Annotated in this window: 415 protein-coding genes, 3 tRNA genes, 3 rRNA genes, 5 pseudogenes, 1 riboswitch and 1 other annotated feature (2 of these 428 cut by a window edge); of the genes and pseudogenes, 152 read left to right on the top strand and 274 right to left on the bottom strand. The window is 48.5% G+C overall.

The annotated features are described in order from the left end of the window. From LACZS1_RS03800 to LACZS1_RS03765, 8 genes are all read right to left on the bottom strand, one after another. Positions 1-575, bottom strand: partial view of a TIGR01906 family membrane protein gene (locus tag LACZS1_RS03800; RefSeq protein WP_070650587.1) — the 5' portion only. 58 nt of this gene lie to the left of the window's left edge; 575 of the gene's 633 nt are visible here — the first part of the coding sequence; it begins with the start codon at positions 573-575; its stop codon lies off the left edge, out of view. After that, a complete protein-coding gene (locus tag LACZS1_RS03795) occupies positions 576-1352 on the bottom strand; it encodes a TIGR01457 family HAD-type hydrolase (protein ID WP_070650586.1) in 777 nt (258 codons plus the stop codon). An 8-nt stretch (positions 1353-1360) separates the two neighbouring features. Further along, positions 1361-1987, bottom strand: coding sequence for a YutD family protein (locus LACZS1_RS03790; RefSeq protein ID WP_070650585.1), 627 nt, complete (start codon positions 1985-1987; stop codon positions 1361-1363). A 66-nt stretch (positions 1988-2053) separates the two neighbouring features. Continuing rightward, positions 2054-3430 carry a bifunctional metallophosphatase/5'-nucleotidase gene (locus LACZS1_RS03785; RefSeq protein ID WP_274804301.1) on the bottom strand — a complete coding sequence of 459 codons (1377 nt, stop codon included), beginning with the start codon at positions 3428-3430 and terminating at the stop codon, positions 2054-2056. A 100-nt stretch (positions 3431-3530) separates the two neighbouring features. Next, positions 3531-4133 carry a metallophosphoesterase gene (locus LACZS1_RS03780; RefSeq protein WP_010493813.1) on the bottom strand — a complete coding sequence of 201 codons (603 nt, stop codon included), beginning with the start codon at positions 4131-4133 and terminating at the stop codon, positions 3531-3533. A gap of 1 nt (position 4134) precedes the next feature. Next, on the bottom strand, positions 4135-4872 hold the full coding sequence (locus LACZS1_RS03775) for a YibE/F family protein (protein ID WP_070650583.1): 738 nt from the start codon (positions 4870-4872) through the stop codon (positions 4135-4137). After that, positions 4869-5936, bottom strand: a complete 1068-nt coding sequence (locus tag LACZS1_RS03770) for a YibE/F family protein (protein WP_010493808.1) — start codon at positions 5934-5936, stop codon at positions 4869-4871. Before LACZS1_RS03770 ends, LACZS1_RS03775 begins: the two co-directional genes overlap by 4 nt. A gap of 201 nt (positions 5937-6137) precedes the next feature. After that, positions 6138-6452, bottom strand: a complete 315-nt coding sequence (locus LACZS1_RS03765) for a hypothetical protein (RefSeq protein WP_070650582.1) — start codon at positions 6450-6452, stop codon at positions 6138-6140. A gap of 128 nt (positions 6453-6580) precedes the next feature. On the opposite strand from LACZS1_RS03765, the gene LACZS1_RS03760 reads away from it, so the two are divergent. From LACZS1_RS03760 to LACZS1_RS03750, 3 genes are all read left to right on the top strand, one after another. Then, entirely contained in the window at positions 6581-7921 is a 1341-nt protein-coding gene (locus LACZS1_RS03760; protein ID WP_047107417.1) for a glycerophosphodiester phosphodiesterase, read from the top strand. Between the two features lie 155 nt (positions 7922-8076). Then, positions 8077-9480 (top strand): dipeptidase PepV, encoded by a 1404-nt coding sequence (gene pepV, locus LACZS1_RS03755; protein WP_093997928.1) that lies wholly within the window; start codon positions 8077-8079, stop codon positions 9478-9480. A gap of 151 nt (positions 9481-9631) precedes the next feature. Then, positions 9632-10378 (top strand): biotin--[acetyl-CoA-carboxylase] ligase, encoded by a 747-nt coding sequence (locus LACZS1_RS03750; protein ID WP_070650580.1) that lies wholly within the window; start codon positions 9632-9634, stop codon positions 10376-10378. A gap of 12 nt (positions 10379-10390) precedes the next feature. On the opposite strand, the gene LACZS1_RS03745 is transcribed toward LACZS1_RS03750, so the two are convergent. Continuing rightward, a complete protein-coding gene (locus LACZS1_RS03745) occupies positions 10391-11074 on the bottom strand; it encodes a YjjG family noncanonical pyrimidine nucleotidase (protein ID WP_010493799.1) in 684 nt (227 codons plus the stop codon). 482 nt (positions 11075-11556) lie between these two features. On the opposite strand from LACZS1_RS03745, the gene LACZS1_RS03740 reads away from it, so the two are divergent. Further along, entirely contained in the window at positions 11557-14307 is a 2751-nt protein-coding gene (locus LACZS1_RS03740; RefSeq protein ID WP_070650579.1) for a transglycosylase domain-containing protein, read from the top strand. 131 nt (positions 14308-14438) lie between these two features. Here the strand turns inward: LACZS1_RS03740 and ccpA are convergent, their stop codons facing one another. Then, the gene (gene ccpA / locus LACZS1_RS03735) at positions 14439-15440 is read right to left on the bottom strand and encodes a catabolite control protein A (protein ID WP_010493797.1); all 1002 of its coding nucleotides are present in this window, start codon (positions 15438-15440) and stop codon (positions 14439-14441) included. 323 nt (positions 15441-15763) lie between these two features. On the opposite strand from ccpA, the gene LACZS1_RS03730 reads away from it, so the two are divergent. Continuing rightward, positions 15764-16867, top strand: coding sequence for a M24 family metallopeptidase (locus LACZS1_RS03730; protein ID WP_070650578.1), 1104 nt, complete (start codon positions 15764-15766; stop codon positions 16865-16867). 138 nt (positions 16868-17005) lie between these two features. Here the strand turns inward: LACZS1_RS03730 and LACZS1_RS03725 are convergent, their stop codons facing one another. From LACZS1_RS03725 to LACZS1_RS03715, 3 genes are all read right to left on the bottom strand, one after another. Beyond that, positions 17006-17527, bottom strand: coding sequence for a transcription repressor NadR (locus tag LACZS1_RS03725; protein WP_010493793.1), 522 nt, complete (start codon positions 17525-17527; stop codon positions 17006-17008). Positions 17528-17671: 144 nt separating this feature from the next. Continuing rightward, on the bottom strand, positions 17672-18178 hold the full coding sequence (locus LACZS1_RS03720; RefSeq protein WP_010493791.1) for a YtxH domain-containing protein: 507 nt from the start codon (positions 18176-18178) through the stop codon (positions 17672-17674). A 14-nt stretch (positions 18179-18192) separates the two neighbouring features. Next, positions 18193-18621: a DUF948 domain-containing protein gene (locus LACZS1_RS03715; protein ID WP_070650577.1), complete on the bottom strand. Its 429-nt coding sequence runs from the start codon at positions 18619-18621 to the stop codon at positions 18193-18195. A 751-nt stretch (positions 18622-19372) separates the two neighbouring features. On the opposite strand from LACZS1_RS03715, the gene LACZS1_RS03710 reads away from it, so the two are divergent. Beyond that, a complete protein-coding gene (locus LACZS1_RS03710; protein ID WP_029345629.1) occupies positions 19373-20248 on the top strand; it encodes a mechanosensitive ion channel family protein in 876 nt (291 codons plus the stop codon). Between the two features lie 54 nt (positions 20249-20302). Continuing rightward, the gene (locus tag LACZS1_RS03705; protein ID WP_070650575.1) at positions 20303-21208 is read left to right on the top strand and encodes a DUF368 domain-containing protein; all 906 of its coding nucleotides are present in this window, start codon (positions 20303-20305) and stop codon (positions 21206-21208) included. A 57-nt stretch (positions 21209-21265) separates the two neighbouring features. On the opposite strand, the gene cbpB is transcribed toward LACZS1_RS03705, so the two are convergent. After that, positions 21266-21751: a cyclic-di-AMP-binding protein CbpB gene (cbpB, locus tag LACZS1_RS03700; RefSeq protein ID WP_010493780.1), complete on the bottom strand. Its 486-nt coding sequence runs from the start codon at positions 21749-21751 to the stop codon at positions 21266-21268. Positions 21752-22068: 317 nt separating this feature from the next. Between cbpB and LACZS1_RS03695 the strand changes: the two genes are divergently transcribed. Beyond that, positions 22069-22800 carry an MIP/aquaporin family protein gene (locus LACZS1_RS03695; protein ID WP_010493778.1) on the top strand — a complete coding sequence of 244 codons (732 nt, stop codon included), beginning with the start codon at positions 22069-22071 and terminating at the stop codon, positions 22798-22800. A gap of 79 nt (positions 22801-22879) precedes the next feature. On the opposite strand, the gene LACZS1_RS03690 is transcribed toward LACZS1_RS03695, so the two are convergent. The 3 genes from LACZS1_RS03690 to LACZS1_RS03680 form a co-directional block, all read right to left on the bottom strand. Next, positions 22880-23398, bottom strand: coding sequence for a metallophosphoesterase (locus LACZS1_RS03690; protein WP_070650574.1), 519 nt, complete (start codon positions 23396-23398; stop codon positions 22880-22882). Then, on the bottom strand, positions 23395-24849 hold the full coding sequence (gene racE, locus LACZS1_RS03685) for a glutamate racemase (RefSeq protein WP_093997933.1): 1455 nt from the start codon (positions 24847-24849) through the stop codon (positions 23395-23397). Before racE ends, LACZS1_RS03690 begins: the two co-directional genes overlap by 4 nt. A gap of 179 nt (positions 24850-25028) precedes the next feature. Continuing rightward, positions 25029-26210 (bottom strand): RNA-guided endonuclease InsQ/TnpB family protein, encoded by a 1182-nt coding sequence (locus tag LACZS1_RS03680; protein ID WP_093997929.1) that lies wholly within the window; start codon positions 26208-26210, stop codon positions 25029-25031. Between the two features lie 501 nt (positions 26211-26711). Here LACZS1_RS03680 and LACZS1_RS03675 point away from each other — a divergent pair. Beyond that, positions 26712-27194: a DUF2507 domain-containing protein gene (locus LACZS1_RS03675; RefSeq protein WP_010493769.1), complete on the top strand. Its 483-nt coding sequence runs from the start codon at positions 26712-26714 to the stop codon at positions 27192-27194. Between the two features lie 147 nt (positions 27195-27341). On the opposite strand, the gene dltD is transcribed toward LACZS1_RS03675, so the two are convergent. The 27 genes from dltD to ruvA all read right to left on the bottom strand — a co-directional run bounded on the left by dltD (position 27342) and on the right by ruvA (position 58671). After that, positions 27342-28613 carry a D-alanyl-lipoteichoic acid biosynthesis protein DltD gene (dltD, locus tag LACZS1_RS03670; protein ID WP_010493767.1) on the bottom strand — a complete coding sequence of 424 codons (1272 nt, stop codon included), beginning with the start codon at positions 28611-28613 and terminating at the stop codon, positions 27342-27344. Next, a complete protein-coding gene (dltC, locus tag LACZS1_RS03665; RefSeq protein ID WP_010493765.1) occupies positions 28610-28855 on the bottom strand; it encodes a D-alanine--poly(phosphoribitol) ligase subunit 2 in 246 nt (81 codons plus the stop codon). The genes dltD and dltC overlap by 4 nt, the downstream gene beginning before the upstream one ends. 67 nt (positions 28856-28922) lie before the next feature. After that, positions 28923-30140 carry a D-alanyl-lipoteichoic acid biosynthesis protein DltB gene (gene dltB, locus LACZS1_RS03660; protein WP_070650573.1) on the bottom strand — a complete coding sequence of 406 codons (1218 nt, stop codon included), beginning with the start codon at positions 30138-30140 and terminating at the stop codon, positions 28923-28925. Continuing rightward, entirely contained in the window at positions 30140-31660 is a 1521-nt protein-coding gene (gene dltA, locus LACZS1_RS03655; RefSeq protein ID WP_070650572.1) for a D-alanine--poly(phosphoribitol) ligase subunit DltA, read from the bottom strand. The genes dltB and dltA overlap by 1 nt, the downstream gene beginning before the upstream one ends. 17 nt (positions 31661-31677) lie before the next feature. Next, positions 31678-31827 (bottom strand): teichoic acid D-Ala incorporation-associated protein DltX, encoded by a 150-nt coding sequence (locus LACZS1_RS03650; RefSeq protein ID WP_005714493.1) that lies wholly within the window; start codon positions 31825-31827, stop codon positions 31678-31680. Positions 31828-32347: 520 nt separating this feature from the next. Then, entirely contained in the window at positions 32348-32659 is a 312-nt protein-coding gene (gene trxA, locus LACZS1_RS03645; RefSeq protein ID WP_010493758.1) for a thioredoxin, read from the bottom strand. Between the two features lie 66 nt (positions 32660-32725). Beyond that, positions 32726-35086 (bottom strand): endonuclease MutS2, encoded by a 2361-nt coding sequence (locus LACZS1_RS03640; protein WP_070650571.1) that lies wholly within the window; start codon positions 35084-35086, stop codon positions 32726-32728. A gap of 65 nt (positions 35087-35151) precedes the next feature. Beyond that, positions 35152-35685, bottom strand: coding sequence for a CvpA family protein (locus LACZS1_RS03635; RefSeq protein WP_010493754.1), 534 nt, complete (start codon positions 35683-35685; stop codon positions 35152-35154). Positions 35686-35697: 12 nt separating this feature from the next. Further along, positions 35698-35943: a cell division protein ZapA gene (locus tag LACZS1_RS03630; RefSeq protein ID WP_010493752.1), complete on the bottom strand. Its 246-nt coding sequence runs from the start codon at positions 35941-35943 to the stop codon at positions 35698-35700. A 372-nt stretch (positions 35944-36315) separates the two neighbouring features. Then, positions 36316-36636: a DUF1292 domain-containing protein gene (locus tag LACZS1_RS03625; RefSeq protein WP_010493750.1), complete on the bottom strand. Its 321-nt coding sequence runs from the start codon at positions 36634-36636 to the stop codon at positions 36316-36318. A gap of 494 nt (positions 36637-37130) precedes the next feature. Continuing rightward, on the bottom strand, positions 37131-37565 hold the full coding sequence (ruvX, locus tag LACZS1_RS03620) for a Holliday junction resolvase RuvX (RefSeq protein WP_025012321.1): 435 nt from the start codon (positions 37563-37565) through the stop codon (positions 37131-37133). After that, positions 37565-37825: an IreB family regulatory phosphoprotein gene (locus LACZS1_RS03615; RefSeq protein ID WP_070650569.1), complete on the bottom strand. Its 261-nt coding sequence runs from the start codon at positions 37823-37825 to the stop codon at positions 37565-37567. Before LACZS1_RS03615 ends, ruvX begins: the two co-directional genes overlap by 1 nt. Before the next feature lie 104 nt (positions 37826-37929). Continuing rightward, on the bottom strand, positions 37930-39021 hold the full coding sequence (locus tag LACZS1_RS03610) for a hypothetical protein (RefSeq protein ID WP_093997930.1): 1092 nt from the start codon (positions 39019-39021) through the stop codon (positions 37930-37932). Positions 39022-39226: 205 nt separating this feature from the next. Continuing rightward, positions 39227-41872 (bottom strand): alanine--tRNA ligase, encoded by a 2646-nt coding sequence (alaS, locus tag LACZS1_RS03605; protein WP_070650567.1) that lies wholly within the window; start codon positions 41870-41872, stop codon positions 39227-39229. 466 nt (positions 41873-42338) lie between these two features. After that, entirely contained in the window at positions 42339-43274 is a 936-nt protein-coding gene (locus tag LACZS1_RS03600) for a hypothetical protein (protein ID WP_070650566.1), read from the bottom strand. Between the two features lie 4 nt (positions 43275-43278). Then, positions 43279-44625: a DEAD/DEAH box helicase gene (locus LACZS1_RS03595; RefSeq protein ID WP_070650565.1), complete on the bottom strand. Its 1347-nt coding sequence runs from the start codon at positions 44623-44625 to the stop codon at positions 43279-43281. A gap of 5 nt (positions 44626-44630) precedes the next feature. Further along, on the bottom strand, positions 44631-45587 hold the full coding sequence (locus LACZS1_RS03590) for a DHH family phosphoesterase (RefSeq protein ID WP_070650564.1): 957 nt from the start codon (positions 45585-45587) through the stop codon (positions 44631-44633). A 6-nt stretch (positions 45588-45593) separates the two neighbouring features. Continuing rightward, positions 45594-46907, bottom strand: a complete 1314-nt coding sequence (locus tag LACZS1_RS03585; protein WP_010493713.1) for a DRTGG domain-containing protein — start codon at positions 46905-46907, stop codon at positions 45594-45596. Between the two features lie 116 nt (positions 46908-47023). Continuing rightward, on the bottom strand, positions 47024-48130 hold the full coding sequence (gene dinB / locus LACZS1_RS03580; RefSeq protein WP_070650563.1) for a DNA polymerase IV: 1107 nt from the start codon (positions 48128-48130) through the stop codon (positions 47024-47026). Between the two features lie 206 nt (positions 48131-48336). Beyond that, positions 48337-49824 (bottom strand): glucose-6-phosphate dehydrogenase, encoded by a 1488-nt coding sequence (zwf, locus tag LACZS1_RS03575; protein WP_070650289.1) that lies wholly within the window; start codon positions 49822-49824, stop codon positions 48337-48339. Between the two features lie 29 nt (positions 49825-49853). Then, complete coding sequence (locus tag LACZS1_RS03570; protein WP_010493697.1) at positions 49854-50498, bottom strand: metal-dependent transcriptional regulator; 645 nt, start codon at positions 50496-50498, stop codon at positions 49854-49856. 158 nt (positions 50499-50656) lie between these two features. Beyond that, on the bottom strand, positions 50657-53263 hold the full coding sequence (gene adhE, locus LACZS1_RS03565) for a bifunctional acetaldehyde-CoA/alcohol dehydrogenase (protein WP_070650396.1): 2607 nt from the start codon (positions 53261-53263) through the stop codon (positions 50657-50659). Between the two features lie 332 nt (positions 53264-53595). Beyond that, positions 53596-53997 carry a preprotein translocase subunit YajC gene (gene yajC, locus LACZS1_RS03560; protein ID WP_070650409.1) on the bottom strand — a complete coding sequence of 134 codons (402 nt, stop codon included), beginning with the start codon at positions 53995-53997 and terminating at the stop codon, positions 53596-53598. A 90-nt stretch (positions 53998-54087) separates the two neighbouring features. Then, the gene (tgt, locus tag LACZS1_RS03555; protein WP_049171575.1) at positions 54088-55230 is read right to left on the bottom strand and encodes a tRNA guanosine(34) transglycosylase Tgt; all 1143 of its coding nucleotides are present in this window, start codon (positions 55228-55230) and stop codon (positions 54088-54090) included. 628 nt (positions 55231-55858) lie between these two features. Next, complete coding sequence (gene queA / locus LACZS1_RS03550) at positions 55859-56944, bottom strand: tRNA preQ1(34) S-adenosylmethionine ribosyltransferase-isomerase QueA (protein ID WP_047107365.1); 1086 nt, start codon at positions 56942-56944, stop codon at positions 55859-55861. A gap of 19 nt (positions 56945-56963) precedes the next feature. Continuing rightward, positions 56964-57995, bottom strand: a complete 1032-nt coding sequence (gene ruvB, locus LACZS1_RS03545; protein ID WP_010493685.1) for a Holliday junction branch migration DNA helicase RuvB — start codon at positions 57993-57995, stop codon at positions 56964-56966. Between the two features lie 79 nt (positions 57996-58074). Further along, entirely contained in the window at positions 58075-58671 is a 597-nt protein-coding gene (ruvA, locus tag LACZS1_RS03540) for a Holliday junction branch migration protein RuvA (RefSeq protein ID WP_010493683.1), read from the bottom strand. Between the two features lie 89 nt (positions 58672-58760). Between ruvA and LACZS1_RS03535 the strand changes: the two genes are divergently transcribed. Next, a complete protein-coding gene (locus LACZS1_RS03535) occupies positions 58761-59357 on the top strand; it encodes a TVP38/TMEM64 family protein (protein WP_010493681.1) in 597 nt (198 codons plus the stop codon). A 105-nt stretch (positions 59358-59462) separates the two neighbouring features. Here the strand turns inward: LACZS1_RS03535 and LACZS1_RS03530 are convergent, their stop codons facing one another. Together LACZS1_RS03530 and LACZS1_RS03525 are read right to left on the bottom strand one after the other, a co-directional pair. Further along, the gene (locus LACZS1_RS03530) at positions 59463-59936 is read right to left on the bottom strand and encodes an S-ribosylhomocysteine lyase (RefSeq protein ID WP_010493679.1); all 474 of its coding nucleotides are present in this window, start codon (positions 59934-59936) and stop codon (positions 59463-59465) included. Positions 59937-60049: 113 nt separating this feature from the next. Further along, positions 60050-61183 carry a vitamin B12 independent methionine synthase gene (locus tag LACZS1_RS03525; protein ID WP_010493677.1) on the bottom strand — a complete coding sequence of 378 codons (1134 nt, stop codon included), beginning with the start codon at positions 61181-61183 and terminating at the stop codon, positions 60050-60052. A 615-nt stretch (positions 61184-61798) separates the two neighbouring features. On the opposite strand from LACZS1_RS03525, the gene LACZS1_RS03520 reads away from it, so the two are divergent. After that, the gene (locus LACZS1_RS03520) at positions 61799-62260 is read left to right on the top strand and encodes a DUF3290 family protein (RefSeq protein ID WP_025012307.1); all 462 of its coding nucleotides are present in this window, start codon (positions 61799-61801) and stop codon (positions 62258-62260) included. A 9-nt stretch (positions 62261-62269) separates the two neighbouring features. Then, positions 62270-62917 (top strand): DUF421 domain-containing protein, encoded by a 648-nt coding sequence (locus LACZS1_RS03515; RefSeq protein ID WP_010493673.1) that lies wholly within the window; start codon positions 62270-62272, stop codon positions 62915-62917. Between the two features lie 8 nt (positions 62918-62925). Here LACZS1_RS03515 and LACZS1_RS03510 read toward each other — a convergent pair whose 3' ends face one another. Together LACZS1_RS03510 and LACZS1_RS03505 are read right to left on the bottom strand one after the other, a co-directional pair. Continuing rightward, positions 62926-63771 carry an alpha/beta hydrolase gene (locus LACZS1_RS03510; protein WP_070650398.1) on the bottom strand — a complete coding sequence of 282 codons (846 nt, stop codon included), beginning with the start codon at positions 63769-63771 and terminating at the stop codon, positions 62926-62928. A 401-nt stretch (positions 63772-64172) separates the two neighbouring features. Further along, positions 64173-64970 (bottom strand): hypothetical protein, encoded by a 798-nt coding sequence (locus LACZS1_RS03505; protein WP_172493502.1) that lies wholly within the window; start codon positions 64968-64970, stop codon positions 64173-64175. Positions 64971-65188: 218 nt separating this feature from the next. Between LACZS1_RS03505 and LACZS1_RS03500 the strand changes: the two genes are divergently transcribed. Both LACZS1_RS03500 and nrdI read left to right on the top strand, forming a co-directional pair. Beyond that, a complete protein-coding gene (locus LACZS1_RS03500) occupies positions 65189-66013 on the top strand; it encodes an aldo/keto reductase (protein ID WP_047107357.1) in 825 nt (274 codons plus the stop codon). Between the two features lie 236 nt (positions 66014-66249). Next, entirely contained in the window at positions 66250-66723 is a 474-nt protein-coding gene (nrdI, locus tag LACZS1_RS03495) for a class Ib ribonucleoside-diphosphate reductase assembly flavoprotein NrdI (RefSeq protein ID WP_010493666.1), read from the top strand. Positions 66724-66730: 7 nt separating this feature from the next. Here the strand turns inward: nrdI and LACZS1_RS03490 are convergent, their stop codons facing one another. Then, positions 66731-67663 (bottom strand): alpha/beta hydrolase, encoded by a 933-nt coding sequence (locus LACZS1_RS03490; RefSeq protein ID WP_070650399.1) that lies wholly within the window; start codon positions 67661-67663, stop codon positions 66731-66733. A gap of 122 nt (positions 67664-67785) precedes the next feature. On the opposite strand from LACZS1_RS03490, the gene LACZS1_RS03485 reads away from it, so the two are divergent. Further along, positions 67786-68244, top strand: coding sequence for a MarR family winged helix-turn-helix transcriptional regulator (locus tag LACZS1_RS03485; RefSeq protein ID WP_010493661.1), 459 nt, complete (start codon positions 67786-67788; stop codon positions 68242-68244). Between the two features lie 90 nt (positions 68245-68334). Here LACZS1_RS03485 and LACZS1_RS03480 read toward each other — a convergent pair whose 3' ends face one another. The 5 genes from LACZS1_RS03480 to LACZS1_RS03460 form a co-directional block, all read right to left on the bottom strand. Continuing rightward, complete coding sequence (locus LACZS1_RS03480; RefSeq protein WP_070650400.1) at positions 68335-69006, bottom strand: HAD hydrolase-like protein; 672 nt, start codon at positions 69004-69006, stop codon at positions 68335-68337. A gap of 81 nt (positions 69007-69087) precedes the next feature. Continuing rightward, a complete protein-coding gene (locus LACZS1_RS03475) occupies positions 69088-70242 on the bottom strand; it encodes a cation:proton antiporter (protein ID WP_070650401.1) in 1155 nt (384 codons plus the stop codon). A 24-nt stretch (positions 70243-70266) separates the two neighbouring features. Continuing rightward, positions 70267-70791, bottom strand: a complete 525-nt coding sequence (locus LACZS1_RS03470; protein WP_070650402.1) for a GNAT family N-acetyltransferase — start codon at positions 70789-70791, stop codon at positions 70267-70269. Between the two features lie 156 nt (positions 70792-70947). Next, complete coding sequence (locus LACZS1_RS03465) at positions 70948-71295, bottom strand: hypothetical protein (RefSeq protein ID WP_010493652.1); 348 nt, start codon at positions 71293-71295, stop codon at positions 70948-70950. A gap of 52 nt (positions 71296-71347) precedes the next feature. Beyond that, positions 71348-72271, bottom strand: coding sequence for a proline iminopeptidase-family hydrolase (locus tag LACZS1_RS03460; protein ID WP_070650403.1), 924 nt, complete (start codon positions 72269-72271; stop codon positions 71348-71350). 166 nt (positions 72272-72437) lie between these two features. Between LACZS1_RS03460 and LACZS1_RS03455 the strand changes: the two genes are divergently transcribed. Then, a complete protein-coding gene (locus tag LACZS1_RS03455) occupies positions 72438-74786 on the top strand; it encodes a cation-translocating P-type ATPase (RefSeq protein WP_070650404.1) in 2349 nt (782 codons plus the stop codon). A gap of 88 nt (positions 74787-74874) precedes the next feature. Further along, complete coding sequence (ndk, locus tag LACZS1_RS03450; RefSeq protein WP_010493645.1) at positions 74875-75315, top strand: nucleoside-diphosphate kinase; 441 nt, start codon at positions 74875-74877, stop codon at positions 75313-75315. Positions 75316-75419: 104 nt separating this feature from the next. On the opposite strand, the gene LACZS1_RS03445 is transcribed toward ndk, so the two are convergent. Next, positions 75420-75770 (bottom strand): hypothetical protein, encoded by a 351-nt coding sequence (locus LACZS1_RS03445; protein ID WP_010493644.1) that lies wholly within the window; start codon positions 75768-75770, stop codon positions 75420-75422. Positions 75771-75905: 135 nt separating this feature from the next. On the opposite strand from LACZS1_RS03445, the gene pepF (LACZS1_RS03440) reads away from it, so the two are divergent. Further along, complete coding sequence (gene pepF / locus LACZS1_RS03440; protein WP_070650405.1) at positions 75906-77720, top strand: oligoendopeptidase F; 1815 nt, start codon at positions 75906-75908, stop codon at positions 77718-77720. 68 nt (positions 77721-77788) lie between these two features. Here pepF (LACZS1_RS03440) and LACZS1_RS03435 read toward each other — a convergent pair whose 3' ends face one another. Beyond that, entirely contained in the window at positions 77789-79372 is a 1584-nt protein-coding gene (locus tag LACZS1_RS03435; protein ID WP_070650406.1) for an ATP-binding cassette domain-containing protein, read from the bottom strand. 114 nt (positions 79373-79486) lie between these two features. Between LACZS1_RS03435 and LACZS1_RS03430 the strand changes: the two genes are divergently transcribed. Continuing rightward, the gene (locus LACZS1_RS03430) at positions 79487-80461 is read left to right on the top strand and encodes a helix-turn-helix domain-containing protein (RefSeq protein WP_070650407.1); all 975 of its coding nucleotides are present in this window, start codon (positions 79487-79489) and stop codon (positions 80459-80461) included. A 24-nt stretch (positions 80462-80485) separates the two neighbouring features. Here LACZS1_RS03430 and LACZS1_RS03425 read toward each other — a convergent pair whose 3' ends face one another. Further along, a complete protein-coding gene (locus LACZS1_RS03425) occupies positions 80486-80995 on the bottom strand; it encodes a flavodoxin domain-containing protein (RefSeq protein ID WP_070650408.1) in 510 nt (169 codons plus the stop codon). Positions 80996-81357: 362 nt separating this feature from the next. Between LACZS1_RS03425 and LACZS1_RS03420 the strand changes: the two genes are divergently transcribed. Both LACZS1_RS03420 and LACZS1_RS03415 read left to right on the top strand, forming a co-directional pair. Next, positions 81358-82590 (top strand): IS110 family RNA-guided transposase, encoded by a 1233-nt coding sequence (locus tag LACZS1_RS03420; RefSeq protein ID WP_070650064.1) that lies wholly within the window; start codon positions 81358-81360, stop codon positions 82588-82590. Between the two features lie 351 nt (positions 82591-82941). Further along, positions 82942-83439 (top strand): thiol peroxidase, encoded by a 498-nt coding sequence (locus tag LACZS1_RS03415; protein WP_070650288.1) that lies wholly within the window; start codon positions 82942-82944, stop codon positions 83437-83439. Positions 83440-83498: 59 nt separating this feature from the next. On the opposite strand, the gene LACZS1_RS03410 is transcribed toward LACZS1_RS03415, so the two are convergent. Continuing rightward, the gene (locus LACZS1_RS03410; protein ID WP_070650287.1) at positions 83499-84485 is read right to left on the bottom strand and encodes an AEC family transporter; all 987 of its coding nucleotides are present in this window, start codon (positions 84483-84485) and stop codon (positions 83499-83501) included. 4 nt (positions 84486-84489) lie between these two features. After that, positions 84490-86157: a malolactic enzyme gene (locus LACZS1_RS03405; protein WP_070650286.1), complete on the bottom strand. Its 1668-nt coding sequence runs from the start codon at positions 86155-86157 to the stop codon at positions 84490-84492. Positions 86158-86507: 350 nt separating this feature from the next. On the opposite strand from LACZS1_RS03405, the gene LACZS1_RS03400 reads away from it, so the two are divergent. After that, the gene (locus tag LACZS1_RS03400) at positions 86508-87392 is read left to right on the top strand and encodes a LysR family transcriptional regulator (RefSeq protein WP_010493636.1); all 885 of its coding nucleotides are present in this window, start codon (positions 86508-86510) and stop codon (positions 87390-87392) included. Between the two features lie 79 nt (positions 87393-87471). Here LACZS1_RS03400 and LACZS1_RS03395 read toward each other — a convergent pair whose 3' ends face one another. Next, complete coding sequence (locus LACZS1_RS03395) at positions 87472-88407, bottom strand: magnesium transporter CorA family protein (RefSeq protein WP_070650285.1); 936 nt, start codon at positions 88405-88407, stop codon at positions 87472-87474. Positions 88408-88490: 83 nt separating this feature from the next. On the opposite strand from LACZS1_RS03395, the gene LACZS1_RS03390 reads away from it, so the two are divergent. The 6 genes from LACZS1_RS03390 (at position 88491) to LACZS1_RS03365 (ending at position 92886) form a co-directional block, all read left to right on the top strand. Further along, the gene (locus LACZS1_RS03390) at positions 88491-88847 is read left to right on the top strand and encodes a DUF488 domain-containing protein (protein WP_010493632.1); all 357 of its coding nucleotides are present in this window, start codon (positions 88491-88493) and stop codon (positions 88845-88847) included. 7 nt (positions 88848-88854) lie between these two features. Next, positions 88855-89415 carry a 5-formyltetrahydrofolate cyclo-ligase gene (locus LACZS1_RS03385; RefSeq protein ID WP_070650284.1) on the top strand — a complete coding sequence of 187 codons (561 nt, stop codon included), beginning with the start codon at positions 88855-88857 and terminating at the stop codon, positions 89413-89415. A 190-nt stretch (positions 89416-89605) separates the two neighbouring features. Continuing rightward, the gene (locus LACZS1_RS03380) at positions 89606-90547 is read left to right on the top strand and encodes a hypothetical protein (protein WP_070650283.1); all 942 of its coding nucleotides are present in this window, start codon (positions 89606-89608) and stop codon (positions 90545-90547) included. Positions 90548-90803: 256 nt separating this feature from the next. Then, the gene (locus LACZS1_RS03375) at positions 90804-91421 is read left to right on the top strand and encodes a flavin reductase family protein (RefSeq protein WP_070650282.1); all 618 of its coding nucleotides are present in this window, start codon (positions 90804-90806) and stop codon (positions 91419-91421) included. 21 nt (positions 91422-91442) lie between these two features. Then, positions 91443-92390 carry an AEC family transporter gene (locus LACZS1_RS03370; protein WP_070650281.1) on the top strand — a complete coding sequence of 316 codons (948 nt, stop codon included), beginning with the start codon at positions 91443-91445 and terminating at the stop codon, positions 92388-92390. A 31-nt stretch (positions 92391-92421) separates the two neighbouring features. Beyond that, a complete protein-coding gene (locus LACZS1_RS03365) occupies positions 92422-92886 on the top strand; it encodes a hypothetical protein (protein ID WP_172493500.1) in 465 nt (154 codons plus the stop codon). Positions 92887-92986: 100 nt separating this feature from the next. Here LACZS1_RS03365 and lexA read toward each other — a convergent pair whose 3' ends face one another. Beyond that, on the bottom strand, positions 92987-93613 hold the full coding sequence (gene lexA, locus LACZS1_RS03360; RefSeq protein ID WP_010493617.1) for a transcriptional repressor LexA: 627 nt from the start codon (positions 93611-93613) through the stop codon (positions 92987-92989). Between the two features lie 126 nt (positions 93614-93739). After that, positions 93740-93934, bottom strand: coding sequence for a hypothetical protein (locus LACZS1_RS03355; protein ID WP_010493614.1), 195 nt, complete (start codon positions 93932-93934; stop codon positions 93740-93742). Between the two features lie 475 nt (positions 93935-94409). Between LACZS1_RS03355 and LACZS1_RS03350 the strand changes: the two genes are divergently transcribed. Beyond that, the gene (locus tag LACZS1_RS03350) at positions 94410-95576 is read left to right on the top strand and encodes an AI-2E family transporter (protein ID WP_070650279.1); all 1167 of its coding nucleotides are present in this window, start codon (positions 94410-94412) and stop codon (positions 95574-95576) included. After that, the gene (locus LACZS1_RS03345) at positions 95569-96048 is read left to right on the top strand and encodes a hypothetical protein (protein WP_010493607.1); all 480 of its coding nucleotides are present in this window, start codon (positions 95569-95571) and stop codon (positions 96046-96048) included. Before LACZS1_RS03350 ends, LACZS1_RS03345 begins: the two co-directional genes overlap by 8 nt. Before the next feature lie 90 nt (positions 96049-96138). Here LACZS1_RS03345 and LACZS1_RS03340 read toward each other — a convergent pair whose 3' ends face one another. Then, complete coding sequence (locus LACZS1_RS03340) at positions 96139-96501, bottom strand: hypothetical protein (protein ID WP_010493605.1); 363 nt, start codon at positions 96499-96501, stop codon at positions 96139-96141. Positions 96502-96764: 263 nt separating this feature from the next. On the opposite strand from LACZS1_RS03340, the gene LACZS1_RS03335 reads away from it, so the two are divergent. Further along, positions 96765-97790: a zinc-binding alcohol dehydrogenase family protein gene (locus LACZS1_RS03335; protein WP_070650278.1), complete on the top strand. Its 1026-nt coding sequence runs from the start codon at positions 96765-96767 to the stop codon at positions 97788-97790. 41 nt (positions 97791-97831) lie between these two features. Here the strand turns inward: LACZS1_RS03335 and LACZS1_RS03330 are convergent, their stop codons facing one another. Further along, on the bottom strand, positions 97832-98131 hold the full coding sequence (locus LACZS1_RS03330) for a hypothetical protein (protein WP_010493601.1): 300 nt from the start codon (positions 98129-98131) through the stop codon (positions 97832-97834). A gap of 153 nt (positions 98132-98284) precedes the next feature. On the opposite strand from LACZS1_RS03330, the gene LACZS1_RS03325 reads away from it, so the two are divergent. The 5 genes from LACZS1_RS03325 to LACZS1_RS03305 all read left to right on the top strand — a co-directional run bounded on the left by LACZS1_RS03325 (position 98285) and on the right by LACZS1_RS03305 (position 100399). Further along, a complete protein-coding gene (locus LACZS1_RS03325) occupies positions 98285-98590 on the top strand; it encodes a SemiSWEET family transporter (protein WP_010493599.1) in 306 nt (101 codons plus the stop codon). Positions 98591-98762: 172 nt separating this feature from the next. Beyond that, a complete protein-coding gene (locus tag LACZS1_RS03320; RefSeq protein ID WP_070650277.1) occupies positions 98763-99083 on the top strand; it encodes a PadR family transcriptional regulator in 321 nt (106 codons plus the stop codon). Positions 99084-99117: 34 nt separating this feature from the next. Then, entirely contained in the window at positions 99118-100128 is a 1011-nt protein-coding gene (locus LACZS1_RS03315; protein ID WP_070650276.1) for a permease prefix domain 1-containing protein, read from the top strand. Positions 100129-100228: 100 nt separating this feature from the next. Then, positions 100229-100301 (top strand) — tRNA-Ala (locus LACZS1_RS03310). Between the two features lie 25 nt (positions 100302-100326). Further along, positions 100327-100399: transfer RNA gene (locus LACZS1_RS03305), tRNA-Ala, on the top strand. A 152-nt stretch (positions 100400-100551) separates the two neighbouring features. On the opposite strand, the gene LACZS1_RS03300 is transcribed toward LACZS1_RS03305, so the two are convergent. Both LACZS1_RS03300 and LACZS1_RS03295 read right to left on the bottom strand, forming a co-directional pair. After that, positions 100552-101658, bottom strand: coding sequence for an alpha-hydroxy-acid oxidizing protein (locus LACZS1_RS03300; protein ID WP_070652138.1), 1107 nt, complete (start codon positions 101656-101658; stop codon positions 100552-100554). A 51-nt stretch (positions 101659-101709) separates the two neighbouring features. Next, entirely contained in the window at positions 101710-102369 is a 660-nt protein-coding gene (locus LACZS1_RS03295) for a nitroreductase family protein (protein WP_070652137.1), read from the bottom strand. A 230-nt stretch (positions 102370-102599) separates the two neighbouring features. Here LACZS1_RS03295 and LACZS1_RS03290 point away from each other — a divergent pair, with 230 nt between their 5' ends. Then, on the top strand, positions 102600-102980 hold the full coding sequence (locus LACZS1_RS03290; RefSeq protein WP_070652136.1) for an iron-sulfur cluster biosynthesis family protein: 381 nt from the start codon (positions 102600-102602) through the stop codon (positions 102978-102980). 122 nt (positions 102981-103102) lie between these two features. Here the strand turns inward: LACZS1_RS03290 and LACZS1_RS03285 are convergent, their stop codons facing one another. Next, entirely contained in the window at positions 103103-104395 is a 1293-nt protein-coding gene (locus tag LACZS1_RS03285) for a sensor histidine kinase (RefSeq protein ID WP_070652135.1), read from the bottom strand. Further along, positions 104392-105087 (bottom strand): response regulator transcription factor, encoded by a 696-nt coding sequence (locus LACZS1_RS03280; protein ID WP_070652134.1) that lies wholly within the window; start codon positions 105085-105087, stop codon positions 104392-104394. Before LACZS1_RS03280 ends, LACZS1_RS03285 begins: the two co-directional genes overlap by 4 nt. 207 nt (positions 105088-105294) lie before the next feature. Between LACZS1_RS03280 and LACZS1_RS03275 the strand changes: the two genes are divergently transcribed. The 5 genes from LACZS1_RS03275 (at position 105295) to LACZS1_RS03255 (ending at position 112883) form a co-directional block, all read left to right on the top strand. Continuing rightward, positions 105295-105702 (top strand): GtrA family protein, encoded by a 408-nt coding sequence (locus LACZS1_RS03275; RefSeq protein WP_070652133.1) that lies wholly within the window; start codon positions 105295-105297, stop codon positions 105700-105702. Beyond that, complete coding sequence (locus LACZS1_RS03270; RefSeq protein ID WP_070652132.1) at positions 105689-107968, top strand: glycosyltransferase family 39 protein; 2280 nt, start codon at positions 105689-105691, stop codon at positions 107966-107968. The genes LACZS1_RS03275 and LACZS1_RS03270 overlap by 14 nt, the downstream gene beginning before the upstream one ends. A gap of 32 nt (positions 107969-108000) precedes the next feature. Beyond that, positions 108001-108978, top strand: coding sequence for a glycosyltransferase family 2 protein (locus LACZS1_RS03265; protein WP_070652131.1), 978 nt, complete (start codon positions 108001-108003; stop codon positions 108976-108978). A gap of 192 nt (positions 108979-109170) precedes the next feature. Further along, on the top strand, positions 109171-111837 hold the full coding sequence (locus tag LACZS1_RS03260; protein ID WP_070652130.1) for a cation-translocating P-type ATPase: 2667 nt from the start codon (positions 109171-109173) through the stop codon (positions 111835-111837). 86 nt (positions 111838-111923) lie between these two features. After that, positions 111924-112883, top strand: coding sequence for an acrylyl-CoA reductase family protein (locus tag LACZS1_RS03255; protein ID WP_070652129.1), 960 nt, complete (start codon positions 111924-111926; stop codon positions 112881-112883). 148 nt (positions 112884-113031) lie between these two features. Here the strand turns inward: LACZS1_RS03255 and LACZS1_RS03250 are convergent, their stop codons facing one another. The 6 genes from LACZS1_RS03250 to LACZS1_RS03225 all read right to left on the bottom strand — a co-directional run bounded on the left by LACZS1_RS03250 (position 113032) and on the right by LACZS1_RS03225 (position 121735). Continuing rightward, a complete protein-coding gene (locus LACZS1_RS03250; RefSeq protein WP_070652128.1) occupies positions 113032-113835 on the bottom strand; it encodes an ABC transporter ATP-binding protein in 804 nt (267 codons plus the stop codon). A gap of 1 nt (position 113836) precedes the next feature. Next, the gene (locus LACZS1_RS03245; protein ID WP_093997873.1) at positions 113837-114808 is read right to left on the bottom strand and encodes an ABC transporter permease; all 972 of its coding nucleotides are present in this window, start codon (positions 114806-114808) and stop codon (positions 113837-113839) included. A gap of 36 nt (positions 114809-114844) precedes the next feature. Next, a complete protein-coding gene (locus LACZS1_RS03240) occupies positions 114845-115813 on the bottom strand; it encodes an ABC transporter substrate-binding protein (RefSeq protein ID WP_306402901.1) in 969 nt (322 codons plus the stop codon). A 661-nt stretch (positions 115814-116474) separates the two neighbouring features. Then, the gene (locus LACZS1_RS03235) at positions 116475-117431 is read right to left on the bottom strand and encodes an ABC transporter substrate-binding protein (RefSeq protein ID WP_070652125.1); all 957 of its coding nucleotides are present in this window, start codon (positions 117429-117431) and stop codon (positions 116475-116477) included. A 446-nt stretch (positions 117432-117877) separates the two neighbouring features. Continuing rightward, the gene (locus tag LACZS1_RS03230; protein WP_070652124.1) at positions 117878-120265 is read right to left on the bottom strand and encodes a beta-glucosidase family protein; all 2388 of its coding nucleotides are present in this window, start codon (positions 120263-120265) and stop codon (positions 117878-117880) included. 816 nt (positions 120266-121081) lie between these two features. Beyond that, positions 121082-121735, bottom strand: coding sequence for an NAD(P)H-binding protein (locus LACZS1_RS03225; protein ID WP_070652123.1), 654 nt, complete (start codon positions 121733-121735; stop codon positions 121082-121084). Between the two features lie 175 nt (positions 121736-121910). Here LACZS1_RS03225 and LACZS1_RS03220 point away from each other — a divergent pair, with 175 nt between their 5' ends. The 3 genes from LACZS1_RS03220 (at position 121911) to thiD (LACZS1_RS03210) (ending at position 124892) form a co-directional block, all read left to right on the top strand. Next, positions 121911-122747 carry a hypothetical protein gene (locus tag LACZS1_RS03220; RefSeq protein WP_010493547.1) on the top strand — a complete coding sequence of 279 codons (837 nt, stop codon included), beginning with the start codon at positions 121911-121913 and terminating at the stop codon, positions 122745-122747. Continuing rightward, positions 122740-123801 (top strand): hypothetical protein, encoded by a 1062-nt coding sequence (locus LACZS1_RS03215; protein WP_025013224.1) that lies wholly within the window; start codon positions 122740-122742, stop codon positions 123799-123801. Before LACZS1_RS03220 ends, LACZS1_RS03215 begins: the two co-directional genes overlap by 8 nt. A 269-nt stretch (positions 123802-124070) precedes the next feature. Beyond that, positions 124071-124892 (top strand): bifunctional hydroxymethylpyrimidine kinase/phosphomethylpyrimidine kinase, encoded by an 822-nt coding sequence (gene thiD, locus LACZS1_RS03210; protein WP_047107306.1) that lies wholly within the window; start codon positions 124071-124073, stop codon positions 124890-124892. A gap of 109 nt (positions 124893-125001) precedes the next feature. Here the strand turns inward: thiD (LACZS1_RS03210) and LACZS1_RS03205 are convergent, their stop codons facing one another. The 13 genes from LACZS1_RS03205 to LACZS1_RS03145 form a co-directional block, all read right to left on the bottom strand. Further along, positions 125002-125634: a hypothetical protein gene (locus tag LACZS1_RS03205; RefSeq protein ID WP_070652122.1), complete on the bottom strand. Its 633-nt coding sequence runs from the start codon at positions 125632-125634 to the stop codon at positions 125002-125004. Between the two features lie 172 nt (positions 125635-125806). Then, on the bottom strand, positions 125807-126091 hold the full coding sequence (locus LACZS1_RS03200) for a type II toxin-antitoxin system RelB/DinJ family antitoxin (protein ID WP_231956428.1): 285 nt from the start codon (positions 126089-126091) through the stop codon (positions 125807-125809). 217 nt (positions 126092-126308) lie between these two features. After that, complete coding sequence (locus LACZS1_RS03195) at positions 126309-126833, bottom strand: HdeD family acid-resistance protein (protein ID WP_070652120.1); 525 nt, start codon at positions 126831-126833, stop codon at positions 126309-126311. A 76-nt stretch (positions 126834-126909) separates the two neighbouring features. Continuing rightward, positions 126910-127089, bottom strand: a complete 180-nt coding sequence (locus tag LACZS1_RS03190) for a hypothetical protein (RefSeq protein WP_047107299.1) — start codon at positions 127087-127089, stop codon at positions 126910-126912. After that, positions 127086-127754, bottom strand: coding sequence for an NAD(P)H-dependent oxidoreductase (locus LACZS1_RS03185; RefSeq protein ID WP_070652119.1), 669 nt, complete (start codon positions 127752-127754; stop codon positions 127086-127088). The genes LACZS1_RS03190 and LACZS1_RS03185 overlap by 4 nt, the downstream gene beginning before the upstream one ends. After that, complete coding sequence (locus tag LACZS1_RS03180) at positions 127751-128542, bottom strand: alpha/beta hydrolase (protein ID WP_070652118.1); 792 nt, start codon at positions 128540-128542, stop codon at positions 127751-127753. Before LACZS1_RS03180 ends, LACZS1_RS03185 begins: the two co-directional genes overlap by 4 nt. A 114-nt stretch (positions 128543-128656) precedes the next feature. Next, the gene (gene mutY / locus LACZS1_RS03175) at positions 128657-129772 is read right to left on the bottom strand and encodes an A/G-specific adenine glycosylase (RefSeq protein ID WP_070652144.1); all 1116 of its coding nucleotides are present in this window, start codon (positions 129770-129772) and stop codon (positions 128657-128659) included. A gap of 432 nt (positions 129773-130204) precedes the next feature. Further along, the gene (locus tag LACZS1_RS03170) at positions 130205-130681 is read right to left on the bottom strand and encodes an Hsp20/alpha crystallin family protein (protein WP_010493513.1); all 477 of its coding nucleotides are present in this window, start codon (positions 130679-130681) and stop codon (positions 130205-130207) included. A gap of 390 nt (positions 130682-131071) precedes the next feature. Then, a complete protein-coding gene (locus tag LACZS1_RS03165) occupies positions 131072-131215 on the bottom strand; it encodes a hypothetical protein (protein ID WP_005684115.1) in 144 nt (47 codons plus the stop codon). A 158-nt stretch (positions 131216-131373) separates the two neighbouring features. Further along, positions 131374-131703: a helix-turn-helix transcriptional regulator gene (locus LACZS1_RS03160; RefSeq protein WP_083311639.1), complete on the bottom strand. Its 330-nt coding sequence runs from the start codon at positions 131701-131703 to the stop codon at positions 131374-131376. 19 nt (positions 131704-131722) lie between these two features. Next, positions 131723-132049, bottom strand: coding sequence for a type II toxin-antitoxin system RelE/ParE family toxin (locus LACZS1_RS03155; RefSeq protein ID WP_414973778.1), 327 nt, complete (start codon positions 132047-132049; stop codon positions 131723-131725). 88 nt (positions 132050-132137) lie between these two features. Then, positions 132138-135263: an AAA family ATPase gene (locus LACZS1_RS03150; RefSeq protein WP_070652116.1), complete on the bottom strand. Its 3126-nt coding sequence runs from the start codon at positions 135261-135263 to the stop codon at positions 132138-132140. Beyond that, positions 135260-136384, bottom strand: a complete 1125-nt coding sequence (locus LACZS1_RS03145; RefSeq protein WP_070652115.1) for an exonuclease SbcCD subunit D — start codon at positions 136382-136384, stop codon at positions 135260-135262. The genes LACZS1_RS03150 and LACZS1_RS03145 overlap by 4 nt, the downstream gene beginning before the upstream one ends. Before the next feature lie 65 nt (positions 136385-136449). Between LACZS1_RS03145 and LACZS1_RS03140 the strand changes: the two genes are divergently transcribed. The 9 genes from LACZS1_RS03140 (at position 136450) to LACZS1_RS03100 (ending at position 144216) form a co-directional block, all read left to right on the top strand. Then, positions 136450-137076, top strand: a complete 627-nt coding sequence (locus LACZS1_RS03140; protein ID WP_047107291.1) for an HAD family hydrolase — start codon at positions 136450-136452, stop codon at positions 137074-137076. 501 nt (positions 137077-137577) lie between these two features. Further along, a complete protein-coding gene (locus LACZS1_RS03135; protein WP_010493497.1) occupies positions 137578-138342 on the top strand; it encodes a DeoR/GlpR family DNA-binding transcription regulator in 765 nt (254 codons plus the stop codon). 57 nt (positions 138343-138399) lie between these two features. Next, on the top strand, positions 138400-138828 hold the full coding sequence (gene lacA, locus LACZS1_RS03130) for a galactose-6-phosphate isomerase subunit LacA (protein WP_010493495.1): 429 nt from the start codon (positions 138400-138402) through the stop codon (positions 138826-138828). A gap of 45 nt (positions 138829-138873) precedes the next feature. Next, positions 138874-139392: a galactose-6-phosphate isomerase subunit LacB gene (lacB, locus tag LACZS1_RS03125; protein ID WP_010493492.1), complete on the top strand. Its 519-nt coding sequence runs from the start codon at positions 138874-138876 to the stop codon at positions 139390-139392. 57 nt (positions 139393-139449) lie between these two features. Beyond that, positions 139450-140451 carry a tagatose-bisphosphate aldolase gene (locus LACZS1_RS03120; protein ID WP_093997872.1) on the top strand — a complete coding sequence of 334 codons (1002 nt, stop codon included), beginning with the start codon at positions 139450-139452 and terminating at the stop codon, positions 140449-140451. Between the two features lie 131 nt (positions 140452-140582). After that, a complete protein-coding gene (gene lacC, locus LACZS1_RS03115) occupies positions 140583-141521 on the top strand; it encodes a tagatose-6-phosphate kinase (RefSeq protein WP_070652114.1) in 939 nt (312 codons plus the stop codon). A gap of 20 nt (positions 141522-141541) precedes the next feature. Then, positions 141542-142222: a DUF4867 family protein gene (locus LACZS1_RS03110; RefSeq protein WP_070652113.1), complete on the top strand. Its 681-nt coding sequence runs from the start codon at positions 141542-141544 to the stop codon at positions 142220-142222. An 81-nt stretch (positions 142223-142303) separates the two neighbouring features. Further along, on the top strand, positions 142304-143329 hold the full coding sequence (locus tag LACZS1_RS03105; RefSeq protein WP_070652112.1) for a serine hydrolase domain-containing protein: 1026 nt from the start codon (positions 142304-142306) through the stop codon (positions 143327-143329). Between the two features lie 119 nt (positions 143330-143448). After that, positions 143449-144216, top strand: coding sequence for a sulfite exporter TauE/SafE family protein (locus LACZS1_RS03100; RefSeq protein WP_070652111.1), 768 nt, complete (start codon positions 143449-143451; stop codon positions 144214-144216). Between the two features lie 246 nt (positions 144217-144462). Here LACZS1_RS03100 and LACZS1_RS03095 read toward each other — a convergent pair whose 3' ends face one another. The 10 genes from LACZS1_RS03095 to LACZS1_RS03050 form a co-directional block, all read right to left on the bottom strand. Then, entirely contained in the window at positions 144463-144942 is a 480-nt protein-coding gene (locus LACZS1_RS03095; protein ID WP_070652110.1) for a hypothetical protein, read from the bottom strand. A 113-nt stretch (positions 144943-145055) separates the two neighbouring features. Beyond that, entirely contained in the window at positions 145056-145484 is a 429-nt protein-coding gene (locus LACZS1_RS03090; protein ID WP_025013202.1) for a PTS sugar transporter subunit IIA, read from the bottom strand. A gap of 33 nt (positions 145485-145517) precedes the next feature. Beyond that, entirely contained in the window at positions 145518-146339 is an 822-nt protein-coding gene (gene agaD / locus LACZS1_RS03085; protein ID WP_083311638.1) for a PTS galactosamine transporter subunit IID, read from the bottom strand. Beyond that, on the bottom strand, positions 146326-147132 hold the full coding sequence (gene agaC / locus LACZS1_RS03080; RefSeq protein ID WP_039639554.1) for a PTS galactosamine transporter subunit IIC: 807 nt from the start codon (positions 147130-147132) through the stop codon (positions 146326-146328). Before agaC ends, agaD begins: the two co-directional genes overlap by 14 nt. Before the next feature lie 30 nt (positions 147133-147162). Then, complete coding sequence (gene agaB, locus LACZS1_RS03075; RefSeq protein WP_025013201.1) at positions 147163-147657, bottom strand: PTS galactosamine transporter subunit IIB; 495 nt, start codon at positions 147655-147657, stop codon at positions 147163-147165. A 654-nt stretch (positions 147658-148311) separates the two neighbouring features. Beyond that, positions 148312-149322: an aldose epimerase family protein gene (locus tag LACZS1_RS03070; protein WP_070652108.1), complete on the bottom strand. Its 1011-nt coding sequence runs from the start codon at positions 149320-149322 to the stop codon at positions 148312-148314. Positions 149323-149799: 477 nt separating this feature from the next. Continuing rightward, positions 149800-150795 carry a LacI family DNA-binding transcriptional regulator gene (locus tag LACZS1_RS03065; protein ID WP_070652107.1) on the bottom strand — a complete coding sequence of 332 codons (996 nt, stop codon included), beginning with the start codon at positions 150793-150795 and terminating at the stop codon, positions 149800-149802. Between the two features lie 42 nt (positions 150796-150837). Beyond that, the gene (locus LACZS1_RS03060; protein WP_070652106.1) at positions 150838-152295 is read right to left on the bottom strand and encodes a UDP-glucose--hexose-1-phosphate uridylyltransferase; all 1458 of its coding nucleotides are present in this window, start codon (positions 152293-152295) and stop codon (positions 150838-150840) included. Further along, positions 152292-153287: a UDP-glucose 4-epimerase GalE gene (gene galE / locus LACZS1_RS03055; RefSeq protein ID WP_070652105.1), complete on the bottom strand. Its 996-nt coding sequence runs from the start codon at positions 153285-153287 to the stop codon at positions 152292-152294. The genes LACZS1_RS03060 and galE overlap by 4 nt, the downstream gene beginning before the upstream one ends. Before the next feature lie 67 nt (positions 153288-153354). Next, positions 153355-154521, bottom strand: a complete 1167-nt coding sequence (locus LACZS1_RS03050; RefSeq protein ID WP_070652104.1) for a galactokinase — start codon at positions 154519-154521, stop codon at positions 153355-153357. 353 nt (positions 154522-154874) lie between these two features. Between LACZS1_RS03050 and LACZS1_RS03045 the strand changes: the two genes are divergently transcribed. The 4 genes from LACZS1_RS03045 (at position 154875) to LACZS1_RS03030 (ending at position 159965) form a co-directional block, all read left to right on the top strand. Next, entirely contained in the window at positions 154875-155594 is a 720-nt protein-coding gene (locus tag LACZS1_RS03045) for a glycosyltransferase family 2 protein (RefSeq protein ID WP_070652103.1), read from the top strand. Positions 155595-155822: 228 nt separating this feature from the next. Next, positions 155823-157340, top strand: a complete 1518-nt coding sequence (gene glpK, locus LACZS1_RS03040; RefSeq protein ID WP_070652102.1) for a glycerol kinase GlpK — start codon at positions 155823-155825, stop codon at positions 157338-157340. 49 nt (positions 157341-157389) lie between these two features. Next, entirely contained in the window at positions 157390-159243 is a 1854-nt protein-coding gene (gene glpO / locus LACZS1_RS03035) for a type 1 glycerol-3-phosphate oxidase (RefSeq protein ID WP_070652101.1), read from the top strand. A gap of 14 nt (positions 159244-159257) precedes the next feature. Next, positions 159258-159965: an MIP/aquaporin family protein gene (locus LACZS1_RS03030; RefSeq protein ID WP_070652100.1), complete on the top strand. Its 708-nt coding sequence runs from the start codon at positions 159258-159260 to the stop codon at positions 159963-159965. Positions 159966-160131: 166 nt separating this feature from the next. Here the strand turns inward: LACZS1_RS03030 and celB are convergent, their stop codons facing one another. The 10 genes from celB to LACZS1_RS02980 all read right to left on the bottom strand — a co-directional run bounded on the left by celB (position 160132) and on the right by LACZS1_RS02980 (position 171758). Next, positions 160132-161493 (bottom strand): PTS cellobiose transporter subunit IIC, encoded by a 1362-nt coding sequence (gene celB, locus LACZS1_RS03025; RefSeq protein WP_093997871.1) that lies wholly within the window; start codon positions 161491-161493, stop codon positions 160132-160134. 139 nt (positions 161494-161632) lie between these two features. Beyond that, on the bottom strand, positions 161633-162160 hold the full coding sequence (locus LACZS1_RS03020; RefSeq protein WP_083311637.1) for a hypothetical protein: 528 nt from the start codon (positions 162158-162160) through the stop codon (positions 161633-161635). Further along, positions 162135-162494, bottom strand: a complete 360-nt coding sequence (locus LACZS1_RS03015; protein WP_047107274.1) for a PTS cellobiose transporter subunit IIA — start codon at positions 162492-162494, stop codon at positions 162135-162137. Before LACZS1_RS03015 ends, LACZS1_RS03020 begins: the two co-directional genes overlap by 26 nt. A 5-nt stretch (positions 162495-162499) precedes the next feature. Beyond that, positions 162500-164488, bottom strand: coding sequence for a BglG family transcription antiterminator (locus tag LACZS1_RS03010; protein WP_070652099.1), 1989 nt, complete (start codon positions 164486-164488; stop codon positions 162500-162502). 85 nt (positions 164489-164573) lie between these two features. Further along, positions 164574-164888, bottom strand: a complete 315-nt coding sequence (locus LACZS1_RS03005; protein WP_010493446.1) for a PTS cellobiose transporter subunit IIB — start codon at positions 164886-164888, stop codon at positions 164574-164576. Between the two features lie 58 nt (positions 164889-164946). Further along, positions 164947-166380 carry a 6-phospho-beta-glucosidase gene (locus LACZS1_RS03000; RefSeq protein ID WP_070652098.1) on the bottom strand — a complete coding sequence of 478 codons (1434 nt, stop codon included), beginning with the start codon at positions 166378-166380 and terminating at the stop codon, positions 164947-164949. Between the two features lie 310 nt (positions 166381-166690). After that, the gene (locus LACZS1_RS02995) at positions 166691-167305 is read right to left on the bottom strand and encodes a uracil-DNA glycosylase family protein (RefSeq protein ID WP_070652097.1); all 615 of its coding nucleotides are present in this window, start codon (positions 167303-167305) and stop codon (positions 166691-166693) included. Further along, a complete protein-coding gene (locus LACZS1_RS02990; protein ID WP_306402900.1) occupies positions 167269-168945 on the bottom strand; it encodes a MutS-related protein in 1677 nt (558 codons plus the stop codon). The genes LACZS1_RS02995 and LACZS1_RS02990 overlap by 37 nt, the downstream gene beginning before the upstream one ends. A 403-nt stretch (positions 168946-169348) precedes the next feature. Beyond that, a complete protein-coding gene (locus LACZS1_RS02985; protein ID WP_049171015.1) occupies positions 169349-170992 on the bottom strand; it encodes an ABC-F family ATP-binding cassette domain-containing protein in 1644 nt (547 codons plus the stop codon). Positions 170993-171092: 100 nt separating this feature from the next. Beyond that, positions 171093-171758 (bottom strand): MgtC/SapB family protein, encoded by a 666-nt coding sequence (locus LACZS1_RS02980; protein ID WP_070652095.1) that lies wholly within the window; start codon positions 171756-171758, stop codon positions 171093-171095. 251 nt (positions 171759-172009) lie between these two features. Here LACZS1_RS02980 and LACZS1_RS02975 point away from each other — a divergent pair, with 251 nt between their 5' ends. The 3 genes from LACZS1_RS02975 to LACZS1_RS02965 all read left to right on the top strand — a co-directional run bounded on the left by LACZS1_RS02975 (position 172010) and on the right by LACZS1_RS02965 (position 176054). Beyond that, positions 172010-172951 (top strand): Dyp-type peroxidase, encoded by a 942-nt coding sequence (locus LACZS1_RS02975; RefSeq protein ID WP_010493433.1) that lies wholly within the window; start codon positions 172010-172012, stop codon positions 172949-172951. A 673-nt stretch (positions 172952-173624) separates the two neighbouring features. Beyond that, positions 173625-174941 (top strand): ammonium transporter, encoded by a 1317-nt coding sequence (locus LACZS1_RS02970; protein ID WP_070652094.1) that lies wholly within the window; start codon positions 173625-173627, stop codon positions 174939-174941. Positions 174942-175142: 201 nt separating this feature from the next. Continuing rightward, the gene (locus tag LACZS1_RS02965) at positions 175143-176054 is read left to right on the top strand and encodes a quinone oxidoreductase family protein (protein WP_070652093.1); all 912 of its coding nucleotides are present in this window, start codon (positions 175143-175145) and stop codon (positions 176052-176054) included. Between the two features lie 137 nt (positions 176055-176191). Here the strand turns inward: LACZS1_RS02965 and LACZS1_RS02960 are convergent, their stop codons facing one another. Beyond that, on the bottom strand, positions 176192-176524 hold the full coding sequence (locus LACZS1_RS02960; RefSeq protein WP_010493422.1) for a hypothetical protein: 333 nt from the start codon (positions 176522-176524) through the stop codon (positions 176192-176194). Between the two features lie 451 nt (positions 176525-176975). Here LACZS1_RS02960 and LACZS1_RS02955 point away from each other — a divergent pair, with 451 nt between their 5' ends. The 4 genes from LACZS1_RS02955 to LACZS1_RS02940 all read left to right on the top strand — a co-directional run bounded on the left by LACZS1_RS02955 (position 176976) and on the right by LACZS1_RS02940 (position 181139). Next, positions 176976-177302 (top strand): heavy metal-binding domain-containing protein, encoded by a 327-nt coding sequence (locus LACZS1_RS02955; protein WP_047107266.1) that lies wholly within the window; start codon positions 176976-176978, stop codon positions 177300-177302. 120 nt (positions 177303-177422) lie between these two features. Then, the gene (locus LACZS1_RS02950; protein ID WP_070652092.1) at positions 177423-178064 is read left to right on the top strand and encodes a carbonic anhydrase family protein; all 642 of its coding nucleotides are present in this window, start codon (positions 177423-177425) and stop codon (positions 178062-178064) included. Between the two features lie 87 nt (positions 178065-178151). After that, entirely contained in the window at positions 178152-178934 is a 783-nt protein-coding gene (locus tag LACZS1_RS02945) for an alpha/beta fold hydrolase (RefSeq protein WP_070652091.1), read from the top strand. Between the two features lie 222 nt (positions 178935-179156). Beyond that, positions 179157-181139, top strand: coding sequence for a cation:proton antiporter (locus LACZS1_RS02940; protein ID WP_306402899.1), 1983 nt, complete (start codon positions 179157-179159; stop codon positions 181137-181139). A gap of 343 nt (positions 181140-181482) precedes the next feature. On the opposite strand, the gene LACZS1_RS02935 is transcribed toward LACZS1_RS02940, so the two are convergent. Beyond that, a complete protein-coding gene (locus LACZS1_RS02935; protein WP_070652089.1) occupies positions 181483-183678 on the bottom strand; it encodes a DUF3800 domain-containing protein in 2196 nt (731 codons plus the stop codon). Between the two features lie 222 nt (positions 183679-183900). Between LACZS1_RS02935 and LACZS1_RS02930 the strand changes: the two genes are divergently transcribed. The 6 genes from LACZS1_RS02930 (at position 183901) to LACZS1_RS02905 (ending at position 190035) form a co-directional block, all read left to right on the top strand. Further along, positions 183901-185292 (top strand): amino acid permease, encoded by a 1392-nt coding sequence (locus LACZS1_RS02930; RefSeq protein WP_070652088.1) that lies wholly within the window; start codon positions 183901-183903, stop codon positions 185290-185292. Positions 185293-185443: 151 nt separating this feature from the next. After that, on the top strand, positions 185444-186289 hold the full coding sequence (locus tag LACZS1_RS02925) for an aldo/keto reductase (protein ID WP_070652087.1): 846 nt from the start codon (positions 185444-185446) through the stop codon (positions 186287-186289). A 118-nt stretch (positions 186290-186407) separates the two neighbouring features. Then, positions 186408-187031, top strand: coding sequence for an SDR family oxidoreductase (locus tag LACZS1_RS02920; RefSeq protein WP_047107260.1), 624 nt, complete (start codon positions 186408-186410; stop codon positions 187029-187031). Between the two features lie 379 nt (positions 187032-187410). Further along, entirely contained in the window at positions 187411-188895 is a 1485-nt protein-coding gene (abc-f, locus tag LACZS1_RS02915) for a ribosomal protection-like ABC-F family protein (protein WP_070652086.1), read from the top strand. A gap of 108 nt (positions 188896-189003) precedes the next feature. Further along, positions 189004-189444 (top strand): OsmC family protein, encoded by a 441-nt coding sequence (locus tag LACZS1_RS02910; RefSeq protein WP_010493398.1) that lies wholly within the window; start codon positions 189004-189006, stop codon positions 189442-189444. Positions 189445-189603: 159 nt separating this feature from the next. Further along, a complete protein-coding gene (locus tag LACZS1_RS02905; protein WP_070652085.1) occupies positions 189604-190035 on the top strand; it encodes a hypothetical protein in 432 nt (143 codons plus the stop codon). A 378-nt stretch (positions 190036-190413) separates the two neighbouring features. Here LACZS1_RS02905 and LACZS1_RS02900 read toward each other — a convergent pair whose 3' ends face one another. After that, positions 190414-190614: a cold-shock protein gene (locus LACZS1_RS02900; protein ID WP_003563620.1), complete on the bottom strand. Its 201-nt coding sequence runs from the start codon at positions 190612-190614 to the stop codon at positions 190414-190416. Positions 190615-191226: 612 nt separating this feature from the next. On the opposite strand from LACZS1_RS02900, the gene lacA (LACZS1_RS02895) reads away from it, so the two are divergent. The 3 genes from lacA (LACZS1_RS02895) to LACZS1_RS02885 all read left to right on the top strand — a co-directional run bounded on the left by lacA (LACZS1_RS02895) (position 191227) and on the right by LACZS1_RS02885 (position 192829). Beyond that, the gene (gene lacA / locus LACZS1_RS02895) at positions 191227-191655 is read left to right on the top strand and encodes a galactose-6-phosphate isomerase subunit LacA (RefSeq protein WP_010493381.1); all 429 of its coding nucleotides are present in this window, start codon (positions 191227-191229) and stop codon (positions 191653-191655) included. A gap of 26 nt (positions 191656-191681) precedes the next feature. Beyond that, positions 191682-192200, top strand: coding sequence for a galactose-6-phosphate isomerase subunit LacB (gene lacB, locus LACZS1_RS02890; RefSeq protein WP_010493380.1), 519 nt, complete (start codon positions 191682-191684; stop codon positions 192198-192200). Positions 192201-192529: 329 nt separating this feature from the next. After that, positions 192530-192829, top strand: a complete 300-nt coding sequence (locus LACZS1_RS02885) for a helix-turn-helix domain-containing protein (RefSeq protein WP_070652084.1) — start codon at positions 192530-192532, stop codon at positions 192827-192829. A 261-nt stretch (positions 192830-193090) separates the two neighbouring features. On the opposite strand, the gene gdhA is transcribed toward LACZS1_RS02885, so the two are convergent. After that, a complete protein-coding gene (gene gdhA, locus LACZS1_RS02880) occupies positions 193091-194434 on the bottom strand; it encodes an NADP-specific glutamate dehydrogenase (RefSeq protein ID WP_070652083.1) in 1344 nt (447 codons plus the stop codon). 268 nt (positions 194435-194702) lie between these two features. Between gdhA and LACZS1_RS02875 the strand changes: the two genes are divergently transcribed. After that, positions 194703-195641 carry an L-lactate dehydrogenase gene (locus LACZS1_RS02875; RefSeq protein WP_274804290.1) on the top strand — a complete coding sequence of 313 codons (939 nt, stop codon included), beginning with the start codon at positions 194703-194705 and terminating at the stop codon, positions 195639-195641. Between the two features lie 91 nt (positions 195642-195732). On the opposite strand, the gene LACZS1_RS02870 is transcribed toward LACZS1_RS02875, so the two are convergent. The 8 genes from LACZS1_RS02870 to LACZS1_RS02835 form a co-directional block, all read right to left on the bottom strand. Then, on the bottom strand, positions 195733-197211 hold the full coding sequence (locus tag LACZS1_RS02870; RefSeq protein WP_010493375.1) for an APC family permease: 1479 nt from the start codon (positions 197209-197211) through the stop codon (positions 195733-195735). 323 nt (positions 197212-197534) lie between these two features. Beyond that, positions 197535-198827 carry a serine/threonine transporter SstT gene (sstT, locus tag LACZS1_RS02865; RefSeq protein WP_070652082.1) on the bottom strand — a complete coding sequence of 431 codons (1293 nt, stop codon included), beginning with the start codon at positions 198825-198827 and terminating at the stop codon, positions 197535-197537. Between the two features lie 268 nt (positions 198828-199095). Then, positions 199096-201108 (bottom strand): PTS sugar transporter subunit IIABC, encoded by a 2013-nt coding sequence (locus LACZS1_RS02860; RefSeq protein WP_070652081.1) that lies wholly within the window; start codon positions 201106-201108, stop codon positions 199096-199098. A gap of 13 nt (positions 201109-201121) precedes the next feature. After that, on the bottom strand, positions 201122-202774 hold the full coding sequence (gene treC, locus LACZS1_RS02855) for an alpha,alpha-phosphotrehalase (protein WP_070652080.1): 1653 nt from the start codon (positions 202772-202774) through the stop codon (positions 201122-201124). Between the two features lie 50 nt (positions 202775-202824). Continuing rightward, on the bottom strand, positions 202825-203541 hold the full coding sequence (gene treR / locus LACZS1_RS02850) for a trehalose operon repressor (protein WP_049170908.1): 717 nt from the start codon (positions 203539-203541) through the stop codon (positions 202825-202827). Positions 203542-203826: 285 nt separating this feature from the next. Then, positions 203827-205056: an L-lactate MFS transporter gene (locus LACZS1_RS02845; RefSeq protein ID WP_070652079.1), complete on the bottom strand. Its 1230-nt coding sequence runs from the start codon at positions 205054-205056 to the stop codon at positions 203827-203829. A 160-nt stretch (positions 205057-205216) separates the two neighbouring features. Next, a complete protein-coding gene (locus LACZS1_RS02840) occupies positions 205217-206998 on the bottom strand; it encodes an ABC transporter ATP-binding protein (RefSeq protein ID WP_070652078.1) in 1782 nt (593 codons plus the stop codon). Between the two features lie 3 nt (positions 206999-207001). Further along, positions 207002-208720 (bottom strand): ABC transporter ATP-binding protein, encoded by a 1719-nt coding sequence (locus tag LACZS1_RS02835; RefSeq protein WP_070652077.1) that lies wholly within the window; start codon positions 208718-208720, stop codon positions 207002-207004. Between the two features lie 925 nt (positions 208721-209645). On the opposite strand from LACZS1_RS02835, the gene metE reads away from it, so the two are divergent. The 7 genes from metE to LACZS1_RS02800 all read left to right on the top strand — a co-directional run bounded on the left by metE (position 209646) and on the right by LACZS1_RS02800 (position 218284). Further along, complete coding sequence (metE, locus tag LACZS1_RS02830; protein WP_070652076.1) at positions 209646-211931, top strand: 5-methyltetrahydropteroyltriglutamate--homocysteine S-methyltransferase; 2286 nt, start codon at positions 209646-209648, stop codon at positions 211929-211931. Then, positions 211909-212781 carry a methylenetetrahydrofolate reductase [NAD(P)H] gene (gene metF, locus LACZS1_RS02825; protein ID WP_010491119.1) on the top strand — a complete coding sequence of 291 codons (873 nt, stop codon included), beginning with the start codon at positions 211909-211911 and terminating at the stop codon, positions 212779-212781. The genes metE and metF overlap by 23 nt, the downstream gene beginning before the upstream one ends. A gap of 167 nt (positions 212782-212948) precedes the next feature. Continuing rightward, entirely contained in the window at positions 212949-213773 is an 825-nt protein-coding gene (locus LACZS1_RS02820; RefSeq protein ID WP_070652075.1) for a PfkB family carbohydrate kinase, read from the top strand. A gap of 71 nt (positions 213774-213844) precedes the next feature. Further along, positions 213845-214393, top strand: a complete 549-nt coding sequence (locus LACZS1_RS02815; protein WP_010491115.1) for an ECF transporter S component — start codon at positions 213845-213847, stop codon at positions 214391-214393. Positions 214394-214603: 210 nt separating this feature from the next. Then, the gene (locus LACZS1_RS02810; protein WP_070652074.1) at positions 214604-215398 is read left to right on the top strand and encodes an ABC transporter ATP-binding protein; all 795 of its coding nucleotides are present in this window, start codon (positions 214604-214606) and stop codon (positions 215396-215398) included. Beyond that, the gene (locus tag LACZS1_RS02805) at positions 215385-217103 is read left to right on the top strand and encodes an ABC transporter permease (RefSeq protein WP_070652073.1); all 1719 of its coding nucleotides are present in this window, start codon (positions 215385-215387) and stop codon (positions 217101-217103) included. The genes LACZS1_RS02810 and LACZS1_RS02805 overlap by 14 nt, the downstream gene beginning before the upstream one ends. A gap of 206 nt (positions 217104-217309) precedes the next feature. Next, positions 217310-218284 (top strand): EamA family transporter, encoded by a 975-nt coding sequence (locus LACZS1_RS02800; RefSeq protein ID WP_070652072.1) that lies wholly within the window; start codon positions 217310-217312, stop codon positions 218282-218284. 339 nt (positions 218285-218623) lie between these two features. Here the strand turns inward: LACZS1_RS02800 and LACZS1_RS02795 are convergent, their stop codons facing one another. Then, entirely contained in the window at positions 218624-220600 is a 1977-nt protein-coding gene (locus LACZS1_RS02795; RefSeq protein WP_070652071.1) for a WxL domain-containing protein, read from the bottom strand. Continuing rightward, the gene (locus LACZS1_RS02790; protein WP_070652070.1) at positions 220597-221073 is read right to left on the bottom strand and encodes an LPXTG cell wall anchor domain-containing protein; all 477 of its coding nucleotides are present in this window, start codon (positions 221071-221073) and stop codon (positions 220597-220599) included. Before LACZS1_RS02790 ends, LACZS1_RS02795 begins: the two co-directional genes overlap by 4 nt. A 362-nt stretch (positions 221074-221435) precedes the next feature. Between LACZS1_RS02790 and LACZS1_RS02785 the strand changes: the two genes are divergently transcribed. Beyond that, positions 221436-222668: an IS110 family RNA-guided transposase gene (locus LACZS1_RS02785; RefSeq protein WP_070650064.1), complete on the top strand. Its 1233-nt coding sequence runs from the start codon at positions 221436-221438 to the stop codon at positions 222666-222668. A 95-nt stretch (positions 222669-222763) separates the two neighbouring features. Here LACZS1_RS02785 and LACZS1_RS02780 read toward each other — a convergent pair whose 3' ends face one another. Both LACZS1_RS02780 and LACZS1_RS02775 read right to left on the bottom strand, forming a co-directional pair. Continuing rightward, a complete protein-coding gene (locus LACZS1_RS02780; protein WP_306402773.1) occupies positions 222764-223798 on the bottom strand; it encodes a WxLIP family cell surface protein in 1035 nt (344 codons plus the stop codon). Between the two features lie 478 nt (positions 223799-224276). Then, on the bottom strand, positions 224277-224945 hold the full coding sequence (locus tag LACZS1_RS02775; RefSeq protein WP_070652068.1) for a WxL domain-containing protein: 669 nt from the start codon (positions 224943-224945) through the stop codon (positions 224277-224279). 984 nt (positions 224946-225929) lie between these two features. Here LACZS1_RS02775 and brnQ (LACZS1_RS02770) point away from each other — a divergent pair. Next, positions 225930-227318, top strand: coding sequence for a branched-chain amino acid transport system II carrier protein (gene brnQ, locus LACZS1_RS02770; RefSeq protein WP_070652067.1), 1389 nt, complete (start codon positions 225930-225932; stop codon positions 227316-227318). A 152-nt stretch (positions 227319-227470) separates the two neighbouring features. On the opposite strand, the gene LACZS1_RS02765 is transcribed toward brnQ (LACZS1_RS02770), so the two are convergent. The 4 genes from LACZS1_RS02765 to LACZS1_RS02750 form a co-directional block, all read right to left on the bottom strand. Then, complete coding sequence (locus LACZS1_RS02765) at positions 227471-228385, bottom strand: hypothetical protein (RefSeq protein WP_070652066.1); 915 nt, start codon at positions 228383-228385, stop codon at positions 227471-227473. 588 nt (positions 228386-228973) lie between these two features. After that, positions 228974-230023: an ABC transporter substrate-binding protein gene (locus tag LACZS1_RS02760; protein WP_070652064.1), complete on the bottom strand. Its 1050-nt coding sequence runs from the start codon at positions 230021-230023 to the stop codon at positions 228974-228976. A 49-nt stretch (positions 230024-230072) separates the two neighbouring features. Continuing rightward, positions 230073-230840 (bottom strand): ABC transporter ATP-binding protein, encoded by a 768-nt coding sequence (locus LACZS1_RS02755; RefSeq protein WP_047107226.1) that lies wholly within the window; start codon positions 230838-230840, stop codon positions 230073-230075. Beyond that, positions 230834-231829, bottom strand: a complete 996-nt coding sequence (locus LACZS1_RS02750; protein ID WP_414973777.1) for an ABC transporter permease — start codon at positions 231827-231829, stop codon at positions 230834-230836. Before LACZS1_RS02750 ends, LACZS1_RS02755 begins: the two co-directional genes overlap by 7 nt. Positions 231830-232513: 684 nt before the next feature. Between LACZS1_RS02750 and LACZS1_RS02745 the strand changes: the two genes are divergently transcribed. Then, a complete protein-coding gene (locus LACZS1_RS02745; protein WP_070652063.1) occupies positions 232514-232714 on the top strand; it encodes a hypothetical protein in 201 nt (66 codons plus the stop codon). A 185-nt stretch (positions 232715-232899) separates the two neighbouring features. Continuing rightward, positions 232900-233150 (top strand) — a binding site (T-box leader). A 269-nt stretch (positions 233151-233419) separates the two neighbouring features. Here LACZS1_RS02745 and LACZS1_RS02740 read toward each other — a convergent pair. Further along, positions 233420-234652 carry an IS110 family RNA-guided transposase gene (locus tag LACZS1_RS02740; RefSeq protein ID WP_070650064.1) on the bottom strand — a complete coding sequence of 411 codons (1233 nt, stop codon included), beginning with the start codon at positions 234650-234652 and terminating at the stop codon, positions 233420-233422. A gap of 360 nt (positions 234653-235012) precedes the next feature. Here LACZS1_RS02740 and LACZS1_RS02735 point away from each other — a divergent pair, with 360 nt between their 5' ends. The 3 genes from LACZS1_RS02735 to LACZS1_RS02725 all read left to right on the top strand — a co-directional run bounded on the left by LACZS1_RS02735 (position 235013) and on the right by LACZS1_RS02725 (position 237850). Continuing rightward, positions 235013-235726 (top strand): amino acid ABC transporter permease, encoded by a 714-nt coding sequence (locus LACZS1_RS02735; RefSeq protein ID WP_049170852.1) that lies wholly within the window; start codon positions 235013-235015, stop codon positions 235724-235726. A 75-nt stretch (positions 235727-235801) separates the two neighbouring features. Continuing rightward, positions 235802-236614 (top strand): transporter substrate-binding domain-containing protein, encoded by an 813-nt coding sequence (locus LACZS1_RS02730; RefSeq protein ID WP_010491090.1) that lies wholly within the window; start codon positions 235802-235804, stop codon positions 236612-236614. Between the two features lie 96 nt (positions 236615-236710). Further along, complete coding sequence (locus LACZS1_RS02725; protein ID WP_070650202.1) at positions 236711-237850, top strand: trans-sulfuration enzyme family protein; 1140 nt, start codon at positions 236711-236713, stop codon at positions 237848-237850. An 88-nt stretch (positions 237851-237938) separates the two neighbouring features. On the opposite strand, the gene LACZS1_RS02720 is transcribed toward LACZS1_RS02725, so the two are convergent. The 4 genes from LACZS1_RS02720 to LACZS1_RS02705 all read right to left on the bottom strand — a co-directional run bounded on the left by LACZS1_RS02720 (position 237939) and on the right by LACZS1_RS02705 (position 241010). Continuing rightward, a complete protein-coding gene (locus tag LACZS1_RS02720) occupies positions 237939-238724 on the bottom strand; it encodes a hypothetical protein (RefSeq protein ID WP_070650203.1) in 786 nt (261 codons plus the stop codon). A 49-nt stretch (positions 238725-238773) separates the two neighbouring features. Then, a tRNA-Arg gene (locus tag LACZS1_RS02715) sits at positions 238774-238845 on the bottom strand. Between the two features lie 224 nt (positions 238846-239069). Beyond that, complete coding sequence (gene cysK / locus LACZS1_RS02710; RefSeq protein ID WP_070650204.1) at positions 239070-239999, bottom strand: cysteine synthase A; 930 nt, start codon at positions 239997-239999, stop codon at positions 239070-239072. 180 nt (positions 240000-240179) lie between these two features. Continuing rightward, positions 240180-241010 carry a homoserine O-succinyltransferase gene (locus LACZS1_RS02705; RefSeq protein ID WP_274804285.1) on the bottom strand — a complete coding sequence of 277 codons (831 nt, stop codon included), beginning with the start codon at positions 241008-241010 and terminating at the stop codon, positions 240180-240182. A 341-nt stretch (positions 241011-241351) separates the two neighbouring features. Between LACZS1_RS02705 and LACZS1_RS02700 the strand changes: the two are divergent. From LACZS1_RS02700 to LACZS1_RS02685, 3 genes and pseudogenes are all read left to right on the top strand, one after another. Next, positions 241352-242808 (top strand): annotated as a pseudogene (locus LACZS1_RS02700) (ISNCY family transposase). Between the two features lie 360 nt (positions 242809-243168). Next, complete coding sequence (locus LACZS1_RS02690; protein ID WP_039639621.1) at positions 243169-243669, top strand: DUF1440 domain-containing protein; 501 nt, start codon at positions 243169-243171, stop codon at positions 243667-243669. 73 nt (positions 243670-243742) lie between these two features. Further along, positions 243743-245077: an MFS transporter gene (locus LACZS1_RS02685; protein WP_306402896.1), complete on the top strand. Its 1335-nt coding sequence runs from the start codon at positions 243743-243745 to the stop codon at positions 245075-245077. A 55-nt stretch (positions 245078-245132) separates the two neighbouring features. On the opposite strand, the gene LACZS1_RS02680 is transcribed toward LACZS1_RS02685, so the two are convergent. Further along, positions 245133-246575, bottom strand: a complete 1443-nt coding sequence (locus LACZS1_RS02680) for an amino acid permease (protein WP_070650206.1) — start codon at positions 246573-246575, stop codon at positions 245133-245135. Between the two features lie 530 nt (positions 246576-247105). Beyond that, on the bottom strand, positions 247106-249640 hold the full coding sequence (locus LACZS1_RS02670; protein WP_306402895.1) for a M1 family metallopeptidase: 2535 nt from the start codon (positions 249638-249640) through the stop codon (positions 247106-247108). Positions 249641-250372: 732 nt separating this feature from the next. Here LACZS1_RS02670 and LACZS1_RS02665 point away from each other — a divergent pair. Beyond that, the gene (locus LACZS1_RS02665; protein ID WP_070650208.1) at positions 250373-250657 is read left to right on the top strand and encodes a hypothetical protein; all 285 of its coding nucleotides are present in this window, start codon (positions 250373-250375) and stop codon (positions 250655-250657) included. A gap of 176 nt (positions 250658-250833) precedes the next feature. Here LACZS1_RS02665 and LACZS1_RS02660 read toward each other — a convergent pair whose 3' ends face one another. After that, entirely contained in the window at positions 250834-252450 is a 1617-nt protein-coding gene (locus tag LACZS1_RS02660; protein WP_070650209.1) for an ABC transporter ATP-binding protein, read from the bottom strand. Next, complete coding sequence (locus LACZS1_RS02655; RefSeq protein ID WP_010493047.1) at positions 252443-253177, bottom strand: ABC transporter ATP-binding protein; 735 nt, start codon at positions 253175-253177, stop codon at positions 252443-252445. The genes LACZS1_RS02660 and LACZS1_RS02655 overlap by 8 nt, the downstream gene beginning before the upstream one ends. 258 nt (positions 253178-253435) lie before the next feature. On the opposite strand from LACZS1_RS02655, the gene LACZS1_RS02650 reads away from it, so the two are divergent. Next, positions 253436-254185: a sulfite exporter TauE/SafE family protein gene (locus LACZS1_RS02650; protein WP_025013062.1), complete on the top strand. Its 750-nt coding sequence runs from the start codon at positions 253436-253438 to the stop codon at positions 254183-254185. A 92-nt stretch (positions 254186-254277) separates the two neighbouring features. On the opposite strand, the gene LACZS1_RS02645 is transcribed toward LACZS1_RS02650, so the two are convergent. Beyond that, the gene (locus LACZS1_RS02645) at positions 254278-254622 is read right to left on the bottom strand and encodes a winged helix-turn-helix transcriptional regulator (protein ID WP_070650210.1); all 345 of its coding nucleotides are present in this window, start codon (positions 254620-254622) and stop codon (positions 254278-254280) included. Positions 254623-254744: 122 nt separating this feature from the next. On the opposite strand from LACZS1_RS02645, the gene LACZS1_RS02640 reads away from it, so the two are divergent. Beyond that, on the top strand, positions 254745-255767 hold the full coding sequence (locus tag LACZS1_RS02640; RefSeq protein ID WP_070650211.1) for a zinc-binding alcohol dehydrogenase family protein: 1023 nt from the start codon (positions 254745-254747) through the stop codon (positions 255765-255767). Here the strand turns inward: LACZS1_RS02640 and LACZS1_RS02635 are convergent. Beyond that, positions 255764-256630, bottom strand: coding sequence for an aldo/keto reductase (locus LACZS1_RS02635; RefSeq protein ID WP_070650212.1), 867 nt, complete (start codon positions 256628-256630; stop codon positions 255764-255766). The two genes, LACZS1_RS02640 and LACZS1_RS02635, sit on opposite strands and share 4 nt — an antisense overlap. Before the next feature lie 226 nt (positions 256631-256856). Between LACZS1_RS02635 and LACZS1_RS02630 the strand changes: the two genes are divergently transcribed. Beyond that, positions 256857-257291, top strand: a complete 435-nt coding sequence (locus LACZS1_RS02630; protein ID WP_070650213.1) for a MerR family transcriptional regulator — start codon at positions 256857-256859, stop codon at positions 257289-257291. A gap of 64 nt (positions 257292-257355) precedes the next feature. On the opposite strand, the gene LACZS1_RS02625 is transcribed toward LACZS1_RS02630, so the two are convergent. From LACZS1_RS02625 to LACZS1_RS02605, 5 genes are all read right to left on the bottom strand, one after another. Beyond that, complete coding sequence (locus tag LACZS1_RS02625) at positions 257356-258711, bottom strand: APC family permease (RefSeq protein WP_070650214.1); 1356 nt, start codon at positions 258709-258711, stop codon at positions 257356-257358. A gap of 2 nt (positions 258712-258713) precedes the next feature. Then, entirely contained in the window at positions 258714-259841 is a 1128-nt protein-coding gene (locus LACZS1_RS02620) for an amidohydrolase family protein (RefSeq protein ID WP_070650215.1), read from the bottom strand. A gap of 70 nt (positions 259842-259911) precedes the next feature. Continuing rightward, complete coding sequence (locus LACZS1_RS02615) at positions 259912-261255, bottom strand: glutamine synthetase family protein (RefSeq protein WP_070650216.1); 1344 nt, start codon at positions 261253-261255, stop codon at positions 259912-259914. Between the two features lie 382 nt (positions 261256-261637). Continuing rightward, entirely contained in the window at positions 261638-262390 is a 753-nt protein-coding gene (locus LACZS1_RS02610) for a gamma-glutamyl-gamma-aminobutyrate hydrolase family protein (RefSeq protein WP_070650217.1), read from the bottom strand. Positions 262391-262475: 85 nt separating this feature from the next. Continuing rightward, complete coding sequence (locus LACZS1_RS02605) at positions 262476-263210, bottom strand: class I SAM-dependent methyltransferase (protein ID WP_070650218.1); 735 nt, start codon at positions 263208-263210, stop codon at positions 262476-262478. A gap of 183 nt (positions 263211-263393) precedes the next feature. On the opposite strand from LACZS1_RS02605, the gene LACZS1_RS02600 reads away from it, so the two are divergent. Together LACZS1_RS02600 and LACZS1_RS02595 are read left to right on the top strand one after the other, a co-directional pair. Continuing rightward, complete coding sequence (locus LACZS1_RS02600; RefSeq protein WP_070650219.1) at positions 263394-264407, top strand: serine hydrolase domain-containing protein; 1014 nt, start codon at positions 263394-263396, stop codon at positions 264405-264407. Positions 264408-264492: 85 nt separating this feature from the next. Next, positions 264493-264756: an AbrB/MazE/SpoVT family DNA-binding domain-containing protein gene (locus LACZS1_RS02595; protein ID WP_070650220.1), complete on the top strand. Its 264-nt coding sequence runs from the start codon at positions 264493-264495 to the stop codon at positions 264754-264756. A 180-nt stretch (positions 264757-264936) separates the two neighbouring features. On the opposite strand, the gene LACZS1_RS02590 is transcribed toward LACZS1_RS02595, so the two are convergent. Next, on the bottom strand, positions 264937-266670 hold the full coding sequence (locus tag LACZS1_RS02590; RefSeq protein ID WP_010493010.1) for a pyruvate oxidase: 1734 nt from the start codon (positions 266668-266670) through the stop codon (positions 264937-264939). Positions 266671-267108: 438 nt separating this feature from the next. Between LACZS1_RS02590 and fba the strand changes: the two genes are divergently transcribed. The 3 genes from fba to LACZS1_RS02575 all read left to right on the top strand — a co-directional run bounded on the left by fba (position 267109) and on the right by LACZS1_RS02575 (position 268792). Beyond that, positions 267109-267990 (top strand): class II fructose-1,6-bisphosphate aldolase, encoded by an 882-nt coding sequence (gene fba / locus LACZS1_RS02585; protein ID WP_010493008.1) that lies wholly within the window; start codon positions 267109-267111, stop codon positions 267988-267990. Between the two features lie 172 nt (positions 267991-268162). After that, complete coding sequence (locus LACZS1_RS02580) at positions 268163-268528, top strand: type II toxin-antitoxin system RelE/ParE family toxin (RefSeq protein WP_010493007.1); 366 nt, start codon at positions 268163-268165, stop codon at positions 268526-268528. Between the two features lie 3 nt (positions 268529-268531). Then, positions 268532-268792 carry a helix-turn-helix domain-containing protein gene (locus LACZS1_RS02575; protein ID WP_010493005.1) on the top strand — a complete coding sequence of 87 codons (261 nt, stop codon included), beginning with the start codon at positions 268532-268534 and terminating at the stop codon, positions 268790-268792. Between the two features lie 94 nt (positions 268793-268886). On the opposite strand, the gene LACZS1_RS02570 is transcribed toward LACZS1_RS02575, so the two are convergent. The 4 genes from LACZS1_RS02570 to LACZS1_RS02555 form a co-directional block, all read right to left on the bottom strand. Beyond that, positions 268887-269462 carry a DNA-3-methyladenine glycosylase I gene (locus tag LACZS1_RS02570; protein WP_070650221.1) on the bottom strand — a complete coding sequence of 192 codons (576 nt, stop codon included), beginning with the start codon at positions 269460-269462 and terminating at the stop codon, positions 268887-268889. Beyond that, positions 269452-270063 (bottom strand): transcriptional regulator, encoded by a 612-nt coding sequence (locus LACZS1_RS02565; protein ID WP_070650226.1) that lies wholly within the window; start codon positions 270061-270063, stop codon positions 269452-269454. Before LACZS1_RS02565 ends, LACZS1_RS02570 begins: the two co-directional genes overlap by 11 nt. Positions 270064-270163: 100 nt before the next feature. Continuing rightward, positions 270164-271327: an MFS transporter gene (locus LACZS1_RS02560; RefSeq protein ID WP_070650222.1), complete on the bottom strand. Its 1164-nt coding sequence runs from the start codon at positions 271325-271327 to the stop codon at positions 270164-270166. Between the two features lie 79 nt (positions 271328-271406). Then, on the bottom strand, positions 271407-271700 hold the full coding sequence (locus LACZS1_RS02555) for an ArsR/SmtB family transcription factor (RefSeq protein WP_010492997.1): 294 nt from the start codon (positions 271698-271700) through the stop codon (positions 271407-271409). 322 nt (positions 271701-272022) lie between these two features. Between LACZS1_RS02555 and LACZS1_RS02550 the strand changes: the two genes are divergently transcribed. Next, positions 272023-273435, top strand: a complete 1413-nt coding sequence (locus LACZS1_RS02550; protein WP_070650223.1) for a 3'-5' exonuclease — start codon at positions 272023-272025, stop codon at positions 273433-273435. Positions 273436-273658: 223 nt separating this feature from the next. Next, positions 273659-273910 carry a hypothetical protein gene (locus tag LACZS1_RS02545; RefSeq protein ID WP_070650227.1) on the top strand — a complete coding sequence of 84 codons (252 nt, stop codon included), beginning with the start codon at positions 273659-273661 and terminating at the stop codon, positions 273908-273910. A gap of 84 nt (positions 273911-273994) precedes the next feature. Here LACZS1_RS02545 and LACZS1_RS02540 read toward each other — a convergent pair whose 3' ends face one another. After that, positions 273995-274882, bottom strand: a complete 888-nt coding sequence (locus LACZS1_RS02540) for an Rgg/GadR/MutR family transcriptional regulator (RefSeq protein ID WP_070650224.1) — start codon at positions 274880-274882, stop codon at positions 273995-273997. Positions 274883-275010: 128 nt separating this feature from the next. Between LACZS1_RS02540 and LACZS1_RS02535 the strand changes: the two genes are divergently transcribed. Then, the gene (locus LACZS1_RS02535; protein WP_010492988.1) at positions 275011-275190 is read left to right on the top strand and encodes a hypothetical protein; all 180 of its coding nucleotides are present in this window, start codon (positions 275011-275013) and stop codon (positions 275188-275190) included. Positions 275191-275491: 301 nt separating this feature from the next. Here the strand turns inward: LACZS1_RS02535 and LACZS1_RS02530 are convergent, their stop codons facing one another. Then, positions 275492-276724, bottom strand: coding sequence for an IS110 family RNA-guided transposase (locus LACZS1_RS02530; protein WP_070650064.1), 1233 nt, complete (start codon positions 276722-276724; stop codon positions 275492-275494). A 361-nt stretch (positions 276725-277085) separates the two neighbouring features. Between LACZS1_RS02530 and LACZS1_RS02525 the strand changes: the two genes are divergently transcribed. From LACZS1_RS02525 to LACZS1_RS02490, 8 genes are all read left to right on the top strand, one after another. Continuing rightward, positions 277086-277514 (top strand): OsmC family protein, encoded by a 429-nt coding sequence (locus tag LACZS1_RS02525; RefSeq protein ID WP_070650765.1) that lies wholly within the window; start codon positions 277086-277088, stop codon positions 277512-277514. A 194-nt stretch (positions 277515-277708) separates the two neighbouring features. Next, on the top strand, positions 277709-278728 hold the full coding sequence (gene dhaK, locus LACZS1_RS02520) for a dihydroxyacetone kinase subunit DhaK (protein WP_070650763.1): 1020 nt from the start codon (positions 277709-277711) through the stop codon (positions 278726-278728). Next, complete coding sequence (dhaL, locus tag LACZS1_RS02515) at positions 278715-279296, top strand: dihydroxyacetone kinase subunit DhaL (protein WP_070650761.1); 582 nt, start codon at positions 278715-278717, stop codon at positions 279294-279296. Before dhaK ends, dhaL begins: the two co-directional genes overlap by 14 nt. Positions 279297-279325: 29 nt before the next feature. Beyond that, entirely contained in the window at positions 279326-279694 is a 369-nt protein-coding gene (gene dhaM / locus LACZS1_RS02510; RefSeq protein WP_070650759.1) for a dihydroxyacetone kinase phosphoryl donor subunit DhaM, read from the top strand. A gap of 93 nt (positions 279695-279787) precedes the next feature. Beyond that, positions 279788-280354: a TetR/AcrR family transcriptional regulator C-terminal domain-containing protein gene (locus tag LACZS1_RS02505; protein WP_070650775.1), complete on the top strand. Its 567-nt coding sequence runs from the start codon at positions 279788-279790 to the stop codon at positions 280352-280354. Positions 280355-280442: 88 nt separating this feature from the next. Next, positions 280443-280571 (top strand): hypothetical protein, encoded by a 129-nt coding sequence (locus LACZS1_RS02500; protein WP_010492975.1) that lies wholly within the window; start codon positions 280443-280445, stop codon positions 280569-280571. Between the two features lie 13 nt (positions 280572-280584). Continuing rightward, entirely contained in the window at positions 280585-282279 is a 1695-nt protein-coding gene (locus LACZS1_RS02495) for an oleate hydratase (RefSeq protein ID WP_070650757.1), read from the top strand. 269 nt (positions 282280-282548) lie between these two features. Beyond that, positions 282549-283526 (top strand): hypothetical protein, encoded by a 978-nt coding sequence (locus tag LACZS1_RS02490; protein WP_010492971.1) that lies wholly within the window; start codon positions 282549-282551, stop codon positions 283524-283526. Between the two features lie 82 nt (positions 283527-283608). Here LACZS1_RS02490 and LACZS1_RS02485 read toward each other — a convergent pair whose 3' ends face one another. The 6 genes from LACZS1_RS02485 to LACZS1_RS02460 all read right to left on the bottom strand — a co-directional run bounded on the left by LACZS1_RS02485 (position 283609) and on the right by LACZS1_RS02460 (position 289967). Beyond that, positions 283609-284625 (bottom strand): linear amide C-N hydrolase, encoded by a 1017-nt coding sequence (locus tag LACZS1_RS02485; RefSeq protein ID WP_010492969.1) that lies wholly within the window; start codon positions 284623-284625, stop codon positions 283609-283611. Positions 284626-284814: 189 nt separating this feature from the next. Continuing rightward, positions 284815-284970: a hypothetical protein gene (locus LACZS1_RS02480; protein WP_157951517.1), complete on the bottom strand. Its 156-nt coding sequence runs from the start codon at positions 284968-284970 to the stop codon at positions 284815-284817. Positions 284971-285248: 278 nt separating this feature from the next. Continuing rightward, complete coding sequence (locus LACZS1_RS02475) at positions 285249-286115, bottom strand: MetQ/NlpA family ABC transporter substrate-binding protein (protein WP_070650755.1); 867 nt, start codon at positions 286113-286115, stop codon at positions 285249-285251. 150 nt (positions 286116-286265) lie between these two features. Further along, complete coding sequence (locus tag LACZS1_RS02470) at positions 286266-286445, bottom strand: hypothetical protein (RefSeq protein WP_070650773.1); 180 nt, start codon at positions 286443-286445, stop codon at positions 286266-286268. A 256-nt stretch (positions 286446-286701) separates the two neighbouring features. After that, complete coding sequence (locus LACZS1_RS02465; RefSeq protein WP_070650753.1) at positions 286702-288744, bottom strand: CocE/NonD family hydrolase; 2043 nt, start codon at positions 288742-288744, stop codon at positions 286702-286704. Positions 288745-288902: 158 nt separating this feature from the next. Continuing rightward, positions 288903-289967 carry a mandelate racemase/muconate lactonizing enzyme family protein gene (locus LACZS1_RS02460; RefSeq protein ID WP_070650751.1) on the bottom strand — a complete coding sequence of 355 codons (1065 nt, stop codon included), beginning with the start codon at positions 289965-289967 and terminating at the stop codon, positions 288903-288905. 188 nt (positions 289968-290155) lie between these two features. On the opposite strand from LACZS1_RS02460, the gene LACZS1_RS02455 reads away from it, so the two are divergent. The 3 genes from LACZS1_RS02455 (at position 290156) to LACZS1_RS02445 (ending at position 293599) form a co-directional block, all read left to right on the top strand. Continuing rightward, positions 290156-291796, top strand: coding sequence for a peptide ABC transporter substrate-binding protein (locus LACZS1_RS02455; protein ID WP_070650750.1), 1641 nt, complete (start codon positions 290156-290158; stop codon positions 291794-291796). 235 nt (positions 291797-292031) lie between these two features. After that, positions 292032-292994, top strand: coding sequence for a zinc-binding dehydrogenase (locus tag LACZS1_RS02450; RefSeq protein WP_070650748.1), 963 nt, complete (start codon positions 292032-292034; stop codon positions 292992-292994). Then, positions 292991-293599, top strand: coding sequence for a short chain dehydrogenase (locus tag LACZS1_RS02445; protein ID WP_070650746.1), 609 nt, complete (start codon positions 292991-292993; stop codon positions 293597-293599). The genes LACZS1_RS02450 and LACZS1_RS02445 overlap by 4 nt, the downstream gene beginning before the upstream one ends. Positions 293600-293680: 81 nt before the next feature. Here LACZS1_RS02445 and LACZS1_RS02440 read toward each other — a convergent pair whose 3' ends face one another. From LACZS1_RS02440 to LACZS1_RS02430, 3 genes are all read right to left on the bottom strand, one after another. Next, complete coding sequence (locus LACZS1_RS02440) at positions 293681-293965, bottom strand: hypothetical protein (RefSeq protein WP_070650744.1); 285 nt, start codon at positions 293963-293965, stop codon at positions 293681-293683. 207 nt (positions 293966-294172) lie between these two features. Then, positions 294173-294292, bottom strand: coding sequence for a putative holin-like toxin (locus tag LACZS1_RS02435; RefSeq protein WP_115656709.1), 120 nt, complete (start codon positions 294290-294292; stop codon positions 294173-294175). A 233-nt stretch (positions 294293-294525) separates the two neighbouring features. Further along, entirely contained in the window at positions 294526-295197 is a 672-nt protein-coding gene (locus tag LACZS1_RS02430) for a Fic family protein (protein WP_083311578.1), read from the bottom strand. A gap of 648 nt (positions 295198-295845) precedes the next feature. Between LACZS1_RS02430 and LACZS1_RS02425 the strand changes: the two genes are divergently transcribed. After that, positions 295846-297555, top strand: a complete 1710-nt coding sequence (locus LACZS1_RS02425; RefSeq protein WP_172493407.1) for an ABC transporter ATP-binding protein — start codon at positions 295846-295848, stop codon at positions 297553-297555. Next, on the top strand, positions 297548-299359 hold the full coding sequence (locus LACZS1_RS02420; RefSeq protein WP_070650732.1) for an ABC transporter ATP-binding protein: 1812 nt from the start codon (positions 297548-297550) through the stop codon (positions 299357-299359). The genes LACZS1_RS02425 and LACZS1_RS02420 overlap by 8 nt, the downstream gene beginning before the upstream one ends. A gap of 122 nt (positions 299360-299481) precedes the next feature. Here LACZS1_RS02420 and LACZS1_RS02415 read toward each other — a convergent pair whose 3' ends face one another. Beyond that, complete coding sequence (locus LACZS1_RS02415) at positions 299482-301074, bottom strand: ATP-binding cassette domain-containing protein (RefSeq protein ID WP_070650730.1); 1593 nt, start codon at positions 301072-301074, stop codon at positions 299482-299484. A gap of 128 nt (positions 301075-301202) precedes the next feature. Here LACZS1_RS02415 and LACZS1_RS02410 point away from each other — a divergent pair, with 128 nt between their 5' ends. Then, positions 301203-302069 (top strand): Rgg/GadR/MutR family transcriptional regulator, encoded by an 867-nt coding sequence (locus tag LACZS1_RS02410; RefSeq protein WP_070650728.1) that lies wholly within the window; start codon positions 301203-301205, stop codon positions 302067-302069. 137 nt (positions 302070-302206) lie between these two features. On the opposite strand, the gene LACZS1_RS02405 is transcribed toward LACZS1_RS02410, so the two are convergent. From LACZS1_RS02405 to LACZS1_RS02365, 9 genes are all read right to left on the bottom strand, one after another. After that, on the bottom strand, positions 302207-302530 hold the full coding sequence (locus LACZS1_RS02405) for a hypothetical protein (protein WP_070650726.1): 324 nt from the start codon (positions 302528-302530) through the stop codon (positions 302207-302209). A 240-nt stretch (positions 302531-302770) separates the two neighbouring features. Continuing rightward, positions 302771-303319 carry an SIS domain-containing protein gene (locus LACZS1_RS02400; RefSeq protein WP_010492934.1) on the bottom strand — a complete coding sequence of 183 codons (549 nt, stop codon included), beginning with the start codon at positions 303317-303319 and terminating at the stop codon, positions 302771-302773. Continuing rightward, positions 303306-303977 (bottom strand): ribulose-phosphate 3-epimerase, encoded by a 672-nt coding sequence (locus tag LACZS1_RS02395; protein WP_010492931.1) that lies wholly within the window; start codon positions 303975-303977, stop codon positions 303306-303308. Before LACZS1_RS02395 ends, LACZS1_RS02400 begins: the two co-directional genes overlap by 14 nt. Continuing rightward, positions 303970-304575, bottom strand: a complete 606-nt coding sequence (locus LACZS1_RS02390; RefSeq protein WP_010492930.1) for a KpsF/GutQ family sugar-phosphate isomerase — start codon at positions 304573-304575, stop codon at positions 303970-303972. Before LACZS1_RS02390 ends, LACZS1_RS02395 begins: the two co-directional genes overlap by 8 nt. After that, positions 304575-305096, bottom strand: a complete 522-nt coding sequence (locus LACZS1_RS02385) for a YjbQ family protein (protein WP_047107683.1) — start codon at positions 305094-305096, stop codon at positions 304575-304577. Before LACZS1_RS02385 ends, LACZS1_RS02390 begins: the two co-directional genes overlap by 1 nt. An 11-nt stretch (positions 305097-305107) precedes the next feature. After that, positions 305108-305398 carry a PTS sugar transporter subunit IIB gene (locus LACZS1_RS02380; protein ID WP_010492928.1) on the bottom strand — a complete coding sequence of 97 codons (291 nt, stop codon included), beginning with the start codon at positions 305396-305398 and terminating at the stop codon, positions 305108-305110. 2 nt (positions 305399-305400) lie between these two features. Beyond that, positions 305401-306747 (bottom strand): PTS galactitol transporter subunit IIC, encoded by a 1347-nt coding sequence (locus tag LACZS1_RS02375; protein WP_274804281.1) that lies wholly within the window; start codon positions 306745-306747, stop codon positions 305401-305403. 25 nt (positions 306748-306772) lie between these two features. Further along, the gene (locus LACZS1_RS02370) at positions 306773-307228 is read right to left on the bottom strand and encodes a PTS sugar transporter subunit IIA (RefSeq protein ID WP_070650722.1); all 456 of its coding nucleotides are present in this window, start codon (positions 307226-307228) and stop codon (positions 306773-306775) included. Between the two features lie 18 nt (positions 307229-307246). Beyond that, entirely contained in the window at positions 307247-309178 is a 1932-nt protein-coding gene (locus tag LACZS1_RS02365) for a BglG family transcription antiterminator (protein WP_070650720.1), read from the bottom strand. A 193-nt stretch (positions 309179-309371) separates the two neighbouring features. On the opposite strand from LACZS1_RS02365, the gene LACZS1_RS02360 reads away from it, so the two are divergent. Beyond that, positions 309372-309641 carry a type II toxin-antitoxin system RelE/ParE family toxin gene (locus tag LACZS1_RS02360; RefSeq protein ID WP_070650718.1) on the top strand — a complete coding sequence of 90 codons (270 nt, stop codon included), beginning with the start codon at positions 309372-309374 and terminating at the stop codon, positions 309639-309641. A 158-nt stretch (positions 309642-309799) separates the two neighbouring features. Here LACZS1_RS02360 and LACZS1_RS02355 read toward each other — a convergent pair whose 3' ends face one another. The 6 genes from LACZS1_RS02355 to LACZS1_RS02330 are packed head-to-tail and all read right to left on the bottom strand — an operon-like array spanning position 309800 to position 315039. Further along, on the bottom strand, positions 309800-310810 hold the full coding sequence (locus LACZS1_RS02355; RefSeq protein ID WP_070650716.1) for a LacI family DNA-binding transcriptional regulator: 1011 nt from the start codon (positions 310808-310810) through the stop codon (positions 309800-309802). Continuing rightward, on the bottom strand, positions 310803-312485 hold the full coding sequence (locus LACZS1_RS02350) for a glycoside hydrolase family 13 protein (RefSeq protein ID WP_083311577.1): 1683 nt from the start codon (positions 312483-312485) through the stop codon (positions 310803-310805). The genes LACZS1_RS02355 and LACZS1_RS02350 overlap by 8 nt, the downstream gene beginning before the upstream one ends. Next, the gene (locus LACZS1_RS02345) at positions 312478-312894 is read right to left on the bottom strand and encodes a PTS sugar transporter subunit IIA (protein ID WP_070650712.1); all 417 of its coding nucleotides are present in this window, start codon (positions 312892-312894) and stop codon (positions 312478-312480) included. Before LACZS1_RS02345 ends, LACZS1_RS02350 begins: the two co-directional genes overlap by 8 nt. A 19-nt stretch (positions 312895-312913) precedes the next feature. Continuing rightward, positions 312914-313744, bottom strand: coding sequence for a PTS system mannose/fructose/sorbose family transporter subunit IID (locus LACZS1_RS02340; protein WP_070650711.1), 831 nt, complete (start codon positions 313742-313744; stop codon positions 312914-312916). Next, positions 313737-314537 carry a PTS mannose/fructose/sorbose/N-acetylgalactosamine transporter subunit IIC gene (locus LACZS1_RS02335; RefSeq protein ID WP_070650709.1) on the bottom strand — a complete coding sequence of 267 codons (801 nt, stop codon included), beginning with the start codon at positions 314535-314537 and terminating at the stop codon, positions 313737-313739. Before LACZS1_RS02335 ends, LACZS1_RS02340 begins: the two co-directional genes overlap by 8 nt. A gap of 16 nt (positions 314538-314553) precedes the next feature. Beyond that, positions 314554-315039 carry a PTS sugar transporter subunit IIB gene (locus LACZS1_RS02330; RefSeq protein ID WP_070650707.1) on the bottom strand — a complete coding sequence of 162 codons (486 nt, stop codon included), beginning with the start codon at positions 315037-315039 and terminating at the stop codon, positions 314554-314556. Positions 315040-315321: 282 nt separating this feature from the next. Between LACZS1_RS02330 and LACZS1_RS02325 the strand changes: the two genes are divergently transcribed. After that, on the top strand, positions 315322-316140 hold the full coding sequence (locus LACZS1_RS02325; protein WP_070650705.1) for a Cof-type HAD-IIB family hydrolase: 819 nt from the start codon (positions 315322-315324) through the stop codon (positions 316138-316140). A gap of 467 nt (positions 316141-316607) precedes the next feature. After that, positions 316608-317978: an FAD-dependent oxidoreductase gene (locus tag LACZS1_RS02320; RefSeq protein WP_010492916.1), complete on the top strand. Its 1371-nt coding sequence runs from the start codon at positions 316608-316610 to the stop codon at positions 317976-317978. Between the two features lie 126 nt (positions 317979-318104). Here the strand turns inward: LACZS1_RS02320 and LACZS1_RS02315 are convergent, their stop codons facing one another. From LACZS1_RS02315 to LACZS1_RS02285, 7 genes and pseudogenes are all read right to left on the bottom strand, one after another. After that, positions 318105-318794 carry an ABC transporter ATP-binding protein gene (locus tag LACZS1_RS02315; RefSeq protein ID WP_010492914.1) on the bottom strand — a complete coding sequence of 230 codons (690 nt, stop codon included), beginning with the start codon at positions 318792-318794 and terminating at the stop codon, positions 318105-318107. 4 nt (positions 318795-318798) lie between these two features. Then, a complete protein-coding gene (locus LACZS1_RS02310) occupies positions 318799-319860 on the bottom strand; it encodes an ABC transporter permease (RefSeq protein WP_070650702.1) in 1062 nt (353 codons plus the stop codon). Positions 319861-319864: 4 nt separating this feature from the next. Next, a complete protein-coding gene (locus tag LACZS1_RS02305; protein ID WP_070650701.1) occupies positions 319865-320371 on the bottom strand; it encodes a TetR/AcrR family transcriptional regulator in 507 nt (168 codons plus the stop codon). A gap of 233 nt (positions 320372-320604) precedes the next feature. Continuing rightward, complete coding sequence (locus LACZS1_RS02300; RefSeq protein WP_070650700.1) at positions 320605-321369, bottom strand: GH25 family lysozyme; 765 nt, start codon at positions 321367-321369, stop codon at positions 320605-320607. A 10-nt stretch (positions 321370-321379) separates the two neighbouring features. Beyond that, the gene (locus LACZS1_RS02295; protein ID WP_070650698.1) at positions 321380-321532 is read right to left on the bottom strand and encodes a YvrJ family protein; all 153 of its coding nucleotides are present in this window, start codon (positions 321530-321532) and stop codon (positions 321380-321382) included. Beyond that, on the bottom strand, positions 321525-322073 hold the full coding sequence (locus tag LACZS1_RS02290) for an RNA polymerase subunit sigma-24 (RefSeq protein WP_070650696.1): 549 nt from the start codon (positions 322071-322073) through the stop codon (positions 321525-321527). The genes LACZS1_RS02295 and LACZS1_RS02290 overlap by 8 nt, the downstream gene beginning before the upstream one ends. 325 nt (positions 322074-322398) lie before the next feature. Continuing rightward, positions 322399-322548, bottom strand: a pseudogene (locus tag LACZS1_RS02285) (nitroreductase); the annotation flags it as partial. A gap of 569 nt (positions 322549-323117) precedes the next feature. On the opposite strand from LACZS1_RS02285, the gene LACZS1_RS02280 reads away from it, so the two are divergent. The 4 genes from LACZS1_RS02280 (at position 323118) to spxB (ending at position 328241) form a co-directional block, all read left to right on the top strand. After that, positions 323118-323570, top strand: a complete 453-nt coding sequence (locus LACZS1_RS02280; RefSeq protein ID WP_010492900.1) for a lactococcin 972 family bacteriocin — start codon at positions 323118-323120, stop codon at positions 323568-323570. Between the two features lie 269 nt (positions 323571-323839). Further along, a complete protein-coding gene (locus LACZS1_RS02275; protein ID WP_274804283.1) occupies positions 323840-325096 on the top strand; it encodes an MFS transporter in 1257 nt (418 codons plus the stop codon). Positions 325097-325118: 22 nt separating this feature from the next. Then, positions 325119-326078, top strand: coding sequence for a nucleoside hydrolase (locus LACZS1_RS02270; protein ID WP_269461172.1), 960 nt, complete (start codon positions 325119-325121; stop codon positions 326076-326078). Positions 326079-326438: 360 nt separating this feature from the next. After that, positions 326439-328241, top strand: a complete 1803-nt coding sequence (gene spxB / locus LACZS1_RS02265) for a pyruvate oxidase (RefSeq protein ID WP_070650694.1) — start codon at positions 326439-326441, stop codon at positions 328239-328241. 203 nt (positions 328242-328444) lie between these two features. On the opposite strand, the gene LACZS1_RS02260 is transcribed toward spxB, so the two are convergent. The 9 genes and pseudogenes from LACZS1_RS02260 to LACZS1_RS02220 form a co-directional block, all read right to left on the bottom strand. Next, a complete protein-coding gene (locus LACZS1_RS02260; RefSeq protein ID WP_070650693.1) occupies positions 328445-329440 on the bottom strand; it encodes an ornithine cyclodeaminase family protein in 996 nt (331 codons plus the stop codon). Positions 329441-329476: 36 nt separating this feature from the next. After that, positions 329477-330346: a sulfite exporter TauE/SafE family protein gene (locus LACZS1_RS02255; RefSeq protein ID WP_070650690.1), complete on the bottom strand. Its 870-nt coding sequence runs from the start codon at positions 330344-330346 to the stop codon at positions 329477-329479. Continuing rightward, a pseudogene (locus tag LACZS1_RS02250) lies at positions 330339-330527 on the bottom strand (TrmB family transcriptional regulator); the annotation flags it as partial. The gene LACZS1_RS02255 and the pseudogene LACZS1_RS02250, both read right to left, overlap by 8 nt. Positions 330528-331447: 920 nt before the next feature. Continuing rightward, complete coding sequence (locus tag LACZS1_RS02245) at positions 331448-332089, bottom strand: P-loop nucleotide/nucleoside kinase family protein (protein ID WP_070650688.1); 642 nt, start codon at positions 332087-332089, stop codon at positions 331448-331450. A gap of 22 nt (positions 332090-332111) precedes the next feature. Next, the gene (locus LACZS1_RS02240; RefSeq protein WP_070650686.1) at positions 332112-332972 is read right to left on the bottom strand and encodes a class II fructose-bisphosphate aldolase; all 861 of its coding nucleotides are present in this window, start codon (positions 332970-332972) and stop codon (positions 332112-332114) included. A gap of 16 nt (positions 332973-332988) precedes the next feature. Further along, the gene (locus LACZS1_RS02235; RefSeq protein WP_070650684.1) at positions 332989-333411 is read right to left on the bottom strand and encodes a hypothetical protein; all 423 of its coding nucleotides are present in this window, start codon (positions 333409-333411) and stop codon (positions 332989-332991) included. A gap of 16 nt (positions 333412-333427) precedes the next feature. Further along, the gene (locus LACZS1_RS02230; RefSeq protein ID WP_070650683.1) at positions 333428-334714 is read right to left on the bottom strand and encodes a PTS sugar transporter subunit IIC; all 1287 of its coding nucleotides are present in this window, start codon (positions 334712-334714) and stop codon (positions 333428-333430) included. Positions 334715-334745: 31 nt separating this feature from the next. Then, on the bottom strand, positions 334746-335057 hold the full coding sequence (locus LACZS1_RS02225; protein ID WP_070650682.1) for a PTS sugar transporter subunit IIB: 312 nt from the start codon (positions 335055-335057) through the stop codon (positions 334746-334748). Beyond that, positions 335058-337154, bottom strand: a complete 2097-nt coding sequence (locus tag LACZS1_RS02220; protein ID WP_070650681.1) for a BglG family transcription antiterminator — start codon at positions 337152-337154, stop codon at positions 335058-335060. 336 nt (positions 337155-337490) lie between these two features. On the opposite strand from LACZS1_RS02220, the gene LACZS1_RS02215 reads away from it, so the two are divergent. After that, entirely contained in the window at positions 337491-338405 is a 915-nt protein-coding gene (locus tag LACZS1_RS02215) for a DUF4767 domain-containing protein (protein WP_070650680.1), read from the top strand. Positions 338406-338807: 402 nt separating this feature from the next. Here LACZS1_RS02215 and LACZS1_RS02210 read toward each other — a convergent pair whose 3' ends face one another. From LACZS1_RS02210 to LACZS1_RS02145, 14 genes are all read right to left on the bottom strand, one after another. Further along, complete coding sequence (locus LACZS1_RS02210; RefSeq protein WP_070650679.1) at positions 338808-339194, bottom strand: PTS sugar transporter subunit IIA; 387 nt, start codon at positions 339192-339194, stop codon at positions 338808-338810. Positions 339195-339216: 22 nt separating this feature from the next. Then, positions 339217-340044 carry a PTS system mannose/fructose/sorbose family transporter subunit IID gene (locus LACZS1_RS02205; protein ID WP_070650678.1) on the bottom strand — a complete coding sequence of 276 codons (828 nt, stop codon included), beginning with the start codon at positions 340042-340044 and terminating at the stop codon, positions 339217-339219. Continuing rightward, a complete protein-coding gene (locus LACZS1_RS02200; protein WP_070650677.1) occupies positions 340022-340804 on the bottom strand; it encodes a PTS mannose/fructose/sorbose/N-acetylgalactosamine transporter subunit IIC in 783 nt (260 codons plus the stop codon). The genes LACZS1_RS02205 and LACZS1_RS02200 overlap by 23 nt, the downstream gene beginning before the upstream one ends. Before the next feature lie 12 nt (positions 340805-340816). Next, positions 340817-341284, bottom strand: a complete 468-nt coding sequence (locus LACZS1_RS02195; RefSeq protein WP_070650676.1) for a PTS sugar transporter subunit IIB — start codon at positions 341282-341284, stop codon at positions 340817-340819. Between the two features lie 12 nt (positions 341285-341296). Then, the gene (locus LACZS1_RS02190; RefSeq protein WP_070650675.1) at positions 341297-342007 is read right to left on the bottom strand and encodes a GntR family transcriptional regulator; all 711 of its coding nucleotides are present in this window, start codon (positions 342005-342007) and stop codon (positions 341297-341299) included. A 24-nt stretch (positions 342008-342031) separates the two neighbouring features. Then, positions 342032-343003, bottom strand: coding sequence for an SIS domain-containing protein (locus LACZS1_RS02185; RefSeq protein ID WP_070650674.1), 972 nt, complete (start codon positions 343001-343003; stop codon positions 342032-342034). A gap of 414 nt (positions 343004-343417) precedes the next feature. Further along, positions 343418-344944 carry a flavocytochrome c gene (locus LACZS1_RS02180; RefSeq protein ID WP_070650673.1) on the bottom strand — a complete coding sequence of 509 codons (1527 nt, stop codon included), beginning with the start codon at positions 344942-344944 and terminating at the stop codon, positions 343418-343420. A gap of 364 nt (positions 344945-345308) precedes the next feature. After that, the gene (locus LACZS1_RS02175) at positions 345309-345524 is read right to left on the bottom strand and encodes a hypothetical protein (RefSeq protein WP_010492819.1); all 216 of its coding nucleotides are present in this window, start codon (positions 345522-345524) and stop codon (positions 345309-345311) included. 14 nt (positions 345525-345538) lie between these two features. Beyond that, positions 345539-346102, bottom strand: a complete 564-nt coding sequence (locus tag LACZS1_RS02170; RefSeq protein WP_070650672.1) for a hypothetical protein — start codon at positions 346100-346102, stop codon at positions 345539-345541. Then, positions 346099-346533, bottom strand: coding sequence for a MarR family winged helix-turn-helix transcriptional regulator (locus LACZS1_RS02165; protein WP_070650671.1), 435 nt, complete (start codon positions 346531-346533; stop codon positions 346099-346101). Before LACZS1_RS02165 ends, LACZS1_RS02170 begins: the two co-directional genes overlap by 4 nt. Further along, a complete protein-coding gene (locus LACZS1_RS02160) occupies positions 346514-347896 on the bottom strand; it encodes an MFS transporter (protein ID WP_115656707.1) in 1383 nt (460 codons plus the stop codon). Before LACZS1_RS02160 ends, LACZS1_RS02165 begins: the two co-directional genes overlap by 20 nt. Positions 347897-348052: 156 nt before the next feature. Next, on the bottom strand, positions 348053-349012 hold the full coding sequence (locus tag LACZS1_RS02155) for a metal ABC transporter substrate-binding protein (RefSeq protein WP_047107696.1): 960 nt from the start codon (positions 349010-349012) through the stop codon (positions 348053-348055). Continuing rightward, the gene (locus LACZS1_RS02150; protein ID WP_047107697.1) at positions 349009-349854 is read right to left on the bottom strand and encodes a metal ABC transporter permease; all 846 of its coding nucleotides are present in this window, start codon (positions 349852-349854) and stop codon (positions 349009-349011) included. Before LACZS1_RS02150 ends, LACZS1_RS02155 begins: the two co-directional genes overlap by 4 nt. Then, the gene (locus LACZS1_RS02145) at positions 349851-350579 is read right to left on the bottom strand and encodes a metal ABC transporter ATP-binding protein (protein ID WP_070650669.1); all 729 of its coding nucleotides are present in this window, start codon (positions 350577-350579) and stop codon (positions 349851-349853) included. Before LACZS1_RS02145 ends, LACZS1_RS02150 begins: the two co-directional genes overlap by 4 nt. Before the next feature lie 483 nt (positions 350580-351062). Here LACZS1_RS02145 and pbp4 point away from each other — a divergent pair, with 483 nt between their 5' ends. Continuing rightward, positions 351063-353051, top strand: a complete 1989-nt coding sequence (gene pbp4 / locus LACZS1_RS02140) for a penicillin-binding protein PBP4(5) (RefSeq protein WP_070650668.1) — start codon at positions 351063-351065, stop codon at positions 353049-353051. A 100-nt stretch (positions 353052-353151) separates the two neighbouring features. Here pbp4 and rbsK read toward each other — a convergent pair whose 3' ends face one another. The 16 genes from rbsK to LACZS1_RS02060 all read right to left on the bottom strand — a co-directional run bounded on the left by rbsK (position 353152) and on the right by LACZS1_RS02060 (position 369524). Further along, positions 353152-354081 carry a ribokinase gene (rbsK, locus tag LACZS1_RS02135; RefSeq protein ID WP_070650667.1) on the bottom strand — a complete coding sequence of 310 codons (930 nt, stop codon included), beginning with the start codon at positions 354079-354081 and terminating at the stop codon, positions 353152-353154. A 99-nt stretch (positions 354082-354180) separates the two neighbouring features. Continuing rightward, positions 354181-355140 carry a D-ribose ABC transporter substrate-binding protein gene (locus tag LACZS1_RS02130; protein ID WP_010492802.1) on the bottom strand — a complete coding sequence of 320 codons (960 nt, stop codon included), beginning with the start codon at positions 355138-355140 and terminating at the stop codon, positions 354181-354183. A 55-nt stretch (positions 355141-355195) separates the two neighbouring features. Beyond that, the gene (locus LACZS1_RS02125) at positions 355196-356176 is read right to left on the bottom strand and encodes an ABC transporter permease subunit (RefSeq protein WP_010492800.1); all 981 of its coding nucleotides are present in this window, start codon (positions 356174-356176) and stop codon (positions 355196-355198) included. Further along, positions 356160-357662 (bottom strand): sugar ABC transporter ATP-binding protein, encoded by a 1503-nt coding sequence (locus LACZS1_RS02120; RefSeq protein ID WP_070650666.1) that lies wholly within the window; start codon positions 357660-357662, stop codon positions 356160-356162. The genes LACZS1_RS02125 and LACZS1_RS02120 overlap by 17 nt, the downstream gene beginning before the upstream one ends. A 166-nt stretch (positions 357663-357828) precedes the next feature. Then, positions 357829-358221 (bottom strand): D-ribose pyranase, encoded by a 393-nt coding sequence (rbsD, locus tag LACZS1_RS02115; protein WP_070650665.1) that lies wholly within the window; start codon positions 358219-358221, stop codon positions 357829-357831. Positions 358222-358263: 42 nt separating this feature from the next. Further along, positions 358264-359271: a ribose utilization transcriptional repressor RbsR gene (gene rbsR, locus LACZS1_RS02110; RefSeq protein WP_070650769.1), complete on the bottom strand. Its 1008-nt coding sequence runs from the start codon at positions 359269-359271 to the stop codon at positions 358264-358266. A 409-nt stretch (positions 359272-359680) separates the two neighbouring features. Beyond that, the gene (gene thiD, locus LACZS1_RS02105; protein ID WP_070650664.1) at positions 359681-360517 is read right to left on the bottom strand and encodes a bifunctional hydroxymethylpyrimidine kinase/phosphomethylpyrimidine kinase; all 837 of its coding nucleotides are present in this window, start codon (positions 360515-360517) and stop codon (positions 359681-359683) included. A 1-nt stretch (position 360518) separates the two neighbouring features. Continuing rightward, a complete protein-coding gene (thiE, locus tag LACZS1_RS02100; RefSeq protein WP_070650663.1) occupies positions 360519-361148 on the bottom strand; it encodes a thiamine phosphate synthase in 630 nt (209 codons plus the stop codon). Beyond that, entirely contained in the window at positions 361145-361987 is an 843-nt protein-coding gene (thiM, locus tag LACZS1_RS02095; RefSeq protein WP_070650662.1) for a hydroxyethylthiazole kinase, read from the bottom strand. The genes thiE and thiM overlap by 4 nt, the downstream gene beginning before the upstream one ends. A 271-nt stretch (positions 361988-362258) precedes the next feature. Beyond that, positions 362259-362759 carry an energy coupling factor transporter S component ThiW gene (thiW, locus tag LACZS1_RS02090; protein WP_070650661.1) on the bottom strand — a complete coding sequence of 167 codons (501 nt, stop codon included), beginning with the start codon at positions 362757-362759 and terminating at the stop codon, positions 362259-362261. Continuing rightward, entirely contained in the window at positions 362740-363432 is a 693-nt protein-coding gene (gene tenA, locus LACZS1_RS02085; protein ID WP_070650660.1) for a thiaminase II, read from the bottom strand. Before tenA ends, thiW begins: the two co-directional genes overlap by 20 nt. Before the next feature lie 68 nt (positions 363433-363500). Further along, positions 363501-364148, bottom strand: coding sequence for an energy-coupling factor transporter transmembrane component T (locus LACZS1_RS02080; protein ID WP_070650659.1), 648 nt, complete (start codon positions 364146-364148; stop codon positions 363501-363503). A 4-nt stretch (positions 364149-364152) separates the two neighbouring features. Then, positions 364153-365496 carry an ABC transporter ATP-binding protein gene (locus LACZS1_RS02075; protein ID WP_070650767.1) on the bottom strand — a complete coding sequence of 448 codons (1344 nt, stop codon included), beginning with the start codon at positions 365494-365496 and terminating at the stop codon, positions 364153-364155. A 3-nt stretch (positions 365497-365499) separates the two neighbouring features. Further along, complete coding sequence (locus LACZS1_RS02070; protein WP_070650658.1) at positions 365500-366069, bottom strand: ECF transporter S component; 570 nt, start codon at positions 366067-366069, stop codon at positions 365500-365502. A 529-nt stretch (positions 366070-366598) separates the two neighbouring features. Further along, positions 366599-366689, bottom strand: a riboswitch (TPP riboswitch). Positions 366690-366816: 127 nt separating this feature from the next. Continuing rightward, the gene (locus LACZS1_RS02065) at positions 366817-367797 is read right to left on the bottom strand and encodes a LacI family DNA-binding transcriptional regulator (RefSeq protein WP_070650657.1); all 981 of its coding nucleotides are present in this window, start codon (positions 367795-367797) and stop codon (positions 366817-366819) included. A 494-nt stretch (positions 367798-368291) separates the two neighbouring features. Continuing rightward, entirely contained in the window at positions 368292-369524 is a 1233-nt protein-coding gene (locus LACZS1_RS02060; protein WP_070650064.1) for an IS110 family RNA-guided transposase, read from the bottom strand. A 361-nt stretch (positions 369525-369885) separates the two neighbouring features. On the opposite strand from LACZS1_RS02060, the gene LACZS1_RS02055 reads away from it, so the two are divergent. Continuing rightward, the gene (locus LACZS1_RS02055; RefSeq protein WP_070650360.1) at positions 369886-371838 is read left to right on the top strand and encodes a sucrose-specific PTS transporter subunit IIBC; all 1953 of its coding nucleotides are present in this window, start codon (positions 369886-369888) and stop codon (positions 371836-371838) included. 129 nt (positions 371839-371967) lie between these two features. Then, complete coding sequence (locus tag LACZS1_RS02050) at positions 371968-372822, top strand: ROK family protein (RefSeq protein WP_070650361.1); 855 nt, start codon at positions 371968-371970, stop codon at positions 372820-372822. Between the two features lie 312 nt (positions 372823-373134). Here LACZS1_RS02050 and LACZS1_RS14175 read toward each other — a convergent pair. From LACZS1_RS14175 to LACZS1_RS02040, 4 genes and pseudogenes are all read right to left on the bottom strand, one after another. Continuing rightward, positions 373135-373197, bottom strand: a pseudogene (locus tag LACZS1_RS14175) (hypothetical protein); the annotation flags it as partial. Between the two features lie 206 nt (positions 373198-373403). Further along, positions 373404-373508: a putative holin-like toxin gene (locus tag LACZS1_RS02045; RefSeq protein ID WP_029345604.1), complete on the bottom strand. Its 105-nt coding sequence runs from the start codon at positions 373506-373508 to the stop codon at positions 373404-373406. Between the two features lie 343 nt (positions 373509-373851). After that, positions 373852-373929: a putative holin-like toxin gene (locus LACZS1_RS14150; protein WP_368670784.1), complete on the bottom strand. Its 78-nt coding sequence runs from the start codon at positions 373927-373929 to the stop codon at positions 373852-373854. Positions 373930-374121: 192 nt separating this feature from the next. Beyond that, positions 374122-375762 carry a peptide ABC transporter substrate-binding protein gene (locus tag LACZS1_RS02040; protein ID WP_070650362.1) on the bottom strand — a complete coding sequence of 547 codons (1641 nt, stop codon included), beginning with the start codon at positions 375760-375762 and terminating at the stop codon, positions 374122-374124. A gap of 113 nt (positions 375763-375875) precedes the next feature. On the opposite strand from LACZS1_RS02040, the gene pepT reads away from it, so the two are divergent. From pepT to LACZS1_RS02000, 8 genes are all read left to right on the top strand, one after another. After that, positions 375876-377123 (top strand): peptidase T, encoded by a 1248-nt coding sequence (gene pepT, locus LACZS1_RS02035; RefSeq protein WP_070650363.1) that lies wholly within the window; start codon positions 375876-375878, stop codon positions 377121-377123. A gap of 288 nt (positions 377124-377411) precedes the next feature. Next, positions 377412-379205, top strand: a complete 1794-nt coding sequence (locus tag LACZS1_RS02030) for a BglG family transcription antiterminator (RefSeq protein ID WP_070650364.1) — start codon at positions 377412-377414, stop codon at positions 379203-379205. Further along, the gene (locus LACZS1_RS02025) at positions 379190-380230 is read left to right on the top strand and encodes a M20/M25/M40 family metallo-hydrolase (RefSeq protein ID WP_070650365.1); all 1041 of its coding nucleotides are present in this window, start codon (positions 379190-379192) and stop codon (positions 380228-380230) included. Before LACZS1_RS02030 ends, LACZS1_RS02025 begins: the two co-directional genes overlap by 16 nt. A gap of 93 nt (positions 380231-380323) precedes the next feature. Beyond that, positions 380324-380641 carry a PTS lactose/cellobiose transporter subunit IIA gene (locus tag LACZS1_RS02020; protein WP_010492771.1) on the top strand — a complete coding sequence of 106 codons (318 nt, stop codon included), beginning with the start codon at positions 380324-380326 and terminating at the stop codon, positions 380639-380641. A gap of 78 nt (positions 380642-380719) precedes the next feature. Further along, entirely contained in the window at positions 380720-381058 is a 339-nt protein-coding gene (locus LACZS1_RS02015) for a PTS sugar transporter subunit IIB (RefSeq protein ID WP_010492769.1), read from the top strand. A gap of 198 nt (positions 381059-381256) precedes the next feature. Continuing rightward, positions 381257-382582, top strand: coding sequence for a PTS sugar transporter subunit IIC (locus LACZS1_RS02010; protein ID WP_070650366.1), 1326 nt, complete (start codon positions 381257-381259; stop codon positions 382580-382582). A gap of 94 nt (positions 382583-382676) precedes the next feature. Continuing rightward, the gene (locus tag LACZS1_RS02005) at positions 382677-383756 is read left to right on the top strand and encodes a M24 family metallopeptidase (RefSeq protein WP_070650367.1); all 1080 of its coding nucleotides are present in this window, start codon (positions 382677-382679) and stop codon (positions 383754-383756) included. Continuing rightward, entirely contained in the window at positions 383743-384963 is a 1221-nt protein-coding gene (locus LACZS1_RS02000; RefSeq protein WP_070650368.1) for a MalY/PatB family protein, read from the top strand. Before LACZS1_RS02005 ends, LACZS1_RS02000 begins: the two co-directional genes overlap by 14 nt. A 113-nt stretch (positions 384964-385076) precedes the next feature. On the opposite strand, the gene LACZS1_RS01995 is transcribed toward LACZS1_RS02000, so the two are convergent. From LACZS1_RS01995 to LACZS1_RS01920, 16 genes are all read right to left on the bottom strand, one after another. Further along, positions 385077-386309 (bottom strand): DUF2325 domain-containing protein, encoded by a 1233-nt coding sequence (locus LACZS1_RS01995; RefSeq protein ID WP_070650369.1) that lies wholly within the window; start codon positions 386307-386309, stop codon positions 385077-385079. A gap of 374 nt (positions 386310-386683) precedes the next feature. Next, positions 386684-387064 carry a PTS sugar transporter subunit IIA gene (locus LACZS1_RS01990; protein WP_010492747.1) on the bottom strand — a complete coding sequence of 127 codons (381 nt, stop codon included), beginning with the start codon at positions 387062-387064 and terminating at the stop codon, positions 386684-386686. A gap of 140 nt (positions 387065-387204) precedes the next feature. Next, positions 387205-388026: a PTS system mannose/fructose/sorbose family transporter subunit IID gene (locus tag LACZS1_RS01985; RefSeq protein ID WP_010492745.1), complete on the bottom strand. Its 822-nt coding sequence runs from the start codon at positions 388024-388026 to the stop codon at positions 387205-387207. Next, positions 388013-388924, bottom strand: coding sequence for a PTS mannose/fructose/sorbose/N-acetylgalactosamine transporter subunit IIC (locus LACZS1_RS01980; RefSeq protein ID WP_025013260.1), 912 nt, complete (start codon positions 388922-388924; stop codon positions 388013-388015). The genes LACZS1_RS01985 and LACZS1_RS01980 overlap by 14 nt, the downstream gene beginning before the upstream one ends. Before the next feature lie 12 nt (positions 388925-388936). Continuing rightward, positions 388937-389419 carry a PTS sugar transporter subunit IIB gene (locus tag LACZS1_RS01975; RefSeq protein ID WP_010492740.1) on the bottom strand — a complete coding sequence of 161 codons (483 nt, stop codon included), beginning with the start codon at positions 389417-389419 and terminating at the stop codon, positions 388937-388939. Positions 389420-389423: 4 nt separating this feature from the next. Continuing rightward, positions 389424-391220, bottom strand: coding sequence for a glycoside hydrolase family 35 protein (locus LACZS1_RS01970; protein WP_070650370.1), 1797 nt, complete (start codon positions 391218-391220; stop codon positions 389424-389426). A gap of 100 nt (positions 391221-391320) precedes the next feature. Beyond that, entirely contained in the window at positions 391321-392481 is a 1161-nt protein-coding gene (gene nagA, locus LACZS1_RS01965) for an N-acetylglucosamine-6-phosphate deacetylase (protein WP_070650371.1), read from the bottom strand. 76 nt (positions 392482-392557) lie between these two features. Next, positions 392558-393739, bottom strand: a complete 1182-nt coding sequence (locus LACZS1_RS01960) for an SIS domain-containing protein (protein ID WP_070650372.1) — start codon at positions 393737-393739, stop codon at positions 392558-392560. Between the two features lie 13 nt (positions 393740-393752). After that, entirely contained in the window at positions 393753-394469 is a 717-nt protein-coding gene (locus LACZS1_RS01955; protein ID WP_047107725.1) for a GntR family transcriptional regulator, read from the bottom strand. 616 nt (positions 394470-395085) lie between these two features. Continuing rightward, positions 395086-396057, bottom strand: coding sequence for a mannose-6-phosphate isomerase, class I (manA, locus tag LACZS1_RS01950; protein WP_070650373.1), 972 nt, complete (start codon positions 396055-396057; stop codon positions 395086-395088). A 273-nt stretch (positions 396058-396330) separates the two neighbouring features. Beyond that, positions 396331-397773, bottom strand: coding sequence for a PTS fructose transporter subunit IIC (locus LACZS1_RS01945; protein ID WP_047107727.1), 1443 nt, complete (start codon positions 397771-397773; stop codon positions 396331-396333). A gap of 18 nt (positions 397774-397791) precedes the next feature. Next, positions 397792-398247: a PTS sugar transporter subunit IIA gene (locus LACZS1_RS01940; RefSeq protein ID WP_070650374.1), complete on the bottom strand. Its 456-nt coding sequence runs from the start codon at positions 398245-398247 to the stop codon at positions 397792-397794. Then, on the bottom strand, positions 398240-400174 hold the full coding sequence (locus LACZS1_RS01935; RefSeq protein WP_070650375.1) for a BglG family transcription antiterminator: 1935 nt from the start codon (positions 400172-400174) through the stop codon (positions 398240-398242). The genes LACZS1_RS01940 and LACZS1_RS01935 overlap by 8 nt, the downstream gene beginning before the upstream one ends. A gap of 245 nt (positions 400175-400419) precedes the next feature. Further along, complete coding sequence (locus LACZS1_RS01930) at positions 400420-402147, bottom strand: family 20 glycosylhydrolase (RefSeq protein ID WP_274804275.1); 1728 nt, start codon at positions 402145-402147, stop codon at positions 400420-400422. A gap of 561 nt (positions 402148-402708) precedes the next feature. Next, positions 402709-403359, bottom strand: a complete 651-nt coding sequence (locus tag LACZS1_RS01925; protein ID WP_070650376.1) for a hypothetical protein — start codon at positions 403357-403359, stop codon at positions 402709-402711. 750 nt (positions 403360-404109) lie between these two features. Next, positions 404110-405402 (bottom strand): ABC transporter substrate-binding protein, encoded by a 1293-nt coding sequence (locus LACZS1_RS01920; RefSeq protein ID WP_070650377.1) that lies wholly within the window; start codon positions 405400-405402, stop codon positions 404110-404112. Between the two features lie 341 nt (positions 405403-405743). Here LACZS1_RS01920 and LACZS1_RS01915 point away from each other — a divergent pair, with 341 nt between their 5' ends. From LACZS1_RS01915 to LACZS1_RS01900, 4 genes are all read left to right on the top strand, one after another. Next, positions 405744-408131 (top strand): ATP-dependent DNA helicase, encoded by a 2388-nt coding sequence (locus tag LACZS1_RS01915; protein WP_093997925.1) that lies wholly within the window; start codon positions 405744-405746, stop codon positions 408129-408131. Next, positions 408109-408789, top strand: a complete 681-nt coding sequence (locus tag LACZS1_RS01910) for a hypothetical protein (RefSeq protein ID WP_093997926.1) — start codon at positions 408109-408111, stop codon at positions 408787-408789. The genes LACZS1_RS01915 and LACZS1_RS01910 overlap by 23 nt, the downstream gene beginning before the upstream one ends. Then, a complete protein-coding gene (locus LACZS1_RS01905; RefSeq protein ID WP_070650379.1) occupies positions 408786-409622 on the top strand; it encodes a sce7725 family protein in 837 nt (278 codons plus the stop codon). The genes LACZS1_RS01910 and LACZS1_RS01905 overlap by 4 nt, the downstream gene beginning before the upstream one ends. Before the next feature lie 132 nt (positions 409623-409754). Continuing rightward, on the top strand, positions 409755-411119 hold the full coding sequence (locus tag LACZS1_RS01900) for an FAD-dependent oxidoreductase (RefSeq protein ID WP_070650380.1): 1365 nt from the start codon (positions 409755-409757) through the stop codon (positions 411117-411119). A gap of 397 nt (positions 411120-411516) precedes the next feature. Here the strand turns inward: LACZS1_RS01900 and lacG are convergent, their stop codons facing one another. The 8 genes from lacG to deoC form a co-directional block, all read right to left on the bottom strand. After that, on the bottom strand, positions 411517-412941 hold the full coding sequence (gene lacG, locus LACZS1_RS01895) for a 6-phospho-beta-galactosidase (protein WP_070650381.1): 1425 nt from the start codon (positions 412939-412941) through the stop codon (positions 411517-411519). Between the two features lie 25 nt (positions 412942-412966). Further along, complete coding sequence (locus LACZS1_RS01890; RefSeq protein ID WP_025013247.1) at positions 412967-413332, bottom strand: PTS lactose/cellobiose transporter subunit IIA; 366 nt, start codon at positions 413330-413332, stop codon at positions 412967-412969. 17 nt (positions 413333-413349) lie between these two features. After that, positions 413350-414219 carry a PRD domain-containing protein gene (locus LACZS1_RS01885; protein WP_070650382.1) on the bottom strand — a complete coding sequence of 290 codons (870 nt, stop codon included), beginning with the start codon at positions 414217-414219 and terminating at the stop codon, positions 413350-413352. 55 nt (positions 414220-414274) lie between these two features. After that, complete coding sequence (locus tag LACZS1_RS01880) at positions 414275-416074, bottom strand: PTS lactose transporter subunit IIBC (protein ID WP_070650383.1); 1800 nt, start codon at positions 416072-416074, stop codon at positions 414275-414277. A gap of 451 nt (positions 416075-416525) precedes the next feature. Next, the gene (msp1, locus tag LACZS1_RS01875) at positions 416526-417941 is read right to left on the bottom strand and encodes a cell wall hydrolase P75 (protein ID WP_070650384.1); all 1416 of its coding nucleotides are present in this window, start codon (positions 417939-417941) and stop codon (positions 416526-416528) included. A gap of 191 nt (positions 417942-418132) precedes the next feature. After that, the gene (deoD, locus tag LACZS1_RS01870; protein ID WP_070650385.1) at positions 418133-418849 is read right to left on the bottom strand and encodes a purine-nucleoside phosphorylase; all 717 of its coding nucleotides are present in this window, start codon (positions 418847-418849) and stop codon (positions 418133-418135) included. 26 nt (positions 418850-418875) lie between these two features. Beyond that, positions 418876-420066, bottom strand: coding sequence for a phosphopentomutase (locus LACZS1_RS01865; RefSeq protein WP_070650386.1), 1191 nt, complete (start codon positions 420064-420066; stop codon positions 418876-418878). A gap of 1 nt (position 420067) precedes the next feature. Beyond that, positions 420068-420742: a deoxyribose-phosphate aldolase gene (deoC, locus tag LACZS1_RS01860; protein ID WP_070650387.1), complete on the bottom strand. Its 675-nt coding sequence runs from the start codon at positions 420740-420742 to the stop codon at positions 420068-420070. 334 nt (positions 420743-421076) lie between these two features. Here deoC and LACZS1_RS01855 point away from each other — a divergent pair, with 334 nt between their 5' ends. Further along, the gene (locus LACZS1_RS01855; protein WP_274804272.1) at positions 421077-422393 is read left to right on the top strand and encodes a PTS sugar transporter subunit IIC; all 1317 of its coding nucleotides are present in this window, start codon (positions 421077-421079) and stop codon (positions 422391-422393) included. Next, positions 422386-423288: an alpha/beta hydrolase gene (locus tag LACZS1_RS01850; RefSeq protein WP_010492703.1), complete on the top strand. Its 903-nt coding sequence runs from the start codon at positions 422386-422388 to the stop codon at positions 423286-423288. Before LACZS1_RS01855 ends, LACZS1_RS01850 begins: the two co-directional genes overlap by 8 nt. Before the next feature lie 122 nt (positions 423289-423410). Here the strand turns inward: LACZS1_RS01850 and LACZS1_RS01845 are convergent, their stop codons facing one another. The 12 genes from LACZS1_RS01845 to LACZS1_RS01790 all read right to left on the bottom strand — a co-directional run bounded on the left by LACZS1_RS01845 (position 423411) and on the right by LACZS1_RS01790 (position 436068). Further along, the gene (locus tag LACZS1_RS01845) at positions 423411-423734 is read right to left on the bottom strand and encodes a MazG nucleotide pyrophosphohydrolase domain-containing protein (protein WP_047107746.1); all 324 of its coding nucleotides are present in this window, start codon (positions 423732-423734) and stop codon (positions 423411-423413) included. A gap of 172 nt (positions 423735-423906) precedes the next feature. Next, on the bottom strand, positions 423907-424623 hold the full coding sequence (locus LACZS1_RS01840) for an ABC transporter ATP-binding protein (protein ID WP_070650389.1): 717 nt from the start codon (positions 424621-424623) through the stop codon (positions 423907-423909). Continuing rightward, entirely contained in the window at positions 424616-425401 is a 786-nt protein-coding gene (locus tag LACZS1_RS01835) for an ABC transporter ATP-binding protein (protein WP_070650390.1), read from the bottom strand. The genes LACZS1_RS01840 and LACZS1_RS01835 overlap by 8 nt, the downstream gene beginning before the upstream one ends. Next, complete coding sequence (locus tag LACZS1_RS01830) at positions 425398-426351, bottom strand: branched-chain amino acid ABC transporter permease (protein ID WP_070650391.1); 954 nt, start codon at positions 426349-426351, stop codon at positions 425398-425400. The genes LACZS1_RS01835 and LACZS1_RS01830 overlap by 4 nt, the downstream gene beginning before the upstream one ends. Before the next feature lie 4 nt (positions 426352-426355). Next, positions 426356-427234, bottom strand: coding sequence for a branched-chain amino acid ABC transporter permease (locus tag LACZS1_RS01825; RefSeq protein ID WP_029345603.1), 879 nt, complete (start codon positions 427232-427234; stop codon positions 426356-426358). 35 nt (positions 427235-427269) lie between these two features. Then, complete coding sequence (locus LACZS1_RS01820; protein WP_070650392.1) at positions 427270-428463, bottom strand: ABC transporter substrate-binding protein; 1194 nt, start codon at positions 428461-428463, stop codon at positions 427270-427272. Between the two features lie 688 nt (positions 428464-429151). Beyond that, positions 429152-429610 (bottom strand): threonine/serine exporter family protein, encoded by a 459-nt coding sequence (locus LACZS1_RS01815; RefSeq protein WP_010492690.1) that lies wholly within the window; start codon positions 429608-429610, stop codon positions 429152-429154. 17 nt (positions 429611-429627) lie between these two features. Continuing rightward, complete coding sequence (locus LACZS1_RS01810) at positions 429628-430404, bottom strand: threonine/serine exporter family protein (protein ID WP_010492688.1); 777 nt, start codon at positions 430402-430404, stop codon at positions 429628-429630. Further along, entirely contained in the window at positions 430401-430721 is a 321-nt protein-coding gene (locus LACZS1_RS01805; RefSeq protein ID WP_070650393.1) for a thioredoxin family protein, read from the bottom strand. Before LACZS1_RS01805 ends, LACZS1_RS01810 begins: the two co-directional genes overlap by 4 nt. Before the next feature lie 323 nt (positions 430722-431044). Beyond that, positions 431045-431161 (bottom strand): 5S ribosomal RNA (rrf, locus tag LACZS1_RS01800). A gap of 200 nt (positions 431162-431361) precedes the next feature. Beyond that, positions 431362-434279: ribosomal RNA gene (locus tag LACZS1_RS01795) — 23S ribosomal RNA — on the bottom strand. A gap of 219 nt (positions 434280-434498) precedes the next feature. After that, positions 434499-436068: ribosomal RNA gene (locus LACZS1_RS01790) — 16S ribosomal RNA — on the bottom strand. Together the 16S, 23S and 5S rRNA genes form the textbook arrangement of a ribosomal RNA operon. Positions 436069-436463: 395 nt before the next feature. Between LACZS1_RS01790 and LACZS1_RS01785 the strand changes: the two genes are divergently transcribed. Both LACZS1_RS01785 and LACZS1_RS01780 read left to right on the top strand, forming a co-directional pair. Then, on the top strand, positions 436464-437921 hold the full coding sequence (locus tag LACZS1_RS01785; RefSeq protein ID WP_070650230.1) for an ISNCY family transposase: 1458 nt from the start codon (positions 436464-436466) through the stop codon (positions 437919-437921). A 115-nt stretch (positions 437922-438036) separates the two neighbouring features. Then, positions 438037-438783, top strand: a complete 747-nt coding sequence (locus LACZS1_RS01780) for a class I SAM-dependent methyltransferase (protein ID WP_070650395.1) — start codon at positions 438037-438039, stop codon at positions 438781-438783. A gap of 137 nt (positions 438784-438920) precedes the next feature. Here LACZS1_RS01780 and LACZS1_RS01775 read toward each other — a convergent pair whose 3' ends face one another. Then, a complete protein-coding gene (locus LACZS1_RS01775) occupies positions 438921-440468 on the bottom strand; it encodes an ABC-F family ATP-binding cassette domain-containing protein (RefSeq protein WP_070650394.1) in 1548 nt (515 codons plus the stop codon). Between the two features lie 427 nt (positions 440469-440895). Between LACZS1_RS01775 and LACZS1_RS01770 the strand changes: the two are divergent. Beyond that, a pseudogene (locus tag LACZS1_RS01770) lies at positions 440896-441831 on the top strand (ADP-ribosylglycohydrolase family protein). A 72-nt stretch (positions 441832-441903) separates the two neighbouring features. Beyond that, entirely contained in the window at positions 441904-442503 is a 600-nt protein-coding gene (lepB, locus tag LACZS1_RS01765) for a signal peptidase I (protein ID WP_010489740.1), read from the top strand. A 139-nt stretch (positions 442504-442642) separates the two neighbouring features. Here the strand turns inward: lepB and zwf (LACZS1_RS01760) are convergent, their stop codons facing one another. Continuing rightward, a complete protein-coding gene (gene zwf / locus LACZS1_RS01760) occupies positions 442643-444130 on the bottom strand; it encodes a glucose-6-phosphate dehydrogenase (RefSeq protein WP_070650289.1) in 1488 nt (495 codons plus the stop codon). Positions 444131-444148: 18 nt separating this feature from the next. After that, entirely contained in the window at positions 444149-444766 is a 618-nt protein-coding gene (locus tag LACZS1_RS01755) for a nitroreductase family protein (RefSeq protein WP_010489746.1), read from the bottom strand. Positions 444767-444993: 227 nt separating this feature from the next. On the opposite strand from LACZS1_RS01755, the gene LACZS1_RS01750 reads away from it, so the two are divergent. Then, a complete protein-coding gene (locus LACZS1_RS01750; protein ID WP_070650065.1) occupies positions 444994-445350 on the top strand; it encodes a winged helix-turn-helix transcriptional regulator in 357 nt (118 codons plus the stop codon). 156 nt (positions 445351-445506) lie between these two features. Here LACZS1_RS01750 and LACZS1_RS01745 read toward each other — a convergent pair whose 3' ends face one another. From LACZS1_RS01745 to LACZS1_RS01730, 4 genes are all read right to left on the bottom strand, one after another. After that, the gene (locus LACZS1_RS01745) at positions 445507-445839 is read right to left on the bottom strand and encodes a hypothetical protein (RefSeq protein WP_047106498.1); all 333 of its coding nucleotides are present in this window, start codon (positions 445837-445839) and stop codon (positions 445507-445509) included. 82 nt (positions 445840-445921) lie between these two features. Next, a complete protein-coding gene (locus LACZS1_RS01740; protein ID WP_070650066.1) occupies positions 445922-446683 on the bottom strand; it encodes a DUF975 family protein in 762 nt (253 codons plus the stop codon). Positions 446684-446701: 18 nt separating this feature from the next. Then, a complete protein-coding gene (locus LACZS1_RS01735; RefSeq protein ID WP_070650067.1) occupies positions 446702-447484 on the bottom strand; it encodes a glycosyltransferase family 2 protein in 783 nt (260 codons plus the stop codon). Positions 447485-447567: 83 nt separating this feature from the next. Next, complete coding sequence (locus tag LACZS1_RS01730) at positions 447568-448326, bottom strand: DeoR/GlpR family DNA-binding transcription regulator (RefSeq protein ID WP_010489757.1); 759 nt, start codon at positions 448324-448326, stop codon at positions 447568-447570. A gap of 539 nt (positions 448327-448865) precedes the next feature. Between LACZS1_RS01730 and LACZS1_RS01725 the strand changes: the two genes are divergently transcribed. Next, positions 448866-449549, top strand: coding sequence for a hydrolase (locus LACZS1_RS01725; protein WP_070650068.1), 684 nt, complete (start codon positions 448866-448868; stop codon positions 449547-449549). A gap of 633 nt (positions 449550-450182) precedes the next feature. Further along, on the top strand, positions 450183-451562 hold the full coding sequence (gene brnQ / locus LACZS1_RS01720) for a branched-chain amino acid transport system II carrier protein (protein WP_010489762.1): 1380 nt from the start codon (positions 450183-450185) through the stop codon (positions 451560-451562). Positions 451563-451727: 165 nt separating this feature from the next. Here the strand turns inward: brnQ (LACZS1_RS01720) and LACZS1_RS01715 are convergent, their stop codons facing one another. Continuing rightward, positions 451728-452822: an LCP family glycopolymer transferase gene (locus LACZS1_RS01715; protein WP_306402894.1), complete on the bottom strand. Its 1095-nt coding sequence runs from the start codon at positions 452820-452822 to the stop codon at positions 451728-451730. 128 nt (positions 452823-452950) lie between these two features. Between LACZS1_RS01715 and pepF (LACZS1_RS01710) the strand changes: the two genes are divergently transcribed. The 3 genes from pepF (LACZS1_RS01710) to LACZS1_RS01700 are packed head-to-tail and all read left to right on the top strand — an operon-like array spanning position 452951 to position 456473. Continuing rightward, the gene (gene pepF / locus LACZS1_RS01710; RefSeq protein WP_070650070.1) at positions 452951-454750 is read left to right on the top strand and encodes an oligoendopeptidase F; all 1800 of its coding nucleotides are present in this window, start codon (positions 452951-452953) and stop codon (positions 454748-454750) included. Further along, positions 454747-455628: an NAD(P)-dependent oxidoreductase gene (locus LACZS1_RS01705; RefSeq protein ID WP_010489767.1), complete on the top strand. Its 882-nt coding sequence runs from the start codon at positions 454747-454749 to the stop codon at positions 455626-455628. Before pepF (LACZS1_RS01710) ends, LACZS1_RS01705 begins: the two co-directional genes overlap by 4 nt. Beyond that, complete coding sequence (locus LACZS1_RS01700) at positions 455625-456473, top strand: metallophosphoesterase family protein (RefSeq protein ID WP_093997946.1); 849 nt, start codon at positions 455625-455627, stop codon at positions 456471-456473. The genes LACZS1_RS01705 and LACZS1_RS01700 overlap by 4 nt, the downstream gene beginning before the upstream one ends. Positions 456474-456553: 80 nt before the next feature. Here LACZS1_RS01700 and LACZS1_RS01695 read toward each other — a convergent pair whose 3' ends face one another. The 5 genes from LACZS1_RS01695 to gntK all read right to left on the bottom strand — a co-directional run. Continuing rightward, positions 456554-457351 (bottom strand): metal ABC transporter permease, encoded by a 798-nt coding sequence (locus LACZS1_RS01695; RefSeq protein ID WP_010489770.1) that lies wholly within the window; start codon positions 457349-457351, stop codon positions 456554-456556. Beyond that, on the bottom strand, positions 457348-458067 hold the full coding sequence (locus tag LACZS1_RS01690; RefSeq protein ID WP_039639686.1) for a metal ABC transporter ATP-binding protein: 720 nt from the start codon (positions 458065-458067) through the stop codon (positions 457348-457350). Before LACZS1_RS01690 ends, LACZS1_RS01695 begins: the two co-directional genes overlap by 4 nt. 73 nt (positions 458068-458140) lie before the next feature. Next, positions 458141-458485 (bottom strand): hypothetical protein, encoded by a 345-nt coding sequence (locus LACZS1_RS01685; protein ID WP_010489774.1) that lies wholly within the window; start codon positions 458483-458485, stop codon positions 458141-458143. Positions 458486-458618: 133 nt separating this feature from the next. Further along, a complete protein-coding gene (locus LACZS1_RS01680; RefSeq protein WP_010489775.1) occupies positions 458619-459971 on the bottom strand; it encodes a gluconate:H+ symporter in 1353 nt (450 codons plus the stop codon). Positions 459972-460373: 402 nt separating this feature from the next. Continuing rightward, positions 460374-461373: the 3' portion of a gluconokinase gene (gntK, locus tag LACZS1_RS01675; RefSeq protein WP_070650074.1), read on the bottom strand. It continues 569 nt past the right edge of the window; the window shows 1000 of its 1569 coding nt (coding positions 570-1569); its start codon lies off the right edge, out of view; the stop codon is at positions 460374-460376.

Below are 461373 nucleotides of genomic sequence, written 5' to 3'. Positions count from 1 at the left end.
ATCGCCTCGAATAAGGCAAATGCCGTGAGAAAGCAAAGCATGAAGAAGCCTTCAGGTAAAACATTGATGATCGGATCTGTCCCCGGATCAAACAGCCAGTCACGATTGCGAAATAGCACCTCATGGAAAATGATGAAGAAACGATCAAAGTTAATGCTTAGCAATCCGGTTAAGATGATCGGCACCACCGCCCCGATCATAAACGGCCGGACCAGCAAATACCGCTTCTTGGCTGCTTTAAGCTGACGCACCCACCGAATGGCAAAAGGAATCGTCACAAGGACAATCACAAGATCCAAAATAAACAAATGGCGCACATCGGCAAAATGAAGCGCGCCATGCAGGCTTGTGGGGAAATCCTGCATATGCAGCGTACCAATCCACGGCAAGTCTAAGTATGCCATGAGTTGCAAATAATTATGGTACAACCGTCCCAGCGACATGGCAGCAATTTGCGGCAGATTATCCATATGGGCATAAATCGGGAACGTCAGCAGCGTGCTCAAAATCGTCACGAAAATGACCCCACTAACAATCGCTAGCCAAAGCGTCAGCCAATGAACGATGCGTTTCATTTAGACCTCCCAGTCCGTCAAGGCATCAATCTGATGCGTGGGTTGTTGGACCTGCTTGGAAACATAATCACGGGTAGAAACGCCGGTATAGACTAAAATCGTATCGATCCCGGCATTCAACCCTGCCTTAATGTCGGTGTTGTAATTATCACCAACCATGGCGACAGCGTCTTTTGGCAACCCCATCTTCTTCAGCGCTTTTTCCATAATCGTCGGTTCGGGTTTGCCAATATAAAACGCCCGTTGCTGCGTACTGCGTTCCACTAAAGCAATCAGTGACCCTGCTCCAGGCACCAAGCCACGTTCATTGGGCAGATTGGTATCCGCATTAGTCCCGATAAATTTAGCGCCGCGTTTGATTGCCAATGTGGCTAACTCAAATTTATGGTAAGTCACGTCATAATCCAGCCCGACTACCACATAATCCGGATCCACTTCATTCAACCGCAATCCCGTATCCAAAAGCGCCTGCTTCAGCCCCAGCTCACCGATGATATACACTGACTTTCCGGAAACATCGCCATGATTGAGATCAGTCAAATAAGCCGCGGTCGCAAGCGAAGGCGTGTAAATCTGCTCCGGTGCCACATGAATATCGTGATTCTGCGCCAGATTTTTGACCACATCTTCAGGACTTTTCGTCGTATTGTTCGTCAAAAATAAAAAAGGAAGCCGCGCCGCCTGTAGCCGTTCGACAAAGTCTTTAGCTGCCGGAATGCGTTCTTTGCCACGATAAATCGTCCCGTCAAGATCGATCATATAACCTCTATACTTCAAGTCTGTCCCTACTTCTTGTTAGTCTCACGTTGACGGATCGTAAAATGCCGCTTGCGTGGTTGTGTCTGATTGACTGTTTTGGCCTGTTCGCCACGAAAATGCGTCGAACGTGTCGTTTTTTCCGTGTATGGCTTGTTTGCCTTGGCATAAGGCTTACGTTTGCCATGATGTTGTCGCTGTGTCGGCTTTGATTGTTGCCGGTGCGCGGTTTTGCCTGTCGCCGATTTTCGCTCCCGATCGTGCCGCCGATCAGCTACCTTAGTTGCCGGTTTATCCAAACGGGCAAGCACAAAATAAGCACAGCCAAAATTGCAATATTCATAGAGATAATCTTCTAATGTGCTGATCTGCTGATCCTTGCTGGCACCGCGGCGATCGTCTTTGTAAAAACCGCGCAACCGTAACTGGTCGTAACCCCAGTCGCCAACAATATAATCGTACTTATCGAGAATATCGTTGTATCGCTCGTTCAACCGTTCAACGTCAAAAGCATCGCGGTGGTCTTTGACGATGCGATAACGGCGGCCATCAATCGTTACCAAGTCGTGGCCGACCTTAACGACGCGTAAATCTTTGGTTGTAGCCTGAGTCAAGGCAACATCAATTTGTTCAGACAATGCTTCGCGTTCAGCCAAGTCGCGTCCTCCTTTTTTCGTACTGGTAAACCAGATAATCCATAGTTCTAAAAGTATAGCATGAATTTATAAAGGAAAAACTTTTGCCATATAATCGCCAACAACCTGCCGTATCAGTTTTGGAAAAAGAAATTCATTGCTGCCCATAATTTCGATAGTTGGGAAGAACGGAATAAACAGAAAGTTATCGACGGTAGCGAAAGTATATTGCCGTTCCGGAACCAACGGCTCGCCATGCCACAAAACTGTCCGCTTTTCTCGATCAACCGAAATGCCACGATAACCGATGTCACCAAAAATTTTGCCGCGGAAGCTCATGCCGATCATGTGAAAGTGGCGGAGAAACATGCGGTTCTTTTCCATTTCCATGATCAGACGCCATAGCTCTTTGCCACTTAAAGTTACTTTTAGTAGGTGCATGGGGTGGGGCAAACATGTCAGGAGATCAGCCTGGGTGACAATCCCGGGGCCGAGTGGGATCAGAAAAAGGCCGGCATTCAGGATCGCTGCATCGGTTTTAGCAGCATCAGCGACTGCCGCCAAGCCAAAATCAAGTAACGGTGATGGCCGATCATACTGAATCGCCAGGTGTTTAGGCAAGCGAGCAACTTTTTGCTGTTTTAACAAGGCAATGCCTTTACTTTCATAACCTTGAATTTCCCGCGGATCTGCTGCGGCTGCTTGCAATAAAGCGGTTTGAAAGGTTTCGGCACGACGCGTCTGAATTTTGTGGTCATCATCCAGCGTTAACGTAATCTTGCCAACATAATGGCCATACTTTTCGGCGGCAGTTAACAACGTTGTCCCGTGTAATTCGCCTTCTGCAAGCAAGTGATGCGTATGCCCGCCAATCACAACATCAATCTGCGGATATTGCTGGGCTAAATGACGATCAGACTCAATGCCTAAATGTGATAGCACAATCAAAACATCATAGGTGCCCTCAAGCTGTTTAAGAATCGCCGGAAAAACGTCTGCCACTGTCTTAACCTGCCACCCATTTGGCTGATATGTCAGGAAAAATGGTGCCGTAAAGCCGACAATGGCAATTCGCGTCCCTGCCGGTGTCTGTTTCATGACAATGGGCTTGGCCCAATGCGGACGCGTACCATCCGGCTCAAACAAGTTGGCCAGTGCAACGGGAAAATTAGCGTGATCGTACAAATGCTCCAACACCTGATGCGGATTGCCGACCCCTTCATTGTTGCCAATGGTCACTGCGTCATACCCGATTTCATTCAACAATTGAATATTAATCTGCCCGTCCGTTGCTTCGGTTAGCGGTACCGAACGATCCATCGCATCGCCATCGTCAAAAGCTAAAACGCTCGCCCCTTCTGCCTGTTCTGCAGCGCGGGTTCCCAACATAAACCGGCGAATTTTCGGCCAGTTTTCAAAGTGGGAATGCAGATCATTCGTGTGCAGAATCACTAACTTTTCCACAAGGCACCTCCCTAATCGGTCTTTCAGGTGACATTTCTAAACTAATACCCTAGTTTTATCCTATGCCCTGCAAGACAACGGGTCAAACATCACATTGCGCTCAGCGTTCCTTAGCCAACACCGCAGCTTTAAGCCGATAAATCTTGTGTACTTCAGCCGCCGTCAGTGGGGTGCCAAAAGGCAAATGCGGCACTAACAAATCCCGTTCCGGAGCGTCCACGCCTACATTGATATTCTCCGCAATATTGACGCTATTGTGGTGAATGTGGCCGTGTAAATTCAGCGTCTGCTTCACAATACCCATCATCAACGGATAATGCGTCATGATAAACTGCGTATGGTCATCCTTGATAATCGTGCCAACTGAATGGAAGGTGAACTTAGGCAAGCCGTTCACGCCCGGATCATGGCGATGAAGAAATTTAAACAGTGATTCGTAGTCGTGATTTCCTTTTATAAAAACAATCCGGCCGTGCAGCTGCAATAGGATCGCCAACACTTCCGGTGGTTGGGGAAAATGCTCCGGATTCATGGCAATGTCACCTAAATGATAAACGATATCGCGATCATCAACGCGCGCATTCCATGCCTGAATCATCGCCGCGTCCATTGCCTCAACGGTTGGAAACAGGCGCGGAGCAAAATCGTTGTTTCCTAAAAGATCCGCATGAAAAAAGTGCGTGTCCGCAATAAAATATTGCATATTACTCCTTTCGGCGATGTGCATGTCTGGTCGTGACCACCCAAGTCGTCATCGGCACGGTCAAAATGACGGCAATAACCGAAATCAAGACCTGCAAGAGTTCGCCAACAAAAATCTTGTTATTAATCACTTGTGAAAATGGATAGCGCAGTGACGCAAACCAGATAAACAAAGAGGAAAAGCCGCCAAAGAAACCAAAGAACAGCGTATTTAAAGCAGTTCCGATAATCTCGTGCCCCATTTGTTTAATCCCGGTAGCGCTTGCCTGATCCTTAATCTCATCCATTCCGGCTGCAACGGCAATTGCTGCTTCGGCGATCGCTCCAAGCGTGCCTAGCAAGGTCGTTGCAATCAAAATGTGCGGGAAACTGACGCCGATATACACGGAAAAGCCTTCCAACGCCTCGGAATCTTCCGGTCCAAACCCGGCTGTCTGGCTTAACGTCATCGTCAAAAGAATCAGTCCGACTAACAATGTCATAATTAATAAAGACGAGACAAACGCCGGGCCGGCCACAGAAAGCTGACTGGTGCTTAAGAAAATGGTGCTGGCCAATATAATCAGCCCAAAAATAATGGCTACAATAATCGGATTAAACCCGCTGGCCATTAAAATGACGACCAGGATCATTAACAAGGCGTTGACGGCTAAAGCAAAGAAATTTGACAGGCCTTGCTTGCCGCCGACAATAAACATCATGACAAGCAGAACCAAGGCTAATGCAAGAATGACGTTCATGCTGTCACCTTCTTAATTTTAGCCATCATCGCCGCTATTCCGCTCGTCACCGGCACCGCCAGTACAATGCCAAACGCACTGATGAGGCTCTGGGCAAATCCCAGCCCCATCACCCAGATAACCGTTTGCGCAATCGAGTTATTATTGCGAATCCACAAAACCGATTCCATAAACGTATCGGCGATGAAAATCATAAACAGAACCGAAATCAGCGGTCCCATGACATTACGGCCAATAGCCATCCCTGCCCGAAACCGCTCCTTGGCCGTGTCGTGAAGCTGGAAAATCGCAACCGAAATGTCACTCGCCTCGTCTAGCACAGCGCCCAAAGAGCCGATCACAATTTGACCGAAAAATAAAAGCTGTGGCGTCTGGGTAGCGTATTTGACCTCTTCAAAGTGAATACCGTTGTAATTGGTCAGGGCCATTATGCCATAGCCAAGTGCCACTGCAGCCGCGGTGGCTAACAACGTCCCCAATGAAATAGTTGCCGCAATCGGCTTGAACCCGACAATGAACACTGCCGTCAAAACAGTGAAAATCACCGCCAAAATGACAAATAGCCACCATGCCTGCCACTGTTTACTGCCGATCTCCCATTCAACCGCGACAAAGAAGATTACCGTGTTAAGTAAAATGCTAATGCTCGTTAACCACGCTCGCCGGCCCATGACCAAAAAGATCAAACCAAAAGTCAAGACCAGCAGTGCCGCCAGAATCGCATCCCGCTTCACGTTGTTCAAGGTATAGGCGCCTTTATCAACATCCAGGAAAACCTGCTCGCCCACGCGAAGTTCATTATCCAGCGCACCGCTAAACGAGTATGTATTATGCATGGTGATGCGTTTGCCGCGTTTGGCGGTATTCAGGAGACGCACACGAACCTGCTGTTTGATCAGCCGGTCATGGTTTTGATCTTCGTCTTGGTGGTTGGTGGTTTTGACCACTTTAACTGCTTCAACCTGACCCACTGGCTTGGTATAAAAGCCGCTGTCAAATTGCATGCCAATAAAAACCGCGATCGCCGCGACGAACGGGATAAGCCATTTACCTAAATACTTCACGCGGATCCCTCGCTTTCATATGCCTTACATTATATAAGTAGCGTCAATGTGACGCAAAGCGCGTGTCCGACCTATCCGCGGAAATTGTCACGCTGACAAGCCCGGTTATGCGATAATCACGGAAATTATTCAAAAAATTGAGGTTTTTATTAAAATCTATCTCTTGAGTGCCGAGCCGGCAGAAACCCTCATCGTCATATTTTACCCGACATGATTTTGCCGGAGAATCTCATGATAAGCATCGCGAATGGGGCCTTCCGGTTTGTCCCATTCTTCCCAACTGGTTAAATCAGCCGGCGGAAATTCATAATGCTCGTTGATATACTTCTCATAAGTTGCCACAGCGGTTGAGTGGGCAATGTTCAGCTGAACAATCCGCACCCGCTTGATAAAGCCCTTCATAGCTGCTTTTTCCGCGCGGCCATTCAACATGACATTCCCCAGTTCAAAATAGCGGCTTCCGTCAAGTCGGGTAATTTCCTGAATCAAATCAAAAACCTGATATTTTTCTGCCAAGATTAACACTCCTTATTTGTCAACTTATGTTACGACACGTCTATCCTAACGCGTTTAAACGCGCCAGTTCGCGCTCACTATGCTATTGTTTATGGTATGATGTTTTTTTCTGGAAAGGAGCAGCCTGTATGGGCAAACGATTCACTGTGGCAGTTTTGCTGCTGCCATTATTTCTTCTGCTTTCAGGGTTTACGCTGGTTGGCCACCGTGGCGATCCGCTGAACTATCCGGAAGAAACTTTTCAAAGTTTCGATAGTGCTTTTAACAACGGCGCTGACTATGTTGAACTCGATGTACATGAAAGTGCTGATGGCGTGGTCGTGATTCAACATGATTCAACCATTCAGCGGATGACCGGCGCCAATCTGACCATTGCCAAGAGCACTTTTGCGCAACTTCAGCAATATCATACCAAAAATGGCGAACCGGTTCACAGCCTCGAGGAGCTTTTCGCCCACGAGCAACAGACAAACCATAAATTCTTGATTGAAACCAAAATCGTTAAAGGCGAACCGCATCCCCACCTTGAAGACAAAATTACAGCTTTGATTAAACAGTATCACATGGAAAACCGCGTCATGTTCCATTCATTTTCGGCTGCCAGTCTCAAGCGCTTGCAGGCGGATTTGCCTTCTGTGCCGCGGATTTTAATTGTTGGTTCGCTTAAACGGATCAATTTTGATGTGTTGACTTATGTAGACGGCATTAATTTAAGTTCGGATCTGGTGACGCCGCAGCTGGTCAATCAGCTGCATGACCTTGGCAAAAAAGTGTACGTCTGGGATGAGATGAACGAGGATCGTGATCGGTGGACTTGGCTGGTTAACCTCAACATTGATGGTGTCGTGACCAACTATACGAGTCTTGGACATGAATTTCAGGCGCTGAAAGCCGCTTCCGTTACCACCAGTATCAACGATCTTGGCGCTAACTCCAGTGTCTCGGCGCTTCCGGTTTACGAAAACCCTTATCAACCGCTGTTACGTCCTGAACAGTTAGCACCGCAAACCCCAATTGCGATTTCTGCAATGGTCACCATTGCCGGCAACACGTATTATCAAATCGGCGATAACGCGTTCGTGCCAGCTACAACGATCAACCTCGCACCCCAAGCTGGCTGGGCCAGCCTGTTTCTCCACCAAAAAATCGTCGTCACTAGTCGCGGCTTCCATGCCCCGATTTATGCCAACCCGCTGCATCAGCAAAATGTTACTGGGCATGTTGCTGACAACACGCGCGCCCGGGTTCTGGCCGCACGCTACGAAAATAGCCGGCTCTACTTAAAAACCAAAGCAGGCTGGTTAAAAGCCAAAGATGTGCAAGTGTTGCCATCTGCCGAAAACATGGCAACCTGGCTCATGCTCTATCGCAGCATTCCCTTAAAAGAAAAGCCGCTCATCCACTGGGCATTAGGCAATTCGGCATTTGACACCCCCTTGCTTAATGCTCGGGTCACTGAAATCGGTTGAGAAGGGTTACGACATGGGTGTGCTTACAATCGCGTCATGACAAGCTTTTCACCGGATCTTGACCACTTTTCCATTTTCTCCGAATGATTCAGTCGTTTCCGTGGAACAAACATGCTATTCTAAAGACAACGATAGAAAGAAAGTAGGTTAACCTCATGGCAATTAATTGGCAGCAGGAAGCAGAAAAATTAGAACCCCAGCTTCTTTCTGATCTCACGACACTGTTGAAGATCAACTCCGAGCGCGATACCGCGCACAAAACCGCAGAATATCCCCTTGGACCCGGTCCGGCAAAAGCGTTGGATGCCTTCTTGGCAATTGCCGAGCGGGATGGTTTTAAGACGCTCAATGTGGACCATGTTGCCGGTCGGATCGAGTTAGGCAGCGGTCCTGAAACTTTAGGACTATTTGGGCATGTCGATGTTGTTCCCGCCGGACCCGGTTGGCAAACCGATCCATTTGACCCGGTGATTCGCGATGGTAAGATTTACGGTCGTGGCACCAGCGATGACAAAGGACCGAGCATTGCTGCTTACTATGCATTGAAACTCGTCCGCGATCTGGGCCTGCCGATCAATAAAAAGATTCACTTTATCCTTGGAACCGATGAAGAATCCGATTGGGTTGGCATGCATCGGTATCTCGAAAGCGAACCGGCACCGGATTTTGGCTTTTCTCCTGATGCCGAATTTCCAATTATCAACGGTGAAAAAGGCATTGCCAGCTTCAAAATCGTGCAAAAACCGGTTGCTGCAGCAGAAGCCCAACTGACTTTGAATGAATTTTCGGCGGGTATTCGACCAAATATGGTTCCGCAAGAAGCAAAAGCAACCATTACCGGCGACTTGCCTGAAAGCTTTGCGACTCAAGTCAACGACTGGGCCGATCAGCAAGGTGTCAAACTCACCTTGACGTTGGGTAATCCTACAACGATTGAAATCGTAGGTAAAGGTGCACATGCCCAGGAACCAAAGGATGGCAAGAATGCCGCCACTTATCTGGCAAGCTTGCTAGCTGATTTGCCTTTTGATCCGGCAGGCAAAGCGTATCTGACCATGATCGCCAAATACCTGCATTTAGATTCACGCGGCCACCACTTAGGTATCAACTACACGGACAAACTAATGGGCGAGTTAACTGCTAGCCCGGATATCTTCACGTTTACCCAGGATGGCGAACAAAGTGTGTTGGTTAATGTCCGTTATCCGCAAGGCACCGATGCTGATAAAATCCGTGATCAAATTGAAAGCGCGGTCGGTGCCGACCAATTCGACGTATCCTTGAGTGGTCATGCCCAGGAACCGCATTACGTTCCTGGTGACGATCCGCTGGTTAAAACCCTATTGCAAACTTTCACTGACCACACTGGTATTGCCGGTCACGAACAAGTCATCGGTGGCGGTACCTATGGCCGAATCATCAAACGGGGTGTCGCTTTCGGAGCCCAGATGCCGGGACAGGAAAATGTCATGCATCAGGCTAATGAGTACATGCCAATTAAAGATATCATCACAGCGGTAGCCATTTACGCCGACGCAATCAGCCGCTTAGTCAAATAAGTCAAATGCCTGTCGGTTAAAAAGATCGCCGTTTTTCTGATTACCAGCCGATCTTGCCGCTTTTTTTAAATGAATGATGACACAAGTACGCCAGAAGTCTGTTCCCGGACTTCTGGCGTACTTGCGATTGATGCAGAAAGGAAGTTTTTTTATGTTGACGCCTAATAGCTTAAATCCATGGTTGGATGATCCGCACCTGCGCGCAGCAGTGGCCACGCAAGCAACGGTAACCTCGACCAATACGGTTTTAAAACAAACGGTTCAAAACGGAGCAACGTTGCCGCAAATTCTAATTGCCGGTGAACAAACTGCCGGTGTCGGACGCCATGGCAAACCCTTTGCCAGTCCGGCCGATGCCGGTCTCTATCTGAGTTACGCCTTCCACCCGCAAATCAGCCGTGCCTTAATCACGCCAGCTGCAGGTGTCGCTTTGCAGCAAGCCATTGAAACCCAATTTGGTATTGCCACCGCCATTAAATGGGTCAACGACTTGCAAAAAAACGGCCAAAAGGTTGCCGGTATTTTGGCAGAAGCATTGCTCGAACAAAATGCTGTGGTGCTTGGCGTCGGCGTTGACATCTTCCCAACCCCGACAGCGCCTTTACCAACCGATCAGCCGATTACCACCCTTCTTGATGAAAAGCCTAGCACCGATCCGCGTCCGGAGCTTGCCGGCCGTTTCTTGACGAATCTCATGCGGTTGTTTGCAAATCCTGACACCATTATGCCGATTTATCGCACGAAGGCTGCCTGGATCGGTCGGCAAATCACGGTTAGCAGCACACAAAACCCGCTGACCGGAATCATCAGCGGGTTCGATGACAATGGTGCCTTGCTGTTAAAAACGGCCCAAGGAACAATGGTCGTCACAACTGGCACCATTCGCTTAGTCGATTAAGCCACACATCGTCTAGTTTGCCAGCAGTAATTTCGTCAAATCACTGAATTCATTCAGCTGATAAGTCGGCGTTATCTGCTCGCGATTAGGTTGAAAATGCGGATTGAACCAGATTGAATCAATCTTGCCGTTGATGCCGCCTTGAATGTCCGACGTCAACGAATCACCCATAATCAATGTTTCGTGCCGATTGAACCGGGGAATTCGCTTGGCAACATAATCAAAAAACGCCACGGTCGGCTTCGGACTCCCGACACTATCGGAAACAAAGATGTCCTCAAAATAATCAATTAAACCACTGGTCGCCAGGCGCTCACGCTGGACCGGCTCAATGCCGTTACTGACGATAAACAATCGATAATCTTTTAAGGCATCCAGGGTTTCCGTCACGCGCGGCAGCAAAATCGCCTCCTGATCCAGAAAATGGTGATACGTCCGTTCAGCCAAATGCGGATCGGCGTTCAAATGGTGATGGCGAAATAGCTTGGCGAATCGCACGTCAAACAGTTCCGGTCGTGTGATGCGTCCCGCTTCATAATCACGCCACAGATCAGCATTGATTTTCAAATAACTTGCCTCAATCCGCGGCGTATATGGTAATTTAAGCCTGGCAAACATCTTAGCCAGGCTTTTTAGTTCCCCTGCTTTAAAATCCAACAAGGTATCGTCTACATCAAACAAAATAACTCGGTACATAACTGACTCCTGTTCTCGCTCGCTTATTTTATATAGTTATCAGTCTTGCACAACACAACGCGGGTCGCAAGTGAAGCCGCTTGAACTTATGAATGGTGAGGACAAACAGACAAGTTGGTTTTGAAGTGCGTTCTCGCAAACAGAAACTGGCGCTTTCCACAAACGCATTCTCTGGCGCAGAAGTCTGCGTATAAGGACCTTGGTCGCGATGGCCTAAGCCCGGGCCATCACGCCCAAGGCCACTTATACTCCGACTTCTAACCGCGCCGGCTCACGCTCTGCCTAAACGCGTTTGCGTGGCCAGAAACCTGCACATAAGGACCTTGGTCGCAATGGCCAAAGACCGGCCATCACGCCCAAGGCCACTTATGCTCCGGTTTCTAACCGGCCACGCTCACGCTCTTGCCAACAGTATTAGAATCCGCTTTATTTTTACGGTATACTAAGGAGTATTAGACCAAAATTTAAGGTGGGACAAGCACTTGAAAAAGTTCGTCGATCGGGTCAAGACGCTTGGGACTCGATTTCGCCGCTGGTTCACGGCATTCGTGACGCGGCGTCCTGATTCCAAAGCTGATTCCAAACATTTAACGGGTAAGACTGCCATTGTTTTTTACGGTAATGTCACGCTTCAAAGTATCAAAAGTATTGTCTATTACTTATTAGGCGTTTTAGGCATTGCGGCTGTTTTCGGGCTCGGCTTATTTGGCGGCTATTTTGTGTCGATTATCGATGCAACGCCGATTCCGACCGAAGCAGCGATGAAGGCAACGCTATCCAACACCAGCCGCACTTCCAGTATGTATTTTGCACATAACGTCAAGCTCAGTGACGTCAAAAGCGACTTGTATTCCACAAAAGTCAGCCTTAACGATATGTCGCCATGGCTGACCAAGGCGATCATTGCCACTGAAGACGAGGACTTTTACCGTCATGACGGGGTTGTGCCCAAGGCGGTGATTCGAGCTTTGTTTTCCGATTTAACCGGCATGGGTAACCAAACTGGCGGCTCGACTTTAACGCAGCAGGTTGTCAAAATGATGTTTTTGAACTCAGAGACAACCTTCAAACGTAAAGCCGCGGAGATCATGTTGGCGCGGCGCCTAAACAATCATTTCAGCAAGAACGAAATCCTGGAAACTTATCTGAATGTTGCCACGCTGGGTCGGAACAACAAGGGGCAAAACATTGCCGGCGTTGAAGCGGCTGCGCAAGGACTTTTTGGCGTCTCTGCAAGTCAGGTGAACCTGCCGGAAGCCGCCTTTATTGCTGGCTTGCCGCAGAGTCCGTTTGTTTACACACCGTATACTGCCAACGGTCAACTAAAAGCCAGCCTTAAATCTGGCATTAATCGGCAACAGACCGTGCTGTTTCGGATGTATCGAGCTGGCGTCATCAGTCACAAGCAGTATGTTGCAGCCAAGTCATTCGATCTAAAAGGCGCGTTCCTCAAGCCGGAAAATGCCGAACAGGATGACAATGAGTATGGGTATGTCTACAACATGGTGCTCAGTGAAGCTAAATCATTATTAGCTGAGAAATTAGCCCAAAATGATGGTCACTCTGCTGCCGACCTTGCCAAAGACAATGCCTTAAACAACGACTATTTGAGGCAAGCAGGCGATCTTTTCGCTTCCAAAAATTACCAAATCAAAAGTACCATCAACAAAGACGTGTACGATCGGATGCAATTTGTGATGCGCGCCACGCGAAATACATTCGGTCAAACCTACACCAGCACTCAGATCAATCCTAAAACCGGCGAAACCGAAACCGTTAAGCATCCGGTTCAAAACGGCTCTGTCGTGTTGGACAACCAAACCGGCGCTGTTCTCGGTTTCGTTGGCGGGGTCTCAGGTGAACTCAATCACATTTACACCTTACGTTCTCCCGGCTCCACGATTAAGCCGCTTTTGGTGTATGCACCAGCGATCGATCAAAAAGTCATCGGTTCGCAGACGGCTTTGGCTGACTTCAAAACCAACCTTGGCAACAATTACAGTGTGACCGATTACGGCGACCAGATTCAAAATCGGTTCATCCCTGCCACCGAAGCCCTTGCCCAGTCCTACAACATTCCGGCAGTTAATCTGTATAAACACATCAAGCCGAACGTCAATGTCAAAAGCTACATGGAAAAAATGGGCATCGATACCCTTACCGATAACGATTACAGCCAGCTAGGCCTTGCCTTAGGCGGTACCGACTATGGGGTCGACGTCAAGGAACAAGCCAGCGCTTTCTCCACTTTTGCTAATGAAGGCGAACACGTTCCGGCTTATGTCATTTCTGAAATCGTTGACCCTTCAGGACACGCGGTCTACCGGCATCAGGTTAAAAAGACCAAGGTTTTCTCCAAAGGTACGAACTACATCATGAATCAAATGTTGAAAAACGTGGTTGAATCAGGAACGGCCGAGAGCCTGAACTATCAGCTGCGCTTCAATACGGACAACCTGATCGGGAAAACCGGTACCAGCAACGATTTCCGCGATATTTGGTTTATCGGTTCAACGCCGGGTGTCACCATTGCCAGTTGGATGGGTTATGACAACAGCAACGGTACCAACTACACGCTTGATGAAAATAGCTCCATGACCAACGAAGCTTACTGGTCGAAATTAGCCAATGCGGTTTATCACACCATCCCTAAGCAATTTAAAGTTGACAAAAAGCTAGCCCGACCAAGTACCGTCAAGTCCGTCACTGTCGATAAACAAACCGGACAACCGGCTGGCACTTTAACTTTTAACGGGCGGACTTACCATACAGGCGGATCAACCGTTACCAGCCTCTACAATGATTGGGAGCCAACTGCGAAAGCCGAATTTGGCATCGGTGGCAGCAAAGACAATTATCAATTGTTCTATGACCATCTCAACGGTAAAAGTAATGGCTATGGCCAGGTTTCTGACGCTAATGGTCGCTCGACCGAAGCCAAAAAAGAGCATCAGGAAACACCGATCACGCCTGAAACCACGGCACCGGCCACAACTGAAAGCAGCCAAACGCCTAGCGTCACGGTGCCTTCCAGCCAGAAAAACCAGCAAGGAACCTCCGAAAACCAGCCAAGTGAACCGCAAACAACGGGAACTGGCGGGACAAACGGTGCAACTGGCACTGGCGGCGAAACAACCGGCACTGGCACGACAACAACTGGCGGTAACACAACTGGTGGCACAACGACCAATAATCAGCAAACCACACCTGCTACAACTGGCAGCGGTCAGTAAGTTCATACTTCATCTTGAAAGCCAAATCAATCCAGTAACGCAAAAATCGGTTCTAAAGACACACATCATCTGTCTTTAGAACCGATTTTTTATTGCTCATGAGGTGCCAAAGCTGATTTCGCTCAACACCTTTATTTGGTTGAGCCGCGTTTCAAAATATCGAAACCTAACATCACGGTTTTTTCTTCGATCTCTTCTTTGTTCATCATCTTTGTCAGCAACCGCATTGCCACCGCGCCAATGTCATAAAGCGGCTGATCAATTGATGTCAGTTGTGGCCGGGTCATTTCGGTTAACTTGGTGTTGTTGCTGGTAATGATTTCAAAATCATCCGGCACCTTCACGCCCTTGTCCAGTGCGCCATCCAAAATGCCGACTGCCAGTTCATCATCGCCGGCAATGACAGCCGTTGCGCCGACTTTCTGCAGCTTACCAAACAATGCCAACCCTGCCTGATAACTTGGCTCATTTTCAAAAATCAGGCTTTCGTCATAGGCAACACCGGCTTTCTCAAGTGCCTGTTTATAGCCCTTGAGGCGGAACTGGCCGTTAATCGGATGGGTGAGCGAGCCGGTCGCCAATGCCACCCGCTTATTACCGCTCTCCAGTAATTGGTGCGTCGCTTCTTCAACCGCGGCCACGTAGTCAATATTGACACTGCCAACCTGTTCATCTGGATCAATCGAACCAGCCAGTACAACCGGCGTTTTGCTCCGGGAAAATTCAGCGCGAATCGAATCGGTCAATTCATGACCCATGAAAATCAACCCGTCAACCTGCTTGGCTAACAAGGTGTTAAGTACGGAAACTTCCTTTTGGTTATTTTCATCCGAGTTCGCCAAAATAATGTTGTATTTGTACATGGTTGCAACATCATCAATCCCGCGGGCCAGGCTTGAGAAGAACATGTTCGTGACGTCGGGAATAATCACGCCGACAGTTGTCGTTTTCTTGCTGGCCAAGCCGCGCGCCACCGCATTCGGCCGGTAGTCGAGGCGTTCGATAACCTCTAGAACTTTCTTGCGGGTAGCCGGCTTCACATTCGGGTTACCATTAACCACTCGGGACACCGTCGCCATCGATACATTTGCCTCGCGGGCAACATCATAAATTGTTATTGTTTGTTTTTCCACTTTATTTTCTCCTTAGTCGTGAGTATGAAAATCACGAAACATCTATTTACATTCCAAAATAGCAGAATGAGAAAGGCAATGCAAGCGTTTTACTGAATTTTCCATGAAATTTTCACAAACGGGCTTTTCAGAAAGTGTCTCTCAAGGCTCGTGATATACTGGTAAGGAAAGTTGCATCAGGCATTGAGATTGGTCCCCTTATTGTGCGGGTCATTTTCAGTGCCTGAGCAATTGGCGCGTTAATATCACGGTGCATCACAAAATGCGGTAAAAGATTCGCTTTGCATGATATTTTGTGCTGTGCCCTTTTGAGGAGGACCACGATGAACGAGCATTTAGCAGCATTACAAACCTGGGTCGGCGAAGAAGGCCTTGACCTTGCCTATATCAGTGACCCAGTCAATATCAATTATTACACGGGCTTCTTCCAAGATCCCGAAGAACGGATCACCGCCTTAATCGTCACCCCGGACAAGGATCCTTTCCTGTTTACCCCGCAATTAACCATTGAGGAAGTTAAAAAAGCCGGCTGGCCTTATCAGGTGTTTGGCTATCTTGATCACGAGGATCCGTTTGCCGTTATGGCGACCCATATTAAGGCCGTGAACCCTAATCCAACCAAGTGGGCGATCGAAAAGGATAACCTCGCTGTCTTCAAATTTGAAGCCATCATGAAGCAGTTTCCTGATGCGACTTTTCCGATTGATGCTTCCCGTTTCATTGAAAAGCAACGGTTAATCAAAACACCAGCTGAAATTAAACAAATGGAAATCGCCGGTGCTCAAGCTGACCGCGCGTTCCAAGCCGGGTTCAAAGCGATTAAAGCCGGTGCCACCGAACAGGAAGTCGCTGCCGAGATTGACTATGCCATGATGAAGGAAGGCGTCATGCACATGAGTTTCGGCACCATCGTCCAAGCTGGCGTAGATGCGGCCAATCCGCATGGCGAACCGATGGGGACGAAACTCGCGCCAAACGAACTGGTTTTGTTTGATCTTGGTACTGACAACCATGGGTACATGTCCGACGCCACCCGTACCGTCGCTTTTGGCCAGGTTACCGGTAAGCCGCGTGAAATTTTTGATATTTGTTTAGAAGCGAACCTGACTGCCATGGATGCCGTTAAGCCGGGATTAAAAGCATCTGAACTCGACAAAATTGCCCGCGACATTATTACCAAAGCGGGTTACGGCGAGTACTTTAATCACCGTTTGGGTCATGGTATCGGCATGTCCACCCATGAGTTCCCATCCATCATGGAAGGCAACGATATGATTCTACAGCCAGGCATGTGCTTCTCGATTGAACCCGGTATTTACGTTCCTGGTGTCGCTGGTGTTCGGATCGAAGACTGTGTCCACGTCACGGAAACCGGCTGCGAACCTTTTACCCACACATCAAAGGAATTCACTGTCATTAATGGTTGATAACGCCGAGTTACTCGTCGGAAAAAGATGAACAGGGCGCTAATATCAAAAATGGTCCCAAAGAGGTAGACGCTGCCTTCTCGGGACCATTTTTATGTTGTTGACTGCTGCTGTTTTTGCCTCTACCACCGAAATTGTCTAGTCTGCTTCCGACTGTTCATATAAAATGCCGGCCTTGCGCAGTGCTTCTTTAATTTTGGCGATATTCCGTTCATTTTTAACGCTAATCGTGTGCAAATGAATGCCACCGGTTAACTCGGACAGCAAGCGGCCTTGATAACGCGCTAGGCGACTCAAAAACAGCTTCATATCGGCAACGGTGCGAATATTTAGCTGGCCGCGTAACTGACCATATAACGGATGCTCGACCAAAACATCTTCAATCCACCCGCCGTTGTCGAGGATCAGCTGCAGCTCCTGTTCCGTTTGCTCCGGCGTGTGTTTGCAAGGAATCAAAAATTCATGGGCAGCAGGGTGGGACAACGTATAACCACGCGGCGTCGCAATGATCGGCTCGCCTTGGGCCCGCAAAAGCGCAATATCGCCGACAATGGTCTGACGACTGACGGTAAACCGCCGTGCAAAACTCGACGCACTGAGTGGCTCAGCCGCAGTACTTAAAGTAGCTTTGATGTGTGCCTGACGTTCGCTATTTAGCATAGTATTCTCCCTCATTCATGATCAAAATGATTCAAACAAATTCAGCTACGATGCTAAAAGCGACAAACGAAAGGCGCTCACGTCGGGGTGTCTTTCGTTTGTCGCCATTTTTAATATTCAAAATCTTGTGGTTATTAGTGCTGATTAATCGGTGGCTTCAGATTCAGAACTTGCCGGTTTGGCCTCAGATGCGGCGGCCCCACTAACTGGCTTTGGTTCGGTCGGTTCCGGCACTTCATCGGTGCGGGTTTCACTGCCTTCATCGTCATCCTTGGCTTGGGCAAACGCACTCTTACCGTCCAGCACAATGTCATCAAAATCAGCTGAAGTATCCGTATCCGCTGCAGTATTCAATTGATCGCGCAATTGCTCGGTCGCAGCATCATAATTAGCCAACGCTTCTGACCCATCGGCATCATTCCCACGCGCCTTCAAGTCATCGACAAAATCCGTCGCGCTTTGCTTCCAATCCGCACTAGCCTCTTTGGCGTAATCATAGTAATCAACCGCACGATCGGCTAAATTCGCGGAAGCATGCTTAACCCGTCGCTTTAACTCGTCACTGGTTTGCGGAGTCAATAAATAAGTCGTTGCTAAGGCACTGGCAGCTCCGAATACAAATCCAAGCAAAAAATGTCCTTTTTTAGCCATGATGATTCCCCCTGCTATTCATTATGATGTTTCTTTTTGGTCAACATTGAAAATGCTTTGGCACCCATACGTGTCGCAACCGTCGCCTTGGCCCCGTTCTTGGCACCATGAGCAACGCGTTCGGTCAGATTACGCGTTGACTGGTTCAGATCGGAAACACTTTCACCAAGTTCGCCAATTGCAGTAAAGACCGGATCAACTGCCGCCACCTTGCCATTTACATCTTCAAGAAGGGTATTGCTCTTGGCAAGAAGGCCTTCGATTTCCTTCGTCAAAATGCCAAGCTCCCCGTTGACCGTGTTCAACGTCTTATTCGTCTCGGCAACCGTTTCCTTAACTTCCTTGGTCACACCCGAAACCCGAATCGCAATGACGGCAATCGCCAAAGCAATAATCAAAAAAGCAACCGCAGCAATGATCCAAGCAATCTCTCCACCTGACATGCAACACCCTCCATTTCAAACCAGTTGGTTACATCAATCATAACATCGAGGGGAGAGTGGTGCAAAAGATTTAAGAGCGCGAGCAGGCCCGGTTAGAAACCTACACATAAGTGGCCTCGAACCTAAATGGCTGGGTTTGGGCCATTTAGGTTCGAGGTCCTTATGTGTAGGTTTCTGGGCCTGCGAGCGCGTTTCGGAGCCGGATTGCCTTCCAATCCTTATCCCCGCAACACTTGGGTTTTGGCCATTTAGGCTTGAGGTCCTTACACGTAGATTTCTGCGACTGCAAACGCGTTTCGGAACCGAATTGCCTTCCAATTCTTATCCTCTTTGGCCATCACGCCCAAGGTACTTACACGCAGGCTTCTGCGCCGGGGATCGCGTTTCGGAACCGGATTGCCCTACAAAATTTATTCCCCCAATACCTAGGCTTTGGCCATTTAGGTTCGAGGTCCTTATGTGTAGATTTCTGGGCCTGCGAGCGCGTTTCGGGCCGGATTGCCCCGCAAAGCTTATTCCTCCAATGGCCCGGCTCTGCCCATTGCAACCAATGCCCTCACACGCCGCCCCCTGCGCTATCGAAAACATCCGAAACCGAATTACCTTACCACACTTACTCCCTACCACCCTCACCCACCCCTTCTCCCACCAAAAGTAAAAACTTATCCGCATCATGACAAATCTCCAGCAGATCCGCCCCGGTTCTGGTAAAATAAAGCCAACACCAAGAGGAGGTCGTCACGTGACAGGCATGATGTTCACGGCAACGACCGTAACTGAACAACCCAATGTGTGGTTACGGTATTTTAAAACCATCAACTGGGATAAAATTGCCGGAACCCTGATTGATAAGGTTCTGTCGTTGCTATTCTTTTCGATTTTATTTCTTGCACTTTATCGTTTAGGCCAGTTCGCCATCAATCGGGCTTTTAAAAGCTATCAACGGCGCGCCCATTTATCAGGTACCCGCGTCAAAACCATCCATACCCTTTCGCGCAATCTCTTTTTCTATTTTGTGCTCTTCTTCTATTTTTACGCGATCCTATCAACGCTGGGAGTTCCGGTGGGTACATTACTTGCCGGTGCGGGCGTGGCCGGCTTGGCAATCGGCTTTGGTGCCCAAGGTTTCGTCAATGACGTTGTGACTGGTTTCTTTATTCTATTGGAAGCGCAGTTTGACGTTGGCGATATCGTCAAATTAGGCAAAATTTCCGGAACGGTCACGAGCCTTGGCCTACGCACCACGGTGGTCAAGAGTTATGACGGTACGGTTAACTTCATCCCTAATCGCAACATTACAATCGTCAGCAACCTTTCCCGCAGTAACATGCAGGTACTCATCAAGTTACCGCTTGAACCGACTGTCGATCTTAATTTGGTCCGCAAAACCATTGAACAGGTCAATACCGACCTGGTTCCAAAATTCTCGACCATCACCGAAGGCCCGGATATTCTGGGTCTGACGGAGGACCAAAATGGCACGTTTACTTACCAAGTCCTCTTCTACGCGGAAAATGGTGAACAACTCAGCTTACAACGGACTTTTCTCGCTGCTTACATTGCGGCGCTAAACTCTGCGGGCATTCATGTGACCACGCCGCCGATAAATTTACAGGCTGGCTCATAAACAGTACGCCTTTTTAACCATACTCATGCCAAAATCCATTTATAAGGAGATGTTATGCTAAATTTCATCAAAGGTGCCATTATCGGCATTGCACTTGTCATTCCCGGTCTTTCCGGCAGTATTTTTGCCGTTGTTGTCGGGCTGTATGACCGCCTCTTACAAGCAGTGAATCACTTTCGCGCCAACCCCAAGAAAAATTTGCGTTTCTTGGCACCGATTGGCTTAGGAGCCGTCGTTGGCATCTTGGTTTCCACAAAGGCCGTCCTAGTCGTTACCACGCATTGGCCGCTGCCAAGTTATGGTTTCTTTATCGGGTTAGTGCTAGGCATCGGCCCGTTTATTTATCGCAAATTGGTGCTCAAGCCCTTCACTTGGTGGTACCTCTTACTGGTGGCTGGAGGATTTGCCGGTATTTATGGACTCGCCAAGCTTGGCGGGACCCAGCCGGAGAACCTCATTGCCATTCAGCGTCTGAGCAGTGTTAGCGATGCTGGTGTGATGGCCTTTGCTGGCATCTTCGCTGTATCGTTAATGGCCATCCCTGGTATTTCCGGCTCCGTCATGCTGATGGTTATTGATCAGTATGGAACCGTCTATAATGCTGTCAGCCAGCTAGGTGATGCGGCCCGAGCATTTGCTTCTGGTAACTGGGCGGCTTTTAATGCGGCTGTGGGCTCAGTGGCGCTGCTGCTGCCCTTCATGCTTGGCGCCATTGTCGGTCTGATTGCGGTTGCCAAATTGATGGCGTATTTGCTCGAACATTTCGAAACCCAGGTTTATTATGCTGTATGCGGTATTGTTGCCGCAGCAGTGGTCATTCTGATCGAAACTGGCATCGCACCTTATTGGCCGGCTACTGGTATGGTCGTACCCGTACTTTTTGTTGTTGTTAGCCTCATCATCGGCGTTTTAGCGACCATCTTCCTAGATAAACCGGAATCCAACGCAGACGCTGACTAGTGTCGACAACAAAAAAAACCAGCATACAGATTTGTCCGCATGCCGGTTTTTAAGGGACTAAGATTCTTTTTCAACGACTGACGCTAAAGGTTCCAGTTGGAAATGCTTGTCGATGTTGTGACCAATATTGTTGATGCCTTTCATCACCTCACGCCGGGTCACGATGCCGGTGAAGTACCCGTCCTGAACGACCGGAATGAACGGGTTGTCGACGAGCAAATGTAAAACGTTCTCCAAGTCATATGGGTCACTAATTGTCGCCACATCAGTCTCCATGACATCTTTGACGGTCATGGTATCTAGCGACTGAAAACTGATATGGTCCAGCCCCAACATCGTTTCGGTAATCATCGGCAGTGAAATGAGCCCTTTGAACTTCGAGTCGTGATCCAAAACCGGAATTTTCGCATAGCGCACCTTGGTAAGAACAAGAAACGCATGACTCAATGGGTTATCTTCGGAGACCGTTGCAACCATATCTGCAGAAATCATAAAGTGATGACGATTTTCAATCAGCATATTGGCAATGGCTTGATTTAACATGTGGGTAGCTCCTTTTTAACATTCTTGGTTTAAGTACGTTAGTCAAAAAGTTAGATTAGTTAACTTTATTGCTTCAGTTTACCGCTTATCCATGCCGGTGCCATCCGTCAAAAGGCGGAAACACCATATGGTTATTTTACCATGAATGACATCAAGGAATTTCGATCGTCGTTATTCATAAGAAATACGACAACTTTTTGGTGAGCGTGAGCCAGCCCGCTTAGAAGCCGGAAGAACACTTTATCCAAGCAACAAAGCAAATCAAAGTAAGCACCATGCACATGCTAGCAATGAATGAATCATTTGGAGGGGTAAAAATGACATATGATCTAGGCGTGCGTTTGGCCGCCGAATTTATTGGCACTGCCATTATGGTTTTGTTAGGAAATGGCTCCGTTGCCAACGTCGATTTGAAGGGTACCAAAGGAAATGGCTCGGACTGGCTGCTGATTGCGGTCGGCTACGGCGCCGGAGTCATGATTCCTGCCATGATGTTTGGCGCCATTTCCGGCAACCACATTAATCCTGCGTTTACGTTAGGTTTAGCTGCCTCTGGCATGTTCCCGTGGTCTGAAGTGTTGCCGTATATTGTGGTCCAGATGGCGGGGGCCATGGTTGGACAGTTGTTCGTCGTTGCGGCTTACAAACCGCATTACGATCTCACGACCAATACCCAACACATTCTTGGGACATTTAGTACGATCAGTGCGACGAAGAGCAAACTAAACGGTTTCGTCAACGAATTTATTGGTTCGTATATTCTTTTCATCGGCGCCCTTGGTATCACCAAAGCACCATTCTTCCAAGATAATCTTGGAACGGCACACATGGGCTTAGGTTTCCTTGTGGCGACATTAGTGGCATCACTGGGTGGCCCAACCGGACCGGCATTAAACCCGGCTCGTGATCTCGGCCCACGAATTCTGCACGCGCTTTTGCCATTAAAACACAAAGGCAGTTCCGACTGGGGATATGCCTGGGTGCCTGTAATTGCGCCAATCGTCGCGGCCATTCTCGCGGTTTTCACCTACAAACAACTCTTTATGTAACAACGATCTGATTCTTCAAAAAAAATCGGCTCTAGCAATTGCCGCTAGAACCGATTTTTAATTATCTCAAACATGCCGATCATGCCTGCAAAAAGTCGCGGCTTAATGGCGCAACGATGCTGCCGTCCCGCTTCAAAAAATCAACGTGCACTTTGTCCTCTGTCCAGGAAACTGTGGCGTAAGTACCGCCTAAATTGGCGAACTGACCGCGGGGCTGACTAATCGAGCCCGGATTCAAAATCACCATACCGGCGCGCTCTTCCACGCCAAGTTGATGGGTATGCCCGAAAATCACCAGCTGGGCGTGAGCCGCTTCGCCAGCAGCCATGAGCTTGTCCAGCCCAAAGTTCACCCCAAACCGATGGCCGTGCGTCATAAAAATCGTGATACCTTTAACCGTCGTTGTCACACTCATGGGAAAATTAGGATCAAAGTCCATGTTCCCCTCAACCGCATGATACGTTTGAAAAAGCGAATCATCTGCAGGTAACTCCGAATCGCCAGCATAGAAATAACCATCCAGATCCGGCTGCTGTTTCAAGATTGTCGCAAGAACTTCACGATCGCCGTGCGTGTCGCTTACTGCCAGAATTTTCATATCTCTTCCTCCAACCATGCCTGCCAAACCTTTTCCAGTGACCGCATGGCATTACCGCGATGACTAATCTGATTTTTTTCTTCGGCAGTCAGCTCTGCCAGTGTTTTACCTAGTGACGGCACCAAGAAAAATGGATCGTAGCCAAAGCCGTCAGTTCCGCGCGGGATGGCCGTGATTTGTCCAGAAAGATCACCATGAACCACCAGATCGGCTTCCGGATGATCCGGTTTTGCCAGCACCAAGGTTGTATGGAACGTGGCGGTTCGCGCATCGTCAGGAACATCGGCTAAATTGGCCAAAAGTTTGGCATTGTTCGCCGCATCGTTATGCCCATCGCCAGCATAACGGGCTGAACGAATGCCCGGTTGACCATCCAGCGCATCAACCATTAAACCCGAATCATCGGCAATCACCGGTAGCTGGAGATCTTTTGCGTACTGGTCGGCTTTTTGCCGCGCATTTTCTTCAAAAGTCGTGCCAGTCTCGTCGACAGTCGGGACGCTGGGAAAATCAGCCAGGCTTTTAACCGTGACGCCAGCAGGCTCAAACATCGCCTTAAATTCTTTTACTTTACCGGGATTTTTGCTGGCAACCACGATGGTTTTACCAGTTGGCATATCTGCCGCGTCAACAAAGTGGGTCGGCTCTGATTCAATATTAACATGCTGGGCGTGCATGGGAGCCTTCAATTCAAGCCATGCTTCACCTAACTGATCAAACATGGAAGGGGCGCCTGTCGTATAATAATCGTGCGTGGGCGTTTCATGGCTGTCATTGGCCAAATCAAAATAATCAAGCAGCATCGAAACATCATTAACGGTTTCTGCGCCTGAGTCAATTAAAGTGACGCCGCTGCCCATCACGTTTTGAATAATCGGCCGTAAAATCGGGTAATGGGTGCACCCTAACACCAGCGTATCAATGTCGGTGTGCAACAGCGGCTGCAAAGTATCCGCCACCACCCGCTTGGCGATTGGCGAATGCGCCTCGTTACTTTCTACCAGTGACACAAACTTGGGCGCGGCCAGACTGGTTAGCCGAATGTCCGGCGCTTTCGTCCGCAAAGCCTGGGTATAGGCACCACTTTTAACCGTTCCTTCTGTCGCGATAATGCCGATATGGCCGGTGCGCGTTGCTTTTAAGGCCGCACGACTGCCCGGCTTGATGACGCCGATCACCGGGATCGATAGCTTGGCTTTAATCAACGGTAAAGCCGCCGCTGTCGCCGTGTTGCACGCAATGACCAGCATTTTAATATGCTTGGTGAGTAGAAAATTAACCATCTGCCAAGTAAATGCCTGAACCTGTTCGGCGGGTCGCGGTCCATATGGCAGACGCGCTTGGTCACCTAAATAAACCGTATTTTCGGCCGGTAACTGATGCAAGGCTTCTTTCACAACGGTCAAGCCGCCGACACCTGAGTCAATAAATCCGATTGGTTGCTTGTTCATCATGATGAATCTGCTATATAAACTGTGGAAGGATGTCTCTTTGACACCAATAAAGGTTTTATATATTTCCTTTCTTGATTGACAATCCTACATTTCATTTAGTCCCGTCAACAACGGTATTCCCACTCTGAAATAATTCATCATGACAGTGACCGTCTCCTGAACTTTAAGGGTATAGCCTACCCCGTAACCTTTGATTTCGCATAAGCTATCAGATTCTCAACAGCATTTTCGTCGCGCCCCAACCTCACCCCACACTGGTAACAATGATAATCATCGTGACCCGTACGATGTTTCAAGTTGCCGCTTAGCGTGACCCGTTCATCAGCCGTTTTCACATAACCGCAGCGGGAACAGCGTTGAGTACTAGGGTAAAACCGATCCGCTAACACTAACGTATTCCCATACCAGTCGGCCTTGTATTGCATGATCATTTTAAACTTACCAAACAATGACCGATGCAGGTTCTTCGCGAGACGTTTATTCATGCGCATGTGTTGATTGTCTAAGTTCTCAATCCCAATTAAGTCATAATCAGTGACGAGCATAGTCGTAAACTTTTGCAGTAAATCCGTTTGAATCCGCTCAACTCGTTGGTATTGACGCTTCAACTTGGTTCTCGTTGTGCGATAAGCCTTGGAGTTAAAATGCTTGGGACTTACTTTCCGTTTGCGGGCTAATTGGCGCTGATAATGAGCAATACGAGTGTAAAGCACTGGCAGACGTTCAGGCAAGGTGGGTTGAGTGGCATAGCCAGTTGACGTTTGATAGTCAAACTTGCCGATGTTGGCATCAACCCCAGTGACCGTTAGAACCGGCCGCTTTTCAACAGAAGTTTGAACCTCAATTGAAAAGGAGGCATAGTAACCGTCAGCGTCTTGAACGACACAAACCTGTTTCAGTTCTCCTTGCCAACGCGGTTGCTCAGCTAGTTTGATGTCATACCAGGCACCAGCACCATGAGGTTTATCTAAACGTAACTTGCCTTTCACAAGTCGCGCGCGATCCGTTTTGAACGTTTTGCGGGATCGTTTCTTAGATTTCCAGTTGGGTTTATCGTGATCTGGCATCTTCGGATTGAAGTAGTTCTTCCAAGCCTTACTTAAATCGTTTACCGCGAGCTGCAAAACTCGGGCTGACTGTTCATACTGCCAATCGGCTTTGTTCCAAACCAGCTCATCGCGCACTTTGCGTTCATTAGGCCGCAACGTTTTATCCGCCATTACTAGGGATGCATCGTACATGCCATTCCAAGTTTCGAGGGCCTGATTCCAGCAAAACCGGCGATAGCTAAACAATCGCTCCAGTTCACGCCGCATGGTTGCATTGGGATAGAGCTTGATCTTATGCGTTTTAATCAAAAGTTGTCACCTCCTCTCAATTGGCTGGTTAAACGCTACTCGAGAGGAAGCTTAGAGTAGACGTTCAAACCAATGTTAGTTAGCGGAATTTTGGTAAGAACCATCATACAGTACCGATTCAGGCTATTGTCAATATATTTCGCAGATTAACTTGGTTTGAACACACGGACAGCTTCCACTTAATTATTCTATCCATGTTGTACCGCTTGATTCCATACTATTCGACATATTTGAGTGCTGTTAACATCCTCCTTTTGAAACTTCAATTTAAGGTATCGCCGTTGGTTAACATCGATTACCACGCTAGCCTGTTAATAAATCGCAAAAATCTAGCGTGACCCCCGACTGAAAACACGTGACGGCCCCTGATACTTATCTGTCGCGATAAAACTCTGAAACTTCATTGTGAGTTTAAATCTTAAAAAAAGCAAGCGTTCAGAAAAGCATGTTTTTAAACCCATTTTTCGGCTATACTAGACGAATAGAAACAGGAGGCACAACATGGCAAAATCTGATTATACCACCCTGCTGAACCTTCCCGGCTCGGTCTCATTCTTTGCGGTAACGGCAATGCGCGATCTAATGTTGCCGAATATGCTGGGTGAAGAACAGCACCATATTCTCTATTGGTCAGGGCGTGATTTGGCAACCAAATTACCAGTCGATGAAACCGCCTTACCGCAACTCTTTACCCAGGTTGGTTTCGGTACATTAACGCCGCTCAAACAAAAGCGCCAGGAGCGCCAATATTTGCTGGCTGGAGACGTCGTGGCAACCCGTATTCGTACATACGATGACCCAGACTTTCAACTTGAAGCCGGGTTTTTAGCCCAATCATTGCAACAGGTCTTGGGCTTTGCCGTTGAAGGCGGCAGTGCGATTCAACGGCGCGACCAAAACGTTGTCCTAACCGTTGTCATGGACAATCAAGACTCGCAACCTACTGCCGATCATCTCATTGATCTGGCGCCCGATGATCAGTAACTCCCCTTCAGGTCGACCATCAACTTAAGGGATGACCGAACAACTTGAATTAGACGCAATCATGCAAAAGCGACCCCGAAGACGCCATTCGTCTTCGGGGCCGCTTTTTGTCAGGCACGAATATTAACTATCGCTATTTTCAGAACCTCAGTCTAGGCCATTGGCTGACCGCTGTTGCCAACTCTTCGTGTAAAACTGGTCGTTAAGTTTGTAATGAACGCCAGTTGCCTTATTCGTTTTAAGGAACGGCCGAACTGTCTGATCCATTTTAAGCCAGCCGCGCCAGCCAATATGAATCGTATCTTCCATGAAGTACGGTTGCGCACCATCTTGGCTTAAGTCCAGGACATGATTAAAGCCTTGTGTTTTCAGCTGATAATTCAACTTCGTCACGGTGTCTTGGATCATGTTCATATCCAAGCCGGTATACGCTGCCCACTTGGCATTGATTGGCGGAATGACAAACAAAACTTCCATGTGCTTTTTCGCAAAGGTATTCAAAACCAGTTGCAGATCAGAATATTCCGGCGATTTCACATAACTCCAGTGCGCTTGTGACCCCTCCAGCTTAGGCAAATTCTTTTTAACTCTTTTCGAATAAAAGTCATTCTTGAGTCCAAAAGGATTGTTCGTCGTCTCCTTCATGCCTATCTGTGTCGCCACACCGTCTAAGTCGTCAACATCATACTTAGCCGGCAACTGTTTGGCCGCTTTATTCAACTTAGGCTGGTTATTATTTAAAAACAGCTGCGAGAACAAAGCATCCTGATGATCAGCCATCGGACTTTTAACTTGCTTCAAATACCAATACTGGGCATCCGACAGCTTCTGTCCGGCAGCGATGTTCTTCAACGCACCATTGGATATCCGATCCGAGTTAGTCGAAGGAAATTGTAATAGTCGGCGCGCTGCATAGCGATCCGCTTCTGAATTCGGATTCGCATGCAGCAGGAAAGTTGTCAGTTGCGCCGGTGAAAAGAAGAAGTCAAACTGCGCCTTCCGCACGCCGCCAGGAACAAACCATTGCGGCGACAGCACCATCACGGCCTTTTTTCCATTCACATGTGTCAAGGCATTGACCGATAAGAAATGCGTCAGCGATTGAGTTCCGGCCATTCCCATAAGAAACGGACGATAGCTGCGATGATACTTTTGCGCCAACACGGAAGGATGAAAAGCATCCATCCGCGACAATTCGGATGACCCAATGAACGGGACATAATTCTCGGCCATGGCTTCATTTTTAATATTTTCGCCTTTAAGCACGTTGGCCGACATTGAGCTGGCTGCCTGCCTGATCGTCGCTTGGCTGCTGCTGCCAAACTTAAATGGCACGAGCATCAAGGCGGCGACCAGGATCACAGCGATCAGCAGCGGGCCAAGTCCGCGCCAAAGGATCTTCCCGATCGGTTTTTTCATTGTGCTTGTTCGACCTTTGCAATGATTTTATTAGGGGTATCCCATTCCTTACGATCAAATTCCGAAACCGGTGCATTCACACCATATTGACTTTGCAGTTCCAACAGCAGCTGTACGGTCCCCATTGAATCCAACAGCCCGGTTTCAAACAAGTTCATATCCAAATCCTTTTTCACATCGTCAGAACCGGTTAAATCAGCCAAAATATCCAAAACACCATTTTTAATTGATTCGTCTGCCATTATCAACTACCTCTTTCTTTTCAACTCCAGTCGGTCATTGAGCGACCGGCCATTTACCACAACATTTTTAATGGAACCACAGTGTGTCCAAGAACCCGGAAAAAATCAAGAACGAAAGGCAGACTGCATTTGCTGTCATGAAAATAGCAAAGTAATGCGTCGCCTTATTGTGCGGGAAGAAGTCTTTGTGCTTCTTCTTAAAGCGCAGCCAGGCATCGGTCAAATTGATGAGCATGGCGTGGAACAACCCGTAAACGATGTAATACCAAGTTTCACCATGCCAGATACCCATAATCAGGAATAACACCAGATAACCGACAAATGCTGTCGAGACCCGTGATTTCAGCCACTTATGCTTCATCACGAAGAACACAAACCGCATGTAGATGTAGTCACGGAACCAGAAGCTCAGACTCATGTGCCAACGATTCCAGAAGTCCTTAATGTTATAAGACATCCATGGCTTGTTGAAGTTCATTGGCGTCTCGATGCCCATCAGATACGAAATGGCTACTGCGAACAAACTGTAACCGGCAAAGTCGAAGAACAAATACCCAGAATAAGCGTACATGACGCCGACAACTGGCCAACTGAGTCCCAAGAATGCCCCACCGCGGCTTGCCATCGCCATATGCTCGACGGAAGGCAGCCACAGCGTTCCAAAGATGTAACCCAAAATGAACTTGTAAAGGAACCCGAGCATCAGATAGTGCATCGCTTTTGTGACTAGCTGGGCATAATGTTCAGGATCAGGGACCCGATCATAATCTTTGACGAAGCGGCGATAACGGTCAATCGGGCCGCTTGAGATCGTTGGGAAGAACAATAGAAATTGGACAAACTTCCACATATTCAGGTCTTTGATCGAGCCATCCCGGATTTCCATGATCGTTCCGACGACACGGAAGGTCAGATAACTAATTCCCAGAAAACCCAGAATCGAGCCGTGATGTTGGAACAACGGGGTAAACTTGACAACCGCTAACTGGGCTATGCCTAGCGCAACGCTGAGATAGAACACCGCGGTCGAATTTTTCGACCCTTCTCGCGTGCGATACTTGAAGTAGGCATATACCAGCAACAGGTTGAAGACAACATAGCCCAACAGTGCCTTACCCTGTGGCCACTTGTCAGCGTCAAAAATCAGAACCAGGAACACCAGTGAAAAGATGCTTTCATACCAATGCATCCTGAAGCCTTTAAACATCCCGATGATGACCGGCAGCAAGGCGATGATCAAATAGAGAAAATACTGTGGATTCTCATATGGTTGTAAATTCAGCATTAGTGATTTACCTCTGCAATCAGTGCTTTGCGATCAACCTTACCGTTCGCTGTCAATGGTAATTGATCCCGATAGATAATGCGTTGCGGAATCATATATTCCATCACCATCTTGCTTAACTCGGCTTTAACAGCCTGGGTCAACTTCATATCACTATCGAAGTCGTTGGGTTTGGCAACCGCAAAAGCGATTAATTGTGCTACTTTATGATCCTTATCGTACCGCGGCACCGTTGACGCCTGCTTGATGTACGAAACCTGATTCAGGTTATGGTCAACATCTTCCAGCTCAATGCGGTAACCGTGCAATTTAACTTGAAAATCGGTACGACCACGATAAAAGATCATGCCATCTGCCGTCATCGTTGCTAAGTCACCGGAACGATACCCCCGCTTACTGCCAACTTTGAAGAAAGCTTTCGCGGTTTTATCCGGATTATTGAGATAACCCTTAGAAACACTTGGCCCGACAATCATTAACTCGCCTTCCGTATCAGGCGGCACTTGATTGCCTTGCTCATCAACAATGAAAATGTCGGTGTCAGGCTTGGCATACCCAATTGGCAACCGCGGATATTGATCGACAATTTCCTGCGTGATCGCCATACCGGTCACGGCAACCGTTGCTTCAGTCGGACCATAAGTGTTATAGACCGTTGCTTTCGGGAAGCGGGTAATCAGCTCCTGTGCGGTCTTATTGACAAGTTCCTCACCGCAGAATAGAAAATGCGTCAGATTCGGATAATTTTCCTGTTTAAAGTTCGGATCTAGTAAGGCAATTTCGACAAATGACGGGGTTGAAACCCATTCATTCAGACCGAGCTGTGGCAGCGTTGCAAATAAGTCTTTAAAATTGTCGGTAACTTCTTTTGGCAAAGCCTTTAACGTGCCGCCAAGTACCAATGTCGGATACAGATCCATGACACTCAAGTCAAACGAATACGGCGGTTGGGACATCGAAACGACGCCTTCCTGGAGGCCAAAATCGGAGATATTCCAATTAACATAGCTCAACAGATTCTCGTGGCTGATCTGAACGCCTTTTGGTTTGCCGGTTGTGCCGCTCGTGAAAATGATGTAGTAGTTATCGTCTCCGGTGACGGCATGTTGCAAGGAACGAATCGGTTCATGCGTCTTTTCAGCGTCATGGAGTTCCGGTGCCTTAATAATCTGGACGTCTGGAACCGTAATCGGCAGCGGTGCGACTTCAATGACGGCCGGTGCATGGGCAACATCCTGGACCTGCGTGATCCGTTCATTCGGACTGTGCGTATCGATCGGAATGTAGGCATGCCCTGATTTTGAAAGCCCAAGGAAAACCTCAACCATATCAAAGGTTTGTCCGCCATACACAATGATCGGCTGACCATCTGGCAAGGTTTCCGCAAAGAAACCGGCCAAGCGATCACTGCCGTCTTTTAACTGCGCGTAGGTGTACTGTTTACCTTCATAATCATAAGCCACGCGCGTTGGATGCTCTGCGGCGACCCGATCAATCGCTGTGATGACATTATCGATCATCTCGGTTTTCCCCCTTTTTAGAACTCGTTATAGATGAATTTACTGTTATTGATGCCACTGTATCCGTATAGATAAACCAGAACCAGCAGAATCACGAAATACGTGACGGTCCAAAAGATGAACCGAAATGTGGGATTTTCCCACACTGCTTTTAATTTTGCGAACATCTTGTCACCCCACGTTCTTAATTACACGTCTATTATAGTTTTACAGAAAACGCCTCGCCAACGAAAAGCGTAACAATCACCTAACAGTTTCGTAATGTGAACCAGACAACTAACTACCGGGCTTCAACCCAAACAATTGTTTAACATCTCAAAGTTCCTGTTATACCAACGTCGGACGCGTTTATGCGTGTTCAATACAGGTCGTTTCCCAGGCTAAACCACCACGATGAAATAACCCTAATATAGCGATTACATCTGAAAAATCCCACTGATTTTCCTCGATTTGGATTAAGATTCGTCTTTTTATCATGTTTTTTATATCCACAGTGAACGGTATTTGCTTTAATCCCAAATTTTTGAGTCTCACCAATCTGGTTATGAAAAAGAAAAGACGCGTAACTTTCGCACAAACCTGCTTGTGTGCTAAAAAGTTACGCGTCTTATTTGACACTTTTAAAAAAAGGCCACAGCCTTATTCAGACTGCTGCCTATGACCAGAATGTTGGTCCTTTTGCTTCAATTAAGCGGTGTACTTGTTCAGTGTTGCATCGAGCTGATCTTTGGTTTGATAGCCAACCAGCTTCTCGACAACCTTGCCATCCTTCTTGATAACAAGGGTCGGGATCGCCATAATGCCAAATGACTTTGGTGTCTCCGGGTTGGCGTCGACATCCATCTTGACGAACTTAACGTCATCGCGGCTTTCGGCTAACTTTTCGATCACTGGGCTCTGCATACGACAAGGGCCGCACCATGTCGCCCAAAAATCGGTTAGGGTGACGCCAGTGTCGGTCTCCGTCTTGTAGTTTGAATCTGTAACTGCTTGAACCATGAACGGATTCCTCCTCTTACTTTTTGTAACTAAATAATAGCACATTCACTGGTAAAATACTACCAGCTACTTGAAATTAACAATCGTTGCCCCAGATCCGCCAGCATTCTGCGGGGAAAATCCAAAGTTCTTCACTTGCCGGTTACGCTTCAGGTACTGGGTCACGCCATTGCGAATCGCGCCGGTGCCCAAACCATGAATGATCGTCACCGACGGATAGCCTGCCAACAATGCTGCATCAATATATTGATCCAAATCGGCCATCGCCTGCTCATAGCGTTCGCCGCGCAAATCCAGCGTGGTGGACGGGCCGCTCATGCCACCACCACTAACTTTAACCACTGGCCGTTGGGCGGAAGCCTGTTTGGTCGGTTTGACTTTTTCCAGTTCTGACGTTGGCACTTTCATTTTTAAAATACCCATCTGAACCTGCCAATGATCCTTGTCGAATTGTTCTAATAAAGTGCCGGTCTGGTCATAACTGGCAACCTTCACCTCATCGCCAACATGCAAGGCCTGTTTTTCCCGTTCACGCCGAAGCACCCGATTTTTTTGCAGTGGCTCGTCTTGGTGCAGACGCTTCAAGGCGGTTTTGGCCGCAATCAATTGATTTTCTTTGACGGATCCCGGATTGGTCAGCTGCATTTGCCGCAGCTGCTTAATAATTTTATCCGCTTTTACCTGCGCCTTGTCAACCATTGCATTAGCTTTTTCTTTTGCCTGTTGCAACTGAGCATCCCGTTCGGTGGTAAATGTCTTGTACGCGTCAGCCAATTCGTCGTGAAGCGCTTGGGCATCTGCCAGTTGCCGCTGCGCAGCTGCCCGGGCATTTTCTGCTGCCTTACGTTGCCTTTCTAAATCGCTGATCATATTGTTGAGTTCGTGACTGTCAGAGCTAATCATCGACTTAGCCCGATCGACAATCGGCTGCGGTAGGCCTAATCGCATCGAAATATCGAAGGCGTTTGATCGACCGGGAACGCCGACCAGCAAGCGGTACGTTGGCTGAAGCGTTTTGCTGTCAAACTCCATCGAGGCGTTGATAGTTTTGGGCGTGTTGTAGCCGTACAATTTCAGTTCCGGATAATGCGTCGTGGCCACCACGTACGTGCCAATTTCGCCGACCGCATCCAAAATCGCAATCGCCAGCGCCGCCCCTTCCTGCGGATCCGTGCCCGCTCCCAATTCATCAAACAGCACTAGACTGTTGCGGGAAAGCTGTTTAAGAATGTGCACGATATTATCCATATGGGCAGAAAAAGTAGACAGATTCTGTTCGATCGACTGCTCATCGCCAATGTCGGCAAAAACCTCATCAAAAATGCCGATGCGGCTTTCATCGTCAGCCGGAATAAACAAACCGGATTGCCCCATGAGCTGCAACAATCCTAACGTTTTTAAGGTGATCGTTTTTCCACCTGTGTTAGGGCCTGTGATCACCATTGCCTGATAATCTGCGCCCAGTGGGATATCATTACCGACAACCTGATGCGGGTCAATTAGCGGATGACGCGCCTGCCGCAACAGGACATCATTATCGGATGAAACAAGCGGTTCGGTTGCCTTTTGGCTCTTGGCCAACTTGGCTTTAGCGTTAATCAAATCAAAATGGCCCAAAACCGCTGCATTGGCCTTGATCTGCCCTGTATAGGGTGCCAACTCATTTGATAGCTCAGCCAACACCCGATTTACTTCAGCTGTTTCTGCCATCTGTGCCTCGCGGAGACGGTTATTCAACGCGACGATGGCCTGTGGTTCAACAAAAAGGGTTTGCCCCGTGGCACTTTGATCGTGCACAACGCCACCGAATTTACCACGATACGCTGCTTTCACCGGGATGACATAGCGATCGTCACGAATCGTTACAATTGGATCACTCAAATATTTCGACTGGGCGCCACGCGTATATTCAGACATTTTGTTACGAATATCGCTTTCAATGCGTTTAATCTGCTCACGAATCCCGTGCAGCTCGGGACTGGCTTCATCAGTTAAAGTGCCATCAGGATCAACGGCAGTCTTCAAACGCCGAGATAATTGCGGCAGTGCTGTCAGTTCCTCTTGCAACGTATATAACTGCCGAAAGTCAATTTGATCCTGTAAGTCGGTCAAAAATTTATCGATGGCACTCACTGTTTGCAGTACCCGACTGATGCTGGCCAACTCCTGGCCATTCAAAACGGCCCCGATATCGACGCGCTTTAATGCCGGATCAATATTTTCCAGCTGGGGTACCGGAATGCCGCCTTTGAGCCGCAATGCTGAGGCTCCATCAGCAGTTTCATCGAGCGCCCGTTGTACGGCCACCGGATCCGTTAACGGCACCATATCCTGAACCAGCTGTCGTCCTTTCGCCGTTACGACTTGACGCAACAGTGCTTGCTGAATCTTGTCGTATTCAAGTGTTTTTAAAATCTTTTTATTCATATTCTGCTCCTATAACCACGAAGCGCCCAAAGACATCGGTTCTCCGTCCTTGAGCGTCACTGTGTTCACAACCAAAGGGCATTCACAAATTGTGTTAACCCTGGTGAATATTTAATCATGACTTTGGCAACGATTGAATGGTCGAGTCCCTGTTGAATCCCGGCAATCGGAATCAACGCCAGCAACGCCAGAATGAGAAACAAAAAAATATACCCGATCACCAGATTGGCACAACCGCCAATCACCGCGCTGTGCCGATGCGCCATTGCCGCATAAGTCAAGTCATGGAACCACAAAGCCACAATCCGCGTGATGAGCCACCCGATTGTCAGCACCAATAGAAACGCAAATCCACGATAGAACGCTGTGTCTAACGTTAAGCCGATCTTATCGGAATAAAACGCAAATTGACCGGCATCGGTTGCCGATGGATAGGGAATTAACAAGGTAAAGTGTTCCCCGAGCGGTTGCGCCAATGCAGTGGCCGCCAAAAAACTCAGGGTATAACCGCCAACATGCAGCCATTGTAAAGCTGCTCCGCGGCGTGCTCCGCTATAATAAAAAAATACTAACGCTAAGATAATCGTAATCGAAATCAAGTTGTTCCCCCACTACGCTTTCTGATCTGAGTCATCCTGTTGAGCTGCTAACAGTTTAACCTGGTCAGAAACGGCATTGAAGGCAACTAAAATCGCCTGCTCTTCGGCGGTCAGATCCGGTGCGAGCGTTTTAACCTGATCCAGCCGTTCATTCAGCAGCTTCGTCACGGTCAAAAAGTGCTGCTCGGATCCGGGTCCGATAATCGTATACGCTTTACCGCCAATAACGGCTTTAAAGCGGCGCTTCTCCTCAGTCATGACGCGAATGCCTCCACTCTTTTAAGGTGTATTTTACCATAGTTAACCGGTCGCGAGCAGGTGCGGGTAAATGCGACTAAAATTGGGAGTTATCTGCTCGAAATGTGTTCGGTTGCTATAACGCGCTCCCTGGCGCAGGAGCCTGCATGTAAGGACCTTGGTCGCAATGGCAAAGACCACCTCGAAAACATACGTCCTCACTCCATAACGCGCTCCCCGGCGCAGGAGCCTGCGTGTAAGGGCCTCGGGCGCAATGGCAAAAACCGCCATCACGCCCAAGGCCACTTACACTCCGGCTCCTAACCGCGCCGGCTCGCGCTCACACAAAAAGCAGACCACCAATTCCGGTGGCCTGCTAGGGGGATGACTTGGTTAATCTTGTAGATTTGAATCGTCATCGGCCAAGAAGGTGTTTAGGACTTCTTCGACCATATCCCATTCCTCATCGTCTTCGATAGGAAAAAGATCTCCCGAGCTGGCATCCCCGTTTGCATCCGGCGTGAATGAGAAAGCCTGGATTTCAACTTCCTGATTATCGCTTTCGCTGGCAGGGTATAAAAGCACGTAGCTTTTGCCGTAATCTTCGGAATCAAACGTGAATAAAACCTGATAGAGCTCTTCATTGCCCTTTTCATCGATCAGCGTAATCTGCTGATTGTCATCGCCGGGCGTTACATGTTCGTTATTCGCCATCTTGCTTCTGCTATATAAAACGTGGAAGAATGTCTCTTCGACACCAATAAAGGTTTTATATATTTCCTTTCTTGATTGACATCCTACATTTCATTTAGTCCCGTCAACAACGGTATTCCCACTCTGAAATAATTCATCATGACAGTGACCGCCTCCTGAACTTTAAGGGTATAGCCTACCCCGTAATCTTTGATTTTGCATCAGCCATCAGATTCTCAACGGTACCTTCTCTCGATTAGCTGGTTAAAGGCTACTTGAGAGAAAGCTTGAGATAGACGTTCAAACCAATACTAGCGCTTGGTAAGAACCACAATACCGTAATACTTTGGCCCTTATCAAGACATTTCGCCAGTTAACTCAGTTTGAACACACGGACATCTTCCACTTAATTATTCTGTCCATGTTGTGCAACTTGATTCCATATGGTCCGACATGTTTGAGCGGTGTTAACATCCTCCTTAAACAGGCGGAACCTGTGTGGCCACCTGCCATGATTATTGCTTCGTCAAGGGACCTTTTGCATCCAGATAATTTTGCAGGATCATCTGGGCAGCCACTTTATCGATAACCTGCTTTTGCCGCTTACGGCTGGCGTCTGCTTCTTCAATCAGCATCCGCGAAGCCTCAACGGTTGTAAGCCGCTCATCAATAAAGTCAACTGGCAAACCAAACGTCTCTTTAAGTAAATCACCATAAGCCTGTGACTTTTCTGCGCGTGGTCCAATTGAATTGTTCATATTTTTGGGTAAACCCAAAACAAAGGCGGTCACCTCATATTGCTTGACCAACTCTTTGAGGCGTGTAATCCCAAACTGTTGTTTATCTTCATTGATCCGAATAATCTCCAGACCTTGTGCCGTCCAGCCTAAAGGATCACTGATCGCTACCCCGACAGTCCGAGAACCGACGTCCAACCCCATTAAGCGCATTAAACTTGCTCCTTGCCAAGATAGTTTCGAACAAGCTCTTCAATGATCTCGTCGCGCTCATGTTTCCGGATCAGGTTACGCGCATCATTGTACCGAGGAATATAGGCTGGATCCCCAGAAATCAGATACCCCACTATCTGGTTGATCGGGTTATAGCCTTTTTCCTCAAGCGCCTTATACACAGTTTCCAACGTTTCGTGAACATTTTTCGGATTGTTATCTCGAAAATCAAAGTGAACGGTTTGATCTAATGTGCTCATTCTTACACCTCTATTCTATCCGCTTCACAGACCATTTTACTTGAAAGCCAGGCAAATGTACAATTCCTGAGCAAAAGTAAGTAAAAAGTCAATGAAAGCGTCTGTTACACCCAATCATCATCCTCGTCATCCCAATCAGCCAAGCCGATCACCTGTTTAATCTTATCAGGATGCACTGGAAAATGAATCGGCGGCATAACCTGCGCATCGACAACCTCACCATGCAGCGTACGCCCTTCATTTCCCACCGGAACGATGACCACGTCGCCTTCCTGCAGTCCAGGCAAATCGGTTTTATACAAATAATCCTTGGACCCTTGCCGGAAGTTGACTTTAATGTAATGCATCAACTGTGGACCGAGTTGATAAGCTTCCTGCAGATCACGTCGTTCACCGATCCGCCGAAAATTCTGAATGGCCGCAGTGACTGTCTGCCATAACTTCTTCATCTTCAAGTCGGTTTCAGCATTCACTTGAAGTTGCGTTGGCTCGCCGTGCGGATACTTTACCGTCAATACCAGAATCGCTCGCGGCCGCTGAGCAGGATCGACAGTGATGGCGGTTAAATCGCCTAAACCAGCCACAGCATCGGTCACCTTTTTAGCTAAGGATGCTACCAGCTCAGGGTCATGATAGACAACATCATGATCGGAAAGCGGCTCGGCGTAGGCAGTTTTCAGAACCACTTGATTATTCAACGCATCAATCAGGTACGTTCGCCGATAACGTAATTGCCGATTTAAAAAGCGGCCCGGTCCATCGAACTTCGGCAACTGGATGGTGCCAAAGCGGACATAATCCAACTGCCATGCTGTGGCTGGCAAAAAATGACCGCCGGGAACGGTAACGGCATACTTCAATAAACTAAGCAAGGTTTCAAAATTTTCAGGAAGTGGCTGACCGCCTTCGTAGCGATCCTTCTGACCACCATCGTCAGTGATCGTCAATTCCCAGCGCGTGTCAGCCAGCATCGGTGACTTTTCAGCTGACGGTTTGCGCCAGGCATTGAAGTCGAGCGCGGATAGTTTGGCAATAAACGCCGCAGCATCCGCTCCTGTCAATTCATTCTCGGCCGCTCCTTCCAGCGTTGTCGGATCAACAATATAATCTATGTTAACCAGGTTATCGCGACAGACGACTTGATAAACCTCCCGCGTCCCCAAGAAATCGGTTAAGGCCAACCGCAACGCTCTCATGCTACTCACCCCCAATGGAATCGTTTTCTTCATTCTACCATGAATCATCGCGCTCATAACGCCAAAAATAAAATGCGTCAGGATTCGACTAACAAAATAACTGTTAGCGAATTCTGACGCACGGTACAACTATTTAAATGGCATTCAAGAGGATCAATTCAGCACTGAAGCTGACCATGATTACCAGTAAAACGGCTTCAGTTTACTAAGCTTGTTGGCCAATAACCTGCTTGGCTTCGTTTAAGGCTGCCCCGATGCCAGCCGGATTCTTGCCGCCTGCTTGAGCCATATCCGGACGGCCACCACCGCCACCACCAACTTTTGGCGCGATGGCTTTGATCAGGTCACCTGCTTTGATGCCGGCTTTATTCGCGGTTGCATTGGCAGCTACCAGCAAGTTTGCCTTGCCATTGGCTTCCGTTCCCAGCACGAGTACATCCGATGCGTTTTTGGTTTTCCATTCATCAGCCAATTGTCGCAGCTCGTTCATCCCGGCAACCTGAACCTGTTTGGCAATGATCTTGAAGTCGCCAACCGTTTCGGCATGATCAAAAATACCAGCCGCAGCTTGGGCAGCAAGTTTTGCCTGCAACCCATCCACTGTTTTCTGCTCGGTTTTAAGATCAGCCTGCAGTTGGGCAACCTTGCTTGGTACGTTCTTCACCTGATCAATTTTCAGATGATCTGCGGTTTCTCTTAGCCAATCCTGTTGTTGCGTCAGATATTCGTAAGCTTCTTTAGATGTCACAGCTTCAACCCGGCGAATACCGGCACCGATACCGGATTCACTGGTGATCTTGAATAATCCTAATGCATTGGTATTGGTTGGGTGCGTGCCACCGTCAAATTCCTTGTTATAATCGCCAATCGACACAATCCGCACGACATCGCCGTATTTATCCCCAAACATAGCAATCGCGCCAAGTTTCTTGGCCTCTTCAATCGGCATCTCTTTCCAGGTAATCGGCAAAGCATCCCAGATTTTCTGATTAACAATCGTTTCGACTTTGCGGAGTTGTTTCGGCGTTACCTGTCCAAAGTTCGTAAAATCAAATCGCAAGTAGTCCGGTTCGACTAATGAACCTGCTTGGTGAGTGTGCTCGCCCAAAACGTCGCGCAGTGCCTGATCAAGCAAATGAGTCGCCGTATGGTTAAGCGATACTTTCTTCCGCCGCAGCTGATCAACACTCAGCCAGTATGCTTGGCCTTTTTCCAACTTACCGTTAACCGTCACCGTATGCAGATTCTGGCCATTGGGGGCGTGTTGGACATCGGTCACTTCTGCCAATACCGTTCCGTCTTGCGCCTTAATTTGTCCGTGATCGGCTACCTGACCGCCCATTTCCGCATAAAACGGGGTTTCATCAAAAATTAATTGTGCCGTGCCTTCACTGACATCATCTTGCAGCTGATCGTCAACGATAATGTCCTGCAAGGTCGCATGCTTATGATCCAATTCGGTCCAGCCGGTAAATTTACTTGGGGTTGTAATGTTCATTAAGACAGTATCCTGACTGCCCATCGACTGGCGATCGCCGCGTGCTTTACGGGCCCGATCACGTTGCGCGGCCATGTTCTTTTTGAAGCCGGCCATATCGACTTGCAAGCCTTCATCCTGTGCATACTCGTTTGTCATTTCAACCGGGAAGCCATACGTGTCGAACAACTTAAAGGCATCAGCGCCGGAAATCTCTTTCTTGCCGGTTTTCTTTAATTCAGCAATGATCTGGTTCAACAGATTGACGCCAGCATCCAACGTCTGACGGAATCGCGTTTCCTCGGATTTGATCACCTTTTGGATAAATGGTTGGTTGGCCAGAATCTGTGGGTAATAGCTCTTCATGATTTCGCCAACAACCGGTACCAATTGATACAGGAAATCGTGATCGATGCCTAGCTTTTTACCATTCAGAACCGCCCGCCGGATCAGTCGCCGCAACACGTAACCGCGACCTTCGTTGCTTGGTAAGGCGCCATCGCCAATCGCAAATGTCACCGTCCGCGCGTGGTCCGCGATGATTTTGAATGAAACATCATCCTGCGCATTGGCACCGTACTTCTTACCGGCGCTCATCTTTTCGGTTGCCTTGATAATCGGCATAAACAGGTCGGTTTCAAAAATCGTTGGCGTTCCCTGAATCACGGCAACCAAACGTTCCAGCCCCATGCCGGTATCAATATTTTTATGTGGTTGCTCGACAAAGCGCCCGTCCGGTAAATGATTCAGTTCTGAAAAGACAATATTCCAGATTTCAACATATCGCGAATTTTCACCACCGGGATAGTTCTCCGGATCATCTTCAGCGACATTGTTGAATGATTGGCCGCGGTCGTAAAAAATTTCGGAATCGGGACCGGATGGGCCTTCACCAATGTCCCAGAAATTATCTTCCGCTTCAACGATGTGATCGTCAGGAACGCCGACCTTGCGCCATAATTCCTTGGTTACCTTATCTTTTGGATAAACCGTGACATACAGACGCTTAGGATCAAATCCAAACCATTTAGGACTCGTCAGTAATTCCCACGCCCACGGAATCACTTCTTTTTTGAAATAATCACCAACGGAAAAATTGCCTAGCATTTCAAAAAAGGTTAAATGCCGCGCGGTTTTCCCGACATTTTCAATATCGTTGGTCCGAATCGATTTTTGGGCATTGGTGATCCGTGGATTGTCCGGTACGACTGAGCCATCAAAATACTTCTTCAGCGTCGCAACACCGGAATTGATCCATAACAAAGTCGGATCGTCGACCGGGATCAACGAAGCACTCGGTTCAACGGCATGACCTTTACTCTTAAAAAAATCCAGAAACATTTGGCGAATCTCGCCACTTGACATCTTCTTCACGATAACTTTTCCTCCTCTGAGCGTGAACCAGCCCGTTTAGAAACCGGAGTGTAAGTGGCCGTGGCCTTGGGCGTGATGGCGGTCCTTGCCATTGCGACCGAGGTCCTTACACGCAGGTTTCTGGGCTGGTGAACGCGTTAATGTGACTGACTAGTAAACCCGTTAACACAAAAAGCACCATTGCTGCCAAGGGCGCTTACACGCGGTACCACCTTGGTTGCAATGATGCGACTCATTACCACTTCATTAATATTCGTTCAACTGATATCAGGGAGCACATCTTAGCCTGGCGCAACCGTTCTCAGCTAATACGGTTGTTTCTGTCTCACACAGGGGTCGACGCATGTCCTAACGGTTGTTCATTATAGCTTTCTTGAAAAATCGGGTCAACTCACTTCGGTAAGAACTTGAACTTGCTGCGTTTTCGGACCAGTAAAACCATCTGCACAGCATAATAGTTGGGCATCTAATTCACCGTAATCGTCGCAACCCGGCGATAAACGGCGGATGCCATATCGACCTCTCCTGGCATCTGATAAAACGGCGACAGTGCCAGCGCTTCTTTTGCTGTCGGCTGAGCCGTCAACGCCGTGCTTTTTTGCAAGTCTTCGACAATCAGCTCACTACCGGTTCGTTTAACCGGAATGGTCAGGCCAAAGCGGTTAGGCAAATACCGCGGCATTTCCAGCGGCAGCGTATTGCCGAATGGAAACAGGCTGGGATTACCGCCACTTTGCAGGTATTCATATTGATCCTGAGTCGGCAGACGGAAGCCAAAATAGCTTAGCGACTTGCTCAGATCAGCTTTACGCCACGATTTAATGATACTAACCTGATAATGATGCGCACTGGCCAATCGCAATTTGACGCTGCCGCTTGTCAGAGTAGCCGGCCAGCCGGTTTGCGAAAATGGATCAAGGCTGCCATGGCGATCCAGTAACGCCAGTACCTGCGCGCGAATTGCCGCATATGCCATATGGTTGCCCTTGAAAATTCGGGTGGTCAAACTAACCCGTCCCAAAATCTCCTCATTGGCTGGCGTTGCCCTTGTTGCGACCAACATAGGAGGCACATCGGTTTTTCTAACCGGCGAAAGCATCTGTTGAATGTCAGCCAGGGTCAAATCGCTTTGCGTCAGGTAAGGTGCCAACTCTTCTTGATGATTCGTGGTGAATCCCAGACTGACATTCGTCATCCCCGGAACCAACCGCACCCATTCGCCACCGATCATCGCTTCAAAAGTGTGAAGTGTCTGACCGTAAAACGTGGCGGTCACCGGACGAATTGCGTCAACTGTCAGCAATGGACTTAAGAAATAGCGAGTCAGCTGTTGAAAAATAAAGCGCTGCCGTTTTTCATTCAGGGTATTCCATGTCGGCAGCGTCAACTCGTTTACGGCCATATTTTTATCCTCGTTTGCGGTTTTTACGTTTTTCGGCTAATAAGGCTTGGCGACGGGCAACTTTGGCATTACGTTTGCGTTCCAATAAGGCAGCAGTGCGAATCTTCTTACGATAGTTTGGCATATGCTTTTGCTTGGCTTTTTTGACTAAGCCGCGCATCGCCAGACTCGTTTCTTCCTGCTTAGGCTTACGGTGAACGCGCCGATTTCGGTCATACGTGTCGACCAGTTCGCCCTTGTGCAGTGTCTTAGGCGCAAACTTGATGCCCATATGCTCTAACTCGGCAACCTGATCTTCTTGTCCCGGTTCATAAAGCGTGATCGCTGTCCCGGCCATGCCGTTTCGTCCAGTCCGCCCTACTCGATGAATAAAGAACTCCAGGTCTCGCGGAATCTCGGCGTTAATTACCATCGAAACCCCTTTGATATCAATGCCACGCGCGGCCAAATCAGTCGCAACCACGTACTGATATTTAAGATCGGCCACTTCTTTCATGATGCGCCGACGTTCACGCGGTTGGATGCCACCATGAATCTTGGCAACTTTCAACCCTTGATGTTTCAGGTAATCATGAATCGCATCCACACTGGTTTTGGTATTGGCGAAAATCAACACCAGAAACGGATGGCCCATCGTGACAAGCTGATAAATCAGTTCGTTTTTATCCTGTCCTTTAGCAGCAATCAGAATATTCTCAACGGTGTCGGCGATGACAGACTGCGGTTTGAGTTCAATCATCGTGGGATGATGCATGTATTTACGCAGGAATGGTTCGAGCTTTTGGGGAATGGTGGCGGAAAAAACGGCCATCTGCAATTTTTCCGGAAAGCTGGACGCAATCGCATCGACGGTCTCAAGAAAACCCATGTCCAACGTCATATCGGCTTCATCAACGACAAAATGCCGAACCGAAGCAGGGACTAAATCATAACGTTTTATCATGTCTAAGATCCGTCCCGGTGTGCCAATGGCAACATGTGGTTGATGATGCTGCAGTTTGTCAATCTGCTTTTGCTTGTCCATCCCGCCGACTAACCGACTGATTCGAATCGCCGGCTCCGTTTGGGTCAGTTGTTGGGCAACCGCATAAATCTGATTGGCCAGCTCGCGGGACGGTGCCGTGATGACCACCTGCGTTGCATCCTGTTCAGGATCGACCATGCTAAGCAACGGTACCAAAAAGGCGTGGGTTTTCCCGCTGCCTGTCTGACTCTGACCCACAAGATTCTCCCCGCGCAATAAGGCCGGAATCACCTTTTTTTGAATCGGCGTCGGTTGCGTGATCCCCATAGCATCAAGGCCGGCGATCACGAACGGCTTGATTTGGTATTGTTTAAATTGATTCTCCATAATGCCTACTTTCCTGAAGTTGAATAGTCTTTGACCAATTGATCAAGTTGCGTTTCGATTTGAATCACTTCGTCAAAATTAGCGGCTTTGGCACCGCTGGCCAAGGGATGCCCTCCGCCATTGTGCGCTTTTGCGAGTGTATTGATAATGGGCCCCTTAGAACGTAAATGAACCCGGTACCCGCCTTCTGCCTGTTCGATAAATTCGGCCCAGGCGACAACAATGTCAAGTCGGCCAGGTGTTCCGACCACGGCACTTACCTGATCGTCTGCTAATTTCAGATCCTCAATGGCAGTACGTGGCACAGTAACGCTCGCTGCCCCGGCAGGACTGATCTTCAAATGGTCAATCACATAACCTTGAAGTCGAGCTTGCGCCAACGTGACCGTGTTCATCTGATTGTTAATCGCAGTCGGGTCAAAATCTTTTTTAATAAGCTCGGCGGCTACCTGCAACGTATGCGGCGTCGTGTTGTTAAAAAGGAATCGGCCGGTATCACCGACAATGCCGGCATAAAGCATCCTTGCCGCTTGATCCGATAATTTTAACGTGCCATCACTGGCCGCAATAAGATCGTAAATCAGCTCGGATGCCGAACTAGCATCGTTATCGACCCAGGTAAGATCGCCGTATGCATCATCATTAGGGTGATGGTCGATTTTAATCAGCATTTTCCCTTGATTAAAGCGCGTATCCGAAATGCGCGGGGTGTCAGCTGTATCGGTCACAATCACCAGTGCGTCCTTATAAACATCATCGCTGATAGTTTGTTCCTGCGCCAACCAACTTAAGTTTCCGGTATCACTGCCGACTTGATAAACCTGTTTGTCCGGAAAACCCGCGCGAATGGCCTCTGCCAAGCCGACCTGCGATCCCAACGCATCCGGATCCGGATTAACGTGCCGGTGAATAATAATGGGATTATTGGCCTTAATGGCGTTGATAATATCGGTTTGAATCATGTTTGATCAATTCCTTTCTAGTAACTGACAGGTCACAACCGCCTTGGCCACCTGCACCCCATCGCTGAGGACGTCGACATCGACGGTGGCATCATGGCGCGTCAGTTCAAGTACCCGCAACAAAACGGTCACAATGCTTTCCAGTTGTACAGGGCGGAAAGTGGTCAGATTCACACCTTCAACCAACACATTTCGCCGCCCGCTAGCGTGGAGATACCTTGTGGTGCAGCTGTTGATGGCTTCAGCAAGGACCCCAAAACTCATCGTCCCCAACGCATTGGTCATCGCTGGCACCGTTTTGAGTTCAAACCCGCCACCGTACGGCTTTTGCGGTGTAATCGCCGTCAATTGGGCACTGACTTGATCCGCAATGGTATTGGACAATTCCCGACTATGCGCAATCCCGGTCAAACTGGAAAAGACGGCATTGCGCGTCACAATTCCGAGTAGATTCCAGCTGTCATCAACCACCGGCATCGCATTCATACCGTTATCCTGCATTGTGTGCCCGACGGTGGTGACACTCAGATATGGCTTCACGGTTTGCGGGTCTTTTTGCATTAACCGCTCGATCGGCACGGTTGGTTTTTTATCAGCTGCCAATGCCGGACGCATTAATCCAACTAGGCGACCGTTGCGGGTGATGACCGGTAACGGATAATGCGGATCCGTCATGGCCAAGTAATCGCCCACGGTTGCTTCGACGCCGATCGTTTCGATCTGAGAAAGTGGGGTATAAATCGCGGCAACCGTTAAAATATCTTGCTTAATCGCTTGATCGGACAAAGCCCGATTAATCATTGTCGCCACGGTAAACGTGTCATAAGCGGTCTGCAGCACTGGCAGCTGTTGATTATCCGCTAAAGCAATAATCGCCGGACTGGTTTCAAAACCACCGGTGATTAACACCGCAGCACCGTCTTCAAGTGCCAGGCGCTGAACGTCTTCACGATTCCCGACAATCAGCAATGAATTACGCGTAATATATGGCCGCATGGCAGCCGGCGTCATCGCGCCAATCACGAACTTATCGAGCTTCTTATCCATGCCGGCGTGTCCGCCTAAAACGTTAGCATCAATCAAATCAACTAACGTCTTAAACGTGACGGATTCAATTGGATTTAACGGCTTTTGTTCGATTCGGATCGTTCCGACTCGGGCAATTGTGGAAACGAAACCGGTATTCTCGGCTTCCTTAATCGCCCGATAGGCAGTACCTTCGCTTACCTTCAAATGTTTAGCAATTGATCGAACCGAGATTTTCTTGCCGACCGCTAAATTCGCAATATAATCCAGAATCTGCTCATGCTTTGTTGCCATACCATCACCTCATTGCAATCTATCGTTAGTATACCATAGCTTTGGCTGTACTATGACAGCATGGAAACAGTACCATTCGTCCGCCTGCAGCATGATCGTGAAAGCCATTCCATTCCTTATCCCAATGGCAAGTCAATATTTTCATACTGTTTAGGATCCAGGCCAGTCACAGTAATGCCCAGCAGGCGAATCGCTAACTTCGGTAACTTGACGCTTTGCCAAAGTTGCCATGCAGCCGCAAAAATATCCTGTTCTTTTTCAAAATAATGATCTTGAGTTAAGCGCTTAGTCTGGGTGATAAAATCGACATCCCGGACTTTAAGGACAACGGTCTTGCCATGCATGCCTTTTTGATTCAAGGACGTGACCACCATCGCTGCCAATTTACGCAGCTGGGTCTGGACACTCGTGCTGTCAGTCAGTGGTGTGCCATACGTTCGTTCCTTGCCAATTGACTTGGCCGTCCGCACAGCCACCGGGCGATTATCGACGCCACGGGCATGTTGGTACAGCACAAAACCCATTTTGCCAAACATTCCCAGTAGCTGATCCTGCGATAACGCACGCAACGTTTTGCCATCAGTCACGCCTAAATCCGTTAATTTCGGCAGCGTCTTTTTCCCGACGCCGCGAAACTGTTTAATCGGTAAGCGATCCAAAAACAGTAATGCCTGTTCCGGTAGCACCACGGTCCGACCGTTGGGTTTGTTATAGTCAGACGCCTGTTTGGCAATGAATTTGTTGTAAGAAATACCGATGGAGCTGGTCAGTTGCGTGGCCTGACTGATTTGATCCTGCAACCATAAGGCCAATGCAATGGTGCTGGGAAAAGCGTGATTAGCCGTCACATCCAGATATGCCTCGTCAAACGCAACTGGTTCTATCAAATCAGTGACTCGATGAAACAAGGCATGAATTTGGGCTGAGACAGCTTTATATTTAGGAAAGTCCGGTGTTTTAAACACCAGTTCCGATCGCGGCACCAGTTGCAAGGCTTCATTAGCAGGCATGGCCGAGTGTACGCCATAGCGCCGAGCCACATAATTAGCCGTCGTCACGACGCCTTTTCCGCCGGTCGTGCGCGGATCACGGGCAATCACCAAGGCCTTGCGTCGCAGTCGCGGGTCATCGCGCATTTCAATCGAGGCGTAAAAAGCATCCATATCGAGATGGATAATCTTTCGGGACGTATCATTTTGTAAAGGTAATTCGAAGAGTGCCATATGTCCCTCCTTACGGTGATTGAAAAGTGGTTGTGCTTACTTGGCCAAGATTGAAAAATCCAAAGCTTTCTATGTCGGGCAATAAGGCTGGCCGAATTTCGCTTTCGATAACGCGCTCGCCAGCCCAGAAACCGGGCTGGCGAGCGCTCACTCAAAAAGGAACCATAACCTTTCCGGCCACAGTCCCTTCTCACTGTATATTAGTCTTAATCAGCCATTTGAACCCGGTGCGGTTGCCAGAACCATTCGCGGCCGTCACGCGACAACAAATCAAACGCTGCCTGTGGTCCCATGGTTGCGGCCGGATACGTTGGCATGTTCGGCTCTTGCGACCAGGCAGCCTGGATGGCATCAATGAAGTGCCACGAAGCCGACAATTCGGACCAATGAGTAAAGTTGGTCTGATCGCCTTCCAACACGTTGTTGATCAACCGTTCATAAGCCTCTGGTGCTGCAGCCGCTGCCTTTGGATCATGGCGGTAACGCAATTCATCCGGTTCAATGGTGAGGCCAGTTCCCAACGCTTTGCCGTTTAGCTGTAGCGAATAGCCCTCACTTGGCTCGATATAGATCGTCAAAGTATCCGGTTTGCTGTCGGCGGATTGGCCGAACAACGGCGCAGCGACTGGCTTGAAGGTCAGTGTCAGCTGCGTCGATTTGCGCGTCAAACGCTTGCCGGTGCGAATATAAATCGGAACGCCTTGCCACTGCGGCATATCCAACATAATTTTTCCGGCCACAAATGTCGCGGTTTGGGAATCAGCCGCCACGCCTTCTTCCTCACGGTATCCGCGAACGGCTTTCCCATCGACTTCAGCGCCGACGTACTGGGCGCGGACAAAATTGGCTTTCGCTGTTGCCAGATCATAGGGCTTCAACGCCGCGAACACTTTATCCTTTTCCGCCAAAATATCATTGGTGGTAAAGGACTTCGGCTTGTCCATGGTGAGATAAGACAGCACCTGCATCACGTGGTTTTGCACCATGTCCCGCAGCGCACCAGCCTTTTCATAATAACCGGCCCGTTCCTCAACACCGACCGCTTCTGCCAACGTAATTTGAATGTTGTCGATATACTTCTTATTCCAGATGCCTTCAAAAATCGTATTGTCAAACCGAAACGCCAAAAGATTCTGAATCATCTCTTTGCCTAAGTAATGATCAATCCGGAAGATCTGATCATCGTCAAACGTTGCCGTTAACGAGTCATTCAGTTCTTTGGCGCTGGCGTAGTCATGGCCAAACGGTTTTTCGATAATGAGCCGATTAAACCCGACATCTGTCAACAAATGTTCGGACTTGAGATGGCTGGCAATGGTTTCAAAGAAGTCCGGTGCCATCGCCATGTAAAAGACCCGGTTGCCACCCGTCGCAAACTGATCATCCAACTTAGCCGCCAGATTTTTTAGCGTGATGTAATGATCCGCATCGGTGACATCATGGCTTTGATAAAAGAAATGTTGGGCAAACGCGTGTGCTTGCGCCGGCTCGGGATTAAGCCCGGCAATCGCGGTTTCAACCACCTCATGGTAATGTTCATCGCTCCATGGTCGTCGGGCAGTCCCGATCACGGCAAAATGTTCAGCCAACACGCCGCGGCGATAAAGATTAAACAATGCGGGATATAGCTTACGCGAAGCCAGATCCCCTGATCCTCCAAAAATAATGATCACAGCGCGTGATTCTTCTGGCATGTATACGACCCTGCTTTCTCAAAACCTGATTACAATTCAACAAATATATGAGCAGCGCGATCAGCATCGACCGCCAATTCTTTTCCAGTCCGATCCAATTTAATGACCACCGCATCCAGCGTTTTGGCAGTCACTGTAAAGGCATCATCAAGTCGCAAATCAATTTTGACGGTGTAATCAATTAACGAGACTTCATCGATTAGCCGTTCGATATGACCGCGTTGGCCAACTTCCATTGCACCCAAAGTGACCCGACTCTGCTGGATATAGTGGCCTTCAGCATCCGGAATGACGCCGCCATGTGGGCAGTATTCGGGATTCCCCAACATCGCGGACAACCGCTTGGCCATCTCCGGTGTCAGCGCATGCTCGAGTTTTTCCGCCTCCTGGTGAACAGCGTCCGGCGAATACTTCAGACACTTAACTAAAAACACTTCCCAAAGACGATGATTACGCACCAAAATAGCCGCTTTTTTTCGGCCTGCCGATGTCAACTGGATTCCCTGGTAAGGCGTGTGCGCGACCAGTTTTTCTTCACCCAGTTTATTGATCATCTCACTGACCGAGGCAGCAGAAACATGCATCCCCGCAACGATTTGCTTATTAGAGACCAATTCGGTGTCACCGCCGATCTCAAAAATCAACTTAAGATAATCTTCTTTATTCGGTGTCATTTTACGTCCTTACTTTTAATTTGCAGTCACTGTACTACATTATGCCATGACTTGCACAAAAAAACACGTCAATTTCATGACGTGTTTTGACAGATCGGGTAAAAGGTTAATCTGATGAACCTTTGCCGCTTATCGTGAAATGATTAGCATGTGCTCGCCTAGAAAGTCGATTCCGTGCCTTCGTATTCATCGAGAATGATGTGCTTCAAATCACTGATTAACGGTTCTTGCGGGTTGGTGACTGTGCAGTTGTCTTCGTAAGCAAGTTCGGCAAGTCGATCAACCTGCTTGTCCAGATCAGCTTTTTTAACTCCTTGATCCTTCAGACTCAACTTGATACCAACGCTGTGTGCCAGTTTGATGAATGCCTGAACGTAGCTTTCTACCAGTTCATCGGTGGTTTTCCCTGGCAGACCAAGATAGCGGGCAATTTCTGCATAATCTTCGTTAGCGCGGAAGTAACTGTACTTAGCCCAGATAGCGCGCTTCTTCGGCTGACTGGCATTGAAACGGATCACGTGGGGCATGGTGATCGCAATGCAACGGCCATGAGGGAGATGGAATGCCTGACCCAGTTTGTGGGCAATGCTGTGGTTAATCCCCAGCAGTGCGTTGGCAAAGGCCATCCCAGCAATGGTTGAGGCATCGTGCATCTTGGACTTTGCAGCGATGTCGCCGTGGTAACTCTTTTCAAGGTTTTCAAATACCAGCTTGATCGCTTCAAGGCTCAACCCCTTAGTGTAGTGGGTTGCCATGGTGGATACATAGCTTTCAGTTGCATGGCAGAGAACATCGAGACCGGAGTCGGCGACAACCACTGGCGGTACGGATTCGATGAATTGACTATCCACAATCGCGATATCCGGGGTCAGCGCATAATCGGCTAAGGGATACTTGATGCCGGCTTTCGAATCCGTGATAACCGCAAATGGGGTAACTTCAGAACCGGTACCGGAAGTCGTCGGGATGCAAACCAGTTTGGTCTTGTTCAGTTTCGGGAAGGTGTAAGTCCGCTTACGAATATCCAGAAACTTTTGCTTAGCCCCGAAGAAGTCGGCGTCTCCTGCATCGTTGAATAAGCACATACCCTTGGCAGCATCCATCACCGAGCCGCCGCCGATAGCAATCACGGTGTCCGGACCAAATGACCGCATGATATCGGTTCCTTTGAAGACAGTGTCGGTTGATGGATCAGGTTCAACATCAACGAAGGTCTGCACCTGAACCGGATTTTCCCGGCGTGCCAGTACATCTTCAATGATCTTTACGAAACCCAGCTTTTCCATGCTGCGGTCAGCAACGATGAACGCCCGCTTAATGCCTTCCATGTGTTCCAGATAGCGAACCGAGTTTTTTTCAAAATAAATCTTTGGCGGCAACTTCATCCATTGCATGTTGTTGCGCCGTTTCGCCATGGTCTTGATATTCAGCAAGTCAACTGTCCCCACATTGTGCGAAATCGAGTTGCCGCCGTAAGAGCCGCAGCCCAGCGTCAGACTAGGAATCATTTCGTTATAAAGGTCCCCGATCCCGCCGACAGAAGATGGCGTGTTGATCAAGATCCGGCAAGCCTGCATGGCATCGGCATACTTCAAAGCCAAATCCTCATCAGCCGTATGAATAACCGCCGTATGCCCTAACCCGCCGATGTCCAGCATAGTTTCGCATTTCTTGAAGGCATCTTCATGCCCGTCAGCTTTGACCATGGCCAAAACCGGACTCAGCTTTTCGCGGGAAAGTGGATACTTCGCGCCCACGCCTTTAAGTTCAGCGATCAGAATCGTGGTATCTTCCGGAATTTGAATACCGGCCCACTCGGCAATCTGCTTCGGACTTTGACCAACAATGCGCGGATTGACACTTTGCTTTTCAAGATTGATCACGGTGCTTTCAAACTTCTTCATATCTTTAGGTTGGACAAAATAAGCGCCTTGGGCTTCGAATTCTTTCTTCACGGCATCGTAAATACTGGAATCAACAATCGCCCCTTGTTCGGAAGCACAGATCATGCCATTGTCAAAACTCTTGGAAAGTACCAGGTCATTGACGGCCTGTTTGATGTTGGCACTGGCTTCGATGTATGCCGGGGCATTCCCTGCACCAACCCCTAAAGCAGGCTTACCAGAAGAATAGGCGGACTTAACCATGCCCGGGCCACCGGTTGCCAGGATCGTTGCGATACCCGGATGATCCATCAGGGCTTTGGTCGCTTCCATGCTTGGTACCGGAATATACTGTAAAGCGCCTTTTGGCAATCCGGCTTTTTCAGCTTCTTCACGGATGACTTCCAGCGCACGCGCTGAAGACTTTTGGGCACCTGGGTGGAAGGCGAAAATAATCGGATTACGGGTTTTGATTGAAATTTCGGATTTGAAGATCGTGGTGGAAGTCGGATTCGTCACCGGTGTTACTCCGGCAATAACCCCGATCGGTTCGGCAATTGACACCAAGCCGCGTTGCTTATCTTCATTGATCACGCCAACTGTCTTATTGTTCTTAATTGAATGCCAGATTTCTTCGGTGGCAAACATATTCTTGATGGCTTTATCTTCCCAAACCCCACGGCCGGTTTCATCAACGGCGAGTTTTGCCAATTCCATATGATGATCCAAGCCGGCAATCGCCATCCGATGAACGATGTGATCGATCTTTTCTTGATCAAAGGTTTTCATAATCTTCAAGGCTGAGTGCGCATTGGCAACCAGTTCGTCGATCATGTGCTTCACATCAACTTCAGTAGCAGTCTTCGCGGTATTCTTAAGCATGAGCTTACCTCCAAGCATTTCGCAGAATTTTTGTTAATCATTTCACAAGAAGATCATAACCGATTCATGTGAATTTGTAAACAACTTTGGTGAACTTTTTCACGAAAAAGTTGCTTGCTCACTGCTATTAGCGGAGTATCAAGGATTAAAAGCGCTTTTCACTTTGTATTTTTTCGAACTTGATCGTCGGAAATTACGAGCGATCGACAATTTGATCTGAAATTACGTGCTCACAGTCACAGAAAGCTTCACGTAAGCGTTTCCGCTCGTGCTCAATAAAAAAGAGAGCCGACAAATGCCCGCTCTCGTTTGATTCAGCAATGAATTGCCGATTAATTCTGTTTATTGTCTGCTTCCGAAGTCGTGTCGTCTGAGGCAACTGCTTGGCTATCAGCTTCCGATGCAGTGTCATCAGCTGCTTTGGCTGCGCGTTGTTCATCCGTATTGGCAGCTTCCTCTGACTTGGCTGCTGGCGCCGGTGTTGCAGGACGAGAAGCTACGCCGCGAACCGCGTTTAAGTTGAACGTCAGATAAATCCCATCAGAATCGATAACAACCGTTCCTGCTTGCTGGTCAATGGAGTCGATAACCCCGTGCAGGCCGCCAATTGTCACAATCGGATCGCCTTTTTTTAACCCATTCAGCATTTCCTGGCGCTTCTGCTGCTGCTTTTTTTGCGGACGAATCATGAAAAAGTACATGAAGGCCCCAAACAAAACCAACAGAACGATCATTGAAACATTACCATTTCCCAAATTAGGCACCTCTTATTTTTAGTTTGTCAATGCATAGTGTACCAGAATTTCGCGTTGTGCTCCAATAAACTAGAAATTCTTTGCCTTTTCCTTGTTGTACCCATAAGCTTCAAAAAAGTCTTCGCGGAAAGCCAAGAGGTCGTCATTCGCAATGGCTTCGCGAACCTGCTGCATCAGGTGTAACAGGAAATACAGGTTATGGTAGGTCGTCAACCGAATGCCGAACGCTTCGCCAACGTGAATCAGATGCCGAATATAGGCGCGGCTGTAATTGCGGCACGCGTAACAGTCACAATTAGGATCGAGCGGGCCAAAATCATGGGCATACTTCGCGTTTTTGATGACAAGGCGGCCACGACTGGTCATGCAGGTGCCGTTGCGGGCGATCCGCGTTGGCAAAACGCAGTCAAACATATCAATGCCGCGCAATGCCCCGTCAATGAGCGCATCCGCCGACCCCACACCCATCAGATAACGCGGTTTATTCTCCGGCAGCAGCGGCGTTGTGAAGTCCAAAACGTGATTCATTTCATCCTTGGATTCACCAACCGACAACCCGCCAATCGAATAGCCTGGAAAGTCCATGCTGACCAAGTCCTTGGCACTTTGCTCACGCAGATCTCTGAAGCCAGCTCCTTGGACAATGCCAAACAACGCCTGCCAATCCGGATTCTTATGGGCTTTTAACCCCCGCTCCGCCCAACGACTGGTTCGCGCCACACTCTTTTTGACGTAATCATAGCTTTCAAAAAATGGCGGACACTCATCCAGACTCATCATGATATCGGGGCCCAGTGCATTTTCGATGGCAATGGCTTTTTCCGGTGACAGAAACATTTTTGCCCCGTTAAGATGGTTCTTGAACGTAACGCCGTCTTCCGTGATGTGCCGAGTGTCGGCGAGTGAAAAGACCTGAAAACCGCCAGAATCAGTCAAAATACCTTTATGCCAATTCATAAATTTGTGCAACCCACCGGCTTCTTCAATGAGTTCCGGTCCCGGGCGCAACCACAGATGGTATGTGTTGGCTAGAATAACGGTGGCACCCATCGTATCTAGTTCCTCCGGCGCCATCGTTTTAACACTTGCCTGTGTCCCTACCGGCATAAACATAGGCGTCGGAAAAGTCCCGTGTGGCGTGATTAATTCACCTAAACGGGCACCACTATGCTTATCTTGATGGATGAGACGATATTTAACAGCTGGTTCCATGAACGACTCCTTATTCATCACAATGCCCTCGCAGCACTGCTGTTCCATTTTCTCGTTATGCCAGTTTAACAGAGTTACTTGTGATTTAAAAGTAAGGGATCTGTTTTAAATGACAAAACGAACGCCACTCAAAGTTTGACTGATTTAGGCCCGTTTGCTTTTTTCGGACCGCGATTCCTGTTAAAATAAACCTAAGGACGGGATCACCGTTACCGTAGTTTTCGCACTTCCCGGGTTTTGACCTGGCCATTGTGATCGTCTATGAATACGTTGTTCCACGCAGCGATGCGTTAAAAGAAAAATCGAGACATGTCTGTAGGTGTGTGTTGATGTGATCCCGTCCGTTATAAAGCCGGCTTGCGTTGGGCAAGCCGGCTTTTTGCGTGGTGTGGTGGTTGAAAAAATGTTCTCTGATGCTTTCCGTAACGCGCTCGCCGGCGCAGAAGCCTGCGCGTAAGGCCCTTGGTCGCAATGGCCAAAACCGGGCCGTTACCTTTTGCTTCGCCGTAACGCGTTCGCCAGCCCAGAAACCTGCGTGTAAGGACCTCAAGCCCAAATGGCCAAAGACCAGCCATTTGGGCTTGAGGCCACTTACACTCCGGTTTCTAACCGGGCTGGCTCACGCTCATCAATAAATAAACATCGCATCCCCAAAACTAAAGAACCGATATTTTTCTTCAATCGCATGCTTATAGGCATTCAAGATGGTGTCGCGGCCGGTGAAGGCGGCAACTAGCATGACGAGGGTTGATTTTGGTAGATGGAAGTTGGTGATGAAGGCGTCGACGACTTTCCACTGGTAGCCTGGCTTGATGAAGATGTCGGTCCAGCCAGAGTCCGGTTTGATTTCACCGTCGAACTTGGTGCCGATGGCTTCGAGTGTCCGAATCGAGGTTGTCCCGGTTGCGATGATGCGGCCGCCGTTGTCGCGGACCTCATTTAACGTTGCCGCGGCTTCTGGGGTTAAGCGGTAAAATTCGCTGTGCATTTTATGCGCTTCGATGTTTTCTTCAACTACTGGCCGGAACGTGCCGAGGCCGACATGCAGGGTCAGATAAACCAATTTGACGCCTTTATCCTGCACTTTTTTCAGCAATTCTTTGGTCCAGTGCAGCCCGGCTGTTGGGGCTGCTGCGGATCCTAGTTCCTTAGAATAAACTGTCTGGTACATCTCCGGATCGTCAAGTTTTTCCTTGATGTAAGGCGGGAGTGGCGTTTCGCCAAGCTTGTCCAGAATTTCCATGAAGATGCCATCGTAATCAAAATGAATCATGCGGCCGCCGTGATCCAATTCCTTGGTGACCGTTGCTTTTAACAACCCATCACCAAAGTCAATCACAGTGCCAACCGGTGCCTTACGCGCTGGCTTCATCAACGTTTCCCAGTCGTCGCCGGAAGTATTGTTAAGTAACAAGACCTCCATATGTGCGCCGGTTTCCGGTTTAACACCATAAAGCCGCGCCGGCATCACCCGAGTGTCATTCATGACCAGTGCGTCCCCTGGTTTGAAATAATCCAAAATATCATAAAAATGCCGATCCTGCATGGCACCGGTGTCAGCATTCAATACCAATAACCGACTGGCATCGCGTTCCTTCAGCGGGGTCTGCGCAATTAATTCATGTGGCAGATCATAATCGAAATCCGAAAGTTGATAATTTTTATTTTCTACTTGACGATAACGTTTTTTGTCTTGCACCTTGTTCGCTTCCATTCATTTTAATCGTTTTGACTTACTGCGCCCGGTTATCAGGTTCCGGCGCCGTCATCCCCATATGGGCAAATCCTGCCGGCGTGACCATGCGTCCGCGTGGTGTCCGTTTTAAATAGCCGATCTGTAGCAAATAGGGTTCGTACATTTCTTCAATGGTGGCCATTTCTTCGCCGATGTTCGCCGCGATCGTGGATAAGCCGACCGGACCGCCTTGATAGTCGCGAATCATGAACATCAACAGTTTCCGGTCAATTTGATCGAGTCCCTGCGCATCAACCTGTAATTGATCCAGCGCATGATCGACCATTTGCAAGTCAACCGGACTTTTACCGGCAACTTCCGCAAAATCGCGCACTCGCTTCAGCAGGCGATTGGCAACGCGCGGTGTACCGCGCGATCGCCGCGCAATTTCATGAGCGCCTTCAGCATCAATCGCCATGTCAAAAACCGTTGCCGACCGCTTAACAATTTCGCTTAAGTCGTCAGGCGAATAATACGCCATATGCTCGCTGATGCCAAATCGATCCCGTAATGGCGCCGACAGCATGCCCGCCCGCGTTGTGGCACCGATTAGTGTAAACGGCGGCAAGGGAAAATGAACCGGGTGCGCGGTCGGGCCCTGACCCACCACAATATCAATATAAAAATCTTCCATCGCCGAATAAAGCATTTCTTCAACGATTTTGGGTAAGCGGTGAATTTCATCGACAAACAACACGTCACCAGGGCGTAACTCATTCAACAGCGCCACCAAGTCGCCCGGCTTTTCAATGGCCGGTCCGGAAGTGGTCCGAATGTTGACCCCCAGCTCATTGGCAATAACTAACGCCAACGTGGTTTTCCCCAATCCCGGCGGTCCGTAAAGCAATACATGGTCCAAAGATTCTTCACGTTGTTTAGCCGCAGTGATATAGACCTGCAACTGGTGCTTAACCCGATCCTGGCCAATGTATTGCGCCAGCATCCGTGGACGTAAGCTCTTTTCAATTTGCGCTTCGTTCAGGTCGTCAATGTCGCCTGATACCAACCGATCCTTGTTTGCGTCTGCCAAAAAGGTTCACCCCCTATTCTTAAACCATTCATAAATGCCTTCATGTTGTCGACATTGAATGGCTCCAGTATAATCAATGCTACGCACGTCCGCTTAATAATCGCAAGCCTTCGCGCAAATAGGCATCAGTTGTTGTGGCATCAAATGCCTTCAAAGCATCTGTGATACCGTCGACTGACCGTTGGGTGTATCCTAAAGCGACTAAAGCCGCCAATGCATCGGCCAGCGCCGGTGCCACGTCACTAGCTGTCGGCGTGATGGCAGCGGGCGACGGCTGGGCATCCGCTGAAATTTTTCCTTTTAGATCGAGAATGATCTGGGCAGCGGTTTTCTTACCAATACCCGGAAACTTGGTCAGGAACTTAACGTCGTCCTGGGCGATGGCAGTTGCTAGGCCGCCACTGGAGACATTCGCCAAAATAGCCAGTGCCGATTTCGGGCCAATCCCGGTGACAGTCAGCAACTGGTTAAACGTGCGCTTATCAGCGGCAGATTCAAAACCATACAAGGCTTGATCATTGTCGCGGATAATCAGCTGAACGTAAATCCGCATCTGCTTGCCAGCTTCAAAATCATACGGGTTGGCAACCAGCAAGCGAAATCCGATACCGTTGACATCAATCACGATGTACGCAGGGGTAATGGCCTGAATCGTGCCTTCAAAGTATTCGTACATAAGCTCTCCATTCAGTACATATGTTTGGTACGCTTGATTCATTGTAGCATAGATGTTTTCTTGATGATAAATCGTTTTGAGGCTTAATGATGACTCCCAAAAATATCCGCCATTTGATTAACCTGGCAACCGTTGCTGTTGTCATCGCTTTAATTGCCGTGACTATCTACTGGTATGACCTCGGCATTCTCTCCGATGTCAAGGTCCTGCAAGCTTATATCGCTCAACTCGGCCTGACCGGTGTTCTGTTTTTTGTCATCATTCAGGTTATTCAGGTTGTCATTCCGATCATTCCCGGCGGCATTAGCACAGCAGCCGGGGTCATTCTTTTTGGGCCGTGGTTTGGTTTTCTCTACAACTATGTCGGCATTGCGATTGGCTCGTTCATCAACTTTTTCCTCGCGCGACGCTATGGTAAACCGCTGCTGACTTATTTGATATCGGAAAAAACTTACGATAAGTATATCGGTTATACGAAAAATCAAACCCGGTTCGACCGGTTATTTACGCTGGCAATTGTGTTACCGGTCGCACCTGATGATGTTTTGTGTCTGCTGGCTGGTTTAACCAAAATGACGTTCACAAAATTCTTCTGGATTATCATCCTTGGAAAGCCCATTACGATTTTCGCCTACAGTATGAGCCTTCTTTACGGTGGCCGCTGGTTGATCGATTTATTCAGTTAAACTAGTTGCCATAAAAAAGGCGCTGCCAAGTTCGTTTCACAAACTTGGACAGCGTCTTTTTTGCGCAAACGAACGCGCAATCATTCGTCGATCATTTTGACAAACTCAGACAACCTGACGCACATATGGGTCGTCGGAAATGCCGCGGCTCAGAATTAGCTTTGCCCATTCCTTTGCCGAAAACAGACTGTGATCTTTGTAATTGCCGCAACTCTTGATATCAACGCCCGGTACATCATCCCAGGTAATATCATTGGCAATTGCTTCCAGGCTGGACTTGAGAGCCTTGGCTACTTCAGTGGTGCTGTGCGTGCCCCAGGTAATCAGATGGAATCCGGTTCGGCAGCCAAATGGTGAACAATCGATGACGCCATCCATCCGATCGCGCAACAACGATGCTAACAAGTGCTCGATCGTGTGCAAACCAGCCGTATCGATGGCTGCGGTGTTAGGTTGAACCAGCCGCAGATCATAATTCGAAATTTCATCGCCTTTGGTACCTTTTTCAGTCGTAATCAAACGTACGTAAGGTGCCTTGACTGCCGTGTGATCCAATGTAAAGCTTTCGACTTTTGCCATAAATAAAAGATCTCCTTCTCAATCGTTTACGTATTCATCATATAACACAATCGCCGATGGTGCGTAAAAAAATCTGTCACGTTTCGGCTTGTGTCACCCTAAGGACTTGTCAGTCAGGCATCAGCCCAAACACGATGGGCAATGCGTTGAACCAACGCCAACTTGGCCCATTGATCGTCTTCTGTCAGCTTATTACCTTCTTCGGTCGACGCAAAGCCGCATTGAGTGGACAAAGCCAGATTGTCTAACGGCACGTAAGCAGTTGCGGCGTTGATGCGTTCGATCACCGCTTCTTCATCTTCTAATTCCGGAAACTTCGAGGTGATCAAACCTAATACAATTCGTTTGTTGGGATCCCCGTTCCAAAGTTGCGGCAACGGTTCAAACGACCCGGCCCGTTGACTGTCATATTCAAGAAACAGCCCGTCGTATGGCAAGTCCCCAATATCATCAGCAACATATTGATAGCCGCCGGAGAACAAAAACGTCGACTGGAAATTGCCGCGACAGATATGTGAGGTGACCGTCAAATCTTCCGGCAATTTCACCAAAACCGCTTTAATCACGCGGTGGGCCAGCTTAGCTAATGCCACAAAATGTTCATGTTTCTTCGGATCGTTTTCGGTGTCCTTCAAGTTCTGAATCAGATATGCCCAGTTCGTGTCATCGATTTGAAGATAACGATCGCCTAAATCATAAAAGTGCTGAATCGTATCGACATAAGCCTGGACAATATCGGCTAAATAGTCATCAAAGGTGTCATAATACTTCGGCCAGTTGTCACTACGATGATCCCGAAACAGCAAGGCTGGACTGGGAATCGTCTGTTTTGGCAGTACCCCTTCCGGCACGATACTTTTAAGATACTCAAATGCCGCAAAGAATGGATGCTGTGGGTTAAAGCTGACTTTTCCCGCCAAATGAACGTTCGCCGCCGCATTGATGCCGCCTTTAAAATCATGTTCATACTTCCAGGAATCATCTTTTTCATAGCCATTTAAGCCCCAGAAGAAATCCAGATGCCAGTACCGGCGGGAAAACTCCCCATCCGTGACCGCATTAAAACCTAATTCAACCTGCTTTTTGACAATGTGATCAATCGCTTCGTGCTGAATCGCCAGCTCTTGATCCTGCTGAATCTCGCCGATGTCCAGTTGCTGATGCGCCACTTTCAATCGTTCCGGACGCAACAAACTGCCAACTAAATCAGCGCGAAATGGTGCTTTGATTTTAACTTCTTCTGTCATGAGAATTCCTCCCGTTTTATGAAAATGACGATCCTCAAACAACATTGACCACATGGCAACGAAAGAGGCGGCAATCGCGATAACGCATTCTCTGGCGCGTCAGTTCACGCTCACCATAACGCGTTCTCTGGCGCAGAAGTCGGCGTGTAAGGGCCTCAGTCGCAGTGGCCTAAGCCCGGGCCATCACGCCTGAGGCCACTTACACGCCGACTTCTAGCCGCGTCAGTTCACGCTCAAAAAAAAAAGGCGCCCCTTGATCCGTTTAAAGATCAAGGGGCGCCTGACGCGCGTTACCACCCTTATTCGTGTCGGCATAGCGCCAACACCTCACCAGTACCAAATTCGATACCTGGCATGGTAACGGATGCACCCGTTTCAATGGCGTGAACCACTGAAAAGCTATTTGGAGCTCATCTTCTCCGATTAACCGATCGCCTGCTTCCACTGTCCAGGCTCGCTTGGGATCCGCGCTTCAGATACTCTTCTCCGCAAAGCAATGTTGTCTGTTTTGAGTTGCGATTATCATAACACCGTCATGTTTCGTGTCAAGAATAACTTCAAACAGGTTATCATTCTGTTATGATTTGACCAGACTATTATTTTTGGAGGCGTCTCATGGGAACAACTTTTTTTGCGTATTCAGTGCTGACTCATCAAGACAATTGGCAAAACACCTTGCGTTACGGCATCATCATCATCGGAGCTGTGGCGATCATTGCCTACCTGGTTTATTTTCTCCGTCACAAGCGCAGCAACAAATATCGTGACCTTTTAGTCCTGGTGGCTCTCATCGAGTTGTTGACCATCGGCATTCAGATTCGCGATCTTCAGGCAAGCCGCACTGCCACCGTTAATTCACAGGCAGTCGCTACTTTATTGCGCAGTGTCGCTACGCAGAAACAGGTGTCCGTTAATCAGCTGTATGCCAACAGTAGCACGGTTCACACGGGGATGCTGGTGACGATTGGGCGGTCCACGAAAAAAATGTACACCGTCACGATCAACGCCGATAACAATAGTTACCAGCTCACCAAGACAACTTTAATTGTCCCGCAAGTCCAATTCGTCACTAAGTAGGAGGCACCCATGGCACTTTTTCAGGATTTATATTTTGTGACCGCAATGAAACTGCTTTTAGGCTTTATCGTGTTTGTTGTCCAGATTAAGCTCACCGGTAAAGGCAATCTTGCCCCGGCCACGATTGTTGACCAGATGCAAAACTATGTCCTCGGCGGCATTATCGGGGGTGTCATTTATAATACCGACGTCAGCATTTTGCAATTTGTCAACGTCTTACTAATCTGGACACTCATCGTCTTCAGCTCGAAATACCTGACGAATCATAATCGCTGGCTCAAGCGGGCTATCGATGGCGAACCGCTATTAGTGGTCTCACATGGGAACATTCGCGTCGAAACCGCCACACAGGTTGGGTTGTCAGCCAACGACCTCGCCTATCGCTTACGTACCGCTGGTGTGAAAGATCTGCGCGACGTTCGCCAAGCCTATCTTGAACAGAACGGACAGTTGAATGTCATTTTCAAAGGCGATGAGACTATCAAGTATCCACTCATCTTAGACGGCCAGATTGACCCGGCAGCACTTGATGCGATTGATCGCGATGAAGACTGGCTCAAAGCCCGCCTTGCAGAACAAGGCTATAAACCAGAAGACGTGTATATGGCAAGTTTTCTGGGTGGCAAAGTCGTCATCGCGCCTTATGACCGTGACTAGTCGCGGGTTTACCAGATGAACGAATCGACGGCTTTGGCTACTTGTGGGTTCTCATGTAATGCACTGTGCTGGGCATCGCGGCCAAAGTATTCCCTTTCCTGATAAGTGGCTGCCCGCGAGCTGACAAGATAGCGCAAGGATCGCGAAGAATTGTTAGACACACGTCCATCTGAATCGCTGCCATTGTGGAGATCACCGTAAATATTCAACACTTTAACGCCTTTGGGAAAATGATCCCGTAGCCGAGCCAATTCGGCATAGTTTTCGTCCATGGGCGACGGGTATCCGTTGGCCGCCAGCTTAATCTGATGCGGTTGATCGCCCATGCCAATAATGCCGTCGAAATGCCCGGCAATGGCAACATAGTGCTTCATTTTCGGCAGTTTGCTTTGATCCTGATTGCGAACCGCATAAAACATCACCGCCATGTTGCCCATCGAATGTGCGACAAAGTTAACATTGCGCACACCATAGCGCTGGTAAAGCTGGCGATTAATCGTCGTCAACCAATCAGCCAGTTTCACAACGTCAGGATTCTTGTTATCTTGAAAGATCACCTGAACAATGGGCTTGCTAACACTATGGGGATCACCGGTCCAGTGAACTTTGCCGTTTTTAGCAACTGTTGCCGTCAGCACTTTGGTCGCACCAGTCCCCTCGGCCCGCCGAATCAGAGTATTCGTCGACCCCGCACCGCCAGAATAGCCATGCAAATAAAGTGTCGCGGTACGTCCGATGGTGGTTTCTTCTTTAGTTGGCGGCGTATCGGCCTGGTTGTTATACCAATACCACCCGGCACCGGCAACAAGAACGACAACCAATAATACCAACCAAAGCCACTTATCTCGTTTCATGAAACCTCCCTTTCTAGTGAGCGTGAGCCGGCGCGCTTAGGAGACGGAGTGTAAGCGGCCTTGGGCGTGATGGCCCGAACTTAGGCCATTGCGACCAAGGTCCTTACACGCAGACTCCTGCGCCGGGGAACGCGTTATGGTGAGCGTGAGCCAGCCCGGTTAGAAACCGGAGTGTAAGTGGCCTCAGGCGTGATGGCCCGACCTTGGCCATTGCGACTGAGGTCCTTACACGCAGGTTTCTGGGCTGGCGAACGCGTTATGGTGAGCGTGAGCCAGCGCGCTTAGAAGTCGAAGTGTAAGCGTCCTTGGGCGTGATGGCCCGGGCCTAGGCCATTTCGACCAAGGTCCTTACACGCAGACTTCTGCGCTGGCGAACGCGTTAATGCGATTCAATAAACCCGTCATGCCGCATTCACCGACTCACTTTCATCGGCGGCCGGCCGCGGCAAAAAATGACTCAGCGCCGCGATCACCAACCCTATCACAATGGTCCAACCGGCCACGCGCTGCCACAACGGTGAATACGCAAGAAGCAAATCACGCGCCAGTTCAGCATTAACCGGCATTCGTGAGCTGATGGCGCCTAAAAACGGACTTGCGGTTGTTAAAACTGCCATAAAGCCACCCATATAGCCCATGATATAAGTGGAGCGCCCCGTGACCGCCAAAAATCGGCGCCAAGAGTGGGCGGTTTTCAGCATAATCAATAAAACAATCACCATCAGGATCGCTGCCACAATGACCGCGGTTTGAGTCATGAGCACCAATAACGGATAGGCCCGTCCCCAGCCCTCAGACATCACGAACTGATTGATTTCGCGATCAAGGAAGGTTGTAAGGCTCGTCAGCACTTTCTTTTGATCAAAACTTTGTCCTTGATCGGCAGCGGCTTTCTGCAGGCGACTACCTATGCTTTCTTTAATCGTATCCAGTGACACACGCATTTGATTATCCGCACTGGCAGTCACCATTTTTGACGCTAACCGTTGCGTGTCATCGATGGTGACCAGCGTCGATTGCGGATTCAAAGTAGCGCCGTTCTTGTTCGCCGTATCGATTAATTCTTTATTTAGGGATTGGGTCATCTGCACCAACCCTTTACTTTTAACAATCACCTGTTCAGTGCGGGCTGGTGTCCCAACAGTCAGCATCATTCCCGTGCTGAAGGCTTCAACAAAAAGAAGCACCCAGAAAATCATGGTGAAAAATGCAAACCAACTTCGGGAAATGGCTCGCCATTGTTGTGTTCTCGTTTCGATCACCTGCTTCCTTATATGGCATTCATTATACACGATGCACCATCGTGACTTGTACGCATCCTGACATTTGGACTACACTAAATGAAGCGGCAACGACATCACCTGTTATTGCACGATAAACCACCAGCGATTTCGTATTTCACAAGGAGGTTGTTTGCATGCACTATACGTTAAACGACGGCAACGTCTTGCCGGCAGTCGGGTTCGGGACATATAAATTAAATGGCACGAACGGCGTCAGAGCTATGGTCGGTGCCCTTAACCTAGGGTATCGCCTGCTTGATGCAGCGTTTAATTATGAAAATGAAGGTGCTGTGGGCGAAGCGGTTCGCCAAAGCGGCATTCCCCGCAGCCAATTGATCGTTGCATCTAAGTTACCCGGCCGTCATCACCGTTATCAAGAAGCCATTGACACCATCGAAGAAAGTCTATACCGCGCTGGTCTGGATTATTACGACCTTTATTTGATCCATTGGCCTAATCCAAAAGAAGGACTTTACGTTGAAGCGTGGCAGGCGCTGATTCAAGCGCAACGGTTCGGCTTAATTCGCTCAATTGGTGTTTCCAACTTTTTGCCGGAGCACATTGATCGGCTGATTAAAGAAACCGGCGTCACGCCAGCGGTTAATCAAGTGGAGCTACATCCTTACTTTAACCAGCAAACCCAACGTGAGTATGATGACGCCCATAACATTCAAACAGTTGCCTGGAGTCCCTTAGGTCGCGGTGCCGTTTTAAAAGAACCTGTCATCAAGCAAATTGCTGCGGAACATGGTAAAAATGTCGGGCAGGTTATCCTGCGCTGGGATCTCCAACACCGTGTCTTGCCAATTCCAAAATCGGCTCATCTTTCCCGGCAGCGCACGAATCTTGATATTTTTGATTTTAGCCTGACAAAGGATGAAATGACAGCCATTGATCAGTTGAGCAAGCCTGATGGCCGCTTAAGGGATCAGGATCCGGCTGTTTATCAGGAGTTTTAATTTGTTTCCATAACGCGTTCGCCGGCGCAGAGGTCTGCGTGTAAGGACCTTGGTCGCAATGGCCAAAACCCGGCCATCACGTCCAAGGCCACTTACACTCCGGTTTCTGACCGCGCCGGCTTACGCTCAACCAAAAGGAGTCGCAGCGTTTCGCTAAAGACGACACCGCGACTCCTTTTTCTGGCATTATGGCTACTAACCAGCAATTTTACTTTTAAACGAAAGAGGCAATCATCATGACTGAACCTATTCGCGTTTTATTCATTTCAATCTCCGGCAACACGCGTGCTTTTGCTCATCGCTTAGCCGACTATGCCGAAGCCCAGCACCAGCAGAATCCGGATAATCCGCCGATTCAGCTGAAAGAAATTTCCGAGGCTACCCAGAGCGACGGGGAAACCAAGCCGTTTTTTGTGATGGTGCCCACGTATCTTGATGGCGGAAACGGCATCGACAATGGCGTCAAGGAGCTGATGACCAATGCGATGGGCGACTACCTTGCTGAAGGTGAAAATGCCGAATATTGCTTAGGCATCATCGGTTCGGGCAATCGTAATTTCAATGAACAGTACTGTCTCACTGCCAAACGTTACGCCAAAGAATTCGACGCCCCATTTTTAGCTGATTATGAGCTCCGTGGCACCCCCAGCGATGCCCAAAAGATTTACACGATCCTTACCCGTGTTGCCGCCAACGAAGCACAGCATTAGCAGTCAATCACCAATTGGCGTTGAACCAGCCGACCACGCGTTTAGCATAAGCCTCGGGATCATCCGGGAAACTGCGCGCATGAGCCGCGCCCTTAACCACCCAGAGCGCTTTTTTCGCCTTGGTGGCTGCGCGATAATTCTGGTAAACCATTTTAGTCGGAACAAATGTGTCTTTGGCTCCGTGGATAAAAAGAATCGGCCGTGTATTCTTGTGCAAAGCCGTGATCGCACTGGCATCAAAGACGTTGTAACCTGCCTTAAGCGTTGCGGTCAGCGCCACTGCCGGCACCAACGGCCACTTTGGCAAATTAAACATTGACTTGGCTTGATATGCAAGTTCGTCAATAATGCTGGTGTAGCCGCAGTCTTCAACAATGCTCTTGACTTGCGGCGGCAGCTTCTCGCCACTGACGTACATCACGGTCGCGCCGCCCATCGAGACACCGTACAAGGCAATTTGACTTTGTTTGCCTTGTTTTTTGATGATTTGGTTAATCCACTTCAGGTAATCTAGTCGGTCTGGCCACCCATAACCGATATAATTGCCCTCTGATTGGCCTTGGCCGCGATCATCAGGAGCCAGAACATTAAAGCCGGCATCATGAAACATCTTGATTTGCGGCGCCATATATTCTTTGTTCGTCATATAGCCATGCGCCACTACAACGGTTTTGGGCGTTGGTTTGGCCGCCGGAACATAATCCGCCACCAACTTAAGCTTGTCGCCAACCGCCTGCTGCGTCCAGGTTTCTTTATGTACGGATTTAAGCCATGCTTTCCCGTCCGTAATGATGCGACTCTCTTTGCCACTCAAAAAAGACTTCTTTGAGGGTACAAATGCATATTGGTAAAAATAAAGACTGGCCCCAATTAAGCCCACCACAATAATCCCAACGACTGACAGTATCCCGATCAGCCACGCCTTTTTATGTTTTCGCACGTTTTGTAGCCTCCATAAGTAGTTCAAGTCCTTTACATAACTAAAAAGTGTACCGCAACTTTTCAGAATTTCAAGTTACATGTAGCCTGTGTTTTGTTAAGATAATGTCTGGAGGAAGAAAAATGACTGATAAACCCTTACTAGAGGCATATGTGGATGCCTATTTCTCAACATTCAAGAATATCAACGAACTGATCTCAGAACCCATGGCCCAATACCATTTGAGTTTCGAGCAATACCGGATTTTATCCGACATTGCCAATGATCCCACCATCAGCTTGACTGCCATTGTTGCCAAACGCGGCGTAACCAAGCCGGCTGTTGCGCGGCAAATACGCGTGTTGCGTAATTTGAATTACGTGACGCAATCCAAGTTCGAAGCTGATCGGCGGCGTAATACATTGCAGCTAACACCGCTTGGTAAGCAGGTAGAAGCCGCGATTACCAAAGAAGCCAGCGAGCGCTTCAACGAATGGGTGAACGCTTTAGGCGTACGCAAAGCCAAGCAATTTGTGAAGCTTTTAAATGAAATCGGCACAAAAGTCATCCAGCCCCGGCAAGCTGCAAAAAAAGAGCAGTAGGCTGCTGGACTGTCTGGATATAAAAACGACGTCAAAGCTCGGAAAACCGAACTCTGGCGTCGTTTTGTTACTTGCAGATGTACCACACTCTCAGGACTTGGCGTTAAGTTTGGCAACCTTTTTCAAGCCTTCCGGAATTGCTTCCGGCTTGTCGGCCAAGACTTTGGCGCCGGCATCTTGCAACTCCTTGGCTGACCCGAAGCCATAGGTGACGCCGAGCAGCTGAACATGATTATCCAAACCACCCGTCATGTCGTTTGCCCGATCACCAATCATGACGCTGGTAGCCGGATCCGTCTGGGTTGCCTTCAAAGCATAAGCCAACACGTCGGTCTTGGTCACCCGCGTCTGCTCATCGTCACTGGCACCATAAGCACCGGCAAAATATTGATCCAATGAAAAGTGTTTAACCAAGCGATGCAACATGGTCTCAGGTTTTGCCGAGGCAATGTAAAGCTGATCGCCTTGTTGCTTCAATTCAGTCATGGTATCCAGGAAGTTAGGGTAAAGTTTTGCTTGATACAGGCCCTCTTCCTCGTAGTAATGATGGAAAGCGTCAATTGCCCGTTTAACCTCGACATCATCCAACTCCGGCCAGACTTTCGGCAACATATCCACCAAAGCCGGGCCGATAAACTGTACATACGCCGAATTATCCAAAGGCCGCAAGCCGCGATCCTGAACCATGTATTTTAATCCCGCGACAATGCCGGCTTCTGAATCTGCCACGGTCCCATCAAAATCAAAAAATAAAGTTGCCATTAAAATCCTCCTTATTCTCAACCGTCCATAAGCGCCTCAAACCGTCATGAACACTAATTTTTGGTGAGTTTACGACTTACATTATACAAGTTCCTGTTCCCGATGGAGGGCATCCTTTAGAATCACAGGCGCAATTAGCGTTGTCAGGACAATCACCACAATGACCGCCGAATAATACTCAGCATCCATCAACTTAGCCTCAAAACCGATTTGGGCCACGATCAAGGCCATCTCGCCGCGGGACACCATGCCGGCGCCGACCACGTTACTTTGCAACCAGCTGGCACCGGCTAAGCGATCGCCGAGACCGCAACCGACCCATTTGGTCACCAAAGCCAGCAAGGTCAAAATGGCGATAAACCCGATATCGCGACCAAACGTATCAAAGCGCATGTTCAAGCCGACGCTGACAAAGAAAACCGGAATGAACACCGCATAGCCAATCGCACTCAGATTACTGTCAACTTCCTGCCGATAATGGGTCTGCCCAACTGCAACCCCGGCAAAAAAGGCGCCGATAACCGCTGACATACCAACAAGATCCGCCACATAGGCCATCCCCAAGCAAATCAGCAACGACATAATGGTGACAGCCGAAGCCGGAAACAGCTTTTCCGCCAACCCCATCAAGTACGGTGCCGCCCACCGAACCACCAGATAAATCCCGATAAAATACAGCAACTGTTCGACAATTTGCAACCAGAACGGCACGCTGGCTGTCTTTTGTTCCCCTAACACTGCCACCGTGAAACTCAAAATCAAAACCGTCAGAATATCGTCGACCACCGCCGCACCCAAGATGGTCGCCCCATTGCGGCCGTCCAGCGCATGCAGTTCTTTCAAAACCTCAACGGAAATCGAGACGGATGTTGCTGCAAAGGTGATGCCGAGAAAAAGGCTGCTGGTCAAATTGAATCCCCAAATGTGCGCAAAGCCGAACACGACGACCACAGGCACGATCACCCCGATCACTGCTACCAGCATGCCGGGTTTGAAGTATTTTTTCAGTAAATCCAAATCGCTTTCGAGCCCGGCTAAAAACATCAAAATAATAACACCAATTTCGGCAAATAATGAAATCGTATGGCTAGGCGTCAGCCAACCCAATAATGCCGGTCCAATTAAAATTCCCGCTAACAACTCACCGATCACGGCAGGCATTTTCAGCAAGCGACTGATATGCGCCAGTATCAATGTTGTTACCAAGATGAGTGCTAAGTTGCCAATATCCTGCATATTTCTCCTCCATTTTGAAAATCGTCAACCCGTTGTCAGCCGCACCTCGTAGGCATTCCGTTCCGGCACGGGCTCATCCATGTACACAATTCCGCGAAAATCGAAACCCATCCCGGTAATCGCATGTTGCATAATCACGTTTTGTGCGTGGGTATCGACCCGTAAGTCGGTAAAACCGCGGCGATAAGCTTCACTCATGATGTTGCTGAAGAAAACCCGGCTTAGTTGTTTGCCGCGAATACTGCCATCAAGCGCAAACCGATGGACGGCCAGGTATGGCACATCGGCCAGCCAGCCTTCCCCATCGATCCGGAGATAATGTGGATCCGGACCCACAACCAGCGCCGCCAGTCCGGCCACTTTCCCGTCAACCACGAGCACCCGGCCGATCCCGGTGGCAACGTCCTGCTCAATGGCTGCCTGATCCGGATAAGTGCCTTGCCATTGAGGAATGTCCTGATCGCCTAAAAACTTGCGAGCAGACGCAATCACCCGCATCATATCAGGAATATCGTTGGTCGTCGCCGCGCGCATGAAAATGGTTGACATCAGCTTCATCTCCAAAAAATAATTGTATTGCCCTATTTTCCCGCATCTGACCGCAAGTTTCAATCTGCTCGTTGAAAGTTAAAGCCCTGTCTCAAATTTAGTGACAAAAAGGCCCTCGCAAATGAACTGCGAGGGTCATCTTCGTTGCTAACAAGCTTAATGACGGTGATGCATATGATGCTTCTTGTTCAAAGGCACCTCTTCGTACTCGGGTGCAAAGACGTCATGGGCGCCGCGATGTTCTGGCGCCAACCGCCAGTTGTGGCGACCATGATGATGCTTGTGCATTTGCAACTTAAGACTCAGCTGTTTGGTTCGTTCTTTTTCGATGCGCAGTTTCTGGTGACCGCGAATGATCATGATGCCGCCGCCTAACGCCAACGCAATTGGAATCAAATGCACAACGGCCATCGGGATCATCAGTTCTGGTTGTTCCTCGATCGCCTTATCAAACGCGTGGACCGGTTCAAATAGATCATCTTTTAATTCATCAATGCTAGCCATGAAAGCACCTCCATTACCTGAGCAACTTTAAATTACCACTTTTATTATAACGTTAATTGGCGCTTAAAGGGGGTTTTGCATCGGTTTGTGTGAGCCACTGGCCTAGATGGCTGAAATAGTCAGTCGGATTATCCAGCATCTGCCCGTGCCCGGCGTTTGGGGTAACATGCAACGTGGCATGCGGAATCGTTTTGGCCATTCGTTCCGCGGCGGTCAACGGCATGGTTTCATGCCCGCCAAATGTCAAATAAGTCGGCACCGTGATTCGGTGAATATCGGCCCGGCGATCCCAATTTTTAAGTGCACCGACCATCACAAATTCGTTGTCACCTTGAAAATGGTGATAGACCGGCGTTGCCAGTGTTGAAATTAAGTGGCGTGGCTGGGGATCGGCTGCGTGGTGCAGATAATGCTCGCCTAATTCGTTCACTAACGCCTGGTATTTGGCATCGTCAAACGCATGGCGCGCTTCGACTTGCTGCATATACGCAACGTCTTCAGGCGAAAACATCTTTTCGCGAATTTTGTTGATATTGACTAGGTATTCATCCAGATTATCAATCATCGAGCTTAGAATCAGCCCCTTAAGGTGTTCGCCATATTTAAGCGCATACTCGATCGCCAGCACGCCGCCCCAAGACTGGCCAAGCAGGTAAAAGTGATCAATCCCCAGCTGCTGCCGGACATTTTCCACCTCATCGACGAAATAATCGATGTTGAGGAACCGTTTTTGATTGGCCGGATCCGAAAAGTCGGGTTGATCGGAAAAGAATGAACCCAATTGGTCGTAACGGGTGACGCGGACACCATACGGCGCCAGTTCTTGCGCAAAGTTTTCAAACACTTCGTTGGTGCCGCCGGGTCCGCCGTGCAAGGTCATCAGCCGAATCTGGCCTCGGCCTTGCGTTTGGGTCCATAGATGATAACCGTTTGGCAACGTTACAAAGCGGGTTCCGTTCGGGTTTAGTTTTACCATGCGATCGCTTCTTTCCTGTCATTTAACCTTTATTATGACGGTTGCCGCGAGCTCAGACAATAGCATATGGCCAGCAGAACTTCAAAGATTCGTAAAAACAAGTGTGATATTCGGCATCTGGTTGCATAGATTGGTAAAATAAATGAAAAGAATTGGAGGGCATGCGATGGCAGCGCAAAACATTTCACCTGATCAAGGTTTATCGGCACAACAGGTTCAGCAACGGTTTGACAGCGGTCAGCACAACCTTCCGCTCAAGCCGTTGACTCGTTCCATTAGCCAGATTATCCAAGTCAACACGTTTACTTTATTTAATTTGGTCAATGTTGTTCTGGGCGCGCTCATCATCACCACCGGTAGCTACAAAAACCTGTTATTCCTTGGCGTGGCCATCATCAACACTGCCATTGGTACCATTCAGGAAATTCAAGCAAAGCGGCAGATCGATAAAATGTCCATCCTCGCCGCTGCTCATGCCACCGTCATTCGTGACGGCCAGCGCCAAAAAATCGATCTCGAGCAACTGGTCATGGACGATATGGTGCTTCTCAAACGCGGCGATCAAATTCCGGTTGACGGTACCGTTGTTGCCACCAACGGGCTTGAAAGCGATGAAAGCCCGCTGACTGGTGAGTCGCGGCCGATCACCAAAAAAGTGGGCGATCCGTTGCTTTCCGGTGCCTTTGTGGTTTCCGGACAAGCTACCATGCAAGTGACCGCTGTCGGCAAAGATACCTTTGCCGCTAAACTTTCTTTGGAAGCCAAAGCCGAAAAAGCCGGTCAAAGTCAATTACTGGCAACAATCAATCGCATCATTCGGGTTTTAACCTACGTGCTTATCCCGATCGGTATCATTCTTTTTTCCGTTTCCATGATTCGCCGCGGCAATTATAATCGGGCTATTTTAACCACCAGTGCGGCCATGATTGGGATGATTCCGGAAGGTTTGGTGTTGCTGACCAATGTGGCGTTAGCTGTTTCTGCCCGCAACCTGGCCGTCAAACGCGTGCTGGTTCGGGCCTTACCTGCCATCGAAGCCTTGGCGCGTGTCGATACGATTTGCCTGGATAAAACCGGCACCATCACCAGCGGAAAACTTAAAGTTGCCAACACATTGCCGGCAACTGGCCACAACGCCGAAGATGTCACTAGTGCTGCGGCAGCCATCGTGTATGCCCTCAATGATGATAACGAAACCGCCTTAGCCATCAAAGCCGCAATCGGCGCTGACGCCAACCAGCAGGTCACGCAAACCATGCCGTTTTCATCTGCGCGTAAATGGTCAGGTGCCGTGGTTGACGGACGTGCTTTATTTATGGGCGCCCCGCAGTTTACTTTTGGCGACCAGCTGCCTGCGAACATTGCGACCCAAATCAAACAGGCCGCTTCAAACGGTTACCGCGTGCTGGCGGTGGGAACTGCCAAAACGCTTGCTCAGCCGCTTGTGAACCCGGAGTTGCTCGGGCTCATTTTGATCACCGATGAACTGCGTCCGACTGCCATTAATACGTTTGATTTCTTCAAGAGTCAAGGCGTGGCATTAAAAGTGATCTCCGGTGATGACCCGATCACGGTCGCCAATATTGCCAAACAGGCACACCTTGAAGGCGCCGATCGCAGTGTCGACATGAGTACGATCGCTGCGGATGCCACTGAAGTCGACTTTCAGGCTTTGGTCAAGCAATACAACGTTTTTGGCCGCGTCACCCCGGATCAAAAGAAGCAGCTCATTATGGCTTACCAAGCATTAGGCCATACCGTTGCGATGACCGGTGATGGGGTCAATGACGTCCTTGCTTTGCGCCAAAGTGACTGCAGCATTGCCATGGCTTCCGGTGCCGATGCTGCCAGCTCGATTGCTGATTTCGTTTTACTAGATTCTAATTTCGATGCTATGACCGGTGTGCTCAACGAAGGCCGCCGCGTTATTAACAACATCGAACGGGTGGCATCGATGTATCTGGTCAAAACCATGTACTCCGTCATCTTGGCCACCATTTTCGTCTTCCTGCCACTCGACTATCCCATCGTACCGATTAACCTCACACCGGTTTCGGCCATCGGCGTTGCCATCCCTTCCTTCTTCCTGACGCTAGAGCCTAACTTTGAGCGCGTCACCGGGCAATTCATGCAAAAAGTCATGACCGTTGCCGCGCCAGCCGCTATCAGCGTGGTTATCTACACTTTGTTGCTAACTTGGATGGAGTCGTTCCTGAACCTCAGCTTCGACACCACCTCAACAATGGTCGCGATGTTGATCGGCACAATTTCCCTTAATGTGTTACTGGTCGTTGCCCGTCCCTTCAATCGGCTCAAGGTCGGATTGCTGGCTGGTTTAAGCGCTGCGTTATTCCTGGTATTCTTCATTTTCAACCATGTCTTTTCGCTCGCCAGCTTGTGGCAGTGGCAGCTAGCATTGATTTATGTACCTCTCATGGTCTCGACTGTACCGTTTTATCTGCTCATCCAGGAATTCCTTGGTCGGCGAGTGTTATCAAAAATCAATTGGCGCTAGACAAAAATTCCATCCGCCATTTGGTTTGACTCGTGTATACTGAATTTGGATGAATTTTCTGAAAATATTTAGGAATCGAGGCACACGCATGGCAGAGGAACAAACTTTAGTTTTGGTCAAACCCGATGGCGTCGCGAATGGGCACATTGGTGAGGTCATTACCCGCATTGAGCGGCGCGGCTTTACCATTGAGGCCTTAAAAATCACTCAGGCAACAACCGCCCAATTGCATCAGCATTACGCGGCACTTGTCGACAAACCTTTTTTCCCAAAAGTTGAACGGTTTATGACCAGCGGCCCGCTTGTGGCCATGGTTGTCAGTGGCTTTAATGTCATTGAGGCCGTTCGAAAAATGACGGGCGCAACTAATCCGGGAGACGCTGCACCAGGCACGATTCGCGGCGATTTTGGCCGGGAATGGGCCGACCAAACCATCCGCAACGTGATTCACAGCTCCGATAGTGAAGAAAGCGCACGGCGGGAAATCCCGATTTGGTTTGCCGATAAGCAATACGCGCCTAAATCATAATCACCGGGCGGGTACATAACTAATAATCGGAAAAAACCGCGGTACGATCTTTGTAACGATCGCACCGCGGCTTTTTTATGCCAACATGTTAACGGCAAGCAAATTTAATAATACGTACGCCGATTGCCAAAATTAAGCTTGGCAATAATCGTATTCGGCTCCGTCTGATCCGGTGACTGGATCCACAAGCCACGCGAAGCCAGTTCCTTAAACAAGTAGTTCGCCGCAGCAATTTCTTCAGCAGCAGGATCATCAATCGTCGCCCCTGCCTGATGGGCTTGGGCAATAGCGTCGTCAACGGACAATACCACTGTGTCGGCAAAGGTCGTTTCCAAAGTCGCGTATAATTGTCCCAGTTTATCGTCAAGATAGGTCTCTAAAGCTTTGAAAAAATCCGCATGGTCGGCTTTTCGATCAAAGTAGCGCGCCACTAGCTGATTGTTGTCGATACCCATTCATAACACATCCTTTTTATATAATTCTACCATGAGCAGTTAGCCGAAAGAAATAATCGGTTCAACAGGAGGCCGACACGCACCTTAAGCGCGATCAATGCTATACTTTAGCCACCATGTGAAGGAGGCTTTTATATGAGCGAAACTGAGTTACCTAAACGCGAGGCGGTTGATCCGAAGCTGACTTGGGATCTAACCCCGATTTTTCATGACGACTTTGCTTACGATGAAGCGGTCAAACAGGTCCGGGCCCTAACCAAGGATTTTGTCCGCATGTATCAGGGAAAATTGACGGAACCGGCCGTGATTGTCGATGCGTTGGCCGACTATGGCACGATTGTGGCCCTCGATAGCAAAATTGCCCACTGGGGATTCATGCCGTATTCGACTGATACCACCGACCCCAAATTGCGCGAACGCCAGGCACAAGTTACCGCACTGGGCGGCGAAATTGGCGGTCAATTGAGCTTCTTTCAAGCCGAGCTCACCCAGTTATCCGAAACTGTGCTTGACGCCGTGGTCGACAAGGCACCTGACTATGCTGGCTTCATTCGCCAAATCAAAGTGGCCAAGAAAGGCGCCTTGCCGCCTGCTGCCGAAAAGGTGTTAGCGGAATTGTCCCCGGTTTTTCAGGCACCCAGCAACATTCGCGACCAAACGATTTTCGGCGATATGGACTTCGGCACGTTTACGGCTCACGGTAAAACCTACCCACTTTCGTTCGTGATGTACGAAGAGAATTACCAAAAGCATCCCGACACGGAAATCCGGCGCGCAGCATACGCCCAGTTTAACAAGACTCTACGCCGCTATGAAAATACCATGGCTGCCGGTTACTTAGCACAAGTGACCCGCGAAAAAATTACGGCAACCATGCGCGGTTACGATTCCGTCATCGATTACCTGCTCGCTGACCAGGAAATCAATCGGGAAATGTTTAACCGCCAAATCGATGTGATCATGCAAGATCTAGCACCCATTATGCGCAAATATGTAACCCACGTTAAAACGCTTTGGGGACTGGATCACATCGGTTATACCGATTTACAAATCGACATTGACCCTAGTTATGCACCAACCATCACCTTGGAACAGGCGCAGGAAATGGTCAAAAACGCGACGGCGTTGATGGGCAAAGATTATCAGGATCAGATGATGCAAGCGTTCACGGATCACTGGATTGATTTTCCCGCCAATCAAGGTAAAGACTCAGGCGCGTACACGGCCGGGCCTTACGGTGTCCATCCATATGTTGAAATGACCTGGAGTAACACGCTGCCAGCAGTGTACACGCTGATTCACGAGCTGGGACACACGGCGCAAATGGTCCGCTCGCAGCAAGCGCACAATGTTCTTGATGCGGATTTCAATGATTACTTAGTCGAGAGTCCTTCGACTTTCAATGAATTATTATTGACCCACTATTTGGAAGAAACTGCCAAAGACCCGCGGATGAAGCGATTTGCTTTGTCACGCTTGTTGAATGACACCTATTTCCACAACTTTGTCACCCACTTGCTTGAAGCGGCTTTTCAACGTGAGGTTTATACGCTGATCGATAAGGGCGAAAGCTTTGATGCTGCGCGCCTTGATGCAATCAAGCGCAAAGTATTGACCGATTTCTGGGGCCCGGCTGTCGAGCTTGAAGAAGGCGCTGAGCTGACTTGGATGCGGCAAAGCCACTACTACATGGGGCTGTACTCATATTCCTACTCTGCCGGTTTGACCGTGGCCACTCAGGCTTTTCAAGCTATTGAGCAGCAAGGTCAGCCTGCTGTTGACCGCTGGCTCCGGTATCTGAGCCTGGGCGATTCACTCGATCCTACCGCCGCAGCCCGCGTTGCCGGCGTCGATGTCACCACGGATGCTGCCCTGAAACACGCTATCAGTTTCTTAGGTGATACGGTGGATGAAGTCGTGGCTTTGAGTAAGGAAATCGGCCAGGATTAGTCATAGAACTATGCAAAAACCGCATCTTTTTTCGGAGATGCGGTTTTTTGATGGATTAGACAATCAACTCAAGCATCTGTATCAAGTCGTATCACCTGATCATATTTTTGCTGCCACGATTTGCTGATGTGATGGGCAACCTCGATTAACGTTGCCGGTCCCTGTAGCAAACGTGCGTGCAGTTGATCGCTTAACGCTTCATCTAGTGCAGAGGTCACCTCATCAGCTAACAGAATTGGTCGGTGCCGTAATAACGCCCGGGCAATTTCGAGCCGTTGAATCTGGCCGCCTGACAGATTATGCCCACCGTCGCCAACCTGATAGTCCCAACCTTTTTGCGCAATCAAGGTTGTGAGCCCCGCGTCAGCCACCGCTTTGTCTAAGTCGGCCTGCGAAAATCGACCGCCTAACGTTAGGTTAAAACGGATCGTATCATCGAACATAAAAGGTGATTGCTTGATCAAGCCGAACAATCGGCTTAATTTTCCACGAGTTTCGTCAGTAATTTGTGTGTCCCCGAGCCAGTATTGGCCGGCAGATAACGGTAATTCACCCGCCAATAATCGCAACAAAGTCGATTTGCCATAGCCGGACGGTGCCATGATCAAAACCTTTTGGCCAGGCATGATCGTCAGATTTCGGTCATCAAGAATTTTCTGGTTACCAATGACCACTGAAGCATCTTTTAGCCGAATCGTCCCGCTCGTCAGGTCGCCATCAGTGGATGAATGAGGCCTTGGCGCTGCTTGGTGGACTTTTGCGACCAGCGGCTTTGTCGTCTGCCATTTGTTTAACGCCTCAATCATCATGATCAAAGGGTTGCGCATGTCATTTGACAGCTGCACGATCCCCATAAATAAAGCCAAAGTTGAAGCGCCTGCCATGACGCGATAGATGCCAACGCCAAATGGCAAAAGAACGCCAAACCAAAGTGCCAGCAACATCCCTAAAACGTTCATGTTACCCGTCAGGATCGTCAAACTTTTCAACTGGTCTTCCAGTCCCCTTGCCAGTCGGCCGATTCTTGTTTTGACCACTGCCTGTGCCTGATAAATTCTGATCGTGTCCCTGCCTGCCAAATAATTCTTAATGCCGGTGGTCCAGCGGCTATTCGCGGTCGACCAGTCTGCTGAAGCGGTGTGCAATGCGCCTTGAGCAACTCGCGCCACCGCTAGCGGCACCAAATTGCCAATGAAAAAGGCCAAAGCCGTCATCCAGTCAAATGCGAACGCCCCGATCATGGCGCCAGCAAACACAATAATTTGGTTAATGATGGTCAGTTCACTGGTAATCCCATTGGTTTCGATCATTTTCAAGTCGTTCGTCATAAACGATAACGCAGACGTCTGGGTGGTCGCTAAATCTGCATCGTCAACTAAGTAAGCCGCCATCGTTGCTTTAATTTGTAAATTGACCTCACGCGTGATCGCGGCTTGTAAGTACATCACCAGCCAAGCAGCCGCTGATGCGCCAAAAAAGATCACGACACTCGGCCCAACCGCATGCCAGAGTTGCGCCAAAGACCGAGCCGATGCCGCTTGAATGAGCATCGTCAAACAAAATGCGACGCCGACATTCATCAGGCTATAAAATAAAGCAGCACCGGTATACATCACCAATTGCCATTTGCGGCCATATCGCCACGTTAACATATCAATCACTCCCATTACTTCGACTAACCGAGTCTGATCAGATGGCTTGTTGTCTAATATACGCAGGTATATGCTGGGAGATATGATAAATGTCATATATGAAAGGTGATCACCATGGAAATCGGTTCGCTCCTTCGCCAAATTCGCACGAATAAAGCCCTGACACTCGCTGACGTAGCTGATGAGGACATCAGCAGTTCTTACCTGTCAAAGGTTGAACGCGGCCAAAACGACATCACGGTCACTAAATTGATTCATTTGTTGCGCCGATTGGAAACCACCCCTGAAGAATTTTTATATCTTGCCACTAACGGCTTAAGTCTTGGTTACGGCGATCGCGATCGATTTCTGGAGACGTATTTTGGCAAAACCACGTCGATGTCGATTGACCCTAAAAAAATCCCGCAAATCATTAAAGCTTTAAAAAGCGAGGAAGAAAAAGCCCGAATCTTTTTTGAAAAGGCACCCTCACTAAAACATAAACTAGCCGTTAACGGGCGCGCGATTTTAGCTATTCTATTCCAATCACTATTTGTTGAGGATCGCCACGAGTTACCAGTGCGTCCCGATCTGACTCACGTTGCGGAACAATATTTGCAACGGTTAGATAATTGGGGTGAGTTAGATCTCTATTTTTTCATGCTCTTCAGCATCGCCATGCCGGCTTCCACACAACGCCGATTGTTAACCATTGCCATCAAGCGCAGTCATTACTATCGTCACTTTACCAACACCCCCTTACTATTACTCAACTTGCTGGAGAATCAGGTCATGTTGGAACTGACAAGGCAAGATACCAAAACCGCAGCGCATTATTTAGCCCAATTAGAAAAAGCGCTCGACAAACAGCCAAGCGCTGAGTTCGCTTTGTGGGCGCGATTTCACCAAGCGGAGTTATATGTTAGAAATGGCCAGCACAAGCAAGCCGCAACCTTGCTTGATCAAAATATCCAAATGGCCACCACGTTAAAGTTACGCGATCTAGCCGACATGTTTTCTTATGCCCGGCCGATCATTCTGAACGAGCCACCAACATCGGTGTATAAGTATTTTCACATTATGATTGGCACCCTTGAGGAAACTGCTTAAGCCATCCTTCGTATTTACCACGAATCAAATTTGAACGGCGCCATGCGTAAACGGACCGTTCAGTAAGCTGGTCACATCGGCAACTAGGGGCTGAATCGCCTCTTGAACGGCAGGATATGACTCGCTTCCCCAGTGCTTTAACGCGCGGATCGCTCGCAACCGCCGGAGAAAATTCATTTGACTGAGTTTGGGATAGCCTTGCACATAATAAAAACTGGTTACTGGGCACTCATGCATGAGCTGATATTGTTTAATTTGCTGACAGTTCACATTGTCACGCCGAACCACGCCGCTGCCAAACACAATGACCATCTCAGGCATCATGGATTTAAATTGGCGGAAAAATGATTTCAACCCGAGTACCTTATTTCCCACAAGGTGCCCGCCGTAAATAATCAAGGTGCGGTTTTTTAAGTCCGAGGCTGTCAAAAACTGCACATCAATCACTTCGCAATGTAAGGTTTGCGCAATACTCAAGGCAAACCGTTGGGTAAAACCGGTTTCGGAAGTATAAACGACTAATGTTTGCTGCATCTGGCATCCCTCCTCGTATATTTAAATTACAACCAAGTTCTTGGATAGCTCCGTACTTGGATGTTGCGTGATATTCTCTAGTTGTTCATTGGATTTGGGTCCAACTGGTATAGGCTTTTCCCTCCTGTTGCTAGCTATTGCTAGACTTCACCCCGAGACTGCCGCCCAGATGAATCGAACAAGCACAAACCACAAGCTGCGGGGGCTGGAGATCAGTTCGGTGACTCGCGTTTCACCGAGCAGCTACTGATCCTCAGACAGACTGCTCATACTGCGAGGAAGTACTGTAGGTTCATAATTAGGGAATATCGCGCAGCGCCCAAGCCTATCCATAAATCAGAACAGAAAGGAGGTCCAATTCGATGAACTTGAATGTTGGTATTGATGTTTCAAAAGCAAAGCTTGATTACTGTGGCTTGGATTCTGCCAAGAAGGTTATTTTCCAGGACAAGACCACGAATACCCCTGACGGGGCCGGCCAAATTGAGAAATTAATCCTGGAATGGGCTAAACGCCAAGATGATTCACTAAAGATCGTGATTGGCATGGAAGCCACCTCGGTGTACAACATCCACCCCACACTTTACTTTGAACAAAGCTCAGCGCTCAGTGCGTTGGATGCCACTGTCGTCACGTTGAACCCCAAGATGACTCATCGTTACAGCCAATTGTTTGATGACGACAAGACTGATACCATTGATGCCTTCCACATCGCAGACTTTCTGCGCATTGGCCGGTATCAAGTGCCAGTGACCCGCGACGAGAAACACATTGCCTTACAGCGGCTCACCCGCGAACGGTATCACATCGTCAAACAAATTACAGATGGCAAAAACCACTTCCTCAACAATCTGTACTTCCGATTGAACACACTGGAAGCTGAGCTACCGACTTCTGTGTTCGGAAACACGATGATGACGGTGCTTAGCGGTGAAAAGTACACACTGGACGAAATCGCTCAGATGCCCTTACAGACGCTTACTCAAGATCTTAACCAATTGTCCCACGGTCGCTTTGGTGACCCAGAGGCGATCGCTAAGGCCTTACAAAAAGCCATCCGTAGCTCTTATCGCTTGAGCAAGACGGTTGCCGATTCTGTTGACCAGGTCATGGCGATTTACATCAACCAGATCCGGATGTTACAAAAGCAACTAAAAGCCCTAGACAAGAGCATCACCGACCTGTGTGCCGTCATTGATGGCTCACAGTCAACGCAAAGTATTCCAGGCGTTGGCCCAGTCTACTCGGCTGGACTACTGGCTGAAATTGGTCAGATTGAACGGTTTCCGAGTGAAGCTAGTTTGGCAAGCTATGCCGGACTGGTTTGGCGCAGAAGTCAATCCGGAAACGGTGAGCGGCAACTAACGCCGCGCACGCATAACGGCGATCAGTACTTACGCTATTACCTAATTGAAGCTGCCAACTCGGTAAGAGCGCATGATCCCACATTTGCCAGATTTTACGACAAGAAATACCGGGAGGTGCCAAAATATCAACACCGACGTGCTTGTGTCATGACTGCAAGAAAGCTGGTACGCGTGATCTATGCATTACTTAAAAACCACGAGTTGTATAAACCAGCCAAAGCGGTCTAGCGCGCCAAGCGTCAAGTTAGGGCTTTAGATTCACCTAAAGAAATTACTAAATCCCTGGGCTGGGGGAAGTATACCCTCTGAAAAATGAAACAAGTCTAGATAATTTGAATCACTCCCTTGACTTCAGACCACAAGTCTCGAACGCGTGAACGTTAATATGCATTATTACGGTTGGAATATCTCCGTTAATTTAAGCTTACATAAATATTTATATTAGCGTCAATGTATATGCTGATAAATTTGCGCCAATTAAGTTGTGTCCGTGTCGCTTATCCTCTAAGCATGATACACTGACTGTGTTGTCCTAAATCTCACCTGTTTCCATCGTATACACGTAAAGGAGCGTTTTTTATGGAAATAACCCGACACGGCACGGTCATCACGACCAATGGCAATCCAACGTCACTAGGCGAAAAACTACCGGCATTTACAGTCACCGATGCCAAGGGACAGCCGGTTAAGACTAGTGATCTCAGTCACCGCCTGACATTAATCAGTGTTGTTCCCGACATCAACACACGGGTCTGCAGCATCTCAACCAAACATTTTAACCAGGATATGGATGAATTTGACGATGTTGATTTTTATACGATTTCAACCAACACCCCGCAAGAACAACAATCCTGGTGCGCGGCGGAAAATGTGACGAAAATGCAGCTGCTTTCCGACCAGAATGCTAATTTTGGCAAAGCGATGGGTTTATTCGTTGCCGACAACCACACCGATGCCCGCAGCGTTTGGATCATTGACGGCAACGGTACGGTTAAATATCGCGAACTCATCACCGAACAAACACATGAGCCTGATTACACCAGCGCCTTAGCTTATTTAGAAGCGCATCAAGCTTAATTTTGGGCAGAAAAAAAGAGCCGTTGCGGGCTCTTTTTTCTTATCCTAAGATGTCATGCTTATGCCAGTCCCTGAACCAGCATCATCAAAATCGGAACAACAATCACAAACAGGACTGTCGAAGTCGTCACAACGTTGGTGGCATACTTCACGTCGGCGTGGGCTTCTGTTGCCAAAATCGGCAGTACGGCAAGACCAGGTGCAGCCGCCTGAATGATCAGGGTTTGCGCTTCGAGACTTGGCACATTGAAGCCAGCCTTCATGCCCAACAGAATCAGCCCGGTGATCAATGCCGGGGCGATGACGAATCGGCCAATCAGAGCCACGATGGTATCGCGGTCAAACCGAATCGCTTTCAAGCCGGCATCAGCCAAAATAATCCCGATATAAATCAGCGATAGCGGTGTCACCAGACTACCAACGTAATTTAATGTGTTAACCGCAAATCCTAGCCAACCAACATGAATGAACGGAATTTTCAGCAACAGGAAGACTAAGGCAACCAAGAAACCAACCAGTGGCGCGGGCAACAATTTCTTCCAGTTAAAACCGGCGCCGCTTTTATCTGCCTTTTCCTGCGTCGGGTCATCCCATGCCATGATAAAGGCGCCGACTGTCCAGGTTGAGACCGTGTTCACCACGTAATACATCAGGAAGTACGGCACCGCTTTGTCACCAAACAGCGCAAGGTTCAGCGGTAACCCGATGAAAATGGTATTGGCATTCACAAACATGTTGATAAACGTCCCACGACGGCCTGGCTGAACTTTAAGCAGCCACACCAGTAAAAAGGCGATCAGATAGCCCAGAATCACGGCACCAAAGCCATAAACCAACCCTGATGACAGGCTTACCAGCTTATCGAGGGTCAATCGTTGCAAGACAGAGATAAAGATTGACGCCGGCAGGGCAATTTTCATCAACAAGTCAGAAATAGTTTTCCCAAACTGATCATCAAACCGCCCTTGCCGCCGCAAGACATAACCCAAGGCAATCAGTAAAACGATGGTCAGCACGCTTTGAATCGATGTACTTAATGCAGTCACGGTTTTATTCCTCCAAGTCTAGTTCGAGTGAATTCGGCAGTGGCCGATATTCCGGTTTCCAAGTCATGTCAGCAACAGCCTGCTTGGCATCGCTGATCGGTTGTTGATTCAACCCATTTTTGATGGCGTCTTCCGCAACCGCAATTGCGACCGTTTGGCTAAATTGATCCAGTTTCGAAACTGGTGGCAAAACCGCGGCGCCTGGCTGATCAGGATCCACAATGCCGCCTAAGCTATGCGCTGCGGCAGAAATCATTGAGTCCGTGAGCAGTTTGGCCGTGGATGCAATCGTGCCTAAACCTAATCCCGGATAAACCAACGCGTTATTAGCCTGGCCAATCGCATAACTGACACCCTTATACGAAACATTTGCGGCTGGAACGCCAGTGGCAATCAATCCCCGGCCATCTGTCCATTTGATCAAATCTTCCGCCTTGGCCTCAGCCAGTTTGGTTGGGTTTGATAATGGGAAAATAATCGGCCGCTCGGTGTGCGCAGCCATTTCCTTCACAATGCTTTCGGTGAAGGTGCCGGGAACCGTTGAAGTGCCGACCATCACGGTTGGATGCACAGCTTTGACAACTGCCTCAAGCGTCGTGAGCTCATCCGCATTGGCAAATTCACTGCGCGAGCGGGCAAACGGCTTTTGCTCCGGGGTTAAATCGGTCATGTCATCAAACAATAAGCCCTGCTTGTCGACCAGATAAAAATGCTTCTTAGCCTCTTCAGGACTCAATCCTTCTTCAATAAACGCTTCATACACGCGCGACGTAATGCCGGCGCCTGCTGTTCCGGCCCCAAAGCTCAAATAAATTTGATCGGTTAGTTTTTGCTTGGAAATATTCATGGCGCCCAAAAGTCCGGCTAACACAATGATGCCCGTGCCCTGTATATCGTCATTGAAGGTCGTGATTTTATCTTTATATTGATTCAAAATGTCAGCGGCGTTACTGCGGCCAAAGTCTTCAAAATGCAGATACAAATTCGGGAATAACTTCTCGGCAGTTGCAACAAATTTGTCCACAAACTGGTGATACTTTTCCCCGTATACCCGTTTATGGCGATTGCCCAGATAAAGCTCATCATTCAGTAACGCTTCATTATTGGTGCCGACATCCAAGACAACGGGCAGAACCTGACTTGGATCGATGCCGGCTGCGGCGGTATAAACCATTAGTTTACCCACAGAAATGTCAACACCTTGAGTACCCCAGTCACCAATGCCGAGAATGCCTTCAGCATCACTGACCACTAACAACCGAATATCGCGGCCATCAGCACTATGCTTCAACGCACTTTCGATGTGATCCGGATCATCGATCGAAAGATAAGTGGCGTTTTGCGGATTCACAAACAGCGCACTGTAATTTTCAATCGTGTCAGCAATCGTCGGATCATAAACGATCGGCATGAATTCGTTAATGTGCTCGGAAAAAAGCTTATAGAATAGCACATGATTTTCGTTAAACAAGGTCATCAAAAACTGCCGCTTGGCTAAATCGGTCGGCTTTGTCTGCAATTGTGCATACGCCTGCTTGACTTGTTGATCCAATGTCTGGACAGCTGGTGGCAACAGGCCGTTTAAGCCATATTGGTCCCGTTCTTCTTGCGTAAAGGCCGTTCCTTTATTTAAAAAGGGATTATTTAATATTTGTTCTGGTGTATATTTCAAATTCAACACTCCTCTTTTGTGTTAAACATGGGCCAACTCTTTTTAGCCGGCTCGCGCTAATATGCCGTGAAGCAAACACAACTTTTAATTACAAGACCAGACATTACGCCGCGTCCAATCTTATAGTCAAACTTGGCAGGAGTGATAAAATATTTTTATATGCTTTCATGATTATTATTTTCTTTACGTTAACGTGCGTCGGCTCACGCTCACATTAACGCGTTCGCAGTCGCAGAAATCTCCGTGTAAGGACCTCAAACCTAAATGGCCACAGCCCAGCCATTTAGGTTTGAGGCCACTTACACTCCGATTTCTAAGCGCTCCTGCTCACGCTCACAGGAGGTTTACATGTGAACACCAGAGACTTTGAATATTTTCTCGAACTTACCGATACCCGTAACTTTTCGCAAACGGCCGAAAAGTTTGCGGTTAGTCAACCGACCATCACTGCGGCGATCAAACGGCTGGAGGATCATTTTCAGGCACAGTTGATCATTCGTGACCGCCGTCATCATGAAATCAGTGTGACGCCGGCTGGTGAACAGCTTGCCAGTCACGCCGCGATTATTCTGCATCAGTTGGATTTGGCCAAGCAGGACATTGCCTGGGATCAGAAAAGCAAGATTCGCTTCGGTCTGCCACCGATTATTGGCAGTTATCTGTTTCCAAAAATTGCGGTCGACTTGATTGCTGCCGGACTGATGCCGCAACTGGAAACATTTGAAGCCGGGTCAGCCGCACTTCTTGATCAAATCAAAGACGGCAATCTCGATTTTGCCTTACTGGGTGCCAGCGGTCCGTTGGTCGATCCCGACCTGCACGTCATCCAAATCGATACGGCGCCGTTTGTCATCATTACCGCCGAAAATGACCCCTTGGCCCAACAAACACACGTCCCCTTCGCAACACTTGCTGATCGGCAGTTTATCACCTTGAGCGAAGGTTTCGTCCATACCCGGGCATTTTCCTGGTTTCAACAGCAACACACCTTCACGCCGAAAGTGGTTTATCGCACCAGTGACGTTCTGCTGTTAAAACGCTTGGTCACCCAGAACGTAGGCATCGGCTTTTTAACCAAAGTCGCCATTCAGCCTGACGATCATCTCGCATCGCTCAAAATCGACGACCCCAAACAGCCGGCCTTCACCATCTCGTTTGTCTATCGCCAGGATCGCGTCTTGACACCCACCATGAACCGCTTTGCGCAGATTCTGAGCACGCCAAAAGTGGTTTAGACTTCAAACAAGTAAAAACGGCCGAAAAGAAAGTTGCCTTCCTTCGACCGTTTTTGCTTACCGAAAAGTCTTCGCTCAATTAAAAATAATCCTTCCGCCATAACCACCAAGCAGCGATTCCGCACAAGACCGCCGTACCGCCAATTAACCACCAGAACGCCCAATAGGCATTGGCAAATGGCAGGCGGACATTCATGCCGTAAATGCCGCCGACAATCGTAGGAATCGTTAAAATAATGGTCAGGCTGGTCAAAACCTTCATGATGAGGTTCAAGTTATTTGAAACGATCGCACTAACAGTGGTTGAATACTGATCCAGTAACTTGTTGGTAATCCGGACCATCGTCTGCGCCTCGACGACCTCGACTTCGACATCATGTAGCCGGCGAAGGTAACCATTGGTGTTGAAAAAGCGTTCGCCTGCCCGTAAGCTTTTCAACAAGTTTCCGGAATGATCAAGCGCCGCATCAAAGAACACTAGACTTTTCTGCATCGCCATGAGCTGATAAAGCTGCGTGTTTTTAGCGGCTTTGCCTAAACTGCCTTCAATCTGTTTCGTTTCATCATTTAACTTGTCCATATCGATCACAAATTGGTGTAAAACCCGCCACAGCACTTCTAGCGCAAATTCTTCCGGCTTGGGTGAAAGCTTCTGCTCCGCCAAGTCGTCAAACGCCTGCAAGGGATGGTCCATGATCGTAATGACCCGATCGGCTAACAAAATCATGGTCAGCGGCACTGTATTAAATTGGCGGAACCCCATCTCGTTCGTCATCTCAATCGGGTAACGCAGCACGATTAACCCGGGAACGTCATCAGCGGGATTCAATCCTTCGACCCGGGCATTTTCATGTTGGTCAAGTGCCGCGTCCACGTACGTTTTGGGCAAGCCATACTTGGTGGCCAGTGTTTGCAACTCCTGCGGCAACGGCGACTGAACCCGAATCCAGTTGGCTTGATCATCCGTCGCCACCTGCACATTGCGTTGCTTTTGAATTTGATAGCACGTAATCATGTTGACACCTCTTTTGACTAGTATACCGTATCGCTATTTGAACATTCACGACTTGTCAAAACTGGTATGATAATTATGAGGTGATGATTTTGAAAGTAACACTCGAACGCATCTATCAAAAACCCCAAGCAAGCGGCTTCCGTGTCCTCGTTGATCGGGTTTGGCCGCGGGGCATCAGTAAAGTCAACGCTGCCTTAGATTTGTGGGCCAAAACCATTGCGCCGACAGCAGAATTACGAAAATGGTTTGGCCACGATCCAGAAAAGTACCCCGAATTCAAAAAGCGTTACTTAGCGGAACTTGCTGCTAATCCTGATTTGCCGGATTTCATCAAGACGCTAAAAGCGCATGAACAGGATCCGATTATCATGTTATACGGTGCCAAAGACGAGACCCATAACCAAGCCGTTGTTTTAAGCGAATTTCTTAAAGATAAGTGAGGTTCCCATGGCCACAAAAGCCGAATTCCGCACCCGCCAGCTTAAACGCCTTCAGGAAGCTGCCGCTGAAACCCAGGCAGCTAGCGAAACACTAATGGCGACTTTAATCAAGACAACCGTCTGGCAACAGGCCAAAAGCATCGGCATCACGGTCAGCGGCCCTTTTGAAGTCGCCACAGCGCCGATCATTGCTGCGGCACATGCTGCTGCTAAAGCCGTTTTCTTACCGCGCGTCATGCCAAAACGCCAGATGGTCTTTCTGCCAGATCCCGGCCATGAGCACCTCGTCAAAAGTGCTTTTGGTATTCCCGAACCTGCCTACCAAGCCGACTTGGTTGAGCCGGCTCCGGATCTTTTAATTGTGCCCGGAATCGGCTTCTCATTGGCAGACAGATATCGTATCGGTTTTGGCGGCGGCTACTATGATCGCTTTTTAGCCGAATATTCCGGCCACACCTTAACACTGGTTCCGCCAGTCATGGCCTTTCCGCAGCCTGATTGGCCAGTTGATCCGTTTGATGTCCCGATTGAAACCTTAATACTGGCTAACGGGGACATGATTAGGTAACAATTGTATTAATCGATTGGCTGAGCGGCATTTGCCTGCACTTGATATCAAGTGGCTGGCAGTTTCGTTTTAACCAGTCAAAAGGCGCCAAGCAAGTTGCTTGCCGGCAGCCTTTTTAATTCTGCTTGTGTTTCAAACCTGCTTACCCTAATATTGGGGAAAGGCTTTCACCATATTTCAGGAGGCAATCATGCGACGTGAACGTATTCGAAAGAATCGAAGGAGGCTTTACCTCATATTAACCGGCATTGGTGCGGTCGTTATTTTCATTGGCGTTTTCGTTTGGCTGGTGTTGCGCGGCGCCAAGGTTCAAGGACCGACAGCTTCGTCTTCCGCCACCAGCATTTCCATTTCATCAACGGTCACCAGTTCATTTAAAAGCGGCACTTACACCGCTTCCGGGGACGTCACCGACACCAACGGCGACCACCACGATCTGACGGTTTATGTGAAGTTAACGTCATCCAAAACCTATACCCGTTTAATGATTTTTGATGCGGGAAACCAACCGCGCATTATTAACGATACTGGCGACATCAAACAGAAAAAAGGCAAGTTAACGCTCAGTTCGGCGCACGCTAATGTTTACAAGTATGCCAGCGCGAAAACTTATAAGCACAATCAGCCGACAACAACGGTTGAATATGCCGCAGAAGGGGCAACTGGCACTGTTCATGATTACACCACAGCCTTGAAGAAGGAACTCAACAACACGATTACCTTAAAGGGCAAAACACCGCACAATTATCGTTACCTAACAACCAGCCTGCCGTTACAACGCTCAAAGAAGAAGCTTCTCAGCCTCGATGATTTCAAGACAAAGCAGACTGCTTCAAGTTCTGAGTCAAGCTCAACGACGAGTGAAACGTCAACTTATCAGCCATCGCAATACAGCGAACCATCTTCAAGAGTTTCAGTAACGCCAACACCGTCTACTGCGCCGAGCGTGGAAAGTGAACACAGCCAAGGCAATAGTACCGGACAGTCCAATGGTAGTACTGGTAATAATGGCACATCAAATAATAATGGTACTGAAAATAATAGCCAACCAACGCCGAGCAGCCAAGCCAGTAGCCAGGCACCATCCCCGACTCAGCCAGCTAGTTCTTCCACCGGCAACAGCAACTCCTAACAGGGGTACATTTCCTTCAACTGATTAACGAGCAATGTTTGGGATAATCTTCTCTAACATTGCTTTTTTATTGAACTTTTGGCTTTGAGGCACCGAGTACACACACCGCCAGCAGTCCTCGAATTGTCCCTAACCGAAGCAAGCGTTGCATGGCTTTGACGCCACCTCGCGCCTGCGCTAAACTTGCAGTCATGGCGTGCCTTTTAGGTTCCCCAGCATTTTCATGATTCTTATTCACCAGCCACCGGAGGCTATTATGATCAACTTATCTGCCAATAAGCTATCATCCCGCGAGCAATACAAACTGCTGTCTGGCAGCATCATTCCCCGCCCCATCGCGTGGATCACGACGCAAAGCACGGCCGGCGTCATCAACTTAGCGCCATTTTCATTTACAACCGGCATCTCTAATCAGTTGCCATTGCTATCCGTGTCCATTTTGCGTGATGGCGGGCAGCCAAAAGACACGGCGGCGAATCTTTTGGCCCGCCATGAAGCGGTCGTGCACATGGTGAGCATCGATCTCACCAAGGCGATGAATCAAACTGCCGCCCGCTTAACCCCGGATCAAAGCGAATTGAACCTGATTGATCTGCCACTGGTGGCCAGTACTGAAATTCAGGTGCCTGGGTTGCAAGCCGCGCGTATTCGCTTTGAAACGCAACTTTATCAATATGTACCGATTCGTGATCGTGCCGGGGTGATTATCACCGATCTCTTTATCCTGGAAATTCGACAGTTCCACTTTGCCGATACGGTGCTTGATTTGCCAAGCTTACACGTTAATCCTGCCGCTTTGGCACCGGTGGCCCGCCTCGCCGGTCCTACTTATGCCGAACTTGGTCAAACTTTTATGTTACGGCGGCCAAAATAATTTATAAGGAAGTGTTGGTATTTGACCGCATTTATCTCAAGCGTCTTTGGCGTTCTTGAAATTCTCATTTTGATCATTCTCGGCTATTTCCTTACTGCCCGCGGCTGGTTTAATAACCACTCAAGCAAGGTAATTGCCAAAGTTGTTACCCAAGTCGCTCTACCAGCTTATATGATCGTAACCATCGCATCGAAATTCACTGCCGGTATGCTGCTGCGGTTATTGCCAAACTTGTTGTTTCCGGTCTTGTCCATGATGATACTTTTCGCGTTATCCTTTTTAGTGTGTTACCTGTTAAAAGTTCCAAAGTCGCGAAAAGGCACATTTAAGTCCATGTTTTTCAACTCCAACACAGTTTTTATCGGCCTGCCGGTTAACCTAGCCTTGTTCGGTCCTCGCAGTTTGCCTTATGTCTTGGTCTATTACATGGCCAACACGACGATCTTTTGGACCATCGGCGTCTACCTTATTCAAGGCGATGGCCCCAAACCAGCCCGCTTTAATCTTAAAAAGGCTTTGGGGAAAGTTTTCTCCCCACCTTTACTGGGTTTCATGCTGGGAATTGTGTTAGTCTTGCTGAATATCAAGTTGCCGACTTTTTTGATGTCTGATCTGACTTATATCGGCGATTTGACGGTTCCGGGCTCCATGTTCTTTATCGGCATTGCCTTACACGAAGCTGGGTGGAGTCAACTGCGCCTCAGCAAGGAAGCACTCGGCATCTTCAGCGGCCGCTTCCTTTTTGCCCCACTGTTAATGACGGCACTGGTCGCCTTTGCGCCGGTTCCGACGCTGATGAAACAAATCTTCATCCTGCAATCCTGCATGCCGGTCATGACCAATGCGCCGGTGGTTGCCAAACTTTATGACGCCGATGCTGACTACGCTGCGATCATGGTCACGGAAACCACGCTTCTATCCATGATCGTCATCCCCATCGTCATGACCTGCATCCAATTCATTCACTAGGAGACCACCATTGAAAAAATTAGTTTGGCTCATGTTATTACTTATCCTGAGTGGTTGTTCTCAAGGCACGCCGACTGCCAAACCATCATCAACTCGATCAGCCACCAGTGAACGGACATCAAAGCCGGCAAAAACCCGGAAAAAAGCAAAAAAAGCTGCGCCTAAAGCAACCTTGTCCACGCTGGTCGGTCATGCGTTTGTCCAACAGGATGACCAAAAGAAAGCGATCCGCGTGTTGTCGTCAACCAGTGGCTATTACCTCGAAACATTGTCGAACCAAGATGGTGACTTTGAAAGTACAGATCAAGGTATTTTTGCGGCCCAACTGACTTTAAAGGGAAGGATTTTCACCTTCACCGGCAAAGCCCAACCACAGGCCGCCAGCAACACGGTTCAATTCCAACTTACTAAAAAGGGATTACTGAAACAGCTTCCGGATGGCCCATTTTACAAAAAGGTACCAAAAGACGATCTTGATCAGCTTAACCGTCCTTAATGGTAGCAACTGTCACCTCAACAAAAAAGCATTTGCCACGCACACTCAATTGAATGTGTGCGGCAAATGCTTTTTTAGCTTGGTCTATTATTACTGGCACTTATACAAGCGCAGGACGATACAAACTCACAACAATGCCGAGAATCGTCACATCCGGGAAAAACATGTCTTCCATATCATCATTTTCCGGATGAAGCCGGATGCCGTTCTTTTCTTTGTAAAAACGCTTGACGGTGGCTTCATCTTCTTCGGTCATTGCCACGACAATCTGCCCATTTTCGGCGTCGTTTTGCTTCTTCACAATAATCTGATCGCCATCAAGGATGCCGATCTTGATCATGGAACTGCCTTGAACCCGAAGCATGAACAGCTCATCGGCCGAGTATGGTAGGTCATCCGGCACCGGGAAATAGTCATCGATATTCTCAATGGCAGTAATCGGCACCCCGGCCGCAACGGTACCGACAATCGGAATACCTTCTGCCTGCACGCCGATAAAATCGCGCCCTGCTGCAGTCACTTCGATTGTTCGCGGCTTAGACGGGTCTTTAGCGATCAATCCGGCCGCCAGCAGTTTTTCTAAGTATGCTGCAACGGTACTGGAAGAACTAAGGCCAACTGATTTGCCGATCTCGCGAACTGTGGGTGGATACCCATGATCCTCGATCGCGTCATAGATGGTTTGTAAAATCTGTTTCCAACGTTTTTGACTCGCTTGTGTTGGCATCCGCTCACCGCTCCGTTCTCATTTGTTACACCAAGCATACCAAACCGAACGAACGTTTGCAATCATTTTCGCCGTCGTTACACGAAAAAATCCGCAGTCATCACGGCTGCGGATCATTTCATCAAATTAGTTATGCAATAATGGCATCTTATGCATCTGACGCCGATCACATCTGCTCTTGATGACTGCATAGAAGAAGCTTAGGAAAATATCCAGAGCCATCAACAAGATGCCGGCCGTCGCATAGTTGCTAAATAACAGCAATGTTGCGACCAGGGTCAGAGTTATTAATGTCCATTTAGCCCCGCGAAGTAAATTCATATGGGGTCACTCCTCTCCGTATCGGTAAAACCGACATTGACTCACCGTTTTGGTTGTGACTTTATCATACCTGATTTTTTTGATTTGTAAAGCTTTTGTATATGTAAAATTTACATTTGACGCCCTTATTTAGGCATTTTTAATATTTGTAACGGCTAATCGGTGTTTTTGTAAATTTATTGTAACGGCGCCGATACCTTCTTCGAACCATTTTAGTTAACCCTAGCCTCGAAAAATCATGGCTAGTCTAGTATCATTGTTATACGGAAGCATCCGACGTCTGGCGGGTAGAAACTTCGAAAAAAATGACTCACGTGCAATCAGCTGACTTGTAAAAAAACGGCAACTGCACGTCGAAGCTTTCTTGGTTTACCACAGATCTCATGCTCGACTTGTCGTCTTTTGTAAAGGTTACTAATGACACCGCTGATTAAATCGCGTCATAACCTTTAACGTCCTTAGAGGAGGATCGCCTGTGAAACGTACCGATTCATGGTTCTACCGCCGCTTCATCAACAACAAGTTCATGGTCTTCTTAATTGACCTGCTTTTGGCCCTGCTGGTTATTTTTGTTTTCACCAAAATTGCCTGGGTATTCCAGCCTGTGGTCGATTTTCTCGGTATCATCGCGCCACCGTTCATTTTCGCCGGCATTCTCTTCTATCTGACAGTTCCGATCATTAATCGCCTTGAAAAAACCGGGCTGCATCGCGGTTGGGCGATTGCGTTGCTCTTCGTCGTTTTGATCGGCCTTCTGGTCTGGGGACTGTTGCGTTTCCTTCCGGCGGTGAGCAACCAAATTACCAGCATTGTCGATTCGGCACCGCAAATTTTTACGGAAATCGGTAAATGGCTGGATGACTTGAATGATAAGCAAAATGTTTTATCGCAGCATGACCTCAACAACATCGCCAGTGAAGTCCAAACGTTCTTCACTGGCAAACAAGGTGCTTTCGTCACCGGTACCATCTCGCAGCTGCAAAATCTGATTGGCATTGTCGGCAATGTTGTCATCACGATTTCGACAGCACCGATCATTCTCTTCTTCATGCTTAAAGACGGCGACAAGTTCACGCCGATGGTGCTGCATATTATCCCCACCAAGTTACGTGGGTCCGTCAAACAGATGCTGCACGAGATGAACGAAAAAGTCGGTTCATATGTTCAGGGCCAAATCACGGTCGCGCTGTGCGTGGCCATCATGTTCATGATCGGTTACTCGGTGATTGGCTTGCGTTATGGCTTAATTTTCGGCTTGCTGGCTTGCCCATTGAACCTGATTCCTTATTTCGGGTCAGCGTTGGCAATGATCCCGCCACTTATCATGGGCGCGTTGACGTCGCCGAAAATGATTCTCGCGGTCATTATCGTTTTCTTCATTGAATGGTTAATTGAAACGCAACTTATTTCACCACTGGTCATGGGCAGCAAGCTTGAATTGCATCCCATTACAATCGTGGTGGTCTTGCTCACGGCCGGTAATCTCTTCGGTTTAGTCGGTGTCATCCTTGGCATTCCGGGTTTTGCCGTTTTGAAAATTGTCGTGACCCGATTCTTCAGTTGGTACCAGCAGGTTTCCGGTTTGTATGAAACCGACAGCCCGACTGATGACGTTGATCAAAAAGGAGTCTCTCATGAATAGTTTTAATGTCTTACTGATCGGCTTAGACATCGTGTTGATTGCCCTCGCTGGTTATTATCTATATTGGCAACACAAAATTAATTTTGCCTCACGCTATGCGGTTTCACAACTCGTTTGGGCGGTGTTGCTTGGCTTTTGGTTCATGACAACCCGCGTTAACAACATGCCGTATATCGTATTCATTTCAATCTTCCTGGTATTGTCCATTATGGCCGGAACAGGTGGCTTGGCCCCGACTCGGCTTATCGCAAACGGCTTGCTTGCCCGAGTCATTCCATACACCAACATGTCTAGTATCACGTTGACACCTGTCAGTCTGCCTAATGGCCAGGAATGGGTCGTCGCGGTTTTTGCCCTTAGTAAGCGACGCATGGTCCGGCTAACGTTTCAGGCAAGTCTTCAGAACCTGATGACCGAGTTAACCAAGGTATTACCCAAGACAGTACCAGTTACTGTGCAGCGAATGAACTAGTCGCAGTCTCATCATTGTTGGGCACTTAAAAAACGCTTCGGAAAATTTTCCGAAGCGTTTTTATCATTGATCAGCCAGGACAAAGCCCGTTTATTCATCTAATTTTCTAATGGCCAGCAGTGCGACCAGTGCTAATGCCAATCCAGCACCAGCAATCAACATCTGCCATGGCGTTGTCGTATCAAGGAAGAAGTAGTCAATGAGCGCCAACATCAGCGCCGCAAACAAAAGATCTACCCAGAATCGGCGCCACCGAGTTGTCGCCGCCGCATCCAAAAATAACGCAATACCAATCAAGGCAGCCAAAACAATGCCGAAACTAATCGTTGCAATGGTACCAATGACATCATCTGGCCGCATCGTATACCACGCGAAGAATGCAAAGCCTGCCGCTGCCAAAACCAAAACAACGATCAGGCCGATCAATTCACGCTTTGTACTCAATTTTTTCACGAGCTGCCTCCTTCGTCATTGAACGTGCTTTTTCATAAGAGCGTGAACCAGCCCGTTCAGAAACCGGAGTGTAAGTGGCCTCGGGCGTGATGGCCCGGGTTTGGCCATCGCACCCGAGGTTCTTACACGCAGGTTTCTGGGCTGGTGAACGCGTTTTCTACAATATCTTGCATATTTTACCAAACAACCACTGCATTTCCAACTCTCTTAATAAAAAGGTTACAATAGCAACAGATAACTGATCAAACGAAAGGACGATTCAGATGCCAAAAAACATTGCCATCGGCTTCACTGAAGGCCTACCCATTACTGAACCCAATAGTTTTCAAAGCTTCACCCTACCAGTACCGACACCGGAACCCAATGAAGTTATTGTACAAGTGGCTGGGGTCTCGGTTAATCCGGTTGACACCAAACGCCGCCAAACCGCACCACGACAAACAACACCACAGATTCTCGGGTACGATGCAGTCGGCACCATTACCCAAATCGGCTCCGCCGTCACTGCCTTCCACGTTGGCGATCGTGTCATCTATGCCGGAACTACCCGCAAGCCCGGCAGCGATCAACAATTTCAGGCTGTTGACGCCGATCTGATCGCTTTGGCGCCAAAACAAGCACCCACTGCTGACCTGGCAGCACTGCCGCTTGTCGGTTTGACCGCGTGGGAATTGCTTTTTGAAAAAATGGGCTTCATCCCGGAATATAATGCCAACAAAGGCCAGCACTTATTGATCATTAACGGCGCCGGTGGTGTCGGTTCGATGCTGAGTCAACTGGCGCGGTGGAGCGGTTTAAATGTTTTGGCAACTAGCAGTCCTAAAAACCATGACTGGTTGCGGGCTCATGGCGTTGCAACGCCACTTGATTATCATAAAGATCTTGTGAGTCAGGTTCACCATGCTGGCGTTCAAACCGTTGACGGCGTTGCCTTGCTTTATCATCCGGAGCCGTATCTGGCCACTGCCAGCCAGTTAATTCGCGCTTTTGGCCACATCGGCTGCATTGTCGGTCCCCAAAGCGGTCTTGATTTGGGCGTTGTCAAAGACAAAGCGGCCAGTTTTGACTACGAGTACATGTTTGCCAAAACCGACTTTGACTACCATGTTGCCACACAAGGTGCGATTCTAAGCAAGCTTTTGACGCTGTATCAAGACGGCCAGATCAAAGCTTCGGTGACCAAAGAATTTACCGGCATTAATGTTGCCAACCTAAAGGCCGCCACCCAACTTGTCGAGGCGGGTCATATGGTCGGCAAAGTCGTCTTAACCGGAACCTTCAGCGACTAAAACTAGTTTCAAAACGCTAGAAGGCATCAGTCAAAAGGCCACTACTTCCGGAACCCCAGTGCATGTTGCAACGCAATCTTGGCCCCTTCCGAGTTAAGTTGTCCCGGATCGTAAATAATGGAGCCATCGCCCATATAATAATGGAACCGTTGTAACACAGCGCGATTGCTAACAGTACGCAACCGCAATTCGTCATTAATCGCCGCCAATAGCTTTTCACTCCAAGACGCCGCCATCATTTCGGGAATATCCCGTTCGGTCACAAATCCTTTATCCATGATGGCATCGGCGCCTTCTTGTTTTTGCACGCGTGTGACCGTATCTGCTTCTTGTTCTGCCATGATGTTCCCTCATTTCGTTCATTTTCAGAAAAAAATCTAAAGCTGACAACCTAAGTCAGGCCGCCTATTTGATTCTATCACACGTTAATGCCTTCCTTGGTTTTCACGTTCGATCGTGTTACGGTTATTTTATTCCAAAAGGAGGCATTTTTGATGCAAGCTGACAATGGAAAATATCACAGTGGTATTGACCCCGTTAAAGCAAAGCGACTGAATCTCCTCAGCAGGCTGGCAACTTTTACCTGTATTTTAATGTATGTTTCGTACATTCCGGAAATCATGGCTAACTTTTCTGGAACACCGGTGAATCCGATTCAGCCGTTGGTGGCCATGATCAATGCCACCTTGTGGACCGGTTATGGCTGGATGAAACCAGCTAAAGACTGGCCCATCATCATTGCCAATGTACCCGGTATCCTGTTTGGCTTAATCACCTTTGTCACGGTTTTTGTCCACTAATCAAGTAAATCTGACGACACCTTCTTGATATGAAGGTGTTTTTTGCTTTACCTAATGGTTGCATCATGTTAATATTACTCCAACAGATGAAGTAATCAGTCAGCAAAATCAAGATCAGTCTCATCTGTATTCTCGCGCACACCAGTATAAAACTCGCAAAAGGAGGAGCGCCGTGATCAGTAGTGATGCCATGCGTGGTTACAACGACGCACTCGTCCTTGCCATTTTGCAACAAGGTGATTCCTATGGATACAAAATTGGCAAAGAAATCCGCGAGCGCACCCATGACCAGTATATGATTCGTGAAACCACGCTTTACGCCGCCTTTACTCGCTTGAGCAAAAACGGCTATATTGAATCTTATCCGGGTGATGTTACGAACGGTAAACCCCGCACTTATTATCGCATCACTCTCAGCGGCCGCGCTTTTCTTGCAGTTAAGGCCGAAGAATGGCATCAGGTTAAGCATGTGGTCGATTTATTTTTGAACTAATTGTTTGCCAAAATTGAACCTTGGAGGATCGCCCATGGATACAATTACAGCTTATTTAGACAGTCTATTTGCTTCTTTTCCGGATAACCCGAAAACGCGCCAGGCCAAAGCCGACATGCTTGCCAATATGCGCGATTATTATCGTGATTTGTTGCGCGAGGGTAAAAGCGAAGAAACTGCAATCGGTGCCGTCATTCGTGCTTTTGGCTCTGTTGATGAATTACGGGAGGATCTAGGGCTAGCGCCTCAGGCTGACCACGCAGACACCGACACAACTACGGAGCCTGATGATGCCGTTTCTGAAACGGAGCTCAGTCATTTTTGGCACATTGCCGACCGGTTTGCGACACAAATTGCTTTCGGCGTTTTTCTTTGTTGTATCAGCGTCGCCTTGCCCGCCTATACAACGGATTCCTCGCTTGAGGTCTTCGGCATCATCGGCATGTTTCTGCTCGATGCTGTCGCAGTGGGGCTCTTCATTTGGGCCGGCACCATGTTTAGCCTCCAAAAGAAGCGGCTCAATGGCCGGTCCTTGTCTGAAAGCGCCAAAAGATTTGCCCAAGAAACAACCGATACGTATCAGCGGCAATTTTCTGCAGGTTTAATCGTGGGCATTATGATTTGTATTGGCGCGTTGATCCCACCAATTCTGTCCACTTACTTATCGCATTTTATCAGCGACGATGCCGGTGGTGCCTTGTTCCTCATCATTGCTGGACTAGGAACCTACTTAATTGTGTATGTCGCCATCAACTATTCGCAAATAAAGCGCTATACTGACGCGACAGCTGTGCCGGATCCTGAGCCACACCTTCATCATAGCCATCGTGACAACTTCAATACGTCACAGCACCACCACAATCAACGCGCCCGCCAAGACATCGCGCTTTTCCGCCAAGTTTACTGGCCGCTTATCCTGGTGACCTACTTCCTAGTTTCATTCCTTTTTCACACATGGACCTATTCTTGGGTCATCTTCATCATCGGCGGTGCATGCCAAAATATCATCATTTCACTAATCGCTCAGCGAGATGAATCCTTGTAAAATTCGTCGTTTATAGCAAGGCTGGCAATCCTATGTCATGTATCAAGGACAATCCTCTTTACACAACCGCAGAAGTTCAGTACAATTGTCTTTGTGTTTTGGGTCCATAGCTCAGTTGGGAGAGCGCCTGCTTCGCATGTAGGAGGTCGACGGTTCAAGTCCGTTTGGATCCATTAGCTTTGAAGCTACTTAATTAGCGGGTCTTTAGCTCAGCTGGGAGAGCGCCTGCATGGCATGCAGGAGGTCGACGGTTCAAGTCCGTTAAGATCCAGAAAAGGCGCCACGTACGAAAGACATGACTTTCGTACGTGGCGCCTTTTGCATGGTATAAAATTAGCAACAGGTGCGTGCTCTCAAAAATGGCTACACATGTTCATCTAAACGTGTTTGCTGACACCTGAAACAAAGGGCCCAGCTAATCAATTAAGCAAAGCGCGTCTTAATTTTCATACGTTTAACATCCTCAATCGTTTGGCATCCGGTTAGCTGCATGGCAATATTAATTTCCATTTTCAGATGATCAGCTACTGCCTTGACGCCTTGCCAGCCGCCAAGCGCCAAGCCATAACTGAATGGCCGACCAACGCCGACAAGATCTGCGCCAAGTGCCAAGGCTTTGAGCACATGCGTTCCACGCTGCACGCCGCCATCAAAAATGATCGGTACCCGATGATCGACCGCGGCCGCAATCGCCGGCAACTGCTCAATCGCTCCAGGTGCTCCGTCAAGCTGCCGACCACCGTGATTAGAGACATAGATTCCTGCCGCGCCTGCATTTATGGCCGCAACGGCGTCATCAGGATGCTGAATGCCTTTAATAATAATGGGCAAGCCTGAGTAGCTGGCAAGTTTGTCGATAAGTGCCAAATCTAGTTTTTGCATGGATTCTTTGAACAACCCACCTGCACCCACGCCGGTTTGTCCGCTATTATAGCCTTCCAGATTAGCAAGCCGACCTTTCAGATGGTAATGATTCATGACATCTTTTTCGCGATATCCGCCCAGCGTTGAATCCGCTGTCAAAATAATCGCCAACGCACCGGCATTTTTGGCCTCATCGAGCAAATACTCACAATATGACCAGTCTTTTGGCATGTATAGCTGAAACATATATGGCGCACCATCACTGACTGCAGCAGTCTCGGCAATGGGTTTGGAGGCAAAAGTACTTTGTGACATCATAATGCCGGCTTCTTTTGCGCCTTTTGCCAAACCCAGTTCACCGCTCGAATGGGCCAGCGTGTTTCCGGCAATGGGGGCCGTTAGTAACGGCGAAGCCACCTTAGCGCCCATGAAGGTTGTTGACTGATCTGGTTTTTCAACACCTTGTAAGACACGTGGGAGCATCTCGACATCTTGAAACGCGGTGGTATTCCGGCGCATTGTATAGCCATCATCGGAACCTTCACTAATGTAGCCAAATTCGCCACGCCCGAGCACCTTCTCTGCGCGGCCTTCCAGACTTGCCAGATCCAACACGTCAATTGCGTTTACTTTACCGAAAGGATCGGTTTTAACTGCATCGATCATTGTTTATTTCCTCTTTTCCATTGAGATCGGATCGTTTGGTTTGTCAACGACTTATACCAAGTAGTCAATTAACTGATTGACATCGTAACGGTCGGTTTTCAGTGGTTTTTCCGCTGCTTTCCCGATTGCAATCGCCATAACTGGCACAAACCGTTTTGGATCCAGTCCCAACGTCGGAATGATGGTTTTAAAGTCATAACCAGACCAAGGATTGGCATCATAGCCGTGAGCACGCGCCAGCAAAAGCAGTTGCATGCCGACCATCGCGCCATCAATGGTTGCGTCTAGGGTCAGAAACTCCGGTGAAGCGTGTTCATAAAGTGGCAAGAACGTATTGAAAATCTGGTCAAGTTTCTCTTTACTGATCTTGCCGGCTTCGTAAACTTTAGTCCAGACATCGCGATAGACTTCGTGCGACTGCGTGTCCCCTGCGATAAAAATAATGGCTGAACTCGTATCGATTTGCGGATAGTTGAACTTCATGGCCGCTTTCTTCAATTTTTCTTTTGCTTCCGGTGTATCGATGATGACAAAATGCCACGATTGCAGATTACATGCCGAGGGTGCGGTGGTTGCCTGCTTGATCATTTCCTGCAATTCATCCCGGCTGATTTTGACGTTGGGATCAAATTTCCGCACTGAATGGCGGTCAAACATCACATTGGCCAAATCGTTGTTCGTTAACTTTGGTGCTGTTACTGTGTCTGTCATTTTGAATTACCTCATTTCTTATATAAATATATTAATCGCTTTCATCGAAATAATATAGTCCATAATCAAAGGATTCCCCATGCATGAGGCGGGTGACCGAACATCGGCAACTCCTCACCCACCACCCCAAGTAACACCGCATCCACAGCGTCGTTGAGCCAATTACCGAGTCGAATCAGTTGCTTTTGCTTCCTAATCAGCCTATGTTTACGGCGAAGGGAGTTGATTGCATGCAAATTCATTTTGACGAAGGTGCTGTTGACAAGATCAAGCCGCATTTGGATCCGGACAAGAAACTACTTTTGACCTTTGAAGACGGCGTTGGTCCTTATTCACAACACGCTATGATTCATATGCAGGTGCAGTTTTCACTGAATGTGGTCAAAGCCAGTGATCCGGCAACCGACTATGATACGAAAATTGATAGCAACCTCGGGCCGATTCTGATCAAGGGTTACTCACAAGAAGATTTAAATGCAAATATGAATGTCCACTTCAATAAGACACTTAATACGTTGATTTTAAGCGGTGATGGCGGCGATATTGATACGAACATGGGCTTTATCGACTTCACGGAAGCCAATGGGGTTCGCAATAATCCAGCCCGTTAATCGTCGTATCAGGATTTTGTCACCAAGCGTTGTTTAAAAAGTGACTGAAATTTAAAAGCAGCCGTTCCAAAAGCTATTTCAAGCTTCGGAACGACTGCTTTTCGTTTGCCATCATTTGGCAATTAAGCTCCACGCGGCTTATTTGGTAGCGTCACAACAAATAAGGCACCGTGGGGATGGACGTCTTTGACCTCAATGTGACCATGATGAATCGTCACAATCCACCGGGCGATGGCCAATCCCAAGCCGCTGCCGCCAGTTTGCCGGCTGCGGGAGGCATCTTCGCGATAAAAGCGTTCGAAAATTCGGGATTTGTCAGCATCGGCAATATTCGGTCCTGAATTGCCGACAATCAATTGCCAGTCCCGCGGCGTTTGCGTGACTTCGACCCAAATTGAATCACCTGCTTGCGTGTATTTGAAGGCATTGTCTAGCAGAATCACCAGCAATTGTTTGATCCGAGCTGCATCAAACCAAGCATGGCCATCTGCCGGCAGCTTGGTCGTAAAGGACTTGTCCTGACTTTTGGCAATGTCATGATAAGACGCCAGCTGTGGCGCTAAAGCCTGATCAAAGCGCAGGTCAGTTAACTCGATTTCGATGGTGTTGCTGTCAGCCTTGGCAATCGTCAACAAGTCATCCGTCAACTGCCGCAAACGCTTGGTTTCGCCCAACGAAGTCGCTATTGCTTCGCTTTCATCGATAATGGTGGCTTGCGGTTTTGTCAGCAGGGATTCCTGTTTACTTTGAATCACGGCCAGCGGTGCCCGCAATTCGTGGGCGGCATCCGCAACGAAATCCTGTTGCCGCTGCCATGACCGCACAATCGGCCGCATTGCCCGCGTCGATAACCAATAAGACAATCCCAGCGCCAACGCCCAGAATAAAATAATCGTCACAATCAAAACCTGCCGAAACGAGCGAATAGCTGCTTCCTGGGCATCGGTGTTCTGCAAAATCAATACATAATGACCGGCATATTGTGGATCAGCGGCCGTCTGCGGCACTTTAACCAACAATGTTCGAAATGTGCCAGTCGAGGTCGCTAAAGTCTGTAGTTTGTTAAGCGCCTGCCGATCCAATTTCAGTTTCTTGAAATACGCATAAAAGCGTTCGCCCAGCATGGCTTGATTAATAATTTTGCCTTTTTTATTGAAGACCACCATATTCATCCGAAACGAAATCGGCCGACTCCCTCCCGGCTGCCGTGGGGCGTTGGGCGTCGTCATCCCTGTTGCCGGTTTGATGATCATGGTCTTTTGCTGTTCTAACGTATGGTCAATATCTTGATAAACCGAGCGTTCATACAAAAAAAAGACGATCAATCCCAGCACCAGGAAAAGTCCGGCAAAGCTCAGTAGTTGCCCGACAAACAAGCGCCGTTGCTGCCGTTTAATTCCTTTATCTGCATTCATTCACGGCCCTCCGGTTCTTGAAAAATATAGCCAACATTGCGAATGGTTTTAATCCAGCCGTCAACTTTCAGCGGTTTTAACTTTTTGCGTAAGTTCGACATATAAACTTCAACCACACTCACAGCGGTTTCGGAGTCAAAGCCCCAAAGTCGATCGAAAATCTGATCTTTCGTGATAATGGTTTTTTGATTCTGCAGCAAATACACGAGCAAGTCGAATTCCTTACCATTTAACGAAACGGGTTGCCCATTGATCAGCACTTCATGGCGATTTAAATACACTTCGTATGGCCCAGCAGTTAAGCCATCATCATCAAAAAAGTGTCCAGTGCGTTTCAACAACGCCTTGAGCCGCATAATGAGCTCTTCGCGGTGGAAGGGTTTAGTAAGGTAATCATCCCCGCCTAATTCAAACCCGCGCAACTTATCGGCAAGTGCATCCTTAGCCGTCAAAATAAGCACCGGCGTTTTCACCTGCTTGGCGCGCAACTGCTTGAGCAAGTCGAAGCCATTTAATTCCGGCAGCATGATATCCAGAATAATCGCATCAAACACACCTTCCTCGGCCTGATACAAACCATCCGCCCCGGTTAACGCGGCTTCAGGTTCGGAAAAGTCCCGAATAAAATCAATGATGCTTTCATTCAAATCCGGATCGTCTTCTATGACAAGAATTTTTGGTTTAACCGTCATTTTTTACTCCTAATTATTTGAGTGAGCGTGAGCTGGCGCACTTAGAAGTCTGCGCCAGCAAATGTGTTAGGGCCGATCACCTCAACCACTATTTCAACCTAACACGCCAACCATAAAACCTTCTTAAGAAAAAACGTGCCCTTCTTTAAGGTTAATTTATGCTGCACATCGCATACTAATCCCATTCATCAGGAAGGGAGCGATACGATGCGCCTAAAGCTGAAACAATTCATTAGCTTCGGTCTCGTCGGAGGGATCAACACCATTTTGACTTATCTGATCTATCTGACATTATACCAATTGATCAATCCGACCGCTGCAATGGGTGTCGGTTATGGGTTAACGTCCATCTTGGGACTTTTCCTCAATGATACCTGGGTTTTCAAAGTCAAAGATCATCGCCAGCTTAAAAATGTAGCGCCGCGATACTATTTCTCTTATGGCCTCACATTTATTTTAAGTCTGGTGCTGACCAGCTTCTGGAATGATGCTTTGGGTTTACCTAAGCCTTTAGCACCGATGTTTTCGCTTATGGTTACTGTCCCGACGAACTTCCTTTTAAGTAAGTTCTGGGTATTCCGAGAAAAGGGAGTCACGGCACATGAAAAAAATTAGACAATGGACGGTTGATTGGTGGCTCATTGGCATTTTAATTCTCGCAGCATTTCTCTATGCATGGAACATCTGGGAAGCAGGCAATGCCAATGATTATTACACCGCCGCCATTACCAGTATGGTTCAAAGTTGGCACAATTTCTGGTACGGCGCTTTTGATCCCGCTGGTTTTATTACAGTTGATAAACCACCGGTCGCACTGTGGTTTATGGCCATCTCCGCCAAAATTTTCGGCGTTCATGGCTGGTCAGTTGTCCTACCATCCATTTTGTTCGGCATCGGCAGCGTTGCCTTAATCTACAACATGATCAAGCCACGCTTTAATGCCTGGGCAGCGCGACTAGCCGCACTGGCACTCACTTTGACGCCGATTGTGGTTGCGGATTCGCGGACAAACAATATGGACGCCACCTTACAATTCTTCTTATTGCTTGCGAGCTGGTGCCTCATGAAGGCCATTAGCACCCGCAAGCCATGGTTGGTGGTTGTCAGTTTTGCCTTAATTGGCGTCTCGTTCAATATTAAAATGCTTCAGGCCTTTATGATTTTGCCGGCCCTATTGCTTTTCTACTGGATCGCCTCGAACCAGAAACTTTGGCGCCGCCTTACCACACTAGGCATTGCGGCTGTCGCCATGGCGGTTACTACATTAGCCTGGCCAATGCAGGTTGATTCGACTGCTGCGACTCAGCGACCCTATGTCGGCAGTTCTGAAACGAACTCGGAAATGGAATTGGCTTTTGGCTATAACGGTACTGAACGCTTACTAGGTCAAACAACCGGTACTGGCGCAGCTTTCCCAGGCATGGGGAATAATGCCAAGTCCAAGACCGGTGGCACCCCACCAACTGGCACTAAAGGTAAAACCGGGACTGCGCCTACCGGAACCAAGGGAAAAACCGGTACAGTACCAACCGGCGCTAAAGCCAAAAAAGGAACAGCGCCAACCGGAACCAAAGGAAAGTTCGGAACCCCACCAACTGGCGCAACCGGTAAGACCGGCAATCCACCAGGTGGCAAGTCAACTAAAGGCACGTCCGGTCAACCAGGTACCGGCAACACCCAAGGCGGAACACCACCAACTGGGACTAAAAAGCAGCAGGCAACTGTCAAAACCAAAAAAGCTACCGGCGGGAAAATGCCTGCCAACTTCAAAAAAGGTAACTTTAAAGGCGGACCTGGTACAGGCGGCGGTGCTCCGGGCGGCCGTAAAGGTGGTGGCGGTGGCGGTGGTGCCTTTGCCATTGGTACTGCTGGCCCGTTACGCTTGCTCCAATCCGACCTTGGCCCGCAAATCAGTTGGTTAGTCCCAGCTGCTTTAATCGGCTTCATCAGTGCATTTGCCTATTATCTCGATCGCAAGCATAAATGGTATCAAACAACCTCTCAGCAAAATCATTTGCTTTTCTGGATGGGTTGGCTCGTACCAGTCGCTGGTTTCTTCTCAATTGCCAGCTTCTTCCACCCTTACTACATGATTATGCTCGCACCGCCGATTGCTGCTTTGTTCGGCATCGGGATTGTCACAATGTTTAAGCAATTCAAGCTGGGCTTCAAGCATTGGCAAAGTTGGTTATTGCCACTTGCCATCGTGACAACAACGGCACTCCAGGCTTGGTATGTCAGCTTGTACTATCAGTGGCAGACATGGCTCGTGGTTGGTGCAGGTCTAATCGGCTTAGCGCTTCTTTTCATCGGCCGAACCAGAAGTTGGCGCAAATCAGCCCTGGGCGTTGCCATTGCCGCTATTTTGGTAGCGCCGGGCTTCTGGTCACTTACACCGACACTTGCCGGTTCATCAGCTGCGATTCCGTCTGCCGGTCCTTCACTTCTGACCTCCGGCGGTAACAGCGGTGGTATTGGTAGCGGCAGCGTTGACAGCGGATTGCTGAAGTATGTTGAAAAACATCAAGGCAGCGCCAAATACCTGTTTGCTACCAGCAACGCTAGCACGGCCGCGCCTTACATCATTAAGTCCGGCAAAGCAGTCATGGCGATCGGCGGATTTAATGGTACCGACCCTGCCATTACCCTCAAACAATTCAAAGCCCTCGTTAAAAAAGGCGACATGAAATATTACCTGTCCTCAGGTCGCTCAGGTAATTCCAAGATTGAATCCTGGGTCACCAAAGTCGGTAAAAAGGTTTCTTCAAACAAATATAGTAGTCAAAGCAGCTCAAGCACCAAGTCCCCAGGTGGTATGGGAATGGGCGGTGGCATGGGTGGCGGCACCCTGTATGAGCTTGACGCTAGCATGGTTAAGTAATCCATCATCATTTTGAAAGGAGAAGATGCGCTATGCGACAAGAAAAGGATCCCTTCATCTCGATCGTTTTGCCAGTCTATAACGAAAGCGCCGGTATCGGTGAGACGATCAAGGAACTGGCTAATTACGTCCGTGCCAGACCGGAACGATATGAGCTCATTTTTGTCAACGACGGTTCGACTGACGATAGCGCCGATCAGATAAGAGCTGCTGTGGCCGAAAATCCGACGATTCGGCTGGTGGATTTTTCGCGCAACTTCGGCCATCAACTGGCGATTACGGCCGGCATCCGTTACGCCAGCGGTGACGCGGTTGTCGTCATGGACGCTGACTTGCAAGATCCGCCCCGCGTGATTCCCGAAATGCTGGCGCGCTGGCGGGAAGGCTATGACGTTGTTTACGGTAAGCGCCGCAAACGCAGCGGTGAAACCTGGTTTAAAAAGCTGACCGCCGAAACGTTTTATCGGGTGTTGAAAGCCGTCACGAGTATCGATATTCCGGTTGACACCGGCGACTTTCGACTCATGGACCGTCGTGTTGTCAACGTTTTAAAACAGATGAACGAACAAGATCCGTATGTTCGCGGCATGGTCTCATGGGTCGGCTATAAACAAGTCGCCGTAGAATACGATCGGCAAGAACGCACGGCTGGTAAAACCCACTATCCGTTGCGGAAAATGCTGCACCTTGCCATGAACGGCATTACCAGCTTCTCGACTGTCCCTTTGACGATTGCCAACTGGTTAAGCGGCTTCTTCCTCTTAGTAGCCGTTGTCACCACCTTCGTCAGTCTTCTACTTGGCCGCCTCAGTTTATTGACTTGGGTCATTAGTGCCACCTTCTTTGTCGGCGCCGGCGTGACCTTCACGATCGGACTACTTGGCAATTACATCGGCAGAATGTTTGCCGAAAGTCGCCATCGACCGCTTTACATCGTTGCCGACACCTATGGCTTCAAAACCCAGGCAGCGCAACAGACGCATTATCGCTATCACGCGTTGCAAAACTAAAGAAAGCTCTATTCACCATTGATAAAACAGGACTGCTGGTCATCACTCGGCAGTCCTGTTTTTGTGAGCGTGACCCAGCCCGGTTAGAAACCGGCGTGCCGATTCAAAATTTTACAGACGACACTTTGTCATGTTACGGTTATTATAAGTAAGTATTGACATGACCCACCCAACCCAGAAAGGACTGAGTGTATGCCAACAACGACCAAAGCCTTGACACTTCTGACGCCGAGCGATTTGGCCGCTGAATTTGACACTAACCTCACAACCGGTCTGACAACTGATGCAGTTGCCAAACACCGGCAACAAAATGGTTCCAATCAATTGACCGCTGCCAAAAAGCCTAGCTTGTTTCGGCAAATCGCCCACCACCTCAGCGATATCACGTCATTGATCCTGCTCTTTGCTGTCGGCCTATCCGCTTATCTCGCATTGACGACGGACAGTAACTGGACCAAGACGATTGTCATTGGCAGTATTGTTATCTTAAACGTTGTCATTTCCTTATATCAGGAACGCAGCGCCGAAAAAGCATTGGCTGCGTTAAAAGCCATGACTGTTCATACCGTTACCGTGATTCGCGATGATAAAACGCAAACCATTCAAGCGGCGAATTTAGTTCCAGGTGACTTAATGCTGCTCAAGGCCGGCGATGCCGTTGCTGCAGATGCCCGGCTGATTGAAAGTCAGGAACTTGAAGCAGACGAAGCCGTTTTAACCGGCGAAAGCGAATCTGTTGCTAAATCAGCTGCCCCATTAGCTGAAGTTCCTGAAAATCTCGGCGATGCGGCTAACTGCATTTTTTCCGGCACCGCAATTACCAGCGGAAAAGCAACCGCGATCGTCACGGCGACGGGGATGAATACCGAACTGGGAAAAATTGCCTCGCTATTAAACCAAACCAAAAAGCAGGTCACTCCACTCGCTAAACGGCTCGACGCACTTGGCAAACGGCTATCATTAGTTGCAGTTTTAGGCGGCGCGTTAACCATGTTATTAGCCATGCTGTATCATCAAGAAACTCTGGCAGACAGTCTAATGCTTGGTGTCAGCTTAGCCATCGCGGCAGTTCCGGAAACATTGCCGGTCATTGTCACCTTGAGTCTGGCACACGGTGTTCAGAAAATGGCCAAGCGCCGCGCGATCATTCGTCAAGTTACCGCAGTCGAAACCATCGGCAATGTCAACGTTATCGCCTCGGACAAAACCGGTACCTTAACGCAAAATAAGATGACCGTGACGCATTTTTGGTCATTCGGGCAGCCTAATATTCAAAAGGCTACAGCCGAACCGCTAACGACTGATACGCGCCGTTTTCTATCCTATTTAGGACTCGCCACCAACGCCAAGTTAACCGATCAGGACGAACCAGACATCGGTGACGCCACCGAGCTGGCCATTATGCGGTTGCTTGCCCACTATGACTTAAGCCGCGACGATCTTGAAACCCGTTACCCACGTATTGCGGAAGCCCCTTTTTCATCAGCTAAAAAAACCATGGCGACGTTACACCGCACTCCGGATGGCCACTATCTTGCTATTATTAAAGGTGCCGTGGATCGGATTGCCTTTTCAGCGCCAAACTGGCAAACTGAAGCCGCTTCTGTCCATGATCAGATGACAGGACAGGCATTGCGCGTCCTAGCTGCCGGCTACCAAGAATTCACAGCCGATCCCGGAGCTGATTGGGAGAGCCAGCTCACAGATGTTCAGCCACTGGGGCTCATCGGACTGATCGATCCGCCACGCCCGGAAGTACCGGCTGCGATTCAAGCCGCAAAAGATGCCGGGATCGTCACTGTGATGATTACGGGTGACCACCTTGACACTGCCACCGCCATTGCCCGCGATATCGGAATTCTTGATGGCAGTCACCGCGCGATTACCGGTCACGAGTTAAACCAAATGAGTGATGAAACCTTAGCTGCCACCATTCACCAGATTCGCGTCTTTGCCCGTACGACCCCAAGTGACAAAATTCGCATTGTGAAAGCCTGGCAACAGCAACAAGCCGTTGTCGCCATGACCGGTGACGGGGTCAACGATGCGCCAGCGCTGAAAGCTGCAGACGTCGGCATTGCGATGGGCATCACCGGAACCGACGTGGCGAAAAACGCGGCCGACATGATTTTAACTGATGACAACTTTGCCACCATTATCGACGCGGTGGCGCAAGGACGAACAGTTTACCAAAATATTCTCAAAGCCGTTGAATTTCTGATTTCCGTCAATTTCGCCCAGATTTTCACCATGTTAATTGCCGTTTTAATCGGCTGGGGCGCCGTGATGACACCGGAACAACTGTTGATTGTCAACGTGCTTGCCGACGGGATTCCTGGATTCTTCCTGAGCCGCGAACTGGCTGAACCCGGCATCATGCACCTCAAGCCGATTCCTAAAGAAGCCAGCATCTTTGCCAATGGCCTCAGTAAACGCGTTGCTGTACGCACGGCGACTTATGTGGGACTGATCCTTGGTATCTACGCGATCGGACGCTTCGTTGTCAGCCCTGATCAACCGATTGTCGGCATGACCATGCTCTTCTTGACTTTGGCGATTGGCTCCATGCTCGACGTTTTCCCGATCAAAACCCGGGCGCGGCTCAACCGCACTGCCTTAACCAGTAATCCGATTTTAACCGTCAGCCTGTTGGGAACCATGGCGGTCATTTTGCTGCTCGCACTTCTTAAACCGTTTCAACAAATCTTCCAGCTAGCTCCTCTGACACTTGGTCAGTGGCTCATTGTGTTCGTAGCCGTCTGGTTACCAATGCTGATTGTTGAAAGCTACAAACGTTGGCAGCATCGGCACGAACTGGCGGCCTGGCACCAACCGAATCTGGTTAGCGACAACGAGTAACGAGCGTTTGGTTATTACGAATGAAACTGCTATGATTTAGTTAATAATTGAGCATAGAAGTGATTCTTAACGAGGAGGTAGCTCTAATGCAGTTTTTTCAAGCATTCATTCACGACGGCCAAAAAGCGACACTACAAACGATCACCACAGATGATCTGTCCGCGGGCGAACTTTTAATCCGCGTCGCTTATTCAGACATTAATTATAAAGATGCCTTAGCTTACCAGCCGCACAACCAAATTATTCGGCAATACCCGCAAACTCTCGGTATTGATCTCAGCGGCACGGTTGTAGCTAGTCAGGATCCGCAATTTAAAAAAGGCGATCAGATTCTGGCAACCGGCCACGGCTTAGGCGTCAGTCAAGGCGGCGGTTATGCCCAATATGCCCGCATCCCGGCAAGTTGGGCCATGCCACTACCGCCGAACATGACGCTTGAAACGGCCATGGTATTCGGCACAGCAGGATTAACAGCAGCATTATGCATCAATGCGTTGATGCAAGCTGGCATGACGCCAGAACAAAATCCCAAGATCTTAGTAGGCGGCGCAACAGGTGGCGTCGGCAGCATTGCCCTACAACTGTTAGAAAATGCCGGATTTTCAAATCGAATTGCCGTTGTGCGCACCCCTGATCAGCAACAGCAAGTTCGCGATCTGGGAGCCACCGCAACCTTGGCGTTAGACGAATTACCCAAAGGCAAAGCCCTGAGCCGCCAACAGTTTGATTACGCCATTGATCCACTTGGCGGCAGCTTCACGTCCAGTCTACTGCCAAGCATGCGCTATAATGGTGCGGTCGCGTTATGCGGCAACGCGGCCGGTACTTCCTTGCCGCTGACGGTTTTCCCGTTTATCTTGCGGAATATTAGCTTGTTGGGCGTGGATTCCGTGAGCGCCCCGAATGAATTACGTCAGGAAGCATGGACAGTGCTGGCAAAGTTAAACCCTGTTCCTTTCCAAAAAATCAGCCTAGCCGACCTGCCGCAAGCGTTAAACAACCACTTTACGCACCATTCAGTCAGAACGGTTGTTAGTATGGCTTGAGAATATTTAGAGGAGCAAAGTCAGCTATCTGTCAAAATTAAAAGGCACCTGGACTCCCAACGATAGACGTGTTGGGAATCCAGGTGCCTTTTCAATTAAGCCGCTTTTTTGCATTCACTCGCTAACCGGGCAGCTCACACCTGAACCCTTAACTTAATAAAACAGCATCGTCAGCAAATTCCTGCCCGCTACGTTCTTTAAACAACGTCAGCAAGTCTTCAACCGTCAGATTTTGCTTCGCTTCACCACGGACATCCACAGCAATTTCGCCATGATCCAGCATGATCAGCCGGTCACCGTATTTCAAAGCACTCGCCATGTTGTGGGTGATCATCAACGTGGTGATCTTCTGTGCCCTCACCATCTGATCGGTCAGCGCCATGACCGTTGCGCTGGTTTGCGGATCAAGCGCTGCCGTGTGTTCATCTAGCAGCAACAGCGCCGGCTTTTTCAACGTCGCCATCAGCAACGTGACTGCCTGGCGTTGGCCACCGGAAAGCAAGCCCATCTCCGCACCTAATCGCTTCTCCAGTCCCAATCCCAGTGTCGCAAGTTTCTCTTGAAAGTGTTGGCGATCGCGCCGCTTCACGCCACTCGCCCAAAAGTTGCGCCAATCACCGCGTTTTTCCGCCAAAGCCAGATTCTGTTCAATCGTCAATAACGAGGCCGTGCCTGATCGGGGATCCTGGAAAACCCGGGCAATTAATTTAGCACGCTTGGCAACGTTTTGGTAGGTCACGTCTTTGCCGTCAATGAGAATCTGTCCCTGATTAACCGGCAGGGTACCGGCAATGCTGTTAAGCAACGTGGATTTGCCCGCGCCGTTACCTCCGATGATCGCCACAAACTCGCCGCGTTCCAGGCTCAAGTCAATACCCTTCAATGCGTGATTTTCATTGACGGTTCCTTGTTCAAAATATTGATGCAAACCGTGTACTTCGAGAACTGCCATTTTAACGAGCCTCCTTTTGCTGTTCCATCGGTGAAACGGCCATCGTGTCTGCCGCTTTGGGTGTCGTTGTCTGACTTTGCTTGACCGGACGCCGATTGCCATGCCGCACTTTTAGCTGGAAAAGTTTCTTCTTCAGTAATGGCAAGGACAGGAAGACCGTCAACATAAGTGCGTAGAAGAAGCGCAGGTAGTTCGGATCCACGCCCATATCCAATACCACCGCAATAATCAGCCGGTAAATCACGGCGCCAACGATGATCATCAACAACCGGGCCCACAGCGGTACGCCGCGAACCAGAATCTCCGAAATGATAATGGCAGCAAGGGCAATCACGATCGTGCCAATCCCCATCGATAAGTCGGCATAGCCATTGGTTTGCGCCATGAGACTGCCCGACAAGGCAATGAGCCCGTTGCTTAGCATATAAATGATGATCTTCATGGCGTCATTGTTAATCCCGTTCGCCGCCGCCATGTCCTGATTGTTACCAACAGCGGCCGCCGCCAATCCCATTTCAGTGTGGAAAAAGAATACCAATATGCCGATGACCATTGCTACTACAATGGCGCCAACCATGATACCGATCGTTGTCGCATCACCGCTGTCAGTCAAATTGAAAACTGTTTTGACGGTGCCAATTAAGCTGATATTGGCCTTGCCCATAATGAACAGGTTCACCGAATATAAGCCCGTCATCGTCAAAATACCGGTTAACAAATCCGGAATATGCAGCTTGGTGGTCAAAAATCCGGAAACTGCCCCGGCTGCGGCACCACCAACAAATCCCATCAGCGTTGCCACAATCGGCCCCGTCCCCGATACAATGGCGTGGGCGGTAATCGCTGCTCCCAGCGGAAAACTCCCTTCTGCTGTCATATCGGCAATGTCTAAAATGCGAAAAGTCAGATACACGCCGATTGCCATAACCGACCATAATAATCCTTGGGCGATACTCGATATCACAATGTCCATAACGACTCTCCTCGTTTTTTTAAATCAATCGGTTCCTCATTCTGCTTCTTCTAACATGGCTTTTGTCAGCCCGAATTGCCGCATCCGTTCCGGATTAATCACCAATCGCGTTTTGGATGGTTGTTCGACCGGCAAATCTTTAACCTTCTTGCCCTCCAGCAACTGCACGGCTAGTTTGCCGGTTTGCTTGCCAAGATCTTCGTAGTTGGTGCCCACAGTGGCAACTCCGGCTAGCTTAACCATGGTCGCGTCTGCCGGAACCACGGGAATTTTTTCTTTGGTGCTGACTTTACCAATCGTCGCCATGGAAGCTGCCATCGTGTTGTCGGTTGGAATATAGATGACATCGCTTTGTTTCATCAGTGCCGATGCACTTTGTTCAACGTCATTGGTTGTCGCTGCGGTTTTTTCAACGGCTGTCAGCCCCAGCTTCTTAATCGCGGCTTTGGCTAGCTTGACTTGAACCTGCGAATTTTGTTCTGCGGCGTTGAACAGCAAGCCGATCTTTTTGGCCTTCGGAAAGACCTTATGAATAAACTTGATCTGGCCCGCCACATCGACTTTATCGGTGACGCCGGTGGCATTTTTATTCGGTTTCTCGGAGTTAGCGACCAATCCGGCCGACTTAGGATCAGTGATCGCCGTAAATAACATTGGTGTTTTGGTATCCGCCTTTTGCAACGCTTGAGCAGCGGGAGTCGCAATGGCCAAGTTAAGATCATTCTTGTCGCGGGCGAGGCGCTGGCTCATGGTTTGCAGATTTGATTGATCGCCTTGGGCATTGACGTAATCCAGCTTGATCTTATTGCCTTTGTAACCGGCCTTAGCAAGTTCTTCCGTGAAGCCTTTGCGGGCTGCAGTCAAGGCCTGTTGGTCAATGAGCTGTAAAATGCCGACCTTTACCTGACTCTTGTCAGCAGCGGCTTTGGTTGACTTGCCACAGCCAACTAACGTCATGATGGCTAGTGCGGTTGCTGCGACGGCAGCGATTCGTTTGAGTTTCATTTTTTCTTCCTCCTGAGATGTTTGGTGAATTGGCGTGCTGGTTTGGACGGGTAGTTAAGGTCCCCGCGCACGGTTGTGAGCAGGACAGCGTCGGGCTCTGGTTTGCAGTACATATAGAAAACACTGCAAAGGCGCCGACACTAATTTGAAACGCGTTCACTGACGCAGAAGTCTGCGTGTAAGGACCTTGGTCGCGATGGCCTAAGCCCGGGACATCACGCCCAAGGCCACTTACACTCCGACTTCTAACCGCGCCAATTCACGCTCTGCTCTAAAAAGAGACCCGCCACCGGATTTACTCATCCGTGTGGCGGGCCTCTTACTTTTTTCCCGGGAAAGAAAAAGCCACATGGATGAATTCGTCCATGTGGCGGTTAATTGCAAGTGAAATACTCACGGCCATCATGGATACAAACCTGATTGGCTTGTATCCATGAGATACAAACCATTATCCGAAATAGCCGTAATAGTACGCGTGATTAAGTTGTGTTGTTTTGTTTTGTCTCATGATCAACACTCCTTGTGTCCAGAAGTTTGTTCCTTCTGGCTTGTTTCTAAGAGTATCCTCATAATTTCATCTTGTCAACACATATTTTCACGATTATTTTGACCATCTCAGGTTTAGCTCGGTTTAAAATGTCAAAGAAGGTTGTTACACCGGTTACTTCGGTAAGTTAACTTTTTGTTTCACCACTTTTAGCATGGCATCATTTTTCACGGTTTTAACATCAGCCGGTTTTTCGACGGCGAGTTTTTTGACCGAAGTGCCTTTCAGCAATTTGATTGCCATTTTGGCGGTTTGTTTGCCAAGATCGCGATAATCAATGCCTTTAGTGATTGTGCCACCGTCTTTGACCATGGTTGACGCTGCTGGCACGACCGGGATTTGTTTCTCCTTGGCAACTTTACCGATAGTCGGCATCGCCGCAGCCATCACATTATCTGCCGGTAAATACAGTGCATCGACATCTTTGGCTAGGCTTTCGGCTGCCTGTTGAACATCGTTAGTTGTAGCAGCTGTCTTGATTTGGTAACGCAAGCCCAACTTCTTGAGATGTGCCTTAGCTTGCTTGATCTGATAGACCGAATTGGGTTCGCCGGCGTTGTACATCAGCCCAATCGTTTTGGCTTGCGGAAAGGTTTTGTGCAGTAAGTCAATCTGGTCGCTAACGGCAACTAAATCGGTAACGCCAGTGGCATTTTTGTCCGGCTTCGTCAGGTTCGTCACCAATCCGGCTGACTTTGGATCCGTGATCGCGGTGAAGAGCAACGGTGTCTTCTTGTCGGCTTTTTGCAACGCTTGGGCGGCTGGCGTGGCAATGGCGAGATTCACGTCATTCTTCCCGCGCGCCAGCCGATCGCTCATGGTTTTGAGATTTGCCTGGTCGCCTTGCGCGTTCACATAATCGATCTTGATGCGCTTGCCTTTATAGCCGGCTTTAGCGAGTTCGGATTCAAATCCTTTGCGTGCTTCGGTCAACGCGGTCTGATCCATCAATTGCAAAATGCCGACTTTAACAGTTTCTTTGCTGGTGGCTTTCGATTGCTTGCCACAACCCGTTAAAGTCAAGCTAATCAGTGCCATGCCAGCCAATGCGAGTAAAAGATGTTTTTTCATGATAGTCCTCCTTGAAGTGACGTTGCGTATTTATCCTGTGACAAAACCGTGAAGACCTTTTTAGCAGATAACTAAGTACAAGCGGAAGTTTGGCCTTGACTTACCCTCCCCATAAACACATTCGCCTAATAAAAAGCGGGCCAGTCACATTTTTCCATGCGACTGGCCCGTGTTTTCGGTATAGAAAAGCCGCATGGATTATTGTTCATCCATGCGGCGTTGTTGACACATTTAATGTGACAGCCTTATGGATGCAAACCGTTGCTTGCGCGGTTTGCATCTGACTGCAAACCGCTATCCAAAAAAGCTGCCAAAAAAGGTATTCAGTTGTGTTTGCCGATGATTCATCACGGTCAACACTTCCTTCGGTTTTGTATGAAATTAAGAATACCGAATGGAAGATACGTTCGTCAAGAGGAATTTTTAATCTTTTTACAATACGTTTGTTATCTAAAAATCATTTTAAGGTACTGATGATTGGCGGCCGCTACCAATCGATCTACCATACTTAGTCTAAGTGCGCCACTTGCTTGTTGGGCCAACCGAATAAGCGGTGTGTCCAACACGATCGCCTGCTGGAACTTGGCCTCTGGACCGTCCTTGTCAATGTAATCCTTGGTACGCATTTTAATGACCGTCCGTGCGACCAAGCGCAGCAGCCACGAATATTTCTGCATTTCCCGCGGCGTATTCAGACGCGTGAATTCACCAGGAACAAACTCATGGTGCGGCGGTACCTTTTGACCGGTGAGTTGTTCAAAATCATGAACGGTCGGCTTGCCAGACGGTGTGGTATACCAATCAGGGACATTTTCAAAATTCGTAAAGGCCTGTCCGTGAACTTGAACCGGCAAGACACTGACTATATCTGCAGAACTTGTCCCGATAGCCACGGCTTTTGCGGCATCAGGCAGTTCCCATGTCTGGGTTTGTTCATGCCACTCTTTGAACGCCTGTGCCGGAAGTGCCAACGTAACCGTCACCGTTTCACCAGCTTTAACGAACACCTTTTTGAAGGCTTTCAGTTCTCTGATTGGGCGCAAAGGACGCGCGGTTTGTTCCTGAACGTAAGCCTGGACCACTTCTGCACCATCGCGACTGCCGGTATTCGTCAACTCCACCTGTACCGTCACTGGCTGGTCATCGGTGACGTGATCGTCAGTGAGGCGCGCATTTTTAATGGCAAAAGAGGTATAGCTTAAGCCAAAACCAAACGGAAACGCCACCGGCACCTGCGCTTTGTCGAAGTAGCGGTAGCCAATATACGTGCTTTCTACATAGGGTACGGAACGCGTACGGTGATCGTAAAGCTCCGCAGATGGTATATCCGCATAACGAACCGGATAAGTTTCGGCCAACTTACCGCTTGGATTTACTTGTCCGGTCAAGACCCGACCGGCAGCTGCTCCGATCTGTTCACCGCCTAAATACAAATCCAAAACCGCCTGTACCTGATCCAACCATGGCAGCTCAACCGGTGCGCCGGCAACCAACAAAACCACCACATGCGGATTAATTGCAGCAATCGCCTGCAGTAAATCATTTTGAACTTTCGGCAAGGCCATGTTTTGGCGATCAAAACCTTCAGATTCATAGTTGTCCGGCAATCCGGCGACAAAAATAACCTTGTCGTGGGTGCGGGCCAGTTCCAGTGCTTGAGCGATTGCTTCCTCATCGACTTGATCATCCAGTCGATACCCTGCTGCATAATCATAAGCGATGCCAGCTTGCTTGAGCCCGGTCAAAATTGGCACCTGTTCCGCTGCCTTAATATGCGATGAACCGGCACCTTGGAAGCGGGTCTCTTTAGCTAATTCGCCAACCACGGCTACCTGTTCATTAGCAGCCAAAGGCAAAATCCCGTCATCGTTTTTCAACAGCACAATGGCACTTTCGGCAATTTTTTGCGCCAATTTGGCGTGCTGATGTAACATTTCTTCGCGCGAGCCAGTGAACTTAGGCCGCTGTTTACGCGCCATTTTGGCAATATTGGCAGCGGCGCGATCCAGACTGGCAGGCCGCAACTCGCCGGTCTGAAAAGCCTTCAACGCCTCTTTGTCAAAAAGGTGCTGATCCCCGGGCATTTCTAAATCCGTACCGGCGTTCAGCGAAGCAACCTTATCGTTTAGTGCGCCCCAATCTGTGATGACGGCGCCGTCAAAGCCGAACTGGTTGCGCAGAACCTGCGTCATCAAATAATGATTGTCACTGGCATAGCGACCATTTACTTTATTGTAAGAACACATCACCGATTCCGGATGCCCTTCAGTAACCGCAATGCGAAAGGCTTCCAGATAGATCTCGTGCAGCGCAACCGGATCAATGATCGAATTAGACGACAACCGGCCATTTTCCTGATTATTCGCCGCAAAGTGTTTCAGGCAAGCCGCAACCCCTTGCTTTTGAATGCCTTGAATCCAAGCCGCACCAAGTTTCCCGGCCAAAAACGGATCCTCGCTAAAATATTCGAAATTTCGGCCACACAAAGGATTGCGCTTCATATTCACGCCGGGTCCCAACACAACATCAACGCCCAGACTGCGTGCCTCAAGACCGATCGCCTCACCCATTGCAGCAATGAGTTCAGGATCCCAAGACGATGCGCTGGCACTAGCCGTTGGAAAACTAGTACTCGGCACACTGTCATTGATGCCCAGATGATCGGCTTCCGCAGCTTGATAACGCAAACCATGCGGCCCGTCACTCATCCGAATGCTAGGAATACCGTGCTCAGGAAACGCTTCGGAAGACCAGAAGTCTTTTCCTGAAGTCAATTTCACTTTTTCTTCAGTAGTCAGACTATTAAGATTAACTGGTGACACTGAATGCTCCATCAAATTACCCCATTTTTAAATTTCTAACTGGCGTCTTTGTCTTCCTTAAATCTTAACGTTTTTCGTCCAAAATTTCCCGTTAATGGCCTCATTTTTGGGGAAAAAGACCAGCGAAATGTCACGTTTGCCAAGGCTTATCGAATTAATTGACTATTTTTGATGGAAAGTGACAATCTGCCGCTTATTCCCAAATAAACGCTGGTGGTTGCCAAAAAACCAGCGAAAAAACACGTGTTCTAAAATTTTGTGTCAGATCGTCATAAAAAGTTCACATTTACGGATTATTCTTTTAACCGTAGCAAGGAAGTTTACCCCCTTCTTACTACTACCCCAACCCAACTTTTTTCATTTTTACTCCTCCAAAGTAAAAATAAGTCAGTACCACCCCCAATGGCGCTGACACGGGAACCCCGCGCACCCCCAATGCGTGGGGCTTTTTTTTGTTGAGCGCGAACCGGCGCGGTTAAAAGCCGGAGCATAAGTGGCCTCGCACCTAAATGGCTGGGCTTTGGCCATTTAGGTGCGAGGTCCTTATGTGCAGGCTTCTGCGCCGGTGAGCGCGTTATAGAATGCGAAAGCTCAACTACATACGTGCCTACAATAGAAAGTCCTCCCCGTTAACGCGCCCTCGACCAGTTGAACCCTTTATGTGGCATCCCCCACGCCAGCAACCGCCTTACAGAACACAACAGTCCACCTACATACTTACAAACCAAAAAAACACGACCCCCGCCCGATAACCAGCCACACCAAATGGCCAACCATCGAACCAAGGATCGTGTTTTGCTTTACTCACCCAAACAACCAACCACACCATCACGCATCAGCATCACGCACCGTAATCCGGTCCTGCAATGCAGTCGGCCGTTCCAACTGATCAAGAATCGCCAGCGCCATATTCCCCGTGGTAATGTGACTCTGCCCATCTTCGCCAACCAACAACGTATCCTTACCGGCAACATAACTCGTCGCCGGCCCACTCGGAAACGCCTCGCTTGCTGAAATCCCGATCCAGTTAACATTATCGGTCATCTGCAAGAAGCGATATTCATAATACTGATATTTAGCGCCATCATACCACGGCTGGCTTACAGCACTCTCAGGAAAATCAAGAATCATGGGATGATCCGCGCCTGGCATCGACAGACTCGCGCTACCCAAAATGAAAACCGCTAAAGTGTCCGTATTCCGTAACAAACTAATTAAGTGGGTCGCAAAGTCCAAATGCAAATACCCACGACCGGATCCCCACGGTACACTCAGCGCATCCACAACGGCATCAACGTTATCTAAATCGGCTTCTGTCAATTCCAGCGGCGCCTTCACCAATGTCGGGACATTTTGCCCAAGGCGACTGGCAGCTTTTTGCGTATCCCGAACGACTGCCAACACCTCATGGCCACGTCGCTGCGCCTCGGCAACAATTGCGCTCCCAGCCCGGCCAGTCGCACCTAAAACAGCTATTTTCATTTTCCTACCTCATTTCGTTTACGCTTACCAACCAGATTTGATTTCATTCTAGCATGCATTTGATGAAAGCGGCTGATTCAACCTTCTCTGTGGCAAAAATGAGAATAAAACTTCCTTATATGCCTGTTTATGCGGTACACTTAAAATAACCGGATAGAATGTGAGAGGATATTAAATGTCAATCGAAACGAGTCTAACTTACCAAAAAAAATTCTTCAGTGATTTTACCGATGCCTGGCATAAAAAATCACGCTATCGCTTATATCAGGGAATCGATGCAACCGCCGAAAACTTGCGGCTAGACATCGAAGAAGCCCCTGGTTACATCTTAGCCTACGACAAAAGCGCCCAAGCCGAGTTGCACGACTTTTTGCAAATCGGGTTCATTGATTTTTTGCGTCAGCACATCCCTTTTTTTGAGGTCAACGACCAAGGAACCGTCTATTTCGGGAACTGGTACCACCGTCGTGACTTCGGGCATATCAATGTTATTTTACGCGCCATCACCCAGTCGACCGATGAGCAGCGCAAAATTCTGCCACAATTGGAAGCCTTCTCTGCCGACCCCGACCATTATTTAGATCGGCAACTAGATGCGATGCGCAAGGAAGTGTACCGCGATGTTGATTCGCTGCACACGCAAATCGATAATCTCGAAGCCGAGGCTGCGCCGGAACGCGACCAACCTGCCCAAGGCGGTAGCGGATTCCGCGGCTTGTTGAAAAACTTCATCGATCCAAACGATGACGATGATCCTGCGCCAACGTCCCGAACTTCAGCCGCAGACGCTTCACAACTCAAAGCCCGCTTTGACAAAGAAAAGCTGGCCGCTGATGACACCTTCGACAAGCGCAAACGTGAACTGGAAGTTTCTGCAGCCATCACGCGCTATGAATATCAGGCCGTCATGAATACTTACAGTTCCGTTGCTGAATTTGAAAATGTCCTTGCCAATCTAAAGGACGATTTCATGCAGTCATTAAAGCTTGAAGGAGGCCGCACGAATGCTTAATCTGAATGACACACATCTGGCTGCCTTAATTGCCAAGCCCTTATCTGTTTCCCAATTACGGCAACAAATTAGTACCGCCTATCAAACCGAAACCGATCGCCTGGCTGACTCACCTTTATGGGGCGCCAACGATGACGCTTTGACAGCACTATTAGCCAGCTACACCGGTCTCATGCGCGATAAGCTCTATCAGACGTTGCAAAACATGGCGTCAATTCCGGCCAACTTTTTGCAGACGTTGTGGTTCAAGGATACGACAACCGATTCACAGCACAGCGAAATCACCCTCATTCAAGCAACTGAAAACGACAATAACACCTTATTGACGATTGTGAATCCCTTAAGCGCTGACGCAACGCTCAAAGCGGTCAATCTGCCAACCTTATTGCAGATAACCGCAAGCGACAGCCATGCGTTGCCGTACGATGACGATGAAGTCAAGGCACTTTCTGCGTTAACCAAGGCGCTTAACCAGGGTGGCTACCAGTTCTCATCAATTGATGAAACGGTCTTACAACCTGTCAACGGGCTACACTTTAAGACTCGTTTTGACAACCTCAAGCCATTAGTTGCCAAAAAGACGGTTGTCAAAGCAGGCGCCTTTAGCATTAATGTCACCTTAGATCTTGAAAGCAAAGTGCTCGATTATCAGATTCTGGATGAAGACGGCCACGACTGGAAAGATCTGGGTTCGGAAGATGTGAAAAGTGATCGCTTCGAATGGGCATCAACGACAATTCCGGAAGAACTGGTCAATCACCATCTCAAATTGGTCGTGCGGGTTGCTGCCGGCAATAACTCTCCTGCCTTAGACGAGCTGTTTGTCATTGCGTCAAACAATGCGATTTTGATGCGTCAAGGCAAACAAAAAGGTGTCTACGAATTACCGCTACCCAATCAAAAACTCTTTACAGTTCTGATTGATCCTGATAATAATATGGTTTATCTGAAGTATCCGGATCCGGAAACTCAGGTAATTGAATTAAACCGGCAATATCCGTTTATTGGCGAATGGCTCAAAGCTGTATTGCCACAGAAACGGGCGTTTAATTAAGGTTAATCATCACGGATCAGGCAGCTTAACGTATTCGCTGGCGCAGAAGTCTGCGTGTAAGGACCTCGGTCGCAATGACCAAAGCCGCTTACACTCCGACTTCTAAACGGGCTGGCTCACGCTCATCATAACGCGTTCGCTGGCGCAGAAGTCTGCGTGTAAGGGCCTCGGTTACAATGGCCAAAGCCCGGCCATCACGCCCGAGGCCGCTTACACTCCGACTTCTAACCGCGCCAGCTCACGCTCACAATTTGTTGGGAGGTTTTTCCATGGCTAATGAATTTCCGCAAGTAATGACGATTGGCGGTACGGATAGCGACGGCAGTGCCGGTGTTCAGGCTGATTTGCATAGTTTCTTTATGCGCGGTGTATATGGCGCCACTGTTTTGACCGCTGCTGTTGCCGGCAACTCCTATGGCATTCAGGACAGCATGGTGATGCCATTGCCGTTCATCGATGCCCAATTCAAGTCGTTGGCCGCTGACCTGAAAATCCGCGCGGCCAAAACCGGGATGTTGGCTGATCGCGCTTTGGTACAGGACATTATCAAGAACTGGCAGCAATATGATTTTGGCGCGTTGGTAGTTGACCCGGTCATTATCACCAAACATGGTGCCATGCTCTTGGAGCAAGACGCGTACGACGCCGTCAAAAATGACCTCATCCCGCTGGCAACCGTTGTGACACCGAATCACTACGAAGCCGAGCATCTTACCGGCATGAAACTTGATACGGATGCCAACATCGAAGCAGCTGCGCATCAGTTGCAAGATTCCGGAGCTAAGAATGTCGTTCTAAAAGGCGCACACGATAATCCTGAGCAAAAAGAAGTTCGCGACTTCGTGTTGCTGGAAAGCGGCAAAACCTTCTGGCTGAGCGAACCTTACCACAATACCGATCGGGTCAATGGCACTGGCGATACGCTCTCTGCCGTCATTACCGCTGAAATCGGTAAAGGTAACACGATCGAAGACGCCATTCGGATTGCCAAACGCTTTACGAACCAAGCGATCGGCCATCCCATTGCCGTTGGTCACCAATATGGACCGATCAATCATTGGGCCAATCAAATCGTTTACCCACAAAACTGAACAACGCACAGAACTGCAAAACAAAATCGGTGCAGGAAACCCAGACAGTTTCCTGTACCGATTTTAGTTTGGCCACCTTAACTTAACCGTTTAATACCACAATTATCGATTAGTTATAGACGACATGCTCTTCATCAATCTGTCCAAAATTTTCGTCTAATGCCACTCGCAAAAGTACAGGTGCCGTTTTCGAATACCCCGCCACATAAACTTCACGATGACGATCATTGTACTTCGGCACCAGCTGATTGTCCGCAATCGTTGTTTGAATCCGCTTCAAGGCAGTTGCGCTATCGTCCAGCGGCGTGTCGCTGAAACTCTGAATCTCGAAACCCTCGGCCAACTGTTCAAAATGTAGCTGTTTGGCGATGGCGGGATCAAAATCAAGTTGCGCCAGCGCAGCCGTAAATTGCGCCTTTTCAATAAACAACGGTTGTTTGAGCCATATCCGGAAAACATGGCGATTGCTGATTTTGTCACCGCCTGACCAAACCGCCTGCAATGGATAAGGTCGGTATGCCTTAAAATTCGGAATCTTGATGCCCACGCTAGGACCTTCGCTGATTTGCTTGGCCACTGCTGTTACCGCCGCTGCTAAATCGGTAAATGTTGCATCAGCTAATCGATTCGGCGCAACCCCCATCGCCGTGATATAACTCCGCGTCGTTAATTTAACAAAACTTGGTGTTGCCGAACGCGAATATTCGTCCTGTTCGACTTCCTCCCAATTGAATTCACTCATTTTATTGTCCCCTCTCTGTAAGCGCTTATCACATTCCTGCCACAGAGTTTAGCGATGTTGGCGGTGAAACACAATTAATTTGTCTGGGGCTTGAGGTAGTGCAGTTTTTGCCGATGGTGAAAAAGTGAAAAACGCCGCTTGTTTCATCTAAGCACACCTTGGACATTAATTGCTACTCCCCATTTTCCGATAGCTGACGAGAATGGATACCCTGATTGTTGGCGATCTTTTTGAAACGGCGATTAAGTTCCGCCTGATTAGCCTCACTATAAAATGGATCCTTGACCTCAAAGGGAAATCCGCCTCCAGCAATACTCTTCTTGATGAAAATGTTTATAGCTGTTGCTAAATCAAGTCCCAAGCTTTCAAATATTTCCGTAGCTCGCTGCTGATCAGCTTGGTTAACTTTAACCGCAATGGTCACTTTCTTTTTTTCACGATCTTGCAAAACCTTCACCTCCGCATCGTTTTAACCTGATGCAAATACGCTGAACAATGCTTATTAAAGCTACAATATCAAATGCCAGTCGCAAGTGATACTGAGTTGATGAAAAATTCTGTTCATGGGCAGTGTCCAACCTAATCATTCATGTGCGCCTATATTGGCTATTAAATTCTGATCGCAAACAAAAAGTCGCGGACAGCATAATCCGCGGCTTTTCTACACATAGGTTTTATTTTTGCTTACTACCAAACAACTGCAGAATCCCCATCACGACTAACAATCCACCAAACAGCGAGAAGACCATCATCACGGTTCTGAATGGGTTAATCACCATGATCGCCCCGATAATGATGAGGGCAACGCCATAGACGATGGTTGGCCACGGTGCGACATTTACATATTGCTGCTGATGACGGGCGCTCATAATTTTATTGATGCCATAAACGATCAACACGATGCCGATGATAAACGGCCCCATGCTCATCAGTGGCATGACAATCGCCGGTAATAGCAGGGCTACTAACAGATAGACGATGCCTGTAAAAAGCGATGTGCTATAAGTTCCGGAACGCTTTTTGGCCGAAAAGCCGTCGATCAGCTTAGGAATGGCCGCAACAATCAACACCGCGGCCACGATCCATAGAAAACTCCGGTAGACTTGGTGTGGTTCAATTAAAATCCAGGCCCCGATCAGAATCATAAGCAGGCCGCGTAACCACGACCACCGTTGAAGACGATCAAACATTGCTTGCATTTTTGACGCTCCCTTGTTTTGCTAATTAGAGCATAGCATATTGCCAGGCAATGCCCCTCCGTCGTCAGACCGAACTTTACCACTGTTCATGATTCCAGCTGCGACCGTCGATTTCTGCTTCCAGTTGTTCGCGGCGCTCGGCTTGTTGCGCGACAAAAGTTTGCAGGGCCGCAAAGAACGCCGCCTTTTCATAAGATACCGCATCTTTTTCATGCTGGGCGGCCGTGGTAATGAGCCACTGTTCGTCAGTCGTCACTCAGACTCACCTGCCTTCAACTCATGCAGCGTCAAACGCAAACGGTCGATTTCATCAGTTTGCGAAGCCAGTTGGTCAGCTAGCATGGTCGTCTTGGGGTCTTCCTGCAGCCGATTGATAAACCACTGCGCCTGAGCTTCAAAGTTATCAGGATGCTGCAGCGTCAAATATTGCTGATAACGGATCAGTAATTGCTGGTGGTCCGAGTCATTTTGGTTGGCGAATCGGGCAATGGCCAATGGCGTCAACAGCTGCAAGCCGGTCTTTTCTGCCAACGCGGCATAAGGTGCCAAAAATTGGCTCAAACTAAACCCTACCTGACCGCCAAGTTGATAAGCCGATTCCGGTTGGCTAAAGCTCACCACGAGGCCCAATGACTTCCCCTTCAAAAGGCCGCCATGCGCATCATAAACGAATTGCTTCACCCAAACTTCTGTCAGCCACTGATGCAAGCTCGCTGGCGCCATGTACCAATACAACGGGAACTGGAAAACAATCCGGTCAGCCGCCTGAATCATTTGCTGCTCGGCGGCGACATCAAACGGCAAGTTCGCATCTAAATGGTGCCACACAACTTGCGATAAAGAAACGGCACTGGCTTTTAGAAACTGCTGCGTGTCGCTTTTTTCGATATTCGGATGGCTAACAACCACTAGTGTCTTCAATTTGATCCCTTCAGTAAATGCTGTGCTAAGAATGCGACCGTGCCCGGCCACGCTTCGGCAAGATATCCTTCCGCATGCTGGCCGCCGGGGATGACCTGCAATGTCACCGGCACGCAAAACGTTGCGGCTGCTTGGCCGAGCTGATAAATGCCGCTCACCGGAATGATTTCTTCCTGCGAATTAGCCAGATACATTGGACCAGCCTGCGCCGTCAAACGTTCAAACGGCTCGACTTGCGAAAACTTAGTCTCATCCGCATCCACATAATTCAAAATGAACCACTTGTAAAATGGATCGTTCCGGCCGCCTTGATCAATTTTAGCGCTCGCGGTGTTCACAAAATCGGTTTTGGTATCAGGTTGCGCCACAACGTTTGGGTGCGCCGCAAACCACTGTTGAATGTCAAAAATCCCCGACCATGAAACCATCGGCACGCCTTCAGCCAAGCCAACGTCAACCGATAGAGAACCACCGGCACTCGATCCGAACACGCCGAGCTTTTTTGTTTCGGCATGATCACGCAACCACGAAAAGGCCGCTAAAACATCATCCCGCGCTGCCGGGAAAAAGGCTTCCGGTGCTAGCCGATAATTCGGAACGGCAACCGCGTAGCCAAGCGCGGCGAAGCGTTCGGCCATACTACCTTCCTTATTCTTTTCACCGCGAAACCAACCGCCGCCGTGAATATCAAGAATCGCGGCACCATTTGGTTTGTCCGGCTCATAGAAATCGAGTTTCTGTAAAGGAGCATCGCCATAAGCAATATCTTTGGTGACTTTAACTGTCAAAATAATCGCCTCTCAATCATCACGATGACCACAGTATAACGCCCTTTTCTATAAAACAGCTAAAAATTGCCCCGCTTCAGGTTGCTGCGAAGCTTGACATAAACGGCCCGAAATCTAATCCAAATCACCCAGTCCTAACGCCTGATTCAACTTTTTCTGGACAGTTGGCAGTGCTATTTTGCCAAAATCCTTAGGCGCCACCCAACGTGCAGGGATAAACTTCAGCTCCTCAGCTTTGGCATCGGCCCCGATTAACGTCATCTGCCAGCGTTGGTGGGTAAACGTATGTTGAACCTGCTTGACGCCAAGATCGGCAAACGTTAAGGACAAGCCTGATGACGCCCCAAAAATCCGGCTCACTTCATCTAGTTGATCGCTCATCATGGTTGCTTCGAGATCCGCCATATCAATCAGTGGGAACATCCATAAATCTGCCAACATCCCGGTGCTAGGACGCTGTTCGAATAAGTAACCAGCATCGGAGCGCACCACTAAAGCAAAATAGCGATGCACAACTGGCCGCGGTTTTTTCGTTTTAACCGGATAATCCGCCACAACGCCATCGCGATAACTCGCATCAAAATCGCGGACAGGCGAGTGTTCGGGATCCGGGTGACTGGCGGACATATAACTTGAGCCTAGATCCATCACCGCTTGATTGAAATCGCCAGGACGATCTTTTGGAATTAAGGGGCGGATCAGATCGTAAAATACTTGGCGCGTTTGCGGCCGTGCAATATCGGCATCTACTTTGAACAAGCGGGCAAATACCCGAAACGCATTGCCGTCAATGGCGGGCACAACTTCGCCAAAACTAATGGAAGCAATCGCGCCGGCTGTATAAGGGCCGATGCCAGCCAATGTTTGTAACTCGGCTGACGTCTTCGGCCATTTTCCGCCATAATCGTTCACAATTTGTTTCGCTGCCTGCTGCAGGCGTCGCGCCCGCGAATAATAACCTAAACCTTCCCATGCCTTCAAAACTGTGGCTTCCGGCGCCACGGCTAGTGCCTCGACAGTTGGAAACTGCGCCATAAAGCGTTTGTAATACGGAATCACTGTCTGCACCTGGGTCTGTTGGAGCATTAATTCGCTCACCATCACATGATAAGGGTCATGATCTTGCCGCCACGGTAGCGTTCGCGCGTGACCGTCATACCAATCTAAAAGTGCCTGTTGAAATGCCGCTACTTTTTCTGGCGGCCAATCCATTAATTTGTTGTTTGTCATCATAGGGATTAGCTTACCATGGAGTTTGGTGTTGGGGAACTGTTTGGTGGCTTGATGGGGATTGTTCTATTTGAGGCAATTGAAATATTTTGCTTTAACTTTCCATAACGCGCTCGCCAGCCCAGAAACCTGCACATAAGGACCTCAAGTCTAAATGCCCAAAGCCCAGCCATTTAGACTTGAGGCCACTTATGCTCCGGTTTCTAACCGGGCTGGCTCGCGCTCACAAAAAAATCACCCCTACGATCATACGTATCGCAGAGGTGATTCCTTTTTACGGTTCAATGATCACTGCAACTGCTGCAATTCTCATCGATTCGTTTTGCTTACTACTGGGTTTTGCCCATCAACGACAGTGGTGCCGCTTCTGATCATGCTTGCAATGCAGTTCGTGAGTCTTGAGCCGCCTGACGACAAACACTACTCAATCCATTACTGAATTTCAATGTTGTGACCAGACTCCTTTGATTCAGTCAACTTTGGGCATGTGATGTTGAGAACACCATCTTTGTAGCTTGCCTTGATGTTGCTGTCATCAACGTTTGGCAGTTGATAGCTCCGACTCATCGTGCCATAGCTGCGTTCGGACATCATGACGTTGCCGTTCTTGTCGGCGTGATCTGTGATGTCATCCTTGTGAACATTGATGCTCAAAATGCCATCATGGTAGTTCAACTTGATGTTGTTCTTGTCGATCCCAGGAACATCAACATGAACTTCGTAAGCGTCCTTGGTCTCCTTAACGTCAGTCAGCAATCCGTTGACGGCCGTGCTGGCAATGGAAGGAGTTGCCCAATCCATCCAGTCAGATACCGGGCCGAAGAACCGACGCGCCAAGTTGTCAAAGAACGGATCATTAACATCATTCATCAACTCATTATTACGACGATTCATAACTTCATTAGCCATAACAGATAACTTCCTTTCAATCAGAGACTTTGGGGATTCAGGAGAACGATCTTAGCTCCGGAGCCTTTGTTCCTTCTCCCTCGCTCCACCTATAGTTATACCACAAATTAGCACTTGTGAACGCCGAGTGCTAAAGTTTTTTGAAAAAAGTTTGGTTTGCGGTTGTTATGGGACGTCATTATTGTATTTTCAGCCTGTGCATTCGCCTATACCTTTGTTGGAAGTAGATATCATCGGGGTACTTGTGGTTGTGACCGTAAGTGATTTTAGCGGCATTGGTATTTGTTCTATTGTCTGCAAAGATAGGTTGGGCTGTTACGTTCTATAACGCGCTCAACAAAAAAAGATCCCAAACAATTTCTCATTTGGAATCCGTGACTTAGCTAAAAATTAGTTTTCATTTTCAAGGCGTTCTGCTTCTTCGTCAATCGTTTCGAAACCTGACTTCTTAGGCTTCTTTTCAGGATGTTCTTGGCGCTCCTTTTCGACCTTAGCGATCAAAGCTTTCTTCTGTTCTTTGCTCAATGATGCCATGTGATGTCGCCTCTTTTTGGTGTGAGTTAGAAGGTTTGACCCTTTCAACTTCTGTTATACCACTTAAATGGCACCTTGACACACCAAATTTTAATCTGATCACCGACTCAGGAGAAGAACAAATGAATTTTTGGCCTTCTAAGCCAGGTTTTCCAGGCTTATTTCTCTTGGGATTTCGCCCAATCGAATCGTTTAACTTGATCAAGGTCATCGGTCTCAGCCTGTGACAACCGATAATTAAAGTCAAGCTGTAAAAGCCATCTAGCACTAAGACCAGTGGCTTGCTCAATTTTCCGCGCAACATTGATGCTCATATACGCATGCCGGTTCAAAATAAATGAGAGCTGCTTTTGCGAAACGTCAATGTGCTCCGCAAACTCAGACTGCGTAATATTGTGATACGCCATCAGTTCCTTCAACGCATCAGCTGCCGAAGTCGTTGGCACAATGTTCATGGGTACTGAATCATTAAAGTCTACTTCAAACATAAGTGAAGGACCTCCTTCTTTAGTGGTAATCTTCAATGCCTACAAAAACAACTGCCACGATTTCTGCAGTATCCACAGATTCTTGATATTCGTCATCAAATCCAATAAATAGTAGTCGATAATTAGCACTGATATCAACCGCAAATATTCCTTGCCGATCACCCTTCAAAGCGTGAAGCCGTGATGGTGGAAATCTGGACACGTCATCCAACGTTGTCGCCGCTGCAATTTCATCAATTCTCGCCGCAATTCTTCTACCGACACTAGTTCCGAAAATTCGATTTCGTATACGCGGATCTGTTAATTGTCTTTCCAGTCTGTTGTTCTTCGCCCTAGCCTCCATCAACACCCTAACCTTCTTATGGCATATTACCATGAAGGTATATTCCTTTCAAGTAAATTTTAAACTAAAACCATTCCACAGCAAAGCGCAACTATGCCATATGCAGCACTTTCAGCCGACTGCGCCCAGTTCCTGCCGGTTGTACCTGGAGCTGATCAGGAATATTATCGCGTAATTCCGTGACGTGGGAAATAATGCCGATCAGCCGCGATTCGCCTTCCAATGACTCGAGGGCGTTCATGGCCACATCAAGGCTATTGGTGTCCAAGCTGCCGAATCCTTCATCAACAAACAACGCATCAATGTTGATGCCGCCACTTTCCTGTTGAATCACCTCGCCCAATGCTAATGCCAAACTAAGGGCTGCAATGAAGCTTTCGCCGCCAGATAGCGTCTGGACTGCGCGCTGTTCGCCAACCTGATCATCATAAACATCTATTTCCAAACCGGAATGAATTTTCTGCGTGCCTAGATCGGTGTGCAGCACAAACTGATACCGCTGATTGGACAGAACCTGCAACCGCGTGTTGGCAACGTCCAGAATTTGCTGAAGATAGGCTTGCAGAACATACCGCTCCAAGCTCAGTTTCTTCGGCCCATTGCCGTTCATCACTGTGGTTAACGTCTGTAAGTCAGCATATGCAGCCAAAGCAGTTTGATTTTTTGCTAAAATGTCCGCAGCCTGCTTCAACAGCTTCTTGGCCGTGTCATGCGCCTGCTGCACTTCAATCAATGCGGTCTGGGCCTTGGTAGCTGCAGCTTCCGTCGAAGCAGCCTGTTCTTCAAGTTGATCAAGCGCCGGCTCGTGCTGATCGCCAATGGTTTTATTGCTGGATTCCAATAACGTCTTTTGCTTCAAAACCGCATTGTTATAGTCTTGAGTCTGCTGTTGCAAAATCGGCAATTGATCCAATTGCTCTTTTAGTAAAGTAAATTGTTTGGATCCATCTGCGCCAAAATATTCTGTTACTGCTTGTAAAAAGGCCGTCGCTGCTTCCTGATGGTCTTTTTCCAGCTTGGTGATTTGCTCCGTGGCGTGGCGCTCATCGGCATGGAGTCCGGCTAGTTGGCGATCCAAGTCGTTTACTTTATCTTGTGCGGCTTGTTGGTTTTTCTGATACGTGTCAACCGCTTGGGTCAGTTCCGCTGACTGTGCGGTCACGGTTCCCAAATCGCCGGTCCCTTCAGGTAGCGCCGCTTGCATCGTCGCCAGCGCACTCGTAGCTGTAGCAGCCTCAAGTTTGGCAGTATTAACTGCATCTTGAGCGGCTTGAACCTTGTCCGTATCCTTCGTGACAGCGGTTTGCAACGATTTCAATGCTGTCTCAAGCGCTGTTTGTTTTGCCTCGGCCGCTGCCAGTTGCTTCACGATTTTGGTAGTCTCAGCTTCAAACGCACCCAATTGAGCTAAAATATCGGCATTGTCAGCACTAGAACTCATGAGATTTGGCTGCTGGGCCAGTTTTTCCACAAAGTCACGTTGGGCAACACTAGCTTTTCGGGTCGCCGCTGCCTGTTGCTCTTCAAGATTTTTAAGCTGCGTTTGCAGAGTTGTTTCTTTTGCGGCAGCCTGCTGACGCGTTTGTTCTGCCTGCTTGATGGCCGCCTCGGTTACCAATGGTTCAGTCGTGGCAACGGCTGGGTGGGGATGCTCAAGGCTGCCGCAAACCGGACAAGGCGTGCCTGGTTCCAGCTTAGCCGCCAGCCGGGCAATTTGCTGTTTGATTTGGGTTTGTTGCAGGTCATTTAGTTGTTGCGCTGTCGTTTTGCTGGTCTGTGTCGCCTTTTCCAACGAAGCTTTAACTTTTACTAACTTTTCTCCAAAAGTAATGGCATCTTTTTGCGCTTCCTGGTAGTTCGCTGCAATCGGCGTCAAGGTCGCCAATAACTGTTTATGTTCGGCTGCTTGATTTGCTAAATCGGTCACTGACAAGTCAGATAATTCGGTTTGCTTCTGGGTGAGCGTTTGTTGATCATCCGCAAGTTTTTGCTGCGCCTTCTTCAATGCAGCACTTGCTTTCGTGACCGCAGCGGCTTTCATCGCTGCCTGTTGTTTTTGCGCGCTCATGGCAACAAGTTGTTCGCGAACCGCCTGCAGCTGATCAAGCTGTTTTTGCTTCGCGTTGATCGCCGTCTCTTGTTGCTGCAGCTCGGCCAAGCTTGCTTTAGCCTGATCCATGGACTGTTGGATCGTCACCAAAGTTGCCTGGGTCTGCGTTGCTTGCTTCCGCGCGGCTGTCAAATCCTGCGCTGTGGTTTCGAATCGTTGCGCAGCGGCTTCATGTTGCTGAACCCAGGTTAATTGAGCCATGCGTTTCAGTCGGTCTTGTTGAGCCGGTTCCTGCTCAGCGAGTTCCGCCAGGGCAGCGGTGGTCTGTTCGCGATCTTTGAACGCTTGCGCCAACTGTCTGCCTGCTTGAAGTGCGGTCTGCGCAACCTGATAGGCATGATGACTGCTATCGGCAGCTTTTTGTCGTGCCGCAACTGTCACCGCTTGTTTTTCGACAGTCTCCCGCATCAAGTCCAACTTGTCCGCTGGGGTGCCATTTTCATCTGGCTCGACTTCAAAATTAAACTGAGATGTCAGCAGGTTGAGCATGCGTTCCTGATCCTGAATTTCCGCACCCTGCTCTTTGGTTTTGGCCAACATCGCTGTCTGCCAACGCTGAATGAGCTGCGTGCCAAATAAATCACGCAGTAAGTCTTCCTTAGCATTGCTGTCCGCATCCAAAAAGTGCCGAAAATCACCTTGAGGCAACAGCACAATCTGGCGAAACTGTTTGGCATCCAGATGCAAAACCGCATCTAACTGCGCCTGCACCTGATTCTTCTTGGTATATTCCGCTACCTGCTTATCGCCATCCGCGATCGCCAGCACGACCTTAGCCTTAACCTCGGTAAGCCCATCTCCGCGCTTTTTTTGTTGCAACTGTTGCGGCTGCCGCGTGACCGAGTAGTGTTTGCCATCATGTTCAAACGTCAACGTCACCTTGGTCAAATCATGATGGCTGGCAAAATTCGACCGCATCTGAACGCCATCACGCTCGCCGGAAGTTTCACCATATAAGGCATACACCAGCGCGTCAAAAATGGTGGTTTTCCCGCTGCCGGTCGGACCGCTGATCAGAAACAAGGGGCTGGTCTGAAAATCATCAAAATCAACCGTTTCATCTGCATATGGGCCAAAAAACTGCATGTGTAATTCTTTTAGTTTCATTGCTTCTGCTCACTTTCTGCTGCGGCAAGACCAGCTTTTGCCCATTTTAACTGATCAGCCGTCAGCTCGGTTTGCATCAGTTCTTCATAAAAGGCCTTCAATAAACTGATCGGATCCAGATCACGTTGCCGCTGCTGTAATGGTTTCACCGCCTGGACACCATTTTCGCGGCGTAAGCTGATGATGCGTGGATAAATCTGCCGCAACTGAGCCATCACATTGGGAATCACCTGGGTATCGGTTAAATCAACCCCGATGTAGGCATCTCGATCCTGCTTTTGGTAATACGCCGGATCGGTCAAATCAGCATAGCTGGCTTTTAATTCCAGTAAGTCATGCTGTGGCTTCAGCGGCACAAATTTCCGCTGCATCGTTTCGGTGTCCACAATGTAGACACCCTTCTCCTGCTTCGCCTCGCCTACTGCATACTTCAGCAAAGCGCCGCTGTATTGAATTTTTGGCTCGCCATGCAGCGCGTTGTGATTATGTAAATGGCCCAACGCAACATAATCAAACGCCGCCAAATCATCGATCGGCACCGCGTCTAGGCCGCCGACATTCACTTTTGTTTCCGAAGCGCTATGGTCACTGCCAGCCGCAAAAAAATGGCTCACTAAAATATGCCGCATCCCCGGTTTGAACAGCGTCTTCATCTTGGTAACGATCGGCCGAATCGCCTGTGCGACGTTTGTAACGGTCTGATCCTGAAAATAATCGCGAACCGCGAACGGCTCAAAATAAGGTAGTAGGAAAAATTGAACGCCATCCATCTCAACCGGCGTGAATGCTTCGGCTAACTGCGTATTAACAAACATTTTGGTGGCAGAAAACCAGGAACGGCCTGTCCGCAAACGCACCGCCGAATCGTGGTTGCCCGAGATCACCAACAACGGGTAATGCAATTCGCGATTCAACTTCACGAGCATCCGATCCAACACCGCCACCGCCGCCTCGCTCGGCAATGCCCGATCATATAAATCGCCGGCAATCACAATGGCGTCTACCTGCTGTGCCTTCGCAACCGCCACCAGCTGATCAAAAACCGTCTGTTGGTCTGCTAATAAGTCAAAATCGTTTAATTTTTTGCCAATATGCCAATCGGCTGTGTGTAAGAATCGCATTTGAACGCCTTTCTTTGTTACCGCTTACTTGCTACAATAATATTGATTGTTTAGGAGGAAAATTTATGAACACGTTTATCTTTGATATCGATGGAACCTTACTCGATAATGTCGAGGGTTATCTTTACGGCTTGCAGAAAACGCTGCGGCGGCACGGTCGCAAGGTACCCATCCAGGATCTGACTTGGACCAATGGCCGCGCCGGTGTCGACAGCTTAAAAGAGCTCGGCTTTAGCGATGCGGAAATCCCCACGGTTCACGAAGAATGGCGGGAAGATTCTAAAGCCTTTTTGACTGACGTGAACTGGTTCCCCAACATGCAAACTGTTCTTAAACAGTTAGGCCAGCAATATAAACTCGGACTCGTCACGTCAAAAGATAAACCGCAGTTTCTTGAAGAAGACAAGAAGTATCACTTCAGCCCTTATTTCCAGACGGAGGTTGTCGCTGGTGAAGCTAAACGCAACAAGCCATTTGGCGATCCGATCACGTTAGCTCGTGAACGGCTGGGCGGCACCCCTGAAACAACGGTCTACATCGGTGATACGTCAACCGATGCCCAAGCAGCCGCCGATGCCAATGTCGCTTTTGCGCTTGCCGGATGGACCACGCCGCCTTCACCGGCCGTCGCCCCGCGCATCGCTGTCTTGCATCAAGCCGCCGATTTGCTGAAGCTGCCCGACTTAGGATAAACGGTTGTTTCTATTATATACTACGCATTTGTTACGCTAACGTCATTTTAAAAAGGCCAAAAAAATGGACAAGAAATCGATCATACTCATATAGAAGCTTTTAGAAAAGCCGACCCTCGACGAACTTTGCCTGTAGGGATCGACTTTTCTTTGGTTTTATCAACTGATTGGTGCAGCAGATGACGCACTTTCACCTTCACCAGAAAAGCTCATCTTTAAATGGCTTCTAGCCTATCGCAACCGTATGCCAAGCAGAAATTGTGCGAACGGTATATACCGAGCGTTAAAATCTGTTATATTCTGTTCACTTTTTCGTGCAATTTGTGAGCTTATTCAGGTAATAACCAATTTCTTAAAGATTCAAACAAGTCGCCAAAAACCATATAACCAACGGAAAACATTGTCATTATGAGCTTGACGAATGATTCCCCCGGTGGTAACTTAAAACTGTAATAAGGAACAAAAACAAACAACAACGAACAGATTATGTGAGGTGATTCAATGTTAAAAGACGAGCGCTTGCTGACAATCCGTAACTTAGTGGATCGCAAAGGGATTGTGACCGTTAACGAAATTGGTGATAGTTTAGGTGTTTCAACCATGACCGTGCGCCGGGATCTGGAAGAGCTCGCCGATCGAAATGAGTTAATCCGCATTCACGGTGGTGCCCAAAGCACGCATTTTAAGCCGCTAACCGAATTATCCCGAAACGAGAAGCGATCCATTCATGTCAACGAAAAACGCAAAATTGCTGCGACCATCGCAGACATCATTACGTCAGGCGATACGGTGTACATCGGTCCCGGCACGACCATGGAACTCATTTCCCAGTACCTCAAAAAACCGGAAGTGCGCATTATTACCAATAGCCTTCCTGTTTTTCAGAGTTTTCAGGATCGTGCAGATTATTTTTCACTGAAACTGATTGGTGGCCAGCTGCGAGAGCGCTCCGGTGCTTTCATTGGCAGCTTAGCTAATGAGATGTTAGCTCACCTCACGACTACCAAGGCATTTATCAGTGTCAACGGGATTGCCGACAACCATATCAGCAATGCCAGTCCTGAAGAGGGACAGACCCAGCGGATTGCCCTCAACAATGCCGGCATGAAGTTTGTTGCTGCGGATCATTTTAAACTGAATCGACAAGATTTTTACAGCTTCTATGACCTCGATCAGACTGATGGCCTCATCACGGATGATGGTATCAGCGCTGACGATAAGCAGCATTTTAGTGAGTATACCTCTGTTATCGTAGGAAAAGCATAACGCGTTTACTGGCGCAGGCGCCGGTTCACGCTCACACACACAAAGGAGAATTGAATTATGGATGTCATTATTGGTGCAGACAAAGACGGTTTTGCAATGAAGGAACAGGTTAAGAAGTATTTGGAGGATCATCAGTATCAAGTTGCTGATGTGACCCCTGAACCTGCTGAAGATTTTGTTGAATCTGCTTTGGCAGTGACAAAGAAGTTGCTGAACGGCGACGCTCACAAAGCGATTATGTTCGACCGCTATGGTGTTGGCTCAGCTATGGCTTCTAATAAAGTCAAAGGCATGGTCACTGCCGTTGTTCAAGAAGAAAACACGGCGCACATGACCGCTGAACACAATGGCGCCAAGGCTATTGCTATCGGCACCGGCATCACCGGCCCTGATCGCGCCATCGCGATCGTCCAACGTTACCTCGACACCGAATATGCTGGTGGCCGTCATCAGATTCGGTTAGACATGTTGGAAAAGATGATCTAAGTTACGTCTCCGTTTATTTAAGCCAAGAAAGGAAGTTTCATCCTAATGATTATTGCAATCGGAAATGACCACATTGTCACCAATGAAAAAATCCAAGTCTCCAATATGCTGAAAGACATGGGCTACAAGGTAATTGATGAAGGTACCTATGACACGCATCGTACTCACTACCCAATTTATGGCAAACGCGTTGCTGAAGACGTTGCTGATGGGCGCGCAGATTTAGGTATCGTAATGTGCGGAACCGGTATCGGTATCTCAACTGCTGCCGACAAAAACGAAGGCGTTCGTGCCGCGATGGCCAATGACGCAACTTCAGCAGTTTATGCCCGTGAACAATTAAATGCCAACGTCTTAGGCATTGGTGGTGCCGTTACCGGTATCCACTTGATTGAAGATACGGTTAAAGCTTTCCTTGACGCAACCTACAAGGAAACACCGGAAAACAAAAAGATCATTGACAAGATTGACAACATTGCCAAGCCTAACCCAGAACAAAAAGACAATCCGCACTTCTTCGATGCTGAACTCGAAAAGTGGGACGAAGGCGTTTATCACGACTAATTTGGCTTCATGAGCATTAACGCGCTCACTAGCCCTTACTAATGGAGGAATTCTCATATGACTGTTACCCTTACTGCTGGTCAATTTAAACACTTACAAAAACTTTCCGATGACAACAATGTTATCTCCGCTTTGGCCATTGATCAACGTGGTTCCCTGAAGAAGATGCTGGCAGCCGCTGCCAACAAGCCGGCTGATGAAACCACCATCGTTGATTTCAAAAAGGCTGTTTCTGAAGAATTAACCAAATACGCCAGTGCCATTCTGCTCGATCCAGAATATGGCTTACCGGCTGCCAAGGTGCGCGATCCTAAGTCCGGTCTGTTACTTTCTTATGAAAAGACCGGCTACGATGCCACCGAACCTGGCCGCTTCCCTGATTTGATTGACAATCAGAGTGCATTGCGCATCAAGAATGAAGGCGGCGACGCGGTTAAGTTCTTGCTGTACATTGATCCAGACGAACCAGACTCAATCAACGATCGCAAGTACGCCTTTGTTGAACGTGTTGGTGCCGAAGCTAAAGCCAACGACCTGCCGCTGTTCCTTGAATTGGTTTCTTACGATGGCAAGACCAATGAAACCGGCACTGCTGCATGGGCTAAGGCTAAGCCAGAAAAGGTTATCAAGATCACCAAGGAATTCAGCAAGCCACAATATAACGTTTCTGTCCTCAAAGTTGAGGTGCCAGTTGACCAGAAGTTTGTTGAAGGCTTCACCGATGAAGGCGTGACCCCGGTTTACACCAAGGAAGAAGCCGCGAAGTATTACAAGGCACAGTCAGATGCCACCGATCTGCCGTTTATTTTCCTTTCGGCAGGCGTTTCAAATGAATTATTCCTCGAAGAACTCAAATTCGCTAAGGAAGCAGGTTCAACCTTTAATGGTGTTCTCTGCGGTCGCGCAACTTGGAAGCCAGGCGTTAAGCCATTTGCTGCTGAAGGCGAAGCTGCCGGCAAGAAGTGGCTGGAAACCGAAGGCAAAGCTAACATCGATCGTTTGAACAAGGTTTTGGCTGAAACTGCCACCCCTTGGACGGACAAGGTTACCCACGATTAGTTCGTGTGTAGGCCATAAAAGCCGACTCCCCAGGGAATCGGCTTTTATTAAATGAACGACTGGCGAAAGCGCAGAATGATGTTTAATGAATGCGCGCCAGCTCACGCTCAACTTAAAAGGAGAAAAATTCCATGATTTTAACGGTCACTCTAAACCCCTCAATCGACGTTTCCTACCCACTCGAACATCTCAAAATTGACACGGTGAATCGCGTCAAAAATGTTCGTAAGACCGCTGGTGGTAAGGGGCTGAATGTTTCCCGGGTGATTCACATGCTGGATCACGATCTTACTGCGACCGGTTTTATCGGCGGCTATTTTGGCAAATGGTTGGAGCATCAACTGGATCAAGATGGTATCGCCCATGATTTTCTGCCGATCGATGCGGAAACCCGCAGTTCGATCGCAATGCTGCATGATGGCGGCAAGCAAACAGAGATTCTTGAAGCCGGACCAACAATTACCCCTGAAGATGCACAAAAGTTTCTCGATCACTTTGACAAATTGCTGAATCAGGCAGACCTGCTGACGATTTCCGGCTCCATGCCACAAGGACTACCCGAAGATTATTACACGCAAATGATCGCCCACGCCGGCGCCAAAAACGTCGAAGTCTTGCTCGACACATCCGGCGCCACTTTAAAGTCAGCACTCGAAGCACCGGTGAAGCCGCTTTTGATCAAGCCAAACGAAGAAGAACTGGCTGGTCTGCTTAACCGCGAAGTCGATAAAACCGATTATGCCGCGTTGAAACAAGACCTCCAGGATCCGATTTTTGATGGCGTTGATTGGATTGTCGTTTCTTTGGGATCAGCAGGCGCCTTTGTTAAGCATCAAGACAAGTTTTATCACGCCGCCATTCCTAAGATCCAGGTCGTCAATCCGGTTGGTTCCGGCGATTCAACCTTAGCCGGGCTCGCCATGGGCATTCACGATGGTAAGTCTGACGAAGACATTATGAAGACGGCGATGACCACCGGGATGCTCAACACGATGGAAGCTGAAACCGGCTTCGTCAACCCGGCCAAGTTCGCTACCTATTTTGCCAAAGTCACGATTGAAAATTACTAATTTTGGAAAGAAGCCATTAAATGTCAACTTTTGAAAAGATTCAGCAGTTGAATCCAGATAAGCAGATTCATCAGCTAACGGATCCGGTGTTTGCCGATTACGGCGTCATCTACCCGCAATACGATGTCAGTGAGCTCAAAACGTTCATGGACCAAAATGTGACCATCCCTGCCCCAACCGCAGCCAACCTCTATGTCCCGTCCAACCCGAATATGGAAAAGATTCCGGTTGTCCAGCAAATCGGCCGCGATGTTTTCGCTGGCCTGCCAATTGAAGCAGGTGAATGTGCCGGCCACGCCGAAGCTTTAACCGCCGTAGAATTCCACCAAGGCAGTGAAGTGAACGTCTTTTTCACAGATGTCGTCATGGTCATCGGCAAGCGCGGCCAAATGCACGCTGGCAAATTCAACGCGGAAAAAGATGCCAAATTGTTCTTCGTTCCAGCTGGCACCGTGGTTGAATTCTTCAGCGACACGTTGCACTACAGCCCGTGTGAAGCCCATGCCAGTGGTTTCAAGTTTATCGTGATACTGATCCGCGGCAGTAATCAACCCTTACCAGCTGATTACCACACTGACAACAAGCTGATCGTTAAACAAAATAAGTTCCAAGTCGTTCATGCCACCCGTACCGATAAAATCAAGCAAGGGATCCAAATCGGCGTGACAGGCGAGCTCGTCAAAGTGGCACATTTAGATTAATCAATCATGGCCGACGACGCCGATGCCCCAACAAGCACAAGCTAAGACTCGACCGATCGTTCATTTTTGGAGGCGTTTTTTATGGTAGAACTAGAATCAGTTAAAGATGAATCACCATTAAGTCGTTCCTTACAAACCGAACACTATAACGGCGCAGTCGCAGTGGTAACTGCCGACAAAGAGTTAGCAGCAGATTCGCAAGGCTTCGCGCATATCGATATGAAGGTTCCGTTCGCATCGCATACGCTCAGCGGTGCCGGAACTGTCACGCAACAATTTTTTGGTGTTTTGCTCATGCAATTTGTCGAAAAAGGTGCATTAAAGCTGACTGACAAACTGTCACAATATGTGCCTGAATATAAGCAGGCTGACAAAATCACCATCGGCCAGCTCGCCACCATGCAAAGCGGAGTTCCTGATTACTTAACGCTCATGGCTGAACCGTTCAAGGACAACGCTCCAGCCACCTTGCCGGCTGAGCGTCTGGCCTTACAAATCAACCAGCACAATGCCGCTGACATGGATCTGGCCAAAGTCTTGGACGTCATTGATGATCAACCGTTAGCCTTCAAGCCAGGCAGCCAGACTGCTTATAGTGCCACCAACGCCATTTTGCTAGGCGAAGTGCTTGATCGGCTCACTGAGGAACGCCCACTTGAAGCCATTTTAAAGAAAAACATTTACGATCCTTTGGCTTTGACACATACCAAAATCGGTACCTCACACGCTTTTGCCGAAAGCTATCACTGGATTGCCGGCAACCCGAACCTCGCTGGTAAAGGTGACGAAAATCAGGCAGATCGCGGCTTAGTCACAACAGTCGACGATCTTGAAAAGTTTGCGCAAGCTGTCTTGAAAGGTAAGTTACTCAAAGCCGCAAGCTGGGAAACCATCTTCAAGGCTGCTGAAGGTGGCTACGGATTCGGCTGGCACAAGCTTGCTGACGGCTGGTTAGGCAACAGTGGCAGTGTCCTCGGTTATACCGGCTTACTCAGCATCAACCGCAAGCAGAAAAAGGCTGCGGTCGCCCTGACGAATGTTCTAAAGCCGCAAGCTGATATGACAGAATTCGTTGATAAAATTCAGCGGGCTGCACAAGAGCTTTAAACTTCATAGACAAGAAACCCCGGCTGAAGCCACCAACTTCAACCGGGGTTTTCTTGACATTCATGACATCTTAGCGAGACACTAACAGAGAAAAATTGAAAAGCAGATGGAGCGCAATCATGACATTTTGGTTATTCATTTACTTTATCGGCGCCGGCATCCTCGGCGGCTTATTGGCTTCGATTGCTGGCTTAGCTTCATTAGTTTCCTACCCAGCACTGCTCATAGCCGGCATCCCGCCAGTCATCGCCAACGTGACCAACACGGCCGGACTGGTACTTTCCGGAATCGGCGCAACCGCGTCATCATCCCGCGAACTTCGCGGTGAAGGCAAACTGGTGACCGGCTTAACCGCCCTCACGCTAGCAGGCGGCATTCTCGGATCTGCACTTCTACTTATTGAGCCGGCATCCACATTCGAACACGTCGTCCCCTTCTTCATCTTGTCAGCCGGTGTTCTTCTCTTAGTCAGCGGACACCAAGCGGACCGGAAGAATGTCCCTGCCTTACGCGATCAGAACAAGTTCGGCCTGGTTTTAAAAGCTATCGGTCTCTTCTTGATCGGTGCCTACACCGGTTACTTCGGTGCGGCAGGCGGCGTCATTATCCTCGCAATTTTAACGCTCAGCCTACCCCAGCGCTTTGCGGTGCTTAACGCCTTCAAGAACGTCATGGCCTTCATGGCTAACGCAGTCGCGACGATTATTTACGCATGGACTGGCAAAATTGATTGGCTAGTAGTTCTCCCGCTTGGCATCGGCTTTCTGATCGGCGGCTACTGTGGTCCGATCGTTGTGCGGCATGTTCCGGTGAGATTGTTACGGATTTTAATTGCGTTTGCTGCGTTTGGGCTGGCGGTGGATTTGTTTGTGAAGGCCTATTTTTAGTTAACCCATTGAGCCAGCAATTAATTAAAAAACCCTATTAGACTCAAGCCAAACGGAGACGTTACAGATAATCAGCACCAGATTCACAAAAAGGTAAGTTTTCTCACTCCTACAAGTGATCTTTTTCAGTCCCAAAAGCCGCCACAAAGGAAACCATACGCAAACAGCTAATCCGCATAGACAGATTAGCTGTTTTTGGTTCCATCTTACTGACAAACGCAGACCCCAAAGCATTGACTCAACCAGTCACACTTTAGCAGACTTTGGCTTCTTCTTATTCTGCATAAATTGCTTAACTGTCACGACTTTTCCCTGATTAAGTGGTTGAAGTTCTTCTCCAGAGAGCATCAGAGCATGGTTTTGCAATGATATCTGGTGACTTTCTGATTCCGACTCCTCATGTCCACCCCAATCATTTGTCGTTAAAGCCTGCGAATTTGGATAGGTAAAAGTTGATAATTTTTCCGGCTTCAAGTCAATGACTGTTCCATCTTTGCGGAACGATCCCTCTTCTATTTTAAAGCTAGCAGGTGCTTGGGGATTTTCACTAACATTGGTGATATTGATGACGTAATGCCCACTGTTTTTTAAATTGATGACAGTGCTTGTCATACCGTGTCCTATGAAGAATGTTCCCAAATAGAAGTACTTACGTCGTTGGTAGAGCATAATGCCCATACCGGCCGCAATCATTGCTAAAACAAGAATCGAAATGTTAGTCGCCATATCATTCACCTCATGTAACTGATTCTACCATGCAAATTTGTCAGAAAAGGGGTGTGACTAGAAAGCCACGCCCCTTCCTCAATAACTGTATCTCCTAGATAAGTCAGCGACAACTAGATACCGTCATCAGAGCCAGTAGCCATATTGTCTGGCATATCCAGCGTAAACTTTTGCGTGCCTTGTTTTGATGCAGCAATAATCGCATCAGCATAGGCATCGGCATTGTCATAGTCACTGAATACAGATTCAAGTAACGACCCTAGGTTACAGCCAGAGACAACCGCCAATTGCGGATTTTTGCTAGCTAGAGTTGCCGCCACTTTATACGGGGTTCCGCCAGCTAAATCTGTAAAAAACAGTGTCGGCTTGGGATCAGATCCAAGAATCGTTTCAAACTTAGCTTGAAGTTGTTTATCACTCATACCTTCTGAAAAGTTTACGAACGACCAGTTGTCTGGAACGCTAGCCAGAAGATGTAGCGCACCTTTGAACCCATCGGCAAAAGTACCATGCCCGGTGACGATCACTTGAACTTTACTCAATGTCTAATTCCTCCTCAAATCATTTACTAACAGCTACATCCAACCGATGGCCGCCATAACAATGGCAAGTGCAAAGGTTACGACAATTAACCAAATTGGGTTAACATTCTTCTTCAACAGCCAGTACAGCAAGAAGACAAAGGCAAATGGCAGAATGTTCGGGAAGATTTTATCCAGCAACTGCTTTTGCAAGTTGATAACCGTATTCCCGGCACCAATTTTAATGGTGAGTGACATCTTGACATAACTGGCGATCAAACCACCGATAACGGTCAAGCCCAAGATAGAAGCAACGTGTGAAATGATTCGAGAGTTTTCCTGAATGACATCAATCGCTCGCGTACCAAGGTTATAACCCAAGTGTGCCAATGGAATACGAGACCAGAATAGGAACAGGTAAACCAGGAAGAACAGAATTGGTCCAAAAACGTTCCCGTTCTTCGCGATTGAGGCAGAAATACCACCGACAATCGGCATAATGGTGAACCAGAAGATCGCATCACCAATGCCGGCCATAGGACCGAACAATGCGTTCTTTAAACCTTTAATGGTTGTCCGATCAACATGGCCTTCTTCCATCGTCAGTAGCAATCCCATCAGGATAGGATACAGTGGCGGTGAACTGTTGATGAATTCCATGTTATCGGTCATAACGGCTTTAAGGCCCTCAGGATCATCTTTATAGATCTTTTGCCAGTATGGCAGCTGCGCCCAAGTCCAACCTGGTGAATGCATTCGTTCATATGAGAAGGATGCCTGAACTAAGTTAGACCGAATCCCAAGCATGGAGATTTCATGATTGGTAAACAAGCTTTTCTTTTGTGTCTTATCATTCTTGTCATCAGATGCCATCATTCATGCCTCCTCCTTGAGATTGATTTTGAACTTCCTTAACTTGCTTCTCTAACTTGATCTGATCACGGCTGCGATAGAACTCGATCAGTGCAAATACTGCGCCAACCAAAGCAACTGGCAGAACATTTGAGAATGGGATCATTGAAGCCATAACGAATCCCAAAAGCAGATATGCAAAGTATTGACCTTTTAACATAACCTTCAACAACATTGCAAACCCAACAGCTGGTAAAATACCGCCAGCTAATTCAAAACCATGTGTTAACCAGTGAGGCATTGAAGTAACAAGTGCCTTCATTGGGCCCTGTGCTGCATATGCACTCAGGAAAGCCATGATCCCGAAGGACAATGTAACGATCGTGAGCGGAATGAAATTCAGACGTTTAAACGCCCCTGCATTTCCTTCAGCGGCATATTGATCAAATTTCGGCAAAAACAGTGAAAAGCTGGAGTAGAAGAACAGCAGAATATATTGCATTAACATCGCGAACGGTAATGAAAGACCAATTGCCGTTGCTGGAGCTGTTTTGTTAGTTGCCGCAATAACCACCGTCATAATCCCGCAAAGAACCGTGTTCGGCGGTTGTGTCCCGCCGGCAGGAGTCAATCCGGCAAAAGCTAGTTCAGTTAACCCGCCAGCAATGACACCGAGCTGTAAATCGCCCAGAATAAGGCCAGTGACTGTGCAGACAATAATCGGACGGAAAATGAAGAACGCCTGTAGCCAGCAATCAAGACCTGATATCATTGCCCAAAGCGCGATTAACACCCCTTGAGTTAAGGTAACATCCATGAACCTGACACCTCCAATTTAATCTATTGACTATTTGACATTCTTTAACAAGTCAGCAGTAATTGGTGTCTTCTTATCACCCGGATAGTCCTGAATGAAAATATTGACGCCAGCGTTCACAATTGCTAACAGATCCTCTTTGTCTTGTTCATCGACATAGACCTTCTTAGTAATCTCTGTCTTGCCCTGAGCAAAGTGCATATTGCCCACATTGACTTCCTTGATTGGCACACCGTTCTCAACTAACTTGCGAGCGTCGGCTGGCGTCTTAATAACGATAAAGATGTGCTGACGATCGGCAGCCTTACCAATAATGTCAATGGTATGTTGAACCGTAAAGAAACGGATACCAGCGCCTGAAGAGTCAGCTGTCGTTGCCATTAACTTCTGCTGGAGCGGATCATTAGCAGCCTGGTCGTTAGCAACCAGAATCAGATTTGCATTAACAGCACGTGTCCATGTAACCCCAACCTGGCCGTGCACCAAACGGTTGTCAATTCGTGTAAAAACAATATTTGCAGCCATCACTTTTCACCTCCTTATAAAAATATTATTCGCAGCGTGAACAGAAACTGACGGTGTGTTTTTGCTCTGCGTCATGCTATTTGTAAACCTGATCCTTCTAACAAAGTAAACCAGAATAGGCCTTTTATAGCGCTTTCAAGAACTAGATCAAAAACCAGTCTGATTGAGCGGCATTACAAAAGCGATCGGGCATTTTTTAAATGAACAACATCTGGGGAAATGCCAATTTTGAATCAAAAAGTTACATCGGCCACCGCTTAATCATTTGTCAGCAATTTGTTAACTATTGTTTGTTCCTGTTCACTTTTAATTATAAACAAGCGTTTTCAGTAGTCAAGAAAATCCTCAAAAAGGTTGGCAAATTATTGAATGAATTTTATAGAGAGTTTAACCCCTTGTTGTGCAAGTACTTAGACAATCTATAAAACTTTGCAAATTAATGAAGTAGATTATTCACGCCAGAATTTTTCCTAACAAAAAAGAACAAATTAAAACAAATAGGCCTCAATTTAATTGGCAACCATTGACTTCGCTTTTTGCCATCTATGATGCATAACCTGATGCCATTAACACCTAAGCACAAGAAAAAAGCCTTCCTAATCAAGGAAAGCTTCCTCCTGTGCAAATAACCCACTAGTTAAAAAACACTATGTCTTATTCAAACGTCCAAGTATTCGCCAACGTAAATGGCTCACCCGGCAACAGCGTGATCGCCGAGAGATCATCCCCGCTAACCGGCGCAAACTGGCATTCAAGAGCCACACCGTCAAACTGCTTGATGTTGTGGGGAAGACCCGTGCCATCGAAGTGATTGGCCGTGTAGACAACCACGCTTGGCGCGGTGGTGACTAAAGTCATGGTGTGCTTGGCAGTTTGAAGCTTGGCCGCCAGTGTTTTGCCGTTTTTCAAAAGAAATGGATGGTTAATGCCGCGCTCGGACGTGATTTGATCGGCACGGGTGTGGATGACATCGCCGAGTTTTTGGCCTTGGCGAAAATCGAACACAGTGCCGGATACCGGCTGCCAGCCTTGATTTGGCAGGTGTTCGGCGTCTAATGGCTTGTAGTCATCGGCCGGAATTGTCAACGTGGTGTCATCAATCGTGGCTGGTTGATCCAGCGCAAAGTAAGTATGGTTGGTCGGATTAAAGAGCGTTTCCGCGTCACTTAGCGCATCGACCCGATACTGTAAGGCATTTGCGTTGGTTAGCGTGTAGGTGACTTGCAACTTGAGATTGCCGGGATAGCCGTTGTGGCCGTCCGGATCGACGAACGTAAAGCTGGCGCTGGCGGTCGTTGCCGTTTTTTCGATGCGGAAATTGTAAACTTGCCGATCGAGGCCGTCATCCCCGCCATGAATGTGATTGTTGCCTTCGTTCATGGGCAAGTCGACTTTGACACCGCCGTGCTGCCAAACATGACCGCGGATCCGGCCGACAATGCGGCCAACTGTTCCGCCTAGAAAATTACGCTCTTTTGAGTAATCCTCACGACTTGGTAACGAGAGAATCATATTGTGCAACCCGTCAGCTTCCGGCAGCAGTACTTTTTCCAAAGTGGCACCGTAGTTTAACAGTTTGACCACCATTCCCTGATCATTGGTCAAGGTTAGTTCATACAAGTCGTGTCCTTGGTACTGACCATATTGTTCAACTGAAACGTCCATCATACCCTGCTATATAAAACGTGGAAGAATGTCTCTTTGACACCAATAAAGGTTTTACATATTTCCTTTCTTGATTGACAATCCTACATTTCATTTAGTCCCGTCAACAACGGTATTCCCACTCTGAAATAAATCATCATGACAGTGACCGTCTCCTGAACTTTAAGGGTATAGCCTACCCCGTTACTTTTGATTTCGCATAAGCCACCAGATTCTCAACGGTACCTCCTCTCGATTAGCTGGTTGAAAGCTACTTGAGAGAAAGCTTGAGATAGACGTCCAAACCAATACTAGCGCTTGGTAAGAACCACAATACCGTAAGACTTAGGCCCTTATCAAGACATTTCGCTAGTTAACTTGGTTTGAACACACGGACAGCTTCCACTTAATTATTCTGTCCATGTTGTACCGCTTAATTCCATATTGTTCATCATATTTGAGTGCTGTTAACACCCTCCTTAATCAGTGATGCATAGGCTACAAACTGCTTGCCCGCATCACAAGCTCACTCTTAAAATTGACTTGGCGTGGCACCCGCTTGGCGTCACTCAGCCTTGCCTGCAGCAATTCAACCGCCGTCTGGCCCATTTGATCCGTCGCCGCATGGACCGTCGACAGTGGTGGCGTCGTGAATTTGGCGACTGCCACATCGTTAAAACTAATGACGGACACCCGTTGCGGCACTGCTAAGCCAGCCTCGTTCAACGCGCGCAAGGCACCGACCGCCATGGTGTCGTTGGCAATAATGAAGCCATGCGGCAATTGGTCGCCTAACGTTTCAATCGCTTTTTTCATCAAGCGGTAGCCCGAATCCGGCGTAAATTCGCCGATTAACCGAAACTCAGGGCGTGCAAGTCCGGCGTCTTTCGCCGCACGATCAAATGTTACCGTACGCACATCCTGAAACTGCTCACGGCCGCTGCGACTCGTCTCAAGTCCGCCGAGAAAGCCAATATCATCAATGCCAACTTTGCGAAAATGCTCAATGATCTCTTTAATCGGCCCGGCATAATCGGCGGTAACCGAGTCGCAGTCAAACGCCAGCATGTTCTGATCAACAAAGACCACCGGCAGTCCCAATGCTTTCATTTTAGCCACTTCACCTGCGTCATATTTGCCTAACGCAATGATGCCTTGGATGTTGGCAACACTATCGCTATCCAGCTGCTCAAGGTGAAAATTCTGCAAATGGTACCCGACGCTAGCTGCTTTGGCTTCAATCGCGTATTGAATTTGCAGATAATAGAGATCATTCAGTTCTTCCTGCTCACTGCGCCATTGGACAAGGACCACCGTTGTCTGAGTGGGCACCCGTTTGCGTCGTCGCGGTTTATACGCTAGTTTCTCAGCGGTTTTCAAAACGCGCTGCCGCGTTTCTGGCGTCACAGCCAGCGTCGCGTCATAATTCAAAATTCGCGAAACCGTAGCGATCGACACCCCCGCCGCCTTCGCAATATCTGTAATCGTGGTCATCGATTCCCTCCGTTTCCCTGACTGTGCTGCCAAAAAGTGCGCTTAAAGCGTGCGGCAGAAGCGGCCAAACGCTTCCTGACCGATTTCATCGCGTTTGAACACGCCGGCATCTTCCAGCACGCGGGCAAAGACGCGGCCCACAGCTTCTTGCAGCTGGGCTTCTGCGTTATCCGGCGTCCACTGGTATTTGGCCTTAAGCTGGTCCGCCCAGGCTTTGTGCATCGGCTTCATGTCATTGGCTTCACCTAATAAATATTTTTGCACCTCAGCCAATTCCGTCTTGAGCCGTGCCGGTAAAATGGCGCGTCCCATCACTTCAATCAGTCCGATATTTTCCTTTTTAATATGCTGGACATCCTGATGCGGGTGGAAAATACCGTCAGGATACTGCTTACTGGTCTGATTGTCACGCAAAACCAGATCCAGTTGGTATTCGGAGCCGACACGACGGGCAATCGGTGTTACGGTGTGGTGCGGCTTACCGTCCACAAACGCCCGTACGTCAACGGATTCATCCGTATACTGATCCCATACCTGCCGAACATGTTCAGCGGCATTCACCAGTTCTTCGCGATCAGCGCTGACCAAGCGAATGACACTCATCGGCCACTTCACGATACCGGCGAAAACATGCGGATGGCCGCTAATCTCGACTTGGGTCTCAATTGGTGCCTTAGCCATCGGGAACGTATGCCGGCCACCTTGGTAATGCTCGTGAGCCAGCATCGAACCGCCAACAATTGGCAAATCCGCGTTGGAGCCGACAAAATACGTCGGGAACATGGCCACAATCGCCAACAGATTTTCAAATGTGCTCTGATCAATCACCATCGGTTCATGAATGGCATCCAAGAAGATCGCATGCTCATTGAAATAAGCATATGGCGAATATTGGAAGCCCCAGGTTTTCCCACCTAACAGGAAGCGGATAATCCGGTGGTTGGTACGTGCAGCAAAATTACTGCGACCTGCATAGCCTTCCGTTTGCAGGCACAACGCACATGCCGGATAACCGGACTGAGCGTGGGCTGCTGCGGCAATATCTTTCGGATCTTTTTCCGGCTTGGAGAGGTTGACCGTAATTTCCAAGTTGCCATACTCGGTTTTAGCCGGAAAGACCAGATTCTTGGCAATCGCCCGAGTTTGAATGTAATTATTCGCTCGACTCAAAGCAAAAAACCAGTCAGTCGCAGCCCGCGGACCCGCCTGATACTTATCCCAGAACATTTGGTTGACGCGACTCGGAGTCGGTGTGGCAAAATCCATCAGCTGCGCTTCAAGAATCTGGCGGGCTGACTGTGAATCCGGAATTTTACCGTTATCCTGGGCCGCTTGAACCATCAAATCCAGATTTTTCAGCGGATCCTCGTCACCTGGCAAGTCCAGTGCCGCATCCCCGATTAGGTTCAGCAACTTGTTGGTCAGGTACACGGCGTCCATGTGGGTATAATCAGGATTCAGCTTAATAATGGTCTCAATATGATTGGTAATTGCGGTCAATTACGGTCACCAAAGCCTTCCGGATGATTCTCGTGCCAGTTCCAGGCAGTCTCGATGATTTTGTCGATGTCATCATAGTTCGTTTTCCAGCCTAAGATGTCGCGTGCCTTGTCCGAGCTGGCGATTAAGGTACTTGGGTCGCCTGCACGCCGCGGCGCCATGGTTGCCGGAATCTTCTGGCCGGTCACTTTACGCGCGGCATTCAGGATTTCCATATTCGAGAAGCCGTGTGCGGAGCCGATATTGAAAGCCGATGACTGGTTGCCCGCGTTCAAATACTTCAATGCCAGTACGTGGGCATCAGCTAAATCAACCACATGTACATAATCACGAACATTGGTGCCATCCTTGGTTGGGTAATCATCGCCATAAATCTGCAGACCGGTCCGAGTACCTGCCGCAACCTGCAAAATGATTGGGATCAAGTGCGTTTCCGGATGATGATCTTCACCAATCGAACCATCTGGCATTGCCCCAGCCACGTTGAAGTATCGCAGCGCAACAAACTTCAGACCATAAGCAATGTCGGCCCAGTGCATGATCTTTTCCATGGCCAGTTTACTTTCGCCGTATGGGTTGGTTGGCACTTGCGGATCGGTTTCCTTAATCGGCACCTGCTTCGGTTCGCCATAAGTAGCAGCGGTCGATGAGAAGACAATCTTTTTAATGCCGAACTGGTTCATCGCTTCAAGCAGCGTGATCATGCCACCGGTGTTGTTGTCAAAATACTTCAGTGGATCTTTCATGGATTCCGGCACAATCGAAAAGGCCGCAAAGTGCACGATGCCGTCGATCTTTTCCTTGCTGAAAACTTGGCTCAGGAAGTGGTAATCGCGAATGTCGCCTTGGTAAAAACGGGCACGCGGATCAACCGCCTTGCGATGACCGGTAATCAAGTTGTCTAAAACAATAACATCTTCCCCGTCAGCCAATAGTTGCTTAACCGTATGTGAACCGATGTAGCCTGCGCCACCTAAAACTGCAATTGTCATGTTAATATTTTCTCCTTTACTTTTTGCTTCCGCATCCGTCTGCACTAACTGATATATTCCGTCAGCGCTAGTTTAACTGCTTAGCTCCGTCGGCAATGTCTGCCACATAGAAGTGCGCATCATAGCCGATCTTCTCAGTATAAGCTTTGCCAACGTTACTAATAAAGTCCTCGACGTCAGCGCTGTTAACAATCGCGATCGCGCAGCCGCCAAAACCGGCACCAGTCATCCGTGCACCTAAGACGCCGCGTTGTTTCAGGGCGTTGGTTACCAAAGTATCGAGTTCAACGCCGGTAACTTCATAATCAAAGGCCAAGGAAACCCCAGATGCGGAAACCAGCTTGCCGAAGGTCGTCAGGTCGCCTTTTTGCAATGCTTGTGCTGCCGTCAGTGTCCGTTGGTTTTCAAAAACCGCATGGCGGGCACGTTTGATCAGAATCGGGTCATAAATGAGGTAGGTATTTTCGTCAAATTCGTCTTCAGTCAGCTGACCAAGGCTCTTTACTTTGATGCCTTTTTGCAGCATTGCCAAAGCCTTTTCGCATTCACTGCGGCGTTCGTTGTACTTGGAATCAGCCAATTCGCGACGCTTGTTGGTGTTCATGATGACGATGACGTTATCGCCCATTTCAACCGGCAGATACTCGTATTTCATCGTGTTCGTGTCCAGCAAGGTTGCTTGGTTGGCGCGGCCCATTTCGACGGCAAACTGATCCATGATCCCGGAGTTAACGCCGATATAATCGTTTTCGACTTTCACGCCGAATTTAACCAAATCCAACGGGGCAAATCCGCCGTCAAAAAGATTGTTCAGAATCGTGCCGACCAGCATTTCCAACGAAGCTGAGCTCGATAAGCCGGCGCCATCCGGCAAATTACCATTAATATAAACGTTCAGGCCGTGGGTATAATTAATCCCCGCCGTCTTCATCACGCGCGCCATACCCTGGAAATAATCCGTCCACAAACCGCGCTTTTCCTGGAAAAGATCCGGGAACGGAATGTCGATGATACCAACCTTAGGGAAGTTAGCTGAATACAAACGGAACGCATTGTCTTCATTAGCACCAACCGCGGCATAAGTACCAAGCGAAATCGCGCAAGGGAAAACGTGCCCGCCATTGTAATCGGTATGTTCACCAATCAGGTTAATCCGTCCCGGCGCGAAGAACGTATGCTCCGCCTGCTTACCAAATTGCTCCGTAAAACCTTTCGTGACATCTGTACTGTTCACTCTTGATTCCTCCTATGTTTAAAAAAATACGTCAATTTGTTCGCGATTTTTGTAACCGTTTTTATTTTACTAAAAAAGTAGCGCAAATGGAAGCGCTATTGTCAAAATAATTTATTTGGATTGGGGCATGTGGTCGTTCCTTGCTGTGTTATCTGGTTATGTTTTACTAAAATTTTAATATCCACTTGCGCTTATGCCGGTTTGATCAGCGTGCTTGCAGGCACCCAAGTCATTTTAATTGACGCCTACCCAAAACTGACGATAATAATCAGAGCAAAGAGCCGATATTGCAATGATTTAACCGCTTCGGCACTGTGGAGAATTGCGGTGCCGCCAAGGAGGTTTTGGTTTTTATGACAAATTTGGATTTAACCATCATTGTGCCAACGTACAATCTTGGCCGGTATCTGCCGGCTACCCTTAAAACCATTCAGGAACAGACGATTGATGTTGAGTTGTGGCTTATCGATGATGCTTCAACGGATCGGACGGCGCAAACCGCGGCCGATTTTGTACGCGGCGTGCCAAATTACCATGCTACGGCTTTTGATCGTCATCGTGGTATTGGCGCCGCCCGCAACTTTGGGATTGATCATGCCAGTGGTCGGTTTATTGCTTTCGTTGATGGTGACGATTTGATCGCGCCTACTTTTGCCGAGACCCTTGTCCGCGGCTTCACGTCAGGTGTCGTTGCGACCGCGGTTGGTTACGATTGGTGGCATCGCAGCCGCGGCGGTCCTGATCGGTTCCGCTTATTGTCCCAGGCCGAAATGTTTGAACAGGTTTCTCATCACGGGACGGAAATCGGCGGGTATATTTGGAACAAAGCCTTTTCCCACGCTGCTTTGGATGCCGGCAACATTCGCTACAAAGAGCAGCTGCGAATCGCCGAGGATTATGACTTCACAGCCGAGTATGTTGCTCATACCCGCGGCAAGTATGCGTATAATCCAACGGTTCTGTACAAAAAAATCAACCGCCCGAATAGCACGATGCACAATTTTTCTTGGGACGATCGGCGACAGGAAGACAAAATTTTTGACCACATTTATCAGCTCAAACAACTCATCTAATCAGCCTTACCTAACCCGGCCGCCATGCCGGGTTTCGTGTTTCTGAATGCATAAGCCTAATGAAATTTAGGTGAATCTATATTCTCAATTGCGAATATAGGTCTTATGGTTAAAATAACTTATGATTTATATAAGCATAATGCTTGCATTCGTCCCGGCGATCGGGTATAACTATTACCGGAAACGTTTTCATTGTGTGCAATTATATTTCACTGGAGGTAGCTAATCGTGACAAACGAACAACAATATATTTTAGCGATTGATGAAGGAACGACCAGCACCCGGACCATCATCATCGACCATAATGGACAAAAAGTGGCGGATGCACAACGCGAGTTTCCGCAGTATTTTCCGCATCCCGGTTGGGTAGAGCATAACGCTAACGAAATCTGGAACGCTGCCCTGTCAACGATTGCCACGGCTTTCATTGAATCCCATATTCAGCCGCGGCAAATCGTCGGCATCGGCATCACCAATCAGCGGGAAACCACGGTTGTTTGGGATAAGCAAACGGGCTTGCCGATTTATAACGCCATTGTCTGGCAATCCCGGCAAACCAGCGAGATTGCTGATCAGCTCAAAGCCGATGGATACGACGATCTTATTCACGATGCTACGGGGCTGCTGATTGATTCTTACTTCTCAGCAACCAAAATTCGCTGGATTCTGGATCACGTTCCGGGTGCCCAGGAACGTGCGGAAAAAGGTGAACTGCTTTTTGGAACGATCGACACCTGGCTTTCCTGGAAGCTGTCCGGCGGCGCGATTCACGTCACGGATTACACCAACGCCTCGCGTACCATGCTGTTTAACATTCATAAGTTGGATTGGGACGACGAGATTCTGCGCATTTTGAACATTCCTAAGCAAATGTTGCCGGAAGTCCGCAGTAACTCGGAAATCTATGGCGATGCTGCTGCTTATCACTTTTTCGGCAGCACGGTTCCGATCGCTGGCATGGTCGGGGACCAGCAAGCCGCTTTGTTCGGTCAGTTGGCGATTCAACCAGGTATGGTCAAGAACACTTACGGAACCGGTGCCTTCATTGTCATGAACACCGGCGACAAACCCACCCTTTCCAATCACAACCTGCTGACTACCATCGGCTATGGTCTTGATGGCAAAGTCACCTACGCACTTGAAGGCTCGGTCTTCGTTGCCGGCAGTGCCATTCAATGGCTGCGCGATGCAATGAAAATGATTGAACGCTCAAGCGATTCAGAAGCCGCCGCTTTGGCATCAAAAAGTCAAAATGAAGTCTATGTTGTTCCCGCCTTTACCGGTTTGGGGGCTCCTTACTGGGATTCCGATGCCCGCGGTGCCATTTTCGGGATTACCCGCGGTACGACCCGCGAAGATTTTATTAAGGCAACTTTGCAATCGCTTGCATATCAATCCCGCGATGTTGTCGACACGATGAACGCCGATACCGGTATGCCGATTCCGGCACTACGCGTTGATGGCGGGGCTGCCAATAATGATTACCTGATGCAATTCCAAGCCGATATTCTAGGGATTCCGATCGAACGGGCCGCGAACCTTGAAACCACCGCGATGGGCGCTGCCTTCTTTGCCGGCTTGGCTACGGGCTTCTGGAACAACACCGACGAACTGCAAAGCATTGTCAAGGTCGGCAAGCGGTTTGAGCCACAAATGGACGCCGTCGATCGTGACTATCTGTACGAAGGCTGGAAGCAAGCGGTTGCCGCCACTCAGATGTACAAGCATACGGACAAACACAACTAATTCTTTTTAAAAAAATCATTCAATCATTATTCAAAAGGAGTTTATAAAAATGGCATTTTCAAATGAAACCCGCAAACAAACGATTGAACAATTAAAGCAAACCGAACTGGATCTTCTGGTTGTCGGTGGCGGCATTACCGGTGCCGGAGTGGCGATTCAGGCGGCCGCAAGTGGCATCAAGACCGGCTTGATCGAAATGCAGGACTTTGCTGAAGGCACCAGTTCACGTTCGACCAAACTGGTCCACGGCGGCATCCGTTACCTTAAGACATTTGACGTTGGCGTTGTTGCCGATACCGTCAAGGAACGGGCCGTTGTTCAAGGCATCGCGCCGCACATTCCGCGGCCATTCCCGATGTTACTGCCGATTTTCCAGGAACCTGGCAGCACTTTCGACATGTTCAGCATCAAAATCGCGATGGATCTTTATGATCGGCTGGCAAACGTCGAAGGCTCGCAATATGCCAACTACACCGTTACGAAAGATGAAATTCTACAACGTGAACCGCAGCTTGAAAAAGACGGGCTGCAAGGCGGTGGCGTTTACCTCGACTTCGTAAACAATGATGCGCGCCTGGTTATCGAAAACATTAAAGAAGCGGCTGAACTTGGCGGACTTATGGCCAGCCGCGTGAAGGCGATCGGTGTCTTGCACAATGACGCTGGCCAAGTCATCGGTTTACGCGTCAAGGATCTTTTAGATGACAGCGAATTCGATATTCATGCCAAACTCGTGATCAACACCACCGGTCCATGGTCCGACAAGTTTAAAGCGCTCGACAAGAACGAAAATCAGGCCCCAACACTGCGTCCGACTAAAGGGGTTCATCTAGTTGTCGATGGTTCCCGTCTGCCGGTACCGCAACCGACTTATATGGATACGGGTTTGAATGACGGCCGGATGTTCTTCGTGGTGCCGCGTGAAGGTAAGACTTACTTCGGTACGACCGACACGGACTATACCGGCGACTTCAAGCATCCACGCGTCGAGCAAGCCGATGTGGATTACCTGCTGAAAGTGATCAACAAGCGCTTCCCGGAAAGCCACATCACGATCGACGACATCGAAGCCAGCTGGGCCGGTCTGCGGCCACTGATTGCCAACAACGGCAGCTCCGATTATAACGGCGGTGGTGCCAATACCGGTAAAGTTTCCGACGATTCGTTCGAAGCCTTGGTCAAAGTCGTTAACGATTACGAAGATAACCAAGCAACCCGGTCCGATGTTGAGCACGCCATTTCCAAACTGGAGACCGCGCATGCCGAAGCGTCCCTGAGTCCATCCCAGATTTCCCGCGGTAGCTCCCTTCGCCAAGCTGATGATGGCATGATCACGCTGTCCGGTGGGAAAATTACCGACTACCGGAAAATGGCGGCTGGTGCCCTTGCCTTGATTCGTCGTGTCTTGGCTGAAAAATTTGCGACCGAAACCCGCACCGTTGATTCTAAAAAGCTTCAAGTCTCCGGCGGTCATTTTGATCCGACCAATGTTGACGATACGATTGCGTTCTACACTCGGATTGGGATTGACGCTGGCATGCCTGAAAAAGACGCCGCTGACCTTGCCAATCGCTACGGCTCCAACATCAGTCGCGTGGTTACGTATGCTGACGGCCAGTCGGCACCAGGTTTGAGCCTCAAAGAAACCATGAGCCTGCGCTATTCAATCAATGAAGAAATGACGCTGACGCCGGTTGATTACCTGTTGCGCCGGACCAATGCCATTCTTTTCCATGCTGAAACGCTGGATGATTTGAAACAGCCGGTTGTGGACGAAATGGCCCGCATCTTGGGTTGGGACGAAGCAACCAAGGCACAACAGCTGGCTGATTTGGAACAGGCCATTAGTGAGAGTCGGTTGGATGACTTGAAGAAGGCGCCGGCTTCGGCTCCTCAAGCCTAGAAAGGGGCACCCATATGTGGACACAAGCATTAGGTGAATTCATTGGTACCTTCGTTTTAATCCTCCTTGGCGATGGCGTGGTCGCAGGCGTGTCACTAAACAAATCCAAAGCTAATGGTGCCGGTTGGGTTGCCATTACCCTAGGATGGGGATTGGCCGTGACCATGGGCGTTTATACCGCCGCCTTCTTAGGACCGGCACACCTTAACCCCGCAGTCACCGTAGCGTTTGCTGTGATTGGCAAATTCCCTTGGGCGTGGGTCATGCCATTTATCATCGCCCAGTTACTGGGTGCGTTGCTCGGAGCAGCTGCTGTCTGGTTGCATTACTACCCGCACTGGGCAGCCACCAAGGATCCTGCAGCAACCTTAGGCGTCTTTGCCACTGGCCCGGCCATTCGCAGTTACGCAGCCAACTTCATTTCCGAGTTCATCGGGACTGCCGTCTTAATTTTCGGACTGTTGGCCTTCACCAAAGGCAAATGGACAGATGGCCTGAATCCAATCGGCGTCGGCATCCTGATCACCGCGATTGGCTTATCACTTGGCGGCACCACTGGTTATGCCATTAACCCGGCCCGAGACCTTGGCCCGCGGTTGGCGCATGCCATTTTACCAATTGCCAACAAAGGCGATTCCGACTGGCCATATGCCTGGGTACCGGTTTTAGGCCCACTGGCAGGCGGCGTGGCAGGCGCGTTGATCTTTGCGGTTTTGCCTTAATCATTAAACAATTCAAGACACAAAAAACCGACATCGCGATTGATGTCGGTTTTTGTGTATACCTTTGAATCATCCTAAACAGCAAGCTTCCTATAAGCTGAAACTGTTCCAGCATCTTGCGAACAGCTTTTTTGGCTATACAACGATAGTCATACGATTGAGAGTGCTATGCTCCAGCCTCTTTTCCAGTAGCAACCTGCTTTTCGTCATTGACCAATTTAGCATCGTACAGTTTGATAAACGGAAACCAGATCAGAAATGCCACGATGCCACACAGGATCGCCACAATTACCGCTCGTATATCGACGGTACTGATCAATGCGCCGAAGCCCATTGGTGATGGCCATGGTGCCTGCGTGATGATCGGATTGATTAATCGAAAATAAAAGGCAGCATAAGCCAATGAAGCACTTGCCATCGGTGCCAAGAAGAATGGAATCGCCAGATAAGGATTATAAACGATTGGCAGACCGAAAATCAGTGGCTCATTGATATTGAAAAATGCTGGCGCTAACGATGCTCTCCCCAAAACCTTCAGCTGTTCCGAGCGTGCAGCAAAGGCAATGAAAATGCAAAGACCAAGTGTGGCCCCGGAGCCACCCATAATCGCAAATGAGTTGTTGAATTCCCCGGCAAACGGAATATGTGCACCTTTTGCATTAGCAGCCATGTTGGTCAGCAAAATCGGGCCGATAAAAGCACTGATAATGTTTGCGCCATGAACACCGACAATCCACAGGGCATGGATCAGGAATTCGATGACGATGACCCCGACCCATGTACTCGTCAGATTGGTGACAAAACTAAACGGAATTGAAATCATTTTGAAAATATCCGTCCCTAACAAGACAAGCGAGCCATTGATGACCATCACAACAAGGGCAATGACAGCGGTTGGGATCAAAGCAGTGAACGAACGGGAAACACCTTCAGGGACAGCTTCCGGCATTCTGATCGTCCAATTATGCTTGACACAAAATTTGTATAAATAGACAGCCACAATCGCCATAATAATTGCTGTGAAAATGCCTGAAGTTCCCAGACGATCGATCGTTGCCGTCATTCGAAAGCCACTGATTACTTTTTCTTTTGGCGTAATGGTATTCAGTAGAATAATCTTTCCGCCCTTGACAACTAACTCAGGCAAACACATGAAAAAGGCAAAAAGTGACAAGAACGCGCCGTTTAGCGGTGCAACTTTCAGCTTATCCTCTGTTTGAATGATTCTGGTCAGCTCATAGCCGATCGCCAGCGCAAAGTACATTGCTAAGATGCCCATGGTCGCTGTGTTGATGACCATATAAAGATCACTGAACTTCATAAAGGTGGCGTTCCAAAAACCGGCTGTCACCGGCCAAACTAAAGGGATAACATTAAGAACCAACACCATTGAGCCGACAATTGTGAAAGGAATACTCGCCATGCCGGCTGCCATGACCGCACGTACAATCCGATATTGGGCAACCTTCGACATGGGTTTAAGCAAGGTCTTCGTCATAAAATTGAAAAAGCGCCCGTTATTTTCCATTACAGATTCCTCCTACTTTTATGAGCGGGCCAGCGCGGTAATACTTGCGATGACACCAAGAATGACACTTAATGGTCTTAGATCTCATGACCGACATTTAACCATCTTGTGTTAAAAAGCTTCTGCGCCGCAAAGTTTGTTACTTGTGAAGCGTTGCTTGATATGCCTTCAAACGACCATAAAGTCGATCCTTGTTCTGCTCAATCAAATGCAGCCGGCGTAACGACCAGCCACCAAGGCCAATACCGATCAGCAAAATCAAAAGAACAATGCCGCGGTTGTTATTCGTGTCGCGAACGAAGGGGTATAACGCATTGAATAGTGGCGTCACGATCAAAATACTGAGGCCAATGTTCACCCCTGTTTGGCACCGGAAATAAAGTGTGGTATATGGCAAGTGATTCGTTGGGGTGCCAAAGAGTTTAATTTGTTCATAAATCACCGGAATTGCAAGCACCATTAACCCCACCGGCAGCCATTTGCTCCAAAGATTGCTAGCAATGATTGCCCACCAAAGATTAGCAAAGAAGAACACAGCGGTTAGATAGCGAATACCTAAAAATCGATTGAACCGCATACTTTGTAAACTAAGTGCTTGGCGATTTTTATCAATGGTCGTCGTTGTTTGTGTTTGTATGTTCTCACTTGCCTTTATCTTCTGGTTCATCGTTTTTCAACTCCCCCGCAGCAGCCTGATTGCGATAAAGGTGCTCCATTTCCAGTGCAACTTCGCGTAACGTCATCGTGGTCATCAAGTGATCCTGGGCATGAACTAAAATGATCTCCATCTCGATCTTTGTACCACCGGCATATTTCTTTAAGAGATCGCTTTGTGATTGGTGTGCTAGTAATAATTCGTCATTTGAAGCCTTTAATCGTTCATCGGCTTTGTCAAAATCGCCAACACGCATAGCCGCGAACGCCTCATGAATCATGGTTCTTGAATTACCGCTATGCAAAATAATTTCAAATGCAATTAATTGAATATCATCTGAATTCATCGGCACTATTCCTCCTCCATCATTTGTAAAAAGCGGTGACGAAAACTTTTAAAATCAGGGGCTGCCACTAATGACGTTTGCCAATCCGCATGGTCAGTCAACGCAACAATTGTCTGGGTGACCGAGGTCAGCCCTCGATTCCCCAAATAAGAAGGTGACAGAAGAAACACGAGCTGGACAGCTGGAAAGCTTTCGGACCATTTCAATCCCGCAGGAATGACGCCAATGGCAATTTGGGTAAATTGGCCGACTGGCATTGCCGGATGAGGAACAGCGATTTTTGGACTAAATATAATGCTGCTCATCTGTTCGCGTTGATGTACTTGAGCTTTTAACTCGTCGGCAAAATTAGCCGGTTCAAGAAGCGCTAATTGAGCGCAAAGGTGATTTAAAACCGTCTCGCGATTAACCGGCTCTGTCCACCGTACAAATCGACTAGAACCAGTAAATTGATCAAAAAGGCTTTTATCGACAGCCGCAATAGCCTCGACTTTTGAAGTTGCTTTCCCATGTGGGCGATTATGCGTCTCCAAAAATTGACGAATCGCTCGGACATCCATTTCGCCCAAGAAGACACTGACCTGAATGACTGGGACACGCAGCACCTGGGTCGATAAATCAATCGCTGAAATGATTAGATCAACGTCAGCCAAACTTTCGTCATCGACTTCGTAATAACCTTTAACTCCGACAATATTCAGTGCCTCGCCAAACTCCTTTTGCACGCGATTGTTGAGTAACTCTGCACTGCCATAACCGGTGGCACAAATAATCAAGGTCCGCAGTTTATGGGCATTATGATACTTTTCGACTGCCGCCATGAGATGCATCGCCATATAGGCCGTCTCGTCATCGTTAATCGTGTACGCAGACAATATTTTTGACATGCCTAGAAAGCGCTTGGTGTCGGCAAAATATTGCGGATAGTGGGTCTTGATTTCTTTTAACAGTGGATTTTTAAGCTGAATGCCTTGCTGTAGCCGTACTAACATCGGCTTGATGTGTTCGGCCAGACTCTTTCTTAATGCATAATCCGTGCTCACTGGATAACCTGTTTCTGTTTCGATTCGCTTAAGTACTTGATCCATGTCTTTCCAAAGAGCCTGGTCAGTCGAATCTTGCGGATTTCCCTTTGCCATCGCAACAAGCTGAATCGCTAAATAAGCAACTTCACTTTCCGGAAACTGCAATCCGGTACTTCTGGCGATCCGTTTCATGATCCGCTCAGCCACTGCATCATGCCGCTGATGTTCTGGCGCTTGTTCAACCTTCACAGGAGGTAAACTGTTTCCTTTTCGAACCCGCTCGATGCTGAGTGCCAGGTACAAGACAATATTTTGAATGATGAAATCTGACAGCCGTAAACTGGCTTCGCGGCATTCATCGATCACGACGATCGTCAGCTGTTCAAAACTGACATCGGCAAAGAACGACTTGTTTTCCATAAACCGTTGAAAGTTATTCTGACCATGGCTAAAGAAATAATCCAGAATGAAATGTCGCCGATTGCGTTCTGTCCCGACAACATAAAAGCCTTTGTTCGCCCTGCTCTCAAGATGCAATGCATAAGGCTCCAGCTTCTCACGGACAGTAATCATGTCTTTCGAAAGTGTTGAGCGACTGACAAACAACCGATCAGCGAGATCATCCATGAGCAATGCCTCGTCCTCGATTAGCAGTTTATTGAGAATATAATTCTGGCGATCAATCGACTCGGACGCCGTTGCAGTATCATCGACTTTTGGACTTAACACCTTATGCTGGTTTAAAAACAGATCAAACGCCACCGGGTGGAGAATATGTAAGCGATAACCGAAACTCGGCTTCGCTTCGAGACTCGCACCATGTTTTTCGATCATGACTTTTAAACTTTTAACATAGCTTCGAACCGTCCTAGGCGTCATCAAAAGTGTGTTTGCCAAGTCTTTACTCGTGACATATTGATCCTGATTCTCAACGAGATAAAGCATTAACTCGCGCTCTTTCTGCTTCATCCAGACGGCCTCCTCGTATCCGGTCTTTACTTCGCGGCTTTCTACATAAGTGTGTTGTCGTCGCCGACCTGAAGGAAAGATAACTTCAGAGATTTTTTTCAACCAACTTGGCCATTTTCTCGATCCCCATTGGAATTGGAATATACGCGTCAAAGGGAATGCTGACGACTGGCTTGCCTACCTCTTTGCCAACTTTCTGGAAGTTATCCAGATACATGTTGGTCTGCGGTGAAATCAGGAAAAGATCGAAGTCGCCGTTGCGGATTTCATCTTCACCTTCAGTTGCCGTGACAGCATCTAACTGAATGTCCTTACTATGTGCCTTAAAGTAATCTGTGGTTTTCTTTGCCATCATGGATGATGACATTCCTGCTGCACAGATGATCAATGCTTTTTTCACGATACAGTCTTCCTTTCCTACTTGACGGCCAGCGATCACACTGCCGACTGCCATTGTCTTAACTCAGATTCTCGCCGTTGGACGTGATGACCTGTTTGTACCAGAAAAATGAATCTTTACGGCTACGAGCAAGCGTTCCTTCGCCTTGGTTGTCCTTATCAACGTAAATGAAGCCATAACGTTTGTCCATTTCGCCGGTTCCGGCAGAAACTAGGTCAATCGGGCCCCACGGTAAGTAGCCGATTAAATCGACGCCATCTTCCGTCACTGCCAGTTTCATTTGTTCAATATGTGCGCGTAAATAATTGATGCGATATGAATCGTGAATCTGACCATTCGCCTCGACTTTGTCATACGCGCCGAAACCATTCTCAACAATGAACAAGGGTTTACGATACCGATCTGTCAGCCAATTCAGCGCGTACCGCAACCCGCGCGGATCAATTTGCCATCCCCAATCGCTAGCCTTCAGATAATTATTTTTAACCAGTTGCTTTAAGTCGAAATCGTCAAAAGATTTAGCTGGATCCTTTTTAACAGCGTGCGACATGTAATAACTAAGCCCAATATAGTCGACTGTGCCATTTTTCAGAATCTGGCGGTCTTCTGCAGTGATTTCAGGCGTAATGCCTTTGCGCTCCCAATACTTGAGCAACGTTGCCGGATAATCACCATGAACGTGCACATCAGCAAAATAGTAATTGTGTTCCATCGCTTTTTGCGCCAACAACACGTCCTCAGGATTCATGCTGTATGGATAAATCGGCCCCATCGCGATCATGCAACCGATTTGCAGCGTTGGATTGATCGCGTGACCGATTTGCACGGCTTCTGCACTGGCAACCAATTCATTGTGGGCTGCCTGATACATGATGGCCTCCCGATCATCGCCAGGTTGATAACGTAAACCCGAGTTGGTGAATGGTGCAAAATCATCAACAAAGTTTGCTTGGTTATTGATTTCGTTAAATGTCATCCAGTACTTAACCTTGTTCTTATACCGTTCGAAACAGGTAGTAGCGAATCGAACAAAAAATTCAATCAACTTACGGTTTCTGAATCCACCATATTCAGTCACAAGGTGATACGGTAATTCAAAATGTGACAAGGTGACAACCGGTTCGATGCCGTTCCTCAATAGTTCATCAAAGAGATCATCGTAAAACTGTAAGCCCGCTTCGTTTGGTTGAGTCTCGTCGCCATTTGGATAAATTCGTGTCCACGCAATCGAGGTTCGAAAACTGTTGAAGCCCATTTCCTTGAACAAAGCGATGTCTTCCTTGTAACGATGATAGAAATCGATCCCATCATGGTTTGGATAATATTCTCCTGGAACCACGCCGTCTGTGATCGTCCGCGCTTTTTCCGGACCACCCACCGTCATAACGTCGGCAACACTGACACCCTTTCCGTCTTCTTGCCAAGCGCCTTCCAGTTGATGGGCAGCAACCGCACCACCCCATAAAAAGTCTTTAGGTAACTCTGTTGTCATGTTTGAACCTCCTCCTCTTGTTCTTACATGAACCAGCATAATATGTAACCGGTTACACGACCATATCAGCTTTTTCCGCATAAATGAGGAAACGGACTAGCAAAAAAGAAGCAGTCGTATTTTTAACCGATTCCTCTGCGCTGCATTTGTCTACTAAAAAACGGCTCCCATTTAGGAAGCCGCCAATCGTTCGAACGATCGATCAATATTGCGGGTAACTAGGCCGCGATGATCTTCGAATGACACTTATACTTAGCTCTAAACACACATTATCATTTTCGGTACTTGCCGTCATTTTTTGAGTTCCGAATCACTTTATCAACCGCGCCACCCGCTTCTGCAATGCCGGCACAACCTCATCCATGAACCACGGATTGCGATTCACCCAGCCGTAGTTCAACGGCGAAGGATGGACGATCGGGAAGTAGGTCGGTAGATACGCCCGGAAATTTTTGACGGTCGCCGTCAGCGTCTTTTCCCGGCGTTTGCCGAGGTAGTACTTTTGCGCATAGGCACCGATCACAATCGTCAACTGGATGTGTGGCATCAGTGCCAACAACGGGGGATGCCACTTAGCCGCAAAGTCTTTTCTTGGCGGTAAATCCCCTGACTTGCCTTTTCCCGGATAATAAAAGTCCAGCGGCAGGACGGCGATTTTACCGCTGTGATAAAATTGGTCGTTCGTCACGCCCATCCAAGTGCGCAAACGGTCACCACTCGGATCATTCCAGTAGGTTTTCGTGGTTTGCGCTTTCCGGCCAGGCGCCTGACTCGCAATCAGAATGGTTGCGTCTGGCTCGATATGGTAAAGCGGATCCCACCCCTGCGCAGTGAAGTCTGCATTGGCCGGATCACGCCGGATTGCTTCAAAAATCTGATTGTCTGTTGTCACGCCTGAATGCCTCCTTGTCGATATCTCGGCCATGCTTTGGTCCGTTCAAAATCAGCCGCAAGCGTCCGCGCGTCTTTGATCAACGTCTCCGGATACGCCATTGTGGCCAATAAGGTGATCGCATTATGCGACGTCGCCGGGCCTTGATGCAACAAGTAGTCAAAGACAACGCCATCCTTTTTGGTCACCTTTTCCTGAAAATGCCAGTTAACGCATTGTTCACCCATGATATCGGTCAGCTCGTTATCATGCGTCGCGACTACCACCAAACTGGGATAGTGGCTTAACCAGTTGATCACACTGGCCGATGCGGCAATTCGTTCGACCGTATTGGTGCCTTTCAGAATTTCATCAATGAAGCCGTAAATCCGCTTGTTGGTCGCAACCGCATTTAAAAGCCGGTGAATCGCCTTGATTTCAGCCACAAAATAGCTGTCGCCTTCACTTAAATCATCCCGGATCGCCATGGCCGTGATCACCAGCCCCGGTTGGAGCGACATGTCCTTCGCCAAAACCGTGTTGATCGTTTGCGCCAATATCGCGTTGACGGCGATACTTTTGACATACGTTGATTTGCCAGACGCGTTGGCACCGGTAATCAAGGCGTTCTTCTGCCAGTCAACCGGATTGGCCACCGGATGTTTGAGCAACGGATGAACCAGCTCCTTCGCTGTCAGCCCGCCATCCGCAAAAACCGGTTGGCTGCTGTCGCCATGCGCCTCGCGAAAATTAGCAATCGCAATCGCTAACTCCAAATCGCCTAACGCCTGCCACAAAGTTAACGCCTCCGCATGCCGACTATGCAATCGCGTCAGGACGTTGTTATAGGCGATAAAGCCCAGCATAAACATACTGCTAAAATATTCAGTCATCATATCGGCACTGCTGTTATCGCGCGTGCGGAAAACAAAGGCAAGCCGCGTGATCCCGCGCATCGGCTTCAACGCGGTGCGCAAAGCCGCTTGCGTTGGTTGGGCAATTTTGACGAGATGTTCAGCCGTCACAATCGTGCGCACCAAATACCCCATCGCCATCACTTCGGCGTCCAGCGCCTCCCTTTTCAAAACGTAATAAAAAAGATTCACCATGAGGCTCAACGTCGCCACCGCCACCCCAAGTGCTGGCACCAACGGAATCAGGAGCAGGCCCAAAACCGGTAACCCGCCTAAAACTTTAAAGCGCCACGCATGCGGCAAGGCCTCTTGCGTCGTCGTACGCAGATAATGCTGACTATTATTCGCCGCTTCCGTGCCCAAACCAGCAAACGCAAGCTGAACTTTAAGCCGCTCCTCGGCGTGCGTGCGAAAAAAGTCAATCAACGTTTCGTTAACATCAGGTTTGCCCAAATCGTAAGCCCGCAACTGAGCATACACCCGCTCCGCACCAACGCTGCTCTGTGTGGCATTAAGTTGTTTAAACACCTCAAACATGTCCAAATCCTGCCACGTCAAATCATCAATGAGACAATCATGATTAACCTGCGCCTCATGATCAAGATACGCCGTCTTTAAATAGCGCTCGCTACCACCACGCTTAACCGGCAACGTCCCCCAGTCAGCAAGCAGCTGCCACTTCAACTTCGCCTGACGCCGCCACGCCAACAGCAGATTAAGCACAACGACGGCAACAGCAAAGCCGCCAACACCAAGCAAAATTATCACGGGTTGGGTCATATCGATCATCCCTTCTTATGCACCAGGTCACGGGTTCATACCGGTCATTTATCACACAAATCTAATGATATTATCTCTCGTGCAAAGATAAAAGACAAAAAATAGACGAATCAACTTCCGGCAACGTTATGCGGAAGATTAATTCGTCTGTTTCTAAAGAAGCTAAAAAGAAATTCGGAGAATATTTAGTTGCATCCTTGAAAAGCCCAGTGCCAAAGCGGAGCAATCGTAGGCGGTTTGGGGCTCAGCCGTGGAATTGTTGTTGGTGGGGCGCCTTTTGCCCCGCCTACAACAAGGCCGAGCTTTGAAACCGCGCACTTTGCGGGTTCAAAGTCGTGCCCACAGCGTTCCAGCCCCAAACCGCCGGAGATTGCGGAGTTTGGCACGTCCCGGAACAAACTGCCTAAGCCTGCCGCAACGACTCCGGATAAATGGCTTCCACTTGCTTCTGCGCCGTCTCATGCTGCATAAACTCGTCATAACTGGTGTCAGCCCGATCAACAACACCCAGTGGCCCGACCTCGATGATATGATCCGCAATGGTCTGGATGAACTGGTGATCATGACTGGTAAAAATCACGGAACCCTTAAAATCAATCAACGCATCGTTCAGACTAGTAATACTTTCCAAGTCAAGATGGTTAGTCGGATCATCCATGATCAACACATTGGCCTTACTTAGCATCATCTTCGCCAGATACGATCGCACCTTTTCGCCACCAGACAAGACATTCAACTGCTTAAGCACCTCATCGCCGGAGAAAAGCATCCGCCCGAGGAACCCGCGCAAGAACGTATTATCCTGCTCATCTTGCGGCGCAAATTGACGCAACCAATCCAGAATATTAAGGTCAGCGTGATCAAACTCGGGATTTAAATCCTTAGGCATCGCCGCGCGGCTAGTCGTGACACCCCAGGTAATGGTGCCGCTGTCCGGCTCCAGTTCACCTGCCAGCAACTGCATCAACACCGTTGCGGTTACATCGCTGCGGCTGATGATGCCGGTTTTATCGCCTGGTCGCAAAATGAAACTGACATCTTTCAGCACCTGTTGCCCGTCAATCGTCTTGGAAACATTTTCAACCCGCAACAAATCGTTCCCGATCGCCCGCTCAGGTTCAAACTTGATATACGGATACTTGCGGGAACTCGGTCGAATATCGTCCAAAGTAATCTTTTCAAGCTGCTTCTTACGCGACGTCGCCTGCTTCGACTTAGATGCATTAGCCGAAAAGCGGGCAACGAATTCCTGCAGCTGCTTGATTTGTTCTTCTTTTTTGGCATTGGCCTGACTCTGCAGCTGCAACGCCAACTCGGAACTCTGCTTCCAAAAGTCATAGTTCCCGACGTAAAGCTCGATCTTGCCAAAATCAACATCACACATCATGGTACAAACCGCATTTAGAAAATGCCGGTCATGGGAGACAACCAACACGGTATGCTCATAGTCCGCCAAAAAGTCTTCCAACCAGCTAATTGCCTGGGGATCAAGACCGTTTGTCGGCTCGTCCAGCAACAGCACGTCCGGCTTACCGAACAGCGCTTGCGCCAAAAGCACCTTGACCTTCTCCCCTTCAGGCAGATCGGCCATAAGTTTCTGATGTTCGCTTTCCCGAATACCCAGCGACTGCAACAATTGAGACGCGTCGCTTTCCGCGTTCCAGCCGTCCATTTCTGCAAACTCACCTTCAAGCTCGGCAGCCTTGTTACCGTCTGCTTCACTGAAGTCCGCTTTAGCGTATAGCGCGTCTTTTTCCGTCATCACTTGGTATAGGCGTTCCCACCCCTGTAAAACAGTGTTCATGACGGTCTGGTCATCGAACGCAAAGTGATCCTGTTTCAGGCTGCTCATGCGCTCGTTAGGTGACAAACTGACAGATCCGGTTGTCGGCGTCAGTTCGCCTTCAAGAATTTTGAGAAAAGTCGATTTTCCCGCCCCGTTGGCACCAATAATGCCATAACAATTACCGGGCGTGAATTTCAGGTTAACGTCTTCGTACAGCTTCCGGTCCGAGAACGTCATCGAAACATTGTTTACTGTGAGCAATTTCATACCTCGCTTAAAAGATTTCTACATATATTATCAGATTATCGCGGGTTTCACAAATAACGCTGTTTCGTCAAACATTCTCAGTTCGGCTGACCGGCTAAAACTCGATAGAAATAATATTAGGGTTGTCGGCATAAAACATCAGCAAGCGCCGCATATCTTCGTTGGCCCTGCTTTCGACATGCAGGCTCATTTTCACCTCATCGCCTTCATGCTTGATGGAGACGTTCAAGACTTTGATGTGATACTTGCCAAGCGTCTGACGCATGTGTTCCATATCAAAGCCTTCATTGCGAATTCGAATCGTCAAAACGCCATTGTCGCCACTTGGCAGCCAACGATAATGGTGATGCAGAACCACCTGAATGCAGAGGACAAGTGCCGTCGCCGACAAGCCGAGGATGTACAGTTTGGCACCAATGGCCATCCCAACGGCAGCCGTGGTCCAGACACCAGCAGCGGTCGTCAAGCCATTGACGTTGTTGTGCCGCACCAGTATCGCGCCGGCACCAAGAAAGCTGACACCGCTGACGATCTGCGCCGCGACACGAGACGGATCCAACGCAATATTTTTCAAATTCAAAATATCAAAGAAACCATACTTAGAAACAATCATAATCAATGCCGACCCCAGCGCGACAATCATGTGCGTTCGGATACCGGCATTTTTAAAGCGATTTTTGCGTTCAAACCCAATGGCAAACCCGCAAAACGCTGCGACCAGCAGTCGAATGACGAGTTCAACTTGATCCATTATTGTCATTGTCAAAACATCACAACCTTTGTTCTTACTTTACCACCCATGGCAACGGTTTAAAACGCACGAATGGGGCCCCCGACTCTGCGTGGACGTTTAACGAAAAAAGTTCAATGATAGCGGCCGCTGACAGCCTTCACGACTGCCAATACAGCTGCTTAACTAAATCATCCTGTCCAGGTGAAAATCGTTGCAATCCCTACCCGCTATGCTACACTAAAACCAGATTAAAATGATTCTAGTTTGGAGGAGAAAGAATGGCAATTGATTTACGGGATGTACAGGATGTGTATAAAGATGCAGGGTCGGATATTATTTTTGCAACATTTGATCTTAAACGGGAAGACGTTGCAAGCGACAAGGAGATGATTGCCGATTTGGCGGATCATCTGCCGGCCTTCATTAACAGTCTGAATATTCGTTATCCTGATGCAAAACTGGCAACGGCTTTCGGCTTTTCGCGGAAGGCGTGGGATTATCTTTTTCCTGATGCCGAACGACCAAAGGAGTTAGAAGAATTCCAGCCAATCGTGGGCCCTAAATACACCGCGGTTGCCACCCCGGCGGATCTATTCTTCCATATCCGGTCACAAAACTCCGCCGTACCGTTTGAATTGATGTCCGAAATCATGGAAATCATCGGCGACAACACGGTCACACTTGATGAAACCCATGGCTTCCGCTACTTTGAAGGCCGCGCCATCATCGGCTTTGTAGACGGCACGGAAAATCCCAGCGCACTGGACACACCGGAATACGCGGTGATCGGCGATGAAGACCCTGCGTTTGAAAATGGTTCGTATGCTTTTGCCCAGAAATACCAACATAACCTCGATGCTTGGAACAAGCTCAAAACGGAAGACCAGGAAAAAGCCATCGGTCGCAAGAAGTTCAATGATTTTGAGTTAGCTGATGAGGAAAAACTGGTTAACTCGCACAACGTTGTGTCTCAGGACAACGAAGGCGGCGTGGAGCATAAGATCGTGCGCATGAACGTTCCCTTCAGCAATCCTGCCGAAAAAATCAACGGTACTTATTTCATCGGTTACGCCCGCCACTGGGCCGTCACCAAGCGAATGTTGCAAGGCATGTTCGATAACTCCGACCGCCTGCTCGACTTCTCGACGCCATTGACTGGTGAGCTGTTCTTTATTCCGTCTAAGTCCGTTCTTGGGCAGATTGCAGATGGTGAGCTTTAAGATTTCTAACGCTTAACGAGCACATTGATTGTTATCAGACGCTGAACCATAATTCCGTAAAAGCATTAACAGTTTAATAAATCCCGAACGACACAGAAAAGGTTCAGGCAATCTGTTCCGGGTCGTGCCAAACTCCGCAATCTCCGGCCAGATGGGGCTGGAACGCTGTGACGGCGCTTTGAGCTCGCAAAGACCGCGATCTCAAAGTCGCCTAACAACATCAGCGACAAGCCCAGTCGCTGTGTTGTTTCCACTGCTGAGCCCCATCTGGCCTCCGATTGCTCCGCCTTGGCACTAACATATCGCCGTCCCTAACGAATTACTTTTAGTGAAACAAATAGCGAACATACTCACAATTTCCCAATGGAGTATGTTCGTTTTATATTGCCGTTGTGAATTATGCCCCAGCTACTTTCCTAGCGATTTCGTTCTTTCACCCACAAACATATATAGACCAATAAATCAAGAATCGATCATTCACGCTAACCGTCAAGTTCTGGTGTCACATAACCTAACGCAGAAAATAATTTTTTGCAACCCAGAGAATCCTTTAACATCGGCAAGGTTATAATCCAGCCGAACATTGGTCTAGATAAATGCTAGATGGCCTAACCCTGCTTCGGCAAAAACCCGTGCTACAATACCACCATTCAAGATGAACGGGGTGGCACAGATGAATTTAGCCGATACAGGGTTTGTGATCATTGCAAGTGTGCTGGTTTGGTTTATGACACCAGGGCTAGCTTTCTTTTATGGTGGGCTTGTTTCAAAACGCAACGTGATTAATACCATGCTTTCGGTCTTTTATATTACCGGCATTGCCATTTTATTGTGGGTCGCCGTTGGTTACGAACTGAGTTTTAACGGTAATCTATTTGGCGTCATCGGTCAGGTGCACCATTTTTTCCTGAGTGACATTTCGCTTGGCGCGGTCACGGCGGCGCGGATTCCGACCGGGGTTTATATTCTTTTCCAGATGATGTTTGCGATCATCACGCCGGCTTTGTTTGTCGGTGCGGTGGTCGGGCGAATGCATTTTAAATTTCTGACTTGCTTCATCGTTTTGTGGTCATTGCTGGTTTATTATCCGCTGGTGCATCTGATTTGGAGTCCAGATGGTTTGCTGGCAGGTCTCGGTGTTCTCGATTTTGCCGGTGGGACGGTGATCCATATTAATGCCGGGATCACGGCACTGACCCTTTCAGCGTTTCTCGGACGCCGGACTGATGAACATACGGTTCCCTACAATCGGCCTTGGGTGTTGCTGGGAACCGCAATTTTATGGATCGGCTGGTATGGCTTTAATGCCGGGTCTGCGCTGGGTGTGAATCAAGCTGCCATGACCGCTGCCTTGACAACTTCGGTCGGCGCGGCGGCAGCGCTGGTCACCTGGATGTGTCTCGACATCTGGCAAACCGGACATCCCACCTTGATTGGCACTTGCACCGGTGCTTTGTGCGGACTGGTCGGCATCACGCCGGCAACTGGCTATGTCACGAGTTTTGGCGCCGCCTGCATCGGGGTTTTGGCAACGTTAGCCAGCTACTGGTTTATCAGCAAAATCAAGCCGCGCCTCGGAATCGATGATACCTTGGACGCATTTGGCTGTCATGGTGTGGCTGGGATTGTCGGCAGCATCCTGACCGGTGTTTTCGCCAGCAAGCAGGTCGCGCCCAACATTGCGCACGCCGGTCTGGCCTATAATGGCGGCTGGCATCTGCTGCTGATCCAGCTGGCCGGCACGGTAATTGTCATTATCCTGGTTGGAGCAATGGTCACCATCATTACCATTGTATTATCTCGCTTCGTCAGCATCCGCGTGTCCCCTGCCGCTGAAAAAATGGGCCTGGACTACAGTGAACACGCCGAACCAGTCGATGAAGAGGTTGCGGCTAGCTGGGAACACCACACACCTGTCAGTTCATTTCCGGATGAGTTTAAGGGGCAACTCCATGGTTTCGATCCGCGGCCGCATCAGGATGATCGCTGATTGACGTGCGGTAAAAAGGTTGATTAAGAGGGCACCGCCTGTAACCGTTCACCTTTCCTTAACCACTTCAAGGCACTTTGATTGTCTTTTTTCCTAATCATGGTTAAAATGCCGCTAGTTTAACATTGGCATACCGTGCTTCCTAGCCAAGCTTTTTAACCATGCTGGGAAGTGCACAATGATCGTAAAGGAGAAAAGAATATGATCGGATATGGATTTAGCGAGGCAGGCGGTCCGGAAGTCATTGATGCGATTGAATTACCGACACCGCAACCGGGTCCGCGGGAAATTCAAATCAAAACCGAAGCAATCGGCTTGAACAACCGAGATCGGATCGCACGGCAAATGGGCGGCAGCGGCTTGACGGTGCCAGGTTATGATGTCGCTGGGATCGTCAGTGAAGTGGGTAGTCGCGTCACGCAATTTAGCGAAGGCGATCGCGTCATTGCCCGAACCACCAGCGCGTATGCCGAAATCGTGACCGCAGCGGCGGACATGAGCGTTTTATTGCCAGCTGCCATCACTGCGGAAACCGGCGTTGCGCTGATTACCCCCGGCGTCACCGGTTATCGCATGGTCGAACTCGGTAAAATTAAAGCCGGCGATACGGTGATTGTAAAAGGTGCTTCTGGTGGCGTCGGCTCTGCTGCAATCCAGCTGGCGGTTGAGCGCGGCGCTTCCGTGATCGGCATCGCCGCCAGCCGCCATGAAACCGAGGTCAACCGCCTTGGAGTCGAACATTTTGTCGCGTACGATCGCGGCAATCCTGTCGATGAGCTACGGCAAACGGCTGATGTCGTGATTAATGCAGCGATGAATGGTCTCGGCGGTGATGACGACGTTGAAATGGCCAAGGACGGTGGCCTGATCGTTTCGGTTAGCCACACAGAACCCCTGCTAAGTCGCGGCGTTCGGTTCGTGCATACGCGACCACTCGGCGGCTCTGAAGTCGGTCGGGCGCTGCAAACGCTTGTTGATTTAATGGCGCAAGGAAAACTGACTGTCCAAGTCGGCTACGTGTTGCCATTTACCCGCGAAGGTTTTATCAAAGGCCATCAACTGCTCGATGATCCGCGGCATGAAGGCCGGATTGTCATCAAAGTTTCTGAATGATCAAACTTATTTTCGTCCTGATGATCAAACAATTGACTTAGAAGTGGTGCTTAGATCATCTGAAAATGCGAATATTAAAAACCGCGGTCACGCTAACCGCGGTTTTTTTGCATGCAACTTGTTTGTCAACTGATATATCAGTTGACCACATCCACCGGCCCGTGATCGTCAACATGATCGCCGTGAACATGTTGCAACCGACCATTAACCAAATAATCAATGTGATCACCATGCGGTACTTGTTCGTGACCGCAATATTGATCATGCAACTCACCTTCAACAATCGGACTTTCACCATCAGGATTAGTGGCGGATACGGGAATCACAGCCTCATCAAAATGGTCTTCATGCGGGTGATGAAGATGACCATTTTCGAGATAATCAACGTGATCACCGTGCAATAGCTTGGTGTGGCCACAGGCAAGGCTGTGGTGATGGTGCGCATCTACTTCCGCAATCGTATGTGCCATTAAAAGTCCTCCTCTTTAATTGTCTCAGCATTTTCTATAGACAATCATTTTATATCATTGATATTTCATAAAGTCAATTATAAAGTTTACTTATGAACTATCAGACGTTACTTTTTATTGTATAATAAGCAATTTAAGTCTTTGATATGGGTGCCTTTGCTTGTTAACGTTTGTGATTTTTTCACCACCCAATTTTTTAAAACTTATTTTTCTCCAAAGAAGGTGTTTTAGTATTAAACAATGCCGGACTTGCTGAGTGGCATTGAAGATAATTCTTCCCCATGATGTCTTCTACGTTGTCTGAGCGGCTGTTTTACTTGTGATCACCATGCCCGGGTGGTAATCTGATGCTGGTTATGCACACTCGGCAGCATGGCGATGTACATAAATTTTGCAACCGGCTATAGCAAATCACCTGACACTCATTCTAATAAAGAAAGCGGGTTTTATTGTGGCACAAGACATTTTGATTACAACCACCGAGAACATTCCGGGTAAGCATTATGAAATTATCGGCGAAGTTTTCGGCTTAACCACCCAGTCCAAAAACGTGATTAGCAACATCGGCGCAGGGCTAAAAAATATTGTCGGCGGCGAAATCAAAGCTTATAGCAACATGCTGCATGAGTCACGGGAAAAAGCGATTGATCGGCTGCGTGATGAAGCTCGTAAAGCTGGCGGTGATGCTGTTGTCATGATGCGGTTTGACTCCGGTTCAATCGGCGGCGACATGCAAAGCGTTGTTGCTTATGGAACGGCAGTTAAGCTGCTCGACTAGTCTGACCTCTCACTAACAATCCAACTCACCTCGCTCACGAGAAAAAACAGGTTTTGCTTTGGCAGAGCCTGTTTTTGAGACCATTCATCTATTCGATGCGACGAAAGGAATTAGCGTGACATGCCACCGTTAGACTATCACCATCAAGATACTTGGCCGAATGGTTTTGGCCAGCAACAGTCCCCGATTGACCTGCGCGAAACCACCGCTGCGGATACTTCGACGTTAACCGTTTTGGCCCCGTGGCTGGCAGATCAGGAAATTGACGACCACGTTACCATCCGCTTAGCCGGACATGGGCTTACGCAGATCGACCAGACCCAATGGCACTTTATTCAGGCGCATCTGCATGTGCCGGCAGAACACCAAACCGTCAATCAACGCGCCGCAGAATGGCATTTTGTGCATCAATCGGCCATTGGCGCACTTTGCGTCGTGGCGGTTTTATTACCGTTGGGCGATGGCATGCCGGTAATGGACAGCGTACTTGATCATTTCGTGGCCCGGAGCTCGCAGCCAGTAGCACTGCAACTCAACAGTTTACTGCCGCCAAAAGGGACGGTCTTTCGTTACCTCGGCTCACTGACCACGCCACCGCTAACTGAAGGCGTCACTTGGTATGTCATCGATCAAACCTCCATCACGATCAGTCCTCAACAACGCCAACGTTTTCAGCAACTTTTCCCGGATAACCATCGACAGCTTCAGGCCCGCAATAATCGTCCAGTTTTGCGTGGCTCATTTTTGCAGGGATCGAAATAGGCTTGGCACCGTCATTGTAAGGCCACGGCGCCCAACTTTTTTATTATCGTCTACTCGCCATGCTCACGCTCAGGAGGCTGGTGCATCATGAAACGCAAACAACCAAAACGTCATCATTGGTTAGGAAAAACTGTACTCAGCTTATTATTGTTGGCCGCTGGCGGTTATTGGCTTTGGTGGCAAATTGGCAGCCGACCGATCCACGCCCGAACTTATCGCAATACCAACGTCGTCACGGTTTTCATACCGGGCTACGGGAGTAATAGCCTGACATTTGGGCCCATGGTCAGCCGATTTCAGAAGGATCACGCCACTAATCAAGTCACGACCATTAAAATCAGTGCCACCGGGAAACGCACAGTGACAGGTGCCAAGCGCTATGACGGAAAAAATCCGCTTATCAGCGTTGTCTTTGAAGATGCCAAGGCACCGGTCAAAGAAACCCGGCAACTCACCGCCTTGCTACATTGGCTGCGTACCAAGCATCAGGTTAAGCGGGTTAACCTTGTCGGCCATTCCATGGGCAGTAACCTCAGCTTTCGGTATCTGACGGCGCAACACACTGACGCCCAACCGCAAGTGGTCAAATATATCTCGTTTGCCAGCGAATTTTATCGCGATCCCACGTCGCAACTGGCACATTTTCCTAAATCCGTTCAAACCCTCGTCATTGGCGGCCAGATCTTCGGCGCAAAAGGCGACTGGGCAGTCAGTCTTGCTGGCGTCAAGCGGTACGAAAAAGAGCTTAAAGCAGCCGGCGTTTCCACATCCCTTTACATTTACCGCGGAACACCAATCGGAGCTTACCACAGTAGCTTGCATCAGAATCCTTACATTGATGCTGAGATACTGCAGTTTTTGTTTACCTGATATCCGACATCCACTGCAACGAGCTAGCAATCAGTGTTTTTATAAATTTGGTGTTAAAATTGGGGCATCAAATCAGGTTAACCGGTGAAAACGCGTTCGCTGGCGCAGGAGTCTGCGTGTAAGGGCCTTGGTCGCAATGGCCTGAGTCCGGGCCATCACGCCCAAGGCCACTTACACTCCGACTCCTAAGCGCGCCAGCTCACGCTCTAAGGGGGGATTGCTTTGAGTCAGGTCGTTATTTTCGGCATTATGTTGGCCACCGTGATTGTTGGCAATCTGCTTGCCCGCCATATTCCTAAGATTCCCCTACCTTTCTTCTTGATTGGCCTTGGTGCAGCGTTAGCCATCATGCCGTCGTTGCGGAACTTTGCCATTGATCCATCGGTTTTCTCCTTCGCCATCATTGCCCCATTGCTGTTTAACGAAGGTCAAAATGCATCACGACTCCAGATTGGCCGATCATTGACCAACATTGTGTCGCTAGCGGTTGGTTTGGTGCTGTTTTCGGTCATCATTTTAGGCTTTAGCGTCCATGCCCTTTTCCCGGTTATTCCGCTCAGCTTGGCATTTGCCTTGATCGCCATTGTCACGCCTACCGACGCATCGGCAGTCAGTGCCGTTGCGCAAACGAACCCTTTGAGTGACAGCCAGATGCAGCTGTTAAATAATGAAAGTCTGTTCAACGATGCGGCGGGCATTGTTGCCTTTGACCTGGCCCTTTCCGCCTATGTTTCCGGCAGGTTATCGGCAACCGATGCGTTGTTGGACTTTCTGTTTGTCTTTTTTGGCGGCATTTTAGTTGGTGCGATTATCGGCACCTTGATCGTCAATCTCCGAGCGTGGTTAATTCGGATCGGTGACGATGAACCGCTTATTATGGTCGGTATTCAACTGCTGACACCGTTGCTGGTTTACTTTTTGGCTGAAGAGCTGGCCCTTTCCGGCATTTTGGCAGTCGTGGCGGCCGGGATTGCGCAAGGTGTTGAGCGTGACCGATTACGGCTGACCAGCGCCCGCATGCAGATTATCAGCGCCAATGTCTGGGAAATGATTGCGGCGGTTTTGTCCGGATTGGTGTTTGTCCTGTTAGGCTTATCGTTACCGAATGTTGTCATCGAAGCCTTACGCGGCCAAGCCGGCCTATTCAGTTTGCTCGTGGGAATCGGTGTTTTCATTTACGCGGCAAAATCACTGGTTCGCTTCTTCTGGAGCCGCACGCTGTTACGCATCGGCAAGAAAAATCGGTGGCGCAATGCCTTGATCATGATGCTGGGCGGCGCAAACGGGACCATCACGTTATCATTGGCTTTTTCGATGCCACGGACGATTAACGGGCACGAATTTGCGTTGCGTCAAGGTTTGATCCTGATTGCCGCGGTGGTCATCCTGCTGAGCCTGATTGTGCCGGTGATTGTGTTACCATTCTGCGTGCCTAAACAACCAAAACGCAATCGCCAGTATATCTGGCTGCGACGCATGTTGTCGGCTGGTATCGATGCCATGCGCGACGAAACCGAACATCACAGTGAAGCCCAGATCGTCGCCGATGCTTTATCGCAGGAAATGATTCTAAACGACAATCCATCGCGCCGGCTGCAACGGAGCATTTTTGAAGGCACCATTACGGCGGAAAAGGCAGCGATTGAAGCGTTGCGCGCAAACGGAACGATTACAAAAGATGAGGCGTATTATTATAACCGGTTTATCGACTTAAATGATTTCACGGCTGATCAGCGCTTATGGAAAAACCTGTTTTTGCGAATCCGCTTTTCCATTAACATGGGGCGCATGTATAAGGCTTTTAATGAAGCCCAAAATGCCTTTCTGACTACGCCGCTTAACCTTGAGCCAATCTTTTGGAAGCGGCAGTTCACTGCGCATGGTGAGGACCTTCTGCCAATTGAGCAGGCGGGATATGATGCGGTGATGAAATATCTAACGCATATCGAAAATGTCCAAAACCGCAGTGCCGTCAACACCATCCGCCGTTTTTACCGCGATCGCCATCGCCGGGTTCACTCCGATTCCTTCGACGGCGACATCCTCTACGCCATGTTCCTAAAAGCCTTCCACGCTGAATATGAATTTATCCAGCAGGCATTTGCAGACGGCAAGCTAAACCGCGACATCATGCAACGCCTACAAACCCGCATCACATTTGACGAAATCACCTATCTGAAAAATCAGGATAGTTTTATCGTGTGACTGTGCATGCAAAAAAACGGTTCCGGGGAGATGAGGTTATCATCATCTTTCCGGAACCGTTTTGCTTTAAGGCGATTATGAACTGTTACCGTAACTGCGACATGATTTTCGATCGAAATATAAAGGTCGGCACAAAACTTCTGTAGTGCCAAAGCGGAGCAATCGTAGGCCAGATGGGGCTCAGTTGTGAAGTTGGTCTTAAACGGGTGGTTTTCCCGTTTTAGACCAAGGCCGAGCTTTGAAACCGCGGTTTTTGCGGGTTCAAAGTCGTGCCCACCACGTTCCAGCCCCATCCGGCCGGAGATTGCGGAGTTTGGCACGGCATAAAACTCCTAGCCTTACTTTAACGCTTAGCCTTTGAGTCAGAATCCAACGCCATTTCCAGCTCATCCGCAGCCGTCTTGGCAACACTTTCAATTTTCGCCAAAACTTTGCCATACGGCTTCGGGTCCTTATTGATATACCGCAACAGGCCAGCCATTCGTGCCGTCATGTCGTACCAACTTTGATTCGGCATGCCAGAAATTTGGCCGACGCGAGCATTTGGCAAGACATCAATCAACTGTTCCAAGGCATTTTTAACCACCGGCAACGCACCGCGAACCCGATCCGAGTCCGCATACGTGGCATCGAAAATCAGTTGCATGAACCGATCAGGCTGTGAGTGCTTCGACGGGGTTGCGGCCCGCTCTGCACGAACGCCCATGACGACTTGCTGCAACCCAAGCAATGTCAGGCGCACAAGTTGGTCATGCTGCGAAACACCAAGCTCAGGCATCGGATTGATCCCAATCAGGCTGAGTTCATCATGACTTAAGCGCAAAGCCGCATTAGCAACAAAATCAGACAATTGCAAACCAAGATGCTCACGCGAATCAGCAAACTCAAAGCGAACTTTGATCGGCCGTTCCAGTGACAACGTCAGATAGCGGCTGACAATATCGGCCCCCATCACGAGCTGATTGCCTTCCAGCTCGTTACGATGGTCAATCATAATCACGATACTGTCAAAAGTGGTATCCACATCCCGCAGCACATGAATCGTTGCGCCGATATACGGATAGAGATATTCCATTGACGGCGCAAAATCAGGATAAGTCGTTTTGCGTGAAAAGACTGTGTACATCCCCATATGCTCATGTTTGGCCGCTTTAATCAATTGCGTCAGTGCATCGACTTGTTTGCCGCGCGCCTTGACTTCATCGCCGGGCTCCCAACCGTACGGGTAAAGGGCATCCCGAAAACCGGCAAGACTTTCATCGTCACCTTCCGGGAAAACAGCTGCAATTCCCATATGCATCATGCGCGGATCCGGCCGCCGTTCTTCAAAACTTTCATCGATGAACAGCTGCAATTGCTTACCAGTGACCAATGGCGCTTCGGTATGCATACCATAACTGGCACGCTGATTCCGCTGGCTGGTGGCGTTGGTCGCAGAGGTGTTGTTGCTCGTACTACTTGCAGTTGCGCCATTGCGCTCATTTGACGAAGAACGGATGACGCTTGGTGTATGAGTTTCAACTTTATTGACCACAGCCGGCACATGTTGCCTGGTTGCGTCTTGACTGGTCATTGACTGCGACGCACTGGTAGAAACCGATTGCGTCATTGGCTGCCAGTTTTGCGGATCGGCATTGGCCGCAAATCGATTCTGCTTAGGCCGCCCTGGACGTCGGGTGCTATTTGGCTTGTTACGATCGGTCCGCACATTACGCCGTTCGTTTCGAACCGGTTCGTGTTCAGACTTGCTATTACGCCGGAACGTCTCGGTTTTACCGGTTGGCGTGTGCTGTTTAGTATGCCGCGCCGTTGTTTCGTGCCGTTCATCGGTTTCGGCCGGTTTCGTCGAAGCCGCAACAGACTGACTGTTCGTTTGTGCCTGATGCTTCTTTGCTTCGGCCTGAGCCTCTTGGGTCGCAACATCGGGCTGCTGCCGAATGGTAAAACGATGGTTCCGAGTTGACGGCCGCTTACTTGTGGTCGGCTGCTCGGTTGGTGCTTGTGAGTTAGTTGCCTGGTTTTGATGCTGATTGTTTGTCCGGTTAGCTTGCCGCGCCGTCACGATTGCGCGATTGACCCGTGTTGTTGTCCGACGCTTTGGTTGCGTGCTTGCTGCATTTTCCTGTGCGTTAGTAGCCGATTGGGTCGTTGACTGACTGTGATTGGTTGCCGATGCACTCGTTGAGTTGGCTTGGCTGTGTGCCGGACGTCCAACGGTTCCGGTTGAAGTTCGCTTAGCTGCCGCTTTTGACGTTGCTGACGCCTTTGCAGCGGTTTTGCGGGTCGCCGGTTTGGCTGCTGGTTTTTTGGCAGCAGTTTTCTTGGTCGTTTTGGTGGTAGCTGCACCAGCCGGCACTTTGCCTGATGCAATGATGCTCTCAATCTTGGCCGTCGTCTTGCGGCTGACTTTTTCACCGCGTAAGGCTTTGCGTAACGTCGGCACGGATACGCCGATGGCAACGGATGTGGCGTTGGTGTTCAGTTGATGCTTTGCCATATAAGCATTTAATGAAGTTTTTAACTTATTATCTTTATCCAAAATATTTCCTCATATCCTACTTAAATTTAAATGATTCGGTACTAGTTTACCGCAAACGAGGACGAACGAACATGATTTGGAACAGCAAGCGTTATACTTACAAATGTAATGCATGCCGGTTTCAAAAATGTCTGCATTTTGCGTTCACTTGTTTGCGCAAACTAGACTTTTCTTGTATAGTCTTTTTCTGTATGCCACTAGATGAAAGAAATGGAGATCAACATGCAACGAAAACTTAGCGGACGCCATATGCAAATGATTGCGCTTGGCGGTACCATCGGCGTAGGCCTGTTCATGGGTGCCGGTGCAACAATTAAATGGACCGGGCCATCAGTTCTGATTGCGTATATTGTTGCCGGCCTTTTTCTCTATCTCATCATGCGCGCCTTGGGTGAGATGCTGTATGTCGATCCGGCAACTGGCTCGTTTGCCAAATTTGCCAGCGAATACATGCACCCGCTTTTTGGTTACTTAACCGCATGGAGTAACATTTTCCAGTTCGTGGTCGTGGGCATGTCAGAAATGATTGCCATTGGTGAATATTTTAAATTCTGGTGGCCCGGGCTGCCGGGATGGCTTCCTGGGCTCGTAGCGATCACCTTCCTTGTTTTAGCCAATCTGATTTCGGTGCGAATGTTTGGCGAATTGGAGTTCTGGTTTGCACTCATCAAAGTTGTTACCATTATTTTGATGATCGTTGCCGGACTCGGCGTCATTTTATTTGGTCTTGGTAATGGCGGCCATCCCGTGGGTATCAGTAACTTATGGACCCACGGCGGCTTCTTCACCGGCGGCTTTAAGGGCTTTTGTTTTGCCTTATCGATTGTGCTCGGTTCTTACCAAGGCGTGGAACTCATCGGGATCACGGCAGGCGAAGCGGCTAATCCCAAGCCGACGATTGTTAAGGCGGTCAAAGATACGATTGGCCGAATCCTTATTTTCTACGTGGGCGCAATTTTTGTCATCGTGGCAATTTACCCATGGGATCAGCTCAACACACTAGGATCACCGTTTGTGCAGACCTTCGCCAAAATCGGAATCACGTTTGCGGCATCCCTCATTAACTTCGTCGTCATCACGGCTGCCTTGTCCGGCTCGAATTCAGGCATCTATTCTGCCAGCCGGATGCTGTACACCTTGGCTGATGCTAAACAATTGCCGCGAATTTTCACTAAGCTGAATCGTCATGGCGTGCCGTTTTACCCGGTCGTTTCCGTTGGCGCCGGCATTTTACTCGGCGTCATCTTAAACGCCTTACTGCCTTATGTGGCCCCTGCCGCCAAGAATGTTTTCGTGCTGGTCTATAGCTCCAGCGTTTTACCGGGCATGGTGCCGTGGGTCGTCATTCTCGTCAGTGAAACGCGCTTCCGCAAGGTTCACGCCGATAAAATGCCTGACCATCCTTTTAAAATGCCATTCGCACCTTACAGCAATTATCTCACACTTATTTTCCTCGCGTTCACTTTATTTTTCATGTTGCTCAATCCCGAAACCAGCATCTCATTGTTAGTCGGTGTGATCTTCTTGGTACTGGTCTGCCTGCACTACTTTTTCCACTATCGCACCGGGGCGAAAAAACTTCCCCCAGCCGCGCATGATAACGATCACCGCTAAGAATTAGTGCGGTTTAGGCAGTGAAAAATTTGCATTTTTTCACTTTTAAAAGAAGCCGCGTTCTCATCTTTTGTTCCATTTTTCCGATCATGTTTTTATTTCTTCACTAGTTTGTATAATGGACTTGTAGGAAGAAAGGAAGGTTGCTTTTATGAAAACGATCAATATTGGCGACGTCACGGTACCAATTGTGGGCATGGGTACTTGGTATCTGGGCGAAGGCAACGCTGCGCAGAGTGCTCGTGAAACCGAGGCCTTAAAATACGGGCTGGATCACGGCTTGAACGTGATTGATACTGCGGAAATGTACGGGAATGGCGCTGCTGAATCCCTGATCGGCGGTTTTCTGGGTGATTACAACCGGATCGACATTTATTTGATTTCCAAGTTCTATCCGTCCCATGCAGACAAAAAGCAAATGCGGACGGCGCTGACCAATAGCCTGTCCCGCCTTAAAACCGATTACCTCGATCTCTACTTGCTGCATTGGCGTGGGGCGACCCCGTTAGCAGAAACCTTGGAAGGCCTCCAGGAATTGAAAAAAGAAGGCCTGATTCGCCAATACGGTGTTTCCAATTTTGATGTTGACGACATGGATCAGCTCACGATGGAACCCGGTGGCGATCAAGTTGCCGCTAACGAAGTGTTATACAATTTGCAATCACGCGGCATTGAATATGACCTCCTACCACGTCAAAAGCAAGCCGGCATCACGACGATTGGCTACTCGCCTTATGGTTCCGGCAGTGGTAAGTCAATCAAGTTGACCCCGGAGCTCGTGGATCTGGCCAAAGCCAAGGGCGTTTCAACCCATCAGCTTATGCTGGCGTGGGTACTGCGTAATGGTGATGTGCTGTCGATCCCGCGTACCGGCGAAGCGAGCCACATGGCCGAGAATATTGCGGCTGCCGATGTCACCTTCACACCGGATGAATTAGCCCTGTTTGACCAAGCGTTTCCGGCACCGCGTCACCATATTCCGCTTGAAATAATTTAAACCTAGCACACTGCCAGTTTTGAGCGTCGCTTAGTCTAAAAAATTCGGCGAGCGCTTTCACGCCTCAATAAAAAACGTTATACTGATAACAACTATTTTTCAGGAAAGGACCTTTGTTGTGAAAATCTTTGTTGTCGGTGCCCACGGTCAGATTGGCCAGCTATTGGTGCACAAACTGTTGGATCGCGGTGATACCGTAACTGGCGGTTATCGCGATCCGCTCACCCAGACCCCTGATCCGCAGAAAAATTTCCGGGCAGTCGAACTTAATCTCGCATGGCCGGTTTCACGCTTGACGGAACTTTTTGCCGGCCACGATGCCGTTATCTTTGCTGCCGGTTCGCGGGGTAAGGACTTACTCGGCGTGGATCTCGACGGCGCAATTAAAACCATGAAAGCTGCTGAAGCCGATGATGTCGGCCGCTTCATCATGTTAAGTGCGTTGGATGCCGAGGATCCCGCAAAATGGCCGGAAGAGCTGCACGATTATTACATCGCCAAGTACTACGCCGATGAGTGGCTGATCCATAACACTGATCTGGACTATGTCATTGTCCAGCCGACCGCCCTCACCAATGACCCGGCGCAAGGCACCATCACGCTGCAACCGCAACGGCCATCGACCATTCCGCGAGCCGATGTCGCCGATGTCCTTGTCGCTGCTTTAGACAGCAACCGCCATCGCGAAACAATCAAAATCGCCAGTGGCAACACGCCGATCGCTGAAGCCGTTAAAAGTTGACGAACCGGCCCAGCCGTGCTAATTTTAAAGCAACGTTAAAGCGAAAGTGAGGTCTGTCCATTGAAGTAAGCCAATTGTTGAAAATGTCCAAGTCCTGTTCTCAGCAACGGGATCAGTGCGGACTTTTTGACAATTGGGCTTGATCAATGGCGGATTCTCCGTTTATTTTGGTCAGCCCTGAATTATTTGGGGCTGTTTTTTGTGAGCGCGTTATAGAACTCGGAAGAAGGCTTCTCCTACTCGCCCGTAGTAGAACAATTTCCTGTGAGCTAGCTTTGGCAGTTACGCCATCGCACGCCATCGTGCAGTCCCAAAATCCAAAAAGTCAGCTGATCTTTCTTCTGATAGCACAGGCATATCCGCGAAAGGACGTGACTGTATGTCAACGATTCAAATCAAACACCTTTATTTTGCCTATGACGGTCAGGCGCCACTTTTCAGCGATGCCGGGTTTAACCTCGATACTGGCTGGCACCTTGGCTTGGTTGGTCGTAACGGCCGCGGTAAAACCACGTTGTTGCGGTTATTGCAGCAGCAACTGTATTACCGCGGATCAATCACCGTTCCGGTACCCTTGCGCTATTTTCCGCAACCGCTGAACGAGCGCCAACTGACACTTCACGCAGCGCAAGCCTTCCAAGACGTGGCGCAATGGCAACTGGAACGCGAACTAAATTTATTGCATGCCGGCCCCGATATCTTGTGGCGGCCATTTCGGGATCTATCCGGCGGTGAGCAAACCAAGGTCCGGCTTGCCTTGCTCTTCATCCAAGACGATGGCTTTGCGCTCATTGACGAGCCGACGAATCACCTAGACTTGCGCAGTCGTCGCCAAGTCGCTGCCTATCTGAAACAAAAACCTGGCTTCATCGTGGTCAGCCACGACCGGGATTTTCTCGACGCTGTCACCGACCATACGTTGGCGATCGAACGCAAAAAAATCATGCTTTACCAAGGCAACTACACCACCTTTACCATGGAAAAGCAGCGGCAGGATCAAACCGAACTCGCGCAAAATGCCCAGTTAAAAACGGAAATCAGCCGCTTGAAGCAGACTGCGCACGCCAAAAAAGTTTGGGCAGAAGACAAAGAACGCAGCATTTACGGCGATCGACACGTCAAAAACAGTGGTCATAAGGGGCGCGGCTTCATCAGCGCTCGAGCAGCACGAACCATGAAAAAAAGCAAAAACCTCGAGCACCGCATGGATAAGGAAATTGCCACAAAAGAGCAGCTGCTCAAGAATCTTGAAAAAATCGATCCGCTTACGATGACACCGCAACCAACCCACCATCACCATTTGATTGTGGCCGAAAACGTTCAGGTTGGTTATAATCAGCCGCTTTTCCAACCAATATCATTTACGTTGCACCCCAGCGACCGGGTGGCGATTGTCGGTGAAAACGGTAGCGGTAAATCGACGTTGATCCGGGCTTTGCTGGGCCATTTTACCGGCACACAAACCGGGCTTCTGACCCTTGCACCGGTTGCTTTAAGTTTGGTGCGTCAGCAATATCCTGACAATCGCGGGTTACTACCGGACTTTGCCGAAAAGCGGCACCTCAGTCTTGAAGCGTTGCTTAACAACTTACGTAAGCTTGGAATGCCACGCGCCGATTTTGTCACGCCGATCGAACACCTTAGTATGGGTCAGCAAAAGAAGGTCGAAGTCGCGCGTTCGCTTGCGACACCAGCTTCCCTTTATATTTGGGATGAGCCGCTCAATTATCTGGACACTTATAATCAAGACCAGATTTTGACCGCCATCAACCACTATCAACCAACAATGCTTTTCGTGGAACACGACGAGCATTTTATCAATGAAATCGCCACGAAAGTTGTCCGTCTGACGCCGCTGACGTAAATCGGAAACAGGTCTACCTGCTCTGTGTCCGAGACATATTGCCCGCAAATTAAGCGGTTCCATGGTATACTCACGGTGAAAGCTTCAAAACAAGAAAGGATGGATAGCATGGCAGAACGATCTTTGTATCATACCTATGTCCGCAACGAAAATGGTTTAGTCGGTGAAAGTTATGTCGAAGGCAACCAAGGATTAGCCCTTGGTGTTTCCAGTTCGCTTATTGATGCTCCGGGCACCAATCCGGAGCAATTCATTGCATTTGCCCTGTCCACTTGTTTCAATGCAACGATTCGGATCGTCCAGCATCGTGAAGGCACTGCGGAAGATTCGCAATTACGCACCCGGGTGGACATCGAACGTGACAAAATCGGCTACAAATTCATTGTCGACGCGCAAATTCTCATGCCAAGTCACACACGCGAAGAAGCGCAAAAGATTGTGACCCAGGCATTAGATGAGTGCCCTGTCGCTAAACTGTTAAAAGAAAACGAAAATGTCAGCTTCCGAATTGTTGACGAATTTACCGATGAGCCGACGTTAGGTGAATAATGAGCGGTAACGGTTATTCTTCGTCTACATTCACTTAAGCAAAAAAGTACGCCCGGAATCTTCTGGCGTACTTTTTTTATTTTTCCGTCAAGAATCCTGTATCTCAAAACCTTAATCCACCGTGCGCGTTACACTTGACCATAAGTGGAGATGTTAACGATGATCAAGCAAGGTAACGGACAAACACCGCATCACTTAGGATTGGCGCTTTGTATGTGGTTAGGCAGCATGGCTTTTCTGGCGACTGGCATCTGGGCCACCATTTTATTAGTGCTCACGTCCCGAATCACGGCTGTACTCATCATCACCTTGATTGGCGGTTGGGTGACACTCGCCGGTATCTTCGCATGTTTTGTCACCCTATGGCAATTAGTCCGGGCGTCGCAAGCGGCTCGTCACTTGGTTCGGCGGTTACAATGGCTTCTGGGCGTGATCACGATCATTGTGGCCGTTATCAGTTTGTCGCTTTCTTATGCGTGGGCCAAAAGTGGCGATGCTCCGGGTATTATTTTCATTGGCTTGTTTCTTGCGGCGATGCCTTTTGCTTGCTGGCTTTTGACCAGTGTCTGGCGGTTGACGTTAGAGCGGTGAGTTGGTGTCATGGAGCTCTGAGTACGACGCAGGGTTTTCTATTGGTGGCAATGGCATGTTATTGACTGTTGCGTTTTATAACGTGTTCACCAGCGCAGAAGTCTATGTGTAAGGACCTTGGTCGCAATGGCCAACCTTTTTTTACTCGGGGAGTTTTTTTCTATTTCGGGCACATGTGAAATCTGACTTCCGCGTTCTATAACGCGCTCACAGTCGCAGAAATCTACGTGTAAGGACCTTGAAGCCCAAATGGCCGAAGCCCAGCCATTTGGGCTTCAAGGCCACTTACACTCCGATTTCTAAGCGCTCCTGTTCGCGCTCAACAAAAAAAGACCCACCCAGTTTCCTGAGCGGATCTCTTTTTTAACGAACCAAGAATTAAAGCTTGGTAACGTTAGCAGCCTGAGGGCCACGATCAGATTGTTCTACATCGTAGGAAACAGCCTGACCTTCGTCAAGACTCTTGTAACCTTCGCCGTTGATGGCGCTGAAGTGTACAAAGACATCTTGGCCGTCTTCACCAGTGATGAAGCCGTAACCCTTATCAGCGTTGAACCATTTAACTGTACCTTTTTGCATGAAAGTGAATCTCCTTTTCAAAACTAACAACAACAGACAACCGTAATCCTAAAAAGGAAATTCATGTTACATGATGTTTCCCGTTCAAGTATTACCATGAATAGACTATAACACGTCCAGCAAAAAAAAACTAATTTTTTTGCAAATTAATCGCGATTAATTCGCTGAAAGCGCTCACTTTTAAGAAAGTCGGGCCTTTCAGCAGAGCAATTAGTCTAGACCAATGTGCATAGCAACTTGATTTTATTAGTTGGAAAATTAGCCATCAATCTGATGACAGTACTTTACCTAGTAAACGAATCAAACCACGTCACACCTTTACGTGTGGCTCGATTTGTTTTTCCATCAACTTAAGGCGTGATAAAACTTCCTCCTCTAACTAGAAAGTGTATTTTAGGCCTTTACACTAAAAAGATTCGATGCTACATTGTGGTTGACGAATGAAACATAAGTGAACATACAGGAACAAATATAAACATTGTACGAAAACAAAATTGCTTTCACCTTTTTGCTTCGGGTGTTCTCCCCCACTGACTTCCTTCAAAACGATCAGCTTGCCCCGCCAGTATCTTAGTCACAAATGCAATTCAATTAATCAAAGGAGTGACAATTTTGGATGTTGTGATTGGTGCTGATCAAGACGGTTTTGCCATGAAAGAAAAGGTCAAGGACTATCTCAAGCAGCGCGACTACCATGTCATTGATGTAACGCCGCAACCAGCGAAGAATTTTGTTGAGTCTGCTTTGGCTGTGACCAAAGAAGTGATGGCAGGTAAGGCGCATAAAGGCTTGATGTTTGACCGTTACGGCGTCGGTTCAACGATGGCGGCAACCAAAGTCAAGGGTATGGTCGCAACCAATGTCGGTGACGAAACTGCTGCGCATCAAACTGCCGAACATAATGGTGCCAAAGCCATTGCGATCGGTACTGGACTTATCGGCCTAGATCGGGCGCTCGGCCTGATTCAACGCTATCTGGACGCGGAATACGTTGACGGCCGCCACCAGGTTCGGCTCGATATGCTTGCGAAAATGATCTAACTTTGGAAGAAAGGAAGTCTGATCCCATGATTATTTCTTTAGGTAATGATCATATTGTGACTTACATGAAGATTAAGATCTCGAATTTTTTAAAGCATGCTGGCTATCAAGTTATTGATGAAGGCACCTACGACACCGTCCGGACGCACTATCCGATTTATGGCAAGAAAGTTGCCGAAGATGTCGCCGATGGTCGTGCTGATCTAGGCATTGTTTTGTGTGGTGATGGCAGCGGTATTACCATGGCTGCCAATAAAAACGAAGGCGTTCGCGCTGCTATGGTGAACGACGCCGCAGCGGCCAAGTACGCTCGCGAACAATTAAATGCGAACGTACTTGGCTTCGGCGGTGCCAGCATTGGTGAGCATCTGGCATACGATATCATCAAGGCCTATCTGGACGCCACCTACAAAGAAACGCCGGAAAATGCGGAATTGATCAAAGAAATTGACCACATTGCCAAACCAAACCCTGATCAAAAAGATAATCCGCACTTTTTCGATGAAGAAAACGAAAAATGGGCCGAGGGCGTCTATCACGATTAGTCGCTTCTAGGTTGCCATCGAATTAACCAGTATGGTGATTTAGTTGTCACCGTAGCAAAAAGGCTCTGAATTTCGAGTGATTGAAATTCGAAGCCTTTTTTGATGCCATCATCTTTTTCTTGGCGTTGGTATTTTGTCACTATGGCCCAATCGTGCGTAATGTTGAAGTACAGGGAAAAATGGACAAAATCAGTCGACGCATACCATAAAATCGTATACTATAAAAACGTAGCAACGTGAAGTAATGGTGTTAATTTCATGATCCGCCTTATTTCTGCAAGCGGCAGCGTTGAAAAAAGTTGTTCAACGTCTCAAAAAAGGTGAATAACATGACTAAAAGTACACTCGAAAAAAGTATTGAAGAGCTCAATCAACTATTAGACGGAAATGATCCTGGCGTTGAACGGCATGAGCGACATCTACCAACACCGCCTGAGTTTACCGGCGAAGAAATCAAGAAAATTCGTCAGCAAATCCCAGCAACGCAACTCGTCTTCGCTCAAATTATGGCGGCTTCTCCTCGTACCGTTCAGGCTTGGGAAACGAACCGCGGTAAACCAAATGGGCCAGCTCGGCGTCTCATGCAACTGATTGAACTTGATCCATCAGTGGCGCGACTTTTGATGTAGAAAAAGAACAGGGTTTGATGCCAAGTACCGTTTTATGGACGGCTGCTCCGTTGATAATTTTTTTGGCCTACGCTCACACTATAACGCGCTTCCCGGCGCAGCAGTCGGCTCACGCTCACATATAAAACAACGGCGATCAGATAACTTCACTTATCCGATCGCCGTTGTTTTTGTACTTTCTGTAGTTGTTCATAGAAAGATCGCTTGGAAACTCAATGCTTGGACACAGCTAGTTCAACTTTTGTCATTGTCACGAATTGCCTACATTCCCTGCGCATACATAGCATCTGCCACTTTAAGGAAGCCAGCGATGTTCGCGCCCGCTTCGTAGTTACCAGGCACGCCGTATTCGTCCGCAGCATCTGCGCTGGCCTTAAAAATGTGTTGCATGATTTCGTGTAGTTGGCTGTCGACTTTTTCAAAGCTGTCACTTTCGCGGCGGGAATTCTGGCCCATTTCCAGCGCTGAAACAGCGACGCCGCCAGCATTGGCTGCTTTTGCCGGTCCGTATAAAATTCTGGCGTCTGCATAGGTAGCGATGGCGTCCGGATCGCTTGGCATATTGGCGCCTTCAGCAACCGCAATCACGCCGGCTGCCTTAAACCGCGCCGCTTGATCACCGTCAATTTCATTTTGCGTGGCGCAAGGCAATGCCAAATCAAACTTAAGATCGGTGGCGTCCCAGACCGAACCTTCATGATACTGTGCACCAGCCACCCGGTCCGCATAAACTTTAATGCGACCGCGCTCGACTTCCTTGATTTGTTTAACCACCGCAACATCAATCCCGTTTTCATCGACCACATAGCCATTCGAATCGGAAACGGTAATCACCTTGACGCCCAGTGCTTCAGCTTTCTCGGCAGCATGAATCGCAACGTTACCAGCACCGGAAATGACCGCACGCTTCCCGGCTAACGTCTCGCCATTGGCTTTCAATAACTCATCGGTATAGTAAATCAACCCATAACCGGTGGCTTCCGTCCGCGCCAACGAGCCACCATAACTAAGGCCTTTACCAGTCAAAACCCCACGTTGCGCACCTTTCAGCCGTTTATATTGACCGTAAAGATACCCGATTTCGCGAGCACCGACGCCAATATCACCAGCCGGTACATCCAAATCCGGCCCAATATACTTGCTCAGTTCGGTCATGAAGCTTTGACAAAAACGCATCACTTCGGCATCCGACTTTCCTTTTGGATTAAAATCGGAACCACCCTTGGCCCCACCAATCGGCAAAGTGGTCAGACTATTTTTAAAAATCTGTTCAAAGCCTAAAAACTTCACAATGCTAAGATTCACGGAAGGATGCAAGCGCAGGCCACCTTTGTATGGACCAATCGCCGAGTTAAACTGAACGCGAAATCCGCGATTAATTTGAATATTTCCTTGGTCATCCTGCCACGGAACGGCAAATTGAATCGCCCGCTCCGGTTCAACCAATCGCCCAAGAATATTGGCCTTCACATACTCCGGATGCTTCTCAAACACCGGCGTAATCGTTTTCAAAAGCGTTGAGGCCGCTTCAAAAAATTCCGATTGGTTCGGATCGCGCTGTTTAAGCGTTGCAAGCACTGACTGCACATAAGAAGCTGCTGACATGGGAAACCACCTTTCTCAAAAAACGTAACGGACGTTGTTTTAAGATTAACAGAAAAATGGCATTTTGATAAGAACTCTTTGTTAATGATGACCAGAATTTCAGTCGTTTATTAACTTGTCTCAACTATCCTCTGTTACAATGAAATCGGATACATGTAAAAAAGCTGGTCACGGCTGCTGGTCTTCAACAGTCCAGTGGATTCAGCTCGGTTGGGTACTGATTGTTTGAACACAAGTTGTTAACATCGTTATGAGGAGGAATTTTGGAATGCAGAATCGCGGAAATATTATTTTAATTGGTGACGGCGCCATTGGGTCGAGTTACGCGTTTAACTGTCTTACAACCGGCGTCGGTCAGAGTCTGGGCATCATCGACGTCAATGAAAAACGGGTACAAGGCGACGTTGAGGATCTTTCGGATGCGCTGCCTTACACGTCACAAAAGAATATTTATGCGGCTAGTTATGAAGACTGCAAATATGCCGATATTATTGTGATTACTGCGGGGATCGCGCAAAAGCCGGGACAGACACGACTTGAGTTGCTAGCGATTAACGCCAAGATTATGAAGGAAATCACTCACAATATCATGGCAAGCGGCTTCAATGGTTTCATTTTGGTGGCTTCCAACCCGGTTGATGTGCTGGCAGAATTGGTTTTGCAGGAATCCGGCTTGCCGCGCAATCAAGTACTCGGCTCCGGCACCGCATTGGATTCGGCGCGACTACGAGCGGAAATCGGCTTGCGCTACAACATTGACGCCCGCATCGTTCATGGTTATATCATGGGTGAACACGGCGATTCCGAATTCCCGGTTTGGGATTACACTAATATCGGTGGCAAGCCAATTCTTGACTGGATTCCGAAAAATCGGCAGGAAAGCGACCTTGCTGAAATCAGCGAGCGCGTGAAAACCGCGGCTTACGGGATCATCGAAAAGAAAGGCGCCACTTTCTACGGTATCGCTGCTTCGCTGACTCGGTTAACCAGCGCGTTCTTAAATGACGATCGCGCAGCATTTGCCATGTCCGTTCATCTCGAAGGCGAATATGGCTTAAGCGGCGTTTCGATCGGTGTTCCTGTCATTCTTGGCGCTAACGGTTTGGAACGCATTATCGAACTTGATTTGAATGCCGAAGATCATAAGCGTCTATCAGATTCTGCGGCGATTTTAAAAGAAAATCTCCAGAAGGCCCAGGAAGCTTAGTCAGTATTCATCAGTCAAAGAAAATTAAAAACGCTCACAAAGACAAAATCTTTGCGGGCGTTTTTAATTTAAACCATATCTTTTAAACCACTCAGTCTTCTTTTGACTGCTCCAATGCTTCGGTTTCCTGCTCAACAACCGACCCTTTTGTCAGCGCTGAATGCCGCATACCGTACAGGAAGTAGATAGCGCACCCGATCAGGAACCAGACGCCGGAGTACATTTTGGCTTGAATGTCCAGACCCAGGAAAACCACCAGCGAGCCGAGGAAAGCTACGGCAGGTAACACCGGATACAACGGCATTTGGAAGCGCGGCTTGGCGATGTCCTTGCCTTCACGCGGACGGAGGCGATAAATGCCGAGCGTGACGAACATGAAGGCAATCAGCGTGCCGGCGGAAATCAGTTGTGCCAGGAACGCAAATGGGAAGAATGCCCCGATAATGACACCGATCGTGATTAAAACTGCCAACGCAATGTTCGGCAACTTGCGGCTGTTCAACTTGCCCAAACCGTGTGGCAACATGCCATCGCGGCCAAAGCTGTAAAGCAACCGGGATCCTGCCATGGCCATGCCGATTAAGGCCGTGAACATTCCCAAAACCGCAATGCTTTCGACCACTGTCGCGACTACCGCATGACCGGAGTGGCGCAGCGCCCAGCCAACTGGTTCGGCGTTGTTGGCGTAATCTTGATACGGGAACATGCCCAACAAAACGAGGCCGACCGAGACAAACAGGAAAACCGCAATTAACAGCGAGCCAAGAATCCCCCGCGGCATCGTTTTCTCCGGATCGATCGCTTCAGCCGAATTCGCAGCAATCGAATCAAAACCGATATAGGCCAGGAAAATCATAGAAACGCCGGCATAAATCCCCTGCCAGCCGCCAAAAGGGGTACCGTCAGCATTCAGATGATACTTCGGGAAAAACGGATGGAAGTTTTCCGGATGAATCGCGGTCAAGCCGACCACAAGGAACAGCAAAATTGCCAAAACCTTCATGACCACCAAAATGTTTTCGACCCGCGCAGCACTTGACACACCGCGTGACAGCAAAACACCGACCATCAACATCACCACCACGGCGACGAGGTCGACAACCCCGCCGTTAGTGCCAAACGGATTGGCCAACGCCGCCGGAAAATTCAGGCCGATCGTCGCCAGCAAGCCGCGAAAATTAGCGGATAACCCTGAAGCAACGAACGCAACGGCAATAAAGTACTCGGCTAACAAAGCCCAACCGGCAATCCAGCCGAAGAACTCGCCGAACACCACATTAATCCATGAATACGCCGAGCCGGCAAATGGCATCGCGGCCGACATTTCCGCGTACGCAAACGCTACTAATCCTGCTACAATCGCAGCGACTAAAAAAGAAATCGAGACTGCGGGACCGGCGTGTTTAGCCGCAACCACCCCTGGTAACGTGAAAATAGACGCCGACACAATGGTCCCGACCCCTAAAGCAAGAAAGTCACGTACCCGTAACACTCGCGGCAGGTGCGAATCTTTATCTTCGTAAACACTTGGATCCTCTTTTCGAACCAGTCGTTGCCACACTTTACCCATTGGAACCTCCATTAAACAGTTAATGCTGTCTTTTCAATGTGTTAATAAAAAATCCATGAAAACTAGGTTAGCACATTTTAGCAAAGCTGGAAAGCGCTGTGTTTTTAATGACATCAGTTATCATAGGAAAAATAACCTTACAATTTTTTAAGCTAGACAATTTGCCTGTTAAATCAACATTTCACAGCTAAAAAAGCACCAACTTTAAAAGGCAAAAACTGCCCAAGCGACCTCTTTCGTCTCTTGGGCAGTTTTCATCAGGTTATTAAGTGACTGAGTTGATACGTGGCACGGTGCATCAAACCGGAAGTACTGCTGCGAATTTAAATCTGTTCGCCTTCTTCTTCAACCAGCTTGGCAGCTTTGGTTTTCACTTTACCCGCGGCTTTAACCGCCGCGCGCATATCGACCGGGTGACCATCGCGGCGATCATCGGCATACTCGGCGGTAGCAGTAAACAGCAAGTCGGAAGCCGAATTAACCGCCGTTTCCACGGAATCCTGAACCACCCCGATGATGAAGCCGATACCGACCACCTGCATCGCGATGTCATTGGAGATCCCAAACAGTGATGCCGCCATTGGAATTAATAACAGCGACCCGCCGGCAATCCCCGATACCCCGGTTGCCGAAATGGCTGATAAGAAGCACAGCAGCAAGGCTAGGAAGATGCTGACATGCACGCCCATGGTATTGGCCGTTGCCAACGTCATAATCGACACCGTGATGGCAGCACCACCGGAGTTAGCCGAACCGCCCAGTGGAATCGAAATCGCATAGCTTTCTTTGTTCAAGCCTAAATCTTCGCAAGCTTGCAGATTGATCGGGATGTTCACCGCGCCACTACGGGTGAAGAATGCCGGAATGCCGCTGACTTTTAACGTCCAAAACGTCAACGGATAAGGATTCTGATGGGTCAACAGCCACACCATAAATGGGTACACGATCAGATAGACAAATACCATCGTCGCGACCAACAAGATGAGCAGCTGACCATATGCCATGACGCCTTTAACGCCAGTCTTACTTAACGATTCATGCAGCAAACCGACAATCCCGAACGGTGCAAACTGTATCACCGTTTGGGCTACGCTGCTGACGGTTTCTGCAAACTCGGTCACCACTTTTTTGGTTGTGCCACTCGCCAGGCGCAATCCCGCCCCAATCAGCACTGACCAGAACAGAATCGCCAAGTAATTGCCTTCAACCAGCGCAGAAATCGGATTGGCCACTGCATTGGTCAGCAAGTCGGAGACAACCGTGCCTAAATCCTTTGGCGCACTTTCGGCAATTTTTATTGCGCCAGGCAAAACAAGCTTGATCGGGAAAAGATAAGAAACCGCGACCGCCGCAATAGACGAAAGCAGTGTGGCACTTAAGTAAAGCACGATCACGGTGCCAAAGTGATTCTTCGAGCCAGACCGGTATTTTGAAATTGCCGACATGATCAGCAAAAACACCAGTAATGGCGCGATCGCTTTTAATGCGCCAACAAATAACTTCCCTAAAATATCGATAAAGGACCAGGAGGGCACCAATACCCCTAACACTGCCCCAACAATGATTCCGATGACAATTTTCAGAATCAGCGACACATCTTTGTACCGTCTATACATCTCGGCCCTCCTCCATGAAAAATTAGTGTTCAATGAGAACACTTTTTAGTGTGCCCTAATTCTGCGGCAACTGCAAGTTATTTTTATCGAAATCGGCACAAATTTTTGTGGCGTTTCTCCGATCATGATCGGCCTCGCTTTTTTGCCAAGCAAAAACACCGATGCCCAACGACATCGGTGTTTTAACTACTAGACTTCTAGACTTTGATTCTTCGCCAAAATGACACGATTATCATTTCGAACCACTTTTCAGTGAAGCCTTAACTCATTATTCAACTGTCTTTCCTAAGCGCTTCTTCTTAGGTGCTGCCTTAGCCGCATTGGCATCGGCATCTTTATAACCGAAGAAGTAAACCAAGAGGAAGGCGGCAACCAAGGTCACAACCGAAGCAATCCAGAATCCGGCAAAGTTGCCTGGATTGTGTGCCCAACCCGGAGCAGCAAATGATGGAAAACCAATGAAGCTGCCAGTGAATCCGTACATCGAAACACCTAACAGGCCATTGACAACGCCACCGATTGCGGCACCGATACTAGCAAAGACGAAGACCCGGCCATACTTCAAGTTAACACCATACATCGCAGGTTCGGTGATGCCGCAGCATGCGCTGATGAACGCGGAAATAGACAAACCTTTCAGTGCTGGGTTGTGCTTGGTCTTAACCCAGACAGCCAACGCGCCGGCACCTTGGGCAATCATAGAAATGGAGACGATGCCGTTAAGCACGGACTCTGGGTGTGCCGAAGACAATTGTGCGGTAATAACCGGGATAACCGCCCAGTGCAATCCGAAGATAACCAGAACCTGATACAGACCGGCAATAATGGCGTCGGAAATCATTGGCGTCAAGCTGAGTAATGCCTGAATCCCGGATGTGATCGCACCAGACAGCACCGTGATCAGTGGACCGACAACCAAGACAACCGTCATGCCGACTAAGAAGATTTCAACCAGCGGCGTGAAAATCATCCGCAGAACCAGTGGCATCCAGCTCTTGATCCACGGTTCAAGCTTGGCTGCCATCCATGCCGCAAAAATCATCGGGAAAATCGAATACGTGTAATTCGCAATGTGGACAGGTAAGCCGAAGAAACTGGCATTGACCCCCATGCCCAGTAACGTACCACTAACTTTACCAGCCGTTGCAATCTTAGCAATTGATGGATAAATCAGGAACGCACCGATAATGCCAACGATAACCGGATCCGAACCGAGTTTTTGCGCGGCCGTGAAACCGACGATCACAGGCAGGAAGTAAAAGGCTGCATCGCCCATCGCATTAATAATCACGTATGTCGGATCCGTTGTTGAAAGATGGAACCAGGTGGTCATAATGTTGAGAACACCTTTGAGCATCCCACTGGCGGCCAACAGTCCGATAACCGGAATCATGGATCCGGTTATCGTCCCGATCAACGCCTGGGTCCAACGTTTGATTGTGCCCCAGAAACTGGTATCTTTATCCTCTGCTTGGGTTTCTTTAATGGCTTCCGCAGTACCTTCAGCATTAGAGTAGCCGGGGCCTAACTGTTTAATGACTTCATCATAAACGTCAGTGACGGCTTGCCCAATGACCACTTGATACTGGCCGTTTGCTCGGGCAACATCAATGACGCCCGGAATGTTGCGCACTGTGTCATCGTCCGGCTTTTGTTCATCTTTCAGATAAAACCGCAACCGGGTGATACAGTGAATCAAACTATTGACGTTCTGTGCCCCACCGACATCGGCAATAATCTGGCGGGCAGTCGCCGCATACTTGCTTTCCTTCTTATTTGGCGTCGCCGCCGTTGTTGATGTAGCCGCAGCTGCCTTAGGTGTCATCACGGCAACTTCTTCACCAACCTTAACTTCGCCCGGGGTGACATCAAGATGATCAACCACGTCATTGGTATTGGTAATCGCAACAATGACCGTGGTCTTTTTGCCGGCTTTCTTGATCGCATCCAAATCCATGGAACCAATCACGTCGCCGGCTTTGACTTTGGCATCCATTGCCGTATCGATTTCAAACGGTGCGCCTTTCAACTCAACCGTATCAATGCCCAAGTGAATCAACAACTCGGCGCCGTCATCGGCTTTAATCCCGATTGCATGCTTGGTATCGGCAATCATCATGATGCGTCCGTCAACCGGCGCAGCAATCTGACCATCTGATGGTTCAATACCAAAGCCATCACCCATCATTTTCTGTGAAAAGACCGGATCGGAGACGTCTGTAATCGCCATGGCAAGCCCTGAAACAGGCGCCAAAATGTGTAGCTTCTTTTCATCAGCCATTTTTGGTTCCTCCTTAATTCTCTTCCGATGTCAACAATGCGATCGTCGCATACGGCGGCAATGTCATCGTTGCAGTTGGTATTAATCCTGACTCATTGGTAATAAGCACTTTTGCGGATTGGAATCGATTTGGCAGCGGTACTGTGATCGTCTTGTCACTGAAGTTATTCAGGACCAACAAATGATCCTCACCAGCAACCCGTTCGTACGCATACAAGCGGTCGATATCGATTCCAAACGGTTCATAACTGCCGTCACTGATCACGTCGTATTCTTTCCGCAACGCAATCAACTTTTGATAAAATTGGAAAATTTCGCCATGCGCCAACTCATCTTTGACGTTGATTTCTTTTTGATTCGTCGGTCGCAGCCAAGGTGTACCGGTGGTAAAGCCGGCATTAGCCGAATCATCCCACTGCATCGGCGTCCGACTGTTGTCACGGGCCTTCGCCAAAATGATGGCAAACGCCGCTTTTTCCGACTTACCTTCCTTGAGCAACGCCTTGTAAGCATTCTTGGCTTCGATATCCACATAATCAGCCATTGAATGGTAGTGCGGATCGGTCATGCCGATTTCCTCACCCATATAGATATACGGGGTGCCACGACTGAGATGAATCGCCGCAGCAAGCATTTCGGCACTTTTAACCCGATACTTGTCAACGTTACCAAAACGATTGAGTGCCCGCGGCTGATCGTGGTTATTCCAAAACAGCGCCTGCCAGCCGCCGCCTTGATCTAACTGTTGACCCCAAGTGTGCAAAATGTCCCGCAACGCATTGAAGTTATACGGTTCTTTCGTCCACTTTTCACCGTTCTTATAATCCGTCTTCAAATGGTGAAATTGAAAGACCATGGATAATTCATGATTTTCCGGTTTCGTGTAGGCGATTGAGTTCTTAACAGTTGTGGAACTCATTTCGCCCACCGTGACACTGTTTTGATCCTGGCCGAAGCTGTTGGCGGCCAGTTCCTTCAGATAGTCCTGAACAATCGGCGTATCCGTGTACAGCGTTTTGCTGGCAACCTCTGGCGGTGCATCGACCAGTTTTTCTGCCTTGCCAATCACATTCAACACATCGAACCGAAATCCGTGGACACCCTTGGCACGCCAAAAGTTAATAATCGCTGCGGCTTCTTGCCGAACCGCTGGATTGTGCCAATCAAAATCAGCTTGGCGGCGTTCGTATAAATGCAGATAATAATTGCCGGTGTCGCCAAACGGTGCCCACGCTGGCCCGCCGAATTTGCTTTCCCAGTTAGTCGGCAAGCTGCCATCCGGCTTTGGCGGGCGAATATAATAATAGGCTTGATAATGCTTGTCGCCAGCCAATGCCTTTTGGAACCATTCATGCTCTGTGCTGGTATGATTCAACACCATGTCCAACATGATATCGATCCCAGCTTCTTTGAGTTTCTTAGCCAATTCGTCAAAATCCGCCATCGTACCAAACCGTGGATCAATGTTGCGATAATCGGCAACATCATAACCGTTATCGTATTGTGGTGACACGAAAAATGGATTGAACCAGATCATGTCGACGTGCAATGACTTAAGATAATCAATCTTGTCAATAATGCCACGCAAATCGCCGACCCCGTCGCCATTGCTGTCATAAAACGACTTGGGATACAGCTGATAAATGACTTTCTTATGAAATCCCATCATGCACCTCCTTAATCTTCACCTTTAACTGAAGCTCGACCTGCCACCATTCACGGCCGCATTCGCCGCGCAAAATCATGAAACTTAAACCGATCCGCCCGGTGACGCGACTCCGTGTATTGAAACTTTGTTGTATCGACCAGACTGCTGCAACTGCGAACTACGACGACCACTGCGGCTTGGGGCAACTTCAGGTAACGCCGATCTTCTTCGGTGGCTGTTTCCACCGTGATTTCCTTGGTCGCATAGGCAATGGTCAATCCCACCTGACCTTCAAGATAGGCATACAACGAATCCTTGGCTGCCGACTCCGGAATCGGCGGCACTACCTTAGGATCAAGATAATCGATATCGATGATGTCTGGCTCACCTTTCAAATACCGCACCCGCTTCAAAAACCGCATCTGCTTCGTCGTGACGTGCGGATCCACATCCTTAAACGACTTGGCTGGTAATGTTGCAAAATGATTGGCCAAAATGACGGTTCGCGTCTGTAAGTGAAATTGTTTGGCCAGTTCGGCATAACTCACAACTCCTGAAACGGGAAAAACGTATTCCTGCCGATTAATCACCGTTGAACCTTTACCTTTTTGCGACTGGATAAACCCGTCGTCTTTGAGCAGCTGCAATGCTTTTCGTACCGTGTCACGCGACGCCTGGTACATTTCCTGCAACGTCCGTTCACTTGGTAGTAACGATCCCGTTACATAAATCTCTGCTTCGATCTTGTCCTTCAGATCCTGATAAATGACATCGTACTTACGCATTTCTTCCCCCTCCAGAAAGCGATTTCACTTACAGAGTTTATTTTACCTGTACGTACAGGTTTGTCAACAAAAGACGCTTGGATTTGGTCAATAATATGTGACATAAACTAAAAATGTTGTCATATCAGCATTTTGGGACATAAAAAAATCCCGTACCTAAATACGGGGTTCTGATATATTAATATCCACATTAGACGGCGTTTATATCACCAGCAAAACATCAACGGCATAATGTTTTTCATTCAGCCTAAAGTCTCTCTCTCGATCTTTTCGCAGACAAAACCGTTAGTCGGTCACATGCTTCGCATCCTGCGCAGTTGCTTTGAATTCCCGCCGAATGCGAATCGACAGCCCTAGAGCCAGTAATTCGAGAAGAACAAAGAGGATCAAGCTAACGGTATAATTGTGAAAATATTCTTCGCTAAAACTCAGCAGCGTCGGGCCAACGATTCCTGCAGCGGCCCAAGCTGTGAGCACATAACCGTGAATTGCGCCGAGCTGTTTGGTACCAAAGACATCCCCAAGATAAGCCGGAATGACCGAGAACCCGGCGCCATAGCATGACATGATCAGGCATAACGCAATCCCAAAGAGCAGCGGGGAGCCCACGGTCAAAATGCCGACCAGCATGATGACATCTACCACAAAAATCAACGTATAGGTGAGCGGCCGACCAATCAAATCAGACAACGTTGCCCAAGCCAAGCGGCCAAAACCATTAAACAAACCCACAACCCCAACCATCATAGCGGCAGTCGCAGCAGACATACCGGTTTGCTGCTGGGCCATCGGCGATGCAACCGCCACAAGCCCGATACCACAGGTGATATTGATAAAGAACATCAGCCATAAGTAGCGGAATGCTGGCGTTTTGACCGCTTCATTGGCGGTCATCGCCTTACCGGTCAAACTCACGCTTTTGGCAAGATCGGCTGCCGGCACTTCATCCGGTCGCGGCTTACGGATTACTTGAGCTGCTCCCAACATGATCACCATATAAACCGCACCCAGCAAATACATGGTGGCTACCAAGCCGATAGTTGCGATCAATTGCTGGGCAACCGGGCCAGTCAACATGGCGGCAAATCCAAAGCCCATAATCGCCATTCCGGTCGCGAGTCCGCGATTATCCGGGAACCACGCAATAATCGTTGAAACCGGCGTCACATAGCCGGCGCCCAAACCTAACCCGCCGATCACGCCGTACCCAAGATAGAGCAACGGCAACGAATCGATTTGAACCGCCAACCCGGTTAACAAAATCCCCGAACCATATAAAATCGCGGCAACTGTCCCAGTCAACCGCGGGCCAAAACGCTCAACCACACGGCCCATGAAGGCAGCGCTCATGCCCAGAAAGAAAATGGCAATACTAAACGCCACTGTGACTGAGGACAACGCCCACCCTGTCTGTTTGGCAATCGGACCGGTAAACACGCTCCATGCATAAACAGAACCAATCATCAAATGCAGCAAAATACCGCCTAAAGCGACCAAATACCTACGTTTGCTCATTGCTACCTCCACGAAGTCTTTATTGATCAAAACAGCGAACAGCATTGTTCTGATATAGAAAGACTATCATAAGTTTTAAGCTTTAGAAAGGCCTCTAAATCGCTTTATTTACGAATTATATTAAAAAAGATTCCGGAATTATTCGGAATCTAAATAGATGCTATTCAAACACCATCTGATTATGGTATAGCTCGGCATAAAAGCCATTTTGCGCCAGCAGCTGTTCATGATTGCCTTCTTCAATAATCCTGCCATCGCGAAGGACGACAATTTTGTCGGCATTCAAAATCGTTTTCAGCCGGTGGGCGATAACAAAGCTCGTCCGCCCTTGAATCACATTGTCCATCGCCGCTTGAATCTTGGCTTCAGTGACCGTATCCACGTTACTGGTCGCCTCATCAAGAATCAGTAAGCGCGGATCGGTTAAGATAGTCCGGGCGATCGACATGAGCTGCTTTTGCCCGGCTGAAAAGACGCTTTGTTCATCCGAAACGAACGTATCATAGCCATCCGGCAGACTCACAATAAAGTCATGGATGTTGGCCTGCTTGGCGGCGGCTTCAACCCGTGTTTGGTCCGCCTCCGGATCACCGAAGCGAATGTTATCGCGGATTGTACCGGAAAACAGTTGCGGATCCTGCAGAACGATGCCGACATTTTGTCGCAGCGATGCAAGTTTGAACTCGCGCACATCCACACCATCAAACGTAATCGAACCGGAATCGACATCATAGAAACGATTCATCAGGTTCATAACCGTGGTTTTCCCGCTGCCAGTCGGGCCAACCAGCGCCACCATCTCACCTTTTTCAACATGGATCGTAACGCCGTGCAGGATCTCTTTACCCGGAATGTAACTGAAATGCACGTTATCAATCACTAGCTCGTGTTTCAAACCATCGAGGGTGCGGCCATTTTTTGGATCGACCTCATCCGGCTGTTCTCGCACTTCGGTAATCCGACGGGCACCGGTAATGGCTAATTGAATCATGTTAAACAGACTGGTCAGCTGCACGATTGGTTGATAATACTGTTGCGCATAGTTAACAAACACAACCACCAAAGCTAAAGCCGCGCCTTGACTCAGCGATCCGTTTAACGCTAGCCAGGAACCGGCAAAAATCACAATCGCCGTGTTCAGCAACGACAACCCCATGAGCAACGGGTTTAAAATCCCGCTCCAAATCTGCCCACGCAAGTTAGATTTGCGTACCGCATTGTTATACGGTTGGAAGCCGGCAACACTTTCCTGCTGCAGGCCATTGGTAATCAACATCTTCTGACCGGTAATCTGCTCGTTGATGTAACCATTGAGTCGGCCGATATCGTCCTGTTGGCGATCAACCGCCACACTCGCCTGGTGCATGACAAACGCCGACAAGCCAATCGCCACCGGGGTCGAGGCCATGGTGATCCACGCCAACGTGGCATTCTGGGTAAACATCATCCAGATAATCCCGATAAACTGGGCACCGCTTAAGAAGATTTCGATCAGCGCCTGGTTCATGGCATTGAAAATATTATCCAAATCACTGGTAAACCGCGACAGAATATCACCGTCACTATGACTGTCAAAATACTGGACTTTCATCCGCTGCATTTTCCGGAACAAGCCCACTCGCATGGTGCCAGTCGAATAACCGCTGACTTTTGACAGCAGCAGACTCGAGATCAAAATACTGGAGGCATCAATCAAGTACAGCAAGACAAAAATGGCTAGGGTGTGGTTAAACGCCGTAAAGGAGGCTTGCGCACGCGTTGCCGGGTTCGCCCATTGCTGAACATAGACAGTCAGTTCTTCAATGGCGCGGCCCATATACGTTGGTGCAACAACAATCGCCCATGTGGAAATCGCGATCAAAATCGTCGTGATCAAAAACTCTAGCCAGTATGGCCGTAAATAATGGGCGTAAAATTTACCCGCATTTTTCAAGTCTTTCATGAGTTACACCCCCTCTTCCAGTGCCTTTTGGGTTGCATAAATTTCGCGATAAACATTATTATGCTGAGCCAATTCATGATGCGTGCCGCTACCGACCAACCGACCTTCATCAAGTACCAAAATGCGGTCAGCCTTAATAATCGAACTGATTTTTTCAGCAATAATAATAGTAGTTGTGTTTTTCAGCTCATGCGCCAAGGCCTCTTGAACCAATTTTTCCGAGCGAGCATCCAGCGCCGAAGTAGCATCGTCGAGAATCAGGATCTTCGGCTGCCCAATGACCCCGCGTGTAATCGAGAGCCGCTGTTTTTGACCACCTGAAAAGTTCGATGATCGTTCTTCCACTTCTGCATTGTACGTGTGCGGCAAGCGCTCAATGAACTCAGCTGATTGAGCGATTCGAGCTGCCCACTTCATCGACGCTAAATCAGCGTCCGGATTACCTTGCTGCAGATTTTCGGCAATGGTGCCGGAAAAAAGCGTGGACCGTTGCAGAACAAAGCCAACCGTCTGCCGCAAATCAGCTTCGGTGACAGCGCGGACATCATGCCCGCCAACTTTGACGATCCCGGTGTCCGGGTCAAACAGCCGTGGAATCAGCTGCGCCAAGGTGGTCTTGCCACTGCCGGTCGCCCCGACAATACCGATCATTTCACCCGGCTTAACCGCAAAACTGATATCACGAATCGTCGGTTTTTCATCCCCTGGGTAGGTGAACGTCACGTCATCGAATTCAACGGCGCCGTCCAGATCCCGATGCGGTCCGCTCACAAACGTCATACTCGGCTTGGTATCCATCACTTCATGGATCCGTCGCAAAGAAACCAGCGCCCGTGACGCAAACGTCAGCATAAAGCTACCGTTAATGATCGCAAACAGAATCTGCATCAGATAATTGATAAAACTGGTAATCGCCGCCAAGTTGCTCGGGTGGCTCGTGATATTTTGGCCGATCAGCCAGATACTTAAGGCAATCGCCAAATTCGCGATCAGGAAAAACGCCGGCATCAACAAGGCAAACAAATTGCCGATTTTGACACTGACATCCCGCATCTCATCGCTTGATTCCGCAAAATTTTTCGTCTGATTGGCGCCTTGAACAAACGACTTTACCACCCGCATGCCCATTAAATTTTCGCGCGCTAAGGTGTTCACTTTTTCAATCAACTGTTGCATCCGGCCAAAATATTTGCCCATACGACTAAACGAAAAAAGACTGACGCCCAGCAGCAACACCATCATGACCGCAATCACCCACCACAACTCCGGCAAGGTCACGATCGCAAGAATCACGGCACCCACAAACAGAATCGGGATACGCGTGACTTGCTGGAAAAAGCCCATGACAATCTGTTGCACCTGATTAATATCATTCGTCATGCGTACAACCAGATTTGACGGTGAAAATTTTTCAACGTCCGCATAAGCCAGACTCTGGATTTTGGCATATTCATCTGCGCGCAAATCAGTAGCAACACCCAGTGCCACCCGCGCCGAATAAATGGTATTGATAATCCCGCCAACAATCCCGATCACCGCCAGCCCAATCAAATACAGGCCATTGGTCCAGACGGTCTGCTTGTCATTTTTCATAATGGCATTCATGATCACCTGAAGCAGATGCGGCTGCCAAAGTGTCGCGAACGCTACCACAAAAATAGCCAGGATTGACCAGATCACGTCCCAGCGATATTTCTTAATGTATGGAACCAAAACTTTCATAGCATTCTTCCTCCGATGACTTGTGCTATTAGCTTACCCTAAAACGTGAAACAAGTCAGCGTAAACGCTCTTGGAGCTTTTTCGTTTGTCTCAAGGTCAGCATGACACTGGTGTTGTCATCTTAACAAACCTGCATCATTATTGGCTAAATAATGAGAATAGAACATATGTTTTTCCGGAATTCTATGCGTTCACAGTCATAAGAGGCTTCATTTTAATTTAATAAATATCTTGACAGCTGCCATAATTGTCAGTATGCTAGTCGCAACATTGAAATGCGGAAAGATGAGTAGTTGTTGGTTTCCTGCTTAGAGAGTGTCTATTTTGGTGCAAGGACATCTGGAAATGGCAACGAATATGGTCTTGGTGATGCAGGTGTGTCGAGCGCGAGCAAAGCACACATGGGGACGCCCATTATTGCGTTAGGTCTCACAGCATGGCTGTCGGACTGATTGAGGAAAGTCGTGTGAGCGGCTTTTAAACCAAGGTGGTACCACGGTAAGCCGTCCTTGGCCTAGACATTTTTGTCTGGGTCGAGGACGGCTTTTTTCATTTTTCAACACCTGTGCGCCATTGCAAACCACGTCTTTCGACAGTTCATTTCGATTCATTAGCAAGTGTTCTTCAATTCATCATTGGACTGATTGACATCCTGCTTCATAACGCGTTCGCTGGCGCAGGAGCCTGCGTATAAGGACCTTGGTCGCAATGGCCTAAGTTCGGGCCATCACGCCCAAGGCCGCTTATACTCCGGCTCCTAAGCGCGCCAGTTCACGCTCACTCTTAACGCGTTCGCCAGCCCAGAAACCTGCGTGTAAGGACCTCAGACGCAATGGCCAAGACCGGGCCATCACGACTGAGGCCGCTTACACTCCGGTTTCTAAACGGGCTGGCTCACGCTCACTTTAACTAGGAGGTTTTTCTTATGACAACAACCATCATCGGTTACCCACGAATTGGTGAACATCGCGAATTGAAGTTTGCCACTCAGAAGTATTTCAAGCACCAGATTACGGCACAGGAGCTGCAGGAAAAAGCTCAAGCATTACGCCAGCAGCACTGGGAAACCATTCAAGCCGCGGGTATTGATCAGATTCCCACAGGCGATTTTTCTTTCTTCGACAACACCTTGGATGTTGCCAACCTTTTGAACATTGTGCCAAAGCGGTATTTGGACTTGAACCTGTCGCCACTTGATACCTACTTTGCCCAGGCGAGGGGTTATCAAGGCGATGCCGGTGATGTTAAGGCGCTTGCCATGAAGAAATGGTTCAATACCAACTATCACTATCTGGTGCCTGAATTTGATCGCGACACGCACATTCAAGTGACGGACTGGCAACTTTTCGAGCAATATCAAGAGGCCAAAGCATTAGGCATCGCGGCGCGCCCGACTTTAATCGGCCCTTACACGTTGTTGAAACTGTCACGCTTCATTGATGTTGCTCCGGATGATTTCGTAGCCGACTTAATCACCGCTTATAGCACGATCATTCAGCGGCTACACGCAGCCGGCGCCGAATGGATTCAACTTGATGAACCGGCGCTGGTTTATGACCAGACCGATGCTGACTTAGCCTTGTTTGAACGACTTTATACGCCGATTCTCGCGCAAAAGAACGCTGCCAAAATTCTGGTCCAGACTTATTTCGGCGATTTAACCGACTCGTTTGAACGGATTTCCGAACTGCCTTTTGATGGCTTCGGCCTGGATTTTGTGGAAGGCTATGCGAACCTCGATCTGCTGAAAAAGCACGGCTTCCCGGCGCATGCCACCTTGTTTGCCGGCATCGTCAACGGCAAGAATATCTGGCGGACGCACTATGCCGATGCTTTGGCAACGATTAAGCAGCTGTCAGCTATCACGGACAAGCTTGTGTTGAGCACCTCCACATCGCTATTGCATGTCCCTTATACACTACGCAACGAAACGCATCTCAAGCCTGAAGAAAAGCAATATCTGGCGTTTGCTGAAGAAAAACTAAATGAGTTGCACGAACTTGACGCTATTTTCCACACCGGCGCCGATCACGAAGCTTATCAGGCTAACGTCGCCTTATTCAGCAAGCCACGTTACGAGGAAAATAAAGCCTTAAACGCCAAAATTGCTGCCTTAACGCCCGAGGACTACAAGCGGACACCGGATCGCAAAACCCGGCTGGCGATTCAGGCTAAGGAATTCAACTTGCCGCTACTGCCGACAACCACCATCGGCTCGTTCCCGCAAACCGCAGAAGTTCGGCGCAATCGGGCTAAGTTCCGCCGCCATGAAATCACGGAAGCCGAATATACGGCATTTAATCATCAAGAAGAAGTCGATTGGATCAGATTCCAGGAAAAAATCGGCTTGGACGTTCTGGTTCACGGCGAGTTTGAACGCAACGACATGGTTGAATATTTTGGCGAAAACTTCGGCGGCTTCCGCTTCACCGACAATGGCTGGGTACAAAGTTACGGAACCCGTGGCGTGAAACCACCGATCATTTGGGGCGATGTTGTACGCACCAAACCGATTACAGTGGCGGAAACGGTTTTTGCCCAAAGTCAAACCGACCACCTCGTCAAAGGCATGCTCACCGGACCGGTCACCATTTACAACTGGTCGTTTCCGCGTGAGGACTTGAGTCAAAAGACCAGCGTCGAGCAGATTGCTTTGGCCCTAGAAGATGAAGTGCTGGATCTTGAAAAGCATGGCATCAAAATCATTCAAATCGACGAGCCGGCATTACGGGAAAATCTGCCACTACGCAAAAAAGACTGGTATCCCAAGTATCTGGACTGGGCAGTCCCAGCCTTCCGCCTCGTTGCCAGCAAAGTAAAACCGGAGACCCAGATTCACACGCATATGTGTTATTCGCAGTTCGGCGACATCATTAAGGCGATTGATAATCTTGATGCCGATGTGATTTCGTTTGAAGCTGCGCGCTCTGATTTCAGCCTCTTGGACATTCTCAAAGCCACCCATTTTCAGACCCACGTTGGCCCCGGCGTTTACGATATTCACTCGCCGCGCATTCCTTCCAAAGACGAAATCGTCCACATCATCCACGAAATTCTGAAACGGTTGCCGGCTGATCATGTCTGGATTAACCCTGATTGCGGACTTAAAACCCGCGATGTCCCGGAAACCAAGGCCAGCTTGATCAACATGGTCGCAGCGGCTAAACAAGTACGTAAGGAACTCACTCATGAAAATCAACCAGTGCTTTAAAGATCATCAAGTCATTTCATTTGAAGTCTTTCCCCCGCGCAAAAATGCCAGTAACGTTGCGTTAACGCCGATTCTCAATACCCTCGATGCGGTAAAAGAAGCCGATCCTGATTTTGTCTCCGTCACATTCGGCGCGAATGGCAATAAGCCACACATGGGCACACTGGAGGTCGCCAAGTTGATCAAAGACGAGTTTGATCTAGAACCGGTCGCCCACTTACCGGCTGCCCAGCTCACCCGTGCGCAGGTCGACGCAGAGTTACGCGGTTTTCAAGAAGCCGGCATTGATAACATTCTCGCCTTGCGCGGTGATATTCCCAAAAGCGGCCGCGTCAGCAACGACTTCCCTTATGCCTGCGATTTAATCGAACACATTCACCAGCGCGGCGATTTCAATGTCGTGGCAGCCTGTTACCCGGAAAAACATCCCGAATCACCAGATGTAGTCAGCGACATTCGTCACCTTAAGGAAAAAGTCGATGCTGGCGCCAGCCAACTGATTAGCCAACTTTTCTTCGACAATCAGGTTTTCTACCGTTTCCGCGAACGCACCGAGCTTGCAGGGATTCACGTGCCCATCGAAGCCGGGATTATGCCGGTGATCAACGAGCATCAAATCGAACGCATGGCCACCATGGCTGGCGTCAATTTGCCGCCAAAATTTGTCGCCATGATGCAACATTTTTCCGGCAACAAAGAAGCCATGCGCGATGCGGGGATTGCTTATGCCATTGATCAAATTATTGATTTATTAGTGCATGGTGTTGATGGCATCCACATTTACACCATGGACAATCCCACGGTTGTTAAACGAATTGCTACGGCAACAAAGACAATTCGGAATGCTTAACTGATTTTGATACCTTCAATGATGAATGGTCCCGGCGCGGTGCCAGGGCCATTTTAGTTTGCACGGAAGCCAGTTTGTGCCAATATATAAAAAAGCTCATTGACAGTTCGTTAAAAATTGCGCATGCTCTTTGTTAAGCACCTATACTTTTAGAAAGGATTCATACTTTGAACACGAAAAGTCTGATCATTAGTCAGGATTTGTGCGGTGTCGGCCAAGTTTCCATGGGCGTGGCTTTGCCGTTAGCGGCCGGTCTGGGGTTGACGCCGTATGTGTTGCCGACCGCCTTACTGTCGAGTCACACTGGCGGTCTGGGCGCTAATACTTATCTTGACCTGAGTTCCGAGATGCCTGGAATTCTGACCCATTGGCAACAACTGCAACTACAACCCGACGGCATTTATCTCGGCTATCTTGGCCAAAATGCCGCGCTTCAATGGCAACGCTGGCTGCCAAAACTTTCTGCGCCGCTGGTCCTGATCGATCCGGTTATGGCAGATGACGGCAAGCTTTATAAAGGTTTTGATGCCGCCTACGTCGAAACGTTGCAACAGTTAGCCTACCGCGCCACAGTTCTGACACCGAACATCACCGAAGCACAACTGCTTTTAGACGAGCCACTGGTGGCATTGACGGAACCGTCAGCCGTGATGGCGTTGGCTAAGCGCCTGCACGCCCAATTCCACAATGCAGTTTTAATCACCGGGGTGCCGTTTCATAAGCAGATTGCCGTTGTCGGGATGGATGCGTCTGGAGAAACGCTGGCACTGGCACAGCCTAAAGAACCCGGGCATTATTTTGGCACTGGCGATCTTTTCGCTGCGGCCTTGGCAACTGGCTTGCTGAAAGGCCAGCGCTTGCGGCAAGCAGCGGCAACTGCCATGGTGGCCGCACGCTTAGCAATTAAAGCCACATTGGCCGCTGATGCTGACCCGAAATACGGGTTAAATCTCGCTGGGGTGATCCCGGCACTGAGTAAGCAACTGCCTTAGATCATACAATACGCTAGCGTGCTGCCAGCTTCTAACCGCGCGGGCTCACGCTCATCTTTGGAGGGTAAAACATGCAAACATCGCACAACACTTTAAAAAATATCATCTTCACCGGACTATTCGCCGCAATTATTTACATTGGGATTTCACTATTACGCATTCCGATTCCGGCGATGGTCGGTCGGCCGTTTATTCACTTTGGCAATCCCTTGATGGTGCTGGCCATTCTCTTTTTAGGCGGGCGGCTAGGCGGCTTAGCAGCAGCGATTGGCTTGGGGGGATTCGACTTGCTGAACGGCTATGCCGCCACCTCTTGGCTGACGGTCTTGGAAGCGATCGTGATGGCAATCGTTGTCAGCGCGCTTGTCAAAGCGTTTAAGCATGACGATCAGCCGCGCAACATCATCATCATTGGCATCGTTGCCGGGTTAACGAAAATCGTTACATCTTATCTCACTGGCATCGTTGAAGCACTCATGGTCGGAACGATCTTTAAAACCGCAATTGTCGGTGCCTTTTTGAGTCTCCCGGCAACTGTCATCAACTCAATTGCAACTGCCTTTATCGTGCCAATATTGTATTTTATTCTTCGTCCACTCTTTAAACGGTTCACGAACTGAATAATTCCTTTTGTTTTTTATTACGATTTCTTTTGGCCTAGTCCGGCGAACAGCAGACTAGTTTAACACTAAGCAGAACGCTTGGTGTTTTTTTATAGGCTTTTTTAGCGGCGTTATACAACAAGCATTTCCCTATACAACAATAATCTTTTCTGTCATAATCAGCGCATCACAGCATGTAGACAACTCGGTCAAGAGGAGGCCATTTTTATGACAGAACTCATCGTGACCCTCAGTCACATTCGGAAGAGTTTCGGACCCAAAGAAGTATTGAAAGATCTCAACTTCTCAATCACCCCTGGTAGCATTGTTGGTTATATCGGTCCCAACGGCGCCGGTAAAAGTACGACGGTTAAGATGATGCTCGGCTTGCTTGAGCCAGATGACGGCACACTCGAATTATTCGGCCAACCGATTAGCCCTAAAGATCCCAGTTATAAACGGCGAATCGGCTATGTGCCGGAAAGCGCCGATGTTTTCGATGCGTTAACGGCGCGGGAATATTTGAGCCTCATTGGCCAACTTTACGGTTTGAGCGCCGCCGATGCCGAGCAAAAGGCCTTCGCGCTGGCGGAATTGGTTAACCTACGCGATGCTTTTGATCGGCGAATTTCATCATATTCAAAAGGGATGCGGCAACTGATTCTGATTATTGCCAGTTTGCTGCACAATCCGGACATTTTATTCTGGGATGAACCATTGAACGGGCTTGACGCTAACACTGTGCTGGTCATTGAAGAAGTGCTTCAGGATTTGCGCGATCAAGGCAAAACGATCTTCTATTCTAGCCATATTCTTGATGTCGTCCAAAAATTGTCGGACCGGATCATCGTTTTAAACGCCGGGACGGTGGTGGCGGATGGGCCATTCAAAGCCATTGCCAAGGAAGCCGACACCAACTTGCAGCAACTCTTCAATGATCTGACCGGTTTTGCGGAACATGGTCAAAAAGCCCAAAGCTTCGTGGATATCGTGACAGGCGGTGACTCGCATGAACAGGTTTAAAAAAGCGGAGCCGGAACCAACTGACCCAGCGGCATTACCGCTACCGAAAAATTTTGCATGGTTAACCCGACTCCGCCCGACGTTGGAAAAACGCGGAATTCAATTTGACCAGTTACGATTGATCCTTGCAACTAAGAGTCTGCTAGCCTCCCGTGAATCGAGTGGCTTAGGCAGCATGTTTAACAACAATAAGCGTCGCACGGGTTCAGGTCTTAGAAAAACCTTTTTGTGGAATACTTTATTCGGTGCAGTTTTAGGGCTGTTACTGCTTATTCCCACATCAATCGTGACCACATTTACCATGTTCATGACCGTCCAACTGTTGACGAGTTTTCTGGCAATTTTAACCAGTTACTCCAGTTTGATTCTTGATCCGCGTGATCGTACGGTTTTTGCCGCTCGCGGTGTCAATGACCGAACGTTGAGTTTTGCCCGACTTCTCAATATTTGTTTCTACTTAGGGATGACGCTGCTGGCAATGGGCGGTCCCGGGATTGTCATCAGCGGCTTTCATTATGGGCCGATTGTTGCGATTGGCGGCTTCATCGCACTGCTATTCAGCGGTGTCTTAAGTCTGATGCTGGCACTTTTTGTCTACTTGCTGATTTTGCGGTTCTTTGACGGTGAACGCTTACGGAACATGTTGAATCTGGTGCAGATTTTACTGATGATCGGCATCTATGTCGGCGGCCAGTTGCCTAATTTATTGCCACAATCCATGTCGATTTTCGGTGCGTCCATCAGTGACCAGTTTAGCTGGCTTTTCATACCAGCCTTCCCTGCTTGGTTCGCTGGTTTACCTATGCTATTTGCCGGGCAGGTAACAGCTTTAAGCCTCATGTTGGCTAGCTTAAGCGTCGTGATCCCGATTGCCATGACCCTTACTTTTCTTCACTTCTCTGGTGTATTTGAAGTCTATTTGGAAAAACTAAATCAAGGCAACGCCCGTCCACGCAAACTCGGCTGGTGGTTCCGCGGTCTCAGTGCTTTAATGACACGTCCTGGTGAAGAACGCACTTATTTCACCTTGGGTTGGCGGATATTAGGCAGTGAGCGTGACTACAAATTACGAGTTTATCCGCAACTGGCATATGGCCTGATTTTACCGTTAGTCTTCATCGGCAATGAATTGCGGGAAATGAGTTTCAAGTCCGCAAGCCACTTTATTGCTTACGCCGGCATCGGTGTCATCGTGGCGCTTGCACCAGCTTTAGTCAATCTGCGGTTTTCAAGCCAGCCTCAAGCCATGGCAATTTTCCAATATGTCCCGTTTAAAACGCATGGATTATTATTGCGCGGTGTGGTTAAGGCCATGTTTGCCCGCTTATTCCTGTTGCCACTTGTCTTGATTACCGTCATCACCACAGCCATCGGTGGTTTTGATGCGTTAGTGGCCGGTATTGCGGTCATCATTTTAACTTATGGCATCACGTTAATCATGGGCTGGCCACTGGTAGGCAGTCAATTTCCGTTTGCCAGTATCTATTCGACCAACGCAAACTTTCGCGGGGGATCCACTGGCGTTATCAGCGTCATTATAGGTGCGATCGCGGCAGTTATCATTATTTTTGTCGGCGGCTTTCTTGGTGGCTGGATTTTCCCACTTTTCCTCACAGCATTTGGATTGACGTTTGGCTTGCTGCTAGGGCACTTTTACCGCACCAATCTCCGTTACGAATTAAGAATCAACACTGAGCCAGAATAAGCACTTAACATTCCAAAAATGAACATCATTCTAAAATCGCCCCTTAAGACGAAATTTGTCTTTAGGGGCGATTTGGATTGATCGAGCAAAATGCCGGCAAGCTTCCACGCACGTGCGTCAAGTTTGATCAAATTAACACGAACTAGCCAACCAGGTTCTTTTTGCGTATAGTAGTCTGGATGTCTTAATTTGAAAGGAATACTGCTATGCCGCGCACTGAAGCTCATCTTACGAACGATTCGAATCGAAAAATAAAAGGCGTTACATTTGCCGTTGTTGGCGCCATTTTTTGGGGTGCCAGCGGTATTTTTACGCAAACGCTTTTTACCAATTCCGGGGTTAAGCCGCTTTGGCTCGTGGGTATTAGACTCTTTTTTGCTGGCTTGCTACTGGTGTTATGGAGTGCCGTGCGCGACCCACACTCTTTTTTGGCGCTTTGGAAAAATCGGCGGGATGCTGGTCTTATGATTTTGTTTGCTTTTTTCGGCATGGTACCGTCCCAATTGACTTATTTCCTTGCCATTAATGCCGGCAATGCTGCAACTGCGACGATTTTGCAGTTTTTAGGGCCGGTATTTATTTTACTTTACATGGCGTTGACAACCCGGCAAATGCCACGGCGGATCGATTTTATCAGCATCACCTTAGCCCTGATCGGCACCTATTTACTCGTCACGCGCGGCCATCTCACTAGTTTACAGCTCGCCCCTGCCGCTATCTTCTGGGGGATTATGGCCGGCGTTAGTCAGGCGCTTTATACGTTGCTGCCGCGAACCTTGCTGGCCAAATATGATGCGCGCGCCGTCACCGGCTGGTCCATGTTGCTCGGCAGCCTGCCATTTTTGCCTCAGTACGTGCTGCATCCTAACCCAATGCTCACGCTGCCAGATCTAGGCGCAATTGGGTTTGTCGTCATCTTCGGCACCATGCTCGCTTATCTGCTGGTACTCGGCAGCCTCAACTACATTTCACCTGTGGCAACCGGCATGTTAAGCGCGTTCGAACCGCTAACCGCCACCACACTTGCTGTCACCCGCCTGCACATCGCTTTTGGCCCGGCAGAATGGCTCGGGGGGATCCTCATTGTCTTGAACACTTTGTTGCAGGCGCTGCCAATCAAAAAAATTCAGAGCCTGCAAAAACGATTGATTCACCAACTCTTGCAAAAATCGAAAACCTGACATCAAAAAGAGATGCTAAAAGTCTAGGGAAAATCCCGAAACTTTCAGCATCTCTTTTTTGTTCGTTGATTGACCAGAGCCAGTATCGACTAAAGGAAGCCGGTGAAACTGGCAATCAAAACGTGAATGGGCAGCTCTAGCAGGAAGGCCAGTGTGCCCAAAACAACGACCGGCAGTAAATGAGAACGTGTAAAATGTTTTTTCATTAGCAGACCCCTCTATAACCGCAATCCTGACAACTCAACATTCAAAAATAAGAATTGTCCATAGCATATTCTCATTTTCAGAATAATTCAACTCATTTTTGCGATTTTTGGGAGTTTCCTGTCTGGTAACGCATCATTCTGGTGCGTGCGCAAGTGTCCATGTGGCGGTTGCGTGGTATTTTCCGGCACGGACAGAGGGTGTCCCCTTAACGGTCATCAAGGCTTGTGCATGCCGCGCACTGTCACCAATCTGCCAGGTACCGCCGCCACTTGGCATGTTTTTGACAGTGACTGTATCGTTGTTATCTTTCACCCGTGCGACTTCACCGGTGCCTTCATTATCGATCAGCACGATTTCGGCTTTACCACCGGTTTGACTGCCGTTGTCACCTAGAACATAATCCCCACCATCCAGTTTAAACGGTGAAAGCTTCATTTGAAGGTGCCACCCCGGCTGATCGGGACGGGTATCAAGCACTTCGAGATAGTCCTCGGTGCCACCACCTTCAAGCGTATTCAACCACTTTTTGAAGTCTTCGGAACTTGACGGCAGCGAATTGTCGCCGGGGATACCGCGAATAATATCCGCAACACCTGGATCGACAAATGTGCCTGTATATTTCTTGAAAACGAATCCCGGTACATGTGTTAAAAACAGGTCGCCGGTGTGGGCACCAAGGACATACTTAATCTTATTTGAGCTATCAGCCGTATTGACTAACTTGTAATCCGTAGCTGGCGACCCACCATTGACCGTTCCAGCATCATCACTAAAAGCTTGATTGGCACTCAGGTTATATAATTTCACCTGCGCTGGCAAGCTAAACGTTACCGTCGTGTTTTTATTTTTTGGTAACTCCGGCATGTTCGTGATAACAGCCGACTTCTGGTCAGCCTGAACAATCGCTTTAACTTTCGGACCCGCGACGCCGTCAACGGTTAACGTCACTTCCAACTCGTCGCCAGGTTGGGCCGGCTCTCCATCAGCTTTCAGATAATCAAAGTACTCGCCTTTTGGTAAGGTGATTGTCGGCATTGGCCAAGGGCTACCATCAAGATTATCGACATTAAGATTGTAATCATAGGTTAACTGATCGCCAGGTTGCAGGATTGTGGTTTCTCCGACGACCTGACCTTCACGCTTTAACGTGACCTCAGGCTTGACGGTGATAAAATCTGCCAAACTCTTAATTGCGACCACGTGCGGTTCAAAGGCATTACCGGTAGCACTCGTGAAGCCCAGATACAGCTTGCGCCTATAGCCAAAAATGTCATTGATTTGTTGATTGGTCCATGTGAGTGCGCGCGTGACAGTATTAAAACCTGTCCCGCTTAATCTATAAATCAAATTCCCACCCGTAGCAGTCTTATGCCACTCCACACTCAAATCTTGCCATGAGCCGTTAGTAATTTTACCACTTAAAACTTTGGCTTCATTTGGAAATTCCGGGTTATTGAATTCAAGCTCAGTTTTATAATTGGGAAACCCGATTGCATACATACTTGCCTGGCCAGGATACCCAGAGCCAATGTATTGATCTGATGAGCCAATTACGGGGTAGCCAACCCTTTGATCCATACCTGTTGTGACAATCAGGCCATCACGACTTCTCTTGGTGTCAACCACGATTGCAAAACTGTTTGGCAAACCGGTTGTGGCAATGTCGATCGGCTTGCCACCATTCTTACCAGTAATCCCCCAGATGCCGAGTGACGCACCACCTGAATACACTTTGGTTGACCTGTCCGATGTCAGCGCGAAAGCAAGGCCATCCGCACCACTCGTGGTGTTACCCAAATAGATTCGCATGTCCAACTTAAAACTGCTTTTATCTAAATCGACAAAGGGTTGGTTACTCCAAATGCTCCCTGTTTGACTTGCTAAATTTGCATTCAACTCAAGACCAACTTCATCTGCACCATTTGAAATCATATGAGATTGCGTGCTGACTGGTGAAAAAACACCGTTCAAACTCGTAAAATTTCCTTCGCCCGGTGACGGATAAGTGCTCGGAACCGGCCAAGTAGCTGCCGCCACGGATTGTATCGGGCCAATCATCACGCTGAACACCGCAGCGAGGCAAATCATGATTAAAGTCTTTTTCTTCATTTTTTACCTCCTTGCCGTGAGCGTCCATGCATCAGCACAGCACTTAAGATAACAATCAACAAAACTTCGACACCAATGACGATCAGCCATGGTTGAACCGCATCCCCTGTTTGCGGAAGGCGGCTGTAGTCAAGGATGGATTGTCCTTGTCCATGTTGATCACCATGCGGATCGCCTGCATTGGATGGATCGGTTGCGCCAGCCGGATCGGTTGGGTCGGTCGGATCACTTGGATCGCCACCGCTCGGTTTTCCGCTCGGATCGGTTCCTGGGTCGGGTTTTGGATCGGGTTTTGGATCGGGTTTTGGGGTCGGTGGTGGCGTCGGATCCGGTTCCGTTGACGGCAATTCGCCGACGAGCTCGACTTGCGCCACTGATGTTTCGGCGTGCACCTTATGGGCTGCGGCTCCGCCTGCCGTGAGACCGACCATCATGAGCATCAAGAACCAAAAGTTACGCTTTCTTTTCGCCATCAGTCTCCCTTCCTCGTATATTTAAATTACAACCAAGTTCTTGGATAGCTCCGTACTTGGATGTTGCGTGATATTCTCTAGTTGTTCATTGGATTTGGGTCCAACTGGTATAGGCTTTTCCCTCCTGTTGCTAGCTATTGCTAGACTTCACCCCGAGACTGCCGCCCAGATGAATCGAACAAGCACAAACCACAAGCTGCGGGGGCTGGAGATCAGTTCGGTGACTCGCGTTTCACCGAGCAGCTACTGATCCTCAGACAGACTGCTCATACTGCGAGGAAGTACTGTAGGTTCATAATTAGGGAATATCGCGCAGCGCCCAAGCCTATCCATAAATCAGAACAGAAAGGAGGTCCAATTCGATGAACTTGAATGTTGGTATTGATGTTTCAAAAGCAAAGCTTGATTACTGTGGCTTGGATTCTGCCAAGAAGGTTATTTTCCAGGACAAGACCACGAATACCCCTGACGGGGCCGGCCAAATTGAGAAATTAATCCTGGAATGGGCTAAACGCCAAGATGATTCACTAAAGATCGTGATTGGCATGGAAGCCACCTCGGTGTACAACATCCACCCCACACTTTACTTTGAACAAAGCTCAGCGCTCAGTGCGTTGGATGCCACTGTCGTCACGTTGAACCCCAAGATGACTCATCGTTACAGCCAATTGTTTGATGACGACAAGACTGATACCATTGATGCCTTCCACATCGCAGACTTTCTGCGCATTGGCCGGTATCAAGTGCCAGTGACCCGCGACGAGAAACACATTGCCTTACAGCGGCTCACCCGCGAACGGTATCACATCGTCAAACAAATTACAGATGGCAAAAACCACTTCCTCAACAATCTGTACTTCCGATTGAACACACTGGAAGCTGAGCTACCGACTTCTGTGTTCGGAAACACGATGATGACGGTGCTTAGCGGTGAAAAGTACACACTGGACGAAATCGCTCAGATGCCCTTACAGACGCTTACTCAAGATCTTAACCAATTGTCCCACGGTCGCTTTGGTGACCCAGAGGCGATCGCTAAGGCCTTACAAAAAGCCATCCGTAGCTCTTATCGCTTGAGCAAGACGGTTGCCGATTCTGTTGACCAGGTCATGGCGATTTACATCAACCAGATCCGGATGTTACAAAAGCAACTAAAAGCCCTAGACAAGAGCATCACCGACCTGTGTGCCGTCATTGATGGCTCACAGTCAACGCAAAGTATTCCAGGCGTTGGCCCAGTCTACTCGGCTGGACTACTGGCTGAAATTGGTCAGATTGAACGGTTTCCGAGTGAAGCTAGTTTGGCAAGCTATGCCGGACTGGTTTGGCGCAGAAGTCAATCCGGAAACGGTGAGCGGCAACTAACGCCGCGCACGCATAACGGCGATCAGTACTTACGCTATTACCTAATTGAAGCTGCCAACTCGGTAAGAGCGCATGATCCCACATTTGCCAGATTTTACGACAAGAAATACCGGGAGGTGCCAAAATATCAACACCGACGTGCTTGTGTCATGACTGCAAGAAAGCTGGTACGCGTGATCTATGCATTACTTAAAAACCACGAGTTGTATAAACCAGCCAAAGCGGTCTAGCGCGCCAAGCGTCAAGTTAGGGCTTTAGATTCACCTAGAGAAATTACTAAATCCCTGGGCTGGGGGAAGTATACCCTCTGAAAAATGAAACAAGTCTAGATAATTTGAATCACTCCCTTGACTTCAGACCACAAGTCTCTCTTTTGTCGTTGCCGCCAAATAAGCCAAAGCAGGATCAGAATCACCACGGCAAGGATGATCGCAATGATGATCCATACCCAAGGCGTTTTTTGCGGTGTCCGGCCTAATTTTTCTTCAATGGCGTTCGACTGTTGTCGGGTAATCGTGAAGTTACGGCGCCAATGCCAGGTTTTCCCGACAGCCTTGGCAGTCAGATCCAAGGTGTAGGTTCCGGGAGCAAGCGCCTCTTTGGTGAAAATGGCATAGTCAAAATGTGAGTTAGGGGCAAACGACCACCCTTTTTCATGTCGGGTTAAATACGGTTCGTTTGATCCCTGCCGGTACACTTTGCCGTCTAACGTCATGTCGCCAAACAGTCGCGGCTTGAAGTTTTGAATGGTCGCCAAAACGCCTGCCTGGTTATCCTGCAGCCCCGGCTTGACCTGCATCAGCTTAAGATCAGGAGCCACTTCGGTTTCTGAAGTTTGCAAAACCACCCCGATCAGCATGGCAAATTTGTTATTAATCGCCATGCCGCCACCGCCGCTTTTATGCACATTCGGGTCTTCAACGTACAAACTGCCGAGAATTTGGCCCGTAAAGCCTTGTTCCGGAATTTTGACATCAAAAGTCACCGGCACTTGGCCATTGGCTGGAACGTCGATGGTCTGCGGCTCACTTGCCAACTGGGCAAATGTGTATTCGGCCGAGTTGTCCTTTTTGTTATTAGGATAATAGCCTAACGTTCCGTTATTTTGCGTGAACGCACTGACTGGACTGACCTTTAGCTTCTTAGCCTGATCGCTCGTATTCTTCACGTAAATGAGCAATCGCTGCGTTTCGCCTGGCTTGACCAGCAAATTGAAGTACGTGGATTTGTCAATCTGATTTTGCGGCAGAGCGGGGCTAATCGTGAAACCTGCGCCTTCAGCCGCCTGAACCTGATGCAGATTGCCAAGCCAAAACATGCCCAGCAGTGCAATAAGGCCAAATAGAATTTTTCGTTTCATGCTTACCCCTCTCTGAGCGTGAGCTGGCGCGCTTAGGAGTCGGAGTATAAGCGGCCTTGGGCGTGATGGCCCGGGCTTAGGCCATTGCGACCAAGGTCCTTATATGCAGGCTCCTGCGCCAGCGAACGCGTTAATGTGAGCGTGAACCAGTCCGGTTAGAAACCGGAGTGTAAGTGGCCTTGGGCGTGATGGCCCGGGCTTAGGCCATTGCGACCAAGGTCCTTACACGCAGGTTTCTGGACTGGTGAACGCGTTAATGTGAGCGTGAGCTGGCGCGCTTAGGAGCCGGAGTATAAGCGGCCTTGGCCGTGATGGCCCGGGCTTTAGGCCATTGCGACCAAGGTCCTTATACGCAGGTTCCTGCGCCAGCGAACGCGTTAATGTGAGCGTGAACCAGTCCGGTTAGAAACCGGAAAACGCGGCAATTTGCCAAAAAAGGACAGCGGATGCCCCGCCGCCCTTTAGCTTGAACACTAAATTACAAAGGTGCATCAGCCAGCGTCCAAGTAATTGCTGCTTGGTATCGGCCGGCGCTTGCTGTTGGATCTTTGAGAAGGTGAAGAACCGTTTCACTGCCCTTCTTTAATAAGGCTGTGTTCTTACCTTGCCCTTGCCCATTTGTGCCTGTTGCCAAAGCATCAGCCTTCCAGATCGGAAGTGAACCGCCACCGAAATCAAGGGTCGTTCCAGCTGTTGGGTTAACGGCATTGAGGGTCGGGTTATCTGTCGTGACGTCAGCAGTTTTGAGTGTCAGTGACCCATTCAACGTTCTACCGGCAGAGTCTTTCATATCGCCTAATTGGGCGGTCAGAGCCCAACCTGCACTGGTACCACGATTATCAGACACAGTTAGTTCGCCGTCAGCATTACCGTCCATGGCATTGGTACCGTCTTTAACCGGACCTGTTGCGTCAATCGTATTGTTATCAAGCTTTAGATCAACGTTGCCTGCCGTGATCTCACCGATGTTGATTGTGCCAAAGTGAAGATCAGGCACCTTGTCCAAGTTAATATCACCAGGAAGGATATTAACTTCTGCCACAGAAGTCTTTGTGTCATTTGCAGCAAACACACTTCCTGTTGGTACCAGACAACCTGCCAACGTCAAAGCCGAAATACCAGTTACAATATAATTAATTTTCCTCATCGATTTTACCTCCATGGGTGTTGTGAAAAGTTTCTTTACCTGTGTTACTAATATCAATATAGCACCTTGCCGAATCGGTAATCAAACAATACGATCAGCCAATTAGCCCCGTCAGACGGGCAATATTACGTAATTTTTGAAATTTTGTTTTTTATAAAATTAGGCCATTTACATTAATGCAAGTTTATAAGCAATATTAGCAATTTATTTTTAACCAGTTCATCAAATTGGCGTTATTGAACCCATTAAAAAATATTTTTTGTTCGTGTCATTTCGACCGCTGATTAGCCGATATGAGTTGTTCACTAGTGAACTTTAGTCAGCATTTTCTATTGACTTCATTATATAAAAATTATAATTATTACCCTTCCCAAGTTTTTCTTAGTTGCAACCAGCAACATTAAATTTAGATTAGTTGTTGACAAGGAAGCAAAGCGTGTTAAACTCATAATCAAATACAAATGCAACGCGAAAGACAAGTAGTGATGTTCATGGATTCAGCGAGCTTCGGTTGGTGTGAGGAAGCATTCAGGACATGATGAAGATCCCTTTCAAGCAGGACACCGAACCTTCAGTAACGTGTCATGGGAGCACCCATTACAGTGCTAGCATATCGTCCACGGACCGTATGCGATGAAGGCCAAGGCTCTATACTTTGGTGAATTAAGGTGGTACCGCGCAAAGTCGCCCTTAGATTAAATCTAAGGGCGACTTTTTTTGAGCGTGAATCAGCCCGGTTAGAAACCGGAGTGTAAGTGGCCTTGGGCGTGATGGTCGGTCTTTGACCATTGCGACCGAGGTCCTTACACGCAGGTTTCTGGGCTGGTGAACGCGTTATGGTAAGCGTAACCTGTCCGCATTTTCGCGCAGCAACTAGATCAACAAACCAATTAAGGATGTGATGCAATTGGAATCTGACATTACCCACATTAGTCGCCTCATGAATGAATTAACGCCTGACTTAAACTTATTGGAGGAACTCAAATGGAATTACCTGAAAAGAAACTTTCAACCCGTGATTATGTCGTCATTGCATCACTTTTGTTCGGCCTCTTCTTTGGCGCCGGCAATCTAATTTTCCCACTGCACCTTGGTCAGCTCGCTGGGGCTAACTGGTTCCCGGCCATGCTAGGCTTTTTGGTCACCGCCGTTGCGTTGCCGCTACTAGGCGTTTTAGCCATCGCCGCCACGCATGCGGAAGGCGTTTATGATATCGGACGACCGCTTGGTGGCGTCTTTGCCCTCGTCTTCATGGTGCTGATCCACGCAACGATCGGTCCTATGTTCGGCACCCCGCGGACGGCAACCGTCTCATTCACCACCGGCGTTTTACCAATGTTGCCAAAAGACTGGCAGCAAGGCGGCCTCCTTGTTTTCTCCGCCTTATTCTTCGGCGCAGCGTTCTTCCTGTCCTATAAGGAACGGAAGATCACCACTGCTGTCGGTAAAGTTTTGAACCCGATTTTTCTAGTGCTCTTATTCTTCGTCTTTTTCGTCGGCTACCTGCATCCAATGGGCAATCCGGCTGCGCAAACCGTTACCGCTGCATACAAAAACGGCAGCTTCATGAATGGCTTCCTGCAAGGCTATAACACGATGGATGCCCTTGCTGCGTTAGCATTTGGGGTCACCGTTGTCACGGCGGTTCGCGGCTTGGGGTTGAAAAATGATGACCATGTCGCCAAAGCAACCGCCAAGGCCGGCGTCATGGCAACCAGTTTTATCGGATTGATCTACGTTGCATTGATCGTGCTTGGCAGTATGTCACTGGCACATTTCAAACTGAGTCCTGAAGGTGGTACTGCCTTCAATCAAGTGGTCACTTATTACTTCGGTACCGCTGGCCACGCAGTTTTAGCCACCTTGCTAACGCTGACCTGTCTGACAACCGCTGTGGGCTTAGTCGCCGCATTCGCGCAAGACTTCCACCGGCATTTTCCTAAGGTTAGTTATCGGGCATGGCTGGCACTGACGAGTTTTCTGTCCTTCCTGACCGCTAACTTCGGGCTTGAACAAATCATCGCTTGGTCTGTGCCGATGTTGATGTTCCTATATCCATTCTCAATGGTACTTATCCTCATGTCTGTTTTCGGCAAAGCCTTCCATCACGATCCGGTCGTTTACCGCGTCGTCGTTGCCTTTACTACAGTACCGGCTGTTTTGGACATGTTCGCTGCATTCCCGGCAGTTGTGAGTCAAAGCGCAGTTGGCTTGGCTTTACACAGTTTCCAATTACATTACCTGCCATTCGCCGCAATGGGTCTGGGCTGGTTGGTTCCGGCTGCTGTCGGTCTGGTTATCGGCTTGGTTGCCCACACCGTTAAAACACGGCGGGCAACGGCTTTAGCCAAGGTTCAAGCTGAACAAAATTAAGCGGCATCGTTCTTGCTGATCATCCCAAAAGCCAGCTACCCAAAAGCTGCTTGATCAGACGTTTCGTCGCAATCGAAAAGGTACCGATCACGTTTTGCGATCGGTACCTTTATTTTTATACGTTTTCTTCTATATTATAGCCTAGCAAAGATTCACCGATAATCGGTATTGATCAGGTGCTTCAGTAAAACCTGATTTAATAAGCCGATGACATCTTTGATCGTTCGATTGGCCGGTGTCAGAATATCCTTTTGAAAATTCTGCGCTAGTTCCTTGACAGAAAACGTCTTGTGGAGCTCTTTGGTCATGAGCGCCAATGACGTTTTGACAATACCCTGATCGTCGGTCGGTTCATGGACAACCAGCCGGTCACTGATATCGCTTGGACATTGCTGCCGCTGGGAAAATGTGTCGATTAATGCCTGCCAGATGAGTTCGACAGCATTACGCGGATGCTTCTGCTTTGATGTTGGCGTTGCAAAGTGATTAATGCCACTTGAAACAACCGGTAACGACTGGCCACCTTTGTCATGATCGTGAGTTGCTGCCTGTGCTGCCGCAACCACGGCCTGTTCCTTTTGCTCTTCTGCTGTCGGCTTTGTCACTGACTGACTGACCAGCGAATTAACTTCCTGCTCGGTTTTAATCGTTGGCGTTGAACTGACTGTCTTTTCGGAAACCTTGCTTGGCTTGTCTGCCGATGCTTCTGACACTTTGCTGCTTGGCACTGAGACACCGCTGATTGCTTCAGTGCTTGCAGATGATTTCTTGTCGTCCTGGCTATCGGAAGGCACCACGGAACTTTTTGAATTTTCTTTACTGTCAGTCGTTTCATCCGTGTCAGCTACTGTGATGACCGGTTGCTGATCATCGGTCGTCTTTTCGGTGGCGTCTTGCGTTGGCTTCACGCTGTCTTCTTTTGGTTGTGCGCTACTGCAACTTGGTGCTGAGGCCTGTACCGCAACTGGTGGCGCTGAAGCTGCAAACGTCAACGCCTGATTACCAATCACCGTTGATACACCCAAGCCAAGCATGGCAGCCAAACCGTATACCCATGCCTTTTTCATCTTATCCTCCACTAAAACATTAACATCTTACATATCTTCTCCGCATTTAATATACCGCATTTAAGAAATAAAGTCACTGGACTTTAGGACTAGAGAGCGTGAACAGACCCGGTTAGAAACCGGAGCATAAGTGGCCTCAGACCCAAACGGCTGGGCTTTGGCCATTTGGGTCTGAGGTCCTTATGTGCAGGTTTCTGGGTCTGTGAACGCGTTTTTCTACAAGAGCGTGGACTGGCGCGCTTAGAAGTCGGAGTGTAAGTGACCATGGTCGTGATGGCCCGGGTTTGGCCATCACGACCATGGTCCTTACACACAGACTTCTGCGCCAGTGAACGCGTTTTTGCGCCAGTATCGGGCGAGTCAACGAACACCCCGGCAAACTACCATCGTGCAAGCAAAGCTGTTTCCCGCCGCTTGACCACACATCAATCAAAAAAACAGACCCGTTTCGTCGATTACTGCTGCTACACCATCAACGAAATGGACCTGTTTTGGACTGTGCAGATCGGCTAGCGATTCCCGATCTAGACATCAATATTGCCTAGTTACCGGGAGCGTTGCCGCCTGTGAGCTTATGTCTCTTAAAGCTTACTGAACATCTTTCACTTTGAGGAATGCATTGTTGGCCAGGGAATTAAGATCCGTATTCTTATTAACGATGCCGATCTTCTGCAAATCCTTACCAACCTGAATGAACGCTTTTTGTCCACCATAATATGAAGCTTTCCAGTCATATGTCTTGAGTGCTTTTTCGTTCACACTCGCTTTGCCGGCCGCAAATTTGTTTGAGACTTGAATGGCCGCTGTCTGTGACTGATGGGTTTTAACCCAGTTAGTGGCTTCTTGCATTGCCAACGTGTACTTCCGTGCTGCTTCAGGATGCTCTTTTGCAACTTTTGCGGAAACATATGCCACACAGCAATATTCAGTGTTGAATGGCGCCGTCTCTGCTGAAGAAGCGACGATGTTGAAGCCATACTGTTTGACCGCAATCTGAACGGTGGGATCTTCAATGGCAATCGCATCAACTTGCCCTTTGGCTAACGCAATTGGTAATTCAGAAGCATCATATTGAACAAATTGCACCTGGGCGTTGTTGGTTCCAACCTCAACCCCATGATCCCCCAACCAGCGTTTGGTAAACGTCGCTTCAGATCCGGCAACAGCGGCAACCCCGATTTTCTTGCCAACAAAATCTTTCGGTGACTTAAGCGTTGAGCCTTTTGCGGTTAAAACGCTGATACAACCGGTGTGCAAGCCCGTTGTAATTTTCAACTGTGCACCATTAGCAATCGGCTGAACGATTGACCCCAATAGCGAATTAGAGGCATCGATTTTGTTGGAGGTGACTGCCTCAATGCCCGTCGTGTTTGCATCAACCTTGACGACTTTATATTTCAATCCCACTTTCTTGAAGAACCCCTTCACTTGCGCAATCTGTTGCGGCGCACCGCAGACGCCACCCGGATCACCCAAGCGCAAAACATAGTTATCGTCCTTCTTAGCCACGGTGGCTGTGTTTTGTGGCGCAGTACTGGTTGTTTGCTTATTTTGATGAACAAACGCAAAAACCAGCACAACTGCCAAAACGGCAATCGTTGCGATTGCTACCCAAATAGTCTTGGTCTGCTTTTTCATGATGACACGCTCCTCTTTTGCTGCTAATCTGCAACAATGAAATGATGCATTAAGCTTTAAAGTTCAAAATAGCCAACACTTTTTCTTTTAACGCAATGAACTCAGGGCTGTTACGATCTCGGGGATGTGGCAAGGTAACCGGGACAATTTTTTTGAGCACTGCCGGCCGCGGCGTCATGGTGAAAACCCGGTCAGCCAGATAAACGGCTTCTTCAACGTCATGCGTCACAATGATCATCGTGATCTTTCGTTTCTGCCAGATACGAATGAGCTCATCATGAAGCCGCATCCGCGTAAACGCGTCCAGTGCGCCAAAAGGTTCGTCAAACAGCATAATTTTCGGATAATTAATCAATGCTCGGGCAAGCGCCACCCGTTGTTGCATCCCACCGGAAAGTTGGCTGGGATATTCATGCTCGAACCCGGTTAACCCCACAAGTTCAATCAACTCATGAACTGCATCGTCCGTGTTCTTTTGATGGGCAATTTTCAGACCAAATCTGACATTGTCCGCAACCGTTAGCCAAGGATAAAGGGTGGCATCTTGGAAAACCAACCCCCGCTCGCGACTTGGCCCCGTGATCAACTTGGAGTCGACTTTCAAAGTTCCTTCTGTCGGCGTATCCAGACCGGCTAACAGACGCAAAAGCGTTGACTTGCCGCATCCCGAAGGTCCAATCAAAGCAATGAATTCCCCTGGACGGATTTGCGCGTCCACTTGATGCAAGGCCTCCGTATTCTTGGCACCCGGTCCATTATCCGTGTATATTTTGCGAACATGATCAATTGTAATTGCCCCACTTGTCGTCTCTACCATTGGATAATTCCTTTCTGCCAACGCAAGAAGTGATCGCGAATTTTGAAAAAGATCGTAATAATCAACGAAAAGCTAATGGCGATCACCAGCAAGCCAGCGTAAACATTGGCGTAACCCATAATTTGTCGTTGCCAGTTAATATACCAACCGATGCCATATTTAACCCCAATCATTTCGGCTGTCATCAAAGTGATAAAACTTGAGCAGATACCGTTAAAAATGCCGACAAAGATATCTGGCAGTGCTCCCGGAATCGCCACCTTGAAGATTTTCTGGACGTTGCTTGCACCCATCGTGTCAGCAACTTCGAAAAACTGCTTTTTGACATTCACAATTCCCGAATTGGTCAGAATGGTGATTGGAAACCATGTTGACAAGGCAATCAGGAAAACCGAAGCTTGAAAACTTGTTGCAAATGCCGAAAGTGCTACGGGAATAAATGCTGTTGAAGGAATCGGACCAAAGAGTTTGACGACTGGCGATAACCAGTAATTCCACTTGGTATACCAGCCAATCAAAATACCGGTAACAAGACCAGTGACGATGCCAAACAACAAGCCGAGAAACAATAATCGCGTTGAATAAGCAAGACACTTCAGCAAGAATGCCCAGTCCTTGACCAGAACATCCAGAATCGATTCAGGGCTGGGGAAAAACAGAGGATTAATCAATGCGTACTTCAACGTCACCAGATTGTACAACCCCAACACCAGAAAAACGCCGCCAATAAAATAGCTCTTGTACACATAACGCTGTGCTTTGGATGTAATCAGATGATACAAAGCCAAACCTACCGTTAACCCCAACGCGATTAATAGCAAATCCGTGAACCATGGTTCTGATTTTGCTGTAATGGTGCTAGCTTTAGGTAATAAAAGTTGCAAAATCAATGTGATAAAAATTGCCAAGGGCGCAAAGAACGCACGTAGAGGTGCAATGGTATCTGGTTGCGCCACGGAAACCGCCGAAACATTCGTCGTCTCTTGCACAAGATCACTTTCCTTTCTTTGATGACCTCGAAGACAAAAAAACGCCGCCCTTAGCCAATTTCGAAATTGGCCAAGGGCGACGTTGCGCGTTACCACCTTGGATTTGCGAGAATCGTTCACACGATCCGCCTCGACAGGTACAATCAAGTTGATGATACCCCGGCACCATAACGACTGCCCACCGTTGCGGATTTACAATGCTCATCCACAAATCACTCTGGGGACCATTTTCGCTGATGCCGCCTGTCCGCCTTACACCAAGTTAGCGGCTCTCTGAGCAGTAAGCACGTAGTTACTTATCCCGTCTTCATGATCATCAATTGTTGAATCTCACTTTAGTCGCGCCGTGCATGCATGTCAACACTTTTCGAATTATTCAATTACTTTTTTATGAAGGCCGATAAAAATAAAAGAAGCATCACTTCTCTAGCTTGACACGCAGGACTATGAGTCTCTTTTGACACGTAGTCACACATGCAGCTTCCCTTGACAGAGAAAAGATAAGGGCGTATGACGTATTTGGATAGCTGAGTAAGCGATTACGATACGTGTCATCGGTGCTCTCCGGCGCTTTGTGCTTCTTCTGTATAAGCGGATTGTTAGTGGTGGACGCAATGTAACACGACAGCCATAGCCGAATTAGTATTACCTAAGACTCTAAGATAAAGAAAGAAGCGGTCCCCAATGATGATGTATCCATATATTAACTTAGGCCCCAGAGATGGCGTTTTGTTAGTTGCAGCCATCTTACTGTTAGTTTTAACCTTAGTTTTTAAGTGGTCAGTATTGGAGTTTGTACTTTCTGCTATTGCAATCATCATTGCGTTCTTGGCGGGAAGCATGAAACCAAATAAGAAGAACGTGCTGACCTTCATAAAAAAATAAGCTAAGAAAATCATTCATGAGAAGTAAAAGGCGAACGCAATTTCAACATTCAAATTGCGTTTGTTTTTATATTGGAGATAGCGAAAGCGTTACTTAATCGCCCAGTCTGTTCGCGCGCCCCTATCGCCCAGTCTGTTCGCGCGCCCCTATTGACAACACCTGTTTTTTAGCCTAATGTAATGTCAATATCTTAGCGGCAGAGAGATGAGTAGCCAGGCGAAGATCCGCAGCGAGTTGTCAGTTGGTGGAAGACAATGATTGGGTTCTGGCGAAGATGGTCTTTTCATGCATTCAGTTGTGAACGTTCACCGCAAGCAGCTGACGGGTGCTCCCGTTATTGAGTCAGGGTATTCGCACATGAGATGTGCTGTACCTAAAGGGAGCCGGATCAGTTCGGTTAATCAAGGTGGTAACGCGGAACATTTTCGTCCTTGTCTATGAAAAATGGACAGAGGCGGAAATGCTTTTTTATTTGCCCGTTCGTTTACAGCATGTCGCTGAGAAAAGTAGCTTGAGAGCATGCAGTCTGCTTGACATTTAGCGGAAAGTACCGGCATGTATCTTAAGAGACTTGTGGTCTGAAGTCAAGGGAGTGATTCAAATTATCTAGACTTGTTTCATTTTTCAGAGGGTATACTTCCCCCAGCCCAGGGATTTAGTAATTTCTCTAGGTGAATCTAAAGCCCTAACTTGACGCTTGGCGCGCTAGACCGCTTTGGCTGGTTTATACAACTCGTGGTTTTTAAGTAATGCATAGATCACGCGTACCAGCTTTCTTGCAGTCATGACACAAGCACGTCGGTGTTGATATTTTGGCACCTCCCGGTATTTCTTGTCGTAAAATCTGGCAAATGTGGGATCATGCGCTCTTACCGAGTTGGCAGCTTCAATTAGGTAATAGCGTAAGTACTGATCGCCGTTATGCGTGCGCGGCGTTAGTTGCCGCTCACCGTTTCCGGATTGACTTCTGCGCCAAACCAGTCCGGCATAGCTTGCCAAACTAGCTTCACTCGGAAACCGTTCAATCTGACCAATTTCAGCCAGTAGTCCAGCCGAGTAGACTGGGCCAACGCCTGGAATACTTTGCGTTGACTGTGAGCCATCAATGACGGCACACAGGTCGGTGATGCTCTTGTCTAGGGCTTTTAGTTGCTTTTGTAACATCCGGATCTGGTTGATGTAAATCGCCATGACCTGGTCAACAGAATCGGCAACCGTCTTGCTCAAGCGATAAGAGCTACGGATGGCTTTTTGTAAGGCCTTAGCGATCGCCTCTGGGTCACCAAAGCGACCGTGGGACAATTGGTTAAGATCTTGAGTAAGCGTCTGTAAGGGCATCTGAGCGATTTCGTCCAGTGTGTACTTTTCACCGCTAAGCACCGTCATCATCGTGTTTCCGAACACAGAAGTCGGTAGCTCAGCTTCCAGTGTGTTCAATCGGAAGTACAGATTGTTGAGGAAGTGGTTTTTGCCATCTGTAATTTGTTTGACGATGTGATACCGTTCGCGGGTGAGCCGCTGTAAGGCAATGTGTTTCTCGTCGCGGGTCACTGGCACTTGATACCGGCCAATGCGCAGAAAGTCTGCGATGTGGAAGGCATCAATGGTATCAGTCTTGTCGTCATCAAACAATTGGCTGTAACGATGAGTCATCTTGGGGTTCAACGTGACGACAGTGGCATCCAACGCACTGAGCGCTGAGCTTTGTTCAAAGTAAAGTGTGGGGTGGATGTTGTACACCGAGGTGGCTTCCATGCCAATCACGATCTTTAGTGAATCATCTTGGCGTTTAGCCCATTCCAGGATTAATTTCTCAATTTGGCCGGCCCCGTCAGGGGTATTCGTGGTCTTGTCCTGGAAAATAACCTTCTTGGCAGAATCCAAGCCACAGTAATCAAGCTTTGCTTTTGAAACATCAATACCAACATTCAAGTTCATCGAATTGGACCTCCTTTCTGTTCTGATTTATGGATAGGCTTGGGCGCTGCGCGATATTCCCTAATTATGAACCTACAGTACTTCCTCGCAGTATGAGCAGTCTGTCTGAGGATCAGTAGCTGCTCGGTGAAACGCGAGTCACCGAACTGATCTCCAGCCCCCGCAGCTTGTGGTTTGTGCTTGTTCGATTCATCTGGGCGGCAGTCTCGGGGTGAAGTCTAGCAATAGCTAGCAACAGGAGGGAAAAGCCTATACCAGTTGGACCCAAATCCAATGAACAACTAGAGAATATCACGCAACATCCAAGTACGGAGCTATCCAAGAACTTGGTTGTAATTTAAATATACGAGGAGGAAAAGTATGTGGAAAATCATAGCTGACGCCGTGCCGCAAATGGTCGCTGCCGGAATTAAATACACCATTCCGATCGCGATTGTCTCATTTGCCATTGGCCTCATCATCGCTTTAATCACCGCCTTGACACGGATCTCGGCGCGCAAAGGGGTGTTAATCAGCATCGCTAAAGGCGTTGCATCGTTTTACGTCTGGCTTTTCCGGTCAACCCCTTTGTTGGTTCAATTGTTTATCGTTTTCTTTGGCTTACCCAGCTTGGTCATCCCGGGCATTTTCCCGCATGGCATTAAGCTTGATCCGGTTGTAGCGGGGATCATTACCTTTTCGCTGAATACTGGCGCTTACTGTGCGGAAACGATTCGGGCGGCGCTTTTATCCATCGATTCCGGTCAGTGGGAAGCCGCGTATGCTGTGGGGTTGCCGCGCCGTCTGGTTTTGCGGGAAATCATCATCCCTCAGGCGCTGCGAACCGCGGTCCCGCCGCTGTCAAATAGTTTCATCAGCCTCGTCAAGGACACCTCTTTGGCGGCATCGATCACCATCGTCGAAATGTTTCAGGTCAGTCAGCAGATCGCGGCGGAAAACTACCAGCCATTGTTGATGTACTCACTGGTTGCGTTGCTCTATGCGATTGTCTGCACCGTTTTATCCTGGGGTCAGCGCTACCTTGAAAAAGTCACCTCGCGCTATACAGCAAATACACAGTCGACTCAGCTGTAAGGTGATTACCATCGCGCGGCCACTGGCACAAGCGCCGGTGAACGCACAACGCTATTTATGGAAGGAAGAAGTATGATGTTGAAGAAAAAGTTGTGGTTCCTGTTGCCAATCATGGCGCTCGTTGCCTTTACCCTGACGGCCTGCAGCAGCGGATCGTCTAGCACGTCTAAAAGTAGCGACGTCAAAACCGAACTGATTAATAAGAATGAACTCACGATCGGCCTTGAAGGAACCTATGCCCCGTTTTCCTATCGCAAAGACGGTAAACTGCAAGGGTTCGAAGTTGAGCTCGGCAAGGCCTTAGCCAAAAAAGTCGGCGTTAAGGCCAAGTTTGTCCCTACTCAATGGGATTCCCTGATCGCCGGTCTTGGCAGCCAAAAGTTCGATCTGGTGCTCAACAACATTGCCGAAACGCCGCAACGTAAGAAAGTTTATGCCTTCACGACACCGTATATGTACTCGCGTTACGCCTTGATCACTCGCAGCGACGATACTTCGATTAAGCAGTTGAGTGATATTAAAGGCAAGAAATTCGTTGAAGGTACCGGTACGCCAAACGCTGCCTTAGCGAAAAAGTACGGCGCGACCATTACACCGTCCGGCGACTTCACGGTTTCATTAAACCTGGTTAAAGAAAAGCGTGCTGATGGCACCATTAACTCCAGCGCTGCTTGGTATGCTTATGCCAAGAGCAATTCAACTGCCGGTCTAAAGAGCCAAACGCTCACAACCAGTGCGGCAAAGCCCGACGACATTGCCGGAATGGTCAGCAAGAAATCACCGAAGCTCCAAGCTGCTCTTTCTAAAGGTATCAAGGAGCTTCGCAAAGACGGCACACTGAAGAAGTTATCGCAAAAATACTTCGGCGCCGATTTAACGACGAAGTAACTTATATAGTACTGCTTTTAAACTTTCAAGCCGCGAATGCTCGAAATTCGCGGCAATACATAGTCAACATGTTCATCAAAGGGAGGTCGGGTTTTTATGACTCAATTCAATACGAAATTAGTTCATGGACCGCAACTACAGACTGATCAGGCTGGTGCTATCGTGCCGCCGCTTTATCAAAGCGCCATGTTCCGGTTTGCCCCTGATGGACAGGAAAACCACTGGGACTATGCGCGCAGTGGTAACCCGACCCGCGAATATTTAGAACGACAAATTGCAACATTGGAAAATGGTGACGCCGGCTTTGCTTTTTCCAGTGGGGTCGCCGCCATTGCCACTGTGTTGGCCATCTTTCCCAATGGTAGCCACTTCATCATCGGCGACTCACTGTACAGTGGGACTGATCGGCTGATCAACCAATATTTTGCCCAGCACGGTCTGGCCTTCACTGCGGTCGACACGCGCGACTTAGCAGCGGTGGAAGCGGCGATCCGCCCTGAAACCAAGGCCATCTTCTTTGAGACCTTTTCCAATCCGCTACTGAAAGTCAGCAGCGTGAAGGCGATTAGCGCACTTGCGAAGGCGCATCACCTCACCACGATTGTGGACAACACGTTCCTGACCCCATATTACCAGCGGCCACTCGATCTGGGTGCTGACATTGTGCTACACAGCGCGACCAAATACCTTGGCGGCCACGGCGACCTAATTGCCGGATTGGTCGTCTCCGCCCATCCTGAGCTCAGTGAAAAGTTGGCCTTCTTGCAAAACACGATCGGCGCCATCTTAAGCCCAGTGGACTGTAGCCTAGTGTCGCGCGGCATCGCAACCCTCGCCGTTCGCCTCGATCGAGAAACGGCCAACGCCCAGGCAGTAGCTGAATTTTTGAACCAACACCCCGATGTTTCCCACGTCTACTATCCCGGACTGCCAAGCGATCCGGGTCACGCGCTGGCTCAACAGGAAACCACCGGCGCGAGCGGCCTGTTATCCATTAAGCTCGCCGACAACATTGATCCACTGAAATTCGTCAACAGCACCAAGGTCTTTGACTTCGCCGATTCACTAGGCACCGTCTCCAGCTTAGTCAAACTACCATGGTTCAAACTACCGGAAGAAAAACGGGCAAGTTCCGGTTTAACGCCGCAGCATGTCCGCATCGCGATCGGCCTGGAAGATCAGCAGGATTTGATTGATGATCTAGCGCAGGCGTTGGTGGCGGCGGAAAAGAAATAGGTGGTACGAAAAAACATCCTTTGGGCGTAATGAAGCTCAAAGGATGTTTTTTATGCTCGCCGATCAAAAGTGGAAAACTGTCAAAATCTCAATAACCATTGTATGGCCAGCCGACCTGAACTTGTTTGGGTGGATCAGTTCGGTTTAGGCTATCTGCACCTTGCTCCAATGACTGCAGTGCTTGATAAGCAAGCCTCAGCCGTGACGCATAGCCACGCCAATTATCATCGTCTCGTCCGGCATTGACTGCCTGATCATAAGGTAAAAAGTTAACTTTTATTCCCACGATTGGCAGTTTCGCTGCTTTACAAATCAACGGCCACTCCGTATCTGTCAGCAAGCCTTTTGAGTTAGCTAAAAGATACCTAGCCGCTTCTTGGCTAAAAGCACAGCAGCCAGCCGTTATGTCCAAATCAGGCAATCCCAACACCGCAGAAGCCGCTTTATTGGTAATCGCCTCGGTTTCGCGCCAAGTTGCCGGATAACTGCGCATCACCACTGAATCACGACCGACAATCTGATACCCGTCAACCACTTGAAGTCGTTTCACAAATGCTTCTAGCGCAGGCTCCGCCCGTTCCACCGCCACCACGATCTTATCAAAATCGCAGTAAAAAAATGATGCCGCATAATGGACATCCCGCAAACCAAACTCAAGTACTTTTCGGCGGGCATCGGCAGCACCATGCGGCCCAATAATGCGGCAATGAAATTTTGGCGCTTCGTCTAGTAAACGCGCGATCTCATTATTAGTGACAGAACTGATTGTGACGTAAATAGCCGAAAACATTTTGCTGACACTCGCCACAACCTGTTGTAGCTGAGGCAAAGAGATATTTGGGTGATGGACAGTGGCTAGTAGCACAGGTTGCATATCAAAGACCCCTTATGCGATTTTGTCAGCGTTCGCCGGTTAACACAAATGCCTCCACCGGGATTCGAACCCGGATCTGTGGTTTCGAGGACCATTATGCTATCCATTGCACCATGGAGACTTACAAGTTTTATTATAGCGCTTTTAACGCAGTGGCGTGATGACTGACTTCGAAGCTAGTCCCAAAAGTCTCAAAAGTTTACGATAAATCAGCCCAAAACAAAAAACGCCCAACCCCTTTAATATCAAAGGATTGAACGTTTTTGACCTCTTCTAAGTGTCAAAGATTGGCACCCACACCGCCACTATCTACGCATCGTTTAGCTAAGCACGGCATCACTGACCTTAATCATCAAACTTAAACAAATCCGTCGACAGATACCGTTCGCCGTTATCCGGTGCAACGGTGGCGACGCTCTTGCCTTTGCCGAGTTTCTTGGCAATTTCAATGGCGCCGAAGATGTTGGCACCGGCTGAAATGCCTGGCAGGAAGCCTTCTTCATGGCTGACGTGACGCGCCATGTCGATGGCCTGATCGCTTGTCACTTCAACGATGTCTTGATAGAGGTTCGTATCCAAGACATCGGGAATGAAGCCGGCCGAAATGCCTTGGATTTTGTGCTTGCCGCCATGGCCTTCTTTGAGCATTGGTGACTCGGCTGCTTCCAAAGCGTAAATCTGAACGTTTGGATTGATTTTCCGCAAAGCCCGGCCGACACCGGTTAACGTGCCGCCTGTCCCAACGCCTGCGACAAACGCATCCGGCGTGCCGCCATCAAATGACCGGATGATTTCTTGTCCGGTGGTGCGTTCGTGTACGTCGGGGTTGGCTGGATTCTGAAATTGCATCGGCAGGAAATAGCCATTTTCTTTGCTGAGTGCCTCGGCCTTTTTGATCGCGCCCGGCATGCCGTCTGTACCCGGGGTCAAAATCAATTCAGCTCCATAGCCGCGCATCAACGCCCGGCGCTCGACACTCATGGTCTCTGGCATCGTGATGATCAGATGATAACCCTTCGCTGCCGCAACCAAAGCAAGACCAATGCCTGTGTTACCGGAAGTCGGTTCGACAATCGTGCCGCCGGGCTTCAAAACGCCTTTGTATTCAGCATCTTCAATCATTGCCAGCGCGATCCGATCCTTCACAGAACCACCGGGATTGAAGAATTCAAGCTTTACATAAACATCAGCTGCGCCTTCAGGTACAACGCGATTCAACTTGAGTAACGGGGTGTTGCCAATCAAACCTGTAATATTATCTGCTGCTGTGACCATATTAAAGCCTCCATATTCGTGAGCGTGAACCGCCGCGGTCAGGAGCCGGAGTGTAAGTGGCCTTGGTCGCAATGGCCCGGGCTCAGGCCATTGCGACCAAGGTCCTTACATGCAGGCTCCTGCGCCGGTGAACGCGTTAATGTGAGCGTGAACCGCCGCGGTTAGGAGCCGGTTCGTGCTTTATCGTGTCGTCATTGAACGATCTTCGTTACGATGGTCGGCAACATGCCGGATCCAATTGTCAAAAATCGTTCGCTGCGTTTTCTTCCAATTAAACTTCGGATGATCATAATCGTTTTTGTGATGGTAATAGTGTTTAGCACGCGCGTAATCGATCTCGGGATGCGCGGCGATTTCGCGGTGATATTCCGCATCCAGTCCCCACCGATCGTACTCGATATGCGAAAAGACAAAGGTCTGGGTGCCGGTTGGTTCCGTCACCATGAACAATTTACCTTTTGTCGTTGTCGCGTTGATCGTTAATCGCGGGTCATGGCGAATATCCCGAACATCCATCTCGGCATAACGCGCATGTGGTGCTTTGAAACCATCTTTTAAGCCTTGCAGAAGCGAATGCGGTTCCAGAATCGTTTGCGGGTAAACGCCAAACAATTTGTGAGGAAGAATGAGCTTACTGACACCAAAAAAATAATTCAGTGCTACCATGCCGCCCCAGCAAAGATAGAGTTGATTCGGTACATGCTGCCCCAGCGTTTTCAAAAGCGTCCGCACCTCGGCAATATAGTGCACTTGATCGAACTCTAAGGTTTCAATCGGCGAGCCCGTGATGATGAACCCATCCATTGTCGCCGCTTCGTGAATATCCAGTGGGTCTAAAATCGAACTGACCGCTTTTGGCACATCACGTCCTGCGTAATGGGTCATGGGGTAATAAAAATGCAATTCAACCGGAATCTCAGTGCGCGTCAAAACGTGTTGCAGCCGAGTTTTGGTATCGGCTTTATCGTGCATGACGTTTAAAATACCGATCTTGAGTGGCGATTTTGTCAAGGTTCACCTCCTATCTACTAATAGTATCCGTTCAACTTTAAATGAAGCTTTGCGCATGACCACGGACTAAGCTAATCCGTTCAACAGTCACTTGCCCGAACACATCAGGTGGATACCTTGACCGTTCGTATGACGCCAACATCGCTTAAATTCAATGAGGTTCCTCATAGTATCCTCCCTTTCAGTACTTATATACTAACTAAATGTAAGGCTAATAACAACCTTTTGCGCTAACATATTCGCAAATTTGTCGACCGCAAGCGATATTGTCTTAAGTAAGCAGTTAGCCAAAGTGTCACAAAAACTGTAACCTCTTAGAAGATACATCTAGGAGGAATCACATGAAGAAGGTTGTCTTAACAATGAAAGAAGAAGAACGTTACCGAGTCATCAAAGCAGTGGTCAATGGTAAGACCTCCGTGCAACGCGCAGCCGTTAAGCTCAAGCGCTCCGAACGAACCATCTACCGACTGATCAAGCTTTACAAGCAACAAGGCAAAGACGGCTTTATCCATGGTAATGCCGGCCGTGAGCCTGCCAACAAACGCAACGCGCAACTCGAACGTCGGATCATTCATCTGTACACCAACAAGTATGCCGGTTTCAACATCGCTCATTTCCACGAGTTCTTAACCACTGCCGAACAAATCGCTATCTCCGAATCCTCACTTCGGCTCTTATTCAGACACCACCACATTCTGTCACCCAAAGCCCATAAAGCCACCAAGCGTCGGGTCAAGCGTGAGTTAAAAGAAAAAGAAAAGAAGGCCAAGCTCCTATCCAAACGTGATGAAGCCACCTTGTCAGCCATCGAAGTCGTTGAAAACATCAAAGCCCATCCAGAACGTCCTCGGAAACATTATTCTGGTGAACAGGTACAAATGGATGCTTCATGGGAGTATTGGTTTGGTACTCAAAAAACCACCTTACACGCAGCCATTGATGATCAGTCCGGGAACGTTGTCGGCGGCTACTTTGCCAAACAGGAAACACTCAGCGGCTATTATCACGTGTTTGCCCAAGTCCTTCGCGATTATGGCGCTCCAGCAGAATTCCTAACGGATCGGCGCACCGTGTTTAATAGCAACAAAAAAGAGGGCTCACCTTCGACCGAGAACCCTCTCACACGTTTCGGTTATGCCTGCCAGACACTTGGAACAGAACTTTCGGTCACCAGTATTCCGCAAGCCAAAGGCCGCATAGAACGTCTTCTGGAGACTTTTCAAGATCGGCTCACAAGTGAACTGCGGTTGCATAACATCACCACAATCGCAGATGCCAATCGTTTTTGGTCGGCTTTATCAAGCGTTACAATGACCGCTTCGCATCTACCATCAAAAGTAGCATGTCGGTGTTTGATAAGCAACTAACACCCAAGGAAATTGACAATATTTTGATCATTGCCAATGAACGCAGCATCGGCCACGGACACTGTGTTCGCTTTGACAACAAGCGCTATCTGCCACATCGAAATGGCGAATTGGTTTACTTACCGCCGCATACAAAGGTCTTAGTCATCAAAAGCTTCACTGGCAGACTTTATATGACCACTGATGACGACCAGGTGTACGACCTTTTCTGTGTGCCAAAAGAACAGTTCATGTCAGCTAAATTCGATCTTACGCCAGCCGCGGCACCAACTCCTAAACGAACCAAGAAAATCCCGGCAATTACGCATCCGTGGCGCCGTGCTAACTATCGCGATTACCTTGATTCTCTTGGCATTAACAGTACAAGGGTTAAACAGTTGGTCGCCGAACGATATCCATACAAGAATTCACAAGCGATTCAAGTCTAATCAGGATCATCTCGCGTCCAGTTTTCGGACGCATGTTTTATGGAATTTACTGTCAAAGTCGAAAATCGCTTGACACCTTTTGCGCTAACATATTCGCAAATTCTTTTTGTTTGATTAGTCGCTGATCGACGGGCAACACTTATCGCGATTCGACGGCTTAATCTTGCATATTGAAAAGAACGATAACGACACATCAGCATAGAAAAACAAATTCTTTTATCAACACATGCCAAAATCGCGCTGCTGTTCTAAAATAGAAGTGTCACAAATCTTAATGTGGTTGCCATAATACGCTTACCATAACGCGTTCACCGGCGCAAGAGCCGGCTCACGCTCACTTACCTTAGGGAGGTCGCTTTTATGCGTACACAAACTCAGTCATCTGTCTTAAAACTCGCAGCGGTTGGGGCCGTTGCGGGCTTAGTATCAGGACTTGTCAAGTTGGGTTGGGAGAATATTTTACCGCCGCGAACACCGGAACGTGATGCCACCAACCCGCCGCAACAATTTCTGCAGCAGCACGGCCTCACGCCGGCGGAAACTCATGCCACTTACACGTATTCCGGCCATCAGATTCCTTGGGTCAGCCTTCTGGTCCACTTTGGCTTTTCGTCAAGTCTCGGCGCCCTTTATGCCGTTGCCGGGCATTATGTCCCGTTGTTTAAATTGGGTTACGGCAGCATGTGGGGACTTGGCGTGTGGGCCGGCGCTCATCTTTGGGCGATGCCGGCGCTGAAAATCGTGCCGCCTGCCAAGGATCAACCGGCGGAAGAACATTTGTCCGAAGCCGTTGGACACATGGTTTGGAATACGGTTAACCAAATCGTGATCAGTGACATGTTGCGAGAAAAGCATGATTAAGCGCGACTGCTAACACCCGAAGATTGCAGTCGTACATGTTTCGTGTCAGTTATCCACGAAAGAAGGTTTGCGGATGCAAAAAAAGCCGACTGCACAACAAACAAAGTGGCCTGAACGCATCAGTTACGGTCTGAGTGACGCGGCTGATAATCTGGTCTTTCAGGTGATGACAACTTATCTGCTGTATTTCTACACGGACATTTATGGATTGAGTGCCGGCGCGGTCGCCTTGCTGTTCCTGATCGCCCGCGTTGCCGATGTTTTCGAAAGTCCAGTGGTCGGTTTGATGATCGACCACACCCACTCGCGCTTTGGTAAAAGCCGGCCGTTCTTCCTTTGGTACGCACTGCTTTATGCCGTTTTTGCGGTGCTCACCTTCGTCACACCAGACTGGTCGGCTAATGGTAAACTGCTGTGGGCGTATGCGACGTATCTCATCTTAGGGTTCCTCTACACCGCAGTTAACCTGCCAATCACCTCCGTTCTGCCGACGTTAACCCAAAATCAGCAGGAGCTGACTTTGCTCGGGGTCATTCGCCAGTTCTTCGGCAGTTCCGTTCAGATTATTGTAGCCGTGTTCACCTTACCGCTAGTGGCGTTTTTCGGCCGCGGCAATGATCAGCACGGCTTTCTTTTAACCATGGCGTTGTTTGCCGGCATTTCATTACTATTAATTCTGAACACCTTTGTGCATATTCGTGAGCGTTTTACCCAGAAAAAAATCGCCCACCAACCTTTCCGCGTAGTTGCCAAAATCGCGGTGCGCAACAAGCCGTGGCTGATTCTGTCAGGTGTCATTTTCACGTACTGGCTGCTGACGGCGATCAAGAACCAGACGACGGTTTACTATTTCAAATACACGTTGCACAATCAGAATCTGGTTTCCTGGGCCAATAGTTTTACGTTTTCATCATTGATCGGCGTCTTGCTGATTATTAGCATTGCCGGACATTATGGGAACAAGCACACCATGCGTCTGGGAATGCTGATTGGCTTGGCCGGACAATTGGTGATTGCCGGGGGCGTGTACCTGCGCCAGCTGTGGCTGCTATTTTTCGGCATTCTAGTGAACAGCATCGGTCAAGGAATGATCGTCGGCTTGGTTTCCATCATGTTAGCTGACACCATTCGCTATGGCATCACCCTGGGCGCCCAAGCTGAAGGCTTCTTCGCCTCAAGCAACGACTTTGGTGTCAACCTCGGGCTGGGTATCGGCGGCCTCGTCACCGCTGGCTTGTTCGACCTCACCGGTTATGTTCCAAACACCAGCCAAAATGCCGCAACCCTTGGCATGATTGATTTGAATTATGTCTGGCTGCCCCTGTTGCTTTACGGCATCTTGCTGCTGCTCATTCACTTTTACCCTGAAAAGAAAATGTTGACCGCGATTCGCGAACATCATCTTTAGGTCAAAAAAGGATCTGCCACCCTCTTCGGTAGCAGATCCTTTTTCATATCGCAGTTTATTCCGTGGTTAACTCGTTGCGCCGGGCCAACATTGGCAAAACGAGCCCCAATGCCAAGAGCACCACCGGCGTAATCACATTGAGGCCCATTTGGAACCACCATGTGCCGGGATCGTTCAGATAGCTGATTTTCGGCAGCATCCCCAGTAAGCAGGCGAAAGCGGTGAAGAAGAAACACCAGCCGCCAATGAGCATGCCCGCGTGTTTGTTTTTCACTAACATGTAGTCTGCTTGGAACTTCTCAAGATGGCGATTAAGCAGGTAATACGCTAAGAAGACCCAGAGATAACGCAGCGGCATCACGACGGAGTTCAGGTTCAGCAGCCATTTGTATAACTCATTCATGTTGCCGATACCCAACGCCGGAACAATAATCAGGATGCTGACCAGAATCCCGGTCATCCAGTAACCGTTAATCGGCGTGCCTTTTTTGTTGATCCGCCGTAGTTTTTTAGGAATAAAATGCGGATCGGCGTCACTCAGCAGGATTTTCAGTGGTGCATCAATTGAGAAGGCCAAAGCTGAAATTGAAGCAAGCGCATTGGCGATGGCGTAGAGAATGACAAAGATATTCCCCAGGTGGTAATAGTTGCCAAGCATCGCAAACGCAGTGTATGGGCCATTAGACATGAGATCAGTCGGAATATGGTGACTGTCAAACAACATGCCCATGCCAAAAGATCCTAGCAAGGCACAAAACGCAACCATGCCGGCAAGGACCAGCATGCCCAACGGAAATTCTTTGGACGCATGTTTGGTGTTGTTAACGTACGGCGAAATTTTTTCCGCCCCGCCAACGGCAAAGACCAGCATGGAAATCGTGGTGAAGTAATTCAAGTCAAACTTCGGTAAGTAAGTGTGCAGATCGCCCATGTCCGGCGTGGCCACATGAACCCCTTTGACCATCAAAGGTGCCGTGACCGCCAAGATGATGAACAGGATCGACATCAAGAACATCGCGGTGCCGGCCATGCTACCGATGCGATTCAGGGTTGTTAGTCCGCGCGATGACAGCCATAAGAAAAGCAAGAACAGTGCCAGACAGATCAGCGACACGGTCATCGATGATACGGTGTTGACAAAATTACCGTTGCCTTTGAAAAGCCAGCTGAGCGCAATCAAAATCGCTTGCGGCTTCTGGGCTAGGTACGGAATGTGCACCACCCAGTAGGTCCACGCAGCGTAATAAGCCAGCCGCACGCTGCCGGTTTCCTTAATCCAGGAACTAACGCCGCCCGCCTGATCCTTAAAGGTTGAACCAAGCTGGCCGACGATCAAGGCATATGGCACGAAGTAAATCAGCATAATCAGAATCCAGCTGGTCACAACGGACAGGCCTTGTTGTGCATAGTTGTTAAACACATTGCCAAGGCCCCAGACCGAGACGAAGGCAATCAAAGCCACGTTATACCAGCGCAGTTGTTTCTTAGTGTCTGCCACGAAAATCCCTCCAAACAAATCCCGCCTTTGGAAAAACAGGAATTTGTTCTCCAGTGTACCGGTTTAGCAGCCCCGATTTCCCGTGAAAATGTATAGATATGGATTAGATTTTTCTAAAAAGGCAGTTGCTTTTTCGCCATGGACGGGTTTCTGAATGGAAAAATTTGGGCAATAGCTTTCTTGCCGTGCCAAACTCCGCAATCTCCGGCCAGCTGGGGTGGCGACGCGAAGCTAGAGCGGAGGGCACGACTTTGAACCCGCAAAAACCGCGGTTTCAAAGCTCGGCCTTGGCCTAAAACGGGAAAACCGCCCGTTTAAGGCCAATTTCACAGCTGAGCCCCATCTGGCCTCCGATTGCTCCGCTTTGGCACTAATATCTTAAAAACCCTAACAAGTCACTATTGCGCGAACAAAAAACAAGCACACCCCCAAAAAAATTCTTGGAAATATGCTTGTCTCTATACTGAAACCGCGAATTGTAACGCTAGCCTGTTTATAGCTATTTTCTACTCATTATTCGCGAATCAGCTTCACTTAACCGCCTTAGCAACCGCCCCATTAACTGCCTGTTGCTCGGCTTGGATCAAATCAACCCGGCTGGCGATGACGCTGGTGTCCATCGTGATTTCACGAGTTAACCCTGGCGTCGGTAGTTTAGGCTCGAAGAATGCTTTGAATTCGTCAAGCCGGTTTGCGGTTCGGAAGATGCCGGCAATTACGGTGATATAGGTGGTAAATTCCATGTCGCCGCCGACCGTCTTTTCCAGCCATGACCATTCTTTGCGAATCCAGTCCCATGCAGCCTGTTCGCCGACATGGTTGTTCAACACGCCGCGGAACCATGAGCGTAAATCCTGAGGCTTGATTGTATCGGCATTTTCGAACTGATCAATAATTTTCCCGATCAAGGCCTTATTCGGGGTGCTGGTTAAGGCAGCGAGAATGTCTGCCTTATAACTTGAATCCGTGGTCTGCTTATAGGCCGTCAACAACTGATCGAACAAGGCGGCGCTGCCAAAGTTTTTCACTTCGTTTTGGAGCACAAACATCCGCACGTCTGCCGGCAACTGCAGCAATTGATCCTTGTTAGCCGTGAAAAGGTCGTGACCTTGCGCAATGGCCGTAGCGTTTTTAGCATAAAGTGCCATGCTTAGCACATATGGGCGCGTCAATTGATCATCATTGGTTTCGCCTGGCTTCGGCAACCAGCCGAGACGTTTAAATTGGCCTGCGCTGAGCTGATCGAAGAATGCTTTCAGCTGGACTTCATCTGAGGAGTCAGGTGTCACAAACTGCTTCAAATCATTGGCAACCCGATACAAGGCATTGATGACAATCGCACTGCGACTTTCGGCAAAACGCGGCAACAACGGCACAATATTAGCGTATGAATTTTGCCGTCCTTCTGCCAACAGCCGCAAATCTTGCAGGATCTGACGCTGATCAATCGCATTCAGCTGGTCAAGGTGATCCAGAATATCGGTTAACAGCGTTTGATCATATTGCACGATGAAATGGGAGTTATTGCCAACGTTGATCCGGAATGGCTTGCCGCTGTCTTGACGCAACTGTGCATAGTCGCCCAATGTCACTTGCTTATCGGCAAAAATCTGCGGTGCGACGGCATAGTTACTGTTCAACGGAATCTGCCATTGGCGGCCGACGTCTTTGCCTGCACCGATGAAGAACTGCTGCTGCGACAAGGTCAGTTTGCCATCCACCACTGCGGCGGTCACAACCGGATAGCCCGGCTGCTCCAGCCACGACTGCATGATTTTACCAACGTCAAGATGGGAGGCCTGACCTAACGCTGCCCACAAATCTGCACCCGCGGCATTGCCAAACTTGTGCGCTTCAAAGTAAGCTTTCAAGCCGGCACGCAAAGCATCGTCACCAATCAATGCCCGGACCATGACCAGCATCCGTGCCCCTTTTGCGTAAACAATGGCGCTGTCGAAAAGCGAATCGATTTCAGCCGGATCTTCAACCTGCACATGAACCGACTGCACACCATCAGTGGCATCACGCTGCAACGCCATCGGTACTTCCAGCGTCTGGAAAGCTTCCCAGATGTGCCAGTCCGGTTGCAACGCGTCCACCGCAACATATTCCATCATGTTGGCGAAGCTTTCGTTCAACCAGAGATCATCCCACCACTTCATGGTCACAAGGTCGCCAAACCATTGATGTGCCAACTCGTGAGCGATAACGGTGGCAACCCGCTGCTTCGTTTCAAGTGATGTATTATCCGGATCGATCGTCAGCAGCGCTTCCCGATACGTCACCAGCCCCCAGTTTTCCATAGCACCGGCAGAAAAGTCCGGCAATGCCAGCTGCCAAGAGTGCGGTAGCGGATAAGGCGTCTGATAAAAGTCTTCATAGAATTCAATCGAGCGTTTAGCAATATCTAACGCAAAATCCAGTTCGTTAGGCTTGTGCGCTTTCGTGGCAAAAACGCCAATTTTAACGCCGCTCTTCGTCGTGGTCTGCTTACTTTGCAGCTCGCCAAATGCAAACGCAATCAGATAGGTGGACATCCGCACCGTGGTGTCAAAATAATGAACGCCATTGATTTCACGCACTTCCGGCATATTGCTAATGACCGTCTCGCCTGGATGTTCATCAAACTTAATCGCCAAATCAAATGTTGCTTTGGCTTCAGGTTCGTCAACACTCGGAAAAGCCTGCCGCGCCGCCGTGGTTTCAAACTGGGTCCCGATGATTTGCTTCTTGACCCCGTCCACTTCGTAGTAAGACAGGTAAATGCCCATCATGGTATCCGTCAACGGCGCCGTATAGGTAATCGTCAACTTCACATCGCCTGCTTTTGGCAACGTGATCCGCACTGCCTCGGCCGGATCATCGGTTGTAAACGGGACCGCTTGGTTGTTCGCCTCAACGGATTCAACCTTCAAATACTTTTGATGAACCGCAATGTTCGGCTGCTTCGCCTCACCGATAATCGACGTCTTGCCGCTAATGGTCTTGGTCTCCCGGTTAATATCCAAATAGAGATCATAATGCGACGGTTGAAAAGTTTCATAGAAATGTGCTGCTTCGCTCATATCTTTCCTCCTCAAATTGTTAGATTACGCTCATTATACGCCAAGTGCGGGAATCTAATCAGTGAAAAGTCCGGTTTAACCGATGCCTGTGGTACATGTCACCGATTTAGGGTATCGTCTTTCATTGAACGGAACGTCACCTATCAGTTTGAATGTGACCGCAACGAGTGAATTTAAAATAACGATATCTTCAGCTCGTATACAACATATACCTCTTAATTTGAAACTTGTAAATTTTCTTGAACTGATGGGAGTTGAAGTCGTAAAACCAATTGTTGACCAAGTGACAATATCGGCTTTATAATGTAACCGGATACAAAGCGCCATATAATCAGTTTTTTTGCCTAACAGCCTTTGCCAAGCACCGACTTTCTCGGGGTGATTCAAATGAATAACGATGACGTATTCCAAAAGCGCTACAAACGCTATTTAAGATTTTATATTTTTTGGAACACCGGATATTTACTCTTAAACGGGTTTGAACTCACCGATAAACCACTAATTCTCAATATAATTGTTGTGGTAATCATCCCGTTATTCATTATGGGATATTTGATCTACGAATATTTCAAACTAAAAGTCAAACGGCCAGCAAAACTGATTCTCCTGATTTTTATGGTACTGGGTCTCCTTTTGGTACTACTTGTGTTTCTTAAAATTGTCAAGCTATGATAAATCCAACCGTATCGCAACATTGGGTACGTGTAGGTTTTAAAAAGCGAGGTGATTCAAATGAATAACATGGACGTCTTTAAAAACCGTTACAAGCACATCCTTACTTTCTTAGGCTTTTGGATCGCCGGATATTTCACGCTGGATTCATTGTTTTCTGGTTTGCCTCTGCCCCTCACCGTGTTTTCTTCTACCGTTGTGCCGATCAGCTTTTTGAGCTATTTGATTTATGATTATTTCAAACTAAAAATCAAAAGACCGGCTTCACTCATTTTTTTAGTCGTGATGATAGCAGCGTTCATCTTTGCAATCCTTCTATTTCTCAAGATCGTAGTGCTCTTCTAAATTCCAATGTGCAGTGATAACAGGAATCTGGAATTGTATGAACGATTAACACTGTCTACTACTAAGGCCAACCGCCTTTTTCCGAATGAAGTGGTTGGCCTTTTTATTATTTTTTACACGATTTCGTTGGAAGGTCATAGTCGCTCGCAACACCATTTGCCATCACAAAGTGAGCCTCAATACCGAATCCGGAAAGTCTTCGGCGCCACTCGATAAATCACCGCGGTGCCGATTGCCACATAAACCAGCGTCATCACGCCAATCAAAATGGCATATGCGTAACCGGAAAATTGCACTTGGGTGAAGACCCACGCCACCCAGTACATCCCCCAGTACAAGAACCGATACAGCGGGGAAACGACCGACATGTCGTCCGTAAACGGCTGGATTAAATAGTAGATAAACAAGTCGTGAAAAGAAAAGAACAGCACCATGCCGCAAACTTCCAGCAGTAACACCAAATAAAAGTTCACAGCATCCGGTACCGATGAAACGAATTGCAGCGCAAAAATAAACAGAAAAATCAGACCGCCTGTGACTGCGTTGTACCGGACAATCCGCCAGAATCGGTAGAAGAACCCGGCCAAAATGGTTTTCGGTTGCCGGTAAAACGGATAGTAAAGCATGGCTGAGTCGCAGTTAACAAATAAGAGTTGAACGATTGGGGCGCCGAGTGATGACAAGTACATTGGAAAGAACAAGGCCCCATAAATCGATGTCAAATCGCCGACCGATTGTCCAGCGAAAAGTTTGATGAGTACTAAAAATGCAATGCCAATGCCGCCAATCCAAAACAGCCGCGTCCGCAGCTTTTTCCATAATTGTTGCCGATAACGGGCAAATAATAAGGCATTCAGATAGTTACTGCCAAAGCGGCTGGTTGGCTTGATCGTTGTGTTGGTGTCCAGCGTCAATTTTTTCTGCATCGCCTTACCAGCTGCCAAAAACTGCTGATCACGAGATGCTGCGACCTTATCCAAAGCCATGGTTGCCTGCTGGATAGATGCCATCAGGAAAGGAATATCATCAGCGAATCGGTGAATATACCATGCCATCGCCAGCAAAGCGAACAAGCCGATCATGAATCCTAAAGGTGAGAAAACGCCGCTAACAAATGCCGCCAGTTGGCCGGTTATCATCACGCCGGCAACCACACCCCACAAGCTCACCCAGTAAATGATCAGCGCCATTAAGCCCAGTTGTCGGTGTGACCACGCCAAGCGCGGCAGAAAAGCTTGCCACCGCCAACTAAAGATGGCCATTTCCAGTCCAACCAGCAACAACCATAGATTACGGGTGATAAGTGCCAGAATAAAAAGCGGCAGAAACGGGCCAATCACAACCGCAATGATCTGATTGATCAACAAAGTTCCCCGAACCAACGCAACCCGATCCAGCGAAAAGTACTCGCCAAGCTTAATCGTTTTGATATTAATTGCTGCATACCGAAAAATCAGTCCGCGAAGCATGAGGCATCCCAGCGAATAAACCACCACGGCAACCATGATTCGCGAGGTGAAGTCGGTTGGGAGCGGATGAATGAAATCGTTGTAAGCATTGCCGACTAGGAACGCCAAGCCCATCATCAAGAGGGTTATCACCGGCTTGGTCAGCAGCATCATGAAATTTAACAAAATGGCCAAAAGACTTTTCAAAGCCCCGGTGCGATACCACTTAGTCGGAATCTTTTTCCCTACAACCGGGATCCGCCGTAGAAAGTAAATGATGCCATTCACCCCGGTGGTCGCATCGGTTTGCGCTTGAAACCAGTAATATCGCCATGCATCACGCATCTGCCTGCACCTCGTCACTTAACCGCGCAATCACGGCGTCTTCAAATGCCTGACTGTGAATATCCAGCCCCGTTAATTCAGTTAATTGCTGCTGATGCAACAGCACCACCGCGTCACAGATGGCCTGCGCCAACTGCATAATGTGCGTGGAAAAGACAACCACCGAGTCTGCCTTCATCGCAACAATCATTTGCTGCATTTCATGCGCCGCCACCACATCGACGGTTGTCAGCGGCTCGTCGAGTAGCAGCACCGGCGGCTTCAGCATCAACGACACCACAATCTGCAGCTTATTGCGCATCCCCTCCGAATAGTCGCGCAACAACTTATTGGCATCCGCCTGACCCAGACCGGCCATATCAAAAAAATCCGCCGCTTTGACCGTCGTATGCATCCGGTCCAGCCGTTCGCGGTTAATCGCGATAAAATAGTCAACGAATTCAACGCCGGTCATGAATGCCGGCAAATGTGGCTGAGTGTAAACCATACCGACTGCCGTATCCGAGTAATTTGTGATCAGCCCTTGACCATCATCCGAATCAACCGCAATCGTGCCGCTATCGATCGGCAGGTTTCGGACAATCATGTTAAACAACGTCGACTTACCAGAACCATTGCGCCCCAGCAAGCCATAGATCTTACCTTGTTGAAACGTATAATTGGCGTCTTTGAATAAAACCTGCTGATCAAAGGCCTTATCCAAATGGGCAATTTCAAGTTTTTTCATCCCGCCACCTCCAGTACCACCTGAATTTTTTCTTGAGTATAGCAAATTATTTTCAGCCATACCATTGACAAGGCTCCTGACATTTGCCGATAAATAACTGTTTTCACTCCCAAAAGCAACCCGATCGGTCCGCATGTTGGAAGCGCTTAAAAGCGACAACAGTATCCGCAAATGCTAAGCTTGGTAAGACATTATTGGGTGTAAAATAATGAAAGAAAACAGATTTACCCCAAAAAATAAATCAAATGAGGCGAGCTTATGACGCTCGAAACAATTTTGTATTTACTCGGTATGAGCCTGATTGCCGGTATCCTCAATGGTACGGTAGGAATGGCGGCGCTCACGCTTTACCCGATGCTACTGTCAGTCGGCATTCCGCCGATCACGGCCAATGCAACCAACACGATCGGTCTTTTGTTTAGCGGTTCTTCATCAGTGCTTTCATCACGGCGGGAATTAAAAGGCCACTGGCACCAGGCACTACTCATCACATTACTTAATGCTCTTGGTGGCGTCTTAGGGGCGCTTATCTTAATCCACAGTTCCAATGCCAGCTTCAAAAGAGTCGTTCCGTTTATTATTTTCCTGGCCGGGGTCATGATTCTGACACCGAAAAAAGATCCCGATCAGGCTACCCATCGCAAACTTGCGCAAGGGTTTGGTTATGCGCTGATTATGCTCGTCGGGTTATATATCGGTTATTTTGGCGCCGGTGCCGGACTGTTAATGATCGCGGTACTGTCGCGCATCGTCGCAGGTCCGTATGCAACTTACAACGCCATGCGCAACCTTGCATCGCTTGTGAACAACACGGTCACGTCAATCATGTTCATCTTCTCGATGCCGATTGCCTGGTGGGTTCTAATTCCGGTCTGCATCGGCTTGTTCGCAGGCGGCTTTCTCGGTCCGATGATTGTCCGCCTGATTCCGTCGCACGTGATCAAAACGGCGGTTGGGATCTTCGCGATCGGGCTTGCGGTTGTTTTGTTTTATCAGGCTTATCTTTAATTCAAAAGATGCAAAAAGGCATCGCCGAATTTTTTCGACGATGCCTTTTTTCTTGACCGGTTGAAGAACAAAAGAAAATATGTCGGCGCCGTTCATGCCAGCGCAGCCTGCTGCGTCTGATAAAACTTACCCCAGGCTGCCATGGCATCGATCACCGGCGCCAACGTTTGGCCCAACTTGGTTAAGCCATATTCCGTGGCGCGGCCATCTTCATCGCCGACTTTCTTGTCGATAATCCCGTCAGCTTCAAGTTGCGCCAACTGTAACGCCAACATGCGCTGGGTCACGGAAGGAATGGCCTTGTCCAGCGTGCTGAAGCGAGTGGCATCCCCCTTAAAGAGATGATAAAGAATGACGCTTTTCCATTTTCCCGAAATCAGATCAACCGTATTTTGAACCGGGCATCCTGCAGCACAATTATAAAGTTCACGATCCATCACAAGGCCCCCTCGTTGCTTTCCTACAAGTTACTTACAATTTGTTCACTTACTATGTTAGTGCATGCTGGCTAACATACAAGGTGAAAGGTTAAGCAAGCAAACGAAAGGAAGTCATTTTGATGAAAGCCATTGGATTTACGCAGCATTTGCCGATTGAGCAGGAAAACAGTTTAGAAGATTTGACGTTACCGACACCAACACCTGAAGGCCACGACTTATTAGTGAATGTCCAGGCAGTTTCGGTGAATCCGGTCGATACCGGAACGCGTGGCGCAGGTCATGCCCACCTTGCCCAGCCGAAAGTCATTGGTTGGGATGCCGTTGGGATTGTGACGGCTGTGGGGCAGGACGTTACTCGATTCCACGTAGGTGACCGGGTCTTCTACGCCGGCAGTTACAAACGTTCCGGCAGTGACGCCGAATATCAACTGATTGATGAACGAATTGTCGGTCACGCCCCGGCTAAGCTCACCGATGCCCAAGCCGCTGCCATGCCACTGACCAGTCTCACCGCATGGGAAGCGCTATTCGAAAAACTGCATATCCCACTTGACAACAAAGAGGAAAATCGTAAGCATGCCATTTTGATCATTAACGGCTCAGGCGGTGTTGGCTCAATGGCGACACAACTCGCCCACCTCGCTGGCCTGCAGGTCCTCGCCACTGCCTCACGCCCCGAGTCACAAAAATGGGTACGGGAACATGGCGCCGATCACGTTTTGAATCACCGTCAGCCATTACCGCCACAATTAAAAGCGGCCGGTTTCAAAAATGTTGACTACATCCTTAACCTCTCGCATCTAGACGAACACTGGAACGAAATTGCCACCATGATTCGGCCTGACGGGTGGGTTGCGGCCATTACGGAAAACCGGCGCGGTATTGACTTGCAAAAGTTGACTAAAAAGCGAGCCACGTTTGCCTGGGAGTGGATGTTTTCAAAGTCCTGGTATGGTTATGATCTCGCTTCCCAAGGGATCATTCTCGACAAAGTTGCCAGCTTACTCAATGACGGCACGATTCAATGCACGTTAACCAAGACACTGCAGCCGTTGAATGCAGCCAACTTGCGCAAAGCACATGCACTGGTCGAATCCGGTCACATGATTGGCAAGGTCGTTATTGCCGGTCCGTGGGCTTAGCTCAATCGATCACTGTAAACCGGGAATGACTGGTACTTGCCATAATTGGTTAGCGGCTTCATCTGCTTCAGCGCCGTCATATCATCATCGCTGATGGTAAAATCGACCTCTGCATTAGCCTTCATGTGGTCCGGGTTAACGGTTTTTGGCAATGGCAGTAGGCCCAGCTGCAGCAGATAGCGCATGCCCAACTGTGCAACGGAGACTTGATACTTAGCCGCCATTTTCTGGATGTCCTTATTCTTGAACATTTCGCCATGGCCGAACGGCGAATAGGCCTCGACTAATATCTGGTGCTCTTGCGCAAAGTCAATCGTTTTGAACGGTGTCTGGGTAATGTGCGCTAAAACCTGATCAACCATTGGGGCAATTTCAGCATGATCCAGCAGGTTCTTGAGATCGGTGGGATCAAAATTAGAAACTCCGATGGCGCGCAATTTGCCGGCTTTATAGGCTTCTTCCAATGCCCGCCAGGCTTCCAGATTCCCTTCGAAGTACCGCTCCGGCTCATCATATTTGGCCCATGGCTTCGGTGCATGGATGATCATCATGTCCGCATATTCCAGATCAAGCTTCTCAAGCGAGCCGTCGATAGCTTTGACGGCCGTGTCGTGATCCTTGATCTCGGCCGCGAGCTTCGTGTTGACGAAAATATTTTCACGCGGCACACCGGATGCCCGCACACCTTCGCCAACCCCGGCTTCATTACCATATGCCTCCGCCGTATCAATATGGCGGTACCCGACGTTGATTGCTTCATGAACGGCCTTTGCCGCGGCATCATCCGAATCAATCATCCAGGTGCCAAAGCCGATTTTGGGAATCTTGACCCCATTCGTTAACGTATACGTCTCTTCCAACAAGATGTACTCACTCCTTTTAAAAAATTACTGCACGTTGCTTGTCACGTGCGATGTAGCCATAACAGCATTTTCCCGCCGACAAGGGCATAAAAAAGACCGATAAACGCAATTTTGCATCAATCGGCTTACGTGCTACACTCACTTTATCCCCTAAAGTCGACTTTAGGGCAAGTCGTTTCTTTTTGCAATATGTCTTGTCATCTCGTAAGAAACCATGGAGGCTTTCATGTCAGTTTCATATACCATCGGCGAAGTTGCCGCAATCACCCATCTGTCTATCCCGACCATTCGTTACTATGATAAGGAAGGACTCATCCCTGATCTTCAAAAGGATCAAGCAGGGGCACGGTGTTTTACCGCCCAGAATCTTAGCGCATTGGAAATGATCAACTGTCTCAAAACGGCGGGTATGTCAATTAAAGATATCCGCACGTTTATGCAATGGAATCTTGAAGGCGACGCTACCCTCACCAAGCGGCTGGACTTCTTTAATCAGCTCCACACCGCAGTCGAAAACCAGATGAAGCAACTGGAACAAACGCTTAACACGATTGAATACAAGCAACACTATTATCGCCAAGCCGTTGCAGACGGCACTGAAAAGTACGTCAAAACCGGCACCGCGCATACGGCAGCCACGGCAAACGAGCAAGACCGATGAAACTAAAAAATGCGCTGGCATCTCATCATGTCAAGCGCATTTTTTAGTTAAGCTCACAACCCAATCAAAAATCTTCCAACCGCGTTTCAACTTTTCGCCGCTTGGTCGCGACCCATAGGCCAATCAGGAACCAGACGATGGCGATGTAAGGAAAAGTATTCATCGGAAACGCCGGAATCGGCCAGATACTCGTGTAAATCGGATAAATGAGTACGAGAATTCCGATCACCGGTGCCAGCACATGTTTGAACATCGACCGGCCCTTGTCTTTGCGGAAATAGACGATCGCACCGATATTCACCAACACGTAAACCGTCAGTAGCCCTAGCATCCCGATCGTGCCAAACCAGTTATACATATCGCTGGCACTTACACCCAGGCCGATCGCGAAAATAACATACACAATCAATGCGAGTCCGGTAATGCTATCGAGCGCATGCGTCGGCGTCTGCTTGTCCCCGCTTTCTACCGCCAGCCACGGATGCAGATAACCGCTTTTACCTAGCGCCTCCAGCATGAACGCGCCAGCATTAAGCGCTCCGAAATAGCAGGCAAAATAGCTGACCATTGCCGCGAAGTCCATGAAAATCGCTGCATTGGTTCCCAAATAATGGGTCGCCAGGAAATTCATGGGTGCCGTACTTTTCGCAAGATCACCAATATGCGCGGAGCCAAAGCCAATCACTTCGGCGTAACTGACAAGAAAATAGAAAATCGCCGCAAAGCTCACGGCGCCCAGCAAGGCAATGCTAATCGCTTTACGCGGATTCCTGGCGCGTGGGGCAATCGTTGCCGAGCCTTCAAAGCCGGCAAAGGACATCAGCGCAAACACCATGCCCATCCCCAAACCGGTCGCCATATGCGGCTGTGGAATCAACGGCTGCACCGAGTTACCACTGCGGCCGCCGGAAAAAATAATCACGACCGTCAGCACACTCAAAACCAACACCGCCAGCAATTCAAGGATCAGTGTCAAGCGCGTCGAAAATTCAATGCCTTTATGACTTAGCCAGCCACCCAGCAACAAAACCAAAATGTTGTAGAGATTTACCGGCAGATGTACGCCTAAATGACTGAGAAAGACATTGGCAAAGTTGCCGACAATGGCGCCGGAACTAAACACAAATGTCACGTACGTCAACACCAATAGCCAGCCGGAAATGAAGCCGGCCTTTTCGCCAAGTGCTTTGGCATTATACGCATAAGCTGAGCCATCGCCGGGGATCCGCTTGCCCAGTTCCACAAACGAAATCGCCACAAACAAGACGCCGATGCCGCCAAGCAAAAAAGCGATTGGCATGTTGATGCCGGCATTGGCCGCGGCACTTGCCGTGTTAAACGACATCGCCCCAGTTGGCGCCACCATTGCAATTGAGAGTCCAAAGACCTCAAGCAAGGTTAATTTTTTGCGCTTTTCCATAATTAATTCACAAACTCCTCTTCTTGGTGGTAAAGCTTGGCCGCTGTCTGCCAGCAAATCGCGTTGATCCAAGCTTTTTTCTGCGCCAGATCGACAAATGGCAGGGAGGCAAAATGCCCGATCAGTGCCTGTTTGAATTGTTGCGCCGCTAACCCATACATTTCCGGATACGTGCTGGCATCGGAGGCAAACAGCAACCGTGTATACGGCGCCAGTTCGAGCGCTTCATCAAAAACCCGCTGCACGCCGCTGGGACCGAGGTTATCCAGCAATGAAATATCAAAATAGACATTCGGAAAGACACTGGCTAAATAGCCGGCTTCGCGATGATACGGATAGCAATGCAGTAAAACCACTTTGAGTCCCTTTTTGGCAAAGGCATTCAGGAAATCACGCATCAGTAACGGATTGCCCAGATACATATCCGTGTCCGCGTCGCCATAGCCAACGTGAAATTGCAGGGGCAAATCCTGCGCCATGATCAACGGCGCTGCGTGGTACAGGATGTAATCGATGAGCGGCTTGGAAGTTAACCGTTTGGCCCCGGAGTTCTTCCAGGTATCAAATCCGGCCGCCGCTTCCATGAGATTAACCGGTTCAATGTGCAACCCCACGCGGTAAGCTGCAATCGATTTGAAGCCGACATAGCCATGTGCCTTCGCCTGTTGAATGTCCTGACTAAAAGCCTGCCACCAAGCCGCAAAATTGTCCGATTTCAGCATGAATGTTTCGGCGTGCGTCTCCAGCCGATAAATCGCCTTGACCGGCACACCGGTTAGCTTGGCAGTTTCATCTAAGTTGAGAATCGCGTCATCCGGTACAAATCCGGTATCAATCAGCAATTCTTTGAAGTGATAGTGGCCGAAAACACGCTGATTATAAGTGGCATAACCCGGATCATTCATCGCCGCCAGCGGGTGCTTGGCATCGAGGGCAAATTGCTTGGCTAAAGCTAAAAAGCCATGATAGGCCAAACGGTTTTTGGTGTCGGCGAGCGGATAGTCATTGTCCGCCTCCGTCGACACCTGCGCCAACCGTTCGTCACGATTCGGCACTTTCCCGTTAATTAAGAAATGACAGTGATGGTCCAACAATGGGACTTGGTCGACAAACTCGGTTAGGTCGTCCAAAACGTTTCCTCCTCATGCACAGCGGTCACCATTCATGATGATGGCCGAAATTGGTTCTTCAACTTGCAATTCAATATAGCTCGCGGTGCAATGCCGCAATTTTCTCTAATGCTAACTTCGAATAATATTGATCGTCTTCACGCTTGATTTTGGCGTAAGCATCGATCAGTTGCGGACCGAATACGTCGTGGAAAAGCGAATCGGTCACGAACGCGTCGACTGCCTGGCTCAATGACTGCGGCAGACGGTGAATCCCCATCTCATTGCGTTGGGCTTCGCTTAACGTTGCCGGATCGACATCACAATAATCACCCGGTTGCGTCTGGTGCTGAATACCATCCAGCCCCGCCGCCAGCAAGCCGGCAAACGCCAAATACGGATTTGCGGTCGCATCGCTCGCCTTCAGCTCAATGTTCATCGAACTAGCCGGATCGCCCCACGCCGTCGACGGAATCCGCACCGCCGCCTCGCGATTGTCCTTGCCATAGGTCGCATAAGCGCTGCTCCAATGTCCCGGAGCCAGGCGCTGATAGGAATTCGCCGATGGACAGGTCAGCGCCAGTAAGCCTTGAATATGTTTCAACACGCCACCGACAAAATACTGACCAGTCTTGGATAGCTGCATCGGCGCGTCTGCATCGAAAAAGGCGTCTTCTTGTCCGCGCCACAACGACAAATGAATATGCGCACCGGAGCCAGCCGAATCAACAAGGGGCTTAGGCGCAAAGGAGGCATACAAGTCAAAATCTTTGGCGGTGTTTTTAATGATCCGTTTGTAAATCACTTCATTGTCTGCCGCGGTCACCGGATCCTGCGGCAACATACTCAATTCATGCTGGCCAATGCCGCCTTCCGGATAATAGGCATTCGGCATAATCCCGACCTGTTGCAGTTGATTGATCGTTTTAAGAATGAACGGATAGGCAAAGTCCATGGACTCCGTTGAAAAGGCAACTCGCGGCATGGCCGGTTCACGATGATCCTTATCCCCGGTGAACAACTCGAACTCGTTTTCATAAGCTATTTTCACGGTGAAGCCGGCGTCGGCCAACTGCTTGACCACTTGTTTCAGAATGGTCCGCGGATCGGAGGCGTAAGGCGTTTTATCGAGATTATAAATATCGCCCATCAAGGTTGCCACTTGTGGCATATAAGGCAGCACATGCGCCGAAGCAGCGTCCCCGATCAAGCGCAATTCTCCAATCGGCGTCATGTCAGCGACCGGCAAAATGGTGTCGCGTTCACTGACATTCAGCGTTGCTTTGGTCAAGCCGATCCCGTCAGCCAGCTTGGCTTTCAGGCTGGCCAGCGGAATCACTTTTCCCCGCGTCAGTCCGTTATAGTCCACATACAAAAACTCAATCAGCTCAGTCTGCTTCTCCGTGAGCTGCTCGATAACGGCTTCATCGTCCATTCCGATTCCTCCTTGTTTGAGCGTGAACCGGCGCGGTTAGAAACCGGAGTGTAAGCGGCTTTGGGCGTGATGGCCCGGGTTTAGGCCATTGCGACCAAGGTCCTTACATGTAGGTTTCTGCGCCGGTGAACGCGTTATAGTGCCCTTACCTCGCACCAGATGGCTTCATTAAACAACTACCGTTTCATCAATGCTACTCGGCTTCAATCTTACATGATTCTAGCTAAAAGAAAAGATTTTCTGAAAATTGTTTTTGGAGTTGTTAGTTACCAAGTGCGACTTGTTTATAGCGCACCACACAGAAAAACCGCCTCATGAACGAGACGGTTTTCAACGGATACGTTTAACGTGGCACTTTTCACGATTCATCGAACCGCAGAAGTCACTTCTGATGATCTGCAACACGTTTCAAAAAGTCCTGGAAAACAACGAGCTGTTGCGGATCTTCCTGTTGCCACATATTCTCCGGATGCCACTGGACACCTAAGAACAGATCGTTGTCCGTGGACTCCATTCCTTCAACCACACCATCGGGCGCAACGGCTGTCACCTTCAACCCCTTACCGACAGTTTTAACTGCTTGGTGATGGCGGGAGTTGACTTTAATGGTCTGCTTGCCGTACAAATCAGCCAAGCGACTACCAGGCGTTAATTCGGCATGATGGGTCGCAAATTGACCCAATGTGGCTTGGGGATGTTGGATTCGCAAATCAGGATATTGCTGTTCAAGATCCTGATACAACGTGCCGCCCATAGCAACGTTCATGATCTGGATCCCGCGGCAAATACCGAAAATCGGTTTATTTGCGGCTAAGGCTGCCTTAATCAAGGCGATTTCAAACAAATCCTTTTGGTACAGCGTCATGCCGATCTTGGGATGCGGTTCCTCGCCATAGAGCGTCGGATCCACATCCGGGCCGCCTGGCAGCATCAGTCCGTCGACTAAGGCCATATCATCGTGCGCCAACTGTTCGGTCTGACTGACATCATCAGGGAACGGCAAAACGAGCGGGAGCGCACCAAGGTGAATAAATGCCTCTTTGACATCATGCGGCACATAAGCAGGGTGATTATTCGGCATCACGGGATTGACTTCGATCAGTTCGTCTGTGGGAATACCAATTCTTAGTTTCACGAGCGATTTCCTTCTATTCGTTTTAGTTTTAATCCCACGAGTATACGCCGTGAAAGGATTGGCGACAATAGACAGGCACGATTGCTCACGCCGTTTTGGTCGTTGCCACAATCAGCATCATCGGGCGGTGCATTTCATCAGCCATGCCGGGAATAGTCTTGACCATTTCAGCAGTCGGCGTTGGCTCAATCACGCGATCCAGTCGCAGGTGGTTGTCGAGCAAGGTATTCAAATAGGTCGTCACCGTCCGATGGTATTTTTTGATGCGGTGGCCTAAGAAGTCGGTTTCCCGTTGGCTCTCGTCAAAATAGCGATCAACCGGCCAGTATCGATTGTGGCCCTGCTCGTCCGTGACCCACTCTTCATTGCCTTGGGCCGTAAAAATCGGATGTTCCACGGACATGACAAATTGCCCACCAATTGGCAGTTTGTTGCTGATCTTGCCGACAAGCTCAGCGTAATCGGCAATGTAATGAATGGCTAGCGAGCTTAAAATGACATCAAACTGCCCCGGCAATTGATCAATTGCCTGCATGTCCAGCTGGCGATACGCGATCCGCTTGTCATCCGTCAGCTCAGCAGCCTTGGCAAGCATTTTGGCTGACGTGTCGATGCCAAGCACACTTTTAGCGCCATGATCAGCGGCATAGCGGCAGTGCCAACCATAACCGCACCCGAGATCAAGCACTCGTTTACCGGTGAAGTCCGGTAAGACCGTCTTCAACTCATGCCACTCCCCCGCCCCGGCTAACCCTTCTTTTGAGCGATCCATTTGGCTATAGGCCTTGAAAAAATCCGGATTATCATAAATCGCAGCCATCTGTGTTTCCTCCTTCGTTAATTAAGGCCATCATCGCAGTCCAGGCAAGAGGATGCAACCGGTATGGCAAGTAAAGCTACCAATTAGATTCTCATTGGCCAATGGTGATATTTTAGTTTGAAAAGCAGTGCGATGCATGCTATCGTTGGCTCAACGTTTTTTCGGCTAAAGGGAGGCCTTTTCGTGACAGATTGGAACGGCTATCAAGATATCAATGAAAAATATCATCTCAACGGTGCCACCATGTTAGTGGATGCCAATCATCAATTGTCCCACTGGCAAAACGGCATGGCGGATTTTGCAAAACAAGAACCATTCACGATCCACACTACTAGCGGTTTAGGATCGTTAAGCAAGCAATTTACGGCTGACAGCATGTTGCTGTTGGATGCGGCTGGGACGCTGAACATTGACGCGCCGTTGTCGGACTATTTGCCGGAATATCGGTACGCCAAGCAAATCACTTTGCGTCAGATGTTGCACATGGCGAGCGGTATTCCCGATTACACGGAATTGTTGTTAGTCGAATATACCAAAAAAATGCCGAACGCCAGTGAATCCCATTTAAGTTACCCGATACTGGAAGATCTGGCTCACGGTGACGCCCTTCAGCAAGTTCTTGACTTATTGAACCGCCATCCGCTAGATTTTGCCCCGGATGAAAAAGGGGCTTATTCAAATAGTAATTACTTCCTTCTTGGCCACATCATTGCCCAAGTTGCCGATATGCCGCTGGGCGATTTCATCGAGCAGCACTTTTTCCAGCCGTTGGGAATGACCCAAACCCGTTTCGGAACCCAGGCCGCCGAGGCAAATAGCTACGACGATCTAGATTTTACCAACGGCCAACCAGTGGCTTTAGGCCGCGGCGATTACACTGGTGGCGATGGCGCGGTGGTCAGTTCAGTCACTGATTTAGCCAAATGGGCGCAAGCTACCTTGCATCAGCAGATTTTACCTGCGTCAGCTTGGCGTGAGGCGTTAACGTTGACGCACGATTTTTACGGCATGGGCTGGATGAAGTCTAAAACCCCGGGATGGCTGGCGCACAACGGTCACGTCTTTGGATACTGGGCCTACTTTGACGTTTCGTTCAAAAGACAGTTAGCGCATATCACGTTAAGCAACATGTCGCCCGGGACCGACGCGCGTAAGGCATGGCATAAGGAAATGGCTGCGTGGCTCGGATCCCTTTAGCGGTTGTATAAGCGTATGTTAAACTCTATCTGCGCAATTGATCGCGGTTTTGATCGAGCAACTATTGGCAACAGGGGGATCTGTTATGGAAACGACGATTAAACGCTGGGGAGACTCTCAAGGTGTCATCATTTCAAAAACAATGCTGGCAAAAATGGGCATTGATGATCTCGATGCCCAACTGGTAAAGATGCATATAGATGGCAAAGGCCGTTTAATCATTGAAAAGAAAAAAAGTCCTTCAAAACCGGAAGAACGGTTTATTGATTTTGACATTTTAACTTACTCAAAGAAAGTCAAGCATGAAGGCGAACTAGATTGGGGCAAGCCTAGTGGTGATGAAATTTAACCACTCGTGCATGACACCTAACAAAACGGCTACACCAATTTCCAGCAAAATTTTTGAATAATATCTTTTTACCGATACTAAAAAAATCGCCCTTAGCCTCCATTGCTAAGAGTGATTTTTTGTATTCCAAACAACTCTCGCTGCCTGTTGCGTTTCCCTAGAGTTAGCAAATACCCCGATTTAGAAGAACTGCCGCATAATGTCCTTCAACGGTGGCATGGATGGAATCTTCCAGTAATTTTCAAGATACTGGGACCCATACTTCATGTAACCCTTCGCTTCCTCGCCGACAATTTTGCCTGGTAGCGGGGCGTCGTCTTGAACATAGGTGTTGATCAAAACCGGTTTCTCCGTTTCCTGATAGGCCTTAGTCAACGCTTCTTTAAACTCGTCGTTGCTGTGGGCTGTGTAACCAACGCCCCCAGCAGCTTCAGCAATCTTGGCATAGTCCATGTCCGCCAAATCGATTTCATAATTCAGCTGACCGGCACTTTGCTGTTCATATTCGATAAAGGCCAACTTCTGGTTGTTCAAAACAACCATGATAATGGGCAGCTTGTATTTAACCGCGGTAACGAAATCCTGCATGACCATGGCAAACGCGCCATCACCGGCCACACTGATATTTTGCCGCTTCGGGAAGGCTTCGGCCCCGGCAATCGCGCCCGGCAAGCCGCAACCCATCGTGCCTAACCAAGCCGAAATGGTATATTTCTGTGTTGGTTGAACGTTTAGAAAACGGGCACCCCATGACGTCGACGTCCCGACATCAACTGAGTAAACCGCATCTTTTGGCGCGGTCTGATCAATCGTGGCAAAGACTGCTTCTGGTGAGGCTGGGTTCGTGGTCAACAGACGCTTTTCGGCCATCCACTTGTCCCAACTTTCCATATTCTTCTGACAAGCTTTCAGGAAGCGATCGTCATCACGCAACGAACCCTTGGCGTTCAGTTCGGTCAAAAAGGTTTCGACATCGCCATCAACCGCCACATCAACCGAGTACCGCTTGCCCAGATTTTCCGGCTGCGTATCGATCTGGACACATTTTGCCTGTCCTTCATCCGGTAAGTAAGGTGTGTATGGATAATTGGTGCCGATCATGAACAATAAATCCGTTGCCTTCATTGCTTCATAAGCCGGCTTGGTGCCGAGCTTACCGACATTGCCAAGACTATTAGGGTGATCATCCGCAACTGTTCCCTTGGCCGGCATCGTTTGGATAAACGGGATGTGGTTAGCCTCAACAAACTTTTGAACCTGTTCCCCGGCATGTTCCGCCCCACGGCCGATCAAAGCTAATGGCTTCTGCGACTTCTGCAATAGCGAAGCCACATCATCCAGCTGCTTAGGATCAACTTCCGGTACGTTCAACGCAAAGGCCGCAGCACTGTCGCGATAACTCGTCGTTTCCTTTTGATCTGGCAAATCATCCGGAATCGTCAAAACCGCTACGCCTTTTTCCGTAAACGCGGTTCGAATCGCCGTGTCGACAATCTGGCCTAAATTATCCGAAGCCATGACCGTTTTATTATAAACCGCCACGTCATCAAACAGCTTAGGCGTATTGACTTCCTGGAAAAAGCCTTCATTCAGATTGCTGGTCGTGACCTGTCCCAACAATGCCAAAACCGGGGCGTGATCCATTTTGGCGTCATACAACCCGTTCAACAGATGGATGGCACCCGGGCCACCAATTGACAGGCAAACGCCAAGGCCGCCAGTCAGCTTGGCCGTTGCCGAGGCAGCCAGTGCCGCAACCTCTTCATGCCGAACCTGAACGAACTTAATCTTGTCTTGATGACGGCGCAACGCATCGACGGTCGTATCAATCGAATCGCCTGGCAGCCCAAAAACGTGCTTCACTTGCCAATCCATCAAAACGCTGACTAACTGATCTGCTGCTTTTGTTGCCATATCAAGATCTCCTCTTTTGACTACTTTTTCAAGTGAACAACTCAATTGTTCTCAATCTGTTACTATCTTCACCTTAGTGCTTTGATTTCTCTGGTCAATCATTCTTAGCAAGGTTTCATTTATACCGGCATAATTCACTTGTGAAAATATAATCTATTTTTTGAGATTGGTAATCAAATAACGCCTAAAACCAGCGTGATAAAGCTGTTTTATTTTTAATATTTTTAAAGTCACTTGTGAAATTAACTACGTAGTGTATGGACCGATCAATTGAATAATGAGAGCGTTCTCATTATTCGGTAAGGCCAATTGTGACCGGTTCCCGCAAAACCCGTCACTTAAACTGTCAGGATCTCATCATTTTCTCGCCCTTTTCTCTTGCAATCTATGGTAGAATACAACGGTTGTGAATTGTATATTTCGTAGGAGGATATCTACATGCCATTAGTTAACGCTGCAGAGCTTGTAAAAGCTGCACATAAAGGTCACTACTGTATCGGTGCCTTCAACACCAACAACTTGGAATGGACGCGTGCCATTCTCGCCGGTGCTCAAGAATTGAACGTTCCGGTTATCATCCAGACTTCCATGGGTGCTGCTAAGTACATGGGTGGTTATGAATTTTGCCAAACCATGATCGAAGCAACGGTTAAAGCCATGGGCATCACCGTTCCGGTTGTTATCCACTTGGACCACGGCAATTACGAAGCTGCTAAGGAAGCTATTGCTGCCGGCTACAACTCCGTTATGTTCGACGGCCACGACCTCGACTTTGAAGATAACTTGGAAAAGACCAAGGAAATCGTTAAGCTGGCCCACGCCAAGGGCATTTCCGTTGAAGCCGAAGTTGGTTCCATCGGCGGTGAAGAAGACGGTGTTGTCGGCGAAGGTGAATTAGCTGACGTTGAAGAAGCCAAGACTTTGGCAGCTACCGGGATCGACTTCCTGGCAGCCGGCATTGGTAACATCCACGGCCAATATCCAGACAACTGGAAGGGCCTGCACTTCGACCGCTTACAAGAATTGAATGACGCCGTTAAGATGCCACTCGTTCTTCACGGTGGTTCCGGTATCCCTCAAGAACAAGTTCAAAAGGCGATCACCATGGGTATTTCCAAGTTGAACATCAACACCGAATGCCAACTTGCCTTTGCTAAAGCAACTCGTGAATACATCGAAGCTGGCAAGGATCAACAAGGCAAGGGCTTTGACCCTCGTAAGATGCTCAAGCCAGGCACCGATGCCATCACAGACACATTCAAGGAAATCACCGGCTGGATTGGCAACAAGCCTGTCAAGATGGTTCCTGAGGCACTTTAATTTAACCTGTTCTAAGGTTTCATCAGTCCACTCGCATTTGGTGCGGGTGGGCTTTTTTTAATATTGCTTTTTCAAAGCTTTTTGAGCCCTTCAAGTCATTTTCTACTCTTGACGATTTATATCAAGCGAGTTATAATTAGCAAACAGATTAATTTAGATCTAGGAGAAGGCCATGTACGAGGTTGATTTTTACGAAGATAAAGATGGTTATAGTGAAATCCATGATTTTTTAGATCGCTTAAATGATAGTGCACAGAAGTCAGATAGAGTATTACTCGCAAAAACCCTCTATCAGATTGACTTGTTGGAACAGCTCGGTCCTAACATGAAAATGCCACAAGCCAGAATGCTTAAGGGATATTCAAAACCACTCTTTGAATTGCGTCCAATGCCAGAGCGAATATTCTATGCAGCCTGGAACGGAAATCATTATATTTTGCTTCATCACTATACTAAACGTCAAAACAAAACGGACAGACGTGAGATTCAAAAGGCTTTAAGCAATCTCGAAGACTGGTTAAAGCGAAAGGAGAACTAGATTATGACAACGTGGAAGGAATATAAACCGACAATAACCGCTTTATCAAGTGAAGATATGACGATCATTGATACACTGGCGGATTTAGTGGCAGAACGCATTCGGAGGGGAATTAGTCAAAAAGACTTTGCCGCAAAGATTGCCATGAAGCAACCACAGTTAGCGAAGATTGAGCGTTTAGATTCAATTCCCTCTCTAGTTACTTTAAATCGGTATGCTAAAGGACTAGGGATGAAAGTTCAAATTTCATTAGTGACGGCTTAAGTTCTCGTTGAATCGTTAACCCAACAATACCCCCGCGCATGCGCCGGGGGTATTGTTAGTTAACATAATAGTATCTAGAAATCTTGATTCCCCATTATTTTTCCAACAACTGATAAACAAAGCAACTGGTTTCATGATCGTTGACCAACCCTGCTGCCTGCATAAACGAGTAAATGACAACAGGGCCGGTAAAACTAAAGCCGTCTTTTTTCATTTGCTTGCCCATACGCTTGGCCAAATCGGTTGTATTGGGAACCTCCGCATGACTGGTGATGTGGTGTTGAATCGGATGATTTTTGACGAACGCCCAGACATAGTGATCAAAGTCTTCGCCTCTATCAGCCAGCTTTGCGATGGTATTCGCGTTGTTGATAATCGCTGTCACTTTCAGACGATTCCGGATGATTTGAGGATTCTGCAAGAGTACAGGAATTTCGGGCGTCATCTGCTGGACTTGGCGATAATCAAAGTTGGCAAAGGCTGTCTTGAACGCTGCCCGCTTATTCAAAACCGTCTGCCAACTCAGACCCGCCTGCATGATTTCCAGCGACAACAGTTCAAACAAGTGGCGGCTGTCATGACTGGGTCTGCCCCATTCTTCATCGTGGTATTGCTGCATCAAGGCATTGTCGGTTTCACCCCATGCACACCGTTGTCGCTCAACTGACATGGGACACCGCCAATGATTGCTGGTCAATTGGATGTAAAACCCGGACGAGTCTGTTCCCGCTCAAGGTCATTTGACGATTAGCCACCAGCTTTGTCAGCAGTTCATCCCCTAATTTACCGGCTAAATGAACCCGGCGCTCTGAAAAGTCGATGCAAGTCTGAACCTTCCCCTGGCGCACTGGGTGACCGAGGTATTGTGCCAAGACGTGCCGGCCTTTTTCTGTCAATCGATACGCGTTGGCGGTCGTCAAGGTAATGAGTTTTTGCATTAAAAGTTGGTCAAACAAGGCCACGCCGGCTTTTCCGGCCAAATGGTGGTAACAAGTCCGTGCATTGCCCAATTTTCGCGCTGCGTGCCGCCGATCCAAGTATTGTTCAGCTGCCGTACTGAAGGCATTGGGCTCTGTCTGTGGTTGAACAGTCTGAAAATAATCGCGACCGGCAAAATGTCGCCGGTTAATTTTCTCGGCACGCACCAATTTAAGTAGTTCGCTTTTGACACTTACTTCTGGATGGTTTAGCAGTTTAGCGATTTCTTTAGTCGTTAAAAACCGCCCACTACCTAACAACAGTAAGATTTCCTGTGCTAAATTCTCCTGCATAATCGCATCTTCTTTCCGAACAGCAAACATACGTTCTTGCGTCAATTATATCGTTTGCTACTTTTCGGAACAATACCTCTATGCAAAAAATTGCGAATCATCAGCGGCTTGTTTGCAGCTGCTTAAAATAACCTTGCCGCGCGTATAACAACATTGCCAGGGTTACCCCAATAGCGGTAAACACCGCAATACCTGAAAAGCCGGTGAACTGTTTAATCAAGATACCACCGACAACGCCGCCAATCGCTTCGCCAAGATACATCACCGCGTTAGCCAAAGAGGAAATGGTGCCGCGGGCTGATCGCGCTTGATCCTGCAAAGTGCTCATGAACAACGGCAACAGTGCGCCGCCAATTGTGTAAATCAATGCCAGAATAATCGTTGCGACCAATGCTGACGAAGCCAATGGCAAAACGACATAGCCACTGATGAACAGCAGGAATTCAAGCAGGAATGCGTGCGGCTGACCTAACCACGTCACCAGTCGAGCGCCGATCAAACTGCCGACAAACTGTCCTACTCCAATCACCAGAATAAAGCTGCCGATCGTGCCGACCGAAAGTCCAAAACTTTTCGCGAACCAGGTACCGATGAACGCAAAGCCGGTAAAATTTGCCGTCTGAAACAATAAGTACGCGCCTAATAACTTGAGTACCGGTTTGTTTTGCAAAAGCTGGCCGTAGATGCTGGATTTTGGCTGGGCGGTTCTAACTTCATTAAGGCTAGGCATGAACCGCGCGACCAACAATGTCAGTATCAGTGCAATTGTGCCGACGAAGAAGAAGGGAAAACGCCACGAGATAACAGCCAAATAACTACCGAGCGGAACACCGACAATCTGGGCAACCGCCAGACCGGCTGTGGCGTATCCCATGACTTTGACCACCTGACCCTTAGGAAAGAGCACCGGGATCGCTGCCCAGATCTGCGGGCCGGCTGTCGCAGCGGCAATGCCGGCAGTGAATCGGGTGACGAGCATCAGCGGAAACGTATTGGCCAGTCCGCACCCAGCAGTGGCGAGGGTAAAGACAATGAGACCGATAACCAAAATGCGTTTACGATCATGACGATCGGAAACCGGGCCAATCAGCAACGCCGACAGCATGTAACCCACCGCGTACGCACTGACAATGAGACCGGAAAGACTCGTTGAGATGCCGTAATACCGCGTTAAAGTCGGTAATAAAGGTGAAACCAGAAATGTATCTGTGCCAATCACGAACATAACGAGGAAAAATAAAAGCGAGAGCCTGCGTTCTTTCATACAAAAAGTCTCCAATCTGTTTTATAGTTTTAAATTTATCAAACAATTATCGCTAAAAAATAAGCAACCATGTGCTTATTTACAGCTCAGCAAGTAATCCCGGGAAGACGGATTCAATCTTATCGGTATTTAACGTGACGAATTTCTGCCGTCCTTGAACGCGTGTGGTAATCATGCCGATTTCACGTAACGTGCGCAAATGATATGACATCGTTGATTTGTCAATCTCCACGTGCTGGTTAAGCTCATTGCACCCCATTTCGTGGCCCACGTGGTAAAGCATGCGCACAATCGTGTAACGTCCCGGCTCGGACAAGGCAAAGAAAATTCGCTGCTTGAAAGCTGTTGCGTCTGTTGATTGTTTGATATCCATACAACAGTTATGCCACAGATCATCGGTGAAAACAAGGGACTTCTTAAAAATAAGTGAAAGTTTGAGCCTTTTTCGCAATTCAAGGTGTCCGTGTGCGGGGGGTAAGAATTGTAGGGCAATCCGGCTCCGAAACGCGATCCCCGGCGCAGAAGCCTGCGTGTAAGAACCTTGGTCGCAATGGCAAAGAGCGCCATCACGCCCAAGGCCACTTACACTCCGGTTTCTAACCGCGCCGGCTCACGCTCTTTCCCCAAAAGCAAATTTTCTTCACTCTTGGTATACTGTTCGTATATGTCAAATACCAAGTAAGGAGGGTTGCAGCATGGCGCGGTCCACTAATCGAAAAAGAAAAATGCGCTCGCCGCGACAGGCACGGCGTCAGTTGAATAAGTTATTGCGCGACCCAATTGCCAAACCGCATAATGCCGCAGCCGTGCGCATTCGCCTTGATGAACTCATGGCGCTTTTTCAGCATCGTGAGTACCGGCCACACCAGTCTGCAACCGTTAATCGGGTCAACATTCAAGGAAACGTGCAATTTGATCTGGCTCGTTGGTACCCTGAAGGTGGCCGGCTGCGTGACATGTTGCGCCCACGCGATCCGCTGCTTCCGATCACGTTTTCGGTTCAGGATTTTGGCAATCATCGCAAAAGCCTCGCCCGCGGCCTCACGCTAGCTGTTTCTAAAGCTGCTCGACAACTGGATCAAATGAGAGCCGCCGATAAATTGCCAATCATCATGCAGCCGTTTAGCGACTGGGTTCATCTCCTCGCCCTTGGATTGCAAAATTGGCTTGAAACCGGTCAGGTGGTCTTTTCTTTGCTTGATCTCAAGGGCGCCTACGTCTTGACGACGATGCCGACTGCCCCAGCTACTTGGCTGGCCAGGCTTTTTGGCATTTCCTTGGGCCAGGCCGATCAGACCCTGACCGATTTGCGCCACCAACGGCAAGAACAAGCAGACCGTTTAACCACCAAACTAGCAGCCAAATTTGCGCAGGAAAAAGCCCCGTTAGTGCAATCCGCAAACCAGCGCGCGGCCAAGTCGCTGCAGTTAGACCCACCAACGATGGCCCAGCTTGCCTCAGACCAAGCACCGCTAAAAACGCAAAAAGACGTCATCGATCGACTGGCCCGGGGCGACTACATCGTGATCGATACAGAGTTTGTGGCCGATCGCAACCAACTTGACCTAACTGAAATCAGCTTGTTACGGGTCCGTGATCATCACGTTGCAGGGGCGTTTGATATTTTTACCCAACTACCTGAAGGCCATCACGTAATGCCATTCTCGGTCAAAATTACTGGGATTACCGATGACTTGTTGAATCAATACGGACAACCGCTGCCGCTTGCCAAAACAGCTGTCGAACAATTGTTGAAGCATGAACTCGTTGTCGGCTTCGCACTCAGCAATGACCTACGCGCCCTTCGCGCCGGCCTCGCGATCGATGTGCCACCTGTTCAAACCTTCGACGTCGCCGCATTAGCCCGTAAAACTTTCGGAATCGGCAAAAAGCATACCCCTTCACTGCAATACTACAAAGAGGCGCTCGGCATTGATTTACCTTCTCACACAGCCTTGAGTGATGCCCAAACCACGATGGCCTTGCTCGAACACCTCATTTGGGAAGGCAGCCCACTCATCACCAAGGAACTTGGCTTTGAACAGCGTCCACCTGAACACGCCAATGATCCGGAGCCTTATCAGAAGCCGGATTTGAGTGACAAATAGTTAAAAATAAATATCTTGCGTTCGATCGAAAAGCTTAGTTCTCACATTTTATTAATCTGTTCAACGATATGATTAAATAAAGTACATTTTTATTGACTAATCCATCATAATTTAGCTATATTAAAGTTACAAGGGATCGTTTCTTTGGAGATTGTAAAGCAAACTCAAGTCCATATCCTGCGCGAACGTTCAAAAAATAGGGAGAAGGGCCATGCTGGAAATCATACTAGAAATAGTGATGATAGTTGCCATCATCTCGCTGCAGACTTTCTTTGGTTACATTGGCAACAAGATACTAGGAGCGCTTTTGCCAGCAGCTCTGATAGTTGTATATTTTTATTTCATTGTTCAAGGTCAAATACATTTCTCCATTATTGACATTGTCCTTCCCATTGTTGGACTTATGGCACTAATCAGCATTTGGGCAGGCGGGCGAAAGACAAAGCTTCGGAAGACGAAAGTTCAGGAAAAGTAAAAAGCAACGACTTTTGCAAACCATGGCGAAAGTCGTTGCTTTTTGCGTCCTCGATGGTTTTCTTATTGAAGTCACAAATGGGACTCAGGCTTCTAAATGCTCCCCTAGAATGGTATCTGGATCAATTCTCAAAGATTTGATCCAGTCAATATTCTTCTCAAAAAGTGTCTGATCGATCAGTCTTGTCGCTTTTAAAAACACCTTCAGTTTATCCAAGCTTTCTCGATTTAAGGAATCCAATTTAAACTGAATCATCAACTTCAGAAAGGTCACATGATGCCGCATGTAAAGAACATGACGGTCTAACTTTTCTAAGTCTAAAAAATCTAAAAAACGTACTGCAGAAGACGGATCATCTTGGCCAAGAAAGAACGCTGACAAATTATATAAAGCGCTTATCAGCAACTCATCGTAGCTAGGTAGGTGGAATTGCTGATAAGCACGAAACATCTTTTTTGCGATCCTCAAATTGATTTTGGCAGGTAAAGAGAACACTAGATTAGTGAACACTATATATTCAAAGCTGAACCACCTGCCAGGTTGAAGCAGATAGTCTTGAATAAAATCGCAATCATCTTTGGAAAGTGAACTCTCTTGCCGTGACAACTCGTCGATACAGTTCTGAATCATCATACCGATAAGTCTGTTGGGAGTTGTTGATGGATTTTTTTCTTTGTATGACTTTAATAAACTGATCAGCTCTTCTAAATCTGTTGAATCGTAGTAATGTGCCATTTGCTTAAAGATTGAGGTTGATGCCTCATCTCTATCATTAATCAAACGGCAAAATTCTTCAGCGGACATAAACGTTGGCTGAAGTATCTTCATCATTGTCCGCAACGTCATGTCACTCTGATCGTGCTCTAAGTGGGAAATTGTTGATTGGTGTAAATCTGCCTTTACTTCCTTGATTTTCAAGTCACGTCTTCGCCGCACCTCGCGATAAATGGATCCTGCTGCATAGTCCGCCACGCAAGTACCTCGTTTCTTTTCGAAATATAAAAATATGAATGATTTCATATTAGCATAAAATTCTTCATTAATGCGGTAATCTATAAAGAGCCAAAAATGGCTAATTTGGATTTGAGGTGTCAATCAAAATGCGAAAATTATGGATTGCAGCCTTTGCAACTTTCTTTATTGCTTCAGTCCTTGGCGTTCTTTATGGCCAAGTTGGTGGAGGTTTGCTTCTAGTCACAGCGTTAGCTTTTGGTGTTGGAAACGATATTATTCTGATTGTGATCCTTTATAAATTAATTTCCAGAATTTTTAAATCGTAATCCAGTCTTAGCTTGAGAGAAAAGAACATCAGTTTACTGAACACATGTAAGCGTTTATACTTAATACGGTTGCCTAGTATGCTACAGCTGAATTAAGGACACCATATACTGGCCTAACCGTTAACTAGTCGCTCCATGAGCCCAGATCTATCGACAATCCACGAGACTTGTGGTCTGAAGTCAAGGGAGTGATTCAAATTATCTAGACTTGTTTCATTTTTCAGAGGGTATACTTCCCCCAGCCCAGGGATTTAGTAATTTCTCTAGGTGAATCTAAAGCCCTAACTTGACGCTTGGCGCGCTAGACCGCTTTGGCTGGTTTATACAACTCGTGGTTTTTAAGTAATGCATAGATCACGCGTACCAGCTTTCTTGCAGTCATGACACAAGCACGTCGGTGTTGATATTTTGGCACCTCCCGGTATTTCTTGTCGTAAAATCTGGCAAATGTGGGATCATGCGCTCTTACCGAGTTGGCAGCTTCAATTAGGTAATAGCGTAAGTACTGATCGCCGTTATGCGTGCGCGGCGTTAGTTGCCGCTCACCGTTTCCGGATTGACTTCTGCGCCAAACCAGTCCGGCATAGCTTGCCAAACTAGCTTCACTCGGAAACCGTTCAATCTGACCAATTTCAGCCAGTAGTCCAGCCGAGTAGACTGGGCCAACGCCTGGAATACTTTGCGTTGACTGTGAGCCATCAATGACGGCACACAGGTCGGTGATGCTCTTGTCTAGGGCTTTTAGTTGCTTTTGTAACATCCGGATCTGGTTGATGTAAATCGCCATGACCTGGTCAACAGAATCGGCAACCGTCTTGCTCAAGCGATAAGAGCTACGGATGGCTTTTTGTAAGGCCTTAGCGATCGCCTCTGGGTCACCAAAGCGACCGTGGGACAATTGGTTAAGATCTTGAGTAAGCGTCTGTAAGGGCATCTGAGCGATTTCGTCCAGTGTGTACTTTTCACCGCTAAGCACCGTCATCATCGTGTTTCCGAACACAGAAGTCGGTAGCTCAGCTTCCAGTGTGTTCAATCGGAAGTACAGATTGTTGAGGAAGTGGTTTTTGCCATCTGTAATTTGTTTGACGATGTGATACCGTTCGCGGGTGAGCCGCTGTAAGGCAATGTGTTTCTCGTCGCGGGTCACTGGCACTTGATACCGGCCAATGCGCAGAAAGTCTGCGATGTGGAAGGCATCAATGGTATCAGTCTTGTCGTCATCAAACAATTGGCTGTAACGATGAGTCATCTTGGGGTTCAACGTGACGACAGTGGCATCCAACGCACTGAGCGCTGAGCTTTGTTCAAAGTAAAGTGTGGGGTGGATGTTGTACACCGAGGTGGCTTCCATGCCAATCACGATCTTTAGTGAATCATCTTGGCGTTTAGCCCATTCCAGGATTAATTTCTCAATTTGGCCGGCCCCGTCAGGGGTATTCGTGGTCTTGTCCTGGAAAATAACCTTCTTGGCAGAATCCAAGCCACAGTAATCAAGCTTTGCTTTTGAAACATCAATACCAACATTCAAGTTCATCGAATTGGACCTCCTTTCTGTTCTGATTTATGGATAGGCTTGGGCGCTGCGCGATATTCCCTAATTATGAACCTACAGTACTTCCTCGCAGTATGAGCAGTCTGTCTGAGGATCAGTAGCTGCTCGGTGAAACGCGAGTCACCGAACTGATCTCCAGCCCCCGCAGCTTGTGGTTTGTGCTTGTTCGATTCATCTGGGCGGCAGTCTCGGGGTGAAGTCTAGCAATAGCTAGCAACAGGAGGGAAAAGCCTATACCAGTTGGACCCAAATCCAATGAACAACTAGAGAATATCACGCAACATCCAAGTACGGAGCTATCCAAGAACTTGGTTGTAATTTAAATATACGAGGAGGAATTTTCATGCAAGACGAACGTTGGAATCACCCACTGTACACAACTGAAGCCATTAACGACGAAGGACTGGAAGGTCACGCTTATGTTCCCGGCGGTTTGAAAGTTCAGACGAGCAGCCCGATGAATGACCATCCGGGGACCAACCCTGAACAGCTTTTGGGCTTGTCGTTGAGCACTTGCCTTGAAGCCACATTGGAAGCCGTTGAAAAGGAACATGGACTGCCACATACCGGCGCAGTTCGCGTGAAAGTGGCGTTCATCGGCGCCCGTGCCGAGTACCAATTTCTGGTTCACGCCCAGGTCATGGTAAAAGGCGTCGATCTCGATACCGCCAAAACCTTCACTGAAGAAATTGAAAATCGCTGCCCGGTTTCAAAGTTACTTAAAAATAGCGGCAACTACACCATCGAAACCGTCACCGATTTCGCTGACTAACTGCTGCATCACCTATTCGTCTCGTTAAGCCAAATGTGCTTAACGAGGCGTTTTTATTTTCTGGCCCGCGATCTAAAATCGATTGTCACAAACGCCGCCACCATTAAGATTCCCCTTGTTATTCTTAGCTGACGACCTGACTTTTTAGCACTGAAAGCGGTACACTGATAACTAGAAGGGAGTTGCAACCAAATATGAAGAAGATTATCAATGACCCGGGCAATATTGTCCCGGAAATGATTGCTGGTCTCGCTGCCAGTTATCCGCAATATTTGAAACAGATTCCTGAAACAACGGCGGTCGTCCGCAATGACGCCGCATTTAAGCAACATGCAAAAGTCGGCGTTATTTCCGGTGGTGGTTCAGGGCATGAGCCGCTGCATGCCGGTTATGTCGGCCAAGGCATGCTTGATGCCGCAGTGGCCGGCCAAGTCTTTACTTCGCCGACGCCCGACCAGATTTACGCCGCGATCAAGGCAGTTAACCAAGGTGAAGGAGTTCTCATGATCGTCAAGAATTACTCCGGTGACGTCATGAACTTCGACATGGCCAAGGACCTGGCCAGCGTTGATGACATCAAAGTCGAGTCAGTCGTCGTGGATGACGATGTGGCCGTCAAAGATTCACTCTACACCCAGGGGCGTCGCGGCGTTGCCGGCACAATTTTTGTCGAAAAGATTCTCGGCGCGGCTTCTGAGGCTGGATTAGGCCTTGATGACCTCAAAAAGTTAGGCGATGCGGTCGTTAAAAATACCAAGTCGTTCGCAGTTGCCTTGCATGCTGCAACGGTTCCAGAAGTCGGCAAGCCCGGTTTTGACCTGAAGCCAGATGAAATCGAATTTGGCGTTGGCATCCACAATGAACCCGGCACCGGTCAGGAAAAGCTGCCGACTTCCAAAGTGCTAGCCAAGCAACTCATCGGCAAGCTAACCGCTGAATTCAAAGATCCTAAAGCTCATAAATACGCGGTGCTGGTCAACGGCATGGGTGCAACCCCGCTGTCCGAGCAGTACATTTTCATGGGCGATGTTTTGAATGAATTACATGCACAAGGCCTCAAAGCCAGCTTCACCAAGGCGGGCAATTATGTCACATCGCTCGACATGGCCGGGGTTTCGCTGACGATGCTGGCGCTGGACGATCCGCAATGGCTGACTTATCTGAATGCATCTGCACACACTGTAGGCTGGGGGGATACTGATGTTAAACGTTGAGACATTAACCAAATGGATGACGAATTTTGAAAACCGGATTGCCGATCAAAAAGATCATCTCACCGAACTTGACCGCGTAATCGGCGACTCCGACCATGGTAACAACATGGAACGCGGCGTCAATGCCATCAAAGCAGCGTTCGAAAAGACACCGCCAACCGACGATCTGGCGCAGGATTTCAAGACAATTGCCATGGCGATGCTCAGTAAAGTCGGCGGTGCCAGCGGTCCGTTGTATGGAACTGCTTTTCTGGAAATGGCTAAACTTGCCAAAACCGATACCGACTTTGGCGACCTTGTCGAAGCAGCTGCCAAGGGGATTGCCAAGCGTGGTCAAGCTAAGCCTGGCGACAAAACCATGTTAGATGTCTGGGCACCTGCTGCTGATTTGATTAAGCAAAACAAACTGACCGCCGCTGCCATTGACAAACTGGTCGAAGCCACCAAGCCAATGACCGCCAAACGCGGGCGCGCATCTTACCTCGGTGAAAAAAGTGTCGGCCACATTGACCCAGGCGCGGCTTCGACTGGTGAGCTACTAAAAGCATACCTCGATGCAAAAGCTTGAACTGTCAAACCTCAAAGGAGCGTGATTCTATGGCAATGGGCATGTTGCTCGTTTCCCACGTACCAGCCATCGCAAGCGGCCTTGAAACGTTGATCAAACAAGTCGCCAAAGATGTGCCAATCACCACAGCCGGCGGTACCAGCGACGGTCAAATCGGCACCGATCTTGACCATATTCAAAAAGCCATTAACGACAACCCGGCTTCCGAATTGCTGGTTTTCTATGATCTCGGCAGCGCTAAAATGAATCTCGACATCGCCGAAGAAGTCAGCGACAAACAAATGCATGTCTATGACGTCGCGTTTGTCGAAGGCGCTTATGCCGCGGCTGCGTTACTTGAAGCTAACGTGGCGCTCGATAAAATCGAGGCACAATTAAAGCCTTTAAAGGTCAAGTAACCTCCACTGCTTGCTGCCGCCAAGCAGCTTCCTGGCAGGATTTGACCCGATCAATTTGATATTTCTACCATAATCACAGGAGCAATGATGTTGATGGCCACATCCGATCAGACCAAAATGCAACTCGCGACCACCTTAAAGCAGCTCATGCAGCATAAGCCGCTGGATCGCATTACCATTGCGGAATTAAGTGCCGCAACCCACGTGAATCGCAACACGTTTTATTATCATTTCGAGGATATCTACGGCCTGCTGAAATGGACGCTTGATGCCGATATTGGGCGTAAAGTCATGCAAAATCTCGGGGCGGCCACCTGGGAAACCAAGTATCGGCTGGTGCTTGATTACATCCTGGCCAATCAGGCATTTTGTTTGAACGCCTTCAATTCTGTTGGTCGCGACATGCTGGAAGAGTTCCTTTTCCAGTCCGCGACTGACATGGTCAAGCCAGTGGTGCTGGACATTGATCCGACCACCCCGCCCAAAATGGTTGCGGACATCTGCAATTTTTATGGCGCCGCGATTGTCGGCCAGGTTTTGTTGTGGTTATCGCAGTCGTTACAGGAACCCGAAGCCGACCTCATCAAACGCGCCGATCTGATGCTTAACGGTTCGATTGCGTTCATTGTGCACAAGCAAGCGCACAATAAAAGAACTTAATTTTCGAACAAACGCCACATTTTGACTAAAGACGCTTCTTTTTCGCATGGCTATACTATAGCTATAGACGGAAAGGAAGCGTTTTTATATGAAAAAACTTTTATGGACGGCACTTGGCCTGGCCTTGGTAACCGGTGGGACAGCCTGGTACTTTGCTAACAAAATGGAACTGTTCAAAGATGACGCAGATGCATACAAGAAGTTCGAAAGTCGTTAGGGGGAACTAAAAGATGATCAAGCATAAGGCGATCATGATCGGCGCTGGGCTAGCTAATATGGCGGCTGCCGTTTATCTGATTCAGGAAGGTCATTGGCAAGGGGATCAAATCACGTTTTATTCACTGGACGATCATGGGTCAAATGATGGCGCACCGGCTGCTGATACGGCGGATGAGTACTGGAATAAGGTTCATCCAATGGAAAACACCAAAGGCTATGTGGCGCGCGGCGGTCGCATGCTGAACTATCGAACCTATGTTGATTTGATGGACCTGTTGAGTCGGATTCCCTCGGCAACTGAACCGGGGCTGACGGCTGAAGAAGATACCCGGCAGTTCGATGCCCAGCATCGCACTTTTGACAAGGCGCGGTTAATGGAAGGCGGCATCGGCATCATTCAAGCTGGCCATTTGGGGCTTAATAACAAGGATCGCCTTTTGCTGACCAAGCTGATTATGATGCCGGACTCAGAAGAAGAAAAACTCGACAATGTCAGCATTGCCGATTACTTCAAAGATGATCCGCATATGTTCCAGACGAATTTCTGGTACATGTGGGAAACGACCTTCGCGTTCCGGATTGAAAGTTCGGCGCAAGAGTTGCGGCGCTACATGCACATGATGATTTATGAGTTCACGCAAATCGAGCATCTGGTGGGCGTTAACCGCACGCGCTACAACCAATTCGAAAGCATCATGTTGCCGCTGATCAACTATCTGAAGGATCAAGGCTGCCGGATTATTCTCAATCGCCGGGTCACGGATTTTGAGTTTAAAGACACGACTATGACCGACGAAATCACCGTCACCGGCCTCAACATGCTGAACACCGAAACCAACAAAACCGAGCATGTTGCTGTGGATGATGACACTGCCGTCTTCTTTACCAACGGCTCCATCACCGATTCAGCCACACAAGGCGACTTTGACCACCCGGCCGTTGAAAACATGGATCAAGGTGCTGCGGCTGGCTTATGGAAACAAGCTACTGAACATTTTTATAACCTTGGCAATCCTGATAAGTTCTTTGCTGATCGCGCCGCCAGCGAATGGGTCAGTTTTACTTTGACCACCAAGGATCACCTGCTGCTCAATGAAATCGAACGCATCACGACGCAGCTTCCGGGGAATGCTTTGAATTCCTTCTTATCCACCCAACCGATCACGGCGCTTGGGCAAAAGGATGTGATGATGTCGATTGTCGTGCATCATCAGCCACACTTCACGACCCAAAAGCCAAACGAGACCGTTCTTTGGGGCTATTTCCTCTATCCACGGCGTTACGGTGAGTTCGTCAACAAGCCGTATATCAAAATGACCGGTAAGGAAATGGCGCTTGAACTGATCGGCCAATTGGCAAAAGTCGATCCGGGTCCCGGCAATATCCGCGATCACCAAGACGCAATTATGGCCAGCATCATCAACAATATTCCGGTCTACATGCCATATGCTTCGGCACTTTTCAACAATCGCGCCAAAGTCGATCGCCCGGAAGTCATTCCGGCCCATTCAACCAATCTCGCCTTCACCGGTGAATTCGTCGAACAACCATTCCAGATGGTCTTCACGGAACAAAGCGCTGTCCGTTCCGGTGAAATTGCTGCCTATCACTTCACTGGCATCCCGATGAGTCACCTCGTTCAAACGCCAAGATATGACAAGGATATTAAGACCTTGATGCGGGCAACGAAGAAAATGTTCGAATAGATTGCCACTAAAGCAACCTGTGCAAGTAAAAAGTCATTTATCCGCCACACTTTCAGTCAACCGGCACCAAAGACGCGTATTCTGTCTTTGGTGCCGATTTTATTTGGCTAGATTTTAACCATTAGACGCTCGCGAAAACACCCATATCGCAGGACTTTTGCTGCGATGATTTTCTTCTGGAAAATAAAGCAACTTTTCATGTGAGCAAAGGCTGACAACTGTTAAACTGAAGATAAGCAAACCCCTAACAACAAGAAGTGGAGGGCAACATGGATTACCAAGAAAAACTGCAACGACATGCTAGCAAGGAAATCGATCTTTATTGGTCTGATTTTCAAAAAAGCGATGACTATGCGGCTTTGATGCAGGATCCGGATTTTAGAAAAGTACCACCAAAAGAAATTCGCGCCATTCTGGTCACCTTCTTTGCTGCGTCATTCAAGAATCTACGCTCCACCATTCAGACACTTTCTGCTGAATCGGTTTCGATTGCACTCGAAACGACACTGCAACAGGTCAACGATGACGATCGCCGCCGCAGCGAAGCCATCGCCATTGCTTCAGAGCTCATCAAAGCCATGATGATTTGGTTAATTCGCACCAAACGCGTCAAGCTGACGATTATCGACTTCATTGATGCCTTAATGGGCGCACTGCTCACAACAACCTATGTCCTCGGGTTAGTCGAAGATGGCGAGCTCGCCTCCCCAATGGCTGATGATTCTGACGGGCGTGATATCGGCTTTGACCCTGCTGGCGATCTTGATGTCGATTCGGAAAGCATGTCAATCCTAGTTGATCAGCTAATGGTCTTTTTCGACTCAAAAGCTTGGCATCACCTACCAGAAGCCACTCAGGACGAAGAATTCTTTGGCGCGGTGATCTTTTTCCTGATTCACACGATTCAAGCCATGTTTGGCCACGAGCCGAAAGAATGGACCAGCCAGGACATCGGCGCTGCGCTGTTGCTACTGCTGCGCGACACCAAACTCGTGCCGCCGGATAAACAGGAAGGCCTGGGCCAGTCCTTAGCCATCTTCATCAAGTCCACCGCCAGCACCCACTTGTGGACGGCAACCCAAATGAAATCCCTAGCTGACACGGCGCAAAATCAGATTAAGGAAGCCTTGACCAAAAAGCCGGTTCCGCGAAAAGGCCACGCCAAAACAGCCGATCACGCCGACTCGGATCAGATTATTCCCATGGCCGAGTGGCAGAAGAACAAACGGCAAAAACGACAACGATAAACTTTATAGCATTGCACAAAAACGCCGTCAAAGGGGAGCTCCCTATTTGGCGGCGTTTTTGTGATGAGTTTTTGGAGATTTTTTATAGTTGATTAAACTGTTCCGTTTTTACCAAATCGTCATAGGTGACTTCCGTAACGGTCGGGTCAAGCGTCTTGGTGGTCATGGTTAGCGTGTTCGAATCCTGAACGTAAATTGCGCGCTTGCTCAAGTCATAGCCTGACCAATACTGGGTGTAATCCGTCAAAATGTCGTGTTTGGGGTCACGACCTAAGCCTTGCGGAATCAGGACCGTCTTGAAGGCATTGTAAAGCACGCGGATGCCATCTTTGCTTTCAAACGGATCAAGATTGCGGGACACAAACATGGCTCTGACAAACCGCGACGGGGAGGTGTAATCACCTGGCAAGCCAAACATGCCGTAGCCGGTTCCCAGTTCAATCGGGTCAAGGTGGTGATCACCGAGATCGGCACCTTCAGGATAATTGTGATCGTTCAGGCTGACATAGTTGCGTAAATTAGTGGTGTGCCAATGATATTCCGGGCTATTTGTCATGGCGCCAATGCTGTCATAAAGCTTGAAGGCCCCGTGATCAGTTGGCTCGATGACTAACCCAGCGCCAGACGGATCGACAAACGTATAATGCAGCGGAATTTTAACGCCTTGACCGCCGAACTGGAGCGGTTCATCAATCAAGCCATATTGACCGGCCAGTTCCCGTACTTCGGCAACATTTTTGCAAGTTGTCAAAGCCAGGCTGACAAACTCTTCACCTTTGATCGGTTTCAAGTTGCGTTTTGCCAGTGAATCGGCACTCGCCCAGCTGCACTCAACCAGCACCTGAAGATCGCCAGCAAGGCCTTCACTATTAACGCCGTCAAATAAAGCGACACTCTGATCAACACCAACGCCGACCGCAGCATACTTGGTTGTCCAAGTCCCACTTTGCGCCGGCAATTGATGATCGGCCGGTAGACTCACGATTTTCCCCGGAACGCCGCCAGCCGGTGTCTCGTGAAAGAAACTCGTGTTATAGTCCATCGTTCGGCCCCAGAAAATATCACCTTGAAGCGATTTGATCGTCATGGATGAACACATATAGAAAAACCTCCTTCGAGAAAATTGAATCACGTGATCTAACAGTACAATTGTTATTATACGCTTGTTCAGTCAGCACTTTAGGTTCATTTAACCTCTGACATCTTTTCAGGCTTTTAGTTATTAAAAAACCCGCGATATGATTGGTCGCGGGTGTGACATCTGATAAGCTATGAATGAGCAGAAAAGTTAATAGGCGGTGGCGCCTCGCAATCGAAAGAAGGTGATGCCGATGGTGTAAAAACTATCGAACCACATTCCGACGAAAGGAGGTGCCGGTGTGTTTATGATTGCCGCACTTGCGACAATCACGGTTTGCATCAGCTCGTTCACTGTTTTGGTCAACACGTTCACTCGTTTGATCAAGGCTTTGATAAAACTGTGCTTTGCAGTTTACGAGCTAAAGCAGGCGCTCGGATTATTCCGAAAAAAATAAACATACTAAAAGCCGCGTTGACTTTGGACACCAATCGCGGCTTTTAGTTTGCGATGTAAGCCACCGTTCTTAATACGGTTCTGCTGTAACAAGGGACGCTTTGTTGAGGCAAGGCGTCTCTTTTACGTATTCATTATAACAGATCCAGAATGGCATAGGAACCGCGGAAATTGACAGGTAACCACACTCAGCTATTTTCCTGCAAATAGCTAATCGGTTTATTAACCTCAAGCTTTGTCCCGGAAAAAGTCTTCTTGATCCAAGCTTGAAGCGTTGGATCGTGGTAAAGTTTCACAAGTTTTTTGAACTGTTTATTGTTCTTATTCTTGGCTGCAGTGGCGAGAATATTGACATTTGCCCGCGTCTTCTGAGTTAATTTTTCATGGAAAAGCGAATCCTTCAAAACGTTGAGTCCGCCATCCAAGGCCCGCGTATTGGAAATCAACTCTGCATCAACGTCCGGCAGCGTCTGCACCGTGGTTTCCACCTCTTTGAATTTTAGCTGTTTAGGATTGGTCTGAATGTCTTTCACGGTACTCAGCGCATTAAAATTCGGCTTCAGCGTGATCAATTTAGCGGCCGCAAGTAGTAATAGCCCGCGGGTGGCATTGGCCGGATCATTTGAAATGCCAATCGTCGCGCCATTGGGAATGTCACTTAAATGTTTGTACTTCTTTGAATACAACCCCATCGGCTCAAGATAGGTCGTCCCAAGTGCGGCCAATTTTTGACTTGGATTGATTTTATTGTATTGCTGAAAATAGGCGTACGACTGGAACGCGTTCACATCAAGTTGCCCTTCAGCAGTCGAAGCATTAATAACGTTGCCATCCGTAACCTGCTTCACTTTAATCGTCAGTCCCGCCTTTTTGGCTTGCGGCGATTTAGCGATATGTTGCCAGATTTGATAGTCCGAGCCACTACTGCCGAGCATGATGGGTTTGCTGCTTGAGCTGGCAGCGGTGCTATCATTTGCGGCCTTACCGCAAGCGACCAGCGTCAAAAGTGACACCAAGGCAATTCCTGTGACGATTATTTTCTTCCAACGATTCATAAACAAAGCCTCCTCAAATGGTCGGCCAGCGCGAATACGGCCGATAAAAACTTGACAAAAGTTATTTTCAACATCACCGTCTCATCACTTTGTTTTGAGTGACCTTCAAACTTGCTCCTGCTGCAAACAAAAAAGTCGCCCCCTGACTACTTATTCGTAGTCAAGGGACGACCATGCCGTGTTACCACCCTTGTTCGCGATGTCGCAACACCGCCTCCAGTACCTGTTGATACCTGGCAGGATAACGGCTGTAGCCGATCCATGGGCGTTAACCACACGAATCACTATTCGAAGCTCATCTTCGCCTTCTTGCCAATGCCCCTTTTCCACCAACCGGGTTCGCTGCATCATCTGCTCCAAGGTTACTCTTCTTCTCAAAGTGTTGATTAGTTGTTTAGGAATATACGGCCTTTATCCGCAATTGTCAAATTTTTTACTAAGAGCGTGAACTGGCGCGGTTAGAAGTCGGAGTGTAAGTGGCATCAGGCGTGATGGCTCGGTTTTGGCCATTGCGCCTGAGGTTCTTACACGCAGACTTCTGCGCCAGGGAACGCGTTTCAGCCAGAGCGTGAGCTGGCGCGGTTCGTCAGTTCTTTGGCCGATCACTAACAAAGCTAATCGCACTGGCATGTTGGCCACCGCAACTGATCGTCTGTGTCGCCTTCACGAAGCGGTCACTGGCAAAGCCTTCCTCGGTTCCGGGATTTGGAAAAACAAATCCGCCAGCCGAACTTTGAATATCGACGCGCAGACGATGACCGGCTAGCAATTCATAGGATGTTTTCTGAGAAAGTACGGTAAAATGGGTCACCTTGCCAGGCTTGAGATATTTTGATTCTGACAAACTGTCGCGGAACTTGGCATTCATCGTGCCTTCAACCATTTGAATGGACTGACCATCTGGCGTAACATCCAAGACCCGGAAGTCCCAGTCACAATCGACGGCGCTAGATGATGCCCAGAGATCGAGCTTCACCTGGCCAACGACACGCAGCGGGGTTGTTAGTTCCTTCGTGGTAAAACTAACCACATCAGGACGCTTTTCAACTTTCTGATAATCAGCCGGAAATTCGAATTCATTCTGGGTCACCGAAATTAACTTTGGCACGGGGTTGCTTGGATCGTGAACATAGCTGACAGTGCCCGCTTCTGGCGCAGGCACCGCCAAGCTGCCATCTGCGCCCAGATGTAAAACTTTGACGAGGCCTGCTGGGGGAAAAGATGCTGCTGTATGCCAGCGTTCTTCGCCAACAGTATAGTATTCAACCAATGGGCCCGCAGCGACGCCATTTTCAACACCCTTAAGAAAATGATCAAACCATTGCTGGTGAATCAGATCAATATCCGGCCGCAGTGCTTCGGCGCCCAAATGAACCGGTCCTAAATCATACTGGGCATTGCCGCCATGCAGCCACGGGCCAAGAATGATCCGGCGCTTGTCAGACGGATAGTCAGTCGTTGCCGCAATGGCTTCCGTCGAGCCGATGCCATCATCATCGTACCAACCACTTTGAATGAGCGCCGGCACTTTAATTTTGTCGCGTCTGGCAAACCAGTCCCCTCGGTTGAGAAAACGATCATAATGATTATGGCGCATAAATTGGGTCATGCCATATTGGGGATGCCCCAGAACAATCTCGGGAATCTTTTCGATCGGTCGAACCTTCATGAGTTGATCCCAATCATCGCGATCGGTTAATGCCGAATTAAAGTGGCGGCCGTCCGTCGCAATCGACCATGCCACCTGTGCCATAAACGGGGCGCCGCGGCGATAGTAGGTATCGGTGAACGGTCCGCCTGCCGTGACCATCGAAACAATGGCCTGAAGGTGGGGATTCCCGCTGGCAGCCGCGGCCCACTGAACATACCCGCCATATGAGCCGCCAGACATCCCCACTTTGCCGTTACTCCACGGCTGGGCAGCAATCCAATTCAGCGTGTCATCGCCATCATCCTGCTCGTGGATCATCGGCAACCATTCGCCTTCCGAATCACCGCGGCCGCGCACATCCTGCAACACCACTGCATAGCCCCGCAAAACATAACGCATGTAACTCGCCACATAAACCTCGCGACCATAAGGCGTTCGTTCCATCACGGTTGGAAAGGGTCCTGATCCGGCAGGCAAAATCACCGTTGCTGCCAACCCAACCCCATCACGCATGGGTGCCCAAGCCGTGAACGGTTGATGTGCCCGACCTGGTGTTGTGGAATACCCGGCTTCCTGCCACTTAGCCAAAACACTATAGCGTTCGTATCCCGGTTGGATCAGCACACTCGTCAGATTGCGCGCACAAACCTGAAACCCGACAATCCTGTCATCAGCCTCAATCAAGTCAACCGCATACTTTGGTCCCCGATTCATCCAATGATGTTCATCGGCCCGTTGGTATTCGGCGCCCCAAGCGGTTTTAAAATGATCCGCCTGCGAAAAGCTTGCGTAACCGCCATCTTGCCAGCGTTTTAAAGTTTCCTGAATATCAAGCTCGCCGTATGTCTTAAAAGTAGCATTATTGTCATCGTTTAACGTTTTTTCTCGACTGCCTAACCAAGAATATGTAATGGACTGATCCGCCAATTTGAACGTGCCAAAATGCAAACCAGACTGATAAAATTTAAAAATTGTCATAAAGACCTCCTTGCCTAGCCTGAGCATGAACCGGCGCGTTTAGAAACCGGAGTGTAAGCGGCCTTGGGCGTTTCGGCCATTGCGACTGAGCCCTTACATGTAGGTTTCTGCGCCGGTGAACGCGTTATGGTGACCACTGTCAACAACTCAAACAGCTTTTACAGATCGCATTCGATGCCTAATCCCGGTTTGTCGCTTAGCTGATACTTCCCTGCATCCGCCGTAAATCCACCGCGTAACCACGCTGGTTCATCAAATAGCAGAAACGAATCCAAGTCAGCGTACTGAACATTTTGGTGGGCAGCAACAAAATGCGCTGCCGCAGCAATGCCGATGCGTGTTTCCGCCATACAACCGACCATGCACGGAATCCCAGCCGCCTCAGCCACCGCGTTAATTTTCTCGGCGCCAGACAAACCAGACGACTTTTGCAATTTGATATTAATGATATCGCACGCGCTTGACCGCACCGCTGCAAAGGCATCGCTGGCATTATGGACGCTTTCATCTAACATCACCAACTGGTCAATTTGCTGACACACTGCCGACATCTGATCCAAGCGGTTAGCAGGTAACGGCTGTTCAACCGCCGAAGCAGCACTGCCAATGGCCCGCATCATCCGAATAGCCTGTTTAGGGTTCCATCCTTGGTTAGCATCTAGGCGCAAATCTACCTTTGGGCCAACTGCCTTACGAATCGCCTGCACAGCCGCAAGATCATCAGCGTCTTGAATGCCGACTTTTACCTTGAGTTCTCTGTATCCTTGATCGACCAGCTGTTTCGCTTCTTGCGCCATTTTTTCCGGCGAATTAATTCCGATTGTATAATCACTGGTCAAAACGTTCCCAGTCCCACCCAGCAACTGATAAACCGGCAACCCGGCATCTTTTCCAAGCAGATCCCAGCAAGCCATATCAATCCCCGCTTTTGCCGCGGTATGTCCAGCGAAACAGGCATCCATTTTGGCATGAATGGCTTCTAAACTACGCGGATCACTGGCATTTAACGCCTGGGACAAGGTCTTGAGGGCAACCTCTTCTGTATCAATGCTCTCGCCTGTCACCTGTTCAAGTGGGTTTGCTTCCCCATAGCCGATCAAACCGGTGTCGGTGGTGATTTTGATAAGCAGCGTCTCGAGTTTATAGAGTGTGGTAAATGCGACTTTGAACGGCTCATGCAAGGTAATCGGGCGGCGAAAGACTTGAATCTTCTTAATTTGCACCTTAACGCCTTCTCTCATTTTCTTTTCATTTTACTCGTCCAAATATAAGCGTAAACCTGTTCTTTCCCCCGGACAAGGAACCGCTTTTTTCAACAGTGTTCTTATAGTTATTGAGTTTGCGGCACAATTAAGCAAGTGTTATAGTTTCATCATTGAATTTATATTTAATTAGAAAAAAGGGAGATTACATGTTGAAACGGCTCGCAAAAATTGCATCAGCTTTCTCGATCACGCTGTTACTGGCAGGATGCGGCCAGCAATCATCTTCAAAAACCAGTGGTAACAATACATATAAGACGATGACATCCGACATTATCGCGACCATGGATCCCGCACAGTTCACTGATGCCGTTTCAGGCCAAACATTAACGGACACAATGGCGGGACTCTATCGCTATAAGGGAAACAAATTAACGTCTGACCTGGCAGTCAAAACTGACGTGTCAGCTGACCAAAAAACCTACACGTTTCACCTGCGCCATGGCAGTAAGTGGTCAGACGGTACCGACGTCACGGCGGCTGATTTCGTCTTTGCTTGGCAACGGGTTGTCGATCCAGCTACGAAGTCCCCTTACGCTTTTATCATGAGTGGCATTAAGAACGCTGATGCCATCACAGCAGGTAAAATGGCTGCCTCACAACTGGGCGTCAAGGCACCGGATAAATACACATTCGTCGTCTCACTTGATCAACCGATTCCATATTTTAAAAGTATGACCTGCTTGCAGACTTTTGACCCAGTTGAAAAGAAAGCTGTCGAAAAATACGGCAAAAACTTTGCCAAGACTTCCGCCCAGCTTACCTTTAATGGTCCTTTTATTCTGAAAAATTGGAAAGGTACCGATGATTCATGGGTCGAGGTTAAGAATCTCAATTACTGGAACGCCAAAAACGTACATTTAAAGAAAATCACCTATCAAGCGGTCAAAGAAAATTCGACGGCAGTGAATCTATACAAGAGTGGTAAGTTGGATGATGTCTCAGTGACAGGGCAAACAGCTGAGGCCGCCAAAGGTCAGAGTGGTTACCATGTTATCAAGCAGCCGTGGGAAACCTATCTTAGAATGAATAGTCAAGCAGTGCCCGCTTTTGGCAATACCAAAGTTCGACAAGCATTATCGATGGCAATCAACCGAAAAGCTTTTATTAACAAAGTTTTAGGCGACGGTTCAACGCCAGCAACCAGTGCTGTAACCACTAATCTCTTTTACAATGCCAAAACCGGCGCTGACTTTGCCAAGGAATCGCTTAAAGGCGGATATGCTCAATACACCACCTACAACCTCAAAAAAGCGCGCAAACTTTTCAAACAAGGCATGGCTGAGGTCGGGCAAAAAACACTTAACTTTACATTCCTAGCAAATGACACGCCTGCAGCAAAAGAAACTGCTGAGTATCTGCAAGGCACTTTTCAAAATCTGTCAACAACCGGTATCAAAGTCAAAATGACGATTAAAACCGTGCCGCAGAAAAGTTGGCTGCAGATGGGCACGACGCATCAATACGGCATGATGGCCAGCATCTGGGGGCCCGATTATCCGGATGCTGAAAATTTCTTAACCCGTTACACTAGTTCCGTTAGCAATTTTTCTGGCAGCTGGAGCAGCCAACAGTATGATCAATACATGGCCAATGCTGCGGGCAAAAACGCTACCAAGCCACAAGCACGCTGGAACGATTTGCTCAAAGCTAACCGGCTGATTACTAAAGAACAGGGAATCATTCCGCTTTACCAATGGGGTACTGTCCATCTGACAAAACCATCAGTCAAGGGCGTTGAATACACGCCGAATAGTCTGTTTCAGTATATTGGGGCAACGAATAAATAATGATCGGATATAAGCATCTCCGGCAGCTTAACTTGTTCCCGTCTATTTCGAGACGTACACTGGTCACAAGACTGTACGGAGGTAATGCTTATGAACAAATCCGATCTAGCTGATGCATGCCCGCAACGCCATTTACCAGCCCATTGCACCAAGACTCACTTGTGCGCGCCTATAGAAGGCACATCGCCAAGACTCGCTGACCTTCAAACACCATGGATTGAGAGGCTAAACTCGAATGAAAGCATTGTTCTTCAAAACGTTTGGTGACGCGAATGTGTTGCAATATGGGACACTGCCAGACCCACAAATTGGCCCAGAGGATCTATTGGTTCAGACCCACTACATTGGTTTAAACTTTGCTGATATTTATCGGCGGCGTGGAACCTATCACCTTGAACCACACACACCATTTATCGATGGATATGAAGGCCTCGGTCAGATTGTTGCCATTGGATCCGACGTCACGACTTTTACACTGGGCGAGCGGGTTTTATTCGTTGACGTCCCATTCGCGAACGCCTCTTTGGTCCGCGTTCCGCGCGATCACGCCATTCGTGTTCCTTCAGCGATTGATGATAAAACCGCAGCAAGCATCGGATTGCAAGGCTTGACCGCCGACTTTTTGGCGCACGACTTGGCCCGGAATCATGTTGGTGATCGGGTATTGATCCATGGTATTAGCGGTGGTGTCGGCCAATTGTTGGCCCAAATGTTGATTGCCGATGGCGTCCAAGTAGCAGGTGTGACCTCTACTTTGGCGAAAAGAGAGATTGCCTTGAAGTTAGGCACATCAAGGGTTTTCCTTCGACACTCAGATTGGGCTGAACATGAACGCGGCCATTTTGACACGGTGTTCGACGGGGTTGGCGTTACGCTTCCGCTAAGTTTTGACTTGGTCGGGCATCGCGGCAGCGTTGTTTTTTACGGCATGGCAGGCGGGCTCCCACCCAAAATTGACGCTGTTAACTTGTTGAATCAATCAAAAAGTCTGCTTACTGGTGACTTATGGGATTATCTCACAAGCTTTGAAGCCCGCCAGACCCGTAGCACCAGATTATTTCGCTATGTCTTAAACGGCGCAATTAAGGTGCAGCCGCCAACTATTTTACCGTTAGCTGATGGCCGAAAAGCCCATGAATTGCTTGAATCAGGCAAAAGCACGGGCAAAATTTTATTAGAAAGCGGGTCGTTTTCATGAAGAAAGTCGTTGTGATTGGTGCGTACGGGACAATCGGGTCACAAGTAGCGCAATTATTGCGAAAGTATGGGTATGACGTCATCACTGCTAGTCGGCATCAAGGCGATGTAAGAGTCGATATTGCCGATCTGGCAAGTATTGAGGCTATGTTTACCAAGATTGGCAGCATTGATGCAATCGTCAATGTGGCGGGCGCGGTCAAGGTTATGTCATTGGACACGATGACACCGGCGGATAATATGGTTGCGGTGACTAGCAAGCTTCTCGGCCAAATCAATCTTGTATTGGTCGGCCAACATCATCTCAATGACAACGGCAGCATCACCTTAACCACCGGCGTTACCAAAGACGATCCGATTGCAGGTGGTGCGTCAGGCGCAATGGCCAACGGTGGCATAGCGGCATTCGTCAAATCAGCCGCGATTGACCTGAAGCGCGGTTTACGAATCAATTGTGTGAGCCCGACGATCGTAGAAGAATCTTACGACCAACTCAAGGATTCGTATGCCGGCTTTATCCCCATCCCGGCAAAGCTTGCAGCGACAGGTTATTTGAAAAGTGTCCAGGGAAAACAGACTGGACAGGAATATCGGATTTACCGTTAACAATTTTTAGAAGGCTTAAGTTCAAGGAACAACTAAAAGAGGCAAACGCTTGCCGAAGCCTGCGCATTTTTATTTTATCTACTATTCCCGGAGTCTTCTGAGTGCTTCCTTCAACTCGTCAATGGCATTTCGCAGTTCTACGAACATCTTGGTTAGGTGACGTCCGGTGATAAGCAAATAAGTGCGGTCTGCAACCATCATCAGTAGTATCGTCACCCCCATGATGACCATTAGTGCCAGATATGATTGCAATGTTCCGATACGGCTGCCATTACGATGAACTCGATATGTCAAAAAGACGAGAATCAAAAACAGTAATCCGGTTGACAAACTGCCAGTGATGACCTTAAGCGTTTTATGTTTCAACTTTCCTACCTCCGTTTGAGTGTCAATATGATCTTCAAATGTTATATCCCATTAGTTAGTGTTGCTAGCCGAAACTCCTCCATGTTACAATACAAATACAAAGAGAGCACCAGTTCCACCTGATGCTCTCTCTGCTGCAGAGCCGATTAAGACGGCTGGCATTGGGTTGACAATCAAAAGAAGACCGTCAGACTTCCTGTCAGAAATCTAGTGACGGTCTTTTTGATTGCCGATGATAGTAACAACGATGGCAACCACCGTGCCAATGAGCAGCAGCACAAAGCTGCCAAACGTTAGCATGAGGTTGATCGCATCTACATCAGACAAACAGGCCTCTCCTTTCACTCAGAGCTTGTGTATCCCCATAGGCGACCACTTCCCTTGTAATTGGATTTGCCAACCGTCATTAAACTTCTCTGCTATATTTTTATACCGTACTTGAACGCCAAACGCTAGAGCCGCAAAGGCTACAAGCGTTTTTTATTTACCGTCAAGCGAACAAGTTTCTATGCAACAATCAGAATTGGCATACTGCATTGTCATTTAAAGTCCAAGTCCGTTCAAGACTCGTTTATACCGAATACCGCGTGATCATACAGCCATTGCTTGATGACTTGAATGCGGCCGGTCTTATAATATTTAGCCAACTGTGATAGATACCAATGCATCTTCTTTTCCGGCACCGCCAGTAATCCGACATTTGCTTGATACATCAACGCGTTGGCGACAACGATAGCAGTCCGCTTATTGCCATCGGTAAAAACCTGTAATCGTGAAAGTGTCAGCATTAACGTGATGGCTTTGTCCGTCACGCTTGTTTCCGAATGTAAAATAGCGTTGACCGTTTGAATAACATTACTTTCAACCGGAATCGGTGGCACATAATCCTCATTGGTTAAGCCGACGACCACTGATTTTGTCCTAATTTGACCAGCATCAGGTTCGCCAGCGCCTTGAACGATTAAATTAACCTGTTTGATTGTTTCAGTATCAATTTCTGCCACATTGTGTAGGCGCATGGCAAATTGATAGGCGGCCTTTAAATTAAGCACTGTCTGAACATCCTCTGGCTTCACGCCGTCAACAGTCAGATTTTCCACGATTGCTTTGGTTTGTAACAAAGTCGTACTGAGGTTTTCGTACTTTCCGGCAAGATAAATCATTGACACCAAGTTCTTTCCAAACAGCAACTTTTCATCTCTAGGAGACAAGTGATATTTATCTTCGAACACTGACTGCTCCCCCCCTTTTTTACGTAACTTGGTTGCTTGTGCAAAAACCACTTGCATGCAGTCGTTAACTATATCAGACCAATTTGTCTTATTCGCTAAGTATATCATGCCAGAAAGTTTTTCTTTGACGATTAACCAGTATGAACGCAAATGTGTTGCAGTTATGAATTCAAACCAGTTACAATATCATCTAAGTAAAGAGCGCCCTGCACAAACAAGACGCCCCTCGTAAAACAGCAGAACCGTCAAAAGCACGGTGACTATGTCGCAACTAAAAGCCGCGGTTCCTCGTCAAAGTTAACGCGGCTTTTAGTCTGCCTACTTTCCTCGGAATTTCCCGAGCGCTTGCTTCAACTCGCAAACTGCATCACACAGTTTCATCAAAACGCTGAACGAGCCGATATTTGCAACTATGCCATTGAGCATCTGAATTAAGGACCCTAAGATTTCGGATCATTTGAAATCTTAGGGTCCTTAATTGATTCCAAGTCGTTCAACATAATCTTTCCCAATACTGCCCAAAACCACATCCGACACTTATCCACAAACCCCCAAGACCCCTCATCAACCCACTTAACAAGCCAATCACATGCAACTTTTCCATTCCCGCCGTAGAATGGCTTCATAAGTAAAACGGAGGCAATTGACATGCTGAAAATCTTGTTTGACCACATGCATGGCTGGGCGCGGGTTAGCTTTTTTCTGGCGCCGATCGCCATTATGGGTGAAGCCTTGCTGGATCTGCAGCAGCCGACTTTGATGGCCAGGATCGTGGATGTCGGCTTGGCGCGCAAGGATATGACCTATGTCTGGCAGACCGCGATCCTCATGGCGGTCATTGCCGTAGCGGCGTTTGCACTCGGCGCCATTTGTAATGCGTTTTCATCCTACGCTGCGCTGAAAATGGGGCAGAATCTGCGCAGCCACATGCTGGCCATTGCGTTAGCCGATCGCGATCCACAAGCGTTGAAGCCGGAAACTTTAATCACCCGAATCACCAACGACGTGACGCAGATGCAAACCATGGTCAGCATGCTCACCCGTGGCTTGATCCGCTCGCCGATGTTACTGTTCGGTGGGATTGTCATGTCCATGATCGTGTCGCCGCGGCTTTCATGGATTGTCTTGATCGCCTTGCCGATTCTGGCGATCTATATCTACGTTGTCGTCCGCCGTTCCTTGCCGCTTTATACCGCGATGCAAGGGCAAGTGGACGTGATGAACCGCATCATGAGTGAAAATCTGACTGGGGCCAAAACGATCAAGGCCTATGTTCTGGAAGACCATCAACGCACTCAGTTCAACACCGAAAATCATAACCTGCAGCAGATCAGCCAACGCGCCGTGCTCGCGACGGTTACCTTGGCACCGCTGATTATGTTAGTTCTGAATCTCGCTGTGGTCGCCGCCTTGGCCTATGGTGGCAATCTTGCAATCAGTGGCAGTATGACCACCGGCGAAATCATGGCATTTGTGAACTACATGATTCAAATCACCACCGCCATGACCAACACCGTCAACCTCATCACCACCTTCTCGCGGGCCGTCACCTCCAGTGCACGGGTCAGTGCCGTTTTGGCCGAACAAGCTGGCACCGAAGCCACTGGGACGCTGGTTGCCCCGGCTGACAGCACGATTGCGTTTAACCACGTCACCTTTGGCTTTTCCAAAAGTCGGCCGATTCTCGATGACATCAACCTCACTGTTCCCAGCGGTCAGTGGCTTGGCATCATCGGCTCGACCGGCTCCGGCAAAACCACGCTCATCGCCTTGTTGACGCGGCTTTACGAGCACTATCAAGGCAGCATCACCATCGGCGGCACCGATATTCAGAAAATCAGCTTGGCCTCATTGCACAAAAAGATCACCGTTGCCTTACAAAATTCGCTGCTTTTTTCCGGAACCGTTGAGCGCAATCTGGATTATGGCGCCCCACAAGCCACACCGGCGCAACTTGCCTCAGGTGTCGCCATCGCCAGTGCCACGGAATTTATCGGGACGGATTACACCGCACCAGTCGAAGAAGCCGGTAAAAACTTTTCCGGCGGCCAACGCCAGCGCCTGAATCTGGCCCGCGCGATCATCCCCGACCCGGATATTCTGGTCATGGACGACGCCACCAGTGCGGTCGATCAGGAAACCAACACCGCCATTCAAGACGCGCTAATCAAAAATCGCCGCAACCGCTCGACCATTATCATTTCCCAGCGCGTGCCGAACATCATGGACTGTGACCAGATCATCGTCATGCAAAACGGGCGCATCACTGCCCGCGGCACCCACGATGAGCTCGTCAAAAGTTCGCCATTTTACGCGCAACTTGTTCAAACCCAGTTAGGTGGTGAGTACCTTGATTAATATCGGTGGACGGCGCGGCCCGCGCAACCTGCATCCGGAAAAAGTAACCTTAGTGAACTGGAAACAAACCGTGCGCAGGATTTGGGGCTACCTCAGTGCGGATCGCAGTAAATTGCTCATTGTTTTTGGCTTAACCCTCTTCACAACCTTAGCCACCATCATCGGTAACCGCGTCAACGGTATTGTAGTTGACCAATTTATCACCAAGGGCCGACTGCGCGAATTGTTGATCGTCAGCGGTTTGTTGGCAGGCATGTATTTTTTGAGCAGCGTTTTCACGTATTTTCAGACCAGCATCACCACCAAAGTCGCACAGCGCACCAGTGCTGCTATTCGTCATGATTTGTTTGCTAAAATGCAACGCCTGCCGATGCGGTATTTTGACACCCATGACAATGGCGATATTATGAGCCGACTGACCAACGATGTCGATAATATCAACACGGCGCTAATGCAGACGTTTGTGCAGCTGTACACCGGGATTATCAGCGTCATCGGAATGGGCATTGCGATGCTGCTGCTGAGTCCGTTGTTGACGGGGATTGTCGTCTTGGCCTCGGTTGCGACGTTCTTTTATTCGCGGACAGCCGCGCGGATTACCCAGCGGGCGTTTACCGTGCAACAGGAAGCGCTTGGCAGTCTCAACACACAAATCGAAGAAAATGTTGCCGGCAAGCAGCTGGTGCAACTTTTCGATCACCAGCAAGACACGCTCGATCGCTTCAATGAAACCAACGCCCGCTACACAGCCGCGGCGTATCGGGCACAGCTTTTTTCTGGCGTCATCGGCCCGTTCAACAACATGACCAATAACTTCGCCTACCTGCTGATCACGTTTGCCGGCGCGCTCGCGATCCTGCATGGCGGCACAAGCATCACAGTCGGTGTCATCTTCACTTTTCTCATTTACCTGCGCAATTTCACCGGCCCCATCAACAACATCCTCAACCTGATCAATACCCTGCAACTGTCACTGGCCTCCGCCGAACGGGTTTTCCAGGTCGTGGACGCCGAGCCGGAACGCGATGTGCGTGATGCATTGGCGCTCACTCACACGGCGGGCAATGTGCAGTTCGATCACGTTTCGTTTGCCTATGATGGTAAAACCGAGGTTCTTCACGACATCAGTTTCACTGCGCATCAAGGCGAAGTGGTCGCCATCGTCGGGCCAACGGGGGCGGGCAAAACCACGATCATGAACCTGCTCACGAATCTCTATCCACTTACCAGCGGCAGCATCACCCTCGACGGCCACAACGTCACCGACCTCACCCGCGCGAGCCTGCGCCGCCTGGTGACCGTTGTGCAGCAAGAGTCGTTTCTTTTCACCGCCACCATTCGCGAAAATATTCGGATGGGTCGGCCTGAAGCCAGCGACGCCGAGGTCGAAACCGCCGCTCAAGCCGCCAACGCTGACACGTTTATCCGCCAACTACCAGACGGTTACAACACCATGCTCAGCGAAAACGCCAGCCGCCTGTCACAAGGCCAGCGCCAACTCCTCAGCATCGCCCGCGCCTTTGTCGCCCAAGCGCCGGTGCTCGTTCTCGATGAAGCCACCGCCTCCATCGACTCCAACACCGAAACCGACGTCCAGCGCGCCATGAACCGCCTCATGCAGCAGCGCACCAGTTTCGTCATCGCCCACCGCCTCTCCACCATTCGCCACGCCAGCAAAATCCTCGTCATCGACCAAGGCCGGCTCATCGAATCCGGCACACATGAGCAGTTACTGGCCGCCGGTGGCTTTTACGCGAAACTTTACAACAGTCCGCTGGCGGATATGGATAAGTTGAAGCGGTGAGAAGTTAGTTTCATTCCATTCAAAATGACTTTTCGATCTTGGGAGGACTGAGGATTTCCTTAGCCTCCTTTTATTTTGCCTTCTTACTGTCTCCTAAAATATATAAGCCCATCAGTATTATTCTATGCGCCTAAATCGATTACCTGATCATACGCACCTCTTAGCTCATGATCGAGATGGTGACTCACTTCAATCAGCGTCATATCAGGATCCTTCAAGAACTCCTCAGTGACAAGTCTAGCCGTTTTAGCATCTAACGCCGACGTCCCTTCATCAACAAAGGCAATGGGTTTTGGTGCATAAAAGAATCTTGCCAAAGCCAGGCGTTGCTTCTGGCCACCTGATAAATTCTGACCATTTTCCTGAATGATTTGATCCGGGAACTTAACAAAATCGACTTTTGCCTTTGAAAATGCTTCTTGTAAACGGTGCTTAGACTGCGACTGGTTTTCCCACAATGATGTATTGTTTGCCACTGAATCATTAAATAAATAAACATTTTGATCAACGTACTGCGAAACCTTGGTTAACTCCGCCATGCTCATGGTTCGTAAGTCCTTGTTATCGATATAAACATGGCCTGTATAATTGGTAATCTGTCCGTCCAGAATTTTCAGCAAAGTACTTTTGCCCACCCCACTGCGGCCAATAATCGCATACTTGCCACCGCGAGCAAACGTGAGATTCAAATGACTGAAAATCTTTTTCCCGCCAATCGTGTAGCTAAGATCAACAACCCTCAGAGCATAGTGAAAAACAGGTGCTGGCGTTTTTTCCGCAGATGGCAATTTCTTTGAAGCACCCGCGCTAACCTTGTCAAACAAGGGATAAGTCGCCTTAATTTGCACAGTGTCATTGCTTAGGCTCGACAGTGAGTTAAAAATGCTGGCGGCAATACTGCCGGTTGAACTAATCGCCCCAAGTGGAATGGCGCCAAGAATCGCAAGGATACTGGTCATGATATCGACCATCACCTGACAGAAAATGCTCAACGCTGCGATTAAATTCGAAACGCGCGCATTGGTCTTCGTGTAAGCCACCTTAACCGCGGCGTACTTTTTTGCGGCAGACTTAATCAAGTCATGAAGCTTATCTAATTTACTAGCATTAAACAAAACATCGAAGCCATTAAGCACGTTGGTGACTTGATTTGAAAAGGCTGCGTTACCCTCCGACATTGTTTTCGTCGCCGAGATCATCGGTCGACTTAACCGCGAAGGCACTCTAAGCATCAACACCGACAAGAGAAGGATCGCCGGGATAAACAGCAGGTGATACGCAGCCAGCGCAACGGTTGAAAAAACAACGGTTGTGCCATCGGAAAGCAGCGTGAAGAACTTCTTAATCGCATTACTTTCAATGTTGCCCACATCATTGACATATTCGGAAAGATACTCACCGGTCGTTTTGTTGTGGTACTGCGCGTATGAGCTACCGACAATTTTTCTCGAGATGGTGTCCCGGATATCCACCATAATCCGCTGAGTCAGTTTCTCTTGAAAAACCACCTGAAAATAATTGCTGAGCAGAAAGGCTCCCCAAACCGAGAAATTAATCGCCGACCACACCAACAAAGCGCGCATATCTCTAGAAAAGATCGCATTCGTTGTGAAAGTTAAAAGAACCGAAGTACCTGTGTATAAAAGGACGTTCACCACAATCCAAATAATGTTAATCCCTGTGCGTCCACGTTCGTGCTTTAAATAAGTTTTCATGCTAGTTCCCCTTTTCCTATGCTTCAACGTATCTACATCTTCTATCGTTTATTGATACTTCACACGATAGTCGCTAAAATGACTGATAACCGATACGTTTAAAATATGAAACAGGGGAGCGGTTCATCATCGAAAACTTTGGGGCAACATTTAAATATTTAAGAGAATCGCGCGGCATCACCCTTAGCTCTTTAGCTGATGATGTTGTGTCTAAAGGGATGATCTCCAAATTTGAAAACGGGACATCTGATCTCTCAACGAAACGATTTTTTCATTTGCTTAAAAAGCTTTATATCACGCCATTCGAATTCACGGTTGTCATGAATCACTTTGAGCCTTTATACGACAACAAATTCGCGACAGATCTAACACAATCTGCGCTAAACAATGACTTTGCGGGCCTCAAGCGTTTGGCGGATCGTGAATATGTGCGTTGGCAAAACTCGCATTCAATTTTTGACCAATTAAACTGGATCATGGCCGAATGCGTTCGCGCAGAGGCAGAAAAGAAGCCGTTATCTGATAAAGTCCATCTAAATGTGCTCACCAACTATTTATTTCAGTGTGAAGATTGGGGCAACTTTGAATTGGTTCTGTACGGCAACACCATGACTCAACTGCCAATCGAAACCATCACCGTCTTTTCACAAACCCTGTTAGATAAATGTTCCATCTACATCGGTCTCACCAGCGTTTACGAGACCTGCATCAATGTGCTGCTGAATACGATCGCGTTACTCATCCGGCATGGAGAAACTCAGCATGCCCTAAAAACGTTAGCGATTCTCGAACAAAAGAAGCTGCCGGAATCCTTTCTACTAGAACGGGTATTGCTAAACTACTACAAGGGAATATTACTGACTCAAACAGGCCGACGAACAGAAGGTGACCAATTGATTGATAGTTCCCTGCAAGCTTTAAAAGCGGGCGACTGCGTGGAATTTGTTAACTCATTAAAAAAAGATCTGGCGGAGCTTGGTCTGTATCATATTTGAAACGAAAAAGCGTTTTTGTTTAAGCAGACTGATACATACTATTTCTTAAAACACACAAGTGGCACCACCTCATGAATCGACATGAGGTGATGCCACTTGTGTGTTTGTTTGGATAAATGTTTCCCGATACCTTGCAACTACGGGGACCCACTGATGCCTGGAAAGCTGATGAAGAACTTCTTAGCAATCTCCTGCGCCGCTTCCTCCATATCAAAAAGCGCATCGCGTTGCTCAGCCGTGATCTGATAATGATGATCCAGCATTTGGTCCCTAATAAAAATGCTGACCGGATGCACTTCGGGTTCAATGTTGGCTCCTTGTATCCCTTTCTTAGCCAACCGATCGACAACTTGCTTGATTTTGACAACAACTTCTTGGGATATCTCGTCCGTTTGCGGCTCGAAAAGGTGTTGAAGCTTCAGCATCTTTGCGATGAGCGCTTGTTTTTCGTCAACTGCCATAAAGCATCACCCTCTCACCTAGACCTTATAGACATTGATTTGAACTCAGAGTCATGGTTTGGCAACGGTTACATTGCTGATCTGATGGCTTTATCTTAGTAGCGGATCATGCATTTTGCAAACAATTACTTTAAATTCTTAGCAATTGTAGCTCATGTTCTTGTTAAAGCTCATGAAGAAACGCTTTCAGCAGTGTGAGTCGAAGATGTTAGTTAATTTAACCGGAAAACCTAAATGAGGTCATTCAATGTTTGCGTGATGTTTTTCCATAAAGACTTCGTCTCTAGCTAGACGTTCTTGTAGGCACAATACACATGCCTCTAAAAGTAGAAAACTACTTTGCTCGAACATGGCTCCCATCGGTTGTTTCGAAACTTTATGAATTGAATGTTTTGTATCCGCCCGAAGAACGACGACAGTCTTAATCACTGCAGTTAAACGAGATACATCTTCGGCAGTGATGAGCGCAACTTCGGCCTTTTCATTAAGAGCGATCTCGGCTGCGTCAACTAGCGCTAGAGAACTGCCAGAGCCAGAAAGAATCAACAATAGATCAGTTTTCTTGACTGGTGGACAAGTAATTTCATCTATCGCGTGCACAGACAGACCCAGTTGCAATAACCGGTTCGCAAACATTTTGGCTACTAAGCCGGATCGTCCGTGACCAACTACGAAGATGTTTGCAGCGCGCCCCAGTTTTATCAGAAGTTCATCGAACTTTGCCTCATCAACTACAGGCTGATTCATCTCAGACAGAACAATTTTCTTTGCTTCGTTAATCTTTATCATGGGCTTTGATTCTTCCTTTTAACGTCTCAATGTTAGCCTTAGGATTGCTCGCCTTAACTAGATATCCACCAGAAACAAACTGATCTGCTCCAGCGCTTATCACCGCCTCTATTGTCTCGGGAGTGATACCACCATCTACCTCAATTAAAAAATGACTATCATGATCAGTACGGTATTTAGTCAGCCATCGCACCTTTTGCTGCATTTCTGACAAGAAACCATTAAAATGTCGGCCGGGACTAATCGTCATCACAAGGACTCGATCCAAGATTGGTAATAATTCGATTAGTTGTTCTGGAGAATCTCCAGGATTAAGCGCAATTCCTGCTTCAACTCCTTTATTTTGAATTAGTTTCACAAGATTAAAGCTGTCCGCAATGCTGTTTATGTGAAAAGTAACAGCATCTGCGCCTGCTGCGATGACTAATTTACTGACCGGTTCAGGATTAGACACCATCAAATGGATATCCAAATTAAACAGAGTGCGTGTATGAAGCCACTTGATCAAGCGATCATTTAGACCCAAGCTGGGAACATAGTGCGAGTCCATTACGTCAACATGTAATGTTTTAATACCAGCTTGTTTAAAAGTATCCAACATGCCCATCAAGTTATCCGGGGTAATATCAAGAATGGATGGCAAGATTTGTTTATCCATGAGTATCCTCCCTCAGCTTTTCTCCTACTGCTCCTGATGGATGATTGACAAGGAACTGTTTCTCAGTGAAATGTTCCTCTTGCATCAGCTCTACCGCTACAACATCAAACAGTGCAATCACGGCCATAGAGCTAATCGTAGCAAGCATATCGAATTCATCTAATTCACGACTTACTTTAATTGATACGACTAAATCAGCATCTTGTCCTAAAGTAGATCGCTGGTCTTCTGTCACTGAAATAATCTCAACCTGTTTCTCTCTGAGGTTAGGCAAAAATGATATCAGTTCCTTGGTGTTACCTCCCTTAGATATGAAGATGACCATGTCGCTAGAGGTCACAGCGCCTAGTGCGCCGTGGACGGCGTCTGATGGATTTAGAAAGAATGCAGGGATATTTACAACTCTAAGCGTATGCACCGCCTTTTGAGCAACCATGGCAGATGTTCCGCAACCTGTCAGAAAAATATTGCCTCGTTGTTCAGCAATTAACCTAATCAAAGCATCAACTTGCACGGTATCAATCGAAGATGCTAATTTCTGTATTTCCTGACCTTCAACCCGGAATAACGAACGAACTTGATTCTCATCTCTCACCATTATTCTTTGTCTCCCACCACAACAACGTTAACTGTACGATTACGTTCTCTCGTCTGGTCAAAGTCTACAAAATAGATAGAGCCAACCGATCCGTTCATTAAATGTCCATTTCGAACGCCTAGAGTAACACTGGACCCAAGCAGATCTGCCCGAATATGAGCGTCCGTGTTCAACATACTCCACTTCTCCGCTGGATAATCTGGATCATTTTTCTCCATACCGTAGGAAATGTGTTTTGGTCCAGGACTCAAGTAAGGAAAATTCTCGGTTCTTTGCCTTGGTACAATTCGCTCTAAGAGATTATCAATATCAACTGTCAGATAATCATCACCGTAGTAATTCGTATCGTGCATGTACTCATCAAAATAAATGGAACATGTCGTGTGAGCTGTCTGTACTAAACAAATACCATTCTTAATTCCACCATTTTCAACCACGTCAATAACTTGGTCCGTAATCCGGTGATATGAGGGACGTCCTTGAACAGTTTTTAATTTAATATCCCGAAAAACAGTACTCAAGATTGTGCCTCCTATTCTTCAATTTCTTTTTTGACTTCGTTATAAACTTTATCTGCACCGATACCAGTTAACAGAGCTACGCCGTTAATTACTTTCGGCTTGATGTTGTTTGGCACAACGGTCGTACTAACAACAATGTCATATCGATTATTTTCGATATTATCAATCTCATCACCAACTGCAGATTGTTTGATGGTTACTTGATTCTCTAATCCCTGTGTTTTCAACCAATCTTCCATTTTAGCTCGTACAACCGTCGAAGTAGCATGTCCTGCTCCGCACATAATTAACATTTTCTTCATGATTAGTTAACTTCCTTTTCTGTAGAGTTATATTTCTTCACAACATTAAGGTAATACAAAAGTCCCAACATAATGACCGTGATTGTACCGATTCCAAAGATGCTAAAGTGCTGCGACATCCAAACCATTAAAGCATTCGGCCACAAACCAGCCGAGACGAACGATACTGTACCTTTATTGCCGATATTATAATTGGCTAACTTGAATGCCTTCGTGACCAGTGGTGCCAACCAAGTTGACAAATACAACATCGGAATCGTATAAATAGCACCACCGATTAATGACCGGATAATATTACCTTTAAACGCCGCAACGAGAATGGTAAAGACAAAGACAAATAATGGTAAATCGCCAAAAGGTAAAACCTTATTTCCAGGTAATATAACCGCTAGGAATAATGCAACGGGAATCATTAAGAAACTGGTGGCAGCTACTGAGGGATGACCGACCGTCAAAGCCGCATCCATTCCGATGTTGACAATCTTCCCATGTAAATGCTTTTCTGTGAAAGCTTGTGTTGCTTCAGCGATTGGCGTTAAGCTCTCCATGAACATAGAAATCATTTTTGGCAGCAACTTCAGGACCGCAGCCATTTCCATTGCTAACTGAGAAGTCTTTGTGACGTCGTAACCAGCTAGGATGCCAATTCCGATCCCAATGATAAGACCGATCACAATTGGTTCCCCCAGAATACCAAAACGTTTTTGAATCGTTTCTGGACTCGCATCAATTTTTTTAAACCCAGGGATCCGATCGAATAACCAGTTGAGCGGCCAGGCTAATAATACTGGTGACAAGGCCATTAAGTGAGTGATTGAGATTCCTGGTAGCCCAAAGAATTTACTTGTCATCGGCTGAGTCAAATCAGCTAAGAATAGTTGCATCAAGAAAGCCGGAATCATTGCTAGAATGCCGTAAAGATAGTTACCTGTGACCCCCCAAACTAGTAAACCAATAAAGGTTGGTTGCCACAGGTTCCATACATCAATATTGAGTGTCTTTGTCATACCCATCCAAATTAGCAGTAAATTCGAGCCAAAAGCTATTGGGATAACTAATACACCTAAGGTCGACGAAAAAGCTAACGGGCCTCCGGGTCCAGAGCCCAAATCGATAATACTTAAACTAAGACCATAGCGAGAAACCATCAGCTTGATAGCAGGCCCTAGTGAAGTCTGTAACAAATTGACAACCAAATTCAAGCCGATAAAGCCTATTCCGATAGTAATGCCGGAAATAAAAGCTTTTGAAGGCTTCAGCCGTACGCATAATCCTAAAACAAATATAATGACAGGAATAAAGACGGTTGATCCCAGATTAATAAACCAATGTATAGCTTCTGCAATCATTTTTTGCTTCCCCCTTTAGAAAAATTCAAAGAATATTATTCGAATTCAAAATAGTAATAACTTGTTTTTTTGTATCACTTTGATTCAGTTTGTAAAGCACATTTTGATTTTGAAACATGTTCATCAGGTTACTTAACAAATCTGTTTGTTCATGAGGCGTACTCATCGCAATCATGAAAACCATTGAAACTTTAATAGTCTGGTTTAAATCTACCATGCTTCGAAAAGTAACTGGTTTAGTCAATGAAGCAAATGCAATTTGAGACTTATTAACGTAAATCGAATCAGTGTGGGGAATCGCCACTCCTATAGAACCCGTTGCCAATCCAGTTGGATATTCTTTCTCGCGAGCTAAAACGTGCGGTAAAAATTGGTCTGTTACCATATTTTTTGCCCTTAACTGTTGCGCTAATTTTGTCATGATTGCCGTTGCATCAGACGCATCAGAATGCAGTGTCATAATTTCTTCGTCAAAAAACATCTAACTTTCTCCTTCACTTCACTGATTAATTAAATCCAAGAATTGATCGGTATTGTTCAATCCAACAATCATTTGAACCATCTGTCTATTCTGAACGAGTCTGTATATATCCATTACTAAATCCCTGTAAATATTCACCTGTGCCTCTGGTACACACGCTAAAACAACAATCGAAACAGGAATCGAATTCCAGTGCACAGGCTTTTTCAATATCAAGAACGCAATCCCCAGCGACTTTACTGTATTTGGGACTGCATGAGGTAATGCTGCCCCGCTGTCTAACTCCGTTGTTCCAAGACGCTCTCGTCGAAAAATTGAAGACCGGAATTCGGTGTTAACCTTACCGGCTGCCTCTAATCGATCAACCAAAAAATTTAATGCATCTTGTTTATTTGGCATTCTTTCTTTCCAGAAGACTAAAGCGGGGTCAATGCTTCTTCGTAAAATTGGAAAATGAACTGTACCCTGACTGCTCTGGGGTTTAACAAGGGCATCCGCATACGCCTTCATCAATTTTGTTTGGTCATTTGCATCAAAAAGTGGTGAAATCCCTACAAACGGAACTGATGTGATCAAACTCTTTAGGTTCACGCCAACGATCAGCCCAATTCGAGTCAAATCAATCTGGGAAAAAGATCCCAAGCTCGCAGTCGTGTACTTTGTGTTTTGAGGCAGTAACATTCGGATTTGCGATTTTACATAATCTCTCAGCTCTCCGTGTTGATTAAAAACAATCAAAACATTTCGACTTGTTATAACTTGATTAATCGCAATGTGGAAATAGATCGTCACAAAAGAAACTTCGTCATCATTGAGCTCGATACGATAGCGATCCTCCAAGAATGACATAGCGTACCATGTCATTCCAAAAAGTTCTGGGTACTGCGATTTAATATCTCCTAATAAGGGGTTTCGCACGATCAACCCTTTCTGAAGGCGTAAAACCATTGCTGGCAAATGAAACATAAGCTGATGCCTTAATAATTTACGCCCTGGGATCTTAACCTCCTGTAACGATTCCATCCGAGTAATCATTTCTTGAACCGTTGCTTCCCACTGAGCACTTATACCGTTTGCAATTGGGCCGATTCGATAGGCCGAAAGATTACGCGCCAACCAATCTAAGTCGCCTTGTGTAAAAGTGATCTGTAATTGTTTTGAAATGGCTTTGAACAAATTGGTTGCGACTTCTGCTGAATCTCCAGAAAGGGAGGTTTCATAATCATTTTGACTACTCCTAAGCTGAATATGATGACCCAAGGCCGCTCTTGCTGTTTGAACTAGTGTAAGGATTTGTAAGGCGAATCGGTAATACGCTGGGACATTCTCAAACCATTCCGTTTGATTTTTAACGAAATAATCACTCAGCGTTCGGATCACCTTAGGATCGAAGAACTGTTTCAAATAGTTGTCAGAACTCAGCAGCTTGACATCTGTATTATCAACTACAAATGTTGTAACTGCCGTTTGACGTTGTTCCTCATTACCCTTAAATTCAAGAGAAATACCGTCGGACTCAATTCCGGGACTATTAATGGCAATTATGTCATTAATCCATGCAATGTCATTCAAGATAGAAGTTTTGCTCACTAACCAATGCTCAGACAACTGCTTTAAAGTCTGTTGCCGACCTTGAAGCAGAATAGCTTTAACCATTACTGCTCTTCGTTCAGCTGGCGATGTTCCAATTTCATCAGACTGTCTCTCTTGTAAATTTGCTATGATGTTCATAGCTTTAACTTTATCTTTGTCTTTACCACTGACTTTGATTCCGGCACGGGGCTTCTTCTGAATCTGAATGTTAGATTCAGAAACAGCTTCAGTGATGTCATCGATATCTTTGTAAATGGTCTTGCTAGAAACCTGATACTGTTGAGCGAGAACTTTCGCGGGTACATAGTCTTTTGCACCGCAAAGGTAATTAAACAAGTCGACTTGTCGTTTATTCATGTCTTCCCCCCTCGACGTTTAAGTTAGCACGGGTAGCAAATGAATGCGATTACATTATGCTTCGTATTATTGTGGAAGGTTCTTTGAAGCCAGTTGTAATAGACGTTTTAGTGGTCACTAGAATTTAAAAAAAGAGGTTCCCCTCGTATTTTCTTAGCGTTACGCTTAAGAAAACGAAAGAAGCACCTCACAAATGCCCACACGCCAGATCATCGAACAATCGCGCTTTAAAAAACATCTCAAGCACTTACTCCAGGCCGGCCGATTCACGCAAGCAGACTACCTACAAGTATTGGAATATCTACGTACCGGCCAACCATTGCCGGAAAAATATGACGATCATGTTATTAAGAAACGCAAAGCCGATCGTGCGCTGTTTATTAAGGGTAACTGGTTGTTAATCTACCGAACTGAGGCTGCAACAATCCGTCTGTTGGATGTTGGTCGACATGGGGAGGTTTGATCAGTTAGTAATTGAGCTCCAGCTTTATTAGGATACAGCTTGTGGCCTGCCCAAAGTCTATAAAAGTAAACGGATTAGCTGATTATTTCCAACCCTAAAAAGCAAGTGGACAGCAAAAAGACTCACTCTTCGCTGCATCAGGTTTGAGTGAGCCTTTTTCATTGGTTGGAAACTATGCGTTTTGTTGTTTTGCCTTCATAAAAACTAACAGGCAACATGATACGCGGTACTTCAACTGAAGTTTTGTTCTCCGCCAGCTTATTGAACTCTGCCACCGCAGCGTCAGCAATTTGTTTAACGGGTTGACGAATTGACGAGAGAAATGGCTGATCATTTGCGGAGATCTTTCCGCCATCAAAACCTATCAATTGAAAATGCTCTGGAACTGACATCTTCATATCTTCGGCAATTCTGAAGATCTCTAAGGCGTACTCATCAGTAGAAGTCGCAATCCCTATGTTCTTTGCGTCTGCCCCATTGCGCAACTGCTGCAACAGGTCACGGGCTTCGTTACGAAAATCTTGAATATGACGCCCAGATGCAAAATGATAAATTGAGAAATTGCAATGAAGTTCCTGACAATAATCAGTAAATCCCGCTTGGCGAGCCTTCATAGCGTCAGAGGCAAGGTGCTTAGACCCAATAAAAATCAACCTTTTGCATCCACGCTGATCGAGTTCTTCAGCTGCCATTCGTCCACCAGCATAGTTATCAGATGAGACTAACGGAAAGTGTCCAGTCGGTTCCTTTTCTATTGACACCAACGGCATGTGTGGATCCACATAGTCGTTTAATTGTGAGTACGAAATCGAAATGATTCCCGCAACCTTTTGTTCGTTAGCCATATCAACATACTCTTTTTCCTCATCGTAATTGCTATTCGAGATGCAAAGGATCATTTTGTATTCAAGTGCCTGCAACGCAGCCTGGATATCGTATGTTAATTCAGCAAAAAATGGTGTCCACACTGTTGGAACAATGAAAACAACGTAATTTGACCTCTGTGTCCGTAACTCACGAGCAGTTGCATTTCGCACATAATGCAGTTTTGAAATCGCCGCTTCAATCCGCCTTGCCGCTTCAGGCCGTACTTTATTTTTATTAAGATAGTTAGATACTGTTCCGCGAGAAACGTTTGCCTCACGCGCTACGTCATTCATATTAGCCATGATTAATTAAGTATGCCACTCCTTCATACGGCTTGAGATACATCCTTGTAGCTAACTTAGCTGGCGTACCATAGTTTCCAATTAGCAGTTTTGCATCACCTGTTGCTAGTTCATCAGGTAATTCAGCTTTAACTTTAGCATTCATGAACGATCCAAGCACCACAAGAATTTGGTTGCCAAGTTTTCGAGTGAAGCCAAAGATTGCAGAATCATTCGGATTAATAAGATCAAACCGTCCGTCAGTTATGATGTCGTATTTTGACCTTAACGAAATAAGCCCTTTGTAAAAATTAAAGACTGAGTCCTGATCCTCAATTTCGCTAGCGGCATTAATTGTGCCATAGTTTGGGTTCGTTTCGATCCAAGGCGTTCCTGTCGTAAATCCGGCATTGACAGAAGTGTTCCACTGCATGGGCGTTCTGGAATTATCGCGCGATTTATGGCGAATCATTTTCATGACTTCACCCTCTGACAGTCCTTTGGAGAGTAAGCTATGGAAATTATTCTTTGCTTCAAGGTCTCGGAATTGTTCAATCGAATTGAATTTGACATTTGTCATGCCCAGCTCTTCTCCTTGAAAGACAAAGGGTGTTCCTTGTTGCAAGTGTAAAATGATTGCAAGCATCTTAGCAGATTGCACCCGGAACTGCTGATCATCTCCAAAGCGTGACACCATTCGCGGCTGATCATGATTATTTAAGAATAAAGAGTTCCACCCTCGATTAGTTAATGACGTTTGCCAATGTGCCATTGACGCACGCAAATCACTTAATTTAAACCGAACAGTAGAATATCGACCAAATTCGCCATAATCAACATGCATGTGTTCAAATTGAAAGACCATGTTTAATTCATGTCGTTTCGGATCAACATATAAAGCCGCTTCATCAGCAGTAGTATGTGGTGTCTCACCAACCGTCATGACGTCATACTTACTTAGAACCTCACGATTCATCTCCTGTAAGAATTCATGAATTCGCGGGCCATTTGCAGAACCAGCATAAGCCGTCCCATACTGGCTATTTGGCATCAGTGGTGCATCTGGAAAGCTTTGATCTTTGGATAGAAGATTAATAGTATCCATTCGAAAGCCATTAACTCCCATATCGAACCAAAAGCGCATCATGGCATATATTTTCTGGCGCATGTTAGGATTTTCCCAATTTAGATCTGGCTGTTGGGGGGCATAAAGATGAAGATAATATTGACCTCGTTCAGGTACATACTCCCATGCTGAGCCTCCAAAAGACGCCCCCCAATTATTAGGCGCGGATCCATCCGGCTTGGGGTCACGCCAAATATAATAATCACTAAACGGATTATCACGACTCTTCTTTGATTCTTTAAACCAATGATGCTGATCTGAGGTGTGGTTCACCACCAAATCCATGATCAATTTAATACCATGTTCATGTGCAGCTTCTAACATAGTCTTAAAATCATCCATTGTTCCGTAAATGGGATTGATTTTATAATAGTCTGAAATGTCATAACCATTATCAACTAATGGTGATTGATAAATAGGGTTCAGCCAAATCGCGTTAATACCAAGTTGTTGAAGATAACTCATCTTTTCCGTAATACCAGGAAGATCTCCAATGCCATCGCCATTACTATCTTTAAAGCTCTGGGGATAAACCTGATAAACTGTACTCTTTTTCCACCAATCACTCATCATCTTCATCTCCGTTCAAGCTAATGGCATTCATATAAGTTAAATCAGCTTTTGCTTGATCAACAAGTGTCTCCATTCGTTCCGCCGTCAGATAATGTGTGCTTGGTTCCATAACAACACCCATAGCAAGTGCCAAATTCATTCCTGTTACGAGTTGCGTATGCGGCCGCTGAATGTATTTAAAAAATTTCTGGTTAACGGATCCGGCTTTAAGGTCGGTTAACACAATCACCTCATCATCAGATGCAGCCTCGTCAAAAATCTCGTTCACGGCAGCATCAATGGATTGATTGTCAACATATGCTGTTAATACTTGGACATTTGTTATTTCACCTGAGAAGAATCTTAGGGTCTCTGCCATGCCTTTAGCTAGGGTAACATGCGATGCAATGATGATTGTTCGTTTCAAAAGTAATCCCTCCGTTAACTCACTTTGTTGGTGCAATACCTAGGAAGCCGAATGCTGCTCCGACCAAGGAAAACACGATCACTGCCAAAATGATGCGTGTTGGTGTCCATGATTTCTTTCCCAGAAGCCAATAAACCAATCCGGCGAGGCAAACTGGCAATAAGCCTGGCATAATTTTGTCAAAGATGCCCGTCTGCAATCCCAATTTGACTTTTCCCGTTTGAAAAGTTAGTGGTGTATAAACTTTAACGACTGTAGCAATCAACGTGCCGATAACGGCAAGTCCCATGACAGAAACTGCATCTGTAAAGGCACTAATGCGCGACCCCAAAGTCGTAATCAGCTTAGTACCAGAATCATACCCTAACTTGAATAACCACATCTTAAGAAAATAGATCAGGACGTATAACAGCATCCAAATGATCGCACCAGTTGGATTTCCCTGTAAGGCCATGTATCCTGCAATTGAGCCCATTACTGTCGGAAACAAAATCCAAAAAACAGAATCTCCCACACCTGACAAAGGCCCCATAAGTGAAGTTTTTAAAGATTGCACAGCATCAATAGCTTTAATACCATCTTTTTCTTCCATCGCTAACGTAGCACCAAGAACAACATTTCCCATTTGGGGTGTTATATTGAAGTACTTGTAATGATTGTCCATTGCTGCAATATAGTCGTCGTCGTTAGGATAAATCTTGCGTAAAGCCTTAGCCATCGAGAATGCGACTGAAGGTGCTTGTTGTGTTTCAAAGTTATAACCTAGTCCCGCAGTGAAAATCCATCGGCGATACATTGACTTACGCTCTTTAGCAGTCAATATTTGCTTAGGTTCTACCTTACTATTCATCGTAATCATCTCCTTGCGTGTCATGCGAACCAACTGCTTGGACAGCGTTTTCTTTATTAAAATTCCTGACCTGATTTTGGTAGATCATATAAGCGGCGGCGGCGCCCAACAATGCCACACCCAAAATTGGCATTTTTAAATAGGCGGCTAAAACGAAACCAGCGATCAAAAATGTTAAGTATTTCTTAGTCGGCATGTACCGTAACAACATCCCAACCCCAACTACTGGCAACATACCACCGGCAATTGAAAGACCATCAGTGAACCATTTTGGTACGATTGCAAGAATGTCCTTCACAACTGTTGGACCAAACATAATGACAATTGAAACTGGAATTACATATTTCAAAGTCCAGATACCGATGCTTGCAATAAACGACCACTGCATCTTCTTGAACTTCTTTTCGTGTAAAAAGCGCTGTGACAAATGTGCAAAAAAATTATTAATAAATTTGACGATTAAATCAAGTTGTAATGTCAGCATCCCTACTGGTAATCCCACCGCAATCGCTGTTCCTGTTGAAGCACCTGTTCGAACAGCAATAAAGATTGAAACAATCGTTGCCAAGCCGTACTCGGGGACGGAAGCTCCACCGATACCTGCAACACCAAGCGACATCAACTGAAGTGTCCCCGCGATGATCATAGCCGTGTTGATATCACCCATGATGATTCCCATCACAAATCCGATCGTAACTGGCCAGTTATTGGTTAATTGCCCACCTGAACCCCCATCCCAAGCCATATACGCAGATAATAGGATGATTAAAATGTTTTGCAGAATTTCTGGCATTTCTTGCTCCCCCTAATTACATCTTTCCCTTGATAGCATCATTCAAACTAACAGCCGGTTCACCGGGGGTATATTGAAAATGTACTGGAATGCCTTCAGCTTGCAATGCTTTAAGATCCGCTAGTTCTTCATCATTCAATGCAACCCTTTCAGTAATCGGCGTGCGTCCATCCTCTTTAAAAATGACGCCTACGTTGACAGACGGGATTTTGACTCCGCCCGCAATAAGATTTAGCAGAATTTTCGGTTCTTTGACCAAAAGAAAGACGACCTGATGATCATAATTGCCGTTGTTAAAATTTGTAATTGCTTTTTGCTCATCAATAATAGACATACCAGTTCCTGAAGGTTTACTCATCCGCATACTAGCTTTAATAGTCTCATCCTGACTAATCAGATTATCGACAATCATGTAACGCTTAGGATTTAACTCTGCATTCCACTGATTGACAGTAACTCCGTGAACTAATCGCTGGTCAATTCTTGCAAGTACAATAGGCATAACTTATTCCTCCGTTTTTTGAACGTTCTATATAAAACAGCAATTTAACCGATACCTGTATATTAAGCTTAATATGTTAATATAAGTGAATCTGAATTTAAAATTTTGAACGTTCCAACTTTTGATACATTCATTGTATTCGGTTTCATTTAAAATGTAAACGATTTATTCCAGTTTTTTAAAAATTCTCTCGACATATTTGTTTCAGATCATCTCTGATTTTCCACATTGTTGCCGCCCGCTTTCCATGCTAAGCTGACTTCAAGAAGGGATGTGACTGCCATGTTTCGCTTGATCGCAGTCGATTTGGATGACACACTCCTCGACTCGCACAAGCAGTTGTCGTCCGCCACCATTCGTGGTTTGAAGGCGGCGCAGGCTAAGGGAATTAAAATCGTTCCGTGCACCGGGCGGCCATTGCCGGGCGTTCGAACCACGTTGGATGCTTTGGGGCTGCACGGAGACGATCAGTATGTCATTGTTCAAGGCGGTGGGGTGGTACAGAGCACCAACGGCAAAATCATTGCCCAGAAGTTTCTGAATCATCAGGATTATCAGGATTTTTCGACTTTTGCGACGCATGTTTCGGCGGCCGGGATCGATAGTAACGTGATCACTCCTGCTGGCGACGTATATACGGCTGATCGTAACATCAGCAAGTATACGGTTTTGCAGGCGTGGGAGAACCACGCCGGGATTAAGGTGCGTGAGCCTCAGGAAATGCCGGACGATTTTGTGATTGCTAAGGGCTTGTTGCTGGGTGAACCGGAAAATCTTGCCAAAATCCAACCGCAAGCTGAGGCCGAGTTTGGCAATCGGTTTACCGTCATTCGCAGTATGCCGTTCATGTTGGAAGTCATGCCCCGCGGCGTCAACAAGGGTTGGGGGCTGGCACAGCTGACCCAGTATCTGGGCTTGCATTCAGATAACGTGATCGCATTTGGCGACGAACATAATGATTTGGATATGTTTGATTTTGCCGGCACCAGCGTTGCAGTCGCCAATGGTCAGGACGTCGTCAAAGACCAAGCTGATTACATCACTGCCAGCAATGACGAAGATGGCGTGGTCCAGGCATTGAAGCACTTCAAAATCATCTAAATTTGGCTTGGTTAACTAAATCATCGCGGAAAAGTGCTGTAGACAAGGCAGATAACTGCCTTTTGCAGCGCTTTTTTGGTGAGCGCGAACAGAAGCGCTTAGAAATCGGAGTGTAAGTGGCCTTGACCGTGATGGCCGGGCTTTGGCCATTGCGGTCAAGGTCCTTACACGTAGATTTCTGCGACTGTGAGCGCGTTATAGAACGAGAAAGTCCAGTCTCACATTCGCCAACAATAGAACAGTTCTCCCATTAAAACTCTTTGGCCATTGCGCCCCAGTTCCTTGTAGCAAGACAGATAACTGCCCTTTGCAGTACTTTTTTGGTACACTCGGTTTAGGCAAAGCTAAAATAAAATTGTACGATAATTAATTGCAGTCAGCCATTGACGTTAGATTGTAACTATTCTAATATAGAGAAGGAATCGCGAGGCTGAATGCGGTTACTACATAACGAGGAGGAATTTATTGTGGACAAACCAAAGATTATTGTTGTTGGAGCATCACATGGTGGTCATCAAAGCGTTTTGGAGTTACTGCATCGATATCCGGATGCTGATATTACCATGTTTGAAGCGGGTGACTTTGTTTCCTTTATGTCATGTGGGATGGAACTTTTCCTGGAAGACCAGGTGACGGACGTCAATGACGTGCGGAACTTCCGCCCGGATGATTTGATCAAGCGCGGCGCCCATGTCCTTAACAATCATGAGGTCACGGCGATCAATGCTGATGTCAAAACCGTGACCGTTCGCGACACGAAGAATGGCACGGCACAGGATTATCCTTATGATAAATTGATTCTGAGTTCCGGCGTGCGGCCGAATTCATTGCCGGTGCCTGGTAACGACTTGAAAAATATTTTCCTGATGCGCGGTTACGACTGGGCAACCAAAATCAAAGCCAAGCTGGAAGATCCGGCAGTTAAACATATTACCATCATCGGTGCCGGTTACATCGGTATTGAAGCGGCCGAAGCCAGCCGGAAAGCGGGCAAGGAAGTCACACTGCTGGATATCATTGATCGGCCATTGGGCACTTACCTCGACCCTGACATGACTAACATTATCGCCAAGGAACTCACCGATAAAGGCGTTGAACTTAAACTCGGCGTTAAAATCGAAAGTTTCGCCGGTGACGGTGCCGTTAGTGCCGTGAAGACCGACGCGGGCGATGTTGCGACGGATCTGGTCATTCAAGCTGCTGGGGTTAAGCCGGCAACGGAATGGTTGAAAGGTACTGTCGACCTTGACGACCGTGGCTTCATCAACACGGATCCATATCTGCGCACCAACTTACCTGATGTTTACGCTATCGGCGACGCAACGCTGGTTTACGGGGTTGCCGCCCAGCAAAAGGTGCCGATTGCACTGGCAACGGTTGCCCGGCGTGAAGCACGCTATCTGGCGGCCAACATTTTTGCAGAACATCCGGCGCGTCCATTTGGCGGCGTCGTTGGCTCCAGTGCGTTGAGCGTTTTCGACTATCATTTTGCGGCTACCGGTCTGAACACGTTCACAGCCGGCCGCTCCGGGGTTAAGGTTGACACTTCGTTTTATACGGATACTTTGCGCCCGGCCTATGTACCGGAAGGCAATGGTAATCCACCGGTTTGCGTCAATCTCGTCTTTGATCCGCAAACTCATCGACTGCTAGGTGGTGCAGTTTTATCAACGTACGACGTCACTGCGCAAGGCAATGTCTTGGCGCTTGCCGTTCAACATGGCTTGAGCCTAGAGGATTTAGCCGAAGCCGACTTCTTCTTCCAGCCAGGTTTCGACCGGCAATGGAGCCTGCTGAACCTAGCTGCGCAACATGCATTAGGTGAACCACGCTTTTAATCGACTATTGTTTATTTGACAAAAGGCATTGGGGCTAATGCCTTTCATCAGCCATGCAAAAAGGACCAAGCACTTTTCAAATTGTGCTTGGTCCTTTTTCGTATGACTCAATGTAGCGCTGCAAACTTACGCAGCATACTTCGGCGCGCCTTCTTTTAACTGGCCATCGAGCAGTGTAAACTTTCGATCGGCAAACTGTTCCAGCCGGACGTCGTGGGTGACAACAACGATGGCCTTGTTGTGTTTGTGGGCGAGGTCGGCTAACAGCTGGCCGACAATGGCAACGCGTGGACTATCCAAAGCCGCGGTCGGTTCATCGGCGAGCACGATGGCCGGATCCGGATAAAGCGCCCGGGCAATGGCAACTCGTTGCGTTTGGCCGCCTGACAGCGATGCCGGATATTGGTTTACCAAGTTGGCAATTCCTAAATCGTCTAATAATGCTTCCAGCGCCTCATGACTGAGGTTGCCTTTTGGCTTGATCTTATCGACCAGCTTAAACTGTTCGCCGACCGTCAGATATGGGACTAAGTTGTAAGACTGAAGCACAAAGCCGATGTTGTCTAGACGCAAGGCATCACGCGCCTTGCCGGACAACTGTTCAAGATTCTTCCCGGCAGTCGTCACGACCCCTTCAGTCGGCGTTTGAATACCGCCAGCAATAGTTAAAAATGTACTTTTACCTGAGCCGGACGGACCTAGTACTAACGATAGGCTGCCAGAATCAGCGCTAAAATTGACATCCTTGAGCACTTCGACGTTGCTTGTCGGGGTCTTGAAATTTTTAATAATGTGTTTTAATTCGATTGCTGACATAGCATCAACCTCCAATGGCGGTAACAGGATCGACTTTTAAGATGGTCCGGATGGGAATGATCGAGCCGAGAAAACCGGTGAGCAGAATACCGATGACGATGGCAACATTAAGTTGAGGCGAGAAGATCATCGGGACGCCCATTGGCATGAACTGTGCCGTGACAGCCGTCAACGCGCCCCCTAAGGCCAAGCCCAATGTGACCAAAATCAAGGCTTGCGCAATGGTCGTGATGACCAGTGTCCGGGATGGTACGCCCTGCGCCCGCAGTACTGCGTAGTTTGGCAATTTTTGCATCGTCAAAATGTAGAGGAACACTGCGATGACAATCAGCGAAATCACAAACAGGAAGCCGATCATAAAGGTAAAGGTACTATTTTGGGCCGAATAACCGGGCAGTTTCTGGATAAAAGTATTCGCCGAGTATGTCTTCAAATCGCTGGTGTTGACTTTGAAGTTATTCGACTTGGAAACAATGCCGCTAGCCGTGAAGGTGTTTGGCAGATTATGCAAGGTGCGCCAAGCATTCATGGTGCCATATACAACCGGCGCAACGCTCATTTTGGCGTTTTCGGTAAAACCGACAATCGTATAGCGCTTGCCTTTCGTACTCAACTTAACTTTGTCGCCAAGCGCATAGCCTTTATCCTTGAATTCCGTATCCACCACAATTTGATGGTCGCTTTTAGCTCGATGGCCGCTGACTAGTTTCATGTCCTTACCAATGTACTGATCCCAATCAAGCCCGATCATGGTCGAGCGGATTTCGTCATGTTTGCTGCTGGTCGCGACCACGCCGATCGTCCCGACGTAAGCTTGCGACTTGCCTAAGTTGAGATCTTTGGTTTGCTGAGACGTCAACAACGATTGGCTCAAATTGATGTCCGAATCTTTTGCCAACACCACCCGCGACGTGTCCCACGAGTCAATCGCCTGCGTGTTTTGTTGCGATAATCCGTTGGCCAGTGCACTCAGAATAAACACTAGGTAGGTGACCAACAGCATCATCGCGACGATCAAGCCGTAGCGTAATTTTTCATGCCAGATTTCTTTTAATGAGAGATACATTGACTCACGACTCCTTCACGTGCAGCTGTAAAAGAGCTGCTTTCAAGTTTTTCAAAATTAAGTCCGCCTGCTCGGGATTGGCTAGCGCTTGCGAAATCGCACTGTGGCACAATGTTGTGACCGCCCACTCGATCGCATTGGCAGCAATCGGCGGTTCGCCGACGGTCACCATGCCGCTATTCTTGGTAAAGTGCAGCCGGATAAAATCGCGATCCTGGCTTTCATCAGCTTCCTGCAGAAAAGCGACCGTAGCGGCATATGGATCGCGTCGCATTTCCGGCCCAGCGATCCCCGTGTGCAAGCGCCCAATCACTTCTTTAAAAGCGTATTGATACGCATCTTTCAAATCGCTGAAATATTTATAAAACGCGCCACGAGCGATGTCAGCCTGCTTGACGATCCGCGCGACCTGCGCCTGCGCCAATGGGTACTTGGAAAATTCAGTTACCAGCGCAGCTAAAATGCGTTGTTGTTTATTTTCATCTAAATGTTCAAACGTTGATAAAACCATCATTATCCTCCTTGGTGACACCGTGTCACTACTTAACATCCTGTAGTCTACACGGATGGTGACACCGTGTCAACACTTTGGCAAAAAATTTTTTCATGAATGTTTTCAGCAACACGTTTCAGTCTATAAAAGCTTGCAGTTAAAGCATTCTTTTCACTCGAACTTTCGCACAACCAAAAACAATCATTGATTTAGCTATGTGCCAAAACAACGATTGTCTTTTTTGCTTATATCTAATTCAACCGCAACTGATCACCGGGATGAATCACGCTGTAGATAGTTTTGCCATTCAACGCAGCCAGGTTGTCCATGTTCAGGCCGTACCGATGCGCGATCGCCCACCAGCTTTCGCCTGCCTGCACGGTGTGGTAACGAACGGTGGGCGCTCGAACCACGCCGCCGTTGAGTTGCCCCGTAAGTCGGGTCGTGTAATGGCCGAAGAAATCATAACTCATGTCGACGCCCAGCCCATGAAAGTTGTTGGTGAACTGCCACGTGCCCACATTGTCGATCCCCGGCTGATTAACGCCATAACTTGCGATCCATAAGTTCTTAGGGATCAACGCCACTCGATCAAAACGCCCGGTCTTCATCCAATTGGCCATCGTATAGAGATCCGTGTGGGGATACCCCAGCGACTTGACCGTTTGAATGAACGCATTCGTCATGCCGGTCAGGTCACCGGTTAACTCCGGCGCTTCCACATCGGCGGCCATCACACTTTGCGTCGATACCCCCAGCGACCGCGCCGCCAAGCCGAAAAACCGGCCTTCCGCAACCGCTTCGGCACTATTGCGATAATGCGCATAATGATACGCATGCACCTGCATCCCCATCTTGCGCCCCGCCGCTAATTGGGCGGCCGCCTTTGGATTCTGGTAAGTGGTGCCTTCTGTCAGCTTCACCACCACCGCTTTGACGCCAAAATCGGCCAACTTACGAAACCAGCTTTCCGAATCCGGCTGCCAGCTGCTGACATCTGCCATTAAAATCGCCATCGTTTTTCTCCTATCTCTCGTGATTGCCTTCAAGCTTGACCATAAAAGTGCCCATATTCGTAATCAAGGTATCGAGTCGCCGCTCAATTCGTGTCAATAAAATCACGGCAATGACAACACCAACTGCTTGGTCCAAAACATACGTTAATAATTCTTTATCCATTTAAAAATTCCTCCAATTCGAGTTGCCGATATTTCGCCTGTATTCGCTTGCGCACTTTTAAAACCCGTTGCCGGCTCACCTGCAAATGTCTCGCAATGCAAGAATCAGCCATACCAGCTAATCGCAACTGCAAAACTTTGTGTTCCACCGGCGTCAAAACAGCTTCTAGTTGTTCCATCTGCAGTTTCAACGCTACGGACTGCTCCATGCTAGCGGGTGCCGTTGCTACGGTGGTCGTTTGCAACACCGCCGCATTGGCCGGTGCCTCTTCCAGCTCCCGCCGATGCCGAACTTTTTGCATCCGTTGCATCAACGTGAGGAAAACAAACCGCCACGCCAACTTGTTAAACTTGGTGATCGCAGCCTCGTCCGTTAACGGATCGCGATACCGGCTGAAATAGTTGAGATACACCAACATCCCTTCATCCCGCCAATCCTGAAAATCACTATGATGCGGGCGAATGCCCAACTTCGCTAATGCCCCGTAAACCACGGCTTGGTGCTCAAGAAACAACGAAAATCCCTTCTGTGCTACTGCCATCCTTCATCCAATCCGGCGCCTCATGTCTTTCGATATCGATAGGTGTAGTTTAGCGAGTGACGTGAGGGCTTGTCTGATCGCAATGAAGTGGCGTGAAGGTTGATTTAATAAGGGTCGACATTGTTCGTTGGGGTTGGTTAATTGAAAAAGGTTGTTGTGACGGTATTTTGCTGGAATGTATTGCGCAGAAACTTTTTGTTCAATTGTTTGTGGAAACTGCTTCGTTGAAATTTTGGACAAGAAAAAGCGTGTCCAGGAAATTGTCCCAGACACGCCTGCTCTCGTAACATATACGGTCAACTCAGCTTATTTTACCGTGAATACATTATTCTTTGACCTGCAGAAAATCAGCCAATGGGCGGCGATCGGTTTTGAGTTCATTGATCTTGCTCTCTGCCGGATAACCCAAGGCAATTCCCATCAGTAGCGCTTCATCATCCCCTATTTCAAAATGGGCACGGATTTCTTCAGGATGAGATGGGTGAATAACGTCTTTCGTTAAGTCTCGTTCAGTGTCCACAACCGCACCATTACAAAGTTTTCCAAGAGAACAGAACAAGATGCCGTCATTTAATTGTAAGCAACTTATCTGCATTCTTTTCCATTAGTAGGCGGAGTTTTAGCTAAATGAAGAATAACTCCCTTAAAAAAAGAGGCCAGCACGATATAGAAAAACGGTGAGCTCATTCTTAGATTCTGCCGCATTTATGTTTTGAAACAACAAGAAAATGCCCCTATAAAGATTGCGTCTACGGCAATTATCTGTAGCTAAATACCATTAAAGATTTTATACGCAGTTTACAAATTGTCGGTTTATATTAATTAAGAAATCCCGATTTGCTGTTTTCCCTAAAAAATACTAAAAATGTCGAACGAAGCTTTAATAATAATTTATAATACTAAATTCAAATAACCGATGATTTTTTATCGTTATGAGTTGTAAAGAGTTCTCTAACCTGGTACAGTTTTTACACAGAGTAGTTTCCCTTATATCTTGTTTCTATTTTCCGTTGTGTTTGTCTTGTAACAGGCAGGGGGCCTAAAATGAAAAAAATTGGTTTGATGTTCTTAGTGATGGGACTATTTGCGTCATTAGCGGCAATACCATCGTTGGTTAGTGCAACAACAATTGATTTACCGGAAACAGCGCCAAATAGTGGCTATGTTGCATTAGATGATAATGATAATGTTACAGCCACCTCTTCTCCAGTTCTTACCGAATTAGTGACGAAGCAGGGCACCAGCAAACGTAAACCACGAGCAGCCGTTAACATGGCTAATAGCCGTTGGGTTTATTATACAGACCATAATAACTACTTCAATGGTTACAAATGGGCTCACTCAAACTACTATCACAGAACCGAATATCACTCATCCACAGCAGCTGTTGATGGAAAAGATACTACAACACGATACGCAGATGCCAGAAAATGGTCCCAAGCCACGGCTGCAGGGAAAGGTGAACCGCAGTTTTGGTACTGGGCACCTTATAATTAAGAACTAGGTCAAACTACTCTTTCTGTCCTTCACACGTAGATGGAAATTGGCTGTATGTGCGTTTCTCAAAGCATACAGTCTTTTTCAATGATTTCTTATGTTCAACAATAACCCCACCATAAACTTATAGCCCGATGGGAGATGGCCTATGTTCAAAAAGATTTTAAAAGTCACTTTGCTTATAAGTGTTGCCATTGTTGCTTCCACATGGTTAGTTTATTTAACTGAAAAGCATACTACAGTTATGATTCGGCAAATTAGCAACATTGATGATCAACACTTGTCCAGCGCCTTTAATCACCTCCATTCCCGGTATTGTTCTAGGTATTGTCTGCGTAATTTATGGCTCATTAGGCGACTTTATATCCCTTAAGAAAATGACACTATTAGGTACGTGGATTTTCGTTGTGGGATCGGTCATCGGATTCATCTTTGGACCGATGAATATCTGGGCAGTCGTCATTGCGCGGGTACTCCAATCTGCTGGTGGTCAAGTTGCCGGCTCGGTTTTCCTAGTCCTCGTATCAAAATATGTTTCTAAAGCTGCTCGCGTCATCTATTACCAGATCTTTGTCGCGGTATTCCGTTTTTCTGCGGCAATCGGTGTCGTTTTGGCGGGCTATGTTGAAGCAATTGATTGGCGATGGCTTTTTGCAGCCGCTATCTTAGCAGTAGCATTTATTCCAGCACTTGCTAAAAATTTACCTGACCAGCATGCAAAGGGAGCACGAATTGATGGGATCGGATTTACGCTAATCGGTTTATTTGCGGGCGCCGTGACTATGTTTTTCACTGATATGAATTGGCTTTGGGCGATCGCATCAGTAGTGACATTAATTGCCTTTATCATCTACATTAACAAGGCAAAGCATCCCTTTATTACTCCAAGCTTCTTTAAAAATCCTGCGTTTATTTTAACTATGACGGTTATCTTCGTAGGCTATTTCTTCAGCTACACGTTGAATGCCGGTGTCAATGCAATCGGCCTAAATGTATTTCACATTAGTTCCGCAGAAGTTTCAAACTTATTAGTCTGGTCCATCCTCGTTGCTGCCGTGCTTGGCTTCTGTGGTCCGTTAATTAAAAAAATGGGCAGAACCGTATCAATCATTCTTGCACTTAGCTTTATGGGACTCGGTTTGATTGCAATTGCCTTCGCAATTCCCTATGGCAAAATTGCCGCACTTGCAATAGCACCATGTATTTACTATTTCGGAACTTCTTTCTTTTATTCACCAATTGTTGATACAGCAACATTGACAGTATCCGCACAAGAATCAGGGCGTGTTCTCGGATTGAACGATCTGATTCAAGCCATCACAGGTTCAATTGGAGTGGCACTTTTTGGAAACATGATGGCTTCTGGCGTTATGTCCGGTGGCAGTCCTGCTGGTGTTAAAGCAGGGCAAGCTTCAACATATGCCAATGTATTCTTAGTTGGCGGTATCATCGTGCTAGCCGCGCTGGCAATTTATATCATCTTCCATAAAGTAATTTACAGTCGTGCTCCTAAAGATGCTAAGTGATTTGGAAAGAGAGGATACGTCATTGAATAAGAGAAAAGTTATTTTAGATTGCGATCCCGGTCACGATGATGCAATGGCGATGTTAATGGCCATTGCTGCCGAAAACATTGACTTAGTAGCAGTTACAACATCTGCAGGAAATCAGAAACCTGAAAGGACGTTTGCTAACGCCCGTAAACTACTTGCACTTGCACACCGAGAGGACATTCCAGTAGCAATGGGGGCACAGAGGCCTTTACTGAGAGAACTCATCATCGCTGAAGATGTCCATGGAAAAACGGGCCTTGATGGTGCTGACTTACCTGATCCTTCAGTTCCTCCATTATCAACCAGTGCTAATGATCTGATTGCTGATATTTTAAGTAAAAGTACTGAGCCGGTGACGCTCGTGGTTACAGGTCCAATGACCAATGCGGCGATTTTTCTACTATCCCATCCGGAACTAAAGGGAAAGATTGCACAAATCTCATACATGGGCGGTGCATGTTTTGGAGGAAATATTACACCACAGGCCGAATTTAACATATATGTTGACCCCGAAGCTGCAAAAATAGTCGTAGATTCAGAGATTCCTACTGCAATGTTCGGGTTAGATGTTACCCTAAAAGCCCAACTTTTTAATGAGGACATTCAATACATTGAAACGATCGGTAATCCCGTAGCAGAAGTCATGGCTAACCTGCTCAAGTTTTTCAATCTCACGACCACAAAGCCATTCTTGGCGGCACCAGATCATGTTGAAGGCGTCCACATGCATGATCCTTGTGCAATGGCATATATCATTGATCCTAGCTTATTCCGAATTGTGTCGATGCATGTTGATATCGATACTGACCATGGCATTTCTGCTGGGAGCACCGTTGTCGATTATGATAACGTCCTTGGTAAAAGCAAAAATGTTGACGTTGCATTTGAAATCAATCTACCAAAATTCCGTGATCTCGTATTTAAATCAATGGCGTTTTATAACAAAGTTAAGTAAAGCCAATTAGCTTTTATAGCAACTGGAACAGCTTAGTCAGACTCACCTGACTAAGCTGTTCTTTTACAATATAACAATATTCATGCCACCCAGGACCTTAGTCTTTTATTCCTAACATTCAAGCACCCAAAACATTGAGGTACCATTTTCCCCAATATTCCAAGAACTCGAACCACCACATCACAGACAAACAAAAACCCCCCGCCTTTCCCAAAAAACACCAAAAAAACAGCGCCACAACGCCTCTCAATGTGTAAGCGCTTGCCCTTAATTTGAAGTAATGCTATATTAAAACCGTTAGATTGTGCAAAATTTAATGGTGCAGAATATTTCAACAACAACGAGGAGAGATGTTTGAAAATGACCAATGATCGTTCAACCATTGCCGCTGGTCTTGCCGTGGTGAAGGTTTTGGAAGCATGGCAGGTGGATCATTTATACGGGATTCCGGGTGGCTCGTTTAATTCAATCATGGATGCTTTATCTGCAGAAAAGGAAAACATCCATTATATTCAGGTTCGGCATGAAGAAGTCGGGGCGATGGCCGCGGCAGCTGATGCGAAGTTGACAGGCAAAATCGGCGTCTGCTTTGGCTCAGCTGGACCGGGTGGCACGCACTTGATGAACGGGTTGTACGATGCGCGCGAAGACCATGTGCCGGTGCTAGCATTGATCGGTCAGTTCGGCACGACCGGTATGAATATGGATACTTTTCAGGAAATGAATGAAAATCCGATTTATGCAGACGTTGCCGCTTATAACGTGACCGCTGTTAGCGCCAGAACCCTGCCACACGTGATTGATGAAGCTATTCGCCGCGCTTATGCCAACCAAGGCGTGTCCGTGGTGCAAATTCCAGTTGATCTGCCATGGCAGGAGATTCCGCAAGATAGCTGGTATGCTTCAGCTATCAATCACCAAAAGCCACTGCTGCCAGTTCCCGATCCTGACTTGGTGAAAAAGCTGACGCAACAATTAGTTGACACCAAACGCCCGGTCATCTATTACGGCATCGGCGCATACACCGCCGGCAAGGAGCTGCAACAGCTCAGCGAATTGCTGAAGATTCCGCTTATGAGTACTTATCCTGCTAAAGGCATTGTTCCTGACAGTTACCCAGCATACTTAGGCTCGGCCAACCGTGTCGCCCAAAAGCCGGCGAATGAGGCTCTAGCTCAAGCAGACACGGTGCTGTTTATCGGGAATAACTATCCTTTTGCGGAAGTCTCGAATGCGTTTAAAAACACCCAGCATTTCTTACAGATTGACGTTGATCCGGCTAAATTGGGTAAACGTCATCAGGCAGAAGTTGCCATTTTAGCTGACGCCAAAGCAACCTTGCAGCAAGTGCTTGAGCAAGTCAGCGAACGCGAGGAAACGCCGTGGTGGAAAGCCAATCTGGCTAATCGGAAAAACTGGCGTGACTACCTCAGCAAACTCGAAAATAAGCAATTCGGCGAGCTACAAGCCTATCAGGTTCTGAAGGCAGTTAATGATATTGCTGATGAAGATGCGATTTTCTCGATTGACGTTGGCGACATCAACTTGAATGCCAACCGCAATTTGAATTTGACGCCGAAAAATCGTCACTTCACATCCAACTTATTCGCAACGATGGGCGTCGGCATCCCCGGGGCCATCGCTGCCAAACTGGACTTCCCGGATCGTCAAATCTTCAACCTGTCTGGCGACGGCGGTGCAGCGATGACCATGCAGGATCTAGTCACCCAGGTTCAATACCACCTGCCAGCCATCAACGTAATCTTCACCAATAAGCAATACGCCTTCATTAAAGATGAGCAAGAAGACACCAACAAAAACGACTTCATCGGTGTCGAATTCGATGACATTGACTTCAGCCTTGTTGCCAAAGCCGTCAACATGAAAGGCTTCCGGGTTACCAAAATCGAAGACCTGGCGCCAACCTTCGCCAAGGCAAAAGAGATCGCCAAAACAGAACCGGTTTTAATTGACGCAGTGATCTCCGGCGATCGGCCAATGCCAGTTGAAAAGCTGCAACTCGACCCAGCCAAATTCTCCCAAGAAGAAATCGATGCATTCGTCAAACGGTATGAAGCGCAAGATCTGCGGCCGTTCGCTGATTTCTTGAAGGAAGCGGGATTGTCCGTACGTGATGCCGAAAATAGTGAAGGCGGGTTCTAGTTAGTCGGTGGTTGTTGACTACTGACATTAACAGTTCGTTATTTTCCTCCTTTAGTGCATGAGAAAGCCGTCCTGATTTTCGAAAAGGAAAATCGGGGCGGCTTTTTTGTGGTATGGAACTTTTTCAAGGGTAGTTGGCTGGTTAAATCTGATTTCGTCAATCTACTGACTGATCTGGCTTTGCAAACACACTTTACTCAGCACTAAAGATCCACACTCGTCCCCACATGCTGCTTATCCGCCGCCTGCAAAATCTTCTCAGCCACAACCACATCCAACACGGCTGTGCCAACGGCTTTAAACAGCGTCACTTGATCATGTCGCTGCCGACCCTTGATTTTGCCATTAATCAACTGCCCGAGTTCGCCGGCATAATGCGCTTTTGTGACCAACCCTTCTTTCAGCGGCGTGATCATATCGCCGGCTTCCGCCAAAACGCCGTCCATGGTATCGAAAATGACACTGTCTGCCCGTTGAACAAGTGCAGCAGGAATCTCATGCATTTCTGGCGTATAGGCGCCAATGCCGTTAATGTGGGTGCCGGGTTGTACATCAGCTGCATCAAACGTTGCCTGCTTTGAAGTCGTAACTGATGTAATGATATCCGATGCCCGAATCGCCTTGGAAAGATCATTGGCTGGCAAAATGTCGACATTGAACTGCTTACCGAAACGATCGGTCATGTCTTGGGCAAATTTTGTCGCGCGGTCGTGGTCGATATCGGAAACATAGACACGCGTTAACTGGCGTACATTGAGCATCGCTTCCAGCTGCGTCGGTGCCTGACCACCCGTCCCAATTAGCGTGGCCACTTTAGCATCAGGGTTAGCCAGCAGATCGGTCGCCGCCCCTTGCAGCGCACCGGTTCGCAGCTGCGTCAGATAGGTCCCGTCAATGATCGCCGACACAATGCCGGTCTTCGGGTCCAGGCTAACCATAGTCGCTGGGACACTCGGCAAGCCCTTGTCGATGTTATCAGGATAAACGGAGACAATTTTAACGCCGAGCGCGGGTTGCTCGCCTGCAGCATAGCCCGGCATGTAAAGACTTTGGCCATGCTCCGCCTGAACATCAATGTTGGTCCGCAATGGCACAGTCGCATCCCCCTTGGAATAAGCCGCCAGCGCAATTTTATCGTCAGCGATCGCATCTTTCATCGTATAAACTGCCTGCACATCTTTTTTCGTTAAAATCCGCATCATATGACCTCCATCATCCTCAATTTAGTCAACGAGTTACGCTTCTTCTTTTTGCCGCAGCGACAATGCCATGCTGACGGCGGAATAAAGCAGCACCACAATCACCAGCCATTGCAGCATGCTGGTGTCTAAGCTTTTCACAAAGAAAACGGCAACCAAAACACCTAAAACGCCAAAAGTCGATGTAAACAAGGTGATCTTCCGACTATAATCTGCCAACTTGACGAATTGAATGGAACTTGTCGAAACAGAAAAAGTCGCGGCACCCATCATGATGGGAAAAGCCGCGGACGGGTTGAGCCCCATGGCATACACAGTCGCCATCGTCAGCGCATACGAGCCAATGCCGATATTGTTCAGCGCGCCGTAAACGAACAATAAAATGGCAGTCAATATCAGCTTCCAACCAGATAAACTGGTGACCGTTCCATTAGCGGGAATCCAGTTAAATTTGCCTGCCAAGATCATCAGCGCCGCAATCAGCAGGCCAGCCGTGACAAACTTCTTAATCGTGTCAGCGGGCAACTTAACCACAAACCGTGGCCCGATATAGGCACCAATCACCGCCGCAATGATGCAGATCGCCAACGTCTTTATGTCAACCGTAATGGCGGTAATGTACGAAAGCGCCATGGCAGCCACCGGAATAACACATTGCGTATTCAAGGTACCAGGCAGCTTTTTGATTGACACCCATTTGACCTTGGGATATAGCGCAGTGCTAATGGCAAAATCGGAAATGCCAAAAGTCGACAGCAGAAAAATCAGAAATGAAGTGAATGGCAAGGCCCACGTCGTCGCCGGTTCCGTCATGACTTCCGAGCGGTGCCTTAATAAGTCACGGACAAAGTAAAAAAGAAAGCCTAAGTTAATAAGTACAATTAAACCCAGTAAAATCTTAATCATGCGCGTTCTTTCCCTTCCGATCCAACATGTAAATGTCCCAAATGCCCTCAAGGTCTGGATCGAATGCTTTCTTGGCAGCCGTGTCCAAAATTCCGAGCGTTCTCAGATTATAAGTGTCGTGAATGACGTATTCTTGCGCTATGAGAACAAACAAGTGGTTTCGGTTGTAAATGACACTATCATCCTAACCTCCTAATAACTACTGTAAGTGAATTCATTCACTAGTCAAGGCTGCTCATCAGTAATTTTTAGCCTTTCGACTCACACTGCCTGTAAATAAGCACTTATAGTGAAATCTTGAAAACAGTTCTTGTGTATTCGTGTACATATTTGATTAAAAAAATAGCCCTGTCCGGTAAGTTTACCAGACAGAGCTATAGTAATGGCACACACCCTCAATACTTGAGCTGAAAAATCAAACATGTCGACCATAAGTGGTATCTCTACTTAAAGCGTTTAAAGTTTGCAATGTGTTCTTATTGACTGCATACGCAACAACCTATAGACTAAAATCATGACAAAGAAAGAGGAGTAATTACCCACACTTCTTAGTCTAGCGGATTGGATGGCACACACCACTCAACATTTTTTTGAATCGTGGAGGTGATGGCCATGCCAGACTCAGGAGACAGAGGGGGTTGCCACTTGGATGTGGCGTCGATTATTATCGCGCTAAGCATACTGATTACCAGTAGCGCTAAAGCGTATGCGATAATCAAAAAAGCTAACCGTCAAAGTTAGCTTCCCCACATGTCATCTGAACCGTGTTTGAGGTCATCGGGGTGCCTCCCGGTGGCCTTTTCTCAACCTCTAAATTATACGTTAGAAATGACAGATTGGTCAACTATTTGTCTGCACCAGTAAGTTTTTTGTACTATTTTCCCGCTTCAGTATGTTTTTGTCCGCTTCAGTATGTGTCAAGGCTCATATTCGTCCTTGCTGAATGTAATCCTTGTCACTAACAGAAAAAAGCCAGCCATGCAAGGTTAGCTTCCTAACTCGCGGTTGAGATCATCAGGGGGTTTATCTCGATGATCTCTTCTCAACCTCCAAGTCTTATGATAGGTTTTACAGACTCGTCAATAAAGTAGTCTCATATCTTCAACCTATTTCCCCGACATCCGACGCCTTCAAAAACTCGTTCAATTGCGCCACCAGCGTCTGATAATCCACCCTCGCATAATCATTCACGTCCACCCTGATCAGCCTGCCAATCTGAAAATTCTGATAGCCGCGATCACTCACTCGGTTGCTGAACACTTCAAACGAAGGCATGCCATCGGGTTTCTCGTTAATACTTTCAAGGGTATCACCGCGATGGTAATGATTCATGAGATGGCCAAGGTGGCGGGGATCAGACAGGTCACGTTGACGCTGGCGATTGTAGAGTATTTTGATGTCTGCTTCTAATCGGATTGTGATGACTGGGTAATGATTCTTCATGGCCAACTTTTTGAGGGCTGGTTTTTGCAGACGGCTGAACGGATAATCGCCTAGAATCATTTTGTGTTCGTTCATGAGAATATCAATGCCACGGTAGTAACGCGTCCTTGCCTCAGCATCAAGCGTTTGCTTTTCCTGAAGATTATCGAAACCCAGCTCATCGTAGAGGTGCTCTTTAAAAAGATCGAGCGGCAGCGACACGAACCCGCTGATTGCCTGCATAATCTTGTTTGCCGCATACGTTTTGCCAGTACCAGGGGCGCCTGCTAACAGAACCAAAACTTGTGTATTATCAGCCATCGTGCCATCTCCTCCTATCGCTTTATGCGTTCACTGGAACTTCTGCGTCCTTATTTAAGAACAGCCCGATTTTGTGCTTGACGATATCATAAACGACTTGGTTACATGGCTCGATGTTGTTGCGCAGAGAGTTGTTGACTTCTGTCTGGGCAAACATCTCTTTTGCTTTGCGGGTCCAACCAACTAACAACTCTGTCCCAACGTTGAATTTTCGGAATCCGTTCTCAGTTAATCGATGATAATCGGCTTCATTAACGCCAGTGCCACCATGAATGACCATTGACGTACTGATTTCCTGATGCAATTCTTCAATTAGAGGCCAGTTCAATTTGGTTTTTGATTTAAATTGGCCGTGATGCGTACCAACGCCGACTGCTAGTGCTTCAACATCAACATGGTTCAAGAACGCAATCGCCTGCTGCGGATCTGTGTAACGACCTTCCTTAACCGTTACGCCTTCTTCAGTTCCGCCGATTGTTCCGATTTCACATTCGACAGAGACACCATGTTCGTGAGCATAGTCGGCCACACGCCGAGCGCGTTCCATATTTTCCTTGTTTGGTAGCGCCGAACCGTCGAACATCACCGAAGAATAACCGGCATCGATCGCTTCTTTGATAGCATCAAACGACTTGGCATGATCAAGATGCAGGTCAACATCAACTAATAAGTCTTGCGCCATCGACTTACAAACAGCGACAAAGTTCTTCATACCGACATATTTCGCCGTTGCCACACTGGTTTGTATGATAATAGGAGAGCCCGCGTCCTTAGCTGCCATGATCATCGGCGGCACCATCTCTAAGTTGTGCGCGTTAAAGGCACCAACTGTGTAATCGAGTGCTTGTGCTTCATCCATTAATTGTTTTAAATTCTTGTACATATGATTGCCTCCCAAATTAATAGCCAAAACCAGACCGCATGACGCGTTTAGACATATCAAGCAACGCATCTGTTTTGCTAACCCATTTCTGAATGTCGTCATCATTCTTGGCTTTTGCCGCTTGTTTCCGCTGTACCTCATACAGATTCAGCAAGGCGTTATAAGCATCACCAAACTCCTCTTTATCCTTGATGCTCGCCTCATACGCAGCAATGGCCGCCAAATCGTTCCCTAATTTCGCTTGTGCAGCGCCTAATTGGTTGTATAAAAGATGCCGCTTTTCTTTATCGTCCGTTGTTTGCTTGATTTGTTCCGTTAAACTGGCGACTTTTTCCTTCAGATCTGCAGTATCAGTTGGTGAAATTGGTTGATCGTGCATTTTAGATACCGCAGACGCTGATTTCTGATCCTCTTTCTTTTTAAACAAACCGCCAAACATGATCGTGCTCCTTTCTTTAAACTGCTTTAAGAATCGGCGTCAGGATCCACGCATACATCAGCATGGCAACAATGGTGTCTGAGTCCGTTGCCGACGCATTCACGAAGCCAAACGAGGTCAAGGCCGTTACCAGTAGCGCCGGCAATAATGTGATGAATAGGCCATGAATGATTCCGCCGATAATGGCGCCGCGCCGACCACCGACAACATTACCGAAGATACCGGCAGTCCCTCCGGCAAAGAAGTTCGTCAGCATCCCCGGCAGAATAACCGCCAGACCGAAAACCGGCATCAAGAACATACCGATGACAGTGCCGATCGTTGTGGTAATGAAGCCTAGAATGACTGCATTAGGTGAAAAAGGAAACAGTACCGGGCAGTCAAGTGCCGGCTTGGCATTAGGTACCAGCTTCATCGCAATACCACGGAAGGCCGGAACGATTTCACCAAGTAAGAGCCGAACGCCAGCAAGCAGAACGTAGACGCCGACCACAAACTGAATGCCCATCATGAACGCATTCATGATATAGTTCAGACTCGTACCATTTCCGGCATACTTGGGGCCTGCGAAAGCCGCCGTAATCATGAACAACGGCACCATCACAACCGCAACCGACAGATACGTGTCTTGCAGAAATTCCATGTACTTGGGTAATTTAATGTCCTCAATCGAATGTTTCTTTTCGCCTCGTTCACCAAATACCCACGCGGCGCCGGCTTCTACCATGTAGCCGATCGTACAAAAGTGGCCTAGCGCAATGGCATCGCCCTTCGTAATCTTACGAACAAAAGGTTGAGCAATGGCAGGCATTGCGACAGCAAAAATACCGCCAATGACACTACCTACAACAATGGTCATCACAGAGTTAAGCCCGGCCATTTTCCCACCGACAACTGTCATCGTTGACATCCATAAAAGTGCTTGCCCGGTCAAAAAGATATATTTCCACGGTGAGAATCGAGCAATCAGGATGTTGACAATAAAGATGCCTAAGAAGGTCAAGGCAATTTCATTCCCTAAGCCCAGCGTGTTCATCGCCTGGCCGTTAATCGCCTCAATACTGGGAACAACGCCTTGCAAGTGAAAGCCATGTTGGAAAATCTTACCGAAATAAGTCAATGCCGTGACAATAGTGGCGGATCCCGCAGAAAGCACCTGGAAGCCTAATAGTGTTTTGAACGTCCCGGTTAAAACTGCACCAAAGGATTTACGCTGTAAGAGCAAACCCAACATCGCGATTAATGCAATGGTGATGGCAGCTTGGGTCAGGATATTTTGAATAATAAAGTTAACCACAACCATGATTCATTCCTCCTAACGCGTTTGTGCTGAATCAGCTGGCTTTTTCGGATAGTTCCTTAATGACCGGCACAAGCTTGGCTTCAATCTCAGCAGGATCAACAATGTTGTGCAAAAAGACAAACTTGATAGCTGGATCAAGATCATATTGTTTGAATTGTGAAGCAAAATTTTCCGCCGAAACAATAATGTCTGTTCGTAATCCTGGCGTTGATGAAATGGCTTCGTGTTCAAGTTTTTCATCTAAACCTAGGCGATTTAAAACATCTTCTGCTGTCATTTGGCAAGCTAAGGAAGACCCCAAGCCGGCCCCGCAGATGAAGTAAATCGTTAATTTCCTGCTCATTTAAATCGTCTCCTTTGAGGTTTTTTCGTTAAATAAAATCGTTTTGAATTGCTGAATATCCGTTTGTTGAGCCAGCTGATCAACCTTTTGCTGATCATTAATGAGTTGAACAATGGCTTTCATGACGTTGAGATGCGAATAATTGTCAATTGCCGCAAGACAGAAGATGATTTTCACAGGATCATTGTCGGGATTGCCAAAGTTAATTGGCTTTGCTAACGTCGTGATGGTGACGCCCAACTTCTTTGCCCCATCTTCCGGGCGCGCATGGGCTAACGCGATGGAAGGGCCAATGACAATATACGGACCGAATTTCTTTACTGAATCAATCATCGCTTGTACGTAATGCTCGGTAATGTAATCCTCGTCAAGCAATGGTTTTGCCGAAAGACGGATCGCATTTTCCCAATCATCAGCTTTCTGTTGAAGTAGGATCTGGTGGTCGTTGATTAAATCTTTCAACATAGGCTGAACCTCCCTTTCATTGATTTCGACATGGTTATCCTTAAACGCTGCCTGCAAATCAGCCAGTAATCTTTTATCAACTGTTACTTGATGTGCCTTGAGCGTGTCCAGAATGGTTTGAAACAGCCGAGTTGGATCTAAAGTCCGGCCTTCATATTTAGTCAACGCTGCATATTTCTTTAAAAACGCTGCGATGCGATTCAGGTCAACTTCTGAAGGAATCGGGTTTACCTTTAAACTGGGAATTTCATCAATAGGCATGTCGACTGTCTTGAAAACCAAACTGACTGGCAATTTACGGAGAATTCCCACTTCTGACGTGCTCAGAACTGCAAGAACATCAATGTTGAAGCGTTCTTCAAGTTTGGCTGCTAAAACCCGACCAGTCGCCGTGCCGAAGTTGCAGACAACCGCGGCTTGATACTGATAGTCTTGACGCTGCCGATCTTCAGCCTGTGTTGCCGAAAAATACATGGCAAGAAAGGCTTTCTCATCATCGGACATCGTCAACTGATAACGGCCAGTCATAAAGAATCGATTAATGGCGTCATAGATTGGACTATATCCTTGCTGAATGGTCTTCTTCAGTGGATTAACCACTTTCATATTCCGCGACAGGCGTTTGAACAAAGCAGTCATGTGGTTGTATAGCTCTTCAAAAAGCTTTTCATTTTTGGAAAAAGGAAAACCGATTTCTGTTTCCATATAATCCATCAGCGCAACACTGAAAATCTGGGCCTTAACCCAGTCGTCCAGATCAATCGCCCCGCGCCGATTAAAACTGTTAATCAAAAAGCCGACGTAACCCAGCTCACTGCTAACATCAATCGTTAAGTCATAGTGCTGAATCAACTCATTGAGGAAGTTTGCATTTTCCTTATTAAGGTCAACCGCCGTCTCATCGTCTTTAACATAATGGCCGCTACGCACTCGGTGCAGCCAAATGATGAGCAATACTGTCACTTGCTGGCGATACATATCGTTCGCGGCCAAAGCACCATTTGGAAAACACCTTAGCAAGAGATCGCTGATGTAAGTCACATCTTGTTGGTTAAAGACTTCCTTCATTTTGTCGACATACATGCCACTGGCGATCAGCTGTTGGCTGATTAAAGTGACTAACGCGTGCTGGCGCGTTAAGACATCCCCAAACATAGTACGAATGGATCGTTCATTACCTTCAATCTGCGCACCTAACTTTGGGCTGGTTGTGAGGGTTAAGCTGTATTTCGCTAAATCAGCCCGCAAGTTGCGCAAATCGGCATCCATCGTACTTTTGCTAATCTGCATCGCTTCCTGTTCATCGACAAGATAAACGGGATGCTTTGCCTGAAGTAAATCCAGCAATAGATAAACTTTTCGTTGTTCAGGGGTTAATGCACCTTGACTAATACTGTTAAAGTCAAGTACATCAGACAGCGAATGCAGCTGTTGCGTTGAAATGTGATTATAAGCAACACCTCTTTTGATATCGAATAAAGGCAATTCTTTCTCCGCCAAAACCTGATTTAAAACCTGAATCTCATTCCGAATGGTTTTGGTCGTGACATCGAATTGTTTACTTAAATCCGATAATGAGTTCTCTGAACTGTCCAACAATGTTCGCAGAAGATTCGTCAATCTTTCTCGCATTGCCTTACCCCCTTACAGCTTCTATACTAGGCAAGCGCTTACATTCCGAAAAGTAGAACCTTTTTCTTTTACTTGGGAAACAAAGTACACCTCGTCTTAAAGTTCAATCTATTAAATTTACGTGGACACTAAAAAACTCCATGATGACTAAGGCTTATCTGCTTAACCATTATGGAGCACAACATGAGATTCTAAGCTCAGTAATAAGGGAATCTTCAACCTCACAGAGAAAAATCAAAATATGTGAATAAAATTGCATGTTCTGCGAGTACCGCCCTTTTAATCCCGTATACTTATGAGCCATGCTATACTTGTTCTGATATGGAGGAGATCATTATGAAAAGGCTTTTACTCTTAGCTGTCATTGCAGTGACAGTCATTTTCGCAGGGTGTAACAAAACTACTAGTGAACAGGAACAATCCTCAAAGGCTCGCCCAAAAGAATCTATTACAAATCATACCCAATCTACCCCAACAACCACTTCAAGATCTTCTATGAAAAATCTAAATACAATCTGGTCTCCAGAAAAAAATACGAAACTAACTGCCTTCATGGAAGACTGGCAATCAAATATGGGACAATCTTTTAAGGGAACTTATGCTAGTGAATCAATTACTAGACTTGGTGCAGTATTTCCTAGCAGCTTAGAGACGCAAAAAACAGAGCTCGTATTTGATTCTTTTGCCACACTCAAGTGGTCTACTACAGGAGAAAGCAACGCTGATTACACAGTCGTTGCGGCAGCTGAAGGTGGCAAACCGAATGTTGTGTGGCCGATGCTGTATCTTTTTGTGATCACAAAAGACAATCACGCCCTTGTCCTACAAACACAGACGACAAATGGTGACTACCTCCATTTTTATGAGACACAGAATACCATGTTACAACAAGGATTTGCTAAGATTGCGGCAGAGAACAACAACGTCACTGCTTCCCCAAATTCAAGTTGGCACTGGACTCTAGATGAAGGTTTTCGCTACCTTAAATTGATGCACTCTTCGAACGAAAAAATTCAAGTGGCAGCAGATAGTACGACTGAAGGGCCCTTCTTTGATGTAAAAATCGATGATCACGGTCGAACCGGAAGAATAGTAGGACCAGATGGAGGTGGAGGCTGGTCGTTAACTAAATTAGATAACGGTACGACCATTGCCCAACAATTCGATGAATCTTCAATGCCTACGGGCGTCTGGTTTCTTGTCAGAGATTCAGATCATCTTATTCTAGATTTTAAAAACAGAGCGAAGTAAACACAAAATAAGATAGACAGACATCGATTAGAAGTCTGATAGAAAAGGCTCTCTGAAAAACAGATTCCAAGTTCAGCATATAATTCAGTAGTCTTAAAGACGATAGCAGTTCTGCTACAGTTGCTTCAAAATCCATGAATGTGTCTGTCGTAGGTGCACTTTTACGATCCTCTTATATAAAAATTACGGCATTCACCCCGTTAGTTTTCAGAGCGAATGCCGTGGCCATTATTTATCTAAATACAGATATTCAAGTGTTTGAAATCTGATTCAGATAAGTACACGTTTCATCTTTTATTTGAAATAAGCTACTCCAACCTGTAGTTACAGGCCTTGACGAAGGCGCAGTTGGCTCTATCAATTCTAATTATTTCAGTTAACAACCTCCTGAAATTCCCACCTTCAGGCTTGCTCAATTATTTCATTAACACATGCAATTCCGTTTTGAGCATCACTGACTAAGGAGCCCTTTTTGTCAACAAAACAAGCATTCACATAGCTGATAACCATTGGCATATTCATACCAGCATAAAGATCAAACTTCTTTGTACCTTCCATCAAAACTCTAGCAGCAATATTGCACGGTGTCCCACCTATCAAATCCGCGAAGACAGTAAAATGATCCGACAATTCCATTATCTTTTCAAATCGCTCGCGAAAGTCATCCGGTCCATCATTTGGTCCTAAACTCAAAGTTAGAATATTCTCTTGGGGACCTAGAATCATTTCAACGCTCTTTTTGAGCTCCTCACAGTAGCGGCCATGACTAATTAATAATAGCTCTGACATACCAGTCAATCCTTTCAAAAATTTAAGCTGATAGAATTTTAAGACCAGTTCCAATAATGCTAAATGCGATTATGACGATCAGTATCCAGCCGACTTTCCATTTCTTTTTCAACATCCACATTACTGCCAACGTTGCTAGAATGGGAAGCATTGACGGTAAAATCTGATCAAGGGTCTTAATTAATGAAACCGCGGCTTTCCCGGTACCAATCTGAATTGGTGAGTTGACAATTACATAACTAGGCACCATTGCCCCAATAACCATCATCCCTAGAATTGAAGCTTTTTCTGAAATACTTTGAATGATATTGGAGTCACTCATCCGAGACATGAGACTTGTGCCTTGCTCATAGCCAAGTTTAAGCCCGAAGTATCGGATGATCGTTGTTGGAACATTGTAGGCCAACAGGAAAAGAATCGGCCCAAACACGTTACCGGCCTTGCACAGTGCGATCGAAATACCTGTACAGATAATTCGCCAGGTTGTTAAGATCAGCGAATCGCCGACCGCCGAGAGTGGACCCATCAAGCTCACCTTAATATTATTGATTAGCTCTGGATCAAAATCCGGGTTTTTATTATTTTCTTCCTCCATAGCAATTGACGTTCCGAGCGTAATAGGAGCCAAAACGTTGGTGATATTAAAAAATTGCATGTGTCTGATAAGTGCTTGTGACATCGCGTTATTCTCATCTTTATAAATTGCCCGCAATGCTGGTGTCATTGCGTATGCATACCCAGTTGCCATCTGCCGCGTATACTCCCATGAAGCGCCCATTGTAAAGGTGCGCCAGAATACTGAGCGTAGGCTCTTTTTGACTGCTGGATTAGAAACTGTCTGTGTCGTCATTATTTGAACCTCCAATCATTGCAGGTCTATTCTTTTTTTCGTTGTAATACATGATCATGACGATGACCATCCCGATGATGGCTACCCCAATGATCGGCATCTTCAGATATGCAGAGAGTGCAAATCCGAGGACTAGGTATGGGACGATTTCCTTACGCAGAATCTGCTGAATCAGCATAGCAAACCCAAAAGCAGGTAACAGACCACTGGCAACAACTAGCCCATCTTGAACAAATTGGGGAATAGCGTGAACAATCGTGGATGAAAAACCAGTGCCAAAGTAATAGGCTGCCATAATTAGTAAGGTTGATGGCACAAAGTTCACGACGGTTCCGCCCCAGAAAGACATCATGCTAAGTTTGTGAGAATTGCCTTCTCGTGCATACTGATCGCATTTGGCAACATATAACGGTGCGACAAAGACATAAGCCAAATTTTGAACCAATAATACCAACATTGACAATGGCAACCCAAAAGTTAAAGCTGCAGATATGCCCTTACCAGTACTAATTGCAAAAACCGTGCCAAGCACACCAGATGAAACCATATCTTGTGGAACGGACGCCCCAATCTCCACGACTCCTATATAAGCTAATTCGAGTGCTGCCCCAATTTCAATTCCAGTCGTCAAATCACCTAGAACAAAGCCCGTCAATGGTCCGATAACGATTGGTCGAGCCACCTGACCACGCCCAGTTAAAAAATACTCACCATAACCTAGAAAAGCTACAAGGCCGATCAAAAAAGTTTTTAATAACATGACCCATACCTCCTAAAACTCCAACGTCTTGGAAGACGTTGTTGGGACCTGTTGAATATAAACTTTAACGCCGGCATCAGACAATTGTTGGAGTTCCTGCTTGTCTTGGGGTATCACATTAACGGTTGCGGACAGGTTTTCAGTTTCAGCGGTCGCCTTAGTGCCGCCTAAATTTAATTCTTTTGGCTTATTCTTAAGCCCAGTTATCAATCGATACGCATCGTGTATTGATTCGACGACGATCATCAAATCATACTTATCAGCAATGCCGCTGTTAATCTGATCAACACTTTTTTTGATAGACATAATAACAAGTTTTGCACCATTTGGACGAGCCATTTTGATTGTCGCTTTGCGGATTGGATCATTTGGCACATCATCATTGGCAATGAGAATACAATTGGCATTGGTTGCCCCAAACCACGATAGCGCAACTTGTCCATGTAGCAGCCGGTGATCGACTCGAATAAACTTGATCATTTCGATCTCCTCCTAAATTTTAAATTGATATCTGTCTGATGCGATCAGTTGCTCACCGTACTGGACGACTTGGTCATGATCATCAAATATCTGTGTTTCAAGATAAAATAACGGGAACCCAACAGAACGATTCAACAAATCAGCTGCTTCCACATCTGCAGTCTTGATGCTCAAAGTTGTATTATCCGAACTCATTGACTGAATGCCAAAATGATCTTTAAAAATCGCGTACAACGATCCATTAAGATCGTAATCTGGAAGTGAAGCAAATCGCGGTAGGGGATAATAATTACTTTCGATAAAAATCGGATCATCATCTAAGTAACGTAATCTCACCGTATGCAGCACGTTTTTTGAAGTTGTCGTTAAAAGGCGACTAAGTTTTTCAGTTGTTTGGACTCTTTCCACTTTAAGCACCTTAGTATGCGGCACAAAGCCGCTCTGCTTAGCCACCTTTGAGAAACTTTCCACTGTGCTCTCCCGAACAAGACGACTCACCCGTTGCGGTTTGCGCACATAGCTTCCTTTACCCTGAACGCGTTCAACGAGGCCGTCTCTGACCAGACCATCTACTGCTTGACGCACAGTAACGCGGCTCGCTCCGTACTCTTCTTGCAGTTTGACCTCGCTTGGAAGCTTACTATCCAGGGGATAAACGCCAGAAAGGATCTTGGCTCGAATGCTATTCATAATCAGTTCATACTTCGTTACGGGTGTCGTCATAGTGAAAATCTCCATTCAGTTTTATTAGTAGGCCACCTTTCCCATATATCGGCGCACATCTAAAGAATGATCACGCTTGACTGCCAACTTGGAACGATATTCGCTGAGAATGGTGTAAAAAAGGATAGGACTAAAGTATTCTGCTACTTCACTATCAATCATATCCAACCCAAGTTCTTTTGCATCCACAACTTCAACTTTTTCAGCGTATTTATGAAGAAAAGTTAGCGCTCGTTCGTCCATAGCTCGTGTCCGTCCGACACTTTCAATAACAATGTATGGACGATTTTTGTCTGTCACTTCAAAAGGGCCGTGAAAGTATTCACCAGAGTGAATTGGAACGGCATCTAGCCATTGCATCTCCATCAGGCTGCAAATTGCAAATCCATAGGCATGCCCAAAAGACGGACCACTACCAAGAATGTAAAACATTTTTTCATTGCTATATTTTTCAGCAAATGCCCGTGTCCTTGGTTGTACCTGTTCGATTGCATTGTCAACAATCGTATCGATCTTATTGAAACCATCCCTGAATTCTTCAAGTTGATCATAATCTTCAATTCCGGCTAATAACTGCGTAGCCATGTCAAGCATGATCGCCATCGGGTTATGAACGACCTCTCGCTCATTACCCCATTCATACACGATTTTTTCATCAGAGTATTTCAACACGTCAGCTTTGCCATTGAAGGTGAGGCCAACTGTGTAAGCCCCATGCTCCTTTGCCACCTTAGCTGCAGCAACAGTTTCTGGTGTGTTTCCACTGTGCGAGCAAACAAAAACAACAGAATTAGGTCCAATCTTTTTCGGGGTGACATGAACAAACTCATTTGCGGTATACCATCCAGTCGAAACAGTCTTAGCTTCCGACTGCAAGAAATAATATGAAACATACATGTCCACTAAAGACCCACCACAAGCGACAAAGTAGATAGAGTCAATCTTACCGTCGTTATGTTTGAGGATGCGTCGAACCATCTGTTTTGTATCAGCCATCTCAGTTCCTCCTTAATACGTCTTAATACGTCTTTTCAGATCTATTGTATCCGTTTTCAAAAAGCTGTCAATAGCTTTTTGAAATTTCGTATACAATTGCGAATTTCTTAATGGCTACAAGATTTTCATTTCCTTCTCACCCTAAACTGCCAAATGTCCGCATTCGTAACATATCAAAAAAGCCATAATTTCGAACACAAACGAAAAGGCTCTGAAATTTCACATAGAAAACTTCAGAGCCTTTTGATACAGGCATTTCGCCATACTTAACTTAAAAAAATAAAGTAAAGGGTCCGCATATAAACGAACTAACAAGGATCATACCTGATTTACATTTTCGACTTAATTAAGCTGTCTTGAGTACATAAAAAAGAGACAGAATCTTTTCAATTCTATCTCTCCTTCGTAAAGTGATCACTGCTGCGCCTTCACATAAGCCGCTGCCTGTGTTCCCGCCTGCCGACCAAAGATCACAATGTCAGCGACGGAATTGCCGCCGATTCGGTTATTGCCGTGTAGGCCGCCGGTGACTTCGCCAGCTGCGTATAATGCTGGAATCGGTTGTTGTTGCTTGGTCAGTACCTCAGTCTTCGTGTTGATTTTTACGCCGCCCATCGTGTAGTGAATACCTGGGGCGATTTTGAAGGCATAGTACGGGCCAGTGGTAAGACCGTGGTCCATCCCGGTCGTGCGCCCAAACTCAGCGTCTTTCTTGGTGGTGACGGCCTTGTTCCAAGTAGCAACAGTCTTGGCTAACGTTGCAGCGGGAACCTTCATTTTCTTGGCGAGTTCCGCAAGCGTTTTGCCTTCTACATCAAGCTTATCCTTAATATAGAAGTCAATGGCACTTGAACGCTGCCGCACACCTGAATCGATGACGACCCATGCATATTTACCTTTTTGCTTGTTAATGGCGGCGGAGACCTTGTCACGTGTGTTCATTTCATTGTAAAAACGTTTCCCGCTTTGGTTCACCAAAATGCCGCCTTCACCACGGGTCGCTTCGCCGATGAGGATGTGTTTGCTTTGGTTAACGGTTGGATGAATCTGAATCTTGTTCATATCGATCGCGTAGCCACCGACTTTTTCGATCATTTTGACGCCGTCACCGGTTGCGCCGGCTTGATTGGTTGTGACGTAATTGGCGAGATCCGGCCGGTATTTCCTGATCATCTGCTTACTTGCGCCAAAACCACCAGTCGTAACGATCACAGCCTTGGCCGCAATTTTCTTGGTTTTATCCTGGTTGATCTTCACAGTCACGCCGCTGATTTTGCCGTTCGTTTCATTTAGCTTGGTGACGTCAGTGTTAACGAACAGCGGAATCTTCTCTTTCTTGACTTCCTTGACCAGGCCATCAACCAGATAACCGCCCACCGCTGAACCATCATGCGGCCGATGAGTGCGTTTGACGGACATCCCGCCAGAAATTGTCAACTTGTCCAACTTAATGCCAATAGAATCAAGCCAATCAATGGCACTAGCAGAGTTATCGACAAAATAGCGTAGCAGCGCCTTATCATTGGTGCCACCGCCACCTTTTAGCGTTTCTTCATAGAAAAGATCGTTGCTGTCCTTAACGCCTTGGGCAGCTTCAACTTTTGTCTGGCTGGCGTTCATGCCGCTCGAAGCCTTCAGCGTATTGCCGCCAGCAACCGGCATCTTTTCAAAAATAACCGGATTCATGCCCTGCTGCTTGGCTTCAATCGCAGCCGTCATCCCCGCACCACCGGCACCGACGATCACAATGTCATACTTTCCTTTCATCGTCTTAGGATCTGTATAAGACTGTTGCGAAGCACCACTTGTCACCTTAGTGCTGGTTGTCTTGCTCGATTTCGAGCTTGATGAACTGGACTTTGAACTCGTCGAACTGCTACAGCCAACCAAAATAGCGCTCAACAGCACCAGCATCCCCGTAATTTTAACCCACTTTTTCAAAAGAAGTCCTCCTCTTTGAATGCGCTTACTAATGTACGTGAATAGGTTAACAAAGCTGTGTGTTTTTCTCAACTTTTGGAAAGGCTAGGTTAAATATTGCAGATTGCGGTCGACGTGGTAAACCATGCAGAGGTTTAGTGCTGACAACACTTGGCCTATTTTTTGCAAAAAAAACGGCTCCCCTTGTCAGGAAGCCGCCAACGTTCGAACGATCTATCAATATGCGGGTGACTAAGCCGCGGTGACCTTCGAATGACATTCAGTACTCTACAAAAAGAATATCGTTATGCCTCGTTTTTTTCAACTAAAACCCGCATAAAGTATCAAGCTAACGCCGATCATCTTAAGCCATGATCACAACGCGCTACACCTCATCATCCAAACGCGTCAACCGCTCTTCCAACTTGGCAATCTCGCGTTCGACTTTTTTCAACCGCGCCATCACCTCTTCCAAAGTGAGGCCCTCCGAACTATACCCTTTGTACCGCGCACTGATATAGTCCTCTTCTTCCAGACGGCGGGCCTCTTCTTGCAAATCGCCCAGTCGCCTGATCAGTGTGTCAAAATCCGGCTTTGCCATGTGGCTTCACCTCTTTACGCCAACGCGTCCGGTGCTGACAACTGTGGCGCCTTGCCTTCTCTAGCCAAGACCCAGTTGTCGTTGTTCCACATCTCGGTCGCGCGCCGATTGCGAAAATAATCCCACAACGATTCGCGTTCGACTTCGATCACTTGGTTGTCTGGCCCGATGGTGACCCAGTTGTAGGATCCGTTCCGGTGGGCAAATTTTATCCAGTAAACCGGTGCCGAAACATGCACGCCGTTGTCTTCATAATGCCGCTCCTGCCGCTCGGTACGCATGTAGCTCAAGCCGGCCGCGTAGTCGGGATCAAGTTGATTGAACAAAGTGATCGCTTGCTGCAGAGCTTTGTCAGCATCTGGCAAGTGCCCACCGTTTTTGAAGGCACTTGAGTTGAAGCTGATCAAGTGGCCTTTTTGATCGGTGACCACGGTCAGATGTTTGTTGTTGGGCGTGATGTCATCGGTGTTTTGGTACCGTTCCACTGTGACATGCGCCCTGTTGCGTCTGCGAACATCGGTTTCAACCACATAAAAGTCTTTGGGAATAGGCAGTAAGTTCATGAATTCATTTTTCAAAGTTCCGACCCCTTTTCCGTTTTGTTCAGCACATCAAGCATCCGTTTAAAGGCGACCTTTTCGGCAGCACTCAATCCAGTTGTCAGTGTTGCTTCATAGTCAGTCACAATACGTCTAACCATGGGTACCAGCCGGCGACCTTTTGGCGTCAGGCTGATGACCCATGCCCGCTTGTCCTCATCGGAGCGGCGTTTGACCACGAATCCCAACGCGATCAGTTGCGCCAGTCTACGCGTGACGTTGCTGGGATTGAGGTGAATCATTTTGAAAAGGGTCTCCTGACTCATTTCGTCCACAGTGCCCAGTTTCAAAATAAAATAGTAGTTGCTGGCATTGAGCGTGGTGGGAGCCAGCGCTGCATCCAGATCATGCTGGATGGTGCGGGATAAAATGTTGACCCGTGCAATTAATTCATCCGGTTCTTTTGGCATCTTTGACCTTCTTTCCTAAAATCATGGCTGCAATTAAAAATAGCCCAGCCGCAAGCAAGAAACTGACACATTGCGCCGTGAGTAACGCCGGTGCCCCCGCGTTAGCCGCGGTGCCGTTGGGCCGGATCAGGCTGAGGGTTTGGTAAAAGACCAAGCCGGCAAACGCACTGCCAATGCTCATCCCCAGCTGGCGGGCTAGCGAGGTGGCGGCACCGACCTGTCCCCGCATGCTTGCATCGACGCTTTGGATCAGCACAACGCTGTTCGGATTCGTGAACAGAGCCGTCCCTAATGCAAAGACAACGGACACGATGACAAACGGCCAGAGCACTTTTTCATTGGGCACCAGAGCAAAGGCGGCGTTCGTGACAACGAGCAGCAGCAAGCCGACCACCATGAGCCGGCGCCGATCGCAGTGATCAGTGAGGAATCCAGCAAGCGGATTGGCCACCAATGCGGTCAACGGTGTGAGCATCAACAGATACCCAGACACGGCAACCGGCACGCGCAGAATCAGTTGCAGATAAATCGGCGCAAGTAAGGTGAAAAAATACGCCGCAACATAATTCAAAAACGAAGCCGCCAGATTCCGCGAAAAGCGTTGGTTCCTGAACAGCCGCGTATCCAGCATTGCTTCTGGCGCTTGCCGCTCATGCCGCCAAAACAGGTAGGTGCCACCGCCGATCAGCACCAGCAACCCAATTGTCAGTAGCGGAACATGGTTTATTTGAAGCAGCAGCAACAAACCGCCAATGACAATGAGTTGCAGAAATCCACGGTGATCAGCCTTCCTTTTCCCTGAAGCTGACGTCACCCTCGGGAAAACCGCCCATTCAATTAACAAACAAAGCAAACCAATGGGTAAGTTCACCCAGAAAATGTATCCCCAGGGCAACCGGCTTAAGATTAAGCCGCCGAGACCCGGGCCGGCCAATGCCCCTGCCGAAATAAAAATCGACTCGATTCCTAACGCCCGCCCCAAAAGCGCAGGCGGGAAAACATCGGCAACAATCGCATAACTCGTCGCCATCGTCATACTGGCCCCGACCGCCTGCACAACGCGGGCTGCCAAGATCAGCTGAAAATGACTACCAAATCCAGCTAAGCCGGAACCAATCAGAAAGAGATACGTGCCCCAAATGAACAGGCGCGATCGTCCATATTGATCAGCCAGTTGCCCGAAGAACAACAGACAAACACTGATCGTTGTGAGATAAACCGTCAACAATAAGTTCACTCGGCTCGGACTTACCGCCAAATCCTTGGCGATGGTCGGCACGGCAACGACAACAATCGTTCCGTCAATGATGACCATAAAGAAGAACAAGCCAAGGGTGATGAGAATCAGCCACCGTTTAATCACGGCCTCACCTCCTGTTGTTATTATAGAGATATTTATTTGCTTGCGCAAGCAAATTTAAAAATATAACCATATTTTTTTGCGCCACCACTATAAAAATTCCGGTTCTTAATGCAAGAAAGCCCAACGAGAACGTTGTCTCATTGAGCTTTCTTAAACTTATTTTTCCAGTCCCGCCGCAATCTTTTCCAAATTCCACTTCATCATCCCATAGTAACTGTCGCCGGTTTTGCCCGGTGCCGCAATGGAATCGGTGAAAAGCGTGGCGTAAATCGGAATCCCGGTATCCTTCGAGACAGTTTTCATTGGCTTCGGATTGACACTACTTTCAACGAACAGCGACGGCGTTTTGGTCTGCTTGAGCTTGCGAACCAGCGTCGAAATCTGTTCCGGCGTGCCTTCTTCTTCAGTGTTGATTTCCCAGATATACGCAGATGGAATCTGGTAGGCCTTGCTGAAATACTTGAAACAGCCTTCACTGGTAACGATCAGCTTCTTTTCAGCCGGAATTTTGTCAAACTTGTTTTTAGCCGATTGGTGCAGCTTGTTCAATTTGGCTTCATAAGTGGCGGCATTACGCTTATAAAAAGCCGCATTTTTCGGATCGACTTTTTCAAGTTTTTTGGCAATGTTGCGGGTATAAATCATCCCGTTAGCAAGACTCAGCCAGGCATGCGGATCCTGTTTCGAAGACTCGCCTTTGCCTTGCAAGTGAATCACATCCACGCCATCACTGACCGCTACTGCCTTAGCCTTTGCTTTACTGCCTTCGTTGTTCATCATTTTGGTAAACCAAGCGCCAGGCGCATTTTCGAGATTGATACCATTGTAAAAAATTGCATCTGCTTTCCCGGTCGCCGACACATCCGCAGGCAACGGATCATACTCGTGCGGATCCTGGCCGACCGGAACGATCACGTGAATCTTGGCCTTATCCTTGGCCACGTTTTTCGCAATGTCACCGATGATCGTGTCCGTGGCAACGATCGATATTTTTGACCCTGCCGGAGCCGCCTTGTCCGAACTTTTACTTTTGGAGCCGCAAGCCGTCAACCCGATAAGTGCCGCCACAACGATCGCTGCTTGTACGAGGACTCTTTTACGGTTCTTATTTTTCATGATCTTCCTCCAATAGGTAGTTTGATTAAGTTCTGCTTTTTGGAAAATGGAAAACATACAATGAAAACACATGTACCGAGAAGCACGATGCAGGAACCGACTGCAATGTTAAACGAGTAGCCAATCACCAACCCGACGAAAGAAATCAGGCCGCCCAGTGCGCCGGAAGCAATGACCATGGTGCGTAACCGATTGGCAAAAAGATAAATCGTTGCTGCCGGGGTGATCAATAAAGCCACAATCAAAATCGTGCCAACGCTTTGCATCGACACAACGGCAACCAGCGTCAGCATCACCATCAACAGATAATGATAGGCATTGGTGTGAATTCCCATTGCCTGCGCCATCACCGGGTCAAAGGATGTGAGTCGAAGGCGGCGAAAGAATAGTACAACTAAGGCGATGACAACGATCGCAATCCCGATTGTCAAATACATGTCTTTGTCTTGAACTGCCAAAACGTTCCCGAACAAAATGTGAAAAAGATTGGTAGTGGTATGAACTAGGGCGATCAGAATAACCCCGAGTGCCAAAAACGAGCTGAAAATAATGCCAATGGCGGTGTCGCTTTTGATCAAGCTGTGTTGGCGAATCAAGGTAATTAATATCGCGGCTGCAATGCCAAAAGTTGCGGCGCCAACCACTGTCGGCACACCGATCATAAAAGAAACTGCCACGCCGGGAAGAACTGCATGGGAAATGGCATCGCCCATCAAGGACATCCCGCGTAAAATCACAAAACTCCCAATGACCCCAGCAACAATGCCAACCGTGATAGACGTCAGCAGGGCATTTTGCAAAAAATGAAACTCAGCTAGATCGTGCCAAAAAGTAAGTGTCATGACTGCCCCCCCTGATTGACATGCATGGGTAATCCATACGCCTGCTCAAGATTCCTGTCCGTAAAGGTTGTCGCAACCGGACCCGCGCCGATCATATGGATATTCATCATCACGACACTGTCAAAGTATGAGCGAACGGTTTTTAAATCGTGATGCACCATTAAAATGGTCTTTCCCTCCGCCCGCAGCTTGCGCAGAACAATCATGATGGCCGATTCGCTGCGGTTATCAATGCCGGCAAACGGCTCATCCAAAATAATCAGATCCGCTTCCTGAACCAGACACCTGGCAATCAGGACGCGCTGCAATTGGCCGCCTGACAGTCGACCGATTTGACGCTTGGCAAAATCCGTCATGTCCACCATCTCAAGTGCTTGCGCAATCGCTTTGCCTTCATTTTTCCCGGTGTAGCCGAACATATTGGCGTGGGCCTGCAGACCCAGTGCCACGCATTCGCGCACAGTGATGGGAAACGTTAGATCAATGTTGCTTTTTTGCTGAACGTACGCGATCTTCTGGGCCTGTTTTGCTAACGGCTGACCGTCCATCACCGCATTACCTTGATGCGGAATAAGATCCATCATGGCTTTGATTAATGTGGATTTACCCGCACCGTTTGGCCCAATAATGCCAACGATTTCACCTTCCTTCACCTCAAAACTAACATCTTCGACGACATTGAGATTCCGCTGATAGCTGACGGTGATGTGGTTGACTTTTAATATGACGACCCCTCCTTAATCGTAATGATTACGTACCAAAGTTAGGCTACCCTAAGTTTATAAGTTCGTCAATACTTTATTTTGAAGATTGTTTTATAAAAATTGAGCAGCTGATGATCTCATGGATTCAAGCCGCGCGAATAAAAGCGTTCAATTCATTGGAAGATTTCCGAAAAGATTTATATGCCGATCCTCATTAATTGTGAGAATTTCTTTTGCCGTCAACGCCCACCAATAGACAAGTCTTAGAGATAACATTCGTTTTCTCTAAGGCATTTTTTAGTTTCCCAAAGTTTTCTCTTCACAGTTCGAAGCGTAGAATGACCTTGTTGGGACATTGATACTTTGCATAACGCGTTCGCTGGCGCAGGAGTCTGCGTGTAAGGACCTTGGTCGCAATGGCCTAAGCCCGGGCCATCACGCCCAAGGCCACTTACACTCCGACTCCTAATCGCGCCAGCTCACGCTCAGAATGGAGAACTGAAAATGAAAAAAACGACCCTCACCGTGATCGGCGGTGTCATTGCCGCCGTGGTCATTATCGGCGGCGGCTTTGGCTTTTATCACTGGTATCAAGCCAAGTCCGAAGCTGATGCGGTTCAGGCCACGGCCCAAGCGTATACGCAAGCATTTGCCAAGCGTCAATATACCAAGGCCGCCAAGCAAGTGGATACCAAGCACCTTTCCGGGCCGGGCTGGGATTATACGCCTAAAACACTGGTTGCCCGAAATCAGGCCGTTTTTGATCGGGTTGGTGCCAGCAACATTAAAATCAGTAAAGTGACCACCAAGAAGCAGGATGCCAAGAGGTACAAAATGGCGTTTGATGCCACCATGAATACCAAGGTTGGCAAACTAAACACCCAGCATTATGATGCGTCGATTGTCAAAACCGGCAACAAATGGTTGATACGCTGGGATCCGAGTCTGCTTTTTCCTTCAATGTACGGCAAGGACACGGTGCAACTTGATGTCACTGCCGCCACGCGCGGCCAGATTCTCGATCGTAACGATCAACCGCTCGCTAAGAACGGCGATGTGACGCAGGCTGGACTTGTTCCGGGCAAGTTGGGCAGCGGCGACGAGCGCACAGCCAACCTCGAGAAAATTGCCGCGGCGTGGAACGTGAAGGTTACCAGCCTCGAAACGTTACTCAAGCAATCCTGGGTCACCGATGACACGTTTGTCCCGGTCAAAATCGTCACCGACTCACCGACATTAACCGGTGCCGCCTACCAGACAATCGGTTCCCGCACTTATCCATTAGGCGAAGCCGCCGCGCAGTTAATCGGCTACGTCGGTACGGCAACTGCTGAAGATATCCGCAAAGATCCGACCCTGACTGCCAACAGCAAAATCGGCAAAACCGGTTTGGAACAACTTTATGACAAGCAACTGCGCGGAACTGACGGTGGCACCATTTCGATTCAAAACGGCAGCAACGTTCACCCACTTTTAAGTAAAAAAGCCGTGAACGGCAAGAATCTAAAGTTGACGATTGATGCCGACCAGCAGAAAACGGCTTATAACCAACTCGCCGGAAAATCCGGTAGCGTGGTGACCATGAACCCGAAAAATGGCGAACTGCTGACGCTGGCCAGTGCGCCTAGCTATGACCCGAACGCCTTCGTCAACGGGATCAGTCAGACGGACTACGATAAGTATGCCAACAATCAGTCCTTACCGTTCCTCAGCCGCTTCGCCCAGCGTTACGCTCCCGGTTCAACGTTCAAGATGCTGACCGCGGCCATCGCCTTACAAAATAAGACGATTACGCCAGATACAACCAAGTCAATTTCTGGGCTCAAGTGGCAAAAGGACGGCTCTTGGGGTGACTACAAGGTGACGCGGACCGTCGATGCTTCGCCTGAGAACATGACGCAAGCCTTGGTCAACTCCGACAACATCTGGTTCGCTCAAGTCGCTTTGAAAATGGGCGCTTCAGCTTACCTCAAAGGCCTCGAACCATTTTTCAAAACCCAGCCCGACTTACCACTAACTATGAAAAAAGCCCAGATTTCCAACTCCGGCAAGCTCGCTTCCGAGACACTTTTAGCCGATACGGCTTACGGCCAAGGACAACTGCTCTTGTCGCCGATCGAACAGGCAGCCATGTACAGTGCCATCGCAAACGGCGGCACCATGCAGCAGCCGACGCTCATCCAAGACACAAAAGGCAAACGCACCAGCGTCTTGCAGGCCAACGCAGCTAACACCGTCAAAACAGCGTTAACCCACGTCGTTTCCGATCCAACTGGCACGGCACATAATCTTGCCATTGACGGCCACACCATTGCCGCCAAAACCGGCACCGCCGAACTCAAGCAAAAGCAAGACACCGACGGCAAAGAAAATGGCTTCCTGGTTGCTATGGATGCCGACAAGAACAGCTATCTGACCGTCGCGCTTATTGAAGGTACTGGCAGCGGCGAAGTTGTGACTGCCATGAAACCATATGTTGCCAGTCTGTATTAATTGAACGTCTGTCTCGCACATTTAAAAATCGCGCCGATTTCTCCACTAGTGATGAGAGATCGACGCGGTTTTTTTCGTTCCATGATTTGCCCTTAATAAATTATTTATGCTCGTTCAATGCCGCCTTAACATCATCCCCCAGCGGAATCGACGGGAACGCCCCCAACTTTTGAACTGTAAACGAACTGGCCATACTGGCATAGGTGGCGGCTTCGACAATATTTTTGAGATCTGGCTGCAACACGCTGGCCAAAGCGCCGATAAACGTGTCGCCGGCTGCGGTGGTGTCAACGGCCTTCACCTTAAAGGCTGGGACAATGGTTGCTTGACCATCCAGTGAAATGAACGCACCTTTCGAGCCCAACGTAATGATCACGCCGCGAATACCCAGCTCATGATAATACGCTGCCGAGGCCCGCATGCTGGCTTCATCTGTGACCGGGATGCCCGTGATCAATTCACTTTCGGTTTCATTCGGTGTGATGAGATCCACATTTTTCAGCAGCGTTAGCGGTAAGTCTTTTTGCGCTGGTGCCGGATTTAAAATGGTCACCTTTCCGGCCGCTTTGGCGATCTTGAAAGCTTTTGCAGTTGCATCCACCGGAGTCTCCAACTCGGCAACCACAAAATCGGCGGTTTGAATCAAGGTTGCCGCTTTTTGCACATCGTTCGGCGTCAGATCGAAATTAGCCCCATGCTGAATGATAATGGAATTTTGCCCGGACGCCTGCAGCAAAATATACGCTTGTCCGGTTTGCTCGCCGCTCGTTGTGGCTACGTATTGCGTGTCGATTTTATTTTTAACCAATTCACCACGCATAAAGGCCGCATTGGCATCGTCGCCGACCCGACCAATGAAACTGGTTTTAGCACCAGATCGCGCCGCGGCAACGGCCTGGTTAGCTCCCTTACCGCCGGCCGCTTGCGAAAAGGCGTCCATCTCCATAGTTTCGCCAGGTTTTGGCAGCCGCTGAATGTGCAAAATAGCATCGACATTGATACTACCGATAACAACAACATGATTAGGCATCGTTTTTCTTCCTCCAATATCCAATAAGTAAAAAGGACCGTGCACCGGCCCCTTTTTTCGACTGCTAGCTCACGATTAGCTTCAAGCGTAACATGACGCTTACTTATTCGCATCTTCTGTCGTGACAAGTGAGAGCGGTGATTCAATGTTCTTCTTCACCGTCTTGCCATTGAAGTGGTCATAAGCGGCTTGTAACGCCAACCGACCCATTTCTTCCGGTTTCTGGGCAACTGTTGCCGCCATGTCACCGGCTTTAACCGCCTTAATGCCATCCGCTTCGCCATCAAAGCCGACAATCGTGATCTTCTTGCCAGCGGCCTTGACTGCCTGCACAGCCCCTAATGCCATTTCATCATTTTGCGAGAAAATACCGACGATATCACCATTACCTTGCAAAATATTTTCTGTTACGGTCAGACCCTTGGCACGATCAAAACCGGCTGTTTGCTTGGAAACAATATCAAGCTGACCTTTTGCCGCAGCATCAAACCCTTTACCACGTTCACGGGTTGCTGAGGCTCCCGGAATCCCTTGTAATTCAGCAATCTTGGCGTTTTTGCCTAGCTTGTCAATCAAATACTTCGCTGCCATCTGCCCGCCTTTGACTGAGTTAGAAGCGACCAGTGTTAAAACCTTACCGCCATCACTGGACCGGTCAACGGTGATCACCGGAATACCAGCATCGTTGGCATCTTTAACGGCTGGCGTAATCGCACTTGAATCGACCGGATTAATAATCAGAACATCAACTTTCTTTTGGATCATGTCTTCAACGTTGTTATTCTGCTTAGCCGTATCGTTTTGGGCGTCCGAAATCTGCACATTGGTTTTATTCTTTTTAGCCAGATCCTGAATGCCATTTTGGACAGAAACAAAGAATGGATTAGACAGCGTTGACAGAGACACACCGACTTTCAAATCCTTCGGTGCCTTTTTGGTTACCTTGCTGCCACTATCAGAACTGGAGCCAAGACCGGTGTTGCCGCATGCCGTTAATGTGAAAATAGCTGCGGCAGCCACAACTGCTACCATTAAAAAGCGCTTGAACGAGTGTTTCATTTTCTTTTTTCCTCCTAAATTTGGCTTTTCCCCAAGGACTTTGTATCCACATTTGTTACCCATTGTTAGAAGAACGCCGATCCAGCAGTACCGCAATCAGGATCACGATCCCCTTGACAATCTGCTGATAAAAACTAGAGATACCCAGCAGGTTCATCCCATTATTCAACGTACCGATGATCAACGCACCAATCAGCGTGCCAAAAATCCGACCTTTCCCTCCGGCTAGCGAGGTGCCGCCAAGTACGACCGCCGCAATAGCATCCATTTCATAAGTCGTGCCAGCATCGGGTTGTGCCGAGCTCAGCCGCGATGTGAGAATGATCCCGGCGATTGCAGCCATTAAGCCAGAAATCGTATAGATAAGCATGGTGACCACTTTTGTCCGCACGCCGGCAATCCGCGCGGCTGTTTCGTTACCGCCCAGTGCATAGGTTTTTCGGCCAAAAGCGGTTTTGTGCAACAGTACGAACAAAATGCCATAGACCACAATCATGATAATGATCGGGAACGGAATACCGAACAAGTACCCGCGCCCCATGAACTGAAACAGAAAGCTATTGTTCATTTTGGCGCCGGTGATCGGGTTCCCATTCGTAAAGACATACGTGGCGCCGCGGAAAATCGTCATTGTTGCCAAGGTGGCAATAAATGGTGCTGCTTTGCCGTATGCGATGAGAACACCATTGAATAAGCCGAAAATTGCGCCAAGGATCAATCCGACTGCCAGTGCTAACGGTGCGGCAAAGCCACTGGTCAACATGGATGCCGTAACGGCACCTGACAATGCCAGGATCGAGCCAACCGACAAGTCAATGCCGCCAGTCAGAATCACGAAGGTCATCCCAAAGGCAATGACAGCATTAATCGACACCTGCCGCAGTAAATTCAAAAGGTTTGCCGGTGACACAAAGGTCGGGCTCATGATGGTAACAAGAATCACCAGCACGACCAATGCCAGCAGCGGCCCTAAGCGACTAAAAATCTTTTTAACGTCTAATTTGCCAGCGGCTTTGGTTTTAGATTGCGCCTGCATGTTCTTCCACTCCTCCTGTTGCCAGAGTCATAATCGACTCCTGCGTTGCCGTTTTACCATCCAAAATACCGGTGATACGCCCTTCATAGACCACTGCAATTCGATCGCTCATTCCTAAAATTTCCGGTAAATCGCTGGAAATCATGACGATGGCGACATGCCGATCAGTCAGCTCATTCATCAAGTCGTAAATTTCACGTTTGGCTCCGACATCCACTCCGCGAGTCGGTTCATCGAGGATCAAGACTTTGGATCCGGAACCGATCCATTTTGCCAAAACCACTTTTTGCTGATTCCCGCCACTCAGACTGCCGGCAGTGACTTCAGGACCCATCGCTTTGACTGTAAGCCTTTTCATTAACATCCGTACAAAATCATCGGTGGCTTTTTCATCCACCAAGCCATGCTTAACGAAGCCGTCAATCGAAGGCAACACGATATTGTCGTGTAGTGAATCGTCCAGTATCAACCCTTCATCCTTGCGATTCTCCGTCAAGAAGCCGAGATTGTGGCGAATGGCATCTTGCGGATCACGAATTTTGACCGGTTGCCCATCCAACAGAATTTCTCCGGATTGATACTTGTCGATCCCGAAAATCGCGCGCATAATCTCGGTTCGCCCTGCGCCCATCAAACCAGAGAACCCAAGAATCTCGCCTTGCCGCACACTGAAACTCACATCACTGAATACGCCTTTTTCTGTCAGGTGTTTGACTTCCATTGCCACTGGGCCAAAGTTGGGCGTACGATCTGGATAAAAGTCCTCAATCTCGCGGCCCACCATGTCTTTTACCAGCTGCTTCATGGTCACTTCCTTGGTCGCATATTCTGTGATGGACAGCCCGTCTCGCATGACCGTCACCTTATCGGCAATCTCGAAAATTTCTTCCATGCGGTGAGAAATATAAATAAATCCCACCCCGTCAGCTTTGAGTCGCCGCACGACACTGAAAAGTTGGTCTATTTCTGCCTCGGTCAGTGCGGCAGTCGGTTCGTCCATGATGATAATCTTGGCATCGGTCATAAGCGATTTGGCTATTTCTACCATTTGCTGGCGCCCAACGCTTAAGTTGCCAATTGGCTGATTGACGTCGAATTTAGCGCCAAGTTGACTTAGATAATGAACCGCCTGATCATGCATCGCTTTGCTATCCATCAAGCCGAACTTGTTGCGCAGCTCTTTGTTCAAAAACATGTTGTCGACCACTGACATCTCTAGAAAATTATTCATTTCCTGATGAATAAAGCTGATGCCATGCTGTTCGGCTTCCATCGGCCCAGAATAGGTTGTGGGTTGCCCATTCACGAAAATCTCGCCACTGTTCGCCGGATAAAGTCCCGTCAAAATGTTCATTAACGTCGACTTTCCGGCACCGTTTTCGCCCATCAGCGCATGGACCTCACCGGACTCGACAGTAAAATTCACCCCTTTCAAAACCTGATTGGCACCAAAGCTCTTGGTGATCTTCTTCATTTCGATCTTCATTGTGCTTTCCCCCAAGTGCTGAATGTGTGGTGATATGAAAAAACTTCAAACTTTTGAAAATGCGTTCACTGGCGCAGGAGTCTGCGTGTAAGGACCTCGGTCGTAATGGCCAAAGCCCGACCATCACGCCCAAGGCCGCGTTCCTAACCGCGCCAGTTCACGCTCTTTAAAAAATGACGCCACTTTCTAACAAGATATTCGAATAAGGCGTCATTTCCCCTGTGCGAACGAAAGCTTTTGTCTTGCTGAGATCTTTTTTCATCTGCTCATGTGGCATGAAAACAATCGGGACCTGAATACGCGCTCGAATTTGTGCCAGTTGGGTTGGATTTTGTTCTTTGATTTCCTCGGCCAGATACACTTTTTGAATTTGCAATTCGGCGAGGACATTCTCTAAAACAGCGATAAAACTGGGTAGATTTTTACTAACGGCAAGGTCGATTTTCCAGACATTTTCTGGCACGGGCATACCGGCATCGCCAATGCCGAGCAGGTCAAAATGCCCCATGTCCGCGATAACCTGTGACAGTTCTGTGTTAATGACAGGTCCTTTTTTCAAGATAAACGCCTCCTAAAAGTTTATGAACGCAAGCTGGTGCGGTTACACTGGCCGCGTCGAACCACGCTTAACCAACTTCACCGGCAGCTCAAGCGCATTGCGAGTATTGTGCTCGCCACTCATCTGCGCCACCAGCAGCTCAACGGCTTGCTGGCCCAGTTGGTCAACCGGTTGCGCCAAGGTGGTTAAACCCGGGGTCATGAACCGAGCTTGCGTGACATCATCAAATCCGACAACCGCGTAATCTTCCGGAATTCGCTTGTGTTGCTCGTATAAGCCGCGGTAAACGCCGCTGGCAACATCATCATTAATCGCGATAATCGCCGTGGCGTCGGTTTTGACAATTTGCGCGACTGCTTGCCGTCCGCCTTCCGGATCGAAGCTGCTACGGAAAACCAGCGCTTGATCAAAAGTAACGCCACGGGTCGCAAAGGCTTGCTGATACCCGGCAAGACGATCCTGCAAGTTGATGGTCAGCTGTTGTGGCAACACCAATGCAATTCGCCGATGTCCCAGTTGCAGTAAATGATCCGCAACCAAAAATCCTGCGTGCCGCTCGTCAATCCGAATGCTATCGCCGGTCGTCAACGTGGTCGCCTGATCCGTAAACACCATCGGCAGACTGAGTTGATGCCCCACTTTTTGAACAATTTCCTGCGAAGCCTCTGGTGCGGCCAAAATTAATCCACGCTGCGTCCCGCCAAGAAACTGGCGAATAAAATAGTCAACATTTTCATGGAACCCGTTGATGGAAAAGATCTGCGGAAACAACCCGCGTGGGATCGCCGCCTTTTCAACACTGACCACAAAGCTGGCGAAGAAGGGGTTCATCATGTCCGGGATTACCACGCCAATTGAGTTGCCGCGTTTGCCGACTAAACCCCGCGCAAACAAATCCGGTTCATAGCCCAGTGCCTCCTTAGCTGCCAGTACCCGTTTTCGTGACGCTTCGCTGAACCGCGCACCTTTGCCATTCAAAATTTGCGAAACAGTTGTCACCGAAAGCCCGGTTTCTTTGGCGACATCAGTAATTGAGACCTTTTTCTTCATAACATCCACGACCCTGCCTGCATCTTTAGGTAAAACGTTTTACTTAACTTTGCGAATCAAGCTTAACGCGATTCTGGAAGCGCTGTCAATTAAAAGAATTCGATTTTTATGAAACAAAATAGGAGAATGTGAGCATGGTTAACTTTATTGACGTGTTCTTCTGCTATAACCGAATGTCAAAAGTGTACCTATGTTGTTAGCGATGCAAAATAGCTAGTTTAATCAGCTTAATTACCCAAGTGTCCCGTTAGCAAAACCAAACTGTTACATAACAGGCAACGTCCAAAGTTCGTGATTTTTAAGTCATGTGTGTGAAACTTTTTTCCTATACCAAAAAATTTTGACGCCATAAAAAAATGAACCATCACCCTTAGCTTTTTGGATGACGGTTCATCGTTGATATTAAAAATTACCTAGTCTCACTCATGCGCACTTTATCGCTTAACTTCGCCCAGTGGTTGGTCGGTCCGTGGCCATGGCCGACGAAAATGCCTTGGCTGATGGCGCCTTGAAGGAAGGCTTTAGCCGTCACAATGGCACTTTTTAATGGCTGGCCCTTGGCTAATTCCGCGGCAATGCATGCCGAGAATGTATCGCCGGTGCCGTGGGTATTGGCCGTGGCGATTCGTGGCGCGCTCAGCCAAAAACTGCTGCCATCCTCAAGTAAAATATAGTCGGCTGCCTGGTCATCTTCGCTGCGATGGCCACCTTTGATGATGACATTTTTGACGCCGAACTGCTGAATGGTCTGCGCCGCTGCGATCGTGTCGGCATTCGTTTTAATCGGCCGCCCCACGATGATCTCTGCTTCCGGCAAGTTAGGCGTCACCACATCGGCTAGTGGTAGTAGCTTACTTTTGATCGTTGCAACGGCCTCCGGTTCAAGCAGCGTCGCCCCGCCCTTGGCGACCATGACGGGATCGACGATTAGCGGTCCGAAGTCGACTTGCTGCAGATTGCGGACCACCGCCTCCACGTGTTCACTATCAGCCAACATCCCGGTTTTGGCGGCTTTAATAGCAAAATCCGCATCTAGTGACTGAAACTGCGCATCAATAAAGTAAGTGGGGATCGGCAAACTAGCCTGAACGCCGTACGTGTTTTGCGCCGTGAGTGCCACCACAATGTTCATCCCAAAAACATGGCGGGCCTGAAACGTCTTCAGATCGGCCTGCATGCCGGCCCCGCCGCCGGAATCCGATCCGGCAATGGTCACGACTTGAGGGGTGCGATTGACGCTACCCATGTCACAACACCTCTTTCAATTTCTGGTTGATTGCGCGAACTTTTTGAGCCGTGTCCGGTGCCTGCATGATTTCACTGACAATCGCCACGCCAGCAATGCCTGTATTTTTGAAAGTGTCGAGGTTGCTTTCTTTAATACCGCCAATCGCTACTACCGGAATCGGCACTGATTCCGTGATGGTCTTGAGCGTCTCGATGCTAAGTACCGGCGAGTCCGGCTTGGTTGGGGTTGGGAAAATCGCCCCGACACCGAGATAATCCGCGCCTGCCGCCGCAGCAGCCGTGGCCGTGGCCAGCGTTTTGGTCGAAACCCCCAGAATTTTATCCGGTCCGATCAGCTTGCGCGTCACTGCCACCGGCAATTCGTCATCGCCAATGTGTACCCCTGCTGCATCAACCGCCAAGGCAATGTCCACGCGATCATCAATCATCAGCGGAATGTGGTAGTGGTCAGTAATCGTCTTAACTTTCTCGGCCAATGCATAGTAATCACGGGTTTTTAACTGCTTCTCCCGCAACTGCACCATGGTGACACCATTTTCACACGCCGCGGTAATCTTGGCCAAAAATGCTGCCTGCGACTCATCATAGCGGTGTGTCACTAAATAAAGTTTGAGGTCTTCTGGTTTCATAGAGCTTCTCCTTTCACCATTTGCACCCAATCTGCTTGATCAGCCAACAACGACAATTGATCTAACGTCTTCTCCCGGAATGAAGCGATGCCGCCTGCCGTATTTTGGGCTGCGGCCACCTCAGCGCAGCAGTTGAAATAACTCACGGTTAAAACGACCGCCTCATCGTTCGACAGGCCGATGCCCAGCAAGGCTGCCGTCAACGCACCGACAATATCGCCGGTACCGGTAAACCGATCCAGTTGCGGCACCCCATTTTCCAAGCGCCATTGGCCTTTTGCACTGACGACTAAATCCGTCTCGCCTGTTGCCAAAAATGTCGTGTTCGGGAATCGCTCGGTCAGTTCCTGCAAGGCCTTCGTTAATTCGGCAAGCGCCGTCGCACTTTGATCCAGCTGACTACCATCGACGCCACGGCCGGTACTTTTCAATCCGGCAAAACGCCGCACTTCGGAAATATTGCCTTTGACCACATTCGGGTGATTTTGCAGTAACTGCTGGCCAATGTCGTAACGTAATTGCGTTGCCGCCACCCCGACAAGATCCACCACAGCCGGCTTATGCGTTTCTGCGGCATAACGCCCTGCGGCCAGCAGACTATCTTTGCGTTCAGGCGAAATGTGGCCTAAATTCAGCAATAGCGCGTCGATTTGGGTAAAAAGTTCCGGAAACTCTTCCGGGAGATCAGCCATCACCGGCTTAGCATCGATATACAACAGCGCGTTGGCCATCGATTCGATCGTCACGGGATTGGTGATGCAGTCTACGAGTGGCGACGACTTTAAGAGAAAAGTGGTTTTAAATGCATCTGCGAAAACCTCGGTAATTGATTGTGTCATGAATTCTGCTCCTCCTGTTTTGTTTTGACAGTAACGCGCTCACCGGCGCAGAAGTCTGCGTATAAGGGCCTTGGGTGCAATGGCCAAGCCCGGGCCATCACACCCCAAGGCCACTTACACTCCGGCTTCTAACCGCGCCGGTTCACGCTCAACCATAACGCGTTCGCTGGCGCAGGAGTCTGCGTGTAAGGACCTTGGTCGCAATGGCCAAGCCCGGGCCATCACACCCAAGGCCACTTATACTCCGACTTCTAAACGCGCCAGCTCACGCTCAAAATATCTTTTGCAATCGGCGCGTGATGCCGTTGCGATCTAACTCATATAAAACAAATAGTGCAATGAGCGAGCCGGAAATGGATCCGCCGAAGAACCGCGGCGTGTATACAAACCAGTAAAGGGACTGGCTGCTGCCGGTGAACCAAACCATCACCGGATACGACAGCAGCGAACCGATCAACCCAGTACCCAAAATCTCACCAGCAGCGGCCCACCAATTTTGGCGACCGAAGCGGTAACCGATGCCGGCTAAGAATGCCCCAAAAACCGCACCGGTTAAGGCGAGTGGCGGAATGCCCAGCAGCGTCATCCGTAAAATGGCGCAGGCAAAGGCCATCACCGTGGCGTATAGCGGTCCCATCACAACGGCCGCGACCACGTTGACCACGCTCGACATCGGCGCCATCCCTTCAATCCGAAATAACGGCGACAACACAACATCCAATGCAATCATCATGGCTAACATGGCCAGCCGTTTAACGCGGTTTTGCCCCATCGGCGATCCTCCCTTTCGGCCATGCTTCCAAGCGATAGGCCATCTCCCAAAAACTGTATTCCATCTGTGAACTGATTTTAAAAGCGGCAATCATCTGTTGCTGTTCGGCTGGTGTACTGTGCTCGTAAAGCCGATCAACCAGCGCGACTGCTGCCTGCTGGTCGTCAGCATTTTCATCGCCGCTATAGGTTTCGATCCAGCGTTGGTAAATCGGCACCGGTGACTGGCGCTGCGCCAAATATTGTCCGACTTCCTGATAAAGCCACGGGCACGGCAGCATCCCCGCAATTGCAACATGCGGCGTTCCTTCAACCAACTGGCGGTACATGTGCGAAACGTAATGGTAGGCTGTTGGCGCAATCGCCGTGGCGGCCACTTCTTCATCAGTAATCGCCAATGTTTCAAAAAAATCCTGCCGCACTGCCAATTCACCTGCTGCCAAACCAGCCGCAGATTGCTCAGCATAGGCTTTTAACTCAGGTTCTTGAGCCTGCTCCGCAATTAATTCGTACAAATGGCTAAAATGTTTCAAATAGTACGCATCCTGAATCAGGTAAAACCGAAAAATCGTCGGATCAAGCGTTCCATCCTGTAACTCAGTCAGAAATGGATGCGACAGACTCCCTTCCCAATAAGGCACGACCTGTTGCCGTGCAAGTTCTGAAAATTTCATTTTTCATCCTCTCGTTAATCAATGTTTTCGTCAGCATCGCGGTATTTTCGCCTCATGGCATCCCAAAGCTATCGAACCAAGACATTCAACAGCAGAAACAGTGCCGCTGCCGCCACCAAGCCGCGGCGTGAACTAATGATCGCGCGGCTCACATTTCGTTTGGCGCCTTCGGTATAACCATGGGCGTACATGGCTTTGACATACTGGTCTTGCCACGACATGGCGACAAAAATCACTTTGACGTAAATCATGGGTGACCACGGATGCAGCTTTTGCCCGCGCAATAGGCTGGCTTCGCGAATCGCCGCGACCTCATGCATGATTTGCGGCAAGGCGTGGATGACAACCAGCAGACCGTAAACAAAATTAGGCGACAGCTTATGTTGTTCCAGCCACAGGAGCAATGCCTCGAGATCGACGCCGATCAGAAACACCAAGCCCAGCGCGGTGAAGGCATAAGTCCGCACAAACAGTAACAACGCGTAGGACATATCCGTACCGTGTAAGGTGATCGCCCAGTAAGTGCTCGCCGCCGGTATCAGTGGAAGCAAAGCTAAAACAACCAGACTTTTAAAGGCGCGTCGCCACAGCAGAAAGCCAGTAGCTAAGCCAATCAACGCCAAGTCAAGTTTCACCGAATGACTAAACGATATTTCAAGCGTCAAAAGCAGTATCAGCAAACTCAGATTCAGCGCATTCGTCTTTTTTGGCAACATCGTCTCACTCCCCAAGCACCGCCAAATGTTGATCGGCCAGTTGAACATGCTGTTGACTCACGCCTGCCAACGGAGCAAGCCGATGGGTCACAATCAAGAAGGCTTCCTCAGCTGCTTTTTCCTTAATCCACGCGGTGAAAAATGCACACGCGCGCTCGTCCAATCCGCTGAACGGCTCGTCTAGCAGTAAAAAGGACCGATCCAGGCTCAACATGGCAATCAATTGAATCATTTTCTTTTGCCCGTCGCTCAAGTGATACAGGCTGCCGGATTGCTTCTCCGTCAATCCCAGATAGTCGAGGGCCGCTTGTTGGCGTTCGCGAACTTCCGCCGTGAGCGGGGCACCGAACTTTAATTCATCCGCCGGCGTCAGCGTTACAAATTGCTTGGTGGCATCTTGCACCGCCAGCGTCATCGTTTGAAACAATCGCTGTCTGCGCCGCAAGCGCCGTTCACCCAGAAACATGCGGCCTTGGTAAGGATGCAGTTGCACCATGGCCCGCAACAACGTCGATTTCCCGCTACCATTAGCGCCAGTCAGGGTCGTGATGCCGGTATTAAAATGCCAGTCAGCCGCGCGGATCAATATCCGGCGATTCTGGGCACAAACCACTTGATCAAGGTGAAGCAAAGGCGTCGTGGCCGCGTCACTTTGCGTCAAATGAAAGCTGGTTGGGATCGTGGTGAGTGTCGTTAGCGGCAAGCGGGTCAGCTGTCCCTTTTCCAAGGAAACAAGCTCGTCGGCAACGCCGGCATAATCGCTTAAGTCATGATCGGCAATGACAATGGTTTTCCCCGCATCGCGTAATTTGCCCAGCTTGGTGATGAGTTGCTGCCGACTAGCCGGATCAATGCTGGCAAACGGCTCATCTAGCAACAAAACCGGCGCATCCATCGCCAGCAAAACCGTCAACGCCGCGCGCTGTTTTTCACCACCGGAAAGTGTCTGTAAGTCCCGATCCAAGAAAGCATCGGTTTCACCCAACACCACCGCCTGCCAAATTTGTTTTGCCATCACATCAGCCGGCAAGTCGAGATTTTCCAAAGCAAAATTAAGTTCACCGCGTAAGGTTCGCATGGTAAATTGCTGATCAGGATTCTGAAACAGCATTCCCACTCGGCTTGCTCTCGTTTGCATAGACGCATTGCGATTATCCTGCCCGTCCACCAAAATCGTGCCTTCATAAGTCAGTGGCGCAAATCCGGCAATCAAGTTGAGCAAGGTCGACTTCCCACTGCCACTGTCGCCGGTTAGCACAGTCATCGCACCCGTCGCAAATTCGAAATCGAGGCCATCAAACAATGGGCCATCCCGCTGAAATCGCAATTTTCTTAGTTCAATTCCCATCATTTACGACCTGCCAGCCAACCGCTTGGCACCAGCGGCCTGTTCATAAAGTTTCATCACGAGTTGAACCAAAACAACGCCGAAGAAAATAACCGACAGCAAGCGCACCGTCACCAATGCCAGAATCATGCCGAGGCTGTAAGCGCCGTAACCTAACTTGAAGTACTCATAGGTAAAACTGAAAACCGTCGTACCAACTGCGGCCAAAAGTAGGCTCACTCTGTCATAGCGCCGATAACGAGTCACGATGAATCCCGCTTCACTACCCAAGCCTTGAACAAAACCGGACAGCAACACAGCCGGGCCAAAGTAGGAACCATAAAGCATCTCCGCCAGCGCTGCCAAACATTCGCCTAAAATCGAACTACCTTTCTTTTTCAACAACATGGCGGTCATCGGTGCCGCCATCACCCACATGCCAAACAAAATCTCATTGGCAAACGGCGCATAACCGATTGGCGTCAATGCCGCTGCCAGCAACGCGTAAATCGCATCGGCACCCATAAAGACACCGCCAAACAGAAACGCCAGAAATGCCAGTAAAACAACATCGCGCAACGACCATTTGTCCATAAAAATAACCCCCATTTCTTCAAATAAAGACAGACGGGGGCTAAGCACGATCAATTCATCATTTCAAAGCCTACTTGCGTTTCATGTTCGCTGATCCGCCAAGTCAGAAAGCGCAGCGGCTTACCAGAACGCGCCCGTCAGCGTAAAGGTCTGCGTGTAAGAACCTCAAGCCTAAATGGCCAAAACCCAGACGCAATGGTGCGATTTTTACGCGGGGAATTTGTTCTATTTTGGGCACATGCGGAGTCTGACTGCCGCGTTCTATAACGCGCTCACAGTCGCAGAAATCTACGTGTAAGGACCTTGAAGCCCAAATGGCCAAAGCCCGACGTCCGCTCTCCATAACGCGCTCCCTGGCGCAGAAGCCTGCGTGTAAGGACCTCAGACCGCAATGGCTAAGACCGGCCATTGCGGTCTGAGGCCACTTACACTCCCGCTTCTAACCGCGCCAGCTCGCGCTCACAAAAAAGGACCCGTCACCAAATCATCGGCGGGGTCCATGAAATCACAAATAAGCATCAAAAAACGATTGATTTTAACGATATTTCCCTGCGACAGTACTAACTGCATCAGGTTCAATGGGTATCATCTCAGCTTTTACAGCACCCCAAATGTTTCTATTCGATTGTAACGGCAGTATATCACTTTTTATTTGGAAGCGCTACAGGAAAGAACTGATGAATAGCGCCAACTTCTTGGTCAAGCCTGCTTGGTAACAAAAAATACCGAACCCAGTGATGGTGCACTTTACGCCGTGATGCCTTGATGCAGGCTCACCGGCAGCAAATAATTCGGATCTAGGTCAGCCTTGTGATCGTTGATCCTTGTCAGTAACAGGTCGACTAGCAGTTTTGAGATGTCGTCCAGCGGTTGAACAATCGTTGTCAGCGCTGGGTAATAATTTTGAATGAAGCGAGTGCCGTCATAGCCGATCAGTTTTAGGTCATCCGGAACGCGAATTCCCATGGTCAAAGCCTGTTGATGGACCTGCATGGCAGTCAGATCATCGGTGCAGAAGATTCCATCATACTGCCCCTTGGTCAATAAGCGTTGGATCTCCGTACGGCGAATGGCTGCCGCGGTCTCGAACGGGATCGCCATGGTCGCGGGTTCGATTCCATGGGAAGCGAAGTAATCGTGAAAACCTTGCGACCGAGCATTTGTCGGTGAATTCGGCAATTCCTTACCGGTGATGATTAGCGGGGCTTGCACGCCATTGGCTGACAAGACGGATGCGGCCAAGCGCCCGCCCTGGGCATTGTCGGAACTTACGATCGGAATGGTCGGAGCCAGATTACGATCAAAGCTGACGATCGGTAGTCCGTACGCTTTATATTCCGGAATATTTTCATTGTGCGCTCCGGCAATGATACCGTCGACCTGATTGGCTGCCAGCAGGCGCAGGTACTCGCGCTCCTTTTCCGGATCATTGGCGCTGTTGCATAAGATCGCCTTATATCCGCGTTCGAACAGCAGATTCTCGAGTCGGGAGACCAGCTCACCGAAGAATGGGTGACTGACGTCGTAGAAGATCAATCCAATGAGATGCGGTGACTTGCCTTGTAGCGAGCGGGCCAAAGTATTCGGTCGATAATTCAGCTGATTCATGGCGGCATGAACCGCCTTTTTCGTTTTGTCACTGATGGCGCCGTAATTATTGATCACGCGAGAGACCGTGGTCGGCGACACTCCTGCCAATTTGGCAACATCTTCAAGTTTAACGGTCATAGTTTGGTATTACCCCTTTTTAGATTTCACGCTTGACACATACTGACGGCATCAGCGTTGGTGATCGTAGCTTATACTGAGGCGATAACGCGTCGCTGTGTTCCATCTTGTTGGTGCATTTTTCTGCCACCCTTGTGCGGTGTCATTGCGTCCCAATCTGTTTGTCACGATTAGCTTCATCATAACTGAAAGCGGTTAATTGTCAATCGAAAAACATTTTTAAAAGGTTAAGTATAATGAAGTCCCTCAATAATGAAGACTTAAATTGTCAAACGCTTGACAATTTGTCGAAAGCGCTTTATATTTTAACCGTCGCAAAACTGATATTATTTTTTAGCCCATTAACCGCTTTCCTGAGACTTGTGGTCTGAAGTCAAGGGAGTGATTCAAATTATCTAGACTTGTTTCATTTTTCAGAGGGTATACTTCCCCCAGCCCAGGGATTTAGTAATTTCTCTAGGTGAATCTAAAGCCCTAACTTGACGCTTGGCGCGCTAGACCGCTTTGGCTGGTTTATACAACTCGTGGTTTTTAAGTAATGCATAGATCACGCGTACCAGCTTTCTTGCAGTCATGACACAAGCACGTCGGTGTTGATATTTTGGCACCTCCCGGTATTTCTTGTCGTAAAATCTGGCAAATGTGGGATCATGCGCTCTTACCGAGTTGGCAGCTTCAATTAGGTAATAGCGTAAGTACTGATCGCCGTTATGCGTGCGCGGCGTTAGTTGCCGCTCACCGTTTCCGGATTGACTTCTGCGCCAAACCAGTCCGGCATAGCTTGCCAAACTAGCTTCACTCGGAAACCGTTCAATCTGACCAATTTCAGCCAGTAGTCCAGCCGAGTAGACTGGGCCAACGCCTGGAATACTTTGCGTTGACTGTGAGCCATCAATGACGGCACACAGGTCGGTGATGCTCTTGTCTAGGGCTTTTAGTTGCTTTTGTAACATCCGGATCTGGTTGATGTAAATCGCCATGACCTGGTCAACAGAATCGGCAACCGTCTTGCTCAAGCGATAAGAGCTACGGATGGCTTTTTGTAAGGCCTTAGCGATCGCCTCTGGGTCACCAAAGCGACCGTGGGACAATTGGTTAAGATCTTGAGTAAGCGTCTGTAAGGGCATCTGAGCGATTTCGTCCAGTGTGTACTTTTCACCGCTAAGCACCGTCATCATCGTGTTTCCGAACACAGAAGTCGGTAGCTCAGCTTCCAGTGTGTTCAATCGGAAGTACAGATTGTTGAGGAAGTGGTTTTTGCCATCTGTAATTTGTTTGACGATGTGATACCGTTCGCGGGTGAGCCGCTGTAAGGCAATGTGTTTCTCGTCGCGGGTCACTGGCACTTGATACCGGCCAATGCGCAGAAAGTCTGCGATGTGGAAGGCATCAATGGTATCAGTCTTGTCGTCATCAAACAATTGGCTGTAACGATGAGTCATCTTGGGGTTCAACGTGACGACAGTGGCATCCAACGCACTGAGCGCTGAGCTTTGTTCAAAGTAAAGTGTGGGGTGGATGTTGTACACCGAGGTGGCTTCCATGCCAATCACGATCTTTAGTGAATCATCTTGGCGTTTAGCCCATTCCAGGATTAATTTCTCAATTTGGCCGGCCCCGTCAGGGGTATTCGTGGTCTTGTCCTGGAAAATAACCTTCTTGGCAGAATCCAAGCCACAGTAATCAAGCTTTGCTTTTGAAACATCAATACCAACATTCAAGTTCATCGAATTGGACCTCCTTTCTGTTCTGATTTATGGATAGGCTTGGGCGCTGCGCGATATTCCCTAATTATGAACCTACAGTACTTCCTCGCAGTATGAGCAGTCTGTCTGAGGATCAGTAGCTGCTCGGTGAAACGCGAGTCACCGAACTGATCTCCAGCCCCCGCAGCTTGTGGTTTGTGCTTGTTCGATTCATCTGGGCGGCAGTCTCGGGGTGAAGTCTAGCAATAGCTAGCAACAGGAGGGAAAAGCCTATACCAGTTGGACCCAAATCCAATGAACAACTAGAGAATATCACGCAACATCCAAGTACGGAGCTATCCAAGAACTTGGTTGTAATTTAAATATACGAGGAGGACCTTTTATGAAACATGCTGACGTTGCCAAACGGATCTTGCAAGATATTGGCAAAGATAACATCCAGGCCGCTGCCCATTGTGCGACCCGGCTGCGCCTTGTTCTTAAAGACAGCAAGGCGATCAACCAGAAGGCGCTGGACGATGATCCCGACGTGAAAGGCACGTTCGAGACCGGCGGCCAGTTTCAGATCATCATCGGTCCCGGCGATGTCGATAAGGTTTATGACGCCTTGATTGGCATTACCGGCCTAAAGGAAGCCACCACAGACGACATCAAGAAGATCGCAGCCACCGCCGGCAAACCGAATCCCTTCACCAGTTTCCTGAAAATGCTATCGGATATCTTCATTCCGATCGTGCCAGCGTTGGTTGCCGGCGGACTGCTGATGGCGTTATACAACGTTTTGAGCTCACCGGGTTTGTTCATGAGCCGGTCAGTCGTACAGGCGGTGCCGAATCTGAAGGGACTGGCTGACATGGTTAACACTATGGCCAGCGCCCCATTCACCTTCCTGCCAATCCTACTGGGCTTCTCAGCAACCAAGCGCTTTGGCGGCAACCAGTACCTTGGCGCCACAATTGGGATGATCATGGTTCTGCCGACCTTGGTTAACGGTTACCAAGTGGCCGCCGTCACTGCCGCTGGAAAAATGACCTATTGGAACATCTTCGGGTTACATGTGGCTCAAGCCGGCTATCAAGGTCAGGTTCTGCCCGTCCTCGGGGTCGCATTTTTGCTGGCGACGATCGAGAAGTTCCTGCACAAACACCTCAAAGGCGCGGTCGACTTCACCTTCACACCGCTGCTGTCGATCATCGTCACCGGTTTTCTGACTTTTGTGGTCGTCGGTCCAGTACTGCGAGCCGTTTCTGATTTTCTGACGAATGGTCTGGTTGGCTTGTATAATGCGACTGGTTGGTTTGGCATGGCAATATTCGGGGTCTTCTACTCTGCAATTGTCATCACCGGGCTTCATCAGACCTTCCCAGCGATCGAGACCACACTCATTGCTGCCAAGGCAACGACTGGCGGTTCCTTTATTTTCCCAGTCGCATCAATGGCTAACATCGCCCAAGGTGGCGCTGCGGCTGCTGTGTTCTTCGCTTCTAAGGACAGCAAACAGCGTGCCTTAGCTTCAAGCTCTAGCATCTCCGCCTTACTCGGAATCACCGAACCGGCGATATTCGGGGTCAACTTGAAACTGCGCTTTCCATTTTACTGTGCCGCGATCGCTTCCGGTATTGCCAGCGCTATTCTCGGCCTCTTCCACGTCCTTGCCTGGGCGATGGGCAGCGCCGGCGTTCTTGGCTTCATCTCGATCGCGCCGAAATCTATTGTGGCCTTTTTACTGGCCGCAGTCATTAGTTTGGTAACCTCCTTCGTCATGACGTTCATCGTTGCCAAACGCGTTTTGAAAAATGAACCCGAAGAAGCACCCGTGGATCCGACCACCGGTGAAGAAACACAAGCAGATACCGTCATTGCCGCCCCAGTCGCCGGCACCACCGAACCAATCACGCAAGTCAACGACAAGGTCTTTTCAGCTGAGATCATGGGCAAAGGAATTGCCATCAAACCCGCTAGCGATGAGGTCCATTCACCAGTCACCGGCACGGTAACCGTCGCCTATCCGACTCACCACGCTTATGGCATTAAGGCTGATGACGGTGCTGAGGTGCTCATCCACCTTGGCATCGATACCGTCGACCTCAAAGGCCAGTATTTCACCAGCAAGGTCAGCCAAGGCGACCATGTGAACACGGGTGACCTGCTGGGAACCTTCGATTACCAAGCCATTGCCAATGCCGGCTATGACACCACCGTCATGATCGTTATCACCAACACGAATGCCTATGCCAGCGTTGAACCAGTCACTACGCCGACGGTCAAGCCCGGCGACCACCTCATCGCGCTGACCGCACGCAGCAGTGACAACGCCGTGGCAACTGACCTGTAACGTCAACTGCCCAGTCGACTCGCTTTTCACCCATTTTTTGAAGTTTAGCCACTCACCGTTGAAGCACGCCTCAAAGACTCAGCACCAAAAACAACCATCTCTGTACCATCGTTGAAAGGAGTCACTCTCATGCTCGGAGCAATCGAAGCTGGTGGCACAAAGTTTGTGTGTGCCATCTCAGAAAACGGTATCGACATCATCGACCAGGAAACTTTTCCGACAACAACGCCGGACGAGACCATCGCCCAAGTGATCGATTATTTCAAGGCGCACCCTGCCGACAAAATCGGTCTTGCCTCATTTGGTCCAATTGACGTCAACCGTAAGTCGAATCAATACGGTTACATTACCAAGACCCCTAAAGCCGGATGGCAGTTTTTCGACATTCTCGGTACCTTACAGAAACATTTTCCTGACACCAAGTTTGCTTTCACCACCGATGTCAACGCTGCAGCATACGGCGAACTCAAGGCCGGCGCTGGCAAAGGCTTGGATGACCTCGTCTATTGGACTGTTGGCACTGGCGTCGGTGCTGGCATCGTGCAAAACGGTCAGCTGCTGCAAGGCTACAGTCACCCTGAGGCGGGACACATCATACTGCGCCGCCACCCAGACGACACATTTGCTGGTAATTGCCCGTTTCACGGCGACTGTCTGGAAGGTATGACCAGCGGACCGGCGCTCCAGAAACACTGGGGCAAACCCGCCAAGGATCTGCCGGCCGATCATCCGGCATGGGATTTAGAGGCTTACTACCTCGCCCAGGCATGTGTCGACCTGACCCTGACCGTTGCCCCAGAGAAGATTGTCTTCGGTGGCGGCGTCATGCACCAGCAACAACTTTTTCCTAAAATCCGTGACCAGTTTAACCGGTTGCTGAACGATTATGTGACTGTTCCGCCGCTTGACAGCTACATCGTCCCGATTGATCTGGCGGATAATGCCGGTGCGATCGGCGCCTTCCTGCTTGCTCAAAGCGCCTGACCAACACAAAAGGAATCGTCTTAACGGTGCAACGACCAAAGTTTGCTCAAACACACTGGTCGCCTATACGCTGGTCTTACTAGCTAATTACCAAAGGTTTTGATGTTCCGCAGATTGCCAAACGGACAAACTGATTTTAGATGGCCCAATATTACTTTTAAAACGTTGCCGTAGTGGATTCGAAATTTGCATGATATAATAAAGATGTACAAAGAGCTTGGTGCGGGAACACCAAGCCCTTTGGAATGCTATTTAACAGCAGCTCATTTAAGGCCACAAAATAGCCGTCAATTCACTACCTGGGCGAGACGGCTATTTTGTGTTATTACGGTCAATTAGCACAATGACTAATGCTAATAAAGCAAGAATGAAACTACTTCTTTATCTTGGTCTTCATTGTTGCACCTCATTTGACAATTCAGGTTCATTTCAAAACGTTACCGTAGCAGATTCGAAATCCACATGATATAATGAAAACGAAAAGAGCTCGGTGCACCTACACCAAGCTCCTTGGAATGCTGTTTGACAGCAGCTCATTGAAGCTACAAAATAGCCGTCATTTCGCTGGCTGTGCGAGACGGCTATTTTGTGTTATTTCGGTCAATCAGCACAATGACTAATGCCAGCAAGGCAAGAACGAAACTGCCGAACTGAAACATCAAATCAAGTGCGTCTTTGACAGACACAATGCCACTCCTTTCCAAAGATTTGCGATGCACTACAGTCCTAAAACCATAGCTATCACCCTCTTTCGAAGTTCGTAGCTGCCGTCGCGTAGCATTCTTGGTTTATTGTAGCATAGGATTAATTAGAATAGAAACCACTTTTTAGAATATCGTTAGTTATCATTAAGCATTTATTAAGCGGTTTCTAGAATGTCATATCACTATTGATGCTTCTTTAGTCGCATGCTATTATATCCACATAAAAGAGTTTGGTGTGTCAACACCAGCTCCTTTAAAATGCTATTTAACAGCAGCTCATTTTAGACTACAAAATAGCCGTCAATTCGCTTGCTAGGCGTGACGGCTATTTTGTGTTATTCCGGTCAATTAGCACAATGACTAATGCCAGCAGGGCAAGAATGAAACTGCCAAACTGAAACATTCAGTCAAGTGCATCTTTCACAACTAAGAAACTACTCCTTTCTTTAGGATTGTGACGTACTAAGGTTCTAAAACCAAAGTCATTACCTTCTTTCGAAGAATGTAGCTGCTGGTTTCATAGCATACCAAACAGCCCATCATGCCGTACAGTTTCTATGTGCAGGATGATGGGCTGTTTATTTTCACTTAATGATCACTTCAGATAAGCCGTCTTGAAGTCATACGGTGTCCCGTTAGGATTGAACGACAATCCCTTTACGTTTGACCGTAACAACTGCAGGTTATCAGCTTGATATAGCGGCAAAGTACCTTGATCCTTCATCAAGATCTTTTCGGCGTCTTGCAACATGGTCCAGCGCTTTTGCGGATTGTTGCCGTACTTGGTTTCGGTTTCGCTTAGCAACTGATCCAACTTGGCATCTTTGTAGCCGGATGAATTGTAACTGGAATCACTGATCCAGACGTCCAGGAAGTTGTAGGCGTCAGCGAAAATCGACTGCCACCCTGTCACAACCATGTCGTAGTTGCCGGCGTTCATGGCTTGCAGCCGCTGCGCTTTTGGAATGCTCTTGATCGTGACTTTGACATGCGGCAGGTTTTCAAACGCGCCTTGCAGGTATTCGGCAACTTGCTTGGAAACATCCGTATCATCGGCCAGTAGCGTTAAGTTCAGCTGACTCTGGCCCGATTCTTTCATGCCTTCTTCAAACAACTTCTTGGCCTTGGTTTTGTCATACGCCACCGCACTTTTCACCTGCGTTGTCTTGGCAAAGTCCGCGCCAGTTTTTTGATTGGTATGCAGACCGACTGGAATGAAGCCGAGCGCCGGCTTAGAGCCATCTTTCAAAACATTCTTGGTCAGCGCGGTGCGGTTAATCATCATGGAAAAGGCTTGGCGCACTTTGAGATTCTTGAATGCCGGAACCTGTTTTTGATTCAGATCGACCCGCGTCATATTGGAAGACAATCGCTTAACCGCATCTTTGTCATTAAGATGGGCGGCGGCCTGCTCGCCGGTCAACACGATTGAATCCAACTTCTTAGTTTGATAAAGGTTCATCCCGGTTTGGACATCCTTGATGACCGTTTCGTTAACCTTAGCCAGTTTAACGTGCTTCTTATCCCAGTACTGCGGGTTTTTGGCAAGTGTCCAGCTATCACCGGTACCATTCCACTTCGTCAACTTGAATGGGCCACTATAAACCTGCGTCGTTGCGGAAGTGCCATACTTTTTGCCATATTTTTCAACCACTTTTTGATTCTGCGGATAATACAGCGGGAACGCCAGCAACTTCTTAAAGTAAGCGGTCGGATTCTCCAGCGTGATGGTCAGATGATGGCTATCAGTCGCTTTGATGCCTAGATCAGACGCCGGCTTGGTGCCTTTGGTGATGGCCGTGGCATTTTTCACGGGCGCAAAGTAGAACGCATCGGTGGCCTTGGTCTTAGGATCCACGGTGCGCTGCCAACTATACACGAAGTCCTGCGCCGTAATTGGATCGCCATTACTCCACTTGGCATTGCGAAGGGTGACATGGTAAGTCATGCCGTCTTTACTGGTCGTGACCTTTTTAGCCAGCGCCAACTGCGGCTTTTGCCCTTTGTCGGTTAACCGGTAAATTCCTTCCTGCGTGTTGTTTAAGACTTGAAAAGAAACGGTATCCGTTGACTGCGACGGATCATTCGTCACAATTGCAGATGTTTCTGACCAATTGAGCGTTTGATTGGTACTTGATTGCCCGCTTTGACCACTGCTGCTTGATGAGCAACCGGCGGCCAAAAGGACGAGTGCGGCAGATGGCAACACCAAAGGCCATTTTTTTGACCTAAACATATGTATCCCTCCAATAATTCCCAAATTGCGCTATTGACAAAATACTAAGCCAGATTCAAACTGATTGCAATGTAATGTTAATATTTTTCTCATCGAAAAGGCAGGGATTCTCATTGACGATTGACCTTGATTTAGCGCAAATACAGGCAGACTTTATCCGTTATGCAAAAATCAACACGCGCTCTTATCCGGGACGCGACACGACCCCTTCAACGCCGGGCCAAACGGAATTGGCCAAGTTACTGGTCCAGCAGCTGCAAGACTTAGGACTACAAGATGTCAGTTTGAATGACAAAAACGGCTTCGTAACGGCGACATTGCCGGCTAACACCGACAAGCCGGTCAAAAGCTTCGGCATCATCGCTCATCTGGACACGGCAGATTACAATGCCGAAAACGTGCAACCGCAAGTTCATCCGCACTATGATGGCAGCCCGATTGAATTTGCCAACGGGTTGCGGTTGACCGTTGAGCAGTTTCCGGCTTTGAAGCAGTATTTTGGCCAAACACTTATTACTGGCGACGGTACCACTTTACTGGGGGTTGACGACAAAGCCGGGATCGCCGGTGCGGTGGCGACGGCGCGGTATTTGCTGGCCCATCCGGAAATCAAACATGGTCTCATTAAGTTTGGTTTTGGCCCGGACGAGGAGATCGGTGTCGGTGCCGATAAATTTGACGCCAAGGAATTTGCGACTGATTTTGCCTACACTCTGGATAATGGCGATCCCGGACAAATCGAATATGAAACCTTCAACGCTGCGCAGGCCACGGTGACAATTGAAGGCACCTCAGTTCATCCCGGGGAAGCCAAGGGACTGATGGTGAACGCCAACACACTTGGCCGCCAGCTCGACGCCGCCTTGCCCGCTTTTGACCGTCCGGAATTCAGTGCCGGTCACGAAGGCTACTTCTTGCTCTTGAAGTTCCATGGCGAAATCAGCGAAGCCCAACTGACTTACATTATTCGTGACTTCGACCACCAACAGTTCGAGGCTCGCAAAGCATACTTCAACAAGGTCGTGGACGAACTTAATGCCCAGTTTGAGCAACCGCGCCTCAAAGTGACGATGTACGACCAGTATTACAACATGGCCGACATCATCAACAAGGATCCCTACCCGCTCCGCTTAGCTGAAGCTGGGATCAAGGCGGCCGGACTCACACCTAAAACAGTACCGTTCCGCGGTGGGACAGACGGTTCAAAAATTACTTATCAAGGTATCCCGACACCTAATCTGTTCAACGGTGGCATCAATTTCCACGGCCCTTATGAGGTTGTCTCCACAGAGGCCATGGGTAAAATTGCCGAAACGTTGATTCATATGGCGCAGTTAAATGCTGATGGGACGGTGGCCTAAAGAGCCGTACAGTGTCTGGCCTCGCGATGATTTTTCAGCTAACGACGCTGGTCTATCATAAAATTAAATCGTTCAAGTCTAAAAAAGACGACTAAGCCTCCTCTTGCAATTCGCACAATTGATTGCAACGGGGTACTTGGTCGTCTTTTTTGAAAATAATCATTAAGCGACTGCCACAACCCCGCCATTTTTGCCATGCCAATTTGCAAAAGTGGGGCTTTTGGCAGTCGCTCATTTCCGGCATAATAGCATTATCGTTGAAAGCGCTTACGGATTGGGGGAACTTACTTGCGTGAACACATGATTATTCAGGCACTACAAGCAAACGGTGCGATGTCCGCAGCCGCGTTAGCCGAGACGATTGGGGTGTCGCGGCGAACATTGCAAAATGATTTACGGTTATTGAATCGTGATGCGACCGGTTTTCAGATTTGCTTTCAACGTGGTCGCGGTTATCAACTCCAGGTGACAGATTCGCAACTGCTGACGGATTATTTAGCTGCCATGAAGCAGCAAGCGCAACCACAGATGCCCGCCAAAAGAATTCCGGAGTTGTTGCGTCTCTTGTTGACAACGACGCAATATCTCACGGTCGCCACGCTGGCGGAAACCCAGCAAATCAGTCCCAAGCAGTTGCAACGTGATTTACGGGAGCTGGATAAACTTCTTGTCGGCACGCCGCTGACCTTAGAACGCAAAGCACATTATGGCGTGCGGGTGTGCTGCCACTGGCAAAGTCGGATTCTGGCCTTGCAGCAATATGGGCTACCACCACAACACTCAACACTCACGCAACAAGTGCAACCACTAGGACTGGATCCACCGGTAACGGCCCAGTTTGCCAGTGAAATCGGCTGGTCGTTGGCCGTCACCGGTCAGCAACCACAACCTGCGCCTGACGATGCGCCATTTTCGGATGTGGTGACCGACATCCGTTTGGGGACAGAAGCCTGGCAATTTTTAACTGTCAGTTTTGCGGCAAAACGCAAACAACTGACTACCCGACTGGATCATGATCGGCTAAAAGCTAAACTTCAGGCTTACTTCACGGCATTGGATGAGCGCCACGCGACAAACTTCGCCACGCATCCGGAATTCTTGTCACTCATGTACTTCCATGTCCTGGCATTGATTGGCCGGCTACAGGAGCACCAAAGTCTGGCGGGCCTGAATCTGGAACCATTAGCGCGAGATTACCCGATCGCGTTTAACTGGGCGGTCCAATTTGCGCAGTGGCTAAGTCAGGAATATCAAATCGACGTCCCCAAAACCGAAATCGGCTACCTCACAACCCACCTGTTGGTACCGCTGGAGCAGGCGCATGAAAAATGGAGCCGCGGCGGCTACCGAATTGCGGTCGTGTGCGGTACCGGCGGCGGGATTGCGACGCTTTTGTGCTTACGCTTACGGCGAATTTTTCCTGAAGCCATGATTCAGACATTCGGACTTAACGAGTTAGCCGCGATTCATGAGTTATCGCCAGACTTGTTGTTTACAGTGACCGCCTTAAACGAATCATTTGACTGCCCGGTGATCCGGATTGACGAAGTTGCTTCGGATCTGGACTTTGCGCATTTGCGTCACGAATTATCGGTCGCCTCCCGCCACAATGCGACAGCGTCACTGGCTGACTTATTGGTCCCATCGCTATTTTTCCAGCAGCTGACACCAACTGATTATCGCAGCCTGCTGACCACCGTCACCGCGACAATGGCCGAGTATTGCGGGCAGGCGGACTATGCGGCGTCGGTGCTTCAGCGGGAAGACTTTCTACCGACCATCTATGATAATGGCATCGCGATTCCGCATCCTTTGTCATTCAATGCCAAGAAAAATGCCGTCGCCGTCATCCTTTTGCCAAATGGCGCCACGAACACGACCCGGTCGGTGCAGCTTGTCTGGCTAATCGCCTTGAAACAGGATCAACTCCCCTTGCATCGTACGTTAACCATGCAACTGGCAGCCTTAATGCAAAAGCCGGACGTCATCAATAAACTGGCTCAGCAAACCGAATTTTCGTCATTTCACCAGATCTTGCGCACAGCGCTGGAAGGAGCGGAAACAACATGGATTTACAATTAATGGCTGCGTTAAGCAATGCCGACGCAATCGCATCCAACGAAGGCGAAGTGCGCAACGTTTTACGCCATTATTTAGCACCGTATGGCTTTGCCACCCAGACAGATGGTCTTGGGAGTCTGATTTTTACCAAAAGAGCTGCCAAACCGCAGTTCTCCGTCATGATTTATGGCCACATGGATGAAGTCGGCTATATGGTCCGGACGATCACACCTGAAGGCCTCTTACGCTTGATGGTTGTCGGCGGGGTTAAACCTGCCGCCAGTCACTGGCAAAGCGTTCGGGTCACGACGGCTGCCGGAGAAAAACTGCCGGGCATGGTCATTCGCGATGAATCGCTGCCCGCCTTTGATCAAGTATTGTGCGATGTCGGCGCCAATACGGCTGATGAAGTCTCCGCACTGGGCATTAACATCGGCGACATGGTCACCTTTGCGACCGAATTCAGCGAATATGCCGCGGAAGGCGTTTTTGGCGGTAAAGCATTAGATGATCGGCTCGGTTGTTATGTCGGTGCCCGGCTTTTGACAGAGCTTGCCGATGAAGCGCTGCCATTCACGTTACATTTTGCCGCAACCAGCAGTGAAGAAGTCGGCATTCGCGGTGCCAAAACTGCCACCCAATTGATTCAACCAGACCTGGCTTTCATTGTGGATGTCGCGACTTTTCAACATCCCCGCGAGCGCAGCGAAGTGAACCAGCGTCAAGTCGGTAAGGGGCCGATCCTCACGCACTTTGATCGCACGTTAGCGCCAAATCGCCAACTGCAACAATTCGTCAAAGAGACCGCAGCTGCGGCTTCCCTGCCACTGCAATTGGACATGTTTAATGGCGGCGGTACCGATGGCGGTGAGGCGCATAAAGTCGGCGCCGGCATTCCGACAGTCGTGACTATTTTGCCGTGCCGCTATGGCCACTGTGCCCAGTCGCTCGCCCAAGCAGCCGATGTTGATCACATGGTCGCCTTGTATGCTGCCATGTGCCGGCAAATGTCATTGCAGCTGGTCGAAGCTGCCCACACTTTTTAGCCCCACCGATGACGGCTCTCAGTCGTCCTAATTCCTAGTGATAAAAATCCTGCCAGCCGCGTTACTACTGCTGGCATTTTAAAGGAGCGTTTTATGGCAACCACCCAGGAACTTGAAATTATGCAACTCATTGCGAACGCCGGTGAAAGTAAAACCAAAGCGTTCGAAGCGCTGGCTGCGGTGAAAACACGCGACTTTGACCGCGCGCGCAATTTGTTGGCGGAGTCTAAAGAAATTGATGTCGCCGCTCATAATGCCCAAACGGCCATGATCAGTCGAGAATTCGACCCTGATCAGACACCCGAACCGGTCAACTTGCTCATGGTCCACGCCCAAGACCACTACATGACCAGTCAGCTGGCACGGGACTTGATTGAGACATTAATAGAAATCTTCGAAAACAGAACGTAAACCAGCTCAATAAACATATTTCAAAACAAAAAATTGCTATGCCAATTCCCAACACTCAAAAATAGGAGGAACTTCCAAATGCGAATTCTTTTATGCTGTGCCGGTGGCTTTTCCACCAATATGTTGATGCAAAATATGGCCAAGGTTGTGAAAGACAGCCGTAAGCTGAATGAAGCGGATTTTCACTTCAACGCCATTCCCGTTGATGGTCTGGAGGACGAAATCGATAACTATGACATTGTTTTGGTTGGGCCGCAAATCGGTCACAAAACCGGCTACATTAGCGAAATCTGCGAACCGCGGCACATTCCTTATGCCGTGATCGACAAGGATGTTTACGGTCAAATGGATGGTGCGACTGTGATGAAGCTGGCGCTGGTGACACATGCCAAATACCAGAAGAAGCACGCCGGTTAATACTTAGCACTGTGCGTTTGTCGGCTTAAATTCTGGGCTGGCTCACGCTCACCATAACGCGTTCGCCAGCCCAGAAACCTGCGTGTAAGGACCTCGGGCGCAATGGTCAAAGACCGGCCATCACGCCCGAGGCCACTTACACTCCGGTTTCTAACCGGGCTGGCTCACGCTCACACCACGAGAGGAGTGAATCCCGCGATGTTTAACAAGTTTGAAGCGTTTATGAATCGTTTTTTCATGCCGATTGCGCATAAGGTGGACAATCAGCGCCACCTAAGCGCGATTAAGGCTGGGATGGTGGTGATGACGCCTTTTACCATTCTCGGTAGTATTTTCACCATCATTCCGGCATTACCGAATATGCTCGGACCTAAGAATGTTGTTTCGCAGTTCATTACTAGCAACGCCGCACTGTTTGATTTACCGGTCAAGCTGTCCATTGGCATGATCGGGCTATATGCCTGTTTGTCCATTGCCTACAACCTCGGTAATCATTACAAACTCTATATTCCTGGATGCGTCACCTTGTCTGGCTTTGCCTTTTTGATGATGGTTGCCACCTTCAACAAAGCCGGCCAATTAGATGTCGCCAACCTTGGCGCTCGCGGACTGTTCACCGGGATGCTGGTCGCTTTGCTGACGGTGGAACTGTATCACTGGTGCAAAACGCATCACCTGACGATCAAAATGCCTGAAGGGGTGCCGGATTTCGTATCCCGTTCATTTGAGCTGATTCCGGTCACCCTCATTACCGGGGGCGCGTTCATTGCTGGCCGGTTTGCGTTCTTAAACATAGCTGGTGAGTTGCCGCCAAGCATTTTGACCCGCTTCTTGGCACCACTGGTCGGCAGTATGGACAATCCGTGGGCCGTCTTAGCCCTGAATTTTGCGATCTGTACCGTCTTTTTCTTCGGCATCCACTCATCGGTTTTCTCACCGATCACCAGTCCGATTATGGTCACATTCATCGCCGAAAACATTGCCGCGATGAATGCCGGCGAAGCCATTCCCCATTTTTACACAGCCGGCGCGGTTTCCAGCTTCTTCGGCTTTACCGGCTGCGGCATCTCAATCGGCTGCGTAGTTGCCTGCATGTTGTCCAAGAGCAAGCGCTATCGGAAAATCGGTAAAATTTCCCTATTCCCGGCTTTATTCGGGATCAACGAACCGATCCTTTTCGGCGCACCGATCATCCTGAACCCGATCATGTTCATTCCGCACGTTTTCGGTGGGGCCATCATCGGCACGTTACCGATGTTCTTCATGCATTGGGGTTGGATTGCCAAACCGATCTTCAACCCACCTTATGTCGGCGTTTTCCTAGAAGGTTTCTTAACCAACGGCGACTACCGCACGATTTTAGCCAACGCCTTGCAACTGGTCTTGGCGGTCGCACTTTACTGGCCATTCTTTAAGGTGATGGAACGCGTTGAATTACGCGATGAAGCCAAAAAAGCCGCCCAAAAGTCAATCTTTTCAAAAGAAGACGAAGATACCTTGGCTGGGTTGGATCTCGACTTTTAATCAGCCGGGTTTGCGGAAAATAGATGTTGCTAAGGGTGCCGCTTGATAGATGTGCACCCTTTTTTCAAAGGCACGTATGAATGAGAGGAAAAGAATGAGTCACTTAACCAAGTTACAAAAGACTCTGGAAACCGAAGCATTAGATGCTTTGCTGTTGCATGATCGGCCAAGCAAACGCTATGTCGGCGCATTACCGGGCAGTGGCGTATATGTGATGATCACGCCAACGCAGGCACTGCAGCTTCACGACGGACGTTACCGTGCTGAAGCCGCCGATACCCAAGGATTTACGAATGTTGAAGTCCCTCAAGGCAGTTATTTGCCCCAATTGATCGACTGTTTAAAAACGCAAGGCAGTCAGCACATCGGTCTGGTCAGCGGCGGTTTTTCGATCGCGGAGTATCAAGCATTAGCGACCCACAACTGGACGCTTACGCTTGCCGACGATCTCGTGGCGCGGCAACGGGCGGTCAAAGATGAAGCGGAAATCGCTGCGGTAACTGCTGCTTGTGCGGTCACAGACACCATTTTTGCGCAACTCTTACCGCATATTCGGCCAGGGGTCAGTGAACAAACGCTCAGTGCTTGGCTGCATTTTTACGCGCTGGAAGCAGGGGCGTCAGCGATGGCGTTTGACCCGATCATCGCTAGCGGCCCGCGGGGAGCATTTCCGCATGGCCGGCCCACTGCTCGGCGTTTGGAGGAAGGCGAGCTGATCACGGTTGACTTCGGCGTGGTTTTTGACGACTATCAATCAGATATGACGCGGACGCTTAGCATCGGTTCGCCTCCCCCGGAACTTGCGGCAGTACATGAAGCTGTGCTCACTGCTCAGCAAACCGCGATCGCCGCCATCAAGCCGGGGATGCAGGGCCGCGAAGTTGACGCAATCGCGCGCGGTGTTTTGACGGCTGCTGGCTATGGCGACTGCTTCACCCATGGTCTCGGCCATGGACTGGGACTTGGCGGTGACCAGCCGATTCTCAACCCGCGCAGCCAGATGATCTTGCAGCCTGGCATGATCGTGACGGTCGAACCAGGCGCCTATTTGCCTGGCATTGGTGGGGTGCGAATCGAAGACGATGTGGTGATCACCGCAACCGGTGTCCGTGTTTTGAACCAAACACCGCGCCACTTAACTCAACTGGAGGTAGTGGAAAATGAGCCAGTTTGACACCCTTTTTGACCGCAAAGCCGGCAACGCGCGCAAGTGGGCTGATCAGGTGCTCGCTGAAAAATTCGGCCTAACGCCAGATGCGATTCCCATGGATTTGGCCGATTTAGACTTTCCAGTTGCTCCGCCGATTCACCAAGCTATGATGGCCCGGGCGGCAGTGCCAGACTACAGCTATACCTATATTCCTGAAGCTTTTTACACCGCCGTCATCGCCTGGAATGCCCGCCGATTCGGGCTTAAGCTCGAAAAAGACTGGATCAAGCTGAGCTACGGCACCGTTCCGACGCTGCACTATCTGGTTCAAGCCTTTACGTCACCTGGTGAAGGGGTTTTAATTAACACCCCTGCCTACGATCCTTTTGCCGAAGCGGTTCAAAACAACCACCGCCAGCTCGTGACCAGTCCGTTGGTGCTTAAGGAAGGCCAGTACTTTTTTGACTACACCGATATGGCGACCAAAATGCAACGCCCTGACGTCAAGCTGTTCATTCTCTGCAGCCCGCAAAACCCCTCCGGACGCGTCTGGACAGCAGCGGAATTGGCAAAAGTCGCTGAGCTGTGCCGGCAACATCACGTTTTACTGGTCAGCGATGAAATTCACCGCGATATTGTTTATCCCGGCGTCAAATTTACCAGCATTTGGCAGGCAGATCCGGCGATTCAGTCGCAAAGCATTCTCTGCTTGTCACCTAACAAAGCCTTTAATTTAGGCGGTCTGAAGACATCCTACGTGGTCATCCCAGATGCAGCAATTCGGGCGCGACTCAGTCAACAATTCAGCGCCAACTCAATCACCTCACCCAACAGTTTTGCCGTTCCGGCGCTCATCGCTGCGTACACAGACTGTGACGCCTGGTTAGATGAAATGGTCGCTTATGTCGCCACCAACTTTGACTATTTAACAAAGCGTCTCACCGCCATTCCCGAGATGAAGGTGATGCCAGCCGAATCCGGTTTTCTGGCTTGGATCGACACGCACCGACTTTTTCCTGACGAAACCAGCATGAAACAGTTCTTCACCGCGGCTGATTTATCCTGCGTTGTCGGCAGTTATTTTGTCGCAAACGGCGACGGCTTTGTCCGCCTCAACATCGGCATGCCGCGCCCATTGCTCAAGGAAGCAGTGGATCGCATCCTTGCCACCTATGCCAAGTGGCCGACGATGAAAAAAGGCACTTGTAAAATCGCCCGAATCACAGAATAATGACAAAAAATGGATCCTAGGAGACGTAATTCAGTCCCGCTAGGATCCATTTTTTGCGCTTGTGATTAATTAATGACGCTGAGCACTCGCCATCATTCAGCAAGCAAAGCTAACTATGCTTCATAATCCATCACTGGTGCCTTAGCTTCGTTGGGAAAATGCCGCTTGTACCATTGAAGCATGTTGCGTTCATTGGTGTTCTTAGCCATCCAGATCGGCTTGCCGATGCGTTTAGCTTCATCTTTGGCGGCAAACATCTGGCCATGATCGACAAAGTCAGTCGGCACGATCACCATATCGGCTTTTTGAACTTTCTTTTTTAACATCGCGTTGGAGTCTGAACGCGGTGAGAGAATCAGCTTGCCGCCGCGTTCCTCAACATTGCGCTTAACTTTACGCGGCATGCCGGAGTTTTCAATGCAGACGAGTAATAGTTGTTTGTTGGCAAATACCTGCTGTAGTGCGCGTTGCTTCCGTTTGGCCGGTTTATTGACCGTAGCTTTGTATTGCGTTTGACGACTCGCAGCCGTTTCATGATTAGGCTCCGTATCGGTTGCTTTGGCAAACTTTTGCTTCATGCGGGTCGCAACTGCGGCCGAATTCGTGTAGCGCCAAATGATTTTCCCGTCAATTTCCTGACCGCGGCGATAAGCATAGTCGATGTAGTCACCCGGTTTCAGCTTAAATAGCATCACATCATAATCACCTAAAAGCAATTGTTGGGTAGTTTCATGCTCTGGCGATTTAAATTCAATGTACCAACGCTTCACATCTTGGCGGAAGACGGCAGGCAGAAACTTCAGCCGCACAATGTCGGTCGGCAAAGGATCACGCTTCAGTGTCGTCATTTTATAATTCACTGAATCGCCATCTTTATATTCATCCGCTCGCACCCAATCGCCGTTTTCCGGTGGGTTCGACATTTTATGTAACTTACTTTCAGAGACTTTAATGGAACCGACATGGCCACCATTCAAATCCAAATGGAACCGGCCAATATACGATTTGTGATTATTCAGCCAGTGCTCTGACAACAATGGCACTTCAGGCTCGCTGCTGACTTTAGGCTGTTGCGGCACCTGCTCGTGTTTTTCTACTAGCGTGGTGACAATCGGTTTTGGAGTCGGTGCCTCAATAGTCTTTTCTTCAGAAGTTGTTGCTGGTTCTTGCTTAGTAGGTGTCTCAGACGGCGTTGCAACAAAATCGATTGCAGCGACATCATTGAGGATTTTGAGCAAATCTTGAATATCTTGAGTTGTTTTCTGAATATTTTGGGTCGTTAATTCAGCCGTTTTAGCTGTCACCTGGTGCTTGAGCAATTCAATGATCTTTAGTTTGTCATCCATTCAGATACCTGCTTTCATTTTAAAAGTGACTTTCTCCATTGTACTGTTATTGAAAAGATTACAAAAGCATTCTACCTTAAATTTTTCAAAAAAATGTGATGTCTTCAATAAGGTCAACTCAATCGTGTCATTTCGTCCATCATACTCGCAAAAACAGCACCCGCATACCGCCAATTATGCATCGCGGCATGCGAGTGTTGATCATGGTCACTTTTTATCATCTGTCCGGGGATGAATGTTCAACTCGCGGGCAAGATCATATTCAAATAATTCATAGCCACCCATGGCATCGTGAACTTCACTATTGATAAATGAGACATGAAAAAAGCCCGCATCCAACCGGATACAGGCTCTCCTCAGTCATTCAAAACTGACTAGTGCTTCACGATATCGTTGATATAAACCACGCCAGCTTTACCATCGCCTAGCAGATCAGGCTTCATGTCCAGCATCTGGGCATTCAAGTAGCTGATGACCATTGGCAGGTTCATGCCGGCATAAAGGTCGAAGTTGCCGCCTTCTGCCAACACCCGGGCAGCGACATTGTTGGGGGTGCCGCCTTTGAGATCGGCTAGCACGGTAACATCATCGGCCCCTTCGATTGCGGCTTTGAACTTGGCTTGAAAATCTTCAGGTCCTTCGTTCGGCAGCAACGCAACTGTCGCGATATCATCTTGTGGTCCCATGATCATTTCGGCACTCTTTTTGAGTTCCTCGCATAACTGACCATGACTGATTAAAACTAATTTGCTCATCTCGTAAAACTCCTTTAACATGCGCCGGTCCAACCGACCGCGGTTCATGATGATTTAAAATCGCATGACTGTTTAATGATACCTGCAATCAGATATGGCTGGAGCAGCTCATGCTTACAACTAAAACTTTACGTACTTGATTAGCCTTTTGCAATGACACCCAAGGCGGACAGTGCAATGGATACGAACAAGACGATGAAGATTGCCCGAGTCGAGGTCATGTGCTTACGGCCAAGCAGCCAGTAGATGGCACCCACGATCAAAGCTGGTAACAGCTTAGGAATAATCATATCCGAATACTTCTGGAAATCCAATGGCACATTGCCGATCTTTGGTGCAAAGGCGAACTTAACGTTAATCATGGTTGCAACCAACGCGCCAACCATGAAGACCCCCATGATCGTTGCGGCGTTGGTCAAAGCCGCCAGCCGATGCGACATGGTGGTAACTAAGGAAACCCCTTCGTTATACGCAATCCGTAACTGTTTCCACCGGAAGACCATGATGGCAACTTGGGCGGCGATCCAGATGAACACCCCAACTGGGTTACCTTCTTGTGCCATGTTAGCCGCAATGGCCCCGAAAATGGCAGGAATCAAAGCAGCGAAGATTGAATCCCCAATGGAAGCGAAGGAACCCATTAACCCGGTTTTCATACCAACGACGGTTTCTTCGCCGGCGATACCTTCTTTTTCTTCGACTGACAAATCAATCCCGGTGATGATGGTGTTGAAGAAGTTAGACGTGTTGAAGAACTGCGTGTGCGTCTTCATCATTTTCTTCAGTTCAGGTGTGCCATCACCATAAATCTTCCGCAGTTGTGGCAGGATCGTGTACAAGTAACCTGATGCCTGCATTCGTTCGTAGTTCCAACCCAACTGGAAGCCGAACAAGCTACGCCGATTAATCTGCCGGAAATCTTTATCCGTTAATTTGTAAGTGGGTTTATTAGAGTTCATCATCGGTGATTTCCCCCTCTTCATTGGTATTCTTCTTCGGTGCAGAACCGCTTTCACCGTTACCGCCGCCAGTGCTATCGTGCAGTGCTGTTGACTGCTGGTAAGCAATCGCAGCAAAGGCAAAGGCAATGAACGCCATCGCTAACATGGACAAGCCATTGAAGTTTGCCGTGAATTTCTTGGTAACTTCAGTCATCGCCGTACCCAGCATCTGGACACTGCCAAACAGCGTTGTGAAAAGCATCGTGAAGGTAAACCCAAGGAATAGATAAGCAAAATGCTTCTTAACTGGCAGGTAGTGAAGCAGGATCGCAAACCCGACAGCCGGCAGAACCGCGCCGGCAGTCGTGAGCCCGTCGCCTAACCATTTCCAACTTGTATTCAAGACATGTGCCACGTTGGTAACAAAGCCGCCACCAAAGGAAAGCGCCAAACCAACCGGAATCATCCGTGACAGTGCCCATGGAAGTGCACCGGCAAGGAAGTAACGTTCGATACCTTTGTAGTTATATTCGTCAACCATCTTATCAATCCGATGTGCAAAGAAGGTGTTGGCAAAACGTGCTAAGATATCGGTCTGAATCATGATACTTGCAACCGGAACCGCAATCGCAGCAACCGCTGCAGCCGGCTTCATCCCTGAACTAACGGAGAAAGCCGTTGCCAGAATCGTCCCGGAGTTGGCATCAATTTTAGATGCACCACCGAATGTGCCGACCCCTAAAACCATCAACTGAACGGACGCACCGATCATCAAACCGGCTTTCATATCGCCCATGACTAAACCTGATACTAATCCGGCAAAAACTGGTGAACTCATGGCTGAATAAATTTGCAGTTCATCAAGGATTTGATAACCTGCATATAATGTTAAAAGTGCTATTTGCCACCATGCAATCATTGTTGACTCCCCCTATCCTTTTTTGAGCAGCGTCATGAAATCTGCTGCGGGATCCCCCGGAACCATTTGTGCAATCAAGTGAACACCAGCGGCATCCAGCTTCTTGAAGGTCTCAACGTCATCATCAACCACATTGATTGACTTGGTAATGGACCGAGTCTGATCCGTCTGAGACATATTGCCGACGTTCAATTCTTTAATCGGCACGCCAGCTTCGACTAAGGCCAAAAATGTTTCCGGCCGCTTTGCGACAATGAAAACCCGCTGGGAATCATATTTGTGGTTCAAAATGTGGTTAGCCGCGGTCTTAACATCCAGAACTGACAACCGAACCGTCTCCGGGGTTGCCATCCGCAACCCACTCTTATCGATGTCACTCTTGGAAGCTGCCTCATCGACAACGATAATTCTGGTCGCACCCAGTTTGGTGGTCCAAAGATTGGCAACCTGGCCATGGACCAGGCGACCATCAATACGTGCTGCAATAATAGCCATTTTTTTACTCCTCCTCTTCATCCGGTTCTACAAATATCGGGTGGTCAGCCATTTTCAAGCTTTCGGCATAGCGGCCTTCGGTTTCAAACACGATGACCTCATTTTGTCCGGCGTGCAGGAGTCCCGCTGGCACATACAGTGACAACGTGGGTCCCTTCTCCCAGAACCTGCCGACATTGACACCATTAACCAGCATCACTCCTTTACCGAATCCGCGACAATCCAGATAAGTATCGTGCGGCTCTGTCAGATCAAACGTGTATTTGTAAAACGCCGGCGTTTCAGACTGCCAATCTTTTGAAAAGTCTAGTTCTGGCGCCTGATTCAGGTCCAGCGGGTACTGCTGATAACCCTTGATAAAATGCAGATCAACCATGACACCGGTCCGAATGCCTTTGAACTGGGTAATGGCCTCGATTTTGGCACCGTAGTTAACCCGGCTCATGTTTTCGACCAACAAATCAAGCTGGTGATGGCCTTCAACCTGTGGCAACAAAATGTCATCGCCTATGGCTTCCTGATATTGGGTCGCCAACCAGTGCTGATCCAAATACGCTTGAACCCGATCGCGGGCATCAATCACCCTTAATTTAGCTGGCGTTCCTTTGTCAGTGCCGCTAATCAACGGCTGCGCGCGATACAAGGTATAGCCGGTATACTGGCCCAAAAACTCTTGGGTTTGCGGATAAGCAGCTGCGACCGGCTTAGCAAGCTGATCAAGCACCGCAAACAACGAAACCTTAGCCGTCAGCGGATGTTCAGCCGGTGCCATAGTCTGTTTGATCAGTGGCTCGGCTTGCTGAATGTCCGGTAAGACCTCATGAAGCATTTTTTGAATGGCAAAATACTTCGGCGTGGGATTACCTTGTTCATTGAGCGGTGCATCGTAATCGTAAGAAGTCACCTGAGGCAAGTCGTGATCCTTACGTGCAGAGGTACCGTTCATGAACCCGAAATTGGTGCCACCATGAAACATGTAAAGATTGACACTGCCGCGCTCAATGACCGCCCGTAAATCTTCGGCGGTTTCGTCAGGATCGCGGCGAATGATCGGCTCGCCCCAGCGATTGAACCAGCCATCCCAAAATTCCATACACATGAGCGGCCAATCCCGTCCGTGCGCCTGATGAAACGCAGCCAGTCGATCAAAGTTCTTATCGGCTGCCGAACCAAAGTTACCAGTTGCCAGAATGCCATCGTTGATCATACTGCCGGCATTTAGTGTCGCTGGCCACGGTCCGTCTGAGGTGAATAACGGCACATCGACACCATGTTTCTTCATCAATTCGGCAAGCGCCGCCAAGTAATCGTGGTCTTCGCCATATGAGCCGTACTCATTTTCTACCTGCATCATCAAGACGTTGCCGCCATGGGTGACTTGATGATTAACCAGATGCGGCATCAACGCAGCGTAATAGCGATCAATGGCCTGCAGATAATTTGGGTCATCGGTGCGCAACCGCATGGACTTGGTCAACAGCCACGCCGGAAATCCACCGAATTCCCATTCGGCACAAATATACGGTGACGGACGAACAATCGCGTACAGCCCAAGATCTTCAGCCACATCTAGAAAATGTTCAATATCGAGGATGCCGCTAAAATCAAACTCGCCTTCGCGATACTCATGCAAGTTCCACGGCACATACGTTTCTACCGTGTTAAAGCCCAGTGCTTTCAGGTTATACAAACTGTGATACCAATCGTCTTGATGAACCCGGAAGTAATGAATTGCGCCAGATAAGATCTTGAACGGCTTGCCGTCCAGCATAAAATCATGCCCGATCGAAAAAGTCGTCATGAAGGCCTGGCCCCCTTTCACTCATAACAGCTGTCCTGCTAACACTCTTCAGTTTCACACATTAATCCCGATTTTCACAGGTTTTGTGTCAGATAATCTCTCATGCTTCGGCTTGATAAACCATTTTGCCGTCTAAATACGTGGCCTGCAGCGTCAAATCGGTATCCAGGACCAGATAGTCAGCCGCGCGACCCGGTAAAATGCTGCCGCACTGACCATCAATGTTGCATGAAGCAGCCGGCGTTTGGGTTGCCATCCGAATGATCGCTTCCGGTGTCGCCGCATTCCATGTCAGCAAATTTGTCAATGCATCTTTCAATTCCAACACGGAACCGGCTAGACTGTCGCCATCTTTCATGCGTGCCATACCGTCTTTAACATAAACCGGGAATTCACCCAAGACATAATCGCCATCCGGCATCATGCCGGCCCGCATACAATCGGTGATCAGCGCGATATGTTCCGCCCCTTTTAACCGAATTAACGTAGTGGCTACTTCTGGCCGTACATGGTGACCGTCGCAGATCAACTCGTCGTCAACGCCTTGCAGGTACATCGCGGCACCGACCATGCCGGGCTCCCGATGATTCAACGGACTCATGCCATTAAACGTGTGGGTGAAGACTGACGCACCGACATCAACACAAGCCTTTGCCTGTTCAAACGTGGCATCGCTGTGGCCTAATGCGACCACAGTTCCGTCAGCAGTCGCATACCGCGTAAAGGCAACGGCACCATCACGTTCCGGTGCAATGGCAATCTTTTTCAAGAGACCATTTGCCGACGTTTGCCAGGCATCGTATTCTTTTTCACTCGGATTCTTAAAATACTTAGGATTCTGCGCACCCTTGTGTTTGGTGGTGAAGTACGGGCCTTCAAAATAGATGCCTTGGATCTTGGCGCCGGTTTCTTCCCCAGCATGTGCGGCGATGGTTTTGCAGACGTCGTTCAGCTGGTCGAATGAACCGGTCAAAGTGGTCGGCAGCCAGCTGGTGACGCCGGCTTTTACCAAGTTCTGGCTCATTGTCTCAATGCCGTTCCAATCGTTGTCCATCACATCATGACCCAGAAGGCCGTGAATGTGCGTATCGACCAGCCCCGGCGCGATCAGCTTACCGGGTTGTTCCACGATGTCGCCATCCGGCTTGGCATTTTCCGGCAGATATTCGCCGAATTCTCCGTCATCGGTAATTTCCAGATAGCCGCCAATTTCAGTCGCATGTTTAAGGAAAAACTTTGCGGCGTGAATGTAATAACTCATGAACATTTGCCTCCCAGTTTAAGCGATGCAACCCGACACGATTTTCTTGCCGACTTGCACCATGACAACGCCAACCTTATTCCTGACCTGAATAGTCGTGCAGGATAACCCCTTTGACCACTCGATTAACGGTTCCGGTCGGTGATGGGGTGTCAGGTAAGTTGCCAACCTTGATGGAAGCCAAAAGTGCCAAAGTCTGGGCAAACATCACGTCTGGCAAAGCCTGATAACCTTCAGGCAGATCTTTTAGGCCATTTTCAAAATAGAAGCCCTCGCCTGAAAAGTTCTGGTCTTGCTTGGTGCCAACTGCCATGACGGATGGGGCAATCTTGTCGCCTTTGACTTCTTCAAGCACATCAATGTCATATTGACGGGTATAAGCATTGTTGCTGACAAAGTCGAACAGCAAGGTCTTGTCATTCACAAAGCTCTTAGGACCGTGGCGGAAGCCCATTGACGTGTCAAACATCGTGGCGTATTGACCGGCCGTCAGTTCCAAAACCTTCAACCGCGTTTCCCGGGTTAAACCACCGAGACTGCCGGAGCCCAGATAAACGATGCGTTCGAAATCACGATTGATGACGTTTTGAACTTCAGCTTCGCGATCGACGACTTCTTGGCCCATTGCAGCGATCGCCTTGACCCACTGTTGTTTGTCGGCGTCACTAGCGGTATCAAATACTAATAATGCGCTCAATGTCATGCAGGAGAAGCTGCCAGTCATCGCAAAGCCCTTGTCGTTAGAGCCAGCCGGTTGCAACAGCAGCAACGTCTTTTCTTCGCTGGCGGATTTCTTAGCCAACTGACCTTCAGGCGCACAGGTAATGCTGATTTGATAGAGGTTGTGCACTACTTGTTCGGCTAATTCGACTGTCTTCAGGCTTTCTGGTGAGTTGCCGCTACGAGCAAAAGAAACCAGAATCGTTGGTGTGTCGGCTTCCAAAAAATCATACGGTGCTGACACGATGTCGGTCGAACCGATTGATTCAAACACAAACTTGCTGCGATCGCCATGTGCCCGCAAATACGGGGTTACCGTGTCGCCAACATATTGGGAGCTCCCGGCACCAGTGAAAATAACCCGAACCGGCTTGCCATTAGCGGCATCCGTTACTTGTTTCAAGAAAGCAGTGATCTTTTCTTTGTCACGGGTGTAATTATCAAATGCTTCTTGCCACAGTTCCGGCTGCTGTTTAATCTCCGCTGTCGTAATCTGTGCGCCTAATTTGGTTAATTCTTCAGTTGTCTTTTCAAACAAATTATCCATCCTCCTAGTGATTAACATGATGAACGTGATAAACAAATTGATCAGCCCGCGCCACGCTCAAGGTATACTCGACGATTTCGCCAGTGTCTGCAAAAGTCGTCCGCCGAATGTTCAAGCACGCCGATGCCGGCGCAACCCGGAGCAACTTGGCGTCTTCCGGTGAAACCAAGCCGGCGAAGAACGCTTCGTCAACCGAGGCAATATGGATGCCGTAGTGCTCTTCCAACCAGTCATACAACGGTGACTTGGCCAAGGCGTCTTTTTCAAGATCCGGCACGGTTAACGCCGGTAAGTAACTGCGCTCGATCATCATCGGTAACTTGTCCGCAATTCGCAGCCGATCCAATACATACACCGGCGTCCCGGGATCGATGCGCATCCGCTTGGCAATATTTGCCGGTACCGCGATTTTTTCTAGCCGCTGAATCTTGGTCACGGGTTGGCGATCCATGGCTAGCATCTGTTTGGTAAAACTGTACGAGCCGCTGACATCGGTTCGCTCGTCGAATCGTTCCGCCACAAACGTTCCTTTACCGGTACTGCGATAAATAAAACCGCGTAGAAACAATTCGTTCAGCGCTGACCGAACCGTGTTTCGGCTGACATGGTACAGTTCGCTAAGATCCCGCTCGGACGGCAACTTGTCATTGGGCTGAAGTTTTTCTTTGATAAATGTCTCCAGCTGATTTACCAGCTGTTTAGTCAACGGAACCTTTTCCATATCCTCACCTCCACGTGGTACCAACCACTTAGCGGTATATGCGCTTGCACTTCTGATTGTCAACGGAAACGATCTAATTCTAATCTGGTGAATCTGCTTTTTTGATTTAACGTGGTCCATACCAGTCGTACGATCTTGTCATGAAAAGATACTACGGTCGCAAATATGCAGATTTTCTCTTGCTTAACCAACTGCTTGATATAAAAATATCAATACGAAAGCGTTCTCATTTTTGGTTAATTTTTTCGGGTGTTAATAAGGCTTTCAAATGCTTATAGGAAAGCAACTGTCAGACAATTCGCGACAGTAAAAAACGAACCCACCTCAAAATGTTGATGAGAGGTAAGTTCGTTGTTAATTTCTTCATTGGTAGTTTGTTGGTATTACTAGATCCTAGTGCCAAGGCGGAGCAATCGGAGGCCAGATGGGGATCAGCCGTGGAATTGTTGTTGGTGGGGCGCTCTTTGCCCCGCCTACAACAAGGCCGATCTTTGAAACCGCGGTTTTTGCGGGTTCAAAGTCGTGCCCACAGCTCTAGCTTCGCGTCGCCACCCTAGCTGGCCGGAGATTGCGGAGTTTGGCACGACCTGAGATTGATTGGCCCGTCGCTTTCTAATTAAGCGTCCGCACCCGGTGTCGATGTAACAATAGCCAGCTTTCCAGTGAACTGCCATGCCTTGATTTGGTTAGGAATCAGGAAGCTGTCACCGGTTTTGATCGGATAATCCTGGCCATCTGCCGTGAAGGTGCCTTCGCCTTCGAGAACAGTGACATTGGTATAAGGTGCTTGCTGGGTAAACGGCATCGTGCCGTCAACATCCAAGCGATAAACGGCAAAATGTGGCGACAACGGTGGCTTGACAAAGGTCGTGATCTGGCCGCCTGGTACTTGCTGTTTGGTAATATCCAGCTTAGGATCCTGGAACGGCACGGTGGTCACGTCAAGGCTTTGCTTGATGTGCAGCTCGCGCTTATGGCCTTGATCGTCGGTTCGGTCATAATCGTACAGCCGATATGTCGTATCCGAACTCTGCTGGGTTTCCAAAGCGACAATCCCCTTGTTAAGCGCATGGATCGTCCCGCTTGGCACATAGACAAAATCACCAGTCTTAACCGGATATTTGCGCAACAGATGCTCCCAATCGCCGGCCTCGATCATGTCCTTCAGTTGCTCGCGCGTCTTGGCATGATGACCGTAAATCAAGTAAGATCCCGGATCAGCTTGCAAAATATACCAGCATTCGGTTTTACCCAGCTCGCCCTTGGCCTCATGGGCAGCTGCGTATGCGTCATCCGGATGCACCTGCACACTTAAGCTCGCTTCGGCATCCAGAATTTTCACCAAAAGCGGAAATTCCTGACTATGTTGCGGTCCGAAATAAGCCGGGTCTTCGTGCCATGCCTCACGCAAGGTTTTGCCTTTGAGCGGCCCGTTTTCGATTGTCGCCGGTCCATGCGGATGCCCTGAGATAATCCAGGCTTCACCGATTTTACCGTCCGGGATATCAAACCCGTATTCTGTTTTAAGTTTGCGCCCACCCCAAATTTTAGGATTAAAGTATGGTTTCAAAAATAATGGTTCTGTCAAAAGATCCACTTCCTTTTAGTCACGTTTACCAGCAGTTCGCTGTGTCATAACTGCTTTTCCTGCTATCGACTCCCATTATACACGATTGCTCTAGGCCAATCATCCGGTATCGCGTGCTCCCCTTCATCAAAATAGCGCATTATCATTTTTTAAAATTAACCAAACTCGTTAATTGGTTCAACGTTTCATCACAATTAACTACTAAGATGATCTTTGGTGTTTGAAAACACTGACAGCCCGCTACGCAAGAGATGCGCAGCGGGCTGATTTGCGTTATTCAGCAGATGCCATGCTCTTTTGATGGGCAACGGCGCGCTGCTTGAGGAATACGATAATGGCGGTCGAGACAATGACCCCGATTAAAATTGACAGGAAGAATAAGCCTAAGTTGTTCGTCGCACCTAGCACACCGACAATTGGTCCGCCATGCGGCACGGCATCGGTAATGTGGAAGACCATTCCCACGGCACTGGCCACCCCGGAACCGATAATAATGCCCGGGAAGACTTGCTTAGGATGCGCGGTTGCTAACGGAATCGCGCCTTCAGTAATGCCGATCAGCCCCATCAAAATGGCCGATACACCAGCCGTCTTTTCTTCGTCGCTGGTCAATTCCGACTTGAACAATGTCGCAATCCCGGATGACAATGGCGGTACGGCAATGGCACAGGCAACGGCACCCATAATCTCAGGCGTGCCTGCAGTAATGGACGCAACCCCGAAAAGAAAGGCAACCTTGTTGATCGGACCACCCATATCAATCGAAACCATGGCGCCTAAAACAAGCCCTAAGACGACACTCGTGGACGGACTCTTGGACAAGAACGTCAACAGGTTTTGCAGTGCGGTCATCAACCAGGAAATCGGACTGCCCAGTAGATAGACAAACGCCGCACTGATAATCGCGGTACCAAGCAACGGGATGACGAAAATTGGCATCACGGCCCGCAGACTCTTAGGAATCGGCCAGGAGTTCATCCACTTGGTTAAATAACCAGCAGCATAACCAACCAGAATAGCGCCTAGAAAACCGGTTCCTGCTTTGGTGCCTAAAATGGCTGGGGTGTTAGAGACCATCGCGCCAACCATCGCTGGAGCCAAGGCCGCACGTCCGGCAATCGCATACGCAATAAAGCCTGCCAGAATCGGAATCATCAAGCTAAAGCCAATGTTGCCGATTTGATTCATCGTTGACCAAATTGTATTCGGGGCAACCACCATCCCTTTAGCGGTCGCGTGACCACCCAGCGCGATGGACAACGCAATAAATAAACCACCAATGACGACAAACGGAATCATGTGGGAAACCCCGTTGAGCAGTTGTTTAATCACTGGGCTTTGCTCATGTGACGTATCTTCAGCTTCGGCTGCTGCTGTTTCATCCTGATGCTGCTTTTCGCCAGTATAAACATCGGCATGCTTACCTTCATCGACTAACTTTTGCGGATCCTTAATCGCTTCCGCCGTCGTTGAAAAGACAACCCGCTTGCCGACAAACCGTTCCATGCCATCAATGGCAACATCAATGGCCAAGACAACAAAATCAGCAGCTTTAATCTCATCAGCGGTTAAACTATCTTCAGTGCCTGACGCACCTTGCGTTTCAACTTTAACTTTGTAACCGTCAGCCTGCCCGGTTTTCTGCAGCTTTTCGGCTGCCATATAGGTGTGGGCAATGCCAACCGGACATTTGGTAACACCAACAAAACTTGCCATCAAAAATTCCCCCTTATTTTATAAGACTTGATCCAGTACTTTGGTCATTTGCGAACCATCGTGCTGCGCGTCCTTCAAGGCTTTGATAAAATCATCATCCATTAACTTACGCGCCAGTTTCGACAACATTTTCAGATGCAACTTGTCCGCACCGTTTTGATCCGGCATTACTAGGACAATGGCGATCGAGACAGGCTGGCCGTCCAAAGAATCCCACGCAACAGGCTGTTTGAACGTCACAACGCCAACAAAAGGTTCGGTTAATCCGTTGACCTTGGCATGTGGAATCGCCACGCCGTTACCAAATCCCGTGCTGCTTTCGTCTTCGCGTGCAATCAAGTTGTCGCGCAACTCATCAGCTGAAATCGGACGATTCGTGCTTAAAATTGTCGCAATAGTTCCAAGTGCCGCGTGCTTCTCGGCGGGAACCGCAACATCTGTGTGAACATCGGTGGTGACATTAACTTCATTCAAATCCGTTCGCTCCTTTATGAACATATTCAGATAAGGTTTTTAACGCGCTGGCTGGGGTCGGACTTTGTGCCAGCTTTTCACAAAATAGACGATCATCAATCATTCGATTCATGACTTGGTAAATGCGGCGCTGATCGCCAGGTGCAGCCGCATTGAGTGCGAGGAAAAAGACCACTTTGACCTTCTGCCCAGACCAGTCGATGCCTTCTGGTGCCAGTCCAAGGGCAATTGCCGGACGCTGAACCATTTCCGGCGAGATATGGGGAATCGCGACGAGGCGCATCGCCGTTGTCGCGAGCTTTTCGCGATCTTCGGCCAGTTTCAGCGGCAACGTTTCGTCTTCAAACACACCGTTTTTTGTCAATTGCCGAATCATTGCCTGCATGGCCGCATGTTGCTCAGTCTGCGGCAAATTCGGCAAAACCAGTTTTGGATCTAACAGGCTGAGAAAAGCATCGCCATCTGTTCCAAAACGCAGGCGATCAGCTTGCTGCGCGACTTTTTCGATGTCATGTTGCAACAACAACGGATTCACGATCACCACTGGTTGGCGCATCCCTTGGATCGGCACCGTGCTGATAATCAACGTCTCGGGGATCGTTTGCCGCATCAGGTCTGCCAAGCCGATTGTCCGCGTGATGACTAGCTTTTCGCGGAAGCGTTCTTCCAAGCGTTGGGCAAGCAAACGGCTGGTCCCGACACCGCTGGAACAAACCACCACCGTTGAAATGCGATCTGCGGCATGTTGCCGTTCGAAGAAGGATTCGAAATGTAGGGCGAGAAAGCCGGACTCGTCATCGTTGAAAGTGACATGATAGTGTTTCGCAACGGCCATGCTCAGCTGAGCAGCCGCATCAAACGCCATTGGAAAATTGCGTTTGATCTCTTCCGTGTATGGATTGGGAATCGTCATACCCTGGGAAATCCGGGCCAGAGCGCCGCTGAGATGAACGCTTAAATCGTCCAGCAGCCGTGTGTCTGGCGATATCCCGGTTAGCCACCCGGCAATCTGCTGTCTAAGCACCGGTGCTGCCTGATCCTCAATACTTGCGGCCGGGGCATCACTGACCTGCCGATCCAGAATCGCTGCGATGTGGGCGTTGATCTGTTGCGCATCGGCATTATCCAGTGTCCGGTGCACATGCTTAGTCACTAGGGTTAATAATTGCTTGGTTTCCGGCAGCAGTGGCGCTGGGTGGACCGGTGCAGGCGCGGCTTTTTTGGGTCGCTCGCAAGCGATGATGAGATGAATGGCCAACGATTGCAGTGCATAATCTGAAAAGATCAAGTCTGACTGTTTCAGAAATTCAGCCAAGCTTTGCATAACCGCCTTGGTGGTCGCTGGATTGACTAAATGATTCAGATACGCCGGCAAATGAATCTGCTGGACCACCTCGCCGTCTTTTTGCTTGGCAACGGACAGGCTTTCACCCCAGTAACCGCGAAGTAATTTTGCCAACATATGGCGCCGCCGTGATTCGGAGGCTGTTACTTGGATACCGGTTCGGCTGGTTTGCACGGTTACGTGATTTTCTCGGAAGACTCGCTTGACGGACTTAAAGTCGTTGTCGATGGTGCGGCGACTAACAAATAGGTCGCCAGCAAGCTTGCTGAGGGTATACGGCCGATTGGTCAGCAACAACTTGATCATCAGATAATGCTCACGTGCTGTTTGCGAGGTGAACCCTTCCTGACCATGAATGCTGCGTAACAAATGGGCTTTTTGGTCGGCCGGTCCGTCTAAAGACACGCCGACATTGCGCTTACGCACCAGCTTGACGGCATAAGGCGCCAAATCTGCATCCAGCCGATTTAAGTAATTGCCAACTGTGCGCTCGGAAAATCCGGTCGCTTCGGCAATTTGATCGTAATGAACCGTGCCGTGCTTCAGTAAGAAGTCCAGAATCAACAGCTTTTTATCTTTCAAATTGCCGTTCCCCCTTTCCAATTAAAAAGTCTAGACCACCTGTCAGCTGTTGCAAACGCTTGCTTTTGCATTTATGAAAGCGCAATTTTTGCACTGTTATTGCGTCGTGATTCCAAAAACTGTCATTCATGTTGATTCCTTTCGTTGCTGGACGTGTCGTTGCCGGCCACTTGACCGGTTTTGAGGCAACCAAAAACCCGTTACGCAATTAAGCGCAGCGGGTGTTATTGTCAGTTTAAAAATAACTAATCTGTCTCACGACGGCGCCAGTATAACAGGCCCATGCTCGCGAGCAACGAAGCACCTGCGAGCATTAACGCTGGTGTCGTTGCTTCTGCCGTACTTGGTAACGGCGATTGCTTGTTTGTCTCTTTTGACGGTGCGGCTGCTGTCGGTTTTGGTGCGGGTTCCGGTGTTGTCGGCGTTGGCGCTTTTGGTGGTGTCGGTTTAAGTGCCAGTCCTTTGATCGCCGTCTGAATCGCAGTCGCCATCGCGTCGACCTTGCTTTGCTGGGTGATGTCCAGACCGCGTTTCACGGCCGCAATCGCAGCATCAACTGCAGCAAAGTCTTGGTAATGCTGCCGGTCCAACTTTTTGGCTGTGGCAATCGCAGCATCGACTTGGCTGTAATCAGCGCCACGTAACTGCAGGCCCTTAACGGCAGCGGTAATCGCTTGGGCATAGCCATCAACAGTAGCCTGCTCGTTGGCTTTTTTACCGCGAATCACGGCATTAAGTGCTGCTTCTAATTTGGCTAACGAAGCATCCGTGTACTGGCTCAATTGCCGCGGCACGGTGGCAATCGCGGCGTCAACTTTGCTGTAATCCGCCGGCCGTGGCATGTAGGCAGTGTAAGTGGTGGAAAATTGATCCATCAGTTTCAGGAGTGCAGGCATATCCAGCTTTGCGCTCGGGTTATCGGCCCAAACTGCCTGAACACTGCCGATAATCGGAACCGTACTGCTGGCACCCGGCACATCCGTAAATTTCTTGCTCTTTAAGCTGGCAACCGCAGTCTCATAACTATACAGATTGCCGGTCATACGCCCTAACACCCAGTACCAGCCATCGTTGGTATTCATGATCTTTAAGCCTTTATTCGCCAGGAATTCCGGCTTGGCAACGTCATAGCCAAACCACCCTGCCGTCCAGTAAGACACAATGAGATTCTGGTCAAACGTGCCAAAATCCGTGCGATCGTTGTAATAAATCCCATCATTGAACACCATTGGCTTCAACCCGGCATTTTCCGCCATCTGAGCCAAGTCATTTACATACGCCACAAATTTGCGATAAGTACCGGTTTGTTGCAACTTGGCCCAGCCGCCGGTATCGACATCGTTGGCATATTCGTCGCTGCCGAAATTAAAAATCGTCACACGGTCTTTAAAATAGCTAACGTACTTTTGCAACAAAGCCTTGGTAAAAGCAATGGCTGTGTCGTTGTTCAAATCAACTGTTCGTTTGGAGCCATTAAACGCCGGATTGTTGATCCCAAGCTTTGTCATTGCCGTTAAAATCGCATCCATATGTCCGGGGCTATTGATCACCGGAATAATGTTGATGTCTCGCTCAGCGGCATACTTTAAAACCGCGTCCATATCAGCTTGCGTCAAGGCATTACCGTTCGGATCGTTGTAGTAAGCCTGATTCCCGGCAAGTACGGCTTGCTTAACCGCATCGCTGGTATACGTTTTTCCATCAACGGTCAGACTCATATCATCCAGCATGAAGCGTAACGCATCGTTACCCAATAGAATCTGCACATCGGTGTATCCGTCCGTGTGTGCCCGATCAATAATCGTTTCCAACTGATCAACCGAAAAATACTTCCGCCCGGCATCAATTGAAAAGACACTTTGCAATCGATTATCGGCAGCTGCGACCTGCTTCGGCGGCTGCTTCAAACCCACGGCAATACCCAGTAGTACCGCAAGTGCCAAGAGCCAGACGTGGATCCCCTGCTTTTTCAATAACTCGACCTCCCCTATGGTTGGTGTCTGAAACAAAATTGGCCTATTCCGCCAACATCTCAAGAATAATATGCAATCGTTTTCATTTCAATTCATTCGGCCGTTTTCACATATCATTCTCACGTTTTCCTCAGATGAAGCTGAAGCATAATTCTACTGAACTGTTTTAATTTGTTGAACTCCGAACGATGTGAAGAGGCTCAGGCAATAGGTACCTTGCCGTGCCAAACTCCGCAATCTCCGGCCAGCTGTGGGATGGCGACCGCGAAACTAGAGTGGTGGGCACGACTTAGAGCCTCTGCAAAACCGGCAGAGTCTCTAAGCTCGGCCTTGTATTACGCCGGGAAGACCGCCCGGCTAGTACAATCTCACAGCTGAGCCCCATCTGGCCTCCGATTGCTTCGCTTTGGCACTGACCTCTTACTACTCCTAGCGAATTCTCCTTGGAAAACAAAGGGAAACGCACCTCATTCATCGCTTCCAATAATCGTCAAGCCAAGCATGAAAATAGCCAGCGCTCCAACTAAGTCGCGCTGGCTACCCGGAACATCTTTTTCCCTTTTACTTTTTAGCAGTCTTTCGTGTCGCTGTCTTTTTGGCAGTGGTGGTTTTGGCCGCCACTTTACTTGTAGTTGTCGATTTCTTAGTGGCTTTTCGCGTCGTGGTGCGTTTCTTCGTGGCAGTCCGTCTGGTTGTTTTTTTGGCCGCAGGTTTTTGTTTATTGGCCGGAACTTCCTTGGCGATTTCCTTAGGTTTAGCCATCTCGGTTTGAATGTGATCCAGTTTTTCCTGAACTGAGGCAATCATCTGGTCATTGATCGTTGCGAAGTCCTGCAGATAATCAGCGGCCGTTGCGGCTTCGTCAATCCGCAAGCCGGAAACGTTGACGAATGGGGAAGTCACGATTAAATAAACACGAACCGGGACAATTTCATCCGGCTCAAGAAAGTTCGTAATTTTATTGACGTTTGCAAAAGGCAGGTTGATCACGCCAGTTTCAACTGTGATCGTGGTCGGCTCAGGAAAGTCGATAACCAAATCAGCCTGAATCAACTGGTTCTTTTCGATGGCGCTGCGGACATCCGTAAACACCTTCGCCATCGCAGCATCAACACCGTCTTTTTTAAAAGCGGCTGCGGTCAGATGCACTTCTGTATGCTCGAAAGTGCCTGCTAAAACTGCCTCCTGAAACTTGTGTACATTGATTTCCATATCGGTCTCCTTTAATGCTTAACAATCCTCCGACCATCATAGCCCACTGAGGTTGGGTGACGCAAACGCCATAAGGGAATTGTGTCTGCGTTGAATATGCCGCAGTTACGGTATTTCGCCAATTGAAGCAGCAAAATGAGTTTCATATTCCATGGTCGTCAAGTAATTTTATAATGTTTTAAGGCTATAAACATTGGCACATAAATAAAGTTCTCAGTTAATAATTAGATGGGTTTTTTGTAATTATAATATTATTTGATTATTAGTTTCAGTTAACGGTACAATGGCATTATTTCCAAATATCATGTCACCCATTTACTAAGCATGGAGGTTTTAAGATGCTATGAAATCGCATAAAAAGGCATTTTTGATTTACTCAATCAGTTGGGCGATCATGTTTGTCAGCGCTCTGATTTGGTTCACCTCGAAAGACGGACTGACAATAGATACATTGATCAACTCATTAGGAATCGCAACCCTCGGCATCATATTTCTTGCGTACGGCTGGTTCGTGCTTACGTATGAGCGCAAATAAAAATCGGGGCAAGAGGCGATCCCGCATTAGCTCAAACAATCGGGCCGATGCCTAAATCTGCTTGCCGGATTTTCTTGTCATAGACAAAATAAACTAGCCTTTTAACCATTCCAAAAATTTCGAATCTGAAAAATAAATGACCGAACTCGCCAAAAAATCTGGCAGTTCGGTCATTTTTAGAATACGAATGGTATCACTAACTTATTGAGACCCTATTACTGATTTTCTTTTAAAATCTTCTCAGTCTGCTTCTGCAACTGATCAAACGCGGTTTCGCCACTGACGTTTTTCGTCAAGGTACTGTCAACTGTGCTCATAAGGTCGTTGCGGTAATCTGTGTAGCCAGCAAAGACGGTTGATGCAAAGCTTTGCGGCACGGCAGAAACGGCGGCTTTATATTGTTCGTGCTTTTGCAGGTAATTCTTAAAGGTCGTACTGTTAGATGCACTCTTGGTAACTGGCACATAACCGGAATCCATCGCCCACTGTGAAGCATTTTCCGACTTCAACAAGAATTTCTGGAATGCCCATGCGCCGGCTTGTTGCGCCTTGGATGCGCCTTTGAACAAGACATTGTAGTTTCCGTTTAATGGATTGCTGCGCTTGCCTTCATATTCAGGAATCACAGCCGTTCCCCATTCAAGATCCTTGGGCGCCTGTTGTAATAAGACCGGAACGGTGGCTGATGAGCCAATTCCAAAGACGGCTTTACCATTTGCGAACGGGACGCTGAAGTACTGATCTTCGCCCGCTGTCTTCAATGCGCCGCTCTTGCGCAGATCAAGAATCTGGTTGACGGCGGCCAACGTCTTAGGTGCATTCAGGTTGGCTTTTAGCTTTGGTGTAATCAGTTGACTACCTGCACCGTAAGCCATCCCTTCTAACGGAACATCGTAGCTTTGATCCAGCTCGACAGCGTTAATGTCCGTCCCTTTTAACTTATCCTGATCAGCCGCAAAGTCCGCCCATGTCTTTGGCATACTGATATTATATTGTGACATCAGACGCTTGTTATAAAAAAGCACCGAAGTCGAAACCGAAAATGGCAGACCGTAGTATTTACCTTTGTACTTCCCGGCGGCCAAAAAGCTTGGGTAAATATCCTTAAGTTGGCTACTGCTCAACTTATCCGAGCCGTTCAGCATTTCGGAGTCAAACGGTAACAACAGTTGGTTCTTCACATAGTCACCAATATTGGTATAAGGCGACTGGGCCATCGTCGGCAGGGTCTTGGATTTGCCTGCAGCCATGATCTTTTGCTGCAGCGCGTTGTAAGATCCCTGTGACGTTGCGACCACTTTGTACTTCTTTTGACTTTGATTGAACTTCGTGATGAGCTTGTTCAATGCCTTGTCATACGAACCTGTCATCCGGTGCCAGTATGTAATTTTTACTGGTGCACTGGATGACGACGATTTTGCTGCTGAGCTCTGCTTACCGCAAGCGGTCAACAAGACCAAAATCGCACCCAAAAAACCTAACAAACGCCAGAAACTAGTCTTCTTCATCTTATGTCCCTCATTTGATGTCGCGGCTTACCGATCGACAGTGTTTGCAAGCCGCCGTATTTGTCATATGTCTTGACACCCCTTATTATGCCTCTAATTAAAATAAAAACCAAGGAACACCCGGAATTCATTGATAATATTATGTTAGCCATTTTCCCAAACAGAATGTATGTTCTATACTTAAAGCTAATTGTATTTGAGTACGGCATTAACGCGTTCACCGGCGCAGGAGTCTGCATGTAAGGACCTTGGTCGCAATGGCCTAAGCCCGGGCCATCACGCCCAAGGCCACTTACACTCCGACTCCTGAACGCGCCGGCTCACGCTTAGGAGGTCCGATGATGGCGCATAATCGTATTGGCATTCGGGAATTTGTTGAATTAACCGTTCGTACCGGCGATCTCAACCCGATTACCAGCAATTCAAATAATACCGCCATCATCGGCAGCCAAATTCATCGCAAGTTGCAGGCGGCTCACCGTGAGCCGGATTATGAAAAAGAAGTCTATTTAAAAACCACGGTTACTGTTGAAGATGAAGATTACCAACTTGAAGGCCGCGCCGATGGGGTCTGGACCGATGGCGATAAGACACTGACCGTCGAAGAGATCAAAACCAGCGCCCGGCCATGGGAAGAGTGCACCCAAAATACCAAGGATCGCTACTGGGCTCAAGCACGTATTTATGGTCACTTACTTTGTCAACAACGTCACCTTGATCACGCGACCATTACCTTAGTGTATGTGCAAACCAGCACTGACACCGTCACGCGCTTCAGTGAAACCAAAACGGCCGCCGAGTTGGCCGATGATTTCACGGATTTACTGACAGAGTTCACCGATTGGCTCAAGTTACGCAGCGACATCATCAAGCGCCGCAACAAGTCGATTGATAAGCTTGATTTTCCTTTTCCCGAGTATCGCGCCGGCCAGCACGAATTCGCCGCCGCCGTTTACAAAGCCATTTACAGCAGCGCGCGCCTTTTCGTCCAAGCACCCACCGGTACCGGCAAAACGATTTCGACGCTTTTCCCGACCGTCAAAGCTATGGGCAGCGGCTTGATTCAACGAGCGTTCTATTTAACTGCCAAACAAAGTACCCGGCGTGTGGCTGAGCAGGCGATGGCGTTGATGGCAGGCTCGGGGCTTAAGGCCAAAAGCATCACACTGACGGCCAAAGACACGATCACCTTTGCGGATGAGCCGGACGATCCCAGTCAAAATCCTTACATGTTGGGCTATTACGACCGCTTAAAGCCGGCACTACATGACCTCCTGGCACATGAAGACCAAATCACCCGGTCTGTCATCGAGGCCTACGCACGAAAACACACGGTCGATCCATTTGAATTTTCATTAGACGCCAGCCTGTTTTGTGACGTTATCATTTGTGATTACAATTATTTGTTTGATCCGTTAGTCTTTTTACAGCGGTTCTTTAGCGATGCCGATGACAGTCAGTTTTTCTTAGTCGATGAAGCCCATAATCTAGTGAGTCGGGCGCGGGCCATGTATACTGCCAGCATCACCGATCAGGACTTTACCAATCTCAAGCAGGCGCTCGTTCCTTATAAAGGTGCGGCACTCACCAAGCTGCGGCGCGCCATCACCCGGATCGTGAATACCCTGTCAGCCATCGCCGATCAGCGGTTAATGAAACAATCACCTGTCTTTGAAGAAGCCCCGCTTGATGACCTTACCAATGTCCTCGCCAAGTTCACGGAAACGGTCCACGATTGGTTAGCCGAACCGCCAACGCCCGCCTTGCAGCCCGCCGTTGATCTCGTGTTACCAGTTTTCTTCCTGGCGAATCAATATCTACGCATTGGCGATTTTTACGATGAGACCTTCAAAACCGAGATTGCTAAGGATCATGGCGTTGTCACAGTCAAGGAATTGTGCCTGGATCCATCACATTTTGTCGATGAATCATTGAAAAAAGGCCGCGGTGCCGTGTTGTTTTCCGCCACCTTATCGCCAATGCCTTATTTTCAAAAGTTACTCGGCGGCGTTGACAACAGTCTGACCTACGCCTTACCGTCGCCGTTTGACCCGCAGAATCAGGCCGTCATCGTTGACACCAGCGTCAACACCACGTATCGCCGGCGCGAGCAAGACCTGCCGCAGCTGATTGCGAGTCTCACAACCTTAGTCAGCGCCAAAAAAGGGCATTATCTTTTCTTCTTCCCGTCGTATGCTTATTTAAAAATTGCTTATGCCGCGTTTACCGCTGCCAATCCCACACTTAAAACCTGTGTGCAGGAAAATGCCATGACCGAAGCGGATCGCCAAGCTTTTCTTGATCATTTCAAAGCGGGCCAAGAGCCAGTGATCGGCTTTGCCGTTCTCGGCGGTATTTTTGCGGAAGGCATTGATCTGCGCGGTGCCCAGCTGATCGGCGTTGCCATTGTTTCGGTTGGCTTACCGGGACTCAATGCGGAAACCGATCAGTTGCGGGATTATTTTGATCAAAATGCAGGCCAGGGATTTGCCTACGCGTATCAACTGCCTGGCTTTAACAATGTTTTGCAGGCGGGAGGTCGGGTGATTCGCGGCGCTAAGGATGTCGGGGTTATTTTGCTCATCGATGAACGGTTTGTGACCCCTCGCTATGCGCGCCTGTTTCCGGACCACTGGACACATGCCCAGGTTAGCCGTAATCCGGCGCAACTCGCTCAGTTACTCACTCACTTTTGGGAGGCACATCATGAAGACCCAGCTCACGCGTGATCTAGAAAAGACGTTGTATGCCTATTGGGAAGAGCAAGGAGCCACTGCCGTTGAAGAAGTCACGATGCCCGATGATTTCGGCATTGTAGACACCTTGGTGCGGCAAAAGCAGGAAAATGAAACGATTTGGCGCTGTTTTGAGCTAAAAGTCACGAAAGCGGACTTCCACAGCCAGGCCCGCTTGAGTTTTATTGGTCATTATAATTATTTCGTGTTACCACAGCGGCTTTATCAAGCAGTCGCCGCTGAGATTCCAGCTGGCATTGGCGTCTTCGTGTATCATCCATTCTCCAAGGCTGCCGTTGCCGCCAGCGCTGTTCCGGTGAGCACGCCTGGCACGCTGACAATCGCGAAACCGGCGCGACGTCAGAGCTTACAGGTCGCGGAAGAACAATTAACCGATCATTTCATCGCCAGTCTGAATCGTGAAGTCGTCAAAGCCAAGCAAGTCGCCAAAGGACTCGGACAATTTTCCACTGCGGAATTGTTTACCGAACTGCGAAAACGCACCGCTGACTATGACATTTATCATCCTGATAAAAATCTTTATGACCAGTTTGTTGACGACCTCAACAACACGATCATCACCGCGCTTCAGGAAGAAATCGACGCACTCAATGCGGAAGTGGCAACGTTGAAAATGGATCGCTTATCATGAACTATTTCCCTATCATTCGCGGAAAATTATACGACTTGGCAGCGATTACCGCCTTGGCGAACAGCCAGCGACTACCTGCGACCGTCATTCCGGTGCTTGAACCTGTCAAAGACATCCCCGGCTTGACCAAGACCACGCAGGCACTAACGAAAACTGCCCACGCGGCCTACGTGATTCAGAATCCGCAAGTCGGCAGTTACCGACTGTTGGCAACACCGCGCCACCTGCCGATGCTTAGTCCATCAGTGCAAGTCGCGCGGATTTTTGATGCCCAGCCAGCACCATTGATCATTGCCACCACCGCTGCCCAAGCCAAACTGCTGGCACGCCGCCAACTCGCCTTAGTACCGGATGAAGCACGGGTTTGGCGGTTAGCTCTGCGGCGTGCCGTGTATCTCAATGACCATTTCACCGTCTATTCGCATACGTCGGCGTACGGCTTGCTGCAAGACGAGTTTTATCAATACCCACCTGACATGTTGCCCGGTGTTGGCTTTGCCGACTATCCGCTCGCTACCTCAGACTACTTTGAGCACGGCTTCCCTCAGCGCGCCTTGGCGATCCACTTAGTCTACCCCGCAACTGATGGTTCCTTACGAATGCGTCATTTTGTCTCGGTCAATAATGAAGACTTCACCAACCCGCAAGCCAAATTTTTCGAAATACTCACGCAACTTGCCGCCTGGCTGCCCTATCATCCCCAAGCACAAACAGCTGGAGTAGCGGCACTCATGAAGGCCGCTGCCGATCACCATTTCCCCGGCCTAGGCGTCGTCCGAAAGTTTCAACTGATGCACCATTTAGAGATGATCGGCCGCTGGCTGCAAGATTAACAGCACAAGGTGAAAACGCTTCTTAACTATTTTTTCACAAAAAAGGTCCCTTGCAATCTAGCCGCGCACAATTAATTGTGTTACACTTTCTTTGTGAAATCATTATCAAAAATGCAAAGGAGCGTTCTATCTATGAAAATTATTGTTATCGGTGCCACCCATGCTGGTACGTTTGCGACCCAACAGATTCTAACCGACCACCCAGATGCAGACGTCACCGTTTACGAGCGCAACAACAACCTGTCGTTTCTCTCCTGTGGCATCGCCTTGTGGGTCGGTGATCATGTCAGCGATCCCAACAAAATGTTCTATTCCAGCCCTGAAGCACTTGCCAAGCTTGGCGCCAATATGCAAATGGAGCATGACGTCCTAAGCGTTGATCCTGACGCCAAAACCGTTGAAGTCAAGGATCTAAACACTGGCGAGGTCACCACTGATACTTATGACAAACTGGTTTACACCACCGGTTCTACTCCAATCGTTCCAAACATCCCGGGCATTCATGACACGGATGTTCACCTGTGCAAGAACTGGCAAGATGCCAAAACCTTAAAAGATCTGGCGCCAACCATCAAGAGTGCGATTGTTATCGGTGCCGGCTATATCGGTGCCGAACTCGCCGAACAATATGCCGTCACCAATAAGCAGGTTACGTTAATCGACGGTCTGCCGCGGGTGTTGGCAAAGAACTTTGACGCCACCATCACCGATCGCGTTGAAAAACTCTACACCGATCATGGCGTTCACTTGGCACTCGGCGAAATGGTCACCAGCTTCGCGAAAAATGATCAAGGTGAGACTGTAGTCACAACTGACAAGGGTACCTACACCGCTGACATTGCGATCTTATGCACCGGCTTCCGGCCAAACACCGACTTGCTTAAAGATCATCTCGACACCTTGCAAAATGGCGCCATCATCACCGATGCCTACATGCAAACCAGTGATCCGGCTATTTTTGCCGCCGGTGACACTGCGGCCGTACATTATAATCCAACGGGCAAGCATGACTATATTCCATTAACAACCAACGCTGTTCGTCAAGGCATTCTGGTTGGTAAAAACATTGTGGCCCCGACCGAAAAGTACCTCGGTACGCAAGCCAGTTCGGCGGTTGAACTTTTTGGCCATGCCATTGCTGCATCCGGCCTCACAACCGAAGGCGCCAAGGCACGCGGACTTACACTTGATAGTGTCACCATTGAGCAAGACTATCGCCCAGACTTCATGCTCACTACCACACCGGTTCTATGCAGCCTGACTTGGGATCCGAAGACGCACGAAGTTAAAGGCGGCGCATTCTTCTCCAAACACGACATTAGCCAAAGCGCCAACGTCATCTCCTTGGCCATCCAAACCCACATGACCATCGAAACCCTCGCTATGGTCGACATGCTGTTCCAGCCAAACTTCGACCAGCCGATCAACTGGGTCAACGCTGTGGCGATGGCGGCGGTTGAGAAGGCTAATGCGGCGGATAAAGAACCGGTGGCTTAAGTTATGTCAAGATACCGGAACGTAATGACAGTTTGAAACACGAACCTCGTTATGTTACGAACGATCCAGAAATACTTAGACGATAAATTCTTTGTCGTGCCAAACTCCGCAATCTCCGGCCAGATGGTGCTTGCGACGCGAAGCTAGAGCGGAGACGGCGCTTTGAGCCAGAAGCCCGCTGTCTCAAAGTCGCCTAACAACATCAGCGACAAGCCCAGTCGCTGTGTTGTTTCCACTGCTGAGCCCCATCTGGCCTACGATTGCTCCGCTTTGTCACTAATATCTTAACAGCTCTAACGAATTTTCCTAGTGAAACAGCAAAACCCGAATTGCACTCAAAAAGCAGACAGTCATCAGCCGATACTTGCTGATAACCTGTCTGCTTTTTGTGATGCCATTAATTCTTCAACGTCTGCCCGAGCTCCTTGAACCACAACGCACTTTTCTTGATTTCACGTGCCTGTGTCTCAAAATTCACGTAAAACAAACCATAGCGTTTATTGTAACCATTGGCCCAGGAAAATTGATCCTGCAATGACCAGACAAAGTAGCCTTGTACGTCAACGCCTTCACTGCGCGCCTTCAGCAGCGCTTCAACGTGTTGGTCAATAAAGTCGATCCGTTTGTCATCGTCAATGAGCTGACCAATGCCTTCATACTTGTCTTTATAGCCAAGACCGTTTTCAGTGATATAAATCGTTTTGCTATTCGGATATTCACGGGCAACGCGTTTGAGCATATCGTACATGCCCGCGGGATAAATGTTCCAATCCCAGTCGGTCGTTGGCACGCCCGGCTTCTTAACATGTTGTCCGACACCTTGGAACTTGAAGGAGCTGGTTCCCTTTTCACCCGTGCCGTTGAAGGAATTGGTGCTTTCACCTTCATAGGCAGCGACAAAAGACGGCTGATAATAATTCATACCAAAATAATCATTTTGCGTGGAGGCCTTTTTCAGAATGTCCATATCGCCCGGTTCGATCTTCAGCTTGGCATCGTTGGCTTCCAGCAATTCGTTAATCAGCGCCATCGTTTCTGGTGTATATTCACCTTTAAACGTGCCATCCAGCAAGAAGCGGTTCATGAAAGCATCTTCAAGTGCTGCCGCATGCTCATTGGCCGGCGTGTCCGGATACGGATAAACCGGCTGCAACACATGAATCAACCCAATGCGCCCTTGATAACCTTTCTCTTTGAACAGATTGACCGCCCGCGCATGTGCCAACAATTCGTTATGTTGGGCCTGGATCCCACTCGTGACATCGAAATGATGATTTGGTGGAAAATTGCCTTGAATATATTGGGAAAAGGCTAACGAAATCAGCTCATTGATCGTGAACCAATTTTTGACTTCGGAAAACTCTTTGAAACAGAAGTCAGCATAGTCGACAAAATAATCAATGTTCTTGCGATTCAACCAGTCGCCATCATCAAATAAGGTCTTTGGTGAATCGAAGTGATGCAAGGAAACATATGGGGTAATGCCGTTGTCCAAGCAACACTTAAACAAGCGATGATAGTACGCTACGCCGGCAGGATTGGGTTCGCCATATCCCTTGGGAAAAATCCGTGTCCACGCAATCGATACCCGAATCGCATTTAAACCATATAGTTTGGCAAGCTCAATGTCTTCCGGATACAGATGGTAAAAGTCACTGGCAGGATCAGGTGAAAAGCGGCCTTGTGCTTTGAGATAGTCATCCCACATCGTTTTGCCTTTGCCATCTACTTTTGTGGCACCTTCCACCTGATACGCAGCGGTTGCGCCGCCCCAGACAAAGCCTTTGGGTAATGATTGGACGCGTCTTAATAAGCTCGTCACGATGATGCTCCTTCCTTTGGTCTTACTAATGGATGTCGTTTGTTGGCAGCGCGATGCCCAGCTGTTTTTCAATCGCAGCCAGCCGCTCATACTCGTCGATCGTGAAGCTAATCGTGTCCAACAACATCATGGTGGTCATCAAGGTATCCTGCCCATGCACCATGATAAAAGTGACATCCATATTATCGCCACCTGCTTCTTTGCTAAGCAGTTTGGTTTGTTCGTTATGTGCTTCGTTAATGCTTTGGCGCGCCTCTTCAACCAATGACCGCGCATGTTTAAAGTTCCCTTTGCGCGCTTCATTCAGCGCTTCAATCAAATCAGTTTTCGCATCGCCAGCGTATGCAACGATTGCAAAACCGGTCATTGAAATTTCTTCTTTAGTTGCCATCAAAATTTCCTCCTTGGTTATGAATCTTGAGGTGCAGGTGTTTGCGGTTCTTGAATGAGCCGCTGAATATGGATGATGAAATAGACATGTTCATTTTCGTTAAGCTTAATCTGCAAAGCCTTCTCAAGCTCCGTGCAAATCTCCATGGCAATGGCAAATGATTTCGGATAAAGCCGCTTGAAGTCTTGCCCGATTTTTGGATCAAGATCAGCTTCATCTTGTTCATCGGTGTTTAATCGCTCAACCAGATACTGGAGATGAATCATCAATCGATCAAAATAGTTTTGATTCGTCAAGCTCCGTTTCAGACCATATTTAGCAAAAACCTGTGTCACGATTGTATTAACGCGCGCCGTGAGCGTTACGGTCGGATCCAAGTCACCGTCCACACCTTTAGCATTAATAAAATGCAACGCGATATTTTTCACTTCGGCATCGGGAAAATGGACGCCCAGATCATGGTTGAGGCGTTTGACTGCCTCTGTCGCAATCTGATAAGCCAACGGATAACGATCGCGAATATCCGGAGCCGGACTCGCTTGGTATTTGCCAGCGGTCAGGCGTTTATACATTTGGAAAACGTGATCGGTCAGCGTGACATAAATATAATTCAAAACCGGGTAATGATACGTCCTCTTCGCCATGCCAATCACACCGAACGTGGCAACAACGATGTCAATTGGCACATCCTTGAGCAATGATGTAAAGTGGTTCTTCACTTGTGCGTCATTGAGATACAATATCTCCGAACTCTTTTTGGGATCGATTTGATCGCCTTTGCGTTTGCTAAAACCAATACCTCTGCCTTGAAGAATTGCCTCCTTACCGTTGCCAACGTCTACAAGTACAGCATTGTTGTTATACACTTGCTTGACCCTTAGCAACATTGGTACACCGCCTTATCTTTCTTTTTATCAGTATTCAGTTTGATTCGACACAACGTTATTCTGTCGCAGGCGCCTCTTTCGTATCGCTTTCTTTGTAGTGATTGACAACAAAGTCCAGCGCCTTCTCAGGATCGCGGGTCAAAGCAATATATTGCTGGCCTTTGGTTGCCACAAGCTTGATGCCTAACCGATCTGTATCATGCTTCAAATCGCTATAGTAAGTCCGGACTTGCGGTGCCAAAACCACCATATCATAGTTCGGTAAAATATCATGATGTGATCCGTATGCACCAGCACTGGCAACAATCGGTTCATGATACGTTTTGGCGCCATCAGTCAGCGCGTTGGCTAGCTGCTCACTTGTACCACCGCCAGCACACAAAACCAAAACTTTCAATTCGTGATCAAGCTTGCGAGGACCATTTTCGGTCTTTTCATCAGCAGTTGAGGCGTTTTCGGCTTTGGCTGCTTTGATATCCGTTGGTTCCGGGAATTCCTGAGCAGTTGCAGCATCGGCTTCAGCAGCAACTTCTCCTGTCCCAGCGGCTGTTGCAGTTGCGACGGCGCCAGCATCGGCGGCATCAACTGCAGCTTCTTGTTGAAGAAGTTCCGCATCATATGCTCTGATGAACGGCATGTAGATAAGCGCGTCCACCACTAGCAAAATCGCCATGAGCACTAGCGAGGTCCACTGGAAGCCGGTATCAATCAATGCACCAATTGGCCCCGGCAATGCCCAAGACATGAAGTACATGAACCCATGCATGATGTGCAGGTCAATAAATGCTTTGCCGATCACAACGTTGACAACCGGCGCCAAAACAAATGGCACCAGGAAGTACGGGTTCAAAATAATCGGTGCACCGAACAGCAGCGGTTCGTTAACGGCAAACATAACCGGGATGAAGGAAGCTTTGCCAATAGCTTTTAGCTGTTTTGACTTCATAAAGAACATGAACAAAAATGGCACGATAAATGTTGCACCAGTCCCACCGAGTTCGCCGACAAAGTTACCGAAGTTTTCGGTCAGAGCATGATATGGAAAGTGGCCAGCTTTGAAAAGTGCTAAGTTTGCCGTGGTATTTCCGAATAATGCAGATTCAAGTGCCGGTTTAACAACTGATGGCCCATGAACACCAAGGAACCAAAACATTGGAATCAGGAACCAAATCAGCATCATGCCCGGATAAGTTTCTGCGCCTTTGAAGACCGGGGCCAAAACGGTGGCCAGAATGGCACTGAACGGTACTTTAAAAGCTGCTCGGGCTGCGACATCAATCAGTGAGAAGACAATCGTTGCTGCACCGAAGGGGATAATATCGCGGAAATTTTGGGAAATGGCGCCCGGTACTTCTTTTGGCATTTTGATGGTTAAATCGCGTTCAACACAGAACTTGTAAACCCATACGGTCACAAACGCCGCAACGAATGCTGACAAAATGCCTTGGGTACCAAAGAATGTCGGCAGGAAGTTGCCTTTACCGGTTGTCCCAATAACCAGTAACATGAACCCGACCATTGCGGCCATCATCGTTGATGTATTGTTGATGAACCGTCCGCCTTTGATGCGCTGGTTCATGGAGCCGGTCAACGCCTTCGCCGTCGTTCCGGCAACGTAAAACCCGACAAAGCCCATGGTGTAGTTGTAAATCTTATTAAACCATGCGTTCAAATCAGTGGGGATCTTAATTCCAATTAATGGCGGAATATTCGACAAAAGAATAAAAATACTGGAAAACAGAATGATCGGCATTGCTGCCAGGAAGCCATCTTTAATGGCCATCAAGTAAATGTTTCGCGAGATCTTTTCAAATAAAGCCTGATGCTTCTCAAGTCGTTTCACAATGACTTGCATGAGTTAGCCTTCTTTCTAGGTGAAAAATTAATATGCCTTCGCCGGTCGCGATCCGGGTCAATGCTATAAACTGCTAAACAAAAAATGGCAAAAGAAAAACCACGGTCGGTCGAAGATATCCAGCTATCTTCGACTGCCGTGGTTACGCCTAATTGAATAGTAACGATCCACATGTGTTCCTGTATTCAACAAATTGACTATAACATGTAACCGTTTTAATGTAAACGCTTAATAAACAACTTTTTTCATTTTTTGATTTTGTTGGGCCGACAACGCCTATATATAGGGATTTCCAGGCTGTTCAAATAAACAAAAAAGAACAAATGTAAAGACAGCAAGGCGCACCAGTCCAGTCGTCTTTATCTGGCGAATATTGAAAAGAATCACCCCAAACAAAAAGAACGCCTCGCTAAAAGACGCTCTTCTTTGAAAAAGATAATTCAATTTAAGTTTACAGGTTCGGACGAACCGCAAAATCAGGTGTGAAGTACTGTACTGCGGTGTACTTAACATTTTCACCTGGTTGCGGTGCTTGGATCATGGTACCGCCGCCGATGTAAAGCGCAACGTGGTATGTTGACCCATGACTGCCCCAGAAGAGTAAGTCACCTGGTTGAAGGGCGTCCAGCGAAACTTGCGTACCTGAAGATTCTTGTGGTACAGTCCAACCGCCGATGTTAACCCCTGCACCATGCAGGAATGCATAGTACATTAAGCCGGAGCAATCGAAGCCTGTAGGACCTTTACCGCCCCAGATATATGGCTTGCCGATTTGCTGTTCAGCAACCGCGATAACTGCCTGAACCTTGGCCGAGCGTGAGGTGTCAGTTGCGGCTGGCGCTACAGGTGCTGAGTAAGCTGCTGGTTGCGCCTGCACATTATTACTTGCGTTGGTATTGTTTACTTGCACTGTTTGGGCCTGCGGTGCTGCTGATGATGCCGGCGCTTGACTTGTCTGTGCCGGTTGCGTAGCAGCACTTGAAGCTGGTGCTTGTGATGCAGGTGCTTGACTTGGCTGTGCTGCTGAGCTTGAAGCAGGCGCTTGTGATACCGGTGCCTGACTTGCTTCTGACGATGCTGCACTAAAAGCCGGTGCTGCTGATGATGCTGGCGCTTGACTTGGTTGTGCTGCTGAACTTGAGGCAGGTGCCTGGGATGCAGCAGATTGTGCAGGTTGGGCAGCTGCGCTTGAAGCAGTCGACTGAGGTGCTGTGGATTGCGGTGCCGCTGCTACAGGTGTCGTGCTGACAAAGCGTGCAGGTACGTAGCCACCGTTGGAAAGCTGGTACCAGGTTTCACCATTTGCTTGCTGTTGAGCCACAGCTGTAACTGACTGCTGGCCTTCAAGATACTGACCCGTTGCCCGACCGTATGCAGGCGTTGCCCAAACCGTCACAGCCGAGCCAACATTTTTAACATAAAGTTGGATGTTGGCACTTTGTGTAGCTGCTGGAGTCGTTGCAGGTGCCGCCTGGCTGGCAGGCGCTTGACTTGCCGGTGCCTGGGATGCTGGTGCTTGGCTAGCTGGTGCCTGACTGGCAGTTGATGCTGGTGCTTCAACTTGGGCAGTCTTCCCGTCAACGTTCAAATAGAGCTCAGGGATCCACTGGTTGTCGCCAACCTTGTACCAGGTGGCCCCATTGTGGTCAACTGTCTTACCTAATAGCTGCACCGTGTCGCCAAACGTTACATAGCGTTTTACGTGGTTCCATGATGGACTATTCCATACGGTGGTTGCACCGGTCTTGTAGTTAACTGTTCCGGTTGTTGATGCGGAAACAGTATTAGCACCGGTTGCTAAAGCCGCCAGACCGGCAGCACCAACAAAGCCCGCCGTTACTGACCATACTTTTTTAGATTTTACCATGTATGTACTCCTCCATTCCTCGACTGAATAATTGCATGAGACTGAGTTTTACAATTCAATTGTCATTTACCTTTTCTTAAGAAACCATATACAGAATAACACGTTTCCCACCTGTTCGCATATTAAATTGCTGTTACAACCAAAATTTGATTGAAGCACCATCGCTGGTATACATAAAATTTATATGTTATTTAACGTACAGGAACCTTTTTAGCCACGCCGAGTGCTAATCCGATCATGTCATTGAAGCTGGTCTGACGCTCTTGAGCGGTAGTTTCCTCGCCTGTGATTAAATGGTTCGAGACAGTCAGGATTGATAACGCCTGCACATGGAACTTGGCTGCGAGCAGGTACAGCGCCGGTGTCTCCATTTCGGTGGCCAGAACTTCGTAGTCAATCAGCTTTTGGCGATCCATCTCATCATTGTAGAAACGGTCTTCGCCTAGTACATTACCAACATGGTAGCGGATAGAACTGTCATCTGCCAAATTTGCTGCTTCGCGTAATAGCTGAAAGTCTGCCAAAGGCGCAAAGTACATGCCAGCGCCAAAGGTATTCAAAATGATGCTGCTATCTGTCGATGAGCCTTGCGCCAACACCACATCGCGAACCTTGACATCTTTGCCCATTCCGCCGGCCGTACCCACGCGAATCAGCGTTTTGACGCCATAATCCTGAATCAACTCGTTGACATAAATCGAAATCGATGGAATGCCCATCCCTGTTGCCTGAACCGACACGCGCCGGCCTTCAAAGGTTCCGGTGAAGCCAAACGCATTGCGAACGGTGTTGTAGCGCGTCGCATTTTCCAAAAAGTTCTCGGCAATATATTGGGCGCGCAATGGGTCGCCTGGCAGCAACACCACATCCGCGATGGCGCCTTTTGGAGCTGCAATATGTGTACTCATGTTTGATCCCCTTTCGCTGGGTTGTGTTATTTTAACAAGCTCAGAAATGATTGGCCGACCTGATTGCCGCGGACGCCGAAATTGTCGAGAATCGTGGCGCCTAAATCAGCAAACGGTGAACGGACACCCAAATCACCATTGCCAACAAATTGCTTGCTGTATGCCAACAATGGCACATATTCGCGCGTATGATCCGTCCCGCGGAAAGTCGGGTCGTTCCCGTGGTCAGCCGTGATCATGAGTAAATCGTCGCGCCGTAAGACCGTCAGCAAATCGCCCAGCTGGCGGTCAAACGTCATTAACGCCTCGCCATCACCTTGGGCATTACGCCGGTGGCCATACATGGCGTCGAAGTCGACCAGATTCGTGAAAATAAATCCTTTACGGTCAGATTTCGCCGCTTCAATCGTTTTGTCCATGCCGTCTGTGTTGCTGACGGTGTGCACACCATCGTCTAAGCCCTGGCCCGAGAAAATATCATTGATTTTCCCGATGCCATAAGTCGGCACGCCAGCTCCTTGCAAGCGATCGAGATCAGTCGGCTTATCCGGCTGCAACGCGTAATCGTGACGGTCACTGGTCCGGGTGAAGGTTGTCGGATCGGTGCCAACGTAAGGTCGAGCGATGACCCGGCCGATTCGATAAGGGGCATCAATCGTGATGCTGCGGACATAACGGCAAATCCGATATAACTCTTCAAGCGGAATCACATCGGTTTGAGCGGCAATCTGTAGCACTGAATCACCCGACGTATAAACAATGAGATCGCCAGTTTTCAACTGCTGCTCGCCATAATCCTTGATGGCCTCGGTGCCGGAATACGGCTTATTAAGAATCACTTTGCGCCCGGAAAAGTCCTCGATTTGCTTAATCAAATCAGCCGGGAAGCCGTCAGGAAAATAGCCAAGCGGTTCGGTGACCGGCAGACCCATCATCTCCCAGTGGCCGTCCATACTATCTTTACCGGCAGAAATCTCCGCCATCTTGCCAAAATAGCCGCTGGGACTCCCCAATGGCCCGACGCCAGCAATTGGCGTTTGCCGCGCGATATTGCCCAGCCCGATCGCCTGTAAGTTTGGCAGCGCAAGTTTCCCGTCAAAATAATCGCCGATGTGACCAAGCGTATCGGCGCCTGTATCATGAAACTTTGCTGCATCCGGCGCTTCGCCAATGCCGATCGAGTCTAAAACAATGGTAATAATTCGCTCAAATGCCATACTATGCCTCACCCGCTTCTTTCAAAATCTGTACCCCGGCACTTGCCCCTAGCCGATCAGCGCCGGCTTCAATCAGCGCTTTGGCTTCGGCATAAGAGTGAATACCGCCAGCAGCTTTAACACCCAGCTTATCGCCGACTGTCTGCCGCATAAGCGCAACATCATGAACCGTTGCCCCGCCCGCAGCAAAGCCAGTTGACGTCTTAACAAAATCAGCGCCGGCAGCCGCCGCCAACTTGCAAGCCGTTACTTTTTCTTCATCAGTCAACAAAACTGCTTCAATGATGACTTTCAACAAGCCGCCTTTTGCATGGGTCATATCGGCAACTGCCTGAATATCGGCGCGAACATGGTCATCATGGCCTGCTTTTAGTTCGCCGATGTTCAAGACCATATCGACTTCCTTTGCGCCTTCATCAAGCGCCTGACCGGCTTCAAAAACTTTGGTCTGCGTTGTATTGGCGCCAAGCGGGAATCCAATCACGGTACAAACGTTGACGTCCGTATCGTGTAAGCTGGCCGCGGCCCGCGCAACCCAATAAGGATTGATGCAAACCGAGGCAAAATCATACTGCTTTGCCTGATGCAAAACGACATCAATCTCGTCCTGCGTTGCATCCGGTTTCAATAAGGTGTGATCAATATACTTTGCCAATGGTTTTTCGTTCTTATTCATTTTTACGCCTCCAAGAATTAAGAGCGTGAGCTGGCGCGCTTAGAAACCGAAGTGTAAGCGGCCTCGGGCGTGATGGTCGGGCTTTGACCATTGCGACCAAGGTCCTTACACGCAGGTTTCTGCGCCAGCGAACGCTTTTCCGTTTACTGTCCTGACTTAAGAATACCATGGTACGGAAACCCTTGCATTCTGGAAAATAAGTTCTCATGCCTGCTTTTTCAGCAATTCATTAAACCCGTTAAGATTCCGGCTTAAAGCTACTCGCTTACACTAATATTTGTTAGAATAACCTTAATAGAACTTCATCAAATAAAAATTAAGGGAGATGGCAGTAATGAGCAATCTCATGCAAAGATTGCTTCCCATGCTCGTGGCAAACAGTGTTCGATTGCGGCATAACCGCATTTATCGTGCACTTCAGCAAACTTTTGCTGTCATTTTCCCCTTTGTCATGGTCGGCGCGTGGGCCCAGATGCTGGAACTAAGTGTCTTTTCACGCAATGGTTTTTTTGCGGTTATCTATAATCTCGACAATGTCATCCCTCATTACAACCAAATCCGCACGCTTTTGCTGATCATTGAAACCGTGACCGTTGACCTGATGTCCGTTATGGCTGCCTTTTTCGTTGCAAAGTATATTGCCCGGTCTTATAAAAAAGATGATTCACTGGCGGAGCTCACCAGCGTCGGTGCTTTTTTGATCCTGAATTTTAATGCGCAGCGTAATGCTCAGTCACCATTTCAGATGAACAACTTCGGCTACCGTGGCTTATTCGTCGCAATTGTTTTCGGTTTGCTGATCGGCTGGCTGTTTCGCTTCACCCGCGCTGATTTTGAAGAACCTTCACAGCACTACACCATCGCCGGCCTGATCAGTCGCGGGTTGCGTGGTACCTGGTTGACTGTGCTGATTTTGATTAGTTGTGTCGCGATCACTTACGGCCTTAGCCTCGTATCAACAGAAGGATTTATCGGCCTTTTCTATGTCATTTTTCAAGTGCCGGCTGCGAACATACCACATGTGTCGCTTCGGCTCGCACTGGTCACAACGATCAATGCGCTTATGTGGTGGGGCGGGATTGAAGGCCCCATTAATCCATTGATGGTGCAGTCAGGAAGTACGACTGGCACGGCGAACTTAAACTATGCGCTGGAACACGCTAATTTGTTCAACGTGCCTAACCCGATCACCATGAATACCATTTACCATCCGTTTGCCAGCTTTGGCGGCGTTGGCATGACGTTAGCGCTGATTATTGCAACACTTTGGGTGGGAAGGTCCAAACCGTTACGGCGGATTGCGGGGTTATCGCTTCTACCTGGTCTGGTCAATATTAGTTCACCCGTGATGATCGGGTGGCCGGTAACCCTTAATCCGATTCTGTTAGTGCCGTTTTTGATCACGCCCTTGGTTAACATGGCAATCGCCTGGGTTGCTATCCGCCTGCGTCTCATGCCGCCTTCGGTTTACACGGTGCCGACTACCACACCGGGACCCTTGGCAGCGTTTCTTGGCACGAATGGCAATCTGGTCGCCTTAGTAGTGGCCGTGATCTGCTTAATCGTCTCGGTATTGATTTATGCGCCGTTTGTCCGGCTGGCCGAAACCGTCAGTCTTGAATCAGCGAAAGTCGGTGATCATCATGATTAAACACTGGCGCAGATGGCTGCTTATTCTTTTCAGCATTCTTGCGATTGGCGCGGTTGTGTTCCCTGCAACCAAATGGATGGCCCAAAACGTCAAATCGGCGCGGGTCGTCCATAATTCGCGGATGCAGCCTATCATCTTAATTCCCGGGAGTTCGGCGACTGAAGACCGCTTCAACACTTTAATCACGCAACTCAATAATCAAACAAACGGTCACAGCCTTTTGAAAATCACAGTGAAAACGAACGGCACGCTGACTTATAGCGGCAAAATCGCTGCGCGAGACACCGAGCCGTACATCGTCGTTGCATTTGAAAATAACAAGGACGGCTACAACAACATCAAAAAGCAGGCGGCGTGGTTTAATATCGCCTTCAAGCAGCTCGCCAAAACGTATAACTTCAATCGTTTCCGCGGCATTGGCCACAGTAACGGCGGCCTCATTTTCACGCTTTTTCTCGAAAAATATTACAACGAGTCCGACGTGCAGATGACCCGGCTCATGACGATCGGAACGCCATATAATCTTGAAGAAAGCAATCCGAACAACCGCACCCAGATGTTGAACGACTTTATGACCAGTCGCGATAAGTTGCCAAGCACCTTAACCGTTTACTCGATTGCCGGAACCGAAAATCTTGATGGCGACGGTACTGTGCCAATCGAAAGTGTCGAAGCCGGTAAGTATATTTTCCAAAATCAGGTTGCCCACTACACCCAGATTACAGTTTCCGGCGATGACGCCAACCACAGCGCCTTGCCGCAAAACCGGCAAATTGTTAGTCTGATCAGTCAGTACATGGTCGCAACACCAAATCAACAAGGCGTTCGTCCGGGTCAAGGCGGTAGCGGTCGCGGTGTCGGTCCAGCGCCACGTGACGGCAGTCAGAATCCTTGATGAACAAGCCGCGATAATTGTCACATTAAAAAACAGGTCAATCGCAATTGCGGTGACCTGTTTTCTGCTAGTTACGCGATCCAATTTATAAAAGTCTAAACTAGCTGGCAAGACCCATAGCTTCACGCATGACGCTTAAACCGCTGCGTCAGCTTTCGTTCGCTTTGTTCAAGCAAACTTTCCGGATCAATGCCGAACTTGTCGCTTAGAATCAGAACCTGATCCAGAACATCCGCCAATTCTTCTTTCAAATTGGCATCCAAGGCATGCTGACTTTTAACCGGTTCCCCCGGATGATCGCGGCCAATTTCCAACGCTCGAATCGCCCGCGACAATTCACCGGTTTCCTCGGTCAGAAAATTAAGGCGGATGAAGGGACTATAAGCGTACCAATTGTGCTTCTGGTAAAAGTGAACTAGCCACTGCTGGTGTTCGGTTAATGTCAATTTTCGCCCTCCTAATGTCGTTCACAACAGGCGTCCTGATGACTTCGTTTAAAAAATACATTCGTTTTCCATACTACGCCAGCCTGGTTGCTGAAGCCATGCTTTTTGGCAAAAAATAAGCAGCTCATGGCCACCTATCCAAAATAATGGAATTTTGATTTTCTGCCCACAATCAACTCGCCGGCTGTGCGCCCAGGTAAGTTGCCTGAACCGCGGGATCCGCCAGTAATTCCGCCCCTGTACCGGTCAACTTCACTGTCCCACTGGCCAAAACATACCCGCGATTTGCGATTGCTAGCGCCTGCTTGGCATTTTGTTCGATTAACAAAACCGTAGTTCCTTGTTCGTTGATTTTGGTAATGATGTCGAAGATCTCCTGAATGAAAATCGGCGACAAGCCCATCGACGGCTCGTCTAGTAAAAGAAGCTTCGGCCGCGCCATGAGTGCACGCCCCATCGCCAGCATCTGCTGCTCGCCACCGGACAGGGTTGCGGCGTCTTGATTGAGCCGTTCCTTTAAAACCGGAAAACGATCATAAACCACCGCCAACTGATCACTCGCAGCCTGCTTGTCTTTGAGACCAAACGCACCCATCTGCAGGTTTTCACTGACTGTCAGCCCAGCAAAGATATGCCGGCCCTCTGGCACTTGCGAGACCCCCATTTTTACGATTTTAGCGGCTGCCATGCCCACGATGTTTTTGTCTTCATATAAGATGGTGCCAGAGCGCGGCCGCAGCAAACCTGAGATAGTTTTCAAGATGGTACTTTTACCCGCACCGTTCGCGCCGATCAGCGCCACAATTTCGCCGGTGTGAACGCGGAAGCTAACGTCTTTGACCGCTTGGATCCCGCCATAATTAACGACTAGATCTTTGACCTCAAGCATGCACGTCACCTCCTAGATAGGCCCGAATAACTTGCGGATCGCGTTGAATCACTTGCGGGGTTCCCTCGGCAATCATCGCGCCGTGGTCCAACACATAAATATATTCGGCCAGATTCATCACCAACGACATATCATGTTCAATCAACACCACGGTAATGCCAAAATGCTCCCGCACCCGGGCGATCAGCCGACTCAAATCAGCCGTTTCTTCCGGATTCATCCCCGCTGCTGGCTCGTCCAAAAATAATAGCTGTGGCTTAGTTGCCACGGCGCGAACAATTTCCACCCGCCGTTGGGTCCCATAAGGCAAACTCGCCGTGGGTTCATCTGCGACGTCGGCTAGTTCAAAAAAGTCCAGTAACTCATCAGCCGCAGCCCCGACGTCATGTTCCCGTTGATAAAATTGGGGCAAGCGTAAAACCGTTCCGAGAAAATCTTCGTGGTACAGATGGGTTCTGGCCACCAGCACATTTTCCTTCACTGACATGGCGCCGAACAACCGAATGTTTTGAAACGTTCTGGCAACGCCTAACTTAGCAACTTGGTACGCCTTCTTTTTGGTAATGTCGACATCGCCGTTAGCCGTCGTTAAGGTTATTTTCCCAGTCGTCGGCCCAGATTCACCGGTCAGCATGTTGAACAAGGTGGTTTTGCCAGCGCCATTTGGACCGATTAACGCGATTAACGCACCTTGCTCAATGGTCAAACTCACATCGGCGACTGCCTTTAGCCCACCAAACACTTTACTGACATGATTGATTACAAGTTGGTTCGTCATGAGGATGCCGCCTCCTTTCGCGCGCGCCGTTTACGCCCAAAAGAAAGCTCGTAGTGTCCCAGTAGCCCGGACGGCTTGAAGACCATCAGCAAAATCAAGGCGAGTGCATAAATCACCATACGGAGCGTGCCAAAATTCTGTAATGCCGTGTCGATGATCCCCAAGACAATCGCCGCCACAAAGGTTCCGGTCATACTGCCAACACCGCCAAGAACGACGATAATCAAGAGCGAAATCGAATTCATAATACCAAAGTCCCCTGGCGCAATGGTTTGCAAATAGCTGGCATGCAACGATCCGCCAATCGCGGCAGTCGCGGCGCCTAACACAAACGCGGCCAGCTTCCATTTGGTCGGGTTTATCCCGATCGATTCGGCCGCAATGTCATCATCGCGAATTGCCATCACCGCGCGTCCAGCCCGACTATGAATGAAGTTGACGATGACTACTGTTGTCACGCACATCAAGACATAAACCGTTGGCCATGATGCCAGCGGCGGAATGTTGAACATACCAGCAGGGCCGTTGGTGATTTTCAGATTGTTAATCACCACGCGAATAATTTCCGCCGCTCCCATGGTCGCAATGGCCAGGTAATCGCCGCGCAGTCGCAAAGTCGGAATGCCAACAATCAACGCCGCCACGATCGCAATCATCATCCCCAGCGCCATCGCCAGATAAAAGCCAAGCGGTGTCGCCATATTTTGGGTCACAATCGCCGTCGCATAGGCACCGATAGCCATAAATCCGGCATGTCCCAGTGAAAATTGACCGGAAAAACCGATAATCAAGTTTAGCCCGACCGCCAAAATAATATTAATGCCGACTGTCACCAAGGCATTTTCGATGAAGGTGTTGATCACGCCGGTTAATTCCCCGACATTGATCAGAACAAAGCCGTTGACCATGATCGCCAACCAGATTAATTTGCTGCGTAAGTTTTTTAGCATGCGCTCACACCTTCTCCCGTTGACGTTTGCCGAACAAGCCCGCCGGCAAAACAACCAGCACCAAAATCAAAACCAGATAAACCGCCGCATCCTTGTAAGCCGATAAGCCAATGGCCTGCACGCCGGTTTCCAGCAGACCGATCAGGAAGCCGCCGACTGCCGCACCCGGCACCGAGCCGATGCCGCCGACAACCGCCGCGACAAACGCCTTGATCCCAGGCACCATCCCCATCAAAGGATCGATCGAGTTGTAATAAAGTCCGATCATAACGCCCGCTGCCCCTGCCAACGCCGAGCCCAAAGCAAAGGTGAAAGAGATAACATGATCCGGATTAATCCCGACCAGTTGCGCCGCCTGCGGATCCACCGCGACCGCGCGCATCGCCTTCCCCATCGTGGTTTGCTTAATGATGAATTGTAACAGCACCATCAGCAGCAACGATGTGGACAAAATCAACAGCTGCACATTGGAAATCCCCACGCCGAACACATAATAAGTTTTGGTTGTAATCACTTGCGGAAAATTCCGGGCATTGGCGCCAAAAAGGAATGACATGCCATTTTCCAGGAAAAACGATACGCCGATCGCGGTAATCAAAGCAGCGATCCGCGGTGAATTACGCAATGGCCGATACGCCAGATACTCGATTAAAACTCCTGAAAGACTGGCCATCACCATCGCAGATAATAAAGCGGCAACAAACCCTAAGTGTAAAAAATTAATCGCGTAATAACCCCAAAACGCGCCGAGCATATAAATATCGCCATGAGCGAAGTTAATCAACTTGATGATTCCATAGACCATGGTGTAGCCCAGCGCAAGCAAGGCATAAATACTGCCGAGTGAAAGTCCATTGATCATCTGTTGCATCATGGTCTGCAAAGTTGGTGCCCCCTTCCCAGAATTGTGGAAAACGCCTATTTAACGGTATAGGCCTTCGTAATCTTGCCTTGCGTCAGTTCTTCAACCGCAATTGGCTTCTCTGGATTATGCTTGCTATCAATGCTGGTCGTCCCGGTCACGCCAGGCATATTCTTAATTTTCGCCAGTCCCTTCGCAATGCTGGCCGAGTCCGCTGACTTTTGATCTTCGATGGCTTGCTTGATCATGTAAACCGAATCATAAGCTAGCGCAGAAAATGTCGGTGCGTTCGCGTTGTATTGCTTTTGATAATTGTTCATAAACGTCTTAACCAATGAACTACGATTAGCCCCCAGTGTTGAAAATGGCGTGGTGTAATAAACATCGGTCGCATTTTCGTTGCCGGCAATCTGGGCCAGTTTAGGATCGGCCATGCCATCTGCCCCAATGATCGGCACCTTGATCCCTGACTGACGCGCTTGTTTAATCAGCAGTCCCAGTTCGGAATAGTAACCCGGCGCATAAATCGCATCGATTTTTTTGTTTTTAATATTTGTCAACATGGCATTGAAATCTTTATCGCCTGACTGATAATATTCCGTGGTTACAACCTTGCCGGTAAACTTTTTCTTAAACGCTTTGGTCAAACCGGTCCCATAATCCGTTGAGTTATCGGCAATAATTGCCACATTTTTGGCTTTCAGCGTGTCATCGGCAAAAACCGCGGCTTTTTGTCCTTGGAAGGTGTCTGTAAAACAGGCGCGGAAAACGTAAGGCTGCACCTGACCGTTTTTCTGCAAGGTGAAATTAGGATCCGTTGCGCTTGGCCCCACCATCGGCACTGCCGCTTTGGTGACATTTGGAATTGAAGCCGTCCCATTATTAGTGGTTGCCGGTCCGACGATAGCAACGACCTTCTCGTTATTCGCCAACTGCGCCGCAACCGCTGCCGCGCCGTTGGTTGAAGATTTGTTGTCCCGATAAACTGCTGTCAGCTTTTTCTTACTGTTGCCAACTTTCACGCCGCCAGCGGCATTAATCTGCTTAACTGCCAGCTCGACTCCTTGCTTTTCCTGCTCGCCATAACCAGCTACGGCACCGGACAGTTCCATATTTACGCCGATCTTAATGGTATTGCCCGCAGTATTTCCTTTGTTCGCCGCACTCTTGGTCGCACAACCAGTCAGTGCCAGCATGGACATGGCAACAACCCCAGCACCAATCAAGGCTTTCACAACACTCTTTTTCACTTTGGTTCCCCCTTTTAACATCCCTAGTAATTTTCATTAATCTTTAACAAAAAGGCACCCATTCCGACGAATGGGTGCCAAGTATCAGCCCCACTGTCAATACGAAAACGGGGCTCGATACGCTGATCATTAACGATCAAACTGTCGGGTCCCTGGCATCAACAACAAGACTAAGCATATGCTTTGACGAATATTGCGCTTTTTAGATGACATACACATAGATGACATTGACTCGCCTTCTCCCGTTAAAATTAATGATTGGTTAGAATACTAATTGGATTCACGCAAAAAGTCAACTTAATTTTTTAATTTTTTGAGTGTCCAGTTGGAATAGCCGATATATCGCGGTTCAACCATTCTCCGGGCGCCGTCAAAATGTGAAATGTAACTAAAATCGAGGGAAGTTTCTCATAATTCTATTAATAAAACGGGAAGCCGTCATAACTCGTTGTGGCTTTTTAAAAACAAGCCGAAAACAGCTAACTTTAAATGCAACGAAAAAAAGCAGCCAAGCATTAAGCTTGACTGCCAATTTTTACAGTACCCAATTTAACTTGGATAGGATCTCGCTGGCTCCACAACCTTGAGATCGCTGACCCCACAATCCGGCGGGTGGCTTTTAACCAGTCAGCTGCAACTTTCAGCACAAGAACCGTGCTTACTCGACTCATCGCATATAAACAGTATATCACTTTTTCGGCTTCAAGACTGCCTGTTTATACAACAATTCTGACAAGAGTTGGGCCAACATGAAACCGACCGCAATCGCCCCGGCAATCATGATCACGCGACTGACATATTGCAAAGCACTATCCAACTGCCCCATCACCACGGCGCGAACCGCCTGATAGGCAACGGCGCCTGGCACCAACGGGACAAATCCCGGGATGTTGAAGATAATGACCGGCATTTTTTTATAACGCGCAAAGAAGATGCCGCATACACCAATGACAAAGGCACCGGTCAAGTTAGCCATCATCCGGCCAATACCTGCCTCCATCAATAGCCAGTATGCCAGCCAGCCCATCATGCCAGCCCAGCCAGCAAGGTTCAGTGCTTTGCGTGGAACATTAATAATCACCGCAAACGCAACGGTTGCTAAATAACTAAAAGATAGCTGGATCAATAACGCAACAAACCACGGCAAAAGCACTGCCTCCTTTACTAAAAGAAACGAAATATTATGGCAATTCCAACACCGATTGCACAGGCACTTAAGATTGCTTCCATTCCGCGCGCCATGCCGGACAGCAGGTGCCCGGCCAACATATCCCGGATCGAATTGGTAATCGCCACACCCGGCACCAGCGGCATAATCGCACCGATGATAATGTCATCCAAATCATGGCCTAGCCCTAATTTAACGCCGATCCATGCCGTTAATCCGACAACCAGAGCGCCGAGTAATTCACTGATAAAGCGGATATTCGTTAAGGCATTCACCTTGATATTCACCCAAAAACCAAGTGCGCCAACCAACGCCGCCAAAGGCATATCAAACCAGTTGTATTTTTGCGCAAATAAAACCATTAAGGTCAAACTGACAACGGCGGCACCGATCACCTGCCACCAAATTGGAAAAAACGGCGTATTCTGATCTAATTTAAGCAGTGCTGCGTATAAGGCATCCAGATCAATTTCTTTGGCAGCAAACGATCGGGAAAGCTGATTCACCCGGGAGACTTTTTCCATATCAATCGAGCGTTTGCTAATCGGCCGTTCCTGAATATACGGTTGATTTTCAATACTCGCAAAAATCCCAGTTGGCGTCGTGAACACCAACGTTTGCGGTTGACCAGCGTTAAAAGCGATTCGGCGCATCGTGTCTTCCACCCGATACATTTCCGAACCGCCTTCGATCATAATTCGCCCGGCTAAAAGGCAGGTAGCTAAGACCCGATTTGGGGTTTGGTTTTTTTCTTGTTCAATTGAATGTGTCATCGCGCTGCCTCTAACTTCTTTTCAAAGTAACGCTTCAATTTTTCTTTGGCATAAACGCCGCTCACTTTTTCTTTTGGTTGTCCCTGCTGATAGACTACTATTGTCGGCACCGTCATGATTCCCAATGTTTGCGGCACTGAAGCATCCGCCTCCACGTTATAGCGCACTACTTTTAGCCCTGACAGTTCTTTTTCAAGCGCACTTAAAATCGGATCAAGCACCTTACAAGGCCCACACCACGGCGCCCAAAAGTCGACAACCACCGTTCCAGTAGCGGTCAACTCCTTTAGTGTCTCTTTCGTCGCGTTCACCGGCATTTTATGGCCCCCTTTTCCGCTTGCTTCTGCAATGTAGCACGCATGGTACTGTTGTTTCAAGATTATTTTTTGATTTCCTGTTAGTGGTGAGCTATGAATTTTGTTCTGTTTGAGGCAGGTCTGAAGTCTTGCTCAGATTTCTATAACGCGCTTGCAGTCTCAGAAATCTGCATGTAAGTGGCCTTGGTCGCTATGGCCAAAGCCCAGGTCATCACGACCGAGGCTGTTTAAAACGTGTCTTACTCCATAACGCGCTCCCCGGCGCAGGAGTCGGCTCGCGCTCACCAAAAAAAGACCCAGTCATATGACCGGATCTTATCTTAGCGTGGCAGCTTCCTACCCTCGCAGGCAGTTTCCCACCAACTACTCTCGGCGTGAAGAAGCTTAACTTCTGTGTTCGGCATGGGAACAGGTGTATCCTTCTTGCTATCGCCACCACACTTATGAGAACTTTGCGCTCTCAAAACTGGCTATCATTGTTGTTTGTTTACTTTGCTGAGAATCGGCGTATTTCATCGAAACGCGTTCGCAGTCGCAGAAACCTCCACATAAGGACCCTGAGTCCATTGGCCAAAACCCGGCCAACGAACTCAGGCCCGCTTATGCTCCGGTTTCTAAGCGCTCCTGCTCACGCTCTTACTTGGTTAAGTCCTCGACCGATTAGTACTGGTCCGCTCCATGCATCGCTGCACTTCCACTTCCAGCCTATCTACCTGATCATCTTTCAGGGGTCTTACTTCCATATAGGAATGGGAAATCTCATCTCGAGGGGGGCTTCACACTTAGATGCTTTCAGCGTTTATCCCTTCCGTTCATAGCTACCCAGCGATGCGCCTGGCGGCACAACTGGTACACCAGCGGAACGTCCATCCCGGTCCTCTCGTACTAAGGACAGCTCCTCTCAAATTTCCTGCGCCCGCGACGGATAGGGACCGAACTGTCTCACGACGTTCTGAACCCAGCTCGCGTACCGCTTTAATGGGCGAACAGCCCAACCCTTGGGACCGACTACAGCCCCAGGATGCGATGAGCCGACATCGAGGTGCCAAACCTCCCCGTCGATGTGGACTCTTGGGGGAGATAAGCCTGTTATCCCCAGGGTAGCTTTTATCCGTTGAGCGATGGCCCTTCCATACGGAACCACCGGATCACTAAGCCCGACTTTCGTCCCTGCTCGACTTGTCAGTCTCGCAGTCAAGCTCCCTTCTACCTTTACACTCTGCGAATGATTTCCAACCATTCTGAGGGAACCTTTGGGCGCCTCCGTTACATTTTAGGAGGCGACCGCCCCAGTCAAACTGCCTACCTGACACTGTCTCCCGCCACGATCAGTGGCGCGGGTTAGAGTGTTCATACAGCTAGGGTAGTATCCCACCAACGCCTCCATCGAAACTAGCGTTCCGATCTCTACGGCTCCTACCTATCCTGTACAAGCGGTACCAACACTCAATATCAAGCTACAGTAAAGCTCCATGGGGTCTTTCCGTCCTGTCGCGGGTAACCCGCATCTTCACGGGTACTATAATTTCACCGAGTCTCTCGTTGAGACAGTGCCCAAATCATTACGCCTTTCGTGCGGGTCGGAACTTACCCGACAAGGAATTTCGCTACCTTAGGACCGTTATAGTTACGGCCGCCGTTTACTGGGGCTTCAATTCTGGGCTTCGCTTGCGCTAACTCATCCTCTTAACCTTCCAGCACCGGGCAGGCGTCAGCCCCTATACATCATCTTTCGATTTAGCAGAGACCTGTGTTTTTGATAAACAGTTGTTTGGGCCTATTCACTGCGGCTGACCTTGCGGTCAGCACCCCTTCTTCCGAAGTTACGGGGTCATTTTGCCGAGTTCCTTAACGAGAGTTCGCTCGCTCACCTGAGGATACTCTCCTCGACTACCTGTGTCGGTTTGCGGTACGGGTAGTTTATTTCTCACTAGAAGCTTTTCTTGGCAGTGTGACATCAGGAACTTCGCTACTTTAATTTCGCTCCCCATCACCGCTTGTCCTTATGGTCGCAAGCATTTCACTCGCCACCAGACTTGCGGCTTGGACGCACTTTTCCAGCCGTGCGCTTTCCTTAGCCTCCTGCGTCCCTCCATCGCTTAAACAAAATAAACTAGTGCAGGAATCTCAACCTGCTTGTCATCGACTACGCCTTGCGGCCTCGCCTTAGATCCCGACTAACCCTGGGAGGACGAGCCTTCCCCAGGAAACCTTAGTCATACGGTGGATCAGATTCTCACTGATCTTTCGCTACTCATGCCGGCATTCTCACTTCTAAGCGCTCCAGCCGTCCTCACGATCGACCTTCAACGCCCTTAGAACGCTCTCCTACCGCGCACCCTTACGGGTGCACCCACAGTTTCGGTATTATGCTTAGCCCCGGTATATTTTCGGCGCAGTGCCACTCGACTAGTGAGCTATTACGCACTCTTTAAATGGTGGCTGCTTCTGAGCCAACATCCTAGTTGTCTGTGCAACGCCACATCCTTTTCCACTTAGCATAAATTTAGGGACCTTAACTGGTGATCTGGGCTGTTCCCCTTTCGACAATGGACCTTATCGCTCACTGTCTGACTCCCGGAGTAAGATCGATGGTATTCGGAGTTTATCTGAATTCAGTAACCCTTGATGGGCCCCTAGTTCAAACAGTGCTCTACCTCCATGATCCATCCTCCGAGGCTAACCCTAAAGCTATTTCGGAGAGAACCAGCTATCTCCAAGTTCGTTTGGAATTTCACCGCTACCCACAACTCATCCCAGCATTTTTCAACATACATGGGTTCGGTCCTCCAGTGTGTTTCACCACACCTTCAACCTGGTCATGGGTAGGTCACTTGGTTTCGGGTCTACATCTGCCTACTCATTCGCCCTGTTCAGACTCGCTTTCGCTCCGGCTCCGACTTTTCATCTTAACCTCGCAGGCAAACGTAACTCGCCGGTTCATTCTACAAAAGGCACGCCATTACCCCTTAACGGGCTTTGACTAATTGTAGGCACACGGTTTCAGGAACTGTTTCACTCCCCTTCCGGGGTGCTTTTCACCTTTCCCTCACGGTACTGGTTCACTATCGGTCACTAGGGAGTATTTAGCCTTGGGAGATGGTCCTCCCGGATTCCGACGGAATTTCACGTGTTCCGCCGTACTCAGGATCCTGGACGGAGAGTCCGCCGTTTCGCTTACAGGGCTTTCACCTTCTATGGCGCAGCTTTCCAGCTGACTTCGACTACGTCGAACTTTGGTAACTCCAATGTCCAGTCCTACAACCCCGAGAAGCAAGCTTCTCGGTTTGGGCTCTTCCCACTTCGCTCGCCGCTACTATGGGAATCGAGTTTTCTTTCTCTTCCTGCGGGTACTGAGATGTTTCAGTTCCCCGCGTCTGCCGCCGACAAGCTATGAATTCACTTGCAGGCAATACACTGCTGTGTACTGGGTTCCCCCATTCGGAAATCTCCGGATCAAAGCTTACTTATAGCTCCCCGAAGCATATCGGTATTAGTTCCGTCCTTCATCGGCTCCTAGTGCCAAGGCATCCACCGTGCGCCCTTTGTAACTTAACCTGTACTGACTTGCGTCAGCGGTTATGCGATGCGAATTTCTAAATTAGAAACTCATACAAATACGCTGTGTTCTCGGCAATTTAAAACATTTACAACAATGATATCCAGTTTTCAAAGAACAAAGTCGCACCCGCTAGGGTGCTTGAGGGTCGTCCCCTCAAAACTAAACAAAGTTTCGTGTGTGCAGGTTTCCGTCAGACTTAATGTCTGTTTCCTTAGAAAGGAGGTGATCCAGCCGCAGGTTCTCCTACGGCTACCTTGTTACGACTTCACCCTAATCATTTGTCCCACCTTAGACGGCTCGCTCCCTAAAAGGGTTACGCCACCGGCTTCGGGTGTTACAAACTCTCATGGTGTGACGGGCGGTGTGTACAAGGCCCGGGAACGTATTCACCGCGGCGTGCTGATCCGCGATTACTAGCGATTCCGACTTCGTGTAGGCGAGTTGCAGCCTACAGTCCGAACTGAGAATGGCTTTAAGAGATTAGCTTGACCTCGCGGTCTCGCAACTCGTTGTACCATCCATTGTAGCACGTGTGTAGCCCAGGTCATAAGGGGCATGATGATTTGACGTCATCCCCACCTTCCTCCGGTTTGTCACCGGCAGTCTTACTAGAGTGCCCAACTGAATGCTGGCAACTAGTCATAAGGGTTGCGCTCGTTGCGGGACTTAACCCAACATCTCACGACACGAGCTGACGACAACCATGCACCACCTGTCATTTTGCCCCCGAAGGGGAAACCTGATCTCTCAGGTGATCAAAAGATGTCAAGACCTGGTAAGGTTCTTCGCGTTGCTTCGAATTAAACCACATGCTCCACCGCTTGTGCGGGCCCCCGTCAATTCCTTTGAGTTTCAACCTTGCGGTCGTACTCCCCAGGCGGAATGCTTAATGCGTTAGCTGCGGCACTGAAGGGCGGAAACCCTCCAACACCTAGCATTCATCGTTTACGGCATGGACTACCAGGGTATCTAATCCTGTTCGCTACCCATGCTTTCGAGCCTCAGCGTCAGTTACAGACCAGACAGCCGCCTTCGCCACTGGTGTTCTTCCATATATCTACGCATTTCACCGCTACACATGGAGTTCCACTGTCCTCTTCTGCACTCAAGTTTCCCAGTTTCCGATGCGCTTCCTCGGTTAAGCCGAGGGCTTTCACATCAGACTTAAAAAACCGCCTGCGCTCGCTTTACGCCCAATAAATCCGGATAACGCTTGCCACCTACGTATTACCGCGGCTGCTGGCACGTAGTTAGCCGTGGCTTTCTGGTTGGATACCGTCACGCCGACAACAGTTACTCTGCCGACCATTCTTCTCCAACAACAGAGTTTTACGACCCGAAAGCCTTCTTCACTCACGCGGCGTTGCTCCATCAGACTTGCGTCCATTGTGGAAGATTCCCTACTGCTGCCTCCCGTAGGAGTTTGGGCCGTGTCTCAGTCCCAATGTGGCCGATCAACCTCTCAGTTCGGCTACGTATCATGGCCTTGGTGAGCCGTTACCTCACCAACTAGCTAATACGCCGCGGGTCCATCCAAAAGCGATAGCTTACGCCATCTTTCAGCCAAGAACCATGCGGTTCTTGGATTTATGCGGTATTAGCATCTGTTTCCAAATGTTGTCCCCCACTTAAGGGCAGGTTACCCACGTGTTACTCACCCGTCCGCCACTCGTTTTAAGTTGAATCACGATGCAAGCACCGTTCATCGACCAAAACTCGTTCGACTTGCATGTATTAGGCACGCCGCCAGCGTTCATCCTGAGCCAGGATCAAACTCTCATATAAATATGAGCTGTTCGAATAGCTCGATTTGTTGTTCTAGCGAATTGACTTCGCAAATGTTACTTTTTGCCTCGATACCGAAGTATCAAGGACCCTGCACATTTAAACGAAACTTTGTTCAGTTTTCAAAGGACGACTTTGTTGCCAAGCGACAACTTAATTAGAATATCAAATTGGCAACCCTTTGTCAACATCTTTTTTTAAATCGCTGTGCGGTTTAAACTGTTTTGATGACTGACAACTCGTAATATACTACGCAGGTTCTCCGTTTAAGTCAACAACTTTTTCAAAAAAATTTTCAGAGGTGTCGACCGCAAGCGATATTGTCTTAAGTAAGCAGTTAGCCAAAGTGTCACAAAAACTGTAACCTCTTAGAAGATACATCTAGGAGGAATCACATGAAGAAGGTTGTCTTAACAATGAAAGAAGAAGAACGTTACCGAGTCATCAAAGCAGTGGTCAATGGTAAGACCTCCGTGCAACGCGCAGCCGTTAAGCTCAAGCGCTCCGAACGAACCATCTACCGACTGATCAAGCTTTACAAGCAACAAGGCAAAGACGGCTTTATCCATGGTAATGCCGGCCGTGAGCCTGCCAACAAACGCAACGCGCAACTCGAACGTCGGATCATTCATCTGTACACCAACAAGTATGCCGGTTTCAACATCGCTCATTTCCACGAGTTCTTAACCACTGCCGAACAAATCGCTATCTCCGAATCCTCACTTCGGCTCTTATTCAGACACCACCACATTCTGTCACCCAAAGCCCATAAAGCCACCAAGCGTCGGGTCAAGCGTGAGTTAAAAGAAAAAGAAAAGAAGGCCAAGCTCCTATCCAAACGTGATGAAGCCACCTTGTCAGCCATCGAAGTCGTTGAAAACATCAAAGCCCATCCAGAACGTCCTCGGAAACATTATTCTGGTGAACAGGTACAAATGGATGCTTCATGGGAGTATTGGTTTGGTACTCAAAAAACCACCTTACACGCAGCCATTGATGATCAGTCCGGGAACGTTGTCGGCGGCTACTTTGCCAAACAGGAAACACTCAGCGGCTATTATCACGTGTTTGCCCAAGTCCTTCGCGATTATGGCGCTCCAGCAGAATTCCTAACGGATCGGCGCACCGTGTTTAATAGCAACAAAAAAGAGGGCTCACCTTCGACCGAGAACCCTCTCACACGTTTCGGTTATGCCTGCCAGACACTTGGAACAGAACTTTCGGTCACCAGTATTCCGCAAGCCAAAGGCCGCATAGAACGTCTTCTGGAGACTTTTCAAGATCGGCTCACAAGTGAACTGCGGTTGCATAACATCACCACAATCGCAGATGCCAATCGGTTTTTGGTCGGCTTTATCAAGCGTTACAATGACCGCTTCGCATCTACCATCAAAAGTAGCATGTCGGTGTTTGATAAGCAACTAACACCCAAGGAAATTGACAATATTTTGATCATTGCCAATGAACGCAGCATCGGCCACGGACACTGTGTTCGCTTTGACAACAAGCGCTATCTGCCACATCGAAATGGCGAATTGGTTTACTTACCGCCGCATACAAAGGTCTTAGTCATCAAAAGCTTCACTGGCAGACTTTATATGACCACTGATGACGACCAGGTGTACGACCTTTTCTGTGTGCCAAAAGAACAGTTCATGTCAGCTAAATTCGATCTTACGCCAGCCGCGGCACCAACTCCTAAACGAACCAAGAAAATCCCGGCAATTACGCATCCGTGGCGCCGTGCTAACTATCGCGATTACCTTGATTCTCTTGGCATTAACAGTACAAGGGTTAAACAGTTGGTCGCCGAACGATATCCATACAAGAATTCACAAGCGATTCAAGTCTAATCAGGATCATCTCGCGTCCAGTTTTCGGACGCATGTTTTATGGAATTTACTGTCAAAGTCGAAAATCGCTTGACACAACTTTTTCAAAAAAATTTTCAGAGGGGAATATCTTTTCATGAAAGAAGATCGCGCCTTTTGGAATCAATTTGCCGAAGACTATGCTGCGGCTGAGGAAACGTCGCGTTTGCCAGTTGCTCGCGATGTCACCGCATGGCTGCTGGATGAAGGACTGCTGCCGACTAAATCACTCGTCGACCTTGCAGCTGGAACCGGCCGTTATGCCGCTCGCTTCGCCGCGCATGTCCAACAACTGACGTTAATCGATTGGTCCTCTGCCATGCTGGCTTATGCAAGGCAACAGCTAACAGCCAATTCGACTACATCGGTCAACTTCATAACCGCCGATTGGCATCAGCTCGAAGCGCGGCCTGCTGCCGATCTTATTTTTGTTAGCCAGTTACCCACGCTGGAGGCCAATGAACTGTCATTGTTAACCAACTGGGCTAATCAAGGCGTTGTGTTGAACTTTCAAACCGAACAGTCTGACGCTTTGATGGATCGCGCGCTAACTTATTTAGGCCAAGCCGTGCCGGTCGCTTATCAGGCAGACCCTACTCGTGTCGCCAGCTATCAACAGTGGTTACACGCTCACCAGGTTCCGTTCAAAGCACATACGCTGACTTATCATCTTGAGGAGCAGACAACGATTAGTGATCTTTTGCCTGAGCTAACTGTGCCTGTCGGTGTAAAAGCGGCCAGCCAACTTGCCAAGGCACTGACTGGAAACGGAAATGCCCACATGCCAGTCACCGATCATCTCACTTATACCTATACGCAACTGGTTTGGCATTCGGATCATTAGCAATTCAACATGCCACTGCGCGTTCCAATACGAACTAAATACCCAAAGAGAGGCACCGCCGACAATTCCATTTTGTCGGTAGCGCCTCTTTTTTCGCGTAAATTAGCCTAGTTGATTTGCTTCAGACGGAAATTGAATCACGCCTTAACTTGTAACTGTTCCACGTTAACAACCGTATCCACCCACGAACGATCATAAAAGCCTGCCTCATGTGAGACGAGCAAGACGGCGCCGGGATATTGTTGTAGTCCGGTGCGCAATGCGTTCTTGGTGTCGTCGTCCAAATGGTTGGTCGGCTCATCCATAATCAGAATATTGGTGGTCTGTAGCATGAGTTCTGCCAATTTGACTTTAGCCTGTTCGCCTCCGGACAGCATGGTCAACGGATTATTGGCCTCTTCACTTGTCAAAGCAGTTCGTGACAGCACTTGGCGTACAACTTTTTGGGTTAACGCCGGGAAACGCTGCTGCAAATATTGAACCGGACTTTGCTTAGGTTGATCCCAATGTAGTTCCTGCTCGTAATACCCAAAGACCACGTTGTCGGCAATTTCGACACTGCCGCTAATGGCCGGAATTAACCCGAGGATCGTTTTTAATAACGTCGATTTACCGACGCCATTAAACCCTTCAAACGCGATAATCTGATCTTTTGCGACCGAAAAATTGATTGGCTGTAACAATGGTTGATTATAGCCAACAACCAAGTTATTCACATCAATCAAAATCTGCCGATTCACTGGCAGGTAAGGAAACGCTAAGTGGGCTTTGGAACGGGTGCCCGGTGGTGTCAATTTGTCCATGCGTGCCAGTTGCTTTTCGCGGCTTTTAGCCATTGTGGCGCGTGTCCCTGCCTTAAACTTGCGGATAAAGGCTTCGGTTTTCTTGATGGTTTCCTGCTGCTTGGCGAACGCCTTCAGGTACGTTTCGTGATCGGCTTCCTTTTGGCGCATGGCCTGTTTCAAAGTGCCAGTGTATTTCGTGATCTGGCCGAACTCAATATCCAAAACTGCATTGGTCACATTTTCGAGGAAATCAAAATCGTGAGAAATAACAATAAAAGCCCCTTCGAAGTTCTGGAGCCAGTCGGTCAACCATTCAATGTGCGACACATCCAGGTAATTGGTCGGTTCATCGAGTAGAAGCATATCCGGTTTTTCAAGCAGTAGTTTTGCCAAAATCAATTTTGAACGCTGACCACCCGAAAGCGCGTCAACCGGATGATCCATCCCCATGGCAGCGATGCCCAAACCTTCCGCCACGGTTTGAATCGTGGTTTCGAGTTCATAAAAATCGCCGGCTTCCAGTTCCTGCTGCAGCTCACCAGCCTTTGCTAACAGTGCGTCGTCCGGATTCGTTGCATAGTCTGCATAAGTTTGATTCATTTTGGCCTCTTTACGATAAAGCTCTTCAAAAGCTGTACGCAAAAATTCGATCACAGTCTGGCCCGGCACTAAGTTAGCGTACTGGTCTAAGTACCCGACGTGCAGGTGCTTCTGCCAGACAATCTTCCCGGCATCCGGCGTCAAGGCTCCCGTTAAAATCTTGATTAACGTACTTTTGCCAACCCCATTTTGGCCAATCACGCCAAGATGGTCCTCGATATTCACCTGAAAGCTGGCATCTTGATATAACACTTTATCTAAAAACCGTTGCGACAACCCGGTTACGGTTAAAACACTCATGAGAACTCCTTAATCTATAAACCGTCATTGATCCAACTAAAATACCGGCAGCACCTTGTGCTCATTGCTGGGCATCTTGTCAAATGGATCAACTTTTTCTTAAAATCCAAGTATTATCGCCACGCTTAACGACACCTACCGTGACGTACTTGGCTGCCTTGTCTGCTGGACCACCAAAGCTTTAATAGAACATTTGGTCATCCAGTTTTCTGAAAATAGCTACTGCTTGCTAGGCTATCACAGCCACTGTTGTTTTACAACGAGGCAAATCTTTTGCAATTTCTTCTTTTCTAGGGAAATAATAACTTCATGTCTATGATTAATCGGTGCTGCCCATGACGCATCTCGCTGGCAAACATAGCGTCCGCTGATGCTGTGCCTGCGACATGCATAATGGGCGCTTTCTTATATAAGGAGGAGACAAATAATGGGCATCATGGAATCACGTTTGATTCACGCCACGGTTGGCTTTGCCATCGGTGATGCTTTGGGACTGCCGGTCAAGGGCCAAACGCAGGCTGAGTTAGCCGCTTCACCGGTGACTGGGATGAAGGGCTATGGCACGTTCAATCAGCCGGCCGGCACTTACTCAGATGAAACAGGCCTTACCCTGGCCGGTCTGGATGCGTTGCAGCATGGTTTCGACCAGGATGCACTGGTCAATGCCTACCAAGCCTAGTTCAAAAACGGCGAGTACGCACCCTATGGGAAAAGGAATCCTGATATTTGGTCAAGTGTCGAAACGACCTTGACCACGGGAAAAGCCACAGCGGCGCCTAACGAACCAGGAGCCTTGATTCGCACGTTGCCATTTGCCTTTTTTGCTTACCAGACATTTGAAACCAACCTGTTCCAAAAAGCGGAAGGCAGCCGGCTCTTTCAAAATTTTGTCACGCTCACCAATCTGGATCCTGAAAATATGGTCGCTTCTGCCATTTATACCCAAATTGCGATTGAACTGCTTGCCGATGCCCCTGACTTACCCACGGCAATCACCACCGGCATCAGCAAAACCGCCGCATACTTTGCAGATCAGCCAACTTATCAACCTGCTTTTGCTGCATTCCAAGCCAAACTCGAAGCGCAGGCATCAGATGGCACTGCCACCGATCCTCTAAGTTTATTGGCTCGGTCCTTACACGCACTCCAAACCTGGCCGGATTATCATGATGCAGTTTTAAATGCGCTTATGCTCGGCGGCGCGACCGATACCGCAGCCGCGTTGACCGGCGGCTTAGCAGGCTTGGCCTATGGTTACACGAGTTTGCCGCATCGCTGGTGCTTGATGCTGGCTGAATACGCCCAGATTGTTGACCTATGTCGGCAAGCAGAAAAAAGCGGCTTTTTCCCGAAGTATGATTGAAAGACGAACTTTCTAGTCGTGGATAGAACGCTTGTGGTAGACTAAGGTTAATCTGTACCGGAAGGTGTCATTTTGAAAAACAACAATCAATCCGCCTTAAGAACGATCCTTGAGTTTCTGCTTCTTTTCGTCGTTATTTTCTTCGCGTCCCAGTTGCTGATGCGTTACGTCCTAAGCAAAGATGTGGTGCAGGGTACATCGATGCAACCGACATTGGAGAATAATGAACGGTTATATTCCGTTCGAATCAAGAAACCTAAACGCAACGATATTGTCGTGATCAATGCGCCTGATCGGCCAAAGTCGCTTTACATCAAGCGGGTTATCGGGATGCCAGGCGATACGGTGAGTTCCAAAAACGACAAACTGTATGTCAATGGTAAGGCAATTGCCGAACCCTATTTGAATCATAAGTTTTCACGTGATGAAATTAATAAATGGGCCAGTCAACAGGGACTGGATCCGTCCAGTATTAAGTTCACCAACGATTTCAATATCAAGACACTTTCGTCAACCAAATCAGCCAAAGTCCCCGCCGGAAAATATTTCGTGATGGGTGATAATCGTTTGGTTTCCCACGACAGTCGCGATTTTGGTTTTGTCGATAAGTCCAAGATTCAATCCGTTGTCGTTTGGCGGTATTGGCCGTTAAATCGGATGAAGATTTTCTGATACACGCTATTCCCCAATTAAAAAACATCGTCAGACCCTAAGCTGGGCTTGACGATGTTTTTTAGTTTAGGTGCACTTCCCAGCAATTCGTTAAATCGGAATCAAAGCTATTAATGCCTTCCACCTCTTAATAGCCATCTTAATCAGCCATTTGAACCCGGTGCGGTTGCCAGAACCATTCGCGGCCGTCACGCGACAACAAATCAAACGCTGCCTGTGGTCCCATGGTTGCGGCCGGATACGTTGGCATGTTCGGCTCTTGCGACCAGGCAGCCTGGATGGCATCAATGAAGTGCCACGAAGCCGACAATTCGGACCAATGAGTAAAGTTGGTCTGATCGCCTTCCAACACGTTGTTGATCAACCGTTCATAAGCCTCTGGTGCTGCAGCCGCTGCCTTTGGATCATGGCGGTAACGCAATTCATCCGGTTCAATGGTGAGGCCAGTTCCCAACGCTTTGCCGTTTAGCTGTAGCGAATAGCCCTCACTTGGCTCGATATAGATCGTCAAAGTATCCGGTTTGCTGTCGGCGGATTGGCCGAACAACGGCGCAGCGACTGGCTTGAAGGTCAGTGTCAGCTGCGTCGATTTGCGCGTCAAACGCTTGCCGGTGCGAATATAAATCGGAACGCCTTGCCACTGCGGCATATCCAACATAATTTTTCCGGCCACAAATGTCGCGGTTTGGGAATCAGCCGCCACGCCTTCTTCCTCACGGTATCCGCGAACGGCTTTCCCATCGACTTCAGCGCCGACGTACTGGGCGCGGACAAAATTGGCTTTCGCTGTTGCCAGATCATAGGGCTTCAACGCCGCGAACACTTTATCCTTTTCCGCCAAAATATCATTGGTGGTAAAGGACTTCGGCTTGTCCATGGTGAGATAAGACAGCACCTGCATCACGTGGTTTTGCACCATGTCCCGCAGCGCACCAGCCTTTTCATAATAACCGGCCCGTTCCTCAACACCGACCGCTTCTGCCAACGTAATTTGAATGTTGTCGATATACTTCTTATTCCAGATGCCTTCAAAAATCGTATTGTCAAACCGAAACGCCAAAAGATTCTGAATCATCTCTTTGCCTAAGTAATGATCAATCCGGAAGATCTGATCATCGTCAAACGTTGCCGTTAACGAGTCATTCAGTTCTTTGGCGCTGGCGTAGTCATGGCCAAACGGTTTTTCGATAATGAGCCGATTAAACCCGACATCTGTCAACAAATGTTCGGACTTGAGATGGCTGGCAATGGTTTCAAAGAAGTCCGGTGCCATCGCCATGTAAAAGACCCGGTTGCCACCCGTCGCAAACTGATCATCCAACTTAGCCGCCAGATTTTTTAGCGTGATGTAATGATCCGCATCGGTGACATCATGGCTTTGATAAAAGAAATGTTGGGCAAACGCGTGTGCTTGCGCCGGCTCGGGGTTAAGCCCGGCAATCGCGGTTTCAACCACCTCATGGTAATGTTCATCGCTCCATGGTCGTCGGGCAGTCCCGATCACGGCAAAATGTTCAGCCAACACGCCGCGGCGATAAAGATTAAACAATGCGGGATATAGCTTACGCGAAGCCAGATCCCCTGATCCTCCAAAAATAATGATCACAGCGCGTGATTCTTCTGGCATGTATACGACCTTGCTTTCTCAAACAGCCTTATGTTGAAATACAACAAAGCGTTCCTCCCGAGGTAAATAAGACTTTTCCCCCGCAGGCGCCTCAATGGATCCGAATGGCATTTCAGCCCGGAGCACCCATTCAGCAGGAACTGCAAAAGCTTCGCGCACTTGCTCATCAATCAAGGGATTATAGTGTTGCAAACTGGCACCGATATTATTCAAAGCAAGCGCGACCCAGACCGCCTGTTGCGCCCCTCCCTGAGCTTGTTCAGCCCAATCTTGAAAGTTGTCGCGGTAAAGTGGATAATCCTTCTCTTCTTGCCTGACTGTTGCACTGTCTTCAAAAAACAAAATGGTTCCAAATGCAGCCTTAAAACTATTTAGTTTCTTCAACGTTGCTTGGTAAGCCTCATCTGATGGAACCTCTGAGCGCAAACGTTCAGCTGTCAGGTCCCATAAGTGTTCGTGATGCTCATCAAAGAGAAAAATCGCCTTCACTGTCTGGCCATTAAAGGCCGTTGGTGATTCAATGATGGCATCTTGCGCTATCTTGACAATATCATTCGTCGGCGTCGTGACCGATCTGCCCAGTTGGTAAATCGACCGCCGTTTTTTTAAAGCAGATACAATTTGATTGTTAAACATTTTATAACCTCCGTGTGCTTATCCATTCGTTAATGACCTATCCCGGGATCGCAGGGACAAAAGAAAGCGTCTGCCGATAGTCGCTACCGAAGCTGATAATCCGCCAATGATCAATCAGTTTTTTGTCTGACCCCCTGTTGTCCTTGCAAACATTATGATACGATTAGCACTATATTAATGTAAGTGAGAAAAATGTAAGTCATTTTAACTCGAAGGAAGTCCTCTCTATGGCACGCGAAGTTTATGATTGCGCTGACGGTTGTCCCGTCCAAAGCACGGTCCAATTCATTTCCGGAAAATGGAAGAGCGTCATTTTATATCATCTTTTGAGAGGTGACGCGACACGTTTTAGCACGCTTAATCGCGCGATCCCATCCGTTACCGAACGAATGTTGGCACTGCAGCTGGCACAACTGGAAGCTGATCATCTTATCGTGAAAAAAATAGGTACCGTTAGTGACAACCGTTCGCTGGAATACAGTTTAACTTCATTTGGGCGATCCTTAACACCGGTTATCGAAGCCATGGCCGCTTGGGGATCCGCCTTCAACGATCACAAGATTGAGGCAAGCGACAACGTCTAAGGTTTCTGTTGAATCCTTCTTTATTGCCATTAATTGAAAACTGACGCAGCAAATCGTCAACACCAAAAAGGACGAATGAGATTTCCCACACAATGTGGAAATCCATTCGTCCTTCATTTTGTTTTCGCACAGTCAGTCGCTATGACTCACTCATGCTCACTGCGTTTTAATGCCGTGCTGGTCAATCAGCCGGCGCAGCTTGCTTTGAATTGCCAACATCGTCATCCTATCTGACTGCTTGAACGCATCGACATAACTAGGTGCGTCGGTGGTGATGGTTGCGACTTGCCGGCCATCGAGATCGCTAATCATAATCGTATTCCCGTTTAGTTCGGCCGTGAAGTAGCTGCCTTCAAATCCTTCATCTAGCAGCCACTGTGCCCAGTTTTGAATATTTTCGGCAATCGCCTGATCAAGCGGCATTTTGTCTTTTAAACTGGCCTGCCGCTTTTTGACTTCTGCCAAGGTCATATATGCTTCGGTTTCCATAATAACAGCGCCAACCTTCTTCTTTTAGCACCACACAATTCCTGACTCCGTCTTCAATCGCTGTCAGTATACCCTGCCTGTGCTAAAAGTGCACGTCAGAACCATTGCGATGCAAGGCCGCCATTTTGTAAGCGCGGCGGTTTTCGTAGTAATTCGCGTGAACCAGCTGCAGATAAGGATTGATGGCCCAGTCGAAGAGATGGAACGTGGCATTTTCCAGCAAATACCAGCCAATCAATGAGAGGTACAAGCCCAGTAAATCTGCCTTAAAACCTTTCATGAGGCGCCATGATCCGATCAAAGCCGTGATGGACGAAAACCGTTGATCGGCTTCGTGGCCATCCTTAAAGACCCAAAACGCCTGCCGCCATCCTAGTGCTAACATAACTCCGGGAAAGATCAGAAAAGAGAACCCGATGAGTGTCAGAAAATACATAAAGATCCACAATGAAATGGACCCCCAAAACCATTTACCGTTGAACAAACCTAACACAGCTTGAAGCGGTCGTACACGTTCATGGTTGCGGACGAGATCCAGCACCGCAAAGTTAACACCTTGGGCCAACATCGTCACGACAAGGCTTTGAATCGTATTCACCATGCCGCTGTCATTACTGCTTTGGGCGTAGTAAGCCTGAAAGCCAGTCGGATCGGTGAACATTTTTTCGGCACCGAAGCCTTGCACCACCGCCTGGATCATCAAATAAACGGTAATCGTCGCCGCGGCCTGCAACAAGCTCGGCAACAAATACGCCAGCATAAGATCCCGACGATTCGTTCCCGTCTTCAGTTGTTTCTTGGCTGCTTGTTTCAATTGCGGGAAAGTCATTAAATTTTCTGCCAAAGTCCATGATCCTCCTGATCAATGATCAATTTTAACGGTTTCCTTCTTATTTGCTTTGGCACGGCGGCGTGCGTGGCGCAAAACGCGATGAATGCGCCATAAAGCATACAGTTGTTGGGGAATCGCACCGAAAACACCCAAGGACTGAGTGGCTGAATCGCGCCGGACCACATGGTGATAAGCCGGATGGCCGGTATATAGGAAATGGTGCGTTGCCATCACATAAGTTGCCGTAAATAGTTCGTCTTCCATAATGGACATTTGCTCGTCGAAGCGCAACTGCATTCGTTCAATAACGTCGCGGCGAAAAACTTTGTTCCATAGGTAACCGCGAATATAGCCCACTGGATGCAGCATCTGTCGAATCAATCCGTCGCGCGTCAATTGTTTTGCCTTGCGTAACCCCGGTCGCACCGGTCTCGGAGCGGGATCATCCCGGAAAAACGGCATCGCAATGAGATCCCATCCTTGATTCATCATTTTAACGGCATGGGCAATAAAGTCCGGCTCATACCAGTCATCGCCATCCATGAATGCCACCAATTCGCCACGTGCCTGCGCCAAACCGCTATTACGCGCTGCGGAAACGCCTTGGTTCACGGACTTTAAAATGGCATGAATGCGGTTATCCAGCCGGGCAAAATGGCTCACAATCTGCGGTGACCGATCGTCGGAAGCATCATCAATCACGATGATCTGTAAATGGGAATAAGTTTGTGCCAAGAGACTCTGCAAGCCATGTGCCACGTATGCCTCAAGGTTATAAACCGGTACAATAATCGTCACAAGCGGCGTTGTCATGACGCCACCTCCTCGTGAATCCGTTGCTGATAGGCTGTTTGCTTAAGTTGAATACGTATCAATCCTTTTTTGGTAAGTGTTGCTTAGCTGCCAACGATAAAATTTGTCTGCGGGGCAAACCAGCGTTTTTGCGGCGCTGATAATTTCTTATCCGTAATCAGCGTGCTGATCTGTCCTAGTTCCAATCCGCGATAAGGCGCTTCAATCTGGAACTTTTCGGTTTCAGACACTACGACCACCTGACGCGCCGATAACGCTGCTGCTTGTTTAACCTGTGCATCTTCCATATAAGAAAAGTACACGCCGTCTTCGGCAATCGCGGTTGCGCCGATAAACGCGGCATCAAAAGCAATCCGGCGCAAAGTTTCCAGCATGGTCGGCTCAAAGAAGAACCGCGCGTGGTGGTCAAGCTTGCCGCCAAAAAGATGCAGGTTGACTTGTTCTTCTACTGAAAGGGCAATGGCATTATCGAGGCTGTGCGTATAGACGGTCACCGGATGCCGAATGGACTGTGACAATTTCAAAAGCGTGGTCGAGTCATCAATGAAATAAACGCCGCCCGGTTTGATCAGCGATAATGCTGCTTTAGCCATTTTCGTCTTTTGGGTCGAAAACCGTTTTAGGCGGGCCGAGTAGCTAGGAATACTGTGGCCGAAGTTTAACGATACCAAGCCACCACGGGTTCGGCGGGCAATTCCTTGAGCATCCAAAGCCACAATGTCCCGGCGTGCTGTGTCACGAGAAACGCCAACTGCTTTCATAATGTCGTCAATACTCAGTTCATTGCGGACTGCCAGCAGTCTTTTGATCTCCTCAAAGCGTTTTTCCCGATACATCGCCACCGCACAAACCTCCCTACTTGTCTCGCCTTATTATACCTGATTCTTGAAAACCGCGTTTATGGAAGAACATTTATTGTCCAATTTTCGATTTCGACAAGTGAATAATCCGCAATTTGGTCTTGACCACCCTCGGTAACGACCAACAATTCTGACTTTTTAGCCGTGAAATTAGCATATCATTTCCTGATCGCTAAAAGTTTAGGCTCCCATAAATTTTGGAAAAATTCACAAATTGTGGTAGAAAATGTCCGCAAATCACAGAATCTTCAAGGGTTGAACCCACTTTTTCAAAAAATGTTCAGTGATTGTTACGAAAAAATTTAACATTCGGTTTGTTACGTCAGCGTAACAATATTACCAATTTAGCTATTTTTGTAATGATGCTGGTATTTTATTGACACACCACACCTATATACTTCGTTTGTGTTCTCGGGGGAACAAAACGACGGCTATTCAAAATATAGGAGTGAATTTTTATCTTTACTAAGCAAATTAAATTCTCGATCATTACGTTACTCAGCGTGGCACCTTTGTTAGGAATGGCAAGCAATCATTCGCAAAAGGTTGAAGCGATTGCCGATCATGCCACATCTGATAGTGACAACAGTAAAGTCAGTGCCAAGTCAATTGTGTTAAGCAATGAGGCTAAGGTTGAACAGGCGAATGCATATTCACTGGTCAATCCTAAGAATGAAAATACCATCACAGTCGGCACAAATGATATTGCCGAAGCAGCACATCAGATTGCTGATCAAAAAGCGGCTGCTGCCAAGGCTGCCGAAGAACAAGCCGCTGCCGAAAAAGCAGCAGCTGAAAAAGCGGCTGCAGATCAGGCAGCTGCCGAAAAAGCAGCGCAAGAGCAACAAGCTCAGGCACAGGCAGCGCAAAATGCTGCTAACGCTGCGGCGGCAAGTGCAGCACCAACGAGCACTGCACAAACAACCCAGACAACAACCAAAAAGGGAACCTTTAAGTTGAGCTTCTACGATCCCGCAGTCCTCGGCTCAAACATGGGATACGATGGCGTTGCAGCCAATCTCTCGGTCTTCCCTAAAGGCACACGTCTGAAGATCACCTTGTCTGATGGTACAGTTTGGTATCGGACCGTTAATGACACTGGTAGTTTTGCGGCAGGCAACCCTAACCAACTGGATGTCGCGATGCCTAACTCCCAGATTCCTTCAGCAGGTGTGATGTCAGCAACCGTTGAAGTTGTTGGCTAATTCATCAGTTCGGTAAACCTCCTCACAAGCCTGAGGAGGTTTTTTCTATGCCTTTCAAAAAGGCACTCCCATACATTTCTTACGATTTTAAAATTAAAATTCTTGACATTCACCGATTTCTTTGTAAAATAAGTTTCAATTCAACAAATGTTCAAAAACGATGAGTAGAAGAGTACCTAGGTTGTCAGTGTCAGCGAGTCTCGGTTGGTGGGAAGAGACCTCTGATTGCCTGGTGGAAAGTAGTCTACGAGTTGCCATTGCGACTTCGGGAGTAATGGCTGGGATTGCGCCCATTACAGCAATCGCGTATCGCCGGGAATCCGGCCGTACGCGGCGAGGCCGCTGACGGTGACGTTGGTGGTAAAGTAAGGTGGTACAGCGTGATCCGCGCCCTTAACAGTTCTGACTGTTAAGGGCTTTTTTAATGTGAGCGTGAGCCGGCGCGTTTAGAAGCCGGAGTGTAAGCGGCCTTGGACGCAATGGCCCGGGCTTAGGCCATTGTGACCAAGGTCCTTACACGGAGATTTCTGCGACTGCGAACGCGTTATGGGCAATGCGCCACATGCCCGCCTCAATAAGCTTCTTGCAGTCAGTGTCGCGATTGCAATCGTTTATAAAATGGAGGGATTCTCAATGTCAACACAACCCAAACTCACCAAACGCCAGTACCTTACCCTTGGCTCCCTGTTGTTCGGGATGTTCTTTGGAGCCGGAAATCTGATTTTTCCGATTCACATGGGCCAGCTGGCTGGAAGCGCATGGCTACCTGCCGCTATTGGATTCTTGTTATCCGCAGTTTTACTGCCGCTGTTGTCCATCATGGCCATCAGCCTCACCCGTGCGAGTAGTATGTACGATTTAGCCCGCCCAGCAGGTCACGGATTCGCTTTGTTCTTCCTACTTGCGACCCACGCCAGCCTTGGCTTACTCATCGCCTCGCCGCGGACGGCCACAGTCACTTATGCGATCGGGATTTCACCTTTTTTAGGAAAGGCGCAGCAGCAAATCGGCTTACTGATCTTTTCGTTCATTTTCTTCCTGGCAACTTTTCTTCTTGCCCGGAATGAAAGCAAAATTACCACCTATATCGGCAAACTGCTAAATCCGCTTTTTCTGATTTTACTAGCCTTCATTTTCTTCTGGGCACTTTTGATCAAAGGTGACATTCGGACCATTAGCTTTACCGGTAACGCCAACTTAATCAGTGGCAATCTCGTTAACGGCTTTTTGCAGGGTTACAACACGATGGACGCTTTAGCTGGATTAGGCTTTGGGGTGACGATTATTACCGCCCTTAAACTCATGGGGCTGCATCGCGCTTCCAGTCGGGCCAAAGCGGTTGCGAAAGTTGGTTCTTTGGCAATGGGGCTCGAGGCGATCATCTACCTGCTACTCATCATGTTAGGCGCCATCAGTCTGGGTTTTGCTAAATTAACCGCAAATGGCGGCACCGCCTTTAATCAGATCATGACCCATTATACAGGACTCATCGGAACCGCCTTGCTTGGTGCCATGACGTTACTGGCCTGTCTAACAACCGCGATCGGCTTGGTTACTTCCTTCTCCCAGGATCTTGGTCACCGCTTCCCGAAGCTGGGTTACCATTTCTTCTTACCGATCACGACAATCGGGGCGTTTTTCATCGCCAATTTCGGACTGGATCAGATTATCGCCTACTCCACGCCGATTTTGATGCTGCTCTATCCATTGGCCATTGCCTTGATCATGTTAGGGCTGCTTCATCCGTGGATCGGCAAGAATACCCGCATCTATAAGACCACCATCGCCTTTACCATGATTCCGGCCTTACTCGATGCCATTCACGCGCTGCCTGCCGGTTTGGCGCAATTGCCTTTCTTTGCCGCCATTCAACATTTTGCTTCAACCTTCATCCCCTTGTTTGGCATTGGCATGGACTTTGTACCATTCCTCCTCATCGGGTTTATCTGCGGCTTCATTGCTGCCAAGTTTAGCGGGGCAAAATTGGCCCCTGACCTGCCTGATCCAGACTAACCTTGCTGTATATGAACCAAAGGAGTGTAAAAGGGACGATGCTTGCCCGCCTCGATGCAGAAACAAAAAGGCGAAAGAATTCTCGCCATCGCAAACTGCGATTTGAGAATTCTTTCGTCTTTTTTCGGTTATGCCTAAGTTTGAGGCACTAAATATCTCAGAACATCACGGCCCAGTAGTGGCACCGTCAAGCGAAACCGTATAAACCGGATTGTTGGCGGTCCAGTCAAAACCGGCCGCATTGTTAATTTCATTTTGCCGGGTATTGAAGTTACTTAGCTTTTCGCTTTGTAAACCTAGTTGTTCACGTAGTTCGTCTGACGTTTTCTGAAGCGTATCGGTCTTCATAACCTGATAGGCAGCATTATCAATGTAAACACCGATACCTCGAAGTTGCTTACGTTCGATAGTGCCCGCTGAAGCCCGGTAATTTTGGGCAATCGCCATCATGTCATCAAACGTCAGATTCGTCCGCATGCTGGAAGATAAGGAATCCATGACCTTCTGATAATTGGTCAACGACTTAACTGACAACAGATGCTTGACAATTTGATTGATGACTTCCTGTTGCCGCTTCTGCCGGCCATAGTCACCTTCCGGATCTTCGTCACGCATCCGCGCGTAAGCAAGTGCCAGTTCGCCATTGAGATGGGCTTTGCCTTTCTTGAACGTCTGACCACCGGTGTTGGCGTCTGTCCAGGTAAATGGCACATTGACGTCCACACCGCCAACCGCATCGACAATCTTTTGCAGGCCTTCCATATTAACCGTCACGTAATAATTAATTGGAATATTCAACAACTTTTCAACGGTTTTGATAGCTGCGCTTGATTTGCCATAAGAGTACGCTGCATTGATCTTTTCATAGGTTGAAGAGTCGTTGCCAGTCCCCACCATTTCTGCCAGGGTATCACGCGGAATGCTGACCATCGTTGTTTTCTTTTCTTTAGGATTAATGGTCACTAACATGAGGGTATCGGATCGACCGGTATCTTTACGGCCAAAAGCGCCAGTATCGGTTCCCATCAGGAGAATACTGATGGGTTTTTTACCATCAAGGTCAGAGTCAACAGCCTTGGTGCTGACGGGATCGTAAGTTTTCGCCACGGCTTTCTTCGCTTGGGAGTAGAATCTGGCCGCATAGCCGCCCGCAAGGAATAACGCCACAAGCGCGATGACGACCACTGCCCGAAGAATCGTATGGCGCCGCTTGGGTTTATCATGTGTCGTTCGCAGATTTGAATCTTGTTGCTTAGACATTACTTCTTCACTCCAGTTTTAGTTTCTACGGTAGTGTAGCAGATAATTATGAAGAAAGAAGGGATTTAGCTCAAAAATCGGCGTGATATGGTAACATTAAAGAAATATTAGAAATTGGAGCTGATCAGATGCAACATTTACCGGTACGTGAAGATGTTCCAACCAAGCTGACCTGGGATCTAACCACCATCTATCCAAATGATGCGGCTTGGAACGCTGACTTTGAAGCTGTGCGCGAACAGGCTAAAGAAGCAGCCGCGCTCAAGGGAACTTTAGGCAATTCAGCCGATGCACTCATCACCGGCATCAAGGCGGTTTTAGCAGTCTTTCGACGATTTGAGAAAGTCTATGTTTATTCAAGCCTGAAAAGCGATCAGGATACTGGCAACGCCACTTATCAGGCGATGAATGCCAAGGCCGAGAGCCTCGGTGCCGAACTTGCCAGTCAGTTAGCCTTTTTGGATCCGGAGATTCTGGCAATTCCCGCAGACAAACTGACAGCATGGCGCGACACCGAAAGCCTCAAGCCGTTTGGGCACTTTATTGATGCGATCACCGTTAATCGCCAACATGTGCTGACAACCGCAGCCGAGGCTCTGATTGCCAGTGCCGGTGATGCGCTGAACGCCAGCCATGCTACTTTCAACGTCCTAGATAATTCCGACCTGCAATTCGGTTTCGTCGAAAATGAAGACGGCGAAACAGTGCAACTCAGTAACGGCTTGTATGGCCAGTTGATTCGCTCAACTCAGCGAAAATTGCGCAAAGAAGCCTTTGAAACGTTACTGCGTGCTTACGAAAGCATGAAGAACACGTTTGCCCAAACGCTGAGCGGCCAAGTCAAGGCGCACAACTTTAATGCCAAAGCCCATCATTACGCCAATGCCCGCGCGGCGGCAATGGCAAGTAATCATATTCCAGAAAGTGTTTATACGACCCTCATCGACCAGGTCAACACCCATCTGCCGCTTCTGCATCGTTATGTCACATTGCGGAAAAAAGTCCTGGGCGTCGATCAATTGCACATGTATGACATCTACACCCCGTTGACCGGCAAGCCGCCATTGACCTTCACGCTTGACCAAGCAAAAACTGAAGCATTGAAAGCTTTGGCGCCGCTTGGTGATGATTATCTCAGCCATGTCCGGGAAATCTTTGACAACCGCTACATTGATGTCGTCGAAAATAAAGGCAAACGTTCCGGCGCTTATTCAGGTGGGTCTTACGATACGAATCCGTTTATTTTGCTGAACTGGCATGACGCGGTGGACGAACTTTATACTTTGATTCACGAAACCGGCCACAGCGTTCACAGCTGGTACACGCGTCACAACCAGCCTTATGTGTATGGCGATTACCCGATTTTTGTTGCCGAAATTGCGTCAACGACCAACGAAAATCTGCTCACCGATTACTTCCTGACCCACACGGATGACCCCAAGGTACGCGCCTACATCCTGAATTACTATCTCGATGGCTTTAAAGGTACCGTCTTCCGCCAGACGCAATTTGCCGAATTTGAACACTGGATTCATCAGCAGGACCAACAAGGCGAGCCACTCACGGCAACCAGTATGTCAACATACTACGCCGATCTCAATGCCCGGTATTATGGACTGGATGTTGCCCGCGATCCCGAAATTGCCTTCGAATGGGCACGAATCCCGCATTTCTATTACAATTATTATGTCTATCAGTATGCAACCGGTTTTGCCGCAGCATCAACGCTAGCTGCCGGCATTAGCAGCGGCGAACCCAACGCCGCGTCCCGCTACTTGGACTATTTAAAGTCAGGCAGCTCGCAATATGCCATCGATACCATGAAAACCGCTGGCGTCGATATGACCAAACCGGACTATCTGGAAGCGGCATTTTCAATGTTTGAAAAACGGTTAACGGAATTGGAAGAACTTTTGCAGAAAGGATGAGTCCTTTGAAACTTGGATTTATTGGCACCGGTGTGATGGGCACCGGCATCATCAAGAACTTTCTTAAAGCCGGTCAGGAAGTCATCGTTTATAATCGCACCAAGGCCCATGCACAGGCAGTCTTGGATGCCGGTGCGGTCTGGGCAGAATCGCCTCACGCCGTTGCTGCACAATGTCATGTTGTCATGTCGATGGTCGGCTTCCCACAAGATGTCGAGGCAGTCTATTTTGGCTGCGATGGCATTCTTGCCGGTACCCAAGCCGGTGACTTAGTGATTGACATGACCACCAGCACCCCGACACTGGCCAAGCAAATTGCCGAAAAAGCCAAAGAAAAAGGCGTCATTGCCATTGATGCGCCTGTTTCCGGTGGAGATATCGGCGCTGAAAAAGGCACCCTCACCATCATGATCGGCGGTCAAAAAGACTTGCTGCCAAAACTCAAAGAGCTGTTTGCGCCAATCGCCTCATCCGTCAATTATTTTGGCCCGGCCGGTTCCGGGCAACATGCCAAAATGGCCAATCAAATTATGATTGCCGGCACGATGACCGGATTGAGCGAAATGCTCGTCTATGGGAAAGCTGCCGGACTGGATCTGAACGAAATTCTGAAAGTCGTCGGCAGTGGCGCCGCGGCGAACTGGAGTCTCAGTAATTACGGTCCGCGCATGCTGCAAGCCGATTACACGCCAGGCTTTTTCGCCAAGCATTTTCTCAAAGACCTCCGCATTGCGTTAGACGAAGCCAAGAAAATGCATTTACAGCTGCCGGCAACCGAATTGGCCGAAGATCTGTATGCCAAAATGGTAGCAGCAGGCAAAGGCGATTTAGGCACGCAAGGGTTAGTCACAATGAACGAACGGTGGGATGAAGCATGACCAAAATCGCCATTTTATCAGATATTCACGGCAATATGACTGCCTTTTCGGCGGTTATTAAAGACGCCCAAGCACATCATGCAGATGAATATTGGTTTCTTGGCGATTTATTTCTTCCGGGTTCGGCAGCAGCCAATCTTTGGCAGGATTTGCACGCCTTGCCGCTGACCCATCTTGTCAAAGGAAATTGGGATGACGATTTATTCTGGGTTTTGGATGGTCCGGTCGACTTGGCACAACCAACCGATGTCTACTTCAGTCGCTTAGTGGCGTATCTGTGGCCGCAGCTGACGGCCGACATGTTGACGACCATCCGTCATTGGCCGCTGCATGACGTTTTTGAACAAGATGGCCTCGTGATCAGCCTGGCCCACAATCTGCCAGACTCTAATCACGGTCATCGCTTATACCCCGACCAACCACAGGCAAACTTTGACCAGATTGCTCCGAGTCAAGATATCGACATTGCGATTTATGGGCACACCCATCAGCAATTGCTGCGCTATACCAGCAGCGGTCAGGTTATTCTCAATCCCGGTTCGATTGGCCAAGCTTATTCGCCGCGGGCTAAGTTGCAAACGACTACCTACGCGGATTACGCATTATTGGAACTCGACAACGGTGCCATCACCGATCTGAACTTACGGCAGGTTTCCTATGACGTCGCGGCTGAACTGGCAGTGGCCAAGAATGCTCAGTTGCCTTATCTGGAGGTTTACACCAAGCTGCGGCACACTGGCGCGACAAGCACCCACAACGCCGCCTACCTTGCCCAGTTTGATCAATCCCACCACTATCAAGCAGAAGTCGCTGAATTTTTACGTCAGCAGCGCGAGCGGCACTAGTGGGATTTTAGACTAACACGAAAAATGACTTTAGAGAGGCATGTATCTGCTCTCTAAAGCCATTTTTTAATGCAATTCAATCAATTTGTCTGGTGGTGATACCACAGTGCCAAGAAGTAAAAGATAAACTCAATGGCAGCGATGAAGAACGTCACTGGCCAGTTCGTCAGGAACCCAAGGTAAAGGCCGCTCCAGACGCCAATGAGCGCCGTGATGACGGAAATCACGATCATCTGCGGCAGCGTCCTTCCCAGATACTTAGCAACATTAGGCGGCAGCGTGAGTAAAATGAACACTAGCAAACTGCCGACAATCTGCGCACCGATCGAAACCGACACCGCGAGAATGAGCAGAAAGTAAATGGAAATGTATTTACTTTTCAACCCCTGCGCGGCAGAGCCCACCGGATCAAACGAATCAAAAGCTAGGCGGCGATAGCCAAAATACAGCGTAAACAGAACGCCGGCAGCCAACGCGACCAGCTGCCAAACGTCACTGCGCGAAATGCCGATAATACTCCCGAACAAAATTGTCGTCGCATAACTGGCATTGGCACTCGAAAGCGATAAAAACAAAATGCCCAAGCCGATGAACAAGCTCGAAACCGCGCTAATCGACGCTTCCCGACGCGAGGCCTGAACCGACATGCGGCCGACACTGATACTACTAATGGCCGTAAACATCAGCATCCCATCCAGCGGTCTAATGCCGGCAAACACTGCAAACGCGGCACCGGCAAAGCCTACTTCAGACAAAGTATGCGCCAGAAAGGACATATTACGGGCAACCACAAAGACGCCCACAATACCGGTCGTGATAGCGATAAACGTGCTGGCCATAAAAGCATTTTGCATGAAGGCATAAGCAAATAAATTCATGCGATCACCCCGCGATTCTCGGCATCATTGCGCAACTCTTCCGGCATTGAAGCCAGATCCATCTCGGCAGTCGGTTTCATTTCGTAACGATCGCCAGTCAGCAACAAATATTGTTTGGTATATTGCTTCGCCAGGCTCAAGTCATGCGTCACGAAAAGCACCGTTAACTTCTGAGTCTGGTTCAGCTCCTGGACCAGATCCATCAACTCATGCTTGGTATTCACATCCAAGCTCGCTGTCGATTCATCGAGAATCAAAAAGTTGGGATCATCCAGCAGCGCCTGGGCTAAATAGGCCTTCTGCTTTTCACCGCCGCTCGCCATTCCGAGCCGCGTGTCAGCAATATGCGTTAAGTGAGTCGCTTTGATAACCCGATTCAGTGCCGCTTTTTCCTTAGGTGTATGCCAGAAGAAAAGATGGTCCAGCTGCCGCAATTGAATAAAGCTGCGGATTGACAGCGGAAATTCCTCGTCGACATTGCGAAACTGGGGCACATAGCCCAGTCGAACCGGTGGCTGCTTGCGAAACTGAATCGTGCCGGCTTGCGGCTTTAACTGTGCCATCAGCAAGCGAATCAGCGTGGTCTTCCCCACCCCATTCGGCCCAACCAAGCTCGTTATCGAGCCGACATCCAAATGAAAACTCAGGTCGCGATAAAGTTGTTGATCGCGAAATCCAAAACTAAGGTGCTTCACAGACAAAATTGGTTCGCTCATAGCTGCCTCCCAATCGTAGACGGTAACGATTACGATCTACTATTTTACCTAAGTTTTCATGAAAAGGCCAGTTTTATTTGGTTTTATCTGCTTTGAACGGATTAGCGGCACTAAAGTCAATCCGAATCGTTTTCGGCTTATCCTTCACCACAAGAATATAGCCATGCCCTAGAAAAGGCTTGTCCCCCTTATAGGTCAACGGGAATTCCTGTGCGGGTGCCAGGTTACCCTGAATGATCATCGCATACATTTCGTCATCGGTATAATCATCTGAAAAGGCAATTGCCACCGGTGCCGTTACCAGTTGCTTGGCCTTCTGCATCACGGCAATGACATCAAAGATCTGATTCGTTACCTCTTCGGGAAAAACCTTGGCAACATCTTCGGCAACGCGGCGTTTTTTGGTTGGTTCGTACATAAGTTAAAGATCTCCATTTCTGTATTTGTGAATGGCGTAAGTTTATCATATTGAGCGACTGACTGCGACGGTCGGCTTGAACCTGCAAACGCAAAAAAGCCGACGTATGGTCGACTTTTTAATGTTTTTGCCTTTAAACAAACAAACTCAACAGCAGCACCCCACCCAGTCCGACAACGGAGATAATCGTTTCCAACAAGGTCCATGTCAGCAGGGTTTGCTTAATGGTGAGGTCAAAATATTCACGGAACATCCAGAAACCGGCATCGTTGACGTGGCTGGCTGCCAATGATCCAGCGCCAATTGCCAGCACCATCAAAGCTGGTTGAATGCCGGCGCTTTGCATCAAGGGCAGCACCAGTCCAGAAGCGGTCATGGCGGCAACGGTCGCCGAACCGAGTGCGATTCGCAAAACCACGGCAATTAACCAGCCAAGAATCAGTGGCGAAATGGACGATGAGACGAATAGGTTTTTCACGGAATCACCAACGCCGCCATCAATTAAGACCTGCTTGAATGCGCCGCCGCCACCGATAACCAACAGCAGCATCGCAATGGACTTCACCGCATCTTCCAGCGTAGCCATGATATCCTTGGCTGGCAGCTTGCGGGCATAACCCATGGCCCACATGGCGAATAGAAGCGAGATTAGCATCGCAATACTCGGTGACCCGATAAAGGCGATCAGATTGTCCATACCGGTCGGTGTTTTTGGTGTTTTGCCACCATGCAGAACCAGTTCATAGACCGTCGCAATGGCCATCAGGATAACCGGGAACAGGGAAGTCAAAACCGAGATACCGAAGCCAGGGGTTTCATCAAGCTTGAAGGTTTTTTGCGGTCCCAACGCTTTTAAATTCCCACGCCGTTCAAAAGCATCCGGAACCAGCCGATGGGCAAGTTTGGAAAATAGCGGGCCGGCGATGTAGACGGTTGGCACCGCAATGATCACCCCATACGCCAGCACCAGTCCAGCTGAAGCACCCAGCGCCGTCGAAATAGCTGTCGGTGCCGGATGTGGCGGTAAGAAGCCGTGCGTGACCGACAAAGCTGCTGCCATCGGAATGCCAAGTGTCAAAATCGGGACACCGGCTTCAGCAGCAATGGCAAAGACGATCGGAACCAGCAAAACGATCCCGACTTCAAAAAACAAAGCAATGCCGATAATGAAAGAAGCCAAAACCACCGCTAATTGTAAGCCCCGGCGTCCGAACGCGTTAATCAGCGTGTGGGCGATGCGATAAGCACCACCGGCGTCGGCAACCAGCCGCCCCAGCATCGCGCCGAAACCAAAGACCAGCGCAAGCTCACCTAATTGCGAGCCAATACCGGTTTGAATACTCGTGGCGATCTTAGCTGGTGCCATCCCCAGCCCCAGTGCCACAACAACAGCTGTTATTATCAGAGAAACATAAGTGTTGAACTTAAATTTAATAATCAACACCAACAGTAATAGAATGCCTAAAACCAAGACAAGTAAATCCATGATAAGTCCCCTCCTGAGCGTGAGCCAGCGCGGTTAAAAGCCGGAGTGTAAGTGGCCTTGGGCGTGATGGCGGTCTTTGCCTCTTTGCCATTGCGACCAAGGTCCTTACATGCAGGCTTTTGCGCTGGGGAGCGCGTTATGATGAGCGTGAGCCAGCGCGGGTAGAAGCCGGAGTGTAAGCGGCCTTGGACGTGATGGCGGTCTTTGCCATTGCGACCAAGGTCCTTACACGCAGGCTTTTGCGCTGGAGAGAGCGTTATGATGAGCGTGAGCCAGCGCGTTTAGAAACCGCTTACAAAACTATCGATAAAAAGTGGCAGCCGTATTGAGTCTGTCTCGCGTCTGTCGACCACTTTTTTCATAGACCTGTATCATAAGCAAGCATGAGCTACCGCTTTTTCATTAATCCTGTTCTTTGCTACGTGCCCTCGGATCCGGATGTGCACGTTGATAATCGGCAATCGCCTGATACTCGCTGCCGAGTTTGCGCGTTAACCGAATCCAGATTGGCAATAATTCCCGATAAGCCTGGAAGTTAGCTTCATTCGGTTCGTGTGTGTTGGTCACGCCAATCATATCCTTGACGACACTGAGATCATCAATCAACCCTAGCGATTTCATTCCAATCACTACGGCTCCCAGTGCTGAGCTTTCAAAGCTTTCGGGAATGTTGACTTCCTGTTCAAATACGTCGGCCAGCATTTGCCGCCATAATGCGCTGCGGGCGAACCCACCTGTGGCCTGAATGGCGCGCGGTTTACCGGTAATGCCTTCGATCATCAACATCACCATATACAGGTTATAAACAATCCCCTCAAGTGCGGCGCGAACCATGTGTGCCCGCGTGTGTTGACGGGTTAAGCCGAAGAAACTGCCGCGCGCATTTGCGTCCCAAATCGGTGCCCGTTCCCCGCCAAGATAGGGGTGGAATAACAGCCCATCCGCACCGGCAGGAATTTTGCTGGCAATATCGGTCAAAACTTCATATGAATCAACCTGCAATTGCTCGGCGGTGATTTTTTCCGGCGCAAACAACTGATCGCGCACCCAGCGGAACACGATGCCACCATTATTCACCGGACCGCCGACGACCCACTTATCGGGCGCTAGGTAGTAAGTGAACAACCGCCCTTGCGGATCAACAACCGGCTTATCCGTCACCACGCGAACGGCGCCTGAAGTGCCAATCGTGACCGCCAAAACGCCAGGATCAATCGCGCCAACGCCAAGGTTACTTAGCGTGCCATCGCTAGCTCCGAGAATGAACGGTGTTTGGTCGTCAATGCCCGTCACGGCGGCGTAATTAGCATTTAACCCGGTCAGCTGATAACTCGTATCCACCAACTCCGGCAGTTGATCGCGCCGGACATTGGCAACATCTAGGGCACGATCATCCCAATCC

It is taken from the genome of Lacticaseibacillus zeae subsp. silagei, from assembly GCF_030770335.1.
In the GTDB taxonomy this organism is placed as follows: Bacteria; Bacillota; Bacilli; order Lactobacillales; family Lactobacillaceae; genus Lacticaseibacillus; species Lacticaseibacillus zeae.
This window is presented reverse-complemented; position numbering and strand designations above follow the sequence as displayed.

Coding starts and splice junctions, on each gene's coding strand:
- LACZS1_RS03780 (WP_010493813.1), bottom strand. CDS start 4,133: ATGCAATATTTTATTGCGGACACGCACTTTTTTCATGCGGATCTTTTA.
- LACZS1_RS03775 (WP_070650583.1), bottom strand. CDS start 4,872: ATGAACGTCATTCTTGCATTAGCCTTGGTTCTGCTTGTCATGATGTTT.
- LACZS1_RS03760 (WP_047107417.1), top strand. CDS start 6,581: ATGGGCAAACGATTCACTGTGGCAGTTTTGCTGCTGCCATTATTTCTT.
- pepV (WP_093997928.1), top strand. CDS start 8,077: ATGGCAATTAATTGGCAGCAGGAAGCAGAAAAATTAGAACCCCAGCTT.
- LACZS1_RS03750 (WP_070650580.1), top strand. CDS start 9,632: ATGTTGACGCCTAATAGCTTAAATCCATGGTTGGATGATCCGCACCTG.
- LACZS1_RS03745 (WP_010493799.1), bottom strand. CDS start 11,074: ATGTACCGAGTTATTTTGTTTGATGTAGACGATACCTTGTTGGATTTT.
- LACZS1_RS03730 (WP_070650578.1), top strand. CDS start 15,764: ATGAACGAGCATTTAGCAGCATTACAAACCTGGGTCGGCGAAGAAGGC.
- LACZS1_RS03725 (WP_010493793.1), bottom strand. CDS start 17,527: ATGCTAAATAGCGAACGTCAGGCACACATCAAAGCTACTTTAAGTACT.
- LACZS1_RS03720 (WP_010493791.1), bottom strand. CDS start 18,178: ATGGCTAAAAAAGGACATTTTTTGCTTGGATTTGTATTCGGAGCTGCC.
- LACZS1_RS03715 (WP_070650577.1), bottom strand. CDS start 18,621: ATGTCAGGTGGAGAGATTGCTTGGATCATTGCTGCGGTTGCTTTTTTG.
- LACZS1_RS03710 (WP_029345629.1), top strand. CDS start 19,373: ATGATGTTCACGGCAACGACCGTAACTGAACAACCCAATGTGTGGTTA.
- LACZS1_RS03705 (WP_070650575.1), top strand. CDS start 20,303: ATGCTAAATTTCATCAAAGGTGCCATTATCGGCATTGCACTTGTCATT.
- cbpB (WP_010493780.1), bottom strand. CDS start 21,751: ATGTTAAATCAAGCCATTGCCAATATGCTGATTGAAAATCGTCATCAC.
- LACZS1_RS03695 (WP_010493778.1), top strand. CDS start 22,069: ATGACATATGATCTAGGCGTGCGTTTGGCCGCCGAATTTATTGGCACT.
- LACZS1_RS03690 (WP_070650574.1), bottom strand. CDS start 23,398: ATGAAAATTCTGGCAGTAAGCGACACGCACGGCGATCGTGAAGTTCTT.
- racE (WP_093997933.1), bottom strand. CDS start 24,849: ATGAACAAGCAACCAATCGGATTTATTGACTCAGGTGTCGGCGGCTTG.
- LACZS1_RS03675 (WP_010493769.1), top strand. CDS start 26,712: ATGGCAAAATCTGATTATACCACCCTGCTGAACCTTCCCGGCTCGGTC.
- dltD (WP_010493767.1), bottom strand. CDS start 28,613: ATGAAAAAACCGATCGGGAAGATCCTTTGGCGCGGACTTGGCCCGCTG.
- dltC (WP_010493765.1), bottom strand. CDS start 28,855: ATGGCAGACGAATCAATTAAAAATGGTGTTTTGGATATTTTGGCTGAT.
- dltB (WP_070650573.1), bottom strand. CDS start 30,140: ATGCTGAATTTACAACCATATGAGAATCCACAGTATTTTCTCTATTTG.
- dltA (WP_070650572.1), bottom strand. CDS start 31,660: ATGATCGATAATGTCATCACAGCGATTGATCGGGTCGCCGCAGAGCAT.
- LACZS1_RS03650 (WP_005714493.1), bottom strand. CDS start 31,827: ATGTTCGCAAAATTAAAAGCAGTGTGGGAAAATCCCACATTTCGGTTC.
- trxA (WP_010493758.1), bottom strand. CDS start 32,659: ATGGTTCAAGCAGTTACAGATTCAAACTACAAGACGGAGACCGACACT.
- LACZS1_RS03640 (WP_070650571.1), bottom strand. CDS start 35,086: ATGAATAAAAAGATTTTAAAAACACTTGAATACGACAAGATTCAGCAA.
- LACZS1_RS03630 (WP_010493752.1), bottom strand. CDS start 35,943: ATGACTGAGGAGAAGCGCCGCTTTAAAGCCGTTATTGGCGGTAAAGCG.
- LACZS1_RS03625 (WP_010493750.1), bottom strand. CDS start 36,636: ATGGCGAATAACGAACATGTAACGCCCGGCGATGACAATCAGCAGATT.
- ruvX (WP_025012321.1), bottom strand. CDS start 37,565: ATGCGCTTAATGGGGTTGGACGTCGGTTCTCGGACTGTCGGGGTAGCG.
- LACZS1_RS03615 (WP_070650569.1), bottom strand. CDS start 37,825: ATGAGCACATTAGATCAAACCGTTCACTTTGATTTTCGAGATAACAAT.
- LACZS1_RS03610 (WP_093997930.1), bottom strand. CDS start 39,021: ATGAGAGCGTTGCGGTTGGCCTTAACCGATTTCTTGGGGACGCGGGAG.
- LACZS1_RS03600 (WP_070650566.1), bottom strand. CDS start 43,274: ATGGCCGTAAACGAGTTGACGCTGCCGACATGGAATACCCTGAATGAA.
- LACZS1_RS03595 (WP_070650565.1), bottom strand. CDS start 44,625: ATGGAGAATCAATTTAAACAATACCAAATCAAGCCGTTCGTGATCGCC.
- LACZS1_RS03590 (WP_070650564.1), bottom strand. CDS start 45,587: ATGATTCAAACCGATATTATCAACGCCATTAAGGCCAATAATCCCATT.
- LACZS1_RS03585 (WP_010493713.1), bottom strand. CDS start 46,907: ATGGCAACAAAGCATGAGCAGATTCTGGATTATATTGCGAATTTAGCG.
- dinB (WP_070650563.1), bottom strand. CDS start 48,130: ATGGCACTCTTCGAATTACCTTTACAAAATGATACGTCCCGAAAGATT.
- zwf (WP_070650289.1), bottom strand. CDS start 49,824: ATGCCAGAAGAATCACGCGCTGTGATCATTATTTTTGGAGGATCAGGG.
- LACZS1_RS03570 (WP_010493697.1), bottom strand. CDS start 50,498: ATGACACCGAATAAAGAAGATTATCTTAAGTTGATTTTTGAGATCGGC.
- adhE (WP_070650396.1), bottom strand. CDS start 53,263: ATGCTTAAGAATACCGCGAAGACTGCTACTGAAGTTGATGTGAAGCAC.
- yajC (WP_070650409.1), bottom strand. CDS start 53,997: ATGATCGTTCTGTTGGTTTTGTTTGGGGCCTTCATGTACTTTTTCATG.
- tgt (WP_049171575.1), bottom strand. CDS start 55,230: ATGGAACCAGCTGTTAAATATCGTCTCATCCATCAAGATAAGCATAGT.
- queA (WP_047107365.1), bottom strand. CDS start 56,944: ATGGAAGCGAACAAGGTGCAAGACAAAAAACGTTATCGTCAAGTAGAA.
- ruvA (WP_010493683.1), bottom strand. CDS start 58,671: ATGTACGAATACTTTGAAGGCACGATTCAGGCCATTACCCCTGCGTAC.
- LACZS1_RS03535 (WP_010493681.1), top strand. CDS start 58,761: ATGACTCCCAAAAATATCCGCCATTTGATTAACCTGGCAACCGTTGCT.
- LACZS1_RS03530 (WP_010493679.1), bottom strand. CDS start 59,936: ATGGCAAAAGTCGAAAGCTTTACATTGGATCACACGGCAGTCAAGGCA.
- LACZS1_RS03525 (WP_010493677.1), bottom strand. CDS start 61,183: ATGACAGAAGAAGTTAAAATCAAAGCACCATTTCGCGCTGATTTAGTT.
- LACZS1_RS03520 (WP_025012307.1), top strand. CDS start 61,799: ATGGGAACAACTTTTTTTGCGTATTCAGTGCTGACTCATCAAGACAAT.
- LACZS1_RS03515 (WP_010493673.1), top strand. CDS start 62,270: ATGGCACTTTTTCAGGATTTATATTTTGTGACCGCAATGAAACTGCTT.
- LACZS1_RS03510 (WP_070650398.1), bottom strand. CDS start 63,771: ATGAAACGAGATAAGTGGCTTTGGTTGGTATTATTGGTTGTCGTTCTT.
- LACZS1_RS03505 (WP_172493502.1), bottom strand. CDS start 64,970: ATGATTTTCTGGGTGCTTCTTTTTGTTGAAGCCTTCAGCACGGGAATG.
- LACZS1_RS03500 (WP_047107357.1), top strand. CDS start 65,189: ATGCACTATACGTTAAACGACGGCAACGTCTTGCCGGCAGTCGGGTTC.
- nrdI (WP_010493666.1), top strand. CDS start 66,250: ATGACTGAACCTATTCGCGTTTTATTCATTTCAATCTCCGGCAACACG.
- LACZS1_RS03485 (WP_010493661.1), top strand. CDS start 67,786: ATGACTGATAAACCCTTACTAGAGGCATATGTGGATGCCTATTTCTCA.
- LACZS1_RS03480 (WP_070650400.1), bottom strand. CDS start 69,006: ATGGCAACTTTATTTTTTGATTTTGATGGGACCGTGGCAGATTCAGAA.
- LACZS1_RS03475 (WP_070650401.1), bottom strand. CDS start 70,242: ATGCAGGATATTGGCAACTTAGCACTCATCTTGGTAACAACATTGATA.
- LACZS1_RS03470 (WP_070650402.1), bottom strand. CDS start 70,791: ATGTCAACCATTTTCATGCGCGCGGCGACGACCAACGATATTCCTGAT.
- LACZS1_RS03465 (WP_010493652.1), bottom strand. CDS start 71,295: ATGGCTAGCATTGATGAATTAAAAGATGATCTATTTGAACCGGTCCAC.
- LACZS1_RS03460 (WP_070650403.1), bottom strand. CDS start 72,271: ATGGTAAAACTAAACCCGAACGGAACCCGCTTTGTAACGTTGCCAAAC.
- LACZS1_RS03455 (WP_070650404.1), top strand. CDS start 72,438: ATGGCAGCGCAAAACATTTCACCTGATCAAGGTTTATCGGCACAACAG.
- ndk (WP_010493645.1), top strand. CDS start 74,875: ATGGCAGAGGAACAAACTTTAGTTTTGGTCAAACCCGATGGCGTCGCG.
- LACZS1_RS03445 (WP_010493644.1), bottom strand. CDS start 75,770: ATGGGTATCGACAACAATCAGCTAGTGGCGCGCTACTTTGATCGAAAA.
- pepF (WP_070650405.1), top strand. CDS start 75,906: ATGAGCGAAACTGAGTTACCTAAACGCGAGGCGGTTGATCCGAAGCTG.
- LACZS1_RS03435 (WP_070650406.1), bottom strand. CDS start 79,372: ATGTTAACGTGGCGATATGGCCGCAAATGGCAATTGGTGATGTATACC.
- LACZS1_RS03430 (WP_070650407.1), top strand. CDS start 79,487: ATGGAAATCGGTTCGCTCCTTCGCCAAATTCGCACGAATAAAGCCCTG.
- LACZS1_RS03425 (WP_070650408.1), bottom strand. CDS start 80,995: ATGCAGCAAACATTAGTCGTTTATACTTCCGAAACCGGTTTTACCCAA.
- LACZS1_RS03420 (WP_070650064.1), top strand. CDS start 81,358: ATGAACTTGAATGTTGGTATTGATGTTTCAAAAGCAAAGCTTGATTAC.
- LACZS1_RS03415 (WP_070650288.1), top strand. CDS start 82,942: ATGGAAATAACCCGACACGGCACGGTCATCACGACCAATGGCAATCCA.
- LACZS1_RS03395 (WP_070650285.1), bottom strand. CDS start 88,407: ATGATTACGTGCTATCAAATTCAAAAGCAACGCAATGTGCAGGTGGCG.
- LACZS1_RS03390 (WP_010493632.1), top strand. CDS start 88,491: ATGATTTTGAAAGTAACACTCGAACGCATCTATCAAAAACCCCAAGCA.
- LACZS1_RS03385 (WP_070650284.1), top strand. CDS start 88,855: ATGGCCACAAAAGCCGAATTCCGCACCCGCCAGCTTAAACGCCTTCAG.
- LACZS1_RS03380 (WP_070650283.1), top strand. CDS start 89,606: ATGCGACGTGAACGTATTCGAAAGAATCGAAGGAGGCTTTACCTCATA.
- LACZS1_RS03375 (WP_070650282.1), top strand. CDS start 90,804: ATGATCAACTTATCTGCCAATAAGCTATCATCCCGCGAGCAATACAAA.
- LACZS1_RS03365 (WP_172493500.1), top strand. CDS start 92,422: ATGTTATTACTTATCCTGAGTGGTTGTTCTCAAGGCACGCCGACTGCC.
- lexA (WP_010493617.1), bottom strand. CDS start 93,613: ATGCCAACACAAGCGAGTCAAAAACGTTGGAAACAGATTTTACAAACC.
- LACZS1_RS03355 (WP_010493614.1), bottom strand. CDS start 93,934: ATGAATTTACTTCGCGGGGCTAAATGGACATTAATAACTCTGACCCTG.
- LACZS1_RS03345 (WP_010493607.1), top strand. CDS start 95,569: ATGAATAGTTTTAATGTCTTACTGATCGGCTTAGACATCGTGTTGATT.
- LACZS1_RS03335 (WP_070650278.1), top strand. CDS start 96,765: ATGCCAAAAAACATTGCCATCGGCTTCACTGAAGGCCTACCCATTACT.
- LACZS1_RS03330 (WP_010493601.1), bottom strand. CDS start 98,131: ATGGCAGAACAAGAAGCAGATACGGTCACACGCGTGCAAAAACAAGAA.
- LACZS1_RS03325 (WP_010493599.1), top strand. CDS start 98,285: ATGCAAGCTGACAATGGAAAATATCACAGTGGTATTGACCCCGTTAAA.
- LACZS1_RS03315 (WP_070650276.1), top strand. CDS start 99,118: ATGGATACAATTACAGCTTATTTAGACAGTCTATTTGCTTCTTTTCCG.
- LACZS1_RS03300 (WP_070652138.1), bottom strand. CDS start 101,658: ATGATCGATGCAGTTAAAACCGATCCTTTCGGTAAAGTAAACGCAATT.
- LACZS1_RS03295 (WP_070652137.1), bottom strand. CDS start 102,369: ATGACAGACACAGTAACAGCACCAAAGTTAACGAACAACGATTTGGCC.
- LACZS1_RS03290 (WP_070652136.1), top strand. CDS start 102,600: ATGCAAATTCATTTTGACGAAGGTGCTGTTGACAAGATCAAGCCGCAT.
- LACZS1_RS03285 (WP_070652135.1), bottom strand. CDS start 104,395: ATGAATGCAGATAAAGGAATTAAACGGCAGCAACGGCGCTTGTTTGTC.
- LACZS1_RS03280 (WP_070652134.1), bottom strand. CDS start 105,087: ATGACGGTTAAACCAAAAATTCTTGTCATAGAAGACGATCCGGATTTG.
- LACZS1_RS03275 (WP_070652133.1), top strand. CDS start 105,295: ATGCGCCTAAAGCTGAAACAATTCATTAGCTTCGGTCTCGTCGGAGGG.
- LACZS1_RS03270 (WP_070652132.1), top strand. CDS start 105,689: ATGAAAAAAATTAGACAATGGACGGTTGATTGGTGGCTCATTGGCATT.
- LACZS1_RS03265 (WP_070652131.1), top strand. CDS start 108,001: ATGCGACAAGAAAAGGATCCCTTCATCTCGATCGTTTTGCCAGTCTAT.
- LACZS1_RS03260 (WP_070652130.1), top strand. CDS start 109,171: ATGCCAACAACGACCAAAGCCTTGACACTTCTGACGCCGAGCGATTTG.
- LACZS1_RS03255 (WP_070652129.1), top strand. CDS start 111,924: ATGCAGTTTTTTCAAGCATTCATTCACGACGGCCAAAAAGCGACACTA.
- LACZS1_RS03250 (WP_070652128.1), bottom strand. CDS start 113,835: ATGGCAGTTCTCGAAGTACACGGTTTGCATCAATATTTTGAACAAGGA.
- LACZS1_RS03245 (WP_093997873.1), bottom strand. CDS start 114,808: ATGGACATTGTGATATCGAGTATCGCCCAAGGATTATTATGGTCGGTT.
- LACZS1_RS03240 (WP_306402901.1), bottom strand. CDS start 115,813: ATGAAACTCAAACGAATCGCTGCCGTCGCAGCAACCGCACTAGCCATC.
- LACZS1_RS03235 (WP_070652125.1), bottom strand. CDS start 117,431: ATGAAAAAACATCTTTTACTCGCATTGGCTGGCATGGCACTGATTAGC.
- LACZS1_RS03230 (WP_070652124.1), bottom strand. CDS start 120,265: ATGGAGCATTCAGTGTCACCAGTTAATCTTAATAGTCTGACTACTGAA.
- LACZS1_RS03225 (WP_070652123.1), bottom strand. CDS start 121,735: ATGAAAATAGCTGTTTTAGGTGCGACTGGCCGGGCTGGGAGCGCAATT.
- LACZS1_RS03220 (WP_010493547.1), top strand. CDS start 121,911: ATGTCAATCGAAACGAGTCTAACTTACCAAAAAAAATTCTTCAGTGAT.
- LACZS1_RS03215 (WP_025013224.1), top strand. CDS start 122,740: ATGCTTAATCTGAATGACACACATCTGGCTGCCTTAATTGCCAAGCCC.
- thiD (WP_047107306.1), top strand. CDS start 124,071: ATGGCTAATGAATTTCCGCAAGTAATGACGATTGGCGGTACGGATAGC.
- LACZS1_RS03205 (WP_070652122.1), bottom strand. CDS start 125,634: ATGAGTGAATTCAATTGGGAGGAAGTCGAACAGGACGAATATTCGCGT.
- LACZS1_RS03195 (WP_070652120.1), bottom strand. CDS start 126,833: ATGCAAGCAATGTTTGATCGTCTTCAACGGTGGTCGTGGTTACGCGGC.
- mutY (WP_070652144.1), bottom strand. CDS start 129,772: ATGACAAACAACAAATTAATGGATTGGCCGCCAGAAAAAGTAGCGGCA.
- LACZS1_RS03170 (WP_010493513.1), bottom strand. CDS start 130,681: ATGGCTAATGAAGTTATGAATCGTCGTAATAATGAGTTGATGAATGAT.
- LACZS1_RS03165 (WP_005684115.1), bottom strand. CDS start 131,215: ATGGCATCATTGAGCAAAGAACAGAAGAAAGCTTTGATCGCTAAGGTC.
- LACZS1_RS03160 (WP_083311639.1), bottom strand. CDS start 131,703: ATGTTTGAAGTAGACTTTAATGATTCAGTACCCATGAACATTGTGCCA.
- LACZS1_RS03150 (WP_070652116.1), bottom strand. CDS start 135,263: ATGAAACTAAAAGAATTACACATGCAGTTTTTTGGCCCATATGCAGAT.
- LACZS1_RS03145 (WP_070652115.1), bottom strand. CDS start 136,384: ATGCGATTCTTACACACAGCCGATTGGCATATTGGCAAAAAATTAAAC.
- LACZS1_RS03140 (WP_047107291.1), top strand. CDS start 136,450: ATGAACACGTTTATCTTTGATATCGATGGAACCTTACTCGATAATGTC.
- LACZS1_RS03135 (WP_010493497.1), top strand. CDS start 137,578: ATGTTAAAAGACGAGCGCTTGCTGACAATCCGTAACTTAGTGGATCGC.
- lacA (WP_010493495.1), top strand. CDS start 138,400: ATGGATGTCATTATTGGTGCAGACAAAGACGGTTTTGCAATGAAGGAA.
- lacB (WP_010493492.1), top strand. CDS start 138,874: ATGATTATTGCAATCGGAAATGACCACATTGTCACCAATGAAAAAATC.
- LACZS1_RS03120 (WP_093997872.1), top strand. CDS start 139,450: ATGACTGTTACCCTTACTGCTGGTCAATTTAAACACTTACAAAAACTT.
- lacC (WP_070652114.1), top strand. CDS start 140,583: ATGATTTTAACGGTCACTCTAAACCCCTCAATCGACGTTTCCTACCCA.
- LACZS1_RS03110 (WP_070652113.1), top strand. CDS start 141,542: ATGTCAACTTTTGAAAAGATTCAGCAGTTGAATCCAGATAAGCAGATT.
- LACZS1_RS03105 (WP_070652112.1), top strand. CDS start 142,304: ATGGTAGAACTAGAATCAGTTAAAGATGAATCACCATTAAGTCGTTCC.
- LACZS1_RS03100 (WP_070652111.1), top strand. CDS start 143,449: ATGACATTTTGGTTATTCATTTACTTTATCGGCGCCGGCATCCTCGGC.
- LACZS1_RS03095 (WP_070652110.1), bottom strand. CDS start 144,942: ATGGCGACTAACATTTCGATTCTTGTTTTAGCAATGATTGCGGCCGGT.
- agaD (WP_083311638.1), bottom strand. CDS start 146,339: ATGATGGCATCTGATGACAAGAATGATAAGACACAAAAGAAAAGCTTG.
- agaC (WP_039639554.1), bottom strand. CDS start 147,132: ATGGATGTTACCTTAACTCAAGGGGTGTTAATCGCGCTTTGGGCAATG.
- agaB (WP_025013201.1), bottom strand. CDS start 147,657: ATGGCTGCAAATATTGTTTTTACACGAATTGACAACCGTTTGGTGCAC.
- LACZS1_RS03070 (WP_070652108.1), bottom strand. CDS start 149,322: ATGGACGTTTCAGTTGAACAATATGGTCAGTACCAAGGACACGACTTG.
- LACZS1_RS03065 (WP_070652107.1), bottom strand. CDS start 150,795: ATGACCACGATTACAGATATTGCGAAGGCGGCGGGGGTGTCGATCGCT.
- galE (WP_070652105.1), bottom strand. CDS start 153,287: ATGACAATTGCAGTTTTAGGTGGCGCAGGCTACATCGGTTCACATACG.
- LACZS1_RS03045 (WP_070652103.1), top strand. CDS start 154,875: ATGACAAATTTGGATTTAACCATCATTGTGCCAACGTACAATCTTGGC.
- glpO (WP_070652101.1), top strand. CDS start 157,390: ATGGCATTTTCAAATGAAACCCGCAAACAAACGATTGAACAATTAAAG.
- LACZS1_RS03030 (WP_070652100.1), top strand. CDS start 159,258: ATGTGGACACAAGCATTAGGTGAATTCATTGGTACCTTCGTTTTAATC.
- celB (WP_093997871.1), bottom strand. CDS start 161,493: ATGGAAAATAACGGGCGCTTTTTCAATTTTATGACGAAGACCTTGCTT.
- LACZS1_RS03020 (WP_083311637.1), bottom strand. CDS start 162,160: ATGAACCAGAAGATAAAGGCAAGTGAGAACATACAAACACAAACAACG.
- LACZS1_RS03015 (WP_047107274.1), bottom strand. CDS start 162,494: ATGAATTCAGATGATATTCAATTAATTGCATTTGAAATTATTTTGCAT.
- LACZS1_RS03010 (WP_070652099.1), bottom strand. CDS start 164,488: ATGAAGCAGAAAGAGCGCGAGTTAATGCTTTATCTCGTTGAGAATCAG.
- LACZS1_RS03000 (WP_070652098.1), bottom strand. CDS start 166,380: ATGACAACAGAGTTACCTAAAGACTTTTTATGGGGTGGTGCGGTTGCT.
- LACZS1_RS02995 (WP_070652097.1), bottom strand. CDS start 167,305: ATGGCCGAGATATCGACAAGGAGGCATTCAGGCGTGACAACAGACAAT.
- LACZS1_RS02990 (WP_306402900.1), bottom strand. CDS start 168,945: ATGACCCAACCCGTGATAATTTTGCTTGGTGTTGGCGGCTTTGCTGTT.
- LACZS1_RS02980 (WP_070652095.1), bottom strand. CDS start 171,758: ATGACAATAATGGATCAAGTTGAACTCGTCATTCGACTGCTGGTCGCA.
- LACZS1_RS02975 (WP_010493433.1), top strand. CDS start 172,010: ATGGCAATTGATTTACGGGATGTACAGGATGTGTATAAAGATGCAGGG.
- LACZS1_RS02970 (WP_070652094.1), top strand. CDS start 173,625: ATGAATTTAGCCGATACAGGGTTTGTGATCATTGCAAGTGTGCTGGTT.
- LACZS1_RS02965 (WP_070652093.1), top strand. CDS start 175,143: ATGATCGGATATGGATTTAGCGAGGCAGGCGGTCCGGAAGTCATTGAT.
- LACZS1_RS02960 (WP_010493422.1), bottom strand. CDS start 176,524: ATGGCACATACGATTGCGGAAGTAGATGCGCACCATCACCACAGCCTT.
- LACZS1_RS02950 (WP_070652092.1), top strand. CDS start 177,423: ATGCCACCGTTAGACTATCACCATCAAGATACTTGGCCGAATGGTTTT.
- LACZS1_RS02945 (WP_070652091.1), top strand. CDS start 178,152: ATGAAACGCAAACAACCAAAACGTCATCATTGGTTAGGAAAAACTGTA.
- LACZS1_RS02930 (WP_070652088.1), top strand. CDS start 183,901: ATGCAACGAAAACTTAGCGGACGCCATATGCAAATGATTGCGCTTGGC.
- LACZS1_RS02925 (WP_070652087.1), top strand. CDS start 185,444: ATGAAAACGATCAATATTGGCGACGTCACGGTACCAATTGTGGGCATG.
- abc-f (WP_070652086.1), top strand. CDS start 187,411: ATGTCAACGATTCAAATCAAACACCTTTATTTTGCCTATGACGGTCAG.
- LACZS1_RS02910 (WP_010493398.1), top strand. CDS start 189,004: ATGGCAGAACGATCTTTGTATCATACCTATGTCCGCAACGAAAATGGT.
- LACZS1_RS02905 (WP_070652085.1), top strand. CDS start 189,604: ATGATCAAGCAAGGTAACGGACAAACACCGCATCACTTAGGATTGGCG.
- LACZS1_RS02900 (WP_003563620.1), bottom strand. CDS start 190,614: ATGCAAAAAGGTACAGTTAAATGGTTCAACGCTGATAAGGGTTACGGC.
- lacB (WP_010493380.1), top strand. CDS start 191,682: ATGATTATTTCTTTAGGTAATGATCATATTGTGACTTACATGAAGATT.
- LACZS1_RS02885 (WP_070652084.1), top strand. CDS start 192,530: ATGACTAAAAGTACACTCGAAAAAAGTATTGAAGAGCTCAATCAACTA.
- gdhA (WP_070652083.1), bottom strand. CDS start 194,434: ATGTCAGCAGCTTCTTATGTGCAGTCAGTGCTTGCAACGCTTAAACAG.
- LACZS1_RS02875 (WP_274804290.1), top strand. CDS start 194,703: ATGCAGAATCGCGGAAATATTATTTTAATTGGTGACGGCGCCATTGGG.
- LACZS1_RS02870 (WP_010493375.1), bottom strand. CDS start 197,211: ATGGGTAAAGTGTGGCAACGACTGGTTCGAAAAGAGGATCCAAGTGTT.
- sstT (WP_070652082.1), bottom strand. CDS start 198,827: ATGTATAGACGGTACAAAGATGTGTCGCTGATTCTGAAAATTGTCATC.
- LACZS1_RS02860 (WP_070652081.1), bottom strand. CDS start 201,108: ATGGCTGATGAAAAGAAGCTACACATTTTGGCGCCTGTTTCAGGGCTT.
- treC (WP_070652080.1), bottom strand. CDS start 202,774: ATGGGATTTCATAAGAAAGTCATTTATCAGCTGTATCCCAAGTCGTTT.
- treR (WP_049170908.1), bottom strand. CDS start 203,541: ATGCGTAAGTACGATGTCATTTATCAGGATCTGAAGGACAAGATCGAA.
- LACZS1_RS02845 (WP_070652079.1), bottom strand. CDS start 205,056: ATGAGCAAACGTAGGTATTTGGTCGCTTTAGGCGGTATTTTGCTGCAT.
- LACZS1_RS02840 (WP_070652078.1), bottom strand. CDS start 206,998: ATGAAAGACTTGAAAAATGCGGGTAAATTTTACGCCCATTATTTACGG.
- LACZS1_RS02835 (WP_070652077.1), bottom strand. CDS start 208,720: ATGAAAGTTTTGGTTCCATACATTAAGAAATATCGCTGGGACGTGATC.
- metE (WP_070652076.1), top strand. CDS start 209,646: ATGACAACAACCATCATCGGTTACCCACGAATTGGTGAACATCGCGAA.
- metF (WP_010491119.1), top strand. CDS start 211,909: ATGAAAATCAACCAGTGCTTTAAAGATCATCAAGTCATTTCATTTGAA.
- LACZS1_RS02815 (WP_010491115.1), top strand. CDS start 213,845: ATGCAAACATCGCACAACACTTTAAAAAATATCATCTTCACCGGACTA.
- LACZS1_RS02810 (WP_070652074.1), top strand. CDS start 214,604: ATGACAGAACTCATCGTGACCCTCAGTCACATTCGGAAGAGTTTCGGA.
- LACZS1_RS02805 (WP_070652073.1), top strand. CDS start 215,385: ATGAACAGGTTTAAAAAAGCGGAGCCGGAACCAACTGACCCAGCGGCA.
- LACZS1_RS02800 (WP_070652072.1), top strand. CDS start 217,310: ATGCCGCGCACTGAAGCTCATCTTACGAACGATTCGAATCGAAAAATA.
- LACZS1_RS02795 (WP_070652071.1), bottom strand. CDS start 220,600: ATGAAGAAAAAGACTTTAATCATGATTTGCCTCGCTGCGGTGTTCAGC.
- LACZS1_RS02790 (WP_070652070.1), bottom strand. CDS start 221,073: ATGGCGAAAAGAAAGCGTAACTTTTGGTTCTTGATGCTCATGATGGTC.
- LACZS1_RS02785 (WP_070650064.1), top strand. CDS start 221,436: ATGAACTTGAATGTTGGTATTGATGTTTCAAAAGCAAAGCTTGATTAC.
- LACZS1_RS02780 (WP_306402773.1), bottom strand. CDS start 223,798: ATGAAACGAAAAATTCTATTTGGCCTTATTGCACTGCTGGGCATGTTT.
- LACZS1_RS02775 (WP_070652068.1), bottom strand. CDS start 224,945: ATGAGGAAAATTAATTATATTGTAACTGGTATTTCGGCTTTGACGTTG.
- brnQ (WP_070652067.1), top strand. CDS start 225,930: ATGGAATTACCTGAAAAGAAACTTTCAACCCGTGATTATGTCGTCATT.
- LACZS1_RS02765 (WP_070652066.1), bottom strand. CDS start 228,385: ATGAAAAAGGCATGGGTATACGGTTTGGCTGCCATGCTTGGCTTGGGT.
- LACZS1_RS02760 (WP_070652064.1), bottom strand. CDS start 230,023: ATGAAAAAGCAGACCAAGACTATTTGGGTAGCAATCGCAACGATTGCC.
- LACZS1_RS02755 (WP_047107226.1), bottom strand. CDS start 230,840: ATGGTAGAGACGACAAGTGGGGCAATTACAATTGATCATGTTCGCAAA.
- LACZS1_RS02745 (WP_070652063.1), top strand. CDS start 232,514: ATGATGATGTATCCATATATTAACTTAGGCCCCAGAGATGGCGTTTTG.
- LACZS1_RS02740 (WP_070650064.1), bottom strand. CDS start 234,652: ATGAACTTGAATGTTGGTATTGATGTTTCAAAAGCAAAGCTTGATTAC.
- LACZS1_RS02735 (WP_049170852.1), top strand. CDS start 235,013: ATGTGGAAAATCATAGCTGACGCCGTGCCGCAAATGGTCGCTGCCGGA.
- LACZS1_RS02730 (WP_010491090.1), top strand. CDS start 235,802: ATGTTGAAGAAAAAGTTGTGGTTCCTGTTGCCAATCATGGCGCTCGTT.
- LACZS1_RS02725 (WP_070650202.1), top strand. CDS start 236,711: ATGACTCAATTCAATACGAAATTAGTTCATGGACCGCAACTACAGACT.
- LACZS1_RS02720 (WP_070650203.1), bottom strand. CDS start 238,724: ATGCAACCTGTGCTACTAGCCACTGTCCATCACCCAAATATCTCTTTG.
- cysK (WP_070650204.1), bottom strand. CDS start 239,999: ATGGTCACAGCAGCAGATAATATTACAGGTTTGATTGGCAACACCCCG.
- LACZS1_RS02690 (WP_039639621.1), top strand. CDS start 243,169: ATGCGTACACAAACTCAGTCATCTGTCTTAAAACTCGCAGCGGTTGGG.
- LACZS1_RS02685 (WP_306402896.1), top strand. CDS start 243,743: ATGCAAAAAAAGCCGACTGCACAACAAACAAAGTGGCCTGAACGCATC.
- LACZS1_RS02670 (WP_306402895.1), bottom strand. CDS start 249,640: ATGAGCGAAGCAGCACATTTCTATGAAACTTTTCAACCGTCGCATTAT.
- LACZS1_RS02665 (WP_070650208.1), top strand. CDS start 250,373: ATGAATAACATGGACGTCTTTAAAAACCGTTACAAGCACATCCTTACT.
- LACZS1_RS02660 (WP_070650209.1), bottom strand. CDS start 252,450: ATGCGTGATGCATGGCGATATTACTGGTTTCAAGCGCAAACCGATGCG.
- LACZS1_RS02655 (WP_010493047.1), bottom strand. CDS start 253,177: ATGAAAAAACTTGAAATTGCCCATTTGGATAAGGCCTTTGATCAGCAG.
- LACZS1_RS02650 (WP_025013062.1), top strand. CDS start 253,436: ATGACGCTCGAAACAATTTTGTATTTACTCGGTATGAGCCTGATTGCC.
- LACZS1_RS02645 (WP_070650210.1), bottom strand. CDS start 254,622: ATGGATCGTGAACTTTATAATTGTGCTGCAGGATGCCCGGTTCAAAAT.
- LACZS1_RS02640 (WP_070650211.1), top strand. CDS start 254,745: ATGAAAGCCATTGGATTTACGCAGCATTTGCCGATTGAGCAGGAAAAC.
- LACZS1_RS02630 (WP_070650213.1), top strand. CDS start 256,857: ATGTCAGTTTCATATACCATCGGCGAAGTTGCCGCAATCACCCATCTG.
- LACZS1_RS02625 (WP_070650214.1), bottom strand. CDS start 258,711: ATGGAAAAGCGCAAAAAATTAACCTTGCTTGAGGTCTTTGGACTCTCA.
- LACZS1_RS02615 (WP_070650216.1), bottom strand. CDS start 261,255: ATGGACGATGAAGCCGTTATCGAGCAGCTCACGGAGAAGCAGACTGAG.
- LACZS1_RS02605 (WP_070650218.1), bottom strand. CDS start 263,210: ATGGCTGCGATTTATGATAATCCGGATTTTTTCAAGGCCTATAGCCAA.
- LACZS1_RS02595 (WP_070650220.1), top strand. CDS start 264,493: ATGGAAACGACGATTAAACGCTGGGGAGACTCTCAAGGTGTCATCATT.
- LACZS1_RS02590 (WP_010493010.1), bottom strand. CDS start 266,670: ATGGCAACAAAAGCAGCAGATCAGTTAGTCAGCGTTTTGATGGATTGG.
- fba (WP_010493008.1), top strand. CDS start 267,109: ATGCCATTAGTTAACGCTGCAGAGCTTGTAAAAGCTGCACATAAAGGT.
- LACZS1_RS02580 (WP_010493007.1), top strand. CDS start 268,163: ATGTACGAGGTTGATTTTTACGAAGATAAAGATGGTTATAGTGAAATC.
- LACZS1_RS02575 (WP_010493005.1), top strand. CDS start 268,532: ATGACAACGTGGAAGGAATATAAACCGACAATAACCGCTTTATCAAGT.
- LACZS1_RS02570 (WP_070650221.1), bottom strand. CDS start 269,462: ATGTCAGTTGAGCGACAACGGTGTGCATGGGGTGAAACCGACAATGCC.
- LACZS1_RS02565 (WP_070650226.1), bottom strand. CDS start 270,063: ATGCAGGAGAATTTAGCACAGGAAATCTTACTGTTGTTAGGTAGTGGG.
- LACZS1_RS02560 (WP_070650222.1), bottom strand. CDS start 271,327: ATGAAAGAACGCAGGCTCTCGCTTTTATTTTTCCTCGTTATGTTCGTG.
- LACZS1_RS02555 (WP_010492997.1), bottom strand. CDS start 271,700: ATGGATATCAAACAATCAACAGACGCAACAGCTTTCAAGCAGCGAATT.
- LACZS1_RS02550 (WP_070650223.1), top strand. CDS start 272,023: ATGGCGCGGTCCACTAATCGAAAAAGAAAAATGCGCTCGCCGCGACAG.
- LACZS1_RS02535 (WP_010492988.1), top strand. CDS start 275,011: ATGCGAAAATTATGGATTGCAGCCTTTGCAACTTTCTTTATTGCTTCA.
- LACZS1_RS02530 (WP_070650064.1), bottom strand. CDS start 276,724: ATGAACTTGAATGTTGGTATTGATGTTTCAAAAGCAAAGCTTGATTAC.
- LACZS1_RS02525 (WP_070650765.1), top strand. CDS start 277,086: ATGCAAGACGAACGTTGGAATCACCCACTGTACACAACTGAAGCCATT.
- dhaK (WP_070650763.1), top strand. CDS start 277,709: ATGAAGAAGATTATCAATGACCCGGGCAATATTGTCCCGGAAATGATT.
- dhaL (WP_070650761.1), top strand. CDS start 278,715: ATGTTAAACGTTGAGACATTAACCAAATGGATGACGAATTTTGAAAAC.
- dhaM (WP_070650759.1), top strand. CDS start 279,326: ATGGCAATGGGCATGTTGCTCGTTTCCCACGTACCAGCCATCGCAAGC.
- LACZS1_RS02505 (WP_070650775.1), top strand. CDS start 279,788: ATGGCCACATCCGATCAGACCAAAATGCAACTCGCGACCACCTTAAAG.
- LACZS1_RS02500 (WP_010492975.1), top strand. CDS start 280,443: ATGAAAAAACTTTTATGGACGGCACTTGGCCTGGCCTTGGTAACCGGT.
- LACZS1_RS02495 (WP_070650757.1), top strand. CDS start 280,585: ATGATCAAGCATAAGGCGATCATGATCGGCGCTGGGCTAGCTAATATG.
- LACZS1_RS02490 (WP_010492971.1), top strand. CDS start 282,549: ATGGATTACCAAGAAAAACTGCAACGACATGCTAGCAAGGAAATCGAT.
- LACZS1_RS02485 (WP_010492969.1), bottom strand. CDS start 284,625: ATGTGTTCATCCATGACGATCAAATCGCTTCAAGGTGATATTTTCTGG.
- LACZS1_RS02475 (WP_070650755.1), bottom strand. CDS start 286,115: ATGAATCGTTGGAAGAAAATAATCGTCACAGGAATTGCCTTGGTGTCA.
- LACZS1_RS02465 (WP_070650753.1), bottom strand. CDS start 288,744: ATGACAATTTTTAAATTTTATCAGTCTGGTTTGCATTTTGGCACGTTC.
- LACZS1_RS02455 (WP_070650750.1), top strand. CDS start 290,156: ATGTTGAAACGGCTCGCAAAAATTGCATCAGCTTTCTCGATCACGCTG.
- LACZS1_RS02450 (WP_070650748.1), top strand. CDS start 292,032: ATGAAAGCATTGTTCTTCAAAACGTTTGGTGACGCGAATGTGTTGCAA.
- LACZS1_RS02445 (WP_070650746.1), top strand. CDS start 292,991: ATGAAGAAAGTCGTTGTGATTGGTGCGTACGGGACAATCGGGTCACAA.
- LACZS1_RS02425 (WP_172493407.1), top strand. CDS start 295,846: ATGCTGAAAATCTTGTTTGACCACATGCATGGCTGGGCGCGGGTTAGC.
- LACZS1_RS02415 (WP_070650730.1), bottom strand. CDS start 301,074: ATGAAAACTTATTTAAAGCACGAACGTGGACGCACAGGGATTAACATT.
- LACZS1_RS02405 (WP_070650726.1), bottom strand. CDS start 302,530: ATGGCAGTTGACGAAAAACAAGCGCTCATCGCAAAGATGCTGAAGCTT.
- LACZS1_RS02400 (WP_010492934.1), bottom strand. CDS start 303,319: ATGATAAAGATTAACGAAGCAAAGAAAATTGTTCTGTCTGAGATGAAT.
- LACZS1_RS02395 (WP_010492931.1), bottom strand. CDS start 303,977: ATGGATAAACAAATCTTGCCATCCATTCTTGATATTACCCCGGATAAC.
- LACZS1_RS02390 (WP_010492930.1), bottom strand. CDS start 304,575: ATGGTGAGAGATGAGAATCAAGTTCGTTCGTTATTCCGGGTTGAAGGT.
- LACZS1_RS02380 (WP_010492928.1), bottom strand. CDS start 305,398: ATGAAGAAAATGTTAATTATGTGCGGAGCAGGACATGCTACTTCGACG.
- LACZS1_RS02375 (WP_274804281.1), bottom strand. CDS start 306,747: ATGATTGCAGAAGCTATACATTGGTTTATTAATCTGGGATCAACCGTC.
- LACZS1_RS02370 (WP_070650722.1), bottom strand. CDS start 307,228: ATGTTTTTTGACGAAGAAATTATGACACTGCATTCTGATGCGTCTGAT.
- LACZS1_RS02365 (WP_070650720.1), bottom strand. CDS start 309,178: ATGAATAAACGACAAGTCGACTTGTTTAATTACCTTTGCGGTGCAAAA.
- LACZS1_RS02360 (WP_070650718.1), top strand. CDS start 309,372: ATGCCCACACGCCAGATCATCGAACAATCGCGCTTTAAAAAACATCTC.
- LACZS1_RS02355 (WP_070650716.1), bottom strand. CDS start 310,810: ATGGCTAATATGAATGACGTAGCGCGTGAGGCAAACGTTTCTCGCGGA.
- LACZS1_RS02350 (WP_083311577.1), bottom strand. CDS start 312,485: ATGAGTGATTGGTGGAAAAAGAGTACAGTTTATCAGGTTTATCCCCAG.
- LACZS1_RS02340 (WP_070650711.1), bottom strand. CDS start 313,744: ATGAATAGTAAGGTAGAACCTAAGCAAATATTGACTGCTAAAGAGCGT.
- LACZS1_RS02335 (WP_070650709.1), bottom strand. CDS start 314,537: ATGCCAGAAATTCTGCAAAACATTTTAATCATCCTATTATCTGCGTAT.
- LACZS1_RS02330 (WP_070650707.1), bottom strand. CDS start 315,039: ATGCCTATTGTACTTGCAAGAATTGACCAGCGATTAGTTCACGGAGTT.
- LACZS1_RS02325 (WP_070650705.1), top strand. CDS start 315,322: ATGTTTCGCTTGATCGCAGTCGATTTGGATGACACACTCCTCGACTCG.
- LACZS1_RS02315 (WP_010492914.1), bottom strand. CDS start 318,794: ATGTCAGCAATCGAATTAAAACACATTATTAAAAATTTCAAGACCCCG.
- LACZS1_RS02310 (WP_070650702.1), bottom strand. CDS start 319,860: ATGTATCTCTCATTAAAAGAAATCTGGCATGAAAAATTACGCTACGGC.
- LACZS1_RS02305 (WP_070650701.1), bottom strand. CDS start 320,371: ATGGTTTTATCAACGTTTGAACATTTAGATGAAAATAAACAACAACGC.
- LACZS1_RS02300 (WP_070650700.1), bottom strand. CDS start 321,369: ATGGCGATTTTAATGGCAGATGTCAGCAGCTGGCAGCCGGATTCGGAA.
- LACZS1_RS02295 (WP_070650698.1), bottom strand. CDS start 321,532: ATGGATAAAGAATTATTAACGTATGTTTTGGACCAAGCAGTTGGTGTT.
- LACZS1_RS02290 (WP_070650696.1), bottom strand. CDS start 322,073: ATGGCAGTAGCACAGAAGGGATTTTCGTTGTTTCTTGAGCACCAAGCC.
- LACZS1_RS02280 (WP_010492900.1), top strand. CDS start 323,118: ATGAAAAAAATTGGTTTGATGTTCTTAGTGATGGGACTATTTGCGTCA.
- LACZS1_RS02275 (WP_274804283.1), top strand. CDS start 323,840: ATGATCAACACTTGTCCAGCGCCTTTAATCACCTCCATTCCCGGTATT.
- spxB (WP_070650694.1), top strand. CDS start 326,439: ATGACCAATGATCGTTCAACCATTGCCGCTGGTCTTGCCGTGGTGAAG.
- LACZS1_RS02260 (WP_070650693.1), bottom strand. CDS start 329,440: ATGCGGATTTTAACGAAAAAAGATGTGCAGGCAGTTTATACGATGAAA.
- LACZS1_RS02255 (WP_070650690.1), bottom strand. CDS start 330,346: ATGATTAAGATTTTACTGGGTTTAATTGTACTTATTAACTTAGGCTTT.
- LACZS1_RS02245 (WP_070650688.1), bottom strand. CDS start 332,089: ATGGCTGATAATACACAAGTTTTGGTTCTGTTAGCAGGCGCCCCTGGT.
- LACZS1_RS02240 (WP_070650686.1), bottom strand. CDS start 332,972: ATGTACAAGAATTTAAAACAATTAATGGATGAAGCACAAGCACTCGAT.
- LACZS1_RS02235 (WP_070650684.1), bottom strand. CDS start 333,411: ATGTTTGGCGGTTTGTTTAAAAAGAAAGAGGATCAGAAATCAGCGTCT.
- LACZS1_RS02230 (WP_070650683.1), bottom strand. CDS start 334,714: ATGGTTGTGGTTAACTTTATTATTCAAAATATCCTGACCCAAGCTGCC.
- LACZS1_RS02225 (WP_070650682.1), bottom strand. CDS start 335,057: ATGAGCAGGAAATTAACGATTTACTTCATCTGCGGGGCCGGCTTGGGG.
- LACZS1_RS02220 (WP_070650681.1), bottom strand. CDS start 337,154: ATGCGAGAAAGATTGACGAATCTTCTGCGAACATTGTTGGACAGTTCA.
- LACZS1_RS02215 (WP_070650680.1), top strand. CDS start 337,491: ATGAAAAGGCTTTTACTCTTAGCTGTCATTGCAGTGACAGTCATTTTC.
- LACZS1_RS02210 (WP_070650679.1), bottom strand. CDS start 339,194: ATGTCAGAGCTATTATTAATTAGTCATGGCCGCTACTGTGAGGAGCTC.
- LACZS1_RS02205 (WP_070650678.1), bottom strand. CDS start 340,044: ATGACGACACAGACAGTTTCTAATCCAGCAGTCAAAAAGAGCCTACGC.
- LACZS1_RS02200 (WP_070650677.1), bottom strand. CDS start 340,804: ATGTTATTAAAAACTTTTTTGATCGGCCTTGTAGCTTTTCTAGGTTAT.
- LACZS1_RS02195 (WP_070650676.1), bottom strand. CDS start 341,284: ATGATCAAGTTTATTCGAGTCGATCACCGGCTGCTACATGGACAAGTT.
- LACZS1_RS02190 (WP_070650675.1), bottom strand. CDS start 342,007: ATGACGACACCCGTAACGAAGTATGAACTGATTATGAATAGCATTCGA.
- LACZS1_RS02185 (WP_070650674.1), bottom strand. CDS start 343,003: ATGGCTGATACAAAACAGATGGTTCGACGCATCCTCAAACATAACGAC.
- LACZS1_RS02175 (WP_010492819.1), bottom strand. CDS start 345,524: ATGGCAAAGCCGGATTTTGACACACTGATCAGGCGACTGGGCGATTTG.
- LACZS1_RS02165 (WP_070650671.1), bottom strand. CDS start 346,533: ATGCCAAAAGAACCGGATGAATTAATTGCACGGGTCAACATTTTATCC.
- LACZS1_RS02155 (WP_047107696.1), bottom strand. CDS start 349,012: ATGAAAAATAAGAACCGTAAAAGAGTCCTCGTACAAGCAGCGATCGTT.
- LACZS1_RS02150 (WP_047107697.1), bottom strand. CDS start 349,854: ATGACACTTACTTTTTGGCACGATCTAGCTGAGTTTCATTTTTTGCAA.
- pbp4 (WP_070650668.1), top strand. CDS start 351,063: ATGAAAAAAACGACCCTCACCGTGATCGGCGGTGTCATTGCCGCCGTG.
- rbsK (WP_070650667.1), bottom strand. CDS start 354,081: ATGCCTAATCATGTTGTTGTTATCGGTAGTATCAATGTCGATGCTATT.
- LACZS1_RS02130 (WP_010492802.1), bottom strand. CDS start 355,140: ATGAAACACTCGTTCAAGCGCTTTTTAATGGTAGCAGTTGTGGCTGCC.
- LACZS1_RS02125 (WP_010492800.1), bottom strand. CDS start 356,176: ATGCAGGCGCAATCTAAAACCAAAGCCGCTGGCAAATTAGACGTTAAA.
- LACZS1_RS02120 (WP_070650666.1), bottom strand. CDS start 357,662: ATGAAGATCGAAATGAAGAAGATCACCAAGAGCTTTGGTGCCAATCAG.
- rbsR (WP_070650769.1), bottom strand. CDS start 359,271: ATGAAGAAAAAGGTCTCAATTACTGATGTCGCCAAAGAAACCGGGCTT.
- thiD (WP_070650664.1), bottom strand. CDS start 360,517: ATGGGTAGCGTCAATCGCACCCCTCAAGTCGTGACCATTGCCGGATCG.
- thiE (WP_070650663.1), bottom strand. CDS start 361,148: ATGAAACCAGAAGACCTCAAACTTTATTTAGTGACACACCGCTATGAT.
- thiM (WP_070650662.1), bottom strand. CDS start 361,987: ATGACACAATCAATTACCGAGGTTTTCGCAGATGCATTTAAAACCACT.
- thiW (WP_070650661.1), bottom strand. CDS start 362,759: ATGGGGCAAAACCGCGTTAAACGGCTGGCCATGTTAGCCATGATGATT.
- tenA (WP_070650660.1), bottom strand. CDS start 363,432: ATGAAATTTTCAGAACTTGCACGGCAACAGGTCGTGCCTTATTGGGAA.
- LACZS1_RS02080 (WP_070650659.1), bottom strand. CDS start 364,148: ATGTTGCCAAAAAAGACGAATGCGCTGAATCTGAGTTTGCTGATACTG.
- LACZS1_RS02075 (WP_070650767.1), bottom strand. CDS start 365,496: ATGGGAATTGAACTAAGAAAATTGCGATTTCAGCGGGATGGCCCATTG.
- LACZS1_RS02070 (WP_070650658.1), bottom strand. CDS start 366,069: ATGGACAAATGGTCGTTGCGCGATGTTGTTTTACTGGCATTTCTGGCG.
- LACZS1_RS02065 (WP_070650657.1), bottom strand. CDS start 367,797: ATGACCGTTAAACTTGAAGATGTTGCCAAATTGGCAGGAGTGTCGCCG.
- LACZS1_RS02060 (WP_070650064.1), bottom strand. CDS start 369,524: ATGAACTTGAATGTTGGTATTGATGTTTCAAAAGCAAAGCTTGATTAC.
- LACZS1_RS02055 (WP_070650360.1), top strand. CDS start 369,886: ATGAAACATGCTGACGTTGCCAAACGGATCTTGCAAGATATTGGCAAA.
- LACZS1_RS02050 (WP_070650361.1), top strand. CDS start 371,968: ATGCTCGGAGCAATCGAAGCTGGTGGCACAAAGTTTGTGTGTGCCATC.
- LACZS1_RS14150 (WP_368670784.1), bottom strand. CDS start 373,929: ATGTTTCAGTTTGGCAGTTTCATTCTTGCCCTGCTGGCATTAGTCATT.
- LACZS1_RS02040 (WP_070650362.1), bottom strand. CDS start 375,762: ATGTTTAGGTCAAAAAAATGGCCTTTGGTGTTGCCATCTGCCGCACTC.
- LACZS1_RS02025 (WP_070650365.1), top strand. CDS start 379,190: ATGGATTTACAATTAATGGCTGCGTTAAGCAATGCCGACGCAATCGCA.
- LACZS1_RS02020 (WP_010492771.1), top strand. CDS start 380,324: ATGGCAACCACCCAGGAACTTGAAATTATGCAACTCATTGCGAACGCC.
- LACZS1_RS02015 (WP_010492769.1), top strand. CDS start 380,720: ATGCGAATTCTTTTATGCTGTGCCGGTGGCTTTTCCACCAATATGTTG.
- LACZS1_RS02010 (WP_070650366.1), top strand. CDS start 381,257: ATGTTTAACAAGTTTGAAGCGTTTATGAATCGTTTTTTCATGCCGATT.
- LACZS1_RS02005 (WP_070650367.1), top strand. CDS start 382,677: ATGAGTCACTTAACCAAGTTACAAAAGACTCTGGAAACCGAAGCATTA.
- LACZS1_RS02000 (WP_070650368.1), top strand. CDS start 383,743: ATGAGCCAGTTTGACACCCTTTTTGACCGCAAAGCCGGCAACGCGCGC.
- LACZS1_RS01995 (WP_070650369.1), bottom strand. CDS start 386,309: ATGGATGACAAACTAAAGATCATTGAATTGCTCAAGCACCAGGTGACA.
- LACZS1_RS01990 (WP_010492747.1), bottom strand. CDS start 387,064: ATGAGCAAATTAGTTTTAATCAGTCATGGTCAGTTATGCGAGGAACTC.
- LACZS1_RS01985 (WP_010492745.1), bottom strand. CDS start 388,026: ATGATGAACTCTAATAAACCCACTTACAAATTAACGGATAAAGATTTC.
- LACZS1_RS01980 (WP_025013260.1), bottom strand. CDS start 388,924: ATGATTGCATGGTGGCAAATAGCACTTTTAACATTATATGCAGGTTAT.
- LACZS1_RS01975 (WP_010492740.1), bottom strand. CDS start 389,419: ATGGCTATTATTGCAGCACGTATTGATGGTCGCCTGGTCCATGGCCAG.
- LACZS1_RS01970 (WP_070650370.1), bottom strand. CDS start 391,220: ATGACGACTTTTTCGATCGGGCATGATTTTATGCTGGACGGCAAGCCG.
- nagA (WP_070650371.1), bottom strand. CDS start 392,481: ATGAGTTATTACATTCACGCCGCAAAGTTTTTCCTTAAACATGCGACT.
- LACZS1_RS01955 (WP_047107725.1), bottom strand. CDS start 394,469: ATGGAAAAGGTTCCGTTGACTAAACAGCTGGTAAATCAGCTGGAGACA.
- LACZS1_RS01945 (WP_047107727.1), bottom strand. CDS start 397,773: ATGGCAAGTTTTGTTGGTGTTACCAAATGTCCGGTTGGCATTGCCCAC.
- LACZS1_RS01925 (WP_070650376.1), bottom strand. CDS start 403,359: ATGGAAATCAATGTACACAAGTTTCAGGAGGCAGTTTTAGCAGGCACT.
- LACZS1_RS01920 (WP_070650377.1), bottom strand. CDS start 405,402: ATGAAGAAGACTAGTTTCTGGCGTTTGTTAGGTTTTTTGGGTGCGATT.
- LACZS1_RS01915 (WP_093997925.1), top strand. CDS start 405,744: ATGGCGCATAATCGTATTGGCATTCGGGAATTTGTTGAATTAACCGTT.
- LACZS1_RS01910 (WP_093997926.1), top strand. CDS start 408,109: ATGAAGACCCAGCTCACGCGTGATCTAGAAAAGACGTTGTATGCCTAT.
- LACZS1_RS01905 (WP_070650379.1), top strand. CDS start 408,786: ATGAACTATTTCCCTATCATTCGCGGAAAATTATACGACTTGGCAGCG.
- LACZS1_RS01900 (WP_070650380.1), top strand. CDS start 409,755: ATGAAAATTATTGTTATCGGTGCCACCCATGCTGGTACGTTTGCGACC.
- LACZS1_RS01890 (WP_025013247.1), bottom strand. CDS start 413,332: ATGGCAACTAAAGAAGAAATTTCAATGACCGGTTTTGCAATCGTTGCA.
- LACZS1_RS01885 (WP_070650382.1), bottom strand. CDS start 414,219: ATGTTGCTAAGGGTCAAGCAAGTGTATAACAACAATGCTGTACTTGTA.
- LACZS1_RS01880 (WP_070650383.1), bottom strand. CDS start 416,074: ATGCAAGTCATTGTGAAACGACTTGAGAAGCATCAGGCTTTATTTGAA.
- msp1 (WP_070650384.1), bottom strand. CDS start 417,941: ATGGTAAAATCTAAAAAAGTATGGTCAGTAACGGCGGGCTTTGTTGGT.
- deoD (WP_070650385.1), bottom strand. CDS start 418,849: ATGAGTACACATATTGCAGCTCCAAAAGGCGCCATCGCGGATGTGGTG.
- LACZS1_RS01865 (WP_070650386.1), bottom strand. CDS start 420,066: ATGGCATTTGAGCGAATTATTACCATTGTTTTAGACTCGATCGGCATT.
- deoC (WP_070650387.1), bottom strand. CDS start 420,742: ATGAATAAGAACGAAAAACCATTGGCAAAGTATATTGATCACACCTTA.
- LACZS1_RS01855 (WP_274804272.1), top strand. CDS start 421,077: ATGAGCAATCTCATGCAAAGATTGCTTCCCATGCTCGTGGCAAACAGT.
- LACZS1_RS01850 (WP_010492703.1), top strand. CDS start 422,386: ATGATTAAACACTGGCGCAGATGGCTGCTTATTCTTTTCAGCATTCTT.
- LACZS1_RS01840 (WP_070650389.1), bottom strand. CDS start 424,623: ATGCTTGAGGTCAAAGATCTAGTCGTTAATTATGGCGGGATCCAAGCG.
- LACZS1_RS01835 (WP_070650390.1), bottom strand. CDS start 425,401: ATGACGAACCAACTTGTAATCAATCATGTCAGTAAAGTGTTTGGTGGG.
- LACZS1_RS01830 (WP_070650391.1), bottom strand. CDS start 426,351: ATGCTAAAAAACTTACGCAGCAAATTAATCTGGTTGGCGATCATGGTC.
- LACZS1_RS01810 (WP_010492688.1), bottom strand. CDS start 430,404: ATGACACATTCAATTGAACAAGAAAAAAACCAAACCCCAAATCGGGTC.
- LACZS1_RS01805 (WP_070650393.1), bottom strand. CDS start 430,721: ATGCCGGTGAACGCGACGAAAGAGACACTAAAGGAGTTGACCGCTACT.
- LACZS1_RS01785 (WP_070650230.1), top strand. CDS start 436,464: ATGAAGAAGGTTGTCTTAACAATGAAAGAAGAAGAACGTTACCGAGTC.
- LACZS1_RS01780 (WP_070650395.1), top strand. CDS start 438,037: ATGAAAGAAGATCGCGCCTTTTGGAATCAATTTGCCGAAGACTATGCT.
- LACZS1_RS01775 (WP_070650394.1), bottom strand. CDS start 440,468: ATGAGTGTTTTAACCGTAACCGGGTTGTCGCAACGGTTTTTAGATAAA.
- zwf (WP_070650289.1), bottom strand. CDS start 444,130: ATGCCAGAAGAATCACGCGCTGTGATCATTATTTTTGGAGGATCAGGG.
- LACZS1_RS01755 (WP_010489746.1), bottom strand. CDS start 444,766: ATGTTTAACAATCAAATTGTATCTGCTTTAAAAAAACGGCGGTCGATT.
- LACZS1_RS01750 (WP_070650065.1), top strand. CDS start 444,994: ATGGCACGCGAAGTTTATGATTGCGCTGACGGTTGTCCCGTCCAAAGC.
- LACZS1_RS01745 (WP_047106498.1), bottom strand. CDS start 445,839: ATGGAAACCGAAGCATATATGACCTTGGCAGAAGTCAAAAAGCGGCAG.
- LACZS1_RS01735 (WP_070650067.1), bottom strand. CDS start 447,484: ATGACAACGCCGCTTGTGACGATTATTGTACCGGTTTATAACCTTGAG.
- LACZS1_RS01725 (WP_070650068.1), top strand. CDS start 448,866: ATGGCAAGCAATCATTCGCAAAAGGTTGAAGCGATTGCCGATCATGCC.
- brnQ (WP_010489762.1), top strand. CDS start 450,183: ATGTCAACACAACCCAAACTCACCAAACGCCAGTACCTTACCCTTGGC.
- LACZS1_RS01715 (WP_306402894.1), bottom strand. CDS start 452,822: ATGTCTAAGCAACAAGATTCAAATCTGCGAACGACACATGATAAACCC.
- pepF (WP_070650070.1), top strand. CDS start 452,951: ATGCAACATTTACCGGTACGTGAAGATGTTCCAACCAAGCTGACCTGG.
- LACZS1_RS01705 (WP_010489767.1), top strand. CDS start 454,747: ATGAGTCCTTTGAAACTTGGATTTATTGGCACCGGTGTGATGGGCACC.
- LACZS1_RS01700 (WP_093997946.1), top strand. CDS start 455,625: ATGACCAAAATCGCCATTTTATCAGATATTCACGGCAATATGACTGCC.
- LACZS1_RS01695 (WP_010489770.1), bottom strand. CDS start 457,351: ATGAATTTATTTGCTTATGCCTTCATGCAAAATGCTTTTATGGCCAGC.
- LACZS1_RS01690 (WP_039639686.1), bottom strand. CDS start 458,067: ATGAGCGAACCAATTTTGTCTGTGAAGCACCTTAGTTTTGGATTTCGC.
- LACZS1_RS01685 (WP_010489774.1), bottom strand. CDS start 458,485: ATGTACGAACCAACCAAAAAACGCCGCGTTGCCGAAGATGTTGCCAAG.
- LACZS1_RS01680 (WP_010489775.1), bottom strand. CDS start 459,971: ATGGATTTACTTGTCTTGGTTTTAGGCATTCTATTACTGTTGGTGTTG.